This window comes from Pseudomonas sp. 14A, assembly GCF_018132745.1.
GTDB classification, from domain to species: domain Bacteria; phylum Pseudomonadota; class Gammaproteobacteria; order Pseudomonadales; family Pseudomonadaceae; genus Aquipseudomonas; species Aquipseudomonas mercuritolerans.
Map to the genome: position 1 here is coordinate 113428 of NZ_JAGRQJ010000015.1, position 461373 is coordinate 574800.

Annotated in this window: 404 protein-coding genes, 9 tRNA genes, 6 pseudogenes and 1 riboswitch (2 of these 420 cut by a window edge); of the genes and pseudogenes, 143 read left to right on the forward strand and 276 right to left on the reverse strand. The window is 59.9% G+C overall.

Translation table 11 applies throughout. The features are described from left to right. The 3 genes in view from PS14A_RS17365 to greB are tightly spaced (at most 34 nt apart) and all read left to right on the forward strand, a layout consistent with a single transcriptional unit that may run on beyond the window. Positions 1-424, forward strand: the 3' portion of a protein-coding gene (locus PS14A_RS17365) for an ABC transporter ATP-binding protein (RefSeq protein ID WP_212616835.1). 260 nt of this gene lie to the left of the window's left edge; the window shows 424 of its 684 coding nt (coding positions 261-684); the start codon falls outside the window, past its left edge; its stop codon occupies positions 422-424. Continuing rightward, positions 424-2928 carry an ABC transporter permease gene (locus PS14A_RS17370; RefSeq protein ID WP_212616836.1) on the forward strand — a complete coding sequence of 835 codons (2505 nt, stop codon included), beginning with the start codon at positions 424-426 and terminating at the stop codon, positions 2926-2928. The genes PS14A_RS17365 and PS14A_RS17370 overlap by 1 nt, the downstream gene beginning before the upstream one ends. A 34-nt stretch (positions 2929-2962) precedes the next feature. Continuing rightward, positions 2963-3460: a transcription elongation factor GreB gene (greB, locus tag PS14A_RS17375; RefSeq protein WP_071173132.1), complete on the forward strand. Its 498-nt coding sequence runs from the start codon at positions 2963-2965 to the stop codon at positions 3458-3460. A 6-nt stretch (positions 3461-3466) separates the two neighbouring features. On the opposite strand, the gene PS14A_RS17380 is transcribed toward greB, so the two are convergent. The 3 genes from PS14A_RS17380 to PS14A_RS17390 form a co-directional block, all read right to left on the reverse strand. Then, positions 3467-3775 (reverse strand): class I SAM-dependent methyltransferase, encoded by a 309-nt coding sequence (locus tag PS14A_RS17380; RefSeq protein ID WP_137213820.1) that lies wholly within the window; start codon positions 3773-3775, stop codon positions 3467-3469. A gap of 249 nt (positions 3776-4024) precedes the next feature. Then, positions 4025-4459, reverse strand: a complete 435-nt coding sequence (locus tag PS14A_RS17385) for a DoxX family protein (RefSeq protein ID WP_039759946.1) — start codon at positions 4457-4459, stop codon at positions 4025-4027. A 113-nt stretch (positions 4460-4572) separates the two neighbouring features. Further along, positions 4573-5994, reverse strand: coding sequence for a transglycosylase SLT domain-containing protein (locus tag PS14A_RS17390; protein ID WP_212616837.1), 1422 nt, complete (start codon positions 5992-5994; stop codon positions 4573-4575). Between the two features lie 235 nt (positions 5995-6229). On the opposite strand from PS14A_RS17390, the gene PS14A_RS17395 reads away from it, so the two are divergent. The 3 genes from PS14A_RS17395 (at position 6230) to PS14A_RS17405 (ending at position 9294) form a co-directional block, all read left to right on the forward strand. Further along, positions 6230-7036, forward strand: a complete 807-nt coding sequence (locus PS14A_RS17395; RefSeq protein ID WP_212616838.1) for a TatD family hydrolase — start codon at positions 6230-6232, stop codon at positions 7034-7036. Between the two features lie 208 nt (positions 7037-7244). Further along, positions 7245-8726, forward strand: a complete 1482-nt coding sequence (locus PS14A_RS17400) for a methyl-accepting chemotaxis protein (protein WP_212616839.1) — start codon at positions 7245-7247, stop codon at positions 8724-8726. Positions 8727-8928: 202 nt separating this feature from the next. Next, a complete protein-coding gene (locus PS14A_RS17405) occupies positions 8929-9294 on the forward strand; it encodes an Mpo1-like protein (protein ID WP_041478386.1) in 366 nt (121 codons plus the stop codon). A gap of 1 nt (position 9295) precedes the next feature. On the opposite strand, the gene PS14A_RS17410 is transcribed toward PS14A_RS17405, so the two are convergent. The 3 genes from PS14A_RS17410 to PS14A_RS17420 all read right to left on the reverse strand — a co-directional run bounded on the left by PS14A_RS17410 (position 9296) and on the right by PS14A_RS17420 (position 11482). After that, positions 9296-10090 carry a thioesterase family protein gene (locus PS14A_RS17410; protein ID WP_212616840.1) on the reverse strand — a complete coding sequence of 265 codons (795 nt, stop codon included), beginning with the start codon at positions 10088-10090 and terminating at the stop codon, positions 9296-9298. Between the two features lie 243 nt (positions 10091-10333). Then, positions 10334-11092: a CHAD domain-containing protein gene (locus tag PS14A_RS17415; protein ID WP_122700144.1), complete on the reverse strand. Its 759-nt coding sequence runs from the start codon at positions 11090-11092 to the stop codon at positions 10334-10336. A 111-nt stretch (positions 11093-11203) separates the two neighbouring features. After that, positions 11204-11482 (reverse strand): hypothetical protein, encoded by a 279-nt coding sequence (locus PS14A_RS17420; RefSeq protein ID WP_016770894.1) that lies wholly within the window; start codon positions 11480-11482, stop codon positions 11204-11206. 214 nt (positions 11483-11696) lie between these two features. Between PS14A_RS17420 and PS14A_RS17425 the strand changes: the two genes are divergently transcribed. Further along, the gene (locus PS14A_RS17425; RefSeq protein ID WP_071173138.1) at positions 11697-12734 is read left to right on the forward strand and encodes a patatin-like phospholipase family protein; all 1038 of its coding nucleotides are present in this window, start codon (positions 11697-11699) and stop codon (positions 12732-12734) included. 124 nt (positions 12735-12858) lie between these two features. On the opposite strand, the gene PS14A_RS17430 is transcribed toward PS14A_RS17425, so the two are convergent. The 6 genes from PS14A_RS17430 to kdpF form a co-directional block, all read right to left on the reverse strand. Continuing rightward, complete coding sequence (locus PS14A_RS17430) at positions 12859-13557, reverse strand: response regulator (RefSeq protein WP_130910104.1); 699 nt, start codon at positions 13555-13557, stop codon at positions 12859-12861. Positions 13558-13605: 48 nt separating this feature from the next. Further along, on the reverse strand, positions 13606-16257 hold the full coding sequence (locus PS14A_RS17435) for a sensor histidine kinase KdpD (protein ID WP_212616841.1): 2652 nt from the start codon (positions 16255-16257) through the stop codon (positions 13606-13608). A 132-nt stretch (positions 16258-16389) separates the two neighbouring features. Next, positions 16390-16935: a potassium-transporting ATPase subunit KdpC gene (gene kdpC, locus PS14A_RS17440; RefSeq protein WP_212616842.1), complete on the reverse strand. Its 546-nt coding sequence runs from the start codon at positions 16933-16935 to the stop codon at positions 16390-16392. Positions 16936-17247: 312 nt separating this feature from the next. Further along, positions 17248-19305 carry a potassium-transporting ATPase subunit KdpB gene (gene kdpB / locus PS14A_RS17445; protein ID WP_212616843.1) on the reverse strand — a complete coding sequence of 686 codons (2058 nt, stop codon included), beginning with the start codon at positions 19303-19305 and terminating at the stop codon, positions 17248-17250. 10 nt (positions 19306-19315) lie between these two features. Further along, a complete protein-coding gene (gene kdpA, locus PS14A_RS17450) occupies positions 19316-21010 on the reverse strand; it encodes a potassium-transporting ATPase subunit KdpA (protein WP_212616844.1) in 1695 nt (564 codons plus the stop codon). A gap of 8 nt (positions 21011-21018) precedes the next feature. Continuing rightward, positions 21019-21108 carry a K(+)-transporting ATPase subunit F gene (gene kdpF / locus PS14A_RS17455; protein WP_007899818.1) on the reverse strand — a complete coding sequence of 30 codons (90 nt, stop codon included), beginning with the start codon at positions 21106-21108 and terminating at the stop codon, positions 21019-21021. Positions 21109-21507: 399 nt separating this feature from the next. On the opposite strand from kdpF, the gene eat reads away from it, so the two are divergent. From eat to PS14A_RS17470, 3 genes are all read left to right on the forward strand, one after another. After that, on the forward strand, positions 21508-22872 hold the full coding sequence (eat, locus tag PS14A_RS17460; RefSeq protein ID WP_016770900.1) for an ethanolamine permease: 1365 nt from the start codon (positions 21508-21510) through the stop codon (positions 22870-22872). A gap of 221 nt (positions 22873-23093) precedes the next feature. Further along, positions 23094-23261: a DUF2897 family protein gene (locus PS14A_RS17465; RefSeq protein ID WP_016770901.1), complete on the forward strand. Its 168-nt coding sequence runs from the start codon at positions 23094-23096 to the stop codon at positions 23259-23261. Positions 23262-23398: 137 nt separating this feature from the next. Further along, positions 23399-23956, forward strand: coding sequence for a TetR/AcrR family transcriptional regulator (locus PS14A_RS17470; RefSeq protein WP_122603621.1), 558 nt, complete (start codon positions 23399-23401; stop codon positions 23954-23956). On the opposite strand, the gene fabF (PS14A_RS17475) is transcribed toward PS14A_RS17470, so the two are convergent. Then, positions 23953-25227 carry a beta-ketoacyl-ACP synthase II gene (gene fabF / locus PS14A_RS17475; protein WP_212616845.1) on the reverse strand — a complete coding sequence of 425 codons (1275 nt, stop codon included), beginning with the start codon at positions 25225-25227 and terminating at the stop codon, positions 23953-23955. The genes PS14A_RS17470 and fabF (PS14A_RS17475) overlap by 4 nt on opposite strands. A 205-nt stretch (positions 25228-25432) precedes the next feature. Further along, positions 25433-25768, reverse strand: a complete 336-nt coding sequence (locus tag PS14A_RS17480; RefSeq protein WP_137213829.1) for a helix-hairpin-helix domain-containing protein — start codon at positions 25766-25768, stop codon at positions 25433-25435. Between the two features lie 336 nt (positions 25769-26104). On the opposite strand from PS14A_RS17480, the gene PS14A_RS17485 reads away from it, so the two are divergent. Next, the gene (locus tag PS14A_RS17485; protein ID WP_130909438.1) at positions 26105-26581 is read left to right on the forward strand and encodes an acyltransferase; all 477 of its coding nucleotides are present in this window, start codon (positions 26105-26107) and stop codon (positions 26579-26581) included. 298 nt (positions 26582-26879) lie between these two features. On the opposite strand, the pseudogene PS14A_RS17490 reads toward PS14A_RS17485, so the two are convergent. The 28 genes and pseudogenes from PS14A_RS17490 to mtnA all read right to left on the reverse strand — a co-directional run. Then, a pseudogene (locus PS14A_RS17490) lies at positions 26880-27377 on the reverse strand (glycosyltransferase); the annotation flags it as partial. A gap of 138 nt (positions 27378-27515) precedes the next feature. Continuing rightward, positions 27516-29510 carry a nucleoside-diphosphate sugar epimerase/dehydratase gene (locus PS14A_RS17495; protein ID WP_130909439.1) on the reverse strand — a complete coding sequence of 665 codons (1995 nt, stop codon included), beginning with the start codon at positions 29508-29510 and terminating at the stop codon, positions 27516-27518. A gap of 91 nt (positions 29511-29601) precedes the next feature. Continuing rightward, positions 29602-30615 carry a glycosyltransferase family 4 protein gene (locus PS14A_RS17500; protein ID WP_212616847.1) on the reverse strand — a complete coding sequence of 338 codons (1014 nt, stop codon included), beginning with the start codon at positions 30613-30615 and terminating at the stop codon, positions 29602-29604. A 48-nt stretch (positions 30616-30663) separates the two neighbouring features. Next, complete coding sequence (locus PS14A_RS17505) at positions 30664-31602, reverse strand: NAD-dependent epimerase/dehydratase family protein (protein ID WP_212616848.1); 939 nt, start codon at positions 31600-31602, stop codon at positions 30664-30666. After that, on the reverse strand, positions 31599-32597 hold the full coding sequence (locus tag PS14A_RS17510) for a hypothetical protein (RefSeq protein WP_212616849.1): 999 nt from the start codon (positions 32595-32597) through the stop codon (positions 31599-31601). The genes PS14A_RS17505 and PS14A_RS17510 overlap by 4 nt, the downstream gene beginning before the upstream one ends. Beyond that, the gene (locus tag PS14A_RS17515; protein WP_212616850.1) at positions 32594-33160 is read right to left on the reverse strand and encodes a serine O-acetyltransferase; all 567 of its coding nucleotides are present in this window, start codon (positions 33158-33160) and stop codon (positions 32594-32596) included. Before PS14A_RS17515 ends, PS14A_RS17510 begins: the two co-directional genes overlap by 4 nt. Before the next feature lie 10 nt (positions 33161-33170). Further along, positions 33171-34304 (reverse strand): NAD-dependent epimerase/dehydratase family protein, encoded by a 1134-nt coding sequence (locus tag PS14A_RS17520; protein ID WP_212616851.1) that lies wholly within the window; start codon positions 34302-34304, stop codon positions 33171-33173. A gap of 63 nt (positions 34305-34367) precedes the next feature. Next, entirely contained in the window at positions 34368-35540 is a 1173-nt protein-coding gene (locus PS14A_RS17525; protein WP_212616852.1) for an O-antigen polymerase, read from the reverse strand. A 3-nt stretch (positions 35541-35543) separates the two neighbouring features. Continuing rightward, complete coding sequence (locus tag PS14A_RS17530; protein WP_212616853.1) at positions 35544-36509, reverse strand: glycosyltransferase; 966 nt, start codon at positions 36507-36509, stop codon at positions 35544-35546. Between the two features lie 41 nt (positions 36510-36550). Beyond that, positions 36551-37822, reverse strand: coding sequence for an O-antigen translocase (locus tag PS14A_RS17535; RefSeq protein WP_130909447.1), 1272 nt, complete (start codon positions 37820-37822; stop codon positions 36551-36553). A 4-nt stretch (positions 37823-37826) separates the two neighbouring features. Continuing rightward, positions 37827-38948, reverse strand: a complete 1122-nt coding sequence (locus PS14A_RS17540; RefSeq protein ID WP_212616854.1) for a DegT/DnrJ/EryC1/StrS family aminotransferase — start codon at positions 38946-38948, stop codon at positions 37827-37829. 71 nt (positions 38949-39019) lie between these two features. Next, complete coding sequence (locus tag PS14A_RS26645; protein WP_249121351.1) at positions 39020-39445, reverse strand: FdtA/QdtA family cupin domain-containing protein; 426 nt, start codon at positions 39443-39445, stop codon at positions 39020-39022. Beyond that, a pseudogene (gene rfbC, locus PS14A_RS26650) lies at positions 39446-40003 on the reverse strand (dTDP-4-dehydrorhamnose 3,5-epimerase); the annotation flags it as partial. It lies immediately after the preceding gene. Between the two features lie 136 nt (positions 40004-40139). Then, complete coding sequence (locus PS14A_RS17550; protein WP_212616855.1) at positions 40140-41180, reverse strand: Wzz/FepE/Etk N-terminal domain-containing protein; 1041 nt, start codon at positions 41178-41180, stop codon at positions 40140-40142. A 163-nt stretch (positions 41181-41343) separates the two neighbouring features. Continuing rightward, entirely contained in the window at positions 41344-42222 is an 879-nt protein-coding gene (gene rfbA / locus PS14A_RS17555) for a glucose-1-phosphate thymidylyltransferase RfbA (RefSeq protein ID WP_130909451.1), read from the reverse strand. Next, positions 42219-43112: a dTDP-4-dehydrorhamnose reductase gene (gene rfbD, locus PS14A_RS17560; RefSeq protein WP_212616856.1), complete on the reverse strand. Its 894-nt coding sequence runs from the start codon at positions 43110-43112 to the stop codon at positions 42219-42221. The genes rfbA and rfbD overlap by 4 nt, the downstream gene beginning before the upstream one ends. After that, on the reverse strand, positions 43109-44185 hold the full coding sequence (rfbB, locus tag PS14A_RS17565) for a dTDP-glucose 4,6-dehydratase (protein WP_212616857.1): 1077 nt from the start codon (positions 44183-44185) through the stop codon (positions 43109-43111). Before rfbB ends, rfbD begins: the two co-directional genes overlap by 4 nt. 223 nt (positions 44186-44408) lie before the next feature. Continuing rightward, positions 44409-44648 (reverse strand): lipopolysaccharide assembly protein LapA domain-containing protein, encoded by a 240-nt coding sequence (locus PS14A_RS17570; RefSeq protein WP_212616858.1) that lies wholly within the window; start codon positions 44646-44648, stop codon positions 44409-44411. Between the two features lie 30 nt (positions 44649-44678). Further along, positions 44679-44975: an integration host factor subunit beta gene (gene ihfB, locus PS14A_RS17575; RefSeq protein WP_007950920.1), complete on the reverse strand. Its 297-nt coding sequence runs from the start codon at positions 44973-44975 to the stop codon at positions 44679-44681. Between the two features lie 153 nt (positions 44976-45128). Then, positions 45129-45407: a hypothetical protein gene (locus PS14A_RS17580; protein WP_073472356.1), complete on the reverse strand. Its 279-nt coding sequence runs from the start codon at positions 45405-45407 to the stop codon at positions 45129-45131. 192 nt (positions 45408-45599) lie between these two features. Next, complete coding sequence (gene rpsA, locus PS14A_RS17585; protein WP_016770920.1) at positions 45600-47285, reverse strand: 30S ribosomal protein S1; 1686 nt, start codon at positions 47283-47285, stop codon at positions 45600-45602. Positions 47286-47404: 119 nt separating this feature from the next. Beyond that, positions 47405-48094, reverse strand: coding sequence for a (d)CMP kinase (gene cmk / locus PS14A_RS17590; protein WP_024013869.1), 690 nt, complete (start codon positions 48092-48094; stop codon positions 47405-47407). Then, positions 48091-50298 carry a bifunctional prephenate dehydrogenase/3-phosphoshikimate 1-carboxyvinyltransferase gene (locus tag PS14A_RS17595; RefSeq protein ID WP_249121352.1) on the reverse strand — a complete coding sequence of 736 codons (2208 nt, stop codon included), beginning with the start codon at positions 50296-50298 and terminating at the stop codon, positions 48091-48093. Before PS14A_RS17595 ends, cmk begins: the two co-directional genes overlap by 4 nt. 28 nt (positions 50299-50326) lie before the next feature. Then, positions 50327-51439 (reverse strand): histidinol-phosphate transaminase, encoded by a 1113-nt coding sequence (hisC, locus tag PS14A_RS17600; protein ID WP_137213849.1) that lies wholly within the window; start codon positions 51437-51439, stop codon positions 50327-50329. 13 nt (positions 51440-51452) lie between these two features. Next, entirely contained in the window at positions 51453-52547 is a 1095-nt protein-coding gene (gene pheA, locus PS14A_RS17605; RefSeq protein ID WP_016770924.1) for a prephenate dehydratase, read from the reverse strand. Then, positions 52547-53632, reverse strand: a complete 1086-nt coding sequence (gene serC / locus PS14A_RS17610; protein ID WP_038860448.1) for a 3-phosphoserine/phosphohydroxythreonine transaminase — start codon at positions 53630-53632, stop codon at positions 52547-52549. The genes pheA and serC overlap by 1 nt, the downstream gene beginning before the upstream one ends. Positions 53633-53863: 231 nt before the next feature. Further along, complete coding sequence (gyrA, locus tag PS14A_RS17615) at positions 53864-56518, reverse strand: DNA gyrase subunit A (RefSeq protein WP_212616860.1); 2655 nt, start codon at positions 56516-56518, stop codon at positions 53864-53866. A 434-nt stretch (positions 56519-56952) separates the two neighbouring features. Next, on the reverse strand, positions 56953-58029 hold the full coding sequence (gene mtnA / locus PS14A_RS17620) for an S-methyl-5-thioribose-1-phosphate isomerase (RefSeq protein ID WP_110646027.1): 1077 nt from the start codon (positions 58027-58029) through the stop codon (positions 56953-56955). Positions 58030-58137: 108 nt separating this feature from the next. Here mtnA and PS14A_RS17625 point away from each other — a divergent pair, with 108 nt between their 5' ends. The 4 genes from PS14A_RS17625 (at position 58138) to PS14A_RS17640 (ending at position 61829) form a co-directional block, all read left to right on the forward strand. Then, positions 58138-59472, forward strand: a complete 1335-nt coding sequence (locus PS14A_RS17625; RefSeq protein WP_212616861.1) for a TRZ/ATZ family hydrolase — start codon at positions 58138-58140, stop codon at positions 59470-59472. Positions 59473-59530: 58 nt separating this feature from the next. After that, positions 59531-60229 carry a bifunctional 2-polyprenyl-6-hydroxyphenol methylase/3-demethylubiquinol 3-O-methyltransferase UbiG gene (gene ubiG / locus PS14A_RS17630; RefSeq protein ID WP_024013875.1) on the forward strand — a complete coding sequence of 233 codons (699 nt, stop codon included), beginning with the start codon at positions 59531-59533 and terminating at the stop codon, positions 60227-60229. A 4-nt stretch (positions 60230-60233) separates the two neighbouring features. Continuing rightward, a complete protein-coding gene (gene mupP, locus PS14A_RS17635; RefSeq protein ID WP_137213852.1) occupies positions 60234-60905 on the forward strand; it encodes an N-acetylmuramic acid 6-phosphate phosphatase MupP in 672 nt (223 codons plus the stop codon). Positions 60906-61088: 183 nt separating this feature from the next. After that, positions 61089-61829 carry a YciK family oxidoreductase gene (locus tag PS14A_RS17640; protein ID WP_212616862.1) on the forward strand — a complete coding sequence of 247 codons (741 nt, stop codon included), beginning with the start codon at positions 61089-61091 and terminating at the stop codon, positions 61827-61829. Here the strand turns inward: PS14A_RS17640 and PS14A_RS17645 are convergent. After that, entirely contained in the window at positions 61816-62034 is a 219-nt protein-coding gene (locus tag PS14A_RS17645; protein ID WP_137213854.1) for a hypothetical protein, read from the reverse strand. The genes PS14A_RS17640 and PS14A_RS17645 overlap by 14 nt on opposite strands. Before the next feature lie 156 nt (positions 62035-62190). Between PS14A_RS17645 and PS14A_RS17650 the strand changes: the two genes are divergently transcribed. Beyond that, on the forward strand, positions 62191-63117 hold the full coding sequence (locus PS14A_RS17650) for a GGDEF domain-containing protein (protein WP_212616863.1): 927 nt from the start codon (positions 62191-62193) through the stop codon (positions 63115-63117). A gap of 102 nt (positions 63118-63219) precedes the next feature. On the opposite strand, the gene PS14A_RS17655 is transcribed toward PS14A_RS17650, so the two are convergent. From PS14A_RS17655 to PS14A_RS17685, 7 genes are all read right to left on the reverse strand, one after another. Then, positions 63220-64014 (reverse strand): iron-containing redox enzyme family protein, encoded by a 795-nt coding sequence (locus PS14A_RS17655; protein ID WP_212616864.1) that lies wholly within the window; start codon positions 64012-64014, stop codon positions 63220-63222. 46 nt (positions 64015-64060) lie between these two features. Then, complete coding sequence (locus tag PS14A_RS17660; protein ID WP_212616865.1) at positions 64061-66520, reverse strand: EAL domain-containing protein; 2460 nt, start codon at positions 66518-66520, stop codon at positions 64061-64063. Positions 66521-66657: 137 nt separating this feature from the next. Beyond that, complete coding sequence (locus tag PS14A_RS17665) at positions 66658-68475, reverse strand: ABC transporter ATP-binding protein (protein ID WP_137213858.1); 1818 nt, start codon at positions 68473-68475, stop codon at positions 66658-66660. After that, positions 68468-69070, reverse strand: coding sequence for a DsbA family protein (locus PS14A_RS17670; protein WP_178084475.1), 603 nt, complete (start codon positions 69068-69070; stop codon positions 68468-68470). The genes PS14A_RS17665 and PS14A_RS17670 overlap by 8 nt, the downstream gene beginning before the upstream one ends. A gap of 35 nt (positions 69071-69105) precedes the next feature. Further along, positions 69106-70047, reverse strand: coding sequence for a rhodanese-related sulfurtransferase (locus tag PS14A_RS17675; RefSeq protein WP_016770934.1), 942 nt, complete (start codon positions 70045-70047; stop codon positions 69106-69108). 168 nt (positions 70048-70215) lie between these two features. Next, positions 70216-70515 carry a BolA family protein gene (locus tag PS14A_RS17680; RefSeq protein ID WP_212616866.1) on the reverse strand — a complete coding sequence of 100 codons (300 nt, stop codon included), beginning with the start codon at positions 70513-70515 and terminating at the stop codon, positions 70216-70218. Positions 70516-70527: 12 nt separating this feature from the next. Continuing rightward, a complete protein-coding gene (locus PS14A_RS17685) occupies positions 70528-71043 on the reverse strand; it encodes a DUF2059 domain-containing protein (RefSeq protein ID WP_016770936.1) in 516 nt (171 codons plus the stop codon). Positions 71044-71234: 191 nt separating this feature from the next. Between PS14A_RS17685 and PS14A_RS17690 the strand changes: the two genes are divergently transcribed. Continuing rightward, positions 71235-72629, forward strand: coding sequence for a class II fumarate hydratase (locus PS14A_RS17690; RefSeq protein ID WP_130910330.1), 1395 nt, complete (start codon positions 71235-71237; stop codon positions 72627-72629). A gap of 126 nt (positions 72630-72755) precedes the next feature. Here the strand turns inward: PS14A_RS17690 and PS14A_RS17695 are convergent, their stop codons facing one another. Continuing rightward, positions 72756-73715 carry a DMT family transporter gene (locus PS14A_RS17695; RefSeq protein WP_212616867.1) on the reverse strand — a complete coding sequence of 320 codons (960 nt, stop codon included), beginning with the start codon at positions 73713-73715 and terminating at the stop codon, positions 72756-72758. A 208-nt stretch (positions 73716-73923) separates the two neighbouring features. On the opposite strand from PS14A_RS17695, the gene PS14A_RS17700 reads away from it, so the two are divergent. Continuing rightward, positions 73924-74115, forward strand: a complete 192-nt coding sequence (locus PS14A_RS17700) for a DUF6316 family protein (protein ID WP_133339493.1) — start codon at positions 73924-73926, stop codon at positions 74113-74115. 103 nt (positions 74116-74218) lie between these two features. Here the strand turns inward: PS14A_RS17700 and PS14A_RS17705 are convergent, their stop codons facing one another. Then, positions 74219-75403 carry a thiolase family protein gene (locus tag PS14A_RS17705; RefSeq protein WP_130911917.1) on the reverse strand — a complete coding sequence of 395 codons (1185 nt, stop codon included), beginning with the start codon at positions 75401-75403 and terminating at the stop codon, positions 74219-74221. Between the two features lie 103 nt (positions 75404-75506). Further along, positions 75507-77021 carry a polyphosphate:AMP phosphotransferase gene (pap, locus tag PS14A_RS17710; RefSeq protein ID WP_016770941.1) on the reverse strand — a complete coding sequence of 505 codons (1515 nt, stop codon included), beginning with the start codon at positions 77019-77021 and terminating at the stop codon, positions 75507-75509. A gap of 227 nt (positions 77022-77248) precedes the next feature. On the opposite strand from pap, the gene mnmC reads away from it, so the two are divergent. Then, the gene (gene mnmC, locus PS14A_RS17715) at positions 77249-79228 is read left to right on the forward strand and encodes a bifunctional tRNA (5-methylaminomethyl-2-thiouridine)(34)-methyltransferase MnmD/FAD-dependent 5-carboxymethylaminomethyl-2-thiouridine(34) oxidoreductase MnmC (protein ID WP_212616868.1); all 1980 of its coding nucleotides are present in this window, start codon (positions 77249-77251) and stop codon (positions 79226-79228) included. 3 nt (positions 79229-79231) lie between these two features. Here mnmC and PS14A_RS17720 read toward each other — a convergent pair whose 3' ends face one another. Beyond that, complete coding sequence (locus PS14A_RS17720) at positions 79232-84064, reverse strand: NEL-type E3 ubiquitin ligase domain-containing protein (RefSeq protein WP_212616869.1); 4833 nt, start codon at positions 84062-84064, stop codon at positions 79232-79234. Between the two features lie 363 nt (positions 84065-84427). Here PS14A_RS17720 and PS14A_RS17725 point away from each other — a divergent pair, with 363 nt between their 5' ends. The 4 genes from PS14A_RS17725 (at position 84428) to PS14A_RS17740 (ending at position 89700) form a co-directional block, all read left to right on the forward strand. Further along, complete coding sequence (locus PS14A_RS17725) at positions 84428-86200, forward strand: N-acetylglutaminylglutamine amidotransferase (protein ID WP_130911914.1); 1773 nt, start codon at positions 84428-84430, stop codon at positions 86198-86200. A gap of 3 nt (positions 86201-86203) precedes the next feature. Beyond that, positions 86204-87952 (forward strand): N-acetylglutaminylglutamine synthetase, encoded by a 1749-nt coding sequence (ngg, locus tag PS14A_RS17730; protein WP_212616870.1) that lies wholly within the window; start codon positions 86204-86206, stop codon positions 87950-87952. Positions 87953-88112: 160 nt separating this feature from the next. Continuing rightward, positions 88113-89303: an osmoprotectant NAGGN system M42 family peptidase gene (locus PS14A_RS17735; RefSeq protein WP_130911912.1), complete on the forward strand. Its 1191-nt coding sequence runs from the start codon at positions 88113-88115 to the stop codon at positions 89301-89303. A gap of 169 nt (positions 89304-89472) precedes the next feature. After that, positions 89473-89700 carry a YheU family protein gene (locus PS14A_RS17740; RefSeq protein WP_003172962.1) on the forward strand — a complete coding sequence of 76 codons (228 nt, stop codon included), beginning with the start codon at positions 89473-89475 and terminating at the stop codon, positions 89698-89700. A gap of 4 nt (positions 89701-89704) precedes the next feature. Here the strand turns inward: PS14A_RS17740 and csrA (PS14A_RS17745) are convergent, their stop codons facing one another. The 3 genes from csrA (PS14A_RS17745) to PS14A_RS17755 all read right to left on the reverse strand — a co-directional run bounded on the left by csrA (PS14A_RS17745) (position 89705) and on the right by PS14A_RS17755 (position 91235). Further along, positions 89705-89890 carry a carbon storage regulator CsrA gene (csrA, locus tag PS14A_RS17745; protein ID WP_024013891.1) on the reverse strand — a complete coding sequence of 62 codons (186 nt, stop codon included), beginning with the start codon at positions 89888-89890 and terminating at the stop codon, positions 89705-89707. A 132-nt stretch (positions 89891-90022) separates the two neighbouring features. Then, on the reverse strand, positions 90023-90355 hold the full coding sequence (locus PS14A_RS17750) for a YnfA family protein (RefSeq protein ID WP_137213867.1): 333 nt from the start codon (positions 90353-90355) through the stop codon (positions 90023-90025). Positions 90356-90419: 64 nt separating this feature from the next. Further along, positions 90420-91235 carry an SDR family oxidoreductase gene (locus PS14A_RS17755; RefSeq protein WP_101156344.1) on the reverse strand — a complete coding sequence of 272 codons (816 nt, stop codon included), beginning with the start codon at positions 91233-91235 and terminating at the stop codon, positions 90420-90422. Between the two features lie 331 nt (positions 91236-91566). Here PS14A_RS17755 and PS14A_RS17760 point away from each other — a divergent pair, with 331 nt between their 5' ends. Further along, entirely contained in the window at positions 91567-91719 is a 153-nt protein-coding gene (locus tag PS14A_RS17760) for a DUF3309 family protein (protein WP_003183939.1), read from the forward strand. Positions 91720-91796: 77 nt separating this feature from the next. Here PS14A_RS17760 and PS14A_RS17765 read toward each other — a convergent pair whose 3' ends face one another. The 10 genes from PS14A_RS17765 to PS14A_RS17810 form a co-directional block, all read right to left on the reverse strand. Continuing rightward, positions 91797-93890 carry an LTA synthase family protein gene (locus PS14A_RS17765; protein WP_212616871.1) on the reverse strand — a complete coding sequence of 698 codons (2094 nt, stop codon included), beginning with the start codon at positions 93888-93890 and terminating at the stop codon, positions 91797-91799. Positions 93891-94204: 314 nt separating this feature from the next. Continuing rightward, positions 94205-94810 (reverse strand): START domain-containing protein, encoded by a 606-nt coding sequence (locus tag PS14A_RS17770; RefSeq protein WP_212616872.1) that lies wholly within the window; start codon positions 94808-94810, stop codon positions 94205-94207. A 40-nt stretch (positions 94811-94850) separates the two neighbouring features. Then, the gene (locus PS14A_RS17775) at positions 94851-95105 is read right to left on the reverse strand and encodes a YkgJ family cysteine cluster protein (protein WP_016770949.1); all 255 of its coding nucleotides are present in this window, start codon (positions 95103-95105) and stop codon (positions 94851-94853) included. A gap of 163 nt (positions 95106-95268) precedes the next feature. Then, complete coding sequence (locus PS14A_RS17780; protein WP_130911907.1) at positions 95269-95742, reverse strand: translation initiation factor 2; 474 nt, start codon at positions 95740-95742, stop codon at positions 95269-95271. A gap of 78 nt (positions 95743-95820) precedes the next feature. Beyond that, a complete protein-coding gene (locus PS14A_RS17785) occupies positions 95821-97260 on the reverse strand; it encodes a PLP-dependent aminotransferase family protein (RefSeq protein ID WP_024013893.1) in 1440 nt (479 codons plus the stop codon). Between the two features lie 341 nt (positions 97261-97601). Then, positions 97602-98414: an OmpA family protein gene (locus tag PS14A_RS17790; protein ID WP_212616873.1), complete on the reverse strand. Its 813-nt coding sequence runs from the start codon at positions 98412-98414 to the stop codon at positions 97602-97604. Next, positions 98411-98773: a DUF4398 domain-containing protein gene (locus PS14A_RS17795; protein WP_178084471.1), complete on the reverse strand. Its 363-nt coding sequence runs from the start codon at positions 98771-98773 to the stop codon at positions 98411-98413. The genes PS14A_RS17790 and PS14A_RS17795 overlap by 4 nt, the downstream gene beginning before the upstream one ends. A 9-nt stretch (positions 98774-98782) precedes the next feature. Continuing rightward, positions 98783-99604: a transporter substrate-binding domain-containing protein gene (locus PS14A_RS17800; protein WP_212616874.1), complete on the reverse strand. Its 822-nt coding sequence runs from the start codon at positions 99602-99604 to the stop codon at positions 98783-98785. Between the two features lie 81 nt (positions 99605-99685). Continuing rightward, positions 99686-100615, reverse strand: coding sequence for an FAD-binding protein (locus tag PS14A_RS17805; RefSeq protein ID WP_130911905.1), 930 nt, complete (start codon positions 100613-100615; stop codon positions 99686-99688). Beyond that, the gene (locus PS14A_RS17810; RefSeq protein WP_007908338.1) at positions 100616-101365 is read right to left on the reverse strand and encodes an electron transfer flavoprotein subunit beta/FixA family protein; all 750 of its coding nucleotides are present in this window, start codon (positions 101363-101365) and stop codon (positions 100616-100618) included. Positions 101366-101914: 549 nt separating this feature from the next. Here PS14A_RS17810 and PS14A_RS17815 point away from each other — a divergent pair. After that, entirely contained in the window at positions 101915-103579 is a 1665-nt protein-coding gene (locus tag PS14A_RS17815) for an electron transfer flavoprotein-ubiquinone oxidoreductase (RefSeq protein WP_130888463.1), read from the forward strand. A 74-nt stretch (positions 103580-103653) separates the two neighbouring features. Here PS14A_RS17815 and PS14A_RS26835 read toward each other — a convergent pair. Together PS14A_RS26835 and PS14A_RS17820 are read right to left on the reverse strand one after the other, a co-directional pair. Next, a pseudogene (locus PS14A_RS26835) lies at positions 103654-103746 on the reverse strand (metal ABC transporter ATP-binding protein); the annotation flags it as partial. A gap of 17 nt (positions 103747-103763) precedes the next feature. After that, positions 103764-104654, reverse strand: a complete 891-nt coding sequence (locus tag PS14A_RS17820) for an AraC family transcriptional regulator (protein ID WP_064361232.1) — start codon at positions 104652-104654, stop codon at positions 103764-103766. 190 nt (positions 104655-104844) lie between these two features. Between PS14A_RS17820 and PS14A_RS17825 the strand changes: the two genes are divergently transcribed. Continuing rightward, on the forward strand, positions 104845-105897 hold the full coding sequence (locus PS14A_RS17825) for an NAD(P)-dependent alcohol dehydrogenase (protein ID WP_212616875.1): 1053 nt from the start codon (positions 104845-104847) through the stop codon (positions 105895-105897). A 9-nt stretch (positions 105898-105906) separates the two neighbouring features. Here the strand turns inward: PS14A_RS17825 and PS14A_RS17830 are convergent, their stop codons facing one another. From PS14A_RS17830 to PS14A_RS17875, 10 genes and pseudogenes are all read right to left on the reverse strand, one after another. Beyond that, positions 105907-106710 (reverse strand): IclR family transcriptional regulator, encoded by an 804-nt coding sequence (locus PS14A_RS17830; RefSeq protein WP_016770958.1) that lies wholly within the window; start codon positions 106708-106710, stop codon positions 105907-105909. 61 nt (positions 106711-106771) lie between these two features. Then, positions 106772-108081 (reverse strand): annotated as a pseudogene (locus PS14A_RS17835) (MFS transporter). A gap of 192 nt (positions 108082-108273) precedes the next feature. Then, a complete protein-coding gene (gene dgoD / locus PS14A_RS17840) occupies positions 108274-109422 on the reverse strand; it encodes a galactonate dehydratase (protein ID WP_016770960.1) in 1149 nt (382 codons plus the stop codon). A gap of 61 nt (positions 109423-109483) precedes the next feature. Beyond that, positions 109484-110104: a 2-dehydro-3-deoxy-6-phosphogalactonate aldolase gene (locus PS14A_RS17845; RefSeq protein WP_212616876.1), complete on the reverse strand. Its 621-nt coding sequence runs from the start codon at positions 110102-110104 to the stop codon at positions 109484-109486. 19 nt (positions 110105-110123) lie between these two features. Then, positions 110124-111113 carry a 2-dehydro-3-deoxygalactonokinase gene (locus PS14A_RS17850; RefSeq protein WP_130911799.1) on the reverse strand — a complete coding sequence of 330 codons (990 nt, stop codon included), beginning with the start codon at positions 111111-111113 and terminating at the stop codon, positions 110124-110126. A 282-nt stretch (positions 111114-111395) separates the two neighbouring features. Next, complete coding sequence (locus tag PS14A_RS17855) at positions 111396-111890, reverse strand: hypothetical protein (RefSeq protein ID WP_016770963.1); 495 nt, start codon at positions 111888-111890, stop codon at positions 111396-111398. A 6-nt stretch (positions 111891-111896) separates the two neighbouring features. After that, positions 111897-112637 carry an alpha/beta hydrolase gene (locus PS14A_RS17860; RefSeq protein ID WP_212616877.1) on the reverse strand — a complete coding sequence of 247 codons (741 nt, stop codon included), beginning with the start codon at positions 112635-112637 and terminating at the stop codon, positions 111897-111899. A 6-nt stretch (positions 112638-112643) separates the two neighbouring features. Continuing rightward, the gene (locus PS14A_RS17865; RefSeq protein ID WP_212616878.1) at positions 112644-113138 is read right to left on the reverse strand and encodes a PAAR domain-containing protein; all 495 of its coding nucleotides are present in this window, start codon (positions 113136-113138) and stop codon (positions 112644-112646) included. Then, positions 113135-113797, reverse strand: coding sequence for a hypothetical protein (locus tag PS14A_RS17870; protein WP_212616879.1), 663 nt, complete (start codon positions 113795-113797; stop codon positions 113135-113137). The genes PS14A_RS17865 and PS14A_RS17870 overlap by 4 nt, the downstream gene beginning before the upstream one ends. 159 nt (positions 113798-113956) lie before the next feature. After that, on the reverse strand, positions 113957-114436 hold the full coding sequence (locus PS14A_RS17875; RefSeq protein WP_212616880.1) for a GNAT family N-acetyltransferase: 480 nt from the start codon (positions 114434-114436) through the stop codon (positions 113957-113959). 225 nt (positions 114437-114661) lie between these two features. On the opposite strand from PS14A_RS17875, the gene PS14A_RS17880 reads away from it, so the two are divergent. The 4 genes from PS14A_RS17880 (at position 114662) to PS14A_RS17895 (ending at position 116514) form a co-directional block, all read left to right on the forward strand. Next, positions 114662-115315, forward strand: coding sequence for an HD domain-containing protein (locus tag PS14A_RS17880; RefSeq protein ID WP_212616881.1), 654 nt, complete (start codon positions 114662-114664; stop codon positions 115313-115315). Between the two features lie 108 nt (positions 115316-115423). After that, positions 115424-115768, forward strand: coding sequence for a hypothetical protein (locus PS14A_RS17885; protein WP_125917286.1), 345 nt, complete (start codon positions 115424-115426; stop codon positions 115766-115768). A 44-nt stretch (positions 115769-115812) separates the two neighbouring features. Next, on the forward strand, positions 115813-116070 hold the full coding sequence (locus tag PS14A_RS17890) for a hypothetical protein (protein ID WP_130911805.1): 258 nt from the start codon (positions 115813-115815) through the stop codon (positions 116068-116070). A gap of 63 nt (positions 116071-116133) precedes the next feature. Next, the gene (locus tag PS14A_RS17895; RefSeq protein WP_212616882.1) at positions 116134-116514 is read left to right on the forward strand and encodes a termination factor Rho; all 381 of its coding nucleotides are present in this window, start codon (positions 116134-116136) and stop codon (positions 116512-116514) included. A gap of 144 nt (positions 116515-116658) precedes the next feature. Here PS14A_RS17895 and PS14A_RS17900 read toward each other — a convergent pair whose 3' ends face one another. The 27 genes from PS14A_RS17900 to PS14A_RS18030 form a co-directional block, all read right to left on the reverse strand. Then, positions 116659-117588: a PfkB family carbohydrate kinase gene (locus PS14A_RS17900; protein ID WP_212616883.1), complete on the reverse strand. Its 930-nt coding sequence runs from the start codon at positions 117586-117588 to the stop codon at positions 116659-116661. Next, positions 117581-119047, reverse strand: a complete 1467-nt coding sequence (locus tag PS14A_RS17905) for a cytosine permease (RefSeq protein ID WP_212616884.1) — start codon at positions 119045-119047, stop codon at positions 117581-117583. The genes PS14A_RS17900 and PS14A_RS17905 overlap by 8 nt, the downstream gene beginning before the upstream one ends. Positions 119048-119216: 169 nt before the next feature. Beyond that, a complete protein-coding gene (locus PS14A_RS17910; protein WP_212616885.1) occupies positions 119217-120215 on the reverse strand; it encodes an ADP-ribosylglycohydrolase family protein in 999 nt (332 codons plus the stop codon). Next, positions 120212-120925 (reverse strand): GntR family transcriptional regulator, encoded by a 714-nt coding sequence (locus tag PS14A_RS17915; RefSeq protein ID WP_016770970.1) that lies wholly within the window; start codon positions 120923-120925, stop codon positions 120212-120214. Before PS14A_RS17915 ends, PS14A_RS17910 begins: the two co-directional genes overlap by 4 nt. A 272-nt stretch (positions 120926-121197) precedes the next feature. Next, a complete protein-coding gene (gene araH / locus PS14A_RS17920; RefSeq protein WP_212616886.1) occupies positions 121198-122172 on the reverse strand; it encodes an L-arabinose ABC transporter permease AraH in 975 nt (324 codons plus the stop codon). Positions 122173-122184: 12 nt separating this feature from the next. Then, the gene (gene araG / locus PS14A_RS17925; protein ID WP_016770972.1) at positions 122185-123732 is read right to left on the reverse strand and encodes an L-arabinose ABC transporter ATP-binding protein AraG; all 1548 of its coding nucleotides are present in this window, start codon (positions 123730-123732) and stop codon (positions 122185-122187) included. 53 nt (positions 123733-123785) lie between these two features. Continuing rightward, positions 123786-124790: a substrate-binding domain-containing protein gene (locus PS14A_RS17930; RefSeq protein ID WP_016770973.1), complete on the reverse strand. Its 1005-nt coding sequence runs from the start codon at positions 124788-124790 to the stop codon at positions 123786-123788. A 137-nt stretch (positions 124791-124927) separates the two neighbouring features. Further along, complete coding sequence (locus PS14A_RS17935) at positions 124928-125746, reverse strand: SDR family oxidoreductase (RefSeq protein ID WP_212616887.1); 819 nt, start codon at positions 125744-125746, stop codon at positions 124928-124930. A gap of 270 nt (positions 125747-126016) precedes the next feature. After that, on the reverse strand, positions 126017-126892 hold the full coding sequence (locus PS14A_RS17940) for an SMP-30/gluconolactonase/LRE family protein (RefSeq protein ID WP_024013913.1): 876 nt from the start codon (positions 126890-126892) through the stop codon (positions 126017-126019). 133 nt (positions 126893-127025) lie between these two features. Further along, complete coding sequence (locus PS14A_RS17945; RefSeq protein WP_016770977.1) at positions 127026-127742, reverse strand: FadR/GntR family transcriptional regulator; 717 nt, start codon at positions 127740-127742, stop codon at positions 127026-127028. Positions 127743-127934: 192 nt separating this feature from the next. After that, the gene (locus PS14A_RS17950) at positions 127935-128495 is read right to left on the reverse strand and encodes a DUF1285 domain-containing protein (protein WP_016770978.1); all 561 of its coding nucleotides are present in this window, start codon (positions 128493-128495) and stop codon (positions 127935-127937) included. Between the two features lie 14 nt (positions 128496-128509). Continuing rightward, positions 128510-129115 carry a DUF4823 domain-containing protein gene (locus tag PS14A_RS17955; protein WP_024013915.1) on the reverse strand — a complete coding sequence of 202 codons (606 nt, stop codon included), beginning with the start codon at positions 129113-129115 and terminating at the stop codon, positions 128510-128512. 128 nt (positions 129116-129243) lie between these two features. After that, positions 129244-130212, reverse strand: a complete 969-nt coding sequence (locus PS14A_RS17960) for a radical SAM protein (RefSeq protein ID WP_122507586.1) — start codon at positions 130210-130212, stop codon at positions 129244-129246. A 138-nt stretch (positions 130213-130350) separates the two neighbouring features. Beyond that, positions 130351-130989 carry a TetR/AcrR family transcriptional regulator gene (locus PS14A_RS17965; protein ID WP_016770981.1) on the reverse strand — a complete coding sequence of 213 codons (639 nt, stop codon included), beginning with the start codon at positions 130987-130989 and terminating at the stop codon, positions 130351-130353. Positions 130990-131340: 351 nt separating this feature from the next. After that, complete coding sequence (locus PS14A_RS17970) at positions 131341-132132, reverse strand: TatD family hydrolase (protein WP_130911812.1); 792 nt, start codon at positions 132130-132132, stop codon at positions 131341-131343. A 15-nt stretch (positions 132133-132147) separates the two neighbouring features. Then, positions 132148-132504, reverse strand: coding sequence for a PilZ domain-containing protein (locus PS14A_RS17975; RefSeq protein WP_212616888.1), 357 nt, complete (start codon positions 132502-132504; stop codon positions 132148-132150). A gap of 42 nt (positions 132505-132546) precedes the next feature. Continuing rightward, entirely contained in the window at positions 132547-133530 is a 984-nt protein-coding gene (locus PS14A_RS17980; protein ID WP_137213887.1) for a DNA polymerase III subunit delta', read from the reverse strand. Next, positions 133523-134155, reverse strand: coding sequence for a dTMP kinase (gene tmk, locus PS14A_RS17985; RefSeq protein WP_212616889.1), 633 nt, complete (start codon positions 134153-134155; stop codon positions 133523-133525). The genes PS14A_RS17980 and tmk overlap by 8 nt, the downstream gene beginning before the upstream one ends. A 19-nt stretch (positions 134156-134174) precedes the next feature. Next, positions 134175-135344 carry an endolytic transglycosylase MltG gene (gene mltG / locus PS14A_RS17990; protein WP_130911815.1) on the reverse strand — a complete coding sequence of 390 codons (1170 nt, stop codon included), beginning with the start codon at positions 135342-135344 and terminating at the stop codon, positions 134175-134177. A gap of 3 nt (positions 135345-135347) precedes the next feature. Then, positions 135348-136163 carry an aminodeoxychorismate lyase gene (pabC, locus tag PS14A_RS17995; protein WP_212616890.1) on the reverse strand — a complete coding sequence of 272 codons (816 nt, stop codon included), beginning with the start codon at positions 136161-136163 and terminating at the stop codon, positions 135348-135350. After that, positions 136163-137407 (reverse strand): beta-ketoacyl-ACP synthase II, encoded by a 1245-nt coding sequence (gene fabF, locus PS14A_RS18000; RefSeq protein WP_038860467.1) that lies wholly within the window; start codon positions 137405-137407, stop codon positions 136163-136165. Before fabF (PS14A_RS18000) ends, pabC begins: the two co-directional genes overlap by 1 nt. Before the next feature lie 108 nt (positions 137408-137515). Next, a complete protein-coding gene (gene acpP, locus PS14A_RS18005) occupies positions 137516-137752 on the reverse strand; it encodes an acyl carrier protein (RefSeq protein ID WP_003175607.1) in 237 nt (78 codons plus the stop codon). A 196-nt stretch (positions 137753-137948) separates the two neighbouring features. Next, a complete protein-coding gene (gene fabG, locus PS14A_RS18010; RefSeq protein WP_034155354.1) occupies positions 137949-138692 on the reverse strand; it encodes a 3-oxoacyl-ACP reductase FabG in 744 nt (247 codons plus the stop codon). A 16-nt stretch (positions 138693-138708) separates the two neighbouring features. Further along, positions 138709-139647, reverse strand: a complete 939-nt coding sequence (gene fabD / locus PS14A_RS18015; protein ID WP_024013921.1) for an ACP S-malonyltransferase — start codon at positions 139645-139647, stop codon at positions 138709-138711. A gap of 123 nt (positions 139648-139770) precedes the next feature. Beyond that, entirely contained in the window at positions 139771-140781 is a 1011-nt protein-coding gene (gene plsX, locus PS14A_RS18020) for a phosphate acyltransferase PlsX (protein WP_081932528.1), read from the reverse strand. Positions 140782-140785: 4 nt separating this feature from the next. Beyond that, positions 140786-140968, reverse strand: coding sequence for a 50S ribosomal protein L32 (rpmF, locus tag PS14A_RS18025; protein ID WP_003179396.1), 183 nt, complete (start codon positions 140966-140968; stop codon positions 140786-140788). Between the two features lie 13 nt (positions 140969-140981). After that, on the reverse strand, positions 140982-141509 hold the full coding sequence (locus tag PS14A_RS18030; protein WP_003204262.1) for a YceD family protein: 528 nt from the start codon (positions 141507-141509) through the stop codon (positions 140982-140984). A gap of 105 nt (positions 141510-141614) precedes the next feature. Between PS14A_RS18030 and PS14A_RS18035 the strand changes: the two genes are divergently transcribed. Next, a complete protein-coding gene (locus tag PS14A_RS18035) occupies positions 141615-142193 on the forward strand; it encodes a nucleoside triphosphate pyrophosphatase (protein WP_212616891.1) in 579 nt (192 codons plus the stop codon). A gap of 120 nt (positions 142194-142313) precedes the next feature. Here PS14A_RS18035 and sppA read toward each other — a convergent pair whose 3' ends face one another. From sppA to rluC, 3 genes are read right to left on the reverse strand one after another with little or no spacing between them, the layout of a single operon-like run. After that, entirely contained in the window at positions 142314-143303 is a 990-nt protein-coding gene (gene sppA / locus PS14A_RS18040) for a signal peptide peptidase SppA (protein WP_076563808.1), read from the reverse strand. 24 nt (positions 143304-143327) lie between these two features. Next, positions 143328-143990 carry an HAD-IA family hydrolase gene (locus PS14A_RS18045; protein ID WP_016770993.1) on the reverse strand — a complete coding sequence of 221 codons (663 nt, stop codon included), beginning with the start codon at positions 143988-143990 and terminating at the stop codon, positions 143328-143330. Then, positions 143977-144936 carry a 23S rRNA pseudouridine(955/2504/2580) synthase RluC gene (gene rluC / locus PS14A_RS18050; protein WP_212616892.1) on the reverse strand — a complete coding sequence of 320 codons (960 nt, stop codon included), beginning with the start codon at positions 144934-144936 and terminating at the stop codon, positions 143977-143979. Before rluC ends, PS14A_RS18045 begins: the two co-directional genes overlap by 14 nt. 699 nt (positions 144937-145635) lie before the next feature. Between rluC and rne the strand changes: the two genes are divergently transcribed. Beyond that, entirely contained in the window at positions 145636-148902 is a 3267-nt protein-coding gene (gene rne, locus PS14A_RS18055) for a ribonuclease E (protein WP_212616893.1), read from the forward strand. A 191-nt stretch (positions 148903-149093) separates the two neighbouring features. Here rne and PS14A_RS18060 read toward each other — a convergent pair whose 3' ends face one another. From PS14A_RS18060 to PS14A_RS18115, 12 genes are all read right to left on the reverse strand, one after another. After that, the gene (locus PS14A_RS18060; RefSeq protein ID WP_212616894.1) at positions 149094-149690 is read right to left on the reverse strand and encodes a nucleotidyltransferase family protein; all 597 of its coding nucleotides are present in this window, start codon (positions 149688-149690) and stop codon (positions 149094-149096) included. Next, positions 149644-150666: an XdhC family protein gene (locus PS14A_RS18065; protein ID WP_249121341.1), complete on the reverse strand. Its 1023-nt coding sequence runs from the start codon at positions 150664-150666 to the stop codon at positions 149644-149646. Before PS14A_RS18065 ends, PS14A_RS18060 begins: the two co-directional genes overlap by 47 nt. Next, the gene (locus PS14A_RS18070) at positions 150666-152987 is read right to left on the reverse strand and encodes a xanthine dehydrogenase family protein molybdopterin-binding subunit (RefSeq protein ID WP_212616895.1); all 2322 of its coding nucleotides are present in this window, start codon (positions 152985-152987) and stop codon (positions 150666-150668) included. The genes PS14A_RS18065 and PS14A_RS18070 overlap by 1 nt, the downstream gene beginning before the upstream one ends. Beyond that, complete coding sequence (locus tag PS14A_RS18075) at positions 152984-153454, reverse strand: (2Fe-2S)-binding protein (protein ID WP_123443604.1); 471 nt, start codon at positions 153452-153454, stop codon at positions 152984-152986. Before PS14A_RS18075 ends, PS14A_RS18070 begins: the two co-directional genes overlap by 4 nt. Before the next feature lie 248 nt (positions 153455-153702). Beyond that, on the reverse strand, positions 153703-154722 hold the full coding sequence (gene murB / locus PS14A_RS18080) for a UDP-N-acetylmuramate dehydrogenase (protein WP_212616896.1): 1020 nt from the start codon (positions 154720-154722) through the stop codon (positions 153703-153705). Beyond that, complete coding sequence (locus PS14A_RS18085) at positions 154719-155183, reverse strand: low molecular weight protein-tyrosine-phosphatase (protein ID WP_212616897.1); 465 nt, start codon at positions 155181-155183, stop codon at positions 154719-154721. Before PS14A_RS18085 ends, murB begins: the two co-directional genes overlap by 4 nt. Next, positions 155183-155947 carry a 3-deoxy-manno-octulosonate cytidylyltransferase gene (kdsB, locus tag PS14A_RS18090; protein ID WP_073472249.1) on the reverse strand — a complete coding sequence of 255 codons (765 nt, stop codon included), beginning with the start codon at positions 155945-155947 and terminating at the stop codon, positions 155183-155185. The genes PS14A_RS18085 and kdsB overlap by 1 nt, the downstream gene beginning before the upstream one ends. After that, entirely contained in the window at positions 155944-156129 is a 186-nt protein-coding gene (locus tag PS14A_RS18095; protein WP_003179363.1) for a Trm112 family protein, read from the reverse strand. The genes kdsB and PS14A_RS18095 overlap by 4 nt, the downstream gene beginning before the upstream one ends. 23 nt (positions 156130-156152) lie before the next feature. After that, the gene (gene lpxK, locus PS14A_RS18100) at positions 156153-157163 is read right to left on the reverse strand and encodes a tetraacyldisaccharide 4'-kinase (protein WP_212616898.1); all 1011 of its coding nucleotides are present in this window, start codon (positions 157161-157163) and stop codon (positions 156153-156155) included. After that, positions 157163-157591: a biopolymer transporter ExbD gene (locus PS14A_RS18105; RefSeq protein ID WP_212616899.1), complete on the reverse strand. Its 429-nt coding sequence runs from the start codon at positions 157589-157591 to the stop codon at positions 157163-157165. Before PS14A_RS18105 ends, lpxK begins: the two co-directional genes overlap by 1 nt. Continuing rightward, entirely contained in the window at positions 157588-158223 is a 636-nt protein-coding gene (locus PS14A_RS18110; RefSeq protein ID WP_016771007.1) for a MotA/TolQ/ExbB proton channel family protein, read from the reverse strand. The genes PS14A_RS18105 and PS14A_RS18110 overlap by 4 nt, the downstream gene beginning before the upstream one ends. 101 nt (positions 158224-158324) lie before the next feature. Further along, a complete protein-coding gene (locus tag PS14A_RS18115; protein WP_130911828.1) occupies positions 158325-160559 on the reverse strand; it encodes a DNA internalization-related competence protein ComEC/Rec2 in 2235 nt (744 codons plus the stop codon). Positions 160560-160695: 136 nt separating this feature from the next. Here PS14A_RS18115 and PS14A_RS18120 point away from each other — a divergent pair, with 136 nt between their 5' ends. Next, a complete protein-coding gene (locus PS14A_RS18120; RefSeq protein ID WP_212616900.1) occupies positions 160696-161214 on the forward strand; it encodes a DUF2062 domain-containing protein in 519 nt (172 codons plus the stop codon). 139 nt (positions 161215-161353) lie between these two features. Here the strand turns inward: PS14A_RS18120 and PS14A_RS18125 are convergent, their stop codons facing one another. From PS14A_RS18125 to PS14A_RS18140, 4 genes are all read right to left on the reverse strand, one after another. Next, on the reverse strand, positions 161354-162133 hold the full coding sequence (locus tag PS14A_RS18125; protein WP_056788203.1) for an ABC transporter permease: 780 nt from the start codon (positions 162131-162133) through the stop codon (positions 161354-161356). Further along, a complete protein-coding gene (locus PS14A_RS18130) occupies positions 162130-163062 on the reverse strand; it encodes an ABC transporter ATP-binding protein (RefSeq protein WP_122611441.1) in 933 nt (310 codons plus the stop codon). Before PS14A_RS18130 ends, PS14A_RS18125 begins: the two co-directional genes overlap by 4 nt. 133 nt (positions 163063-163195) lie before the next feature. Beyond that, positions 163196-163819: a glutathione S-transferase gene (locus tag PS14A_RS18135; RefSeq protein WP_212616901.1), complete on the reverse strand. Its 624-nt coding sequence runs from the start codon at positions 163817-163819 to the stop codon at positions 163196-163198. Positions 163820-163862: 43 nt separating this feature from the next. Next, the gene (locus PS14A_RS18140) at positions 163863-164522 is read right to left on the reverse strand and encodes a transglutaminase family protein (RefSeq protein ID WP_212616902.1); all 660 of its coding nucleotides are present in this window, start codon (positions 164520-164522) and stop codon (positions 163863-163865) included. A 247-nt stretch (positions 164523-164769) separates the two neighbouring features. Between PS14A_RS18140 and PS14A_RS18145 the strand changes: the two genes are divergently transcribed. Both PS14A_RS18145 and PS14A_RS18150 read left to right on the forward strand, forming a co-directional pair. Further along, on the forward strand, positions 164770-167217 hold the full coding sequence (locus PS14A_RS18145) for an acyl-CoA dehydrogenase (RefSeq protein WP_212616903.1): 2448 nt from the start codon (positions 164770-164772) through the stop codon (positions 167215-167217). A 73-nt stretch (positions 167218-167290) separates the two neighbouring features. Beyond that, a complete protein-coding gene (locus PS14A_RS18150; RefSeq protein ID WP_039760212.1) occupies positions 167291-167698 on the forward strand; it encodes a PA2817 family protein in 408 nt (135 codons plus the stop codon). A 628-nt stretch (positions 167699-168326) separates the two neighbouring features. Here the strand turns inward: PS14A_RS18150 and PS14A_RS18155 are convergent. After that, positions 168327-169326, reverse strand: a pseudogene (locus PS14A_RS18155) (LysR family transcriptional regulator). Positions 169327-169415: 89 nt separating this feature from the next. Between PS14A_RS18155 and PS14A_RS18160 the strand changes: the two are divergent. From PS14A_RS18160 to PS14A_RS18175, 4 genes are all read left to right on the forward strand, one after another. After that, a complete protein-coding gene (locus PS14A_RS18160; protein ID WP_130911834.1) occupies positions 169416-170042 on the forward strand; it encodes an alanyl-tRNA editing protein in 627 nt (208 codons plus the stop codon). Between the two features lie 90 nt (positions 170043-170132). Further along, the gene (locus tag PS14A_RS18165; RefSeq protein ID WP_212616904.1) at positions 170133-170903 is read left to right on the forward strand and encodes a 2OG-Fe(II) oxygenase; all 771 of its coding nucleotides are present in this window, start codon (positions 170133-170135) and stop codon (positions 170901-170903) included. A gap of 1 nt (position 170904) precedes the next feature. Then, on the forward strand, positions 170905-171543 hold the full coding sequence (locus PS14A_RS18170) for a LysE family translocator (protein WP_016773667.1): 639 nt from the start codon (positions 170905-170907) through the stop codon (positions 171541-171543). Positions 171544-171730: 187 nt separating this feature from the next. After that, positions 171731-173470 carry a dipeptidase gene (locus PS14A_RS18175; RefSeq protein WP_212616905.1) on the forward strand — a complete coding sequence of 580 codons (1740 nt, stop codon included), beginning with the start codon at positions 171731-171733 and terminating at the stop codon, positions 173468-173470. Positions 173471-173530: 60 nt separating this feature from the next. Here PS14A_RS18175 and PS14A_RS18180 read toward each other — a convergent pair whose 3' ends face one another. The 5 genes from PS14A_RS18180 to PS14A_RS18200 form a co-directional block, all read right to left on the reverse strand. Then, positions 173531-174892 (reverse strand): MATE family efflux transporter, encoded by a 1362-nt coding sequence (locus PS14A_RS18180; RefSeq protein ID WP_137213902.1) that lies wholly within the window; start codon positions 174890-174892, stop codon positions 173531-173533. A gap of 204 nt (positions 174893-175096) precedes the next feature. Then, positions 175097-175172, reverse strand: a tRNA-Gly gene (locus tag PS14A_RS18185). Positions 175173-175175: 3 nt separating this feature from the next. Next, positions 175176-175251 (reverse strand) — tRNA-Glu (locus PS14A_RS18190). 104 nt (positions 175252-175355) lie between these two features. Beyond that, positions 175356-175431, reverse strand: a tRNA-Gly gene (locus PS14A_RS18195). A gap of 2 nt (positions 175432-175433) precedes the next feature. Further along, positions 175434-175509 (reverse strand) — tRNA-Glu (locus tag PS14A_RS18200). Between the two features lie 383 nt (positions 175510-175892). On the opposite strand from PS14A_RS18200, the gene PS14A_RS18205 reads away from it, so the two are divergent. After that, the gene (locus tag PS14A_RS18205; protein WP_212616906.1) at positions 175893-176651 is read left to right on the forward strand and encodes a hypothetical protein; all 759 of its coding nucleotides are present in this window, start codon (positions 175893-175895) and stop codon (positions 176649-176651) included. Positions 176652-176906: 255 nt separating this feature from the next. Here PS14A_RS18205 and PS14A_RS18210 read toward each other — a convergent pair whose 3' ends face one another. The 3 genes from PS14A_RS18210 to PS14A_RS18220 all read right to left on the reverse strand — a co-directional run bounded on the left by PS14A_RS18210 (position 176907) and on the right by PS14A_RS18220 (position 181335). After that, positions 176907-178874 (reverse strand): methyl-accepting chemotaxis protein, encoded by a 1968-nt coding sequence (locus PS14A_RS18210; RefSeq protein WP_212616907.1) that lies wholly within the window; start codon positions 178872-178874, stop codon positions 176907-176909. A gap of 108 nt (positions 178875-178982) precedes the next feature. Then, positions 178983-180383, reverse strand: a complete 1401-nt coding sequence (locus PS14A_RS18215; protein WP_130910659.1) for a PLP-dependent aminotransferase family protein — start codon at positions 180381-180383, stop codon at positions 178983-178985. Between the two features lie 190 nt (positions 180384-180573). Next, a complete protein-coding gene (locus tag PS14A_RS18220; RefSeq protein ID WP_212616908.1) occupies positions 180574-181335 on the reverse strand; it encodes an SDR family oxidoreductase in 762 nt (253 codons plus the stop codon). A 236-nt stretch (positions 181336-181571) separates the two neighbouring features. Between PS14A_RS18220 and PS14A_RS18225 the strand changes: the two genes are divergently transcribed. Beyond that, positions 181572-182576, forward strand: coding sequence for an NADP-dependent oxidoreductase (locus PS14A_RS18225; RefSeq protein ID WP_016773662.1), 1005 nt, complete (start codon positions 181572-181574; stop codon positions 182574-182576). Positions 182577-182702: 126 nt separating this feature from the next. Here the strand turns inward: PS14A_RS18225 and pyrF are convergent, their stop codons facing one another. Beyond that, the gene (gene pyrF, locus PS14A_RS18230) at positions 182703-183401 is read right to left on the reverse strand and encodes an orotidine-5'-phosphate decarboxylase (RefSeq protein ID WP_122507613.1); all 699 of its coding nucleotides are present in this window, start codon (positions 183399-183401) and stop codon (positions 182703-182705) included. 262 nt (positions 183402-183663) lie between these two features. Between pyrF and PS14A_RS18235 the strand changes: the two genes are divergently transcribed. Together PS14A_RS18235 and PS14A_RS18240 are read left to right on the forward strand one after the other, a co-directional pair. Beyond that, entirely contained in the window at positions 183664-184413 is a 750-nt protein-coding gene (locus PS14A_RS18235) for a response regulator (RefSeq protein ID WP_212616909.1), read from the forward strand. Further along, the gene (locus PS14A_RS18240) at positions 184413-185462 is read left to right on the forward strand and encodes an ATP-binding protein (protein WP_212616910.1); all 1050 of its coding nucleotides are present in this window, start codon (positions 184413-184415) and stop codon (positions 185460-185462) included. The genes PS14A_RS18235 and PS14A_RS18240 overlap by 1 nt, the downstream gene beginning before the upstream one ends. Positions 185463-186123: 661 nt before the next feature. Here the strand turns inward: PS14A_RS18240 and PS14A_RS18245 are convergent. The 9 genes from PS14A_RS18245 to PS14A_RS18285 form a co-directional block, all read right to left on the reverse strand. Next, on the reverse strand, positions 186124-187164 hold the full coding sequence (locus PS14A_RS18245) for an AI-2E family transporter (RefSeq protein WP_212616911.1): 1041 nt from the start codon (positions 187162-187164) through the stop codon (positions 186124-186126). Positions 187165-187233: 69 nt separating this feature from the next. Next, positions 187234-188040 (reverse strand): DUF4892 domain-containing protein, encoded by an 807-nt coding sequence (locus tag PS14A_RS18250; RefSeq protein ID WP_212617048.1) that lies wholly within the window; start codon positions 188038-188040, stop codon positions 187234-187236. Positions 188041-188155: 115 nt separating this feature from the next. Beyond that, positions 188156-189010: an alpha/beta hydrolase gene (locus tag PS14A_RS18255; protein ID WP_212616912.1), complete on the reverse strand. Its 855-nt coding sequence runs from the start codon at positions 189008-189010 to the stop codon at positions 188156-188158. Continuing rightward, positions 189007-189813: an alpha/beta hydrolase gene (locus PS14A_RS18260; protein ID WP_212616913.1), complete on the reverse strand. Its 807-nt coding sequence runs from the start codon at positions 189811-189813 to the stop codon at positions 189007-189009. Before PS14A_RS18260 ends, PS14A_RS18255 begins: the two co-directional genes overlap by 4 nt. Positions 189814-190126: 313 nt before the next feature. Then, complete coding sequence (locus PS14A_RS18265) at positions 190127-190570, reverse strand: hotdog fold thioesterase (protein ID WP_016773655.1); 444 nt, start codon at positions 190568-190570, stop codon at positions 190127-190129. Between the two features lie 31 nt (positions 190571-190601). Next, positions 190602-192257: an AMP-binding protein gene (locus PS14A_RS18270; RefSeq protein WP_212616914.1), complete on the reverse strand. Its 1656-nt coding sequence runs from the start codon at positions 192255-192257 to the stop codon at positions 190602-190604. Positions 192258-192460: 203 nt separating this feature from the next. Then, positions 192461-192913 (reverse strand): phosphohistidine phosphatase SixA, encoded by a 453-nt coding sequence (gene sixA, locus PS14A_RS18275; protein WP_122707440.1) that lies wholly within the window; start codon positions 192911-192913, stop codon positions 192461-192463. After that, positions 192910-193257 (reverse strand): DUF4389 domain-containing protein, encoded by a 348-nt coding sequence (locus PS14A_RS18280; RefSeq protein ID WP_016773653.1) that lies wholly within the window; start codon positions 193255-193257, stop codon positions 192910-192912. Before PS14A_RS18280 ends, sixA begins: the two co-directional genes overlap by 4 nt. 30 nt (positions 193258-193287) lie before the next feature. After that, complete coding sequence (locus tag PS14A_RS18285; protein WP_212616915.1) at positions 193288-194313, reverse strand: NAD(P)H-dependent glycerol-3-phosphate dehydrogenase; 1026 nt, start codon at positions 194311-194313, stop codon at positions 193288-193290. 197 nt (positions 194314-194510) lie between these two features. Here PS14A_RS18285 and PS14A_RS18290 point away from each other — a divergent pair, with 197 nt between their 5' ends. From PS14A_RS18290 to PS14A_RS18315, 6 genes are all read left to right on the forward strand, one after another. Then, on the forward strand, positions 194511-196634 hold the full coding sequence (locus PS14A_RS18290; protein ID WP_212616916.1) for a TonB-dependent receptor: 2124 nt from the start codon (positions 194511-194513) through the stop codon (positions 196632-196634). 1 nt (position 196635) lies between these two features. Beyond that, complete coding sequence (locus PS14A_RS18295) at positions 196636-197568, forward strand: ABC transporter substrate-binding protein (RefSeq protein WP_137213915.1); 933 nt, start codon at positions 196636-196638, stop codon at positions 197566-197568. After that, complete coding sequence (locus PS14A_RS18300) at positions 197565-199469, forward strand: ATP-binding protein (RefSeq protein ID WP_212616917.1); 1905 nt, start codon at positions 197565-197567, stop codon at positions 199467-199469. Before PS14A_RS18295 ends, PS14A_RS18300 begins: the two co-directional genes overlap by 4 nt. A gap of 247 nt (positions 199470-199716) precedes the next feature. After that, a complete protein-coding gene (fabA, locus tag PS14A_RS18305; protein ID WP_024013962.1) occupies positions 199717-200232 on the forward strand; it encodes a 3-hydroxyacyl-[acyl-carrier-protein] dehydratase FabA in 516 nt (171 codons plus the stop codon). Positions 200233-200243: 11 nt separating this feature from the next. Then, positions 200244-201464, forward strand: coding sequence for a beta-ketoacyl-ACP synthase I (fabB, locus tag PS14A_RS18310; protein WP_016773647.1), 1221 nt, complete (start codon positions 200244-200246; stop codon positions 201462-201464). 390 nt (positions 201465-201854) lie between these two features. Further along, positions 201855-202043: a hypothetical protein gene (locus PS14A_RS18315; RefSeq protein ID WP_016773646.1), complete on the forward strand. Its 189-nt coding sequence runs from the start codon at positions 201855-201857 to the stop codon at positions 202041-202043. A 68-nt stretch (positions 202044-202111) separates the two neighbouring features. Here the strand turns inward: PS14A_RS18315 and PS14A_RS18320 are convergent, their stop codons facing one another. The 7 genes from PS14A_RS18320 to PS14A_RS18350 all read right to left on the reverse strand — a co-directional run bounded on the left by PS14A_RS18320 (position 202112) and on the right by PS14A_RS18350 (position 210516). Beyond that, entirely contained in the window at positions 202112-202654 is a 543-nt protein-coding gene (locus PS14A_RS18320; protein ID WP_016773645.1) for a DUF2058 domain-containing protein, read from the reverse strand. A gap of 26 nt (positions 202655-202680) precedes the next feature. Continuing rightward, positions 202681-203514, reverse strand: coding sequence for a nucleoside triphosphate pyrophosphohydrolase (gene mazG, locus PS14A_RS18325; RefSeq protein WP_024013963.1), 834 nt, complete (start codon positions 203512-203514; stop codon positions 202681-202683). Positions 203515-203641: 127 nt separating this feature from the next. Continuing rightward, entirely contained in the window at positions 203642-205885 is a 2244-nt protein-coding gene (gene relA, locus PS14A_RS18330; RefSeq protein ID WP_041479585.1) for a GTP diphosphokinase, read from the reverse strand. A 101-nt stretch (positions 205886-205986) separates the two neighbouring features. Then, positions 205987-207363: a 23S rRNA (uracil(1939)-C(5))-methyltransferase RlmD gene (gene rlmD / locus PS14A_RS18335; protein WP_212616918.1), complete on the reverse strand. Its 1377-nt coding sequence runs from the start codon at positions 207361-207363 to the stop codon at positions 205987-205989. Further along, positions 207363-208265 (reverse strand): cysteine synthase CysM, encoded by a 903-nt coding sequence (gene cysM, locus PS14A_RS18340; protein WP_212617049.1) that lies wholly within the window; start codon positions 208263-208265, stop codon positions 207363-207365. Before cysM ends, rlmD begins: the two co-directional genes overlap by 1 nt. 81 nt (positions 208266-208346) lie before the next feature. Continuing rightward, the gene (locus tag PS14A_RS18345; protein WP_249121342.1) at positions 208347-209807 is read right to left on the reverse strand and encodes a sensor histidine kinase; all 1461 of its coding nucleotides are present in this window, start codon (positions 209805-209807) and stop codon (positions 208347-208349) included. Next, on the reverse strand, positions 209794-210516 hold the full coding sequence (locus PS14A_RS18350; protein ID WP_212616919.1) for a response regulator transcription factor: 723 nt from the start codon (positions 210514-210516) through the stop codon (positions 209794-209796). The genes PS14A_RS18345 and PS14A_RS18350 overlap by 14 nt, the downstream gene beginning before the upstream one ends. Before the next feature lie 206 nt (positions 210517-210722). Between PS14A_RS18350 and PS14A_RS18355 the strand changes: the two genes are divergently transcribed. Next, positions 210723-213476 (forward strand): response regulator, encoded by a 2754-nt coding sequence (locus PS14A_RS18355; protein WP_212616920.1) that lies wholly within the window; start codon positions 210723-210725, stop codon positions 213474-213476. An 81-nt stretch (positions 213477-213557) separates the two neighbouring features. Continuing rightward, positions 213558-214547, forward strand: coding sequence for a 2-hydroxyacid dehydrogenase (locus PS14A_RS18360; protein WP_197892568.1), 990 nt, complete (start codon positions 213558-213560; stop codon positions 214545-214547). A 6-nt stretch (positions 214548-214553) separates the two neighbouring features. Here the strand turns inward: PS14A_RS18360 and PS14A_RS18365 are convergent, their stop codons facing one another. Further along, entirely contained in the window at positions 214554-215012 is a 459-nt protein-coding gene (locus PS14A_RS18365; RefSeq protein WP_212616921.1) for a hypothetical protein, read from the reverse strand. A gap of 134 nt (positions 215013-215146) precedes the next feature. Between PS14A_RS18365 and PS14A_RS18370 the strand changes: the two genes are divergently transcribed. After that, entirely contained in the window at positions 215147-215581 is a 435-nt protein-coding gene (locus PS14A_RS18370) for a hypothetical protein (protein WP_016773638.1), read from the forward strand. After that, a complete protein-coding gene (locus tag PS14A_RS18375; RefSeq protein WP_073472192.1) occupies positions 215581-215985 on the forward strand; it encodes an META domain-containing protein in 405 nt (134 codons plus the stop codon). The genes PS14A_RS18370 and PS14A_RS18375 overlap by 1 nt, the downstream gene beginning before the upstream one ends. Before the next feature lie 237 nt (positions 215986-216222). Here the strand turns inward: PS14A_RS18375 and PS14A_RS18380 are convergent, their stop codons facing one another. Further along, a complete protein-coding gene (locus PS14A_RS18380; RefSeq protein ID WP_024013973.1) occupies positions 216223-216690 on the reverse strand; it encodes a TlpA disulfide reductase family protein in 468 nt (155 codons plus the stop codon). 113 nt (positions 216691-216803) lie between these two features. Here PS14A_RS18380 and arsC point away from each other — a divergent pair, with 113 nt between their 5' ends. The 3 genes from arsC to PS14A_RS18395 are packed head-to-tail and all read left to right on the forward strand — an operon-like array spanning position 216804 to position 218175. After that, entirely contained in the window at positions 216804-217157 is a 354-nt protein-coding gene (gene arsC, locus PS14A_RS18385) for an arsenate reductase (glutaredoxin) (RefSeq protein ID WP_212616922.1), read from the forward strand. After that, complete coding sequence (gene wrbA / locus PS14A_RS18390; RefSeq protein WP_041479575.1) at positions 217154-217750, forward strand: NAD(P)H:quinone oxidoreductase; 597 nt, start codon at positions 217154-217156, stop codon at positions 217748-217750. Before arsC ends, wrbA begins: the two co-directional genes overlap by 4 nt. Next, entirely contained in the window at positions 217750-218175 is a 426-nt protein-coding gene (locus PS14A_RS18395) for a DUF2069 domain-containing protein (RefSeq protein WP_130911304.1), read from the forward strand. Before wrbA ends, PS14A_RS18395 begins: the two co-directional genes overlap by 1 nt. A gap of 88 nt (positions 218176-218263) precedes the next feature. Here the strand turns inward: PS14A_RS18395 and PS14A_RS18400 are convergent, their stop codons facing one another. Both PS14A_RS18400 and ttcA read right to left on the reverse strand, forming a co-directional pair. Beyond that, complete coding sequence (locus PS14A_RS18400; RefSeq protein ID WP_016773632.1) at positions 218264-218938, reverse strand: DNA-3-methyladenine glycosylase I; 675 nt, start codon at positions 218936-218938, stop codon at positions 218264-218266. Positions 218939-219106: 168 nt separating this feature from the next. Next, positions 219107-219931 (reverse strand): tRNA 2-thiocytidine(32) synthetase TtcA, encoded by an 825-nt coding sequence (gene ttcA / locus PS14A_RS18405; RefSeq protein WP_024013975.1) that lies wholly within the window; start codon positions 219929-219931, stop codon positions 219107-219109. Positions 219932-220356: 425 nt separating this feature from the next. On the opposite strand from ttcA, the gene PS14A_RS18410 reads away from it, so the two are divergent. Then, positions 220357-220959, forward strand: a complete 603-nt coding sequence (locus tag PS14A_RS18410; protein ID WP_016773629.1) for a Yip1 family protein — start codon at positions 220357-220359, stop codon at positions 220957-220959. Between the two features lie 147 nt (positions 220960-221106). Next, the gene (locus PS14A_RS18415) at positions 221107-221601 is read left to right on the forward strand and encodes a SprT family zinc-dependent metalloprotease (RefSeq protein ID WP_024013976.1); all 495 of its coding nucleotides are present in this window, start codon (positions 221107-221109) and stop codon (positions 221599-221601) included. A 310-nt stretch (positions 221602-221911) separates the two neighbouring features. Here PS14A_RS18415 and PS14A_RS18420 read toward each other — a convergent pair whose 3' ends face one another. After that, positions 221912-223093 (reverse strand): CaiB/BaiF CoA-transferase family protein, encoded by a 1182-nt coding sequence (locus tag PS14A_RS18420; protein WP_212616923.1) that lies wholly within the window; start codon positions 223091-223093, stop codon positions 221912-221914. Positions 223094-223263: 170 nt separating this feature from the next. Continuing rightward, a complete protein-coding gene (locus PS14A_RS18425) occupies positions 223264-224598 on the reverse strand; it encodes a dicarboxylate/amino acid:cation symporter (RefSeq protein ID WP_024013978.1) in 1335 nt (444 codons plus the stop codon). Positions 224599-224944: 346 nt separating this feature from the next. Here PS14A_RS18425 and PS14A_RS18430 point away from each other — a divergent pair, with 346 nt between their 5' ends. Further along, positions 224945-225943 carry an AraC family transcriptional regulator gene (locus PS14A_RS18430; RefSeq protein WP_212616924.1) on the forward strand — a complete coding sequence of 333 codons (999 nt, stop codon included), beginning with the start codon at positions 224945-224947 and terminating at the stop codon, positions 225941-225943. A gap of 95 nt (positions 225944-226038) precedes the next feature. Here PS14A_RS18430 and PS14A_RS18435 read toward each other — a convergent pair whose 3' ends face one another. The 3 genes from PS14A_RS18435 to PS14A_RS18445 all read right to left on the reverse strand — a co-directional run bounded on the left by PS14A_RS18435 (position 226039) and on the right by PS14A_RS18445 (position 228809). Beyond that, positions 226039-227385 carry an ATP-binding protein gene (locus PS14A_RS18435; protein WP_137213929.1) on the reverse strand — a complete coding sequence of 449 codons (1347 nt, stop codon included), beginning with the start codon at positions 227383-227385 and terminating at the stop codon, positions 226039-226041. Further along, complete coding sequence (locus tag PS14A_RS18440) at positions 227382-228059, reverse strand: response regulator transcription factor (RefSeq protein WP_016773623.1); 678 nt, start codon at positions 228057-228059, stop codon at positions 227382-227384. The genes PS14A_RS18435 and PS14A_RS18440 overlap by 4 nt, the downstream gene beginning before the upstream one ends. A 144-nt stretch (positions 228060-228203) precedes the next feature. Then, a complete protein-coding gene (locus PS14A_RS18445) occupies positions 228204-228809 on the reverse strand; it encodes a hypothetical protein (protein WP_130909943.1) in 606 nt (201 codons plus the stop codon). Positions 228810-228952: 143 nt separating this feature from the next. Between PS14A_RS18445 and PS14A_RS18450 the strand changes: the two genes are divergently transcribed. Then, positions 228953-229744, forward strand: a complete 792-nt coding sequence (locus PS14A_RS18450; protein ID WP_212616925.1) for a dienelactone hydrolase family protein — start codon at positions 228953-228955, stop codon at positions 229742-229744. 152 nt (positions 229745-229896) lie between these two features. After that, positions 229897-230622 carry a 4'-phosphopantetheinyl transferase superfamily protein gene (locus PS14A_RS18455; protein ID WP_212616926.1) on the forward strand — a complete coding sequence of 242 codons (726 nt, stop codon included), beginning with the start codon at positions 229897-229899 and terminating at the stop codon, positions 230620-230622. A 107-nt stretch (positions 230623-230729) separates the two neighbouring features. Here PS14A_RS18455 and PS14A_RS18460 read toward each other — a convergent pair whose 3' ends face one another. Then, positions 230730-232340 (reverse strand): ATP-binding protein, encoded by a 1611-nt coding sequence (locus PS14A_RS18460; RefSeq protein ID WP_137213933.1) that lies wholly within the window; start codon positions 232338-232340, stop codon positions 230730-230732. After that, a complete protein-coding gene (locus tag PS14A_RS18465) occupies positions 232337-233059 on the reverse strand; it encodes a response regulator (RefSeq protein ID WP_212616927.1) in 723 nt (240 codons plus the stop codon). Before PS14A_RS18465 ends, PS14A_RS18460 begins: the two co-directional genes overlap by 4 nt. An 862-nt stretch (positions 233060-233921) precedes the next feature. Between PS14A_RS18465 and PS14A_RS18470 the strand changes: the two genes are divergently transcribed. Further along, a complete protein-coding gene (locus PS14A_RS18470) occupies positions 233922-236816 on the forward strand; it encodes a ribonucleoside-diphosphate reductase subunit alpha (protein ID WP_130909866.1) in 2895 nt (964 codons plus the stop codon). A 1036-nt stretch (positions 236817-237852) separates the two neighbouring features. On the opposite strand, the gene flgE is transcribed toward PS14A_RS18470, so the two are convergent. The 6 genes from flgE to PS14A_RS18500 all read right to left on the reverse strand — a co-directional run bounded on the left by flgE (position 237853) and on the right by PS14A_RS18500 (position 242994). Further along, positions 237853-239187: a flagellar hook protein FlgE gene (flgE, locus tag PS14A_RS18475; protein WP_130912376.1), complete on the reverse strand. Its 1335-nt coding sequence runs from the start codon at positions 239185-239187 to the stop codon at positions 237853-237855. A gap of 31 nt (positions 239188-239218) precedes the next feature. Next, positions 239219-239947, reverse strand: coding sequence for a flagellar hook assembly protein FlgD (gene flgD / locus PS14A_RS18480; protein ID WP_130912377.1), 729 nt, complete (start codon positions 239945-239947; stop codon positions 239219-239221). Positions 239948-239962: 15 nt separating this feature from the next. Continuing rightward, positions 239963-240406 (reverse strand): flagellar basal body rod protein FlgC, encoded by a 444-nt coding sequence (flgC, locus tag PS14A_RS18485; RefSeq protein WP_016773614.1) that lies wholly within the window; start codon positions 240404-240406, stop codon positions 239963-239965. Positions 240407-240409: 3 nt separating this feature from the next. After that, positions 240410-240820, reverse strand: coding sequence for a flagellar basal body rod protein FlgB (gene flgB, locus PS14A_RS18490; protein WP_016773613.1), 411 nt, complete (start codon positions 240818-240820; stop codon positions 240410-240412). 367 nt (positions 240821-241187) lie between these two features. Continuing rightward, positions 241188-242015, reverse strand: coding sequence for a protein-glutamate O-methyltransferase CheR (gene cheR / locus PS14A_RS18495; RefSeq protein WP_016773612.1), 828 nt, complete (start codon positions 242013-242015; stop codon positions 241188-241190). Between the two features lie 46 nt (positions 242016-242061). After that, a complete protein-coding gene (locus PS14A_RS18500; protein WP_016773611.1) occupies positions 242062-242994 on the reverse strand; it encodes a chemotaxis protein CheV in 933 nt (310 codons plus the stop codon). Between the two features lie 82 nt (positions 242995-243076). Here PS14A_RS18500 and flgA point away from each other — a divergent pair, with 82 nt between their 5' ends. The 4 genes from flgA to PS14A_RS18520 all read left to right on the forward strand — a co-directional run bounded on the left by flgA (position 243077) and on the right by PS14A_RS18520 (position 245682). After that, positions 243077-243838: a flagellar basal body P-ring formation chaperone FlgA gene (flgA, locus tag PS14A_RS18505; protein WP_073472167.1), complete on the forward strand. Its 762-nt coding sequence runs from the start codon at positions 243077-243079 to the stop codon at positions 243836-243838. A 162-nt stretch (positions 243839-244000) separates the two neighbouring features. Then, complete coding sequence (flgM, locus tag PS14A_RS18510) at positions 244001-244327, forward strand: flagellar biosynthesis anti-sigma factor FlgM (RefSeq protein WP_016773609.1); 327 nt, start codon at positions 244001-244003, stop codon at positions 244325-244327. A gap of 48 nt (positions 244328-244375) precedes the next feature. Next, complete coding sequence (locus PS14A_RS18515) at positions 244376-244843, forward strand: flagellar protein FlgN (RefSeq protein WP_041479278.1); 468 nt, start codon at positions 244376-244378, stop codon at positions 244841-244843. Positions 244844-244935: 92 nt separating this feature from the next. Further along, on the forward strand, positions 244936-245682 hold the full coding sequence (locus tag PS14A_RS18520; RefSeq protein WP_137213935.1) for a flagellar brake protein: 747 nt from the start codon (positions 244936-244938) through the stop codon (positions 245680-245682). A 73-nt stretch (positions 245683-245755) separates the two neighbouring features. Here PS14A_RS18520 and PS14A_RS18525 read toward each other — a convergent pair whose 3' ends face one another. The 4 genes from PS14A_RS18525 to PS14A_RS18540 form a co-directional block, all read right to left on the reverse strand. Beyond that, complete coding sequence (locus PS14A_RS18525) at positions 245756-247138, reverse strand: MFS transporter (protein ID WP_212616928.1); 1383 nt, start codon at positions 247136-247138, stop codon at positions 245756-245758. Between the two features lie 69 nt (positions 247139-247207). After that, entirely contained in the window at positions 247208-248449 is a 1242-nt protein-coding gene (locus PS14A_RS18530) for a glutamine synthetase family protein (protein ID WP_212617050.1), read from the reverse strand. Positions 248450-248698: 249 nt separating this feature from the next. Next, a complete protein-coding gene (locus tag PS14A_RS18535) occupies positions 248699-249391 on the reverse strand; it encodes a HAMP domain-containing sensor histidine kinase (RefSeq protein WP_212616929.1) in 693 nt (230 codons plus the stop codon). Then, a complete protein-coding gene (locus tag PS14A_RS18540) occupies positions 249388-250992 on the reverse strand; it encodes a tetratricopeptide repeat-containing response regulator (RefSeq protein ID WP_016773603.1) in 1605 nt (534 codons plus the stop codon). The genes PS14A_RS18535 and PS14A_RS18540 overlap by 4 nt, the downstream gene beginning before the upstream one ends. A 217-nt stretch (positions 250993-251209) precedes the next feature. Between PS14A_RS18540 and PS14A_RS18545 the strand changes: the two genes are divergently transcribed. Together PS14A_RS18545 and PS14A_RS18550 are read left to right on the forward strand one after the other, a co-directional pair. Beyond that, on the forward strand, positions 251210-252562 hold the full coding sequence (locus PS14A_RS18545; protein WP_212616930.1) for a lysozyme inhibitor LprI family protein: 1353 nt from the start codon (positions 251210-251212) through the stop codon (positions 252560-252562). Positions 252563-252747: 185 nt separating this feature from the next. Further along, on the forward strand, positions 252748-256884 hold the full coding sequence (locus PS14A_RS18550) for a CheR family methyltransferase (RefSeq protein ID WP_212616931.1): 4137 nt from the start codon (positions 252748-252750) through the stop codon (positions 256882-256884). 75 nt (positions 256885-256959) lie between these two features. Here PS14A_RS18550 and PS14A_RS18555 read toward each other — a convergent pair. Next, positions 256960-257036: transfer RNA gene (locus PS14A_RS18555), tRNA-Arg, on the reverse strand. Positions 257037-257334: 298 nt separating this feature from the next. Here PS14A_RS18555 and PS14A_RS18560 point away from each other — a divergent pair. Further along, positions 257335-257568, forward strand: a complete 234-nt coding sequence (locus tag PS14A_RS18560) for a hypothetical protein (RefSeq protein ID WP_041479268.1) — start codon at positions 257335-257337, stop codon at positions 257566-257568. 20 nt (positions 257569-257588) lie between these two features. Continuing rightward, the gene (locus tag PS14A_RS18565) at positions 257589-257768 is read left to right on the forward strand and encodes a PA3371 family protein (RefSeq protein WP_016773599.1); all 180 of its coding nucleotides are present in this window, start codon (positions 257589-257591) and stop codon (positions 257766-257768) included. Here PS14A_RS18565 and phnN read toward each other — a convergent pair. Beyond that, a complete protein-coding gene (phnN, locus tag PS14A_RS18570; RefSeq protein ID WP_212616932.1) occupies positions 257743-258312 on the reverse strand; it encodes a phosphonate metabolism protein/1,5-bisphosphokinase (PRPP-forming) PhnN in 570 nt (189 codons plus the stop codon). The two genes, PS14A_RS18565 and phnN, sit on opposite strands and share 26 nt — an antisense overlap. A gap of 388 nt (positions 258313-258700) precedes the next feature. Here phnN and PS14A_RS18575 point away from each other — a divergent pair, with 388 nt between their 5' ends. Then, a complete protein-coding gene (locus PS14A_RS18575) occupies positions 258701-259027 on the forward strand; it encodes an Arc family DNA-binding protein (protein ID WP_003178899.1) in 327 nt (108 codons plus the stop codon). 135 nt (positions 259028-259162) lie between these two features. Here the strand turns inward: PS14A_RS18575 and mgtE are convergent, their stop codons facing one another. Then, complete coding sequence (mgtE, locus tag PS14A_RS18580; RefSeq protein WP_016773597.1) at positions 259163-260605, reverse strand: magnesium transporter; 1443 nt, start codon at positions 260603-260605, stop codon at positions 259163-259165. A gap of 321 nt (positions 260606-260926) precedes the next feature. On the opposite strand from mgtE, the gene PS14A_RS18585 reads away from it, so the two are divergent. Beyond that, positions 260927-261439, forward strand: coding sequence for a cell envelope protein SmpA (locus tag PS14A_RS18585; RefSeq protein ID WP_212616933.1), 513 nt, complete (start codon positions 260927-260929; stop codon positions 261437-261439). Positions 261440-261458: 19 nt separating this feature from the next. Here PS14A_RS18585 and PS14A_RS18590 read toward each other — a convergent pair. From PS14A_RS18590 to ltaE, 7 genes are all read right to left on the reverse strand, one after another. Then, positions 261459-261535 (reverse strand) — tRNA-Arg (locus PS14A_RS18590). Positions 261536-261607: 72 nt separating this feature from the next. Continuing rightward, positions 261608-261684: transfer RNA gene (locus PS14A_RS18595), tRNA-Arg, on the reverse strand. A gap of 107 nt (positions 261685-261791) precedes the next feature. Next, positions 261792-261882: transfer RNA gene (locus PS14A_RS18600), tRNA-Ser, on the reverse strand. A gap of 62 nt (positions 261883-261944) precedes the next feature. Continuing rightward, positions 261945-262133 carry a carbon storage regulator CsrA gene (gene csrA / locus PS14A_RS18605; protein WP_002554426.1) on the reverse strand — a complete coding sequence of 63 codons (189 nt, stop codon included), beginning with the start codon at positions 262131-262133 and terminating at the stop codon, positions 261945-261947. 187 nt (positions 262134-262320) lie between these two features. Beyond that, positions 262321-263562: an aspartate kinase gene (locus PS14A_RS18610; protein WP_016773595.1), complete on the reverse strand. Its 1242-nt coding sequence runs from the start codon at positions 263560-263562 to the stop codon at positions 262321-262323. A 90-nt stretch (positions 263563-263652) separates the two neighbouring features. Beyond that, positions 263653-266268 carry an alanine--tRNA ligase gene (alaS, locus tag PS14A_RS18615; RefSeq protein WP_137213943.1) on the reverse strand — a complete coding sequence of 872 codons (2616 nt, stop codon included), beginning with the start codon at positions 266266-266268 and terminating at the stop codon, positions 263653-263655. A 146-nt stretch (positions 266269-266414) separates the two neighbouring features. Continuing rightward, entirely contained in the window at positions 266415-267413 is a 999-nt protein-coding gene (ltaE, locus tag PS14A_RS18620) for a low-specificity L-threonine aldolase (protein ID WP_212616934.1), read from the reverse strand. 276 nt (positions 267414-267689) lie between these two features. Then, a riboswitch (FMN riboswitch) is annotated at positions 267690-267862 on the forward strand. A gap of 103 nt (positions 267863-267965) precedes the next feature. On the opposite strand from ltaE, the gene PS14A_RS18625 reads away from it, so the two are divergent. Beyond that, positions 267966-268475 (forward strand): 6,7-dimethyl-8-ribityllumazine synthase, encoded by a 510-nt coding sequence (locus PS14A_RS18625; RefSeq protein ID WP_076563870.1) that lies wholly within the window; start codon positions 267966-267968, stop codon positions 268473-268475. A 152-nt stretch (positions 268476-268627) separates the two neighbouring features. Here the strand turns inward: PS14A_RS18625 and astE are convergent, their stop codons facing one another. The 7 genes from astE to PS14A_RS18660 all read right to left on the reverse strand — a co-directional run bounded on the left by astE (position 268628) and on the right by PS14A_RS18660 (position 276509). Continuing rightward, on the reverse strand, positions 268628-269635 hold the full coding sequence (gene astE, locus PS14A_RS18630; protein ID WP_212616935.1) for a succinylglutamate desuccinylase: 1008 nt from the start codon (positions 269633-269635) through the stop codon (positions 268628-268630). A gap of 12 nt (positions 269636-269647) precedes the next feature. Beyond that, positions 269648-269938 carry a hypothetical protein gene (locus PS14A_RS18635; protein WP_016773591.1) on the reverse strand — a complete coding sequence of 97 codons (291 nt, stop codon included), beginning with the start codon at positions 269936-269938 and terminating at the stop codon, positions 269648-269650. A 57-nt stretch (positions 269939-269995) separates the two neighbouring features. Continuing rightward, complete coding sequence (gene astB / locus PS14A_RS18640) at positions 269996-271342, reverse strand: N-succinylarginine dihydrolase (protein WP_212616936.1); 1347 nt, start codon at positions 271340-271342, stop codon at positions 269996-269998. A 138-nt stretch (positions 271343-271480) separates the two neighbouring features. After that, positions 271481-272950 (reverse strand): succinylglutamate-semialdehyde dehydrogenase, encoded by a 1470-nt coding sequence (gene astD / locus PS14A_RS18645; protein ID WP_212617051.1) that lies wholly within the window; start codon positions 272948-272950, stop codon positions 271481-271483. Further along, entirely contained in the window at positions 272947-273972 is a 1026-nt protein-coding gene (astA, locus tag PS14A_RS18650; protein WP_024014014.1) for an arginine N-succinyltransferase, read from the reverse strand. The genes astD and astA overlap by 4 nt, the downstream gene beginning before the upstream one ends. Before the next feature lie 51 nt (positions 273973-274023). After that, a complete protein-coding gene (gene aruF, locus PS14A_RS18655; RefSeq protein WP_024014015.1) occupies positions 274024-275043 on the reverse strand; it encodes an arginine/ornithine succinyltransferase subunit alpha in 1020 nt (339 codons plus the stop codon). A 245-nt stretch (positions 275044-275288) separates the two neighbouring features. Further along, positions 275289-276509: an aspartate aminotransferase family protein gene (locus tag PS14A_RS18660; protein WP_212616937.1), complete on the reverse strand. Its 1221-nt coding sequence runs from the start codon at positions 276507-276509 to the stop codon at positions 275289-275291. Between the two features lie 303 nt (positions 276510-276812). Between PS14A_RS18660 and PS14A_RS18665 the strand changes: the two genes are divergently transcribed. Then, positions 276813-284594: a DUF6543 domain-containing protein gene (locus PS14A_RS18665; RefSeq protein WP_212616938.1), complete on the forward strand. Its 7782-nt coding sequence runs from the start codon at positions 276813-276815 to the stop codon at positions 284592-284594. Positions 284595-284601: 7 nt separating this feature from the next. On the opposite strand, the gene argR is transcribed toward PS14A_RS18665, so the two are convergent. The 7 genes from argR to acs all read right to left on the reverse strand — a co-directional run bounded on the left by argR (position 284602) and on the right by acs (position 292634). Next, complete coding sequence (gene argR, locus PS14A_RS18670; protein WP_024014018.1) at positions 284602-285582, reverse strand: transcriptional regulator ArgR; 981 nt, start codon at positions 285580-285582, stop codon at positions 284602-284604. Positions 285583-285828: 246 nt separating this feature from the next. Continuing rightward, positions 285829-286593 (reverse strand): ATP-binding cassette domain-containing protein, encoded by a 765-nt coding sequence (locus PS14A_RS18675; protein ID WP_003227281.1) that lies wholly within the window; start codon positions 286591-286593, stop codon positions 285829-285831. Positions 286594-286620: 27 nt separating this feature from the next. After that, entirely contained in the window at positions 286621-287733 is a 1113-nt protein-coding gene (locus PS14A_RS18680) for a succinylglutamate desuccinylase/aspartoacylase family protein (protein ID WP_212616939.1), read from the reverse strand. A 1-nt stretch (position 287734) separates the two neighbouring features. Continuing rightward, positions 287735-288433 carry an ABC transporter permease gene (locus tag PS14A_RS18685; RefSeq protein WP_016773584.1) on the reverse strand — a complete coding sequence of 233 codons (699 nt, stop codon included), beginning with the start codon at positions 288431-288433 and terminating at the stop codon, positions 287735-287737. Next, positions 288430-289119 (reverse strand): ABC transporter permease, encoded by a 690-nt coding sequence (locus PS14A_RS18690; RefSeq protein WP_016773583.1) that lies wholly within the window; start codon positions 289117-289119, stop codon positions 288430-288432. The genes PS14A_RS18685 and PS14A_RS18690 overlap by 4 nt, the downstream gene beginning before the upstream one ends. 91 nt (positions 289120-289210) lie before the next feature. Next, positions 289211-289984, reverse strand: coding sequence for an ABC transporter substrate-binding protein (locus tag PS14A_RS18695; protein ID WP_024014020.1), 774 nt, complete (start codon positions 289982-289984; stop codon positions 289211-289213). Between the two features lie 694 nt (positions 289985-290678). Continuing rightward, entirely contained in the window at positions 290679-292634 is a 1956-nt protein-coding gene (acs, locus tag PS14A_RS18700) for an acetate--CoA ligase (RefSeq protein ID WP_212616940.1), read from the reverse strand. A 409-nt stretch (positions 292635-293043) separates the two neighbouring features. Here acs and PS14A_RS18705 point away from each other — a divergent pair, with 409 nt between their 5' ends. The 3 genes from PS14A_RS18705 (at position 293044) to PS14A_RS18715 (ending at position 295991) form a co-directional block, all read left to right on the forward strand. Further along, the gene (locus tag PS14A_RS18705; RefSeq protein ID WP_016773580.1) at positions 293044-293304 is read left to right on the forward strand and encodes a DUF2790 domain-containing protein; all 261 of its coding nucleotides are present in this window, start codon (positions 293044-293046) and stop codon (positions 293302-293304) included. A gap of 550 nt (positions 293305-293854) precedes the next feature. Beyond that, positions 293855-295105 (forward strand): ribonucleotide-diphosphate reductase subunit beta, encoded by a 1251-nt coding sequence (locus PS14A_RS18710; protein WP_016773579.1) that lies wholly within the window; start codon positions 293855-293857, stop codon positions 295103-295105. Positions 295106-295457: 352 nt separating this feature from the next. Continuing rightward, the gene (locus tag PS14A_RS18715) at positions 295458-295991 is read left to right on the forward strand and encodes a Bro-N domain-containing protein (RefSeq protein WP_212616941.1); all 534 of its coding nucleotides are present in this window, start codon (positions 295458-295460) and stop codon (positions 295989-295991) included. 136 nt (positions 295992-296127) lie between these two features. Here the strand turns inward: PS14A_RS18715 and PS14A_RS18720 are convergent, their stop codons facing one another. Continuing rightward, complete coding sequence (locus PS14A_RS18720; protein ID WP_122602127.1) at positions 296128-297225, reverse strand: HNH endonuclease signature motif containing protein; 1098 nt, start codon at positions 297223-297225, stop codon at positions 296128-296130. Positions 297226-297413: 188 nt separating this feature from the next. On the opposite strand from PS14A_RS18720, the gene PS14A_RS18725 reads away from it, so the two are divergent. Next, positions 297414-298400: a hypothetical protein gene (locus PS14A_RS18725; protein ID WP_212616942.1), complete on the forward strand. Its 987-nt coding sequence runs from the start codon at positions 297414-297416 to the stop codon at positions 298398-298400. A gap of 3 nt (positions 298401-298403) precedes the next feature. On the opposite strand, the gene PS14A_RS18730 is transcribed toward PS14A_RS18725, so the two are convergent. Together PS14A_RS18730 and PS14A_RS18735 are read right to left on the reverse strand one after the other, a co-directional pair. Continuing rightward, positions 298404-299093, reverse strand: a complete 690-nt coding sequence (locus PS14A_RS18730) for a hypothetical protein (RefSeq protein ID WP_212616943.1) — start codon at positions 299091-299093, stop codon at positions 298404-298406. A 76-nt stretch (positions 299094-299169) separates the two neighbouring features. Beyond that, positions 299170-299985, reverse strand: a complete 816-nt coding sequence (locus tag PS14A_RS18735) for a sulfite exporter TauE/SafE family protein (RefSeq protein WP_212616944.1) — start codon at positions 299983-299985, stop codon at positions 299170-299172. A 112-nt stretch (positions 299986-300097) separates the two neighbouring features. Here PS14A_RS18735 and PS14A_RS18740 point away from each other — a divergent pair, with 112 nt between their 5' ends. Both PS14A_RS18740 and PS14A_RS18745 read left to right on the forward strand, forming a co-directional pair. Continuing rightward, positions 300098-300865 (forward strand): helix-turn-helix transcriptional regulator, encoded by a 768-nt coding sequence (locus PS14A_RS18740; protein ID WP_212616945.1) that lies wholly within the window; start codon positions 300098-300100, stop codon positions 300863-300865. Positions 300866-300958: 93 nt separating this feature from the next. Then, positions 300959-301276, forward strand: a complete 318-nt coding sequence (locus tag PS14A_RS18745) for an XRE family transcriptional regulator (protein ID WP_212616946.1) — start codon at positions 300959-300961, stop codon at positions 301274-301276. A 37-nt stretch (positions 301277-301313) separates the two neighbouring features. Here PS14A_RS18745 and PS14A_RS18750 read toward each other — a convergent pair whose 3' ends face one another. Then, positions 301314-302369, reverse strand: a complete 1056-nt coding sequence (locus tag PS14A_RS18750) for an MBL fold metallo-hydrolase (RefSeq protein ID WP_212616947.1) — start codon at positions 302367-302369, stop codon at positions 301314-301316. 211 nt (positions 302370-302580) lie between these two features. On the opposite strand from PS14A_RS18750, the gene PS14A_RS18755 reads away from it, so the two are divergent. The 3 genes from PS14A_RS18755 to PS14A_RS18765 all read left to right on the forward strand — a co-directional run bounded on the left by PS14A_RS18755 (position 302581) and on the right by PS14A_RS18765 (position 305374). Further along, a complete protein-coding gene (locus PS14A_RS18755; RefSeq protein ID WP_016773570.1) occupies positions 302581-303189 on the forward strand; it encodes a TetR/AcrR family transcriptional regulator in 609 nt (202 codons plus the stop codon). A 231-nt stretch (positions 303190-303420) separates the two neighbouring features. Continuing rightward, positions 303421-304740: a PAS domain-containing methyl-accepting chemotaxis protein gene (locus PS14A_RS18760; RefSeq protein ID WP_212616948.1), complete on the forward strand. Its 1320-nt coding sequence runs from the start codon at positions 303421-303423 to the stop codon at positions 304738-304740. Between the two features lie 112 nt (positions 304741-304852). Beyond that, complete coding sequence (locus tag PS14A_RS18765; RefSeq protein ID WP_137213966.1) at positions 304853-305374, forward strand: DUF1003 domain-containing protein; 522 nt, start codon at positions 304853-304855, stop codon at positions 305372-305374. Positions 305375-305482: 108 nt separating this feature from the next. Here the strand turns inward: PS14A_RS18765 and PS14A_RS18770 are convergent, their stop codons facing one another. Beyond that, a complete protein-coding gene (locus PS14A_RS18770) occupies positions 305483-305809 on the reverse strand; it encodes a DUF2025 family protein (RefSeq protein ID WP_212616949.1) in 327 nt (108 codons plus the stop codon). A 220-nt stretch (positions 305810-306029) separates the two neighbouring features. Between PS14A_RS18770 and PS14A_RS18775 the strand changes: the two genes are divergently transcribed. Beyond that, on the forward strand, positions 306030-307157 hold the full coding sequence (locus tag PS14A_RS18775) for a glycerophosphodiester phosphodiesterase (protein ID WP_212616950.1): 1128 nt from the start codon (positions 306030-306032) through the stop codon (positions 307155-307157). A 156-nt stretch (positions 307158-307313) separates the two neighbouring features. After that, positions 307314-307619 (forward strand): PepSY domain-containing protein, encoded by a 306-nt coding sequence (locus tag PS14A_RS18780; RefSeq protein ID WP_039758030.1) that lies wholly within the window; start codon positions 307314-307316, stop codon positions 307617-307619. 301 nt (positions 307620-307920) lie between these two features. Here the strand turns inward: PS14A_RS18780 and PS14A_RS18785 are convergent, their stop codons facing one another. After that, positions 307921-309543 (reverse strand): methyl-accepting chemotaxis protein, encoded by a 1623-nt coding sequence (locus PS14A_RS18785; protein ID WP_212616951.1) that lies wholly within the window; start codon positions 309541-309543, stop codon positions 307921-307923. 276 nt (positions 309544-309819) lie between these two features. On the opposite strand from PS14A_RS18785, the gene PS14A_RS18790 reads away from it, so the two are divergent. Next, positions 309820-310842 (forward strand): transporter, encoded by a 1023-nt coding sequence (locus tag PS14A_RS18790; RefSeq protein WP_039758494.1) that lies wholly within the window; start codon positions 309820-309822, stop codon positions 310840-310842. Between the two features lie 247 nt (positions 310843-311089). After that, on the forward strand, positions 311090-312703 hold the full coding sequence (locus PS14A_RS18795) for an inorganic phosphate transporter (RefSeq protein ID WP_212616952.1): 1614 nt from the start codon (positions 311090-311092) through the stop codon (positions 312701-312703). Positions 312704-312827: 124 nt separating this feature from the next. On the opposite strand, the gene PS14A_RS18800 is transcribed toward PS14A_RS18795, so the two are convergent. Continuing rightward, entirely contained in the window at positions 312828-313724 is an 897-nt protein-coding gene (locus PS14A_RS18800) for a LysR family transcriptional regulator (protein WP_137213970.1), read from the reverse strand. A 121-nt stretch (positions 313725-313845) separates the two neighbouring features. Between PS14A_RS18800 and PS14A_RS18805 the strand changes: the two genes are divergently transcribed. Beyond that, positions 313846-314604 carry an SDR family oxidoreductase gene (locus tag PS14A_RS18805; protein ID WP_212616953.1) on the forward strand — a complete coding sequence of 253 codons (759 nt, stop codon included), beginning with the start codon at positions 313846-313848 and terminating at the stop codon, positions 314602-314604. 118 nt (positions 314605-314722) lie between these two features. Here the strand turns inward: PS14A_RS18805 and PS14A_RS18810 are convergent, their stop codons facing one another. Beyond that, positions 314723-315160: a multidrug/biocide efflux PACE transporter gene (locus PS14A_RS18810; protein WP_212616954.1), complete on the reverse strand. Its 438-nt coding sequence runs from the start codon at positions 315158-315160 to the stop codon at positions 314723-314725. 89 nt (positions 315161-315249) lie between these two features. Here PS14A_RS18810 and PS14A_RS18815 point away from each other — a divergent pair, with 89 nt between their 5' ends. Then, positions 315250-316104, forward strand: a complete 855-nt coding sequence (locus PS14A_RS18815) for a LysR family transcriptional regulator (RefSeq protein WP_041479210.1) — start codon at positions 315250-315252, stop codon at positions 316102-316104. Positions 316105-316335: 231 nt separating this feature from the next. Here the strand turns inward: PS14A_RS18815 and PS14A_RS18820 are convergent, their stop codons facing one another. Genes PS14A_RS18820 through PS14A_RS18830 form a run of 3 tightly spaced genes read right to left on the reverse strand, consistent with a single transcriptional unit; the run spans position 316336 to position 318374 of the window. Further along, a complete protein-coding gene (locus PS14A_RS18820) occupies positions 316336-317571 on the reverse strand; it encodes an RNA polymerase sigma factor (RefSeq protein ID WP_212616955.1) in 1236 nt (411 codons plus the stop codon). Next, positions 317564-317908: a YciI family protein gene (locus tag PS14A_RS18825; protein WP_130909739.1), complete on the reverse strand. Its 345-nt coding sequence runs from the start codon at positions 317906-317908 to the stop codon at positions 317564-317566. The genes PS14A_RS18820 and PS14A_RS18825 overlap by 8 nt, the downstream gene beginning before the upstream one ends. Before the next feature lie 40 nt (positions 317909-317948). Further along, positions 317949-318374 carry an SgcJ/EcaC family oxidoreductase gene (locus PS14A_RS18830; RefSeq protein WP_212616956.1) on the reverse strand — a complete coding sequence of 142 codons (426 nt, stop codon included), beginning with the start codon at positions 318372-318374 and terminating at the stop codon, positions 317949-317951. Positions 318375-318516: 142 nt separating this feature from the next. Between PS14A_RS18830 and PS14A_RS18835 the strand changes: the two genes are divergently transcribed. Then, complete coding sequence (locus PS14A_RS18835; protein ID WP_137213974.1) at positions 318517-319002, forward strand: GNAT family N-acetyltransferase; 486 nt, start codon at positions 318517-318519, stop codon at positions 319000-319002. Between the two features lie 18 nt (positions 319003-319020). After that, complete coding sequence (locus PS14A_RS18840; RefSeq protein WP_212616957.1) at positions 319021-319626, forward strand: pyridoxamine 5'-phosphate oxidase family protein; 606 nt, start codon at positions 319021-319023, stop codon at positions 319624-319626. A 132-nt stretch (positions 319627-319758) separates the two neighbouring features. Here PS14A_RS18840 and PS14A_RS18845 read toward each other — a convergent pair whose 3' ends face one another. The 3 genes from PS14A_RS18845 to PS14A_RS18855 form a co-directional block, all read right to left on the reverse strand. Beyond that, entirely contained in the window at positions 319759-320247 is a 489-nt protein-coding gene (locus PS14A_RS18845; RefSeq protein WP_212616958.1) for a GNAT family N-acetyltransferase, read from the reverse strand. A gap of 88 nt (positions 320248-320335) precedes the next feature. Further along, positions 320336-320821, reverse strand: coding sequence for a GyrI-like domain-containing protein (locus PS14A_RS18850; protein ID WP_212616959.1), 486 nt, complete (start codon positions 320819-320821; stop codon positions 320336-320338). Between the two features lie 69 nt (positions 320822-320890). Beyond that, on the reverse strand, positions 320891-321553 hold the full coding sequence (locus PS14A_RS18855; protein WP_212616960.1) for a LysE family translocator: 663 nt from the start codon (positions 321551-321553) through the stop codon (positions 320891-320893). Between the two features lie 138 nt (positions 321554-321691). Here PS14A_RS18855 and alaC point away from each other — a divergent pair, with 138 nt between their 5' ends. Further along, positions 321692-322909 (forward strand): alanine transaminase, encoded by a 1218-nt coding sequence (gene alaC / locus PS14A_RS18860; RefSeq protein ID WP_110602462.1) that lies wholly within the window; start codon positions 321692-321694, stop codon positions 322907-322909. A gap of 178 nt (positions 322910-323087) precedes the next feature. Here the strand turns inward: alaC and PS14A_RS18865 are convergent, their stop codons facing one another. Beyond that, positions 323088-324440 carry a GntP family permease gene (locus PS14A_RS18865; RefSeq protein WP_016773551.1) on the reverse strand — a complete coding sequence of 451 codons (1353 nt, stop codon included), beginning with the start codon at positions 324438-324440 and terminating at the stop codon, positions 323088-323090. Positions 324441-324522: 82 nt separating this feature from the next. Beyond that, positions 324523-325056, reverse strand: coding sequence for a gluconokinase (locus PS14A_RS18870; protein WP_016773550.1), 534 nt, complete (start codon positions 325054-325056; stop codon positions 324523-324525). A gap of 216 nt (positions 325057-325272) precedes the next feature. On the opposite strand from PS14A_RS18870, the gene PS14A_RS18875 reads away from it, so the two are divergent. Beyond that, positions 325273-326304: a LacI family DNA-binding transcriptional regulator gene (locus PS14A_RS18875; RefSeq protein WP_212616961.1), complete on the forward strand. Its 1032-nt coding sequence runs from the start codon at positions 325273-325275 to the stop codon at positions 326302-326304. A 139-nt stretch (positions 326305-326443) separates the two neighbouring features. Here PS14A_RS18875 and PS14A_RS18880 read toward each other — a convergent pair whose 3' ends face one another. Continuing rightward, the gene (locus PS14A_RS18880; RefSeq protein WP_212616962.1) at positions 326444-327316 is read right to left on the reverse strand and encodes a LysR family transcriptional regulator; all 873 of its coding nucleotides are present in this window, start codon (positions 327314-327316) and stop codon (positions 326444-326446) included. A 122-nt stretch (positions 327317-327438) separates the two neighbouring features. On the opposite strand from PS14A_RS18880, the gene PS14A_RS18885 reads away from it, so the two are divergent. Together PS14A_RS18885 and PS14A_RS18890 are read left to right on the forward strand one after the other, a co-directional pair. After that, positions 327439-327879, forward strand: a complete 441-nt coding sequence (locus tag PS14A_RS18885; protein ID WP_212616963.1) for a PACE efflux transporter — start codon at positions 327439-327441, stop codon at positions 327877-327879. 125 nt (positions 327880-328004) lie between these two features. After that, entirely contained in the window at positions 328005-329429 is a 1425-nt protein-coding gene (locus PS14A_RS18890) for an MFS transporter (RefSeq protein ID WP_212616964.1), read from the forward strand. Positions 329430-329564: 135 nt separating this feature from the next. On the opposite strand, the gene PS14A_RS18895 is transcribed toward PS14A_RS18890, so the two are convergent. Continuing rightward, a complete protein-coding gene (locus PS14A_RS18895) occupies positions 329565-330884 on the reverse strand; it encodes a PAS domain-containing methyl-accepting chemotaxis protein (protein ID WP_137213981.1) in 1320 nt (439 codons plus the stop codon). A gap of 719 nt (positions 330885-331603) precedes the next feature. Here PS14A_RS18895 and PS14A_RS18900 point away from each other — a divergent pair. Next, entirely contained in the window at positions 331604-332026 is a 423-nt protein-coding gene (locus PS14A_RS18900; protein ID WP_212616965.1) for a GNAT family N-acetyltransferase, read from the forward strand. 115 nt (positions 332027-332141) lie between these two features. Here the strand turns inward: PS14A_RS18900 and def are convergent, their stop codons facing one another. The 3 genes from def to PS14A_RS18915 form a co-directional block, all read right to left on the reverse strand. Beyond that, a complete protein-coding gene (gene def / locus PS14A_RS18905; RefSeq protein ID WP_212616966.1) occupies positions 332142-332681 on the reverse strand; it encodes a peptide deformylase in 540 nt (179 codons plus the stop codon). After that, entirely contained in the window at positions 332678-333634 is a 957-nt protein-coding gene (locus PS14A_RS18910) for a YihY/virulence factor BrkB family protein (protein ID WP_137213982.1), read from the reverse strand. Before PS14A_RS18910 ends, def begins: the two co-directional genes overlap by 4 nt. 163 nt (positions 333635-333797) lie before the next feature. Further along, on the reverse strand, positions 333798-333989 hold the full coding sequence (locus PS14A_RS18915; protein ID WP_042607250.1) for a CsbD family protein: 192 nt from the start codon (positions 333987-333989) through the stop codon (positions 333798-333800). Between the two features lie 194 nt (positions 333990-334183). Between PS14A_RS18915 and PS14A_RS18920 the strand changes: the two genes are divergently transcribed. Next, positions 334184-334561 (forward strand): hypothetical protein, encoded by a 378-nt coding sequence (locus PS14A_RS18920; protein ID WP_016775519.1) that lies wholly within the window; start codon positions 334184-334186, stop codon positions 334559-334561. 238 nt (positions 334562-334799) lie between these two features. Here PS14A_RS18920 and fadD1 read toward each other — a convergent pair whose 3' ends face one another. Together fadD1 and fadD2 are read right to left on the reverse strand one after the other, a co-directional pair. After that, entirely contained in the window at positions 334800-336497 is a 1698-nt protein-coding gene (gene fadD1, locus PS14A_RS18925; RefSeq protein ID WP_024014053.1) for a long-chain-fatty-acid--CoA ligase FadD1, read from the reverse strand. Between the two features lie 348 nt (positions 336498-336845). Continuing rightward, complete coding sequence (gene fadD2, locus PS14A_RS18930) at positions 336846-338534, reverse strand: long-chain-fatty-acid--CoA ligase FadD2 (protein WP_212616967.1); 1689 nt, start codon at positions 338532-338534, stop codon at positions 336846-336848. A gap of 225 nt (positions 338535-338759) precedes the next feature. On the opposite strand from fadD2, the gene PS14A_RS18935 reads away from it, so the two are divergent. Further along, entirely contained in the window at positions 338760-339704 is a 945-nt protein-coding gene (locus PS14A_RS18935) for an alpha/beta hydrolase (protein WP_212616968.1), read from the forward strand. Positions 339705-339747: 43 nt separating this feature from the next. After that, entirely contained in the window at positions 339748-340218 is a 471-nt protein-coding gene (locus tag PS14A_RS18940; RefSeq protein WP_003227420.1) for a MaoC family dehydratase, read from the forward strand. Between the two features lie 292 nt (positions 340219-340510). Here the strand turns inward: PS14A_RS18940 and PS14A_RS18945 are convergent, their stop codons facing one another. Then, positions 340511-340978, reverse strand: a complete 468-nt coding sequence (locus PS14A_RS18945) for a PA2169 family four-helix-bundle protein (protein ID WP_016773542.1) — start codon at positions 340976-340978, stop codon at positions 340511-340513. Positions 340979-341184: 206 nt separating this feature from the next. Between PS14A_RS18945 and PS14A_RS18950 the strand changes: the two genes are divergently transcribed. Together PS14A_RS18950 and PS14A_RS18955 are read left to right on the forward strand one after the other, a co-directional pair. Beyond that, positions 341185-341421 (forward strand): DUF3820 family protein, encoded by a 237-nt coding sequence (locus tag PS14A_RS18950; RefSeq protein WP_003227425.1) that lies wholly within the window; start codon positions 341185-341187, stop codon positions 341419-341421. A gap of 30 nt (positions 341422-341451) precedes the next feature. Then, positions 341452-342633 carry an aminotransferase class V-fold PLP-dependent enzyme gene (locus PS14A_RS18955; protein WP_212616969.1) on the forward strand — a complete coding sequence of 394 codons (1182 nt, stop codon included), beginning with the start codon at positions 341452-341454 and terminating at the stop codon, positions 342631-342633. Here PS14A_RS18955 and PS14A_RS18960 read toward each other — a convergent pair. From PS14A_RS18960 to zwf, 4 genes are all read right to left on the reverse strand, one after another. Next, complete coding sequence (locus tag PS14A_RS18960) at positions 342563-343210, reverse strand: hypothetical protein (protein ID WP_212616970.1); 648 nt, start codon at positions 343208-343210, stop codon at positions 342563-342565. The genes PS14A_RS18955 and PS14A_RS18960 overlap by 71 nt on opposite strands. 169 nt (positions 343211-343379) lie before the next feature. Continuing rightward, on the reverse strand, positions 343380-344045 hold the full coding sequence (locus PS14A_RS18965; protein ID WP_016773539.1) for a bifunctional 4-hydroxy-2-oxoglutarate aldolase/2-dehydro-3-deoxy-phosphogluconate aldolase: 666 nt from the start codon (positions 344043-344045) through the stop codon (positions 343380-343382). A 17-nt stretch (positions 344046-344062) separates the two neighbouring features. After that, positions 344063-344776, reverse strand: a complete 714-nt coding sequence (pgl, locus tag PS14A_RS18970) for a 6-phosphogluconolactonase (protein WP_212616971.1) — start codon at positions 344774-344776, stop codon at positions 344063-344065. Further along, the gene (gene zwf / locus PS14A_RS18975) at positions 344763-346229 is read right to left on the reverse strand and encodes a glucose-6-phosphate dehydrogenase (RefSeq protein ID WP_016773537.1); all 1467 of its coding nucleotides are present in this window, start codon (positions 346227-346229) and stop codon (positions 344763-344765) included. Before zwf ends, pgl begins: the two co-directional genes overlap by 14 nt. Positions 346230-346455: 226 nt before the next feature. On the opposite strand from zwf, the gene PS14A_RS18980 reads away from it, so the two are divergent. Continuing rightward, positions 346456-347316, forward strand: a complete 861-nt coding sequence (locus PS14A_RS18980; RefSeq protein ID WP_169842436.1) for a MurR/RpiR family transcriptional regulator — start codon at positions 346456-346458, stop codon at positions 347314-347316. A 207-nt stretch (positions 347317-347523) separates the two neighbouring features. Here PS14A_RS18980 and PS14A_RS18985 read toward each other — a convergent pair whose 3' ends face one another. From PS14A_RS18985 to edd, 11 genes are all read right to left on the reverse strand, one after another. After that, on the reverse strand, positions 347524-348378 hold the full coding sequence (locus PS14A_RS18985; protein WP_137213988.1) for a D-hexose-6-phosphate mutarotase: 855 nt from the start codon (positions 348376-348378) through the stop codon (positions 347524-347526). A gap of 113 nt (positions 348379-348491) precedes the next feature. Continuing rightward, on the reverse strand, positions 348492-349841 hold the full coding sequence (locus PS14A_RS18990; protein WP_016773536.1) for a carbohydrate porin: 1350 nt from the start codon (positions 349839-349841) through the stop codon (positions 348492-348494). 193 nt (positions 349842-350034) lie between these two features. After that, complete coding sequence (ugpC, locus tag PS14A_RS18995; protein ID WP_212616972.1) at positions 350035-351195, reverse strand: sn-glycerol-3-phosphate ABC transporter ATP-binding protein UgpC; 1161 nt, start codon at positions 351193-351195, stop codon at positions 350035-350037. Positions 351196-351197: 2 nt separating this feature from the next. Continuing rightward, positions 351198-352043, reverse strand: coding sequence for a carbohydrate ABC transporter permease (locus PS14A_RS19000; protein WP_016773534.1), 846 nt, complete (start codon positions 352041-352043; stop codon positions 351198-351200). Then, on the reverse strand, positions 352036-352944 hold the full coding sequence (locus tag PS14A_RS19005) for a sugar ABC transporter permease (protein ID WP_016773533.1): 909 nt from the start codon (positions 352942-352944) through the stop codon (positions 352036-352038). The genes PS14A_RS19000 and PS14A_RS19005 overlap by 8 nt, the downstream gene beginning before the upstream one ends. A gap of 156 nt (positions 352945-353100) precedes the next feature. Then, positions 353101-354402, reverse strand: coding sequence for an ABC transporter substrate-binding protein (locus tag PS14A_RS19010; RefSeq protein ID WP_024014061.1), 1302 nt, complete (start codon positions 354400-354402; stop codon positions 353101-353103). 118 nt (positions 354403-354520) lie between these two features. Beyond that, entirely contained in the window at positions 354521-355780 is a 1260-nt protein-coding gene (locus PS14A_RS19015) for an AGE family epimerase/isomerase (RefSeq protein ID WP_212616973.1), read from the reverse strand. A gap of 321 nt (positions 355781-356101) precedes the next feature. Then, the gene (locus PS14A_RS19020) at positions 356102-357571 is read right to left on the reverse strand and encodes an ATP-binding protein (protein WP_212616974.1); all 1470 of its coding nucleotides are present in this window, start codon (positions 357569-357571) and stop codon (positions 356102-356104) included. Further along, on the reverse strand, positions 357561-358292 hold the full coding sequence (locus PS14A_RS19025) for a response regulator transcription factor (RefSeq protein WP_016773529.1): 732 nt from the start codon (positions 358290-358292) through the stop codon (positions 357561-357563). The genes PS14A_RS19020 and PS14A_RS19025 overlap by 11 nt, the downstream gene beginning before the upstream one ends. 255 nt (positions 358293-358547) lie before the next feature. Beyond that, a complete protein-coding gene (locus tag PS14A_RS19030) occupies positions 358548-359507 on the reverse strand; it encodes a glucokinase (RefSeq protein ID WP_186567667.1) in 960 nt (319 codons plus the stop codon). Further along, positions 359504-361330 carry a phosphogluconate dehydratase gene (gene edd / locus PS14A_RS19035; protein ID WP_212616975.1) on the reverse strand — a complete coding sequence of 609 codons (1827 nt, stop codon included), beginning with the start codon at positions 361328-361330 and terminating at the stop codon, positions 359504-359506. Before edd ends, PS14A_RS19030 begins: the two co-directional genes overlap by 4 nt. A 220-nt stretch (positions 361331-361550) precedes the next feature. Between edd and gap the strand changes: the two genes are divergently transcribed. The 8 genes from gap (at position 361551) to PS14A_RS19075 (ending at position 372201) form a co-directional block, all read left to right on the forward strand. Beyond that, positions 361551-362552 carry a type I glyceraldehyde-3-phosphate dehydrogenase gene (gap, locus tag PS14A_RS19040; RefSeq protein ID WP_016773526.1) on the forward strand — a complete coding sequence of 334 codons (1002 nt, stop codon included), beginning with the start codon at positions 361551-361553 and terminating at the stop codon, positions 362550-362552. Positions 362553-362751: 199 nt separating this feature from the next. Next, positions 362752-363279: a sigma-70 family RNA polymerase sigma factor gene (locus PS14A_RS19045; protein WP_212616976.1), complete on the forward strand. Its 528-nt coding sequence runs from the start codon at positions 362752-362754 to the stop codon at positions 363277-363279. A gap of 125 nt (positions 363280-363404) precedes the next feature. Continuing rightward, positions 363405-364370 (forward strand): FecR domain-containing protein, encoded by a 966-nt coding sequence (locus PS14A_RS19050; RefSeq protein ID WP_073472027.1) that lies wholly within the window; start codon positions 363405-363407, stop codon positions 364368-364370. Positions 364371-364492: 122 nt separating this feature from the next. Next, positions 364493-367078: a TonB-dependent receptor gene (locus PS14A_RS19055; protein WP_212616977.1), complete on the forward strand. Its 2586-nt coding sequence runs from the start codon at positions 364493-364495 to the stop codon at positions 367076-367078. 108 nt (positions 367079-367186) lie between these two features. Next, the gene (locus tag PS14A_RS19060; RefSeq protein ID WP_130909464.1) at positions 367187-367783 is read left to right on the forward strand and encodes a biliverdin-producing heme oxygenase; all 597 of its coding nucleotides are present in this window, start codon (positions 367187-367189) and stop codon (positions 367781-367783) included. Between the two features lie 162 nt (positions 367784-367945). After that, the gene (locus PS14A_RS19065) at positions 367946-368356 is read left to right on the forward strand and encodes a YbaN family protein (protein WP_212616978.1); all 411 of its coding nucleotides are present in this window, start codon (positions 367946-367948) and stop codon (positions 368354-368356) included. A gap of 168 nt (positions 368357-368524) precedes the next feature. Next, a complete protein-coding gene (locus PS14A_RS19070; protein ID WP_212616979.1) occupies positions 368525-370663 on the forward strand; it encodes a methyl-accepting chemotaxis protein in 2139 nt (712 codons plus the stop codon). A gap of 191 nt (positions 370664-370854) precedes the next feature. Next, entirely contained in the window at positions 370855-372201 is a 1347-nt protein-coding gene (locus PS14A_RS19075; RefSeq protein WP_212616980.1) for a CoA transferase, read from the forward strand. Positions 372202-372306: 105 nt separating this feature from the next. On the opposite strand, the gene arcD (PS14A_RS19080) is transcribed toward PS14A_RS19075, so the two are convergent. After that, positions 372307-373734 carry an arginine-ornithine antiporter gene (gene arcD, locus PS14A_RS19080; RefSeq protein WP_073472012.1) on the reverse strand — a complete coding sequence of 476 codons (1428 nt, stop codon included), beginning with the start codon at positions 373732-373734 and terminating at the stop codon, positions 372307-372309. 438 nt (positions 373735-374172) lie between these two features. Here arcD (PS14A_RS19080) and arcD (PS14A_RS19085) point away from each other — a divergent pair, with 438 nt between their 5' ends. From arcD (PS14A_RS19085) to PS14A_RS19140, 13 genes and pseudogenes are all read left to right on the forward strand, one after another. After that, a complete protein-coding gene (arcD, locus tag PS14A_RS19085) occupies positions 374173-375600 on the forward strand; it encodes an arginine-ornithine antiporter (RefSeq protein WP_016773517.1) in 1428 nt (475 codons plus the stop codon). Between the two features lie 35 nt (positions 375601-375635). Continuing rightward, positions 375636-376892: an arginine deiminase gene (gene arcA, locus PS14A_RS19090; protein WP_016773516.1), complete on the forward strand. Its 1257-nt coding sequence runs from the start codon at positions 375636-375638 to the stop codon at positions 376890-376892. A 68-nt stretch (positions 376893-376960) separates the two neighbouring features. Further along, entirely contained in the window at positions 376961-377971 is a 1011-nt protein-coding gene (locus PS14A_RS19095) for an ornithine carbamoyltransferase (RefSeq protein WP_024014074.1), read from the forward strand. A 38-nt stretch (positions 377972-378009) separates the two neighbouring features. Beyond that, positions 378010-378099, forward strand: a pseudogene (locus PS14A_RS26840) (metal ABC transporter ATP-binding protein); the annotation flags it as partial. Positions 378100-378162: 63 nt separating this feature from the next. After that, complete coding sequence (arcC, locus tag PS14A_RS19100) at positions 378163-379092, forward strand: carbamate kinase (protein WP_024014075.1); 930 nt, start codon at positions 378163-378165, stop codon at positions 379090-379092. A 62-nt stretch (positions 379093-379154) separates the two neighbouring features. Continuing rightward, positions 379155-379517 (forward strand): DUF5064 family protein, encoded by a 363-nt coding sequence (locus PS14A_RS19105; RefSeq protein ID WP_042607276.1) that lies wholly within the window; start codon positions 379155-379157, stop codon positions 379515-379517. Between the two features lie 383 nt (positions 379518-379900). Further along, entirely contained in the window at positions 379901-381409 is a 1509-nt protein-coding gene (locus PS14A_RS19110) for a sigma-54-dependent transcriptional regulator (RefSeq protein ID WP_073472002.1), read from the forward strand. Between the two features lie 448 nt (positions 381410-381857). Then, a complete protein-coding gene (gene gcvH, locus PS14A_RS19115) occupies positions 381858-382241 on the forward strand; it encodes a glycine cleavage system protein GcvH (protein ID WP_039758162.1) in 384 nt (127 codons plus the stop codon). A gap of 11 nt (positions 382242-382252) precedes the next feature. Continuing rightward, positions 382253-385105 (forward strand): aminomethyl-transferring glycine dehydrogenase, encoded by a 2853-nt coding sequence (gcvP, locus tag PS14A_RS19120; RefSeq protein ID WP_212616981.1) that lies wholly within the window; start codon positions 382253-382255, stop codon positions 385103-385105. Positions 385106-385312: 207 nt separating this feature from the next. Then, positions 385313-386689: an L-serine ammonia-lyase gene (locus tag PS14A_RS19125; RefSeq protein ID WP_016773512.1), complete on the forward strand. Its 1377-nt coding sequence runs from the start codon at positions 385313-385315 to the stop codon at positions 386687-386689. A 110-nt stretch (positions 386690-386799) separates the two neighbouring features. Next, positions 386800-387924, forward strand: coding sequence for a glycine cleavage system aminomethyltransferase GcvT (gene gcvT / locus PS14A_RS19130; protein WP_130912230.1), 1125 nt, complete (start codon positions 386800-386802; stop codon positions 387922-387924). Positions 387925-388327: 403 nt separating this feature from the next. After that, a complete protein-coding gene (locus PS14A_RS19135; RefSeq protein WP_003227496.1) occupies positions 388328-388540 on the forward strand; it encodes a cold-shock protein in 213 nt (70 codons plus the stop codon). A 97-nt stretch (positions 388541-388637) separates the two neighbouring features. Next, on the forward strand, positions 388638-389126 hold the full coding sequence (locus PS14A_RS19140) for an RDD family protein (protein ID WP_212616982.1): 489 nt from the start codon (positions 388638-388640) through the stop codon (positions 389124-389126). 178 nt (positions 389127-389304) lie between these two features. Here PS14A_RS19140 and nadA read toward each other — a convergent pair whose 3' ends face one another. The 19 genes from nadA to PS14A_RS19235 all read right to left on the reverse strand — a co-directional run bounded on the left by nadA (position 389305) and on the right by PS14A_RS19235 (position 404361). Beyond that, positions 389305-390363, reverse strand: a complete 1059-nt coding sequence (gene nadA, locus PS14A_RS19145; protein ID WP_016773509.1) for a quinolinate synthase NadA — start codon at positions 390361-390363, stop codon at positions 389305-389307. Between the two features lie 272 nt (positions 390364-390635). Beyond that, positions 390636-390711, reverse strand: a tRNA-Lys gene (locus PS14A_RS19150). Positions 390712-390773: 62 nt separating this feature from the next. Next, a complete protein-coding gene (queC, locus tag PS14A_RS19155; RefSeq protein ID WP_110646611.1) occupies positions 390774-391466 on the reverse strand; it encodes a 7-cyano-7-deazaguanine synthase QueC in 693 nt (230 codons plus the stop codon). Position 391467: 1 nt separating this feature from the next. Beyond that, positions 391468-392115: a 7-carboxy-7-deazaguanine synthase QueE gene (gene queE / locus PS14A_RS19160; RefSeq protein WP_041479789.1), complete on the reverse strand. Its 648-nt coding sequence runs from the start codon at positions 392113-392115 to the stop codon at positions 391468-391470. A 167-nt stretch (positions 392116-392282) separates the two neighbouring features. Further along, positions 392283-393122 carry a tol-pal system protein YbgF gene (gene ybgF / locus PS14A_RS19165; RefSeq protein ID WP_041479790.1) on the reverse strand — a complete coding sequence of 280 codons (840 nt, stop codon included), beginning with the start codon at positions 393120-393122 and terminating at the stop codon, positions 392283-392285. A 6-nt stretch (positions 393123-393128) separates the two neighbouring features. Further along, positions 393129-393626, reverse strand: coding sequence for a peptidoglycan-associated lipoprotein Pal (pal, locus tag PS14A_RS19170; protein WP_003178634.1), 498 nt, complete (start codon positions 393624-393626; stop codon positions 393129-393131). 52 nt (positions 393627-393678) lie between these two features. Further along, positions 393679-394959 carry a Tol-Pal system beta propeller repeat protein TolB gene (gene tolB, locus PS14A_RS19175; protein WP_178083739.1) on the reverse strand — a complete coding sequence of 427 codons (1281 nt, stop codon included), beginning with the start codon at positions 394957-394959 and terminating at the stop codon, positions 393679-393681. Positions 394960-394976: 17 nt separating this feature from the next. Next, positions 394977-396053 (reverse strand): cell envelope integrity protein TolA, encoded by a 1077-nt coding sequence (gene tolA / locus PS14A_RS19180; RefSeq protein ID WP_130912234.1) that lies wholly within the window; start codon positions 396051-396053, stop codon positions 394977-394979. Continuing rightward, the gene (gene tolR, locus PS14A_RS19185; protein ID WP_160767866.1) at positions 396053-396505 is read right to left on the reverse strand and encodes a protein TolR; all 453 of its coding nucleotides are present in this window, start codon (positions 396503-396505) and stop codon (positions 396053-396055) included. The genes tolA and tolR overlap by 1 nt, the downstream gene beginning before the upstream one ends. 23 nt (positions 396506-396528) lie before the next feature. Next, positions 396529-397224 (reverse strand): protein TolQ, encoded by a 696-nt coding sequence (gene tolQ, locus PS14A_RS19190; protein WP_008080223.1) that lies wholly within the window; start codon positions 397222-397224, stop codon positions 396529-396531. Continuing rightward, on the reverse strand, positions 397214-397681 hold the full coding sequence (ybgC, locus tag PS14A_RS19195) for a tol-pal system-associated acyl-CoA thioesterase (RefSeq protein WP_137214002.1): 468 nt from the start codon (positions 397679-397681) through the stop codon (positions 397214-397216). The genes tolQ and ybgC overlap by 11 nt, the downstream gene beginning before the upstream one ends. A 127-nt stretch (positions 397682-397808) precedes the next feature. Next, the gene (gene ruvB / locus PS14A_RS19200) at positions 397809-398870 is read right to left on the reverse strand and encodes a Holliday junction branch migration DNA helicase RuvB (protein WP_024014087.1); all 1062 of its coding nucleotides are present in this window, start codon (positions 398868-398870) and stop codon (positions 397809-397811) included. After that, on the reverse strand, positions 398871-399479 hold the full coding sequence (gene ruvA, locus PS14A_RS19205) for a Holliday junction branch migration protein RuvA (protein WP_024014088.1): 609 nt from the start codon (positions 399477-399479) through the stop codon (positions 398871-398873). A 114-nt stretch (positions 399480-399593) separates the two neighbouring features. Further along, positions 399594-400121, reverse strand: coding sequence for a crossover junction endodeoxyribonuclease RuvC (gene ruvC / locus PS14A_RS19210; protein ID WP_016773501.1), 528 nt, complete (start codon positions 400119-400121; stop codon positions 399594-399596). A 156-nt stretch (positions 400122-400277) separates the two neighbouring features. After that, entirely contained in the window at positions 400278-401024 is a 747-nt protein-coding gene (locus tag PS14A_RS19215; protein WP_034153419.1) for a YebC/PmpR family DNA-binding transcriptional regulator, read from the reverse strand. A 119-nt stretch (positions 401025-401143) separates the two neighbouring features. Then, entirely contained in the window at positions 401144-402919 is a 1776-nt protein-coding gene (aspS, locus tag PS14A_RS19220) for an aspartate--tRNA ligase (RefSeq protein ID WP_041479793.1), read from the reverse strand. Positions 402920-403017: 98 nt separating this feature from the next. Continuing rightward, positions 403018-403239 (reverse strand): zinc ribbon domain-containing protein, encoded by a 222-nt coding sequence (locus tag PS14A_RS19225; RefSeq protein WP_016773499.1) that lies wholly within the window; start codon positions 403237-403239, stop codon positions 403018-403020. 130 nt (positions 403240-403369) lie between these two features. Continuing rightward, positions 403370-403708, reverse strand: coding sequence for a ribbon-helix-helix domain-containing protein (locus PS14A_RS19230; protein WP_130912236.1), 339 nt, complete (start codon positions 403706-403708; stop codon positions 403370-403372). A 182-nt stretch (positions 403709-403890) separates the two neighbouring features. Then, on the reverse strand, positions 403891-404361 hold the full coding sequence (locus PS14A_RS19235) for a Dps family protein (RefSeq protein ID WP_016773497.1): 471 nt from the start codon (positions 404359-404361) through the stop codon (positions 403891-403893). A 311-nt stretch (positions 404362-404672) separates the two neighbouring features. On the opposite strand from PS14A_RS19235, the gene PS14A_RS26770 reads away from it, so the two are divergent. Then, a complete protein-coding gene (locus tag PS14A_RS26770; protein ID WP_130912237.1) occupies positions 404673-405275 on the forward strand; it encodes a cold-shock protein in 603 nt (200 codons plus the stop codon). Between the two features lie 63 nt (positions 405276-405338). On the opposite strand, the gene PS14A_RS19245 is transcribed toward PS14A_RS26770, so the two are convergent. Then, on the reverse strand, positions 405339-405545 hold the full coding sequence (locus tag PS14A_RS19245; protein WP_016773495.1) for a SlyX family protein: 207 nt from the start codon (positions 405543-405545) through the stop codon (positions 405339-405341). Between the two features lie 3 nt (positions 405546-405548). Further along, complete coding sequence (locus PS14A_RS19250) at positions 405549-405974, reverse strand: HIT domain-containing protein (RefSeq protein ID WP_137214004.1); 426 nt, start codon at positions 405972-405974, stop codon at positions 405549-405551. An 888-nt stretch (positions 405975-406862) separates the two neighbouring features. Between PS14A_RS19250 and PS14A_RS19255 the strand changes: the two genes are divergently transcribed. Then, complete coding sequence (locus tag PS14A_RS19255; protein WP_122602087.1) at positions 406863-408212, forward strand: OprD family porin; 1350 nt, start codon at positions 406863-406865, stop codon at positions 408210-408212. Between the two features lie 117 nt (positions 408213-408329). Here the strand turns inward: PS14A_RS19255 and PS14A_RS19260 are convergent, their stop codons facing one another. Both PS14A_RS19260 and PS14A_RS19265 read right to left on the reverse strand, forming a co-directional pair. Continuing rightward, on the reverse strand, positions 408330-409172 hold the full coding sequence (locus PS14A_RS19260) for a mechanosensitive ion channel family protein (RefSeq protein ID WP_137214005.1): 843 nt from the start codon (positions 409170-409172) through the stop codon (positions 408330-408332). Between the two features lie 152 nt (positions 409173-409324). After that, complete coding sequence (locus PS14A_RS19265; protein WP_016773491.1) at positions 409325-409810, reverse strand: YajQ family cyclic di-GMP-binding protein; 486 nt, start codon at positions 409808-409810, stop codon at positions 409325-409327. Between the two features lie 139 nt (positions 409811-409949). Here PS14A_RS19265 and PS14A_RS19270 point away from each other — a divergent pair, with 139 nt between their 5' ends. The 3 genes from PS14A_RS19270 to PS14A_RS19280 are packed head-to-tail and all read left to right on the forward strand — an operon-like array spanning position 409950 to position 413537. Beyond that, positions 409950-410867 (forward strand): putative 2-dehydropantoate 2-reductase, encoded by a 918-nt coding sequence (locus tag PS14A_RS19270; RefSeq protein WP_212616983.1) that lies wholly within the window; start codon positions 409950-409952, stop codon positions 410865-410867. 45 nt (positions 410868-410912) lie between these two features. Continuing rightward, a complete protein-coding gene (locus PS14A_RS19275; protein ID WP_212616984.1) occupies positions 410913-412949 on the forward strand; it encodes a HAMP domain-containing sensor histidine kinase in 2037 nt (678 codons plus the stop codon). A 3-nt stretch (positions 412950-412952) separates the two neighbouring features. Further along, positions 412953-413537 carry a cob(I)yrinic acid a,c-diamide adenosyltransferase gene (locus tag PS14A_RS19280; RefSeq protein ID WP_137214007.1) on the forward strand — a complete coding sequence of 195 codons (585 nt, stop codon included), beginning with the start codon at positions 412953-412955 and terminating at the stop codon, positions 413535-413537. 122 nt (positions 413538-413659) lie between these two features. On the opposite strand, the gene PS14A_RS19285 is transcribed toward PS14A_RS19280, so the two are convergent. The 4 genes from PS14A_RS19285 to secA all read right to left on the reverse strand — a co-directional run bounded on the left by PS14A_RS19285 (position 413660) and on the right by secA (position 419493). Continuing rightward, on the reverse strand, positions 413660-414604 hold the full coding sequence (locus PS14A_RS19285) for a Nudix family hydrolase (RefSeq protein ID WP_212616985.1): 945 nt from the start codon (positions 414602-414604) through the stop codon (positions 413660-413662). Continuing rightward, a complete protein-coding gene (locus PS14A_RS19290; RefSeq protein WP_212616986.1) occupies positions 414601-415233 on the reverse strand; it encodes a glutathione S-transferase family protein in 633 nt (210 codons plus the stop codon). The genes PS14A_RS19285 and PS14A_RS19290 overlap by 4 nt, the downstream gene beginning before the upstream one ends. Before the next feature lie 178 nt (positions 415234-415411). Further along, positions 415412-416629 (reverse strand): bifunctional glutamate N-acetyltransferase/amino-acid acetyltransferase ArgJ, encoded by a 1218-nt coding sequence (gene argJ, locus PS14A_RS19295; protein ID WP_134176729.1) that lies wholly within the window; start codon positions 416627-416629, stop codon positions 415412-415414. A gap of 122 nt (positions 416630-416751) precedes the next feature. After that, positions 416752-419493 (reverse strand): preprotein translocase subunit SecA, encoded by a 2742-nt coding sequence (gene secA, locus PS14A_RS19300; protein ID WP_130910013.1) that lies wholly within the window; start codon positions 419491-419493, stop codon positions 416752-416754. A gap of 308 nt (positions 419494-419801) precedes the next feature. Here secA and PS14A_RS19305 point away from each other — a divergent pair, with 308 nt between their 5' ends. Further along, the gene (locus tag PS14A_RS19305; RefSeq protein WP_110646619.1) at positions 419802-420257 is read left to right on the forward strand and encodes a DciA family protein; all 456 of its coding nucleotides are present in this window, start codon (positions 419802-419804) and stop codon (positions 420255-420257) included. 90 nt (positions 420258-420347) lie between these two features. Here PS14A_RS19305 and PS14A_RS19310 read toward each other — a convergent pair whose 3' ends face one another. Continuing rightward, on the reverse strand, positions 420348-421835 hold the full coding sequence (locus tag PS14A_RS19310; RefSeq protein WP_212616987.1) for a helicase HerA-like domain-containing protein: 1488 nt from the start codon (positions 421833-421835) through the stop codon (positions 420348-420350). A gap of 186 nt (positions 421836-422021) precedes the next feature. On the opposite strand from PS14A_RS19310, the gene PS14A_RS19315 reads away from it, so the two are divergent. From PS14A_RS19315 to PS14A_RS19330, 4 genes are all read left to right on the forward strand, one after another. Next, positions 422022-423911 carry a methyl-accepting chemotaxis protein gene (locus PS14A_RS19315; protein ID WP_212616988.1) on the forward strand — a complete coding sequence of 630 codons (1890 nt, stop codon included), beginning with the start codon at positions 422022-422024 and terminating at the stop codon, positions 423909-423911. 216 nt (positions 423912-424127) lie between these two features. After that, positions 424128-425219, forward strand: coding sequence for a glycosyltransferase family 1 protein (locus PS14A_RS19320; RefSeq protein ID WP_212617052.1), 1092 nt, complete (start codon positions 424128-424130; stop codon positions 425217-425219). Further along, positions 425212-425982 carry a polysaccharide deacetylase family protein gene (locus PS14A_RS19325; RefSeq protein ID WP_212616989.1) on the forward strand — a complete coding sequence of 257 codons (771 nt, stop codon included), beginning with the start codon at positions 425212-425214 and terminating at the stop codon, positions 425980-425982. Before PS14A_RS19320 ends, PS14A_RS19325 begins: the two co-directional genes overlap by 8 nt. Further along, a complete protein-coding gene (locus PS14A_RS19330; RefSeq protein WP_137214015.1) occupies positions 425979-426977 on the forward strand; it encodes a lysylphosphatidylglycerol synthase transmembrane domain-containing protein in 999 nt (332 codons plus the stop codon). Before PS14A_RS19325 ends, PS14A_RS19330 begins: the two co-directional genes overlap by 4 nt. Here the strand turns inward: PS14A_RS19330 and PS14A_RS19335 are convergent. Together PS14A_RS19335 and purU are read right to left on the reverse strand one after the other, a co-directional pair. Then, positions 426961-427137 (reverse strand): hypothetical protein, encoded by a 177-nt coding sequence (locus PS14A_RS19335; protein WP_212616990.1) that lies wholly within the window; start codon positions 427135-427137, stop codon positions 426961-426963. The genes PS14A_RS19330 and PS14A_RS19335 overlap by 17 nt on opposite strands. A gap of 81 nt (positions 427138-427218) precedes the next feature. Further along, complete coding sequence (gene purU / locus PS14A_RS19340) at positions 427219-428067, reverse strand: formyltetrahydrofolate deformylase (protein WP_016773477.1); 849 nt, start codon at positions 428065-428067, stop codon at positions 427219-427221. A 336-nt stretch (positions 428068-428403) separates the two neighbouring features. On the opposite strand from purU, the gene mvaT reads away from it, so the two are divergent. Continuing rightward, entirely contained in the window at positions 428404-428781 is a 378-nt protein-coding gene (gene mvaT / locus PS14A_RS19345; RefSeq protein ID WP_016773476.1) for a histone-like nucleoid-structuring protein MvaT, read from the forward strand. Between the two features lie 96 nt (positions 428782-428877). On the opposite strand, the gene sbcB is transcribed toward mvaT, so the two are convergent. Continuing rightward, entirely contained in the window at positions 428878-430308 is a 1431-nt protein-coding gene (gene sbcB / locus PS14A_RS19350) for an exodeoxyribonuclease I (protein WP_212616991.1), read from the reverse strand. 267 nt (positions 430309-430575) lie between these two features. Between sbcB and PS14A_RS19355 the strand changes: the two genes are divergently transcribed. From PS14A_RS19355 to PS14A_RS19380, 6 genes are read left to right on the forward strand one after another with little or no spacing between them, the layout of a single operon-like run. Continuing rightward, positions 430576-431292: an RDD family protein gene (locus PS14A_RS19355; protein ID WP_212616992.1), complete on the forward strand. Its 717-nt coding sequence runs from the start codon at positions 430576-430578 to the stop codon at positions 431290-431292. Then, on the forward strand, positions 431289-432266 hold the full coding sequence (locus PS14A_RS19360; protein ID WP_137214017.1) for a stage II sporulation protein M: 978 nt from the start codon (positions 431289-431291) through the stop codon (positions 432264-432266). Before PS14A_RS19355 ends, PS14A_RS19360 begins: the two co-directional genes overlap by 4 nt. Beyond that, positions 432253-433791: a DUF4129 domain-containing protein gene (locus PS14A_RS19365; RefSeq protein ID WP_212616993.1), complete on the forward strand. Its 1539-nt coding sequence runs from the start codon at positions 432253-432255 to the stop codon at positions 433789-433791. Before PS14A_RS19360 ends, PS14A_RS19365 begins: the two co-directional genes overlap by 14 nt. After that, entirely contained in the window at positions 433788-434951 is a 1164-nt protein-coding gene (locus tag PS14A_RS19370) for a DUF4350 domain-containing protein (RefSeq protein WP_212616994.1), read from the forward strand. The genes PS14A_RS19365 and PS14A_RS19370 overlap by 4 nt, the downstream gene beginning before the upstream one ends. Further along, positions 434948-435949, forward strand: a complete 1002-nt coding sequence (locus PS14A_RS19375) for a MoxR family ATPase (RefSeq protein ID WP_130910001.1) — start codon at positions 434948-434950, stop codon at positions 435947-435949. Before PS14A_RS19370 ends, PS14A_RS19375 begins: the two co-directional genes overlap by 4 nt. Then, complete coding sequence (locus PS14A_RS19380; RefSeq protein ID WP_137214021.1) at positions 435946-437274, forward strand: DUF58 domain-containing protein; 1329 nt, start codon at positions 435946-435948, stop codon at positions 437272-437274. The genes PS14A_RS19375 and PS14A_RS19380 overlap by 4 nt, the downstream gene beginning before the upstream one ends. Before the next feature lie 13 nt (positions 437275-437287). On the opposite strand, the gene PS14A_RS19385 is transcribed toward PS14A_RS19380, so the two are convergent. The 6 genes from PS14A_RS19385 to PS14A_RS19410 form a co-directional block, all read right to left on the reverse strand. Then, entirely contained in the window at positions 437288-441592 is a 4305-nt protein-coding gene (locus tag PS14A_RS19385) for a hypothetical protein (RefSeq protein ID WP_212616995.1), read from the reverse strand. After that, complete coding sequence (locus tag PS14A_RS19390; protein ID WP_212616996.1) at positions 441585-445682, reverse strand: neuraminidase-like domain-containing protein; 4098 nt, start codon at positions 445680-445682, stop codon at positions 441585-441587. Before PS14A_RS19390 ends, PS14A_RS19385 begins: the two co-directional genes overlap by 8 nt. Positions 445683-445714: 32 nt before the next feature. Next, complete coding sequence (locus tag PS14A_RS19395; RefSeq protein ID WP_212616997.1) at positions 445715-449371, reverse strand: Tc toxin subunit A; 3657 nt, start codon at positions 449369-449371, stop codon at positions 445715-445717. 140 nt (positions 449372-449511) lie between these two features. Further along, positions 449512-452598 (reverse strand): hypothetical protein, encoded by a 3087-nt coding sequence (locus PS14A_RS19400; protein WP_212616998.1) that lies wholly within the window; start codon positions 452596-452598, stop codon positions 449512-449514. A gap of 331 nt (positions 452599-452929) precedes the next feature. Continuing rightward, positions 452930-453289: a PilZ domain-containing protein gene (locus tag PS14A_RS19405; RefSeq protein ID WP_212616999.1), complete on the reverse strand. Its 360-nt coding sequence runs from the start codon at positions 453287-453289 to the stop codon at positions 452930-452932. A 231-nt stretch (positions 453290-453520) separates the two neighbouring features. After that, complete coding sequence (locus PS14A_RS19410; RefSeq protein ID WP_016773461.1) at positions 453521-453907, reverse strand: hypothetical protein; 387 nt, start codon at positions 453905-453907, stop codon at positions 453521-453523. 172 nt (positions 453908-454079) lie between these two features. On the opposite strand from PS14A_RS19410, the gene pyk reads away from it, so the two are divergent. Continuing rightward, entirely contained in the window at positions 454080-455531 is a 1452-nt protein-coding gene (pyk, locus tag PS14A_RS19415; RefSeq protein WP_024014116.1) for a pyruvate kinase, read from the forward strand. 188 nt (positions 455532-455719) lie between these two features. Continuing rightward, positions 455720-457054 (forward strand): delta-60 repeat domain-containing protein, encoded by a 1335-nt coding sequence (locus PS14A_RS19420; RefSeq protein WP_212617000.1) that lies wholly within the window; start codon positions 455720-455722, stop codon positions 457052-457054. A gap of 231 nt (positions 457055-457285) precedes the next feature. Here the strand turns inward: PS14A_RS19420 and PS14A_RS19425 are convergent, their stop codons facing one another. The 3 genes from PS14A_RS19425 to PS14A_RS19435 are packed head-to-tail and all read right to left on the reverse strand — an operon-like array spanning position 457286 to position 460098. Continuing rightward, entirely contained in the window at positions 457286-458035 is a 750-nt protein-coding gene (locus PS14A_RS19425) for an enoyl-CoA hydratase-related protein (RefSeq protein WP_212617001.1), read from the reverse strand. Between the two features lie 28 nt (positions 458036-458063). Further along, positions 458064-458999, reverse strand: coding sequence for an iron-sulfur-binding ferredoxin reductase (locus PS14A_RS19430; protein ID WP_212617002.1), 936 nt, complete (start codon positions 458997-458999; stop codon positions 458064-458066). Then, positions 458992-460098 carry a diguanylate cyclase gene (locus PS14A_RS19435; protein ID WP_212617003.1) on the reverse strand — a complete coding sequence of 369 codons (1107 nt, stop codon included), beginning with the start codon at positions 460096-460098 and terminating at the stop codon, positions 458992-458994. The genes PS14A_RS19430 and PS14A_RS19435 overlap by 8 nt, the downstream gene beginning before the upstream one ends. A gap of 478 nt (positions 460099-460576) precedes the next feature. Between PS14A_RS19435 and PS14A_RS19440 the strand changes: the two genes are divergently transcribed. Further along, a protein-coding gene (locus tag PS14A_RS19440) for a fumarate hydratase (protein WP_212617004.1) crosses the window boundary here: on the forward strand, positions 460577-461373 show its 5' portion. Its footprint extends 727 nt past the window's final position; only the first 797 of its 1524 coding nucleotides appear in the window; the start codon lies at positions 460577-460579; its stop codon lies off the right edge, out of view.

Consider the following 461373-nt stretch of genomic DNA (forward strand, 5'->3'; position numbering starts at 1 on the left):
GCACGTCGGGTTTGTCTTCCAGTCATTTCAGTTGCTCGACAGCCTCAATGCGCTGGAGAACGTCATGCTGCCGCTTGAGCTCGACGGCCGCAAAGATGCCCGCGAGCGCGCCACGCAATTGCTTCAGCGCGTCGGCCTCGGCCAGCGCCTGACCCACTCGCCGCGCCAGCTCTCCGGCGGTGAACAGCAGCGCGTAGCCATCGCCCGCGCCTTCGCTGCCGAACCAGACGTGCTGTTCGCCGACGAGCCGACCGGCAACCTCGACAGCCACACCGGCGAGCGCATCAGCGACTTGCTGTTCGAATTGAACATGGAACGCGGCACCACCCTGGTGCTGGTGACCCACGACGAACGCCTGGCCCATCGCTGCCGGCGCCTGATCCGTCTTGAAGCCGGGCTGCTGGTCGCCCCTCTGGAGCCTTGATGGCACGTCTGCCGCTGTTGCGTCTGTTCAGTCTTGCCCTGCGCCAGCTCATGCGCGATGCCCGCGCCGGTGAGTTGCGCGTGTTGTTCTTTGCGCTGGTGGTGGCCGTCGCGGCGAGCACCGCGATCGGCTACTTCGGCGCCCGCCTCAACGGCGCGATGATGCTGCGCGCTACCGAGTTTCTCGGTGCCGATCTGGTGCTGGAAGGCAGCTCGCCGGCCCGCGAGGAGCAAATCCGCAGCGGCACCGAACTGCGCCTGAATCATGCGCAAGTGGTGGAGTTTTCCAGCGTCATTGCCACCGATAACGGCATTCAGCTGTCGAGCATCAAAGCCGTCGACCGCGCCTATCCACTGCGCGGCGAGCTGAAGAGCGCGCCCGCACCCTTTGCCCTGGAAGAAGTCGGCGGCGAACCGCAACCCGGTGAAGCCTGGGTCGAGGCGCGCCTGTTGACCGCGCTGGATCTGAAGATCGGCGACAGCATCGACGTCGGCATGAAGACCTTGAAGCTGACCCGCGTGCTGACCTACGAGCCGGATCGCGCTGGCAACTTCTACAGCCTGACGCCACGGGTGCTGATCAATCTTGACGACCTCACCGCCACCGGCGTGGTGCAACCCGGCAGCCGGGTGAGTTACCGCGAGCTCTGGCGCGGCGAACCGCAGACGCTGGAAACCTATCGTGAATTGATCAAACCAGGCCTCGCTGCCAATCAGCGAATCCAGGATGCCCGTGACGGTAACCGGCAAATCGGCGGTGCGCTGGGCAAGGCTGAGCGTTATCTGAATATGGCCAGCCTGGTTGCGGTGTTGTTGGCCGGGGTAGCAGTGGCGTTGTCGGCCAACCGTTTCGCCAGTCGGCGTTTCGATGCCAGTGCCTTGCTGCGCTGCCTCGGCTTGTCGCGCCGAGAAACCATGGTGCTGTTCAGCCTGCAACTGACCGTGCTCGGCCTGATTGCCGCCATCAGTGGCGCGCTGCTCGGCTGGCTGGCGCAACTGGGGCTGTTCGCACTGTTGCATGATTTACTGCCGAGCGATGTGCCGCCGGGTGGCCTGTTTCCAGCGATGGCCGGAATTGGCACCGGGCTGGTGGCGCTTGCCGGTTTTGCCTTGCCGCCATTGGCTGCACTGGGTCGCGTGCCGCCGCTGCGGGTGTTGCGCCGCGACATGCTGCCGATCCCCTCGAGTACGTGGATGGTCTACGGTGCGGCGCTGGGTGCGCTGGGCCTGATCATGTGGCGTCTGAGCCTCGACCTGCTGCTGACCTTCGCCCTGCTCGGCGGCGGCGTGGTCGCCGCGCTGGTGCTGGGCGGCCTGCTGCTGTTGCTGCTGCAAAGCCTGCGCCGCATGCTCGCCCGCGCCTCGTTGCCGTGGCGCCTGGGTCTTGGCCAGTTGTTGCGGCATCCATTGGCGGCAGCCGGGCAGTCGCTGGCGTTCGGTCTGATCCTGTTGTCGATGGCGCTGATCGCACTGCTGCGCGGCGAACTGCTCGACACCTGGCAAAACCAGCTACCGAAAAACGCGCCGAACTATTTCGCGCTGAATATTCTCCCGGCGGACAAACAGGCTTTCGCCGATCACCTGATCAAGGTGTCCGCGCAAGCGGCGCCGTTGTATCCGGTGGTGCCAGGACGACTGATCAGCATCAATGGCGAAGCGGTGCAGCAAATCGTCAGCAAGGACTCGGCCGGTGATCGCGCCATCCAGCGTGACTTGAGCCTGACCTGGGCGGCGGATCTGCCGGCCGGCAACAAGCTCACCGCCGGCTCGTGGTGGAGCGGCCAGCCGTCTGATGATGTGCCGGGGGTTTCGGTGGAAGGCAAGGTGGCCGAAAGCCTGAAACTCAAACTCGGCGATCACATGGTGTTCAGCGTTGGCGGGGTCAATCGGGAAGCGAAGGTCACCAGCCTGCGCGAGATCAACTGGGACAACTTCCAGCCGAACTTCTTCATGATCTTCCAGCCTGGCACCTTGAAGGATCTGCCGGCGACCTACCTGACCAGTTTCTATTTGGCCCCTGGGCATGATCAGCAGATTGTCGAGCTGTCGCGGACCTTCCCGGCGGTGACCATCCTGCAGGTCGAAGCGTTGCTCGAACAGCTGCGCAGCATCCTCGCTCAGGTCACCCTGGCGGTGGAATATGTGTTGTTGTTTGTTCTGGCTGCGGGGATGGCGGTGCTGTTCTCCGGTCTGCAAGCGACACTGGATGAACGCATTCGCCAAGGGGCGCTGTTGCGTGCGCTGGGTGCCGAGCGGCAGTTGCTGATCAAGGCGCGGCGCATCGAATTCGGCTTGTTGGGCGCGGTAAGCGGCTTGCTCGCGGCGATCGGTTCGGAGGTGGTCAGTCTGGTGCTGTACCGCTTCGCTTTTGATCTGCCATGGCATCCGCATCCATGGCTGCTGGTGCTGCCGCTGATTGGCGCCGTGCTGATTGGTGGCGCCGGTGTGTTCGGCACTCGCCGGGCGCTGAACGCCAGCCCGCTGACAGTGTTGCGCGAGGGTTGATAGACTCAAGCCGTCTTAATCACAAGAAGTCGCCATGAGCCGTTATCGCCCTCCCCGCACCGCCGGCACCGCGCTGATCACCCCCGAGGGTGAAGCGCGGATGCGCGCCGAATTCCATGAGTTGTGGCATGTGCGACGCCCGCAGGTCACCCAGGCGGTGAGTGAAGCGGCAGCGCAAGGTGATCGTTCGGAAAACGCCGAGTACACCTACGGGAAAAAGATGCTGCGGGAAATCGACAGCCGCGTGCGCTTTCTCACCAAACGCCTGGAAGCGCTCAAGGTGGTCAGCGAAAAACCCAGCGATCCGAACAAGGTCTATTTCGGCGCCTGGGTGACCATCGAAGACGAAGACGGCAAGCAATCGCGCTACCGCATCGTCGGCCCCGATGAACTGGACCTCAAACAGGGTTTGATAAGCATCGACTCGCCGCTGGCCCGCGCGCTGATCGGCAAGGCACTCGACGCGGAAGTGCGGGTGCAGACGCCGACCGGCGAGCAGTTCGTTTACATCGTTGCGATTGAATATCCGTAAGACCAATCAGCGCCGAGTGATCAGGCCCTGCCGCGCAACGCGGGTGAGTTGCTTGATCATTTCCGCCGCATCTTCTGCGCTCGGCGCCTGAATCACCGCCAGATCGAAGCTGTCCGTAGCGAAACGCGCCAGCGACTCGCCGTCATCGACAAACTGGATCAGGAACGCGGCAGGACCGCCGCTGCGACGTGGCCAGCCATCGAGATAACGCAACAGCGTCGGCTGGTGTTTACCGCCAAGAAGGATTTTCGGGTTGCGCTGGGTGACATGTGCCGTGATCGGCGCGGGACGTGCTGGAGGGCGTAGTGCGTTCATCGTGTCGTGTCTCTGCCTCAAAAGTCTGCATGGCAGGTGAGAGGCAACACCGAACCAGCGCTTTAGCGGTATTTCGAAGCCCTGTTCCGGCTTCTGACGGTAACTGTAGAAGTCACCTGGCGCCCCGCAAGTAGCTGTTTAAATCGGCGCATGGGCAACATCCTAGAGAACGTGACCGACCAGTGTCAAGAATCCCCCGCAACAAAAAAAGGCCCGCACAATGCGGGCCTTTGCCTTGAGCCAGAGCCTTCAACCGGCGATGGCGCGATCCGCCGAGAGCTTGCCGGCACCTTCGATCAGTACCGCGATGCTGCCGGCCAGCAGAGCCAGAGCAAACTCATAACCGTTGTTGGCCATGAACAGACCGTTGCCGATGTGCACCGAGAAGATCGCCACCAGCGAGAGGAACGCCAGACCCAGTGCCGCCGGGCGTACCAGCAGGCCGATGATCAGCGCCAGACCGGCGAAGAACTCGGTACCGCCGGCCAGCGAGGCCATCAGATAGCCCGGGGTCAGGCCGATGCTTTCCATCCATTGCGCAGTGCCGGCCAGGCCGTAACCACCGAACAGACCAAAGAGTTTCTGCGAACCGTGGGCGGCGAAGATCACGCCGACAGCAATGCGCAGGACAGTCAGGCCGTAACCGGCGCGGGTGAACAGAACCTTGTTGATCAGAGAGCTCATGGTGCATTCCTTGTTGTGCAGAAGTGTTTGTGTGTTTGGGTTGGTCGCCATATTAATCAGTTTATTTCATGTTTAAAGCGCAAAAATTTCGCCATAACAATCGAATTCTTAGATTATTTCCGTGTGACCACTTTCTGCTGCCGGGGCTCGAGCGACTCACGCTCCCGGTCGAATGCCAGGTAATACTTGTTCACGCTATTAACATAGCTGACGGCGCCCATCCCCACCTGCTCCATGGCAATGCGCTCGACCTGGAAGAACCACTGGTTGGGATTGAGGCCGCGGCGGCGGGCTTCGGCGCGCATGCCCTGCACGCGCTCGGGGCCGATGTTGTACGCGGCGAGGGTGAACGCCATGCGCTCACGCTCGTTGAGTTTCGGGCTGCTGAAGAACTTGCGGCGGATCATCGCCAGGTACTTGGCGCCGGCCTGCACATTCGCATCGAGATTCTGGATATTGCTCACGCCGACCCGCTGCGCGGCGGACGGGGTGATCTGCATCAGCCCGGTCGGGCCGCTGCCGCTGCGGGCGTTGGGCTGCAGACGCGACTCCTTGAACGCCAGCGCCGCCAGATTGAGCCAGTCCATGTTCTGCGCGTCGGCATGTTTCTGCAGGGTCGGACGGAGTTTTTCCAGACGCTGGCGATCGGCCTTGGCCAGCGGATTGTGTACTTGATACAGGCGTCGATAGATACGCAGAAACGCCGCGTCTTCGTCCGACGGTTTCTTGTAACCGGTGAGGAAGCGATCGATGCTCGCGCGCAACATCGACGCATCGCGACGCACGAACCAATGCTCCTCGCCCGGCTCGCCGAGGCTCAGTTGCCGATCGAGGCGCAGCTTCGGCAGGATCTTGCCCCAACGCTCGGCAATCGGTTGCTCGACGATGGTCAGGTGAAAAATCCCGCCCTGGACCATCTCCAGCACGTCTTCGACTGCCAGCGTCGGATCTACCCATTCGATATTGATCGGCGCCAGTTTGTGCAGCGCCAGTTTCTGGTTGAGCAGGCTGACCACCTCCCCCGCCGCACTGCCGGTGGGCAAGGCCAGGGTCTTGCCGGACAGTTGCTCGACCTTGGTGTAACGGCGCTGGCCCTTGATGCCGACGAGCACCAGCGGCACGTTGCTGGCGATCGGTTCGCTGCTGGCGACCGCGTAGCCCGAGGGCAGATCGAGCAATTCACCGGGCGCGACCATATCGCCTTCGCCACGCTGCAAGGCGCCGAGCAATTGATCCTTGGCTTTGGGAATGATTTTGAGGGTAACGTCCTGGCCATCACGGGCATGGCCGTTGAGGTATTGCTCGAAGGCGCGCAGTCGGTGGTACTCGACACCAATGGCCTGGCCCTGGACTTCGCCGGAGCTGTTGCGGCTCTGATTGACCAGCACGCGCAGCACGCGGCTGCTGCGAATGTCCGAGAGGTCGCGAACCTTGCTCGCCGGCACGGTTTGCAGCGGCCCGGGCAGGCGTGCGACCGCCGTCATCGGCAGCAGCAACGCAGCACACAACAGCAGCAGAACCGAGGGACGATGCATCCACTCTCCGAAAAGAATACGGGGCGATTGCGTCGCAAAAGAGACGACATCACCGACGAAAACAGAGCGCTTTGAGCGCTGATAAAGTGCGAGAGACTGGCACAGTGATGGCCTTGTCGCCACCCCGGAGTCCTTCGCGGCCTCAACAGACAGCCATAAGTCTTTGTAGTTCTTGGCTTTTCTTATAAATCTACAGCTCTGATATGCTTTCCGGCCTTCGGCCCGAGGTAGCACCATGCAACTCATCGATATCGGCGTCAACCTGACCAACCCCAGTTTCGCCGACAAACATCAGGCCGTGCTCGACCGCGCCTACGCCGCCGGCGTCTGCCAACTGGTGCTGACGGGCACCAGCGTCGAGGGCAGCGAGCAGGCGCTGGAACTGTGCCGGCAACTGGATGAAAGCGGCCAAAGGCTGTTCGCCACCGCCGGTATTCACCCGCATTCGGCCAGCGACTGGAACGCTGACAGCCCGCGCCGCTTGCGCAGTCTGTTGAACGAATCCAACGTCGTCGCGGTGGGCGAATGCGGGCTGGATTTCAACCGCGATTTCTCCCCGCGCCCGCAACAGGAAAAGGTTCTCGAAGAACATCTGGCGCTGGCCGTCGAGTTGCAATTGCCGGTGTTCCTGCACGAGCGCGATGCCAGCCAGCGCCTGCTGGAGATCCTCAAGGACTTCCGCGATCAACTGCCGGCGGCGGTGGTGCACTGCTTCACTGGCGAGCAAAAGGCCTTGTTCAGCTACCTCGATCTGGATCTGCACATCGGCATCACCGGCTGGATCTGCGACGAACGCCGGGGCACGCATCTGCATCCGCTGGTCAAAGAGATCAAAGCGGGACGGCTGATGCTGGAAAGCGACGCACCGTATCTGCTGCCGCGCACGTTGCGGCCGAAGCCGAAAAACGGGCGCAACGAACCAGCGTATCTGACCGAAGTGTTGCGCGAGGTGGCGTTGCATCGCGGCGAAACCGAGGAAGCGCTGGCCGCGCATACTACCGCGTGTGCCCGGGCGTTTTTTAATCTCCCCATTCTCCCCTGACTGCACACGTCCCCTGTGGGAGCGAGCCTGCTCGCGAAGGCGTTGGATCAGCTACAAATGGGCTGAATGACGCAGCGCTTTCGCGAGCAGGCTCGCTCCCACAATAGATCTCGGCATCCGTTGATTCATATCAAAACTCCCGAATCTGCATAGCGGCACAATAATGGCACCTTGCCAAAAACTGTTTCCGCTATCAGAGAAGACCTCCATGGGTGCCTGGCTTAGCAACATCTCGCTGAAATACAAATTCTGGGCGGTCAACGCGGTCGCCTTTGTCACCACCCTGCTGCTCGTGCTGTACGCCGTACATCTTGAACAACAGGCCCGCAACGAAGCCGCGCAGGCTTCCGCGCAGGCGCAGGCGCAGTTGCTCAAGGCCTGGCCGCCCGGGCAACCGTTGCCCAAATCCGCGCAAGTGTTGACCTTCAAGCGCGGTGAAGCGCCGCGTCTCAATGATCAACCGCTGCTGGAAATCAGCGGCAGCAACGGCTGGAACGCCATCAATGAAATGCCGCTGTTCGGCGACAGCCCGTTGATGGGCGCCGAAGTGTTCAGCCGTGCCGACGGCGAACAAGTAGCGGTCATCGCCTATGCCCCGAGCCTGAGTCAGGTGTTCAGCGAGCGTTTCGCCAACTATGCGCTGGCGGTCTTCGTCCTGATGCTGGCGATGCTCGGTGCCTCGCAATTGTTGATCCGCTTTTTGCTCAGCCAGCTGAACACGTTGAAAGACGTGATGCTGCACGTTGAAAAAACCGGCGATCTTTCGGCTCGTGTGCCGCTGGTGGGCAAGGACGAAGTCGGCCAGATGGCCAATGCCTTCAACGCCATGCAGGCCGGTTATCAACGCGTCGTGACCACCGTTGCCAGCACCGCGCGACAACTGGATGACGGCGCTGCGCGGCTGGCCTCGAGCATGAACGATGTGCGCCACGGCATGCTCGGCCAGCAAAGCGAAACCGATCAGGCCGCCACCGCGATCAACGAAATGACCGCCACCGTTTATCACATCGCGCAACACGCCGGCGCTACTCGTGACCTGTCGAAAACCGCCGATGGCCTCGCCGGCAGCGGTCAGCAAGTGGTGGCGCGGGTGCAGCAGTCGATTGCCGGGTTGTCCAGCGGCGTGCAGCAGACAGCAGAAATGATTCAACGCCTGGCCGAGGACAGCCAGAAGATCAACGGCGTGGTCAGCGTGATTCACAGCATTGCCGAACAGACCAATCTGCTCGCGCTGAATGCGGCGATCGAAGCGGCCCGCGCCGGGGAGATGGGGCGCGGCTTTGCCGTGGTCGCCGATGAAGTGCGCAATCTCGCCAAACGCGTGCAGGCGTCGACTGACGAGATCACCGGCATGATCGCCGCGTTGCAGGCCGGCACCCGCGATGCGGTGGATTTCATGCAGGAGAGTTCATACAAGGCCGACGACTGCGTGCAGCAGGCCCAGGAGGCTGGCGCGGCGCTGGCGGAAATCACCGGAGCGGTGGCGCAGATGCGCGAAAGCAACACGCAGATTGCCGTCGCGGCGGAACAGCAGAGTCAGGTTGCCGAGGAGATGAACCGGGCGGTGGTGAGTATTCGTGATGTGACCGAGAACACCGTGCAGCAGACGGTGGATTCGGCGACGACGAGTAGTGAGTTGGCGACGTTGGCCGGGGCGTTGAACAAGGCGATAGGTCAGTTGAAATTGTGAGTCCGCTTTCGCGAGCAGGCTCGCTCCCACATGCACCATTGAATCAATGTGGGAGCGAGCCTGCTCGCGAAGGCGTCAGAGGCACCTACATCGAATCCTGCGATGACGGCTATCACTTCAATAGCCAACCTTGATTCGCCGCCCTCCGCGCCCGGGCCTATTCTTCAAGCATGTGTTCAACATGGATCGAGGAGTAGCAAACATGGGCAAACGTCACCCCAACCTTCCCGCGTGGCAATGGCGCGCGTACCCGGGCAATCATCAGCACCCGACCAATCTGGTCCTGCATCTGATTGCCGTGCCGCTGTTCATCGTGGCGTTTCTGCTGATCGTGTCGGGGGTGTTCAGCCTGAGTCTGGCCAGCGTCGCCATCGGCGTGATCGGGATTGTCGCGGCGCTGGGTCTGCAGCGCCACGGCCACGGCCTGGAGGCGCAAGCCTCCGAACCGTTCAGTGATCGCAAAGATGCCGTGTCACGTTTGCTGGTCGAGCAGTTTCTGACCTTTCCGCGGTTCTTTCTCAGCGGTGGCTGGTGGCGCGCCTGGCGTGAGCGCCACCGTCGGCATTGAGTCAGGCGAAGATCGTCACGGTCTGCCGACTCATGGCAATCAACTCTCCCTTCGCGCTCCACAGCTTCGCGGCGACATGCCCGTAGCCGTCGGCCGCGTATTCGATATCGGCCAGGTATTGGCACCAGTCCAGCGTGCTCAAGTCGTGTAACGGCTGCACGAATTCGATGGTCCAGGTCAGCGTGCTACCCGGCGCCGGTTTCTTCAGATACGGCAACAGCGCCGGCGGCCAGGCATCCACCAGCGCCAGCAGATGCGCCTCGTTGACCGGCTCCTCTTTGACATCCCCACGCAACCGCACCCAGCCGCCCATCAAGCGCGATGGCGTGTTGGAGAACGGAATACCGCCGACGCTCCAGCGCATAGCCAGATGGCGCATGAATTCCGGGGTCACGCCTTTGATGTAAGGCAGCTCCTGACATTCGTCCCAGTGTTTCATGGTTGGCGCCGGGTAGGCTTCGACGGCGACTTCCGAAGGCCGCGAGGCACCGAAGCTGCCCTGAATGATCGTCACCACCTGACCATTCTGCATGGCGCGGCCCAACACCTGGCTGACCGCTTTGCCTTCACGCAGCACATCGACTTCGAAAGTCACCGGCACTTCCGGCTCGACCGGGCCGACAAAGGTAATCGCCAGCGAACGCACCGGGCGCTCCGTCGGCACCCTGGCGCGCATGGCTTCAAATTGCAGCGCAGCCACCAGCCCGCCAAAACTGGCGCGGCCCTGCCCCCATTCGGCGGGGATGATCACTTCAGGTCGTTGGCGGACAGCATCGAGCAGATCGCAAAAGCGCATGGCAACCTCGGAAAGCGAAAAAGGAATGCAGGGATCTTAACCAGCCAAGGACGGCGGCGCAGCGTCTATTCCGGTCAAATGCGCTGACAGATAGGCCTTGGCGCGTTTCAATTTCGCCACAAACCCTTGTAGGAGCTGTCGAGTGAAACGAGGCTGCGATCTTTGATCTTGATCTAAAAAAACAAGATCAAAAGATCGCAGCCTCGTTTCACTCGACAGCTCCTACAGGAGGACGTGGCGATATCAGGATTTGAAACACGTAGCGCTGAGCTTCTCCAGCACTTGATCGGCCTTCAGCTCTGCCTTGATCAACCCCGCCTGCCAAGTCGCCACGCACGGTTGCAGATCGGCTTCCTGCTCGGCGCGGGCCAGCCATTGCCAGCAATCGTGCCAATCGCCCAGTGCGCCTTGCGCCGATTTCAGGCGTTTGTAAGCCGGTTTCGGCAAGCGATCCAGCTCGGGATAGGCTTCGATGCCATAGCGCACGCGCTTGATCAGCAGGCGCAGACGATGGCGGTCATGGGCGGGATCGTGCAGCGCCGCGTCGAGTTTTTGCCACTGTTTGCCGAGGCGTTTTTCGATGCGTTTATCCAGATCCTTGAGCAGACCCTGGCGCTGGGACGCGCGCAAAAAGCGTGGAAAGGCGTCGAGAATCATCAGCAACGAAGCCAGTTCCGCACTCGCCGCCAGCGCCGGATACGCCTCGGCCATTTGCGCCAGACGCCGCTGCGCAGCCTCGGGTTGATCATGCTCGAGCAGATACGCCGCGAGCACTTCACGGTCACGCCACGGTGTGGTCAGATCGCCCACCGCCGAAGCCGCCGCCTCGAGTTGCTCGACACCCGGCAAGCCGCGCAACGGCCGCAACAGACTGCGCAAGCGCCGCACCGTAGTGCGCAAATCATGCAACGCCTCCGGATCAGTGCGCGCAGTCAAGCGCGCCTGACATGCCAGCAGCCGCACATCCAGGCTCAACACATGAGCCACCAAGCGATCGATCATGGGGGTCTACTCCGTAGGCAGCTGCAAGCTTCTAGCTACAAGCTTCAAGTTGAACGCGTTGCTTCAAAGCTTGCCGCTTGCCGCTTGCAGCTTGAAACTTGCAGCTGATCTTTATCTTCCTGCGCGGGACTCGCGAATGTAGAAGCGGGCTTTCTCGGCTTTCTTGCTGCAGCCTTCAAAGCCTTCGAATTGTTGCTGGGTCTTGGCGGCGGTCAGCAGCGACAGCGCTTTGGAATAGCTGACGGTGCCGGCGAAGCCTTCAGCCTTGGCCAGGTCCAGTTCGTGCCAGGCCGCGTCGAGTTGGCTGCCGCAGCTGTCGCGGTACGCGGTTTTGCCGGCACAACCGGCCAGAACCAGAGCCATCAACGGTACACAGATCCAGGCTTTCATCACTCACACCTCAAGGTAGGTCAACAGTCGTGCAGGTAAGACGGCCAAGCGGCGAAAAAGTGCCTCGCAGACAGGTCAAACCACGTGGCGCAGAGCATAGCGCGCAAGCGTGCGTCGCGAGCGAAAAACGACGTCACCGCTTCGCGCAACGACCTTGGCGATTGAGCCGCTTGGCCGATGCGTGCATTGTGCAGGCTTGTCGGGAGGAAGTTTGATGAAAAAGCGTGTCGCACTGGTGCTGGGCTCCGGTGGCGCCCGGGGCTATGCCCATATCGGCGTTATCGAAGAAATTGAAAAACGCGGCTACGACATCGCCTGCATTGCCGGTTGTTCGATGGGCGCGGTGGTCGGCGGGATCTATGCCGCCGGCAAACTGGATGAGTACCGGCGCTGGATCGAAAGCCTTGATTACCTCGATGTGCTGCGCCTGGTCGATGTGAGTTTCCGTCTCGGCGCGATTCGCGGTGAAAAGGTCTTCGGGCAGATCCGCAAGATCGTCGGCGAGATCAACATCGAAGACCTGCGCATCCCCTACACCGCCGTCGCCGCCGACCTGACCAATCAGCAGGAAATCTGGTTTCAGGAGGGCTGCCTGCACCAGGCCATGCGCGCCTCGGCGGCGATTCCCAGCCTGTTTACCCCAGTGATGCAGGGCAACCGCATGCTGGTCGACGGCGGCATTCTCAATCCGTTGCCGATCGTTCCGGTGGTGTCGAGCCACTGCGACCTGATCATCGCGGTCAACCTCAACGCCACCAATCAGCGGCAGTACAAATTGCCGGTGATCGAGCGGCCAGCGGCGTTCCGTTCGCGCTTCGACAGTCTGATCAAATCCATGGGTTCGAAGTTGCCATTCCGCCGTAAACAGGCCGAGCAATTGTTGAAGCTGGAGCAGGAAGCCCTGCGCGCCGAGGCAGCGGAGATCAATCCGTGGCTCGAAGGCGTCGAACCGGAAAGCCAGCAACCGGCCGCCGCTCCGGAACGTGAAGGCGCACCGAAATCCGCCACCGGCTCGTTCATCATCGATAACGTCGGGCCAGCGTCGTTGCTGGATCTGATCAACCAGAGTTTCGAGGTGATGCAGACCTCACTGGCACAGTACAAGATCGCCGGGTATCCGCCGGACATCCTGATCAACGTGCCGAAGCGGGTGTGCCGATTTTTTGAGTTCTACAAGGCGCCGGAGTTGATCGCGCTGGGCAGACAGATTGCCAGTGATACGCTGGATCGGTATGAGCAGGAGCAGGGTTGAAATCCTGAAAGTCCTTCAGTGTTTATTCTGGCCCCTTCGCGAGCAAGCTCGCTCCCACAGGGGAATGCATTCCAAATGTGGGAGCGAGCTTGCTCGCGAAGGCGCCGGATCGGCCACTACAAAGCTACAGGCTGTTCTCACTCAACAACCGATACCCAACCCCCGCCTCAGTCACGATGAACCGTGGCCGGGTCGGGTCATCCGCCAGTTTCTGCCGCAGGTGCCCGACCACGATGCGCAGGTAATGACTGTCCTCGGTGTGCGTCGGTCCCCAGATATCCTTGAGCAACTGCTGCTGGGTGATCACCCGCCCCGGATGCCGCGCCAGTTGCGCGAGCACCGCATACTCCTTGCGGGTCAGGGCGACTTCGGCGCCGTCGAGCAGCACGCGCCGATAGGCCAGATCCACGGTCAACGGGCCGAAACTCAGCGCCGCTGGCTGCGCCTCGCCCGCCGGTGCCTGACGCAACAACGCGCGGACCCGGGCGAGAAATTCCTGAATGCCGAACGGTTTGGTCACGTAGTCATTGGCGCCGCCATCCAGCGCTTCGACCTTCTGCCCTTCACTGGCGCGCACCGATAGCACCAGCACTGGCGTGCTCGCCCACTCGCGCAACTCGCGCAGGACCTGCTGACCGTCCATGTCCGGCAACCCGAGGTCGAGCACCACCAGGTCCGGTTTGCTCAGCGCGGCTTGTGCCAGGCCTTCAGCGCCGGTGCCGGCTTCAAGCACTTTGTAGCCTTGTGAAGCGAGGCTGATGCGCAGGAATTTGCGGATCTGCGGTTCGTCGTCGATGACCAAAATGGTCGCGGTCTGGCTCATGAATTCACATCAACACAAAAGAGTGGCAAGAGAGTAGCGCAGTCGACTTCAAGCTTCACCGTCCATCCCCGGCTGCGCCTGCAACGGCAAGTGCAAGGTAATGCAGGTGCCGCGCCCGTCGATGCCGTCAGCCACGGAAATACGCCCGCCGTGTGCGCCGACCATGCCCTGACAGATCGCCAGCCCCAGCCCCGTGCCCTGCCCGCCGCGATCACCGCGCGCGGCGGTGTAGAACATGTCGAAAATCTTCGCTCGGTCCTCTTCGGGAATCCCCGGGCCTTCATCGCTGACCGCAAAGAAAATCTCCTGCTCATCGGCGCCGGCACGCAATTGCAGGCGACCGTGGCTGGGCGAAAATCGCGCGGCGTTTTCCAGCACGTTGACCAGCGCCTGCTCGATCAACGCCGCGTGCACATAGAGCAACGGCAGCTCGGCCGGCACTTCGGTGCTGACCTGCAGCGGCGCCAGCACGGCGCGCAGGCGATTGAGCGAACTGCCGACGATATCGGCCGGCGATACCCAGTCCCGCGCCAGCTTCAAGGCGCCGTGGCCGAGGCGAGTCATGTCGAGCAGGTTCTGAATGTAGCGGTCGAGGCGTTCGGCTTCGTCGCGGGTGCCTTCGAGCAGCTCGCGGCGATCCTCCAGCGGAATCGCTTCGCCGAGGGCCAACAGGCTGTCGATGCTGCCGCGCATGGCCGTCAGCGGCGTGCGCAAATCGTGGGACACCGAAGCCAGCAAGGCGCTGCGCAACTGTTCGGTTTCGCCGTGCAGACGCGCCGCTTCGAGGTCATCGGCCAATTGCGCGCGGGCCAGGGCTTGCGCCAGCGGCTGGCTCAGCGCGGTGAGCAAACGTCGGCGCTGACCGCTCAAGCTCTGGCCTTCCTTGGCGCAAACACCGAGCAATGCCAGTGGCCCGTCCTCGACCGACAACGGCCACCACCACCAACGCCCCAGCGGCAACGTGCCGGTGCCCTTGCCCGCCGGTTGATCGTGTTGCCAGGCCCAATCGGCAGCGGCACGTTCGGCCTCGGTGAATTGCAGTGGCCCGCCGGTTTCGACTTTCCAGCCGCCCTGCCCGTCGCGGTTGAGCAGGCACAATTGCACATCGCTCCAGCCTTCGAGGTGCTGCGCGGCGGCGCTGATCACGGCCTGGCGATCAGTCGCGGCGGTGAGTTTGCGCGACAGGTCGAGCAGTTCGCTGGTCTCTTCCTGGGTATCGCGCAACGCCTGCAACTGCCGCCGCTGACGCGCCGCGAGGTTGCCGGTGAGGGCCGCCATCAACAGGAAGAACAGCAGCGTCAGCACGTCTTCTTCGCGCTGAATGCTGAACGAGAAATTCGGTGGGATAAACAGAAAATCGTAGGTGAGAAACGACAGCGCCGCACAGGCCAGCGCCGGGCCGAGGCTGCTGCGCACCGCCACCAGCAACACCGCCGCGAGAAACACCAGCGAGATGTTCGGCAGCGGCAACACGCTCGACACCGCCCAAGCCAACGCGCTGGCCAACAACGTCGCGACCAGCGCCAGCGCGTAGTCGAACCACACCAGCGTCACTGGAGTGCGCGGGCGCGGTTGATGCTGTTCGTGGTCACTGTCGAGCACGTTGATTTCCAGACCGTGAGCCTGACGCAGCAGGCGCGCCGCCAGACCACCGCCGAACAGGCGACGGCGCAAGCGTGGCCGCGACTGGCCGACCAGCAACAGACTGGCGCGGCGCTCGGCGGCGTGTTGAATCAGGGTTTTCGCCACTTCCCCGGCTCGCAACAGGACTACCTCGCCACCGAGGCGTTCGGCCAGTTGCTGGGCGCTTTGCAGGCGCAACCGCGATTGCTCATCACGGGCGCTGCCGTTGTCGACATGCACCAGACTCCACGGCAGATGCCGGCGCTGGGCGACGCGGCTGGCGTGACGCACCAGCCGTTCGGCCTGCGCATCGCCATCGATGCCGACCAACAAACGCCCGCGCACCGCCGGCGCGGCCTGGCCGAGTTGGCGATAGCCTTGGGCGAGATCGTTGTCGACCTGCGCGGCAGCGGTCTGCATCGCCAGTTCGCGCAGGGCGGTGAGATTGGTCTGGGTGAAAAAAGCGTCGATCGCAGCGCGGGCCTGTTCCGGCACGTAGACCTTGCCTTCGCGCAGACGCTCAAGCAATTCACGCGGCGGCAAGTCGATCAGCAGCAGCTCGAAAGCTTCCTGCAGGACCCAGTCAGGCAGGGTTTCGCGCACCTGCACGCCAGTGATGCCGCGCACCTGATCATTCAGGCTTTCCAGGTGCTGGACGTTGACCGTGGTGAACACGTCGATGCCGGCGGCGAGCAGTTCCTGAATGTCTTGCCAGCGCTTGGCGTGACGGCTGCCGGGGGCGTTGCTGTGGGCCAGTTCATCCACCAGCACAAGCTTCGGTTTCGCCGCGAGAATGCCGTCGAGGTCCATTTCTTCGAGCAGCACGCCACGGTATTCGCTGCGCACCAGCGGTTGCTGCGGCAAGCCGCCGAGCAAGGCTTCGGTTTCGGCACGGCCATGGGTTTCGACCACGCCGGCGAGGACTTTCACGCCTTGGCGCAGCTGCGTGTGCGCGGCCTGAAGCATGGCGTAGGTCTTGCCGACACCGGGGGCGGCACCGAGGAAAACCTTGAGCCGGCCACGGCCATCGCGGGGCAGGTCTGCTAACAATGCGTCGGCGCGGCCGGAGTCGCTCATGCTGGGGATGCTCTCTTTCTTCTGATGTTTATGCGGTGATTGTCAGGGCGCCTTCGCGAGCAGGCTCGCTCCCACATGGATATGCATTCCAAAGGTGGGAGCGAGCCTGCTCGCGAATGGCCGCGCCGCCGATTACAGGTTTTGCAGTGCCAGGTTCAGCTCCAGCACATTCACCACCGGCGGCCCCACCAGCGGTTGTTCGATGTGCTTATCGAGCAATTGCTGCAAGGTCGACACCGGCAGGTTGCGCGCCGCCGCGACACGCGCCAGTTGATAGGCAATTGCCGCCGGTGGCAAGTGCGGATCGAGGCCGCTGGCGGAGGTGGTCAGCAAGGCCAATGGCACCGGCCCCTGCCCAGCGACTTGTTGTTTTTGCGCGTCTTCGATCACGCGGGTCGCCAGGGCCGGATTGCTTGGCGCGAGGTTGCTGGCGCCGCTGGCGACCGTGGCAAAAGCCCCGGCGGAGGGCCGTGGGTGGAACCAGCTGTCGCCGCTGAAATCCTGGGCGATCAGCGACGAGCCGCGGACTTTGCCGTCAGCGTCGTGGATCAGGCTGCCGTTGGCCTGAGCCGGGAAAGCGACCTGGGCGATGCCGGTGACCGCGAGTGGATAGGCGACGCCGGTGATCAGGGTCATCAGCGCCAACAGGGTCAGGGCCGGGCGTATCATTGTGGACATTTCAAGATCCTCGAATTCGTTGGACAAACTTTTGCGCGGTGTCAGGGAGATCCATTCCCCCTCACCCCAGCCCTCTCCCCCAAGGGGGCGAGTGGGAAAGGGAGCCGATCTTCATGCTGTTCAAGACCTGAGTTCGGCTCGGAATTTCAGGTCGGCGAGCCTCGCACAAACACCTCGGTCAGTCCCCTACGGTGATTGGCTTTCCAATCGCGCATTCACCTCGGTATCCCAAGTCGGCGTACCTCTCGCAAACACCTCGGTCAGTCCCCTCTCCCTCTGGGAGAGGGTTAGGGTGAGGGGCTCTTTTCAGCCTTACACCAGATGCAACGCCGTAAGCAGCATGTCGATCACCTTGATCCCCACGAACGGCACGACAATCCCGCCGACGCCATAGATCAGCAGATTGCGCCGCAGCAACGCCGCCGCACTCGCTGCTTGCACACGCACGCCGCGCAATGCCAGTGGAATCAGTACAACGATGATCAGCGCGTTGAAGACGATGGCCGAGAGAATCGCGCTCTGCGGACTGCTCAGATGCATGATGTTCAGCACGCCCAACTGCGGGTAAATCGAGGCGAACAGCGCCGGCAGAATCGCGAAGTATTTGGCGATGTCGTTGGCGATGGAAAAGGTCGTCAGCGCGCCACGGGTCACCAACAACTCCTTGCCGATCTGCACCACGTCGAGCAGCTTGGTCGGGTCGCTGTCGAGGTCGACCATGTTCGCCGCTTCGCGTGCCGCTTGCGTGCCATCGTTCATGGCCATGCCGACGTCTGCCTGGGCCAGCGCCGGGGCGTCGTTGGCGCCGTCGCCGCACATGGCGACCAGGCGACCGTCGTTCTGCTCGTGACGGATGCGCGCGAGTTTCTTCTCCGGCGTGGCTTCGGCGAGCACATCGTCGACGCCCGCTTCAGCGGCGATCGCAGCAGCGGTCAGCGGGTTGTCGCCGGTGACCATCACCGTGCGAATTCCCAGTTTGCGCAACTCGGCAAAACGCTCGCGGATGCCTGGCTTGACCACGTCCTTGAGATGGATCGCGCCAAGCAATCTGCCGTCAGCGCAGACCAGCAACGGCGTGCCGCCGCTCTGGGCAATCTTGTCGATCTCGCGCGCCAGCGCCGGGGCCAGATCGGTGCGCTGCTGACCGAGAAACGCCAGCAGCGAATCCACCGCTCCTTTGCGATATACGCGGCCCTGATAATCGACGCCGGACAAACGGGTTTCCGCGCTGAACGGCACGGCGGTCAGGGTTTCCGGGGCCGGCTCCGGTTGCGGATGCAGGCCACGAAGGAACTCGACGATCGACTTGCCTTCAGCGGTTTCGTCGGCCAGCGAAGCAAACAACGCGCCTTCGGCCAGCTCACGGCCGGTCACACCCGGCGCGGCATACACCGCGCTGCAACGACGGTTGCCGAAGGTGATGGTGCCGGTCTTGTCGAGTAACAGCACGTGCACGTCACCCGCCGCTTCCACTGCGCGACCGGATTTGGCGATCACGTTGAGACGCACCAGCCGATCCATCCCGGCGATACCGATGGCCGACAGCAGACCGCCGATGGTCGTCGGAATCAGCGTGACCAATAACGCCACGAGGAACACCAGCGGCAGGCTGCCGTTGGCGAAATGCGCGAACGGTTGCAGGGTGACGACCACCAGCAGAAAGATCAGGGTCAGGCCGATCAGCAGGATATCCAGCGCGACTTCGTTCGGGGTCTTCTGGCGTTTGGCGCCTTCGACCAGGGCGATCATGCGGTCGAGGGTCGATTCACCGGGGTTGGTGGTGATCTTCACCAGCAGCCAGTCGGAGACCAACCGCGTGTTGCCGGTGACGGCCGAGCGGTCGCCGCCGGACTCACGGATCACCGGCGCCGATTCGCCAGTGATCGCCGCTTCGTTGACCGCCGCAATACCTTCGATGACTTCGCCGTCACCGGGGATCATTTCCCCGGCTTCGACTCGCACCACATCGCCCTTGCGCAGATTGGCGGCGGGGACAATCCTGAAGCTGCCATCAGCCTGACGGCAGCGGGCGCTGAGGCCTTCGCTGCCGGCCTTGAGGCTGTCGGCGCGGGCCTTGCCACGACCTTCGGCCAGGGCCTCGGCGAAGTTGGCGAACAGCACGGTGAACCACAGCCACAGAGCGATTTGCGCGGCGACGAAGGTCGGCACGTCGGCATCCGGAAGGAAGCACAGCACGGTGGTGAAAATCGCCGTCAGTTCGACCACCAGCATCACTGGCGAACGCGCCAGCTGCCGTGGGTCGAGCTTGACGAAGGCTTGCGCCAGCGCCGGGCGCCACAGGGCCGAGATCGCGGTTTTGGCTTGTTCCGGCGCTTTGACGGCGGCGGGTTTGATTGCAGGCATGTTCATGATGGATTCCTTAGAAGCCCATACTTAAATGTTCGGCGACAGGACCGAGCGCCAGCGTCGGCAAGAACGTCAGGCCGCCCACCAGCAAAATGGTCACGGTCAACAGGGTGACGAACAGCGGGCCGTGAGTCGGGAAGCTGTTCTGGCCGACCGGTGCGCTTTTCTTCATCGCCAGGCTACCGGCCAGTGCCAGCACCGGCAGGATGTAACCGAAACGACCGATCAACATGCCCAGGCCGAGCATCAGGTTGTGGAACGGCGTGTTCGCGCTGAGGCCACCGAATGCCGAGCCGTTGTTGGCGCTGGCCGAGGTGTAGGCGTAGAGCAACTGACTGAAACCGTGCGCGCCGGGGTTGCTGATGGTTGCCGCAGCGCTGGGAACCGTGGCGGCAATCGCGCCGAGCACCAGCACGCCGACGGGCATCACCAACAAGGTTACGACCAGCAATTGCACCTCACGCGCTTGAAGCTTCTTGCCGAGGTATTCCGGCGTACGACCGATCATCAGACCGGCGAGGAACACCGCGATCAGCACGTTGAGCAACATGCCGTAGAGCCCGGCGCCGACACCGCCAAAGATCACTTCGCCGACCATCATGTTGACCAGCGCGACCATGCCGCTCAGCGGGTTGAGGCTGTCGTGCATGCCGTTGACCGAGCCGTTCGATGCCGCCGTGGTAGTCACCGACCACAGCACCGTCGCGGTAGTACCGAAGCGCGCTTCCTTGCCTTCCAGCGGCGCAGTCTGCTCGACAGCGGCGTTGTTCAGGGTCGGATTCGGTTGATACTCGGCCCACAACGACGTCGCGCCGCCGATCAGGAACAACGCCAGCATGCAGGCGATGATCGCGCGGCTCTGACGCAGGTCCTTGACGTAGTGGCCGAAGGTGAACACCAGCGCCACCGGGATCAGGATGATCGAAGCGACTTCGAACAGGTTGCTCCACGCGGTCGGGTTCTCGAACGGATGCGCCGAGTTGACCCCGAAGAAACCGCCACCGTTGGTGCCCAGTTGCTTGATCGCAATCTGGCTGGCGGCCGGGCCGAGCGGGATCACCTGATCGACGCCTTGCAGCGTCACGGCATTTACATACTGCGCGAAGGTTTGTGGCACGCCCTGCCAGACCAGATACAGCGCCAGCAGCAGGCACAGCGGCAGCAGGCCATAGAGGGTGGCGCGGGTCATGTCGACCCAGAAGTTGCCGAGGGTCTGCGCCGATTTACGGCCGATGCCACGGCACAGCGCGACCAGCACGGCCAGGCCGGTGGCGGCGCTGACAAAGTTCTGCACGGTGAGACCGACCATCTGGCTCAGATAGCTGAGGGTCGCTTCGCCACTGTAAGACTGCCAGTTGGTGTTGGTCATGAAACTGACCGCGGTATTGAACGCCTGGGTCCATTCCTGGCCCGGCAGGTTTTGCGGGTTCAGCGGCAGGTGATCCTGGAACAGCAGAATCGCAAACAGCAACAGGAAACCTGCAAGGTTGAACGCCAGCAGCGCCAGCGTGTACTTCTGCCAGCTCTGCTCCGCCTGCGCATCGACCCCGGCAAGACGATAGCAACCGCGCTCGACCGGGCCGAGAATCGGCGTCAGCCAGGTGCGCTGGCCCTCCATCACTTTGTAATAGAAGCGCCCCAGGAACGGCGCCGGCAGCAGGAACAGCGCAAAAAACCCGAGGATCAGCCAATAGTCATAACTGTGCATAGCCGCTCCTAGTTCCGGTCCGCGCGCAACAGCGCAACCAACAGATAAATGAACAGCCCCACTGCCAACAGCAGTGACACCCCGTCCAGAACGCTCATGGAAGATCTCCGTGTAACGGCGTATTGCCGTGTGTGCAGCGATTGTCGGGAAGGAGGCTGTAAAGGAACGAGAGCGAGGGCCGGCGTGGGGCATAAAAAAAGCGTAAAGAGTGGGTTTATGCGGGCTTTACGGCTGAGTTTCGTGGTGTTTGGGCTGGCCCCTTCGCGAGCAGGCTCTCTCCCACCGGGGCAACGCATTGCAAAATGTGGGAGCGAGCCTGCTCGCGAAGACGGCATCGCCGACAACATCGCACCCAACTGGCGCACAAATAGCAGCTATTCCCACGCGAACATCCCCGATGCGACAGCTTTCAACTTATTACGACTTGTTTCACGGTGATGGCACGCCCACTGCACACGCCCTCTCCCGAGCTTTCCAACCATTGCGGGAGCAAGCGCATGAACACACAACTCAAACCCACGCTGGGCACTTTGCACCTGTGGGGCATTGCCGTGGGGCTGGTGATTTCCGGGGAATATTTCGGCTGGAGTTACGGCTGGGGCGTGGCCGGTACGCTGGGTTTTCTGGTGACCTCGTTCATGGTCGCGACCATGTACACCTGCTTCATCTTCAGTTTCACCGAACTGACTACCGCGATTCCCCATGCCGGCGGGCCGTTTGCCTACAGCCGCCGCGCGTTTGGCGAAAAAGGCGGATTAATTGCCGGACTGGCCACACTGATCGAATTCGTCTTCGCGCCGCCAGCGATTGCTTTGGCGATAGGCGCGTATCTCAATGTGCAATTTCCGGCACTGGACCCGAAACACGCGGCGGTCGGGGCGTACATCGTATTCATGGGCCTGAACATTCTCGGAGTGAAACTGGCCGCGACGTTCGAGCTGATCGTCTGCGTGCTGGCGGTGGCTGAGTTGCTGGTGTTCATGGGCGTGGTCGCGCCGGCGTTCAGCTTCAGCAACTTCGCGCTGAATGGTTGGGCCGGTTCCGACGTCTTCGGCGCGCCGGCGATTGCCGGGATGTTCGCGGCGATTCCGTTTGCGATCTGGTTCTTCCTCGCCATCGAAGGCGCCGCCATGGCTGCCGAAGAAGCCAAGGATCCGAAGCGCACGATTCCCAAGGCCTACATCAGCGGCATCCTGACCCTGGTGCTGTTGGCCATGGGCGTGATGTTCTTCGCGGGCGGTGTCGGCGACTGGCGCACCTTGTCCAACATCAACGACCCACTGCCGCAAGCGATGAAAACCGTGGTCGGTGACAACTCCGGCTGGCTGCACATGCTGGTCTGGATCGGCCTGTTCGGCCTGGTCGCCAGTTTCCACGGCATCATCCTCGGCTACTCACGACAATTCTTCGCCCTCGCCCGCGCCGGTTACCTGCCCGCCTCATTGGCAAAACTGTCGCGCTTCCAGACCCCGCACCGCGCAATCATCGCTGGCGGCCTGATCGGCATCGCCGCGATCTACAGCGACGGCCTGATCAACCTCGGCGGCATGACACTCACCGCAGCGATGATCACTATGGCCGTGTTCGGTGCGATCGTGATGTACATCATGAGCATGCTCAGCCTGTTCAAACTGCGTAAATCGGAACCGAATCTGGAACGTACTTTCCGCGCGCCTTGTTATCCGCTGGTTCCGCTGATCGCGTTGGTGCTGGCGGTAGTTTGCCTGGTGGCGATGGCGTGGTTCAACACGTTGATCGGGCTGATTTTCCTTGGCTTCATGGCGGTCGGGTTCTGTTACTTCATGCTGACTGGACAACTGCGCGCCGATGCGCCGGCGGATGCCATGCTCACAGGCCTGTAACGACCCGCCCCCTGTAGGAGCTGACGAGTGAAACGAGGCTGCGATCTTTGCTTTTCAAGATCAAAAGATCGCAGCCTTCGGCAGCTCCTACAGTAATTTCGGATGCACCGGCTGCAAGCGGCCTAGAATGGAACCACCGCGAAGTCGTTTCGCTCAAAGGTGGTATGCAGCATCGCACGGCGAAGTCCTCGCCCGTCGAGCTGCCATTAAGGAGAGCCGTTATGCCCTGGTATGCCTGGTTGATTCTGGTCGTTGCGATCGGCTCGATTGTCGGCGGATTGATGATGTTGCGCGACACCGCCAACAAGGTCGAACTGACCGATGAAGAACGCAAGCGCGTCGCACAGCGCAATGCCGAAGCGGATGCCAAGGATGCACAAGACCGCTGATACCAACCCCGCCGCAATGGCGGGGTTTGTTTTTTCAGCACAATCGGACTTACCCGCAGGCTGTTTAGATTTTAGAAGTACAGTCACCATTTAATCTTCCGTGGTTAAGATGGCAGCATCGTCGCGGAGAGCTCCACATGCGTTACTCGCCAGATCACAAAGCCCAGACCCATCAACGCATCATCAAGGAAGCTTCCGCCCGATTTCGCAAGGACGGTATCGGCGCCACCGGCTTGCAGCCTTTGATGAAAGCCCTGGGCTTGACCCATGGCGGTTTCTACTCGCACTTCAAATCCAAGGAAGAACTGGTCGAAAAAGCCCTGCAAGAGGCCGGCGAGCAAGTCGCGGGCCTGTGCGAAGAAATCTTCGCGCAGGAAAACCCTCTGCAAGTGTTCATCGACACCTACCTGTCAGAGTGGCATCAGACCTCGCCCCACGAAGGCTGCCCACTGCTGACCATTTCCTCCGAGCTGGGCCTGCGCGGCCAGCCAAGCCCTACCAGCGACGAAGTCCTCAATGCTCGCCTCGAACAAATTCAGGGCACGCTCAAAGGCGAGAACATCGGCGATCGCAGCATTGTCATCATGGCGACTCTGGCCGGTGCACTGCTGCTGTCACGCAGCGTCGCGGATGCTGACTTCGCCCAACGCATCCTCGACGTCACCCGCGAACATCTCAAGCAATCGAGCGATTAACCTTCCCAGCGCTTGAACAACACGCTCGCATTGACCCCGCCAAAACCGAAGCCGTTGGACAACGCATATTCGATTGACATGGAGCGCGCCTCGCCATGCACGATGTCTACCCCTTCGCTCGCCGGGTCCGGGTTTTCGAAGTTGAGCGTTGGTGGCACCACCTGATCACGAATCGCCAGCAGCGTGAAAATCGCCTCCAGCCCACCGGCCGCGCCGAGCAAATGACCGGTAGCGGATTTGGTCGAAGTCACGGCGATCTTGTTCTGCGTGCCAAACAACGCCTTGATCGCCGCCAACTCGCCCAGATCACCGACCGGCGTCGACGTCGCATGTGCGTTGAGATGCTGCACCTGCTCCGGCGTTACACCGCCCTGAGCCAGTGCCAATTGCATCGCCCGGCGTGCGCCGCTGCCGTCTTCCGGACCGGCGGTCAGGTGATAGGCGTCGGCGGTGGTGCCGTAACCGACCAGTTCGGCCAGCGGCTTCGCACCGCGTGCAAGCGCATGCTCCAGCGACTCGATGACCAATAGACCGGCGCCCTCGCCCATCACGAAACCATCGCGCCCACTGTCGAAGGGACGCGAAGCTTTTTCAGGGGTGTCGTTATAGCCGCTGGACAGCGCCCGCGCGGCAGCGAAACCGGCCAGGCTGACGCGATCGATCGACGCCTCCGCACCGCCACATACAGCGATGTCCGCCTCTCCCGCCCTGATCAACCGCGCGGCATCGCCGATCGCCTGAACGCCAGCGGCACATGCGGTAACCGGTGCGCCCAACGGCCCTTTGAGACCATGCTGGATCGACACATGACCGGCCGCGAGATTGACCAGAAACGATGGAATGGTGAACGGCGACAACCGCCGAGGGCCACGGCTGTCGGTGGTACGCACCGCATCGGCAATCGCACCGAAACCGCCGACTCCCGAGCCGATGATCGTCGCAGTGCGCTCTTGGCTTTCAGCGTCCGCTGGATGCCAACCGGCCTGCTCCAGCGCCTGCCGCGCCGCTTCCATGGCGAACATGATGAAGCGATCCATCTTCTTCTGTTCCTTGGGCGGCGTCGCACGATCCGGATCAAATCCGGCCTCGGCATCCTCCTCCACCGTCGGCACACTGCCGCCGACCCGGGTCGGCAGATCAGCCACAACCGCATCTGGCAGGTTGCGCAACCCGGAACGACCGGCCAGCAAACGCTGCCAGACGATTTCAACATCACTGCCCAAGGGTGAAACCAGGCCCATGCCCGTGACGACGACTCGACGTTGGTTCATACCGTGGTTACCCCTTATCAATTCAAAATTCGACGTGCATCGGTGTGCTGCGATTCGGCTGCTGAATCAGTCCCGAACGAAATTATTATAGGCATAATCAAAGCACAATATGATACCCGTAATTTTCAGCGTTCAGGCATCCACCCCATCAGCACCCAATAAAAAGGCCGGTCAATGACCGGCCTCTCGGCGTTGAACTGTCAGCTTAGTTCACTTCAAGCTTTTCACGATTGCGATCCAGAATCGCCTTGCCAATCCCCTTCACTTCGAGCAACTCATCCACCGACGCAAACGGCCCGTTTGTATCCCGATACGCAACAATCGCCTGTGCCTTCGCCTCCCCCACACCCGCCAACTCCTTCTGCAACGTCGCCGCATCCGCGCCGTTGAGATCGACCTTGGCGGTCTGCGATGGCGTCGCTGCATCCATGAGTAAAGGCGTCTTGGTGGCCTCCGACGGCGCTACAGGGGCGGCAATCGCAGCGATCGAGGCGCTGGTGAGGAAGGCAAAGATCAGCGAGTAAAAATAACCGGTACGCATAAGTGACGCTCCTTGAGATAAGTCAGAAAGCAGCTTTCCTGAGCTGCTCCCTCAAACCTAGGCGATCGCTGGAGGTTGTCAAAAATGCAAGCGTTGCAAAACGTGTAACAGGTGAATACCCAGGCAGGCGGCATTGCAATATCGGAGTAATCCTTCAGTGGTCGGAACAGTTTCAGTCGCCAGTATCATGGACAATGTCATTCGCAATGCTCCGAACGCTGGTTAAACACTCGAAGTGTTCCTGATGGCTCATATTCGCAGGCTCAAAAACGTATGGATATAGAGCTTGTTTTCTACGAAACTACGCCATCGAAAAAGCCAACCTGGAATGGAAAAATGAGCGCTTCCAAAGATTACTTCGTGCACTCTCACGCCCTGTGTGAAACCTCTGAAATTGGTAAGGGCACCCGAATCTGGGCATTTTCACACGTATTACCGAAAGCAAAAATCGGCGAAGACTGTAACGTCTGTGACCACGTCTTCATCGAAAACGACGTAGTCATCGGAGATCGGGTAACAATCAAATGCGGCGTTCAGATCTGGGACGGCATTTCCATTGCGGATGACGTATTTATTGGCCCTAACGCCACATTCACTAACGATCGCTTCCCTCGCAGCAAAGTTTACCCGGAAAGTTTCGACCGTACTGTGATTTGCAAAGGAGCGTCGTTGGGAGCCAACTGCACCATTCTTCCAGGAATTACCATTGGAGAAAATGCAATGATTGGCGCCGGAGCTGTTGTAACCCGCTCCGTGCCTGCAAACGTCACAGTGGTGGGTAATCCTGCAAGAATTCTGCAACCGAAGAAATAACAGTACTTAGGTATTGCGGAGGAAAATCGGCCTTCTCCCCCTTGGTGGACTCGAGAGGCCGTTTTTCTAGATGTAGTGATTAATGTCGCCCTTCCCGACTTTCAGTTTCCAGAATCTTGTTGAACTGGCAGTTTTTACTGAAGTGCATAAATAGTGAAAAGGCAATGAAGACCGATATAAGAATGACCCCTAATTGATAAGTCGTAAGTGACATCCAAGGCCCCTGCCTGCCGAAATAAAATTGCCATTGATAAGTCTGAAACCCCAATCCCTTGGCAGCAGCGATTGCGAGATTTTGAGTGTCCCTGAAAGGTTTGTTACAGGCAAAAATATCAATGCCGCCAAGAGGTATTTCCGGAACAACATAGCGACGATAAAGCCCCCAAAAAATCCTCGAGGCTGTCCGGGACATAAATGGATCATCCCTTCCGTCCCGAACACCGACGACAATGTCAAAATTTTGGGTAATCAATAAGCTGTTCATGCTACTGATCAGTTCTGGTGGTTCCTGGAGATCCGCAGCCATCACGGCAAATCGTTCTCCGCTAGCAAACTGAAAACCTGTGCGGATCGCCATGAAAGAGCCAAAATTCCGCGACAGCAATATCAATTGAGAGCGAAACTTCCTATTCGGTAGGTCTTGCCTGAGCAGCTCGTAGCAATTATCCGGGCTTCCATCAACCACAAACACCACTTCCAAATCCCCCAGCAATTGATCGTTCATCAAATCAATTGCGCTGAGCAGATCCGGGAGAGAGCCCTCATTACGGTAAACTGGAACGACTAAGGACAGCAAAATGAAGCCACTTTGAATAATTAAAGCCCTGTAAACAGGACTTAGTCTGGCGGCGAGATCTCAAACCAGTGAGAGCTGATGCCAAATATTGGTTGAACGCTACGGACTGAATATCACTCCACAACCCGTTTTTGCGATTCAAGGATCAAGTCGACGTTGCTGGTATATCCAGTCAACGATATCGCCATCCGGTGTATATCCACTGACTGTATCCCGCAACAATTGGCGGACCAGAGCGTAGTCGTCAGCTTCAACGGCAGCTATCAGTTCCGATAATTTTGCTTTGAGTACGTCCCATGGAATGAAGTCTTCGTTAGCACTCATAATCATGGGATGAGGGGTCTCGACGACGTTATCGCCTATCAGCAACTCCTCGTACAATTTTTCCCCCGGTCGCAGCCCGGTAAACTCGATCGCGATGTCTCCATGGGGATTTTTCTCAGAGCGAACGCTGAAACCCGAAAGATGAATCATCTTTTCGGCCAGCTCTACGATTTTTACTGGTTCACCCATATCCAGAACAAACACATCCCCCCCCATACCCATGGAGCCTGCCTGAATAACCAGCTGGGCTGCCTCCGGGATGGTCATGAAATAGCGCGTTATCCTGGGATGGGTGACGGTCAACGGACCGCCAGATTTGATCTGTTTATGAAACAACGGGATAACGGAGCCCGAAGAACCAAGTACATTACCAAACCGTACCATGGTAAAGCGCGTCTTGTTGACGTGAGAGACATTCGCGGCATCACGAAACAATACCGGTGCAAGCTCTCGACTGAGTGCTTGCAAGGTCAGCTCGGCAAGTCGTTTCGTACTGCCCATCACATTAGTTGGACGCACGGCCTTGTCCGTTGATATCAAGACAAAATTCGCTACTCCAGCCTGTAAAGCAGCCTCGGCCGTGTTCAACGTCCCGATAACGTTATTAAGGACGCCTTCTGCAATATTGTGCTCGACTATAGGCACGTGTTTATAGGCCGCGGCGTGATAAACGGTATTCACCTGCCAGGTATTCATGACGTCGAGCAACTTGCTCGGATTACTCACGGAACCGAGGATCGGCAGTAGCCGGACAGACAACGACTTACGCGTGATCTGCTGCTCCAGTTCAGCAAGAATGCTATATAAATTGAATTCGCTGTGTTCAAACAGTATCAATGTCGTTGGGCGCAGCTCGAGTATTTGCCGGCATAATTCCGAACCGATGGAACCACCAGCCCCAGTGACCATTACAGCCTGTTCCTTGATGCAATGTTCGAGAAGATTGTCCTGCGCAGGAACAGCGTCGCGCCCGAGCAAGTCAGCGATATCCACTTCTTGAATATCATCGACTTTCACCCGCCCGCTCGCCAGATCCATAAAGCCTGGGACGCTCCGAACGTGTAGCGGGAAGCCTTCCAGAAATCCGAGGATTTCTCGACGACGCACACGGTTTGCAGATGGTATCGCCAACAGGATTTCCTGCGCCCCGGTTGCATCAATCATGCTCTGAATGTGCTTCGGTTTATAAACCTGCAGGCCGGCGATCACTCGATTCGCGATACTGTTGTCGTCATCGATAAATGCAATCGGGCGCATGACGCGGCCCATCCGCAATGCAGCTACCAACTGATTACCCGCCGCGCCGGCACCGTAAATAGCGACCTTGGGCAGTCCATCATCTCGGTTGGTGAAAGGTACGTGTTGAGCCGCGGTAAACCAGTCGCCGAGAAAATACTGGCGCATGGCAAGTCGCAGTCCGCCGATCATGATCAGGCTCAACCACCAATAATTGAAAATGATCGATCTGGGCACAATGTTCTGATGATTGCTGTACCAGAAAACCACCACGCCGAGTATCAACGAGGAAAGACTGACAGCTTTGACAATGGCGATAAGTGCATCGTTACCGAAATACCGCATGACGGCACGATACATTCCAAAACGGATAAACAAAGGAATGGCGATGGCTGGGGCGGCCAGAAACAGCACCTCGTGCATCTTGAAAGGGTTGATGATCACATCCAGTCCCAATCGGACTACGAAGGACAGCCACAACGCCAGCCAAACCAGGGCTATGTCCGCGGACACCTGTATCAGGCGTTTCTGCCGACGCGGTAGCCCCACCAAAAAACTGCGTAATTTATCCATAAATCCTTTGAGTACCTAACAGAAACAGCTTGTCAGCCAATGTCCTTTTTTCAGGATTCGACGAAGTCTGATGCGCCAAACCGAGATGGAATCAGCGTACTTCCACATCACCGGCACGGAATTTTAGTGCCAGGAGCACCAAAGGTACATACGCCACAAGCAATCCGACCACGCCTTCGAGCTTTCCGTCGACCACAAGAAAGGCGATAGGCAACAACCATGCAATGTTCAGTACACCAGTCGCCAGCGTCACCGGCAAATGCCGTCCGTAATGTCGGGAGGCAAATTGATAGGCATGACTGCGGTGAGCCTCGTATACCTTATCACCGCGAAGCAAGCGACGAATCAGTGTGACGGTCGCATCGACAATGAACACCCCCAACAAAATCAGCCAGGCAAAGAACAGATCAGAGGACGCCCACGCCGCCTGAAGGGCAAAAATCCCCAGAACGATGCCCAGAAAACCGCTACCCGCGTCGCCCATGAAGATTCGTGCCGGAGGAAAATTCCAGCAAAGGAAACCTGCGACCGCACTCGCGAGCAAAAGCGGTGCTGCGATCTCGGCGTTCCCCTGTACCCCGTAGAGAAAAGCCATACCCACACAAACGCTGACAGCCTCGACGCTCGCCAAACCATCGATACCGTCCATGAAGTTATAAAGGTTCAGCATCCACACCAGAAACATTGCTGCAATGAGATAGCCGAACAAGCCAAGTTCGATATTCATCTGCAGAATCGAAAGTGGCGCAAGTCCGCCTATCCAGTACAAGGCCCAAAATCCCGCAAGAAAATGTCCCAGCAAACGCCACCTTGCAGCTATATGTCCGTGGTCATCCAGAAATCCCAGAATTGCCACCAGCGTGCCAGCTCCCAGAAGCGCAACGGTATTGTTCAATGGCATTAGAGCCAGCCAATACATGATCGCAGTGGCCGCAAGGAAACTAAGAACAATGGCAACCCCGCCCCCTCTTGGCGTAGGGACCGTGTGCGAACTACGCGCATTTGGCACGTCGATCAGACTGCGCGCCATCGCGTATTTGCGGAGTATCCACGTCAGCGTGAAGGACGCGATTGCGATAATCGACAAAAACAACCACAACATCAAAAACTCCTTATTGAGCCGTTCCTGGTACGAGCGGCATGCGATATCAAATTATTTGAAATCTCTTGCCGATTTGACGAGCTCATCACGGGGAGAGAAAGGCGGTACCCAGTTCAACACTGTTCGTGCCTTTTCGGAATTGATGATAAAAGAACCGCAAAGCTGGGTCATCAGAGCGCCTTTTCCGAGTAGCCGAGCAGCGGTAGACATGATTGCGACAGGAAAATAGAAAAGTCGGGGTGCCTTGCTCTTGCCTTCGAAAAGCGCCTGAAGAATCTCAGGCAACGAAAAATCCTGACCATCAGACACCACAAACACCTCTCCACCAGCGTCTGGATGTGTTGCGCATACCCTGATGAAATCTGTCAGATTGTTCAGTGAGATCATGCTTCGCTGATTGGAAACGCCTGAAAAAGGCAGCGGTATACCTTTATCGACGAGTTTGAGCAGCTTCCGAAAATTTCCCGGCGCATTGGCAGCGTAAACGAGCGGCGGCCGAACAATGACCAGGTCCATTGGCCCAGATTGATCAATGTATCGAGCCGAAAGCGCAATCTCGGCTTCATATTTGGATAGCGCATAATCCTTGATGGGGTTGGGTGGCGAACTTTCATCGATAGGAACAGCATTGGTTTCCACGCCATTTACGCCGATCGAACTAACGAAAACGAATCGTTTTACCTGGTTTTTCTCAGCTTCCGCAGCCAACCTCAGGGTAAGGTCTCGATTGACCGCCATCATGGCATCCAGATTACTGGCGTCCTTGCCAAACTGATGCGCTCTTCCCGCGAGATGGATGACAACATCAATCCCTGCCAATGCAGTCGAAAGAAACGCCAGATCGTCCAACTCGCCAATCAGACATTCATAATTGGCAGCCGCTGCCGGTTGTCTCCTCATCTGAGCTCGAACAAATAAGCCACTCGATTGAAGATGCTCGCATAAAGCCTGGCCGATAAATCCGCTTGCCCCGGTCACTAGCACTTTCATAATTTGTTCACCGTATTGATGATTTCTTCAAGCCATCCACTCAAACTATAGCGGCGATAGATATGCGCCTCGACAGCTTTATAAGGAGTATTCAGAAACTTTTCTGAAATAACAGGATTATTACGATCAATGATCGAAATATTATCTTCAGAGTAGAAATCGTAAAACTTTACACTGGTGTTGGTGGTCACCAGCTTTTTCCGCGCGCCGAGTGTTTCCAGCGTGCGCATGGTCAACCCTGTTTGTTTAGGATGTTCGATATCGAGTATCGCCCTTGACGCATTGAAGACTCGCTGCACTTCCGCCTTGGATATAGATTCGAATTTGAACTTCTCGATCTTGGCGTTGCTAAAATTCTTATTGGTCAGACGATAAACCCAATAAACCCATTTAGCCTGAAGGAGAAGATACCAATACTTACGAACGGATGAATCGAGTTGCGCATCGACTTTTTCTACAATTGAGAATCTATCTGTGTGAGCCGTACCAATGAAACTGATATCGTAGAGCAGCGGCGTTTCTACTGTAGATTCAAAACCAGCTGAAAAAAACAAAGGGCGAAAATTGACCTTATATTGATCGGCGTCATTTTTGTCAAAGGTGAAGATACTGTCGAAGAACTCAAGATTTTCCAACGTCTGCTTTCTATTGGAAAAAGAATCCCACATATAAAGTATAAATTTTGCCGAAGAGTAACGTTGGCGCCAGGCAGCCAAGGTATCTGTAGAAAGTGTCTGTCCATTTACTACGAACACGTAATCAAAATCGGTATTGTTCGATGCCAGCGCCGATTGATAATAACGGTTCGCGGAACCGATCACCCACTCTCGTCGGACACGGGTGAGCGCTTTCAGAAATGGCGAACTGAAAGGACGGTCCAGCAAAAAAGTTACGCTTGCACCTTGCTTTTCAAGCTCGTTCTTAATATCACTCTCATAACCGAAAAAGGCGGGAGCAACGTATAAGATATTTTTATCTTTAAGCAAATGATTCAAGACTGTATCGCCCGTTGTTTAACAATTTTCGCTGGCATTCCCGCTACAACGACGTCGTCAGGGACATCAATAAGCAATACCGAATTAGCGCCTACAACCACGTTATTACCCACCGCCAATCCCCCCAAAACTTTTGCCCCGGCACCTACTACGACGTTGTTGCCGATCACCGGGCGATGGGCTTCGTCATAGGTGAAATCCAGATCCCTCGCGCCGAGAGTCACTCCTTGATAAATAACTGCGTTTGCACCGATGCTGACAGCGCCAATTACAGTTCCTTGTGTGTGCGGAAAAAACAAACCTGGACCTATCTTGCAAACCACCGCTATTTCTATCCCGAAAAAAGTGTAGTTCAGGAGCGAAAAAAAGCGGGCGAGCACTTTGAGTCCTTTGCGATTCGTCGCATAGGCCAATCTGTAGAGCAGCACAGGAGCAAATCTGGGCGAAAGCATACCAATCATCAGTCTGATTTTGGACTTCCTCGGCGGAGCGTTAAACAGTGCCCGCTGCCGCGCGATATCTGCTTGCAATAAACTGCACAAACTTGCTTCGTACTGCTCCACAGAACTCTCCTTAATTCATCAGCTTGCGAGCACGCAATTCCTGGTTCGCTTTTTCAAGCTGATCCTCAGGCAATGGCTGCTGCAGGACCCACTCGGCGAAGCGCTTCAGGCCTTCCTTCAACGTGACTTTGGGGCGAATGCCCAGTAAGTCATTCAAGCGCTGGACGTCGGCGTAGTTATGCCGGATATCACCGACGCGGAATTGTCCGGTTACTTGCACATTTGGCTCCTTGCCAAATGCACGGGTCAATTCTTCAGCTACTTCCTTGACCGAAGTAGCCACACCACTGCCTACGTTAACGATTGTGTTCGGAGACTTCTCTACCATCAACCCGGCGAGCAGCGCATCCGTAACATCGTCAACGTGTACAAAATCCCTGCTCTCAAGACCGTCTTCAAAAAGAGGGAGAACACTGTCGCGGCGGATTTTCGTTGAAAAAATCGACAGAATACCGGTATATGGATTATTCAGCGACTGGCGTTCACCGTAGACGTTCTGCAGACGGAAGATAGTGTAATCAATACCCATTGATTGACCACCGATACGAACCAGATCCTCTTGTGCATATTTGGTAGCGGCATAAAAAGAGGAAGGCGCGATGAGATCCGTTTCAGTGGTCGGAACCAGCTTTAGTGCCGTGCCAGTCGAAGGGCAGACCGGCTCCCACATTTGCTTGGCCAGCGCTTCTGCTGAACGCGCAGCAGGACACACGCGTTGATTGGTTTGCGGATTGATGTACGCGCCCTCACCATAAACCGAGCGACTGGAAGACAGTATGATTCGCTTGACGTTATGGGATGGCAGCTTTCCCAAAACATCGAACATCAACGCAGTTCCTTGCGAATTCACCTCATTGTAACGGGCGATCTCGTACATTGATTGGCCTGTGCCGGTTTCGGCAGCCAGATGAACAATACCATCGACACCTTCCAGGGCTTTGACCCAATCTTCACGAGAGGTAACGCTACCACGAATGAACTCAACTCCTTCACCGTTCAACCAGTCCAGATCAACCGGAAGGCTACCATGCACCTGCACAGTCAACGGATCGAGGATCCTGACGGAGTGATTGGTACTCAGCAATTTTGGAACGAGATGCGACCCGATGAATCCCGCGCCGCCGGTGATTAGAATCTTTTTCATGATATCCCTCTGAAAATCGTCAATAAGCGGTGTTGCCAAGCTGGCTCGTCAACTAGCTACCAGCTATGTATTTTGTATCGCCGTTTCTTTTCGAGTGCCAAAACGCAAATTGGCAAACACATAAAGCGAATAGCAAATAAAAAATTGAAAGAGTGTTGGCAGCAAGAAGAACATGTCGTAAAAGATAGAAAACACGAGGATCTGAAACGCAACTGAATACGCAAAAATCCCCCATGGCTTGCCCTTCAACGACGCATTGTAAATGCAGCAACAGATGAACTGGATCAGCGCGACGAACAAAAAGCCCCCAAACGCACCGGCATCGGATACAAAACCAGCATAGATTGTAGAGGTGTTCAAATTTCTGTCGACGAAGGTGAACAGATCATTTCTTGCATCCAAGCCGAAGAAACCCTTCACAACGGACGGCAGCATATTGGACATCGAATAAGACACTGACCAGGCTGGGGTTATTGTATCGATGTTATGGAAAAAGTTACTGAGCCCAGCGGTCAGGTACACATAAAACCACAGGAATCCGCTCGGTAGTGCATCGAACACCTCGGCGGATTGACCGGAAATCAAGTAAGCGAATGGATTAGACGTTTGTCGCATATCTCCTAGATAGCCAAAAACGACTACCACGGACAAGGCGAGGAGCATTAACCCGAATATCTTCTTATAGGAAACTCTAGTCAGCAAAAGCGACACACAGACAATCTGTATGAGACCACTCAACAGAATTCCGCGCCCTAACATGAGCACCGGCCATAGCAACAATACTGCGATTACCAAGACAATCTTCTTCGACCTGTTCTTTATAGCCAAATACGTTGCCATCGACAATATTTGCAAATAGCAGGCATTCATCACGCCATGAAGTGAAGGAACGCCAAATTCGGTATACAGTTTGTCTATTCCAGCCAGACGCCAATATAGAGGAACGCCGGCTGAATAATAAATTTCGAAAACAGTACCCAGTGCCCATATGCACAGAAGCAAACGAAAAAACCTGCCGACATTCAATACATAACCAGCTGCCAGGTCAGGACTGACGAACTGCGTTGTTTTCCGCCTGCTCACCAGCACATACAAGAGAACAATACTGACCATATTCATCAATATTACCATCAGGCCCACTGCCGTAGGAGAGACTAGATTCGTCGTCAACCCGAATGAATACAACAGGAGAACCAGCGACCACATAGTTATATAAACGAATGCTGGATTTAGCATGACTTATACATTCCGCTTCAAAGCATTTTTCAATTTCGGCAGAGTTTTGGATACCAAACCAAAAATGAGTGGATTGCGAAGGAGAAAAAAAGCCACCCGGGTGACTGAACGTTTCGTCCCCGAAGAGTATTTCATGAACATTGGGTACAGCGCCTCTACATTGGCGCGGTTTTTTTTGACCACTTGCCGAAATAATTCACCCAAGAGATACCGATAGCCGCCTTTCTCGCAGGCGCGTTGAATTGATTCGTTTCCGCTATATCTTTGGGAAATCAGGTCAACAGTCAGCAACGACTCTTCAAGCAACTCAAAAGTTCTATCGCTCGCACCAAGCCCGTGTTTGCGATATTTGCCATAAACGCCTGGCAACTCTTGAATTTCGCCCTGCAACGCCACTTCAATATAGAAAATCCAATCTGAAACGACTGGAAAGAGCGGGTCAAAGCCATGTTGTGGGCAAGCGGAACGCCGAACCATTACGGAAGATGCCCCGGGGATCCCGCCTTTGGCTATCAAGTCCTCTACATTGTTAATTTTTTCTTTCTCGGTCGTATTGGTACGGAACAACACCTTACCGTCAGCGTGATTGAAAATATCCACTGGATGATATGAAAGAACGACTTGTGGATCCTTGAATTGTTCCACCTGTGCCTTGATTTTGCCGGGAAGAAACAAATCGTCTCCCCCTAACACCGCAATCAAATCCCCAGTGCATGCAAAGAATGCAGCATTCGAATTCCCTGTAATACCCAGATTTTTTTCATTCAGAACGGGCACTACCGCATCAGGATACTTCCGTTGAAAATCTAAAATAACCTCTTGCGTTCCATCTGTCGATGCATCATCCGCAACAACAATCTCAAGGTTTTCGTAGTCTTGTGAAAGAACGCTCTCGATCGTTTCCGCAATCAAATGCCTTTGATTATAAGTAATGATCATTACAGAAACTTTCGGATTATAGATATTCAACGTAAGCGCCTCAGCAAAGTAAATCCATTGTCTAACAAGCGTTAGCCAGCCAATATCTCTGGCTGCATCCTTCTCAGCGCTCTATAAACAAACAACGTCATCAACAGCCAATAAATGGCGTAATTTACGGCATGAGCAAGAGAAACACCCTCTAAGCCAATCTGACTCGTAAACACCACCGTAAACATGTAAAAACAAGCAGCCGAAATTATTTCGGAAAGGATGAAAAGCTTAAACATCGCTTTACCAAGCATGACGTACGCCAATATCCAACTACCAATCTTCAATGTATCCCCAACGATTTGCCAAGCAAACAAACTCCGCATCGGCAAAAAATCACTGGTGAACAAGATATGAATAATAAAATCCCGCAACAAATAAATGATCAGCCCGCAGACCGCAGCGCACGGCAAAATAAACCGATATCCTTGCAGTATCTCGGCCTTGATGTCATCGTGATGATTCAATTCTGACAGTCTGGGCAGATAATAGACACTTAGCGTAGTAGTTACCAACATCAGATATGCCGCACTTAAGCGCCACATGGCTTCCCAGTAGCCGGCAGATTCCCATCCGAACGAAGAGCCCAGATAGTTACGGACAAATATATGGCTGACCGGCACGCAAACAGCTGACGTCAGTGCCATCGCAGTATATTTCAGGAAATTCTTAGCGACTAACTTGTCTACCCGTCCAAAAAGATAGCTGAAGCGAAACCAGTCGGCATTTGAGCATATATAAAGGGTGACAAAAAAACTGATGGACTGGTAGATCGCCAAAGCGATCAATGCACCATAAAGCCCGGAAAACATAGCCAGTGCAGTCGTAACCACTAACGCAAAAATACTCCCGGTGATGTTCGCCGCAACATAACGGAGTAACTCTTTTTTGCCATTCAATATGGCTAGCAGCAATGTGTTCAAAGTAAAAAACACAAGCGTGCCGGCAAACCACCTGAAAACGCCGCCGAACTGATCATTATTGAGAATCCAGGCGGCAAGTTCTTTACTGTACAGAAGAATAATGACGCTGCATATCAACGAGCCGCAAATGGCTATTGTGCCAGCACTCCTCCACACCGACTGCTGTTTCTTCTCGTCATAATGATACTCGGCGGTATACTTTGTCACACCCGTATTGATCGCGCCGCTGGCAAATGTTGTTATCATTTGGATGGCGTTCTGGAACTGACCAAGCGCGGCGTAACCTACAGGGCCGACATAAATTGCCAAGACCTTGTTTATACCCAAAAGAGTAAGCATTTTAACGAGAACGGCAATCCCGTTGAGCAGGCTTGTTTTTATGAGCGTCATTATTTCAACCAATACCGTTGAAACTGTTACATGCGCTGATGACTGCTTCCGCGTCCGTAATGGACATCGTCGGACCTATAGGCAAGCTCAACACTTGAGAATGGATTTCCTCGGTAACAGGGAAAGACAACTCGTTCCACTCCTTGTACGACTCTTGTTTATGAGGTGGAATTGGATAGTGAATCAGTGTTTGGATCCCAGCCTGAGCCAAATGATTCTGAAGTGCATCGCGGTTATCCGAACGCACAACGAAAAGGTGCCAGACGTGGCTTTCAAGGCTAAGCGCAGAAACGTCTTTGTCGAGCGGCAGACGAATGGATTCATTATCAATTCGGCGCATGTATAGCTCTGCGATTTCCCTGCGACGCTGGATATCCTCTTCTAGATATTTCAGTTTGACGCTTAACATTGCAGCCTGGATTTCATCAAGGCGGCTGTTTACGCCCTGATAAATATTCTTGTATTTTTCATGAGAACCGTAGTTTCGCAACGCTTTTACCACGGTTGCCAGTTCTTCATCGTTTGTTGTTATCGCGCCGGCATCTCCTAAAGCGCCAAGATTTTTGCCTGGGTAAAAGCTGAAACCAGACGCATCCCCCCAGCTCCCTGCTTTTTTACCCTGGATACTCGCGCCATGAGCCTGCGCCGAGTCTTCTAATACCAATAAGCCATGATCTTTGGCAATATTCATGATTGCTGGCATATCAGCCAACTGCCCGTACAAGTGGACCGGGAATATCACCTTGGTTCTGACACTGATCGCTGACTTTATTTGTACTGGGGAAATATTCATCGACGCATCAGGCTCGACCAGTACCGGTGTCAGTCCATTTTCAGTGATAGCCAGAACACTTGCTATATAAGTATTGGCCGGGACAATGACTTCATCACCGTCCTTCAGCTTGCCGAGGATTTTCCAAGCTCTCAGGATTAGATTGAGAGCATCCAGTCCATTCGCCACACCAAGACAAAACTTCACATCGCATACGCGAGCGAATTCAGTCTCAAACGCTTCGAGCTCTTTACCTTGAATATACCAACCTGAGTCGATAACCCGGGCGCATGCGGATTTTAGCTCGTCAGCATAGACAGCGTTTACATCCTTCAAACTTAGAAACTCGATCATCAGTACACCTGTTATTCCGTGTTATCCAAACCCTGTTAAATCCGTCGCCCGGCGACAGATCAGCTGTCGCTTCAGGATGTAGCGTTGGCAGTCACGACGTTGATGAAATCGTCATAATTGCGAATATAATCAGCCTCATCGTATTCTTGGCTGGCGAACACCACCAATACACAGTCTTCGCTGAAGTCATGCATCTCGCGCCAAATGAGATTATTAATCAGCACGCCTTTATTTGGCGAGTCCAGCCAAACTTCTTTTCTGGACGTCCCGTCATCCATCACCATACGACACTTGCCAGACACGCATACTGCAAGCTGACGCAACTGTTTATGGGCATGAAAACCGCGACTGACTTCGACCTGTGTGCCAAAAATATAATAAACTCGCTTTATCTCGAAAGGCACTTGCGGCCCCTTTTCAACCGAGACCAGGCTGCCGCGAGCGTCACCTATCACTTGCAGTTCGACAGACTCTGTAGTGCCAGGTATGTACAACAAAGGCAGGTCGGCCTCACCGAGCGCTTTGGCCTGCTGGTCTTTTTCACTGATAACCCGCTCGTACCCAAGAGGCCATTCGATACCAATCTCGGGATCATCCCATTTGATGCTGCGCTCGAGTTCCTTGCAATACAGATCAGTTGTCTTATACAAGAAATGGGTATCGTCCTCCAAAGCCATGAAGCCGTGCGCAAAGCCTTCAGGAATCCACAACATCCGATTATTTGCTGCGCTCAGCTCAACGCCCACCCATTTTCCGAATGTTGGTGAGCCTTTTCGTATATCCACGGCAACATCGAAAGCCGAACCGGCGACAACTCTTACCAGCTTCCCCTGGGCGCTCGGCGAGAGCTGATAATGCAAGCCCCTCAAGACGCCTTTTTGAGAGCAGGAGTGATTGTCCTGGACAAAACTACGCGGCTTCGGTAGACCGAGCTCGGCAAGCGCTCCATGAAAACGCGGTTCATTGAAGGTTTCAGCAAACCAGCCGCGATCGTCCCTAAAAACCGTTGGTTCGACGATAACTACTTCCTGTAAATCGGTTTTTAGCAACTTCATTCGGCCATACCTGCAAAACGACGAAGACATTCCGTCGGTGTTGATTTCAAAAAGCAGACAGGAGGCGTCAGAAACTGCCTCCTTTCCTCAATAGACCAATAACAAAATCATCGTAGATTCAGTACAGGCAAAATTCCTATCGCGACTCTTCAAGACGATAAAGCATAAAAGCAGTCAACAGGCCCAGCATGGCACCGAGCACCAGCGCCAGACCGATAACCAGTGAGGCTTTCGGCTTGATTGCATTTTCTGGCGCATCAACCAAACCGTCATAGCGATACATACCAATTTCGCGATCAGCTGTGGCCAGTTTGTCAAAGAAGTTCTTCTTTGCCTGGAGCTCACGCAACTCTTTAATGAACGCGTCATTGGACGATCTGAGTTCCAGGTTCTTTATTTCCGCTTTCAGTGCTTCTGCGCCTCTCAGAAAGCTCATATCGCCTTCCATATTTCCAGCCAGTGCCGAAGATGAATTGCCAAAAACCATCGTAGGTTTCTGGACCCCTGAAGACTCAGCAACACTTAAAGCCGCACGCAGTTTGACCAGTGCATCCTCTCGCTCGGTTTGCCCGGTCTCTCGTTTGGTATCAATTTCTTGCGCAACATTCTTCGCATGCACCCTGGCTTCATACGAAACGTTTTTCATGATTTCTTCAGTTGCGCGTGTTTCGGCGCGTTTCACATATTTCTTGATCCAGTCGACGGCCTTGTCGCCACTATTTGTTTGCACTGTGACGGAATAGCGACCCGCTTCATCTGAAGTAATCGGATTGATTTGCACCCTTCTGACGAACTCGGCATATAACGCATCTCGTGAACGCGCCTGTTGATCCTGGCTCAGCGAAGGCAAGTATTCGTTTGCGAAAAACTCCTGACGCAACGCCTCGGATCGAAGGTTGCGCAAAAAAATACGGTAAACATCATCGATCGAATAAGGGCTGAGCTCGAACTCTTTGGTCCGGCCGGTATTGAGGTCTGCAATGTCACTTTGCGTAGGTGGAACCAGATATCCCCTGGCTTCGTAAACACGTTCACTTAATACCACGTAAAGCAAACCCAAAATCCCGGCGATGGCTGTTATACCTATGATCACCCATGCACGGCGGAGCAAGGCACGTGCAATCAAAATAACATCAAACTCGTCGGAGCTTCGAGGATTCACAGCAGAGTTTTGCATGGTCTTTGAACCTTGTTTTGATCTGAGTCGTTCGATCAATATCGAAGCTTGTGAATATTGGCCGATACGTTAGCGCATCAGCTCCTGGAATTTTCTGAACCGGGGCCCTGTAAATCCTATGAATGACGTGGTTTGGTTCCACGTCAGGAACAGGACTTATCCGTCACCTGAGCAAGTTGGACAGGTACTGGCCATAGCCGGTTTTTTTCAAGCGTTCAGCCTGTTCTGCCAATTGAGCTCGGTCGATCCAGCCATTATTGAATGCGATTTCTTCCAGGCAAGCGACTTTCAGTCCCTGGCGCTGTTCGATGGTATGAACGAAGTGGCTAGCTTCCAAAAGCGAATCATGCGTACCGGTATCGAGCCAAGCGAAACCACGACCCAACATTTCAACATTCAACGATTTTTGTTCCAGATAAGCACGGTTGACATCGGTAATTTCCAATTCCCCACGCTCAGACGGCTTGATGTTTTTCGCAATTTCAACAACGTCGTTGTCGTAGAAATAAAGGCCCGTCACAGCATAATTGGACTTAGGGGCGGTCGGTTTTTCTTCGATGCTCAGTGCGCGACCGGATGCATCAAATTCAACAACTCCGAAACGCTCTGGATCCGATACGTGATAACCAAAAACAGTGGCACCCGTTGCTTGGCTACTGGCAGACCGCAAGTTGTCCGAGAAGTGCTGACCGTAGAAAATATTGTCTCCCAGGATCAGGCAGCACGGATCTTTGCCGATGAACTCTTCACCGATGATAAACGCTTGGGCCAGACCATCAGGGGAAGGTTGCTCGGCGTACGTCAATTCAATACCGTAAACACTACCGTCGCCCAAGAGTTTGCGGAAGCAAGGCAAATCTTCCGGCGTGGAGATAATCAGGATTTCTCGCATCCCCGCCAGCATCAACACTGACAACGGATAGAAAATCATCGGTTTATCGTAAATAGGCAGCATTTGCTTGGACACGCCAAGAGTAAGCGGGTGCAGGCGAGTGCCTGAACCACCTGCGAGGATGATGCCTTTACGATTTATCATGGTCATTTATTCAGAACTTCCCTAAGCATTCGGGTTACACCACTCTGCCAATCCGGCAGGTGTAGAGAAAAATTTTTGCGCAGTTTCTGCGTATCCAACCGCGAATTCAGAGGTCGCCGAGCTGGTGTCGGATAGGCAGTTGTTTCGATTGGGTTGACCATCGTCACCGCCAATTCCTCGCCCTGCGCCTTTGCGAAGTCAAGTACATGACTGGCATATCCATGCCACGACACTTCGCCAGCAGCGGCCAAGTGATAGAGGCCAGCCAATTCCGGACGCTCGAGCACTTGCTGAAGAGCCAGCGTCGTAACGTCGGCGATCAGATCCGCCCCGGTCGGTGCTCCAATCTGATCCGCAATCACGCTCAAGGTTTCGCGTTCTTTGGCCAAGCGCAGCATGGTTTTGGCGAAGTTGTTACCGCGAGCACCATAAACCCAGCTGGTGCGGAAGATCAGATGTTTGCAACCCGCTACGATGATCGCCTGCTCGCCAGCGAGCTTGCTGGCCCCGTAGTGATTCACCGGCGCAACAGCATCCGTCTCCTGCCAGGGCGTTACACCTTGGCCACTGAAGACGTAATCAGTTGAATAGTGAACGAGCCACGCGCCCAACGCTGCGGCCTCTTGGGCCATAACGCCACTCGCGAGTCCGTTGACCAGATCTGCCAACTCGGTTTCCGACTCAGCTTTGTCAACCGCCGTATAGGCGGCGGCATTCACGATAACGTCGGGCTTTACCTGACGAATCGTCGCGCGCAGGGATTCAAGATTCGCCAGATCGCCGCTAAAGCCATCGACGAGGTGACGATCAAGAGCAATCAGCTCGCCAAGCGGCGCCAGTGAGCGCTGCAGCTCCCAACCCACCTGACCGTTCTTGCCCAGCAGAAGAATTCTCATGCTTTGTTCGAACGATCGGCGTAGTTCTGATCAATCCACTGCTGGTAGCTGCCGCTCTTCACGTGCTCTACCCACTCAGTATTATTCAGATACCACTCAACCGTTTTGCGGATACCGGTTTCGAACGTCTCTTCCGGGGTCCAACCCAGCTCACGCTGAATCTTGCTCGCATCGATTGCATAACGCACATCGTGACCTGGACGATCCTGCACATACGTGATCAGGCTAGCGTGTGGGCGGTGAGCGGAATCCGGACGCAGCTCGTCGAGCAGCGCACACAGGGTGTGCACCACTTCAATGTTTTGCTTTTCGTTATGGCCGCCGATGTTGTAGGTCTCACCGATTACGCCCTCGGTGACGACTTTGTACAACGCGCGAGCGTGATCTTCGACGTACAGCCAGTCACGAACCTGGTTGCCTTTGCCGTACACTGGCAGTGGCTTGCCTTCCAGTGCATTGAGAATGATCAGCGGGATCAGCTTCTCAGGGAAGTGGCATGGGCCGTAGTTGTTCGAGCAGTTGGTGACCAGTGTCGGCAGGCCATAAGTGCGCGCCCAAGCCCGGACCAAGTGGTCGGAGCTGGCCTTGCTGGCGGAGTATGGCGAGCTTGGCTGGTAAGGTGTGGTTTCGGTGAAGAGGTCTTCCGGACCTTCGAGGTCTCCGTAAACTTCGTCAGTCGAAATATGGTGGAAGCGGAAGCTGGCTTTGCGGGTGTCGTCCAGAGCAGCCCAGTAGTGGCGCGCCGCTTCGAGCAGCGTGTAGGTGCCAATAATGTTGGTCTGGATGAACTCGGACGGGCCGGAGATCGATCGGTCGACGTGGGATTCTGCGGCCAGGTGCATGATCGCATCAGGTTGGTGTTCACGCAGGACGCGGTCGATCTGGTCACGATCGCAGATATCGACGCGTTCGAAGGCGTAACGCGAATCCTGGCTGACTTCTGCCAGGGACTCCAGGTTACCGGCGTAAGTCAGCTTGTCGACGTTGACCACCGCATCGGAAGTGTTGGAGATGATGTGACGAATAACTGCCGAGCCAATGAAGCCGGCGCCGCCGGTAACTAGAATTTTCACGCGAAACGATACCCTTGAGCTGCGGACAGCGCTGCCAGCGAGCGCGGTCTAATCCATGAGTGCAGAGGCCACTTTCAGTTGGCATCCGTCAGAGTCAGTCTGAATCGACATGCATTGAGGCACGATCGAACAAGGGACGCATTTTACAGCTTAATGATGGTTTTACTAATGGATAAAGACAGGCTGAGGCGCAATTTCGACAGATGCCGTGCGCCTGCCGCTTTCAGACCAGTCGCTTGCGTGAGACTCTGGACGCACGCCCCAGAAACCAGCCCAATACCGGGCCGATCAGCATACCGACCAGCAAAGCCAAAACTGCAACAACCGACACCGGCAACTGCGGACCGGAGAATCCAAAAAACAAAAGCGATACTGACTGTTGATTTTCGAGCACAAACGCCAGAACAACCAGAACCATCAGCAGAATAAAAACACCTAACAGTATGCGTTTCAAATTACGCATTCACGCGCCCTCGAATTTGAATAGCGAAGATCAAGCGCCCTCCTCCTCTTCCTCATTCACGCGGTCACGCAATTCCTTGCCCGGTTTGAAATGCGGAACGAATTTACCGTCCAGACTTACCGACTGGCCGGTCTTTGGATTGCGACCAACGCGCGGTGCGCGGTAGTGCAGGGAGAAGCTGCCGAATCCACGGATCTCGATACGATCACCTGTGGCGAGGCACTGAGACATTTGTTCAAGCATGGTCTTGATGGCCAGCTCCACATCCTTGGATGAGAGTAGCCCTTGATGGGTGACAATTCGTTCGATCAACTCCGACTTCGTCATATTTTTCCCTTCTTTTTCAAGCAGCTAGATCAGCGCTTGAAAGGTTTTAGCATGCCCGGAAGAATTTGAACAGCCCAGGGATTGACATATCTTTCCCGGGGTCAAAACGCCCATTTTCAGGGCACTCCAGTGGCGAGTCGGATCGCCGCTGCCCTAACGACACATCACCAGCATGGTCCGGGTCACGAAACCCGCCGGATTAAAGCCAAACGGGTATTCGTCTTCATCTTTGGCATCATCAGAACGGGTGATGACCTTATAGCCCTTGCCTTTGCACTCCTTCGCTGCACGCTTCTGGCATTTCTCCCAACCGGAACCCAACCCGGAGCAATCGACCTCGATACCACTGACGCCGCGCACCGCATGGGTTTTCGCACTGGTGGTGCACCCTGCCAGCGCCAAGACCACTGCAACAACAAATAACTTGTTCATCCACTTCCTTATGCCAGGCAAGCCTGACGACTAATGCTCAAGATCAAGCTTAGTCGCGAATAGGCGATTGATCCGATTAAAGAAACAGACCCGCAGCCGAAGCCATTGGTTTCATGCACGGACGTACAAAGTCCAAATCGCAGGCACAAAAAAGGGCGACCGAAGTCGCCCTTTTTAATGATCAAGCAGAACTCAGTTCTGTTTGGCCATTGCTTGACGCAGCAGTGCCGCCATAGTGGTGTCAGCTGCTTCGCCTTCCGGAGCTGCTTTCAGGCTCTGGATGGCTTCTTTCTCTTCAGCGTCGTCTTTCGACTTGATCGAGAGCTGGATTACGCGGCTCTTGCGGTCAACGCTGATGATCTTGGCTTCAACTTCCTGGCCTTCTTTCAGAACGTTGCGCGCGTCTTCAACGCGGTCACGGCTGATTTCGGAGGCTTTCAGGGTAGCTTCGATGTCGTCGGCCAGAACGATGATGGCGCCTTTGGCGTCAACTTCTTTCACGGTACCGGTCACGATAGCGCCCTTGTCGTTAACCGAGACGTACTCGGAGAACGGATCGCTTTCCAGTTGCTTGATGCCCAGGGAGATGCGCTCGCGCTCTGGGTCAACCGACAGGATGACGGTGTCCAGCTCGTCGCCCTTCTTGAAACGACGTACGGCTTCTTCGCCCACTTCGTTCCAGGAGATGTCGGACAGGTGAACCAGACCGTCGATGCCGCCGTCCAGACCAATGAAGATACCGAAATCGGTGATCGACTTGATGGTGCCGGAGATCTTGTCGCCCTTGTTGAACTGGCCAGAGAAGTCTTCCCATGGGTTCGACTTGCACTGCTTGATGCCCAGGGAGATACGACGACGCTCTTCGTCGATGTCCAGAACCATGACTTCCACTTCGTCGCCGACTTGTACGACTTTCGAAGGGTGGATGTTCTTGTTGGTCCAGTCCATTTCCGAAACGTGTACCAGACCTTCAACGCCTTCTTCCAGCTCAGCGAAGCAGCCGTAGTCGGTCAGGTTGGTTACACGAGCGGTAACGCGAGTGCCTTCTGGGTAACGGGCTTTGATAGCAACCCATGGATCTTCGCCCAGTTGCTTCAGGCCCAGGGAAACACGGTTGCGTTCGCGATCGTATTTCAGAACCTTGACGTCGATTTCGTCACCAACGTTGACGATCTCGGAAGGATGCTTGATGCGCTTCCAGGCCATGTCGGTGATGTGCAGCAGGCCGTCCACGCCACCCAGATCGACGAATGCGCCGTAATCGGTGAGGTTTTTGACGATACCTTTGACTTGCTGGCCTTCCTGCAGGGATTCCAGCAGAGCTTCACGCTCGGCGGAGTTCTCGGCTTCGAGGACGCTGCGACGGGAAACGACAACGTTGTTGCGCTTCTGGTCCAGCTTGATGACCTTGAATTCCAGCTCTTTGCCTTCCAGGTGCGTGGTGTCGCGCACTGGACGGACGTCAACCAGGGAACCTGGCAGGAACGCACGGATGCCGTTAACGTCGACAGTGAAGCCGCCTTTAACCTTACCGTTGATAACGCCCTTGACCACTTCCTCGGCTGCGAAGGCTGCTTCCAGAACGATCCAGCATTCAGCGCGCTTGGCTTTTTCACGGGACAGCTTGGTTTCGCCAAAGCCGTCTTCAACCGAATCCAGAGCAACGTGAACTTCATCACCAACGTTGATGTTCAGTTCGCCAGCATCGTTGTAGAACTGCTCAAGCGGGATGAGTGCTTCAGACTTCAGACCAGCGTGAACGGTTACCCAGCGAGCCTGGTAATCGATATCAACGATAACACCGGTGATGATGGAGCCTGCCTGAAGGTTCAGGGTTTTCAGGCTTTCTTCAAAGAGTTCCGCAAAGCTTTCGCTCATTTTAATTCCTGTAGATGAGGGCGAAGTAAACGCCCATCTCCACACCCCAGACGGTGTGGGTTAGTTTCATTTAAAAGAAGCACCGCAGGACTATGACTGGTCCCCTGCGACCCTCTTGGTCACCCGGCGATATCGCGAATGGCGATCTCGCTCATGATGCGTTCAAGCACCTGATCGATGGAAAGCTCCGTTGAATCCAGCTGAATCGCGTCGGCCGCCGGCTTGAGCGGGGCTACTGCGCGCTGGGTGTCACGCTCATCGCGTGCACGGATCTCATCTAGCAGACTCGACAGACTAACACCCTCGACTTTGCCCTTCAACTGCAAATATCGACGGCGCGCCCGCTCCTCGGCACTGGCGGTGAGGAAAATCTTCAGCGGTGCATCCGGAAATACCACCGTGCCCATGTCGCGACCGTCGGCCACCAGGCCTGGCGCTTCCTGGAAAGCACGCTGGCGCTGCAGCAGCGCCTCGCGCACAGCGGGCAGCGCAGCCACTTGCGAGGCGCCGGAACCGACGCTTTCAGTGCGGATGACATCACTGACTTCGTCGCCTTCCAGAATGATCCGCTGCAGCTGACCTTCGGTCGCGGCGATGAATTGCACATCCAGATGAGCGGCCAATGTCTTCAGCAGCTCTTCATTGGTCAGGTCGACGCCGTGGTTATGCGCAGCAAATGCGAGCAAACGATAAAGCGCACCGGAATCCAGCAGGTTCCAGCCCAGACGCTTGGCCAGAATCCCGGCGACCGTGCCTTTGCCGGAGCCGCTTGGCCCATCGATGGTGATGACCGGTGCAATGTTTTTCACGACTGAGCCTCTTGTGCCACACGAATGCCAACTTGCCCGCACAGCGCGAGGAAGTTGGGGAACGAGGTCGCGACGTTGGCGCAATCATGGATGCGGATCGGTGCGGTAGCGCGCAACGAGGCAACGCTGAAGGCCATGGCGATACGGTGGTCGCCGTGACCGTGCACTTCACCGCCGCCGATCTGGCCGCCGTCGATGATGATGCCGTCCGGGGTCGGTTCGCACTTGACGCCCAGCGCCAGCAAACCGTCCGCCATCACCTGAATCCGGTCGGATTCCTTGACCCGCAGCTCTTCTGCGCCGGTGAGCACGGTACGCCCTTCGGCGCACGCAGCCGCAACGAACAGGACCGGGAATTCGTCGATGGCCAGCGGCACCAGCTCTTGCGGAATCTCGATACCCTTGAGTTTAGCTGCCCGCACGCGCAAGTCAGCCACTGGCTCGCCGCCGACTTCACGCTGGTTTTCCAGAGTGATATCGGCGCCCATCAGTCGCAGGATATCGATCACGCCAGTACGGGTCGGGTTGATGCCGACGTGCTCCAGCACCAGCTCCGAACCCTCGGCGATCGAGGCTGCAACCAGGAAGAACGCCGACGACGAGATATCGCCCGGCACTTCGATGTGAGTCGCGGTGAGCTTGCCGCCGGACTCGACCGAAGCCGTGGCGCCGTCGACGCTGACCGGGTAGCCGAAGCCACGCAGCATGCGCTCGGTGTGATCGCGGGTCGGTGCCGGCTCGGTAACGGTGGTCTTGCCTTCGGCATACAGACCGGCGAGCAGCAGACAGGATTTCACTTGGGCACTGGCCATCGGCATGGTGTAGGTCAGGCCTTTGAGCTTGTGACCACCGCGAATGGTCATCGGTGGACGACCTTCGGCAGCGGTTTCGATCACGGCGCCCATTTCTCGCAGAGGATTAGCCACGCGATTCATCGGACGCTTGGACAGCGAAGCGTCGCCGGTCAAGGTGCTGTCGAAGCTCTGCGCCGCCAGCAGACCAGAGAGCAGACGCATCGAGGTGCCGGAGTTGCCCAGGTAGATCGGGCCCGGCGCAGGTTTCAGGCCGTGCAGGCCGACACCGTGAATGGTCACGCGGCCGTGGTGCGGGCCTTCGATGACTACGCCCATGTCGCGAAATGCCTGCAAGGTCGCCAGGGCGTCTTCGCCCTCGAGGAAGCCTTCGACTTCGGTGACGCCTTCGGCCAGCGAGCCGAGCATGATCGAACGGTGGGAAATCGATTTGTCACCCGGTACGCGAATCCGACCGGACAGGCGGCCACCAGGTTGAGCCAGGAAGATCAGATCGTTGGAATTCATAGCGTCCACATAGGCCCTGCGGGCCAGGATTTTACTGAAATGCTCGCGGGCAACCCGGGCGCGCGTGAAAACGCCCAATAATTGGTGCCCATCCCCTGCATCGACCGCGTCGCGCAAGGCGTCGAGGTCGCTGCGAAATGTATCGAGTGTGCGCAGGACAGCCTCGCGGTTGGCGAGGAAGATGTCGTGCCACATCACCGGGTCGCTTCCGGCGATTCTTGTGAAATCGCGAAAACCACCGGCAGCGTAACGGAAGATCTCCAGATTTTCATTGCGCTTGGCCAATGAATCGACCAGACCGAAGGCCAGCAGGTGCGGCAGATGGCTGGTCGCGGCGAGGACTTCGTCGTGACGCTCGACCTGCATGTGCTCGACATCGGCACCCAATTCACGCCACAGGCGATCGACCACCGCGAGCGCCGCAGGATCGGTCTGCTCAAGCGGCGTCAGGATCACCTTGTGCCGGCGGAATAGCTCGGCATTCGAGGCTTCCACCCCACTCTGCTCGGAACCGGCAATCGGGTGCCCGGGGACGAAGCGCGCCGGCATGCCGCCAAACGCCTCGGTCGCCGCGCGCACCACGTTGCCTTTGGCACTGCCGACATCCGTAAGAATCGCCTGCCCCAGATCCATGACAGCCAGGCGCGCGAGCAGCTTTTCCATTGCCAGAATCGGCACCGCCAGCTGAATCACATCGGCACCGACGCAAGCCGCCGCCAAGTCGTCTTCGCAGCGATCGACCACACCCAATTCGACCGCGAGCTTGCGCGATTGCGGATCCAGATCGACGCCGACCACTTCACGGCACAGGCCGCTTTCTCGCAAACCCTTGGCAAACGAACCACCGATCAACCCCAGACCGACCACCACGAGGCGACCGATCATAGGTGCAGCAGGTTGCAGCGCAGTGACATCAACCACGAGCCAGAACCTTGCGCAGCGCCTCGAGGAAACGGCTGTTTTCTGCCGGCAGACCGATGGTCACGCGCAAGTGGTTCGGCATGCCGTAATTGGCCACCGGACGCACGATCACGCCTTCGCGCAGCAAGCCTTGGAAGACCGGCGCCGCGACCTGGCCAAGATCGACGCAGATGAAGTTGCCTTTGGACTCGATCCAGCTCAGTCCCAGCTCACGGAAACCCGCCTGCAACTGCTGCATTCCGGATTCGTTGAGCTGACGGCTTTGCGCCAGATATTCCTCGTCCTTCAGCGCCGCACACGCCGCCGCCAGCGCGAGGCTGTTGACGTTGAATGGCTGACGAACGCGGTTCAGCACGTCCGCCACCACAGGCGTCGACAAGCCATAACCGACGCGCAGCGCGGCCAGGCCATAGGCCTTGGAGAAAGTACGCGACACCAGCAGGTTCGGGTACGCCGCGAGGAAGTCGAGACCGTCCGGCAAATCACTGCCTTCGGCGTACTCGATGTAAGCCTCGTCGAGGACTACCAGCACATGCTCGGGAACATCTTGCAGGAACTCATCCAGCGCTTCAGCGCCGAACCAGGTGCCGGTCGGGTTGTTCGGGTTGGCGATGAACACCACGCGGGTGTTGGCATCGATGGCCGCAAGCATCGCCGGCAGGTCATGACCCCAGTCTTTGGCTGGAACGACTTTGGCCTGCGCACCGACAGCTTGGGTAGCAATCGGATATACGGCGAAAGCGTGCTCACTGAACACCGCATTCAGGCCCGGCGCCAGATAGGCACGCGCAACCAGTTCAAGAATATCGTTGGAGCCGTTGCCCAGCGTGACCTGATTCAGCTCGACGCGGCACTGCTCGGCCAGCAGCGATTTCAGAGCGAAACCATTGCCGTCCGGGTAACGGGTCAGCTCGGCCAGCTCTTCGCGAATCGCCGCCAGCGCCTTTGGACTGGCGCCCAGCGGGTTTTCGTTGCTCGCCAGTTTGACGATTTTTGCCGGATCCAGATCCAGCTCGCGCGCCAGTTCGTCCACAGGCTTGCCCGGAACGTACGGCGAAAGTTGTTGCACGCCCGGCTGTGCCAGAGCGAGGAAGTTGCCACTCATTTGCTACCGCCCCTTAGAGAACTGCTTTCGGGTAGGAACCCAGCACTTTGAGTGCTACTGCTTCCTGACTGATCTTTTCCAGCACACCTTTGATCAACGGATCGCGGTGGTGGCCGACGAAGTCGATGAAGAACACGTAGGTCCATTTGCCGCTGCGCGACGGTCGGGTTTCGATGCGGGTCAGGTCGATGCCATTGTCGTGGAACGGCACCAGCAGCTCATGAAGTGCGCCGGGCTTGTTGCTCATCGACACGATGATCGAGGTCTTGTCGTCGCCGGTCGGCGGCACTTCCTGGTTACCGATCATCAGGAAGCGCGTGGAGTTGTCCGGACGATCTTCGATCTTCTCGGCCAGGCGCGTCAGGCCGTACAGCCCCGCCGCCATGTCGCCAGCAATGGCCGCCGAATTCCACTCACCCTTGACCCGTTTGGCCGCTTCGGCGTTGCTCGACACCGCGACGCGTTCGACATTCGGGTAATGCGCGTCCAGCCACTTGCGGCACTGGGCCAGCGACTGCGCGTGGGAATAGATGCGACTGATGCTGTCGGTCTTGGTGTTTTCGCCGACCAGCAGATGATGGTGGATGCGCAGCTCGACTTCGCCACAGATCACCATGTCGTGTTCGAGAAAGCTGTCCAGCGTGTGGTTGACCGCGCCTTCGGTGGAGTTTTCCACCGGCACCACGCCGAAATTCACCGCACCGGCGGCGACTTCACGGAACACTTCGTCGATCGCCGCCATCGGCTTGCTGATCACCGCGTGACCGAAGTGTTTCATCGCTGCCGCTTGGGTGAAGGTACCTTCAGGGCCGAGGTACGCCACTTTCAGTGGCTGCTCCAGCGCCAGGCACGACGACATGATTTCGCGGAACAGCCGCGCCATTTCTTCGTTGCCCAGCGGCCCCTGATTGCGCTCCATCACACGCTTGAGCACCTGAGCTTCGCGCTCGGGACGATAGAACACCGGCACTTCGCCTTCGGCCAGCGAGGCCATCTTCACGCGGGCGACTTCCTGGGCGCAACGCGCACGCTCACTGATCAGCTCGAGGACTTTGGTGTCCAGAGCGTCGATGCGAACGCGCAGTGCCTTGAGTTCTTGCTCGGACATCAGCCGTGTTCCTTCTCGAATTCCGCCATGTACGCCACCAGCGCGTTGACCGCGGTGATGTCGACGGCGTTGTAGATGGAGGCGCGCATGCCGCCCACCGAACGGTGGCCCTTGAGGTTGAGCAGGCCGCGCTCGTCGGCACCGGCGAGGAACGGCTTGTCCAGACGATCGTCAGCCAGACGGAACGGCACGTTCATCCACGAGCGATCCGACTTGTTGATCGGGTTGCTGTAGAGGCCGCTGGCATCGATGAAGTCGTACAGGGTGCGTTGCTTGACGTCGTTGAGTTTGGCAATCGCTTCGACGCCGCCCTGCTCTTTCAGCCACTGGAACACCAGACCGGACAAGTACCAGGCCAGCGTCGGCGGGGTGTTGTACATCGAACCGTTATCAGCCGCGACCTTGTAGTTGAGCATGGTCGGGCACAGCGAGCGGGCCTTGCCGAGCAGGTCTTCGCGGATGATGTTGACGACGATGCCGCTCGGGCCGATGTTCTTCTGCGCGCCGGCGTAGATCATGCCGAAACGCGAGATGTCGACCGGGCGCGAGAGGATGTCCGAAGACATGTCGGCGACCAGCGGCACGTCACCAGTTTGCGGGATCCACTGGAATTCCAGACCGCCGATGGTTTCGTTCGGCGCGTAATGAACGTACGCGGCGTCTTTCGACAGGTTCCACTCGTTCTGGCCGGGAATGGCGAAATAGTCGTAAGGCTTGGCGGTGGCGGCAACGTTGACGTGACCGTAGCGCGAGGCTTCTTCGATGGCTTTCTGCGACCAGATACCGGTGTCGATGTAGTCGGCCGAGCCGCCTTCCGGCAACAGGTTCAGCGGGATCTGCGCGAACTGTTGGCTGGCGCCACCCTGGAGGAACAGCACTTTGTAGTTCGACGGGATATTCAGCAGGTCACGCAGATCCTGCTCGGCCTGGGTGGCGATGGACACGAACTCATCGCTGCGATGGCTCATTTCCATGACCGACAGACCCTTGCCGTGCCAATCAAGGAGTTCACCCTGGGCGCGCTGCAGGACAGCTTCAGGCAGCGCCGCCGGACCGGCGCAGAAGTTATAGGCTCGCTTGCTCACATCCAATCTCGCTCTGATTTGGTGGTATCACGCAATAAATCACACTACCGATCAACATGGCCCTGTGGGAGCGAGCCTGCTCGCGAATGCATCACCGCGGTGCTTCAGAGGTACCGCAGCGCCTGCTTTCGCGAGCAGGCTCGCTCCCACAGGGGATCTCCATGATGTCGAAAATTCATACCGGACAAATAACAAGGGGGCGAATTCTCATCCGCCCCCTCGTTTGTCCGCTTATTCCTGCGGTTCTTCGTCTGCTGCGGCGTCGAGTTGCTGGTCTTCACCCGCTTCGTCGATACCGACGGTGCCTGCGATTTCCTCGCCCTCTTCACCTTCGAGCTCTTCGCCTTCGATTTCCGAAGGTTCCTGAACCCGCTCCAGCCCGACCAGGGTTTCATCCTTGGCCAGCTTGATCAGCGTCACGCCCTGTGTGTTACGACCCAGGCTCGACACTTCGTCGACACGGGTACGCACCAGAGTGCCCTGATCGGAGATCAGCATGATTTCTTCGCCGTCGAGCACCTGCACCGCGCCGACCAGACGGCCGTTGCGCTCGTTGCTGACCATGGCGATCACGCCCTGACCGCCACGCTTGTACTCAGGGAACTCGGTGATCGCGGTGCGCTTGCCATAACCACGCGCCGAAGCGGTGAGGATCTGGCTGCCTTCTTCCGGGATCAGCATGGAAATCAGCTTCTGCCCTTCCGGCAGACGCATGCCGCGCACGCCGCGAGCGGTACGGCCCATGGCACGCACGTCGGACTCTTTGAAACGGGTGACCTTGCCGCCGTCGGAGAACAGCATCACTTCGCGCTCGCCATCGGTGATGGCCGCAGAGATCAGCACGTCGCCTTCGTCCAGTTCCAGCGCGATCAGACCGACGCTGCGCTGACGGCTGAAGGATTCCAGCGGGGTCTTCTTCACGGTGCCGTTGGCGGTGGCCATGAAGATGTAGTGACCTTCGGTGTATTCCTCGACCGGCAGCATGGTGGTGATGTATTCACCGTCATCCAGCGGCAGCAGATTGACCAGCGGACGACCACGGGCCGCGCGGGATGCTTCCGGAATCTCGTAGGTCTTGAGCCAGTACACCTTGCCCTTGCTGGAGAACAGCAGCAGCGTGGTATGGCTGTTGGCAACCAGCAGGTGAGCGATGTAGTCCTCGTCCTTGACGCCGGTAGCCGATTTGCCTTTGCCGCCGCGACGCTGGGCCTGGTACGCAGCCAGCGGCTGGGTCTTGGCGTAGCCACCGTGAGAGATGGTCACGACGCGCTCTTCTTCCGGGATCATGTCGCCCAGGGTCAGGTCGAGACGGGCATCGAGAATTTCGGTGCGGCGCACGTCGCCGTATTCGGCGCGGATCACTTCCAGTTCTTCGCGGATCACTTCCATCAGGCGCACAGCGCTGTTGAGGATGCGGATCAGCTCGCCGATCTGGTTGAGGATCTCTTGATACTCGGCCAGCAGCTTCTCGTGCTCCAGACCGGTCAGACGGTGCAGGCGCAATTCCAGAATCGCTTGCGCCTGTTCTGGCGAAAGGAAGTACTTGCCTTCACGCAGGCCATATTGCGGATCGAGGTTTTCCGGACGGCACGAATCGGCACCGGCACGTTCAACCATCGCCACCACAGCCGAGGATTCCCAAGGCGTGCTGATCAGCGCTTCCTTGGCTTCCGACGGTGTTGGCGAAGCCTTGATCAGGGCGATTACCGGATCGATGTTCGACAGCGCAACAGCCTGGCCTTCGAGAATGTGCCCGCGCTCGCGCGCCTTGCGCAGTTCGAACACGGTACGACGGGTGACCACTTCGCGACGGTGACGGACGAAGGCTTCCAGCAGATCCTTGAGGTTGAGGATACGTGGGCGGCCGTCGATCAGCGCGACGATGTTGATACCGAACACCGATTGCAGCTGGGTCTGGGCGTAAAGGTTGTTGAGGATCACCTCAGGCACTTCGCCGCGACGCAGTTCGATCACGACGCGCATACCGTCCTTGTCGGACTCGTCGCGCAGCTCAGTGATGCCTTCGAGCTTCTTCTCTTTGACCAGCTCGGCGATCTTCTCGATCAGACGCGCCTTGTTCAGCTGGTAAGGCAGCTCGGTGATGACGATCTGCTGACGGCCACCGACCTTGTCGATGTCTTCGATGATCGAGCGGGCACGCATGTAAATGCGCCCGCGACCGGTGCGGTAGGCTTCGATGATGCCGGCGCGACCGTTGATGATCGCAGCCGTCGGGAAGTCCGGACCGGGAATGTATTGCATCAGCTCATCGACGGTCAGCTCAGGGTTGTCGATGAGGGCCAGGCAACCGTCGATGACTTCACCGAGGTTGTGCGGCGGAATGTTGGTCGCCATGCCCACGGCGATACCGCTGGAACCGTTGACCAGCAGGTTCGGCACGCGGGTCGGCATGACTGCCGGGATCAGTTCGGTGCCGTCGTAGTTCGGCACCCAGTCCACGGTTTCCTTGTGCAGGTCAGCCAGCAGCTCGTGCGCCAGCTTGGTCATGCGCACTTCGGTGTATCGCATGGCCGCAGCGTTGTCGCCGTCGACCGAACCGAAGTTGCCCTGGCCGTCGACCAGCAGGTAGCGCAGGGAGAAAGGCTGGGCCATACGAACGATGGTGTCGTACACGGCAGTGTCACCGTGCGGGTGATACTTACCGATCACGTCGCCGACGACACGGGCAGATTTCTTGTACGGCTTGTTGTAGTCGTTGCCCAGCTCGCTCATCGCGAACAGTACGCGACGGTGCACGGGCTTGAGGCCATCGCGCGCATCCGGCAGTGCACGGCCGACGATCACGCTCATTGCGTAGTCGAGGTAGGACTGTTTCAGCTCGTCTTCGATATTGACCGGGAGGATTTCTTTGGCCAGTTCGCCCATGAGAAGCCTGATTCCTTTTTCTGGTGAAACTTCGTCATATCCATGTGGGAGCAACGAAGCTCGTCGGGGCCGGCCGAGTGCCATGCGCCGACTTACGACAAATCAACATTGGATCGCGGATTTGCGCAGTAAAGACAGCTCCGTGGAGCCGCCTCGGAAAACGCCGGATGTTATCACAAAGGCCGCCACGCACCTATCCCCCAGATGCGCATGGAGCATAGTTAGTTGACCGATGACAGGCTTGAGGGGGACGACAGAAGCTCAGAGCTTGGTTGAATGCAGAATTGAGGCTTGGTTTGGGGATGTTTATTGACTTTTAGGGCCTCAAACACCTGTAGGAGCTGCCGAAGGCTGCGATCTTTTGATCCTGACCTGTAAAAAGCAAGATCAAAAGATCGCAGCCTTCGGCAGCTCCTACATTGAGAATCACCGCATCAATGCAGGCGCTTGCGGCACATCAGCTGGGCCATTTTCGCGGTGTCCGGGCGTTCGACGATGCCTTTTTCGGTGACGATCGCATCGATCAGATCCGCCGGGGTGACATCAAACACCGGGTTGAACGCTTCAACATCGGCACCGACGCGTTTACCGCCGACTTCGAGCAGTTCGGCGCCATCACGTTCTTCGATCGGGATGTCATCGCCGCTGGCGAGGTTCATGTCGATGGTCGAACTTGGCGCCACGACCATGAAGCGCACGCCGTGGTGCATGGCGTTGACTGCCAGTTGGTAGGTGCCGATCTTGTTCGCCACGTCGCCATTGGCGGTGATGCGGTCGGCGCCGACGATCACCCAGGTCACGCCTTTGGTTTTCATGATGTGCGCGGCGGCGGAGTCGGCGTTCAGGGTCACCGGGATGCCTTCGTTGGCCAGTTCCCACGCGGTCAGCCGCGAGCCTTGCAGCCACGGCCGGGTTTCATCGGCGTAAACGCGCTCGACCATGCCTTCTATATAAGCAGCACGGATCACCCCCAGCGCAGTACCGAACCCGCCGGTGGCCAGCGCGCCGGTATTGCAATGGGTCAGGATGGCTTGAGCGTTGCCCTGATGTTTGCGAATCAGATCGACACCAAGCTGCGCCATGGTCAGGTTGGCCTCGCGGTCGCTTTGGTGAATGGCGATGGCCTCGGCTTCCAGCGCGGCCAGCGGATCGGCCTTGCTTTTCAGGCGATCCAGGCGATCGTGCATGCGCCCCAGCGCCCAGAACAGATTGACCGCGGTCGGACGCGAATCGGCCAACAGCGCGAAATCCTCTTCCAGCGCCGCGTACCAGTCGCCGCCCTCGGCAATCCGCGCCCGCGCTGCGAGGACGATGCCATAGGCCGCGCTGATACCGATGGCCGGCGCGCCGCGCACGACCATCGAGCGAATCGCTTCGGCCACACCAGCGGCGCTGGTGTAGGCGATCCAGGTTTCCTCGAACGGCAAAATACGCTGATCCAGCAGGTGCAGCGCGCCATCACGCCAATCGATGGCCTTTACTTTCTCCGCAGCCAACAGTCGATCGCGCATCCCACACCCCGCACTCATGAACAAAAGCCGCCGATTATAGCGATCCCCCCGCGAAGACGCTCGGGTATACTTCGCCATCCTTTACAAAAGCACTGGAACCGACCCTCGATGCCGAAACCTGCCATTGCGCTCGACCTGTTATTGCTGCCGACCTGGCTGGTCCCCGTCGAACCTGCAGGCGTGGTGCTCAAGGAGCACGGCCTGGGCATCCGTGACGGTCGCATCGTGTTTATCGGCCCGCGCGCTGAAGCATTGAAGTGTAACGCCACAGAAGTTCGCGAATTGCCGGACGTACTGCTCGCCCCCGGACTGATCAATGCCCACGGCCACGCGGCGATGACGCTGTTCCGTGGTCTGGCCGACGATCTGCCGTTGATGACCTGGCTGGAAAACCACATCTGGCCGGCCGAAGGCAAATGGGTCGATGAGGATTTCGTCCGCGACGGCACCGATCTGGCCATCGCCGAGCAGATCAAGGGCGGCATCACCTGCTTCTCTGACATGTACTTTTTCCCGAAAGTCGCCAGCGAGCGTGTGCATAACAGCGGCATCCGCGCGCAAATCGCCATTCCTATCCTTGATTTCCCGATCCCCGGCGCCAACAGTGCCGACGAAGCCATTCGTCAGGGCGTCGAATTGTTCGGCGATCTCAAGCATCACGAGCGCATCAAGATTACTTTCGGCCCGCATGCACCCTACACCGTCGGCGATGAGAATCTGGAGAAAATCAGGGTGATCGCCGAGGAGCTTGACGCCTCGATCCACATGCATGTGCACGAAACGGCATTCGAAGTGCAGCAAGCCGTCGAGCAGACCGGCGAACGGCCACTGGCGCGCCTCGGCCGTCTTGGCCTGCTCGGCCCGCGCTTCCAGGCCGTGCACATGACCCAGATCAGCGATGACGACCTTGCGCTGCTGGTAGAAAGTAACACCAGCGTGATCCACTGCCCGGAATCCAATCTGAAACTGGCCAGCGGCTTCTGCCCGGTCGAGCGTTTGTGGCAGGCTGGGGTCAATGTGGCTGTCGGTACCGACGGCGCGGCGAGCAACAATGATCTCGACCTGCTCGGCGAAACCCGCACCGCCGCCCTGCTGGCCAAAGCCGTCGCCGGTTCCGCCACCGCGCTGGACGCCCATCGCGCCTTGCGCATGGCCACTCTCAATGGTGCGCGCGCATTGGGGATCGAGGCGCAGGTTGGCTCGCTGGAGATCGGCAAAGCCGCGGACATCGTCGCTTTCGACCTGTCCGGCCTGGCGCAGCAACCGGTGTATGACCCGGTGTCGCAGCTGATTTATGCCACCGGGCGTGATTGCGTCAAACACCTCTGGGTCGCCGGCAAGCAACTGCTCGACGAGCGGCGCCTGACCCGCATGGACGAACAACAGCTGGGCGCAACCGCTCGCTACTGGGGCCAGCGCATCAGCGGCCACACCGAATCGTAAACACCGCGGCGCAATATCCGCGGCTACAGCCCTTTTCAGGTTTTTCGAGGAATTGAACATGAGCAACGTCGACCACGCCGAAATCGCCAAATTCGAGGCCCTGGCCCATCGCTGGTGGGACCGCGAAAGCGAATTCAAGCCGCTGCACGACATCAACCCGCTGCGGGTCAACTGGATCGACGAGCGAGTCAATCTGGCCGGCAAGAAAGTCCTCGACGTCGGTTGCGGCGGCGGCATCCTCAGCGAAGCCATGGCTCAGCGCGGCGCCACGGTGATGGGCATCGACATGGGCGAAGCGCCGCTGGCGGTTGCGCAACTGCATCAACTGGAATCCGGGGTCAGCGTCGAATACCGGCAGATCACCGCCGAAGCCCTCGCCGACGAAATGCCCGAGCAGTTCGACGTGGTCACCTGCCTGGAAATGCTCGAGCACGTGCCGGATCCATCCTCGGTAATCCGTGCCTGCTTCCGCATGGTCAAGCCGGGCGGCCAGGTATTCTTCTCGACCATCAACCGCAACCCGAAGGCGTACCTGTTCGCGATCATCGGCGCCGAATACATCATGAAGCTGCTGCCTCGCGGCACCCACGACTTCAAGAAATTCATCCGCCCATCCGAGCTCGGTGCGTGGAGCCGCATGGCTGGCCTGACCGTCAAGGACATCATCGGCCTGACCTACAACCCGCTGACCAAGCACTACAAGCTGGCCAACGACGTTGACGTCAACTACATGATTCAGACTCTGCGCGAGGAATAAGCCGATGGCCATCAGAGCGGTACTTTTCGACATGGACGGCACCCTGCTCGACACCGCGCCGGACTTCATCGCCATCTGCCAGGCGATGCGTGCCGATCGCGGTCTGCCGCCGATCAACGACAAGCACATCCGCGACGAGATTTCCGGCGGGGCCAAGGCCATGGTCGCGGTGACGTTCTCGATGGATCCGGAATCGCCCGGTTTCGAGGAGCTGCGCCAGGAGTTTCTCGAGCGCTATCTGGTCGGTTGCGCAGTGCACAGCAAACTGTTCGACGGCATGGGCGAACTGCTCGCCGACATCGAAAAGGCCAACCTGATCTGGGGCGTGGTCACCAACAAACCGCTGCGCTTCGCCGAGCCGATCATGCAACGCCTGGGGCTGGCCGAGCGTTCGGCGCTGCTGATCTGCCCGGATCATGTGAAGAACAGCAAGCCGGATCCAGAGCCGCTGACCCTCGCCTGCAAGATGCTTGATCTGGATCCGTCGACCGTGCTGTTCATCGGCGATGATCTGCGTGATATCGAGTCGGGCCGCGATGCCGGCACCAAAACCGCTGCGGTGACCTACGGCTACATCCACCCGGACGACAACCCACGGCACTGGGGCGCGGACGTGGTGGTGGATCATCCGCTGGAGTTGCGCAAGGTGCTCGACAGCGCGCTGTGCAGCTGCTGACCTGACTGTTGCAAGCTCCCTGTGTGGCGAGGGGATTTATCCCCGCTGGGCTGCGAAGCGGCCCCCGCTTTTATCCAGGCAATGTGACACACAGGTTTTGCGACGGCTTCGCCGCCGAACGGGGATAAATCCCCTCGCCACAGGGGTGAAGCAGGTCTTCATGAAATGGATTGTGAGGTTCTTATGTTTGATTACACCGCTCGCCCTGAATTGCTGAAGGATCGGGTCATTCTGGTCACCGGTGCCGGGCGCGGCATCGGCGCGGCTGCGGCGAAAACCTATGCCGCCCACGGTGCCACCGTGTTGCTGCTGGGCAAGACCGAAGCCAATCTGACCGAGGTCTACGACGAAATCGAAGCAGCGGGCCACCCGCAACCGGCGGTGATCCCGTTCAACCTCGAGACCGCCTTGCCCCATCAATATGATGAGCTGGCGGCGATGATCGAAACCGAGTTCGGCCATCTCGACGGCCTGCTGCACAACGCTTCGATCATCGGCCCGCGCACGCCGATCGAACAACTCTCCGGCGAAAACTTCATGCGTGTCATGCAGGTCAACGTCAACGCGATGTTCATGCTGACCAGCACCCTGCTGCCGCTGCTCAAGCTGTCCCAGGATGCTTCGGTGGTGTTCACCTCCAGCAGCGTCGGGCGCAAGGGTCGCGCGTACTGGGGCGCTTACGGTGTGTCGAAATTCGCCACCGAAGGCCTGATGCAAACCCTGGCCGATGAAGTCGACGGCGTCGCGCCGGTGCGCTCCAACAGCATCAACCCGGGCGGCACGCGCACCAGCATGCGCGCGCAGGCTTATCCGGGGGAAAACCCGCTGAACAACCCCACACCAGAAGAAATCATGCCGGTCTATCTTTATCTGATGGGTCCCGACAGCGCGGGCGTCAATGGCCAGGCTTTCAACGCCCAATAACGCCATACGTCGCATTTGTTGCCGCGGCAGAATGCTGTCGCGGCAAGCCGTTGCCGCTCATAACCGTCACAAAGCCGCCAATAACCCAGCGCGGCCGCCCGGCATCCATCAGCAAGTCTTTGATTCGAAAAGCTTTAAATAAAATCGAACCGAATGGCACGCGTTTCGCTCTAAATTCCCTCAAAACATGCCGTGTGATGGCCATGGGGCAACGCCGATTTCGATAGCTGACTGATCGTCTTGCGGCAGACTAAACTTACGCCAAACGTCCTACGGGACTGATGGATCAGTACGACGCGCAGCCCATAGCCGCTCTCACCCAGCCTGTAAGACAGACTTACTGCTTAGGGGCTCACGCCATATGAAATCTCCTTCCCAGACCCATGCAATTGACTTCGACAGTGCCAAATTGCAGCGCCTGGGCTTCGGTCAACTACCGGCGCTGATCGAGCGCCCGACCAGCCTGGCGCAACTGCGTCAGCAAATGAGCCTGCAACTGCAAACCAGCCTGGAGCCACAGCGCATCCTTGGCCTGTTCTTCCGCGAAATCCAGCGTCTGGTGCCGCTGGATGCCTTGAGCTATGTGCACAAGGCCAGCGACCTGCGCCTGGAGTTCGGCGCACGCGGCCACCATTCGGTCAGCTACACCCTGAGCCACGAAGGCGAGCACATGGGCGAGCTGGTCTTTCGCCGCAATCAACGCTTCAACGACAAGGAACAGGGCGACCTCGAGTCGCTGCTGTCCTGCCTGCTGTACCCGATGCGCAACGCCCTGCTCTACCGCGCCGCGACCCAAAGTGCCTTGCGCGACCCGTTGACCGGCGCCGGCAACCGGGTGGCCATGGAGCAGACCTTGCAGCGAGAGATAGACATGTCACGCCGGCATGTGCAGCCGTTGTCGGTGCTGATGCTCGACATCGACCACTTCAAACGGGTCAACGACGAACACGGCCATGGCGCTGGTGATGAAGTGCTCAGAGCCATTGCCGCGTCGATCAAGGCACAGCTGCGCAACGTCGACATGGTGTTCCGTTATGGTGGCGAGGAGTTTTTGATCCTGCTGTCCAACACCGGCCGCGAAGCGGCAGCGATGGTCGGCGAGCGTTTGCGTCAGGCGACGCAGTCGGAGGAATATTTTGCCGATGGCCAGTTGATCGAGATCACCGTGAGCCTGGGATGCTCGACGTTACTGCCGGGCGAGTCGGCCGACAGTTTGTTGCGCCGCGCCGACAGTGCGCTCTATGTCGCAAAGCGCGAGGGGCGGAACCGGCTGGCGATGGCCGGCTAAAAATCATTGTGGGAGCGAGCCTGCTCGCGAAGAGGGAGTGTCAGACAACGATTCGTTGCATGACCCACCGCTTTCGCGAGCAGGCTCGCTCCCACAGTTCGATCAGCTCTCGGTTACGGTCCGGCGCTCGCGGTGGACCAACAAGCGCTCCGAAGTCTCCAGCTGCATGCACCGCTCCAGGAACAGGAACATGTAGTCATAGCTCTTGCAGATCGCTTGTCGCAATTCCGCCTGCAACGCCTTGCTCGGGTTCATGCCGGCCAGGGTGCAGATGATTTCCAGCGCTTCCCACGGGTGGGCATCGTCGTACTGTGCGTGCATCTTCAACCACTTCATCGCGCGCTTGCGCTCCTCTTCCGGGAACGCCGCTGCGTAGACCCCGGTCGAGCAGACCACCGCCGACCACTCCCCGGTCGCGCCCTCGATCGCATAGTTGGTCGCGGCAATCGCCACGATCAGCGAATCCGCCGAACTGGTGTGCCAGCACCAGTGACTCAGGGCGTGCAGCTCCGGCGGCACTTGCTGGGCCTGGAGATCTTCGAGGCTGACGCCATGAGCGCGACTCCAGTGCATCCAGTAGTCGGCGTGATTGAGTTCGACGCGAATGTTGCGCATCAGCCAGCGCCGCGCCATGTCTTCGCCGGGATGGCGGGCGAAGCGGGTCTTGGTGAGATTCTGCGCCATGTACAAGGCAAACTGCTCGACCACCGGCCAGCCACCGATCAGGTACTGGCGCATGGTTTTCGCGCTGAGTCTGTTGTCGCGCATGCGCTGATAAAGTTCATGTTCGACAACCCGGCGCTTGCTCTCGCTGCAATCCTTGATGAGCTGTTGCGCCCAGGCAGGATAACTTGCAGCTTCCATGAGGGGTCCGGTTCGGTTGAATGTGTCGATCACTGTTCGGCTCCTTTTGAGTTGTGATGGCAAGGATCGGCGAGAGACTTCAACGGAACGTGCCAGGCGCTTTGAACAACAACGGCTGCGGTCTGGCAGGGCGACTTTGCAAACTGTCACAGGTAAACAACTGCGGACGCTCGATGACATAACCCTGAGCGTAATCCACACCTATTTCAAGCAATGCCTGTTCGATCTGGTTAGTTTCAACAAACTCGGCAATTGTCTGCTTACCCATAACATGGCCGATGTGATTGATCACCTCGACCATTGCCCGATTAATCGGGTCGTCCAGCATATCCTTTACGAAACTCCCGTCGATCTTCAGGAAGTCTACAGGCAAATGTTTCAAGTAAGCGAATGAAGACATTCCGGCACAAAAGTCATCCAGGGAAAAATGACAACCTAAACCTTTGAGTTCATTGATAAAACGAATTGCACTGCCAAGATTTGCGATTGCACTGGTTTCAGTAATTTCAAAACAAATCATTTCAGGGGGTATAGCGTAGTTAACAAACTGCTCTCGCAAGAAGTGCAAAAACGCGTCATCTCCGATAGTAATGCCTGACAGATTAATCGCACACATCGCTAAAGGAAGTTCATGTTCCTGTTCAATACACTGAGCAATAACCTTGAAAACGTTCTGAACTACCCAGCGATCTAACTGGGTCATCAAACCGTACCGTTCCGCCGCCGGGATAAAGCTGTCAGGCAAAATCATCCGCCCGGATTCGTCATGCAAACGCAGGAGGATCTCGATGTGCCCGGCCTGGCCGGGTTGCGGCTTGAGCGGCGCGATCTGCTGGGCATACAGGCAGAAGCGGTTTTCTTCCAGCGCCATGTGCAGCCGTTGCACCCAGGCCATTTCACCGAAACGCATGGACAGTTCGGAATCGTCGGCGTGATAGACCTGCACGCGGTTGCGGCCCTTTTCCTTGGCCATGTAGCAGGCCATGTCCGCCGCACGCAGGGAGGCTTCAAGGGTGGTCGGATTCTGCGCGACATGCACCAGGCCGATACTGACGGTGGTCAAAAACGGCCGCCCCTTCCAGACAAAATGCAGGTTCTGCACGGTCTGGCGCAGGCTTTCGGCAATCTTCTCGGCGATGTCCGGCGGGCAGTTCTCGAGCAAAATCCCGAATTCATCGCCGCCCAGTCGCGCCAGGGTATCGCCCTCGCGCAAGTCTGATTGCAGCAGCGTGCAGATGTGCCGCAGCAACTCATCGCCCGCCGCGTGCCCGCAGGTGTCGTTGACCAGTTTGAACTGATCCAGATCGAGGAACATCAGCGCGTGCCGCCCGGGCTGGCGCGTCAGTTTGTGCAAGGCCTGTTCGAGGCGATATTCGAATTCGCGGCGGTTGGCCAGCCCGGTCAGCGCATCGTGGGTCGCCTGCCAGGACAGATTGGCGATGTATTGCCGCTCCTGGGTCATGTCGTGCAGCACCAGCACCGTGCCGCTGACATTCCCGGCATTGCGGATCGGCGCGCCGACCAGGGTCACCGACAGGGTGCTGCCGTCCAGACGCTGGATCAGCTTGGAATGTTCGCTGCCGCCGCTGAGCTGGCCACTGAGAATGTGCTCGATCAACGTCAGCCCTTCGGTCTGGGCGTTGTCGTCAAGCAGGTTGAACAGCGCCGACAACGGCAGCCCTGCCGCCTGCTCGGCCTTCCAGTGCGTCATGGCCTCGGCGGCCGGGTTCATGTAATCGATCGCGCCGTTGACGTCGGTGGTGATCACGCCATCACCAATCGACTGCAGAGTGATATGCGCGCGATCCTTTTCCAGTTGCAGCGCCTGGGCAAACTCATGGCGCTGCTTGAGCAGTTTGTGCGTGCGCCACAGCGCCAGCGCGATCAGACCCAGCGCGGTGGCCAGGTTGGTGAACAGCAGCAGGCGCATGATCACCCGCGAGCCTTCGCCCAAGGCATCGCTGAAAGCCTTGGCCGCTGGGGTGACTGCATCGTTGATGGCGAAGATCTGTAACTTCCAGCGCTGCACATCGCCGGGACTGGCCTGGTTCTGCGCAATGCCTTGGTGCATCTCCTGCGCGACTTCGTGCAGTCGGTCGAGATAGGCATCGCCAATCGTCCAGCGATCGATCGCGGTTTCCAGATAACTGTAGTGGCGGAAATTGAGGTACAGCCAGATGACGCTGGAGACATCGTCTGGATGATTACCGCCCTTGAGAATGCCTTCGCGCGCCGCTTGCAGATCCGGCGGCTGACGATCCAGAGCCAGACGCAATTGGTGCCCGCCCTGGGGCACGGCGATCGCCGCCAGGTATTTGCGATAGATCGCCTCGTCACGGCTGTCGGCGTAGAGGTTGAGGTAATAGATGGCGTCTTTCTGGTCCTTGGACCACAGGCTTTCGCCAGCGACGTAGCCACGCACGGCCGAAAGCACGTAAAGGCTCACGCCCCCGAGTAATGCCTGGAACACCACGACAGCAATAAAGGGCCAGACGATACCCAACAACCGTGGTGTTCCCAGAGTCTGCTTTTGCTTCATGAGAGTCCTTGCATGAGCACTGCCCGCTCGCCTTCCGGGCGAATTCGCTATGACGAGACTAGGTGGGGTTCTCGTTCAAGGCAAGGCGCGGCGTTACACCGCGCGCAGAACCTCTGACAGGTCGGCGAGGGTTTCGATCAGTGCTGTTGCAAGTTGCCGTAGAGCTTGGCGTACAGACCGCCGTCGGCGATCAGTTGGCGATGGTCGCCGTCCTCGGCGATCTGCCCGCCGTCGAACACCAGCACGCGGTCCGCCTGTTTCACCGCCGACAGGCGATGGGCAATGATCAGCGTGGTGCGGCCATGGAGAAACTTCGCCATCGCCTGGTGCAGGTTGTACTCGGTGGCGGCATCGAGGGCCGAGGTAGCTTCGTCGAGAATTACCACTTTCGGCTCGGCGAGAATCATCCGCGCAATCGCCAGACGCTGGCGCTGACCGCCGGACAAACGCACGCCGGAACGCCCGACGATGCTGTCGAGGCCAGCGGGCAGCGCGCGGATGGTCGCGGCCATCTGCGCGATTTCCAGCGCCTGCCAGCAGGCTTCGTCGCTGCGCATGCGGCCCATGGTCAGGTTGGCGCGCACGCTGTCGTTGAACAGCGCCGGATGCTGCAGCACCACCGCGACGTTCTCGCGCACGGTCTCCAGACCGATCTCCTGCTGGGTCGACCCGCCGAAGCGAATAGTCCCGGCCGCTGGCGTGTACAGTCCCAGCAGCAACTGCACCAAGGTACTTTTGCCGCCGCCGCTGGCGCCGACGATGGCGACTTTTTCACCGGGCAGGATCGACAGGTTCATCTGATCCAGCACCAGCTCGTCGCCGTAACCGAAGCTCAGGCCTTGCACCTCGATGCCGACGGTGTCGCGCCCCTTGAACGGATCGACACCGCCGGGATACTGCGGCTCGTCGGCACGCGCCAGCAGTTCATTGATACGCGCCAGCGCGCCGCCGGCCGCATAGTAGGCGTATTGCAGATTGAGCAACTGTTCGACCGGGCCGATCATGAACCACAGGTAACTGAACACCGCGAGCATCTGCCCGATCGACAGGTCGGAAAACAGCACGGTGAGCATCGCCGCCGCGCGGAAGATGTCGATGCCGAACTGGAACAGCAAACCACTGGCGCGGTTCGAGGCGTCGGTTTTCCACTGCGAGTTGACCGCATAGTTGCGCACTTCCTGCGCGCGCAAACCGAGGCGCCCGAGGAAATAGCCCTGACGATTGCCGGCGCGCACTTCCTGAATCGCGTCGAGGGTTTCACTCAGCGCCTGAGTGAAGCGCGAGGTGCTGTCGTTTTCCAGTTTCTTCAGGTGCTTGACGCGCTTGCCCAACTGCACCGTGGCGTAGATCACCAACGGGTTGAACAGCAGAATCAGCAGCGCCAGTTTCCAGTGCATCCACATCAGGATGCTGGCGGTGCCGACCAGGGTCAGCATGGCGACAAGGAAACGGCTGAGGGTTTCGCCGACGAATTTGTCGAGGGTATCCAGATCGGTGACCAAATGCGTGGTCACCGTGCCGCTGCCGAGGCTTTCGTATTCGCCGAGGGAGATGCGCTTGAGCCGCTCGATCAGGCGCACGCGAATGCGGTAGACGATGTCCTTGGCCAGCCGCGCGAACAGCCGCGACTGCAACACGCCAAAACACAGGGCGCTGCAACGCAAGGTCAGGGTCACCACCAGCATCAGGCCGATATAGCCCGCCGCCTGCTGCCACATGCTCGGCAGGAAATGGTTCATGACTTTCAGCGCGGCATCGCCGTGGCCGAGCAGCACTTCGTCGACCAGCAATGGCAGCAGCAACGGAATCGGCACGCTGCACAGCGTCGCCAGCACGGCCACGCCGTTGGCGATCCACAGGGATTTCTTGTGATGCAGTGCCAGACGACGGACTTCAGCCCAGCTCAGCCGGTCGACACGCTCTACGGCTGGCGTGTCATCGGCGCGGTCAGACACAGGCCGCGCGCTCCAGCCAGCGGCCGAGCAACGGCGACAGCTCGCTGAGCGGTTGATAGCCGTTGGTCAGCAGCGCCAGTTGGCCGTTGCGCTCGGCCAGCAGGGTCGGAAAACCGGCGATGCCCAAGTCCTGGACCCAGGTGAAATCGGCCTGGGTCGCCTTGTGCTGATCGGCATGATCGAACAATGCGGCGAATTCGATACGCGGCACACCGGCCTGCTCTGCCAGTTCGACCAGCACGCTGGCCTGGGTGACATCGCGCCCTTCGACGTAAAACGCCCGCTGGATCAACCCGACCAATGTCCACGCGCAATCCGGCGCCAGACTGCGTGCGGTGACGATGGCGCGACAGGCCGGCTCGGTGTCGTAGACAAAACCGTCGGGCAACGCGCAATCGAACTTGAACGGCTGGCCGGTGGCTTCGGTGACCGCTTGCCAGTGCTCAAGAATGTAGCGCCGCGTGGTCGGCTCCAGCGCCGAACCGCTGCCGGTGCGCAGACCGCCAACCACCAGATGCAGCTCGACCCCGGCTGCCTGCGCCTGCTCGACCAGTGCCTTGGCCACCGGAGCAAACCCCCAGCACCATGAACACATCGGATCCATCACGTAGAGCAGGCGCGCAGACATGGTTAAGCCTCGGTGGATGCTTGCTTATAGTTGTAGCCGATCGGGTGCGGCTGGTTGCGCGCCTTGGCCAGTTCGATCTGCTTTTGCCGATCGATGGCGCTGCGCCGGGTTTTCTCGCTGAGCTTGTCCCAGCAGTGCGGGCAACTGATGCCGGCGACGTAGTGCTCGGAGGCGCGATCTTCAACGCTGACCGGCGTGCGGCAGGCATGACATTGATCGTAGTCGCCTTCAGTCAGGTCGTGACGCACGGTCACGCGGTTGTCGAACACGAAGCAGTCGCCGCGCCACTTGGTTTCTTCCTGCGGCACCTCTTCGAGGTACTTCAGGATGCCGCCCTTGAGGTGGTAAACCTCTTCGAAACCTTCGCCGAGCATGTAGCTCGAGGCCTTCTCGCAGCGAATGCCGCCGGTGCAGAACATCGCGACCTTCTTGTGCACCGCCGGATCGAAGTGTTCTTTGATGTAGTCGGGAAATTCGCGAAAACTGGTGGTTTTCGGATCGATGGCGCCTTCGAAGGTGCCGATCGACACTTCGTAATCGTTGCGCGTGTCGATCAATAGCACTTCCGGGTCGCTGATCAACGCGTTCCAGTCTTGCGGCTCGACGTAAGTGCCGACCTTCTTGTTCGGGTCGACGCCCTCGACGCCGAGGGTGACGATCTCTTTCTTCAGCTTGACCTTGGTGCGATAGAACGGCTGCTCGTCGCAGTACGATTCCTTGTGGTCGATGTCGACCATGCGCGGATCGTTCTTGAGCCAGGCGAGCAGGCCGTCGATGCCTTCGCGGCTGCCGGAAACCGTGCCGTTGATGCCTTCTTCGGCGATCAGCAGAGTGCCTTTGATGCCGTTGTCGACCATCGCTTGCAGCAGTGGCTCGCGCAGGTCAACGTAATCTTCGAGGGTGACGAACTTGTACAGTGCCGCCACGACAATCGGTTGTGTCATGGGTATTTCTCCAGGTGGCTACCCTCGCAAAGGGTGAACCGGATTCAAAAAAAACGCGCCGGCTAAGCGGCGCGTCGGGATTTTAGCAAAAAAGCAGCTACAAGCTCCAAGCTTAAAGCGGCAAGCCAAAACTCATCCGCCTTTAACTTGCAGCTTGCCGCTTGAAGCTTACCGCTGATCCCCTCCTGCACAGGTCGGCGACGCCGGGGCGCCGTCGATCTCTGCCCATTCCTGCGGGGTGTAGGTGTGCAGCGCCAACGCATGGAACTCGCCCATCAGCTCGCCGAGCGTGCCGTAGACTTTCTGGTGGCGCTTGACCCGGTTCAGGCCTTGGAACTGCGCGCTGACCACCACCGCCTTGTAGTGGGTCTGTGACCCGCGACTGTGCATGTGGCTTTCGTCCAGCACTTGCAGGTGCTCAGGCTGTAACAGGGCCAGCGTCGATTCGATGCGTTGTTGCATGGTCATCACGAACTCCGCTTACTTCTTCTTGGCTGGCGCCGCGGCCGGGGTCAGCTCTTTGGTCATGTCGTCGAGCAGCTTGTTGACCACAGGCACCGCGCTTTCCAGTTTGCCCTGGGTCATCTGCGCCGACTGCTGGGTCAGCTGCGGCATTTTTTCCAGGACCTTTTTGCCCAGTGGCGACTGGTAGAAGGCAACCAGATCCTTGAGCTCGGATTCGCTGAAGTTGCTGGTGTAGAGCTTGACCATGTCGGGCTTGAGCTTGTTCCAGCCGATGGCCTGGTCCAGCGCAGCGTTGGCCTTGGCCTGGTAGGTTTCGAGCACGGCTTTCTTCGACTCAGGCGCTTTGGTCTGTTCAAAGCGCTGGGCGAACATTTGCTGCACTTGCATGTACACCGGGGTACCCAGCTTGTCAGCGTGAGCCAGCGTCAGGAAAGCTTCGGCACTGGCGTTGTGGCTGGCGGTATCGGCAAGCACCTGGCCGCTGGCGCAAACCAGTGCAACCGCGGTACAGATGGCGCGAAGACGAGTCATCGAGTTTCCTTTAAGCAAAGCGAGGTCGAACCCCAAGGGCGACCATTCTGCGCCTAACAATCGCTGCGGCTCAACCCCCGAGCCTTGCCGCGCTTGATCGGCGGGGTTTTGCGGTCAACAATCGAGCCGATGGAACCACCCGGGCCGACGCCGGCCTAAATTGCGCCAACAGACCAACAGGAGTGTGCACGATGAGCCGTATCGAAACCGACAGCCTGGGCCAGATCGAGGTCCCGGACGACGCTTACTGGGGTGCTCAGACGCAACGCTCGCTGATCAACTTCGCCATCGGTCAGGAACGCATGCCGCTACCGGTGCTGCACGCCCTGGCCCTGATCAAGAAAGCCGCCGCGCGGGTCAACGACCGCAACGGCGACCTGCCCGCCGACATCGCCCGCCTGATCGAACAGGCCGCCGATGAAGTGCTCGCCGGCGAGCATGACGAGCAGTTCCCGCTGGTGGTCTGGCAGACCGGCAGCGGCACCCAGAGCAACATGAATGTCAACGAGGTGATCGCCGGTCGCGCCAACGAACTGGCCGGCAACCCGCGCGGCGGCAAGTCGCCGGTACACCCGAACGATCACGTCAATCGCTCGCAAAGTTCCAACGACTGCTTCCCCACCGCCATGAGCATCGCCACCGCGAAAGCGGTGCAGGAACAACTGCTGCCGGCGATTGCCGAGCTGTCCGGCGGCCTCGCTGAACTGGCGGCGCGGCACATGAAGCTGGTGAAGACCGGGCGCACGCACATGATGGACGCGACGCCGATCACCTTCGGTCAGGAACTGTCCGGCTTCATCGCGCAACTGGATTACGCCGAGCGCGCGATTCGCGCGGCGCTACCGGCGGTTTGCGAACTGGCGCAGGGCGGCACCGCCGTCGGTACTGGGTTGAATTCGCCGCACGGCTTCGGTGAGGCGATTGCCGCCGAACTCGCTGCGCTGTCCGGCCTGCCGTTCGTCACCGCACCGAACAAATTCGCTGCACTGGCCGGCCATGAGCCGCTGGTCACCCTGTCCGGCGCGCTGAAAACCCTCGCCGTGGCGCTGATGAAAATCGCCAACGACTTGCGCCTGCTGGGCTCAGGTCCGCGTGCGGGTTTCGCTGAAGTGAAGCTGCCGGCCAACGAACCGGGCAGCTCGATCATGCCCGGCAAGGTCAACCCGACCCAGTGCGAAGCGCTGTCGATGCTCGCCTGTCAGGTGCTCGGCAACGATGTGGCGATCGGCTTTGCCGCGAGCCAAGGGCACTTGCAGTTGAACGTGTTCAAACCGGTAATCATCCACAACCTGCTGCAATCGATCCGTTTGCTCGGCGATGGCTGCAGCAACTTCCAGCAGCACTGCATTGCCGGACTCGAGCCGGATGCCGAGGCCATGGCCAAGCATCTGGAACGTGGGCTGATGCTGGTGACCGCGCTGAACCCGCACATCGGTTATGACAAGTCGGCGGAAATCGCCAAGAAGGCTTACAGCGAAGGGCTGACCTTGCGCGAGGCGGCGTTGCAGCTGGGTTATCTGACCGATGAAGAGTTCGATGCCTGGGTGCGGCCGGAGAACATGATCGAGGCTGGCGCCAAGGGCTGAGTCATGTAGCGCCTGAAAGTCCGTCTTCGCGAGCAGGCTCGCTCCCACAGTGGACCGCATTCTCATGCTGGAAATGCGCTCAAATGTGGGAGCGAGCCTGCTCGCGAATTCAGGCGCCGCCGATCGTCAGCCAGGCACAACCCTGGCCCGCCGCGCCCTGAGCCCGGCAATCAACGACGGCCCCAACGCCACCAGCGCCGAACCCAGCACCACCAGCACCGCCCCGCCGTAGCCCAGCGCATTGATCTGCTCGGCATGCACGTAGTCCGGCCAGATCCGCGCCGCTATCGCCACCGCCACAAACGTCACCAGCGGCGTGATTGCCAATGTTGCGCTAACTCGCGATGCTTCCCAGTGCGCCAGTGCTTCGGCGAATGCGCCGTAGGCGATCAAGGTGTTCATGCAGCACGCCAACAGCAGCCAGCCCTGCAGCGGGCTCAGGTTCAGCGCTTCCAGCGGATGCACCCACGGCGTCAGCAGCAGCGCGCAGAACAGGTAGATCACCATCATCACCTGTAGCGAATTCCACACCGTGAGCAATTGCTTCTGGCCCAGCGCATAGAAGGTCCAGACCGTCGACGCCAGCAGCACCAAGAGCACGCCGGCGGTGTAGTCGGACAGCGAAGTCAGCAGCTCGGCCAGGCGCTGATTGAAGAACAGTCCGAAACCGATCAGCAGCACCAGCAAGCCGATGCCCTGGCCGATGCTGAAGCGTTCCTTGAACACGAACAGACTGGCGATCAGCAGCATGATCGGGCCCATTTGCACCACCAATTGCGCGGTGCCGGGGCTGAGCAGGTTGAGGCCCATCAGGTACAACACGTAATTGCCGACCAGCCCCAGTACCGCCATCAGCACCAGCCAGCCACCCTTCGGCCCGAGCACCCTGCGACTTGGCAGGCGCTTGACCGACGCCAGATAGATGAACAGGCAGCCACCGGACACCATCAGGCGAAACCAGGTCACCGTGACCGGGTCCATCACCTGCAATACCTGTTTGAGCTTGATCGGCAGGATGCCCCACAGAAACGCGGTCAGCAGCGCCAGGAACAGTCCGTACACCCAGCGCCCCGATGAAATGTGCATGCGAACCCCAAAAGCCTGCTGACAAGAGCACTCATTCTAGGCGTCCGGCTGCGCACAACACAGGGACAGTTGCCGGCAGGCCGCGAATGAAACTGTGCAGGTCGCAGCAGTAAACCGGCGCGCCGCCGTTGATCGGCCGGGCAGGCGCGCCAAGTGCTTCAGGCATAAGCTGATTGCAGACTTTTCAACGCATATCAGGGAGACCGACATGTACGCCATGCGCGCCGAGGACAGCGCCCCCGCCACCCGTTTTCGCAGCGACCGCGTGTGTCGGGTCAATGGCGAGCTGTATTTCAGCACCCGGGAAAATACCCTTGAAGGGCCGTATGACGGTCAGGTGATCGAGCGGGAGATTCAGGCTTATATAGCGCGGATGCAGCGGCAGGATTCCAGCCGCTGAACCGTGGCGCTGCCTTCGCGAGCAGGCTCGCTCTCACAGGGGAATGCGATCACCTGTGGGAGCGAGCCTGCTCGCGAAGGGGCCTGAACAGGCAACCAATCCTTTAGCGCACCGCCTCAAACAACCCACTCGCCCCCATCCCGCCACCCACGCACATGGTGACGATGCCGTAACGCAAATTGCGCCGCTGCAATTCCCGAATCAGATGCCCGACCTGGCGCGAGCCGGTCATGCCGAACGGGTGGCCGATGGAAATCGAGCCGCCATTGACGTTGTATTTGTCGTTGTCGATCTCCAGCCGGTCGCGGCTGTACAGGCACTGCGAAGCGAACGCCTCGTTCAATTCCCACAGATCGATATCCGCCACTTGCAGGCCCTTGGCCTTGAGCAGTTTCGGCACCGAGAACACCGGGCCGATGCCCATTTCGTCCGGCTCGCAACCGGCCACGGTGAAGCCACGGAAAAACGCCTTCGGCTTGAGCCCCAGCTCCAGCGCTTTGTCCAGACTCATGACCAGTGTCATCGACGCACCGTCGGACAGCTGCGATGAATTGCCCGCCGTCACCGAACCGTCGTCGGCGAACACCGGTTTCAAACCGGCAAGGCTTTCGTAGGTGGTGTCCGGGCGGTTGCAGTCGTCGCGCTCGACCACGCCGTCGACAATTTGTACGTCGCCACTGTTCTTGTCCTCGACCCGGTATTTCACCGCCATCGGCACGATTTCATCATCGAACAAACCCGCAGCCTGGGCCTGGGCCGTGCGCAGCTGACTTTGCAGCGCATAACGATCCTGCGCCTCGCGGCTGACACCGTAACGGCGCGCCACCACTTCGGCGGTCTGGCCCATGGTGTAGTAGATGCCGGGAGTCTGTTGCTTGAGCAGCGGGTTGATCAGATGATCGGTGTTGACGCTCTTCAGGGTCAGGCTGATCGACTCGACGCCGCCGGCGACGATGATGTCGCTGCAACCGGAGGCGATCTGGTTGGCGGCAATCGCAATCGCCTGCAAACCCGACGAGCAGAAACGGTTGAGGGTCATGCCGGCGGTGCCGGTGCCCAGGCGCGACAGTACCGCGACATTGCGGCCAATGTTGTAGCCCTGCGCGCCCTCGTTGGAGCCGGCGCCGACGATGCAGTCCTCGACGCTGGCCGGGTCGATATCGTTGCGGGTCAGCAGGGCATTGACGCAGTGGGCCGCCATGTCATCGGGGCGGGTCTGGTTGAACTTGCCGCGAAAGGATTTGGCCAGGCCGGTCCGCACGCTGTCGACGATCACCACTTCACGCATGGCATACCTCATTGTTGTTGTCGGTTGAGAGTGAACCTGAGCATAAGTCCACCTTCTTGCCGACCGCGAGGATCATTCACCCGGCGTATGCGCGGCCATCGCTTCAGTCCTTGTGCTTTTTGGCCTTCTTGTCGGATTTCTCGAACGCGTCTTCCAGCGCGCGGTTGATCGTGCGCAACACTTTCACCCGCGCCCAGCGTTTGTCGTTGGCCTCGACCAGCGTCCACGGCGCGATCTCGGTGCTGGTGCGATCGACCATGTCGCCGACCGCCCGGCGATAGTCGTCCCACTTTTCGCGGTTGCGCCAGTCGTCTTCGGTGATCTTGAAGCGCTTGAAGGAAATCTCTTCGCGCTCCTGAAAGCGTTCCATCTGCGTGTCCTTGTCGATGGCCAGCCAGAACTTGACCACGATGACGCCGGCATCGGCCAGTTGCTCTTCGAAGTCATTGATTTCGCCGTAGGCGCGCAGCCAGTCGGCCGGGGTGCAGAAGCCTTCGATCCGCTCGACCAGCACCCGCCCGTACCAGGAGCGGTCGAACACGGTGAATTTGCCCCGCGCCGGAAGGTGCCGCCAGAACCGCCACAGGTACGGTTGCGCGCGCTCTTCTTCGGTGGGCGCGGCGATCGGCACGATGCTGTACTGACGCGGATCGAGCGCCGCTGCCACGCGGCGAATCGCCCCGCCCTTGCCCGCCGCGTCGTTACCCTCGAATACCGCCACCAGCGCATGGCGGCGCATGCGTTTGTCGCGCATCAGCCCGGACAGACGCGCCTGTTCGGTGATCAGTTGTTCTTCATAGTCTTTCTTGTCCAGACGCTGGGTCAGGTCAAGGCTGTCGAGCAGGTTCAACTGATCGACCGGCGTGCCCAGCGGCGCGGCACTGACTTCGTGGGGATTGACGTCGGCGCGCTTGAGCGCACTTTGCAGGCCTTCGAGGAGAATCTTGCCCACCGCCAGGCTGCGGTAATTGGCATCGACGCCTTCGATGACATGCCACGGCGCGTAATCGCGACTGGTACGGCGCAGCACGCGCTCGCCGTATTTGACGAACTTGTCGTAGGTCTGCGACTGCTGCCAGTCCAGCGGACTGATGCGCCAGCTGTGCAGTGGGTCGTCGGCCAGCGATTTGAGCCGCGCTTTCATTTGCTTCTTGGACAGGTGAAACCAGAACTTGAAGATCAGCGCGCCTTCATCGCAGAGCATCTTTTCCAGACGCTCAGCGCCGGCGATGGCCTGGTCCAGACGCGGATCCTTGAACAACCCATGCACCCGCCCCTGGAGCATCTGGCTGTACCAGTTGCCGAAGAACACGCCCATCCGCCCCTTGGCCGGCAGCATCCGCCAGTAGCGCCACGCCGGTGGCCGCGCCAGTTCTTCATCGGTTTGTTGGTCGAAGGTGCGCACTTCGATCAGGCGCGGGTCCATCCATTCGTTGAGCAGCTTGACCGTCTCGCCCTTGCCCGCCCCTTCGATGCCGTTGATCAGGATGATCACCGGAAAGCGCTTCTGCTGCTGCAACTCGAACTGCGCTTCCAGCAAGGCTTCACGCAGCGCAGGGACCGCCGCCTCGTAAGTGTCTTTGTCGATGGCGTGACCGATTTCAGCGGATTCAAACATGGGACGGCTCCTTCCAGGGTTCAGCAAGACTAGCGGATGATTGCAGCACCTGAACAGATCGCAGCCTTCGGCAGCTCCTACATTTGCAATGCGTTTCCCTGTAGGAGCTGCCGAAGGCTGCGATCTTTTGAAATTTTCCCTGACACGCCCAAATCCCGTCTTGTGCTGGATCAGGCAGCTCGCGCGTGATCAGCTAGAATGGCCGCCTTGTGTTTGCCGAGCCTGCCATGAAAGCCGAAATGCCCCACGCCCAACTCGACTGGGACGACCACGGACGCCCACGTTCGCGGGTGTTCGATGACGTGTATTTTTCCGATCAGTCAGGGCTGGAGGAAACCCGTTACGTGTTTCTTGAACAGAACCGTCTGGCCGAGCGTTTCGCTGCGCTGCCGGCCGATGGACGGCTGGTCATTGGCGAAACCGGCTTCGGCACCGGGCTGAATTTTCTCTGTGCCTGGCAGCTGTTCGAACAGCACGCAGTGGCCGGCGCACGCCTGCATTTTGTCAGTGTGGAAAAGTACCCGCTGGCGCCTGCGGATCTGCGTCGGGCCTTGGCGCTGTGGCCGCAACTCAAGCCATTGGCCGATCAGTTGCTCAAACAGTACGTGGCGATTCATCAAGGTTTTCAGCGCATCACTCTGGCCGAAGGTCGAGTGACGCTGACCTTGCTGATCGGCGATGCGCTGGAGCAACTGCCGCAACTCGATGCACAGATCGACGCGTGGTTCCTCGATGGTTTCGCCCCGGCGAAAAATCCGGACATGTGGACTGCCGAGCTGTTCGTCGAACTGGCGCGCCTCGCCGCGCCGGGATCGACCATCAGCACCTTCACCAGCACCGGTTGGGTCCGCCGTTTGCTCAACGCTGCCGGGTTCAAGATGAAGCGCACACCGGGCATCGGCCACAAGTGGGAAATCCTGCGTGGCGAATTTCTCGGCTGGCCCGCCGAGGTGGCGGCGCCAATACCGGCGAAACCCTGGTTCGCCCGCCCTGCTCCGTTGCGCGGTGAGCGCCGGGCGCTGGTGATCGGCGCGGGCCTGGCCGGCTGCGCGACGGCGTCGAGTCTGGCGGCGCGCGGCTGGCAGGTGAGTCTGCTCGAGCGTCACGCGTCGGTGGCGCAGGAAGCTTCGGGGAATCCGCAAGGCGTGCTCTATCTCAAGTTGTCCGCCCATGGCACGGCGTTGTCGCAGTTGATCGTCAGTGGCTTCGGTTACACCCGGCGCCTGCTGGAAAGCCTGCAACGCGGCAGCGACTGGGATGACTGCGGTGTGCTGCAACTGGCGTTCAATGCCAAGGAAGCCGAGCGCCACGCGCAACTGGCGGCTGCGTTTCCCGAAGATCTCTTGCAGTGGCTGGAACAGCCGCAAGCGCAGGCTCGCGCCGGTGTCGGCGTGGCTCATGGCGGCTTGTTCTACCCCGAGGGTGGCTGGGTGCATCCGCCGGCACTGTGTCGGGCCCAGGCGATGCACGCCAACATTGAATTGCTCAGCCATCAAGAAGCTTTGGCACTGCGCAAAGTCGCTGACCATTGGCAAGCGTTCGACGGCGAGCGTTTGCTCGCCAGTGCGCCGGTGGTGATCCTGGCCGGTGCTGCCGAAATCAAACGTTTTGCCCAGAGTGCCGAATTGCCGCTCAAGCGCATTCGCGGGCAGATCACGCGTCTGCCTGAAACCGCAGACAGTCGTGCGCTGGCCACCGTGGTGTGCGCCGAGGGCTACGTCGCCCCGGCGCGTCTGGGCGAGCACACCCTGGGCGCGAGTTTCGACTTCAACAGCGACGACCTGACGCCCACGACTGCCGAGCACCAAGGCAATCTGGCGATGCTCGAAGAAATTTCCAGCGACCTGCTGACCCGCCTCAACATCAACGAGCAGCCACTGGAGAATCTTGAGGGCCGCGCCGCCTTCCGCTGCACCAGCCCCGATTACCTGCCGATTGTCGGTCCGCTCGCTGATTTGCAAAACTTCAATCAAACCTACGCAGCGTTGAGCAAGGACGCCCGGCAAGTGCCGGACATCGCCTGCCCTTGGCTCGATGGCCTGTACGTCAACAGCGGCCACGGTTCTCGCGGGCTGATCACCGCGCCGCTGTCCGGCGAACTGCTCGCCGCGTGGCTGGATAACGAGCCGCTGCCGTTGCCACGCAGCGTCGCCGAAGCCTGCCATCCCAACCGTTTCGCATTACGTCAGCTGATTCGCGGCAAGTGATGCTTATGTGTCGGGTTTGGCGCAGATACCGAGTTCGACCTGACGTATCGCATCGTCGGTCAGCCGTTCAATCAGCTTTGCATCAGCCTGCTCTCGTTCAAGCGCGATAGCTTTACCCTGGCTGGTGTAATCGGCCGAGGAAAGCGTCTCTTTCTGCTCATCCAGCTCGGTCATGCGTGGTGCGTACGTCTCATAGACCTCGTCGAATTGACTTGGAAACGTCTGTTTCAGGTGGTCGCACCAGAAAGTTTGACGCAACATGAACTTCAGCCACTCGGGAGAAAGTTCGGCGCTGTAGATCTTGCTCTTGGCCAGTTGCAGGTCGGCTGCAGTGACTTTGCTGTTATCGAGGTATCGCATGTGTCGCGGCTGGCCGGGCAGGTCGAGTTCTTCGGCAAGGCCGACGCGATAGGCCAGGTTCATTTCCAGGTGTTCGACAGTCGGAAGCCTGCTGTGGTGCTCCCGGGCAATTTCGTTGATTTTTTCCAAGCGGAACAAGCTGCGGCCCAGCTTCAGCAAGGCGCCGGCGGTGACCTTGCCCCCATTGGCAGCGTGGGTCACCCGATCGACCTCGACGGCAACTTCCAGATGACTGAAATTCATCGCCGCACTGTCCGTACAGTTGATGGGGCTGGCAGCCAGATTCAGCAATTGATCACACAGAACGCTATCAGCGTCTGCCGCTTCCAGAACAGTCCAGACGCGCCGCGTCATGTCTGCGCTGCTGTGCGCCGCATCAGCGGTATCGCCCAACTGGGCGAGCAAGTGAAACAGGCCTTCAGCGCGAAAATCTTCGGCGAACGCCGTCCAGATTCGCGTCTTTTTCGCCCATTCCTCGCCGCCGGTTTCGGTAAACCAGAGCGAACGGGCCTGCTGTTCGTTCAACCGACCGATATCGTCTTCCGCATACCCCATGCCGATGCCGGAGTTGTTGCGATAGTTCTGCAGATGGGTCTTGGCGGTTTCCGAAAACGGGTTTCTCGCCATGTTGATCGCCCTGGCGAATTGGCGCGATGTCTGGAACAACCACTCCGGCAGCTCGCGCATTCTGTTTTCGCGCAGATCCATCCATTCGATATCGTGAAGATTGTTGAGGCCGTCGGGCAGCTCGGTGATTCCGGTATCGCGCAGCATCAAACGGCGCAACCCGGACATTCCCCTGACACTCGGCGTGGCGCCCAACGGGTTATAGGACAGATTGAAGTAGCGCAGCGTGTGCAACCGGTTCAGCTTCGCCAGAGTCTGCTCGGTCAATTGGAGTTGATTGTTGGCCAGACTCAAGCGCCGCAGTTGGGGCATGTGCGAGATCACCTCCGGAAGCTGAGTAATGCTGTTCTTGTCGAGTTCCAGTGACGTCAGCTGTTTGAACGATTCAAGGAAGTGGGCAACGTCATCCTTCACGGCCATGTTCCTCATCGACAATTGCTGGACGTGATCGAAATTCAATTGCGCGGGTAACGCCGGTAATTTGCCGACACGCATATTATCGAGTTTGAGCGTGCAGAGTGACTTACCCGCCTCATCCTCACTCTCGACCCATTCGAATCGTCTGAACGCTTCCTCGATCAGCTCCGCGGCCAATTTGCGGCTGCGCCGTGCTTGTGCCAGGTCAGTGCCCACGGTTTGCAGGGCAGCGGTGTCGTCGCTCCAGTCAGACAACACGTTGCGTAAGGTCTTCAAATGCTTGCGCAGTTCTTTGACCTTGAGCGCCCGGCTCAATGGATCATCGCCCAGACCGTCGAGCAATTGCGCGAGCTGCGCTTTGCTCAGGCGCGGATAAAGTTTGCGCATCTTACGCAGCAAGCCCCAGGGGTGAGCCGTCACGACATCCTCGTCACCCTGAACACACTCAGGTTCGACGGCCAGCCGTGCGCTCCGCTCACCCAGCATTGTCCGCGCCGTAGCGTCGCGCTCGTCCAGTGCAACATCGAGCAGCTTGCTGCGTAAGCGTTGCGCATCGGTGCTCGCAGAATCGGCAAATCCGGCGGCGGAACGCTGTCGCGGCGGCAGTGCCTTGAGAATCGCCGTGTAGAGCCCGTCGGGCGCCGAGGCCACTTTTGCCCGTAATACTCCCGCACCGTCGAAGGCTTCATAACCCTGCGCAGTCTTGACCAGCGAGCAGGTATTGTCGGTGGTCGCAGTCATATCGCCGATGGCCTCCAGAATCGGCCCTGTGAGCGTCTTGTCCCGCAGTTCCAGGCGCAGTTGGCTGTCCCAGCCGCTCAGGCGAGGCAGCAAGCGGATAGCCAGTGCGTCAGTGTCGGCGTTGGCAAGCCCGGGCCAGTGCAAGCCAGTCAGTGCGCGATCGAGCCGAACCCTGGCGAGTTCTTGCCTGGTTTGCTGCCCGAGCCGCAAAGGCACCCGCCCGGTCGAACTCAAGTACACGCGTTCGGTACTCCGCGCGCGGTCAATCAGCCGTTGCCCGTGGCGCGCGGGAATGCCGGCAAAGGCCTCGCGCAGTTTGCGCAGATCCTGCGCGTCACTCTGGTCATAGCGCTGGTACATGCGCTCGAATGCTGCACGATGATCGGCCTTGAGCGCAGCGCCGAGCTTTTTCGCCAGCGCGGATGTCTGCGTGCTTTTCGCGACATTGCCACCGAGCAGCGCATCGACTTCATGCTGGTAGAGGCCATCGATGACGGTTGGCAGCAATCGCCCCAAGGCCAACTGGTTGCGGGTGACCGGCACACCCAGCGTATCGTCGAGCTGGCTGTTCGCAGGCCAGGTTGTTTCGACGTCGCCCTCATGACCAATGATCTCTATGTATCGGTCAGTCGGCCAGCCTGGCAGTTTCGTCAAGGCATGCATCTGCTCCTCCAGAGGTTGCTCGGAGTGGACCTCGCCGCTTTCCAGTTGCGTGATCAGCTCACGCAGCTTGCGCTCGATGCGCACGCGCTCGACCGTATCGCGCAGACGTACCGGCAAGCTCAGATTGTCGTTGAAGGTATCGAGCAAGGTCTGCTGCGAAGTGCCGCTGAGCCGGCGCATCATGTCCAGATCGGCGTCAACGAATTCGCTCAAGTGCGGGTCGATGCGCTTGAGGAGGTAGGCGATACTGCTCCATTGCTCGGGGTCTTCGGCAGGCAGCCGCCAGCCCCCTTCGACGTGGCGGTTCAGCTCGGGCGCATAGGCTTGCGCGCGTTCGGCGTGTTCCAGACGCCAGCGCTGGGTATCGGGATCGAAGTCACCGGCGAACACACGATGGTCGACGCGACCGACGGTCTTGCGGCCAACCTGGTAGAACTCCTTGGAGCTGGCTTCGATGCTGAAGCCGGCGGGCAGAGAATGTTCATACGGGGCGAGGTCGGGTTTCCACAGGCGCGGCTTGCCGGCTCGATTGAGAATGGCGGCGAATTGCCCGAAGAACTGCGGATGTGAACGCAGCAATTTGCTCCCCAGTGCTCCCAGCGCTTTTTGCCCACCGGCGAACACGCCCATCAGCGCGATGTTCTCCACCACACTGAGCAGATGTGACAGCGCCTGCTGGTGATCGCCACGCCGCCAGTCCTCGACACCTTCGTAAACCTCACCGAGCAACTGGCCCACCGCGACGCCCATCATCAACTGGCCAAGCACGGGCACGAACAATCCCGCGACCGACGCCACCGCCACTCCCCGCTGGAGGAAGTCCAACAGGCGTTTCTGGCGCACTTCTTCATCGATATCAGCGGTGGGCACCGCCAGCTTGCGCGCATCGATCTGCAACTTGCCGACATGGCTTTGCACCATGAAATCGAACAGCGGCACGTTGATCGGCCACTGTTCGACGAACCCAAGATCAGGTTTTTCAGCGAGGGCCTTGAAGAAGTCAGCCTTGTCATCTTCATCAAGGCTGCGGACAAAGTAATCCTGATAATCGCTGGCTTTGAGCTGTTCGGCGAGGTGGCGCTTGAACGCGTTGAAACTCGGGTATTCATACACCGCTCGCTGCGGCTCGCCGGGCATATACACCATGCATCCGTCCTCCGGATACTGTTGCACGGAGCGCTTGGAAAACACCACAACGCCCCACACGCAGCTGTCGAGGACCTTGATGCCCTGCATGATCATCGGGTCTTTGTCGTAGCGCAGGTTTTGCGCCGATGCCACGCCCTCGGCCAGCATCAGATCCTGCAGCATGCGCAAACCTGCCGCGGTGATATCGCCCTTGAGCGCGGCCAGATGAGCGTCCAGTTCCAGCAGCGATTGCTTTAATGCAGCGATATCGCGGGTCATGGTACTGGTTGCCACAACCTTGCCGTTTTCATCGTGCAGGCCGAACACTTTCTGGAAATGTTCCTGGTATTTTTTGCCCAGATCGAGCTCGCGACAAAACGCGGCAAACGCTGCCGGAGTCAGCTCCTTCACGCCGTCAGGCACACTGTTGATGCGCACCAGACTGCCAGCGGGAAAGCCGTCGGCCTGCTCCTCGTCTTCGGTGAAGTTCTGCATCGCTGCCTGCAACAGAGTCTGCGAGGCGTGCTTGACCAGGTCGATGTCGGCGTGATCGGTCGCGGTCGCCTCGCAGCCACAATCGACGCCTGGAAGACTGAGCACATCGAGGCCGACGTCATAGAGCGCCGGCCATTTCTTGCTCAGCGCGCTGTCGAGCTCGCTGATACAGAAACTGTGCAACGGTTTGAGCCCGGCCAGATCCTTGTCGACCTTGAGTTGCTTGCTGTGCAGCTCACGATTGAGTTCATCGAGCCTGGCCAGTTCGGCGGGCGAAGCCTTGAGCAAATGCGCCGGCAGGCTTTTTTCCAGGGCTTCAGCGACGTCGAGGTCGCCGGTAGCGTCGAACAAGATGCTCAGGGTCGAGGCTTGAACCTGTGGTTTTTTCTTGTCTTGGGTGAGCATGGCAATAGTCCTTTATTGCGGTTTGAAGCCTTGACCCTAACGGTGCCGGGCAGCCAATAACAGTTCAAATTCCTGCACAGAAACGAGGCCGATCAAGCACTTTTTGTCATCGATAAAATAGCCCTGTACCACCCGCGCGAGACGCCCACGTCCCAATGGGCTTATTCAAAAAAAGCGTAACGGCGTGATGAGCAATTCCGGCTCTGCATCAAGGCTGATAGCGTTACGGCACGGTGCTGCCACGGCGCCTTATAACTTATCGATCTAAAACTCCCCCTACCGTGACAGGTCAGTTTCTGAGTACCCGCACTTTTCGCGCGGTACGGCTTGACCTTCCCCAACGGAAAAACCGGTAAGGACTTTATGTGCGGATTAGCTGGCGAGTTACGTTTTGATCAACAACCTGCAGACCTTGCAGCGATCGAGAGAATCACCCATCACCTGGCCCCTCGCGGCCCTGACGCGTGGGGCTTCCATGCCCAAGGGCCGATTGCCCTGGGCCATCGACGCCTGAAAATCATGGACCTGTCGGACGGCTCGGCGCAGCCGATGATCGACAGCCAGCTGGGCCTGTCCCTGGCGTTCAACGGTGCGATCTACAACTTCCCGGAACTGCGCGCAGAGCTTGAAGCACTGGGTTACGCCTTCTACTCCGGCGGCGACACCGAAGTGCTGCTCAAGGGTTATCACGCCTGGGGCGAGGCACTGCTGCCGAAACTCAACGGCATGTTCGCCTTCGCCATTTGGGAGCGCGATGCCCAGCGCCTGTTCATCGCCCGTGACCGTCTCGGCGTGAAGCCGCTGTACCTGTCGCGCACTGGCCAACGCCTGCGCTTTGCCTCGGCACTACCGGCGCTGCTCAAGGGTGGCGACATCAACCCGATCCTCGATCCGGTTGCGCTCAATCACTATCTGAATTTCCACGCGGTCGTACCTGCGCCGCGCACGTTGCTGGCCGGTATCGAAAAACTGCCGCCGGCCACCTGGATGCGCGTTGAAGCCGATGGCCGCACCGAGCAGAAAACCTGGTGGACCCTGCCCTACGGCCCGAATGAAGACGAGAAAAACCTCAATCTGGAAGACTGGGTTGATCGCGTCCTCGACAGCACTCGCGAAGCGGTGGCGATCCGTCAGCGTGCGGCAGTGGATGTCGGTGTGTTGCTTTCGGGCGGTGTCGATTCGAGCATGCTCGTCGGCCTGTTGCGCGAAGTCGGCGTAGAGAATCTGTCGACCTTCTCCATCGGTTTCCAGGATGCTGGCGGCGAGCGCGGCGACGAATTCCAGTATTCGGACCTGATCGCCAAACACTACGGCACTCGCCACCATCAGTTGCGCATCGACGAGAAAGAAATCATCGAGCAACTGCCCGCCGCGTTCCGGGCGATGAGCGAGCCGATGGTCAGCCACGACTGCATCGCGTTCTATCTGTTGTCCCGCGAAGTGGCCAAGCACTGCAAAGTGGTGCAGAGCGGCCAAGGCGCGGACGAACTGTTTGCCGGTTACCACTGGTATCCGCAAGTGGACGGTGCGGCGGATCCTTATGCGGCTTATCGCGATGCGTTCTTCGATCGCAGCTATGACGACTACGCGGCGACGGTACAGCCGAAATGGCTGGTCGACCACGATGCCGCCGGCGACTTCGTCAAACAGCACTTTGCCCAGCCCGGCGCCGATGCTGCCGTGGACAAGGCGCTGCGCCTGGACAGCACGGTGATGCTGGTCGATGACCCGGTCAAACGCGTCGATAACATGACCATGGCCTGGGGCCTGGAAGCGCGTACGCCGTTTCTCGACTATCGATTGGTCGAGCTGTCAGCCCGTGTGCCAGGTCAATTCAAGCTGCCCGATGGTGGCAAACAAGTGCTCAAAGAAGCTGCGCGCCGGGTCATTCCAAGCGAAGTGATCGACCGCAAGAAAGGCTACTTCCCGGTGCCGGGTCTCAAGCACTTGCAGGGCGACACGCTCAACTGGGTGCGCGAGCTGCTGCTGGATCCGAGCCAGGATCGCGGCCTCTTCAACCCGTCCATGCTCGACAAGCTTCTGACTGATCCGCAAGGCCAACTGACCCCGTTGCGCGGCTCGAAACTGTGGCAACTGGCGGCCCTGAACCTGTGGCTCAGTGAACAAGGAATCTGATTGATGAAACCCCATGCCACGTCCATCAACCAACGCCTGTTGCGTGGTCAGGCCCCCTCGTATGAACGTTTGCAGGCGCGCCTGGCCGAAGACGGCAGCGAGCCTGCCAGCGCCCCGATTGCTGTGCATTGCGGTTGGGGCCGGCTGCTGATCGGTCACACCTTTCCCGACCCGGCGTCGCTGGCGCAGGATCTGCTCAACGAGCAGCCCGGCGAACGCGATATCGCGCTGTACGTCGCCGCACCGCAGCAGATTCTCGGCCTGGAGCCGACGCAGCTGTTTCTCGATCCATCCGACACTCTGCGCCTGTGGTTCAGCGATTACCGGCAGGCCACGCGGGTGTTTCGCGGCTTCCGCATTCGTCGCGCGCAGAGCGAAACCGACTGGCAGGGCATCAACCGTTTGTACCAGGCCCGCGGCATGTTGCCGATCGATCCGGAGCTGCTCACCCCGCATCATCAGGGCGGCCCGGTGTACTGGCTGGCGGAAGACGAGGACAGCGGCGCGGTGATCGGCAGTGTCATGGGTCTCAATCATCAAAAAGCCTTCAACGACCCGGAACACGGCAGCAGCCTGTGGTGCCTGGCGGTCGACCCGCATTGTTCGCGGCCGGGCGTCGGTGAAGTGCTGGTGCGACATCTGGTCGAGCACTTCATGAGTCGCGGTCTGGCTTATCTGGATCTGTCGGTGCTGCACGACAATCGTCAGGCGAAAAACCTCTACGCCAAACTGGGTTTTCGCAACCTGCCGACCTTCGCCATCAAGCGCAAGAATGGCATCAACCAGCCGCTGTTCCTCGGCCCGGGCCCGGAGGCGAATTTCAATCCTTACGCGCGGATCATCGTCGAAGAAGCGCATCGACGCGGCATCGACGTGCAAGTGGATGACGCCGACGCCGGGCTGTTCACCCTCAGCCATGGCGGCCGTCGCGTGCGCTGCCGCGAGTCGCTGAGCGATCTGACCAGCGCCATCAGCATGACTTTGTGCCAGGACAAAAGCCTGACCCACAAGGTTCTCAAGGCCGCCGGCCTGAAACTGCCAGCGCAGCAACTGGCGGGCAATGCCGACGACAACCTGGCCTTCCTCGATGAACACCAACGGGTGGTGGTCAAACCCCTCGACGGTGAACAGGGCCATGGCGTCGCGGTGGATCTGCGCACCATCGAAGAAGTGCAGAAGGCCATCGAAACCGCCAAGCAGTTCGACAGTCGCGTGCTGTTGGAAAGCTTCCACGAAGGTCTCGATCTGCGCATTGTGGTGATCGGTTTTGAAGTGGTCGCGGCGGCGATTCGCAAGCCCGCCGAAGTGGTGGGCGATGGTCAGCATTCCATTGGTGCGCTGATCGAAGCGCAGAGCCGCCGCCGGCAAGCCGCCACCAGTGGCGAAAGCAAGATTCCGCTGGACCACGAAACCCAACGCACGCTGCATGCGGCCGGCTATGACTACAGCAGCATCCTGCCGGCCGGCGAGCATCTGTTCGTGCGGCGCACCGCCAATCTGCACACCGGCGGGACGCTGGAAGATGTGACCGACATTCTTCATCCGACCCTGGTCGACGCGGCAGTGCGTGCGGCGCGCGCGCTGGACATTCCAATGGTCGGGCTCGATCTGATGGTGCCGGCGGCGGATCAGCCCGAGTACGTGTTCATCGAAGCCAACGAACGCGCCGGCCTCGCCAACCACGAACCGCAGCCGACGGCAGAACGCTTTGTCGATCTGTTGTTTCCGCATAGTCAGCCGGCTGTTTCGTGATTATGAAACGCCTCTACTGACGCCTTCGCGAGCAGGCTAGCTCCCACAGGGTGAATGCATTCCAAATGTGGGAGCGAGCCTGCTCGCGAAGAGGCCCTGAACGTCACCACCAATTTTCCTCATCGAAACCATCGATGTGCTCAACCCATCAGGAGTTTCCATGACCACACAAATCCCTGAACCGGATCTGGCTTACCTGCAAAAAGTCCTGCTGGAAATGCTCGCCATTCCCAGCCCTACCGGGTTCACCGACACCATCGTGCGCTACGTCGCCGAGCGTCTCGAAGAGCTGGGCATTCCGTTTGAAATGACCCGGCGCGGCACCATTCGCGCGACGTTGAAGGGCAAAAAGAGCAGCCCTGACCGCGCCGTGTCTGCGCACCTGGACACCATCGGCGCCGCCGTGCGTGCGGTGAAAGACAACGGTCGCCTGACCCTCGCCCCGGTCGGTTGCTGGTCGAGCCGCTTTGCCGAGGGCAGCCGGGTCAGCCTGTTTACCGACACCGGGGTGATTCGCGGCAGCGTGTTGCCGCTGATGGCGTCCGGGCACGCCTTCAACACCCAGGTCGATGAAATGCCGATCAGTTGGGACCATGTCGAGCTGCGTCTGGACGCCTACTGCGCGACCAAGGCCGATTGCGAATCGCTGGGCATTCATGTCGGTGACGTGGTGGCGTTCGATCCGCTGCCGGAGTTCACCGAAAGCGGCCATATCAGCGCCCGCCACCTCGACGACAAGGCCGGTGTTGCAGCATTGCTCGCTGCTCTGAAGGCGATTGTCGACAGCGGCCAGGAATTGAACATCGATTGCCATCCGCTGTTCACCATCACCGAAGAGACCGGAAGCGGTGCAGCGGCGGCATTGCCGTGGGACGTCAGCGAGTTTGTCGGCATCGACATCGCACCGGTCGCCCCCGGCCAGCACTCGAGCGAACACGCCGTGAGCGTGGCGATGCAGGATTCGGGCGGGCCGTATGACTATCACCTGTCGCGGCATCTGTTGCGTCTGGCTGATGAAAACGAATTGCCGGTGCGCCGTGACATGTTCCGCTATTACTTCAGCGATGCGCACTCGGCGGTCACCGCCGGCCACGACATCCGCACTGCCCTGCTCGCTTTCGGCTGCGATGCCACCCACGGCTACGAACGCACGCACATCGACAGCCTGGCGGCGCTCAGTCGCTTGCTCGGCGCGTACATTCTGAGCCCGCCGGTGTTCGCCAGCGATGCGGCGCCGGCCAATGCTTCACTGGATCGCTTCAGCCATCAGATCGAGCATGACACGCAAATGGAAAGCGAAACCCGCGTGCCGCCGGTGGACAGTCTGGTGGGGCAGCGTTCTGACAGTTGAGCCTTCGGTGAACAGATAACCGCCTTCGCGAGCAGGCTCGCTCCCACAGAGATCGCATTTCAAATGTGGGAGCGAGCCTGCTCGCGAATGGGCCGGCAAGACCGATACAGAACTGGCAGACAAAACCCAATCCCCGTAGCATCCCGACATTGATTTGACCGAGGTGCCCATGCTCATTCCCCACGACGCGCTTGAAGTCGACACCCTTACCCGCCTGATCGAGGACTTCGTCACCCGCGACGGTACCGACAACGGCGATGACACCCCGCTGGAAACCCGCGTCCTGCGCGTACGCCAGGCATTGACCAAGGGCCAGGCCCTGATCGTGTTCGACCCGGAAAGCGAACAGTGCCAGCTGATGCTCAAGCACGACGTACCCAAGCACCTGTTCGACTGAACCGTCAGCCAGCCTTCGCTGCGGCCTCCTTGCGCTTGATCCGGTCATAGACCTCGGCGCGGTGCACATGGACTTTCTTTGGCGCCTCGACGCCGAAGCGCACGCTGGAGCCGTTGACCGACAGAACACGCAGGGTGATGTCGTCTCCGATTGAAATCAACTCACCGACCACACGGCTGAGTACAAGCATGGGATTCATCCTTCAGGACTGGCAAACCCTGAAGATGCGCGGCTTACAGCGGCTGCACAATGCACGACGAGCAAATCAGTCTTGCCCTACACGCACCCACGCCCGCAGCTGTCAGACGCTTCGCACAGAAAATCAGGCGGCGGAAAAGCGCGGCCCGAACAGAATGATGCTGGCACCAACCAAGCACAGCGCCATGCCGATCCAGTCCGAGCCCAGCGGACGCACCCGCTCGACCACCGCCAGCCAGCCAATCGAAGCAACGATGTAGATCCCGCCATACGCCGCGTATGCGCGCCCGGCGTAGGCCGCTTCAACACGGGTCAGTAATAGCGCGAACAGGGTCAGGCTGAGCAACGCGGGTATCACCCACAAAGCACTCTTGCCCTGGCGCAGCCACATGTAGAACGCAAAACAGCCGGCGATTTCAAACAGCGCCGCAAGGAAGAACCACAAGTAATTGAGCATGGAGGCATCTCGACAGGGTGACCGTTGGCGGCCACCCTAACGACGCGGCGGGCATCGAACAAGATCAAGCGTTGTTTTGTTTGGCCTTGGCGCGCATTTTCTCGGCCATGGAAGTCATTTCGTTGTAGAGCAGTTGCGGATTCTTCTGTTTCAGCGCCCAGGCCATGCGCCCTTGTTCGTGGGGCAGGATCATGAACTCGCCAGCGGCGACTTGCTGATAGATGTAGTCAGCGATGTCGGCTGCACTGATCGGCGAACTTTCCAGCAACTTGCCAACCTGGGCTTTCATTGCCGGCGTCGGGCCGCGGAAAGAGTCGAGCAAGTTGGTCTGGAAGAAGGACGGGCAAACCACATGCACCGCCACTTCCTGCTGCGCCAGTTCGATCAGCAGACTTTCCGACAACGCCACCACACCGGCCTTGGCCACGTTGTAGTTGCTCATCGCCGGGCCTTGCATCAACGCGGCCATAGAGGCGATGTTGATGATCTTGCCCTTGCTTTGTTCCAGCAGCGGCAGGAACGCCTTGCAGCCCTTGACCACACCCATCAGATTGATCGCGATCTGCCAGTCCCAGTCTTCCAGCGACAACTCGCTGAAGAATCCGCCCGAGGCGACCCCGGCATTGTTGACGATGATGTCGATGCCGCCGAGCTTCTCCTCGCAAGCCTGGGCGAATGCGGTCAGCTGGCTGTAATCGCGCACGTCACAGCGCTGGATGAAACCGTCACCGCCCGCCTCGCGCACCAGCTTCAGGGTTTCCTGCAGGCCGGGCTCACTGACATCGGACAAGGCCAGCCGCCAGCCTTCACGGGCCCAGCGCAGGGCGATTTCGCGACCCAGGCCTGAGCCTGCACCAGTGATCATCATGCGATTTTGCATAGCGGACAGCCTTGTTGTTCCGGGAGAGATGCGCCGAGTGTAGCGAAGGAACTTCGTTCGCCCACGCTCCATCCAGTTGCTGAATGGAGGATCAAAAGATTACTGCCGTCATCGTTTTCCGGTTGCTCCCCTGTAGGAGCTGACGAGTGCAACGAGGCTGCGATCTTTTTGCTGGAAAGGAAATAACCGAGCAATCCAAATACATTAAAAAAACATTGAATTATTTTTCACTTACGCAAGTCGGAACATGTAAGCCGGCTGGTATTTAGTTGCTCTCCAGCTGCCCACTGAGCATCAAGACTCTTCCAGACTCTGAACAAGGAAATCACCCATGGGCACAATTCTAATCATCATCCTGATCCTGTTGCTGATCGGTGGTCTGCCGGTCTTCCCGCACTCCAGAAGTTGGGGTTATGGCCCGTCGGGCATTATCGGCGTGGTGTTGGTCGTGCTGCTGGTGCTGTTGCTACTCGGCAAGATATGACGATTTGAAGCTGTAAAAAAAGAGGCCCTTGTTCAAGGGCCTCTTTTTTATTAGGTGAACTTTTTGTTAGCCCGGCATCAGTCTGGCGTGCCGTGAATCACACCGGCGGTATTGTCGAGCAGGCTCTTGGTCGCGGTTTGCAGGAACGCTTCAAGTTTGAGTCTGAGTTCGGCAGTACGCGGCGCGTCCGGCACAACTTCGGCGTGCGGGTTGGCACCGAGTTGGTATTGCCAGATTTTCGGCCCCATGTCCTTGTCACGCGGCAGCACCAGAATCTGGTCGGCGGTGACGATGGCCGTGGTCTGCTCGCTGCCCGATGGCTTGATCACACCGAAACCGGTGTCGCCCTGCGGCAGGTTGAGCAGGTCACGACCCCAGCACTGGTGACGCACTTCACCACCGAGACGGCCCATGATGGTCGGCACGATGTCGATCTGCGTGCCCACGGTGTGGTCACGGGCACCGAACTTCTGCTGAATGCCCGGGGCGATCATGAGCATCGGCACGTTGAAGCGCCCCAGGTCCATTTCGGTGATCTGGCGCTCGTTGCCGAAGCCGTGGTCGCCGACGATGACGAACAGGGTTTCGTTGAAGTACTTCTCTTTGCGCGCCTTCTCGAAGAACTGGCCGAGCGCCCAGTCGGAGTAGCGCATGGCGGTCAGGTGTTCGTTGAGGCTGCCACGGTCAGTGACACGCTCGACCGGCAACGGCGTCGGCAAGGCGTACGGCGTGTGATTGGACAGGGTTTGCAGCAGCGCGTAGAACGGCTTGCCGTTTTCCCGCGCCTTCAGTTCCTGCAGGCCACGATCGAACATGTCCTGGTCGGAAACGCCCCAGGTCGGATCGGAGAACACCGGATTGACGAAGTCGTTGCGGCCAACGAAGTTGGTCATGCCCTGGTTGCTGAAGAAGCCCGACTGGTTGTCCCAGGCGAAATCGCCGTTGTAGACGTACACGTCGTCGTAGTCGCGGGCACTGAGCACCTGCGGCAGGCCGGACAGCTTGTGGCTGCCTTCCGGGGTCTGCATCAGGTATTCGAAGCCAGGCAGGTTCGGGAAGCAGGCCATGGTCGCGAACATGCCCTGGTGGGTGTGGGTGCCGTTGGAGAAGAAACGGTCGAACAGCAGGCCTTCCTTGGACAGCTTGTCCAGGTAAGGCGTGATGTTGCCCGGAGCACCCAAGACGCCAACCGAGTGACCGGCCATGCTTTCCATCAGGATCACGACGACGTTCTTGATCGGCAGGGTCTTGTCGGCTGGCGGCGTGTAATCACGGCGCACGGCGGCAATATCGGCGTCGACCAGTTTGTCGTCAGGCATGAGCAGCATGTCACGGACGATTTTCTGCGCCTGTTCCTGCGGCAGCGTGGCCTTCCAGATATTGTCGCGATCCTCGCCCATGCGCGACTTGGCGGCTTCGATCAGCGACAGCGTGGCGTTGAGACCGAGCTGGTTGGCGAAGTTGGAATCAGTCGTGTACACGTCACCCCAGCGCATCGGCGGGCCTTGACGCAGGGTGCCACGGGCGGCAACCACACAGATCAACAGGCAGACCACGAACACCGCGAGACGGGTGTACCACGGCGCGATCTGACGGGTGCCGACGCTGCCACCGCTGAAAGGGCCGCGCGGGCGGGTGGCACGGTCAGCGCCTTTAAAGGCAAGTGTCAGGATCACGGTGCCGATCACCCACGCCAGCAGGTAGCGCACCACCGGAAAGCCGTACCAGAGCATGCTCATCACGGTTTTCGGGTCTTCCTTCACGTACTGGAATACCAGACCGTTGAGGCGCTGGTGGAACTCGCGGTAGAAGTCCATCTCCATCAGGCCGAGGAACAGGGCGATGCTCGATGCGATGGTCAGCCACAGGCGGAAGAAACCGCGCGCGGCCATGGCCCGGGCACTGAACAGCGCCAGCACCAGTGGAATGCACAGGTACACCACCAGGCGCAGGTCGAAACGCAGACCGTTGACGAACGCTTCGAGGAAGGTCGCTGCCGGCGTGTCGAGGATCATCTCGCGGTTGTAGACCAGCAGCGCAAGGCGCAGCGCGGAAAACATGACCATCATGACCAGTGCGCACAAAAGCGTGTAGGCCAGATGCGATTTGACGGTCGGTTGCAGCAGGCGAGCAGAAGATCGCTGCTGATTCAGGGCGTCCGGGTTTGCCATGTCGTTTTAGGACCCATTGGAAGTTGAAGTTGCAAAAATACAGCGGCGCCAGGCCCTCTATTGGTCATTCCAGACCCCGGGGCGTGCGCGGTGCGCAAATGTTGCACGATCGTTCACACCATTGCCATTGAATACTGCCTTGCTCTTCGAGACTTTCATGCAAAGGGCTGGCGGCACTATGGCAGGCAACAAGTGCGGGCGGATTGTCTTGGAGACTTTGTGAAAATTTCGTGCAACGAATATCTGGAAATACAATTTAGAGACAAAACAAAACGCCCCGAACCGGTCGGGGCGTTTTGCTTAGAGCGTGAAGGTTATTTCTCGGCGCGTTGTTTCAGCGCTTTCAGGGTATTGAATGGCGCATCGACAACAAACTTGTTGGCGACCATGGCCGGCACGCTGCCACCCGGCTCGGTGTGCACTTGATAAGTTACTTCAACCTGATCGCCTTTCGGCACGAACTTCCAGAAGCCTTTGACTTGCTGGACCCGGACGAAACCTTTTTCTTCCGGCAGGTAGGTCGGCACACCTTCAAGATTACGGGTCAGGCTGCCATCGGCGCCTTCAATAGTGGTGATCTTCAGCACCGAATCACGCGGGGTCACCGGCCATGGCGTGTTGAATTGCGAATAGGTCCAGCTCAGATCGCCTTCGTGCTTGAGCAGTTTCTGGCTCTTGCACTCGTGAATCCAGGCGCAGGCGCCAGAGACGTCTTCCTGCAAGGCGCGCAGTTTGGCAACGGTGGTTTTCATCAGCGCGACGCCTTGGTAGGACTTGTAGTCCGAACCGGGTATTTCGCTCAGGGAAACCTTGATGCCGTCTTCGTTCTTGGCCACTTTCCAGTCTTCCGCGTGGGCGACCGAAGTGGCAAGTACGGCAGTCAGACCACACAACACAGCGATACGGTGCAGCGAACCCATAGTGTTATTCCTTATTGTTGAAGTTCCGTTGGTGAACACATCACGCCGCCGTCATCTGCTCCCACCAGCCGATCAATCTGATCGCTTCTTCCGAACTGCTGCCGCACACCTCGACATCCGCAGCGAAGCCCGAGCACACAGCCGGACGTTCCGGACGGCCGAAAATGCTGCACAGATTATCGACCGACAGTTGCACGCAACGTTCGCCGGCGGGTTTGCCATCGGGCATGCCGGGGATCGGCGAACTGATGGAGGGGGCAATGCAGCAAGCGCCACAGCCTTCGCGGCATTTCATGACGAACAGATCCTCGCGACGGGCGATGTGTAAAGAGACGGGAAACAGAGTACCCGCTAAAACGACTGTTTCAAATTGCTACGAGCGGCTTTTCAACGATAAGTAAAAGTGACCGGGCAGTCTCCGACGAAGCGTCTGCTCTGCGCGTTGCAGAGTGCTGCATCTATTGCTTGAATTCGAAATCCAGCGCCGCGCCTTCGACATCGCGCCGTGCTTCGTTGCGCAGTTGCAGCTGCATTTCGTTGCTGAGCAAGCGGCCGTTGAGCTGGAAGCCGTTGTCTTTCTCGCCAAACATCTGCGGCAGGATCGCCTCGCGCTTGGGCAGCTCCACGGCGCCCTCGGGCTTCAACTCTTCAACCATATCCTTGGGCAGGCTGAGATCGAGTTTTGCCGACGGCAATTTGGTCTTCGCTACTTCGCTGGCGGATTTCGATTTCGAAGCCACCGGGCGGCGCTTCTTCACCGTGGCGTTTTTTTTCGCCTGAGCTTTTTTTGCGGGAGTCGCGGACTTGGCTGCTTTGTTCGCCGTACTCGTCGCTGCCGGTTTTTCCTGGGCTGCGGCCGCCAGGACACCCGGTGCCTGACCGACCATCAGCAAACCCAGCAATACCCACGCGGCAGGAACAATCGCTTTCATGGACCCAACGAACTAACGGCAGAGGGCCACATGCTCGCCTGTTGTGCGTCACATGACAAGCATCACCTCCCTGCTCGTTCAGAATCCGCCAGCGGTTTCCTGACACAGTTGGGTGGCCAACAGGCCCAGCGTCATCAGCGCCCGCTCCGCCTCGCGGTTCCACGGAATGCCGCAATTGAGGCGGATACAGTGGTTGAACTGCTCGGTATTACTGAAGATCAGCCCCGGCGCGATGCTGATGCCTTGTTGCAGCGCGCGAACATGCAATTCCTGGGTGTTGACCCGCCCCGGCAAACTCACCCAGAGGATAAAACCGCCCGTGGGCCGGGACATTTGCGTGCCCTCGGGGAAGTGCTGCTGGACCGCCAGCTGAAACGCACTGAGGTTTTTCCGATATTCCTGGCGGATGTAGCGTAAATGCCGGTCATAACCGCCGTTTTCCAGATACGCGGCAATCGCCATCTGCGTGACGCTACACGCCGAATGGGTACTGAAGGTTTGCAGGCGCTGGATCTCCTGCTGATACTTGCCGGCGATCATCCAGCCGATGCGCACACCCGGTGACAAGGTTTTGGAGAAGCTCGAGCAGTAGATCACCCGATCCAGACGATCGTAGGCCTTCAGTGCCTTGGTACGGCCCTGTTCGAACATCAGTTCGCCGTAGATATCGTCTTCGACAATCTGAATGTCGAAATCCGAGGCCAGCCGCAGCAACTGTTTCTGCCGCTCTTCCGGCATGGTCCCGCCGAGGGGATTGCTCAGGCGCGTGGTCAGCACCAGCGCCTTGATCGACCATTGGTTGGCGGCCAGTTGCAAGGCTTCCAGACTCATGCCAGTGGCGGGGTCACTGGGGATTTCGATGACTTTCAGGCCGAGCAGATCGGCCAGTTGCAGCAGGCCGTAATAAGTCGGCGATTCGGCAGCAATCAGATCGCCCGGCCGGGTCAGCACGCGCAACGACATCTGTAAAGCGTCGACACAGCCGTGGGTGATCACCACTTCCGATGGATCGACCACCACGCCAGCGTCACGCATGCGAATCGCCACTTGCCGGCGCAGCGGTTCGAAACCGGGGCTGAACATGTAGCTGAACGCCCGAGGGCTGTGGAACCGGGTGACCTTGGCCAATTGCTGATGCAGCGCGCGCACCGGCAGATAATCGACACTCGGCACCGCAGCGCCCAGCGGAAACACGCCTTCGCGGCGCGATTCGACCAATACCTGTTGAATGATGCTGCTGCGGGTGACCAGCCCCGGCCGCTCGACCCGGGCGATGTCCGGCGTCGGCGCGGTCAGCGCCGGGGTCTGGTGGACGTAATAACCCGATTGCGGACGGGCGCGAATCAGGCCCTGATCTTCGAGATTGGCGTAAGCCTGCAGAACCGTCGCATGGCTGACGTTGAGCTGCGAACTCATCTTGCGCACCGAAGGCACGCGCTCCCCCGGTTGATAAACACCACGGCGGATGTCTTCGGCCAGTTGCTGAGCAATACGTTGGTAGAGCAAGAGATTGGTCATGACGCAGCACTCGATTTCACGGGCGTTTTATTCTTGTCTGAAACAATACCGGAACAGTTTAGAAGTGTACTGGGACAGTTGCCAGATTACTCGACCGTACAGTGCGGTGTCTGCCCCATCTGTACGGTTTTGCGCGGCAATCGACAGACGTAAAAAAGCCCGGCACTGCATGACAGTCCGGGCTTGTCGGAGTCTGTAGGAGCCTGTAGGAGCTGACGAGTGCAACGAGGCTGCGATCTTTTGATTCTGCTTTTGCTTTTGAAGGTCAAAAGATCGCAGCCTCGTTGCACCCGTCAGCTCCTACACAGCTCCTACACAGCTCCAACAGGCGATCGTGATGATCAGCGGGCGGCGCCGAGCTGGCCTTTTTCGTCGGAGAACACAATTTCCACACGGCGGTTCTGCGCCCGTCCACGCTCGGAGGCGTTGGCGTCGACCGGGAACTGATCGCCGTAACCTTCGACCTGAATGCGTTTTTCGTCGATACCCAGATCGACCAGCACGTCAGCCACCGACTGCGCACGATCGCGAGACAGTTTGAGGTTTTCCTGCTTGCCACCGGTGCTGTCGGTGTAACCCTCGATGCGCACCACGCGCTTGGGGTTCAGTTGCAGGAACTGGACGATCTTCAGCACGACGCGGTTGGCCGAGTTTTTCAGTTCCGCCTGGCCGGTGTCGAACAACACGTCGCCGAGGGTCATGACCAGACCACGATCAGTCTGTGTAGTGGCCAGCGCCACGATCTGTTCCTCCAGCCATTTGCCCTGCTGCTGCACGCTGAGCAGCTTCGATTCGCGCAGGGCCAGTTGCAGACGTTGCCGCTCAAGCTCGAGCTTGGCTGCGCGCTCCTCATTGAGCGCCTGATTGGTGTGTTCGCGGGCTATTTCGCTGTAGCGCTGGCTCAGGTAGGCGTAATGCACCACGTCGGCACCGCTGCCCCAATAGGTCGACAGTCGATCGGCGCGGGCCAGGGACTCGCCAGCGCGGATCACGTCTTTCGGCGCGATGCGCAGGACGTTGGAATCTTCCTTGACCTTCTGGAAATCAGCGCCGGCCTGTTGCAGTGCCGCCTCGCTGTGCTGGCCGGCGCAGCCGTACAGGCTGGCGCAACCGGCAAGAAGCAGAATGCCCAGAGCGTTGGACTTGATGCTCATTGCGCTTCCCCCAGTTGCAGCTGCTTGCGCAGGCGGACAATGCGGGTATTGAGCACATTAAGCTGCTCTTCGCTTTTTTTCGTCAGCACCTTGGCTTCAGCCAGACGTGCATCCAGTTCAGCCTGCTCGGCACGCATGCGCGCGTTGCGATAGGACTCGTCCGCCATGTTGCCTTTGGCGCGGCTGTACTTGGTTTCCGCCAGTTGCATTTCCGGCACTTCGTCAGCGGTGGCGCCCACTGCCTTGGCCTGCACGATGGCTTGTTCGGTCAAACGCATTTGTTCAGTGGGTGCCGGATCGGATGCGCACCCGGCCAGGGCCAGAACGGCCACAGCCGCGAAAAGAGGTCGAATACTCACTAAGAATCCCTACTGTTTTGGGGCACTGACAGGTTGTGGCGGCTGCTGCTGTTGCGCCTTCCAGCGCTCGATGTTGCGTTGCAGCGCGGCTTCCGTCAGTCCGGATGCGGGCAATTCTGTCATCTTTTTGGCGAGCTGTCCGCGCAACCACGGATCGTTGCAGGCCGAGTTATGTGAAACCGCGAGGAACAGACCCGGCCGGTCGATGGGTTGTTCGAACGCCAGCAGATCGCTGGTCATGCCCAATGTCTGCGCGGCGGCCAGGCCTGAGTAACGTCCGGCGAGGACATATTCCACCTCGCCCAACAGCAATTTCTGTAGTGCCTCGGTAAGGTTTGCTGTGCGGGTCAGGGTCAGATTCTGTTCAGCGAAAGTGCCGAATGCCTGGGTCATCCGAGACTTTTCCGACACCGCGCCGGCGTGGCCTTTCAGGTCGATCGCCTCGCCGTAGGTCAGCGTCGAACCTTTGCGGGTCCACACCAGGTAATCGTTTTCCAACAGTGGCGGATGGATGTAGTCGAGGTTCTCCAGCTCATTCACAGTCAGCGGCGCGTCGGCGAGCATGTCCATGCGCCCGCTGCGCACTTCATCAAGGGCCTGCGAGCGTTTGCCGGCATACAGCAGATCGACTTTGATACCCAGATCCTTGGCCACTTGCTGCAACAGATCGGCACTGGCGCCGATCAAGCGTTTGGGATTTTGCGGGTCCTGCCACAGATAGGGCGGCGCATCCGGGCTGCCGGTGACAACCAGGCGCTCGCACTTGCCAGCGGCCGTGGCCAGACCTGGCAACAGCACCCATCCCAACAACCATCCGCAGCGCAGATCCATGGCAAAACGCTCCCGCTTGAAATTCGAGACAAAAAAAAGCCCGACCAACAGGCCGGGCTCTTTATAAGTGAAGACGCCGGATTAGACCAGCTTCTCCAGCTCAGGTACTGCTTCGAACAGATCCGCCACGAGACCGTAATCGGCCACCTGGAAGATCGGCGCTTCTTCGTCCTTGTTGATCGCAACGATCACTTTGGAGTCTTTCATACCGGCCAAGTGCTGGATCGCGCCGGAGATACCGACGGCGATGTACAGCTGTGGCGCAACGATCTTGCCGGTCTGACCGACCTGCATGTCGTTCGGTACAAAACCTGCGTCGACCGCAGCGCGCGAAGCGCCAACAGCAGCGCCAAGCTTGTCGGCCAGGGCGTACAGGTGTTTGAAGTTGTCACCGTTCTGCATGCCGCGGCCGCCAGAGACGACGATCTTGGCAGCGGTCAGCTCAGGACGATCGGACTTGGCCAGCTCTTCGCTGACGAAGCTCGAGGTACCGGCGTCGTGCGCAGCGCCAACAGCTTCAACGGCAGCCGAACCACCTTCAGCAGCAACCGGATCGAAACCGGTGGCACGCACGGTGATCACTTTGATCGCGGCGGTCGATTGCACGGTGGCGATGGCGTTACCGGCGTAGATCGGACGCTTGAAAGTGTCAGCGCTTTCTACCGAAATGATCTCGGAGATCTGGTCAACGTCCAGCGCAGCAGCAACGCGCGGCAGGATGTTTTTGCCGTTGGAAGTGGCGGCAGCCAGAATGTGGCTGTAACCCTTGCCCAACTCTGCAACCAGAGGAGCAACGTTTTCCGGCAGCTGATGCGCGTAAGCGGCGTTGTCAGCATTCAGGACTTTGCTCACCCCAGCGATCTTCGCAGCGGCTTCGGCCACCGGGCCTGCGCCCTGACCTGCAACCAGTACGTTGATGTCGCCGCCGATTTTGGCAGCAGCGGCCACGGTGTTCAGCGTGGCCGGGGCCAGCACTTTGTTGTCGTGTTCAGCAATAACCAAGATAGTCATTTAGATTACCTTCGCTTCGTTCTTGAGTTTTTCAACCAGTTCAGCCACCGACTTGACCTTGATGCCCGCGCTACGTGCAGCCGGCGCTTCGACTTTCAGAGTCTTGTTGGTGGAGGCGGTGGAAACGCCCAAAGCGTCCGGAGTCAGCACTTCGAGAGGCTTCTTCTTGGCTTTCATGATGTTTGGCAGGGACGCGTAGCGCGGCTCGTTCAAACGCAGGTCGGTGGTGACGATGGCCGGCAGTTTCAACGAAACGGTCTGCGCGCCGCCGTCGATTTCGCGGGTCACGGCAACGCTGTCGCCGGAGACTTCGACTTTCGAAGCGAACGTGCCCTGACCGTAGCCGCTCAGTGCAGCGAGCATCTGGCCGGTCTGGTTGTTGTCGCTGTCGATCGCCTGTTTGCCAAGGATCACCAACTGCGGCTGTTCCTTGTCGACGACAGCCTTGAGCAGCTTGGCCACGGCCAGCGAGGTCAGGTCTTCAGCGGATTCGACGAGGATGGCGCGATCGGCACCCAGAGCCAGTGCGGTACGCAGCTGTTCCTGAGCGGTGGTCGGGCCGATGGAGACGACGACGATTTCAGTCGCAACGCCCTTCTCTTTCAGGCGTACGGCTTCTTCCACGGCGATTTCGCAGAATGGGTTCATCGACATCTTGACGTTGGCGAGGTCGACGCCGGAATTGTCCGCCTTGACGCGGACCTTGACGTTGTAATCCACAACGCGTTTGACAGCTACAAGAACCTTCATGGATTCCTCGTTACTCTCCGGTGAAAAGAAAGTCGCCTAGGCGAACCTGGCGGATGATGCTCATCGGGCGACAAGGGCACCTCTAAAAACGCCGGCTTGAATGTGAGGTGATTCACTTCGCGAAGGGAGGTGACCGTTCGTCAGGGGTGACTGTCGGGTCATTCATTCCCACGCTGTGTAAACTGCGCGCCGGACTTGCGCTGCGCATCACCGTCTACTCCTGTGCCCTGTCTTTAGAGGTGCTCTTGAAACCGCCAGTCTGCCTACGGCGAGCGCAAAACCGCCCGTATCTTGACCGGAACGCCCATTCTGGTCAATACGCCAAAATGCCCTGTCATAAGCCGCGCTTCTTTGATTTATCAGGGCTGGAGGCGATTCAAACAAACGTTTGTATTGGACGCTGAGAGTGGTGTAGATATAATGCGCCGCCTAGAGAGAAAGGTGGATTCGCCAATATTCCCTTTGACGTTAACGTAAAGGCAATATGGATGCGAGATCAAACCTCCATATTAGAAAAAAAACTGTTGAGCCTTGAGTAGGAGATAGCCTGTGGAACGCGAATACATGGAATTCGACGTCGTCATCGTCGGTGCCGGCCCCGCTGGTCTGTCCGCCGCCTGCCGCTTGAAGCAGAAGGCCGCTGACGCCGGTAAGGAAATCAGCGTCTGCGTGGTCGAAAAAGGCTCCGAAGTCGGCGCGCACATCCTCTCCGGTGCGGTGTTCGAACCCCGCGCCCTGAACGAATTGTTCCCGGACTGGAAAGAACTCGGCGCGCCGCTGAACACGCCAGTAACACGCGATGACATTTTCGTGCTGAAAAACGCCGACAGTGCGCAGAAGATTCCTGACTTCTTTGTGCCCAAGACCATGCACAACGAAGGCAATTACATTATCTCCCTCGGCAACCTGTGCCGCTGGCTGGCTCAGCAGGCCGAAAACCTCGGTGTAGAAATCTACCCGGGCTTCGCCGCTCAGGAAGCGTTGATCGATGAAAACGGCGTAGTGCGCGGGATCATCACCGGTGATCTGGGCGTCGACCGCGAAGGCAACCCGAAAGAAGGCCTGTACACCCCGGGCATGGAACTGCGTGGCAAATACACGCTGTTCGCCGAAGGCTGCCGTGGCCACATCGGCAAGCAACTGATCAAGCGCTACAACCTCGACAGCGATGCCGACGTCCAGCATTACGGCATCGGCCTGAAAGAAATCTGGGAAATCGACCCGGCCAAGCATCAGCCAGGCCTGGTGGTGCACACCGCCGGCTGGCCGCTGGACATCATGGGCACCGAGAACACCGGCGGCTCGTTCCTCTATCACCTGGAAAACAATCAGGTGGTGGTCGGTCTGATCGTCGACCTGTCCTACAGCAACACTTACCTGTCGCCGTTCGATGAGTTCCAGCGCCTCAAGCATCACCCGGTGCTCAAGCAATATCTGGAAGGCGGCAAGCGCGTCAGCTACGGCGCCCGCGCCATCGCCAAGGGCGGCCTGAACTCGCTGCCGAAAATGGTCTTCAAGGGCGGCGCGCTGATCGGTTGCGACCTCGGCACCCTGAACTTCGCCAAGATCAAAGGCAGCCACACCGCGATGAAGTCCGGCATGCTCGCGGCTGAATCGGTGGCAGATGCGCTGTTCGCCGAGCAGGACTGCACCGTCGAACTGACCACTTACGTTGACGCCTTCAAGAACAGCTGGCTGCATGAAGAATTGTTCGCCAGCCGTAATTTCGGCGCAGCGATTCACAAGTACGGCGCAATCATCGGCGGTGGTTTCAACTGGCTGGACCAGAACATCTTCGGCGGCAAACTGCCGTTCACCCTGCGCGACACCAAGCCGGATTACGCCTGCCTCAAGCTCGCGGCCGACTGCAAGAAGATCGACTACCCGAAGCCTGACGGCAAACTGAGTTTCGACAAACTCAGCTCGGTGTTCATCTCCGGTACCAACCACGAAGAAGAGCAGCCGTGTCACTTGAAGCTGACCGACCCGAGCATCCCGATCAGCAAGAACCTGCCGCTGTACGACGAACCGGCGCAGCGTTACTGCCCGGCCGGCGTATACGAAGTGATCACCAAGGAAGACGGCGAGAAGCGCTTCCAGATCAACGCCCAGAACTGCGTGCACTGCAAGACCTGTGACATCAAGGACCCTGCGCAGAACATCACCTGGGTGGCACCGGAAGGTGCCGGCGGCCCGACTTACCCGAACATGTAAGTCGAAACGCTGAACAACAAGGCTCCCGAAATGGGGGCCTTTTTGTTGCCCAAAATTCCTCTGCCACCACAAAACAACTGTGGGAGCGAGCCTGCTCGCGAAAGCGGTGTGTCATATAAAGATGATGTCGACTGATCCAGCGCCTTCGCGAGCAGGCTCGCTCCCACAGGGGATTATCGGCGGATCAGGCAGCGCGCTCTTCCCCCGGACTGCGTTCGAAGTAACGCTTGTATTCGCGACTGAATTGCGACGTGCTCTGATACCCCACCCGATGCGCCACCTGCGCCACGCCCAGCCCTTCAGCCACCAGCAGCGTCTGCGCCTTCAACAAACGTAAACGCTTGAGATACTGCACCGGCGACAACAATGTGCTGCGTTTGAAATGCTCATGAAACGTCGACACGCTCATGTTCGCGCAACCGGCCAATGTCTCGACATTCAGCGGCTCGGTGTAATGCGCATGCAGATGGCTGATAGACGCCGCCACCCGAGCGAATTGCCCTTGCTGTTCGACCAATGCACGCAATACATCCGCCTGCGGCCCGCGCAGCGCGACGAACAATAACTCGCGAACCCGTGCCGGGCCGAGAATCTGGCATTCCAGCGGATCGTGCAGACAACTGAGCAGCCGCTCGACACAACCGCGCATGCCATCGTCGAGCACCACCGAGGTCATCGACTCCGGCGTCTGCGCCGGAATATGCCGACCCGGCGCCAGCCCCATGGCCAGCACCAGTTCGCCGAGCAGGACGCGATCTATCGCCACCGACACACCGAGCAATGGCGCATCGGGCAAGGCAAAGGTTTCGCATTCGAACGGCACCGGCAGCGCCTGGATCAGATAATGCCCGGCGCCGTATTCCATGGTTCGTGGGCCGAGGAACGCCAGTTTGCTGCCCTGGGCGATGATCATCAGGCTCGGCTCGTAGATATGCGGGCCACGGGCGACGTCGCAACTGGCGCGCAAGATCTGCACGCCGGGCAGGCCGGTCTGGCTGTAGCCATCGCGCAGCGCCAGCGGTTCGATCAGCGAAACCAGCCGGGCATTGGCATCAAGATGACGGGTCAACTGCATCGAATAGGTCTTCGTAAAATTCACGGAAAAAGGGATGAAAACATCATCGCAGATCCGCTGGCCAATGCGATCGCCGAAACCCGCATGCCGGAGGATTAGGCATGAGACCCGGAGAAATCGTCATGGCCGCACCCGCCTCTGGCGCCCAGAATTCACCGCCTCACTTGTCACTGTTTTTGCGAGGTCACCCATGTACACCGCCATCGGCTATGCCGCCCAATCGGCCACCACGCCCCTCGCCCCGATGAAATTCGAACGCCGTAGCCCGCGCGCCGACGACGTGGCGATCGAAATTCTCTACTGCGGCGTCTGCCATTCCGACATCCATCAGGCACGCAACGAATGGGGCATCGCCGTTTATCCGCTGATGCCTGGCCATGAGATCGTCGGAAAAGTCACCGCAGTCGGTGCGAATGTCACCCGTCACAAAGTAGGCGATCTGGTTGGCGTCGGCTGCATGGTCGACTCCTGCCGCAGCTGCGAAGCCTGCCAGGCGAACCTCGAGCAATATTGCCTCGAAGGCCCGACCATGACCTACGCCACCCCGGATCGGGTTGATGGCAGCAACACCATGGGCGGTTATTCGGACAGCATCGTGGTCAGTGAGCACTTCGTTGTGCGCATCCCCGAGAAACTGGCTCTGGCCAGCGCCGCACCGATTCTCTGTGCCGGTATCACCACCTACTCGCCGCTCAAGCACTACGGCGTCAAGGCCGGTGACAAGGTCGGGATTCTCGGCATGGGCGGCCTCGGCCATATGGGGATCAAGTTCGCCAAGGCCATGGGCGCTGAAGTGACGCTGTTCACCCGCTCGGCGAGCAAGGCGGAAGAAGGTCGCCGTCAGGGCGCCGATCACGTCATCGTCTCCACCGATGCCGAGCAGATGAAGGCCGCTGCCGGCTACTTCGACTTCCTGCTCGACACCATTCCGGTGCAACACGATTTGAACCCGTACCTCGACACCCTGCGTTTCGACGGCGTGCACATTCTGGTCGGGCTGATCGAGCCAGTGAACCCGCCCGTGCACGCCGGCAACCTGGTGATGAGCCGCCGCGTACTGGCCGGGTCCTTGATCGGTGGTATCGCCGAAACCCAGGAAGTGCTGGATTTCTGCGCCGAGCACAACATCACCTGCGACATCGAAATGCTCGACATCCGCCAGATCAACGAAGCCTACGCGCGGATGATTGCCGGTGATGTGAAGTACCGCTTCGTCATCGACATGGCGACGCTGAAGGCCTAAACCTTAGGGCTATACCTTCAAACCAAGCTCCGCCGACAGCCGGGTTGTGACCCCTTTGAGCAGGGGGATCAACTCGGCCATTTTTTCCAGCGGCATGTACGGCACGGTGCTGGCGATACTGATCGCCGCGACAATGCCCTTGCTCGCATCACGAATCGGCGCCGCCACGCAGCGGATCGACGGTTCGTTGTCTTCCAGATCGAACGCATAACCACCGGCGACATACTCGCCCATGCGCTGCTCCAGCTGCTCCCACGATTGCTGAGGATGCTGCGGCCAGAACTGACTCTTCCCACCTGCCGGCAGGCTGATGTCGTACAGCCGCCGCCAATCCTGCGGCGAATCATCGAGCATCAAGGCCTTGCCGATCCCGGTGCGCACCAGCGGCATGCGATGGCCGACCCGTGAGCGCATTTCCGGGCCGTTGCGTCCGGGATTCTTCAATAGATACAGCACTTCGTCGCCTTCGCGAATGCCCAAGTGCACGGTATCGCCGGTCAGTGCCGAGAGCTCGTCCAGATACGGCCCGGCCAACGTCACCAGCGGCAACTCTTCGCGGGCCTGAAAGCCCAGTTCGATCAGTTTCGGCCCAAGTAGATAACCGATCTGCGGCACCACGCGCAGATAACGCTCGTCGACCAGACAGCTGGCCAGACGATGGGTGGTGCTGCGCGTGGTGCCGATCAGCCGGGCGATCTCCTTGAGATCACGCGCGCCACTGGCCACTGCCTGCACCACACCGAGGCCGCGCAGCAGCGTCTGGGTGCCGGTGGGCGCGGCGTCCTTGGTTTTTTCCGGGGCGTCTTCCTGCATATCCAGCCTTTTACCGTTGAGCGAAGGAACGGGCGGCATTATGGTCGCCCGACGCAGAGCACTACAACTCGATACGCTCGACCTTGCCGACCAGCAGCACGTAGGACAAGGCGCCAACCAGCGCGAGCACGGCGATGTAGGTGATCGCCGGGGCGAACGAATCGCCGCTGGCGAGGAAGCCGATGACGATCGGCGTAGCGATCGCCGAGAGGTTGCCGATGAAGTTGAACACGCCACCGGTCAGACCGAGCAAACGCGCCGGCGCCAGCGTCGAGACCAGCGACCAGGTGATCGACGCCAGACCGTTGCCGAAAAATGCCAGGGCGAGGAAGGCAATCACCAGCGGCGTCGACTCGACAAAGTTGGCGCCGATGATCGAAGTCGAAATCAGCAGCCCGCCAATGATCGGCAACTTGCGCGCGAAGCCCACGGTGTAGCCACGCCGGATCAGGAAGTCGGAAAGAATCCCGAGCACAACACACCGACGAACGCGGCAAGAAATGGCAGCGATGCGAGCAGACCGGACTTGATGAAGTCCATGCCGCGATATTTCACCAGATAGGTCGGAAACCAGGTGAGGAAGAACCACAGCGTCGAGTTCAGGCAGAACTGGCCAAGGTAAATGCCCCACAACTTGCGCTTGCTGAGGACGATACTGAGATCGGTCCAGCTGAATTTGGCTTTGACCTTGGCCGCCTCGGCCTGGATATCGACCAGCCCGCCACCCTCACGAATCAAGTCGATTTCCGCTTCGTTGGTGCCTTTGAAATCGCGCGGCTCGCGATACACCGCGTACCAGATCAGCGCCCAGAGAATGCCCACCGCGCCGGTGGCGACGAACACCATGTGCCAGCCGAATGCATGTTGCAGCCACGCCAGCACCGGGGTCAGGAAGGCCAGACCGACAAACTGCCCGGAGGTGTAGAAACCGATCGCCGTGGCGCGTTCGCGCTCAGGAAACCAGGTGGTGACCACGCGGCTGTTGATCGGATAGGCCGGCGCTTCCAGCGCACCGACGGCCATGCGCAGCACGAACAGGGCGATGAAGCTGCTGACGAAACCGAGCATTACCGTGGCCACCGACCACAGCAGCAGCGCGACGCTGTAAAGGATGCGCGGCGGCACACGATCGACCAGCCAGCCGCCGGGGATCTGCATGGCAGCGTAGGTCCAGCCGAACGCGGAGAAGATCAGACCGACATGAACCGGATCGATGCCCAGCTCACTGGTCAGCGCCGGCGCGGCAATCGACAGATTGCTGCGGTCGAGGTAGTTGATGACCACGGTGATGAACAGCAACACCATGATGAAAAATCGCTTGCGGCTAGGCGTGACTAAAGACGCCTGCCCGGAGAGGGTGTGCGTTTGCATGAGAGATGCCTCTATTTATGTTTGTTGAGGTCATGACGCAGATCTCCTCTCCCTGGAGATCAAACTGTGGGAGCGACGGTGCGACGATTCGACCTGCTCGCGAAAGCGTTGGGTCAGTCACATGGATGGCGGATGTGACATTGCTTTCGCGAGCAGGCTCGCTCCCACAGGGATCAGTGCTGAATCAGGAGATCACCACTCGGCAAAGCTGCCATCGGCATGACGCCAGATCGGGTTGCGCCAGCGGTGGCCGACTGCCGCACGCTCGATCACGTACTCCTCGTTGATCTCGATGCCCAGCCCCGGGCCGTTCGGGATCTTGACGAAGCCTTGGTCGTAGTCGAAGACGCGCGGATCCTTCACATAGTCGAGCAAGTCGTTGCTCTCGTTGTAATGGATGCCGAGGCTCTGCTCCTGGATAAACGCGTTGTAACAAGCCGCGTCGAGTTGCAAACACGCCGCCAGGGCGATCGGGCCTAGCGGGCAATGCAGCGCCAGCGCGACGTCGTAGGCTTCGGCCATGTTGGCGATCTTGCGGGTTTCGGTGATGCCGCCGGCGTGGGAGGCATCCGGCTGGATAATGTCGACGTAGCCTTCGCTCAACACCCGTTTAAAGTCCCAGCGCGAGAACAGCCGCTCGCCGAGGGCAATCGGCGTGCTGGTCAGCGGCGCCAGTTCTTTCAATGCTTCGTAGTTTTCGCTGAGCACCGGTTCTTCGATGAACATCAGTTTGTACGGGTCGAGCTCCTTCATCAGCACCTTGGCCATCGGCTTGTGCACGCGGCCGTGGAAATCGACGCCGATACCGACGTTCGGCCCCACCGCATCACGCACGGCGGCAACGTTGGCCAGGGCGAGGTCGACTTTCTCGAAGGTGTCGAGGAACTGCAACTCTTCGGTGCCGTTCATTTTCACCGCCGTGAAACCACGGCTCACCGCTTCTTTCGCCGCACGCGCGGTGTCGGCCGGCCGGTCGCCGCCGATCCACGAATAGACACGAATCTTGTCGCGCACCTGGCCACCGAGCAGATCGCTGACCGACACGCCGAGGGCCTTGCCCTTGATGTCCCACAACGCCTGATCGATACCGGCCAGCGCGCTCATGTGGATCGCGCCGCCACGGTAGAAGCCGCCGCGATAGAGCACGGTCCAGATGTCTTCGATATTGCGTGGGTCTTTGCCGATCAGGTAGTCGGACAACTCTTCCACCGCAGCAGCTACGGTATGCGCGCGTCCTTCAACCACAGGCTCGCCCCAACCGGTCACGCCCTCGTCGGTTTCGACCTTGAGGAAGCACCAGCGCGGCGGAACGATGAAGGTCGTGAGTTTGGTGATTTTCATCTCTGCTCTCTTTGGTAAATGCAGCTTTTATTAGATGCAGCGCGCACAGCGCCAAAAAGTCTTAACGCAGGGCTTTCCAGGCAGCCACATAGGCCTTGGCATTGACCGCCACCTGCTCGGGCGTCATGCCCGGTTTGAACAGGCCGGAACCGAGACCGAAACCTTTCACACCGGCATCGATAAAGGCCTGCATGTTGTCCGGTGTGATCCCGCCGACCGGCGCCAGCACCGTGCCGGCTGGCAACACCGCGAGCCAGGCTTTGACGACTGCCGGGGTCATTTGCTCGGCCGGAAACAGCTTGAGAATGTCCGCACCCTCGGCCAGTGCGGCGAAGGCTTCGGTCGGCGTGGCCACGCCCGGCGACAGGTACAGCCCCGCCGCTTTCGCCGCGCGCAACACTTTGGCATCGCTGTGCGGCATGACGATCACTTGGCCGCCAGCCGCTTTGACCTGCTCGACCTGCTCGGGGCTGAGCACCGTGCCGGCACCGATCAGGCAATCGGCGGGCAGCGCATCACGCAGGATGCGGATACTTTCGTACGGCGATGGAGAATTGAGCGGTACTTCGATGACGCGAAATCCGGCGGAATACAGGACTTCTCCGACAGCCGCCGCTTCCTGCGGTTGCAGGCCACGCAGAATCGCGATCAGACCGTTTTGTGCCAATGCTTGCTTGAGCATGTCAGGCCTCCAGTCAGGGTTAACGGGATGAGGAATCGATCAGTCCGGCGGCGCGCGCCAGTTGCCACAGGCCACGCTCGGTGGCCTGCTCGGCCAACGTCACCTGAGCAAAGCCGCAGGCGTCGAGGGCACGGCGATATCGCGTGCACAGTTGCGCATTGCCGATGAGCACGATCGATGGAAGATTTGCTTGATTGCGCCGGCGCCGCTGCACATTGGCGAGCGCGGCCAGCTCATGGCCGATCATCAGGCCGGACAGATAATCCGCCTGAGCAGTCGGGCTCAGTTCACCGGTGAGGCCGAGGGTGCGGGCGCTGAACAGGGTCGACAGCACGCCGAGCTCGGCATCCGCCGACAGCGCGATTTGCACACCGCGGTCGAACGCCTGCGCATCGAAGGTCGGGCTCGGCTGCTGGGTACGGCCGAGGATGCTGTGTTCGCTGAGTACGGCGAAGACTTCGCCAGTCATGAACGTGTCGAAATGAGTGATGCGGCCATCGACCACTTCCACCCATTTCGAGTGACTGCCTGGCAAACCGATCAGCAGATCGTTACCGGCCTCGGCCGGCAGACTTTGCAGCACGCCGAGGACTTGGGTTTCTTCGCCGCGCATCACGTTGGGCAGACGCGAACGCTGAATCACGCCGGGGACGATATGCACCGGCGTACCGCGAAGACTGACAACGGTTTGTAGGGAATTTCCGAGATGGGCGACGTCGGCCGGCGTCTCGCAGTAAGCCGCCTCGCGCCAGCCCTGCGCACTGCCGACCATGCCGCAAGCGATCACCGGCAGATCCGGCTGCGCATCGAGCCAGTCACCGCAGGCCTCGTCAAAGGCCAGTTCAAACCCATCGGCGCATTCACGGCCGTGGATGATTCGCGGGGTCTTGGGCAACTGCATGATCCCGGACGACAGCGCACGCTGCTCCAGCACCACACCGTCCGCCGCGAGTTTGTAAGCACGTAATGAGGTCGTCCCCCAATCGAGCGCGATCAATTGCGCCTGCATCGCTTCACCTGTTTTGTTTTTGGCAGTGAGTGCGACGGACTATAAACCCGGGGGATTGGAAATCTCAATATATAAATATTGATCCCATATTATGGGAACCGTCGACAGTAACGGTATCACCTCGCTCAAAACGCCCCCCGGCTGCAAGGATGGCGATCGAATGCCGCGAAAGGCCGAGTCAGGCTTGCACGGACAAAAATGCAAGGTTCGCCATGCCGCTGCGGTCGGGAAATATTCAGGGAGAGCGGCCCTCGAAAGAGGCAAGGCCGGACGGGATATCTTTCATTTTGCATGGCCAGTTGTCAGCAAATCCGCGCTAGGTATCTGCATAATCTTGGAAAAATAGGTCTTGTATGTAGTGGAATGGACTCTATACACACAGGAAAAGGAATCTCTGGCTTTTAAAAAGGGATCCAGTGTTTCCCCTTTCAGGCGCCTTTCTCCCCCCTCATCGTCTACCGACTCGTCAAAAATGACATCTGCCCTATAAATTAACGAGTCAGGTGAAACCCTCTCGATAAACCCGAAGCCGGACTGTTTAATTCGGTGTGCCTGAGAAAAATCAAGATCACTTGTCAACGAGCAGACCAGCCCACGCCCTATAGACGACTTGAACAGGCCGAGAAGTTCCACGTCGGACTTGAAATAAACTTGATAAATTCCGGTAGTACGAAGCCGCTCTGTCTTTTCGTATTTAAGGTTAGCAATGGGCCGGCCATGATTCAAAGAACAAGCCGAGAGCACCGATATACATATTGCCAAGATCAAAACCTTCATAGGCTGTTACCCCTTGATCCATTTGAATATTGACTCCGCTACAATCTGTCGCGCTGACTTTCCACCGGGCAAGGCATGAGCATACATAAAGTTGGCATCTGCGTGATTGATATCGAGCCGCCCCATGACATTCGGCCCTTCGGAGATCTCCCATTGCTCACCGAAGTCTGCAACCAGATCTGACAGGTTCCAATCGACCGCAGCGGCCCTGATATTTACCCAATACTGCGCTTTAGGCTTGGGAACCTGACGATATATTTTCGAAATACCATATACGATTTTGCCGTGTCCTACGGGATCCAGGGTCACCAAAATTTTTATTTTGAAACCGCGCTCGGTTAAAATGGCAGACAAATGAGCACCGTTCCAGCCACCCAAACTGTGGCCGATGATATAAATCGCAGTATTGCAACTTGGAATTTTTCGAATAACGTTACGCTCCAGATCCTCCTCACTCATAAATGAGTTATAACCAAGGGGCAACGTCGTACAAGATTTCTGTATCTCCAGCGCTTCGATGTCCGCGTCGACCATGTCTCGCACATAGTCGACATTGTGATTGGGACCATCAACGTAATACCGTTCCTGATCGCCAGCTCCACCAACAAGAAAAACCATTGCATCGCGGATGCTTACTGTTACTTGCTTGACCGATTGATCTGTCTTGCAAGTAAGTGTATGACTCACGGGATCCCTTTTCGCCATTGCCGGTGGTGGAGCCTCCGCTGTTGCACTTCCATTTGCCATCTCTAATTACTCCACAAATAATTTAATCGTCTCAGCCAGGTGCGAACTGACGGTATGGGTAAATCCCGCCGCATCCGTCACGCCAGACTCTTCACTGCCGTCACCCCGCTGAATGATGTAAGGGTGATAAGAGACCGGCTCTCCGGTGTCCTGATTGACTACTTGAAACCTGTCAGTGAAATGCACCGGCATCGGCAGCAACCCGCTAAACGCGGCCCCTCCCCCGCTCTGGCCGATAATCACCGTACCTGAGCCACCGATCACGACATTGCCATGCCCACCAGTGCTGTCGAGCATCGCGGCATTCAGGCCGTTAATGAAAACAGTGCCGGAGACCGCTCCGGTGATAGGGCTGCCACACGCTGATTTATCGGTCATGCGTGCAGCAGCGAGGCCATCGAAAAACACGTCCGGCGAGCCGGAGACAATCGGGTTGGTGCCGTGACCTGGCAGTGGGCAGGCGGTTGGGTCGGTGACGCGAGCTGCGGGTTTACCACTCAATTCAAAGCTCCTTGCTTAAGGGATGCCGGGGATGGCTGATAGATGTCGATGTCGGTCGCGGCAAAGCGCCAGCGATTGTCGACCGGGTCGAACAGAGCATGACAATGCTCACGGCTTTCAGACGATGTCGCGGTTTGTATGGCACGCCAGGCTTCGTCGGCTTGCCACCTCAACTCGGCAGGCGTTACATCATCAAGTTCGTTGAGCCAGGCGTTGTAGTTGCGCAGGTGATTGCGCTCGAAAGTCGATTGCAGCAAGTCGCCCATTTCCACGCCAAGGTCCAGATGATGTCTGGAGGTCCAGCGCCCCACTTCGGAGTAGACGTGCCAGCCCATCGGGATCAACGCACCGTTTTTCAACAGAGAATGGCCGGCGAGAGCGACGAAGCCGCAACAGATGTGCAGCATCAGCCAGCCTTGATGAGCGTCGATAATCGCTGTGGGATCAAAGGTTCTCAGCGCTTCCACACGGTATTCGCCGAGGCCGGCGCTGCGCGACATCAACTCGGCGTCGAGCCGCGACACGAAAGCCCGAATAGCCAGGCCGCCGGTGCGCTGGGCCATGCAGAGAATTTCGACAGCCTGTCGATTCGGGTCGTCAGAAGAGCCGGTAGTTTTCACCAGACCATACAGACGCATGGACGCCTGCAGTCCGCTCATAGCTGGTCACTCATTGACGCAGCGAGGGCTCCACAGGCGCGGAGAAATTTTGCCAGATACATTGCAGGTGTCGTCCATGAGCGCGCAAAAATGGCGCACAGAATGCCGGACTAGAGCAGTGGCGACAACCGAATCAGCAGTAGATTGCCATCATTGTGCTCAGCCCTCGGCAAATTCGCGCAACACCTTGCCATCCATGCGATACCGCACCCACTCCTCCTGCGGTTGCGCACCGAGCGACTTGTAGAATTCGATGGCCGGCGTGTTCCATTCCAGTACGCTCCATTCGAAGCGGCCGCAGTCGTTGGCGCAGGCGATTTTTGCCAGGTGGCGCAGCAGGGTTTTGCCGGCGCCGCCGCCACGTTGTTCGGGGGTGATGTAGAGGTCTTCGAGGTACAGGCAATTGCTGCCCAGCCAGGTCGAGTAACTGAAGAAGAACACCGCGAAGCCGATCGGCAAGCCGTCGCGCAGGCAGATCAGGCCGTGGGCGGTGGCGCCGTCGCCGAACAGGCTGCGTTCGATGTCAGCGACGCTGGCGATGACTTCGTGACGGGCCTTCTCGAAATCTGCCAGTTCGGTGATGAAGGTGAGGATTTGCGGCGCATCGCTGGGGGTCGCCGGGCGGATTTCGATCGTCATGGACGGGCCTTGTGTGCAAATTAAAGCGCCATACTAAGGCGCGCAGCGGCGCTCGTCACATGGCAAACATACTGACCTGCCCAATTTGCTGAACACTGTTGCCCTTGTGGGAGCGAGCCTGCTCGCGGAAGCATTCTGTCAGTTGAATCAACGTCTGACTGAAATGACGCTTTCGCGAGCAGGCTCGCTCCCACAGTTGATACCGCACATTCTGAAAGGATGCTTATGACCGTTAACTGTTTTGCGCCGATGGAAGCACTGGCGTCAGCGCTACTCTCACATGCACTGGAACCCTCGGATGACGGCGCCCACGACCTCGCCCACCTGCAACGGGTCTGGCATAACGCCCGCACCCTGCATGCAACCGAAGGCGGCGATCTCGAAGTCTTGCTGGCAGCCGTGCTGCTGCACGACTGCGTAGCGGTCGAAAAAAACTCACCATTGCGCGCGCAGGCTTCGCGTCTGGCAGCGGACAAAGCCTCATCCGTGCTGAAGGAAATGAATTGGCCCAACGAGAAAATCAGCAACGTCGCCCACGCCATCGAATCCCACAGTTTCTCTGCCAACATCACCCCAATCACGCTCGAAGCGAAAATCGTCCAGGACGCCGATCGCCTCGACTCGCTGGGCATGCTCGGTGTTGCCCGAACCTTCTATGTGGCCGGGCGCATGGGCTCGGCGCTGTACGACCCGCAGGATCCCGAAGCGCTTGAGCGTGAGTACGACGACACGCGTTTTTGCCTCGATCATTTCCAGACCAAACTGCTGCATCTGGCCGACGGTTTTCAAACGGTGACCGGTCAGCGCCTGGCACAGATTCGTCATCAACGACTGAAGGGTTTCATGGAGCAGTTCAAGGAGGAAATTGGCATCGTCTGAACAGCAGACACGCGCCCCTGGCGAAGACCGTTCGTCGATCATCAGGCACCAATCCGTCACCAGGGCTGACCAACCCAGTGTAAGGATTCCAATCACTGGAGAAGCCCTATGATCCCGTCAAGGTTGACCGCTTTCGTCTTCAGCGCCCTGCTCTGCCCTGCGGTGTTCGCCGCCTCGTCCACGGCAGCGGGCACTGGCCCTACCGATCCGACCCCGCCACGCGCGCCTGCTATCAACAGTGCCCCCGGAATGAATACCGATGGCTCCGGTGTGCCGCTGATCAATCAGCCACCCGCCACCGGGACCGACCCGCGCACCCAGGGCAGCGATCCGGGGCGTCAGGGCGGCATGAACACGCCTGACTCTCCTGCCACTGCGCCTGACAATGCCGGCCCCGGTGTCGGCTCGAAAACCACCACCGGTGGCTCCGGTTCCGAAGGTGCCGGTCAGTAGTTCGCCGACGCGAGCGCCCTATTCACTCCCATGAAGAGGTAACCATGAACGTCGACAAAGACCTGGAAAAAGAAGTTCTCACCCGCCTGCTGCACGCCCATCCCAACGGCCTGGGCAAGGAGGTGCTGGACAATTACCGGGGCGAGAAAGTCGTGGCCAGCGCCCTCGCCTCGCTGCAGGATCGCGGGCTGATTCACCATGGTCATGTGACCTTGAGCGAAGCGGGCGAACACTCGCTGAACCTGCCGATCAAGCTCAGCGCGGCTGGCGTAGAAGCCGCACAGAAACTCGATCAGCAATAGTTCCGAAGCCGCTCGCTGCAGGCGTGGCGAGCGGTTGAATCTGCACACAGGAGGAGAAATCCCATGCCTCGTGGAAGCAAAGACAAATACACCAGCGAACAGAAGCGCAAAGCCGAGCACATCGAAGACAGCTACGAGAAAAAGGGCGTGTCGAAAGATGAGGCTGAGGCTCGCGCCTGGGCCACGGTCAACAAACAATCCGGCGGCGGCGAGAAGTCCGGTGGCTCGGGGCGCAAGAAGCCCGCCAGTGCCAAGTCGGAAGATCGCAAAGAGTCATCGCGCCGCGCGGTGGCCAGCCGCAAGGGCCATTCACGCAACAGCGAGACTTCGAAGGATACGCAGACTGTCGATAGCCTGATGAAGGAAGTCCGAGCGAAGAATATTCCGGGGCGCTCGTCGATGCGCAAGCAGGAGTTGATTGAGGCGTTGCGCAAGGCGAGTTAGAACGCCCCCCCTGTAGGAGCTGCCGAAGGCTGCGATCTTTTGCTTTTCAAGATCAAAAGATCGCAGCCTTCGACAGCTCCTACAGGAGATTTGTGTAAGACACAGATTCAATGTGGGAGTGAGCCTGCTCGCGATAGCCATTTATCAGCCGCCGCAGGACTCGCGGATAAACGCATCCACCTCCGCCGTACCCGGCGATGTCGCCGGTCCCCAGCGAGTCACCGCCAGTGCCGCTGCCGCATTGGCCCGCCGCGCCGCTTCCGGTGCCTCCAACCCCTGCGCCAATCCAGCAACAAACACCCCGGCATGCGCATCACCGGCGCCATTGCTGTCCACTGCTTTGACAGCAAACCCCGGCACTTGTCGACGCTCGCCACGCTGCTGTATCCAGCAACCCTGCGGCCCGTCGCGCACCACCATCAGCACATTTTCCGGCAGCAGTTCCGCGAGCCGATCCATTGCCGCGCCAGTTTCATCAGCTCCGGTAAACCGCAGCGCCTCGACGCTATTGCTGGTCCACACATCAATGCGCGGCAGCAACGTCTGCATCATTGGCGCATCGGGCGACTCCACCAACGGCCCCGGGTCGAACACCACATTGACCGACGCCGGCAGCGCCAGCGTCCAGTCGAGCAACGCCTGCGCCTTGCCCTCATGCAGCAGACTGTAACCGCTGAGATAAACGTAATCGCCGGGCTCGACAGCCACGCTGTTCAAATCGTCCTCGGTCACCTCACCTTCAGCGCCGATATAGGAAATGAAACTGCGCTCAGCCGAGGCATCGGTCAGCGCCACGCACAGACCGGTATCGCGCTCGGCCGGTTCGCGGATGCCGATGCCGATACCTTCCGCCTGCATCGCTTGGCGCGCCAGGTCACCGAAACGTCCTGTGCCATGGCGACCGAGATAGACCACCGGCAGGCCGTTGCGCACCGCAGCGGCCATCACGTTGAAACCGCCGCCGGCTTCGAAACCCGCCGACTGCGCCAGCACGTCGCCGCCAATTTGCGGCAGTTTATCCACGGCCATGACCAGGTCGATGATGACCTGGCCGGTGTGCAACATCTTAGGCATGAGCATTCTCGGATTGCGCGGCGCGGCGATCTTTAGCACCACCAAGTATCAGGTAAATGCCACCGGCGACGACGAAGGTCACGATCCAGCCGAGGCCGTTGTGGCCCAGCCAGGAGTCGGACAAAAAGCCCTTGAACCAAACGTTTTCCGCCGTGGTGCCGATGGTGGTAAAGCTGAAACCGAGGACGATGGCGATCGCCCAGGCGCCAAACGCGCGCCACTCGATGCCGCCGCGATACCAATAGGCGCTGCTCGGGCTGACGTCGAGCAGGTCCTTGGGGCTGTAGTAGTGACGGTGAATCAGATCGACGACAAAAATCCCCACCCATGCGGTGATCGGCACTGCCAGCAGGGAAATGAAGGTGATAAACGGGCCGTAGAAACTGTCGGCGATCAGCATGAAGTAGATCGAGCCCGCAAAGATCGCGACGATGTCGACCACCACTGCGTAGACCCGTTTGACCTTCAGGCCCAGGGTCAGCGTGGTCAGGCCGGCGGAGTACACCGACAGGTTGTTCGACAGCAGCAGACCGCCGAACGCGGTGATCAGGTACGGCACGGCCATCCACGTCGGCAGCATGTCGCGGATCGCCACGATCGGATCAGTCGCCGACGCCAGATCATTGTTGCCCACCGACAACAAGCCGCCGAGAGTGATCAGCAGCACCAGCGGAATGCCCGCGCCGAACGCCGCCGACGCCACCAGGCGTACAGCCTTGACGCTGCGATGCTGATAGCGCGACATGTCAGCGCCAGCGTTGGCCCAACCGATACCGGTGCCGGCGGCCATGGTGCCAATGCCGATGATCATTGCGCTCAGCGGTGCTGGCGTGGCGTTGAACACCGCACTCCAGTCGATGGTCGCGCAGAGGAAACCACCGACGAGAATGTTCAGCGCGCCGAACACGTACGTCGCCCACTTCTGGATCACCAGCAGGGTCGCGTGGCCGAGGCCGGACACCGACAAGGTCAGCAGGACGAAGATGGCGATAAAGATCAGCGTCAGTATCGGCGCACTTTTCGCCTCGACCGGCGAGCCGAACAGGATCGAACACAGCGACAGCAGCACGAACGCGGCGGTGGTGGTGTTGACGGTTTCCCAACCCAGACGCGACATCAGCGAAACCAGCGTCGGGCCGATGTTGCCGCGCACGCCGAAAATTGCCCGGGACAGCGTCAGACTCGGCGCGCGGCCACGACGCCCGGCAATCGAAATGATCCCGACCACGGCAAACGAACCCGCGGCACCAAGAATCGCGACGATGATCGCCTGCCAGATCGCCAGCCCGCGAAACGCCACCAGCGTGGCGCCCAGCGGCAGGCCGAGGATGGAAATATTCGCCGCAAACCAGACCCAGAACAGTTGCAGCGGATGACCGTTGCACTCCGCCTCCGGCACCGGCTCGATGCCCCGGGTTTCCAATTGCCCGACGCTTTGCCCGGCGGTTGATGAACTCATGAAAAATGCTCCTGTTGCCATTCTTGTGTTTATGGGCAATTGAATACCTGCACCTCTCCCCTGTAGGAGCTGCCGCAGGCTGCGATCTTTTGATCTTGATTTTCCACCGACCTGAAGACTGTTGAAGATCAAAAGATCGCAGCCTTCGGCAGCTCCTACACTGGGTTCCTCAGCGTAGGGTGAGGAGTCCTTTTACAAGGGGTTCCAGCTCCAGCTGATTAACAGCTTTCACCGTCTCGATCATCGGCTGCGGCCAGCACTCAAGCCCCAGGCAAGCCCCGAGCATGGCGCCGAGAATCGCCGCGATGGTATCCGTGTCGCCGCCCAGGCTGGCAGCCATGCATAACGCTTCGAATGCCGTCATTTCACCGATGGCCACTTGCTGGGCCAGGGCGAATGAAACCACCACCGACTCCTGCGAAGCCACCGATGTGCCGATTACGTCGTAGAGCAGATCCGCCAGCAGCGCCTTGTCGCTGTCGACACTGATGCTGCGCGCCCAGCTGATGCGCGAGGCGATGCGCCCGCCGGCCACCCAATGCCCGTGCGCTTCGGCTTGCTGAGCGATCTGCTGGCCAAGGTTCAGCGCCTCGCCGAGATCGACGTCATTGATGCCAGCGGAGACCACCGCCGCCACCGCCGCCGCACTGGAAATCCCCAGCGTGGTGTTATGCGTCACTTGGCAAGCCTGCACGACCGCCGCGATGAAGCGCTGCGGATCGGCCACGTTCGCGGCAATGCCCACCGGGGTGATGCGCATCGCTGCGCCGTTGGTGGTGCCGTAGCGCCCGGCTTCTTCCGGGGAATGCCCGGCGAGGATCATTTCAATGGCGCGTTTGGTCGAGGGGCCGAGCAAGTCCTGCGAGCCCTTGGCCTGCATCTCGGCTTCCCATTCGATCAAGCGCTGGGCGAGAACCGCCGGCTCGATACGGCCGTGACCTTCGACCAATAACTCGCCGACCAGGATCGCCTGCTCGGTGTCATCAGTGATGGAGCCTTTGGGCATGTTCGCGGCGATCGGTTGCAAGGGACCTGCGTCCTGCAGATCAGTGATCTGGCCGAAGCGCGCCTTGATCGTTTCGCGATCAAGCGATTGCGTCGGCATGCCCAGCGCGTCACCTAGGGCCAGACCGTAGAAAGCGCCAAGCGCATGGTTGAGCGCGGTCATTTCGATTCTCCGAATTGCAGGTGCAGACGAAAGTGCACCGGGTCGAGCAGGCTTTCAACCTGCTCCATGAAACGGTTCTGCCGGTCGTAGGTGGTGCGCAGGGCTTTGAGAAACACCGTGCCGACCGGACGGCCGAGCAGCTCGGCGTCTTCGGCATTCAGCGGCTCGGCGCCGATCCACTGATCGCCTCGCTCGCCGATATAGCCGTAGGCGGCCAGGGTGATGGTCAGGGAATTGTCGATCAGACCGACGCGCGGCAGGCTTTCCAGGCCGCCGTTGGCCGGCATCAAGGATCGTTCGAGAGACACCAGCGTACCGTCGGTGGCGCGGCGGCGACGGTCGAGAGTGATGAATTGGTCGGTGCCGAAACGCACCAGCAGATCTGGCCGCGTCACCGCTTCGAGACGCAACACTTCGGTATTGATCAGCGCCCCGCTGTCGGCCAGCGCCTGCGCCCAGCCGCTGCGCTGATCCAGCGCGACGCCGTCGAAAGTGACGATGGAACCGACACCGCTCTGCGTGGCGATGTAATTACGCCGCTTCAGTTCGGCCAGCGCCTCACGCAAGGTGCCACGGCTGACCTGGAATTCCTGAGCCAACTGATGTTCGCCGGGCAACAGAAAGCCGTCCTCCATGAGGCCGCTTTCGATGCGTCGGACGAGCTCGTCGACCACCCTTTGTTTCTTGTCGAATCGTACCTGTCTAATCATGTACAAATTGATAACCGAAACGGTGCGTGGCGGGCAACAAAAATTTGAGGGAGGTGACCGATGGGAAGAGCAAAATCAAAAGCCCCTCACCCTAGCCCTCTCCCGGAGGGAGAGGGAACTGATTGGGGAGTGCTCAGGAAATGCGCCGAACTGATGTTGCTTTAGCGAACCCACAATCGACCCGATCTTTCAGGTCGATGTAGAACGCAAGACACCTCGGTCGGCCCCCTCTCCCTCCGGGAGAGGGCTGGGGTGAGGGGTAGCTTTTGACGTTAGCGCTGTTTCAAGCGGTCGATGACCACGGCCAGCAACAGAATCGAACCCCGAATCACATACTGATAAAACGTATCGATGTTCTTCAGGTTCATCGCGTTCTCGATGATTGCCAGAATCAACACCCCGGCAATCACATGGCGGATCATGCCGATGCCGCCGCTCAGCGAAACCCCGCCCAGCACGCAAGCCGAGATCACCGTCAGTTCAAAACCCTGACCAATCATCGGCTGCCCGGAAGTCATCCGCGAGGCCAGAATCACACCCGCCAGCGCACCGATCAAACCATGCACGGCGAAGATGATGATCTTGGTCCGGTCAACGTTCACACCCGCCAGCAGCGCCGCTTCCTGGTTGCCACCGATGGCCATGGTGTTGCGCCCGTAGGTGGTGTAGTTCAGCAGCCAGCCGAAGAACAGGAAGCAGACAATGGTGATCAGGATCGGCACCGGCACCGGCACGCCGAACAGCTGGCCGTTACCGAAGACGAAGAACGATTCCTGCGACACACCGACCGCTTTGCCGTTGGCAAAAATATAGGCCAGACCGCGAACGATCTGCATGGTCGCCAGCGTCGTGATCAACGCATTGACGCGCAACTTGGCAATCACGATGCCGTTGATCAGACCAACGATCAGGCCCATCACCAGCGCCGCGCTGACCCCGAGGAACACGCTGTTGGTGTCACGCATCACCACCGCCGCGACCACGCCGGCACAGGCGATCACTGAGCCGACCGAGAGGTCGAAGTGCCCGGACGCCAGGCAATAAAGCATGGTGCACGCAGCGATGCCGGTGGTGGAAATCGCCAGACCCAGACCGCGCATGTTCAGCGGCGAGAGGAAGTTGTCGATCAGCAAGGTGCAGGCGACAAAGATGCCGATCGCCGCCAGCAGCATGACCCAGTCATCGAGGAAGCGCCGCAGGTCCAGCGGTTTGCGCTCGGTCGGCAGGGTTTCGTTTTGCGTAGTCATCATAGTCACCTCTCAGTTCGCCACGCCGTCAGCGCGGTGGCGTGGCAAAGCCAGTTGCAGCAGGTTGGATTCATTGGCCTGGTCGCGGCTGACTTCGCCGCGCAGGGCGCCTTCGCACAGCACCAGGATGCGGTCGGAAATGCCCATCACTTCCATCAGATCGCTGGACACCACGATCACCGAAATACCGTCGGCGGCGAGGTTATGAATGATCTGGTAGATCTCGGCCTTGGCGCCGATATCGATGCCACGGGTCGGTTCGTCGAGCAGCAGGACTTTCATCGGCATCGACAGCCAGCGACCGAGAATGGCCTTTTGCTGATTGCCGCCGGAAAGGAACTTGATCTGCTGGCCGGCGTGCGGGGTTTTTACTTTCAGGGCCTTGATCTGCTTGTCGGCGTTGCCCTTTTCCCACAGACCGCGGATCAGGCAGCCGAGCCCGGAATGCGCACCACGGGCACTGATGTTGATGTTCTCGGCGACACTGGCCAGGGGGATGATGCCTTCCTTTTTGCGATCTTCCGGGCACAGCAGAATGCCGGCGGCAATCGCGTCACGGGGCGAGCGCAGTTTCAGCTCATGACCGCGCAATTCGAGACGGCCGGCGGTGTTGCGTTCCAGGCCGCTGAGCAGGCGAAACAGCTCGGTGCGCCCTGCCCCGACCAGCCCGAACAGGCCAAGGATTTCGCCCTTGTGCGCTTCGAAACTGATCGGCTCGCGCAGGCCCGGGCCGAGCAAACCATCGACCTTCAACGCCACGGCGCCACGCGGGCGATGGCGGTAATCGTAGATGTCCTGAATGTCGCGACCGACCATGCAGGTCACCAGTTGATCGTGGGTCAACTGGCTCATGTCCTCAAAGGTACGCACGTAGCGGCCGTCCTTGAACACGGTGACGGCGTCGCAAATGCGGAAGACTTCTTCCATGCGATGGGAAACGTAGAGCACCACTTTGCCCTCGTCGCGCAGACGACCGATGATCGCCATCAACCGGTCGATCTCGCGCGCCGAGAGGCTGCTGGTCGGTTCGTCGAAAGCGATGACGTGGGCGCCGCGCGACAGCGCCTTGGCGATTTCCACCAATTGCCGCTGGCCGAGGGACAAGCGTCCGACCTTGGTTTGCGGATCGATTTCGTCGGCCAGGCCTTTCAGGCAATTCAAGGCTTTCTGGCGCAGTTCACTGCGATTGATCAAGCCGAAACTGGCCGGCAGATGGCCGAGAAACAGGTTCTCGGCCACAGTCATTTCCGGGACCAGATGCAGTTCCTGGTGAATCACCGCGACGCCGCTGCCGATGCTGTCAGCGGTGGACTTGAACGCCATCGCCTGCTCGCCGATCTGCAGCTCGCCGCTGCTCGGAATGTAAGCACCACCGAGGATCTTCAGCAGGGTCGATTTGCCCGCGCCGTTCTCGCCCATCAAGGCATGAACCTGACCGGGGTGGGCGACGAAGCTGATGCCGTCGAGCGCTTTCACGCCGGGAAAGGTCTTGCCGATCCCGTTGAAGCGCAGGCTACCGCTGGCGCCGTGTTGTTCTTGTGTCTGTACTTGCGCGTGCATAAAGCCACCTCTTCACACCGAAAAACGGCCCGGCTGCCCGGGCCGTCGTTGCCTCAGTTCCACAAGCCGATTTTTTCCAGCTCTTGCTTGAAGTTTTCGCGGGTGATCAGGGTGACGTCATCCATGGCGGTGTACTTCGGCGGCTCTTTGCCGGCGGTGATCCACTCGTACATCATCTCGGCGGTCTTGTAGCCTTCGATGTGCGGGCTTGGCAGCATCGAACCGAAGAAGCCGCTGTTAGGCTTTTTCAACTCGCCGATGGCGTCGGTGCCGTTGATGCCGATGCCGATCACGTTGCTCGCGGCAAACCCGGCCGCTTCGGTGGCGCGCACGCCGCCGAGCACGGTGTTGTCGTTCATGCCGCCGATGATCAGGTTTTTCGCCGCGCTCGGCAGTTTCACCAGCGCCGAGTTGGTGGCGTCCATGCTGCCCGGTACGTCGAGGGTTTTCAGTGCGGCGAAGAGGATGTGGTCCTCGGGCATGCCGGCCTTCTTCAGGGCATCGACCGAACCGTCGGTGCGCTTCTTGCCGGTGTCGAGTTCGTTGTAGGTGTTGACCACCGCGTAGGTGTCTTTCCAGTCCCAGTTACGCTTCTTCGCTTCGGCAGCCATGGCGGCGCCCTGCTTCTGGCCGACTTCAAACGCGGCCATGCCCAGGTACGGCACGTCTTCCATGAACTTGCCGTTGGCATCGACGAAACGGTCGTCGACGGCAATCACTTTCAAGTCGTTGATCTTGGCTTTGGCCATGATGGCCGGGCCGAGGGACACGTCAGGCGGGCAGATCACAAAACCCTTGGCGCCGTTGGCGGCCAGACTATCGATGGCCGAGAGGGTCTTCTCGCCATCCGGCACGGCGATCTTGATCAGTTCAAAGCCTTTGTCCTTGGCGGCTTTTTCGGCAAAAGCCCATTCGGTCTGGAACCACGGTTCTTCGGCCTGCTTGACCAGAAAACCGATCTTCACCGCGTCGGCGGCGAGCAGCGCACTGCTCAGGCTGAACGCAGTGACCGCCAGGGCAGTGCTGCACAGGGTACGAATCCCGAAACGACGTTTCATCAGATGACTCCTTGTTATTTTTTTTGAGCAAGGTTTGAAAAGCGTTGAAGCGTGTTCTCAGTGAAGCTGTTTGAAAATAGTCATATCGTATGATGATTGGATTTCAAGCGTAGTTCAGCGCTGGAAATCCGTTTTATTCAGTCGTGGTACATCACCGAGCGACCACCATCGATGGTGATGCACGAAGCATTGATAAACGGTGCCTCATCGCTGGCCAGAAACACCGCGGTCATTGCCACTTCGATCGGCTGGCCGATGCGCTTGGGCGGATGCAGGTCGAAGGCGCGCTGCCGTTCGGCGTGTGGGTCGGCAAAGCCGTTCCAGTAGTCGACGTTCAGTTGCGTTTCGATGTAGCCCGGCGCGATGGCGTTGACGCGAATGCCTTTGGCCGCGTATTCGATGCCGAGGGCGCGGGTCAGGCCGAGCAAGCCGTGCTTGGCCACCGGGTACGGAAAGCAGCCGGGAATGATGTGGCTGGAATGGGTCGAGGCGATGTTGATGATGCTGCCGACGCCCTGCTCGATCATTTGTGGCAGCACGGCTTTGCAGCCGTACCAGGCGCCATCCAGATCAATGGCGAAGCAGCGGTGCCAGTCTTCTTCGGTCATCTGCAAAGGATCGCGGAACACATTGACCCCGGCACAGTTAACCAACACATCGATGCGGCCATGCAATTCCACGGCGCGTCGGGCCAGGGCATGCAGATCCTGCTGATTCGATACGTCGACCTTGAGCGCCTGTACGTCATGGCCCTGATCGCGCCAGTGAGCGGCGACCTGCTCGACCTTGTCGGCCTGGATATCGCTGATGAGTAATCTGGCTTGCTGCGAGGCGAACGCGGCAACGATGGCTTCGCCGATGCCCTGAGCGGCCCCGGTCAGCAGTACGACCTTGTTTTTCAGGCGCTCGCCTTTCGGCGGCGCCGGCACCGCTGGCAATGTCAGCGCTTCAGCCATGGCTCAGGCCTCCCGTACGCAGGCGCAAAGAAACCGGGCATCGGTTGATGTCCGGTTATGACGGCTGGGGAAAACAAACAGGCAAGCGTCGCCGCCGGCATCAAGCCGTGACGAAAGGCGGATCCCGCTTGCGCGGGCGAGAAGAATTCGCTGCATCACTTCACCTGTTTTGTTCTTTTTAAGTGTGAGTGCGTGTTACTGCTGGAGCCGACTATAAACCCGACCGCCAAATAATCTCAATATATAATTTTGCATCCCATATTTTGGGATTTAACCAGCAAAACGCGTACAGAGTTTTCCTGCAACATCAACGCGCATGCTCAGCACCGCACCGTCCAGAGGATGATTCAGCGGGCTCTTCGCGCTGGTGATGAACAGGGTTTTCAAGTCTTCGCCACCGAAAACGCAACTGGTCGGGCGACTGACCGGCAAATCGATTTTACGATCGACCTGCCCGTCCGGCGTCAGACGCAACAGGCAACTGCCGTCCCAGCGTGCATTCCACACGTAGCCTTCGGCGTCCATCGCCGAGCCATCGGGACCACCGTGTTGATCGGACGAGTAAAACACCTGCGGCGCATCAAGACTGCCGTCGGTGCGGATGAAATATCGATTGAGCGTGCTGTCGAGGCTTTCACCAAACAGCAGCGTGGTGCCGTCGTCACTCCACAGCAGGGTGTTGGGAATGCCCAGACCGAGCAACAGCGGTGTCACGCGCTGATCGGGATCGATACGGAACAGGCCACCGGAACGGCGCACCAGCGGCAGATCCTCGCCGTGCTCGCCGATGTTGTTCTGCATGGTGCCCAACCACAACCGGCCCAAGGCATCGCAACGGGCTTCGTTGGGGCGGTTGCCCGGTTGCGGGTCGGCGACGCAGAACAGTGTCAAGCGTGGCTCAAGCCCGGGCGAATCGAGATCCAGCCGATAGACACCGCTGCTCAGCGTGACCAACGCATCGCCGCTGGCGCAAGGAATGAAGGCGGAGATGTGCTCGGGCATCTGCCAGATCTGCACGTTCTGACCGATCAGGCGCAACGCTTGTTTACCGGCGATATCGACCCAGTACAACGCTTGGGTCGGCGCATCCCAGAACGGGCCTTCGCCGAGTTGCGCGCGGTGTTGGGTCAGGGCGGTGAACGGCATATCAAGTCCTTCTGAGTTGTTGTTTTACTGTGGGAGCGAGCTGGCTCGCGAAGGCGGAGTGTCAGTCAATGATGATTTATCTGACCTGACGCATTCGCGAGCAAGCTCGCTCCCACAGGATGTCTCGACATTTTCAGCTAGCTTTTCTACTGGCCATGACTTTCGGGTAAAAGCGTTTTATCGCCAGGTCGGCGTTGTCGATCAAGGTCATGCACGCCCACACGCCACGGGTCGAATCGCGCGCGGCGATGGCATCGGCCATGTCTTTATGGATCGGCAAGGTGCGGCGCAGTTCATCGGGGTCGGCGGCGGAGACTTCGAATGACACCGCCAGCAACGCGCCGAGGGCCGGGACCATTTGTTCGATGAACTGATTATGGCTGGCGGCCAGGATGCATTCGTGGAAAGCCTGGTCGGCACGGTTGTAATCGATGCCACTGTCAACGGCACGTTCCAGTGCGTTGAAAGCCAATTGCACCGCTTCGATCTGCTCCGGCGTTGCGCGCTCACAGGCCCAGCGCACCGCCATCGGCTCGATGGTGCGGCGCAAATCCAGCAGGTCATCGACGAAGTTTTCCGGCAAGCCGTTGCGCGATAGCCAACCGACCACTTGCGGATCGAACAGATTCCAGCGCCGGACCGGCAACACTCGCGTGCCGACTTTCGGCCCGACTTCGAGCATGCCTTTGGCGACGAGGGTTTTGATGGCTTCGCGAATCACCGTGCGGCTGACACCAAGCTGCTCGCCCAGATCCGCCTCGACCTTGATGGTCTGCCCCGGCTTGACCTGACCGGCAGCAATCCAGCTGCCCAGCCAGTCAACGGTCGACGCATGAAAGCTGCTGGACATGAACACCTCAAGGCGAATCGCGATGGGTGCCTACGCTAATCATCATACGATTAACAGTCAATCGGATTTTTTCAGCTTGCACAAACCATTGTGGGAGCGAGCCTGCTCGCGAAAGCGCCGTGTCAGTCAACATTGCTGGCGACTGATACAGCGCATTCGCGAGCAGGCTCGCTCCCACATTTTGATATTGTGTCAGGGCTCCAGGCCGATGCGAAAGAATTCGCCGCCACTCCACACGCCCAACCAGCGCTGGCCATCGATCTCGCGGCTCACCGCCAGTTCCACCAACTGGTAAAACACATTGCGGTGAATCAGCGCTTCAAGGTTGCTGCGCACATGCACATAAGGCGCAGGCTCCTGGGTCTCAGGATCGATCTCCACGCGGATGGGATGTTCAGCCCCCGCCTCGATGGTCTCCTCGACGTTGCTGGTAAAGCGCAAAACCTGCGCCTCGCCCTCGCCTTGCACTTCCACGGCAACCGCCACGAACGGCGCGTCATCGACCTTGATGCCGACCTTCTCGACCGGAGTGATCAGGAAATAATCATCGCCGTCGCGGCGGATGATGGTGGAGAACAGTTTGACCATTGGCTTGCGCCCGATCGGCGTGCCCAAGTAGTACCAGGTGCCGTCGCGGGCGATGCGCATGTCGATGTCGCCGCAGAAATCCGGGTTCCACAAATGCACCGGTGGCAGGCCTTTGGTCTTGGGGATCTGCCCCAGCAGGTCATTGGCTGTTTGCGGGTCACTCATGGCGTACTCCTTGATTACTGGTCGCCGATCCCCAGCAGGCTGCGTGCGTATTGCGCCAGTGGCGGACCGATGAGGTCTTCGGGTTTGGAGTCATGGAACGTCAGTAAACCGCCACGACTCTTGATCCGTGCAGTATCAATCAAATACTGGGTGCTGGTCTCGATCAACATGATCTGAATCACGCCGCCATCGATACCGAGGCGATCCACGGCTTCTTGATCCAGCCACTCGTCAGAGTTGCCGATGCGGTCGTCAGCCTTGGCGAAACGTGTGTACAGCAGATAATGCGCGCCGGCATCACGGGCTTCGCCCATGGCCTGGTCGAGGCCTTCCGGCGCACGGGCGCGGCGGACCATCGGGAAGTATTCGACAAAGCCCTTGAAGGCTTCTTCGGCGACCACGTTTGGCCGTGGATAAGAACCACCTGGCGGTGCGAACGCGCCCTGGGCGATGAAGATGAACGAGTCCGGCTGGATGCGGATATTGTTCACCCGGCGGCTGTCGCTGTGGTCCAGAAGCCCCGCATCGCTCATGTGATAGCGAGTGCCTTCGGCCATATCGCTGACATTCATGCAGCCGCCAAGCGCCAAAACGGCCAGCAGCAAAACCAGGCTACGCATCCTATTCCTCCAGAAGCCGGTGTCGGAAAACCGGCGAATGGCCGTTGGATGCAGCTTTTGCGCCAGCTCGGCAAATTCAGTAAAAGGCTTTCCCCTGTGGGAGCGAGCCTGCTCGCGAAAGCGGCCGATCAGCCGCCAATAATCTTCATGACAGTAGCGCCGCCAGAGAACGCCACCTCCTGCTTGTCACCCAACGCCTTGACCAGCAAACGTTGCAGCGCCGGCAATGCCTGATGACGCGGCTTGTCGAGCAGATCGCCGACATAGTGGCGGTTGCTCGACGACAAACAGCCATGCAGCCAACCGGTCGATGACAGGCGCAAGCGCGAACAGGTGCGGCAGAACGGCACGCTTTCGTTGGCGATCACCCCGAAATTGCCGCGACCGGGAATCGAGTAGCGCACAGCGGTCGCATCCACTGGTGCGTCGGTCTGGGCGTATTCATAGCGCTCGCCAATCAGGCCGAGCAACTGCTCAAGGCTGACGAACTGCTGCAGGAAGGCATTGGAATCCTTGGCCAGGTGGCCCATGCGCATCAGCTCGATGAAGCGCAGTTCGAAGCCGCGCTCCAGACAGTAATCAAGCAACGGCATGACCTGATCGAGGTTCTGCCCGCGCAACGGCACCATGTTGACCTTGATCTTCATCCCGGCGGCGGCAGCCTGATCCATGCCATCGAGCACGCTGGCCAGATCGCCGCCACGGGCGATGCTGCGAAAAGCAGCGGCATCGAGGGTATCGAGGGAAACGTTGATCCGGCGCAGGCCGGCATCGACCAGCAGCGGCAGTTTTTTCGCGAGGAGTTGACCGTTGGTGGTCAGGCTGATGTCGTCGAGGCCCATCTGGCCGACGGCAGTCATGAACGATTCGAGTTTGGGGCTGACCAGTGGCTCGCCGCCGGTGATGCGCAGGCGCTCGATGCCGGCGGCTTCGATCAGGTATTCGACGCCGCGTGCCATGGCTTCGGCCGACAGTTCATCCTGCGCAGCGACCAACCGCTTGCCGTTGGGCACGCAGTAGGTACAGGCGTAATTGCAGGCAGAGGTCAGGCTGATGCGCAGATTGCGAAAACGCCTGCCTTGACGGTCAACGATCATGAAACACTCCGGCGAAAGAAAATCGAGCGAGCAAAACTTGACTGAGAAATCAGGTTTTAGCAAGCCCTATGCCTGAGTATATTCCTGCGCTATTGCGCCATGTTGCGAAAACACGGCGCAATCAGCCCGCTGAATGACTTATGTGCTCGGGGTTTCCGGGTCGCGCTTGCGCTTGTTGCCCATGCGCACGCCGATGTCCATCAGGAACTGGAAAAAGCCTTCCTGATCTTCCAGCACGTTGCTCCAGAACGGCGAGTGATACAGCGCCACCGCGCCGTGCACCAACGCCCAGGATGCGCAGTAGTGGAAGTACGGCGGCACGTCTTCGAGCTTGCCTTCGCTGATGCGCCCCTTGATCAGCAGCGTCAGGCGTTCGAAGTTCGAGGCACGGATCTTGTGCAGCTCCTCGACCATCTCCGGCACCTGATTGCCCTTGACCACTTTCTCTTCGAGGCGGTCGAACAGGCGATAGCGCTGCGGGTCGCGCATGCGGAATTCGAAGTAGGCGCGCGACAGAGCTTCCTTGTCCTTGTCGACATCCGCCGAATGCAGCAGCTCGTTCAGATCGCGCTCGTAGTCGAGCATCAGGCGCAGGTAAATCTCGGCCTTGGATTTGAAGTGCTTGTAGATCGTGCCTTTGCCGATACCCACGGCATCAGCAATCATCTCGACGGTGACACTGTCTTCACCCTGGTCGAGGAACAGCTTGAGCGCGGTATCGAGAATTTCCTGCTCGCGGCGACGAAATTCACGGACCTTACGAGGTTCTTTATGCATAAGAAAAAGGTCTGAAGGGTCAAAATTCGAAGCCGCGTATTATGCCTAACTTGCGCAAAAAAGCACGGTTCATCGACCAAATCTGTGTTTCTTGTTCATTTCGAGAACGATTCAGGTGCAATGAGAACTCAACTGAAGCAAACGTATTCCAAATTTGTTTAAAAACCCCGACCGGCTCACTGGACTGCACGCCAGACTGATCAATACTTGAACTGTCGGGCGACATCTCCCCCAAGTGTCGCGCCGGTAAAGGTACCAACGGACCGCGTGCCTTTGTTTTACTCCTAATGGTCTTAACCCGGATTCACCCCCCAGAACCCGGGTTTTTTTTGCCTGCGATTTGGCCTGCCGTCACAGCGCAGATTTAACACTCGCCAGCGGGAACAGACGCTTGAAGTTCTCTGTGGTCTGCTCGGCAAAGCGCTCGTAGTTCTCACCACGCAGCATCGCCAGAAACTCCGCGACTTCGCGCACGTACTGGGGCAGGTTCGGCTTGCCGCGATACGGGATCGGCGCCAGGTACGGCGAGTCGGTTTCCACCAGCAGGCGATCGGCCGGCACTTTGCTCGCCACGTCACGCAAGGCATCGGCGTTGCGGAACGTGACGATTCCCGACAGGGAAATGTAATAGCCCATGTCCAGTGCCGCCTTGGCCATGTCCCAGTCTTCGGTGAAGCAATGCAACACGCCCGCCTGGGGCAGCGCCGCTTCGCGCAGCAGTTCGAGGGTGTCGGCACGGGCGCCACGGGTGTGGATGATCACCGGTTTGCCGGTCTGCTGCGCCGCTTGCAGGTGCAGGCGAAACGACTCTTGCTGCAACTCGGCGGCTTCCGGCTCGTAGTGATAGTCGAGGCCGGTTTCGCCGATCGCCACCACTTTCGGGTGATCGAGTTCGTGCAGCAGCCAGTCCAGCGCTGGTGCCGCGCCCGGCTGCACATCCAGCGGATGCACACCGACCGAGCAATCGACATCGGCATAACGCTCGGCGAGAGCTTTGACGTCGGCGGCGTTGTCGGCGCTGACGCCGATGCACAGAAAGTGTCCGACCCCACGCTCGCGGGCCGCAGCGAGTGCGGCATCCAGTGAGCCGCCATGGGCGGCGAGGTCGAGACGATCAAGGTGACAATGGGAATCTACGAGCATAAAAAGGACTGCAACTTACATCGTATGAGTGGGACGGTCGGATTTCAGCGCTCCGGCCAGATGAGTTTCGATGCGACTGCGCGCAGTGTCGTCGCCGTCATTGAACTGCACGCCGACACCGGCGGCGCGATTGCCTTGTGCACCTTTCGGGGTGATCCAGGCGACTTTGCCGGCGACCGGAATTTTCTCCGCTTCGTCCATCAGGTGCAAAAGCATGAACACCTCGTGGCCCAACCGGTAGCTTTTGTTGGTCGGGATAAACAGGCCACCATTCTTGATGAACGGCATGTAGGCGGCGTAAAGGACCGACTTGTCCTTGATGGTCAGGGACAAGATGCCGTTACGCGGCCCCGGGCTGACAGGTTCAATCATGTTCACCTCCACTGCTGATCTTCAGAGTCTAGGTACACATTCTTATCTTTGACCAGGCAATCCCACCCATTGCACCAACAATGCTTCCAGTAGCAAGGCCGGATTGAGGTTGGCCTTGCTCAACACTTTCTGCCGTTGGGCGAGAATCCAGTCCTGAATATCCAGCACTTTGCCCTGCGCGCTTTTCTGCGCCAGGTACTGCACGACCTTGCGCATATCTGCCAGGCCGAGGCCGGTTTCGTCCTGAGTCAGTTGATAGCGCAGGATCAGGCTCGACCAGTCGCAGAACCAGTCGAACAGACGCAACATCGGAATGCTTTTCCACTCTTCCGCCAGTTGCGTCGGCGATTGCTGGCCCTTGAGCAACTTCTTCACGCCTTCGACAACTTGCGCGCGCTGTTCACGCACACCTTGCGATTGCAGGCTGACGGCCATCAGCGGCGACCCGGCGGCCAGCGTCAGCAGTTCGACGCGTTCTTCTTCCGAGCAATCCGGCAGCGCCTGGGCCAGCCATTGCAGGCTCATCGCCTCGCCCGGCAGCGGGCAGGCCTGCTGCACGCAACGGCTTTTGATGGTTGGCAACAAACGGCTCGGCTGGTGGCTGACCAATAGCAGCACGGTATCGCCGGACGGCTCTTCAAGGCTTTTGAGCAAGGCGTTGGCAGCGTTGATGTTCATCGACTCGACCGGCTCGATCAACACCACTTTGCGCCCGCCGAGCTGCGCAGTCTGCACGACGAAACTGACCAGATCACGAACCTGATCGACCTTGATCGCCTTGTCCGCCTCTTCCGGTTCGAGAATGTAATTGTCCGGATGGCTGCCGGCCCTGAGCAGGAGGCAGGATTTGCACTCGCCACACGCCTCGGGCGTCGGGCGCTGACACAGCAGACTGGCCATCAAACGCTCGGCGAGCGCACGCTTGCCGATCCCGGCCGGACCGTGCAGCAGATACGCGTGGGCATGCTGACTGCGTCCGGCCAGTTGCTGCCAGAGGCTGTCCTGCCATGGATAGGCCTCAGCCACGGGCCAGCTCCAGCAAATTCGGCAGCAAGGTGTCCAGCGATTGCTGGACCTTGGCCAATGGCTGACCGGCATCGATGCGCACGTAACGCGACGGGTCGGCTTCGGCGCGCGTCAGGAACGCATTGCGCACGTTCTCGAAAAACGCCCGGCCTTCGAGTTCGAAACGGTCCAGTCGGCCACGGGCACTGGCGCGGGCCAGACCGATCTCTACGGGCAGATCGAAAATAAGTGTCAAATCGGGCCGCAAGTCGCCCTGCACGAAAGTTTCCAGGGTGGCGATGCGCTCAAGCGACAAACCGCGACCGCCGCCCTGGTAGGCGTATGTCGAGTCGGTGAAACGATCACATAGCACCACAGCGCCACGGGCCAGCGCCGGGCGAATCACCTCTGCCAGATGCTGGGCGCGGGCGGCGAACACCAGCAGCAGCTCGGCATCCGGATGCATCACTTCGTCGGCCGGGGTCAGCAATACGTCACGAATCCGCTCGGCCAGCGGCGTACCGCCAGGCTCACGGGTGAGCAGCACTTCGATACCGGCGGCGCGCAGGCGCTCGGCGAGGTATTCGCGGTTGGTGCTCTTGCCCGCGCCTTCCGGGCCTTCCAGGGTAATAAACAAGCCAGTCACAGGCAGTCCTTCATCAAAGTCATTGCGCGTTCTGTGGTGCAGCGGCGTCCGGTTCCGGTGTTGGCGCAGGTTCCTGCGGCGGAACTTGCGGCAGCGCCTCGGGCGCGGTGTTCGGCGAGGCCGCCGGAATCGCCTCATCGGTGGCCGGGGCAGTTACTGGTGCCGGGCTGGAACGGTAATCCGCACGGCGCTTGAGCTGGTATTCGCGCACCGCGTTGTTGTGCGCATCCAGATCATCGGAGAACACATGGCTGCCATCGCCACGGGCGACGAAATACAGGCTGCTGCCTTCCACCGGGTTGAGCGCAGCATGAATCGCTTCGCGCCCGACCATCGCAATCGGCGTCGGTGGCAAACCGGGAATCACATAGGTGTTATAGGGTGTCGGTTCTTTCAGATGCGCGCGGGTCAGCTTGCCGGTGTAACGATCGCCGAGGCCATAGATCACTGTCGGATCGGTCTGCAACTGCATGCCCAGCGCCATGCGCCGTACGAACACTCCGGCAATCTGCCCGCGCTCCTGCGGAACGCCAGTCTCTTTCTCGACCAGCGAGGCCATGATCAGCGCTTGATAAGGTTCGCTGTAAGGCACATCGGCAGATCGCTGCGCCCACTCTTTGGCAAGCACTTCGTCGAGGCGGTCAAAGGCCTTCTTCAGCAGCTCGGCATCGGACATACCGCGCACGAACCGATAGGTGTCCGGGAAGAACCGGCCTTCAGGGAACAAGCCCTTGTGGCCAATCTTGGCCATGACGTCGCCGTCGCTCAGACCGTTGAGGGTCTGCTCGAGCTTGTCGTCCTTGGCCAGGGCGGCGCGCACTTGATGGAAAGTCCAGCCTTCGACCAGGGTCAGGCTGTACTGAACCACGTCGCCGCGCTTCCACGAATCGATCAGACCGTTGACGGTCATGCCCGGCTGCATGCGGTACTCGCCGCTGTGAATCGGTGTACCGGCAAGATTGAAGCGCCAGTAGACGCGCAGCCAGAACGCGTCCTTGATGACGCCATCGGTTTCGAGTTCAAGGAAGGTACGGGTCGGTGTAGAGCCTTTCGGCACATCCAGCAGTTGTTCCTGCGGGATGTTCAGGGGCTGTTCCAGCGCCGAATGAATCTTCCAGGCGCTGGCGCCCAACAGCAGCCCTGCCAGAACCAGTCCGGTTTCCAGCAGCAGCAAAAATTTACGTCTCACGAATCAAGCATCCAGTAGCGCGCGGGCAATGGTTTGCAGTTTACGGGTGAGCGGGCCAACCGGCCAGCTCAGTGCAGCACAGGCGCGTACCGGCCAGACGCCATAAACGCTGTTGCAGACAAACACTTCATCAGCCCATTGCAGCTGTTCGAGGCTGATATCGGCGATTTGCGTGGGGATGGCCAGTGACTCGGCCTGAAACAATATTTCCGCGCGCATCACCCCAGCGACGCCGCAGCGCTTCAAGTCGGGCGTGATCAAGCCACCGTCGCGCACCAGGAAAATATTGCTGAACACGCCCTCAACGACGCGCCCGGCCTGATCGAGCATCAAGCCTTCGGCATGCTCGCTGTCCTGCCATTCGGCGCGGGCGAGAACCTGTTCCAGTCGATTCAGATGTTTGAGCCCGGCCAACAACGGCTGCGTAGATAAACGGGTGTTGCAGGGAAACAGGCGGATGCCGTGCTCGGCATGAGTAGCGGGATAAGCCGCCGGCGGATTGCCTTGCAGAATGCGTCGGCCCTGCGCCGCAGGATCGAGCGCATAACCACGCAAGCCGTCGCCACGCGTGAGGATGAGCTTGAGCACACCCTCGCCCATCGCAGCGGCATAGCTGAGCAGCTCATGGCGAACCAGCTCGAGATCGGTCGCAATGGCCAGACGCGCGCAGCCATCGGCCAGACGCAGCAGGTGCCGATCCAGCAGGACCGGCTGGCCAGCGTGCACGGCGATGGTCTCGAACAGACCATCGCCGTAAGCCAGGCCGCGATCTTTCAGCGACAGCGCGTCAGCCGGTTGACCGTCGACCCAGCTGTCCATCAGCCGGCGAACCGGCGGAACGCCAGCGTGCCGTTGGTGCCGCCAAAACCGAAGGAGTTGGACAGCACGACATCGATGTCCATGTTACGCGCGGTGTGCGCGACGAAATCGAGATCGCAGCCTTCGTCCGGCTCATCGAGGTTGATGGTCGGCGGCGCCACCTGGCTGTTGATCGCCAGCACGCTGAAGATCGCCTCGACCGCGCCCGCCGCACCCAACAGGTGGCCGGTCATCGACTTGGTCGAGCTGACCGCCAGCTTGTAGGCGTGATCGCCGAACACCGACTTGATCGCATTGGCTTCGGCAAGGTCGCCGGCCGGCGTCGAGGTGCCGTGGGCATTGATGTACTGCACTTGGTCGACGTTGATTTTCGCATCGCGCAGGGCATTGGTGATGCAGCGCGCGGCACCGGCGCCATCGGCGGGTGGCGAGGTCATGTGGAACGCGTCGCCACTGGTGCCGAAACCGATCAGCTCGGCGTAGATCGTCGCGCCACGGGCCTTGGCGTGTTCGAGCTCTTCGAGAACCAGAGCGCCGGCACCGTCGGACAGGACGAAGCCGTCACGACCCTTGTCCCATGGACGACTGGCACGGGTCGGCTCGTCGTTGCGGGTCGACAGCGCACGGGACGCGCCGAAGCCGCCCATGCCCAGACCGCAGGCGGCCATTTCCGCACCGCCGGCAATCATCACGTCGGCTTCGTCGTACATGATGTTGCGCGCCGCCATGCCGATGCAGTGCGTACCGGTGGTGCACGCGGTGGCGATGGCGTAGTTGGGTCCCTGTGCGCCCAGATGGATCGACAGGAAACCGGAAATCATATTGATGATCGAGCCAGGCACAAAGAACGGCGAGATCCGCCGTGGGCCGGTCTCGTGCAGGGTGCGGCTGGTCTCTTCGATGTTGGTCAGACCGCCGATACCCGAACCCATGGCCACGCCAATGCGTTCACGGTTGGCATCAGTGACTTCCAGACCGGCGTTGCGCACGGCTTGAAAGCCTGCGGCGAGGCCGTACTGAATGAACAGGTCGAGCTTGCGCGCTTCCTTGACCGACAGGTATTCCTCGACATTGAAGCCTTTGACCGAACCGCCAAAGCGGGTCGAATAGGCAGAAAGGTCGGTGTGTTCGATCAGACCAATGCCACTGCGGCCAGCCAGAATGCCCTGCCAACTGCTCGGCACATCCGTGCCCAGTGGCGACAACATACCCATACCGGTGACTACGACGCGTCTACGCGACACAGCACTCTCCTTTTTCAAATGACGACTTTGCATCAGGCCTAAAGAAAAAACCGCACGCCATGATGGCAGTGCGGTTTTTCCATGACAGCAAGCAACGATTACAAACTGTTACGCCTGGTGGCTGGTAACGTAGTCGATTGCAGCTTGTACAGTAGTGATCTTTTCAGCTTCTTCGTCAGGGATTTCGGTCTCGAATTCCTCTTCCAGAGCCATCACCAGCTCAACGGTGTCAAGGGAGTCGGCACCCAGGTCTTCTACGAAGGAAGCGGTGTTGACCACTTCTTCTTCCTTAACACCCAGTTGCTCGGCAACGATTTTCTTGACGCGCTCTTCGATGGTGCTCATACCTTGTTTTCACTCCTAATGGACAAATTCAGGCAGCTGGCCAGTGGGTAAGTGTATAGAAAGCCTTTTCAGTTTTTCAACTGAAAGCTTCACTCCTCAAACCCTGCGACCCTCTGCCTATAAATAGATTGCAGCTTTATAACGGATTTTAGACAGCTCGTATGACATTTTTTTGAAACGATCCGTCACATTTTACTTACATGTACATCCCACCGTTCACCGGGATTGTAGCCCCGGTAACGTATGCCGCACCGTCGGATGCAAGAAAAGCGACCACGGACGCGATCTCTTGAGCTTGCCCCAGACGACCCAGCGGAATCTGCGTCTGCAAGGCTTCACGCTGTGCTTCAGGCAGCTCGCGGGTCATATCGGTGTCGATGAACCCAGGGGTTACCGAGTTGACCGTAATCGAACGCGAACCGACTTCACGCGCCATCGCCCGGCTGAAACCTTCCAGACCGGCCTTGGCGGCTGCATAGTTTACTTGGCCAGCGTTGCCCATGGCACCCACCACCGAACCAATACTGATAATTCGACCCCAGCGCGCCTTGGTCATGCCACGCAAAACGCCCTTGGACAGGCGATACAGACTGTTCAGGTTGGTATCGATCACGTCGTACCACTCGTCGTCTTTCATGCGCATCATCAGGTTATCGCGGGTGATGCCGGCATTATTGACCAGAATCGCCACCGGCGCACCGAACTGCTCCTGAATGCCTGCCAGCACGGCGCTGACCGATTCGTCGCTGGTGACATTGAGTTCGAAACCGGCGCCCTGGATACCGTTTTCCTTCAGGGTCGCGGCAATCCGCTCGGCGCCCGACGCGGAGGTCGCGGTGCCAATCACGATGGCGCCCTGACGACCCAGTTCCAGCGCGATGGCCTGGCCGATGCCGCGGCTTGCACCGGTAACCAGTGCAACTTTACCTTGCAGACTCATGCAAGTTTCTCCTGATTCAGGCCTGCGCTGCGCGAGCGGCAGCGAAGGCATCTGGGGTATTGAGGTTGGAAGTCGAAACGCCTTCGGCGCAACGCTTGTTCAGGCCGGCAAGGACCTTGCCCGGGCCACATTCGACCAGATTGGTGGCGCCCTTAGCGGCGAGGGTCTGCACCGATTCAACCCAGCGCACCGGCTTGTAGAGTTGTTCGAGCAGATCACGCTTGAGGGTTTCCAGATCGGCCGGCACTTGCGCGCTGACGTTCTGCACCACCGGGATCTGCGGCGCCTGCCAGTCGATGGCGGCGATGGATTCGGCGAAGCGCTCGGCAGCCGGACGCATCAGTTCGCAGTGCGACGGCACGCTCACCGGCAACGGCATGGCGCGTTTGGCACCACGGGCCTTGCAACCTTCGATGGCGCGCTCGACAGCCGCCTTGGCGCCGGCGATCACCACCTGGCCCGGCGAGTTGAAATTCACTGCGCTGACGACTTCGCCTTGCGCCGCTTCGGCGCAGGCAGCCAGCACGTCGGCATCTTCCAGGCCGAGGATCGCGGCCATGCCGCCCTGCCCGGCCGGCACCGCTTCCTGCATCAACTGACCACGGCGCTCGACGAGCTTGACCGCGTCAGCCAGGCTCAGGCTGCCGGCAGCAACCAGCGCGCTGTATTCACCCAGGCTGTGGCCGGCGACAAACGCCGGACGCGCGCCGCCTTCTGCCAGCCACAGACGCCACAGGGCGATCGAAGCGGTCAGAATGGCCGGTTGGGTTTTGTCGGTTTGATTGAGCAGCTCTTCCGGGCCCTGCTGGGTCAGTGCCCACAGGTCGTAGCCCAGCGCAGCAGAGGCTTCTTGAAAGGTTTCGAGGATCAGCGGATGTTGCGCGCCCAGCTCGGCCAGCATGCCGAGGGACTGCGAACCCTGTCCTGGAAAGACGAATGCGAGGGAAGCAGACATGTAACAAGCCCCTAATGATCTTGTCGTCGGAAAATAACGCCCCGTTGGGTACGCCAGAAACTGACAGTTTGGATGGCCCTTTGAACCGGGCGGTCACATTTAAGCATTGTCCGACGAAAACGCCTAAGACAACAGCTCCTCCAGACGACCGTGGAGACGCTCGGGCAGGTTCTCCTGAATCTCGATCAACGCCCGCTGAATGGCACTCTGAAAGCCCTGCACCCCGGCCGATCCGTGGCTTTTCACAACGATGCCCTGCAAGCCGAGAAAGCTTGCGCCATTATGTCGCGCCGGGGCCAGATCAGCTTGCAGACGCTTCATCAACGGCAGCGCGAGAGCGCCGACAGCGCGCGAAGCGAAGTTTTTCTTGAACAACGCCTCGATGCGCGCCGCAATCATCGTCGCAAGACCTTCGCTGGATTTGAGCAGGATGTTGCCGACGAAGCCGTCACACACCACCACGTCGGCCTCACCGCGATACAAGCCGTCGCCTTCGATAAACCCGATGTAGTTGATCCCACGCGCAGCCTGCAACAGCGTGGCGGCCAGTTTGACCTGCTGATTGCCCTTGATGTCTTCGGTGCCGATGTTCAGCAGTGCCACACGCGGACGGGCGATACCCAGGGTCTGCGCGGCCACCGAACCCATCACCGCGAACTGCAACAGGTGCTCGGCACTGCAATCGACGTTGGCGCCCAGATCGAGCAACTGGCAATAACCGGTCTGCGTCGGAATCGCCGCGACCATGGCCGGACGATCAATGCCGGGCAATGTCTTCAGGACGAATCGCGACAAGGCCATCAACGCGCCGGTATTGCCGGCACTGACACAGGCCTGCACCTTGCCATCGCGCAGCAGTTCGAGGGCCACACGCATCGACGAATCCGGCTTGCCACGCAGAGCCTGGGCAGGTTTTTCGTCCATGGTGATGACTTCGCTGGCCGCAACAATCGTCAGGCGCGCGCGATCGGCAGCCGACTGGCCGTGGATCAGTTCTTCAAGAAGGGAGGGTTGACCGACGAGGGTCAGGTGCAGCGAGGGGGTAGCAGACAGGCAAGCGAGACTGGCCTGAACAATGCTGCGGGGACCGAAGTCCCCGCCCATTGCGTCAATCGCGATGACTTGAGCAGACAAGTGATTACTCGTCAGCGCCCTTGTCGATCACTTTACGGCCACGGTATACGCCTTCTGGCGATACGTGGTGACGCAGGTGAACTTCACCAGTGGTTTTTTCTACAGACAGGGTGCTAGCCTCGAGAGCGTCGTGCGAACGGCGCATGTCACGGGCAGAGCGGGATTTTTTGTTCTGCTGAACAGCCATAATTGATTAACTCCTAAACGTTTGGGTCACGCTTTAACTGCGCCAATACACTGAACGGGTTGGACCGCGTTACCTCGTCCTCGCTCGGTTCGGGCTCATCTGCTCCCGCCGGCTGCTGGCATTCTTCCGGATGATGAGCAGGCACAATGGGCAAGGCGAGCAGAAGCTCCTCCTCGATCAGTGACTGCAGATCCAATGGATCTTCGCCCAGTTCCAGCACGTCATAACCTTTCGGCAACGACTGGGTATTCGCACCCTCCTTCACCACCGCGTAACTGCATTCGCTGTGGATCGGCAGGGTGACCAGCTCAAGACAACGCTGGCAAACCATTTTGACTTCGGTGTCGATAAAGCTGTGGATGACCACAGACTTACGTTCATCTCGTTCAAAAACGAATTTGGCCTGCACCGTACCGACATCGTCGGAAAGCGGGTCGCAGAGTCTCTTCAAATCGGCCAGCAGCAGTTCACCTTGAAGGGTGGTGCCACGGTCAGCCAATTTGCGCGGGTCAACGTGAGGTGGAATCGGGTCATTCAACATAGGCGCAGCATTATAGGGATGCACCCACCCATGTCAAAGGAAATTGTGCCCTGTCCGTCACTTGCGCGCCTCCGCTAGAATCCGCACCTGCCTCAGGAGACGTCCATGCTGCCTTTATTACTCGCTTCAAGCTCGACTTATCGCCGCGAATTGCTCGCCCGCCTGCACCTGCCGTTCGTCTGCAGCTCGCCGGACATCGACGAAAGCCACCGCCCGGGCGAATCCGCGATCGATCTGGTCAAACGCCTCGCCGAGGAAAAAGCCCGCGCCCTGGCGGATAGCCACCCTGCTCATCTGATCATTGGCTCGGATCAGGTCGCCGTCCTGGGCGAACAGATCATCGGCAAGCCGCACACCTTCGAAAAGGCTCGCGAGCAATTGATGGCGGCCAGCGGCGCGAGCGTGACCTTCCTGACCGGCCTGGCACTGCTCAACAGCCAGACCGGGCAATGCCAGGTCGACTGCGTGCCGTTTACCGTGCACATGCGTCAGCTGGATCAGGCGCGCATCGAACGCTACCTGCGCATCGAGCAGCCGTACGACTGCGCCGGCAGCTTCAAGGCCGAAGGACTGGGCGTGAGCCTGTTTCAATCGACCGAAGGTCCGGACGCCACCAGCTTGGTCGGCCTGCCGCTCATTCGCCTGATCGATATGTTGTTGGTCGAGGGTGTGCAAACCCCTTAAAAGCAAAAGATCGCAGCCTTCGGCAGCTCCTACAGAATCGGCGTCACCGCAAAAAAAAGCGGGTGAACATTAATCCTGTAGGAGCTGCCGCAGGCTGCGATCTTTTGATCTACCGGCAATTTACCGCAACGAAGGCCCGTGGAAACCCATCCACATCGCCAACTGCTCCGCCACGCTGGCACCAAGCTTCTTCGAGAAACGATCGAACGGCGATTCCTGCACGGTGAAGTCCACCAGCTCCTTCTCGCCAATCACATCACGCGCCACCGAACTGGCACTGCCCAAGCCATCGATCAGGCCCAGCGGCAGCGCCTGCTCACCCGACCAGACCAGCCCGGAAAACAGCTCCGGATGCTCTTTGTCCTTCAGGCGATCACCACGACCCTGCTTGACGCTGTTGATGAACTGCTTGTGCGTGGTGTCGAGCACGCTTTGCCAGAATGCGGTTTCTTCAGGCTTTTGCGGCTGGAACGGATCCAGGAATGCCTTGTGCTCGCCCGAGGTGTAGGTGCGGCGCTCAACGCCGAGTTTTTCCATGGTGCCGACGAAACCGTAACCCGCCGCCGTCACGCCGATCGAGCCAACCAGACTGGCCTTGTCGGCGTAGATCTGATCCGCCGCGCTGGCGATGTAATAGGCGCCCGAAGCACCAAGATCGGAAATCACCGCGTAGAGCTTGATCTCCGGATGCAGCGCACGCAGCCGCTTGATCTCGTCATAGACATAACCGGACTGCACCGGACTGCCGCCCGGGCTGTTGATGCGCAGGACTACGCCCTTGACCTTTTTGTCTTCGAACGCCGCACGCAGGCTGCCAACGATATTGTCGGCGCTGGCCGGTTCCTTGTCGGCGATCACACCGTCGATCTCGATCAACGCCGTGTAGTTCGGGCCGCGGGTGGCGCTTTTTTCCATGTCCATCAGCGGCGTGAACAGCAGCAGCGCAACAAAAAGATAAACAAACGTCAGCAGCTTGAAGAAAATCCCCCAGCGCCGCGAACGGCGTTGTTCCTGCACGCCGGCCAGCAAAGTCTTTTCCAACAGCTTCCAGCTTTTCGCGTCACCGTCGTCGGCACTTGCCTTGGCCGGTGCTTTCCATTCGTCGGTCATGCCATCTACCCCAGCAAAAACGTATTAAGCCCGCTGACCCAGCCAGGCGTGCAATTCAGAAAAACGGTCGATCGACAGGCGCGGCTCGAACTGTTGCAGGGACTCGATCGATTGCGCGCCATAACTGACCGCCACCGAATCCATCCCCGCGTTGCGCGCCATCAGCAGATCGAACGACGAATCACCGACCATCAACGCCTGCTCCGGGCGTACGCCACAGTGGCTGACGATCTGCTCAAGCATCAGAGGGTGCGGCTTGCTGGCAGTTTCATCGGCGGCGCGGGTGATATCGAAATAATCTTCCCAGCCATTGGCCTTGAGCACCCGATCCAGTCCGCGACGATTCTTGCCCGTCGCTACCGCCAGGTGATAACCCTGCTCACGAAACGATGCCATCGACTCGACCACGCCCTCGAACAGCGGCGAAGGCACGGCTTCGGCAGCGATGTAGTGATCGGCGTAGTACTCGCGAAACGCGAGCATTTCTGCGTCGCTGATTTCCGGATACAGCGTACGAATCGCTTCCGGCAAGCCGAGACCGATAATGCCTTTGACGGCGAAGTCATCGCGCAGCTCGAAACCGGAACGCCCGGACGCCGAGTGCATGGCCTCGACGATCCGATGGATGGAATCGGCGAGAGTGCCGTCCCAGTCGAAAATCAGCAGTTTGTAATCAGATGGGCGCACTCAATCGCTCCACGGTCTTGGCCCACATTTCATCGACGGGCGCTTGCAGATTCAGCTTGCCGCCGTCGGGTAGCGGCACGGTCAGCATGTAGGCGTGCAGGAACAAGCGCTTGCCACCCAGATCGCGGATTTCCTTGGTGAAATCCTCGTCGCCATATTTGCTGTCACCGGCAATGCAATGGCCAGCATGCAAGGTGTGCACGCGAATCTGGTGGGTACGACCGGTAACCGGTTTCGCCTCGACCATGGTGGCAAAATCGCCGAAGCGGCGCAGCACCTTGAACAGCGTCAGGGCTTCTTTGCCCTCGTCATTGACTTCGACCATGCGCTCGCCGGAGCGCAGATTGCTCTTGAGCAACGGTGCGCGAACCTGCTTGATCGAGGCTGCCCAGTTGCCACGGACCAGCGCCATGTAGCGCTTGTCGACGCCATCGCCGCGCAGTTGCTCGTGCAGGTGGCGCAACATGCTGCGTTTTTTGGCGATCATCAGCAGGCCGGAGGTGTCACGGTCGAGACGGTGAACCAGCTCCAGCTCCTTGGCGTCGGGACGCAACTGACGAAAGGCTTCGATCACGCCGAAATTCAGCCCGCTGCCGCCATGAACCGCAATGCCGGCGGGCTTGTTGATCACGATCAGGGCCTTGTCTTCGAAGACAATCGAAGCTTCCAGGCGTTGCAACAACCCCTGGGCCAGCGGCACCGGTTCGTCGCGCTCAGGTACACGAACCGGCGGCACGCGCACGATATCGCCGGCCTGCAGCTTGTATTCGGGCTTGATCCGACCTTTGTTAACACGCACTTCGCCTTTGCGCAAAATGCGGTAAATCAAGGTCTTGGGCACGCCTTTGAGCCGGGCGAGGAGAAAGTTGTCGATTCGTTGGCCGGCATACTCCGGCGAGACTTCAAGCAGTTGAACGCCTGGAGTCGAAGGGGCAGTAGTTGTCATGCCGCGGATGATAACAATTTTTATGGAATTGAAGCACTTAATCATTGCTGCTATAGTCGCGAACGCCGCCAAAAGCGGCCTGGACAGCGGAACCACGGTCAAAGACCGGCCCTGACCAACGCAATTCACCAGGGCGCGAGGCCGTCCTACGGGGCTTTCGCTACGTAACGGTGGAGTTTGCGGTTGTAACGAGCGCAGGTGACATGAGGCCTGAATTACACCGCCGTGCAGAGTTCTGACTCGCCCGGCAGGCAACATTCAAGGCCAGTTCACAAAGTGCAGTCGACTGCGAATGACCCCGAGCGATTGCTTCGGAAACATCGCCTGAATTAGCCATGATGCGTGACCTCCCCTTTCGGAGCTCACGGTAAATGCCAACCCGCTGCGGATTCTGCGCGCGGCAGCACCCGAATTATCAGGGATACGTGTAGGGTGGAGATGCACAACCGCCGGACTGTGTAGCAACAAGCTTTGATCAAGACGCTTCATCTCGTCCACAGCCGCTGGTTGATTCCTCCTCCTGACTGAGTGCTTAAGTAGCCACAGCAAGCAGGACGCGTACGTCGCGGTATCGGCCCAATTGGCCGCACATCGCTGGACACGGGAATGGCCAACCACTCCCGACGCACCTGACACCGACCGTGAGAAGTCGTGTGTGCCGAACGCCGTTTCCGGCAGCCCGGAAACCGACGGTACTACATGAAAAGAATGCTGATTAACGCAACTCAACCCGAAGAGTTGCGTGTTGCACTGGTAGATGGCCAGCGCCTCTACGACCTGGACATCGAATCCGGTGCACGCGAGCAGAAGAAGGCCAACATCTATAAAGGCCGCATCACTCGCATCGAACCAAGCCTTGAGGCTGCCTTTGTCGATTTCGGCTCCGAGCGCCACGGCTTCCTGCCCCTCAAAGAAATCTCCCGCGAATACTTCAAGAAAGCCCCCGAAGGCCGCGTCAACATCAAGGACGTCCTGAGCGAAGGCCAGGAAGTCATCGTTCAGGTCGAGAAAGAAGAACGTGGCAACAAGGGCGCCGCCCTGACCACCTTCATCAGCCTGGCCGGTCGTTACCTCGTACTGATGCCGAACAACCCGCGTGCCGGCGGCATCTCCCGTCGCATCGAAGGCGAAGAGCGCAACGAACTGCGTGAAGCGCTGAACGGCCTGGTTGCTCCAGCCGACATGGGCCTGATCGTGCGCACTGCCGGCCTGGGCCGCAGCAGCGAAGAAATGCAGTGGGACCTCGACTACCTGCTGCAACTGTGGACCGCCATCAAAGAAGCCTCGCTGGATCGCTCCGCGCCATTCCTGATCTACCAGGAAAGCAACGTGATCATCCGCGCCATCCGCGATTACCTGCGCCAGGACATCGGCGAAGTGCTGATCGACAGCGTTGAAGCCCAGGACGAAGCCCTGACCTTCATTCGCCAGGTGATGCCGCAGTACGCCAGCAAGATCAAGCTGTACGAAGACAGCGTGCCGCTGTTCAACCGTTTCCAGATCGAAAGCCAGATCGAGACCGCGTTCCAGCGCGTCGTCGAACTGCCTTCCGGCGGCTCCATCGTCATCGATCCGACCGAGGCCCTGGTGTCCATCGACATCAACTCGGCGCGCGCCACCAAAGGCAGCGACATCGAAGAAACCGCTCTGCAGACCAACCTTGAAGCCGCCGAAGAAATCGCCCGTCAGTTGCGCCTGCGCGACATCGGCGGCCTGATCGTCATCGACTTCATCGACATGACCCCGGCCAAGAACCAGCGCGCCGTGGAAGAGAAAGTCCGCGAATGCCTGGAAGCTGACCGCGCCCGCGTGCAGATCGGTCGTATCTCGCGTTTCGGCCTGCTGGAAATGTCCCGTCAGCGCCTGCGTCCATCGCTGGGCGAAAGCAGCGGCATCGTCTGCCCGCGTTGCAACGGCACCGGCATCATCCGTGACGTTGAATCGCTGTCGCTGGCCATTCTGCGCCTGATCGAAGAAGAAGCCCTGAAGGACCGCACCGCCGAAGTTCGCGCGCAAGTGCCGATCCCGGTCGCTGCGTTCCTGCTCAACGAAAAACGCAACTCGATCACCAAGATCGAACTGCGCACCCGTGCCCGTATCGTCATTCTGCCGAACGATCACCTCGAGACGCCGCACTTTGAAGTTCAGCGTCTGCGTGACGACAGCCCGGAAGCCGCGACCAACCAGTCCAGCTACGAAATCGCTGCGGCCGCTGCCGAAGTCGAAGAAGTCCAGCCAGCCGCTGCGACCCGCACTCTGGTTCGCCAGGAAGCTGCAGTGAAAACTGCGCCGGCCCGTGCCAATGCACCGGTGCCGACTGAAGTTGCACCTGCCGCACCTGCTCCTGCACCGGTTGCCGCACCTGAGCCAAGCCTGTTCAAGGGCCTGGTGAAGTCGCTGGTCAGCCTGTTCGCCACCAAGGAAGAGCCAGCCGCACCGGTCGCGGTTGCGAAACCGGCTGCCACCGAGCGTCCTGCCCGCAACGAAGAGCGCCGCAACGGTCGTCAGCAGAGCCGCAACCGTAACGGTCGCCGCGATGAAGAACGCAAGCCGCGCGAAGAACGTGCTCCACGTGAAGAGCGTGCACCACGCGAGCCGCGCGAAGAGCGCCAGCCACGTGAAGCCCGCGAGCCGCGTGAAACCCGCAGCGAAGCGCCTGTCGCCCGCGAAGAGCGCGCACCACGTGCCCCGCGTGAAGAACGTGCACCGCGTGCACCACGTGAAGATCGCAAGCCGCGTGGCGAGCGCGAAGAACGCGTACGTGAATTGCGCGAGCCACTGGACGCCGCGCCAGCCGCAGCCGTTGCTGCCGTGACCGCTGAAGAGCGTCCGGCGCGTCAGCCACGCGAAGAACGCGCTCCGCGTCCACCGCGTGAAGAGCGTCAACCGCGTGCCGAGCAGGCCGCTGCTGCCGTCGCTGAAGAAGAAGTGAACAGCAGCAACGAAGAGCAACTGCCGGAAGACGGTCAGGACAACGCCGAAGGCGATCGTCCACGTCGTCGCTCCCGTGGCCAGCGTCGTCGCAGCAACCGTCGCGAGCGTCAACGTGATGCCAACGGCAACGTGATCGAAGGTTCGGAAGAATCAGAGTCCGCTGAAAACGCTGGCGAGCCAAGCACTGCCGATCTGGCCGCTGGCCTGGCCGTCACCGCCGCCGTTGCCAGCAGCACCATCAGCGCTCCGGCAGAAGCCCAAGCCCACGAGCAGGCTGAACGCGCCACCGCCGCCACACTGGAAACTGCTCCAGTCGAAGCGCCGGTTGTCGAAGCCACCACTCCAGTGGAAGTGACTGCTGCACCGGAAATCGAAGTCGCTCCGGTCCGCGAAGCTCAGCCTCAGGTTGAAGCAACTGCCGAACCGGAAGCTGTCGTCGAAGCACCAGCGGCCATCACTGAGCCAGCGGTAGAAACCGTCAGCGAAAACGTGACCAAAACCGTGCGTGAAGTTCGCGAAGAGCAGACTGCGTTCAACTGGGTTGCCGAGCCAGCCGTCACCGAAGCACCAGCACCAGTCGCTGAAGCCGAAGTGCCGCAAGCCATGGTTTCCGAGCCAGTAGTTGCAGCAGCAGAGCCAGCGCCGACACCAGTGGTTGAAGCTCCGGTTGCCGAAGCTCAGGTTGAAGAAGCGCCAGCCGCAGTCGAAGCGCCAGCCCCTGTGGTTGAAGCTCCGGCTCCGGTCAGCGCCCTGACACCAAACGGCCGCGCGCCAAACGATCCGCGTGAAGTGCGTCGTCGCAAGCGTGAAGCCGAGCGTCTGCAGAAGGAAGCCGAACTGGCTGCCGCTGCAGCGCCAGTGGCTGCCGAACCAGCCCCTGCGGCTGAAGTGATCGAGGCAGCCCCTACCCCGGTCGCGGAAGAAGCATCGGTAGAATCGGTGATCGCTGAAGCACCACGCTCCGTTCAGGACGCGGTTGAACAGCGCGAAGAAGCCCAGGAAAAAGAGCACGAGCCTAAACCACTCGTGTAATTCCTGAAGTCAATAAAAAGCCCCGCCTGGTGAAAGCCTGGCGGGGCTTTTTTATGCCTGAAATTCCAGCATCATCCGGAATCTTTGTGGGAGCGAGCCTGCTCGCGAAAACGCTGGGGCAGACACTATTCATGTAACTGAACCAGCGCATTCGCGAGCAGGCTCGCTCCCACAAGGAATTTCAACACGGCTCAGGGCTGAGGAAATACCAAAGATTCAGGCACATCGATATCCCACAACACCCCTGGATCATCCACCGCCACTTCCACCACCCTACCCTGCGCAAACAACGGCCGTGCGCCACGATCGCCGGTCAGCGCCTGCAATTGCGCGCCAAACGAACGACCAAACCCCACGGGATGGCCAAATTCGCCATCCAGCACCGGCACGCTCACCGCGTCATCAGCCATCGCCGCAACCACTCGCTCGATACTCGAAGGCAAGATAAACGGCATATCGCCGAGCACAATCAACCAGCCATCCGCCTCCGGGCAAGCGGCAACACCTGCGGCAATGCTGTCGCCCATGCCGGCCGATTCGATCGACGCCACGTCGCAGCCATAAGCCTGGGCCATGCGCATCGCCTGCGGTCGAGCCTCGGTGGTGACCAGCACGCGCTTGGCGAGACTGGCCGGCAGATTGACCAACACCTGCTCGATCACCGAGCGCAAGGCGCCGTCACGCCCGGTGCAGTCAGCGAGCAATTTGTCTTTGTCGGGGCCGGCGATCTGGCGAAAGCGTTTACCCTCGCCTGCTGCCAGCACGATCACTGCGATGGATTGGCTCATGCACCCTCCAGCGGTTTTTCTGTTTCAGCTCCACACCGTTCTTTATCGCGACAATTTCCGCCAGCAACGACAGGGCAATCTCGGCCGGTGAATGACTGCCGATGTGCAAGCCGATCGGTCCGTGGAGGCGATCAATCGACGCTTGCGACAAGCCTAGCTGAGCCAGATTCTCCCGGCGCTTCTGGCTGTTGACTCGCGAACCGAGCGCGCCGACGTAGAACGCCGGCGAGTCAAGCGCAGTGAGCAAGGCCATGTCGTCCAGGCGTGGATCGTGAGTCAAGGCGACGATCGCCGTGCGCTCGTCGGTGTGGATGTTCAACACCGCCTCGTCCGGCATGCCGGGGACGAAACGGCCATGCTGCTCTTCCCAGCCGTAAACGAACTCGGTGCGCGGATCGCAGATCAGCACTTCGAAATCCAGCAGCCGCGCCATGTCGGCGACGTAGCGCGACAACTGCCCGGCACCGATCAGCAACAAGCGCCAGCGCGGGCCGTAAATCGCCCGCAAAACCTTGCCGTCGAACACCAGCGAATCGGTTTTATTCGCCGGAGCCAGTCGCACCTCGCCGGTTTCGATGTTCAGTTCTCGGGCAACGATTTCATGGTTTTCGCAACGCTGCAGCAGCTCGGCGACCCACGCCGGGTCACCGACGCGCTCTTCGGTCAGGCGCAGGGTGCCGCCGCAAGGCAGGCCAAAACGCGCGGCCTCCTCGCGGGTCACGCCGTAGGTAATCATCTGCACTGGCGGACCATCGGTGGCGATGCGGCCGTCGTGCAGTCGTGCGATCAGGTCATCTTCGACACAGCCGCCCGACACCGAGCCGATCACCACGCCGTCCTCGCGCAAGGCGAGCATGGCGCCGGGCGAGCGCGGCGCGGTGCCCCAGGTCTGCACCACGCTGAACAGCACCACCCGCTGCCCTGCGCGGCGCCACTCGAGGACGCTGCGCAGGACGTTGAGATCGACGCTATCCATTACGCTTGCGCCTTCTGCCAGCCTTGCAACTGATACCGCACCGGCAGATTGCGGATGCGCTTGCCGGTCGCGGCGAAGATCGCATTGCACAGCGCCGGGGCAATCGGCGGCACACCCGGCTCACCGACGCCACCCAACGGCACCTCACCCGGCGGCGTGACCAGATGCACAGCGACTTCCTTGGGCGCCAGCGACATGCGCGCGACCTCGTACATATGGAAGTTGTCCTGCTGGACCTTGCCGTCCTTGAAGCTGATTTCACCGAGCACGGCGTTGCCCAGGCCCATGACGCACGCGCCTTCGAACTGCGAACGGATGCGCTCAGGGTTGATCTGCGGCCCACAGTCCACGGCGATGTCGGCCTTGTGCACGATCAGCGAACCGTCGTCCTTGACCTCGACTTCGATCACTGCCGCGACATAGGTGACGAAGCTGTAATGCACCGCCAGACCGAGACCACGGCCCTTGGGCAGTTTGCGCCCCCAACCGGCAGCCTTGGCGGCAGTTTCCAGCACCGTGCGCATGCGTCCGGTGTCGATCGGATAACGCTCGGGCGATTCGCCGTAGTTCCACTCTTCGCTCAAGGTGCGTGGATCGATCTGACGATCCGGGCCGAGCAGTTTGATCTGATACTTGAGCGGATCTTCCCCGGCCTTGTGCGCCAGTTCGTCGACGAAACTCTGAATCGCAAAGCCGTGGGGAATGTTCGACACCGAGCGATACCAGCCGACCCGCGTGTGTACCTTGGCTTCGGGGTTTTCCAGGCGCACGTTGGGAATCGCGTAGGCCATGTTGGTAAAGCCCATGCCCAGCTCGAACGCCGCCTCATGGTTCATGTCCGGCGCAAACAGCGCGGTGATGCTTGGCGCCACGGTGCGATGCAGCCACCCGGACGGCATACCGTTCTTGTCGATACCCGCCTTGAGATATTCCGCCGACACAGTGTGGAAATACGAATTGTGGATGTCGTCTTCGCGGGTCCACTGCACCCGTACAGCCTTGCCCGGAAATTCCTTGGCGAGAATCGCCGCTTCGACGACGAAATCCGGTTTGGACTTGCGCCCGAAACCACCGCCCAGCAACGTTACGTTGAAGGTGACCTTTTCCAACGGCACGCCCAGGCGCTCAGCGATGCGCTCGCGGGTGACCTGCGGTGCCTGACTCGGCGCCCAGGCTTCGCAGACGCCGTCCTTGTAACGGGCGATAGCAACCATCGGTTCCATCGGTGCCTGCGCCAGGTGCGGCAGGTAATACGAGGCTTCGAGAGTGCTGGCGGCGCCGCTCAAGGCCTTGTCGATGTCACCGGTGTTGCGCACCACTTTGCCGGCCTTCAGCGACGCGGCTTCAAGTTCTTTGCGATAGGCAATCGAGTCATAACTGGCATTCGGTCCGTCATCCCACTCGATCTTCAGCGCCTCGCGGCCCTTGATCGCCGCCCAGGTGTTGCTGGCCACAACCGCGACGCCGCCCAGTGGCTGGAACTCCGACGGCAACGGCCGACCTTCGATCTGCATGACTTTTAGCACGCCGGGGACTTTCAGCGCGGCGCTGTCATCGAGGCTTTTGACCTTGCCGCCGTACACTGCCGGGCGAGCGATAGTGGCGTAGAGCATGCCGTCGAAATGCACGTCGGCGCCGTACACTGCGCGGCCATTGACGATATCGGCACCGTCGATGGCCTTGGTGCCTTCCTTGCCGATGTAGCGAAATTCCGACGGCTGCTTGAGTCGCAGGCTGTCACGCGCCGGCACTGCCAGCGCACTGGCGGCAGCGGCGAGTTCGCCGTAGCCCAGTTCGCGGCCGGACGGTTTGTGAATGACCTTGTGCAGTTGCGCATGGCATTCGCCAACCGGCACTTTCCACTGCGCAGCGGCCGCCTGTTCGAGCATGGTCCGCGCGGCGGCGCCGCAACGACGCATCGGCTCGTACCAGTGACGCATGCTGCGCGAACCATCGGTGTCCTGGTTACCGAAGCGCACTTCGTCACCCGGCGCCTGCTGCACTTTGACCTGCGCCCAATCGGCCTCGAGTTCATCGGCAACCACCATGCTCAGGCTGGTGCGCACGCCCTGGCCCATTTCCGAACGGTTGCACACCACGGTGACGCTGCCATCGGCAGCAATGCTCACGTAGACCTTGGGATCGTCGATCCAGCCATTGGGCATGCCATCTGCGCCAAATTTCTTCGCAGCGTCATCGGCCAGCGCATCCTGCCAGCCCCAGCTCGCGGCGAGGACCAGCGCACCAGTGGCGCCGACGCCTTTGAGAAAACCACGGCGGCTGAGGTTGCTCAGGGCAAAATCATTCGGGACGCGACTCATGCCTTCACCCCCTTCAGTTGGGTGGAGGCCTGGCGGATCGCGGTTTTGATCCGGTTGTAAGTACCGCATCGGCAGATGTTGCCGACCATGGCTTCTTCGATCTGCGCGTCGCTCGGGTTGGGGTTGGTTTTCAGCAGAGCGGTGGCCGACATGATCTGCCCGCCCTGGCAATAACCGCATTGAGCCACGGCGCTGTCGAGCCAGGCTTGCTGCACGACCTTGCCGACCGGATCGGCGTGGAGATTATCGATGGTGGTGACGTTCTGGCCGATTACCGAGCCGATCGGCGTGATGCAACTGCGTGCCGGCAAGCCGTCGATATGGATGGTGCAGGCGCCGCACAGGCCCATGCCGCAACCGAATTTGGTGCCGTTGTAACCGGCGACGTCACGAATCGCCCACAACAGCGGCATGTCTTCGGTGACATCGAGGGAGTGGTCTTGACCGTTGAGTTTCAGGGTAATCATGGGCACGCCCGCATATTTTTTAGTGGTTATGGGGCCGAGCAATCTGCCGCCGGAAATCAGCGGTGGGTTCGCGCAGATCGACTCAGGCTAATCAGGCTCTCTTGCGCCGACGGGAACGCCTGCACCGGGCCTTTGGGTGGAGCAAATGGTTGGTATCGTTAGCTCGCTAAGTTAACCCAGCATTAACAAAAAAGCCCTGCACTTTTTCATCAGTGCAGGGCTTTGAATGGCTTATGGCAAGCGTAGCCTCAATAGCGGTTGGGCTCCATTTCCAGTTCGACATGGAAGCGTTCGGCGATGTCTTTCTGGATACGTTGCGCCAGGTCGAGCAGTTGCAGGCCGGTGGCCGTGCCGTAGTTGACCAGCACCAGCGCCTGCAACTTGTGCACGCCGGCATCGCCATCGCGAAAACCCTTCCAGCCGGCGCGTTCGATCAGCCAGCCAGCGGCCAGTTTCATCTGCCCATCGGCTTGCGGGTAAGCCACCAGATCCGGGTGCTGCGCTTTGATCTGCGTGACCACAGCGGCAGGCACCAGCGGATTCTTGAAAAAGCTGCCAGCATTGCCGAGCACCGCCGGGTCCGGCAGTTTTTCGCTGCGGATGCTGCAGATGGCGCGGCTGACGTCGTTGGGCGTCGGCTGCTCGATGCCCTGCTCGCTCAGGCGCTGACGGACCGGGCCGTATTCCAGATGCAGGTGCGCGGCGCGATCAAGCTTGAAGCGCACCCGCAGGATCAGCCAACGTCCCGGCTGCTGCTTGAACACACTGTCGCGGTAGCCGAAGTTGCACTGTTCCAGGCTGAAATCCCGCATCTCGCCGCTCTCGCGATCCAGCGCAGTCAGCCCAGCGAAGACATCCTTGATCTCGACGCCATAGGCACCGATGTTCTGCATCGGCGCGGCGCCGACGGTGCCGGGAATCAGGCTGAGGTTTTCCAGCCCGGCAAAACCCTGGGCCAGCGTGTGCTGCACGAACGGATGCCACGGTTCGCCCGCTTCCGCCTCGACCACCACGCGACTGCCATCGTCGCTGAGCACGCGGATGCCGCGCGTGGCCATGCGCAATACCAACGCCGGAATATCCGCCGTCAGCAGCAAGTTGCTGCCGCCGCCGATCACCAGCAACGGCACGTCATGGGACGCGGCATAGGCCAGCGCTTCGCGGACATCGTCATCACTGTGGGCTTCGGCAAACAGCTGCGCGCGCACATCGACGCCAAACGTATTGAAGGCCTGCAAAGATACTTGCGGTTGCACCTGCAAACTCATAAACGGCCCTTCACTTCGATCAGCAACTGGTCGCAGGCCGCTTCGATCAGATCCAGCACCTGCTCGAAACCCTGATCACCGTCGTAATACGGGTCCGGCACTTCATCGACCAGCCCGGCGTAACGACGCAGGAACAGATCCAGCTCGGCCCTGCCGGTGGACGACTGCAAAGCCTTGAGGTTGCGCAGATTGCTGTTGTCCATGGCGAGAATCAGGTCGTAGCTGGCGAAATCGGCCCGGCTGACCTGCTGCGCGCGTTGCGTCGACAAGTCATAACCGCGCAGTTTCGCCGCCGCCTGGCTGCGCTTGTCCGGCGGGTTGCCGACGTGCCAGTCACCGGTGCCCGCGGAGGCCACTTCGACCACATCCGCCAGCCCGGCTTCACGCAACTTGTGGCGCAACACGCCTTCAGCGGTAGGAGAACGGCAAATGTTGCCCAGGCACACAAACAGAACGCGCATCAGGCCCCCAGCAGGCGACGAACCCGCTCAAGGTCTTCAACGGTGTCGACACCGGTCGGCGGCGCGATCAGCGCGTCGGCAACATGGATACGCACGCCATGCCACAAGGCACGCAGTTGCTCAAGGGATTCGGTGTTTTCCAGCCAGCACGGCCCCCAGCTCACGAAGTCGTGGAGGAACCCGGCGCGATAGGCATAAATACCGATGTGGCGACGATAGGGCACACCTTCCGGCAGCTGCTCGCGGCTCTTGGCAAATGCATCGCGTGCCCATGGCAAGGTTGCACGACTGAACGTCAGGGCCAGACCGTTGATATCGCTGGAAACCTTCACAACGTTGGGGTTGAACAGGGTCTCCACGTCTTCGATCGGCTCAGCCAGCGTGGCCATGCGCGCTTCGGTGTGGGCAGCAAGGTTGGCGGCGACCTGGTCGATCACGCTTGGCGGAATCAGCGGCTCATCGCCCTGGACGTTGACCACGATCGCGTCAGGCGCAAGGCCCAGTTTAGCCGCGACCTCGGCCAGACGATCGGTGCCGGAGTTGTGATCTTCACGGGTCAGCACCACTTCGGCACCAAAGCTTTTGCACGCCTCGACGATGCGCGCGTCATCGGTGGCAACCACGACGCGGGTCGCGCTGCTTTTGCTCGCCTGTTCCCAGACATGCTGGATCATCGGCTTGCCGGCAATATCCAGCAACGGCTTGCCCGGCAGACGGGTCGAGGCGAATCGCGACGGGATGACAACGGTGAAGGCTGTGGTCATTTATCCAGACGCTCGTCGGTGGTCAGGGTGCGCGCTTCGCTTTCCAGCATCACCGGGATGCCGTCGCGGATCGGATAAGCCAGGCCGGCGCCCTTGCTGATCAGTTCGGTCTTGTCGGCGCTGAGCTTGAGCGGGCCTTTGCACACGGGGCAAGCGAGGATGTCGAGCAGTTTGGTGTCCATGAACATTCCCAGAAATAAAAGAGTTAAGGCAGCAGACGATCCGGCAACAGGCGCATCAGTTGAGTGTCGAACCAGGCCACAAAGGCTGGCGACGGCACGGCATCGACCGCCAGATACCACCAGTCGGCAGCAGCAAAGGCACGGCACTTCACCGCGTCCTTTTCGGTCATCACCAACGGCAATGACGGGGTGAAATTCAACGCCTGCACGCTGTACTCGGCGTGGTCGGCAAATGCATGGGCGATCGGCCGCCAGTCTAGCGCTTCGAGGGTATTGAAGAAACGTTGCGGATTGCCGATCCCGGCCACCGCGTGCAGCGCTTGCCCGGGCGGGAAATGCTCGAGCGACTGACGCTCGCCGCTGCGCAGATTGACCAGTGCGGTGGGTTGCAGCCGGAAGGCGAAACCATCGTCGCGATCATCAAGGGCACCGTTGAACAGCACGCCATCCACACTTTGCAGGCGCTCGACCGGCTCACGCAACGGCCCGGCCGGCAGACAGCGCTGGTTGCCCAAGCCCCGTGCGGCATCGATCAGCACCAGTTCCAGATCCCGCGCCAGACGATAATGCTGCATGCCGTCGTCAGACAGAATCAGGTCCAGTGGCTCACTGGCAATCAAGGCTTTGACGGCGGCGCTGCGATCGGGATCAATCATCAGCGGCACGCCGGTGCGCTGGACGATCAGCAGCGGCTCGTCACCGGCAATCTCGGCGCTGTGCTCGGCCTCGACGCGCCACGGCAGTTGCGGCGGTTTGGCGCCGTAACCGCGACTGACCACGCCGACGCGCAGTCCACGGCGTCGGCAATGTTCGATCAGCCAGAGAATCATCGGCGTCTTGCCCGTGCCGCCAACGGTGATATTGCCGACCACGATCAGCGGCACGGGCGATTGGTAGATCTCTCCGTCACCGTCGAGAAAGCGCTGACGCTTGTTGATCACCACGCGGCGATACAGCATTTCCAGCGGTCGCAGCAGCGTCAGGGCCGGATGCCCCTGATACCACGCGGCGAGCAGGCGATCGGACAGGCTCATCAGGATTTCGGCGCCGCCTCGACCGTGGTCATGCGCAGATGGCTGAAACCGAGCTTGCCGGCCGCGTCCATGGCGGTGATCACCGATTGATGCTGGGCCTTGCCATCGGCACTGATCGACAGCGGCATGTTGGTGTCGCCGTTGGATTCTTTCTGCATGGCTTCCATCAGCGTCGGCAGATCATTCTTCGGCAGAATCCTGTTGTTCACCGAGAACACGCCTTCGGCACTGATCGCGACGTCCAGCTGTTTGACTTGCTGATCTTCGGCAGGCGAACCGCTGACCGCTTCCGGCAGATCCACGCGCAACTGGGTTTCCCGAGTGAAAGTGGTAGTGACCACGAAAAACAGCAGCAGAATGAACACCACGTCAATCAGCGACGCGAGGTTGATGTCTACGGTTTCCCGGGGCTTGCGACGGAATTTCACGCTTTGCCCTCGGCCAGATCGACATCACGGTCGCCCTGCACCACTTCCACCAGTTTGATCGCTTCCTGCTCCATACCGACCACCAACTCGTCGATGCGGCGCTGCAAAAACCGGTGGAAGAACACCGCTGGAATCCCGACCATCAGGCCTGCTGCGGTCGTGATCAGCGCTTTGGAAATACCGCCGGCCAGTACCGAAGCATTTGTGGTCATGCCGGAACCGGTGAAGGCACTGAAAATATCGATCATGCCCAACACAGTACCGAGCAGGCCGAGCAGCGGCGCCATGGCGGCGATGGTGCCGAGCGCGTTGATGTAGCGTTCGAGTTCATGAATGACCCGCGCGGCGGCCTCTTCGATGCACTCTTTCATGATCTCGCGACCATGCTTGGAATTGGCCAGGCCTGCGGCGAGGATTTCCCCCAGCGGCGAGTTGGCGCGCAATTCCTTGAGTTTTTCCTTGTTGAGCTGCTTGTCCTTGATCCAGACCCAGACCTGACCCAGCAGATGCTCGGGGGTGACGCGACTGGCGCGCAGTGTCCACAGGCGCTCGGCGACGATCGCCATGGCCGCGATGGAACTCAGAATGATCGGCAACATCATCCAGCCGCCGGATTTGACCAATTCCCACACAGTGACAGTCCCCTCGAAAAAGTGCGCCACTTTACCATACCGATCCGCGATTAAGAGTCGCCGCCCCGACGACCGTGAGGTGGCACTCATGCTGGCACCGATCAACGGCCAGCCACCGGTGGATCGCGCCAGAAACGCCGCTGTTGACGCATCGTCCAGGGCGGCTTGAAGCTACCCAGCTGCAGATGAATGGCGCCTTGCTCGGCGCTGTCGTAGATGCGCAGACCTTGCTTGCGGTAGCGCGCCAGCACGGTTGGATGAGGATGACCGAAGGAGTTGCCGTGGCCACGGGAGATCAGCACCGCTTCGGGCTGCAAGGCTTTGAGCAGGGCCATCGATGATGAACTGCGGCTGCCGTGATGGGGCGATTGCAGCCACTGCGTCGGCACGGCCAGCGGGCTGTCGAGCAGGACACGCTCGGCGCGAATGTCGATGTCGCCGGTGAGCAGCAGGCGTTCGCCGTTGGCCTCGATCTGCAAGACACAGGAGCGCTGGTTGCTGTCATCGGCTGCCGACCATTGCCAGAGCTGGAACTGCACGCCGTCCCACTGCCACTGTTCGCCACTCGCGCAGGCTTCGGCGCTCAACTCGGGCGGCAGGTTTGGCGGATCGCCGCTGACCACGCGGTGCACGTTAAAGCCACGCATGACCGCCCGGGCGCCGCCAGCGTGATCGGCGTCAGCGTGGCTGAGCAGCATCAGGTCTAGCGCTTGCACATTGAATTTACGTAACGCTGGCAATACCACTCGCTCGCCGAGATCGAACTCGCCGAAACGTGGGCCGGCGTCATAGAGAAGCGCGTGATGGCGGGTGCGGATGAGGATGGCCAGGCCTTGGCCGACGTCGAGTTGCCAGACATCGGCCCGCCCTTCTTCCATGCGCTCTCGGGGCGGCAACACCAAGAGCAAGAGCAGCGGCCAGCCCAACGGACGCAGCGGCACACCACGGGGCAACAACAATAAAATCACGCCAAGGCTGCCCAGTATCAACGCCCAAAATTGAATGGCGGCAGGTATCCACGCTGGCCATTGCCCGGCAATCAGCGCCAGCCCGATAAACAGCCAGTCGATCAAACCACCGGCCAGCCATAGCAGCCCTTCGCCGACATAAGGCACGGGCAGCAATAGCGTGCCAAGCAATGCCGGCGGCAGCACCACGAGGCTGACCCACGGAACGGCCAGCAGATTGGCTACAGGCCCGCTGACGCTGATCGGCAAGCTCAGCGCCAGCAACACCGGACACAAGCCGATCGCGATCAGCCACTGTGCGCGGGTCCAGGTCTGCCACCACCGCCAGGCCCCTAGCCGCCCGCCGAAAGTGAAGATCAACACTGCCACCGCCGCGAAGGACAGCCAGAAGCCGGGACGCAAGCTGGCCAGCGGATCGAACAACAGCACGCCATTGAACGCCAGCAACAACGGCCACCACGCGCCGAGATGGCGAAAACGCAGGCGCCACAACAGCACAAGCGCCACCATCACGCAGGCGCGCTGCACCGGCACATCGAAGCCGGCGAGCAAGCCGTAACCCAGCGCCGCCGCGAATGCCAGGCCACAGGCCCACGGCAACCATGGCCAGCGCAATGGCCAGATTCCGAACCGCGCCAGCCCGGCGACCAGCAGATACATCACTGCGGCGAGCAAGCCGATGTGCTGGCCGGAGATCACCAGCAAATGCACGGTGCCGGTGTCTTGCAGCACCTGCCAATCCTCGCGACTGAGGCCTGAACCGTCACCAAGCACCAGCGCCGCCAGCGCGCCCTCTCGTCCTTGCGCATCGGCCGCCAGCAGGCGCTGGCGGACGCCGTCGCGCCATGCATACCGGGCCTCAGCCAGGCGCTGGCCATCCTTGATAGTGCCGGTCGCCCCGATCCGTTGCGCCAGCAGCCAGGCCTCGTAATCGAAGGCGTCCGGGTTGAGCAAGCCACTCGGGCGCTTCAATTTCACCGCCAGACGCCAACGCTCACCACTATTGACCGGCGGCCCGGCGTACCAGGCCAGGCGCAGCAGCGATGGCAGTTTTTCATGGCGTGAACACGCATCAGCCAGCTCGAAACGCACCACGCCATCGCTGTGCTGCGGCAAGCCGACCACACGCCCTTCGAGCCAACGGGTTTCTCCGTCCAGACTCGGTGGCAAGCGGTCATTCAGCGCCCACTGCGCGCTAACGCAGGCCCAGGTAAAGCCAAACAGCAAAAATGCCAATGGATAGCTGCGAAACGGCAGCAGCATCAGCGCCACCACTGGCAGCACTACCAACAAGCCGACCGGCGGCAAGGCCGGCAAAAAAACCGGGGCCAGCAGACCGACTGCCAGCGCCATCATCCCTGTGCGCATATGCCCGTCCTTGAGAGTCCCCTCCTTAGGCATAGCGGGTCTGCGGCACCACTGTCGTCAACAATTGTCACAAAGTCTGAATGGGCGGTTCGTAGAATCCAGACATACTTGCCGCCTTAACCGACCGAGAAGCCTTATGCCCCGGCGCTTATTCAAACGTTACATGCCCGACCCGACGAGCATCAGGGAACACAAATCCTTACGCTTTCTCGGCACGTTGCTGCATGACCCTAACCTCTGGCATCTCAACCGCCACTCGGTCGCCCGGGCGATGGCGGTCGGCCTGTTTGCGGCATTCCTGCCGATACCTGCGCAGATGCTGGTCGCGGCGGCATTGGCGGTGATGGTGCGCGGCAATATGCCGATCGCGGTGAGTCTGGTCTGGCTGACCAATCCGATCACCATGCCGGCGGTGTTTTTCTGCACCTACCAGGCCGGGGCGTTCCTGATGGATGTGCCGGCGCGGCATCTGCCGGACGAGCTGACCTGGGAATGGATCAGCGGTGAGCTGTCGACGTTGTGGCAGCCGTTTTTATTGGGCTCGGTGGTCGTCGGCCTGGTGCTGGGCGTCCTCGCCTACTTTCTGGTGATGCTGTACTGGCGCTGGTGGGTGGCGCGGCAATGGCGGCGGCGCAAGCAAAGCCGGAAGAAATGAATGCAAAACGGCCTCCGCGATGGGAGGCCGTTTTTTGTTGTGTCTGGGCTGGCCCCTTCGCGAGCAGGCTCGCTCCCACAGAGAACATCATTCCAATGTGGGAGCGAGCCTGCTCGCGATGGAAGCGCTGCGGTCGGGATCAGGTACGCATCCCGCGCCCGCTCACCAGCAACCGCGCACAGCCGAGATACAGCACCACGGTCGCCACCAGCATGAAGGTGATCGCGATGCCGATGCGAATATCCGAGACACCGAGAATGCCGTAGCGGAAGGCGTTGACCATGTGCAGCACCGGGTTGGCCAGCGACACGGTCTGCCAGAACGGTGGCAGCAAAGTGATCGAGTAGAACACGCCGCCCAGGTAAGTCAGCGGGGTCAGCACAAAGGTCGGAATGATCGAAATATCATCGAAGTTGCGCGCAAACACCGCGTTGATGAAGCCCAGCAGCGAGAAGATTGTCGCGGTCAGCACTACCACCAGAATGGTCACGCCGAGGTGATGCACCTGCAGATGGGTGAAGAACAGCGACAGGATCGTCACGATCAGCCCCACCGCCAGACCGCGCAATACGCCACCAATGGTGAAGCCGATCAGGATCGTGTGCGGTGACACCGGCGAGACCATCAGCTCTTCGATCGAGCGCTGGAACTTGCTGCCGAAGAAGCTCGAGACCACGTTGCCGTAGGAGTTGGTGATCACCGACATCATGATCAGCCCCGGCACGATGTACTCCATGTAAGTGAAGCCACCCATGTCGCCGATCTGCCGGCCGATCAGGTTGCCGAAGATCACGAAGTACAGAACCATGGTGATCGCCGGCGGCAGCAGGGTCTGCGGCCAGATCCGCATGAAGCGTTTGACCTCGCGGTAGACGATGGTTTGCAGGGCGACGAGGTTGGGCCCGAACTCGGAACTCATACCGCCACCTTCGACAGATTTTTCTCCACCAGGGACACGAACAACTCCTCGAGGCGATTGGTTTTGTTACGCAGGCTCAGCACTTCGATGTTCTGCTGCGCCAACTGGGTGAACAACGCCGTGATGCCCATGGATTTGTCGACCTGCACTTCCAGGGTATGGCCGTCGAGCAATCGGGCCGGGTAGCCGAGCAATTGCGGCGCCGCGCTCAAGTCGTTCTTCAGGTCAAGCAAAAAGGTCTCCACATGCAACTGGCCCAGCAACTGTTTCATGCTGGTGTTTTCGACGATGGTGCCGTGGTCGATGATGCCGATGTTGCGGCACAGCTGCTCGGCCTCTTCCAGGTAATGCGTGGTCAGGATGATGGTGATGCCCTTCTGATTCAGCTCGGTGAGGAAGGTCCACATCGAGCGGCGCAGTTCGATATCGACGCCCGCAGTCGGCTCATCGAGGATCAGCAGACGCGGTTCATGCACCAGCGCACGGGCGATCATCAGACGCCGTTTCATGCCGCCGGACAGCGAACGCGAAGGCACATCGCGCTTGTCCCACAGGCCGAGCTGGGTCAGGTACTGCTCGGCGCGTTCCTTGGCGACTTTCGCCGGAATGCCGTAGTAACCGGCCTGGGTCACGACGATGTCGAAGGTCTTTTCGAACTGGTTGAAGTTGAATTCCTGCGGCACCACGCCGATCGAGCGCTTGAGCGCCGCCGGGTTCTTGTCCAGGTCATGGCCGAAAATATTCACGGTGCCGCTGGTCTTGTTGACCAGGGTCGAGAGGATGCCGATGGTGGTGGATTTGCCGGCGCCGTTGGGGCCGAGCAAGGCGAAAAAGTCACCTTCGGCGACGTCCAGATCGATACCACTCAAGGCCTGGAACCCGTTGCCGTAGGTTTTGGTTAGCTGCCGGATGGACAGAGCGGAACTCATATCGGATTTACGCACCAAGAAGGAAGGAAAGAAGTAAATAAGGGCGGGCGGCGAGGGAAACAACCGCGCCGCAAGTTCGCAATGGTGCTTGCCGCCGCCGCACAAGTACAGTCAAGTGTGTCGATAGTAATTATCAAGTCAACGCGGTCATGACCGCTTTCCGGTAGGCCGGACGCTGTTTCAGACGTTCATACCAGGCCTGCAGATGTGGTTGCGGGGCGCGCTCGATGGGCATTTCGAACCAGGCATAAATGAAGCTGCCCAGCGGGATGTCGCCCATGCCAATCTCGTTTCCGGACAGATAAGGCTGGCTGATCAAGGCATGGTCGGCCATGTTCAGCAATTCATCGCATTCCTTGATCGCGGCGTTGATCGCCTTCCAGTCCTGCTTCTCCGCAGGCGTGCGCAGCACACCCCAGAACACCGTGCGAAACGGCCCGGCGAAACTCGACGTGGTCCAGTCCATCCATTTGTCCGCCGTGGCGCGGGCTTGCGCATCCGCCGGATACCAGGCGCTGTCCGGGGCGTGTTTGGCCAGCAGATAGCGAACGATGGCGTTGGATTCCCATAGCACGAAACCGTCATCCTCGATCACCGGCACCCGGCCATTGGGGTTCATCGCGCGGTACTCGGGCGTGTCGACCACACCGAACGCGCCGCCGGCATCGATGGCCTCGTAAGCCAGGCCCAACTCTTCAGCAGCCCACAATGGCTTTCTGACGTTCGATGAATTTTTTCGTCCCCAGATCTTCAGCATGACCGCCTCTTTGCAAGTGAGTGGACGGCCAGCATACGCCGGATCAGGTGCGACTCAAATCGGCCTGCATATCGCCCAGCAGCACCGGCAGTTGCTCACTGAACAGATGCGGATAGCACTTTTGCAGGTGCTCGAAGAAGAAGGTTTCCGGCACATCGGTGAATTGGCCGTGATCGAGCAGATACTCCATCAACTGCGCGCCGTCACGGTTGAACGGATGGAAAACGCTGTCATTGATGCCATCGAACTCCAGCGCTGCGACGTTGAACAACTCGCACAATTGCTGGTTGAACGCTGGCGTCGCCTTGACCCAGCGGCCGTCGAGAAACAGCTCGGTGTAGCCATGCATGGCAAACACATCGCTTTTCAGCAACTCGAGCAGACGTGGCGTCGACAGGTGATTGCGCACATCGGCCAGACCGATGCGCGCCGGGATCCCGCAATGCCGCGCACAACCGGCAAGCAGCGTGGCTTTCGGCACGCAGTAACTCTCCCCTGCTACGAGTGCGTAACTGCCGCGCAGGGTTTGCGGATCACGGCTGAAGGTGTACGGGTTGTAGCGCACCGCCTCGCGCACGGCGTAATAAAGACTGATCGCCTGCTCACGCGGATCATTACTGGCACCGCGATGCTGCTCGGCGAACTCCACCACTGCCGGGTGGTCACTATCGATGAAGCGGCCGGGGCTCAGATACTCGTGCATGACGGCAATCTCCTGGGTAAGCCACGAGTCTAGCGACAGCTTGAGCACAGAGATAACGACGTTTCGGCCAAACCTGAAAGCAAAGCTGCGCAGCAACGAACGATTTCCCACACGTGTTGCCCACCGAACCTACGAAAACCATCCGGGGTTTCCCACGATTTCAATCACCATGCTCTGACCACCCTTATTTGCAGATGCCGTCTAAGCTCTGGAGGGTCGATTTGCCTTGGTTCACGGAGGACTGAATATGCTGTTGTTGTGGATACTGGTTTTGATCGTCGGCGTGGCGTATCTCGCCCATCGACGCATCGCCCCGCTGCCCGCGTTGGGCATCGTGGCGGCCTATCTGGTCGCCATGGGGATTTTCAGTCACGCGCCGGGCTGGCTGCTGTTTGTCTTCTGGGTCCTGTTGGCGGTGGTCGCCGCGCCATTGTTGCTGCCTGACCTGCGCCGCAAGCACTTCACCGCGCCGCTGTTCAACTGGTTCCAGAAAACCCTGCCGCCGATGTCGCAGACCGAACGCGACGCGATCGATGCCGGCACCGTATGGTGGGACGGCGAGCTGTTCAGCGGCCGTCCGGACTGGGACAAACTGCTGTCCTATCCAAAAGTGCAACTGAGCGAAGAAGAACAGGCGTTCATCGATGGCCCGACCGAAGAACTCTGCGCGATGGTCAGCGACTGGCAGATCGGCCAGTCCATGGACCTGCCGCCCGAGGCCTGGACGCACATCAAGGAACACGGCTTTTTCGCCCTGATCATTCCCAAGGAATACGGCGGCAAAGGCTTCTCCGCCTACGCTCACTCCCAAGTGGCAATGAAACTGGCGACGCGCAGCGGTGACCTCGCCTCAACCGTGATGGTCCCGAACTCCCTCGGCCCGGCCGAATTGCTGCTGCACTACGGCACCGATGAACAACGCAATCACTACCTGCCACGCCTGGCCCGTGGCGACGATATCCCGTGCTTCGCCCTCACCGGCCCGCTGGCCGGTTCCGACGCCGGCGCGATGCCCGACACCGGGATCATCTGCAAAGGCCAGTGGGAAGGTGAAGAAGTCATCGGCCTGCGCTTGAACTGGGAAAAGCGCTACATCACCCTCGGCCCGGTCGCTACCCTGCTTGGCCTGGCATTCAAGGCTTATGACCCGGATCACCTGCTCGGTGAAGAAGAAGACCTCGGCATCAGTCTGGCGCTGATCCCGACCGATACCGCAGGTGTGGAAATCGGTCGTCGGCACCTGCCGCTGGGCGCCGCGTTCATGAACGGCCCGAACTCCGGCAAGGACGTATTCATTCCGCTGGACTACCTCATCGGTGGTCAGGAAATGCTCGGCAAAGGCTGGATGATGCTGATGAACTGCCTGTCCGTCGGGCGTTCGATCTCGCTGCCAGCCGTGGGCACCGGCGCGGCCAAGTTCACCAGTCTGGTCACTGGTCAGTACGCGCAGATTCGCGAGCAATTCAACGTACCGCTGTCCGCGTTCGAAGGCATCCAGGAAGCCATGGCGCGCATCGGCGGCAACGCGTGGATTATGGACGCCGCCCGCATGCTCACCGCCAACGCGGTGGACCTGGGTGAAAAACCATCGGTGCTGTCGGCGATCCTCAAATATCACCTCACCGAACGCGGTCGCGAATGCATCAGCCACGCCATGGATGTGCACGGCGGCAAAGCAATCATCATGGGGCCGAACAACTACCTCGGCCGCAGCTGGAACGGCGCGCCGATCTTCATCACCGTCGAAGGCGCGAACATCCTGTCGCGCAACCTGATGATCTTCGGTCAGGGCGCGATCCGTTGCCATCCCTTTGTACTCAAGGAAATGGCCCTGGCCGGTCGCCAGGATAAAGACCAGGCACTCAAGGAATTCGATGGCCTGTTGCTCAAGCACATCGGTTTTGCCGTGAGTAATGCCGCCAGCACACTGGTGCTGAACCTCGGGCTCGGTCATTTCGAACATGCGCCGGGCGACAGGATCAGCCAAGGCTACTTCCGCGCGCTGAACCGTCAGGCCGCCGCATTCGCCATGCTCGCCGACTTCAGCATGATGCTCCTGGGCGGCGAACTGAAACGCCGCGAACGCCTGTCGGCTCGCCTTGGCGATGTACTGAGCAACCTGTATCTGGCCTCCGCCGCGCTCAAGCGTTATCACGACCTGGATTCGCCGGAGTACATGGAGCCGCTGTTCCGCTGGGCCATGGAAGAAAGCCTCGGCCAGTCGGAGCGTGCGCTGGATGAACTGCTGAGCAACTTCCCGAACAAAGTCTTCGGCTGCCTGCTGCGGGTCATCGTCTTCCCGTTCGGGCGCCGCCACAAAGGCCCATCGGACAAACTCGGCGCTGAAGTCGCTGCGGTCATCGGTCGCGCCAAAGGCGATCCAGCCCTGGAAGAACTGCTCGCCGGCTGCTACCGCCCGCAATCGGCGGACGATGCCGTGGGCGCGCTGCAACACGCCAGCGACCTGCTTAACGCCGCGCAACCCCTGCACAAGAAACTGCACACCGCACTGAAGAGCGGCCAGGTCAAACCGGCAGCCGGCGAACACGCCATCGATGCCGCGCTGGAAGCCGGCGTGCTGCAAGCCGTCGAAGCGCAAAGCCTGCGTGACGCCGAAGCGGCCCGCCGCAAGGTGATCGACGTCGATGATTTCGCCAAAGAGGAACTGAGCCAGGCAGCGGGCAAAGTCCGCTGATCCCGGTTTATGTGAAAAAACGGCGCGAGGGCTTTATACTCCCGCGCCCGTTTTGCTCTTGAGGACTTATCTCGTGTCCAACGTCGTTGCCGATCATCTCGTGTTGCTCGACCACCTGCGCAGTATCCTGGTCGCCGTAGGTGAGGCCGAACAAGTGCCCGAAGAAAGCCATGCCCTGTTCCTCGAGCGCTTCGACGAACTGCTGGCCTCCCTGCCGATCGACCCTATCGAAAGCCAATACCTGGGCCAGGACATCCTCACCCAAGTCATCAGCCGCTACCCGCAAATCGCCCACCTGATCCCCCGCGACCTGCTGTGGTTCTTCGCCGGCGACTGCCTGCACTACCTCTCCGACGAAGAAATCGACCTCTACCAGGCCCTCGAAGAACGCCGCTACGAAGCCGAACAGAACGACGAACCGTTCGACTGGAACCAGGAAAAACAACTGCTGGCCATGTCGGCGCAGGACAGCAAGCATTGATATTCGACAGGTAATCGAAAGGCCCGCACTGGTGATTCCGTGCGGGCCTTTTTTTTCAAGATCAAAAGCCCCTCACCCTAGCCCTCTCCCGGAGGGAGAGGGGACTGACCGCGCTGTTTGGATGAAGTACGTCGACCTGAATTACCGAGTCGAATGAGATTCGAAAAGCCAAAAAATCGGCTCCCTCTCCCTGGGGAGAGGGCTGGGGTGAGGGAAAAATCCACTACAAAACCAAAGCCAGACACCTCCCGCTCCTAACCACTCAAAACAATGAGCGCAAGCTCGAGTACCGCTCTTGATCTTGATTCACAGGCGACGTCGGAAGGCTGAGCGTAGGGATTGATCCGGGCGTGGGAGCGCAGCGACCGTACGACGCAGTCGTACACAGCGGAAGGAGGTGCAGCGAAGCAAACCGTAGCCGCTGCGCCCGGATCAGTCCCGGAGCGAAGGAACCCGAGCCTGCGAGGGCCGAACGCAGGAGCAAGCGTTTTGGTTACTTTTTGGCGTCTGAAAAAGTGACTCGCCGTAAGGGCGAAACCGCCAGAAGCAACAACCGAAGCAACGGATATTCACCCAAACCACCAGAGCATGGTCGGCCCAAAGGCCGCCAAGTCCCACCAAAAAAACCTCAAAGCAACCCCTCACTCTCCGGCAGCTCATACGCCACAGCCGCATTGCTCCCACCGGCAGATTTCCCGGGCCTACCCAACGTCGGCTCCTTCTGCAAACACTCCACCAGATAATCAATAAACACCCGCAACTTCGGCGGCAAATAACGCGTCGGCGAATGCAGCAACCACAACCCGCCATGATAGGAAGCAAGAAACGTCCAGTCCGGCAACACCTGCACAATCAACTTCTGTTCCAGCGCATAACGCGCCGTGAAATACGGCAGACTGCCAATGCCGATGTGCTGCAACACCTCCCCCCAAGCGCACGCCCGTGTGATTGGCGGCATAACGCCCACGCACACCGACCGTCACCGCCTTGCTGCCCTTCTTGAATTTCCAGCGTGCATCGCTCGGCGTTTCGCCCAGATAAATACAACTGTGGTTGAGCAAATCGTGAGGATGCGTCGGCGTGCCGTGTTCGGCCAGGTATTGCGGCGTGGCGCAAAGCAAATGATCGATGGTCAGCAACTGCCGCCCGACCAGACCCGCCGGCGGACGATCAGTGATGCGTATCGCCAGATCAACGTGATCATCGATCAGATCGACCTGACGATCTTCCAGCAACAACTCGACATCGACCTTGGGATAGCGGCGCAGAAACTCCGGCATGTGCGGATGAATCACAAAGCGCCCCACCGCTTTCGGCACGCTGACCCGTACCAGACCTTCGGCTTCGTGGGTGAACTGGCCGCTGATTTCCATCACCGACCTGGCCGCACTGACCATTTCCTGGCAACGCTTGAACACCTCTTCGCCGCCATCGCTCAAGCGCAGCTTACGCGTGGTGCGCTGCAGCAAGCGCGTGGCCAACGCCTTTTCCAAGCGGGAAATACTGCGACTGACCGCCGAGGGTGAGGAACCCATCTGCCGGGCTGCTTCGGAGAAGCTGCCGGTCTCGACGACCTTGACGAAAATCGCCATTTCACCCAGCAGCGGCAGCGGAAGATTGATGCTCACAACGCACAAGTCCTTTGATGTTCGAATGGATTATCACGTTATTGCACGATTCATATAATAAAAACAGAACTTCGATCAGGGCATGGAATATGACGCTTCGCCTGTTTTTTCACAGTGACGACCTCAAGGCGAATGTCGAAGTCCTCGACTGCACACCCCACGAGAACGAATTCGCCGTAGTGCTGCGCGCGACCCTGTTTCACCCCCAGGGCGGTGGACAGCCTAGCGATACCGGCTGGATCGGTGAAAGCCGGGTGTCGCGAGTGGTACAAGAGCCGGAGTGCATTGTGCATTTCGTCGACCGACCGCTGCCGCTGGGCATGACCGTCATCCGCATCGATGAAGAACGCCGCCGCTTCAACACACGCATGCACTCGGCCGGGCACCTGATCGGTCATTTCATTCAGGCCATGGGCTGGATGCCGATCAAGGCGCACCACTGGCCGGACGAAGGCCGGGTGCAATTCAAACCGGGCGATGGCGCGGAAGAAGTCGATGCGCCAACCGTGCAAACCGGTATCGAGCAGTGGATCGAACACGATCTGCCGCGTCTGACTTCACTGCGCGAGGGCGCGCGGGAAATCAGTTTCGGTGAGCTGCCAGCCTATGGCTGCGGTGGCACCCACGTACGCAGCCTGAAGGATTTGGGCACAGTCACGATCGCGTCCCTTTCGCAGAAGAAAGGCACGTTGTCCGTCCACTACAGCGTGGATTGAGCATTTCGGACGTTGCCATCGCGCAGCGTCCGACGCCGGGGAACTGCACTCGCCGGTTCCGTTGACTATCGATAGATGGACCTAAAACAAATGATGCTAGACGTCGAGCGTCTCGATGAGACGTGCATAAAAAAACTGGCCAACGAAGAAGTCCTCGCCATCCGCGTCAAACGCTTTCTGCCCGAGCCGCTGGCGATCGAGATCGGCGACAAGATCCTCGCCCCGGGCTTTGAAGGCTACATCAACGCGCCGAGTATCGGCCGTATCGGCATGGCCTTTTACGAGGCGGAAAACCAGCCGCTGCTGATCGAGGACTACTTCGAACGCGCCACCCGCAAAATCGACGAACTGCGCCAGCGCTGCGCGCCCTACTCTTCGCCGATCGACACGTTGCGCTGCATGCTCGACGAATCCTGGCCCGCGGGCGCGCATCTGGAAAACCTCTACGGACGCAAGATGTATGTCGGCTTGTCGCGGGTGGTCAAACCCGGCGTGTGCTTTCTTGCCCATCACGACATCTTCGCCAAGGACGCCCCGGACAGTTTTCAGGCGCGCAGCCTCGAGGCGCAATTTGCCTGCAACGTCTACCTGAACATGCCCACCGAGGGTGGCGCCTTGCAGATGTGGAATGACCACATCACCCCGGATCAATTCGACGAAATGCGCGGCGACAGTTATGGCATCGAGCCGTCGCTGCTGGGGCCGCCGGCGCTGGAAGTACGACCGCAGCCCGGCGATTTCATCATGTTCAATTCGCGGCGCATGCACTCGGTGACTCCGGGCGTGGCCGATCCGCGTTTGAGCCTGTCGTTCTTTGTCGGCTATCGCGGCAATGCCTCCCCTCTGACTTTCTGGAGCTGACATGCTTTCCAATTACCTGGGCGAATTTCTCGCATTGGCGACCATCCACTTTCTCGCCGTGGTGGCGCCCGGTCCGGACTTCGCCGTGACCATCCGCCAGAGCGTGCGCTTCGGCCGGCTCGTCGGCATCTGCACTGCGCTGGGCATCGGCGCGGGAATCTCCGTGCACGTGCTGTATACCCTGCTCGGCGTCGGCGCCTTGATGCACACCACGCCGTGGCTGCTGACTGTGGCCAAAGTGGTCGGTGGGGCTTACATCCTCTATCTGGGCGTCAGCCTGATCCGCAGCAAACCCAAGAGCAGCGTCGAAGGCGAAAAAACCGCCGATGAGCCGCTGGTTGAACAGTCACTGTTCAAGGCATTCAGCACCGGTTTTCTGACCAACGCGACCAACCCCAAGGCCACGCTGTTTTTCCTGGCCATCTTCACCACGATCATCAGTGCCAGCACACCGCTGCAGATCCAGGCGTTCTATGGTTTGTGGATGTGCTTCGTCAACGCGCTGTGGTTCGTGATCGTCGCGCTGTTTTTCTCCAGCAACAAAGTGCGCCTGCTGTTCATGCGCCTTGGACACTGGTTCGAGCGCAGCATGGGCGTCATCCTCATTCTATTTGCCGGACGCCTGATGCTGTCGATGTAACTCGCACAAAAAAAGTCCCGGCATCAGTTGCCGGGACTTTTTCATTTGTGCGCCTCTTTTGCATTTCTGTGCGACAGATCAAGTTTGTGACTCCCTCTTCACCTGCTCATGGTGGTAGGTTGCAAAATGTTTCTGCCGCAAGTGTCAGACATATTTTCCCAATCTCTAGCAAAGGAATGCCTGTTACATGGTCTTTTCCCTGAAAAAACTGGCCGCTGCCACGCTCGTCATGGCCAGCCTCACCGCGTTTACCAGCGCCGCACAAGCCAACATCACTGCCGAGCAAAGTGCAGCGATTCTGAAATCCTTCGATGGCAAGAACCTGACGGACTTCCGTAGCTTCCTTGGCAGCCTGGCGAAAAGTGATCTGGCCAAGACGGATAAGCTCAACCCGTCCATCAGCGCCTTTCTCGACAACAAGACCCTGAACGCCGAACAGCAGAATGAAATTCATCGCTTGCTGGGCATTTATACCCGCGTGAAATATGGCAAGGCCGCGCTGGAAACCCTGCGCCAACTCGTCGAGATCCCGACCTTCCGCAAGGACGGCGTGGAGCAACACGACAACCCGGAATTCATCAAGATTGCCGGCGAGATTCAGAAACTTGCTGAATCCTTCGGTTTGAAATTCCGCAATGTCGATAACCGCGTCTACGAAATTTCTCTGGACGGCAAAGGCGACGAGGTCGTCGGTATTCACGCGCACGCCGATGTGGTGCCAGTAACTCCGGAAAACTGGGTATTGAAAGACGGCACCAAGCTCGACCCGTTCAAAGTCACGCTGATCGGTGATCGCATGTACGGCCGGGGCACTGAAGACGACAAGAACGCGATCGTCGTAGCGCTGTATGCCATGAAAGTGATCAAGGACGAGAAACTGCCCCTGGCGCGCAACTTCAAGTTGCTGGTCGACACCACCGAAGAAACCAGCGGCGACGCCATTCCTTATTACTTCGAACGCAACCCGACGCCGAACTACAACATGGCGCTGGACGGCGGTTATCCGGTGGTGATCGCCGAAAAAGGTTACGGCACCGTCATGGCCAACTTTGCCAAACGCAAAGCTGAAGGCACCGGCGCGGAAATCGTTTCGATGACTGGCGGCAAGGCGACCAACCAGATTCCGTCCGCTTCGGTGGTCACGCTGGTAACCGACAAGCCTGCCGAGCTCGCCGCCAGTCTGCAAAAAGCCGGCGACGCCTATGCCAAAGCCAACGGCGGCGACTTCGAAGTCGCGGCGAAGGTTGATGGCAAGGACGTCAAACTGACCGTTACCGGCGTTTCTGCGCACTCCTCCGAGCCTGAGTCCGGCGTCAACCCGGTCGCGCGCATGTTGAGTTTCCTCAACAGCCTGAACGGCCAAATCGCGCTCAAGCACAACCAGTTCACCGACGCGGCGCGCTATGCCGATGACAACTGGGGCCTGGATTATCTGGGCAAAAAACTTGGCGTTGGCTTCTCTGATTCGTTCATGGGACCACTGACCACCTCGCTGACCTACGTCGGTGAGGATGACAAAACCTTCAAGCTGGCGGTGAATCTGCGCGTACCGAAGGGCAAGTCTCCGGAAAAGCTCAAGGCCGAGATCGCAGAAAAACTCGACGCCTGGAGCAAAAAGACTGACGTCGCGGTAGCCTTCGACTATTCAGTGGCTGAACCGATGTATCGCAACCCCGAGGGTGAGTGGGTCAAGGCGCTGCTTGCCGTAGCCAGCGAAAACCTCGGCATGAAGTCGCAATTTGGTACTTCCGCTGGCGCGACTTCGGTTCACGAATTGCCGAACGGCGTGCAATTCGGCCTGGCGCGACCTGAGGCCAAATACACCGGCCACACCGATGGCGAATTCAAAACCGTTGAGCAGTTCCTGCTGGACCTGCAGATCGTCACGGAAATGATGGGGCGTGTCGGGCAGTTGCCGAAGCTTTGAATATCGGTTCAACCCGGTGGTAAAGAAAGGCCCGAGGGTATGCACCCTCGGGCCTTTCTTTCATTGCGTGACCGTGGTCGCTTCCCGGCTGCGGTGGACGAAGCGCCACCCCATCAACACCGTCGCCAGCGTCAACGCAGTGATGAGTCCTGCCCATATCCCTTGCGGCCCCCAGCCCATACCAAATGCCATCAGGCATCCCAACGGTAGACCTATTCCCCAGTAACAGAAAATCGCCAGCCACATGGGGATTCGCGTGTCCTGCAAACCGCGCAACGCTCCCGCCGCGAGCATCTGCATGCCATCTGGGAACTGCAAAGCCGCAGCGTAGAGGAGCAGCGTTGAGGCCAGCGCGGTGACCGCGAGATCCGAGCTGTACCAGCCGGCAATCATCTGATTGCCCAAAAGCATGGCCAACATCGAAAAACTCTGGGCGACAACAACGATGACACAACCCGCATACGCCGCCCGCCGCACCGCCCTGAAGTCGCCTCGGCCCAGCGCGTGACCGACCCGCACGGTTGTCGCCTCGGCGACGGCGACCGGAATCATGAAACACAGCTGCGCGAGATTGACTGCGATCTGATGCGCCGCGAGAAAGGTCGAACCGAGTCGGCCGATGAGTAACGAGGTAACGATGAAAAGACTGCCCTGGGTCAGAATCGCAATACCGATTGGCATTCCGACCTTCAGCAAATCGAGGATGCCAGCGCGACACGGCAGATCAAACCGGGAAAACAGCTGCAAATGCGCCAACCGTTTGCCGCGCCACAGGTAACAGGCGAACAGCAGCGCCTGCAGCCACATCAACGATGCCGAGGCAATGCCCAGGCCTTGAGCACCCAGTTCCGGAAACCCAAGCTTGCCGTTGGTCAGCACGTAACCCATTGGCGCCAGCAACAGCAACCCACCAAAACTTAGAATCATGGTCGGGCGCATCCAGTGCATTCCTTCGCACAGATAACGCATGCAGAAAAACAGCGTCAGCGCCGGACTGCCCCATCGCACGGCGTGCAAAAAGTCTCGTGCGCCGGGAATCATTTGCGGCGCAATTCCTGCCGGCGCCAGTAATGCCGGCGCGAGGCTGAGAAAAGCGAACATCACGCCCCCCATGAACAGCGCCAACCAGAGTGCCTGGCGGAACACCGGACCGATCTCGCTTATTCGATCCGCGCCGTGCAAACGTGCGACCGAAGCGGTCAGCGCAATCAGCGTACCGATCGGCACCAGCATCGGCAGCCACAACAAGGCAGTGCCCAAAGTCACCGCCGCCAGGGTATCGGTGCCATGGTTGCCGGCGATCAGGTTGTCAACGAAGGCGATAAGCCCGGCACTGACATGCCCGATGACCAACGGCAACGCCAGCCAGGCGGTGGCCCGTATTTCTCGCAAAGCATCAACAGTGGCAGTTTTTTGAAACATTGAATGAGATCCTCAGAATCGACTGGCCGATGCTGGCGTCATAGCCAGGAACGGCGTCGTTATCTCAGAATTGCCCATGCGCTGGCTGTCGGCTGCTTCCGAGTTTCACGGGATCGCTGTAGGAAAGTTGTAACAGAGCGCGGCAGGTACAAAACGCGCACAAACAAAAACGCCGATCATCACTGATCGGCGTTTTTATGAAATTGGAGCGGGAAACGAGACTCGAACTCGCGACCCCGACCTTGGCAAGGTCGTGCTCTACCAACTGAGCTATTCCCGCAAATGGCGTCCCCTAGGGGACTCGAACCCCTGTTACCGCCGTGAAAGGGCGGTGTCCTAGGCCACTAGACGAAGGGGACACGCTACCCGGAACACATGGTGTGTGTTTCGGTGTCCAGATCCGCATCCGAAGACTTGGTTCTGGTTTCACTCAGCACCGCCCGAAAGCACTGCTGTTTAAAATTGGAGCGGGAAACGAGACTCGAACTCGCGACCCCGACCTTGGCAAGGTCGTGCTCTACCAACTGAGCTATTCCCGCATTGGCGTCCCCTAGGGGACTCGAACCCCTGTTACCGCCGTGAAAGGGCGGTGTCCTAGGCCACTAGACGAAGGGGACACACTACAACATTCACTCCCTGCCGCGTTTCGCTGTGTGCTTTACGCTGCAAGTGGCGCGCATTCTATGGATGGATTGAGGGGTCGTCAACCCCCTGATATAAATTTATTTAAATCAATGACTTCGACCTGGATTACGGGCCGCGTAGGGCTTTTCCGTCGTCCGAAACCTGACGCCTATATTCCGCCACTCGCCAAGACGTTATAGTCACCGCACAGTGATGGCAATCTGCACATCAAGCGCCAGCATTCATCTATACAGCCGGCGGCCGATACAGATTGCAGCAGCCGATCAAACCCGTCGAGCGGCGCTAGGCGCGTAAATGCCCAGCCACTACACTCGCATGCGAACCCTATAAAGAGGTCTTACCGGTGACACCACTCATGATCACCCTGCTAGTCGTAGCCGGGATCGCAATTCTGATCGCCATTGGCTACATGAACCATGTGGTGGAAAACAACAAACTGGAGAAGGCCCGCACCAAAGTCGAACTCAACGACCGCCTGCGCCGATGCGGCGAACTGACCGAAACCTTCCCTGGCCAGTTCATGACCCCGGCGCTGAAACTGCTGCTGACCCGCCTGGAACTCAACGTCTGCCAGCGCCTGCTCAATCTGGAAAAGACCAGCGCAACCACCAAGGCCCGCATCACCGAACTCAGCGCCCTCGTTGCCCAGGGCGAATCGATGCCGGTGAACAACCCGCCCGCGCCGATCCTGACCGAAGCCAAGGCCAAAGACGTGCGCTTCCTCCTCGAAGCCCTGCACGGCCAGATCACCCGCGCCGCCCACGACGGTTTCCTGCCTCCGAACGAAGCCAAACAATGGATTCGCGAAGTGCGCCATATCCTCGTGCTGCTGCACATCGAATTCTTCAACAACCTCGGCCAACAGTCCCTGCAACAAAACCAACCCGGCCAGGCCCGCCTCGCCTTCGAACGCGGCGTGCAATATCTGCGCAAACAGCAGGATCCGCAGATGTATGCCGAGCAACTGCAATATCTGGAAAAACTCCTCGCCCGAGCCAACGCCCAGGTCATGGACAAGATCGCCCCGGTGGAAGGTGAAGAAAACCAACTGACCGCCGGCTTGAAAGATGCCGAAGCGGATGCCGACTGGAAGAAGAAAGTGATTTACGACTGAGTCGCGAATGCTGGGGAGAAAAGCCACCGTTATTGGTGGCTTTTTTGTGGGCGACTTGGAAGAGAATGTGAATTGAAGACCGCTTTCGCGAGCAGGCTCACTCCCACATTGGGAAGCAGTGTTCTCAGGTAAAAATCGGTCGGCTGTCAGGCCGCCTTCGCTGGCAAGTCAGCTCCCACAGAACAGCAAAAGCAAACCCGGGCCATCCCCACGCGGCGAAGCCGAGAGCTTGGCCGGCCCAAAGGCCGCCAAGAATCAAAGCCGAAAATGCCCAACCATCGAGCGCAACTCCCCGCCCAACTGCGCCAGCTCAACACTCGAAGCCGCATTCCCGCGCATCGCCACGGAAGAGTGATCCGCGCTCGCACGAATCTGCGTGACACTGCGATTGATCTCCTCCGCCACCGAACTCTGCTCCTCCGCCGCCGCCGCGATCTGCTGATTCATCTGCTGAATCAACGACACCGCCGCCGCAATACTCCCCAGCGCACTCTCGGTCTGCAACGCATCACTGACCGCCAGCTTCACCAGTTCGCCACTGCTGCGAATCTGCTGCACCGACGACTGCGCCGCTGCCCGCAGGGCACTGACCAAGCGTTCGATCTCCTCTGTCGATTGCTGCGTACGCCGTGCCAGCGCACGCACCTCATCGGCCACCACGGCAAACCCCCTGCCCTGCTCCCCGGCCCGCGCCGCTTCGATCGCCGCGTTCAGCGCCAACAGATTGGTCTGCTCGGCCACGCTCTTGATCACCTCCAGCACCGTGCCGATATTCTGAATCTCGGCGCTGAGGCTCTCGATGCTGGAACTGGCCGACGTCGCTGAATCCGCCAACTGCTCGATCCGCGCCATGCTTTGACGCACCACCTGCTGGCCGCTCTCGACCTTGTCATCCGCCGTCTGCGCCGCCAGCGCTGCCTCTTCGGCATTGCGCGCAACGTCATGCACGGTGGCGGTCATCTGGTTCATGGCGGTGGCGACCTGCTCGGTTTCCTCCTTCTGGCTGTTGACCTCCAGATTGGTCTGCTCGGTCACCGCCGACAGTGATTGCGCGGAACCGGCCAAGCGCTCGATTCCGGCCTGCAAGCCACTGACAATCGTGCCCAGGCCGGCAGCCATCTGCTGCATCGCCAACATCAGCTGGCCCATTTCATCACGGCGTGTCACCTCGACCTTTGCCGTGAGATCACCCGCAGCAATCTGCTGCGCCACACGAATCACACTGCGCAACGGTGCCACGATCAGACGCGTGATCACCCATGCAGCGAGCAATCCGACCAACAAGGCCAGCGCCGAAGAACCAATGATCAATACCGTGTTCTTTTTCAGCTCCGTCTGCATCGATGCGTCTTCGGCGACATAGGCTTGATTGACCCGGTCCACCACCTGCGCAGCACGCTGATGCAATTGGTCATAAACCGTTTTCTCTTGCGCCAGCAAACCGGTGTACTCCGCCAGTTTCTCGTTGAATCCGGCGATATGCCCCGAGACTTCATTGAGCACAGTCAGATAGCCCTCATCCTTGACCGTGCTTTTCAACGCCTCGGCCTGCTCCTGCGCTTGCGCGGCCTGCTCGATGTTGCCTTGCCCGGCATTGTCGGAATCGCCCTTGCGGCTTTGGTCCAGCCGCACCCGCGCTTCGTTCATCGCCTGCAGCATCAGTCGCGAGACCTGACTGACCTGATTCGCCTGTTCGATGAACTGCGCGCCGTCCTTGCCCTCGGTGTCTTTCAGCGTATAGGCGCCATCATCGGCCAGCCCGCTCTGCAACACGTCGAGGTTATTGGCCACGCTGGACACCGACCAACTGGCCATTTCCAGTGCGAGGTCCTTGGCCTGGCTCAGCGAGACGAATTCATCGAAGGCCTTGCGATACGCGCCCAGGGCTTGCTCGACATCGCTCATCACCGGCACATTGGCCGGGGAATGTGCCTTGAGCTCGCCGGCAAGAACAATCAGCCCATCGACGCCTTCGCGCAAGGCATCGGCGGTCTTCGGATTGCCGCGCAGCGCGTACTCCTGCTCGAGCAGGCGCACCTTGAGCAGGCCGCTGTTGAGCGCGGACATCTGCTTCAAGCCGTCGAAACGCAGACTGATGGTTTGCAGCGACCAGACGCCGATCGCCGCGACCAGTGCAGTCAGCAGCAAGACCAGCACGAATCCGATACCCAGTTTTTTCGCCATACCGAGGTTGGCAAAACGTCCTTGCACGGCCGAAATCATTGCGCGTAGTCCCCTGCCAAAGTCTGTGAACGAAGATTCGCAACGGGCTCGAACCAGCACAAGACTCTGGCGTCGGAATAATGGCAAAAAGCTACGCCCGCGTCGTTTTCAGAATGCTTGAGGTCGATCCGCGCAAGTATTGCGAAAAAACTGCCGAGCCCGAGGGTCGCAGGCACAGGCCACATTGATGCGCTGCCAGTCACCGCACTCACCGCTGGGACTGAAGGCGTCCGCTGCCGATAACTCCAGCCCGCAACGCTGGGCCTGCCTGCGCACCGACGCTTGGTCGCGCAAGCGTGCCCGCGCCCAGATAAACAGCCCGCCAACCGGCTTGCCGAACACTTCCCACTCGGCATCTTCCAGAGCCTGCAAGGCCGCCGCGCGATCGGCATTCAAGCGCTGGCGCTGGCGCTGCACCAGTTTGCGATAGGCGCCGGTCGCCATCAGCCTGGCCAGCACCGCTTCGGCCAGCCTCGAACAGCCCAGGCCGCTGATCATCTTGACCTCAGCCAGCCGCGTCAGCAGCTCGCTGTCCGCCAGGACAAAACCGACCCGCAACGAACTGCTCAGTGTCTTGGAGAAGCTGCCCACATAAGCGACCCGTCCCTCATGATCCAGCGCTGCCAGCCGCGTACCGTTGCCAGTATGCAGATCAGCATAGACGTCATCTTCGATCACGCGCAGGTCGTAGATCTTGCTCAACTGCACGATGCGCTGGGCAACGGCGGGCGTCAGGCAACTGCCGGTGGGATTGTGGTGATGACTGCCGATGAACAAGGCAGCGGGACGAAACTGACGCAGCACCGACTCGAGCATTTCGGTGTCCGGCCCGCTCGGCGTGCGACGAACTTCGAGCATGCGTACGCCGTGCAGACGCAGCAGGTCAAACAACGGTGCATATCCGGGCGTTTCCACCACCACGCAATCGCCGGCCTTGAACAGGGTGCGCACGATCAGATCCAGCGCATGACTGGCACCGCTGGTGCTCATCACCCGGGTACTGCAGGCGTCGATATTCAGCAGTTTGAGGCGCTTGGCAATCTGCTCGCGCAACGCTGGCAGCCCCAGCGGCGAGCTGTAATTGAACAGACTCGCCATGTCGGTGCGTGCCACCTCGCGCAGCGCGTAGCTGAGGTCGTCGGGCTCGCGCCAGCTCGGCGGCAGGCTTCCCTGGCCCAATATCAAGCGATTCGTTGAGGCGTTCACCTCATCACACCATGCCTGGCGACCCTCGAACGTTGCCAGTTCCGAGTCCGCTTCGCGCAACGACGGCGCGGCCGCGACGATGAATCCGGCGCCCTGACGCGCAGTCAACACACCTTGCGAAACCAGGCGCTCGCAGGCTTCGACGACGCACGACTGGCTGAGCAGATTACCCCGGGCGATTTGCCGTACGGAGGGCAACCGGGTGGCCGGCGGGATACCGCTTTGCACGATCCAGTCAGTCATTCCATCGACAATCTGCTGCACGACCGGCACCATTGCCTGTCGGTCAATTCTCAGTTCCATGAGCTCGCAAACTCCTGTCAGTTTTGCTGGCAGCAGTAAATCACAGCCGCGCCGCCGAGGCTGTGCGACAACGCCGCCAAATGCGGCAGTTCTAACGGTTTGATACACATTGTTTAACTGTATTCACATCCCAGGACGCGAGACGCAAAAAAGCCCGCACGCAGGCGGGCTCTTTGTATAACGACAACATTCAGAACGCCGTCACGCCGCCATCCACCGTCAGCGAGTGCCCGGTGGTGAACGCTGCGCCATCGCTGCACAGATACAGCACCGCGCTGGCGATTTCCTCGACCTTGCCAATGCGCCCGACCGGGTGCATGGCGTTGGCGAATTCGCCCTTCTTCGGATCGGCTTCGTAGGCGCGGCGGAACATGTCCGTATCGATCACTGCCGGGCACACTGCGTTGACACGGATTTTCTTCTTCGCGTATTCGATCGCCGCCGACTTGGTCAGGCCGATCACCGCATGTTTCGACGCCGCATAGATGCTCATTTTCGGCGCTGCGCCCAGCCCGGCTACCGACGCCGTGTTGACGATCGCGCCACCGCCCTGCGCCAACAACAGCGGCAACTGATACTTCATGCACAGCCAGACGCCTTTGACGTTGACGCCCATGATCGCGTCGAATTCGTCCAGCGAACCGTCGGCGAGTTTGCCTTTCTCGATTTCGATCCCGGCGTTGTTGAAGGCATAGTCGAGACGACCGTAGGTATTGATTACCTCATCCATCAGATTTTTTACATCGCTTTCCAGCGTCACGTCGCAGCGCACGAAGGACGCTTCGCCACCGGCGGTACGAATCAGCGCCACCGTGCCTTCACCGCCGGCAGCGTCCAGGTCAGCCACCACCACTTTCAGGCCCTCGGCGGCAAACGCCAGGGCTGTCGCGCGGCCGATGCCGTGGGCGGCTCCCGTGATTACAACCACCTGACCGGAAAACGTCATGCTCATGGGTATGTCCTCGAATGCAAAAAACTGGGAGATGTTGGCGTCGCAGCATAGCCAAGGGCAGCGAAAGCACGTCAGCACTATGCAATCGCTGTTTACCGGCGCATGCGCCGCAGTGATGAAACCCGCCCCGTAACCATCACTGCACTGGATCGACTCGCATTCGCCGTATCAGCCAACCTTGCGACATCGCCGTTGAAGAGCTATCAACAAGGCTTCATTCCATTCGAGTGCCTGTCATGACCAACCAGACCAATCGCCAGTTCCTGCTCGCCAAACGCCCGGTGGGCGCCGCGACCCGCGAGACTTTCACTTATCAGGAAGTACCGGTCGGCGAGCCACAGGCGGGACAGATTCTGGTGAAGAACGAATACCTGTCCCTGGACCCGGCCATGCGCGGTTGGATGAACGAAGGCAAGTCCTACATCCCGCCGGTCGGTCTCGGTGAGGTGATGCGCGCACTGGGCGTGGGAAAAGTCATCGCCTCGAACAATCCTGGCTTCGCCGTCGGCGATTACGTCAACGGTGCCCTCGGTGTGCAGGATTACTTCCTCGGCGAGCCGCGCGGCTTCTACAAGGTCGACCCGAAACTTGCGCCATTGCCACGCTATCTGTCTGCGCTGGGCATGACCGGCATGACCGCCTACTTCGCCCTGCTCGATGTCGGCGCACCAAAGGCCGGTGACACCGTGGTGCTGTCCGGCGCGGCCGGTGCGGTGGGCAGCGTGGCCGGGCAGATTGCCAAGATCAAAGGCTGCCGCGTCGTCGGCATTGCCGGCGGGGCCGACAAGTGCAAATTCCTCATCGACGAATTGGGCTTCGACGGCGCCATCGATTACAAGGCCGAAGACGTCGTGGCCGGACTGAAGCGCGAATGTCCGAAAGGCGTGGACGTGTACTTCGATAACGTCGGTGGCGACATTCTCGACGCGGTGCTGAGCCGCTTGAACATGAAAGCGCGGGTGGTGATCTGCGGCGCCATCAGCCAGTACAACAATAAAGAAGCGGTCAAAGGCCCGGCCAATTACCTGTCACTGCTGGTCAATCGCGCGCGCATGGAAGGTTTTGTGGTGATGGACTACGCCGCGCAGTTCGCCAGCGCCGCGCAGGAGATGGCCGGCTGGATGGCCAACGGGCAGCTCAAGAGCAAGGAAGATGTGGTTGAAGGACTTGAGACGTTCCCGGAGACGCTGATGAAACTGTTCAACGGCGAGAACTTTGGCAAGTTGGTGTTGAAGGTTTAAGGCCAGCCTGAAACCAATGTGGGAGCGAGCCTGCTCGCGAAAGCGGTGGATCAGTCGGTAATGATGCCGACTGACACGCCCTCTTCGCGAGCAGGCTCGCTCCCACAGTTGGATCTTCAATAAGCTTTAGGAAATTTCGGCTACGACTGCGGCCAACGCTTGCGCCGGATCTGCCGCCTGGCTGATCGGACGGCCGATTACCAGGTAATCGGAACCGGCATCCAGTGCCTGACGCGGGGTCAGAATGCGCCGTTGATCGTCTTGCGCGCTGCCCGCCGGGCGAATCCCCGGGGTCACCAGTTGCAGCGACGGGTGCGCGGCTTTCAGCGCCGACGCTTCCAGCGCCGAACACACCAGACCGTCCATCCCGGCCTTCTCGGCCAGTGCCGCCAGACGGAGCACTTGTTCCTGCGGCTCGATATCCAGACCGATACCGGCCAGATCCTCGCGCTCCATGCTGGTCAGCACGGTCACACCAATCAACAACGGTTGTGGACCACTGCGCTTGTCCAGCTCTTCGCGGCAGGCCGCCATCATGCGCAGGCCACCGGAGCAGTGCACGTTGACCATCCACACGCCCATCTCGGCAGCGGCTTTCACGGCCATTGCGGTGGTGTTGGGAATGTCGTGGAATTTCAGGTCCAGGAACACTTCGAAACCCTTGTCACGCAGGGTGCCGACGATTTCCGCCGCGCAACTGGTGAACAGTTCCTTGCCCACTTTGACCCGGCACAGCTTCGGGTCCAACTGGTCGGCCAGCTTCAGTGCGGCGTCACGGGTGGGGAAATCCAGGGCGACGATGATAGGAGTCTGGCAGGCGGACATGGATGGGCTCTCAGGCTGGTCGAAAACGGCGCGCATTGTAGCGGAACCGGCGGCGGCGCGGCACCCAATGATCGGTAAATCGTCGCGCCGAACGTGATCAGCTTAGCCGCCGCGGCCATTGTGTCGACTCCGATACACAGCCGACACGCCGACAACACGCACCCGGGTTAGCCTCGCCCGGCGCAACACGTCCTTACAACAGCACTTCCCGCCTCCCGGCCGGACGCCTATGCTGAAACCACCACTGGCAGCGAACAGCCCCATGCACAACACCCCGACAACCGTGACGGACGAAAGCAAAGACGACAAGCGCTGGAGCATCCGCGCGCTGATCGTCGACGATGACGTGCCGATCCGCGAGCTGATGATCGATTACCTCGCCCGCTTCAACATCCACGCCAGCGGCGTCACCGACGGCGCGGCAATGCGCCAGGCGCTGCAGGGTGAACATTTCGAGGTCATCGTCCTCGACCTGATGCTCCCCGGCGAAGACGGCCTATCGCTGTGCCGCTGGCTGCGCGCCGAATCGGACATCCCGATCCTGATGCTCACCGCCCGCTGCGAACCCACCGACCGCATCATCGGCCTGGAACTGGGCGCCGACGATTACATGGCCAAACCGTTCGAACCACGCGAACTGGTCGCCCGTATCCAGACCATCCTGCGCCGCGTGCGCGACGACCGCAGCGAACAGCGCGCGAACATTCGCTTCGACAACTGGCGCCTGAACAGCGTCCTGCGCCAGGTGGTCGCCGACAATGGCCTGGTAGTGCCCTTGTCCAACGCCGAATTCCGCCTGCTCTGGGTCTTCATCGAACGCCCGCGCCGCGTGCTCAGCCGCGAACAACTGCTCGACGCCGCTCGCGGTCGCTCGATCGAGGCTTTCGACCGCAGCATCGACCTGCTGGTCTCGCGCCTGCGACAGAAACTCGGTGACGACCCGAAAGCCCCGCAGTTGATCAAGACAGTGCGCGGCGAGGGTTACCTGTTCGACGCGCGGGACATCGGTTGATGAAGGCGCGCTTCGACACTCTGTTCGGTCGCTTGTTTGGAGTGCTGTTTCTGGCGATTGTACTGGCGCACCTGCTGGCTTTCGCCTGGTTCAGGCTCTACGGCCCTCCTCCGCCCCCACCACCGCCCGAGTTCTCAACGAACATCGACGACCAACCGCCGCTGCACAACGCCGCTTACCCACCGAGGCAAACACGCCCCTGGTTCGGTGGCCCGGTGGTACCGCTGACCTTCCAGTTCATCACCCTGATGATTGCCGCCTGGTACGGCGCCAAGCTGCTCAGCCGGCCGATCCAGCGCCTGAGCGACGCCGCCGAGCGCCTGAGCGAAGACCTCGACAGCGACCCCCTCGACGAATCCGGCCCGCGCGAAGCCCGGCAAGCGGCGCACACCTTCAACCTCATGCAACGGCGCATCCGCGAACAGGTCCAGCAACGCGCGCGCATGCTCGGCGCCGTCTCCCACGACCTGCGCACGCCACTGTCACGGCTGAAACTGCGCCTGGAAAACATCAGCGACGACAAGCTGCAAAGCCAGATGCGCCAGGATCTGGACGACATGATCGGCATGCTCGACGCCACCCTCACCTATCTGCACGAACAACGCACCAGCGAAGCCTTGCAGTTGCTGGACGTGCAGGCGCTGGTCGAATCGCTGTGCGAAAACGCCCAGGACCAGGGCGCCGATGTACAGGTCAGCGGCCACTGCGCGCCTTTGCCAGTACAACCGATGGCGCTGCGCTCGTGCATCAACAACCTGCTGGACAACGCCCTGCGTTACGCCGGACAGGCGCGGATTGAACTGCTGCAACAGCGTGAGGAATTGCTGATTCGGGTGATTGATCACGGACCGGGGATTGCTGAGGACCAGCGTGAAGCCGTGTTTGAACCGTTCTACCGACTGGAAGGCTCGCGTAACCGCAACTCCGGCGGCGTAGGACTGGGCATGACCATCGCCCGCGAGGCCGCGCAGCGGCTGGGTGGGCGGTTGAATCTGGAAGAAACGCCGGGTGGCGGGCTGACTGCCATTGTCCGCTTGCCACGGGGCTGAGGCTCAGCCGACTTGAAGTGAGAGCGAGGCTGCTCGCGAAAGCGTCTGATGATTCAATGCATCTGTTGAATGCACCAGCCTCTTCGCGAGCAGGCTCGCTCCCACAATGAAACTGAGTGTATTCGGCAGATATTGGTTGGATGTGGAGGCGCTATCGCTGGCAAGCCAGCTCCCACAGGGATCTAGTGGTTTCAGAGAGAGATGGGTTGGCTGCCAGGCCGCCTTCGCGAGCAGGCTCGCTCCCACAAAAGCAAAAGCAAAATCAAAGCAGCGCAGCTGCCCGCGGCGAAGCCGCCCCACTCAACAATGAGCGCAAGCTCGAGTACCGCTTTTGATCTTGATTCACAGGCGACGTCGGAAGGCTGAGTGGAGGGATTGATCCGGGCGTGGGAGCGCAGCGACCGTCTGGCGCAGCCAGACACAGCGGAAGGAGGTGCAGCGAAGCAAACCGTAGCCGCTGCGCCCGGATCGATCCCGCAGCGAAGGAACCCGAGCCTGCGAGGGCCGAACGCAGGAGCTAGCGTTTTTTGCTTACTTTTTTTGGCGCTTGTAAAAAAGTAAGTCGCCGTCAGGCGAAACCGCCAGCCGCCGCAGCGAAACATTCGGATATTCACACCAGACAAACCCAAGCATGGTCGGCCCAAAGGCCGCCAAGCCCCCCCTAGACCCGAGCCTGACTCTTACTCCAATCCGTCAAAAGACTATAAGCCACCGCCAACAAAGTAGGCCCAATAAACAACCCGATAAAGCCAAACGCAATCAACCCGCCAAACACCCCGAGCAGCACAATCACCAACGGCAGATTACCGCCACGGCTGATCAGATACGGCTTGAGCACATTGTCCACGCCACTGATGATGAACGTCCCCCAGATCCCGAGAAAGATCGCCATCCCGTACTCACCCTTCCACACCAGCCAAGCCGTGGCCGGCACCCACACCAGCGGTGGCCCCATCGGAATCAGACTCAACATAAACGTGACGATCCCCAGCACCAGCGCCCCAGGAACCCCGGCAATGAAAAAGCCGATCAACGCCAGCACCGCCTGCGCCGCCGCCGTACCAATCACACCGTTAACCACGCGCTGCACCGTGCCCGCCACCAATTCGATGTAATAACCGGCACGATCGCCAATCAAGCGCTGCAGCAGACTGTGCACAAACGCCGCCAGTCGTGGCCCGTCACGGTAGAAAAAGAACACGAACACCAGGCTCAGCGTCAGCTCGAGAATCCCGCCGCCGATCTGCGCACTGCGCGCCAGCAGCCAGTTACCAACCTGGCCCAGATACGGCTTGATCGAGACCATCAACGCCGCGCCCTGCTGATCGATGCTGTCCCACATCGCCACCAGTCGCTCACCAACCAATGGCACGCTGCCAAGCCAAGTGGGCGCTTCCGGCAAACCGTCGACCTGCACGTCCTTGATGAAGGCCGTGGCATCGCGCACATGATCGGCGAGGTTGAAACCCAGCCACACCAGCGGCGCCGCGACCAGCAACATCCAGCCCAGTGTCAGGATCAACGCGGCCAGCGATTCGCGGCCATGGAGCGCACGGGTCAGCAAACGCATCAGCGGCCAACTGGCGAACGCCAGCACCGCGCCCCAGAACAGCGCCGACCAGAACGGCGCCATCACCCACAGGCTGGCACCAAACAACACCAGCAGCAGAATCTGCACCAGCAGGCGATCGTTATTGAGCATGGAAAGTCCCGGCAAAGTCAGTCAGCGAAAGAGTAGGCGAACACTGCGTGCGTGCTCGCCCGGCACAGCTTATCGCAACAGGTCGATGCGCAGGCCAGAGCCTTCGAGATTGCCGGTTTCCATCCGGGCCGCCCGCACACCCTGAGTGATCAACGCCTGGCGCCAGGCTTCGGCCTTGGGCCCGGAAACCGTGACCCGCAAGGTCGTGTCGAGATTCAGGCCACGGGAAATCAGGCGCAGCCAGGTAGCATCCGGCTCATCGACCAGTTTCGGCAAATCCAGCTCGCCGGTGCTTTTCAGCTGGCGCAGCAGGGTCGCCGAGGTCGGCAGCAGTTCGCCCAACGGCGCAGTCGCCTCGAACTGCTCGACATGCAGATAGGCTTTGCGATTGCCGCGAGTGATGCTGTAGAGCGCCACCAGCGTGTTGTCCTTTGGCGCCGCCAGCCTGAGCAACAGATAAGCCTGTTGTTCGTCAGAGCCATACAGCTTGGCGTTGCCGAACACTTCGTTGGCCCACAGGCTGCTTTCGCCGCAATCGCGGGCCTGGCACCAGAACAGCAACTCGGCGTCCTGCTGTTGCAGGGCTTCGCGGGCGGCGGTGAAGGCTTCGGTGGCGGAATGTTCCGGCGGCAACTCGTAGGTCACCGAGGTGGTCTGGCCGCGGGCGGTGACCTGGCCGTCATAACGCAACTGGCCGCTGATCTTGCGGATCGAACCCAGCGGGTAGATGCGCTCCAGCTCGGCGGCCGGGCGATAGTCGACAATCTGTGCGTCGGCCAGACGCGGCACGATTTGCAAATCCTGGCTGCCCGGCACATCGGCAGCGAACGATAAGGAGCTGAAGCAGCACAGCGCGAATAGACTGAGTGGCCGCATAGTCAGGCTCACCGGACGGTCATGGCTGGGCGGGTCGGGGTCGCAGCGGTATAGAAATCCATCGAGTTTGTCTCCTGTTTCAACCCGCCCAGCCTCGGCAGTTGCCGGTAGCAAGTCAAGGCATGGCGAAGAAGCGATTGAAACAGTCTGCTACAAGACCTGCGCCAGCCTCGTCATTCAGGTGCAGATGATGCCCGCCCGGCAACTGTTCGTGGCTGAAGGGTAGACGCTTCAGCAACTCCGGATGCCTGGCCAGCATGCCATCCGCCGCGACCACCAGATGGGCCGGGCAACCGACGCGCGAGGCAAACGCCATTGCCTGTTCTTCCGTCAGGCGCAGCGGCGATGGCAGGGTCAGGCGATTGTCGGTGCGCCAGGTGTAACCGCCGGGCACCGGCATCAAACCGCGCTGGGCCAACAGTTCGGCGGCCTCGCGACTGACTGCCACCAGGCCTTTCATTCGCGCTTCGATGGCACGCTCAAGGGTGGTATAGACCGGTTTGCGCTTTTCGCGCAGATCAAGTTGCGCCTGTAGGGCCATGCCCATGCGCTCTGCGGCGTTTTCGCCTTTGTCTGTCGGAGGAATCACGCCATCAATGAGCGCCAGATGACTGATGCGCTCGGGCAGCGAACCGGCCAGCACCATCGAGACAATCGCGCCCATCGAATGCCCGAGCAGGCCGAAACGCTTCCAGCCCAGCTGCTCGGCGACTTGCAGCACATCATGGGCGTAGTCCCACAGGGCATAACCGGCGCCGTTCGGCCGATGCGCGGAATGACCGTGGCCGGCCATGTCCAGCGCGACGATACGCAAACCGTGGAGCTTCGGCGCCAGCCGCGCGAAGCTGTTGGCGTTGTCGAGCCAGCCGTGCAACGCGATCACTGGCAAGCCGTCCTCGGGGCCGAACAGATGCGCGGCCAACTCGATGTGCGGCAGGTTCAGACGCACTTCTTCGCAGGTCGGGCTCATGCGCAATCCTTGTTCTGGCGCTGCTCCCAGCGCATGAACAGACTCTTGAGCAGCCGTGCCGTATCTTGCGGGCGCTCAAGCGGGAACATATGCCCCCCGGGCATGCTCAGCGCCTCACCCTGGGGCAGACGCGAGACGAAACGTGTGTGATGGCGCATGACCACTCGGCTCTTGTGCCCGCGCACCATGGCCAGTGGTACCTGCAACTGGCGGGTGCGCCCCGGACTGGTGTGCGGCACGCCGCGATAAATGCTGATTTCCGTGGCCGGGTCGAAACGCAGACGCAGCTTGTCGTCGACCTGATGCAAACCGTGTTGCAGGTAGGCATCGAAACATTCCGGATCGAAACCACGAAACAGGGTCTTGCCGGAAAAGTAACTGCGCGCGCTGTCGAGATCGGCGAACTCCTCACGGCGCCCGAGGGTGCGCCCGGCCGGGGTCAGCCGGTCGATGAAACCAAAGCGCTTGGCCGCGCGGATCACCCACTGATCGGTGCGGGTCAGCACCGGCGAGTCGAGCATGACCACGCCGCGATACAGCTCGGGACAACGCAACGCCGCATGCAAGTGCAGCAGACCGCCAAAGGAGTGGCCGACGCCCCATACCGGCTGTTCCTGCTGCTCCAGGTGATGGATCAGTTCATCGACCAGGTTGTACCAGTTGTCGTCCGCCGGAAAACGTGGGTCATGGGCGTGCTGCTCCAGATGCACGACCCGATACTCCGGCGCCAGCGCCGCGAACAACTTGCCATAGGTCCCCGAAGGGAAGCCGTTGGCGTGGGCGAAAAAGATCGGTTGCGACATGCGGGCAAATCCATGAGCGGGAATCGTGGCGTTGATTGTCCGCAAGAGCCGGCGTCGCAGCAATGACTGTAAGTGCCAGGAATGATGACAGTCCGGTCAGGGTGATGTGTATCAGCGAGACCGCTGCCCCCTCACCCCAGCCCTCTCCCCCAAGGGGGCGAGGGGGAAAGGGAGCAGATCGGGGGAGTGTCCGGGACCTGAGCTCGACTCGAATTATCAGGTCGACGAGGATCGCGAAAACCACACGGTAGGCCCCCTTTCCCTATGGGAGAGGGCTGGGGTGAGGGCTCGTCCTGACGGAACCCGATGAATGTCAACGCAGCGGCGGCTGTTCCCCGAGCGGCACCACCGCCATGGTCAGGCGCGACACGCAACTGGCCTTGCCTTCATCGCTGGTCAAACGGATGTCCCAGACATGCGTGGTGCGCCCGATATGAATCGGCGTGGCCACCGCCGTCACCCTTCCGCTACGCAAGCCGCGCAAGTGATTCGCGTTGATCTCCAGGCCGACGCAATAGAATTTACTGGCATCGATGCACAGATAACTGGCCATCGAACCCACGGTTTCCGCCAGCACCACCGAGGCGCCGCCATGCAGCAGACCGTAAGGCTGATGGGTGCGATGGTCGATGACCATGCTCGCGGTCAGCGACTGTTCGTCGAAGGCTTCGAAGCGAATATCCAGCACTTCGCCAATGGTGTTCTTCTGGATTGCGTTCAACTGTTCGATGTCGGGAGTAGTACGCCACAAGCTCATCGCAGACTTCCTTTGTTGTTGTAATCGATGCTCAATCCTGCCACAGCACCGCCTCGCTGCGCGCGCTCCATTCTTCGAAGCGTGCGCCGTAGCGGTCTTCGATGACGTTGCGTTTGATTTTCAGGGTCGGCGTGAGGAAGCCGTTATCCACCGCCCAGTTGTCCTTGACCACCACCAGCCGGCGCAGGCGTTCGTGCTTGTCGAGGGCGGCGTTGACCTCTTCCAGCAATTTTTCCAGGCTCGCGTGCAGACTGGCACGAGGCTCTTGCTGATTGACCGTCGACAGCACGCACAACCCCAGCGGCGCACTCAGGCCATCGCCGACCACGCACACCTGTTCGATGCGTGAATGCACGGCCAGGCGGTTTTCGATCGGCGCCGGCGCGACGTATTTGCCTTTGCTGGTCTTGAAGATTTCCTTGAGTCGCCCGGTCAGGCGCAGGCGCCCTTCGCTGTCCTGCTCGCCCTTGTCGCCGGTGCGCAGAAAGCCGTCTGCGGTGAGGGTCTCGGCGGTTTTCTGCGGTTCTTTGAAATAGCCGAGCATGTTGGCCTGACTGCGCACCTGCACCTCGCCGGACTCATCGATGCGCACCTCGACTTCCGGGCACGGCTGGCCAATCCAGCCTTGCTTGTATCGCCCCGGCAGGCAGATATGCGAATAGCCGCAGCCCTCGGTCATGCCGTACACCTCCAGCACATCGAGGCCGAGTTTCTGATACCAGGCGAGCAAGGTCTGCGGTACCGGAGCGGCGCCCGACAACGCTACGCGCAAGGCATCCAGGCCGAGCCCGGCCAGCACTTTGTGCCCGACGCGCTTGCCGATGAAGGGCAGCCCGAGGAGAAAATCCAGGCGCTGCGCCGGGATCTTGCTGTACACGCCCATCTGGAATTTGGTCCAGATACGCGGCACACCGAACATAGCGGTCGGCCGCGCGCGCTGCAGATCGGTGATGAACGTGTCGAGGCTTTCGGCGAAGAACACTGTCTGCCCGGTGTAGATCGATGCCAGTTCAACAAACATGCGCTCGGCGACGTGGCACAGCGGTAGATACGACAGCAGCCGATCATTCTCATTGAGCCCGAACAGCTGCGTGCCACGACTGGTGGCGAAACCGAGATTGGCGAAACTGTGCATCACGCCTTTGGGCAGGCCGGTGGTGCCGGAGGTGTAGATGATCGTCGCCAGTTGTTCGGCGGCGGGGCGTGGATCGTCCTGGATTGGCGAACAGCTCTGCAGGTCCGCCCAGCTGTAATCGAACTCGCCTGGCGGATGCAGCGGCAGGCTGATGGTCGGCAGGCCCGCCGGCACGCCCTGCGACATGCCTGCCCAGTCATCCAGTTTGCCGATGAACGCCAGCGCACTTTCCGAATGAGTCAGCACCTGCGCCACGGATTCGGCGGTGAGATTGGGGTACAGCGGCACGGACACATGCCCGGCCATCCAGATCGCCAGGTCGGCGATGATCCAGTGCGCGCAGTTTTTCGAGATCAGCGCGATGTGGCTGCCGGGCGGTAACTCCGGCGCGCGCAACCAGTGCGCCGCACAGCGGGCCTGATGGCCGACATCGGCCCACGTCAGCGTCTCGACCTGCCCGCCACCGATCGGCTGCACCAGAAAGCGCTGGCGCGGGTGCCGGGCTTCCCGTTCGTAGAACACGTCCAGCGGCAAACGGAAGGCGGCAGACATGCGACTCGCTCCTGTTTTTTTGGTCTGGAGCAAGCGTAGTCAACCAAGCAAGTGCTTGGTTGTAATTTTCAAACAAATAATTTCATGGGGTGGCAGAAACCAATGTGGGAGCGAGCCTGCTCGCGAATGCAGTGTGTCAGCCCCAAAAAGGGTGAATGACACGCCGCCTTCGCGAGCAGGCTCGCTCCCACAGGGATAGGGCGTTAAGGGTGCTTGAGGCTATTGAGCTTCATCGAGCCAATCAGCAGCTCGCTGTGCTCAAGCTCGGCCAGCCCCGCTGTACTTACCCGCTCCGGCGGATGCCCGGCGCCGTGCTGCAGATAGCTGAGCAGATTGCCCACCAACGGGTTGTGGCTGACCAGCAGCACGTTGCTCACCGCGACCAATTGCTCGGCGACCTTGTCCGGATCGCTCTCCGGCGTCAGCCACTCGACCGTACGGATCTCCGGCTCGAAACCCAATGCCTCGCGGACAATCTGCGCGGTCTGCTGCGCCCGCAGATAAGGGCTGGCGTAGATCGCCGTCAGCGGCTGGCCCATCAAATGCGCCGCGCTGCGCAGGACTTCGTTACGACCATGCTCGGTCAGCTCGCGCTCGGAATCGATTTTCGAACCGTGAGGCACCGCCTCACCATGACGCAATACCCACAGTTTCATAGTTTGGGCTCCTCATCGCGCACCGGGTGCGCGGCCGGGGCGACGGTGTGCGGCGCTTCTCCTTCCGGGGTGCGCGGCGCCGGCCAGTCGGCGAACGGCCAGGGCTTCTGGTCACTGTGGAACGTGCCGAAGCGGCCGATCTGCGCGAGGAACTGGCTGAGGCTGTCGCCAAAATTCATCAGGCTGGCGCTCGGTGCGCCGTAGATCAGGCGGTAGATCAGTTGCACCAATACCACCGCGCCGAGGATGAACTGCGCGACTTGCCAGACCAGCAGATAAACGATCATCCACAACACCCGCAGGAGGATGGATTCGTACTGGGTTTCGCTTTTCGGATCGTTCATGGCTTGCTTCCTGTCCGTGTAACAGCTGAATCAGTTGAAACCGCTGGTGGAAATAAAGTCGACGTCGGTTTTCGGCTCGGCACGCATCAGTAGACCGATCACCTGCTCCAGCGTGCGTCCTTCGAACAGGATCGCGTGCAGCCCGGCGACCAGCGGCATGTACACGCCGACTTCCTGGGACTTGGCCTTGAGCACCTTGAGGGTGTTGACCCCTTCGGCGACCTCGCCGAGACGCGACACCGCTTCGTCGAGGCTCAAGCCCTGACCGAGGGCGAAGCCGACCTGGTAGTTGCGGCTCTTGGGTGACGAACAGGTGACGATCAGATCGCCAACCCCGGCCAGACCAAGGAAGGTCATCGGGTTGGCGCCCTGATTCACCGCAAAGCGGGTCATCTCGGCCAAGGCGCGAGTGATCAGCATGCTCTTGGTGTTCTCGCCCATCTCCAGCGCCACCGCCATGCCGGCGATGATCGCGTAAACGTTTTTCAACGCCCCGCCCAGCTCGACACCGAAACGGTCGGCGCTGGCGTACACGCGGAAGGTTCGCCCGTGCAGCGCGGCTTGCACAGCTTTGCACAGTTCTTCGTCTTCGCTGGCGACCACCGTGGCGGTCAGCGCGTGCTCGGCGATTTCCCGCGCCAGGTTCGGCCCGGACAACACACCGATACGCGCCTGCGGGGCGATCTCTTCGAGGATCTGGCTCATCAGCTTGAAGGTCTGCGCTTCGATGCCTTTGGTCAGGCTGACCAGCATCTTGCCGCTCAAGCGCTCGGCGTGGGCGGCGAGTACCGTGCGTAAGGCGCTGGATGGCAGCGCGACAAAGCACAGATCGCAGGCATCGAGAGTGGCTTGCAGGTCGGTGACAGCGGTCACGCTCGGCAGAATCTTGATGCCTTTGAGGTAACGCGGGTTTTCACGATTGACCCGGATGGCCTCGGCCTGCTCGGGGTCACGCATCCACTGAAGGACTTGATGGCCGTTCTCGGCCAGCAGATTGGCCACGGCGGTACCAAAACTTCCGCCTCCCAGGACCGCAATCGGGCGCTGTTCAGTCATATGCAATCCGTTAATCCATACCAGTGGCGATGCCGGGCATTATACGGGGCGACCCGGTCGCGGCCAGCCCCAGCAACAATTACCGACATTTGTAGGAAGAAGACCAACAAAACCTAGGAAAATGCCTGCAACGTCACTGGAAAAGTCGCAGCCCTCGGTTAACATGCGCGCCAATTCTTCTCTCTGCAGGCTGTGTCGTGTTTTCTGGCCCTCCTCCCCCGCGCTCGCCGCTGCTACTGGCGCTGCTGTTCAGCCCGCTGGTGCTGGCGGACGACCTGTTCGTCGACAGCCAGACGCTGCCGCAGGTACTCACAGCCACGCGGCTGAAACAGACGCCAGCGGAAGTGCCCGGGAGCATGACCGTTCTCGACAGCGAATTGATCAGCGCCAGCGGTGCCCGCGACATCAGCGAGCTACTGCGACTGGTGCCAGGGATGATGGTCGGCAGCATCAACGGCAATCAGCCGGCGGTGAATTACCACGGCACCAACGCCAGCGAAGCACGGCGCATGCAGGTGTTGATCGATGGCCGCTCGGTGTACCGCGCCGGCCTGGCGACGGTGGACTGGAGCGATATTCCGGTAGCGATGGAAGACATCGAACGGATCGAGGTGTTTCGCGGCCCGAACACAGTCAGCTACGGCGCCAACGCGCTGATGGCGGTGATCAACATCATCACTCGCCACCCGGCCGACAGCCACGGCACGCGTTTGAAGATCACTCGCGGCCAGCGTGGCATCAACGACTTTTATGCCAGCCAGGGCACCGGTTGGGATGGCGGTGATCTGCGCCTGTCGCTGTCCGGCCAGGAAGACGACGGTTTCGACAGCGACCGCAACGGCGCCGATTATCGCGACAGTCGACGCTTGAATCGTCTGAGCCTGGCGGTCAGCCACGACCTCAATGAAGGGCAAAGCCTCGACTGGCAGCTCAACGCCAAGGACGGCAGCAATCAGCGACCTTATACCTACCGCCCGGTGTTCTCGGGGATTACCGACGCCGGGAACAATTCCGACGTGGTGGCCAAGGATTACGCCGGTTCGGTACGCTGGAACCTCGATATCAATCCCGAACATAGCCTTTATGTGCAAGGTTCGGCGCAGCACTGGGATCGCCAGCAAGTCTGGCGCGCCTGCGATGCCGAGGTGTCGTTCAGCCCTGAACTGACGCAGCTGTGGCAGCTCAACCCGAATTACACCGAACGGCTGGCGCGCAACATCACCCAGTTCACCGGCCCCGGCGCGGCGCCCGGCACGCCGCAGGAAATGGCGCTGGCCAATCAAGTGCTCGAGCAATGGCGCAACGGCGCCAGCCAGACCTTGTGCGGCGATATCGACCAGAGCGCCCGCGAATCGCGCTACGACCTCGAGCTGCAGGACACCCTCAGCCTGTCCGACAGCCTGCGACTGGTCAGCGGCCTGAATTACCGCTACGACCGCGCCGATTCCGAGACCTATTTCAACGGCACCCTCGACGACACCACCTGGCGCGCCTTCGGCCAACTGGAATGGCGCGCGACCGAGCACTGGCTGGTGCAGGGCGGCGCGATGTTCGAAGACACGCAACTGATCGGCAGCTCGCTGACCCCGCGCTTCGCGGTCAACTACCTGATCAACCCGCGTCATGGCCTGCGCGCGGTGTACTCGGAGGCGATCCGTTCGCCGGACATGTTCGAGAACAACGTCAACTGGAGCTATCAGGTCAGCAACCTGCGACCCTCGGCTTACGGCCAATCGTCGGCGCGTTATTTCGTCAAGACCCGTGGCCCCGGCGATCTCGATCAGGAGCACATGCGTTCTCGCGAATTGGGCTACAACGGTTATTTCGCCGAACTCGGTCTGGCCGTGGACGTGAAGCTGTTCTACGACGAAATCACCGGCATGATCAGTGAACCGCTGCGCAACAACCAGTACATCGCCAGCAACGCCAACAGCTCGCGCTTTCGCGGCAGCGAAACGCAACTCGACTGGCGCCTCAGCAACGCCGACCGTTTGCGCTTCACTTATGCCTTCGTCGATGCCGAGGCGAGCAATCCGCTGGACCAGCAGTTGACCTCGCGCAACAGCGGTTCCGCCGGTTGGCTGCGCAATTGGGGGCATGGCTGGAACAGCGCCCTCTTTTATTACGGCGACAACGCGCTCAACGGCTATCGCTTCGAACGCGTCGACACGCACATCGCCAAACGCATCGCCATTGGCAAAGCTCAGCTGCAATTGGCCGGCGTGCTGCAACAGCGTCTCGACCATCAGCCGAACACCTTCGTCGACAATAATTACGACGAACGCCGGGTGATGTATTTCAGTGCCGAGCTGGAGTTCTAGGATGCGCACCGGCCCGTCACGGAAGACGCCCACCCTGGGCCACTGGCTGGCCGGGCTCTGCCTGTTCATGACCGCGTGGCTGCACGGCGTCGCGGTGCAAGCGGCGGATATTCTGTTGACCGGCGCCGAGGAAAGCCCCGGCGTGCAGGCCTTCGTGCAAGCGCTGAGTGAACTGCGCCCGACCGACAATGTGCGGTTCCAGCCGCTGGCCAGTTTGCCGGCTCCGGGCAAACTGCCGGCCAGTCTGCGCTTGATCCTGCTCGATCTGCCCAGCCTCGACTGGCGTCTGCAAGACTCACAAGGCCCGTCGACGCTGGTGTTGCGCATCAGCCGCTTGCAGGCGCGCCAGCGTTTCGCCGATGCCCAACCGGCGCGCCTGAGCCTGCTCTGGAGCGACCCGCCGCTGAGCCGGCAACTGCAACTGATCCGGCGAATCCTGCCGCAAGCCCGGCGCGTCGGCGTGCTGTTCGATGAGCACGGCGAGTTCCTCCTCGACGAATTGCGCGTGGCTGCGCGGCCATTGAATCTGCAGATTGTCAGCCAGCGCTGGGACAACATTCACGACAGCCGTCCGCTGCAAGCGGTGCTGAAAAGCAGCGACGTCTTACTCGGCCTCGATGACCCCGACCTGTACAACTCGCAGACGGCAAAAAACCTCTTGCTCAGCAGCTACTCGCGGCAGGTTGCGCTGATCGGCCCCAACATTGCATTCGTTCGCGCTGGCAGCCTTGCCAGTACCTACAGCGACCAGAGCGACTGGCTGGCGATTCTCGACCATTTGCTCGATCAGCCCACCAGCGCCTGGCCGCGAACGCTTTACCCCGCTCGTTTCAAAGTCTCAAGTAATGCGCAGGTGGCTCGTTCCCTAGGCATCGAACCGCTGAATGAAGCATCTGTCGCCAGTGCCTTGGCCGAAGGAGAGCGCCGCCCATGAGTTTTCGTCGCCGTTGGGACATCAACACCCGCACGCAGCTGATCAGCCTCGGGCCGGCGCTGCTGCTGACGTTGCTGTTGATCAGCTTCTTCACCTTCGTGCGTATCCAGGATTTGCGTCAGGAGCTGAACCACACCGGCCAGTTGATCGCCAATCAACTGGCCCCGGCCACGGAATACGGGGTTATCTCCGGCAACAACGAAGTGCTGGAAAGCCTGCTCAAGGCAACCCTGGCCACGCCCAACGTGCGCTTTCTCGAAGTGCAGGACAGCGCCAACCAGATTCTGGTGTATGTCGAACAACCGGCTGATAGCCACAGCCGCCCGCATCAGGTCGAAGTCTTTCAGGCACCGGTGCGTTTGCAGCGGATCGCCTTGCACAACGACTTCTTTCAGGACGGCAAAGTCAGCAACAGCGCCGCCGGCGAGGATTATCTGGGGCGAGTGATCGTCGGGCTGTCCAACGATGCTTTCAGTCAGCGCCAGCAGGAGATCCTGTTCAAGGCCGGGATTCTCGCGCTGTTCGCCCTGCTCTTCACTTTTGTCGTCGCCCGTCGTTTGGCCGGCAGTCTTTCGCAACCGATCCGCGATATCGGCGATGCGGTCAAGGCGATTCAGGAAGGCGACTACAAAACCCCGCTGCCGATTGTCGATGACACTGAACTGGGTGCGCTGTCGCAGCACATCAACAACCTTGCTCAGGCGCTGGAGCAGGCCAGTCGCGAACAGCAGCAGGCGATGGCGCAACTGATCCAGACCCGCGAAGAAGCGGAAAAGGCCAACAACGCCAAATCGGATTTTCTGGCGATGATGAGCCATGAACTGCGTACGCCCATGAACGGCGTGCTGGGCATGTTGCAGTTGCTCGAAACTACCGAGATGACCGAGGAGCAGGTCGAATACGCCGCGCTTGCTTCGGAGTCGACCGAACATCTGCTCAAGGTCATCAATGACATTCTCGACTTCTCGCGAATCGAACGTTCTGAGCTGGAGCTTGAGCACATCCCATTCAACCTCGCCGAGCTGATCGGCGCCTGCGCGCAGTCGTTCCAGCACAGCGCAGTGCAGCGCGGCCTGGCGCTGAATCTGCGCATCCCCGACGACATGCGCGGCTTGCAGGTGCAGGGCGATCCGACGCGGATCCGGCAGATTCTGGTCAACCTGGTCGGCAATGCCTTGAAGTTCACCGAGCAGGGCCGGGTCAGCATCGAGGCGCAATGGCAGTCGCTGGATCACGAACTGCTGTGGTTCACCTGCTCGGTGCGTGACAGCGGCATCGGTATTTCTTCTGAGAGTCTGGAGCTGATGTTCAACGCCTTCCAGCAGGCCGACAGTTCGATCTCCCGTCGTTACGGCGGCACCGGGCTTGGTCTGCCGATCGCACGGACCCTGTCCGAACGCATGGGCGGCACCTTGCGCGCGCAAAGTCAGGAAGGACGCGGTTCGGTATTCACTCTGGAAATTCCATTGGCACTATATAAGCAGGCAATGCCAGCGCTGGCCGCGCCGCGCACCCTGAACGGCAGTGGTCAGGGCGAGGGACGCCATGTGTTGCTGGTCGAAGACAATCCGGTCAACCAGACCGTGATCGAGGCAATGCTGCGCAGCCTGGGCTTCGCGGTCAGCGTGGCTACCGATGGCGCACAAGCGGTGCGCAGTGCCGAGGGCGGCGAGTTCGAAGTGATTCTGATGGATTGCCGGCTGCCGATCATCGACGGCTACGAGGCCACGCGACAGATCCGCGACCTGCCCGGACGCCGCGATGTGCCGATCATCGCGCTGACCGCCAACGCCTTGCAGGGCGATCGCGAAACCTGTCTGGCAGCGGGGATGAACGATTACCTGGCCAAGCCGTTCAAACGCAATGACCTGCAGCAGATTTTGCAGCGCTGGGTGTCGTAGTGTGGGCCTTTCGACCATCTGCGACTGGCGTGAAAAGCGAAAGTGCGGCAGTCTTAGGCACCCGAACGAGCCCCAAAAGGGGCTTGATTAAAAATTTCAGTGCACAAGTGTACATTCATGTCCTTGGTGCTGTGACTTTCACCACAACGCAATAGTCTATGAGTAGGCTGCCGGTTCGAGGCATGAACGCCTTGAACGGTCGGGAAGATCTGCCCCACCTGCCGCATGGGATTATTGAGGAGCTCGCATGACCAAACAAAACGCCTTTACTCGGGAAGACCTGCTGCGCTGCAGTCGCGGTGAGCTGTTCGGCCCAGGTAACGCGCAACTGCCCGCCCCGAACATGCTGATGGTGGATCGCATCACCCATATCAGCGAAGAAGGCGGCAAGTACGGCAAAGGTGAATTGGTCGCCGAGCTGGATATCAACCCTGACCTGTGGTTCTTCGCCTGCCATTTCGAAGGCGATCCGGTGATGCCGGGCTGCCTGGGTCTGGATGCCATGTGGCAACTGGTCGGTTTCTTCCTGGGCTGGCAAGGCCTGCCGGGCCGCGGCCGTGCGCTGGGTTCGGGCGAAGTGAAATTCTTCGGTCAGGTGCTGCCGACCGCGAAGAAAGTCACCTATAACATTCATATCAAACGCGTCCTCAAGGGCAAGCTGAACATGGCCATCGCCGATGGTTCGGTCAGTGTCGACGGACGCGAAATCTATACCGCCGAAGGCCTGCGCGTCGGCGTGTTCACCTCCACTGACAACTTCTAAGGGTTATTCGCATGCGCCGCGTCGTTATCACTGGTCTGGGCATCGTTTCGTGCCTGGGCAATGACAAAGAGACCGTCTCCGCTAACCTGCGTGCAAGCCGCCCTGGCATCCGGTTCAACCCGGAATATGCTGAAATGGGTCTGCGTAGCCAGGTTTCCGGCTCCATCGACCTCAACCTTGAAGAGCTGATCGATCGCAAGATCTATCGCTTCGTCGGCCATGCAGCGGCTTACGCCTACCTGGCCATGAAAGACGCCATCACTGACTCCGGCCTGACCGAAGAGCAAGTGTCCAACCCGCGTACCGGCCTGATCGCCGGCTCCGGCGGTGCTTCCACGCTGAACCAGATGGAAGCGCTGGACATCCTCCGTGAGAAAGGCGTGAAGCGCGTTGGCCCGTACCGTGTAACGCGGACCATGAGCAGCACCGTTTCCGCTTGCCTGGCCACGCCGTTCAAGATCAAGGGCCTGAACTACTCCATCGCTTCTGCCTGCGCCACCAGTGCTCACTGCATCGGTACCGCCATGGAACAGATCCAGATGGGCAAGCAGGACATCGTCTTCGCCGGTGGCGGTGAAGAAGAGCACTGGAGCCAGTCGTTCCTGTTCGACGCGATGGGCGCTCTGTCCAGCAAGCGCAACGACACCCCGGAACAAGCTTCCCGCGCCTACGACAAGGACCGCGACGGTTTCGTCATCGCTGGCGGCGGCGGCATGGTTGTCGTTGAAGAGCTGGAACACGCTCTGGCCCGTGGCGCGAAGATCTACGCCGAGATCGTTGGCTACGGCGCAACGTCCGATGGCTACGACATGGTTGCCCCGAGCGGCGAAGGCGCGATCCGCTGCATGCAGCAGGCGCTGTCCACCGTCGACACCCCGATCGACTACCTGAACACCCACGGCACTTCGACTCCGGTCGGCGACGTCGCGGAAATGAAAGGTGTGCGTGAAGTGTTCGGCGACAAGGCTCCAGCGATCAGCTCGACCAAGAGCCTGTCCGGTCACTCCCTGGGCGCCGCCGGCGTGCACGAAGCGATCTATTGCATGCTGATGATGGAAGGCAACTTCATCGCCGGCTCCGCCAACATCGACGAGCTCGACCCGGAAGTGGCCGATCTGCCGGTGCTGACCAAGACCCGCGAGAACGCCACCATCAACACCGTGATGAGCAACAGCTTCGGCTTCGGCGGCACCAACGCCACGCTGGTACTGAAGCGCTGGGAAGGCAAGTAATTCCCCGCTGCTGAGCCACACAAAAAACGCCCCGACTGGTTCGGGGCGTTTTTTTTGGCCTGCAGAAAACCTCATGACTCAACACAAATCCCCTGTGTAGGAGCTGCCGAAGGCTGCGATCTTTTGACTTTGACTTTAAAAGACAAGATCAGAAGATCGCAGCCTTCGGCAGCTCCTACACAAGGGTTCGCATGGGTCTGGAGATGAAACTTCTGTCATGAAACTTACCACCCTGCGACCGAATGTCGCGGTTTACGCGGCCTGCAGCTTTGTTGCGAAATCCGCAACAACACCTTGTGCCAATTGGCGGTTTACTTAGCTGACTAACAAATCCTATAACAGAGTCCTGCACACGCCTTGGTGCAGTAACTTGAGATCTGGAGCTAGCAGATGACTGTAAAAGTAACTGAACGCGACGATTCACACATGTCCCACGAAGGCCTGGCCGCCGGCATCCGTATCTGGGATGTGCATCAACAAGACTTGCTGGTCGGCATGTTCCACAACGAAATAGATGCGCATAACTACAAGGCCGAACTGGAAGTGCAGGAACAGCAAAGAGAACTGAAGTCCGCCTGAAACGACACAGCATTTGAAAACGACAAACCCCGCCATGAGCGGGGTTCGTCGTTGTTACAGCCGTGGATTTACCACATCAGATCGTCAGGGATCTGGTACGCCGCGTACGGATCGTCCTCGGCGTTGACCTCTTCGGTCTGCACGTTGAGCTGGACGATGCGCTGCGGGTCGCGCTCCTGGATCTTCAGCGCCGCTTCACGGGGAATCACTTCATAGCCGCCATTGTGGTGCACGATCGCCAGCGAACCGCTGCTGAGCTTGTTGCGCATCAGCGTGTTGACCGAGATGCGCTTGACCTTCTTGTCATCGACGAAGTTGTAGTAGTCCTCGGTGGTCAGCTTGGGCAGACGCGAGACTTCGATCAACTGCTTGACCTGCGCGGCGCGGGCCTTGGCCTCGGCCTTCTCCTGCTGCTGACGGTTCAGCTCCTGGTCGCGCTTGACCTTCTCGGCCATGGCTTCCTGGGCGGCGCGCTGCTGCGAATCGTCCAGCTCGGCCTGGCCTTTGTGGGCCAGGCGCTGTTGCTTCTGCTTGTCTTTGCTGACCTGCTTGGCCTGCTTTTGGTTGACCAGGCCTGCTTTGAGCAACTGGTCGCGAAGGGAAAGGCTCATCAATGCTTACTCACTTGGGCAACGGCTCAGCCGCAGCTGGGCTCATTCTTTTCCTGGCGTTTGGCTTCGCCCCACAGGGCGTCCAACTCTTCGAGGGTGCAATCTTCCATGGGACGGTGGGTGTCGCGCAATGCCTGTTCGATAAAACGGAAACGTCGTTCAAACTTGCCATTGGCGCCGCGCAGGGCGGTTTCCGGATCGACCTTCAGATGCCGGGCCAGATTGACCACGGAAAACAGCAGATCGCCGATCTCGTCGGCCACCGCCACCGGATCATTTTCCGACATGGCTTCGAGCACTTCATCGAGCTCTTCGCGCACCTTGTCGAGCACCGGCAAGGCATCCGGCCAGTCGAAACCGACCTGCCCGGCGCGCTTCTGCAACTTGGCCGAGCGCGACAGTGCCGGCAACGTGGCCGGCACGTCGTCGAGCAAGGACAACTGCTCGGGCGCCGAGGCTTTCTCGGCACGCTCTTCGGCCTTGATCTCTTCCCAGCGCTGCTTGACCTGCTCTTCGCTCAAGCGCGGCACGTCGAGCGGCGCGTACAGATCGCCCGTCGGGAACACATGCGGATGACGGCGGATCAGTTTGCGCGTGATGCTGTCGATCACCCCGGCAAATTCGAACCGCCCCTCTTCCTTGGCCAACTGGCTGTAATACACCACCTGAAACAACAGATCGCCCAACTCGCCCTGCAAGTGATCGAGATCGCCACGTTCGATGGCATCGGCCACTTCATAGGCTTCTTCGAGGGTGTGCGGGACGATGGTCGCGTAGGTTTGCTTGATGTCCCACGGACAACCGAACTGCGGATCGCGCAGACGGGACATCAGGTGGAGCAGGTCTTCGAGGCTGTACATCATTTTTCTGTCTCACCACAGAACCATTGTGGGAGCGAGCCTGCTCGCGAAAGCGCTGTGTCTGCAACAAAGATGTCGACTGACACGCCCTCTTCGCGAGCAGGCTCGCTCCCACAGAGAAACCACATCACGGGGTACGGTTACGCCGCGTTTCGATGATGTTCGGCAATTGCGAAATCCGCCCCAGCAACCGCCCCAGCGCATCCAGACCGGGGATCTCGATGGTCAGCGACATCAGCGCAGTGTTGTCTTCCTTGTTCGAACGGGTGTTGACCGCCAGCACGTTGATGCGCTCGTTGAGCAGCACCTGCGAGACGTCACGCAGCAGGCCGGAACGGTCGTAGGCGCGGATGATGATGTCCACCGGATAGGTGAGCACCGGCACCGGCCCCCAGCTGACCTGAATGATCCGCTCCGGCTCGCGCCCGCCCAGTTGCAGCACCGAGGCGCAGTCCTGACGGTGAATGCTCACGCCCCGGCCTTGGGTGATGTAACCGACGATCGCATCGCCCGGCAGTGGCTGGCAGCAACCGGCCATTTGCGTCATCAGATTGCCGACGCCCTGGATCTGGATATCGCCGCGCTTGCCCGGCTTGTAACCGGTGGCCTTGCGCGGGATCAGCTCCAACTGTTCGTTGCCGCGCTCCGGTTCGACCAATTGCTGCGCAAGGTTGACCAGATGCGCCTGACGCAGGTCACCGGCACCGAGGGCGGCGAACATGTCTTCGGCGGTTTTCATGTTGGCCTTTTCAGCCAGCTTGTCGAAATCCACCGCCGGCAGGCCGAGGCGATTGAGTTCGCGCTCGATCAGGGTTTTACCGGCCGCAACGTTCTGATCGCGAGCCTGCAACTTGAACCAGTGAACGATTTTCGCCCGCGCCCGCGAGGTGGTGACGTAACCGAGGTTCGGGTTCAGCCAGTCGCGGCTCGGCGTGCCGTGCTTGCTGGTGATGATCTCGACCTGCTCGCCGGTCTGCAGGCTGTAGTTCAGCGGCACGATACGGCCGTTGATCTTCGCGCCCCGGCAGTTGTGGCCGATTTCGGTGTGCACGCGATAGGCGAAATCCAGCGGCGTCGCGCCTTTCGGCAAGTCGATGGCGTGCCCGTCTGGAGTGAAGATGTAAACCCGATCGGGCTCGATGTCGACGCGCAGCTGCTCGGCCAGACCGCCGATGTCACCCAGCTCTTCGTGCCATTCGAGCACCTGACGCAGCCAGGAGATTTTCTCTTCGTAATGGTTCGAACCGGATTTGACGTCGGTGCCCTTGTAGCGCCAGTGCGCACAAACGCCGAGTTCGGCCTCCTCGTGCATGGAATGGGTGCGGATCTGCACCTCGAGGACCTTGCCTTCCGGACCGATCACCGCCGTGTGCAGCGAGCGGTAGCCGTTCTCTTTCGGGTTGGCGATGTAGTCGTCGAATTCTTTCGGGATGTGCCGCCACAGAGTGTGGACGATGCCGAGCGCGGTGTAGCAGTCGCGCATTTCCGGCACCAGCACGCGCACCGCGCGAACGTCGTAGATCTGGCTGAATTCCAGACCCTTGCGCTGCATTTTGCGCCAGATCGAGTAGATGTGTTTGGCCCGGCCGCTGATGTCGGCGTCGACGCCGGTGGCCTGCAGTTCGTCCTTGAGCTGGGTCATCACGTCGCTGATGAAGCGCTCGCGATCCAGCCGCCGCTCGTGGAGCAACTTGGCGATCTGCTTGTATTGATCGGGTTCGAGATAGCGGAAGGACAAGTCCTCCAGCTCCCATTTGATGTGACCGATGCCGAGGCGATGCGCCAGTGGCGCATAGATGTCGAAGACTTCGCGAGCGACGCGGTTGCGCTTTTCATCGTCGGCGGTTTTCACCGCACGGATGGCGCAGGTGCGTTCGGCCAGTTTGATCAGCGCAACGCGTACGTCATCGACCATGGCCACGAGCATTTTGCGCAGGTTCTCGACCTGCCCTTGCGTGCCCATGACCATCGATTGCCGTGGGCTGAGGCTGGCGCTGATGGCCGCCATGCGCTGCACGCCGTCGATCAGCTTGGCCACTACCGGACCGAAGCGCTGGCCGATGGCCGCCAGCTCTATCTGGCCTTCACGCACGCCGCGATACAAAACGGCGGCGACCAGCGAATCCTGATCGAGCTTGAGGTCGGCGAGGATTTCGGCGATCTCAAGGCCCGTGCTGAAACTGCCGGAGCCTTCGGCCCACAGGTTCTTCTTCGCATTGGACTGCTGTTCGGCCTCGCGAGCGAACTCGCAGGCTTCTTTCAAGGCCTCGCGATCCAGTGCCAGATCGACACTGACCGCGTGATCGAGCCAGGCCTCGAGATTGATACTGCCGTCGGTGTTGATCGGCTGGTGTGCTCTCACCTGTACCATGCTGCTTTACCTTCCCTACGACGCAGATTCAATGCGTCAAATCGCTGATCCTCAGTGTCCGTTCGCGCTCGCGGGGCTCAGGCGAGCGCTGCGCGGACAGATCAGACGGATTCAGACGAGCCGTCCTGGCTCGCTTCAAATAACGCCATGGCCTCGACATGTGCCGTCTGAGGAAACATATCGAGAATCCCGGCACGTTTTAACCGGTAGCCCTGCTTGATCAATTCCTGCGTGTCGCGCGCCAGCGTGGCCGGGTTGCACGACACATATACCAACCGCTTGGCACCCAGGGTCGCGAGCTTGCGCACCACCTCGAAAGCACCGTCACGCGGTGGGTCCAAGAGTACCGCAGAAAAGCCGTTTCCGATCCACTGGGCATCGCTCAAAGGCTGGGATAAATCGGCTTGAAAAAACTTTGTGTTATGCAAATTGTTACTGACGGCGTTGGCAGCGGCCCGCTCGACCATGGTCTGCACGCCCTCCACAGCCACCACTTCACGGACGCTTTTGGCCAGCGGTAGCGCAAAATTTCCCAACCCGCAAAACAGGTCGAGCACGCGTTCTTCAGCCGTCGGTTTAAGCCAGTCCAGCGCCTGAGCGATCATCGCTTCGTTGACCCCGGCGTTGACCTGAACGAAGTCACCCGGCCGATAAGCCAGCTCGAGATCCCACTGTTCCAGGCGATAGCCGAGGCTCTGACCGGCTTCGACCGGTTGCGGTTCACCTTCGCCATGCAGCCACAACTGCGCTTCATGGAACTGGCAGAAATCCTTGAGAATGGTCAGATCCGCTTCAGACAACGGCGCCATGTGCCGCAGCAATACCGCCAGAGATGAGCCGCTGAACAACTCGACATGGCCCAGCGCCTGCGGTTTGCTCAAGCGCCGCAGCATCTCCGGCAAGCGAGTCATGATCGGCTGCAAGGGCTGTACCAGCACCGGGCATTCGCTGATCGCGACGATGTCCTGACTGCCGGCAGCGCGGAAACCCACTTCGAGTTTTTTTGCCTTCATGTCCCAGCGCACGGCGATGCGCGCGCGCCGACGGTAACCGAATTCCGGGCCGGTCAGCGGCGCCGCCCACTCTTCAGGTTCGACACCGGCCACCCGCGACAATTGCTCGGCGAGCATGCGCTGTTTCAGGGCGAGCTGTTCGCCGTGGGGCAAATGCTGAACGCTGCAACCGCCACAGCGGCCGAAGTGTGGGCATGCTGCCGGGCGCCGCAATTCGCTGGCCGTGAACACGCGCTCGGTACGTGCCTCGACCACTTTGCCGTGGGCGCCGAGCACCCGTGCTTCGACCTCTTCACCGGCAAGGGCGCCGAGGACGAACCAGGTCTTGCCTTCGAAAAACGCGATACCGCGACCGTCATTGGCCAGGCGCTCGATACTCAAGCGCTGCTTTTTACCGGTCGGGATCTGCGGCGCCTTGCTCCCGCCTGTAGGCTGGAAGCGCAGGCCTCGTTCGTGCTTTGCCATCAGTTGGGCGCGTCGAAAATGCCGGTCGACAGATAACGGTCGCCACGGTCGCAGATGATCGCGACGATCACCGCGTTTTCAACTTCTCTGGACAGGCGCAGCATCGCTGCCACCGCACCGCCCGAGGACACGCCGCAGAAGATGCCTTCTTCGCGGGCCAGACGACGGGTCACGTCTTCGGCTTCGCTTTGCGCCATGTCGACGATACGGTCGACGCGGTCAGCCTGATAGATCTTCGGCAGGTATTCCTGCGGCCAGCGGCGGATGCCGGGAATGGCCGAGCCTTCCATCGGTTGCAGACCGACGATCTGTACGCTGTCGCTCTGTTCTTTGAGGTAGCGCGACACGCCCATGATGGTCCCGGTGGTGCCCATCGAACTGACGAAATGGGTGATGCTGCCCTGGGTCTGACGCCAGATTTCCGGGCCGGTGGTGGTGTAGTGCGCTTCGGGGTTGTCGCCATTGGCGAACTGGTCGAGCACCTTGCCACGGCCTTCGGCTTCCATACGCTGGGCCAGATCCCGGGCGCCTTCCATGCCCTCTTCCTGAGTCACCAGAATCAGCTCGGCGCCATAAGCGGTCATCGCCGCCTTGCGCTCGGCGCTGGAGTTGTCCGGCATGATCAGGATCATCTTGTAACCCTTGATCGCAGCGGCCATCGCCAGCGCGATACCGGTGTTGCCGGAGGTCGCCTCGATCAGCGTATCGCCGGGACTGATCTGCCCGCGCAACTCGGCGCGAGTGATCATCGACAACGCCGGGCGGTCCTTGACCGAACCCGCCGGGTTGTTCCCTTCGAGCTTGAGCAAAAGGGTGTTGCTGGTGGCGCCGGGCAGGCGCTGCAAACGCACCAGCGGCGTGTTGCCGACGCAATCGGCGATGGTTGGGTACTGCAGGGTCATGGCGTATTCGCAATCCAGACGTGCGGGGGCGCCTATCATACCGGCAAACCCGCGCAGGCCATATCACGCAAAGTGCGGTGCTTATGGTTTATGGGAATAAGGCACAAAAGTCTCACCAGTGGTGAGACTTTTATTTGCGCAACACTCAGTTCTCGTGGTGCTGCTCGCGAAGGCGTCCGCATGGGCAACACCATCATCCGCCAGCAAGCGCAAATTCAACCGCAGCCCCGCCCCGGTATTTTCCGCCCAGAGCAACCCGCCCTGGCGCTGCACCGCGTTGCGCGCAATGCTCAAGCCCAAGCCAAAGCCACCATCGCCGGGCCTTGATCCGTCCAATCGAATGAACGGCGAAAAGATTCGCTGCAGATCTTCGTCAGCCACGCCGCCGCCCTGATCCTCCAGCCACAAATGCCAATACTCGCCATCGCGGCGTGCATCGAGACGCACAATGCCGCCCTCGGGCGAGTGACGAATGGCATTGCGCAGGATGTTTTCCAGCGCTTGCGCGAGGGTATTGAGGTTGCCCCGCACCCAGCACGATTCTTCGACCGAGCATTGCAGTTGCAGGCTCGGCCAGCCGCTTTCATAGCAGGCGTTGTCGGTGAGCATTTCCCACAGCGCCTGAATCTGGATCGCTTCATCCGGCAACGGCGAGCGGTCGGTGTCGAGCCAGGCCAGTTGCAGGGTGTCTTCGACCAAACGTTGCATGCCGTCGACCTCGCGGCCGATGCGCTCGCGCAATTGCGCCAGGCCCTGTTCGCTTTCACTGGCCACGCGCAGACGGCTCAGCGGCGTGCGCAGTTCGTGGGACAAGTCGCGCAATAACTGCTGCTGCAAGGCGACGGTGGTTTGCAGGCGCTCGGACATGGAATCGAAGGCCCGCGCCAGTTCACCGAGTTCATCCGGGCGCTGGGTGATGCCGCTCGACAGGCGCACATTCAACTGGTCGGCGCGCCAGGCGTTGGCCTGTTCGCGCAGGTTGTTCAGCGGCACCACCAACAGGCGATACAGGCCGACGCAGAGCAACAGAGTGAACAGCCCGGGAATCAAACCGTTGGTGATCACCCGCCAGAACACCCGGTACTTGCCCGGGACAAAACGCTCGGGCAATTCAATGACGAGAATGCCGACGGTCGGATCCTGAGGGAACGGTACCCGCAGCCAAGGCCGGCCCTTCTTGTGAATCGGCCAGTCGAGGCCGCGCAAAAAGGTCAGGTGCTGCACCTCTGCCGCGTTCAACGGCTGGCTGCTCAGCGACTGCAAATCAGCGCCGATCACGCCGACCCAACTGGCCTCGCGCAATTCCATGCTCTGCAACCAGTCATCCACGCCATTGCGCCCGCCGCGCTGCCACGCCTGTTCGGCTTGCGCGGCGTAACGGCTGAGGGTGCTGCGCGCGTCACTGGAGAGAAACTGATTGCGCTCCTCCATGTAGCGGCCCCACGACCAGCTCAACCAGATCATCAGCAGACAGAACGCCACCAGCAGGCACGCCAGTTTCCAGAACAGCGAATGCCGACCCGGCAGCTCAGACAGTTTCATCGGCGCCGCTCAAGACGTAGCCCTTGCCCCACACCGTGCGCACTTCGCGCTCGGTGTAACCGATGGCTTTGAGTTTGCGGCGGATCTGGCTGATGTGCATGTCGAGGCTGCGGTCGTGCGCCGCAAAGCCGCGTTGCAGGACGTGCTGATAAAGGAAGGCCTTGCTCAGCACCTCCTCGTTGTTGCGGTGCAGGGTTTCCAGCAGACGGAATTCGCTGCGGGTCAGCCCGGCCGCTTGCTCGCGGAAAAACACATCGCACTGTTCGTCATCGAAACGCAGGGCGCCGCTGACCACCGCAGCGGTAACCGCAGGCGGGCGCCGATCCAAGGCCACGCGGCGCAGGATCGCTTCGATGCGCACATGCAACTCGGCCATGCTGAACGGCTTGGGCAGATAGTCATCGGCACCGAGGCGGAAACCGCTGATGCGATCGGCCTCGGCACCCAGCGCCGACATCAGCAACACCGGCGTCGAATGGCTCTGCCGCAATTGCGTCAACAACTGCAGACCATCGAGCCCCGGCAGCAGAATATCCATCAGCACCACGTCGAAAGGCTGACGCTGGGCGATGTTCAGACCTTCCTGGCCGCTCTGGCACCAGGTCACCTGAAAACCGCTGCGGCCCAGATGCTCGTGCACATAAGCGCCGAGGACCGGATCGTCTTCAATGGAAAGGATGCGTGGCTGGCCAACGGAAACAGGAGTCATGAGTATCTGCAAGTAATTCTCAGTTGGCGGATTATTCAAGATTGTCCGACAGCGGGCAACACAAGCTTGGCCTGTCGGACGAACGAGTGCGTGGGCGGCGCTGCATTTTCCGCAAGATTGCCCGCCTGCAAATCGCTACACTGCGCCCATGTCGCGTGCCGGATGCACGCATGTGTCAACAGAACAGCGGGATGCGGGAGATAGGCGTGCTCAAGAAACTGGGAATCAAAGGTCGCGTGCTGTTGCTGACCTTGTTGCCGACCAGCCTGATGGCGCTGGTGCTGGGTGGCTATTTCACCTGGACGCAGCAGACCGACCTGCAAAGCCAATTGATGCAGCGCGGCGAAATGATCGCCGAGCAACTGGCGCCGCTGGTGGCGCCGGCAATGGGTCACGGCGATGCCGATCTGCTTGAACGCATCGCCACCCAGTCCCTTGAACAACCCGACGTGCGCGCAGTGACCTTCCTCGCGGCGGACCGCTCGCCACTGGCCCACGCCGGGCCGACCATGCTCAATCAGGCGCCGAGCGGTGACAGCGCGCTGCTGCAACGACGCAGCGGCAATGACGCGACGCGCTACCTGATGCCGGTGTTCGGCAAGCACCGCAATCTGGCCGGTGAAATCATTCCCGAAGAATCCGAACGCCTGCTCGGCTGGGTCGAACTGGAGCTGTCGCACAACGGCATGTTGCTGCGCGGCTATCGCAGCCTGTTCGCCAGCCTGCTGCTGATCGCCGCCGGACTTGCTGGCGCCGCCCTCCTCGCGTTGCGCATGGGCCGCACCATCAACCGTCCGCTGAGCCAGATCAAACAAGCGGTCGCGCAACTCAAGGACGGTCATCTGGAAACCCGCTTGCCGCCCCTCGGCAGTCAGGAACTGGATGAACTGGCCTCGGGTATCAACCGCATGGCCGGCACCCTGCAGAACGCTCGTGAAGAATTGCAGCACAGCGTCGATCAGGCCACCGAGGACGTGCGGCAGAACCTGGAAACCATCGAGATCCAGAACATCGAGCTGGACCTGGCGCGCAAAGAAGCGCTGGAAGCCAGCCGGATCAAATCCGAATTCCTCGCCAACATGAGCCACGAGATCCGCACGCCGCTCAACGGCATTCTCGGCTTCACTCACCTGTTGCAGAAAAGCGAACTGACCCCGCGCCAGCTCGACTATCTGGGCACCATCGAAAAGTCCGCCGACAGCCTGTTGGGAATCATCAACGAGATTCTCGATTTCTCGAAGATCGAGGCCGGCAAACTGGTGCTCGACCATATTCCGTTCAACCTGCGCGACCTGTTGCAGGACACCCTGACCATCCTCGCCCCGGCCGCGCACGCCAAGCAGCTCGAGCTGGTCAGCCTGGTCTATCGCGATACGCCGCTGTCGCTGGTCGGCGATCCGCTGCGCCTCAAACAGATCCTCACCAATCTGGTCAGCAACGCGATCAAGTTCACCCGCGAAGGCACCATCGTCGCCCGGGCGATGCTCGAAGACGAACACGAAGACAGCGTGCAACTGCGCATCAGCATTCAGGACACCGGCATCGGTCTGTCGAGTCAGGATGTGCGCGCGCTGTTCCAGGCTTTCAGTCAGGCGGATAATTCGCTGTCGCGCCAACCCGGCGGCACCGGGCTGGGGCTGGTGATTTCCAAGCGCCTGATCGAACAGATGGGCGGCGAGATCGGCGTCGACAGCACGCCGGGCGAAGGTTCGGAATTCTGGATCAGCCTGAGCCTGCCCAAGACTCGCGACGACGCCGAAGACCTGCCCGCCGCGCCATTGCTCGGGCGCCGTGTGGCGGTGCTGGAAAATCACGAACTGGCGCGTCAGGCCTTGCAACATCAGCTGGAAGACTGCGGACTGCAAGTTACGCCGTTCAACACTCTGGAGAGCCTGAGCAATGGCGTCACCGGCGCGCATCAGACCGATCAGGCGATCGATCTGGCAGTGATCGGCATCACCAGCAACGACATGCTCCCGGAACGCTTGAACCAGCACATCTGGGACCTCGAACACCTGGGCTGCAAAGTGCTGGTGCTGTGCCCGACCACCGAACAGACGCTGTTTCACCTGTCGGTGCCCAACCCGCACAGCCAGCTTCAGGCCAAACCGGCGTGTACGCGCAAATTGCGCCGGGCGCTGTCCGATCTGGTCAATCCGCGCCAGACCCGCAGCGAACCGGGCGAGCCGCTGTCCAGCCGTGCGCCGCGCGTGCTGTGTGTCGACGACAACCCGGCCAATCTGCTGCTGGTGCAGACCCTGCTCGAAGACATGGGCGCTCGAGTGCTCGCGGTGGAAAGCGGCTACGCAGCAGTCAAAGCGGTGCAGAGCGAATCTTTCGATCTGGTGTTGATGGACGTGCAGATGCCCGGCATGGACGGTCGCCAGACCACTGAAACCATTCGCCAGTGGGAAAGCGAGCGGCATTGCACGCCGCTGCCGATCGTTGCCCTCACCGCCCACGCCATGGCCAACGAAAAACGCGCGCTGCTGCAAAGCGGCATGGACGACTACCTGACCAAACCGATCAGCGAGCGGCAACTGGCGCAGGTGGTGTTGAAGTGGACCGGACTGGCCCTGCGCAATCAGGCGCCGGAGCGCAACGGCGACAGCGCGGTGAATCAGCAGGAACTGCCGGTGCTCGATCACGAAGAAGGCTTGCGTCTGGCGGCCGGCAAGGCGGATCTGGCGGCGGACATGCTCGCCATGCTGCTGGCGTCGCTGGAAGCCGACCGCGAAGCGATACGCGCCGCGCGTGACAGCCACGACCAGAATGCCCTGCTCGAACGCGTGCACCGTTTGCATGGCGCGACCCGTTATTGCGGCGTGCCGCAACTGCGCGCCGCCTGCCAGCGCAGCGAAACCCTGCTCAAGCAGGACGATCCGAAAGCCGCCGCCGCACTGGATGAACTGGAGCGCTCGATCAATCGACTCGCGGCGCAGGCGCGCATCAGCGCCTGACCTGCGGCAAGGCACGGCGCGCGCAAAGCGCTACAGTTGTCGCGGGCCGTTGCGGCCCGCGTCGATGTTCCAGGAGGATTCATGCGCACAATCATTTTCAGCAGCCAGACCTACGACCGCGACAGCTTTCTCGGCGCCGACTGCCCGGCCGGGCTTGAATTGCATTTTCAAGCGGCGCGGCTCAGCCTCGATACGGCGGCATTGGCCGAGCAGCACGAAGTGGTCTGCGCGTTCATCAATGACGACCTCAGCGCCCCGGTGCTGGAACGCCTCGCTGCCGGCGGCACGCGGCTGATTGCCCTGCGTTCGGCGGGTTACAACCATGTCGACCTGCCGGCGGCGAAACGCCTCGGCCTGGCCGTGGTTCGTGTGCCGGCCTACTCGCCGCACGCCGTGGCCGAACATGCGGTGGCGCTGATCCTCGCCCTCAATCGTCGTTTGCACCGTGCCTACAACCGCACCCGCGAAGGTGATTTCAGCCTGCATGGCCTGACCGGTTTCGATCTGGTCGGCAAGACCGTCGGCATCGTCGGCACGGGGCAGATTGGTGCGACCTTCGCGAAAATCATGCACGGCTTCGGCTGTGAATTGCTCGCCTACGATCCGTATCCCAATCCCGAGGTGCTGGCCTTGGGCGCACGTTATCTGAGCCTGCCGGAGTTGCTCGCGCAATCACGGATCATCAGCCTGCATTGCCCGCTCAACGAACAGAGCAAGCATCTGATCAATCGCGACTCACTGGCGCACATGCAGGCCGGGGCGATGCTGATCAACACCGGGCGTGGCGGGCTGGTGGACACGCCGGCGCTGATCGACGCGCTGAAGGACGGCCAACTCGGTTATCTGGGGCTGGATGTTTACGAAGAAGAGGCGCAGCTGTTTTTCGAGGATCGCTCCGACCTGCCGTTGCAGGACGATGTGCTGGCGCGTCTGCTGACGTTTCCCAACGTGATCATCACCGCGCATCAGGCGTTTCTGACCCGCGAGGCGCTGGGCGCGATTGCCGCGACCACCCTGCACAACATCGCGACCTGGGCGGCAGGTGCGCCGCAGAACCAGGTCGAGGGTTGAACCGTTTTACTTGGACAGCGAAGACGCCAGGATCAGCAAGCCCAGCCAGCCGAAACCGAGCAGGCGCTGCTTGCTGGAATGGCCGTTGCGCAGCAGGAACCAGACGAAAAACGCCGGTAGCAGAAACACCATGATTTTCAGCCAGCCCTCCACCGGGCGGCTGCCATCGGCGTTGAGCGGTTGTTGTTCCTGGCGGGCCTGTTCCGCAGCCTGCTGACGACGGCGACGCCCCGCCGCTGCCGGCATCACTTTGGGTAAAGGCTCGGACACTGGTGGCGCAACCGCCTCGGGCACTGCGTTGTTACGTGGCAGGCTGCCGAAGGAAATCGTCGAGGCTTGCACCGGTGTCGCCGTCGATTGCGCCTGCATGGCGGCATGTTCGGCCATCGGCGCGCCGCAGTGAATGCACACCAGCGCTTCGGAACTGATGCTCCGCTTGCATTCATAACATTCGATCAGCGCCATGTTCCGTTCCTTCAGATTCGGGGGCCGGCAGTTTGCCATGACTGTCGGCGCATTTGAACCGGATCGAAGGTCGCACGCGTGCATCATTCTGCAATCGAGCCCGTGCTAGCATGTCGCGCATATTTGGAGGACCCATGGTCGAACACGATTTCCGCTACACCCTGATGAACCCGCAACACACCCTCACCGAATGCCGCGCCCTGGTTCCAGGCCGCTATCAGGTGACCGGCAACGGTGGCTCGATCCGTATCGGCGATGCCCTGTTGGTCACGCTCAAAGGCAGCAAGGATTTGTCCATGCGCCTGACCGTCGACACGGTGCGCCACCTGATCAATCCGCCAGGCCAATGGACCGCGATGACCACAGGCCCGGTGTTCGGCGAACTGGCCATTCACACCTGGCAGGTCAACTGCGACAGCTGCGCGAAAGAGCTGAGCTTCGAATTCGCCGTGGATGCCAAACTCGGCAAGTCCGCCGAGAAACCCGCCGCCACCGCGCGCATCGCCGAGCTGGGCTGGAAAGCCGTCGGCGACAAGCACCTTTGCCCGAAATGCCAGGAGCCTGCGTGATGAAACGCCTCGCCCTGACCGCACTGATTGGTGTCGGCCTGGCTGGTTGCGCCGCAGAGCCGGTGCAACTGCAGCACAACCGCAGCTACATTCTGGAATGGATCGGCGAGCGGCCACTGATGGATTACAGCCACCTGACCGTGACCCTCGGCGATGACGGCCGCGCCTACGGCAACGGCGGCTGCAACCATTGGTTCGCGCCGTACACGCAGGATGGCGACAAGCTGAGCTTCGGCAAGATCGGCAAGACCCGCAAGCTCTGCGCCCCGGCGTTGATGGAGCAGGAACAGCGCTTCTTGCAGGCGCTGGAAAAAGTCGAGCGCTGGGACATTTCGCCGATCGAGCAGATACGCTTCTGGCCTGCTCAAGGCAAACCGTTGCGCTGGTGGCTGGAAGAGGGTTGATCCGCCCTGGATCGCCAAGGCCTTCACCCTAGCCCTCTCCCAGAGGGAGAGGGGACTGATTGGGGGATATTGAAGAGTTATGTCGACGTGGTAATTCTTCGCCGAATCCATAATCGACTGGATCCTGTCTGACGGGACCATAATCAACTCGGTGTCTCAGGTCGATGTACGACGAAAGACACCTCGGTCGGCCCCCTCTCCCCCGGGAGAGGGCTGGGGTGAGGGGCTTCTGGCGGTTTACTTCGTAGCCTGCAACGCCTCCAGCTTCGCCAGCACCCCCGCCGCCGTCTGCTCGCCCAGCAACTGCTCACGCACCTTGCCCTTGTCATCGATGATGAACGTCACCGGCAGCGCCTCACTGCGCGGCAGGTCGAACAGCTCGGCCGGATCCTGCGCGAGCACGGTGAACTTGATACCGAGTTTCTCGCTCGCCTCTTTCAGCTCCGCGCCCTGCACGTTGTCGAAGTTGACCCCGAACACCCCGACATTCTTGCTCTTGAGCTCATCAGCCAAATGATTCAGCTCGGGAATTTCCGTGCGGCACGGGCCACACCATTCTGCCCAGTAATTGAGCACCACCCACTGCTTGTCCAGACGTTCGGACGCTACCTTCTGGCCGTTCTGGTCGATGCCGTAGTCATTGCCGCAGCCCCCCAGCATCAACGCCCCGAGAATCGTCAATGCCGCTGCCAATCGCCGTGTCATGTCGTGTTCCTTGTGAAAATTCAAAAGCGCCTGCGACCCATCGCCTCTGACGGTTCTGGATTGCGCGCCGCACAGTTAGAATAGCCGCCACTTTACGCCAGAAGCGACCCGCCATGACCGAACTGACGCTTTATCACAATCCGCGCTGCTCGAAATCCCGCGGCGCGCTGGAACTGCTCGAAGCCCGCGGCTTGACTCCGACTGTCGTGCGCTACCTGGAAACGCCGCTCAGCGCCACGCAGATCAAGGCCCTGCTCGGCAAGCTCGGGATCAGCGCGCGGCAGCTGCTGCGCAGCGGTGAAGAGGAATACAAAACCCTGAACCTGGCCGACGCCAGCCTCAGCGAGCAGCAATTGATCGACACCATCGCCGCACACCCGAAACTCATGGAGCGGCCGATTCTGGAAGTCGGCGACAAGGCCGTCATCGGTCGCCCGCCGGAAAACGTGCTGGAGTTGTTGCCATGAGCACGCCGTACATTCTGGTTCTCTATTACAGCCGCAACGGTTCGACCAACGAGATGGCCCGGCAGATCGCCCGCGGCATCGAACAGGCCGGAATGGAAGCGCGTCTGCGCACAGTGCCGGCGATTTCCACCGAGTGCGAAGCGGTGGCGGCGGAGATTCCCGCTGAGGGCGCGCTCTACGCCAGCCTCGATGATCTGAAGAACTGCGCCGGCCTCGCCTTGGGCAGTCCGACGCGTTTCGGCAACATGGCCGCGCCGCTCAAGTACTTCCTCGACGGCACCAGCAACCTCTGGCTGACTGGCGCGCTGGTCGGCAAACCGGCCGGCGTGTTCACCTCCACCGCCAGCCTGCACGGCGGTCAGGAAACCACGCTGTTGTCGATGATGTTGCCGCTGTTGCATCACGGCATGTTGATCACCGGCCTGCCCTACAGCGAATCGGCGCTGCTCGAAACCGAAGGTGGCGGCACGCCGTACGGGGCCAGCCATCACGCCGGTGCCGACGGCAAGAACGGTCTTGATCAGCATGAAGTGGCGCTGTGTCGCGCACTCGGTCTGCGTCTGGCGAAAACCGCGCAGAAGCTGGTGGGCTGATGGCGAAGAAGCCGAAAGTCCTGCCCTCGATAGAGTGGCTTGAGCCACGGGTGACGGCGATGCGCGTGCTCAGCCTGCTGAGCTTTTTCGCCCTCGCCGGTTTGCTCGCTGTTTATTACCTGGTGTTCGCCGACCTGCATGGCGCGCGGCCTTGGGTGATTCTGCTGGTCGAGCTGATCCCGTGGCTGGTGCTCGCCCCGGCGATGATCATGGGCAGCGCCCGTGGCCATTCGTGGATGTGTTTTGTGGTGAACCTGTATTTCATCAAAGGCGCCCTGGCGGCGTACGACCCCAACCGGCAGCTGTTCGGCCTGCTGGAAATGGCCGCGAGCCTGGCGGTGTTCTGCTCGGCGCTGTTGTATGTGCGCTGGCGCTATCAGCTGAATCGCAAATTGGCGGGCGAAGGCGAGATCAGCGTCGCCTGACCAAGCGCTTTCGCGAGCAGGCTCGCTCCCACAGGGAATGCATTCCAGGGGTGGGAGCGAGCCTGCTCGCGAATGCAGCGACGCGGTCTTAATGGTTGACGGTATAGGCGAGCATCATCGAAATCTGGCTCATCGGCCGTCCGCCGCTCTGTTCGTGCCATTGGTTGAACGCGTTTTGCACCGTCGCCAGATCACGCTGGCTGGTCGGCACTTTGTCGACGATCTTCTGCGCATTCAGCGCCGCGACCACGTCGTAGCTCGGCACGAAAGTGTCCTTGCCGACCATGCGCAAAAAGCGCGGCGCCGACAGCCCGCCGAGTTGGTGGCCGTGCTTTTTCAGGTAGGTCCACAGGCCGACGATATCGGTCACCGGCCAGTCGGCGATCAGCGCGCCGAAGCTGCCCTTGTCCTTTTCCACATCGAGAATGAACTGCGCATTGCGCGGCACGCTTTTCAGCTTGCCGAGGTGGCGGATGATCCGCGCGTCCTGCATCAGCCGCTCAAGGTGTTCGGCGCTCATCAGCACGACTTTTTCCGGATCGAACTTGAAGAACACCTCTTCGAACGCCGGCCACTTGGCGTCGACCAGGCTGTGCTTGAGCCCGGCGCGAAAAACCCGCAGGGCCATGGTCGAGAGGTAGCGGTCGTCGCGGATCTTGCGCAGTTGTGCGGGGGTCTTGGGAACGGGCAGATGGGCTTCCAGTTCAGCCGCCGAACCGAAACGGTTCAGACAGTATTCGTGCAGCCACTTGTAATCGCGCATGCCCTCTCCTGAGGTTTGGAAATGAATAACACCTGTAGAAGCAGGCCCCTGTGGCGAGGGGATTCATCCCCGCTGGGCTGCGCAGCAGACCCCGAGATTTTGGGGCCGCTTCGCGTCCCAGCGGGGATGAATCCCCTCAACCACAGGTCCTGCTTCTACAGGTTGTGTTTACAGATTGACGACATTGACGAAACGCGAAGCCGCGGTCTCGTCGATCTTCAGGCTGGTGAAGTCGAACAGGTTGCGGTCGGCCAGTTGCGACGGCACCACGTTCTGCAGGCTGCGGAAAATCGATTCGGTGCGGCCCGGGGTCTTGCGGTCCCAGTCCTGAAGCATTTCCTTGACCACCTGGCGCTGCAGGTTTTCCTGCGAGCCGCAGAGGTTGCACGGGATGATCGGGAATTGCTTGAGGTCCGAGTAGGCCTGAATGTCCTTCTCGTTGCAGTACGCCAGCGGGCGGATCACCACGTTGCGGCCATCGTCGGCGCGCAGCTTCGGCGGCATCGCTTTCAGGGTGCCGTTGAAGAACATGTTGAGGAAGAACGTTTCGACGATGTCGTCGCGGTGATGACCGAGGGCCATTTTCGTCGCGCCGATTTCGTCAGCGAAGGTGTACAGCGTGCCGCGACGCAGGCGCGAGCACAGCGAACAGGTGGTCTTGCCTTCCGGCACCAGTTCCTTGACCACCGAGTAAGTGTCTTTCTCGACGATGTGATACTCGATGCCCAGTTCTTTCAGGTAGGCCGGCAGCACGTGCTCGGGAAAGCCCGGCTGTTTCTGGTCCATGTTCACCGCGACGATGTCGAACTTGATCGGTGCAACCTTCTGCAGGTGCATCAGCACGTCAAGCATGGTGTAGCTGTCCTTGCCCCCGGACAGGCAGACCATGACCTTGTCGCCGTCTTCGATCATGTTGAAATCGGCGACCGCTTCGCCGGCCAGGCGGCGCAGGCGCTTTTGCAGTTTGTTCTGGTTGACCGTAAGAGTGCCCATGACGCGAAATCCGTGAGGTGTGACGAAAGGCCGGCATTTTACGCAAAAACCCCAGTAGCGCGAAGCATCTGTGGCGAGCGGATTTATCCCCGCTGGGTTGCGAAGTAGCCCCAAAACCCGAGAACTCGTATTGCCTGACACTGCGCGGTGAATGGCTTGGCGACTGCTGCGCAGCCGAACGGGGATAAATCCCCTCGCCACAAAAGTGTTTCAACCCCAAAAATTCCTTCCCCGCAAGACCCCGAGGCGATTATCCACCCCGTTTACAGCGCGATTTGCTCTAAGCCCGGCATACCGGTGCGCTGGAGTCCTTTCTATACTGCGACATAAGGTCGCACACATCTGAAGACCTGTATTTGCTCGGCCATCTTGGCCCGTAGGCGCTCCGTTGGGGGGCGATGGCAATGACAAGAGGAGTGAATGGCATGATCCATCACGTAGTGGGACTGTTTACCCACCCCGATCAGGAATGGAAGGAGATCCGTGGCGACCAAGAGGAAAGCATCAGCCACATGTACCTGACGCACACGCTGATCCTGGCGGCGATCCCTGCGGTCTCGGCGTTCATCGGCACGACCCAGGTCGGCTGGGTGATCGGCAACCGCGCGCCGGTGATGCTCACGTTCGAAAGCGCCTTGTGGATGACCATCATGTCGTACCTGGCGATGCTCGGCGGGGTCGCGGTGATGGGCGCCTTCGTGCACTGGATGGCCCGCACCTATGACGCCAATCCAAGCCTGGCCCGTTGCGTGGCGTTTGCCACTTACACGGCGACACCGTTGTTTGTCGGCGGTCTGGCGGCGCTGTATCCGCACATGTGGCTGGGGATGATCGTCGGCACAGCGGCCATCTGCTACACGGTGTATCTGTTGTATGTCGGCCTGCCGACTTTCATGAACATCCCTTCGGATGAAGGTTTCCTGTTTTCCAGCTCGGTGCTTGCCGTCGGCCTGGTGGTGCTGGTGGCGATCATGGCGTTCACCGTGATTGTCTGGGGCCTGGGTGTCGGCCCGGTCTATACCAACTGACCTGTTTCCTGCCTGAGAAAAACAACATCTGCCAATACAGGCCGCCGCAAGGCGGCCTTCTCGTTGGGCGACGACCATTCGGCAGGTCGGCGATTCGCAAGTCGCCGGGGTTGCGGCATACTCGGCGTCTCTGGAGATCCATCAAGCATGCCCGAGCAACTCAATACCCGCGTCGAAGACTGTTACCAACTCGCTGAATCCTTTTTCAAACGCTCCTTCAAACGCCCCGTGGTCAGTCTCAAGCTGCGCGGGCAGAAAGCCGGTGTCGCGCATCTGCACGAGAACCTGCTGCGCTTCAATCCGCAGCTGTACCGGGAAAACACCGAGCACTTCCTCAAGCAGACCGTCGCTCACGAAGTCGCTCACCTGATCGCTCATCAACTGTTCGGCGACCGCATCCAGCCCCATGGCGAGGAGTGGCAACTGATCATGCGCGGCGTCTACGAACTGCCGCCGGACCGCTGCCACACCTATGAAATCAAGCGGCGCAGCGTGACCCGCTATATCTACAAATGCCCGTGCCCCGACAGTGACTTCCCGTTTACCGCCCAGCGCCATGGCCTTGTGCGGCAAGGGCGGCGGTACCTGTGCCGGCGCTGCCGCAGTACGCTGGTGTTCAGTGGTGAGATGCGGGTGGAATAGTCAGTTCTGCGGTGCCCTGACTGGCCCCTTCGCGAGCAGGCTCGCTCCCACAGGGGAATGCATTTCAATGTGGGAGCGAGCCTGCTCGCGAAGGCGGCGGCATGAGCGCTACAGAATCACCTTGGCCGAACGCAACTCGGCAATTCTCCCACAGGGGAATGCATTTCAATGTGGGAGCGAGCCTGCTCGCGAAGGCGGCGGCATGAGCGCTACAGAATCACCCTGGCCGAACGCAACTCGGCAATTCTCCCACAGGGGAGTGCATTTCAATGTGGGAGCGAGCCTGCTCGCGAAGGCGGCGGCATGAGCGCTACAGAATCACCCTGGCCGAACGCAACTCGGCGATCCGCCCAGCACTCAAGCCCAGCTCCCCCAACACCTCATCCGTATGCTGCCCCAACCCCGCGCCAACATGCCTTGGCGCCGGCAATGCTTGAGAGAATTTCAACGGACAGGCCATCTGCGCCTGCGTCGTGCCATCGCCGCGCGGTACCTGGGTCACCAGCTTCCGCGCCTGTATTTGCGGATGGCGCAGCGCCTCGCCCAAACTCAACACCGGCTCGACACAGGCATCTACCCCGGCGAACAACTGACACAGTTCTGCAAAATCATGCCGCTCGAACTCGACGCGCAACGCCTCTTTCAAGGCCTGTTGTTGCTCCGGCCTGGGCGACAACCCTTGCGCCGCCAGTTCCGGCCGGCCCAGCGCCGTGCACAAGTGCTGCATGAAGGCCGGCTCCAGACTGCCCACCGACATCCAGCGCCCATCCCGGGTGCGGTAATAATCGTAAAAGCTGCCGCCATTGAGCATCTGGTCTTCCCGGCCGGGTTCCGCGCCGCAGGCCAGATAACCCGCGCCGGCCATGGCGTTCAGGCTGAACGCGCAGTCGGTCATGCTCACATCCAGATGGGTGCCCTGCCCGGTTTGCTGACGGGCAATCACCGCTGCCAGCAAGCCGATCACTCCGTGTAGCGAGCCGCCCGCCACGTCCGCCACCTGCATGCCCAACGGCAACGGCCCGCTGTCGGCGCGCCCGGTATAGCTGGCAAGCCCGGCCAGCGCGAGATAGTTGATGTCATGCCCGGCGCGTTCCTTGTACGGCCCGGTCTGGCCGTAACCGCTGATCGACGCATAAATCAGCTTTGGATTGATCGCTTTCAACGCTTCATAACCCAGGCCCAGACGCTCCATCACCCCGGGGCGAAACTGCTCGAGCACGATGTCGTACTCGCCCAGCAGTTGCTTGATGATCTGCAGCGCTTCGGGCTGTTTCAGATCCAGCGCCAGACTGCGCTTGTTGCGATTCAGATAGGCGTGGTTGGCCGAGACCCCGCCATCATGCGGCGGCAGCACCCGCAGCAGATCCATACGGGTTGGCGATTCGATGCGCAGCACCTCGGCGCCCATGTCCGCCAGCAGCAACGAGGCGAACGGCCCCGGCAGCAAGGTGGAGAAATCGAGAATCTTCAGTGAGGCCAGCGGTGCGGACATGGGCAAACTCCTTGGGCGATGCACTCAGCCTAGGCAGCCATCGTCGATGCGGCAATCACCGCAAATGTCAGCAGGTGTGACCGTTACGCTCAAACGCTGCGTTTAATCGCGCGCTCAAATCGCAGACAAGAAAAAACCCGCCGAAGCGGGTTTTTCTGTGCAAGCGATGCTTACTTCACATTGCTCGGGGTTGGGCCTTCAGCCACACCCAGGTCATCTTCTTCACGCTCGTCGGAGATACCGCGACCGCCAGAAGCCAGCTCGGTTTGCAGTTGATCGGTGTCCAGTTCCTTGACCCACTTGGCCACAACGATGGTCGCAACAGCGTTACCGACCAGGTTGGTCAGTGCGCGGGCTTCGGACATGAAGCGGTCGATACCGAGGATCAGCGCCAGACCGGCAACCGGCAGGTGACCTACCGCCGACAGTGTCGCGGCCAGAACGATGAAGCCCGAACCGGTCACACCCGCCGCGCCTTTGGAGGACAGCAGCAGTACCAGCAGCAGAGTGATCTGGTGGGTGATGTCCATGTGCGTATCGGTCGCCTGGGCGATGAACACGGCGGCCATGGTCAGGTAGATCGAAGTACCGTCGAGGTTGAACGAGTAACCGGTCGGGATCACCAGACCAACAACCGATTTCTTCGCGCCCAGACGCTCCATCTTGATCAGCATGCGTGGCAATGCCGATTCCGACGAGGACGTACCCAGTACGATCAACAGCTCTTCACGGATGTAACGCACCAGTTTGAACACGCTGAAACCGTGAGCCCGGCAGATCGCACCCAGCACCAGCACGACGAACAGGACGCAGGTGATGTAGAAGCAGATCATCAACTGGCCCAGTTGCACCAGCGAGCCGACACCGTACGCACCGATGGTGAACGCCATGGCACCGAACGCACCCAGTGGCGCCAGTTTCATGATCATGTTGATGATGTTGAACATCACGTGGGCGAAGCGATCGATCATGTCCAGCAGCGGACGGCCGTACGAGCCGAGGCGATGCAGGGCGTAGCCGAAGATCACCGAGAACATCAGCACTTGCAGGATGTCACCGGTGGCGAACGCGCCGACGATGGTGTTCGGGATCACATTGAGGAGGAAACCGACAATGCTCTGGTCTTTACTGGCCGTCACGTAGGTGGCGATTTTCGAGGCGTCGAGGGTGGTGACGTCGATGTGCATGCCGGCGCCCGGTTGCACAACGTTGACCACGACCAGACCGATCAGCAGGGCAATGGTGGAAACGATTTCGAAGTACAGCAGCGCGTAGCCGCCGGTCTTGCCCACCGACTTCATGTTCTGCATGCCGGCGATGCCGCTGACAACAGTACAGAAGATGATCGGGGCGATGACCATTTTGATCAGCTTGATGAAGCCGTCACCCAGTGGCTTGAGGGCCACACCGGTCTGCGGATAGAAGTGACCAAGCAGGATGCCGATGGCGATGGCAACGATCACCTGGAAATACAGGGATTTGTACAGTGGCTGACGAGTCGTCATTGCAGGTTTCCTCAAGCGTCCAGCGGCAACATCCATCTGTCGAGCGCTGAACCTTAATTGCGAACCCTCCTGCACTGGAGGGATTTGTTGTTGGAACGGCATTTTTCCCGGTCGGAGAAATGCACGCTTCTGTGGCTTGTATCGCAAACGTCGTGCCAGATTGGTGCGAATGGCAGCAAGCCTTTTGATATCAGGCCTGCGGGATTTTCCTGTCACCAATCAGTGACTTGAGGCATGGCGGATTTCCGCCAACTGAGCGTTCAGTGTCCTGCAATTTGGCGGAAATCCGCCTTGTTGCGTTGCCGGCACGCCGTTACGATCGGTGCCTGAACAAGGATTGCCGCTTATGCGCGAACGCACCATCGCCAGCCATTTCGCCCGTGCCGCCCTTGGCGGTGCACGCCGGCGCGGCCTGGATTATTCAGGCCTGTTGCAGCAACTTGGGATCAGCGCGGAATTGCTCGACGAGCCCCGCGCGCGCATTGCTCCTGAGCAGTTCACCCGGCTGATTCAGGGCTTGTGGCTGGCGCTGGACGACGAATACCTGGGTTTCGGTAACGCCCCGAGCAAGCCCGGCAGCTTCGCCATGATGTGCCACGCCTCGATTCACTGCCGCAACCTGGAGAAGGCTCTGCAACGTGGCTTGTTGTTCTACAGCCTGTTCCCCGACGCCCCACGCCTGACCCTGCGTCGCGAAGACGACTGGGTGCGTTTGAGCCTGGACGACGCGCAGTGGTGGGACCCGGATCATTTTCTCAGCGAGAGTCTGTTGGTGATCTGGCACCGCCTCGGCAGTTGGCTGATAGGCCAGCGGATACGCCTTGACCAGGCAACCTTCAGCTATCCGCGCCCCGAGCACGGCAGCGAATACGACCTGCTGTTCCCCTGCCCGCTAACCTTCGATGCCGAGCAGAGCAGCCTGCTGTTCCACAGTCGCTACCTGAGCATGCCGCTGCTGCAGGACGAACGCACACTCAAACACTTCCTCGAACGCTCCCCCGCCGACCTGCTCTCACGCCCGGACGACGGCGACAGCCTGAGCAGCCGCCTGCGCCGCTTGCTCAGCCGCGATGCTGCGAATTGGCCTGATCTGGAGGGTGTCGCGGCGCATCTGCATATCAGCCCGCAAACCTTGCGGCGGCATTTGCGTGAGGAAGGCACGAGTTTTCAGGAGCTCAAGGATCAGCTGCGGCGGGATATCGCCATCTACCATCTGGGGCGGGCGGACCTGTCGTTGCAGCAGATTGCCGAGCAGCTCGGGTTTTCCGAGCCATCGGCGTTTCATCGGGCGTTCAAAAAATGGACAGGGCTGACACCGGGGGCTTATCGGGCGCAGGAGTTGTGAAGTCAGACGCCTTCGCGAGCAGGCTCGCTCCCACAGGAGAATGCGTTTCAAGGTGGGAGCGAGCCTGCTCGCGAAGAGGCTGGCACTGCCAACCTTTACACCGCCGGAAAATGAATCCTGAACGCCGCCCCGCCCATCGGTGAATCACCCAAAGCCAAACGGGCGTTGTAGCTTTCGATGATGTCCTTGACCACCGCCAGCCCGATGCCCTGCCCCGGATGCTGGGCATCCAGGCGTTCGCCGCGTTCGAGAATCCGCGCACGCTGATCGAGGGGCACGCCCGGCCCATCATCCTCGACGCACAACTCGATCCCGGCCAAGGACTCGCGCACGCTGACACGCACTTCGCCGAGGCACAGGCGATAGGCGTTTTCCAGCAGGTTGCCGAGCATTTCCAGCAGGGCGCCCTGTTCGATCGGTACATAGCAATGCTCGGGCAGATCAAAGGTCACGCGCACGTGTTTGTCGCGGTAGACCTTGTCCAGCGTGTCGCACAGGCTTTTGAGCACCGGTTGCAGGCGCACCTGATGGCGCACCAGACCGCTTTTGCGCAGGCTGGCCCGCTGCAGTTGGTAGCCGATCTGCTGGCTCATGCGTTCGATCTGGCTTTGCAGGACCCAGGCTTGATCACGGTCGTCGGGGCGCTGGGCCATGTCTTCGCTGACGCCTTGCAGCACCGCCAATGGGGTCTTCAGGCTGTGGGCGAGGTCGTCGAGGGAGTCGCGGTAGCGGCTGCGTTGCTGGCGTTCGCTGAGCAGCAAGCGGTTGAGCGAGCCGGTCAGGCGCAGCAGTTCACGCGGGTGCTTTTCCGTCAGACTTTCGCGGGTGCCGCTTTCGATTTCGTCGAGTTCCTGACTCAATCGGCGCAAGGCCTTGAGGCCCCAGGTCAGGCCGATCCATAACAACGCCAGCAAAACCAGCAATGCCGCGCCGAAGCCCAGATAGAGGTTTTCGCGCAGGCCTTCGAGGGTGGTTTCGTATTCGCGAACCGGTTGCAGAGCGACGATGCTGAACGCTGCGCTCTTGCCGCCGAGCAATTTGACTTCGACGTCGTAGACGAAGAACTCCTGACCGCTGGCTTCACGAATCCGCGCGAACTCGTTACCGAGGCCGTCGTAACGCGGTTTGTAGTTGATCTGTTCTTCCTGGGTGGCCTTCGAGCGCCACACCAGTTTGCCGTCGCGGTCGTAGATATAGCCGAGCAAACGGAAATCGGTGAGGTTGAAGCGCTCGTCGGGCAATTGCGACGGCATCACCAGCCGACCGTTTTCCACCCGCGCGGCGGAGATCAATGTGGTGACGTCGGAGGCCAGGCGTTGCTCGATCGAGTCCTGCAAGGCAAGGCTGAAGGCGCCCTGCATCGCCGGCAACAAAGCGAGCATGAACAACACCGCCAACGTGGTGGCGGCGAGCATCAAGCGAACGCGAAGGGAACGGATCAAGTGCAGCGCTCATTGAACAGGTAGCCGAGGCCGCGCACGGTGTCGATCGGTTTGAACCCGGCCGGGCCTTCGAGCTTGCGGCGCAGACGGCCGACCAGCACTTCGATGACATTCGGATCGCGCTCGTCGTCATCCGGATACAGCTGCTCCATCAAGCGATCCTTGGGCACCACTTGCTGGTGATGGCGCATGAGGTATTCGAGGATGCGGTATTCGTAAGCGGTCAGCGCCAGCGGTTGTTCATCGAGGCTGGCCTGTTTGCGATTGAGGTCGAGCAGCAAAGGCCCGGCAACGATGGTCGACTGGGTGAACCCGCTGGAGCGGCGCAGCAATGCGTTCAGGCGTGCGTCGAGTTCTTCGAACTGAAACGGCTTGACCACGTAATCGTCGGCACCGGCGGCGAGGCCTTCGACCTTGTCCTGCCAGTTGCCGCGCGCGGTGAGGATCAGGATCGGGAAGGTCTTGCCGCCCGAGCGCAACTGGCGGATCAGGTCGAGGCCGCCCATGCCCGGCAGGCCGAGATCGATCACCGCCAGATCGAAGTTGTACTGGCCGGTCTGGTACAGCGCCTCCTCGGCATTGGCCACGGACTCGACCACGTGACCGCTCTCCGTCAGGCGGGTTTGCAGGTGATGACGCAACAGCGCCTCGTCTTCGACGACCAACAGTTTCATGCCTTTCTCCCCATCACTTGAACACTCCAGACACAACCTGTGGGAGCGAGCCTGCTCGCGAAAGCGGTGGATCAGCCAAGCAAGTGTCGGCTGATACACCTTTCGCGAGCAGGCTCGCTCCCACATTCAATCGACGGCAACCGCTTAGAAATAGTAGTTGGCCGACAGGTAGGTCTGCGCGCTGCTGGTCAAGCCCAGCGAGCCCTGTTTGCTGCCGCCGCTCTCTTTCATTTCGGTGCTGGCGTTGCTGCGCAGGTAACGGTAACCGAGTTCCACCGAGGTGTTCTGCGAAACTTGCTGCAACACACCGACCTGGCCACCGATGGCGTAACCGATGTCGCTGTCACGGCTGAAGCCTGGCGAATCCTGCGTCAGCTTGGTCAGACCGGCCGTGGCGCCACCGAACAACTTGGTGCTGCCGCCCACCGGGTAGAACAGGTCATAGCTGCCGAGCAGGTTTTCCTGGCGCAGTTTAACGCCATTGTGCGAGCCGGAAACGTTGTCGTAAGTGGCGTAGTAGCGGCCCTGGCTGTTTTGCTGACCGAGGCGCAAGCCGTAGGTGTTGTTGCCGTCGATGGCCCCGGTAACGTTGGGGTTGCCGAGATTGTTGTTGAGCGCATGGGACTTGTCGATCTTGTCGCTGGTCTGGCCGAACGTCAGGCCGGCGAAGTTGCTGGTGTCGTCGGCGTTCGCCGCGATGCTGGAGCCTAACAGGGTAAAAGCCAGCAGCAATTTGTTTAAACGAGTCATGGGTATTTCCTCTTTCACAGTGCTGTTTGGGTATGACGCAAGATTACTGAGCCACCCCTGTACGGCCCCTGAACCGTCTCTGAACCTGACCTGAACCAGATCGACTAGGCTGTTCTGACCACTTTCATCAAGGAGACCCGACCATGCGCCTGTTCCTCGCCCTCACTTTGCTGGCAGTCAGCAGCTTCACCCAGGCTGCGATCAAGACTGCAGAAATCCCCTACCAAAGCGCCGACGGCAGCCAACTGATCGGCTACTACGCCTATGACGACGCGATCAAAGGCCCACGCCCCGGCGTTGTCGTGGTTCACGAATGGTGGGGGCTGAACGATTACGCCAAGCGCCGCGCGCGGGATCTTGCCGAACTCGGCTACAGCGCGCTGGCTATCGATATGTACGGCGACGGCAAGAACACCGAGCACCCGAAAGACGCCATGGCCTTCATGCAGGCAGCGACCAAGGACGCCGATGCCGCCAGTAAACGCTTCGCCGCCGGGCTCGATCTGTTGAAGAAGCAAAAGCAGACCGACCCGAACAAAATCGCCGCCATCGGCTATTGCTTCGGTGGCGGCGTGGTGCTGAATGCCGCGCGTCAGGGTGTGCCGCTGGCCGGTGTGGTAAGTTTCCATGGCGCGCTGGCAACCAAGACCCCGGCGACTCCGGGCAGTGTGAAGGCGAAAATCCTCGTCGAGCACGGCGCGCTGGACAGCATGGTCACTCAGGACAACGTCACCGCATTCAAGGCGGAAATGGACAAGGCTGGCGCGGACTACCAGTTTGTCAGCCTGGATGGCGCCAAGCATGGCTTCAGCAATCCGGATGCCGATCGTTTGAGCCATGGCGAGCATGGCGGGCCGGATATTGGTTACAACAAGGCGGCAGATGAAAAATCCTGGGCGGATATGCAGGCGTTCTTCAAGAAGATTTTCGGCTGAGTCAGTAGCGACCGAGGCGCGGCCTTCGCGAGCAGGCTCGCTCCCACATTGGATCCCTGTCGCACAGAAGATCCCCTGTGGGAGCGAGCCTGCTCGCGAAGGCTTCACCGCCGATCTCGACCTCTGCCCGACTAACCGGCAAAATGCCCGCCATGCATACCACCCCCGCCCTGCCCGCCTGCTGCACTGCGCTCGACAGCCACTGGCCGTTGCCGACGGTCCTGGCCGATACCGTGCTGCTCAGTACCCACTTCGACCCGGCACGCCTGCTTGGCGATGACTTCCAGCGCAGCGCTGTGCTGGCGCCACCGAGCATCCAGCGTTCGGTGGCCAAGCGTCAGGCCGAGTTTCTCGCCGGACGCATTTGCGCCCGGGCAGCGCTGCAACAACTCGAAGGCCTGAATATCGTCCCGCCGATCGGCGAAGACCGCGCGCCGGTGTGGCCGGCACATATCTGCGGTTCGATCACTCACAGCACCGGCCGCGCCGCAGCAATCGTCGCCAACAAGCAACACTGGCGCGGCTTGGGCATGGATCTGGAAAACCTGTTGAGCCACGAGCGCGCCGAAAGGCTGGCCGGGGAAATCCTCACGCCAGCGGAAATGCAGCGCATGGCGGCGGGTTCTCAGGAGCAACTGGCGCTGCGGGTGACCCTGACGTTTTCGGTCAAAGAGAGTTTGTTCAAGGCGCTGTACCCGATCGTGCAGCAGCGCTTTTATTTCGAGCATGCCGAAGTGCTGGAATGGACTGCGGCGGGTCAGGTCAGGCTGCGGTTGTTGACTGATTTGTCCAGCGAATGGCGCAACGGATCGGAGCTGGAGGCGCAGTTTGCAGTGCAGGATGGGCAGTTGTTGAGTCTGGTCAGCATGCCTGCCTGAAGTTTTGCATTGCCTGTTATGGCGCCTTCGCGAGCAGGCTCGCTCCCACAGGGGATTGCATTTCAAATGTGGGAGCGAGCCTGCTCGCGAAGGCGGTATCCCGCATCTCAGCGGCGCTCCTGATTCCTCGGCCAGCTCAGACTGAAGCACGCCCCACCCAGACTCTTGCTCTTGCCAATGATCGCGCGGCCGTCGTGCCAGTGAATGATCCGCCGCACAATCGACAAGCCCAGACCATGCCCGCCCGAGGCCCGCGTGCGGCTATCGTCGAGGCGCAGAAACGGCGTGAAGATCCGCTCCCACGCCACTTCCGGCACCCCCGGCCCGTCATCCTCGACGTCGATCCGGCAACGCAACTGGCCGACCTGATAACTCACCGTCACTTGTGAATGCGCATGGCGCATTGCGTTGCCCACCAGATTCTGCAGCGCCCGATGCAAATAACGCGGCTCGGCCTCGACCCACGCGCCGTCGTTGTCGGCCGATGACAGACACAAACCGCGCTGCACCGTGACCTCGGCGCGCAGTGGCGCGAGCTCTTCGATCACCTGATTGACCAGCGCATCCAGATCGATGCGCTGGAATGTCAGCGCCGGCGAGCCCTGCTCCAGCCGTGCGTAAGTGAGCATTTCGTCGACCAGCTTATCGAGGTCTTCGATGTCGTGATCCATGCCTTCGCGGTATTTCTCCAGCGCTTGCGGAGTGGTAGCCGTGCCGATCATTTCCAGCCCGAAACGCAGCCGCGCTACTGGCGTGCGCAGTTCATGAGACACCGCGCGCACCAGTTCACGCTGGATCGCCAGCAGTTGCTGCAAGTGCTCGGCCATGCCATTGAACGCCAACGCCAGCCGCCCGACCGAGTCGGCACCGCGCGCTGGCACACGGGTTTCCAGGCTGCCCTTGGCGATCCGCGTGGCCGCCGCTTCGAGGCCGCGCAAACGTCGCTCGAGCTGACGCACCAACAGATAAACGATAAGGCCGATCAGGGTCAGGCCCAGCGCGGCAATCAATACCAGCCATTCCGGCGGGTACGGATTCATTTGATACAACGGGCCGATTTCCAGCACCCACGGCGTACCGACCATGCCGGCAAACACGCGGATCGAATCGCCGCCCTTGCCCAGCGCCATCACCGTGTCGCCCTCGGCCACGCGACGACTCTGGTCTTCGTCCATGTCGGCGTCATTTACCGTGACCAGACGCAGATCGAAGCCGAAGCCTTTTTCCTGCTTTATCTGCGCCAGACGCTTGGGCTGTTCACCGACCGGTACCCGCACCAGTTCATCGGCCAGCAGGTAGATGGTCGCCCGCGCCAGTTGCTCGCTGATCTGCTGTACCTCGCCCACTAGCATCATTTGCTCTTTTTCGCTGATCAGCCGATAGACCTTGGCCGCATGTGGCCCGGTCTGCTCGACCAGCGCCTGACCGCGCAGCACACGGGTGCGCTGGGCCAGATCGAGGTCGGTTTCAGAGAATTTCTTCAGTGTCAGCGGTATACCGAGCAGCCGCTCCCACACCAGCAGCGCGCGATGGCGTTCGGTCTGGTTCATCGGCTGCAGGTTGTCGGCCATCAGCGAAAAAGTGCCGTGGGCCAGGCGCTCGCGGTATTGCTCGCTGCGCACCTGATTGAGCAGGTTCAGCGCCAGCACGCCGAGCACCGCCACCAGAATCAGCGCGGCGCACATGCCGCCGTAGATGCGCAGGAAGATCGAATTCACAGCGCCAGGTCTGCGCAGGCTTCCGGGACGAACAGATAGCCTTTGCTGCGGATAGTCTTGATCAGGCGCGGATGGTCGGGGTCGTCACCGATTTTCGGGCGGATGCGTGAGATGCGCACGTCGATCGAGCGATCCTGGCCGTCGTAGCCGATGCCGCGCAATGCAGTGAAGATTTCTTCCCGGGAAAGTATCCGCCCGGCGTTGGACACCAGCAGCCACAGCAGGTCGAACTCGGCGCTGGTCAGCTCGATGCCGTTGTCGCTCAGCCAGGCTTCGCGTAACGCGTTGTCGACCACCAGTGGACCGAATTGCAAACGCCGGGATTTTTCCGCGGCCGGCTCCGGTGTGTCACTGCGTCGCAGCAATGCCTGGATGCGCGCCAGCAACAAACGCGGGCGCACCGGTTTGCATACGTAGTCGTCGGCACCGAGGTCGAGGCCGTGGATCTGATCAGCGTCATCGGTGCGCGCGGTGAGCATCAGGATCGGCCCGTCGTACTGACTGCGCACCTTGCGGCAGATGCTCAGGCCATCCTCGCCGGGCAGCATCAGATCGAGGATCACCAGATCCGGTTGCTCCTTGATGATCCGCGCCGCCGCCAGCGCACCGTTGCCTTCGATCTCCACGCGCAGGCCATTGGCTTGCAGGTAATCGCGGGTGAGCTCGGCCAGTCGCTGGTCATCCTCGACGATCAATACCTGCCAGTTTTGTTGCTCCACCGGTGACCTCTGCTTGCTGTTTTTATTGATATATGAAGGTTTCGCTGAATGAACGCGGTCCCTGTAGGAGCTGACGAGTGAAACGAGGCTGCGATCTTTTGATTGTGGTTTTCAAGAGCAAGATCAAAAGATCGCAGCCTCGTTGCACTCGTCAGCTCCTACAGGAGTCCTCCCGATCATCTGTCATGTTTCAGGAGGATAAAAATGCCCATGCACCCAGCGATTGTATAAACGCCGCTCACCCGGAAAACAAGTCGGTAAATGCGTTCGGACAAGGCGGAATTCTGTGATAGGGTTCGCGCCCTTAAAAAACCGCTGAAGCGTTTTTCCAGGCAAAAAAACAGTGACAAACGGTCTGGCTCAGCAGGTTCGCGGCCTACACGCGTTTTCCCTGTTTCTTACACAAATTACGCACAGGCTTATCCACAGGTAGTACGTTGCAATCCCCCCCTGAAACGCATTATCTTGTAGCACGGCGAAAACAGAGACCCTACATATAGGGTTTTCACCTAAAACGCCCAACCACATTTCAGACCTGAAACTCAAGTGCTTTATGGCCAGTTTCCGGTAGAACAAGCGAGTTTTTTCAAGCCCAAACCGCACTGGCGGATGGCACCGTTTTATTTGGTCCGAAACGGACAAAACGGTATGGGTGTTGCAGTCATGACTGCCACCCGCGAAGGAATCCGGTGGCGAGCTTCGGCTCGTAACCAAAACTTCGGCAAGGACGCGGCGTTGCAGCCTTTTTCCTACTGTTCCGAAGTTTGTAATGCCGACGCCCGTCGGTTGCAGTGCTTCGGTACAGAACGGTGAGCACCATGACGGTGCCAAACAAACATAGAGAATGTGGAGACCACCCCCCATGCAAACCGACACAACTCGCGAGAACCCGCAGGGCACCTTGCCGCAGGCCGCCGATTCGACTTCGGATCTGGCAGCCACCGCGCCTGGCCAGCTGCGCGTGATCAAGCGTAATGGCACTGTCGTTCCTTACACCGATGACAAGATCACCGTCGCTATCACCAAAGCGTTCCTCGCAGTTGAGGGCGGCACCGCTGCCGCTTCGTCGCGAATCCACGACACCGTTGCGCGCCTGACCGAACAGGTCACCGCGACCTTCAAGCGTCGCATGCCATCGGGCGGCACCATCCACATCGAAGAAATCCAGGACCAGGTCGAACTGGCCCTGATGCGTGCCGGCGAGCAGAAAGTCGCACGCGACTACGTGATCTACCGTGACGGCCGTTCGAAAGAGCGCGCTGCTCACGCTCCGGCCGAAGAAGCTGTCAACGCGCATCCGTCGATCCGCATCACCCGCGCCGACGGCAGCCTGGCGCCGCTGGACATGGGTCGCTTGAACACCATCGTCACCGAAGCGTGCGAAGGCCTGGAAGAAGTCGATGGCGACCTGATCCAGCGCGAAACCCTGAAGAACCTGTACGACGGCGTGGCCCTGACCGACGTCAACACCGCCCTGGTGATGACCGCCCGTACCCTGGTCGAGCGCGAGCCGAACTACTCGTTCGTCACCGCCCGCCTGCTGATGGACACCCTGCGTGCCGAAGGCCTGAACTTCCTCGAAGTCGCCGAAAGCGCCACCCATCACGAAATGGCCGACCTGTACGCCAAGGCACTGCCGGCCTACATCGCCAAAGGTATCGAGTTCGAACTGCTGAACCCTGTGCTGGCCACCTTCGACCTGGAAAAACTGGGCAAGGCGATCAACCACGAGCGCGATCAGCAATTCACCTACCTGGGCCTGCAGACCCTGTACGACCGCTACTTCATCCACAAGGATGGCGTGCGTTTCGAACTGCCGCAGATCTTCTTCATGCGCGTGGCCATGGGCCTTGCGATCGAAGAGAAGCAGAAAGAAGACCGTGCGATCGAGTTCTACAACCTGCTGTCCTCGTTCGACTACATGGCTTCGACCCCGACCCTGTTCAACGCCGGTACCCTGCGTCCACAGCTGTCGAGCTGCTACCTGACCACCGTGCCGGATGACCTGTCGGGCATCTATCACGCGATCCACGACAACGCCATGCTGTCGAAATTTGCCGGCGGCCTGGGCAACGACTGGACGCCTGTTCGTGCGCTGGGTTCGTACATCAAGGGCACCAACGGCAAGTCGCAAGGCGTTGTGCCGTTCCTCAAAGTAGTGAACGACACCGCTGTGGCCGTGAACCAGGGTGGCAAGCGCAAAGGCGCTGTGTGTGCCTACTTGGAAACCTGGCACATGGACATCGAAGAGTTCATCGAGCTGCGCAAGAACACCGGTGACGATCGTCGTCGTACCCACGACATGAACACTGCCAACTGGATCCCTGACCTGTTCATGAAGCGCGTCTTCGATGACGGCAAGTGGACCCTGTTCTCGCCATCCGAAGTACCGGACCTGCACGACCTGACCGGTAAGGCCTTCGAAGAGCGCTACGAGTACTACGAAGCGCTGACCGAGTACCCGGGCAAGGTCAAGCTGTTCAAGACCATCCAGGCCAAAGACCTGTGGCGCAAGATGCTGTCCATGCTGTTCGAAACCGGCCACCCATGGCTGACTTTCAAAGACCCGTGCAACCTGCGCAGCCCGCAGCAGCACGTCGGCGTGGTCCACAGCTCGAACCTGTGCACCGAGATCACCTTGAACACCAACAAGGACGAAATCGCCGTTTGCAACCTGGGCTCGATCAACCTGCCGAACCACATCGTCGACGGCAAGCTCGATACCGCCAAGCTGCAACGCACCGTGAACACAGCCGTGCGCATGCTCGATAACGTGATCGACATCAACTACTACTCGGTGCCGCAAGCGAAGAACTCCAACTTCCGCCACCGTCCGGTCGGTCTGGGCATCATGGGCTTCCAGGACGCTCTGTACCTGCAGCACATCGCCTACGGCTCCGACGCTGCCGTCGAGTTCGCCGACAAGTCGATGGAAGCGGTCAGCTACTACGCGATCCAGGCCTCCTGCGACCTGGCCGACGAGCGCGGCGCCTACGAGACGTTCAACGGTTCGCTGTGGTCCAAGGGCATCCTGCCACTGGATTCGCAACAGATCCTGATCGAACAGCGTGGCGAGAAGTACATCGACGTCGACCTGAAGGAAACCCTCGACTGGGCACCGGTTCGCGCCCGTGTACAGAAAGGCATCCGTAACTCGAACATCATGGCCATCGCACCGACCGCGACCATCGCCAACATCACTGGCGTTTCGCAGTCGATCGAACCGACCTACCAGAACCTGTACGTGAAATCGAACCTGTCGGGCGAATTCACCGTGATCAACCCGTACCTGGTTCGCGACCTGAAGGCTCGCGGTCTGTGGGACTCGGTCATGATCAACGACCTGAAGTACTACGACGGTTCGGTGCAGCAGATCGAGCGCATCCCGCAAGAACTCAAAGAGCTCTACGCGACCGCGTTCGAAGTGGACACCAAGTGGATCGTTGACGCCGCCAGCCGTCGTCAGAAGTGGATCGACCAGGCCCAGTCGCTGAACCTGTACATCGCTGGCGCATCGGGCAAAAAGCTCGACGTGACCTACCGCATGGCCTGGTACCGTGGTCTGAAAACCACCTACTACCTCCGTGCCCTGGCCGCGACCAGCACCGAGAAGTCGACCATCAACACCGGTAAGCTGAACGCTGTTTCCAGCGGCGGCAACCACGGCGACGACTCGGTCCTGGCCGCTCCGGCAGGTCCGGCGCCAGTGCCAAAGGCCTGCGCGATTGACGAGCCGGATTGCGAAGCTTGCCAATAAGCTGAGCTGAGATCAGGCGTTGCGAGACGCCTGATATCTCAAGGCAAAAGAAAACCCCCGTCAGACTTCTGGTTTGTTGGGGGTTTTGTTTTTTGAAGGGCCTTGGCGGCCTTTGGGCCGACCGGGCTCTTGAGGTTTTGGGTGTATATCCGTTGCTGCGGGTGTTGCCGCTGGCGGTTTCGCTCTTACAGCGAGTCACCTTTTTCAGACGCCAAAAAGGTAACCCAAAAGGCTTTGCCCCGGCGTACGGCCCGCTCGCTAAAGCTCGGGGTACCTTCGTTACGGGACCGATCCGGGCGCAGCGGCTACGGTTTGCTTCGCTGCACCTCCTTCCGCTGTGTACGACTGCGTCGTACGGTCGCTGCGCTCCCACACCCGGATCGATCCCGTAACGAAGCCTGCCGAAGGGGCAAAAGATCAAGAGCCGGATCAAAAGCCAAAACAAAACCAAAACCAAAAGCAAAAGCCAGATCAAAAGATCGCAGCCTTCGGCAGCTCCTACAGTTGGATCGAGTGTTACCTCAAGACCAGGTCGGCCGCCAGGCCGCCTTCGCGAGCAGGCTCGCTCCCACAAAAGCAAAAGCAAAGCAGCGCAGCTGCCGCGGCGAAGCCGCCCCACTCAACAATGAGCGCAAGCTCGAGTGCTTTTGATCTACGGGCGACGTCGGAAGGCTGAGTGAAGGGATTGATCCGGGCGTGGGAGCGCAGCGACCGTCTGGCGCAGCCAGACACAGCGGAAGGAGGTGCAGCGAAGCAAACCGTAGCCGCTGCGCCCGGATCGATCCCGCAGCGAAGGAACCCGAGCCTGCGAGGGCCGAACGCAGGAGCAAGCGTTTTGGGTTACCTTTTTGCTGGGCCGGCACTCCGGCGTTTGAAAAAGGTGACCCGCCGTAAGGGCGGAACCGTAATCAGCAACACCCGCAAAAACGGATATTCACCCAAAACCCCAAAAGCCTGGTCGGCCCAAAGGCCGCCACGGCCCAAAAAAAAAGCCCCTCAAAACCGAGGGGCCCAAAAAACCAGCTCAGAAACCCAATCAGGTCATCTGAATAATGGTCTGCATAATCGTGCTCTGCGTCGAAATGGTCTTGGCGTTCGCCTGATAGTTGCTCTGACCCTTGATCAGATCAACCAGCTCATTGGTCAGGTTAACGTTCGACTCTTCCAGCGAGTTGGACACCACCTCACCCAACGTACCGGTCTTCGGCGCATCGTAACCCGGAATACCCGAAGCGAAAGTCTCTTTCCAGCTGGTGCCACCGACAGCCTGCAAGCCCTGTTCGTTGGTGAAGCTGGCCAGCGCAACCTGACCGATCGCCTTGCTCTGGTTGTTGCTGAAGTTGGCAAACAGCGTACCGGTGCCGTCGATGGTCAGGTTGGTGATCTGGCCAGTGGCGTAACCATCCTGAGTCGGAATCGTACGCGAGGTATCAGCGTTGTACTGAGTGGTCTTGGCCATCGAAATGGTCACGCCATTCGGGTTCGCTGCCGCGCCGTTAGGCGTGAACACACCATTGGTCACAGTGCCCGGTACCCAGCCCGTCAACTTCAGATCGCTGCTGATGATCGGGTTGGCTGGATCCGCCGGGTTAGGCGTGCTCACCTGAACCAGCTTGCCGGAGCTGTCGAACGACAATGTCGAAGCAACCGGCGCAGTGGTCACGGGGTTGCTACCGGTAGCATCCGGGTTACGGCCATCGACCAGGGTGTAAACCTTCCAGGTGTTTTCGCCGGTCTTGACCATGTACTGGTCCATGACGTGGGAGTTGCCCTGGGTGTCATAGATCGGCGTGCTGAACGACTTGGTGTAAGTCTCAGGCTTCGACGGATCAAACTTGACGGCGCTGGCGCCGGTATCAACGATCACTGGCGCCGACGAGTTGAGGTTGATGCTCGAAGTCACCGAAGAAGACGACTTCGGCGCCAGGTTCGAGGTGTCGATCTTCAGATCGGTCAACACGCCGTTGATGATTTTGCCGTTGGCATCCACACCGTAACCCTGCAGACGCGAGGTGTAGTCGGTGTTGGTGATGTAACCGGCGTTGTCGACCTTGAACGTACCGGCACGGGTGTACGAGATCGAGCCGTTGTTGCTCATGGTGAAGAAACCGGAACCGTTGATACCCATGTCCAACACGTTACCGGTGTTGTTGATGTCACCCTGGGTGAACTGCTGGGACACGTTGGCCAGGCGCACGCCGTTGCCGATGACTTTGCTGCCGCTGCCCAGACGAGTCGACGAATAGACGTCTTCGAATTCTGCGCGCGAGGATTTGAACCCGGCGGTGGCGACGTTGGCGATGTTGTTGCCGGTGACGTCGAGTTGTTTGTTGGCGGCATAGAGACCGCTAAGGCCGATGTTAAAAGACATGTTCCACTCCTTCGTGCCGGGTTAGTCGGCTCTATATACCAATGGTTTGTACTTTGGACAGGGCTACGGTGCCCTTGCCGGCCAGGTTGAGCATCAGCTCGCCACCGGTCTGGCTGATCGTCACGCTGTTGACGGTCGCTGGCAGGTAGGTCGCCAGATCGGTCGCGGTGCCGTTGATCGGTGCGTTGGCCTTGAACGTGTAAGTGCCGACTGGCACCACGGTGCCGGCAGTGTCCTTGCCGTCCCAAGTGAAGCTGGCATCGCCGGCAGCGCGGCTGCCGAGGTCGATGGTGCGCACGGCTTTGCCGTCCTTGTCGGTGATGGTCACGGTGCCGCCGGCAATCGACGAAGGCACGGTGACCGAACCGGTCAGGCCTTTGCTCGGGTCATCGAGCTGGGCGGTGTTGGTCTGCACGATCACGTTGCGACCGACCAGCGACGACGCTTGCAGCGCCTGCGACGAGTTGTAGTTGCCGGCAAGGCCACTGACGGTGGAGTTCAGCGTGGTGATGCCTTCAAGGCTGCTGAACTGCGCCAGTTGCGCAACGAACGCGCTGTTGTCCTGCGGGTCGAGCGGGTTCTGGTTTTTCAGCTGGGTGACCAGCAATTGCAGGAAAGCATCCTTGCCCAGTGCCTGGCCGCCGGTGGCACTGTTGGTCGCCGAAGCGATGCCGCCCGACGTAGTGCTGCTGGCCTTCTTCGACGAGTTGGCCAGGATGTCGTTCATGCTCAGGCTGCTGGTGGTATCCGTAACGCTCATGGCAGTCGCCCCTTATTACTGACCGAGGGTCAGTACCTTCTGCATCATGGTTTTGGCGGTGTTCATCATTTCCGCGTTGGTCTGGAACGAGCGGCTCGCGGAAATCATGTCAGCCATTTCTTCCACCACGTTGACGTTCGGGTAGTAGACATAGCCCTTGGCGTCGGCGGCCGGATGGTTCGGCTCGTAGCGCGCTTCGAGGTTGCTCTGGTCTTCGACGACGCCGAGCACCTGCACGCCCTGCCCGGCTGCGTCCTGGTTCTGGAACAGCGAATTGCTGCCGCCAGCCTGGCCGCCCTGGAACATGGTGGCGAATACCGGATGGCGCGCGCGGTAGGTCTGGTCGATGCTCGACGAAACGGTTTCGGCGTTGGCGATGTTCGAGGCCACGGTGTTCAGGCGTGTGGTCTGCGCGCTCATGCCGCTGCCGGCAATGTTGAAAACGCTGGACAGGGACATGGATTATTCTCCGCGCAGGGCTGACACCAGCCCTTTGAATTTGCTGTTGAGCAAGGTGAAGCTGGCCTGGAAGCCGACGGCGTTTTCCGCGTAGTTCGACTGTTCCAGTTGAGCGTCGACGGTGTTCTGGTCGATCGAAGGCTGCATCGGCGTGCGATACATCAGCGACTCGTCGCCGTTGCCCAGCCCTTCAGCCTCGATGTGCCGGCTGTTGGTCATGTTCAGGGCAAAGTGGCCGCCGGTCTTGGTCTTCTCGGTCTGTGCTTCGAGCACTTTGGAGAAATCCAGATCCCGCGCCTTGTAGTTCGGGGTGTCGGCGTTGGCGATGTTGTTGGCCAGCACTTCGGCACGCTGGGCGCGGAAGCCCAATGCCTTTTCGTGGATGCCCAGCGCTTTGTCGAAGCTGATGCTCATGTCGGGAACCTTCAGGTGACCGGTTTTTCGTATCTGAGCTTTAGCAAGCGCCGTGCCAAATGGAGGAACCCCCGTATTCCGGGGCTTTGCGCCGAACAGGCTAAGCGGCAATGCCAGAAAAGCGGCAACCGGTTACCGCCGGATGCCGCTTTTCTGCCGCTTGCCGTCGTTGCCAGGTCAGCGCAGATCCCTGTGGGAGCGAGCCTGCTCGCGAAGGCGGCGTGTCAGGCGCCAACTGTCTTACGGACAGACCGCTTTCGCGAGCAGGCTCGCTCCCACAGAGGGTTTGTGGTGTTCGTGGAAAATAATTCGGGCATAAAAACGGGAGGCTTAGAAGGCCTCCCGTTTCTGTATTGCCGCAAACCGCTTATTTCGCCTTGTAGATAATCCCCGGGCTGCACTGGACCATCTGGTAATGATCCGGCAATCCGTTCAGCGCTTCCGAAGCGCCAAGGAACAGATACCCGCCCGGCTTCAACGTGCTGTGAATGCGCAACAGGATGTCCTTCTTCACTTCGGCAGAGAAGTAGATCAGCACGTTGCGGCAGAACACGATGTCGAACTTGCCCAGCGCTGCGTAGCTGTCGAGCAGGTTGAAGGAGCGGAATTCCACCCGGCTCTTGATCGGCGCCTTGACCACCCAGCGCCCCGGCCCTTTCGGGTCGAAGTAGCGTTGCAGGCGTTCCGGCGACAGGCCACGACCGATCGCCAGGCTGTCGTACTCGCCGGTCTTGCAGTTGTTGAGCATCAGGCCCGACAGATCGGTGGCAACGATCTGCACGCCCATCTTCAACTGACCCAGGTTGCTGCGCTCGAACTCGTCGATCGACATCGACAGCGAGTACGGTTCCTGTCCCGACGAGCAGGCCGCCGACCAGATCCGCAGACGCTGGTTGGGGCTGGCCTTGATCGCTTCCGGCAGTACCTTGTTCTTCAAGACTTCAAACGGATAGGTGTCGCGAAACCACAGGGTTTCGTTGGTCGTCATGGCATCGACCACCTGCTCGCGCAAACCGCTGCGCGGCTGGGTCTGGATGCGCTGTACCAGCTCACCCAGGGACTTGATGCCTTGCTGCTCCATCAGTTTGTTGAGACGGCTCGAGACCAGATACTGCTTGTTTTCACCGAGCAGAATGCCACAGGCTTTTTCCAGGAAGACCCGGAACTGTTCGAAATCCAAATTACCCGTAGACAATGATGCCGCCTCTTAAATCGTGTTGACCGCCAGGGGCAGAAGGCCCCTAGCTGATATCTGCTGCTTTGATCCGGTCGACTACCCGGGATGCGAGGTCATCAGGACGGAATTTGGCCAGGAAGTCATCAGCACCGACTTTCTTGACCATCGCCTGATTGAATACCCCCGACAACGAAGTATGCAGGATGATATGGAGCTTTTGCATGCGTGCGTCGCCGCGGATTTCCGCCGTCAGGGTGTACCCGTCCATCTCCGGCATCTCGATGTCGGAAATCATCATCAGGAACTCTTCTTCCGGCTTCTTGCCCTCGTCGACCAGCTTGCGCAGGTAATCCAGCGCCTGCTTGCCGTCGTTCAGCGCCACCACTTCGACACCGATGGTCTGCAGACAACGCGTGACCTGCTTGCGCGCCACCGACGAGTCATCGACCGTCAGCACCCGCAGCGACAACGCCTTGGTCTGCGTCTCGACATCAACCACGCCCACCGAAATCGCTTCCGGCGTCGGCGCGACTTCGGCCAGCACCTTCTCGACGTCGATGATTTCGACCAACTGGTTGTCGACCCGCGTCACAGCGGTCAGGTAGTGATCGCGACCGGTACCCTTGGGTGGCGGATGGATCTCTTCCCAGTTCATGTTGACGATGCGCTCCACCGAGCGGACCAGGAAACCCTGGGTCTTGGTGTTGTACTCCGTGATGATCACGAACGGACTGTTCTTGTCTTTCAACGCACCGGAGCCCGTTGCCATTGCCAGATCCAGGATCGGAATGGTCGCTCCCCGTATATTCGCTACCCCGCACACGACAGGACTGGATTTGGGCATCAACGTCAGGGACGGGCATTGCAACACTTCCCGTACCTTGAACACGTTGATCCCGTAGAGCTGCGGCCCGTCGAGACGGAACAACAGCAGCTCGAGGCGATTCTGCCCTACCAGTTGCGTGCGCTGGTTCACCGAATCCATTACACCAGCCATGCCCAGACTCCTACACCAACGCCAAGTGTTGTTGCGACGCACATTCATTGCTAAACGGCACGGCGCTTGCTTTTTAACTCGTATGAACGCTCAAACGACATTTTCCCGACGCCTGACATCCTCCCTTCGCAAAGGGCTTTGCGCGGTGTCCGCCGTTTGCTGCTTGCTTGCTGGCAGTCCTGCCCATGCAGATGCGGTTACCTTGCCTGATATGCTTATCGGCGTGACTCAGGGCTTTCTTGAATTCACCGTAGAAGACTATTTGGCTTCCAGTCAAACCGAAGGCCGCTACGAAATCGAAGTGAACCAGCTCGACCCGCGCATGCGCATGCCCATGTGCGACAAGGAATTGACAGCCACGCTGGAGAGCCCGGCACGCCCGCTGGGCCGCGTCACGGTGAAGGTTCGCTGCGAAGGCAGTTCGCCCTGGACGGTGTTCGTACCCGCTCAAGTCCGCCTGTTTCGCGAGATCGTGACCACCACTCGTCCGCTGAAACGCGCCGGCATTATCGAGCCGCAGGATGTGACCTTGCGCGAGCGCGACGTCAGCACGATCAACCAGGGTTTCCTGACCTCGGTCGACGAAGCGATCGGGCAGAAACTTACCCGACCAACGGTCGCCGATCAGGTCATCACACTGGTGCATCTGGAACAGGCCGAAGTGGTGCGCAAGGGTGACCAGGTGGTGATCACTGCGCGCAGCGGCACCCTTGCCGTACGCATGCCGGGGGAAGCGCTCTCCAATGGCGGCATGAAAGAACAGATTCGAGTAAAAAACCTTAATTCTCAAAGAGTTATCAAGGCGCAGGTAATTGCGCCGGGACAGGTCGAAGTGGCCATGTAAAAGCCTCGTGGAGAAAACTGGCGCCGATCCCGTCGCTTCCCTAAACTGTGCCGCAGCAGGTCTCGCAACGGCGCATGCAAGCTTATGGTTGATTGGGCCTAAAGTTTTTCAGGGGATAGCCGAAAACATGGCAAGCGTCCAAATTCCCAGAGGTTTTTTATCATGGTTATCGATTTCAACCGATTGAACAGCTCCTCGTCACTAACCGGCAGCACACGTACCAGCAACGCCAAGGAAAGCGCTGAAAACAGCCCCTCCGCGCCGCTGAATACCCAGGCCGAACAGGCCAATGTCGCCAAAAGCGGGGAGTCGGTACACCTCAGCAATGAGGCTCAACAGTTGCAGAAGGTCACTGACAAGCTGCGCGATCAGCCTGCTGTCGACAAAGCCCGTGTGGCCGAGTTGAAAGCCGCGATTGCCGATGGCAGCTATAAAGTCGACAGCAACCGTGTAGCCAGCAAACTGCTCAACTTCGAAGCCCAGCGCTAGGCTTTTGCCGGCGCCAGGCTTTTGGACGCTTAAACCCCAAGGCCAGCCATGCACGACACTAACTTATTGCAACTGATCAACGACGACTTTGCTCCAGCGCAACAATTGCTGGAGTTATTGCAAACCGAATCCCTCGCTTTGCATGGTCGTGACATGCCGTTGCTGGAAGAAATTCTGGCGACCAAGCAAGCGTTGATCATTCTGCTCGAGCAGCATGGCCGCAAGCGCAGCGAAATCCTCGCCAGCCTCAACCTGCCGACCGATCGCACAGGTCTTGAGCAACTGGCCAGCCAGTCGAGCATTGGCGACCAGTTGCTGACCCAGGGCGATGCCCTGACCGCGCTGATCGCCCAGTGCCAGGCTGCCAACGTCAAGAATGGCCAGTCGATCCAGATCCAGCAGGCGACCACGGCCAACCAGCTGAAGATCCTCACCGGCGGTGAGCCGCCAGCGCTGTACGACGCCAGCGGGACCTTTGCCAAACCGGTCAAGCCGCGAACGCTCAGCCAGGCATGAGCCATTCGCTGGCCCTGCACTATCCACTTGCGCAACATGCTGGCAAAATACTGGCCAGTCGTAGTCTTATTTTGTCTGGAGATTGAAGAACCGTGTCCAACACCCTAAGCGCGGATGATGCTCCGCAGCCCCCGAAGGTGCTCACCACGCCACTGGAGATCTCCAGCAATCTGCGCCAGCTTCAAGACAGCCACGATCCGCTGATCATCACCTTCCATGAACGCAGCCAGCGTTTTCAGAGTTACCTGATCAAGGTCGACCGCGAAACCGCAACGATTGCGCTGGACGAAATGATCCCGCGCGATGGCGAGCGCTTCCTCCAGGCTGGCGAACCGTTCAAGGTCGAAGGCTTTCATGACGGCGTGCGCATCGCCTGGGAATGCAACGGCACTCTCAACATCGAAGAATCCGACGGCGACCGTTTCTACACCGGCGACCTGCCGAGCGAAGTGGTCTACCACCAGCGCCGTAACGCCTTCCGCGCTGCGCTGAAACTCACCGATCTGGTCAGCGTCGAACTGGGCGGCGAAAAGCTCAAGGCGCCGATCCACGGCAAGCTACTGGATATTTCCGCGACCGGTTGCAAGTTCCGCTTCGAAGGCGACATCACTGATCGCCTGCAACTCGGCCAGGTCTACGATCGTCTGATCGCCCCGCCGCTGTTCGGCAATCAGCCAACGTCGGTCGAGCTGCGCTACCTGCACTTCGAAGAAAAACTCAACATCACCTTCGCCGGTCTGCGCTTCCACAACATCAGTGGCCAGGCTGCGCGCAACGTCGAGCGTTTTGTTTACCAGTTGCAACGTGAAGCACGGCGTTTTGACAAAGACGATCTCTGAGTCGCAGCGATCAAAAAAAAGGGCAGTCCCGCACAGGGCTGCCCTTTTTTATGCGCCGGTGTTTACCTTCGGTTCAGGGCCTGCCACCGCTGATATCCGGCGCAGGCTTGTCGTCATCAGCACTATAGGGTTCGGTTTCAACGACAGCTTCCGGCTGCGCTTCGGGCTCGGGCTCAGGATTGACCGGCGCCGGGTCCTGGACCATCTGCTCCTGCACCACCTGCTCGTCGACACGCGGGTCAAGCGCCGCCACCAGCGGCGAGCTCGACATGCTGTCCGGCATTGCCACGTGATGCAGCGGTGCGTCGTCGACCTGGTGCAGGTTGGTCACTGCTTTCGGACGAATCCGCCAGACCAGCACCAACGCGAAGAAACTGAAGAACGCATACAGGCTCTGACTGCCGAGAAACTTCATCAATACACCCGCCAGCAGCGGCCCAATGCTCGCGCCGACGCCGTAAGTCACCAGCAGCATGGCGGTCAGCGACACCCGGCGATCGCCTTCGACGTGGTCGTTGGAAAACGCCACCGCCAGCGGATACAGGCAGAATTGCACCAGCGAACAGAAGAAACCGACGACGAACAGCACCTCCAGCGGCACCTGCGGCATGATCGCCAACGGCAACGCCGCCACCGCCAGAAACCCGGCAAAGCAGCGAATCAGCAGCGCGCGGTCGTAGCGGTCGGACAACCAGCCCAACGGCCACTGCACCAGCAGACCGGCAAAAATGCAGCTACCCATGAACAGACCGACCTGCTCGGTCGACAGCCCTTGCTGCGAGGCGTACAGCGGTGCCAGACCATAAAACGAACCAATGATCAGACCGGCGCCGAGCACCGTGCTCAGCGATTGCGGCACGCGCTTGATAAAGAAGCGCGGCTCCATCGGCGCCGGATGCAATGGCGCCGGGTGAATCCGCCGGGTCAGCGTCACCGGTACCAGACACAGGGCAAAGCACAGCGCCACCAGCATCAGCAGTTCCAGGCCGAGCCCAGGGTGCATGACCAGAATCAGCTGGCCCAGCACCAGGCCCAGGTACGAGGCGATCATGTAACCGCTGAACACCAGCCCGCGCTGATTGGCGTCGGCCTGCTCGTTGAGCCAGCTCTCGATGACCATGTACTGGCACATCATGCCGAGACCGACGATCGTCCGCAGCACCAGCCACGCCGGTAGCCAGTCCACCAGCCCATGGCCGAGCACCGCCGCGCCGACGATCCCGGCACACGCCGAGTACGCACGGATATGCCCGACCCGGGCAATCAGGCGATGGCCGATCTTGCCGCCCAGCACCAGACCGAAATAGTTGGCCGCCATCAGCGCCCCGACCCACAAACCGTCGACGTTGTCGGCGGCCAGACGCAAAGCCAGATAAGTAGAGAGAAGACCTGAGCCGATCAACATCATCAGCGAGGCGAAATACAGCGCTCGAAAGGATTTCCAGATTTGGCGCATCGGCGTTCCGAGCGGCTCCTTGCAGTAAATACCGGGCGGTCAGAACGACTGCCCGGCAGCAGCGATACGTCAGGCCTGGGCGGCCAGCACACGGCGCTCCCAGGGAGTGATTTCATCAAAGAAACTGGTCAACTCCATGGTCTTCGAAGCGATGTAGCCTTCGATGAACTCCGACCCGAACAGTTCCCTCGCCAACTGGCTACGTTTCAGACGCTCCAGCGCGGCGTGCAAGGTACACGGCAAGGCCAGATTATCCGGCACGGCGAACTCACCCTGGATTGCCGCGCTCGGCTCCAGTTCCTGCTCGATGCCATGCAAACCCGCAGCCAGACTGGCGGCGATCGCCAGATAAGGGTTGGCGTCGGCGCCCGGCAAGCGGTTTTCGACCCGACGTGCGGCCGGCGAGCTGGCGGGAATACGCAAGCCGGCGGCGCGATTGTCATGGGACCAACAGGCATTGTTCGGCGACGCGTACGGATGACACAGGCGCTGATAGGAATTCACGTTGGGCGCAAACAGTGCGGTGAAATCGGCGAGGCCTGCCTGTTGTCCGCCGATGAAGTGGCGGAACATCGACGTCGGCTCGCCGTTCGAGTCAGTGAATACATTCTTGCCGCTGCCGATCTCAACGATGCTCTGGTGAATATGCATCGAACTGCCCGGCGTATGCGCCAGCGGTTTGGCCATGCACACCACGCTCAGGCCATGCTTGAGCGCGACTTCCTTGAGCAAGTGCTTGAACAGGAACGTCTGATCGGCCAGCAGCAGCGGGTCGCCGTGCAGCAGATTGATCTCGAACTGGCTGACGCCCATTTCATGCATGAAGGTGTCGCGCGGCAGGCCGAGGGCCGCCATGCATTTATACACTTCGCTGAAGAACGGCCGCAGACCGTTGTTGGAACTGACGCTGAACGCCGACAAACCGTCCTCGCGGCGGCCGTCGAGGCCGACTGGCGGACGGAACGGCTGGGTCGGATCGGTATTGGGTGCGAAGACAAAAAATTCCAGTTCGGTCGCCACCACCGGCGCCAGGCCGTGCGCAGCGTAACGGGCGATGACCGCTTTGAGCTGGCCACGGGTCGAGAGACTGGAGCTCTCCCCGCTCAGTTCGTCAGCGTCGCAAATCGCCATGGCGCGCGGCTCGTCGCTCCAGGGCAAGCGGTGAATCTGCGCAGGATCGGCGACCAGCGCCAGATCGCCGTCATCGCTGCCGTAGAACCGCGCCGGCGGATAGCCGCCCATGATGCATTGCAGCAGCACACCCCGCGCCAACTGCAAACGCCGCCCCTCGAGGAAACCCTCGGCGGTCATTACCTTGCCCCGTGGCACACCGTTCAGATCCGGGGTGACACATTCAATCTCATCAATGCCGGTCAATCGCTGCGCGAGTGAACCCTGGCCATCGGTTGTCATGACGCAATCCTTGTTATTGTGCGAGCCGCGAACGGCGACCCGGACAAAATAGGCTTCGCCTGTTCGGAATATCAAGCAGCGCCCACAAAAATCCCTATCCTGCAGAACCCGTAGGAGCTGCGTAGGAGCTGACGAGTGCAAGAGACCTCAGGGCAGGTAGAGGCTGAACACCCCACCACCCAACGGCCCGCCATTGCTGATTTCGGTGCGCCCTTCCACGCCGTTGCGCTGATGCAGCGCGGCGATGCGATTGGCGAAATACAGGCCCAGGCCGGTGCTGCCGCTGCTGTGATTGATGCCCTGCACATAATCGGCCTGACGGTCGAGCATCTCTGCTGGATAGCCGTCGCCATCGTCATTGATGCTCAGCACCAGTTGCCCGGCTTCGTCGCTGACGGTAATCAGCAGCGACTCGCGGGCGTAACGGATCGCATTGTTGATGCAGTTGCCGAGCACCGAGGCGATCAGCTCGCGATCGAAGAAACCCAGCGGGCTCAACGGATCGACTTCATAGGTGGCGATGATGCCGCGACTGGCAAACACTTCCTGATGCGCGGCCAGTTGCGCCTCGATGAAATCGTCGAGTTCGTGATACGCCGGCTGCAGCGGCAACTGATTCACGCCGAGTTTGTACAGCCCGAGCAACTGCACCAGCATGCCGTTGAGGTGGGCGAACTCGAAGTCGATCACGCCCTGCTCCGAGCCGTCGCGCAGCTCTTTCGGCAGACGCGCCAGCCACTGGCTGTGCGCCTGCATCAGCATGGCCAGGGAGTTCTTCATGTCGTGGACGGTGGAGGCAATCACCGTGGAAAAATCCAGCGCCGGATCAATTGGGTTCATTCGCCAAACGCCTTGCTTTTCAGCTTCTGATAACGCGCAAAACGCGCGTCGGTGTCGGGCATCAGGCCCACCAGTTTCAGGCAGGCCCGACATTCTTCCAGCTCCGCCGACGGCACACTGGTGTCGGTGCCGTGCAGCAGCGACTGGGCCAGGTTCAGCGCAATACTGATGTTTTTCGGTTGCAGCTTGAGCGCCTTGCGGAAGACCTCGCGGGCCTCGACCAGATTGCCGGTCTTGTACACGCGCACGCCCTGGCGGTTGAGATCGGCCGCAGCGTTGCTCGAACTGAGAATGGTCGGATCGTCGGTGAGCTTGGCAATGTCTTTCATCACCGCCGGGTCATCACCGTAGATCTCTGCGCAGCTCTTGAGCATCGAAGTGCCCGCCTCGGCCTGACCGAGCATCTGCAACTGCTTGGCCACCAGCAACGCCGCCTCGGGGCTCATGAATTGCTCCATGCCATCGAGGCGCATCAGCGCTTGTTCGGTGAGTTTGTCAGCGGTTTCGGCGTCGTTGAGCAACAGGCTGGTGGCCTTCATCAGACGCGCGCGAATTTGCAGGCCGGGATCGCTCGGATTCTCCTTGGCCACGGCGCTGAGGGTGGTGTTGATCTCCAGCCGCGTGCGCGTGTCGAGGCCGCGATCGCTGCCCTTGCTGATCAGCGCGTGCGCCAGGCCGAGATTGCTTTCCGGGTCCTTGAAACGCGACTGCGCGCCCTGCGCTACCGCTTGGCGATAAGCACGCGAGGCGGTTTCGAAATCTTCGTTGGCCATGGCCAATTTGCCGAGCAAAGCCTGGCGGCGCACCGCGAGCGGCGACAGACGGATCGCTTCTTCGAGCACCCGCTGCGCGCCTTTGCTGTCGCCTTCGGCCACCAGCACATCAGCCATGCCGTCATACAGCGCCGGCATCATCGGGAACACTTTCAAGGCCTTTTCATAGACCTCTTTGGCCTGCGAGACCTGCCCGCGTTTGAACAGCAACTTGCCCAATCCAGCGAAGGCCCACGGCAACGGACGGTCGGCAATGATGCCGTCGTAGAGTCGCTCCAGCGCTTCGTTCTGATTCATGTCGCGCAGCGCATCGGCGCGGTAGCGCAGGCACAGCGGCGAATAGCGGATGTCCTGTTTGCACAGGGCAATACAGGCATTGAGCACCTCGACCGGCTTACCGCGATCGAGGGCTTGCAGAATCGGTTTGAGCAACGTCTTGCGTTGCTCCAGACGCTCAAGGCGCTGGGCCAGTCCGGAACGGTTGAACGGCTTGGTCAGGTACGCATCCGGCTCATGCTCCAGCGCACTGAGCACCATCGCCTGACTGGTCTCAGCGGTGACCATGACGAAAACGGCTTCGTGGCTGATGAGCTTTTCCGACATCAGGTCTTCGAGCACCTGCTGGCCGTTCTTCTTGCCGTCGCCGAGATGGAAGTCCTGAAGAATGAAATCGTAGGACTTCTGCGAGCACATCTTCAGCGCCTGCTCGCCAGTGTCGGCAGTATCGACATCCTTGACGCCGAGCTCACGCAACATCGAACGCACGGAACTGCGGAAATCGGAAAAATCATCGACGATCAGAAAGCTTTTTTGGTGATACGACGACATCGAGGATTTCCAGGCAATTGAAGAAAACGAACCGAGGCGATTTCAGGCGCGCAGATGATAGCTGGAGGCCATGCGCCATCAAGCGATTTCGCTGGAGTCTGAACTCACCGTTCGGGTTATCGGCCAAAAATGCCCGGGCCTGAGGGTGATGCTTCAAGAATGTTGCCTGGAGTATTACTCTGCGCGCCTGCTCAAGGATTTTCATAGGGACTGAATCGTGTACATCAAGGGACGCTACATCCTGTCGGCCTTTTTGCTGCTGTTTATCCAGCCAATGCGTGCGGCGGCAATGGACTGCACCAAAGCGGCGAACGACGTGGAAAACACGATTTGCGCGAATAAACCGCTTTATGAGCTCGACGCGCAAATGGGCACGCAGTATCGCCAACTGATGACAACTGCCACAGCGACGCAACCTGAGCTCAAGCGCACCCAGCGCGCCTGGCTAAAAACCCGCAATGCCTGCGCAGTCGATGTCGCTTGCCTGGATGGCAGCTACCGCCAGCGCCTGCAAGCATTGCAGGCACAGTGGACGCGAGCCGCAATGTGGCAGCCGGACGCCGTGGATCTTCAGGCGATGAACGATCTGCAGGAAAGCATTCGTGCCGAGAGCAAAAAGCACCCGGAATTTGCGCTGGAACATGCCTTGGCCGCACGGGCTTTCGAGTCTTCGCAGACATCATTCGCGGGCGATCCAGTCGACAGTTATGGCGAGCAAACCCACTTCCCCAAGTCGCGCCCCAAAGGCGTGAGCGAGGACGAATGGAAAGCATTGAACGCCTCACGCATTGAAGGCGCCGCCGAGACCGGACGGACTTCCTACGCACTGCTGGATCTGGACAATGATGGCCAGCGCGACCTTATCGTCGACACATACGCAGGCGGCACTGGCTTGTTCACCTACGTGGAAACCTGGCGCCGAACGGGCGAGCGGTTTGTCAAAAGATCGGTCGAGCCGGAAAGCTCGCTGTTCTACACCAACGACCGTGGCGCCAATCAGGCAATCAGCTGGATCAGGCTTCACGACAGAATTTATGCCGCTTACCGAAACGGCGCCTATGGTGTCGATAATCTGTACCTGCTCAATCCGCTGAAGATCAACCGTCAGGTACCGACGGTGTCCGTGCGTTACGCTTACTCCCTGCAAGTGCCAACCACGCAACATAAAGAAGACGGCACCAGCACCTATGACCTCGAAGCGGATTTGCACGCGGCACTCGACCACGCCGTCACTCAAGCGATGAAAGCCGCCCCCGACTCAACCAATACCTCGCCCCTTTGCCCAATTCCTCCCACGGGTACCGGAGACGGCGATTACTACAGCTACGGCCCAACGCACTATGCCATCGAAAAGATCACCGACCTGCCGGTAATGATTGGCGGCGAATGCTACATCGGGGCGCTGGTCAACTGGTTCGGCAGCTACAGCGAAAAGGCTGGGTTATTCGCCCAACTGGCCGTGCGCAAGCCGGGCGTCGAGGCCAGCGGGACTAGCTACGAAGTCTACGGCCGCCGGCATGTTACCGAGGTCAGCGGGAGCCTTGGCAAAGTCGAAATCAACGACGACTGACCACCGATCATCACACCGGCAAAATAATCGGCACGGTTGCCAATCGCCGGAGGTCAAAGACACAGACAGCACATTTGTCCTTCAAAAATGCAGGCAGATCCCCAAATGAGGTTTATTCTGCTCAATTACCTGCGCCCCCGGACGTCCGCGATACGCTTGTACCGCCACAAAAAAAGGCCGAAGTGATGACCTCGAAAACCCCTGCCTCGCCCTCTGCGCCCGAGCGCAAGGATGTGACCCCCAGCCACCTGAATTTCCCGGTGGTGGGCATCGGCGCCTCGGCGGGCGGCCTGCAAGCGATCAAGCTGTTTTTCGAGCATATGCCGAAGGACAGTGGCATGGCGTTCGTGATCATTTTGCACCTGTCGCCCGATCACCAAAGCATCGCCGACCAGATCATTCAGGAATCGACGCGCATGCCGGTGCTGCAAGTGACGCAGCCGGTGCCGATCGAAAAGAACTGTGTGTACGTGATCTCGCCAGCGCATTCGCTGTCGATGAACGACGGCTATCTGCGGGTCAGCACGGCCGGTTCGCCGCAGGCGCGCCACACGGCCATCGACCTGTTCTTTCGCGATCTGGCCGATGTGCACCGTGAGCGGGCGTTCTGCGTGGTGTTGTCAGGCACCGGCTCCGATGGTGCGGTGGGTTTGTCGCGAATCAAGGAACAGGGCGGCGTGACGCTGGTGCAAGTGCCGGAAGACGCCGAGTTCGACGGCATGCCGCGCGCCGCCATCGAGACGCGCATGGTCGATCTGGTGCTGCCAGTGGTCGAGATGCCGCAGAAACTGATGGAGCTCTGGCGCAACTCCCAGAACATCAAATTACCCAGCGCCAATGATCCCGACTTGAAAGCCTTGAAGCCTGCAAACGAACACGAGGCGTCGATCGCCGAACAACGCCTGCATGAAATCCTGTTGTACCTGCGCAGCAGCACCGGTCACGATTTCAAACACTACAAGCGCGCCACCGTGCTGCGCCGCATCGAGCGGCGCATGCAGGTCACCAGCCAGTCTGACCTCAGCGCTTACTACAACTACCTGCAAAATACCCCGGAAGAAGCCAAGGCCTTGCTCGGCGATATGCTGATCGGCGTGACCAACTTCTTCCGTGACCGCGAAGCCTTCGAAGCCCTCGAGCGCGATGTGCTGCCGCAACTGGTGCAGTCGGTTGCCGACTCGTCGGAAAAAGAAGAACTGCGCATCTGGTCTGCCGGTTGCTCGACCGGCGAGGAAGCCTACAGCCTGGCGATCCTGCTCGACGATCAGATGCAGGTACAAAGCAGCAAGGCCAACCTGCAAGTGTTCGCCACCGATATCGACGAACGTGCGATCACCACCGGCCGCGCCGGCACCTACCCGCAAGCCATCGTTACCGACGTACCGCCAACCCGCTTGCGACATTATTTCGTCAAGGACAATGAGCATTACCGGATTCGCAAGGAAATCCGCGAGAAAGTGCTGTTCGCCAAGCACAGCCTGTTGTCCGACCCGCCGTTCTCGCAGATCGACCTGATCGTTTGCCGCAATCTGCTGATTTACCTGGATCGCGAGGTGCAGCGGGAAATCCTGCAGATGTTCCACTTTGCCCTGCGACCGGGCGGTTTCCTGTTTCTCGGCACCTCTGAAAGCGCCGATGCCTGCCATGAATTGTTCGCGCCAGTGGACAAGCGCAACCGCATCTTCCGCGCCAAGACCGGTACCCCGAACAGCCGTCGCACCCCGACCATGCCACGTGGCGGTTACATGCGCACCAGCGTTTCCCGACCGCCATCGAAAGCCATCGAGCCCGTCAAGCTGTCGTTTGCCGATATCCACCGCCGCGCCATAGAACGCTTCGCCCCGCCGAGCATCATCGTCGACACCAACGCCGATATCCTTCACATGAGCGAAGCCGCCGGGCGCTTCCTGCGGCATGTCGGCGGCGAGCTGTCACGCAACCTGCTGACGCTGATCCTGCCGGAACTGCGCCTGGAAATTCGCACGACGCTGTTCCAGGTGCAGCAAAGCAACCTCACCGTGCGCTCGCGTGAAGTGTTGCTCAAGCGCGAGGAGCGCCAGTACCGCATCACTCTGATTGCGCAGCCGTACAAGGACGACGACTTCGACAGCGAGTGCGTGCTGGTGACCTTCGATGAAACGGAGATCGACGCGCACGAGCAGGCGCTGACCACGGTGCTGCAGACTGAAAGCCAAGTGCTCTCGAACCTGGAACGTGAGCTGCAACGCACCAAATTGCATTTGCAGGACACCATCGAACAGTCGGAAATCTCCAGCGAAGAGCTCAAGGCTTCCAACGAGGAGATGCAGGCGATCAACGAAGAATTGCGCTCGGCCACCGAAGAGCTCGAGACCAGCAAGGAAGAGTTGCAGTCGATCAATGAAGAGCTGTTGACGGTCAATTACGAGCTGAAGACCAAAGTCGAAGAAACCGACAAGATCAACGATTATCTGACCAATCTGATCGCTTCTACCGACATTGCTACGGTGTTCGTCGATCGCAGCATGCGCATCAAATGGTTCACGCCGCGCGCCACCGACATCTTCAGCATGTTGCCGGTAGACACCGGCCGTTCACTGCTGGATATCACCCATCGCCTGAATTACCCGGCGATGACCGAGGACGCGGCGCAAGTGTTCGAATCGCTGAACATGATCGAACGCGAGGTCAACAGTACCGATAACCGCTGGTACATCGCCCGCTTGCTGCCTTATCGCTCCAGCGAAGACCACATCGACGGCACCGTGTTGACCTTCATCGACATCAGCAAACGCCGCGAAGCCGAGGAAGAGCTGCGCCTGGGCGAAGAACGCATGCGTCTGGTCGCTGAGAGTACGCGTGACTACGCGATTATCATCCTCGATGAAATGGGTGCGATCACCAGTTGGAACAAAGGCGCTGAACTGATCTTTGGCCACAGCAAAAACGAGGCCGAAGGTCAGTACTACGATTTCATCTTCACAGCCGAAGACCGTGCTGCCGGCATGGCTGAAAGCGAATTGTCCACCGCCCGCCAGCACGGCCGCTCGGAGGATGAGCGTTGGCATGTGCGCAAGGATGGCAGCCGTTTCTTCTGCAGCGGCGAGGTCACCCTGCTCAGCGGCGATCGCTTGCAAGGCTATGTGAAAATCGCCCGCGACCTGACCGGGCACAAGCGCCAGCAGGATGAACAGAGCAAGGAACTGGCGCAGACGCGCAATACCGTGTCCCTGCGTGATGAGTTCTTCGCGGTCATGTCCCACGAACTCAAGCACCCGCTCAACCTGATCCAGCTCAACGCCGAACTGCTGCGGCGCCTGCCAATGATCCGCACCGCCGGACCGGCGACCAAAGCGGTCAATACCATTTGCGATGCAGTGAACAGCCAGGCAAGGATCATCGACGACCTGCTTGACGTAGCGCGCGTGCGCACCGGCAAGCTCAAACTGCAATTGGCGCGTGTCGATCTGAGCGCGGTTCTGCGTGACATACACACGGTAGTGCTCAATGAGCAGCACGCCACGCGCATCGACCTGCAATTGCCTGAAGCACCGTTGATCATTCATGCCGACCCGACACGGGTCGAGCAGATCATCTGGAATCTGGTCAACAATGCCTTGAAGTTCACACCACCGAGCGGGCGCATTGAGTTGATCGCCAGCAAGAGCGGGAAAATGGCGCAACTGGACGTCAAGGATAACGGCGTCGGCATCGCTGCGGAAAACCTCGAACACGTCTTCGATCTGTTCGGCCAGGCAGAAAAACAGCACACCAACCATCAACGTGAAGGCTTGGGCATAGGCCTGTCACTGGTACGGCAACTGACCGAAGCCCAGCACGGCACGGTGAAGGTTGCTTCGCCGGGGCTCGGCGCCGGTTGTACCTTTACCGTTCGCCTGCCGCTGTCGACTGATGTCGAAGAAACCGCTGCAACAGCCGAGGTTGAACCGGTTTCCGGCAAGCTCGATGGCTTGAGCATTCTGCTGGTCGACGACTCGCCGGAAGTGCTGGAGACCTTGAAGCTGCTGCTGGAGATGGAAGACGCCGACGTAACGGCCTTCGATCATCCGGTGGCAGCGCTGAAAGCCGCTGAGAGCACGCGCTTCGATCTGATCATCTCCGACCTCGGCATGCCGGTCATGACCGGCTATGAACTGATGGCTGCCCTGCGCAAACTGCCGCTGGTGAAAAACGTACCAGCGATCGCCCTCACCGGGTATGGCACTCAGAGCGACATGCAGAAATCCCGGGAAGCCGGGTTCGATCAGCATCTGGGCAAACCGGTGGCGTACGACGACCTGATTGAAACCATCGAGGCGTTGCGCCGCTCGGAGTTGCTGTAGAGCTCGCCAGCGCTCCAACGCAAAAAGCCCCGCCGCACGAGTAAGTGCGACGGGGCTTTTTGTTTATTGAAGAGGTGGTGTCCCAGGCGGGGTTCGAACCTGCAACCTTCCCCTTAGGAGGGGGATGCTCTATCCAATTGAGCTACTGAGACACTGATTGACGCGGGCTGTATGCGACGCGACAGACGGCGTGCATGTTAACGGCCGGCCCCTGTTTTGTCATGTCGTCCGTAGGGCTTTTTAAGTGTAGGCAAACGCCCTGGAAGATTGCGGGAACTTTTACCGGGCAAATTGCACTACGCGGAAATGCGGTCATTGCAGATTGCAATCAGCGTCGCCGGAAAAAACATACCAAACCCTTGTTTTTAAAGGACTTATCAGCCGTTACACTGTTGGCACGGCGGCTGCTATGCCTGTTCTATCAAAAAGAACAATTTGGAGCGTCGTGCCATGAACAGCACCCTCTTGCTTGCAAACGCAGCGGCATTGGCTTTCTTGCTCGGATCGCATTTTTTTCCCAAGGCTGACGTTGAGCAGCCAGTGGCGCAGCGCATGCCGCATTACCTGCAAGTGCAGAAAGCGCCGCAGTGGGCAGTGTTGAGTGAACGCAGCGACGCTTCTACACAAATGGTCAGCGAGCCTGAGCAAGCCTCGGCGCCAATCACCGAACGTCTGGTTTTTTGAAATATCTTCAGGAGTACAACATGTCCAAATCGGCGACAGGATTTCTGATCCTCGCTTTACTGAGTGGCGTTACCCATCTGGCGCTGTTCGAGGAGACGGAAGTCACCTTGCCTCTGGTTGGCTGTGGCGTGTTTGCGGTGCTCTTCGTGTTGGCTCTGATTGCAGGGCGCAAGATCAAGTTCGATCCGGTTCTGCGTTGAGCCGGATCACCTCGAGTAATGCAGAGACAGCTTCAGCAAGATCAGCAGAATTATCGACCTGATGAACGGGGCTGTCGCTGGATCTTCGGTCTTTGAACAGTGCGTTGCGAGCCAGCCTCGCATCGATTTGCTCAGGGGCCTCCCGACCACGGCTGAGCAAGCGCTTGCGCAGGACATCATCGTTGACTGTCAGCAGAATCGGCACCAGGGTTGGATACCTCTTCATTGCTTGACGCAGGTTCGCTCTTGACCCGTTAACCAGTACGTGCCGGCCCGCTTGCAACCATTCATCCATTTCCCTTGGAATGCCGTAGGAGAGGCCGTTGGCTTGCCAGGCCAAGGAAAAAGCGCCGGCGTGCTGTCGCCGCTCGAACTCTTCAGGCGTCACGCCAATTGCATCTTCGCCGACGGACTCCGCCGAGCGGGTAATCACCCGGCGCATTACTTCACAGTTCAACGCCCGCAGTGGCTCACGTGATGCATCAATCAGGCTGTCCTTGCCCGAACCAGACGGCCCCATCAGGTAAAAAAGCTTGCCATCCATCCCGAAAACGCCCTCCGACGGGTCCTGCCTCTAGTAAATCGGCAAATTGCCACTATCCTGTACACATAGGGATCAAGAATAGCGAGCCGCATAGCATGCACGTTCCGAAGTCTTCGGACATCAACAGATGTGCATTCAAAAGCGGGCAGCGATACGGAAGGATGGAAAGTTTTCCAACCAGTCCGCATTTCTGACAACTGGTGCTGGCATTACGCCTTTACCCGGCTCAATATTTGTCACAGAATTGACGCCAATGATCTGGCAATTTTGAGGCATGATGCCGGCCTCTTAACAATTCAGGTTGAACCAATTGGTCCGGATGCTTGTCCTACCACACATCCTGCGGCCAATCCCGAGAACCGCTCCCCTGAACTAACCGGTTAAATATATGCGCCCATTGAAACAGGCAATTTATTCCAGCCGTACGGCTGACAAGTTTGTCGTACGTCTGCCAGACGGAATGCGTGAACGCATTGCCGAGGTGGCTCGCAATCATCATCGCAGCATGAACTCCGAGATCATTGCGCGCCTTGAGCAGAGTCTTATTCAGGAAGGCGCACTGGGCGAAGAGCTGAGCATGCGCCTGGACAGCCCGGAGCTGTCGCTGCACGAGCGCGAGCTGTTGCAACGCTTCCGTCAGCTGTCGCACCGTCAGCAGAACGCCCTGGTGTCGCTGATCGCACACGACGCAGAAATGGCCGCAGACGCGTCCTGAGTTATACCGAACATATTGAAGCCAGCATGATTGCTGGCTTTTTTTTGCCCGCAATATGACAGATGGCCGCTTGGCAATTGAGTGTGGCAGGCACAAAAAAGCCCGTCGATTTGACGGGCTTTTCATTGCACAAGATCAGAGCAGGAAGATTGTCGCCAACCCGAGGAAGATAAAGAAGCCACCGCTGTCGGTCATTGCCGTGATCATGACGCTGGCGCCCATCGCCGGATCGCGACCCATTTTCGCCAGCGTCATCGGGATCAACACGCCCATCAACGCCGCCAGCAACAGATTGAGTGTCATCGCCGCCGTCATGACCACACCGAGTGACCAACTGCCGTAGAGCATGTACGCGACCACACCGATCACCCCGCCCCAGACCAGACCGTTGATCAAACCGACCGCCAGTTCTTTGCGCATCAAGCGCGAGGTATTGCCGGTGCTGACCTGATCCAGCGCCATGGCGCGCACGATCATCGTGATGGTCTGGTTACCGGAGTTGCCACCGATACCCGCCACGATCGGCATCAGCGCCGCCAGTGCTACCAATTTCTCGATCGAGCCCTCAAACAGACCGATCACCCGCGATGCGACAAATGCAGTGATCAAGTTCACCGCCAGCCACGCCCAACGGTTACGCAGGGACTTCCACACCGAGGCGAAGATATCTTCCTCTTCGCGCAGACCGGCCATGTTGAGGACTTCGCTTTCGCTTTCCTCACGGATCAGGTCGACCATTTCGTCGATGGTCAGACGGCCGATCAGTTTGCCGTTCTTGTCGACCACCGGCGCCGAGATCAAGTCGTAACGTTCGAATGCCTGAGCGGCGTCGTAGGCATCTTCGTCCGGGTGGAAACTGACCGGATCGCTGGCCATGACTTCCGCGACCTGCTTCTCCGGATCGTTGACCAGCAGACGCTTGATCGGCAGCACGCCCTTGAGCACGCCGTCGTAATCGACCACGAACAGTTTGTCGGTGTGACCAGGAAGCTCTTTCAGGCGACGCAGGTAACGCAGGACCACTTCAAGGCTGACGTCCTCACGGATCGTCACCATCTCGAAGTCCATCAGCGCACCGACCTGATCCTCGTCATAGGACAGCGCCGAGCGCACGCGTTCGCGCTGCTGGTTATCCAGACTCTCCATCAGCTCATGGACAACGTCTCGCGGCAGCTCGGAGGCCAGGTCAGCGAGTTCATCGGCGTCCATGTCCTTGGCCGCAGCCAGGAGCTCGTGATCGTCCATGTCGGCGATCAGCGTCTCACGGACGGAATCGGATACTTCGAGAAGGATATCGCCGTCGCGATCGGCCTTGACCAGTTGCCAGAGCGTCAGACGATCGTCCAGCGGCAAGGCTTCGAGAATGTAGGCGACGTCGGCGGAGTGCAGATCATCGAGCTTGCGTTGCAGCTCGACGAGGTTTTGCCGGTGAACCAGGTTTTCCACGCGGTCGTGATGCGGACCTTCCTGGCGATGAGTCAGGTCTTCAACGACACGCTGGCGCTGCAGCAACTCGACGACCTGAGCCAGGCGGTCCTGCAGGCTTTCCTGTGTTTTCTTTACTTCGATTTCGGACATAGGCGAACTCCACTCCCAGCAGCGGGGCACGCCGGAAGGATCAATCAGTCAATTCATGATTGGTGAAACGGTTTACTGAACAACTACTGGGTAAGTCCATGGAGGTTTTCCATAAGCCCCGGCGGGGCTGACGGGCGCAATGATACACGCCTGACGGTTTAAAACGTTGAAAAAATCACGGCTGAAACAAGCGCTTGCGAAACAAACCTGAGCGCCTGCCTGACCCGTGCAAATGCGACGACTCATCTTGAAAAGAAAACACACCGGCAATGCAAAAAGCAGCGACTACCCTTGAGCCTAGATCGTCACGGAGGACATCGAATGCCAGCAAATGCAGCGCTTTTTCTACTGACCGCCCTGGTCCACACCACGCCTGCCAACGCCATCACACTTCATCGTTGCCAGGCCGCTGACGGCAGCGTCACGTTCACGTCGATGAGCTGCGCTACTGGCGAGCAACTCTCAGTTCAGGAAGTTCACCCGTACTCGCCTGGCTGGGTCGCAATCATGCCGGAGTTCAATCACGAAGCTGTTTCCGGCATGAAAGACAGCGGGCGCGAACCGGGCATCGTCGGCGGCACCGAACACAAATGTGGAAACCTGATCGATAACAGGCAGCGGCGCGAAGCAATCATCAACCGGCGAGTGATTGCCGGCATGAGCCAGCGGGACGTCGAAAGCGCACTGGGCAAGCCCGACAAGATCAACACGCGCACGTCGACCACGAGCTATCGTTACGACCTCAAGCGAGGCCGCAGTGCTCAAATTGATTTTGATGAAAGAGGCTGCGTGAAGGGAAAAGCCAAATCCCGGACAGCAAAAAGCCCGCGATAAACGCGGGCTTCTTGGTATATGGTGCACTCGACAGGATTCGAACCTGTGACCGCTCGGTTCGTAGCCGAGTACTCTATCCAGCTGAGCTACGAGTGCATTTTGTGTTTTTAAACCAGACCACAACTGGCTGAAGCCGAGTTACTCACCTTACAGCAAATAACTCTTAAATGGTGCACTCGACAGGATTCGAACCTGTGACCGCTCGGTTCGTAGCCGAGTACTCTATCCAGCTGAGCTACGAGTGCATTTGTTGCCGCGCATTATAGGCCGTCTAATCTCTATGTCAAACACTTTTTCTAGTAATTTCAACAACTTACAGAAGAAGCCAGATTACGACGTACTAAGCAAATAATGGCGGAGAACGGGGGATTCGAACCCCCGACACCCTTTTGAGGTGTACTCCCTTAGCAGGGGAGCGCCTTCGGCCACTCGGCCAGCTCTCCGCAACACGGGGCGTATATTAACCAGCTTCTTCCCCGTTTGCAAACATAAAAATCGATAAAAATTAATGGCTTGGTTCTTCGTCCTTCTCTTTCTTTATACGCAGGTAAATTTCCTCACGGTGCACCGCAACCTCTTTCGGAGCGTTGACGCCGATACGCACCTGGTTTCCTTTGACGCCGAGCACGGTCACGGTGATTTCGCCGTCACCGATAATCAGGCTTTCCGCGCACCGACGAGTCAGAATCAGCATACCTTTCTCCTTACGCCATTCATTTCAGGGACAACAGTCTGCAAAAAAAAGGCACCCGACCTACAACCGCAGCGATCGTAGCCCTACATGCCTGAGTATTGACCAGCGCGAGCAAAAGAACAGTTCCGGGGCTCGCGCCATTCAAAAATAAAGGGCGCGGTCAGACCGCGCCCTTCACAGAAGCGGATTACTCGCCCTGACGGGCCGGAGCATCCAGTTCGAAAGCCGTGTGCAGCGCGCGCACGGCCAGTTCCAGGTATTTCTCTTCGATCACTACGGACACCTTGATTTCCGAAGTCGAGATCATCTGGATGTTGATGCTTTCTTTCGCCAGCGATTCGAACATGCGGCTGGCCACGCCTGCGTGGGAACGCATGCCGACGCCGACGATCGAGACCTTGGCGATCTTGGTGTCGCCAACGACTTCACGGGCACCGATCTCGCGAGCGGTGTTTTCCAGCACGGTCTGTGCGGCCTGGTAGTCGTTGCGGTGCACGGTGAAGGTGAAGTCGGTGGTGTTATCGTGCGCGACGTTCTGCACGATCATGTCGACTTCGATGTTCGCGGCACTGATCGGGCCGAGAATCTTGAACGCCACGCCCGGGGTGTCTGGCACGCCACGGATGGTCAGCTTGGCTTCATCGCGGTTGAAAGCGATGCCGGAAATGATCGGCTGTTCCATGGTTTCCTCTTCATCAATAGTAATGAGGGTGCCCGGACCCTCCTTGAAGCTGTGCAGTACGCGCAGCGGAACGTTGTACTTGCCGGCGAATTCCACCGCACGGATCTGCAGCACCTTGGAGCCGAGGCTGGCCATTTCCAGCATCTCTTCGAAGGTGATCTTGTCCAGACGCTGAGCGACCGGCACCACACGCGGGTCGGTGGTGTAGACACCGTCGACGTCGGTGTAGATCTGGCATTCATCCGCCTTCAACGCTGCAGCCAGTGCCACACCAGTGGTATCGGAACCGCCGCGACCGAGGGTGGTGATGTTGCCGTGCTCGTCGACACCCTGGAAACCGGCGACAACTACCACGCGGCCGGCCTTCAGATCACCGCGAATCTTCTGGTCATCAATCTGCAAGATACGCGCTTTATTGTGCGCACTGTCAGTCAGGATCCGCACCTGATTACCGGTGTACGACACCGCCGGCACACCGCGCTTGATCAGCGCCATGGCCAACAGGGCAATCGTCACCTGCTCACCGGTGGACACGATCACGTCCAGCTCGCGCGGAACCGGTTGCGCCTCGCCACTGATTTGCTTGGCCAGATCGATCAGACGGTTGGTTTCGCCGCTCATTGCAGACAGCACAACCACCAGGTCATCGCCGGCATCGCGGAATTTCTTAACCTTGTCGGCGACCTGCTCGATTCTCTCGACAGTGCCGACCGAGGTGCCTCCAAATTTCTGTACGATCAAAGCCATTTCAAAGCCGCCTCTGCCCATGAAGGGCGCCCAATAATCTTTCGAACAGTCGCCAGGCCCGCCACTAGACTGCGAGCCCGGCGAGCCGTCTTATAAAGCCTGCTCGACGAATGGAACGGTCAGCGCCAGTGCGCCATCCAGCGCAGCGGCATCGACACCGCCGCCCTGCGCCATGTCCGGACGACCACCGCCCTTCCCGCCCACTGCCGCAGCAGCCTGTTTCATCAAATCACCGGCTTTGAGTTGGCCAGTCAGGTCCTTGGTTACACCTGCAACCAGTACGACCTTTTCCTCATGGACACCGCCGAGCAGGATCACTGCGCGGCCGAGTTTGTTTTTCAGCTGATCGACCAGCGCCAGCAGCGCCTTGCCATCCTGACCGTCCAGACGGGCGGCCAGCACCTTCACGTCCTTGACGTCCATTGCCGAGGCCGACAGATCGTCGCCCGCCGCGCTGGCTGCCTTGGCCTGCAACTGCTCGAGTTGTTTCTCCAGCAGACGGTTGCGCTCCAGTACCGCCGAGAGCTTGTCGATCAGGTTGTCGCGGCTGCCCTTGACCAGGCTGGCCGCTTCCTTGAGTTGTTCTTCCGCCGCGTTCAAGTAGGCCAGCGCCGCAGCACCGGTGACTGCCTCGATACGACGCACGCCCGATGCCACACCGCCTTCGCTGATGATTTTCAGCAGGCCGATGTCGCCGGTACGGTTGGCGTGGATACCGCCACACAGTTCAACTGAGAAGTCGCCCATGCTCAGCACGCGCACGCTGTCGCCGTACTTCTCGCCGAACAGCGCCATGGCGCCTTTGTTCTTCGCGGTTTCGATGTCGGTTTCTTCGGTTTCAACGGCGGAGTTCTTGCGAATCTCGGCGTTGACGATGTCTTCCAGCTGCTTGATCTGCTCAGGCTTGATCGCTTCGAAGTGGCTGAAGTCGAAACGCAGGCGCTGACTGTCGACCAACGAACCTTTCTGCTGCACGTGCTCGCCGAGCACCTGACGCAACGCGGCGTGGAGCAAGTGCGTCGCCGAGTGGTTCAGCGCGGTGGCGTGACGCACTTCGGCGTCGACGTGGGTTTCCACCGGCGCGCCGATGGTCAGGCTGCCCGCGGCCAGCACACCGTGGTGCAGGAATGCGCCGCCGGTCTTGGTGGTGTCGCGCACGTCGAAGCGGCTGCTGCCGGCCTGAATGAAACCGCAGTCGCCGATCTGGCCACCGGATTCGGCGTAGAACGGCGTCTGGTTGAGCACGATCACGCCTTCCTGACCTTCGCTCAGCACGTCGACCGACTGGCCATCCTTATAGATGGCAACGATTTTCGCCGAGCCGCTGGTGGCGGCGTAACCGGTGAACTCGGTGGCCACGTCGACCTTGACCAGGGTGTTGTAGTCCAGACCGAACGAGCTGGCCGAACGCGCGCGAACACGCTGCGCTTCCATCTCGCGCTCGAAACCGGCTTCGTCGACGGTCAGGCCGCGCTCGCGGGCGATGTCGGCGGTCAGGTCCATCGGGAAACCGTAGGTGTCGTAGAGTTTGAACACCACGTCGCCTGGCACCACGGTGCCTTTGAGCTCGGCCAGATCCTGCTCGAGGATTTTCAGGCCGTGCTCCAGGGTCTTGGAGAACTGCTCTTCTTCAGCCTTGAGCACGCGCTCGATGTTGCTTTGCTGCTTCTGCAGTTCCGGGAAGGCTTCGCCCATCTCGGCGACCAGCGCCGCGACGATCTTGTAGAAGAAGCTGCCGGTAGCGCCGAGCTTGTTGCCGTGACGGCAGGCGCGACGGATGATCCGGCGCAGCACGTAACCGCGACCTTCGTTGGAAGGCAGCACGCCATCGGCAATCAGGAAACCGCAGGAACGAATGTGGTCGGAAACGACTTTGAGCGACGACTGATCGCCGTTTTCGCAGCCGATCGCTTCAGCCGAAGCCTTGAGCAGGTTCTTGAACAGGTCGATGTCGTAGTTGGAGTTGACGTGCTGCATCACCGCACTGATCCGCTCCAGGCCCATGCCGGTGTCCACCGACGGCGCTGGCAACGGATGCAACACGCCGTCGGCGGTGCGGTTGAACTGCATGAACACGTTGTTCCAGATTTCGATGTAGCGGTCGCCATCTTCTTCCGGCGAGCCCGGCGGGCCGCCCCAGATGTGCTCGCCGTGGTCGTAGAAAATCTCGGTGCACGGGCCGCACGGGCCGGTATCGCCCATGGTCCAGAAGTTGTCGGAAGCGTACGGCGCGCCCTTGTTGTCGCCGATGCGGATCATGCGCTCGGCGGGCACACCGATTTTCTGTGTCCAGATGTCATACGCTTCGTCGTCGGTGGCGTAGACAGTGACCCAGAGCTTTTCCTTCGGCAGCTTGAGCACGCCAGTCAGGAAGGTCCAGGCGAAGGTGATCGCGTCGTGCTTGAAGTAGTCGCCGAAGCTGAAGTTACCGAGCATTTCGAAGAACGTGTGGTGACGCGCGGTATAACCGACGTTTTCCAGGTCACTGTTCTTGCCGCCGGCGCGCACGCATTTCTGGCTGCTGGTGGCACGGGTGTACGCACGTTTTTCCTGGCCCAGGAAGCAGTCCTTGAACTGGTTCATCCCCGCGTTGGTGAACAGCAGGGTTGGGTCGTTGCCCGGAATCAAAGAGCTGGAGGCTACACGGGTGTGGCCTTGCTCTTCGAAGAAGCGAAGGAAGGCTTCACGGATTTCTGCGCTTTTCATTAGGTTCTTCCACGGAGGCTGCGGCCAAAGGCCTGTTCGAAACGTCATGAGACGAAGCGACGGCAAAGGGCCGCATTATATCGGCCCTGCGCGCGGGGTACAGCGTGTTTATACGATAGAAACGGTCAATTGGACGGCTGACGCTGTCACTTGCGTGAAAACTCGACGAATGTCGCGATCACTTGTTCGATTTGCGCGCGGCTGACGTCCATGTGCGTGACCATGCGCAAGCGCGCGGCGGCGCTGAGCCTGATTCCGCCGGCAAAGTCCTTGAGTGCTGCGGCCTTGTCGCCCATTTGCACATACACCATGTTGGTTTGCACGGGTTCGACGACGAAACCGGCCTCACGCAGACCCTCGGCGAGCAACTGGGCGTTGGCGTGGTCATCGGCCAGCCGTTCGACGTGATGATCCAGCGCGTACAAGCCAGCCGCCGCCAGCAACCCGGCCTGACGCATGCCGCCACCGACCATTTTGCGCAAACGCCGCGCCTTGCCGATCAGTTGCTCGGAGCCGCACAGCACCGAGCCGACCGGCGCGCCGAGGCCTTTGGACAGGCACACCGACACCGAATCGAAATGCTGAGTGATTTCCCGGGCATCGACGCCAAGCTTGACCGCCGCGTTGTACAACCGCGCGCCGTCCAGGTGCAGTTGCAGGCCATGCTCTTGAGTAAAGCGTCGCGCGCGCGCCAGATATTCCAGCGGCAGCACTTTGCCCTGCATGGTGTTTTCCAGCGCCAGCAAACGCGTGCGGGCGAAATGGAAATCGTCCGGCTTGATCGCCGCCGCGACCCGATCCAGATCCAGTGAACCGTCAGCCTGCACCTCCAGCGGCTGCGGCTGAATCGAACCGAGCACCGCCGCCCCGCCACCTTCGTACTTATAGGTGTGCGCCTGCTGACCGACAATGTACTCGTCGCCCCGCTCGCAGTGCGCCATCAGGCCGAGCAGGTTGCTCATGGTTCCGGTCGGCACGAACAACGCGGCGGCAAAGCCCAGGCGTTGGGCCAGTTCGGCCTCGAGGCGATTGACCGTCGGATCTTCGCCATACACGTCGTCTCCGGTGTCCGCTGCGGTCATCGCCTCGAGCATGGCGGGAGTCGGTTGGGTGACGGTGTCGCTGCGAAGATCGATAACACTCATGAACCTGGCCTCTGGTCAGCAGGGGGAATCCCTTTGTGAAGTGGGATTACTGCGGTCATCGCGCAGATTAATCAACCCTCGACCGAGGAAAAATCACCGCCCTCAGGAAAAAGCACAATCCTTGTGGGAGCGAGCCTGCTCGCGAAAGCGCAGTAACAGTCAGCATATGCGTTGAATGTGAAGGCGCATTCGCGAGCAGGCTCGCTCCCACAGTGTCATGTGCATGGCCGGGAAATATGTGTTACAAACTTGCCGCCGCCCGCCTATGGGCGGCACAAACGTTCTCAGGGCGGGGTGCAATTCCCCACCGGCGGTAATTGCGCGCAACGCGCATAGCCCGCGAGCGCTTGGCGTTGCACACGACTTGAGTCGGGGTGCGTCGGCAAGGTCAGCAGACCCGGTGTGATCCCGGGGCCGACGGTCATAGTCCGGATGAAGAGAGAACGGGATCGACGCCAAAGGGCCGTCCGCGTGCATCCGTGCCTGCGTTCGCACCCTTGCATCCCTTTCGATTCATAACGCCCTGTTTTTCACACAAACAGGAGTCAGAACATGCAACCCACCGCTATCGACAGCAAAAGCAAACACCCACAGGGCGAGCGCGTCGCGTTCATCCAGGCCTGCTGGCACAAGGAAATCGTCGACCAGAGCCGTAAAGGCTTCGTCGCTGAAATGCTGGTGCAGGGCTATCAGGAATCGGACATCGATTTCTTCGAAGTCGGCGGCGCTTTTGAAATGCCGCTGCACGCCAAGCTGCTGGCCAAGTCCGGCCGTTACGCCGGCATCGTCGCCGCCGCCCTGGTGGTGGACGGCGGCATTTATCGCCACGAATTCGTTGCGCAATCGGTGGTCAGCGGCCTGATGCAGGTGCAGCTGGAAACCGAAGTGCCGGTGTTCTCGGTGTCGCTGACCCCGCATCACTTCCATTCGGGCGAAGAGCATCAGAAGTTCTTCTTCGAGCACTTTGTGCACAAGGGCCAGGAAGCAGCGCGGACTTGCGCGGACACGCTGCAGAAAGTTCGTGCGCTGCGTCGTACAGAGCCGCGTGCGGTAGCCGTGTAACGTCGAGTGAGTTTTTGACCTCACTCAAATCAAATGTGGGAGCGAGCCTGCTCGCGAAGAGGGACTGCCAGCCGACGACAAGTTGACTGGTAGACCGCTTTCGCGAGCAGGCTCGCTCCCACATTGGTTTTGTGCCGATTCAGATGTCGCTATCAGGCGAGGTTTTCGTCAGTGGCCGGGACGATCAGGATGCCGGCGCGCAAGCCGTTCTTGACCTTGGGGTTGGGGAAGATGATCCGTGCGCCCTGCTCTTCGATCACCCAGCGGGTATTGGCCAGGTCTTCGGCCAGCACATAACCCGGTTCCAGCTCGGAAAAGTTCTCGATGTCCGCCGGCAGATTCAGGCGGAACGCATCGCTGTGCTTGATGATTTCCCGCGCCACGCTGAACAGCTGCAAACCGTCCAGCCCTGCTTCTGTCTCCGGCTCAGTGCCTTCGATGATCTGCTTCAGACGGGTTTCCAGCAGTGAGACGTTGACGCCGTCGTTCTGCCCGAACGGCCGCGCCTTGCCCAGTTCCAGGGTGAAAGCCTCGGCGTCGAGTTTGTCGTAGGTGTACGAGCTGAAGACGATGGATGGTTTGTTCTGCAACAGCACTGCTTCCATGCCGGCGGCGCGCAGGCGCGCCAGTTCGCGGCGGGAATGCTGGCGCCCTTCCTTCCACGGGTACAAGGCGAACTGCTCGATTTTCGAGCCACGAATCGCCGTGTGCAGGTCGTAGTGCAGACGCTGGCGATCGGGTTTGCTGAAGAAACTCGCCGCCAGTCGTTCCAGCTCACAGGCGCGCAAGGCTTCCGAGCCGCTGCTTTGTTCGTGGCGGCCGTTGAACAGCCGATTGACATCCTGCTCGACGAAACGCTCGCCCTTGCGGATCGCTTCCGGGTTGCCGAACAGGAACAGTATGCGTGCGCGCGGCTTGAGATCGCCGCGTGCAATGTCGTGCAGCAACCGATCGAGCAACTCGATCGGTGCGGTTTCATTGCCATGGATGCCTGCCGACAGCAGCAGGTCGAGGCCATTGTCGCGCGCTTCCGGGGGCCGCACTTCCAGCGCCCCTTCGCTCAACCAGCGCATGCGCACGCCTTCGACAGTCAGTTGAGTCTTCTCCGCCGGTTCGCGGCCGGCGAGGGTCAGTTCAAGCAGTTTGCCGAGGGCGAGCATAGAGCGGTTTCCTTAGTGGTCGTGGTTGCAATCCGGGCCGTGTACGTGATCCTCGTCAGCGCCGAGGTCAGCCGGTTCCATTTCCAGTTGCAGACTTACCAGATTAGTCGCCAATGGCCGCAGCAGCAGGTTGGCGTACTCTTCGTCACCTTCCTCGACGTCCACGCCGATCAGCAGCTGGCCACGGCCGTCCTGCTGGATCCACAGCTCTTTGCCTTGCCACATCACCGCGACGCGGGTGCACGAGGTTTGCAATTGCGTGCCGTCGGTGTCTTCAAGGATCAGCTGCAGGGAATCGCTCATGTTTTTACTCTCTTGGGGTGACACGCCGCGCGCCGCGTTCAGGCAGCGCGCCGGCGATCAATTGATCTGGAAGGGATAAACCGCGCCCAGTTTAAGGATTTGCGTCAGTTCATCCAGTGCCGTCCGGCATTCAAGCAGCAACTGCGGGTCCGCCAGATCGGTTTCGCTGAGGCGGTCGCGGTAGTGCTTTTCAACCCATGCGGTCAACGAACCGTATAACGGGGCCGTCATGATAACCCCTGGGTTGACCGCCGCCAGTTCGGTTTCATTCAGCGCCACGCGCAGACGCAAACATGCCGGGCCACCGCCGTTCTGCATGCTTTGCTTGAGATCGAAGACCTTCACTTCGCGGATCAGCCCGCCGGAGCTGGTCAGGCTCTGCAGATAAGCCCAGACGCGTTCGTTGGCCTGGCATTCCTGCGGCACGATCAGCAGCATCGAGCCGTCAGGACGCGAGAGCAACTGGCTGTTGAACAGGTAGGAACGCACCGCGTCATCCACAGTGACCGCCGAACGCGGCACACACACCGACTGGAAGTTACCGCCAACCTTGGCCAGCTTGGCTTGCAGCTCGGCAAGCATCTTGTCGGTCTCGAGGAAGGCGTCCTCGTGATAGAACAGCACTTCACCGTTGCCCACGGCGATCACGTCGTTGTGGAACACGCCCTGATCGATGACGTTGGGATTCTGCTGCGCGTAGACCACGCCTTCGTCACGCAGACCGTGCAGACGCGCCACGGCTTGCGAGGCTTCGAGGGTCTGGCGTGCAGGGTATTTCTGCGGCGCCGGGAAACGGTTGTCGAACGCACTGCGGCCGAACACGAAAAACTCGACGCCCGCCTCGCCGTACTCACGGCAGAAACGCGTGTGGTTGGCCGCGCCTTCGTCGCCGAACTGCGCCACTGCCGGCAATGCGGCGTGATGGGCGAAGTGCTGTTGATTGGCGAACATCGCCCCGAGCACGCGGCTGGTGGTCGGGTGTTCGATGCTGCGGTGATATTTGCAATTGAGGTTGGCGGCGGTGAAGTGCACGCGGCCGTCAGCGGTGTCGGCACTTGGGCTGACCGTGGCGGCGTTGGCCACCCACATGCTCGACGCCGAGCAACTGGCGACCAGCAGCGGCATCGCTTCTTTGGCGGCGCGTTCGATCACTTGCGCGTCAGTGCCGCTGAAGCCCAGACGGCGCAGCGCGGCCACGTCGGGACGTTCCTGCGGAGCCAGCACGCCTTGCTGAAAGCCCATGTCCATCAGCGCTTTCATCTTCGCCAGACCTTGCAGCGCCGCTTCCTTCGGATTCGAGGATTGCTGACTGTTGCTCTGCGAGGCGACGTTGCCGTAGGACAGACCACCGTAGTTATGGGTCGGCCCCACTAGACCGTCAAAATTGACTTCATAGGATTTCATCAGCGAGGCTCCACGAGAATCTGTTGTTATAGGCTTCAGTAACTATTCTTTGCGACCGAGGCGCGGCCTTCGCGAGCAGGCTCGCTCCCACACTGGAATGCATTTCCCTGTGGGAGCGAGCCTGCTCGCGAATGGGCGCTACGCCATTTTCACGCCGGGTGTCAGCGAGGCAGGCAACACCAGGCTCGGGGTTTCCAGCGAGGCCACCGGGTACGCGCAATAATCCGCTGCGTAATAGGCGCTGGCGCGGTGGTTGCCCGAGGCGCCGACGCCGCCGAACGGCGCGCTGCTCGCGGCGCCGGTCAGCTGTTTGTTCCAGTTGACGATGCCGGCGCGGCTTTCCAGCCAGAACTGCTGATAACGCGCTTCGGAATCGGAGAGCAAACCGGCAGCCAGCCCATAAGCGGTGTTGTTGGCTTCAGTGATCGCGGCGCCGAAATCGGCATAGCGGATCACTTGGAGCAGCGGCCCGAACAGTTCTTCGTCCGGACGCTCGGCCACTGCCGTCACATCGACGATGCCCGGAGTCAGCAAGGCCGATTGCGCTTGTGGCTGAGTCATTTCCAGCAGCGCCACCGCGCCGTTGGCCAGCAGTTGTTCCTGCGCATCCATCAAGGCTTTCGCCGCGCCGAGGGAAATCACCGAGCCCATGAACGGTGCCGGTTGCTGATCGAAGGCACCGACTTCAATGGTCGAACTGACTTCAACCAGACGCTTGAGCAGGCTGTCGCCCCACGCGCCTTGCGGCACCAGCAGACGGCGGGCGCAGGTGCAGCGCTGGCCGGCAGAGATGAATGCCGACTGAATGATCGTGTACACCGCCGCGTCCAGATCAGCGACCTGATCGACCACCAGCGGGTTATTGCCGCCCATCTCCAGCGCAAGAATCTTGTCCGGGCGACCGGCGAATTGCTGGTGCAGGTGATTGCCGGTGCGGCTGGAACCGGTGAAGAACAGACCGTCGATACCCGGGTTCGCCGCCAGCGCGATACCGGTTTCCCGCGCGCCTTGCAGCAGGTTCAACACGCCTGCCGGCAGACCGGCTTCGATCCAGCACTTGACCGTCAACTCGGCGACTTTCGGCGTCAGTTCGCTGGGCTTGAACAACACACTGTTACCGGCCAGCAGCGCCGGGACGATATGACCGTTGGGCAGGTGACCGGGGAAGTTGTAAGGGCCGAACACCGCAACCACGCCGTGCGGCTTGTGGCGCAATACGGCGGTGGCGTCGCCCAACGGGCCGCTCTTCTCGCCGGTGCGCTCACGGTAGCTCTGCACCGAAATGGCGATCTTGTTGATCATGCTGGTGACTTCGGTCGCGGACTCCCACAGCGGCTTACCGGTTTCTTCGCCGATGGTGCGAGCCAGTTCGTCAGCGTGGTTTTTCAACGCAGCAGCAAAAGCTTCGAGGACGCTGATGCGCTCCTCGAGGGTGCGACGTGCCCACTGAGGAAAGGCCTGGCGAGCAGCCTGAACCGCCGATTCGACCTGCGCGGCAGTGGCGCCCTCGCCCGCCCACAGCACTTGCTGGGTCACCGGGTTCAGCGATTGAAAGGCCTCGCCCTGACCGGCCAGCCACTCACCTGCGATGTATAGCGAATTCATTATTTCGACTCCCGTGCAGCGGACAGCGCCACGGCGCGAACCTGATCGCCGGCGCTGAGTTGAAGACGTTTCGCGGTCTGCGGATCGACCACCAGGGTGCCCGCAGCCAGGCGCGCTGGGGCAGCCGTGATGCGGCAATCCTCGCGCTTGCGGTTGTGGATGATGAACGGCGTGGCGTCATCGCCCGGCGTGCCGACGGCCAGCACCAGCGCTTCGCTGTCACGCACCGCGCGGATCTTGCTGGTTTCGCATTCGATGGCCGGGCCGGCGTCGAAGATGTCGACGTAACCCTGATAGCTGAAGCCTTCGCTCTTGAGCATCGCCAGTGCCGGTTCGGTGTCCGGGTGCACCTGGCCGATGACGTTGCGCGCGTCCGGCGAGAGGAAGCAGGTGTACAGCGGGAATTTCGGCATCAGTTCGGCGATGAACGCCTTGTTGCCGACGCCGGTCAGGTAATCGGCCTGGCTGAACTCCATCTTGAAGAAATGGCGGCCGAGGCTTTCCCAGAACGGCGAGCGCCCGGCGTCGTCGGACACGCCACGCATTTCGGCGATGATCTTGTTGCCGAACAGCTCCGGGAACTCAGCGATGAACAGCATGCGCGCCTTGGACAGCATCCGGCCGTTGAGGCCGTTGCGGTAATCGGCGTGGAGGAACAGCGAGCACAGCTCGGAATTGCCGGTCAGGTCGTTGGCCAGAAACAGCGTCGGAATTTCGCGGTAGATGTTCAGCTCTTGCGAAGCGCTGACCGTCAGACCGACGCGGAAGTTGTACCAGGGCTCACGCAGGCCGACCGCACCGGCGATGGCGGAAATCCCCACCACGCGGCCGTCATCGTCTTCGAGCACGAACAGATAGTCGGCATCGCCACGCCCGGCTTCGCCGCGAAAGGTCTTCTCGGCCCAGCCGACCCGGTGGGTCAGGCGCTCTTCGTTGGCCGGCAAGGTAGTCAGGCCGGTGCCGGTGCTGCGGGCCAGGTCGATCAGCGCGGATAAATCGCTGCTGCGTACGGGACGAACAATCATGCTATCTCCTCAAACGGGCCGCTCGCGCCACCCGTGAAACTCGCTAAGGCGTTAAACCGCCACCAGGCGCACGCTGGCACCTTCACCGACGCCCAGGGCTTCGGCTGCTTCCATATCCAGCGTCACCGGTTTGCCCGGCGCGTAATCCAGCTCGAGCAACACCGCGCGGTAATCCTGCAACTGTGCGTTGGCCACCAGGTACTGACGCCCGGCGCCTTTGACCGGCTCGCCGATCTTCACCGGCACCACGCGGCTCTGGGCGATCGAACGGATCCCCGACACGCGTGCATGCAGGGTCGGGCCGCCGTCGAAGATGTCGATGTAGTGATCAGTCTCGAAGCCTTCGCGCATCAGGATGTCGAAAGTGATCTGCGCACGCGGGTGCACCTGGCCCATCGCCTCTTGGGCGGAATCCGGCAGCAGCGGCACGTAGATCGGGTAATGCGGCATCAGCTCGGCAAGGAAGGTGCGGCTTTTCAGCCCGCACAGGCGCTCGGCTTCGGCGTAGTTGAGGTCGAAGAAGTTGCGCCCGATCGCATCCCAGAACGGCGAGTCGCCATTCTCGTCGCTGTAACCGACGATCTCGGTCACCACCGAATCGGCAAAACGCTCCGGGTGGCTGGCGACGAACAGCAGACGGCCACGGGAATTGAGCTCGGCCCATGGCGATCCGACCAGCTCGCGCTGCACGTAGAAACTGGTCAGCAAGCTGTTGCCGGTCAGGTCGTGGCACTGCGAGAGCACGTGGATCTTGTTGTGAATCTTCAGCTCGCGGGAGGCGTGGACGAAAGTCTCGTTGCGGAAGCTGTAGAACGGCTCCGAATAACCGGCGGAAGCGACGATGGCCGAGCAGCCGACCAGTTTGCCGGTGCTCGAGTCTTCGAGGACAAAGAAGTAACTCTCTTCACCGTTGAAGCTCACTTCGGCGGCGAACGAAGCTTCGCTCGCGGCGATCTTGTCGCTCAGACGTTCCACGTCATCCGGCAAGGAAGTGACACCAATCGGGCTGTCCGCAGCCAGACGCTGTACCTCGCCCAGATCAGCCATTTGCGCGGGGCGCATCACCAGCATGGTGTCACTCCTTTCTCTTCAATATTCACAGAAAAAACCGGGCCCACATAAAGATCGATGCAGGAATGGGACTTGTGGCGAGGGATTTATCCCCGCTGGGGGGCGAAGCACCCCCAAAAATATGGGGCCGCTGCGCAGCCCATCGGGGATAAATCCCCTCACCACAGGTTCAATCCAACAGGTGAATGTGCCCGGTATCAAAAATTGGTTCGGCGCCGGAAAAACTCCAGGCGCCGAAAGGTCCATCAGGCTTGCGTCAACTTCGCCGCAGCACGTTCGAAGCGGTCGAGACCTGCGTCGATATCGGCATCTTCCACCACTAGGCTCGGGGCGAAACGGATCACGTCCGGGCCAGCCTGGAGAATCATCAAGCCTTCCTGCTCGGCGGCGTTGAAGATGTCCTTGGCCTTGCCTTTCCAGGCTTCGCTGAGCACGCAACCGATCAGCAGACCGAGACCACGCACCTGGGTGAACAGGCCGTATTTCTCGCCGATCTGTTGCAGGCGGGTCTTGAACTTGTCGTGCTTGGCGTTCACGCCGTTCAACACTTCAGGGGTGTTGACCACGTCGATCACCGCTTCGGCGACGGCGCAGGCCAGCGGGTTGCCGCCGTAGGTGGTGCCGTGGGTGCCGACCACCAGATGTTTGGCCAGCGCTTCGGTGGTCATCATCGCCGCGATCGGGAAACCGCCCCCCAGGCTCTTGGCGCTGGTGAGGATGTCCGGGGTCACGCCGTAATGCTGGTAAGCGAACAGCTTGCCGCTGCGGCCCATGCCGGTCTGCACTTCGTCGAACACCAGCAGCGCGTTGTTCGCGTCGCACAGTTCGCGGGCACCTTGCAGGTAAGCCAGCTCGGCCGGCAGCACGCCGCCCTCGCCCTGGATCGGCTCGAGCACGACCGCGCAGGTCTTCTCGGACACCGCCGCTTTCAGCGCGGCCAGATCGTTGTAGGGAACGTGGGTGATGCCGGTGATTTTCGGGCCGAAACCGTCGGAATACTTCGACTGGCCACCGACGTTGACGGTGAACAGGGTACGGCCGTGGAAGCTGTTCAGCGCGGCGATGATTTCGTATTTCTCGGTGCCGAAACGGTCGAATGCGACGCGACGGGCCAGCTTGAATGCGGCCTCGTTGGCTTCGGCGCCGGAGTTGCAGAAGAACACACGCTCGGCAAACGTGGCGTCGATCAGCTTGTGCGCCAGACGCAGGGCCGGTTCGTTGGTGAACACGTTGGACACGTGCCACAGCTTGTTCGCCTGTTCGGTCAACGCACCGACCAGCGCCGGATGCGCGTGGCCCAATACGTTGACGGCAATCCCGCCGGCGAAGTCGATCAGCTCGCGGCCGGACTGATCCCAGACCCGGGAACCGGCGCCACGCACCGGAATGAAAGCGGCAGGCGCGTAGTTGGGAACCATTACCTGGTCGAAATCGGCGCGTTGTACCGCAGCGTGCTCAACGGACATCGGAGTCTCCTGAAGAGGAACACCCGCCTGGAACTGGCGAGCGATGAGGGGATTGTAAGGACAGTTGGGTGCCCGGCCTTGTCGCCAAGCGACAACTTCTTATAGCGCAAACCCCGGATTTTCCCGGGTTTACGGCAATGCGACATATAGCGTCGCAAAGGCGCAGTTTACCGGGCGCGGCCGATTTGCGGCAGGCCGCGCAGAATACCAAGTCAGCCTCGCGGCAGAGACATAAATATGTACCGCACGAGGTGCGCTGGCTGCTGATTTGCTGAGGGCTCTTCCCAACGCCAAGGAATGGCCATGCACCTGTCTGAAGGACACCCACCGGCAACCCCGACTGTCGCCAACGACGCGCGACATCCCGCTGAGCATTACCAACCGCTGAAAAAGGCGATCCCCGACTGGCTGGGCGACATCTCGGCCACACGGCGAGACGCACTGAAGAACAGCGTCCCGCAACTGCCCGAACCGCTCAAGACCGCTCCAGCCGAGCAGCATGCGCAGATGAAAAGTCTGAATGCCGCGCACATCAGTGCCCAGAGTGAAGTGGATAAAAGCCTGGAGCATTTGCAGGACGCGGCAGCGTTCGCCGAGCCCCTGCTCAAGGCAGAACTGAAACGCGCTTTCGATCTGGATCTGGATGTCAGAAACACCTATGTGCGTTTGTACATCCCTGCCACCACTCCCTGGTTCCCTATCAAGACCGGCGCAAGGGTGTGGAGCATTTCGCTGCTCGACGCCGCATTGCATAACTTTGAAGACAAGGAAACCCGCACCGACGCCTTCGAAGCCGAGTCAACTTTCACCACGCCACCGACCACGACGGGACAGTTCGACACCTTGCCCGCGATCAAATCAACGATGAGCATCGCCGCGTTCACCCAGTTGTGTCGCCGACTGGATGTCGGCGCGAAGTATCAAGCCAGCCTGGAAGAAAATCTCGGCTACTCCGATCCCATGATCGCCTCGGTATTGCGCAGCAAGCTGGACGCCAGCGAGAAGGCTGCCATGAAAGCCGCTTTGCAATGGGCACGGATGAACCGCGATGTGTCAGAGAACGCAGTGCGCCTGGTCGAGGCCCTGCTCGATGGCATGAAAGGCATCTACATCCATGGTGCGCCCTTGTTGTGCCATGACGTGACGATGCTCTGCGCGCCACTGACCGGCATCGTTGTCTTCGGGGCGGATTTGACCGTGTCGCGGACCAACGCGCGGATCGTGGCCTATGTGCCGGACGATCCCGAGCACCCGTTCAAGGAATATGCCTCGCCGCTGGAAATGGTCGTTGAACTGACGCGCCAGTTGCGCTCCAAGGAGTACCAGCGGTTCTTCAGCCGCTTCGTCAATCATGAACAGCGCGGATTTTTCTTCGGCACCCTCAACAGCCGCCTCAGCGAAATCAAGTGGCATCCCCACGAACCCGGCAGCTCCCTGCCGGCCTGGCGCGAGGCGCCTGTGGAGCGACCCGATCTGCAGACTGCGCTGGTGCCGTTTCAGGACGACCTGTGGCAGCACCTCTATCAGACAAAACTGAACAAGATCTTCAATGACGGCCGCAGCATCGCCGTGCCCACCGCAGCAGTCGACCAGAAGGCACGCTGGGCGTTCTGGGACTCGGTGGTCGACATCATTTCCACGATCGCCCAGACCGCCGCACTGATTGTCGCCCCCTTCGTACCGGTGCTGGGCGAAGTCATGATGGCGTACATGGCTTACCAGATGCTCGACGAAGCGTTCGAAGGCATCATCGAATGGGCGCAGGGCCGCACCACCGAAGCCTTCGAACATCTGATGGGCACCGTGGAATCGCTGATCCAGTTGGGCATGTTTGCGGTTGGCGGTGCGATTGCCTCGGCTGAGTTTCGCAACGTCTTGCCCAAGGAAGTCGTAGCGTTTATCGACCGTTTCAAACCGGTAAAACTCGCCAATGGTGAAACCCGCTACTGGCAACCCGATCTCGAGCGCTACGAATACCCGGCCCGGCCCGAACCGGATTCGCAACCGACCGCACTGGGCCTGCATCCACATCAGGACAAACAGTTGCTGCCGCTCGAAGATGCGCATTTTTCCGTGCAGGAACACACAGTGCCCGGCCAGTACCGCATCGAACATCCGACTCGCCCCGACGCTTATCAGCCTGTGGTACGGCACAACGGCGACGGGGCCTGGCACACCGAGCTCGAACGCCCCGTGGAATGGGACGGCGAGACCGCACTGCGGCGCATCGGCCCGGCGGTAGAGAGCTTTACCCCGGCCGAGCGCAAAACCATTCTTCAGGTCAGCGGCAGCAGCGAAGATGCCGTGCGCAAAATGCATGTGAATCAGGAGAAAGTCCCGCCGCTGCTGGCCGACAGCATCCAGCGCTTCAAGCTTGACCAGCAGTTGCAGCGCTTCATCGATCAACTCGACAGCGACGTTGCGCAAGAATTTCTGCGCGCCGACCAGGTCACTCAACTGCAATTGCTCAGCGAACATGGCCGCTGGCCGAGCAACCAGCGCCTGCGCCTGATCGATCGCAAGGGCGAGCTGCTCTGGCAGTCCAGCGCAGACGAAAGCCTGCCGTTGACGGAGTTGCGTCAGGACCAATTGATCGGCGGCGACCTGCTCAAAAGCCTGCTTTCGGTTCTCGATCAAGCACAGATCAAGGCACTGCTCGCCGAACCCTTCACCGCGACCCCGCCACTGGACGTGCGCTGCCAGACCCTGCGCAAGCAAGTGGTCGAGCTCGCCAGAACGCACCGAAGCGCACTGTTCGAATCCCGCTATCGAGCCTTGCAGCACCTCGACGATCCGCTGGCGCAACAGCTCAAGACTCACAACCCCGAATTACCAGCGAGCATCACCCGCGAGCTGCTCGACACTGCCACGGGGGGTGAACTGCTACAGATCAGCGATGGACAGCTGCCACCGCGCCAACAGGAACTGATGCAATTGGCCAGCCAGGAAGTGCGCATGACCCGGGCATACGAGGGGCTCGAACTGGACTCGGTGAAAAATTCCGATTCCGACTCGCTGTCGCTGCACAGCCTGAAATTCCTGCCGGGCTGGAGCGGCGATGTGCGGATCGAAATCCGCGACGGTCGCTACGAGGGTCCGGTGGTCGACAGCATCGGGCGCGAGGACGCGCCTGAACAAAAGGTACTGGTCAGGCGCGATGACGGGCGCTATCAGCCCTTCGACGACCGCGGCCAGGCACTGCACTCGTTCGGCGATTTCCATTCCAGCCTGTTGTACGCATTGCCCGACAGTGAGCGCAGCAGTCTCAATATCAGGGTGGGCCAGGGCAACGTGCTGAAAGCCGCCATCCGCGAACGCGCCATGGAACGTGAAGAGCTGCGCGTCGTGCTACAGGAGACGCCGATTCGGCCACCGGTCTTCGATACGCTAAGGCTGCTGGGCAGCGACGGTTATTCCCGAGTTGAACAAAGCGATGAGGAAATCCTGGAAGGCTACCGGCAGGACATCCGTGCGCTTTACCCGAAGCTGACCGACCTGCAGATCAGCACAGTGGAGCAAAACATGCGCGCCAGTCCGCTGGGCCAGCGCGCTGAGATCCAGCGGCTGCAGGATGAATACCTGCAATTACAGAACGAGCTGCATGTCTGGGCCAACAACCCGCCCCTCAGTCATCCCGATACCGGCATTGCACTCACCCCGGTGCAGAAACGCGCGGAAATCCAGAACCGACGATTGCTCAGGGAAGAAATCCTCAAAGGCTGGCGTCGGGAGTACCCTACCGACCTCGATGATTACGCCATGGCATCAGGTCACGCCATGAAGCTTGTGCACCCGATCATCGGCGACCTGCCCACGCTGTCGGCTGACCTCAGGCATATCACCACCCTGATCCTTGATGGCGGCGCCACGCCGGGCTCACTGGACAGTTTTCTGCGACAGTTTCCGCGATTACGGATTCTCGATGCACAAAACCTGAGGCTGCCGTCGCTGCCTCAGGCACTCACACACATGCCTTATCTGCGCGAACTGAAAATGCGCAAATGCGGGCTGAGCCTTACGATCACCACGCAGGCTGTGCTCGCCTCCATGCCACAGCTGACCATCCTCGATCTGCAGGGCAACGCCCTCGGTTTGCCACCCGACCTGCACGCGTTGCCCTCGTTGCGTTACGTCAATCTGTCGCGGACCGGCATACATAGTCTGCCAGATGACCTGTTGGATCATCCTCGGCTGAGTTCCGGCCAGTTCGATGGCAATCGCCTGACAGCGGTGCCCGAGGGGTTCTTCAATTTGCCCCCCTCCTTGAGCGATAACTTCACCTTCGCTGACAACCCGCTGACCCCAGCGGCGCGCGAACGCGTGAAAAACTTCCATGAATATTCCGGCCGACACTTCGACATTCGTCCGGAGAGCGCAGATCTGCAGCGCACCATCGCACTGTTCCCTGACCTCAACGAGGACCAAGCCACCAAAGTGTTCTACCGCTTGCCCGGAACACTGACTGAGGCCCGTGTCCAGTTGGCGCTCTGGGAAGCCGAGGTCAGCCAGTTGAACCTGGAACTCAGCGAATGGATCAACCAGGCGGCCACGTTTCACCCTGAAACAGGTGAACGCCTGCCGATCGCCGAACAGACGCGTGAGCTGGATGCCAGGCGGAGCTTCGCGCAACAACTTGAGCAGTTCTGGCGCAGCAGATCCGTGTCCACTCGCGAGGGCAGTCTTGAGGCCAGCGCTGCGTTCAGTGGTGACATGCCCGTGCTCAGCGCAAACTTCGAGCACGTTTACGATATGACCCTGACTGGCAATCGGCAGATTTCGGCGATCGCGCCGTTTCTGGAGTGCTTCCCCCAACTGACCAGGCTCAAGCTGAACAACTTCGAACTCGAACCGAAGGCGTTGCCGATGAATACGCTGACTCGTCTGTTCGAACTGCAGATGAAAAACTGCGGCGTGCTGTTGACTCCGGAGAATCAGGCGGCGCTGCTGTCTTTCGACCATCTGCACCAACTGGATCTGAGCGATAACCCGTTGGGAACCTTCCCCGACCTCAACCTGTTGCCCCGGCTGTGGGACATTGACCTGTCCAACAGCGGCCTCAGCGTTGTCCCGGATGGACTGGCCAGCCACCCGAATCTGCGCTCCGCAATTCTGTCCGGCAATCGCATCACGCAAATACCGGACGCCCTGTTCGATCTGCCTGCCGAGCGCAGCGGCAGCATTGATCTTTCCGACAATCCCTTGTCGACCGAGGCGCGCGACAACGTCCAGACCTACTATCGCAGCCATCGCAAGGACTTCCATGTCATGGCCGCCGACGAGGACATTGGCCTGGCGCAGGAATTGTTCGCCAATCTCGATCAGCAGAAGGCCAGCGGCATGATCTACGATCTGCCGGGCAATCTGGCCGACAGCCGCGCGCAACTGCTTCGCTGGAAAGCGGAGCTGGCGCAGATGCAACTGGATCTCGAGCGCTGGGTGCAGGAAACGCCGTCCACGCATCCGGTCACAGGCCGTGAGCTTTCGGAAATGGAGCAGGCGCAACAGCATTCGGCACGGACCGCATTCAAGCAAGACCTGGAGGCTTTCTGGCGCCAGCGGTCCAAAGTGGACGGCAAGCGCAGCACGGCCCTTGTGACCGATCTGAAATTCGTCGGCCAGATGCCTCGCCTGAACGTCGACTTCAGCCATGTCTCAACCCTGAAGTTGACGGGCAATGCAGCGATCACCGGCATAGACACGTTCGTGGAGTCCTTTGCCGAGCTGCGGGTGCTGCAAATGAAGAAATTCGCGCTGAATGAAATTCCGCCCTTCATCGCCAACCTGAACAATATCGAACAGCTGCGCCTGGACGGCTGCGCCATCAACTACACCTCCGCCGGACATGATGTGCTCGTGTCGCTGAGCAAGCTCAAGCGTCTGGACCTGAGCAACAATCCACTGACCGTGACACCCGATCTACAGACGATGCCGGCATTGCAGGACGCTTTTCTGACCCGTTGCAATCTCTCGTCTCTGCCCGAAGGTATTGCCGAACACCCGGCTTTGCAGTCCCTGTACCTCAACGACAACAAGATCACACAGTTGCCGGAAGCATTGTTCAGCGCAAATCCGAATCGCACCGCGGGCGTGCGGCTGGCCGGCAATCCGCTGTCTCTGGCTGCTCGCGAGCGAATCAAGACCTACCATGCCGAACACAATCGCCACTTCGGCATACTGCCCGCCCCGAATGACGTTGCGATGGCGCGCAGAGTGTTCCCGCACTTGAGAGACGATATGGCCATCGACATGATCTATCGCCTCCCCGGCACATTGCAGGCAGGTACGGCGCAACTGATGAGCTGGGAAGCCGAAGTGACCCGACTGCTCAGCGACCTCGAAGCGTGGCAGCAGCGCGTACCGAGTCATGATCCGACAACGGGCCAACTCTGGACCGCGCAGCAAAGAGCAGCGCAACTTGAGGCGCGAAACCAGTTCAGCGAAAGTCTTGAGGATCTCTGGCGCGGCAGTCGTATCGACATGCCGGATCTGCGCCTGGAAGTCTTGACTACCGAGGCTCCATTCGTCGGCGAACTGCCACAGCTGAGCGCCGATTTCAGCCAGATCACGCACCTGAAAATCCAGGGCAATCCACAGCTGAGTATTGCCGACGGCTTTCTCGATTGCTTCACTGGGCTGGAGGGACTGGAATTGCCTGGTTTCGCACTGGGCCGAATCCCGCAAGCGCTGGAGCGCATGCCTTCGCTTGAAACGCTCATGCTCAGCCGATGCAATATCACCCTCGATACTGCCGGACAAGCCACGTTGTCGACCCTGAGTCGCCTGACGGCGCTGGATCTGTTCGGTAATCCGCTGGGCCAGACGCCCGATGTATCGACGCTTGCCAACCTGACCTTCATCGATCTGATCCGCACGGGAATCGAGCGTGTGCCCGCCGGGCTGGATCGACCTGCGCGCCTGAAAACGGCGCTGCTGGGCGAAAACAACATCATCGGATTACCTGAGGATCTCACGGCTTTCGCCAACCGCGGCGTGGATCTGGCTGCCAATCCACTGTCTGCCACCTCGCGCGAACAGATCAAGGCGTGCTACCTGCTCAAGGACGACAATTTCGGTGTCTGGGCCGAACAGGCGGATCTCGATCTGGCCCAGACGCTGTACCCGGGGTTGACTGCCTTCGATGCCAATGACCTGGTCTATCGCCTGCCCGGTTCAATGGCGGACGGACGCAGCGAACTGCTGCGTCGGCAGACCGAGCTCACCTCGTTACTCGGCAATCTTGATGCCTGGGTCAATGCAACGCCCACTGATTCGGTTAACCAGGGCGTGCCGGAAAATGAAGCGTGGCGCGAGCAAGTCGTCCAGCGCCAACGCTTCAAGGACAACCTGGAAAAACGCCTGCGGCACTTCCCGGTCAACCCCATGGACGGCGAGTTCGTCTGCGACCTTTCGTTCACCGGCGAGCTGCCGCCGCTGTCTGGGCGTTTCGATTACATCGACCAATTGCGGCTGACCAGCACGGCGAGCACTCCTCCTCCCGTCGATCGCTTGCTGGAGCTGTTTCCCCGGCTCAGGGTGCTGGATATCCGCAATTACCCGTTACGTCGGGTTCCTGCGCCGGTCTTTGGCCTCGAAACCCTGAGTAGCCTGAACCTCTCGGGCTGTGAGATCGCAATGACTGCCCGCACGGCAGAGGCTTTCGCACCGCTGAAAAATCTCGGTTCTCTGGATTTGAGTAACAACCCACTGGGGCACAGCCCCGATCTGATCCACTTTCCCGACCTTCAGTTGCTGGACCTGAGCAACACCGGCCTGACCATGCCGCCCGCTGGCTTGTTCCGGCTGACTCAGTTGCGCAAGGCTGACCTGTCCAACAACAGAATCAGGGCGTTGCCGTCCGGGTTTCCGTCCCGTCCCGACATCATGATGACCGAGTACGATTTCAGCGCAAATCCGCTGCAAGCGGAAAGTCAGCAACGTCTGGACAGGTACAACACGGCCCTTGGCGCGCACGACATCGAGACGCGCGCATCGAGTACTCCCGCCTGGAATGAATTTGACGATTTCATGGATTCGGATTTTTCCGATGGCGAGGAGCGACCGTTACCGCCGAGCGACCCTGACTGACGCGCTGTCAGCCACGCTCCGGCGGCACTGACGACAATTCGAACGGGCTGCTGCTGCGCCGCTGGTTGCGATCTTCCCGCGGCGTGGCACCGAAGAAATTGCGATAGGCGCTGGAAAAATGCGGCCCCGAGGAGAAGCCACAGGACAGGCCGATCTGGATGATCGACTTGCTGGTCTGCATCAACATCTGCCGGGCCTTGTTCAGGCGCAATTCCAGGTAGTACTGGCTCGGCACGCGATTGAGGTATTGCTTGAAGATCCGCTCCAACTGCCGACGGGATACGCACACATGCTGGGCGATTTCGTCGGTGGTCAGCGGCTCTTCGATGTTGGCTTCCATCAGCAACACCGCTTGGGTGAGCTTCGGATGGCTGGAGCCGAGGCGATTCTGCAATGGAATGCGCTGACGTTCACCGCCCTCGCGGATGCGCTCGACCACCAGTTCTTCCGACACCGCACCGGCCAGTTCCGCACCGTGATCGCGGGCCAGCACCGCCAGCAGCAGGTCGAGCACCGACATGCCACCACAAGCGGTCAGGCGATCGCGATCCCAGTCGAACAGATGACTGGTGGCGATGACTTTCGGGAAGCGCTCAGCAAAATCGTCCTGCCAGCGCCAGTGCACGGCGGCGCGATAACCGTCGAGCAAACCGAGCTGGGCCAGCGGATAGACACCGGCCGACAGACCACCGATCACGCAACCGGCACGCACCAGTTGCTTGAGCGCACTGCTCAGCGCCGGCGCCAGGGTGGTCGGTGGCTCGTCAGCGAGCAGGAACAGTTTCTGGAAATTCTCGAGCTTGCCGGCCCAGGGTTCGCCGGGCAATTGCCAGGCCCCTTCGCTCTGCGGCTCGGCCTGCAGGAACGACAGTTCGTAAACCACGTCCGGGTGCACCCGCTGCGCAACACGCAAGGCCTCCTCCGCCAGCGCCAGCGTCAACGCTTTAGTGCTGGGCCAAATCAGGAAACCAATTCGATGGGCAGTCATGGGCGGGCAATCCGAAACGAACAACGGTGATGAAGGCATGGGCCAATGCTAGCCCGGAAATGAATACAAATCCTGAGTCCGACACAGATCCATGTAGGAGCTGCCGAAGGCTGCGATCTTTTGATTTTCGAAAAACAAGATCAAAAGATCGCAGCCTCGTTGCACTCGGCAGCTCCTACAGGGGATCTGGGTCAGGCTTCAGGTCGCGAAGCATGACCTAATCTGGTGCACAACGGCAGCCCTGATTTATTTCAGGCTGCCCGACAGAAACTGCTGCAAGCGCTCCGACTGCGGGTTGACCAGCACTTCGCGCGGGTTGCCGCTTTCTTCGACGACGCCTTTGTGCAGGAACACCAACTGGTTCGACACTTCACGGGCGAAGCCCATTTCGTGTGTCACCACAACCATGGTGCGACCTTCCTGCGCCAGCGCCTGCATCACCTTCAGCACATCGCCGACCAGTTCCGGGTCGAGGGCCGAGGTCGGCTCGTCGAACAGCATCACTTCCGGCTCCATCGCCAGCGCACGGGCGATCGCCACGCGCTGCTGCTCGCCGCCGGACATGTGCCCCGGGAACGCGTCCTTGCGATGGGCCACGCCAACCTTGTTCAGGTAATGCTCGGCTTTCTCGCGGGCTTCGGCCTTGGACACACCGAGCACGTGCACCGGCGCTTCCATGATGTTTTCCAGCGCGGTCATGTGCGACCACAGGTTGAAATGCTGGAACACCATCGACAGGCGCGAACGCATGCGCTGCAGCTGCTTCGGGTCAGCGGCTTTCAGCGCGCCGTCCTTGTTCGCCACCAGTTTCAACTCTTCGTTGTTGAGCAGGATCTTGCCCGCGTGCGGCTGCTCGAGCAGGTTGATGCAGCGCAGGAAAGTACTTTTGCCGGAGCCACTGGAGCCGATGATGCTGATCACATCGCCGGCGGCGGCTTTCAGGGACACACCCTTGAGCACTTCGTGACTGCCATAGCGTTTATGCAGGTCTTGGACTTCAAGTTTGTACATGCGGTCGGTTCTCACAAAAACAGTCAGTCAGTCGTTGAGCAAGCGCCCGTGACGCAGCGCTTCGCGCCCCGCCACCTTGGCCAGCCAGAAACCGGGTTGGGCATAGCGCAGCCGTTCAATGGCAAACAGCACCCCGGACGTACCAGCACATACCGTGCTGACCCGATCGGACACAGGGTCGATCACTTGAAAAATCTCGTCGCCCGCCTCGACCCATTCGCCGGGCTTGCGGGAAAAACTCACCACACCGGGGTGCGGCGCGAACAACAATTCGGTGCCTTCGAAAGGCATGCCTTCGCACGCGTCGTGTATCGGGTTCGGCCACTCGCCAGTGATCAGGCCTTGCTCGGCAAGGAACGCCAGAATGCCTTCGGCGTAAGCCTCGGCTTCGACGCGGCCGGTGTCGGCCTGCCCGCCAAGCTCGATGGTCGTCGCCAGACACGCCAGCGGAATCTGCGCATCGGGGAACTGCCGCGACAGGCGCAGCCACGGCAAGGAGCAGGCTTCATCGAACGAGCTGCCGCCGGAATCTTCCGCGAGCAAACCAACTTTGACGTTCAGGTGCGCCGACAGCGAACGCCACTGCGGCCAGTGCTGCGGCAGCGCGTACATGTGCAGCGCGGCTTCGGCATCGCAGTGCAGATCCAGCACCACATCGGCGGTGCAGGCGTGGCTGAGCAGCACACGCTGCATCCCCTGCAACTGGCTGCTCGCTTCAGGCAAGCCGGCCAAGTGGTCGGCCATTGCCTGGCGGATCAGGCGCACGTTGGCGTGCGGATCATCACCGAGTTTTTCGCCCAGCGCCGTCGCGACCGGCGCGCTGAGCTCGACGAAGTCACGGTTGAAATTCTTGCCGCTGCCCGCCTCGAAACGGCCCTGGAAATTGCCTTGCAGCAACTGCCCGAGACCGATCGGATTGGCCACCGGCACCAGCTCGATCACGCCGTTGAGCAAGCCTTGGGCTTCGAGTTCGCCGAGGCGCTTTTTCAGCTCCCAGGCGGTGCGCATGCCCGGCAGTTCATCGGCGTGCAGGCTGGCCTGGATGTAGGCCTTGCGCTCGCCGCTGCCGAAACGGAAAACCGAAACCTTGCGCTCGCTGCCCAGATGGCTCCACGGCAATACGTGGTCGATGCGTTGCATATCAGTGCTTCCGTGGCGCGAGGTAGCTCAACCAGCGACGCTCGGCCAGCTTGAACAGCTTGACCAGAATGAAGGTCAGGCACAGGTAGAACACGCCAGCGGTGATGTACGCCTCGAACGGCAGGTAGAACTGCGCGTTGACGGTACGCGCCGCGCCAGTGATGTCGATCAGGGTCACGATCGACGCCAGACTGGTGGTCTGCAGCATCATGATCACTTCGTTGCTGTACTGCGGCAGCGCGCGGCGCAGGGCCGATGGCAGCAGGATGCGTTTGTACAGTTTGAAGCGCGACATGCCCATGGCCTTGGCCGCTTCGATTTCACCATTCGGCGTGGCCTTGAGGCTGCCGGCGATGATCTCAGCGGTGTAGGCGCTGGTGTTGATCGCAAAGGCCAGGCAGGCGCAGAACGTTGCGCTCGACAGCCACGGCCACAGGAAGCTTTCGCGTACCGCCTCGAACTGGGCCAGACCGTAGTAGATCAGGAACAGCTGAACCAGCATCGGCGTGCCGCGAATCACGTAGGTGTACAGCCACGCGGCGCCGTTGACGAGCGGGTTTTTCGAGACGCGCATCAGCCCCAGCGGCAGTGCCGCCAGCAGACCGAAAAACAGCGACAGCGCAAGCAGTTTGAGGGTGGTCAGCAGGCCGCCGAAGTACAACGGCAGTGCCTCCCAGATGACGTTGTAGTCGAAGATCATAGATCAGCCGCCCTTACGCCTACCGAGTAGCGCTTCTCAAGGTGACGCAATGCCAGCAACGAGACACTGGTGATCACCAGGTACATCGCCGCCACTGCGAGGAAGAAGGTGAAAGGCTCGCGCGTGGCATCTGCCGCCTGCTTGGCCTTGAACATCATGTCTTGCAGACCGACCACGGAAATCAGCGCGGTGGCCTTGGTCAGTACCAGCCAGTTGTTGGTGAAGCCGGGAATCGCCAAGCGAATCATCTGCGGCACCATCACCCGGAAGAACACCTGAAAACTGCTCATGCCGTACGCCATGCCCGCTTCGGCCTGGCCTTTGGGAATCGCCATGAACGCGCCACGGAAGGTCTCCGAGAGGTACGCACCGAAGATGAAACCGAGGGTGCCGATGCCGGCGGCCAGCGGGTTCAGGTCGATGTAGTCGTCATAGCCGAGCATCGGCGCGACGCGGTTGAGCAGGTCCTGACCGCCGTAGAAGATCAGCAGGATCAGCACCAGATCGGGAATGCCGCGGATCACCGTCGAATACAGGTCGCCCAGCCACGCCAGCCAGCGCACCGGCGACAGGCGCAACGCGACACCGATCAGCCCGAGAACGATGGCCAGAGCCATGGACGACAAGGCGAGCTGAAGCGTCAGCCATGCGCCATCGAGGATGACAGCCCCGTAGCCTTTCAACATGATTCAGGTCCTCGAAAGTTGGGATGAAAAAATGGCGCAAACCGCAGAGATTCTGTTGCTTGCGCCATTTCGGACTTGTCGCAGAGACGTCTTACTTGCCGTAGATGTCGAAGGCGAAGTACTTGTCCTGGATTGCTTTGTATTTGCCGTTTTCGCGGATGGCCGCGATGGCAGTGTTGATCTTGTCTTTCAGGGCGTCGCCCTTGCGCACTGCGATACCTACGCCGTCGCCGAAGTATTTGACGTCGGTGAAGGCCGGGCCAACGAACGCGAAACCTTTGCCGGCGTCGGTTTTCAGGAAACCGTCGTCCAGCAGGGTGGCGTCAGCCACGGTACCGTCGAGACGACCGGCAGCCACGTCGAGGTAGATTTCGTTCTGCGAACCGTAAGGCTTGATCTCGGCGCCCAGTGGAGCCAGAACTTCGCGGGCGAAACGCTCGTGGATCGAGCCACGCTGTACGCCGATGTTCTTGCCTTTCAGCTCAGCCAGACCTTCGCTGACCTGAGTACCGGCCTTCATGACCAGACGCGCCGGGGTGTTGTAGTACTTGTTGGTGAAGTCGACCGACTTCTTGCGATCTTCGGTGATCGACATCGACGACAGGATGGCGTCGATCTTGCGCACTTTCAGTGCCGGGATCAGACCGTCGAACTCTTGCTCGACCCACACGCACTTGACCTTCATCTCTTCGCACAGCGCGTTGCCGATGTCGTAGTCGAAACCGACGATGCTGCCGTCCGGTGCTTTCGAAGCGAATGGAGGGTAAGCCGCTTCGATGCCGATCTTCACAGGTTTTTCGTCAGCGACGGCATTCAGCGACAGCACGGACAGTGCCAGGGCGCCAAGCAGCACAAGTTTCTTCATCTTGGGACTCCATCGGTAAAGGGCAAAAACGGCAGAGTGAGCGACAGCCCAATATGCGAATGGGTGAATCGGAAATCGGTTGCGCATCGGCGGAAATTTCCCGTTGAAACCGCAGGCGATTTCAACGTCAGCCACGATGAGCGAGTGATCGGCATTCTAACGACAGGCCCGAAGCCGATATTTCTTCAATGCGACAACTAATTACAGATGCACCGAGAAAGCGGTTTGAGCTCATTGACAGCCCTGCAATTTCATGCAAGAGCAAAAGACAGTGAACCGATACATATTGCAAGTTGCGGGCCCATTATTCGCAAACCCTTCTAATCCGGCAAGCGCAGCGTTATGTCTTATTTTTCCGCGGGGCTTTGGCGGCTCTAAAACGGCGCACCGCGTTTCCCTTCGCCCCGGTTTGGCGCGGGCGGTTACACATTGGGTTGTGGCGGGTAACAGCGGGAAAGGTCTGACGGGGGAGATCGATAATTATTGGTTGGGGTGTTGCGGGTTCCTACAGCTGACTCCTGCGCTGTCTGACAGATCGCCTTCGCGAGCAGGCTCGCTCCCACATTTGAAATGCGCCCGTTTCCTTGTGGGAGCGAGCCCGCTCGCGAAGAGGCCAGCCCGATCAACACAAATCCACTAGGCACAAAAAAGCCCCATCCGGCATCACCGGACAGGGCTCCTATGCTTCTAACGCTTAAGCAACATTCATGGTCTTGTGCGTATCAATCAAATGCTGCACCACACCCGGATCCGCCAGGGTCGAGATATCCCCCAGCCCGTCGTATTCCGCCGTGGCGATCTTGCGCAGGATGCGGCGCATGATCTTGCCCGAACGGGTCTTCGGCAGCCCCGGCGCCCACTGGATCACGTCCGGCGAAGCAATCGGGCCGATCTCCTTGCGCACCCAGTTCTTCAGCTCCAGACGCAACTGCTCGGTCGGCTCCTCGCCATTCTTCAAGGTCACATAGACATAGATGCCCTGCCCCTTGATGTCATGCGGCACGCCCACCACCGCAGCTTCGGCCACCTTCGGATGCGCGACCATCGCGCTCTCGATCTCGGCGGTGCCCATGCGGTGGCCGGAAACGTTGAGCACGTCGTCCACGCGCCCGGTGATCCAGTAGTAACCGTCCGCATCGCGACGCGCGCCGTCACCGGTGAAGTACATGCCACGGAAGGTCTTGAAGTAGGTATCGACGAAACGATCGTGATCGCCATAGAGCGTACGCGCCTGGCCTGGCCACGAATCGAGAATCACCAGATTGCCCTCGGCCTCGCCCTCGATGATGTTACCGAGGTTGTCGACCAGCGCCGGCACCACACCGAAGAACGGACGCGCCGCCGAACCCGGCTTCAGCGCGTGAGCGCCCGGCAGCGGGCTCATCATGTTGCCGCCAGTCTCGGTCTGCCACCAGGTATCGACGATCGGGCAACGCGACTTGCCGACATTCTTGTAGTACCAGTCCCAGGCTTCCGGGTTGATCGGCTCACCGACCGAACCGAGCAGGCGCAGGCTGCTGCCATCGGCGCCTTCAACCGCCGCCTGACCCGAGGCCATCATCGCGCGGATCGCGGTCGGCGCGGTGTAGAGGATGTTGACCTTGTGCTTGTCGATGATCTTCGCCACCCGGGTGATATCCGGGTAGTTCGGCACACCCTCGAACAGCACGGTGGTCGCGCCGTTGGCCAGCGGGCCGTAGACGATGTAACTGTGGCCGGTAACCCAGCCGACGTCGGCGGTGCACCAGTAGATTTCGCCTGGACGGTAGTCGAACACGCGCTCGTGGGTCATCGCCGCATACAGCAGATAACCGCCGGTGGTGTGTTGCACGCCCTTCGGCTTGCCGGTCGAGCCGGAGGTATAAAGGATGAACAGCGCTTCTTCGGCGCCCATCTCTTTCGGCGCGCACACAGTGCCCGCGACTTTCATCAGGTCTTCGTACCAGATGTCGCGATGCTGGTTCCACTTGATATCGCCACCGGTGCGCTTGCAGACGATGACTTTCTGGATGCTGCTGGTTTCCGGGTTGGTCAGGGCGTCGTCGACGTTGGCCTTGAGGGAAATCTTCTTGCCGGCACGGATGCCTTCATCGGCGGTGATCACCACTTTCGAACGGCAATCGATGATGCGACCGGCCAGCGCTTCCGGCGAGAAACCACCGAACACCACCGAGTGAATCGCGCCGATCCGGGTGCAGGCCAACATGGCGACCACGGCTTCGGGGACCATCGGCATGTAAATGGTCACCACATCGCCACGGTGCACGTCCTGACCACGCAGGGCGTTGGCCAGTTTGCACACTTGCTCGTGCAGTTCGCGGTAGGTGATGTTGCGGCTCTCGGAAGGATCGTCGCCTTCCCAGATGATCGCGACTTGATCGCCGCGCTCGGCCAGATGACGGTCGAGGCAGTTGTAGGAAACGTTCAGGGTGCCGTCGGCAAACCACTTGATGTCGACATGGTGATCGTCGAACGACGTCTGCTTCACCGTGGTGAAAGGCTTGATCCAGTCCAGACGCTTGGCTTGCTCGCGCCAGAAGCCGTCAGGGTTGACGACCGACTGCTGGTACATGGCTTTGTAGGTCGCCTCGTCAGTCAGCGTGTTTGCCAGAACCTCGGGACGAACGGGATACAGAGAAGCCGCACTCATCTTTCCTACCTCGGTGTAATAGTTGTTTTTGTATGACCCCGTTGTAGCCGGGTGGGCCCCATAGAACCATTCGACGATGGTTGTAGGAGCTGCCGCAGGCTGCGATCTTTTGATCTTCAAAGCAAGATCAAAAGATCGCAGCCTCGTTGCACTCGACAGCTCCTAAAGGGGCCGCGCGAGGGATTGTTACCAAATATGCCAAAAGTGTTTATCAAAACCCGCTCTGTTTACCCCGGCCCCAGCGCCCTAAAATTCACCTCGCCAACAAGGCAACCGCGATTAACAACGTTACAGCCCCCACGAAGGCCGTTAATCCAGCTCTCCAAGTAACGCATCAAATACTCAAGCTCCACACGCAACCCTAAAAAGGTTGCGTGACCCCACTCGACCTCAAAAAGGTGAATTAGAAATGAAAGCTTTATTGGTTCTGGCCCTCAGCAGTCTGTGCGCAACCGCCATGGCAGATGAGGTCCCGACTGATGTCGCACAGCAACAACCGGTCATCGAGGAATACACTTACTCCACGCATCTGGACATCGCCAAAGTTGTATCGATGAGCGAAATTCCAAATGTGTGCGAAGTAGTACCGGCGAAAATGGAATACGACGACTCCAAAGGCCAACGCCACATCCTGCGCTACAGCATCATGGGCAACGGCTGCACGAACTGAATCAGACTGCACCGAATCGGATCGCTCAGCGCTACATTGAGGGTCGATTCCAGCCCGACTTCGGTCGGGCTCAGTTGTGTCTGGAACCGCGAAAAAGGCTTGCAAAACACTAGATATAGTGAAAAACGCGCTTTTCTGGCTATTTTTTAAACAGAAAATCACCCGCCAAAAATTTAACGAAAAAAAATCTGCCGGCCTCGACTCCGCGCAAAGCCCTGTAATCCCTCGGTCGGACCGAAATCCGCCCCCTCCTCGGCCTCGCCATGAGCCGATTCGCCGCACCACGCCGGTAAAAATTTCCCTATAATGCCGCCCTATACGGGTCAGCAATATTCCCTTACAGGGAGCAAAAGCCATTCTGAAGCCCCGCAACAGTGCCAGACGCTGATTGCGCCCATCAGAGGCTCTCGGAACCCGTCAAAATTTCTGTTTATTTGCCTGCGTGCATCGCTGCAAAAAACGACATCCAACGCGGCTTGTTTGGCCGTGTGAAAAACCAACCCTTCAGGTTTCACACGGGCACAAGCCCTCACGCAGGAGACGACACGTCATGCTGAGCTGGGACGAATTCGATAAAGAAGACAGTGAAGTCGCAACCGTGAAAGGCGCCAACGCCGGCCACGCAAGCGAAGCCAACATGGACCGCCTCGACAACGCCGGCGGCGCCGCAGCGCTGGAAGCCCGCGCCGTCACCGCCGACGACTCGGCCGCCGTGGCCCGCGCCAAGGCTGCACTGAACTCCCTCGACGTCGCCGAAGGCCTCGCCGAACTCGAAGGCGCCTCCGCCCGTGTCGCCGTTGACGAAAAGCGCATGATCAACTGCCGCGCCGACCTCAACCAACTCGTGCCATTCAAGTACGACTGGGCCTGGCAGAAGTATCTGGACGGTTGCGCAAACCACTGGATGCCGCAAGAAGTCAACATGACCGCCGACATCGCCCTCTGGAAAAACCCGGAAGGCCTGACCGACGACGAGCGCCGCATCGTCATGCGCAACCTCGGCTTCTTCTCCACCGCCGACTCCCTGGTTGCCAACAACCTGGTCCTGGCCGTGTACCGCCTGATCACCAACCCGGAATGCCGCCAGTACATCCTGCGCCAGGCTTTCGAAGAAGCGATCCACACCCACGCCTACCAGTACTGCATCGAATCGCTGGCCATGGATGAAGGCGAAATCTTCAACATGTACCACGAGATCCCATCGGTCGCGAAGAAAGCAGCCTGGGGCCTGAAGTACACCCGCTCGATCTCCGATCCAAAGTTCGAAACCGGCACCCCGGAAACTGACAAAGAGTTGCTGCGCAACCTGATCGCTTACTACTGCGTTCTGGAAGGCATCTTCTTCTACTGCGGCTTCACCCAAATCCTCTCCATGGGCCGCCGCAACAAAATGACCGGCGTCGCCGAGCAGTTCCAATACATCCTGCGCGACGAATCCATGCACCTGAACTTCGGCATCGACGTGATCAACCAGATCAAAATCGAAAACCCACACCTGTGGGATGCGGAAATGAAGGAAGAAGCGACCCAGATGATTCTGCAGGGTACGCAGCTGGAGATTGAATATGCGCGTGACACCATGCCTCGCGGGGTGTTGGGTATGAACGCGGCGATGATGGAGGATTATCTGAAATTCATCGCTAACCGTCGTTTGTCGCAGATTGGTTTGAAAGAGGAATATCCAGGGACGACTAACCCGTTCCCTTGGATGAGCGAGATTATGGACTTGAAGAAAGAGAAGAATTTCTTTGAGACTCGGGTTATTGAGTATCAGACTGGTGGGGCGTTGAGCTGGGACTAACTAATAGTCTCACTCGCCACGATTTGACGATTGCGGTCTGAGTCGACAAGTCGAAAAAGCAAAAAGCCCCGATCTGATCGGGGCTTTTTTATAGGTGATGGGTAATCCCTTTCCATCCCTACATCTCAGCGCCAAATCTCCTACAGCAGTTACAGCCGCTTCCGCATTGATACCTACCACAAGCACCTCTAAGCTCAATTTCAGGTGCCTAAGAAACGCCCAACGTAGAAAGCATGGTCAACTTACAGACGCGTACGTCGTCGGTAGTGATTGCCTGCACGTTGGGATTTTTTAAGTCCACTCTACGTTGGGGCCAGGCTCTCCTAAAATCCAAAACGTAGAGGTCATAGATATGTCTGATCCATGCTCGGTAACCGTCTTCTCTCGCCACAATCTTTCTCTACATGCCCTTCTATTAGAGAACCAGCCTTGGTTCTCCGCCCGCGATGTCGGCCGTTTGATGGGTTTCCATCTGAATGATCGGGTGGTCAACAAGCTAGATAGCGACCAGCGCCGCGTTATGTGGATTGAGTACTTTCGAGAACCTGAACAGCATCTGATGCTCAGTGAGTCTGGGGTTTATGCGCTGTTGGTCTATCACTACGTTCCGGGAAATCGGTTATTGCGTGAATGGCTCACCAACGAGGTCGTGCCGACCTTGCGTGACGCTGCGGATTCGGGAGATTCAAATCGGCCAATGTTGAGCTTGTTGGATTGGCCGGAGATGTCGTTGAGTTTGCTGCATTGGCAGGATGAGGGCTGGATTCGGCTACGGGATATGCCGCACCTGTTAAATGATCAGACGCAGCGGAGAGCAACTCCGATTCGACCTTGGTGGCGACGAGTTGCTCAGGCGTTCCAATCTTCGAAGCGCTCAATGGGCTAGGTGACGTGTTTATAGGAGCACTTTCGAGCCCCACGACTCTTCATAAGCAGTTCATGACAGCCATTCAATATCGACCGAGGGTTCGCACCCTCGGCGATCGTATGGGTAGGAAAAAGAACAACCGTGATTGGAATATTCAACCTTCAATTGCTTCCAACCGAAGCTTCAATCTCTGATTCACCAATGCGCCATGCACCCCAGAATGAATTTCCCGGTGACAACTTGGACATACAGCTGCCACATACCGTGGGTGGTCTAAACCACCATCGGAGAGCCTATTCACATGATGAGGTTCTAAATAGGGTGTGCCATCTTTCTTCAAGAATGGAGCAGGCATCTCACAGCTTTCGCATATTCCCTGAGCACGCATCAATACGTAGAACGAGACCTTCCGGCTACGCTGATAAATCTTACGGGGGGCGGATTGTCCGAATCCATCACTGCTAAGCTTACACGCAGCCACCGCGACCAGCCGCGCAGCAGCCAGAGACTCGGGAAGGTCAGCCTTGTCCTCGTACTCGTCACCAACTTCAATCGTTCCGCCAGAAATACCGACAGGGACTAGTCGAAAAACAATAGCCGCACGATCCTGGCCAGTTACATCAGGTTGAATCCGCGTGAACATATCTGCACAAGAAAATTCACCTACATAAGCGCAGCCTTTACCTTTGCCGAGTGACTTAAACAAATGCAGTGCTCGGCCGTCCACGGCATGCTCAGCAATGGCGCGGTTGCCACGAGTCAAAGTCATCGCACCTCGCTGTCCTTCACCGGTGTAAAGATATGCGCCGTCGTCCCAACGATCTGCATAACCGTATTGTTCACCGCTATCGCCAGTAAACAAAAAAATCACTGGATAGATAGCTGACGCTGCAATGCCACTTTGGCGACTACCACCGAACGGTCCATTGATTTCAGTTTTTCGGTCATAAACAACCCCTGGCGTGAACTGCAACAAAAGCTCACCTTCTTCACGAGGTAACTCCACAATAGTGAAGCCTCGCTTCTTAAGGTAACTGTTGGTCGGATGCCCACCCGAAAAATCGCCTACCGCAACGCCAGTCGCCAAAGAGACAATTTTCTTCGCTGGATACAGGACCCCGCCCGCTTCAATGGCATAACGATGCGATTGGTTTTTTTCCCAGCCTTGCCACTCAGGCCTACTCCGAAATTTGTGATCAAACTCCAGCATCGCGTTGCCTATTCGTTCCTTCGAGACCGCTTTGATCACCACGAGTGCCGCCCTTTGTAGTCAATGGCTGTAGGAAAATTCCTATAGTCGCCAAACTCCAAAAGGGTTTCAATACATGACAGAGCAAAGAGCCACTATTTCCAGGCGTTGCCTTTAATATCGGCGTGCTCCCCCTAACTCGTTTACTCGTCTTAACGCGCCATCTTCTCCTCAAGGATCCGAGCCCCACCATGAAATTCGATCTCGCCTACTGCCTCAGCCTCGACGACAAGTTGTCGATCTATGACGTTCGCGATCTCAATTTCGATGAAACTGTGGCGTTTGACTCGGCGAAGGAACACTTCCAGTGCCCCAACGATGCCTGTCGTGCGGCGTTCGAGGCTTCCAACGAGTTGGGCACGTTCAACGCCAAGAACGTGAATTACGTTCGCACGCCGCACTTCAAGAATCTGCCCACGACGCAGCATGTGGCGGGTTGTCCGTATGTGAGTTCGAAGGCGTCGGCGTCTGGCGTTGAGACGGCGGATGGCGAGGTGGATGACGGGCGTGAGGAGCATTTCCCATCGGAGTTATTGCTGACCCGGCGTGAGTATGTGCGCAAGCCTGTCGCGCCAGCGGGGGCGGCGGATGTGTTGCGCGATGACCCGGTGCGGGCGGCGGCGGACAGTGGTAAAGAGTCGGTGGGTCGTGAGTCGGCGCCGGACAAGACCAGTGTGTTTGCGCATCCGGTGGAGTGTTTTGTTTCCAACTTCGCCGACAAGGATTTGCTCAAGCGCATGCCGTTGAAGATTGGCGAGCATACGGCGCCGTACAGTTCGTTCTTCAAGAAGATCGAGTATCTGACGGACAATAAGGGGCTGATTTACTGGGGGCGGATCAAGAAGATTGAGGACTTCCACAGTGCCAGTTTTCGGATCGACTTCGAGGACAAGGTCTGGTTCAAGAAGCCCGAAGACAGCAAGAAAAAGCCGTATCCGGTCAGCGTTTATCTGAACAAGAAGCTGATCGACAACTACCGCAAGCGCAAGGCGTTTCTGGAAGAGATCAAACACGCTGTGGATAGCGACAAGGCGTTGTTCTGTTTCTTCTATGGGGTGACGCCGGAGTTGAAGCAGGTGCCCGGCAAGAAGAACCCCGAGAAGCCTTTCGAGGTCTTCAATGCCAATATCGAGAACCTGGATCACTTCATTATTCGTGAAGCGCCGGGGTTGGAGTGACGCTCAGTTGATGCGTGCCCCTTCTTCAAACGCTCGAATCTCCCGATCCGCCTCCCTGCGTCGCTCAAGTGCAGCCTGAACGCCCAGATCTTCCACTCCGCAATACTGGCGCAGCCAATGAGCGAGCATTTCTTCATCAGGGCGAAAGTAATCTTTTCGGTCCTTGGTGTTTCGAATTTGCGAATTCATCCGCGCATCGAAACCGATAGCTGCACGTTCGCCTTGGGGCAAACAGCCCCACTCTGCCGCGCAATCCTCGAAAAACCAGGCGACTTGTTCGATGTGCTTTTGTGCGCTGCGATGGCCACGGCGATAAAAACGATACTCGCGACTCAGCTCGAGACGATCGGTCATTGTCCCCGCATCAACCCATTGCATGAGGTCATGATTGATTGCATCGCGGATCAGACCTTCGCGCCAACGCTCGTTAAACCACGCTACAAACCCTTCGGCGTCGGCCTTTTTGGCATCGGCCAGGATCACGCAATAGCGGGTTTTGATGTGCAGGACCAACAACACATGTTTGCGCTGCACCGTGATCGCATGAACCAACCACTGTTCGTCCGCGCCGTTCAGCTCATCATCCTCAATAACTGATGACGGCGGTTTAGTGTCCACCGGCGTGATCGTTTTGCCTTTATGGACACGGCTGAAAAACTTGCTGGCGGCTTCGGTGCAATTGAAGATCAACATCGTGGTTCTCTGCTGAAGACTGGAGGGCAACGCCCGACGCCGATTCTGATTTCTTTCGCCTGGGTCAATCAACGATTCATTTGAGCGACATGCTCAGCAGCACCACGATGAGCAAACCAATATAGATCCAGGCATGCAGCCGATCCGGTATCCGCCCAATCCACCGCGCTGCCAATCTGATCCCCAGCAACGAGCCAACCGTCAGCAGCGCAAACGCCAGCACATCGACATACCCGATATACCAAACGCCCAGATCAGCCCCGGTGAAACCGGCCAGCGCCATGTACGTCAGTGTGCCGGCCAACGCTACCGGCACGCTGAGCGGATTGGCCATCGATGTGGCTTGCGACATGCTCAACCCGCAACGGCGCAGCAGCGGCACGGTCATGACGCTTCCTCCTACACCTAGGAAGGTCGCGATGGCGCCGATGCCTACACCGCCGGCGGATGTTTCCGTCGTGGTCAGTCGCCGTGGGAATGTGGTTTGGGACTGTGTGAGAAATCCTCGGCGCAGCAGGCAATCGACGATGGTCACGCCCAGATAGGCGATGAAGGCGTAGCGGATCACTTCGCCACTGACCCACATCGCAGCGATGGCGCCGACGATCGCGCCCACGCCGATAAACCCGCCCAATGGCCAGAGGTATTCCCGGAGCAGATTGCCCGCGCGCAGGTGTTTGCGTGTGGCGATCAAGGCATTGACGATCATCACGCAGGTCGAGGTGGCCACGGCGATGTGCATGGCCGACTGGGCGATGGGGTCGTCGGCTGCGTAGCTGGCGGTGAGCATGCGATAGAGCAGCGGCACGATGACGAAGCCGCCGCCGAAACCGAAGAGCACGGCGCTGATGCCGGTGAGGCAGCCGAACAATGTAAGCAGGAGGAAGAACATGGTGGGCGTCCAGGATCGGGGGAGCCCAGGACATTAGAGCGTGATGCACTGGCCGGCTTCAGTAGTTGGGCCAATAATGTTCGCGTTTACGCCAATCGCTGGAACACGCCTGATGCGCAATATTTCGATCAATCAGCTCGATGGCACGCCTCGCCCGGTCGTGGCCATCGGTACCGATTATTCCCACGGCCACCTACTCCCGTTTCATACGCATCGCCGTGGGCAATTGCTCTACGGCGCAACAGGCGTGATGCAAGTCAGCACCCGGAACGGTAATTGGGTGGTGCCGCCGCAGCGCGCGGTGTGGATTCCACCGGGCGTGGCCCATGAGGTGTTGATGCTCGGGGTGAGCACGCGCAGTGTGTATGTCGAACCGGGCAACGTGGATCTGGGGCCGGACTGCCAAGTGCTCAATGTGTCGCCGCTGCTGCGGCATTTGCTGATGGAAGCGGTGGACGTGCCACTGATGTACGACCAGGCCGGACGCGACGGTGTGCTGATCAACTTGCTGTTGCATGAACTGGCACGCAGCGCGCCCCTTGCCCTACACATTCCCATGCCAGCCGAAGGAAAGCTCCTCAGTCTGTGTCAGACCTTTCTGAACATGCCCAATGCCCACCAATCGCCGCAGGATTGGGCCGATCAGTTACACATAAGCTTGCGTACCTTTAACAGATTGTTTCGGCAGCAGACCGGGCTCAGCTTTCGTCAGTGGCGCCAGCAGGCCTGTGTGATTCAGGCACTGGCACGGCTGGCGGCAGGGGAAGCGGTGACGCGGATTGCCCTGGACTTTGGCTACGAGAGCCCGGCGGCGTTTTCGACGATGTTTCGGCGTGTGCTGGGACAGGCACCGTCCGTCTGGTTGGAGCCGACGAACTAGGCAAATTCGAAAAATGCGTTTGATCCCGGCCGAAAACAACTGTACAAAAACACAGTACATTTTCAATCAGCACTTTTGAGCCCGGAGCACACCATGGCCTCTCTTGCGATGAACCACGTCCTCGAACGCATTGCCCTTTTCCAGTTCACCCCGACCCACTGCGTCCAGGCCCGCGCCATGCTGGGCTGGAGCATTGAACAACTGTCGCGCGAAGCCGAGGTGGCGGTGGCAGATATCCAGCGGTTCGAAGCGCAGCAGGACGTGGCGGACGCCGCAAGACTGGCACTGGCTTATCGGTTTGAAGCGCAGGGGTTGGTGTTTTTCCCGGGGTTTGCACCGGGGCGCAGTGTCAGGGCGCAGGGTATGGCGGGGGAATCGGTGGGGCGTGGGGATTTTGCGATGGCTGATTAAGCTGGCGAGGGGGACGCCCCTCACCAACTGAACGGATTCATGCGTTCTGTACCACCGCATCACTCTCCTCTTCAACCGCCATCCACCACGCACTCCCCCGTTGTGGATGCGCAAGGTTGAACGCCTCCCCCATCCGCGGTGTGGTAATCGCAATACTGCGCTCCCATGCAAGCGCAAGGATGCGGTCAAAAGGTTCGTGCCAGGCGTGCATGGCCAGGTCGAAGGTGCCGTTGTGGATCGGGAAGAGCCAGCGGCCCTTGAGGTCGATGTGGGCTTGCAGGGTTTCTTCCGGTTGCATGTGCACGTGGGGCCATTCGACGTTGTAGGCGCCGGTTTCCATCAGGGTCAGGTCGAACGGGCCGTATTGTTCGCCGATGCGTTTGAAGCCGTCGAAGTAACCGCTGTCGCCGCTGAAGAAGATTCGTGTGTCGGCATCGATCATCACCCATGACGCCCACAGCGTGCTGTTGCCGTCGAACAGGCCACGGCCGGAGAAGTGCTGCGATGGGGTGGCGATGAAGCGGATACCGGCGATTTCGGTGCCCTGCCACCAGTCGTACTGGCGCACCTTGCTGGCGTCGATGCCCCATTTGATCAGGGTGTCGCCCACGCCGAGTGGAGTCAGGAAGTACGTGGTTTTGGCGGCGAGTTTGAGTACCGCTTCGTAGTCGAGATGGTCGTAATGGTTGTGGGAGAGGATCACCGCTTCGATCGGCGGTAGCTCGTCGATGCTGATCGGTGGCTGATGGAAACGTTTCGGGCCAGCCCATTGCACCGGCGAGGCGCGCTCGGCGAAGACCGGATCGGTGATCCAGAATTTGTCGCGCATCTTCAGCAGCAGCGTCGAGTGCCCCAAGCGGTAAACGCTGTGATTGGGCGCTGCGAGCAGATCTTCACGGGTCAGCGGCTGCACAGGAATGGCGGCGGTCGGACGCGTGTTGCGCGGTTTGTGGAAAATCATGTTCCACATGATCCGCAGCATTTTGCGCAGGCCTTCGCGTTGTACCGGCGCATGATTGCGAAACAGCCCTTGATCCTGGCGCGAGGCTTCAGGCGTGGGAGTGCTATCCGGGAGTGAGACTGGATTGGCCATGACTGAACGACTCCGAAAAACCGTGTGCTGCACGGTATTCCACGGGAAATGAAGATGGCCAAGCTGCACGCAAAGGCCAAACGCTCTGGTTTGTAAGGTGCGAGGATTAACGCAACATTACACCGAGCGGTGTAGTTTCTAGGTTGCATCAAAGGCGACGCCAAGTAAACTGCCGAGTGTAATTTCCTCCCTTCTCTGCTGAAGCCCGCTCATGACCGCTCCACAACGCCTCACCGATCGCAAACGCGAAGCCATCATCCAGGCGGCGATCGCCGAATTCCGTGCCCACGGGTTCGAAATCACCAGCATGGACAAGATCGCCGCCACGGCCGGCGTGTCCAAGCGGACGGTGTACAACCACTTCCCGAGCAAGGAAGAGCTGTTCGCCGAAATCCTTAATCAGTTGTGGGCGCGGATCATTGCCGAGCCATCGGTGAGCTACGACCGCGAGCAACCGCTGCATGAGCAGCTGCGCCTGATGCTGCGAGAAAAAGTTCAGATGATGGCTGACGAGAATTTTCTCACCCTCGCCCGAGTGGCGATTGCCGCAACCATTCATTCCCCTGAGCGTGCGCAGAACATGATCGAGCGCATGGGCGAACGCGAGGAAGGCCTGACCGTCTGGATACGCGCAGCGCAAGCCGACGGACGGCTCAAACCGGTGGATCCAGAATTTGCCGCGCATCAAGTACAAGGTTTGCTCAAGGCATTCGCGTTCTGGCCGCAGATCTCGCTGGGTCGCGCTGCCCTTGATCCAGACGCGCAGAATGCAGTTGCCGAGTCGGCGCTGGAGATGTTCTTGGCACTGTATCAGCGGTGAATCACTGACGCGTCGAGCCGCGTACAACTAATCTCGCAAAAAGTTATACAAACTCGTGAAAAATTCCTTTCTTGTACAACTTTATTAAGTTTTGTATAAGTAGCCATCTGCCAGTAACGGAACGCTGGCATTGAGCAGTCACCACCGAATGCCGTCTGTGCATTTCGGTCTGCCGGCGCAGGAATAGGGACTGAATCCTTTTGATTTTCCCCAATCCCGAGTATCGCAAGCATGTTTTTCAATCGCCAGAAAGCCGCCCTCGCTGAACTGCAACACACCGTTTTTGACCAAGCTGCGATGCTCGAAGCGATCAACCGTTCGATGGCGTTGATCGAGTTCGATCTTGATGGCGTGGTGTTACGTGCCAATGACAATTTCCTCAAGACCATGGGTTACACGGCTGCCCAGGCGATCGGCCAGCCGCACCGGCATTTCTGTACACCGGAATTCGGTCGCAGTGCCCAATACACTGAATTGTGGTCGCGCCTGAAGAATGGCCAGTTCCAGTCCGGCACTTTTGAACGGGTCGACAGCAAAGGCCAGCCGGTCTGGCTCGAGGCCAGTTACAACCCGATCAAGGATGCGTCGGGACGGGTGATCAAAGTGGTCAAGTACGCCATGGATGTCACCGCCAAGGTGCAGCAGGAGAACGAGGCCAACGCCAAGCTGCAGGCGATTGATCGGGCGATGGCGGTGATCGAGTTCGATCTCGACGGCAACATTCTTACCGCCAACCAGAATTTTCTTACGCGCATGGGTTACAACCTCGCCGAGCTCAAGGGCCAGCATCACCGTTTGTTCTGCACCCCTGCGCTGGTCAACAGCAGCGCCTATCAGGATTTCTGGCGCCGTCTGAATCAGGGCGAGTTCTTCCACGGGCAGTTCGAGCGCGTGGATAAACGCGGTCAGATCGTCTGGCTGGAGGCCAACTACAACCCGGTCTACGACGCTTCGGGGCGTTTGTACAAAGTCGTGAAGTTCGCGTCTGACGTTACCGCCCGTGTCGAGCAACACGAGCAGGACGCGCGCAGTGCCAGCACCGCTTATCACATCTCGGTAGCGACGCGAAAAGTCGCCGAGCAAGGTACGCAGGTTATTCAACAGGCTGCCAGCGAAATGCGCGAAATCGCCGAGGACATCAGCCAGTCCTCAACGCTGATCGCGCAACTGGGCGACCGCTCCGAGCAGATCACCGCCATCGTCAACACCATCCGCGCGATCGCCGATCAGACCAACCTGCTCGCCCTCAACGCCGCCATCGAAGCCGCGCGCGCCGGTGAACAGGGCCGCGGCTTTGCCGTGGTGGCCGATGAAGTACGGCAACTGGCGGCGCGCACCAGCGGTTCCACCGCCGAGATCTCCACCATGATCAGCCTGATCCAGAGCGAAACACGGCAGGCGATCAAGAGCATGCAAGGCACCCGCGACCGCGCCGCAGAAGGCGTGGAACTGGCCAATCAGGCCGGCACGGTGATTCTGCAGATTCGCGATGGCGCCAGTGAGGCGGTGGATGCGGTGAGCATGTTTGCCAATGAGCGGGCGCCGAATTGAGGTTTGTGCAGGGTCGATAGAACGAGTCGACCTTCGTGGGCAGTCCGCGAAGGTCGGCCGCCACAACGCAGAGCTATAGTGACGACACGTCCCAAGCCCCGCCGAGTGCCCCATGAATAGCGAAAAACCCGAAGTATCCAACGCCCCGATTGATCACCTGCGCTTTCACCGCCCCCACGCCCATCTGAATACGACCTTCGGCAACGATGCCTTCGCCCTGCGCGCCGAAGCCTTTGCGCGGTTCTTCGGCACGCCGCTGTTCCTTGGAGCGCAAACCTTGATCGTGGCGGTATGGATCGGCCTCAACGTATGGGGCGTGACTCAATTCGACGTCTACCCGTTCATCCTGCTGAACCTGGCCTTCAGTCTGCAGGCGGCCTACGCCGCGCCATTGATCCTGCTTGCACAAACCCGTCAGGCCGCGCGCGATAAAGCGCAGGCCGACGCCGATGCGCAGCACCGCGAAGCGCTGGCACTGGCCAATACCGAACGTCAGGCTGAGGCGGCGAAGAATTCCGCGCAATTGCTGGCATTGCTGGAACAAAACACGCGCCTTACCGAAATGACGAAAACCCTCACCGAGCGCATCGAAGGCCTGACCAGCGAGTTACACGCTCACGTGTGCCAGAACTAAGGCCGCCTTCGCGAGCAGGCTCGCTCCCACATTGGATCTGTGGCGTTCACGAAATCCCTGTGGGAGCGAGCCTGCTCGCGAAGAGGCCCGCAACCACACAGCAAAACCTCAACCGCGCACCAGACTCCGCACCGCAACAATCTCCGGCACCTCGACCTTGCTCATGTAAACCCGCAACGGCTCGGTGATGTTGATCCGGTCGTCGATGTGTTGATCGAGCAGCAGCTGAATCAACTCGCGCTTGAGCGTCATGGCGGTGTCCGACAGCGGTGCCCAGACGAATTCATTGACCGGGATGATGCCGTCGTCGGCCACGTCCATGCCGAACGAATCTTCGCTGAAGCGCACGATGTACTGGCCGGTCTTGCGGTTGAGGCCAACGAAGCCTTTGAGATCGTCGGCGGCCTGGCAGATGAGTTGAGAGGTGATGCGCATGGTAAACCTCACGAAAGATGATCGATGGTTTACACGCAGGGCAACGCAGCGGCGCGCCCTCTGCCGGAGCGTCTGCCGAGGGCAAGCGTACTGCAAACAGCGCCACAAAAGTGCAGGAAATTTCCGTTTTGCGCGGTTTATGTCGGTCTGGCGATAGCCCTGCGGCGCTTCAATTGTTAAAAGGTACGTCTCGAAAAAAACCTGCGAAAGGAACTCGACCATGCCTGCCACTTTTACCCGAAGCGCTCTGGTGCTGAGTCTGTTGTTCGGCCTCGGTCAGGCGCATGCCGCCAGCCACCCGGAGCCCAAGGCAATCGCTGCCGCCCATGGCATTCCGCATCCGGCGGTGATTGCCCACCGTGGCGCGTCGTTCGATGCCCCGGAATCCACCGCTGCGGCCTACAAACTGGCCCGTGACCTCGGCGCCGATTACCTGGAAATGGATTTGCAGCGCAGCAAGGACGGCGTGCTGTTCGCCCTGCACGACGACAACCTGCAACGCACCACCGACGTCGCCAGCAAATTCCCCGAGCGCAAGGACAGCCCGGCCACCGCGTTCACCATGGCCGAACTGAAAACCCTCGATGCCGGCAGCTGGTTCAACAGCAAATATCCTGACCGCGCACGCCCCTCCTACGCCGGGCTGAAGATTCTTACCCTCGATGAAATCATCGACATCGCCCGCGCCAACCCGCAGCACAAGCCGGGCCTGTACATCGAAACCAAAGAGCCGCAGCTGTTTCCCGGCATCGAACATGACCTCAAGGAAAAACTCCAGGATCGCGGCTGGCTGAGCCCGGCCGGCTCGAAACTGGCGAAAAGTGCGCTCGGCGTCGGTCAGGGCAAAGGCAAGGTGATCCTGCAGACGTTCGACAAATCCAGCCTTGAACTGCTGGAGAAAGAAATGCCGCAAGTGCCGAAGATCCTGCTGTTGTGGGTCGGTGAAGGCAGCATCGAGCCGAAATCCGCCGTGACGTTTGCCGCGTCCGGCGAGAGAGACAAAAACGTGTTCTACGGCAAGCAGGAGCCAAAATCCGAAGCTGAATTCAAGCAATGGGTCGACTACGCCAAGGCCCAGGGCGCGATCGGCACCGGCCCTTCGGCGAAGCTGACTCAGGGTGGTGATCAGAGCTATTCCGATCTGGTGCAACCGTGGATGAATCAGTACACCCACGACCAAGGCATGCTGGTGCATGTTTATACGGTCGACGAGGCGGCGGACTACGGGAAAGTCATGGCGGCGGGTGTTGACGGCATTTTCACCAACCGCGCCAGTGAACTGTTGAAGTTTTACAAGCGTCCGGCTGTTGGCAGTGTTGATGAGGTTCTGAAGAAGAACGGTTTCTAAGTTGTTATCGAGTCGCCTGCTTCGCGAGCAGGCTCGCTCCCACGAAGAGCAGTTTTATCGCGAGGCAGAGATTTAAGGGTGAGTTAAGTTGCGCTGGTTAATCTGAACCCACTTACACAGATCAACCACTTCAACGCACTGCCAAGGAATGAACCGATGAAAACTTTGACTGCCCTGTTTACCGCCGCTGCCCTGACCCTCACCGCTGGCCTGGCTCAGGCCGATGTTCGCATCGACCAGGTCCCGCAACTGGTCAAGGACGGCAAGATCAAGTCGCTGGAATCGATGAACGCCGAAGCACTGAAACTGCACCCGGGCGCAACGATTACCGACACCGACCTGGATAACCACTTCAACGGTTATGAGTATGAAGTTGAACTGAAGACTGCTGATGGTAAAGAGTTCGACGTGGACTTTGATGCCACCACCGGTAAAGTGCTGAGCAACAAGCAAGACACTTGATAGACCGCTGTTGAAGAGCCGCACGATTGAAAGATCGTGCGGTTTTTTTGTGGCTGCCGTTTGGCGTGAGGTTTGGGGTGACTGGGAAATCGATTCCCCCTCACCCCAGCCCTCTCCCCCAAGGGGGGCGAGGGGGAAAGGGAGCAGATCGGGGGCTTTTCAAGACCAGAGTTCACCTCGACATTTCCGGTCGACGTATCTTTAACAATCAACACGGTCAGTCCCCTCTCCCGTGGGAGAGGGCTAGGGTGAGGGCCAAGCCATCACACCGAAAACACTGACATACCACGACCCAAACCAATCAAGCACTCAACCGCGCCGTCACCTCATTCAACTGCCCCGACAACCCATGCAGATTCTGACTGGCACTTTCGGTGCGCTGAACGTTGTCGAGGTTGGTGCTGGCGATCGCGGTGATTTCAGTCAGGTTGCGCGAGATATCCTCGGCCACTGAAGTCTGCTCTTCTGCCGCCGTGGCGATCTGCCGGTTCATGTCGCGAATCGCCTCCACCGCCAAGGTGATGCGCTCCAGCATCGCGCCGGCCTGGGTCACTTGCTCGACACTTTCATCACTGCGCGCCTGGCCGCTCTCGATAGCCTGCGCGGCATCGACAGCGCCGGTCTGCACGTTCTGAATGATCTGGTTGATCTCGATGATCGACTCCGCCGTGCGCTGGGCAAGATTGCGCACTTCATCGGCAACGACGGCAAACCCGCGCCCGGCCTCGCCGGCCCGCGCTGCTTCAATGGCTGCGTTGAGCGCCAGCAGGTTGGTCTGTTCGGCGATGCCACGAATCACTTCCAGCACCTTGCCGATACGACCGCTGTCGGCTTCCAGTCGGCGGATTACCGTGGCGGTGTTGGCGATTTCGCCGCGCATCTGCGTGATCGAGTGAATGGTGGTTTGCATGACCTTTTCACCCTGCTGCGCCGACTGATCGGCATCGTCGGCAGCACGCGCGGCATCAGCGGCGTGACGGGCGACTTCCTGGGCCGTGGCGGACATTTCATTCATCGCCGTGGCCACTTGGTCAGTGCGATTGAATTGCTCGCTGGTGCCGCCGGCCATGGTCGTGGCGATGGCGTTCAACTCACCGCTGGCGCTGTCCAGATCACCGGCGCTGCGTTGCAAGCGAGTGAAGGTGTCCGCCAGAAAATCGCGCAGAGTGTTCGCTGCGGCGGCGAGGTTGCCCAGTTCATCGCGACGCTCGCTGACAACACGTTCAGCCAACTGCCCACGGCTCAAGCGGGTGACGTAATCGATGAGGTTGCGGATCGGCTCGATCAGGTTGCGGCTGACCAGCCACAGGCTCAGCAGACCGATCAACAAGCCTGACGCGAGCATCACCAACAGCCCCAGCCACACGGTGCGCTCAGCGCTGACACTGATCATCGCCGACTGCGCGGTGCCCTGCTCGCGCAACTCGGCAACCAGTGCGCTCATCTGCTCGCTGGTGGCGCGGTCGAGGCCTTTGACAGCGGCGTCGCCGGCGCTCGCATCACCACCGGTAGCCACGTAGGCATCACGGCCCTTCTGGTAGGCCGCGCCCAACTGGCGATGCTCCTCGCGCAAACGTTCGATGCGGGATTTGAGATTGGCCTCGATGCCTTTCTGGCCGGCGAGTTCGCCGAGAATATTCTGCACATCGCGCTGGCGCTCTTCGAACTGGCTCCAGTATTTCGCCAGATCCGCCGGTTGCTTGCCGCGCAGCAGAACGTTTTTCCATTCCTGCACCTGCACTTTGAATTGCAGGTTGGCTTCATCGATCAATTGCGAAGTGTGCAGCGGGCCGGCGATCAACTGGCTATAGCTTTGCACGCCGTTGGAGAGGAAATGAAAGCAGGCCAGGGCGATCAACAATATCGCCAGCAGACTGCCGCTCAGCAGGGCGAGAATTTGCGTTCTCAGGGATTTTTGCAGCATTGCGAGGTACTCGAAGCAGGGATGAGGCACGCCCGAACGGACGTGAAAATTGGCCGGACTTCCCTGTCGTCGCACCGTGGCAAAACGCCAATGGCGCGCAACCTGACTCACCTGAGATCGGCGCGCCAGAGCCTTCCTTGAGAAACTTCCGACAGCCGGTAACGCATTGATTTGACGTCATTTTGCTGTCACAAAACGGTCATGTGAGCTTGCGATGATGCCGCTCAGGTGAACCTGAAAATCCCGCACCAAAGACCCTCCTCGCAGCGAGCCGCCATGAACCACAGCCTCGATATCAGCCATCGCGACCCGGACCTGTTCGGCTTGCTCTACGGCTTTCGTTTTCTGCCCGGTGAGCGCGGTCGGGAGATCGATTCGGCGACGGCTTTGCGCTGTTTGCAGGACGACAGCGACAGCGGCGAATTCCTCTGGCTGCACTTGAACCTGGCCCATGCCGCGTGCGAGCGCTGGATGAAAAGTCATCTGCAATTGCCCGAGGAGTTTTTCGAAGCGCTGCATGAAGGTTCGCGTTCGACGCGCATCGAGCATGTCGATTCGGCGCTGCTGGCGGTGGTCAACGATGTGGTGTTCAACCTCAGCAGCATGGTCTCCTCCGACGTGTCGACGCTGTGGGTCTGCGTGCGCAGCAAACTGATCGTCAGCGCGCGCCTGCAACCACTGCATTCGGTGGATAAATTGCGTTCGTCGGTAAAGGCCGGCGAGTGTTTTCGTTCGCCCTCGGAATTGCTTGTGCATCTGCTGCGCGATCAAGGCGAAGTGCTGACGCAGATCGTGCGCAAGACCAGCCTGAGTGTTGATCAGGTCGAGGACGAATTGCTCTCCTCGCGCCTGTCGACCAACCGCGCCGAACTCGGTGCCAATCGCCGCGTGCTGGTGCGTCTGCAACGGCTGCTGGCGCTGGAACCGGGCTCGTTGCTGCGCCTGCTCAACCGTCCGCCGCCGTGGTTGCAGAAGGAGGACGTCAAGGAGTTGCGCAAATCCACCGAGGAGTTTGCGCTGATCATCAACGACCTCACCGCCCTCGGCGAGCGCATCAAACTGTTGCAGGAAGAGATCGCCGCCAACCTCAACGAACAGAGCAACCGCACGCTGTTCACCCTGACCGTGGTGACGGTGCTGGCCTTGCCGATCAACATCATTGCCGGTTTTTTTGGGATGAATGTCGGCGGTGTGCCCCTGTCCCAGGACCCGCATGGATTTTGGGTGCTGGTCGCGCTGGTGGCGACGTTCACCGTGATTGCCGGACGTTGGGCGTTTCGCAAGCGTGGCGATTACTGAGCGCAAATCCCACACACAACACAGCCCTCCCTGTGGGAGCGAGCCTGCTCGCGAAGTCGGTGTGTCAGATAAATCAATGTTGAATGACATGGCGCTTTCGCGAGCAGGCTCGCTCCCACAGGTTTCTTTTTCAGCCTTCGGATCAGCGGCGGGCTTGAACGCCCAAACACTGACCTGACGCAGTCTCTCTGTAACATTCTGCAACGATCATGGGCGACATTCCTTCCCTCGCTCAGGATTGTCCGCCATGGCTACGCCCTCACTGACCGCCAGCCCCGCATCCGCCGCCAGCGGCAGACCGGCGCTCGACAAGAAACCCGGTCCGTTTACCTACGTGATCTTTTTCGCCGTGCTGGCCATGGGCATGTTGTTCACCGCCTACAGTCTGATGCACGACATGCACGAACTCGGCACGGTGGTCACCACTTGGACGCCGTTTCTGCTGCTCGGCGTGGCACTGTTGATTGCGTTGGGTTTCGAGTTCGTCAACGGTTTCCACGACACAGCCAACGCCTTGGCGACGGTGATCTACACCCACTCGCTGCCGCCGAATGTCGCGGTGGTCTGGTCGGGCTTCTTCAATTTCCTCGGTGTGCTGCTGTCCAGCGGTGCGGTGGCGTTCGGCATCATCGCGCTGTTACCGGTGGAGCTGATTCTGCAGGTCGGCTCGTCCGCCGGGTTTGCGATGATCTTCGCCCTGTTGATCGCGGCGATTCTGTGGAACCTCGGCACCTGGTGGCTGGGTTTGCCAGCCTCTTCTTCGCACACTCTGATTGGCTCGATCATCGGCGTCGGCGTCGCCAATGCCTTGATGCACGGCCGCGATGGCACCAGCGGTGTCGACTGGGCGCAGGCAACCAAGATCGGTTATGCCTTGCTGCTGTCGCCGCTGGTGGGCTTCGGCTGTGCGGCGCTGTTGCTGCTGGCGTTGCGCGCGTTCGTCAAAAACCGTGCGCTGTACAAGGCGCCCGAAGGCAACGCCCCGCCGCCGTGGTGGATTCGCGGTTTGCTGATTGCTACCTGCACCGGTGTGTCATTCGCTCACGGCTCCAACGACGGCCAGAAAGGCATGGGCCTGATCATGCTGATTCTGGTCGGCACACTGCCGATGGCCTATGCACTGAACCGCACCATGCCGGAAGAACAATCGCTGCAATTCGCCGCTGTGGCCCAAGTCACCCAGCAAGCGCTGGTGAAAAACGCGCCACTGCCGGCACCGGCCGATCCGCGTCCGATTCTTTCGGACTACATGCGCAGCAAGGAACCGACGCCGCAACTGATCCCCGCCCTCGCTGCCCTGACCGGGCACATCGGCGAGGAAGTCAGAGGCTACGGCTCGCTGGCAAAAGTCCCGGCCGAAGCCATGGGCAACGTGCGCAACGACATGTATCTGGCCAGCGAAAGCATTCGCCTGATGGAGAAGAACAAGGTCGGCAATTTCGATGCAGACACCAGCAGCAAACTGCAGCTGTTCAAACAGCAGATCGACAACGCCACGCGGTTCATTCCGCTATGGGTGAAAATCGCCGTGGCCATCGCGTTGGGACTCGGCACCATGGTCGGCTGGAAGCGCATCGTGGTGACCGTCGGCGAGAAGATCGGCAAGACTCACCTGACCTACGCCCAGGGAGCCTCGGCGGAAACCGTGGCGATGCTGACCATCGGCGCGGCGGACATGTTCGGTTTGCCGGTGTCGACCACCCATGTGCTGTCATCGGGCGTGGCCGGGACCATGGTTGCCAATGGCGCCGGATTGCAGATGCGCACAATCCGCAATCTGCTCATGGCCTGGGTGTTGACCCTGCCAGCGGCCATCCTGCTGTCGGGCAGCCTTTACTGGCTGTTCACCCAAATCTTCTGACCCTGTGCAAATCTCTGTGGGAGCGAGCCTGCTCGCGAAAGCGCTGGGTCAGACAACTCTGCATGAACTGACACGCCCTCTTCGCGAGCAGGCTCGCTCCCACAGTTCGGTCGAAGGTGATCTGTCAAAGCGTCGAACGAACGACATCGCCGAGCCAATCCATAAACACCCGCACCCGCAGCGGCAAATGCCGTTGCCGTGCATACAACAAGGAAATCGCCATTGGCGGTGCGGTGTACTGCGGCAGTACCGTCAGTAGTTCGCCATTTTCCAGATGCGGTTGCATGCCGGTGCGCGGTACCTGCGTCAGGCCGAAGCCGCCCAGGCACGCCGCTTCATAGGCATCGGTGCTGTTGACCGTGACACTGCCGGCCATCGCCACACGCCGCACCTCGCCGTTCTCCTCATAGACGAACCCCTCCGAACGCGAGCCCAGTACACCGACGTAATGCACCAGTCGATGCTGCGCCAGATCCTCGATGGTCTGCGGCACGCCGTAGCGTTGCAGATAAGCAGGACTGGCGCAGTTGACCATCGGGAAGTCGCCAAGATGCCGGGCGACCACCGACTGATCCGGCTGCGCGCCGATGCGCAATACGCAGTCGAAACCTTCGCTGAGCAGATCGACGCGGCGGTCGGTGCTGCTGATTTCCATCTGCAGATTCGGGTGGCGATCCATGAATTCCGGCAGGCGCGGCATGATCAAGCGTCGCGCGAGGATGTTCGGCATATCGACGCGGATGCGCCCGGTCAGCGAAGCCTCGTCCTGACGGAACAGCCCTTCGATTTCATCCATGTGCGAGAGCAGATCCTTGCTGCGCTCGTACAACACCAGACCATCCTGAGTGGCCTGCACCTTGCGCGTGGTGCGCTGCAACAGCCGCGTGCCGAGCAAGGCTTCGAGCGCCTGCACCTGTTCGGACACCGTGGAGCGCGGCAGGCCGAGGCTTTCACCGGCGAGAGTGAAACTCGATAGTTCGCTGACCCGAACGAAGGTACGCAGCAGTTCCAGTTTGTTCATGACAAGCCCCGGTGATTGTTCGGCTGAGCCGATCAGTGATTCCGCTTTTGCCGTGTTTATCACCTCAGGGCGGATAAATACACTTCTTCCATCACCACTCAACGCAATCGAGGAAGTCCGCATGAATCGCAAAATCGCACTGATCACTGGCGCCAGTCGTGGCTTGGGCCGCAGCGCCGCCGTGCACCTTGCCGCGCAGGGCATCGACATCATCGGCACCTACAACAGCCGCGCCGACGAGGCCCAGGCGCTGGTCACTGAATTGCAGGCGCTCGGCGCGAAAGCGGCGATGCTGCAACTGGACGTCGGCCGCAGCGAGAATTTCGCCGCGTTTGCCGCGCAGGTTGAGCAGGTATTGGGGCAAACCTTTGAGCGTCAGCGCTTTGATTTCCTGATCAACAACGCCGGGGTCGGCGTGCATGCGCTGTTCAGCGAAACCACCCCCGAGCAATTCGATCTGCTGATGAACGTGCAGTTGAAAGGGCCGTTCTTTCTGACCCAGCAACTGCTGCCACTGATCAATGACGGTGGGCGCATCGTCAATATCTCGAGCGGCCTGACCCGCTTCAGCCTGCCGGGTTACGGCGCTTATGCGGCAATGAAAGGTGCGATGGAAGTGCTGACGCGGTATCAGGCGAAAGAGCTTGGCGCGCGGCAGATTGGCGTGAACGTTCTGGCGCCGGGTGCGATTGAAACCGATTTTGGCGGTGGCACGGTGCGCGATAACAGCGCGGTCAACGCGATGGTTGCTAGCAACACCGCGCTGGGTCGTGTCGGGCTGCCGGATGATATTGGCGGTGCACTGGCGCTGCTGCTGTCGGAGGGTGGGCAGTGGATCAACGGTCAGCGGGTCGAGGCGTCTGGCGGCATGTTTCTCTGACCTCAACCAACAGACTGTTTGCGGCGAGGGGATTTATCCCCGCTGGGCTGCGTAGCAGACCGATTTTGGGGCCGCTGCGCAGCCCAACGGGGATAAATCCCCTCGCCACAGGTTTAGCTCAGCTTTCATACGTGCGGCGGGTCATGAAGCGCTCGCGCAGTACGTCATAGCCCCAGTGATACACGTAGGTGTACGGCAGGAAAAACAGCAGTACGCCGATGTCGAGCAACAACGCCTGCCACAGGCTGACCGACAGCCACCAGGCAATCAGCGGCACACCCATCACGATCAGTCCACCTTCGAACAGCAACGCATGCACTACACGGACCCAGGCGTTGTGCGGCAGATTCATCCGCGCCAATGCACGGTCGAAAAAACGGTTGAAAACCACGTTCCACGCCAGCGCCAACAGCGCAATCAACACGGTCACCACGCCCATGTCGAGCAGCGGCTTTTGCATGATCCAGGCGAGCAACGGTGTGCAGATCAGGATGGCAAGAAACTCGAAACCAACAGCCTGGAAAACACGTTCGGTAATGGACTTGTGGGCAGTCATGACCTGACTCCTTGTTTGACGATGGTTGCCATGATCCAACTGAATACCGATACTTCAAAACCAATAACCATCGATCAAGGCGATAGTTCATGGCTTCGCAGGAAGTGCTGCTGGCGTTTGTCCAGGCAGCGACGCAAGGCTCATTTTCCGCAGCGGCGCGCAAACTGGGCCGCAGTCAATCGACCATCAGCGCCGCGGTCGCCAGTTTGGAGATCGATCTGGATCTGCAGCTGTTCGATCGCAGCAGCCGCAAGCCCACGCTCACCCCCGCCGGCCACGTCATGCTGCAAAAAGCCGAGGCGATCCTGGCCGCCACCAGTCGTCTGGAGATGAGCGCGCGGCAATTGGCCCAAGGCGTGGAACCGAAGCTGACCGTGGCGATTTCCGACACTTATCAGTCCTATCGTTTCGAGGCGGCGCTGGTGGGTTTCGAGCAGCGTTATCCGGAGCTTGAGCTGGAATGCCTGATTGCCGAATGCGAAGACCTGATCGAACTGGTCCAGCGCGGCCGGGCGCATCTGGCCTTCGCGGAAATGCAGGACAACTACCCGCCGGATCTGGTGACTTCGACCGTGGCCGAGCGCACCGAGATTGCCCTGTTCGTCAGCCGTGAGCATGCGTTGGCCAAGCTTGAGCATGTCGATCAGCAGATTCTTGAGCAACATCGCGAGCTGCGGCTGGCGACCATCGTCAATCCGTATGACAGCCGTGGCAAAGGCCGGGTGTGGTCGGCGCCGAGTTATCTGATGCTGCTGGAAATGGCGGAGAAAGGCTTTGGCTGGGCACCGCTGCCGAGGTGGCTGGTGCAGCGTTATGCCAATGATTTGCTGATAGAGCTCGACGTGCGCGGCTGGCCGAAACCGGTGTTTGTCGACGCCTTGTGGTCGCGCTTGTATCCGCCGGGGCCGGCAGGGAGCTGGTTGCTCAGCAAGATGCTTGAATAAGCGCTTGAGATCAAAAGCCCCTCACCCCAGCCCTCTCCCGGAGGGAGAGGGGGCCGACCGAGGTGTCTGGCGTTATGCATCGACCTGAAAACCTTATCGATTATGGATTCAAGACAATTCGTTCAAGTCGGTGAATCCCTCCAATATCCCCCAATCAGTCCCCTCTCCCTTTGGGAGAGGGTTAGGGTGAGGGCAATCCACAGGCTGCCCACAATCGCCAGAGCACCAAGGTCAGAGCATTTCCAGCGCCATGATACGTGCTCGAATAAACCGCCGCTCCGGCTCCTGCCGCGTCAGCTCCAGCGCCCGCTGATACGCTGCCCGCGCCTGCTCCACCCGGCCCAACTGCCGACAAAACTCCGCCCGCGCCGAATGCGCCAAGTGGTAATCCTGCAACTCCCCACGCGCCAAAATCCCTTCTACCAACAACAACCCGGCCAACGCTCCATCCCGTTTGGCTACCGCGACCGCGCGGTTCAGCTCGATCACCGGCGACGGCACCGCTCGCAGCAGCACGTCATACAGACCGACAATCTGCTCCCAGTCCGTTTGCGCCGCCGACGGCGCTTCCGCATGCACCGCCGCAATCGCCGCTTGCAGGCAATATGGCCCGAAGCGTCGCGTACTCAGGGCGCGCTCGACCAGCGCGCAGCCTTCGGCCATCAACCCGGCGTCCCACAACGAGCGATCCTGATCGTCGAGCAACACCAGTTCACCGCTCGGCGAGGTGCGCGCCGGTCGACGTGATTCGTGCAGCAGCATCAGCGCCAGCAGCCCCATGACTTCCGGCTCCGGCAGCAACTCCATCAACAAGCGCCCCAGCCGAATCGCTTCGCGCGTCAGATCCTCGCGGGTCAGCTCGGCACCGACCGAGGCCGAATAGCCTTCGTTGAACACCAGATAAATCACCCGCAACACGCTGTCGAGGCGCTCGGGCAATTCGTTCAGCGTGGGTACTTGATAGGGGATTTTCGCGTCGCGGATCTTGGCCTTGGCGCGCACGATGCGCTGGGCAATCGCCGCCGGCGCCGAGAGAAAAGCACGGGCGATTTCCTCGGTGGTGAGGTCGCAGACTTCACGCAAGGTCAGCGGCACTTGCGCATCTGCCGCCAGTGCCGGGTGGCAGCAGGTGAAGATCAGCCGCAAGCGATCGTCTTCCACGTCTTCGCCACTCCAGTCAGCCTGTTCCAGCTCATCGAGTTGCGCCAGCAGCAACGGTTGCGACGCCTTGAACCGCGCGCGCCGGCGCAGCACATCGATGGCTTTGAAACGTCCGGTGGAGACCAGCCAGGTGCGCGGGTTGTCCGGCACGCCGTCTCGTTGCCAGCGCTCGACCGCGACGAAGAACGCCTCGTGCAAGGCTTCTTCGGCGAGGTCGAAATCACCGAGCAGGCGGATCAGCGTGGCCAGGATCCGCCGCGACTCCTCGCGGTAGACCTGCTCGACCCGCGCCCTGACGTCAGACATTCAACTGCCGCACCGGACGCACTTCAACGCTGCCGACCCGCGCTGCCGGAATGTTGCCGGCCACCTGAATCGCTTCGTTGAGATCCTTGGCGTCGATCAGGTAGAAACCGGCCAGTTGCTCCTTGGTTTCAGCAAAAGGCCCGTCGGTGATCGACAACTTGCCGTTGCGCATGCGTACCGTTGTGGCGGTCTCCACCGATTCCAGCGCTTCGGCGGCGATCATCCGCCCGCTGCCCTGTACCGACTCGGCGTAGGCCCAGCATTCGGCGTCTTCCGGGCTGTCGGGCGAGGTGTGCAGCAGGCGTTCATCGCTGTAGACCAGGCATAAGTATTTCATGGCGATCTCCTGAATCGAACGGATCAACTATGGCTGAAGATCAGGGGGTTACATCGAACAGCGTCGCGCCGCTCATCGGATCGAACGGTGCCGACCAGTGCTCATGGGCAATCTTCCACGCCCCGCCAGTCTGCCGATAACAGGCGGTGACACGCATCCAGCAACTCTGGGTTTCGCCCTTGTCGTTGGTGCCGCCGCAGTTGGCCACCCAATGGGCGAAAGCGATGTTGTCGGCGCTTTCGATGGCGATTTCATGGAACTCGAAGATGTGCGGGCCGGGGCACATTTCCATGCACTCCACCCAGTGCGCGCGGTAGGCCGCTTTCCCCTTGAATTGCAGGGCCTTGATCGCATCGAACGAGACGATGTCGTCGGCGTAAAGGGCCATGACTTTCTCGACGTCCTTGGCCATTACCGCTTCGCGGTAGGTGTTGATCAGAGTCTGGATTTCGCTTTGTGCGCTCATGGTGTTCTCCGTGGTTTTTGTTGTGAAGACACCCTTAGTCGTTTGCCCTTTGCGCAGATCGACAGGGCAAACAAAAAAATTTCGCCGACAACAATGTCGCTAGAATCCGAGCTTCAATCCTTGTAGGAAAAAGGAAATTCCCGTGTCAGCCCAACTCGTGCCTTACGACAGCCTCAGCCCTTTGCAGCGTGAGCAAGTCGAGTCGATTGAAATCCATCCCGAGCAGATCAAGTTCTCCGGCGACATCCACGGTGCCCTGCACACCCTGCTGTCGAAACCCGGCCCCGGCGTGAAAGGTTTTGCCCTGCTGGCGGACGACGTACCGGTGGCGTTTCTGCTGCTCAAGCGCCCGCCGGTATTGCCCGACTGGGCCGACGAACACAGCGCCACGTTGCATGCGCTGCAGGTCGATCGGCGCGCGCAGGGCAAGGGTTACGGCAAGGCCTGTCTGCAAGCACTGCCCACCGTCGCGCTTGGAGCCTGGCCGGAAATCAAAGGGCTGGAGCTGTCGGTAGACGCCGACAACGAAGCGGCCATCGCGCTGTACGCCAAACACGGCTACGTCGACAGCGGCGAAGCCTACAAGGGCCGAATCGGTTACGAGCGGCGTATGGGGCTGTTTTTCTAGATCGTAGAGGGATGCACGATGATCGATTCAATCGAAGCACTGGAAGCTATTTACGGATTGCCCCACGAACGTGCGGTGCGCAAGCAGATCGGCTTTCTCAACGAGGATTATCAGGCGATGGTGCGCCTGTCACCGCTCGTGATTGTCAGCTCGGTGGGGACCGATGGCCTCGATAACTCGCCGCGCGGTGATGCGCCGGGATTTGTTCGGATCATTGATCAAAACACGTTGGCCCTGCCGGATCGCCCGGGCAACAACCGCATCGATACCTTGCGCAATGTGCTGCACGATCCGCGAGTGTCGCTGCTGTTCATCATTCCCGGGATCGGCGAGACTTTGCGGGTCAATGGCACCGCCACAATCAGCGCTGATCCAGCGTTGCTGGAGAGTTTTGCAGTAAATGGCAAACCGGCGAAAACGGTGCTGCTGGTGACGGTGGAAGCGGCGTTCTTCCATTGTTCGAAAGCGTTTGTGCGCTCGGATGCGTGGAATCCCGAAACGCACCTGCCGCGCTCGGCCCTGCCATCTGCTGGCGCGTTCCACAAGCGGCTGAATGACGGCCAGTTCGACGCCGAAACCTACGACCGGGAAGCGCCGAAACGGGTGCGCGATACCCTCTACTAAACGCGGAACTCAAAACGCCACAACCCCCTGTGGGAGCGAGCCTGCTCGCGAAAGCATCATATCTGTCAACAAATTGGTTGGCTGACACGGCCTCTTCGCGAGCAGGCTCGCTCCCACAGTTTTGATTGAGGCTTAGAGAGTGAGGATCATCTCGTGCCACGCCATGCCGCCGTGGTCGGACTCGGACGGCTTGATGTAGGCAAAGCCAAAGCCGGCATACAGCGCAATGTGCTGCTCTTTGCACATCAGATGAATTGTCGCTTTGTCCAAGGCGCGCATGCGCTCGATGAATTCGGCGAGCAGGCGCTTGGCCAGGCCTTGCCCTTGGTAATCCGGGTGCACCACCACCGACATGATCACTACGTTCGGGCCTTTCGGGTCGTGGCCGATCAGTTCCTTGAAGGCTTCGTCGGACATCTGCACGTCGAACGCCGCGCCGGAATTGATGAAACCGGCGACCACGCCATCCACCTCGGCGACGATGAAGCCGTCAGGCCAGGTGGCGATGCGCGTGGCGATCTTTTCGCGGGTGGCGGCTTCGTCGCCTTCGTAGGCAACGGTTTCGATGGCGTAGCAGCGCTCGAGGTCGGCGGCGCTGACGTTGCGGATCACGGTGTTCATGGCAGCTCTGAAATCTGTGGAAACAAGGCCTGCCAGCATAATGCAGAACCACCGGGGCGGACATGCTCCGCCTCGATTGTTACGCCGCTCAGGCCTTGATCGGCAGCCAGATTTCCAGGGTGCCGGTATTGAATTTCGGGTTGTAATCCTCGCTGTAGCGCTCGAACTCCGGCGCGTCCGCCGCTTCGTGGCCGGACTGCGGCAGCCAAGTGTTCCAGATGTACTGGAAGGTGTCAGGGAGTTGCGCCAGTGATCCCTTGTGCTCAAACACCGCATATTTCTGCGGCTGGATTTCAACCCAGCGGTACTTTTCCGGCAGGTCGTCGAGCTTGTCGATCTGCACCCCGGCGATGTATTCGAAACCGCCCTCGCCGTCCGCATTGCAGCAAACGCCGTAGGTCACTTCGTTGACTTGCGCGGGGATCTTTCCCAAGTGCGGGATCAGTTTTTCCCACAACGCCGGAATGTCTTCGGTGGTCTCCTGAGTGAATCGCCCGCCGAAACCGGCAATCAGCAGAAATTGCCCGTGTTCGAAGCGAGGCTCGGTTATCTCGACGCGTTGTTGTTCATCCATGACGCGACTCCTCAGAACGGAAATGTGGATTCGGCTGGGAGTATAGAAAGCCCGACCCGTTTCGCACGTTTACAGCGAATGCAACTGCTCGACGGCGCCCGAACCGACAAACTCGTTGTAGCCGGAAACGATCACGTACACCGCGAAATAACAGAAGATCGCCGCCGATGTCAGGTAGGAGTAGCGCAGCAGCTTGTCGCCCAGCAGTTTGCCGCCGTGGCTTGCAGCGAAGCACAGACCGGCCGACCACAGCAGCCCGGCGCAGAGAAAACCACCGAGAAACAGCGCCGAACTCAACGGACCACCGCCACCGGATCGCGCAATCAACGTGCCGCCGACCGCAGCAAACCAGAGAATCGCACTTGGCGAGGACATGGCGAGAAAGATGCCGCGAAAGAATTCCTTGCGATGGGAGTTCTGCCCCACTTCCGCCGTCTCCGCCAGCAGCGCTTCGTGGTGAATCGCCGAGTAAATCATCTTCGCCGCGAAGTAGATCAGCAGCGCCGAACCGCCAATCCACAGGACCCAGCGCACGGTTTCGTACTGGAGCAAAACGGTCATGCCGGCCAGCGCCAGCACCGCGTAAATCAGGTCGCCGACACAAGTGCCCAGGCCCAGGGCGAAGCCCTGATAGTAGCCGCGCTGCATGGCCAGGGTGATCATCGCGATGTTGGCTACGCCGATATCCAGGCACAGCGAAAGGCTCAGCAAGAAGCCGCTGGTGAATTCCATTGACCGATTTTCCTTGAAAAAAATGTTTACAACCGCGCTGGACAGTATGCCATCACTGCCCTTATCTTCCGCCACAGGTCACCGCAGTGACCAGCGTCGCTCGGACGGTTCCGGGCGCTTACGTTATCCGAGGCAACAATGGCCGAACAAGGTTCGCCGCGCCGCTTTGCGCGCATAGATCGACTCCCCCCTTACGTTTTCAACATCACCGCCGAGCTGAAAATGGCCGCTCGCCGCCGTGGTGAAGACATCATCGACCTGAGCATGGGCAATCCCGACGGCGCCACGCCGCCGCACATTGTCGAAAAACTGGTGCAGGTCGCCCAACGTGAAGACACTCACGGTTACTCGACCTCCAAAGGCATTCCGCGCCTGCGCCGGGCGATTTCCAACTGGTACAAGCAGCGCTACGAAGTCGATATCGACCCGGAAAGCGAAGCCATTGTCACCATCGGCTCCAAGGAAGGCCTGGCGCATTTGATGCTGGCGACACTGGACCAGGGCGACACGGTGCTGGTGCCGAACCCGAGCTATCCGATTCACATCTACGGTGCGGTGATCGCTGGCGCCCAGGTGCGTTCGGTGCCGTTGGTGCCGGGGGTGGATTTCTTCGATGAGCTGGAGCGCGCCATTCGTGGTTCGATCCCCAAGCCGAAAATGATGATTCTCGGCTTCCCGTCGAACCCGACCGCGCAATGCGTGGAGCTGGATTTCTTCGAGCGAGTGATCGCCCTGGCCAAGCAATACGACGTGTTGGTCATCCACGACCTGGCGTACGCCGACATCGTCTACGACGGCTGGAAAGCACCGTCGATCATGCAGGTGCCGGGGGCCAAGGACATTGCGGTGGAGTTTTTCACCCTGTCCAAGAGCTACAACATGGCCGGCTGGCGTATCGGTTTCATGGTCGGCAACCCGGAACTGGTCAGTGCTCTGGCGCGGATCAAGAGCTACCACGACTACGGCACCTTCACTCCGCTGCAAGTCGCGGCGATTGCTGCGCTGGAAGGCGATCAGCAATGCGTGCGCGACATCGCCGAGCAATATCGCCAGCGCCGCAACGTGCTGGTCAAAGGCCTGCATGAGCTGGGCTGGATGGTCGAGAACCCGAAGGCTTCGATGTACGTCTGGGCGAAGATTCCCCAGGCGTATGCGCATCTGGGCTCGCTGGAGTTCGCCAAGAAACTGCTGGCCGAGGCCAAGGTCTGCGTCTCGCCGGGGGTGGGCTTTGGCGAGTACGGCGATGACCACGTGCGCTTCGCGCTGATCGAAAATCAGGATCGGATTCGTCAGGCCGTGCGCGGGATTCGCGGGATGTTCCGCGCGGATGGTTTCAATCCGAAATCCCCTGCCTGACACCTGTCCCCTGTGGGAGCGAGCCTGCTCGCGAAAGCGGTGGGTCAGTCAGCATAGATGCAGCTGACACGACGCCTTCGCGAGCAGGCTCGCTCCCACAATGGCTTTCAGTGAACCGTGAAATCAGGACACAAAAAAACCGCATCGCTGCGGTTTTTTTGTGCCTGCAAACTGCCGCTTAAACGAACAGCGACAACAGCAGGATGAAGCCCAGGCCCACCACCGACAGAATGGTTTCCATCGCAGTCCAGGTCTTGAAGGTTTCGGCCACGGTCATGTTGAAGTACTGCTTGACCAGCCAGAAACCGGCGTCGTTGACGTGGGACAGGATCAGCGAACCGGCGCCGGTGGCCAGCACCAGCAGCTCACGGTTGACGCCCGGAATCATGCCGACAACCGGCACCACAATGCCAGCGCCAGTGATGGTCGCCACAGTGGCCGAACCGGTCGCGATACGAATTACCGCCGCCACCAGCCACGCCAGCAGGATCGGCGAGATCTGCGCGCTGACCGCCATGTGGCCGATCACGTCACCCACGCCGCTGGTCACCAGCATCTGCTTGAAGCCACCGCCCGCACCAATGATCAGAATGATCGCAGCGGTAGGCGCCAGGCTTGCGTCGAGCCATTTGAGCATTTGGTTGGAACCGATGCCCTGCTTGTAGCCGAAGGTGTACAGCGACAGCAGCAACGCCAGCAGCAGTGCGGAGATCGGGTGACCGATCATGTCCATCCAGATGCGGAAGAAGTTGCCGTCCGGCAGTGCCACGTCAGCGAAGGTTTTCAGCAGCATCAGGAACACCGGCAGCAGCACGGTGACCAGGGTGATGCTGAAGCTTGGCAGGTTGGCCGAATCGTTTTCACGGGCCAGTTGATCGACCAGCTCCTGATTCGGGTGACCCGGAATGTGCTTGGCGATGAAGGTACCGAAGATCGGACCGGCAATGATTGCGGTAGGCAGCGCGACGATCAGACCGTAAAGAATGGTCTTGCCGATATCAGCGCCGAACACGCCAATGGCCAGCAGCGGGCCCGGGTGCGGCGGCACCAGACCGTGCACCGCTGAGAGGCCGGCGAGCAGCGGTATACCGATCTTGATGATCGACACACCGGTGCGCCGCGCAACGATGAACACCAGCGGAATCAGCAGCACGAAGCCGATTTCGAAGAACAGCGGAATGCCCACCAGGAACGCGGCGAACATCATCGCCCACTGGACTTTGTCCTTGCCGAAGGCGCGAATCAGGGTCTGGGCGATCTGATCGGCGCCGCCGGATTCGGCCATCATTTTGCCGAGCATGGTGCCCAGGGCGAGGATGATGCCGACGAAACCGAGCACGCCACCGAAGCCGTCCTGGAACGCCTTGATGATGGTGTTGATCGGCATGCCGGAAGTCAGGCCGAGGAAGGCGGCGGCGATGGTCAGGGCAATGAACGGGTGAATCTTGAATTTGGTGATCAGGATAATCAGGCCGATTACCGTGACCACCGCATCGAGCAGCAGGAACGTCTCGTGGGACATGCCAAACATGGGGGGTGTCTCCTGGATTGTTGTTGTTATTAAAGCGGGTTGAACAGAAGTCGGGAGGACAGCGCTGTCTTTTTCAACATACTCATACCGCCTGTTTCAGACCGTTGGCCTGCCACCAGACGTGAGCCTGCAGGGCCAGCTCTTCGACGCTGTGAATCGAGGCATTGAGCGGCAAAGTCAGCGGCTCGCCCTTGGGCGATTCGAGGGTGGCGAACTGGCTTTCGATCAACGTCGCCGGCATGAAGTGGCCCGGGCGGTGCGATACACGCTCGGCGGCGACTTCCGGAGTCAATTCAAGAAACACGAAACCGAGGCCCGGCAAGGCACTGCGCAGACGTTCGCGATAGCTGTGTTTAAGGGCGGAGCAGGTCAACACCGGGCGTTGGCCTTGGGCATCGACGCGACGCAGTTCATCGCACAGGCTGTCGAGCCAGCCAGCGCGGTCTTCGTCGTTCAGGGGGATCCCCGCGCTCATCTTTTCGATGTTCGCGGCCGGATGGAAAGTATCGCCTTCAATGGCAGTGGCGCCGCTCAATTGGCACAGGGCCTGGCTGACGCACGTCTTGCCGCAACCGGCAACGCCCATGATGACCAGGGCGGTGATGGGATGACTCATATAACACCTCAGCGCGCAGACAGCGCTACCTTTGCTAGCTATGACTCTAGTGCACAGGCAGAAGTTGCCGACGCCTTCTTGTCGTTTTTTTGGGTTGCAGCAGGTTTGTTCCCAACGCCAAAGAGCACTGATCAGGCAGGACCGCGCTCACGCATTTGCAGCTGCATCAGGACAGCGCTACCTTAGTGCCTTGATTTTTGTTTGGCAAGCCGCCCGATGACCTCCCCCAAGAACGATAAAAATACCCGCACCACCGGCCGTCCGACCCTCAACGAAGTAGCCCGCCTGGCCGGCGTCAGCCCGATCACTGCCTCGCGCGCGTTGCGCGGGGTGAGCACGGTAGCCACCGAACTGGTGGAAAAAGTGCAGAAGGCCGCGCTCGAACTCAACTATGTGGTCAACCCTGCCGCCCGCGCTTTGGCCTCGGCGCAGAGCCATTCGGTTGTCGTACTGGTGCCATCGCTGTCCAACCTGCTGTTCATCGACACGCTGGAAGCCATTCATCGGGTGCTGACGCCCAAGGGCTTCGAAGTGCTGATCGGCAACTTTCACTATTCGCGCGATGAAGAAGAAAACCTGCTGCGCAATTACATGGCCTATCAGCCGCGCGGCTTTTTGCTGACCGGGTTTGATCGCACGGAAAGTTCGCGGCGGATGATCGAGGCCAGCAACATTCCTTGCGTGTACATGATGGAGCTGGACAGCGCCGCCGGGGTCAATTGCGTGGGTTTTTCACAGTTGAGCGCGGGTGAAACTGCCGCCGAACATCTTCTGTCTCGCGGACGCAAGCGCTTGGCCTACATTGGCGCGCAACTGGATCAGCGCACCTTGTTGCGCGGTGAGGGTTTCCGCAAGGCGCTACAGAAGGCTGGCCACTACGATCCGGATCTGGAAGTGCTGACGCCGCGTGCTTCGTCGGTGGGCTTGGGTGGCGAGTTGTTCCTGCAATTGCTGGCGGCGCATCCGGATGTTGATGCGATTTTCTTCGGCAACGATGACCTGGCCCAAGGCGCGCTGCTGGAAGCGTTGCGCAATGGCATCAAAATTCCCGAGCAAGTGGCGATTCTCGGTTTCAACGACTTGCCGATGTCCGAACATATGGTGCCGCGCCTGAGCAGCATCAACACCCCGCGCGAGGCGATCGGCCGGCGCGCGGCGGAGCAGATGCTAACGTTGATGGCGGGCAACAAAGTGGCGCGGCCGGTGGAGGATATGGGGTTTGAGCTGAAGGTTCGCGAGAGTACCTGACCCTTCACAAATGCTGAGTTGAAACACAACCCGTGTGGGAGCGAGCCTGCTCGCGAAAGCGGTGGGTCAGTCAGCATTGATGCAGCTGACACGACGCCTTCGCGAGCAGGCTCGCTCCCACAGGGGATCTCTATCAAATTCAATGGCTGAGCAGGTCCACTAAAGCCTGCGCGCCCTTCTGCAATGGCTGGCTCTTGAGCCACACCGCGTGCACCGGCAGCACCAGGCCATTTTCGATGTTGCGAAAATTCAGCCTTTTCAAACGTCCCGCGTCCAGCCACGGCTGCACCACGGACAGCGGAAAATTACCCCAGCCCAACCCCGCTTCGACCATTTCCATTGCCGTCTCGAGATTGTCCGTACGCCAGTAAGACTCAGCCACCAACGGCCGCGTTTCGCTGATCGGCAAGTCGCGGCTGGCGACGATGATCTGCCGCACCTGCACCAGATCTTCGAGAAACACATCACGCCCCTGCAACAAAGGGCTGTCCGCCGCCAGCGTGGCGATCATGCGTTCGCTGCCGACGAACTGAAACCGCTCCAGCGCATTCACGCTCAAACCGGCGAACGCCAGGCACACGCTGACCCGGCCACTGTGCAACATCGCCAGCACATCATCCTGTGGCGCGGTCAGCACTTCGATGTCGAGCAACGGATGCCGCTCGGCAATCACCTTGATCGCTGCCAGCAAGCGCCGCCGATCAACGTCCGCAACCACGCCGATCGACAACCTGCTTTCCAGCCCCAGTGATAATTCCACCGCGTGCACTTGCAGCTGCTTGAGCTGCTCGGCTATGAGTCTCGCGTGGGGCACCAACGACTGCGCCATCGCCGTGGGTTGCGGCTCACGATGGCTGCGATCGAACAACGGGTACCCGAGTTCGGCCTCAAGATTGGCAATGCCCATGCTCACCGCCGACGGCACCTTGCCCAATTGCCGGGCAGCGGCGGAAAACGAGCCGCGCTCGATGACCGCGAGAAACAATTCGATGCTGTCGCTGTTGAAATTCAACCTGCCCACCTATCAATAAAACTGAAAGCTACCGACTTTTTCTGTCAGGTCTATTGAAGCTATCTTTCGCCGCCTTCGCCAGCCCTGCTGGCCAACATTCGCCAAGAAAGAGGCAAATCTGCATGCAAGGCGTGAAACGCAAACTGGTCTACGTGTCGCTCTACGAAGTCATCGGCATGACCTTCTCGGCTATCGGCCTGGCGTTGTTGTCGGGCACCTCACCGGGCAGCACCGGGCCATTGGCAGTGATCATCACCAGCATCGCCGTGACCTGGAATTTCATCTACACCTCGTTGTTCGAACGCTGGGAAAGTCGCCAGATCTCGCGCACCCGCACAGTAAAACGGCGCATCGCCCACGCTGTCGGCTTTCAACTGACCCTTATCGTGTTCCTGATTCCGCTGATTGCGTGGTGGATGAACATCAGCCTGGTGCAGGCGTTCCTGCTGGATCTGGCGCTGATCATTTTCATCCCGTGCTACACGTTTGCGTTCAACTGGTTGTTTGATCGGATTTTCGGCCTGCCGACATCGGCGCTGCCGGATTCTGCCGCTGCGGCATAAATCGCTAATTCGTAAGCAGATATTGCGGGAAACCAGCGGTTTAACCGGGTAAACCGCTGATATTCACAATCCGTTAACTCCGATAGCAGGCTAAGCTTTTCCATCAATAAAAAATGGATCAGCTTATGACTGCTCACGCTCCCGCCGCCGCGCCCAGTGACGGCATCGACCCGGTACGCGCCGCCGAAATTTCCGCCCGCATCGATCGGCTGCCCGCCGTCGCCACCATCTGGCGTCTGGTGGCGCTGCTGTCGATCGGCGGATTTTTCGAACTCTACGATCTGTTCCAGACCGCCTACATCAGCCCCGGGCTGATTCGCGACGGCCTGTTCGCCACGGGCAGTCAGGGTGTGTTCGGTTTCTCCGATCAGGCGGCGTTTGCCTCGGCGACATTCCTCGGCCTGTTCCTCGGCGCCAGTCTGCTCAGTCCGCTGGCGGATCGTTTCGGCCGCCGGGCGATCTTCACCTTCGCGCTGATCTGGTACACGGTGGCGACGGTGTTGATGGGAATTCAGACCTCGGCGCTGGGCATCATCGGTATGCGTTTTCTGGTCGGCATTGGCCTCGGTATAGAGCTGGTGACCATTGACGCTTACCTCTCGGAACTGGTGCCCAAGCGCATGCGCAGCTCGGCGTTTGCCTTCGCGTTTTTCGTGCAGTTCCTCTCGGTGCCGGCGGTGGCGTTGTTGTCGTGGTGGCTAGTGCCGCAAGCGCCGTTCGGCATTTCCGGCTGGCGCTGGGTGGTGTTGGCGAGTGCGGTGTTTGCGCTGTTCATCTGGCGGCTGCGCAAGCGTCTGCCGGAATCGCCGCGCTGGCTTGCTCAGCATGGCCGCTTCGATGAAGCCAACCGTATTCTCGATAATCTCGAAGCGCGCTGCGCCAAGGATCACGGCCAAGCGCTGGATGCGCCGGAACCGGTGCCGGTCGATGTCGAAGGCAAGGGCCGCTTCGCCGATATCTGGCAACCGCCGTACCGCCGCCGCGCGTTGATGCTGATCGTCTTCCACATCTTTCAGGCGATCGGTTTCTTCGGTTTCGGCAACTGGTTGCCGGCGCTGCTTTCGGGCCAGGGCGTGAGCGTCACCCATAGTCTTATGTACGCCTTCATCATTACCCTCGCCTACCCGCTCGGGCCGTTGCTGTTCGTGAAGTTCGCCAACCGTTTCGAAAACAAATGGCAGATCGTCGGCTCGGCCCTCGGCGCGATGACCTTCGGCACCCTGTTCGCCCTGCAGACCAGCGCGTTCGGGCTGATCTTCTGCGGGGTAATGATCACCTTCTGCAACGCCTGGCTGAGCTTCAGTTATCACTCCTACCAGAGCGAACTGTTCCCGACCAACATCCGCGCTCGCGCGGTCGGGTTCTGCTATTCGTTCAGTCGTTTGTCGACAGTATTCAGCAGTTTGCTGATCGGCATGTTCCTGGACAATTTCGGCACGCCGGGGGTGTTGGCGTTCATCGTCAGCAGCATGCTGATCGTGATGCTGACCATCGGCTGGTTCGGCCCGCGCACGCGTAATCTGGCACTGGAGAATATTGCCCATCGTTGACGGCCAACACAGGACTCACCTGTGGGAGCGAGCCTGCTCGCGAAGGCGTCGTGTCAGTGACTATGTGCTTGACTGACAAAACGCTTTCGCGAGCAGGCTCGCTCCCACATTGGTTATTGGTGACGTTGAAACAGCTCAGTTCAATTGCAGGGTTTCATTGAACTGGCTGATCGCATCCACCACATGCCGGGAGCCCTGCTGAATCTCGAGGATCACCTCGCCCGCCTCGTTCGCCAGTTCCACGCCCAGCCCGGTGCGGCTCAGGCTCGACTGCATGCTCGACACCGCACTCAGCGACAAGTCGTGGTTCTTGCGTACCACATCGACAATTTCCAGCGTCGCCTGACTGGTCCGTGCGGCGAGGCTGCGCACCTCATCGGCAACCACCGCGAAACCGCGTCCATGTTCACCGGCCCGCGCCGCTTCGATCGCTGCGTTGAGCGCCAGGAGGTTGGTCTGGTCGGCAATGCCGCGAATGGTCTGGACGATGGTGCCGATGATGTCCGACTGTTTGCTTACCGCATCGATGCTCACCGCGGCTTCGTTCAGGTCGCGGGAAATGTCCTGAATGATCTGCACGGTCTGCTGCACCACCTGTGAGCCTTTTTGCGCGCAGGCGTCGTTTTGTACCGAGGTGCTGTGGGCCGATTCCGCAGCGTTCTGCAGGGTGGTCATCTGCTTGGTAATGTCGCTGGCGAACTTGACCACTTTGTACAAGCGGCCCTTGGCATCGAACAGCGGGTTATACGATGCCTCCAGATACACCATCTGCCCGGACTTGTTCTTGCGCTCGAAGCGGTGCGAGTGATATTCGCCGCGATTGAGCGAAGCCCAGAATGCCTTGTACTGCGCAGATTCCGCTTCGGCGCGGTGACAGAACAGGCTGTGGTGCTGGCCGACAATTTCAGGGTGCGCGTACTGCATGGTCTGCAGGAAGTTGTCGTTGGCGCGGATGACATTGCCTTCGGGGGTGAACTCGATCACCGCCATGGAACGGCCGATCGCCGCCAGCATGGCTTCTTCTTCATGTTCTTTGTTGATGCGCGCGGTGATGTCTGCCGCCACCTTGATGACACTTCTGACCTGTTTGTCTGGCCCGAACACCGGCATGTAACTGGCTTCGAGCCAGATCTCGCGGCCGCTCTTGTTCAGGCGCAGAAAAGTGCCACTGAGCGGTTCACCACGGGCCAGGTCGCGCCACAACTTTGCGTAGTCCTCGCTGCGATAAAAGCTTTCTTCGCAGAAGATCCGATGGTGTTTGCCGCGCACTTCTTCGGCGCTGTAGCCCATGGTCTTGCAGAAGTTCTCGTTGGCGTCGAGGACGATGCCTTCCGGGGTGAATTCGATCATGGCCATCGAGCGGCTGATGGCTTCGATTTTCGCGTTGGCCTCGGTCAGCGCACAGCTGAAACGCTCGATTTCCCGCAGGTCAGCCTTGTGATGTAGGTTGAACATGGTTGTATCACCTTCCGCGCGTTCTTTTGATTTGATGAAAGTTCAGGTCTTGCAAGATCCATCACTACGTTCCACAGAACAGGCACACGCCTTCCTCCACGGGAGGAAGTTGTCAGGTGATAAATGATGATCAATCGGAGGGTTCGTGCAGCGACGCTCTGATCAAGACATCCTTTTCTTGATAGCCCGCAAGCGGGCCAGCCCTAACGCGTAGAAGAACTTCCATTTAGATGACGCTCCTTGTTGGTTCAGTGTCGGTGCCTTGGGTTGCGCACTCTGGCAGCATGAATCACGGACCAACCGGTGCCGTCGGCCGGTTGGCATGACGGTCGACATGGTTAGTTACCTGCAAGCATAGCCAGCCCGACGCCGGGCGCAAGGCCACTAGTCGGCCAGTATCTGGCATTTTTTGCACAAGAAACGGTTCAGCGCGGGGAACGGCGTGGTGAGAACGGACGTTTTCGCCAGCGAAGCGGAAGCCCGCGAACCGGGCTCCCGTAGGGTTTGCTCAATGGCCGAAGATGTCGACCTTCTTGGCTTTCTTCTCGGCGCGTTTTTCAATCGCAGTCTTGGCCGGCTTCTTCTTCGCGGCTTTCTTTGAATCCATACCTTTGGACATGATCGGTACTCCACTCACAGGGGTGTGAGTTCAGGTATACACCTATCCCGAGGCGTGCGTTCTTTTATAATCGGCGCTTTTCGCAGCGACAGCCCGAACCATGTCCGATATCCAATACAGCCAGCTCGACGAATCGTTGTGGCCACTGATGAACAAGTTCTACCGCAGCCACCAGTCGTCGATGAAAGCCGTGCGCGAGGCGCAGTTGTGGGTGGCAAGGCGCGGTGAAATCGTTGCGGCGCTGTGTTTGCGGCCAGTCTCGGGCGGACACTGGCTGACGGGGTTGTTTGTTGATCCGCAGTGTCGCGAGCAGGGCGTCGCTGCGCAGTTGATCGCAGCGGCGGTTGCCCAGGTGGACGAGCCGGTGTGGCTGTTCTGCCATCCGGATCTGCGCGGGTTTTATGAGCGGCGTGGGTTCAGTTTCAATCCGCTGCTGCCGCAGGCGATGGCCGAGCGGTTGAGCCGGTATGCGCGGAGCAAGCCGATGATTGCGATGGGGCTTAATCCCGCAGATTTACGCTGAAACCCCGTGGGAGCGAGCCTGCTCGCGAATGCGGTGTGTCAGCGCCGAATCTGGTTCTGATACTCCGCGTTCGCGAGCAGGCTCGCTCCCACAGGGATTGATGGTGTTCTGACAATCAGTCCTCAGCGTTGGGATCAAGGTCCGGGAACAGCACTTCGGTAAAGCCGAACTTGCTGAAGTCGGTAATCCGCGACGGGTACAGCCGGCCGATCAGGTGATCGCATTCATGCTGCACCACTCGCGCATGAAACCCCGAGGCCACGCGCACGATCGGTTCGCCCTTCGGATCAAAGCCTTCGTAGCGAATCTGCTGATAGCGCTCCACCGCACCGCGCAGGCCCGGCACCGACAGACAGCCTTCGAAGCCCTCTTCCATCAACGGATTCAACGGCGTGATCAGCGGATTGATCAGGATCGTCTGCGGCACTGCTTCAGCATCCGGGTAACGCTCGCTGTGTTCGAAGCCGAAGATCACCAGTTGCAGGTCGACGCCGATCTGCGGCGCCGCGAGGCCAACGCCGCCGACGCTTTCCATGGTCTGGAACATGTCGTCGATCAGTTGCCACAGCTCGGCGCTGTTGAACATCTCAGGCGGTACCGGCGCGGCGATGCGCAACAGGCGCTCATCACCCATTTTCAGAATTTCACGAATCATGGTCGCGCTTCGTCAGTGTCCGGCTTGAGCGAATGATCGCGGCCCAGGCCCGAGACGTGTTGTTTGGTGGATTCGTCGGGCTCGCCAGGGGCTTTTTCGCCCTTGTCCTTGCCTTCGGCGGACATGTGCTCGATCACCGCATTCATTTCTGCGCCGAGCAACAGCACCGCGGCGGAAATGTAGAAATACAGCAACAGCACGATGATCGCCCCGATGCTGCCATACATCGCGTTGTAGTTGGCGAAGGTTTTTACGTAGAAGGCAAAGCCCAGTGAAGCGAGAATCCACACCACCACGGCCAGCACCGAACCTGGGGTGATAAAACGGAAGTCCTGTTTGACGTCAGGCATCACGTAATAGATCAGCGCTACCGCGACCATCATCAGAATCACGATCACCGGCCAGCGGGCGATAGTCCACACCGTGACGATGAAGTCTTCCAGCCCCACTTGTGCGGCGATCCAGCCCATCACCTGCGGCCCGAGCACCATCAGCGCCGCGGCAATCAGCAGCATGCCGGCAATGCCGACGGTGTAGACGATCGACAAGGGGAAACGCTTCCACACCGGTCGGCCTTCGACCACGTCGTAAGCGGCGTTCATCGCGCTCATCATCAGGCGCACGCCGGCGGACGCGGTGTACAGGGCGATCACGATACCGATGGACAGCAGGCCACCCTTGGATTGCTGCAACTGGTCGATCACCGGATTGACCTGCTCCAGCGCTTGCGGCGGCAGGACCAGTTCAGATTGCAGGCGCAGCCAGGAGAAAAAGTCCGGCAGGTGCAGGAAACCGATCAGGGCAATCAGGAAGAGAATGAACGGGAAGAGCGAGAACAGCATCTGGTAGGCCAGCGCCGAGGCGTAGGTCGACATTTCGTCATCGACGAATTCAGTGACCGTGCGCACCATCACCCGGTGCAGGGGCAGACCTTTCATGTCCGGGAATATCATTCGCGTCTCCTTGCGCCGCAAAAGGTTGAAGTCGTGGCGACTCAGGGGCCGTTTTTTACCTCAAGGTAGCCTACTTGGCGATCCTTCGGCGGATGACCGCAGGGTTCTGATACAAAAACGGCCATCCTTGGATGGCCGCTCGTGTGATTCGTTCAAGGCTCACTTACGCCTTGTCGACGCCTTTTTTCACAGCGTCCTTGGCGTTGCCGACCGCTTGCTGGGCTTCGCCTTTTTTCTCTTGAACTTTGCCTTCCGCGCGCAGCTTGTCGTTGTCAGTAGCTTTGCCGACGCCTTGCTTGACGTTACCGACGGCTTCGTTGGCCATGCCTTTTACTTTATCGCCTGTGCTACTCATGGTGTTTCTCCGTGAAGCATAAAGGGAAGAAAAGTCATTACGTAACGATTGACCGGTGCGCTTTGCGCCGAGTTTCATTTATTTTGCCGGCATTTCGTCGTGGCATGCAGGTTGCGCTTTATGTTTGCCGGCGTTGCCCCGAGAATGCTCAGCCTACGGGCGCTGAGCCCGGCACACCGATTCGCAGGAATGTCATGAAGCTCAATAAAACCCAGGCCATCGCCCGTCGCAACCAGGAACTGGGCGGCGCCGTGCTCGGCACCAACAACTGCCACTTCGCCGAACTGAACCGTAACCGCAACATCTGGTGGTTCGACCTGCCGGTGTCGCGCTTGGCCATCGGTCAGTACGAGTGGATTCACTTGCTGCTGCACACCCCGGCCACCGATGAGTTGCTGCACCTGAAAGTGCCGACGGTGTTCCTGCGGGAAAAGCTCGAAGGCCTGGTGATTCGCAACGAAGGCAAACGCAAGGCGGCGCTGAGCCTGGAATTGAGTGCGGACAAGGATTCGTATCTGCAGGACATGCGTCCGGCGGGGACCAATGTGAATTTTGCGCCGTTTCGCCAGTAGTATCGGCGGCGCGGCCCGTTCCCCTCACCCTGGCCCTCGCCCAGAGGGAGAGGGGACTGACCGAGTTGCTCTCGCGGAATATGCCGACCTGAAATATCCAGCCGAACTCAAGATCCGAATTATCCCTGATCGGCTCCCTCTCCCTCTGGGAGAGGGCTGGGGTGAGGGGCAGTCTCGAAGCATGACTCAAGCCCTACTCGGCACCAACAAAAAGCCCCGCATCTGCGGGGCTTTTTATTTACGCGGCAGACTTGGCCTTGATCTTCTTCAGTTCTTCATCTCGCAATTCGCGGCGCAGGATCTTGCCGACGTTAGTGGTCGGCAGCGCATCGCGGAACTCCACCGAACGCGGCACCTTGTAGCCGGTGACATTGGCGCGCATGTGGTCCATGACCTGCTCTTTGGTCAGGGTTACGCCCGGTTTGGCAACGATGAAAATCTTGATCGCCTCACCCGATTTCTCGTCCGGCACGCCGATCGCCGCGCACTGCAACACGCCCGGCAAAGTCGCCAGCACGTCTTCCAGTTCATTCGGATAGACGTTGAAGCCAGACACCAGAATCATGTCTTTCTTGCGATCGACAATGCGCATGTAGCCGTCCGGCTGGATCAGCGCGATGTCACCGGTTTTCAGCCAGCCGTCGCTGTCGAGCATTTCATCGGTGGCTTCCTGACGCTGCCAGTAACCCTTCATCACTTGCGGGCCCTTGACGCACAGCTCGCCGATTTCACCCAGCGGCTGCTCGACACCGGCATCGTCGATGACTTTGCACAGGGTCGACGGTACCGGAATGCCAATGGTGCCGATCTGGATGTGCTGGATCGGGTTGACCGTGGCCACCGGGCTGGTTTCGGTCATGCCGTAGCCTTCGCAGATGGCGCAACCGGTCACGGCTTTCCAGCGCTCGGCTGCCGCCAGTTGCAGGGCCATGCCGCCGGACAGGGTGACTTTCAGCGCGGAGAAATCCAGTTTGCGGAAACCTTCGTTGTTGCACAGCGCCACGAACAGCGTGTTCAGACCGACAAAACCGCTGAACTTCCACTTCGACAGCTCCTTGACCATCGCCGGCAGGTCGCGCGGGTTGCTGATCAGGATGTTGTGGTTGCCGATCAGCATCATCGCCATGCAATGAAAGGTGAACGCATAGATGTGATACAGCGGCAGCGGCGTGATCAGGATCTCGCAGCCTTCGTTGAGGTTGGAGCCCATCAGCGCCTTGCATTGCAGCATGTTGGCGACCAGGTTGCGGTGCGTCAGCATCGCGCCCTTGGCCACGCCGGTGGTACCGCCGGTGTATTGCAGCACCGCGACATCGCCGCTGTCCGGATTGGCTTCGGCCACTGGCTGGCCGTGGCCCTTGCTCAGGACGTCGTTGAATTTGATGGCTTTGGGCAAGTGATAGGCCGGGACCATTTTCTTCACGTACTTGATGACGCTGTTGATCAGCAGACGCTTGATCGGCGGCAGCAAGTCGGCGACTTCGGTGACGATGACGTGCTTGACGCCGGTCTTCGGCACCACGGCTTCGGCCAGGTGCGCCATGTTCGCCAGGCACACCAGGGCTTTGGCGCCGGAGTCGTTGAATTGGTGTTCCATTTCCCGCGCGGTGTACAACGGGTTGGTGTTGACCACGATCAGCCCGGCGCGAATGGCACCGAAGACCGCGACCGGGTACTGGAGGACGTTGGGCAGTTGCACGGCGATTCGATCACCGGGCTGCAAGTCGGTATGCTGTTGCAGATACGCGGCAAAGGCCCCGGACAGCTCGTACAGCTCACCGTAGGTGATTGTCTTGCCGAGGTTGCTGAAAGCCGGTTTGTTGGCGAAGCGTTGGCAGGATTGCTTCAACACTGCCTGAATGTTCGGATACTCGTCTGGATTGATCTCGGCTGCGATTCCAGCCGGGTACTTATCCTTCCAAAAGTCTTCGATCATGGAAGCCCACTCCTCAGCAACGCGAATTCTTCACCGCATTTGATGCGATTATTATTGGTGTGTGTTTTGTATTGGTGAATCCGGCGTTTTACAGGCCGAGAAGTCACAAAGCGCGCCGAGAGTAGCAGCTTTGCCAAGGGTCGACCAGAGCCAAAAGAGGCCCCTACAGTCATATTGATGACTCAAGACTTGCAAGCGGTCATTTTAGAGCAAAAATCCTATTAAACAGTGAAAGCCCCGTAGTCATGGGGTGTAAAAGCAAAAGATCGCAGCCTTCGGCAGCTCCTGCATTTGGAATGCGTGTCCTGTAGGAGCTGCCGAAGGCTGCGATCTTTTCGCTTGTAACCTTTATGCGATATCCCGCAACTCGCGCCGCAGAATTTTCCCTACAGGCGTCATCGGCAACGACTCACGCAACACGATGTGTTTCGGCACCTTGTAGGCCGTGAAATTCTCTTTGCAGTACGCCTTCAGCTCTTCCAGGCTGACCCCGCTCTCCCGCGCTACCACAAACAGCTTCACCGCCTCTCCCGAACGCTCGTCCGGCACGCCGATGACCGCGCAGTTGGCGACTTTCGGGTGGGCCATGACCACGTCTTCGATTTCGTTGGGGTACACGTTGAAACCGGAGACGATGATCATGTCCTTCTTGCGATCGACGATGCGCACAAAACCGTCCGGGTCGATCACGGCGATGTCGCCGGACTTGAACCAGCCCTCGGCATCGAGCACTTCGGCGGTGGCTTCGGGCTTGTTCCAGTAGCCCTTCATGATCTGCGGGCCTTTGATGCACAGCTCGCCGCGCTCGCCCAGCGGCTGTTCGACGCCGTCATCGTTGATGATTTTCACCAGCGTGCCCGGCACCGGCAGGCCGACAGTGCCCAGCCGCGACTGATCGCCGTAAGGGTTGGTGCAGGCTACTGGCGAGGTTTCGGTCAGGCCGTAGCCTTCAGTGATACGGCAACCGGTCATCTGCTCCCAGCGCTCGGCGGTGGCCTTGACCAGCGCGGTGCCGCCGGAGTTGGTCAGCTTCAGGCTGGAGAAATCCAGGGTCTTGAAATCCGGGTGGTCCATCAGCGCGACGAACAAGGTGTTCAGACCCAGCAGCGCCGAGAAGCGCCAGTTTTTCAGTTCCTTGATGAAGCCGGCAATGTCGCGCGGATTGGAGATCAGCACGTTGTGGTTGCCCGAGACCATCATGCACATGCAATTCGCGGTGAAGGCATAGATGTGGTACAGCGGCAGCGGCGCGATCATCACCTCTTGGCCTTCGCGCAACAGAGGTTGACCGTCCGGGCCGAGCTGAGCCAGACACGCGCGCACCTGCTGCATGTTCGCCACCAGATTGCCGTGGGTGAGCATCGCGCCCTTGGCCAGGCCGGTGGTGCCGCCGGTGTATTGCAGCACGGCGATGTCATCGAGGCCGACGCTCAGCGGCTTGATGCCCAGGCCGCGCCCCATGCGCAGCGCGCTTTTGAACGAAGTGGCTTGCGGCAGCGAATACTCGGGAACCAGTTTCTTCACTTTGCTGACCACGGTGTTGACCAGCCAGCCCTTGGCGGTGGGCATCAGGTCGCCCATCTTCGCTTCGATCAAATATTGGATGTCGGTGTCGGGCAGCACTTCCTGGACTTTCTGCCCGAACAGATTCAGGTAGACCAGCGCGCGTGCGCCGGAATCCTTGAACTGGTGGCGCATTTCCCGTGGCGTGTACAGCGGGTTGGTGTTGACCACGATCAGCCCGGCGCGCAGGGCGCCGAACACGGCAATCGGATAATGCAGAATGTTGGGCATCTGCACCGCGATGCGATCCCCCGGCACCAGATCGGTATGGGCCTGCAGATAACCGGCGAACGCCGCGCTCTGGCGCTCGAGTTCGGCGTAGGTCAGGGTGATGCCCATGCTGCTGAACGCCGGGCGGTCAGCGAATTTCTTGCAGGAACGCTCAAACACTTCAATGACCGACTTGAACTCGCCCATGTCGATGTCCAGCGGTACGCCGGCCGGGCGTTTGTCATTCCAGAAATCAGGTTGCATTGTTCTTGTCCTCTTTACCTGAGCCGATCCGGGAGCCGCTTTCTGTCGTTTCTGCTTCGTCCATGGAAGGCGAAAAGCACAAAGCGGAGCTTCACGGACACTAGCAGCTATGGCCATTGAGGCAAATATGACGCAAGCCCTCATTGATCCCGTGAATCTTCCTGCCGTGGCGTGAGCTGATCAGACGCGCTATACACTGTGGCGATGCTGAGCAAAGGAATCGCCATGACCCACGACACCTTCTGGCTGGACGCGAATGACCGCAGCCGCCTGTACGTCAACCGCTGGCTGCCGGCCACGCCATTGAAAGCGGTGGTTCTGCTGGCCCATGGCATGGCCGAACACAGTGCTCGCTACGCCCGCCTCGCCGACACGTTTTGCGACAAAGACTATGGCGTCTACGCCCCGGATCTGCGCGGCCATGGGCGCACAGCCGACAACGGCACCCTCGGCCACTTCGCCGATGACGATGGCTGGTGCAAGGTCGTCGGCGATCTGGCCAGCCTCAACCAGCACATCGGCCAGCAACACCCCGGCGTGCCGATCATCCTGCTCGGCCACAGCATGGGCAGCTACATCGCCCAGGCCTATCTGCTGCATCACAGCGCCAGTCTGCACGGGGCGATTCTCAGCGGCTCGAATTTCCAGCCAGTGGCGCTGTATCGCGCTGCGCGGCAGATTGCCCGGCTGGAAAAACTGCGTCAGGGCGGCAAGGGCCGCAGTGCGTTGATCGAGTGGCTGTCGTTCGGCTCGTTCAACAATAAATTCAAACCGGTGCGCACCCGTTTCGACTGGCTGAGCCGCGACCCGGCGGAGGTCGACAAGTACGCCGCCGACCCGTTGTGCGGTTTTCGCTGCACCAATCAGTTGTGGATCGACCTGCTCGGTGGGTTGCAGCAAATCAGCAAAGCGTCCAATCTCGCGCAGATCGATCCGGGCCTGCCACTGCTGGTGATTGGCGGCGAATGTGATCCGGTGAGCGAGGGCAAGCGTCTGACAGATCTGGCCAATGCCTTGCGCAGGGCCGGCAGCCAGCACCTGCAACTGAAGATCTACCCGCAGGCCCGGCACGAATTGTTCAATGAAAGCAATCGCGACGAAGTGACTACCGATGTGCTCGCCTGGATCGACCAGGCCCTGAGCCACCGGCGCCCGCAGCGTAGCGAATAATTTTTTGTGGATTCACTGAAATCCGTCACAGGAATCGAAACCGATGACCCAGGTTACCAACATCCCTTACGAAGCCCTTGAAGTCGGCCAGACCGCCAGCTACAGCAAGACTGTCGAAGAGCGCGACATTCAGCTGTTCGCCGCGATGTCGGGCGACCACAACCCGGTGCACCTGGACGCCGAGTTTGCCGCCGCCAGCATGTTCAAGGAGCGCATCGCCCACGGCATGTTCAGCGGTGCGCTGATCAGCGCAGCGGTGGCCTGTGAATTGCCTGGGCCGGGCACCATTTATATCGGCCAGCAGATGAGCTTTCAGAAGCCGGTGAAGATCGGCGACACACTGACGGTGCGCCTGGAAATTCTGGAGAAACTACCGAAATTCCGCGTGCGCATTGCTACTCGCGTATTCAATCAGCGTGATGAGTTGGTAGTGGATGGCGAGGCAGAGATTCTCGCGCCACGTAAACAGCAGACGGTGACGTTGCCGACTTTGCCGGCGATCAGTATTGGCTGATGATTGGGAAGTGTCAGGTAGATTGCTACCCCCTCACCCCAGCCCTCTCCCCCAAGGGGGCGAGGGGGAAAGGGAGCTGATCTGCATCGGATTCAAATCCTGCGCTCGGCGCGGGCGATCTTCAAGACCTTCCAGAACCAGAGTTCAACTCAGATCGCTCAAGTCGGCGTAACTCCGGCATTCACCTCGGTCAGTCCCCTCTCCCTCCGGGAGAGGGCTAGGGTGAGGGGCTTTTCCTGCGGGCACAAAAAAACGCCAGACGAGCTGGCGTTTTTTATCAGCCGACTAACTCTTACGAGTTGGCACGAGCCTGGTTGCGCAGGGCTTTCACCTGGTCGTGGTTGCGTTGTACGCCGTGGTACTGACGCTCAACCAGATCCTTGATGCCCACCAGATTGTGCTTGTTGATCTTCTCGATCGCTTCACGATAAGCCTTCAGCGCATGGTCTTCACCGCGCTCGGCTTCGTTCAGCACAGCCTCTTCGTCTTTGCCGGTGAACATGGATTTCACATCGACCCAGCGACGGTGCAGATCACCGGCGACGCTGGTCGAAGTTTCCGGATCACCGCCCAGCGAACGTACCTGAGCCTGCAGCTCGGCTGCTGCGGTGGCGCAATCGGCGGAGCGCTGCACGAACAGGGTTTTCAGTTCTGGGTGCTTGATGTCTTCGGCGCAAGTCTTGAACCCTTCCTGACCGTCCTTGCAGGTTTCAATCAGGTCGTTGAGTACAGAAATGGCTTCTTTATTCATGTCGGTCATTTTTCAATTCCTTGCGATGGGTTGAAGATGCAAGGGATATTGCAGTGTGCGTGCCAGCTTCGCTTCGGATAAAAATATCTTTGTTTTCAGTGACTTAAGAAAGATTGAACCATCTGTATGCTGGTTTTTTGCATGATCTGTCATTTGGCCTGCATGCAGAATGCCTGTATTTTCCAGGCTGTCATGTGAATCGATGAAGCGTGCTGATGAATCCGGAAAAACTCGAACTGTTGATCACCCGCGAGATGCCCTTCGGCAAATACAAAGGGCGGATCATTGCCGACTTGCCTGGCCCCTATCTGAACTGGTTCGCCCGCGAAGGTTTTCCCCACGGCGAACTCGGTGGCCTGTTGGCGTTGATGCAGGAGATCGACCACAACGGCTTGTCCGACCTGCTCGAGCCGCTACGCGCCAAACATGGCAAACCCGCCCCGCGCCACTGATGCGCCCTCCTCTCTTGAGCCTTGTCGACCATGCCTGACAACACCCGCCGCGCCCGTGACGAAGCCTTCTGGCAGACATTCGCCGACCGATACGATGTGCAGCCCGGCCCGGTCAATCTGGAAAACGGTTACTTCGGGCGCATGTCGCGCACGGTGATCGAGGAGTACCAGCGCAACATCGAGCTGATCAACACCAGCAACTCGGTTTATGCGCGGCAACGCTTCGAGCAGCACGGCAACCTCGAAATCCGCGCGCAACTGGCAGAACTGATTGGCGTACGCGCGCAAAGCGTGGCGCTGACGCGCAATGCCACCGAAGGCCTGCAATCGCTGATCCGCAATTACAATCGCCTGCAACCGGGCGATCAGGTGCTGATCTGCGACCTCGAGTACGACACGGTCAAGGGCGCCATGCGCTGGCTGGCGAAACACCGTGGCGTTGAGGTTATCGAAATATCCCACCGCCACCCGGCCAGTTTCGACAGCCTGCTGGAAAGCTACCGCGAAGCTTTCACCCGCCACCCGAAACTTAAACTGATGGCGCTGACCCATGTCACCCATCGCACCGGCCTGGTCATGCCGGTACAAGCCATCGCCGCGCTGGCCAAAGAGCACGGCGTAGACATCATCCTCGACGGTGCCCACGCTCTCGGCCAGATTGAATTTGACCTGCAAGCCTTGGGCATCGCCTTCGCCGGTTACAACCTGCACAAATGGATCGGCGCACCGTTGACCCTTGGCTTCATCTACATCGCTCCGCAGCGTCTGGCCGACATTGATCCGGACATGGGCGAGATGCATTACCCGGTCACCGATATTCGCGCGCGCACCTCGTACAGCACGCCGAACATTCCGGCGCTGATGACCTTGCCGCTGGTGTTCGAAGAGCACGACGCCCTCGGCGGCGCCGCAGCCAAAAGCCCACGCCTGAATTACCTGCGCAACCTGTGGGTCAACGCCGTGCGGCATCTGCCAGGCATCGAGGTACTGACGCCGGACGATCCGCAACTTTATTGCGGGATCACCGCTATGCGCTTCACCCGGCATGCCGATCAGCAGGCCATGGCCGAGCGTCTGCTCGGCGAATTCAACCTGTTCACCGTGGTGCGCACCGGCGCCGCGTGCGGGCCGTGCATTCGCATCACACCGGGGCTGACCACCACGGCCGGCGAGATGGAGCAGTTGGTTCACGCATTGAACCAGCTGCGCTAGAACGGCGCTCCGGAGTTTTTTCGTAGCCTTCAAGACCCAACTGCGACGACACGGCGAACGTGTCGATGCCGAGGGTCTGGCAAGCGAAGGCACCGTCTTCAAGATCGGCGCCGGCGATCGGCTGCAATACCAACTGCATGGCGTCCTCGGCGGCAGCTTCACAGCCGCAGTGGCCGGGCAAATGCAAGGTGCCGGCCCAGGCCTCGTGGTGAGCTTGCGCTCCTGCTTCGTCGCCGGGAATGAATACGCTCAGCTTCAGGCAAGCAGCGCCGTGCACCGCTCGATCCGGATAGACACTGGTGAAACGGACGATGCCATGGCTGTCGGTCGATTGAATGCCGCACAGGCTGGTGTCGGTATCAACCGTCTGCCGAATGAGCACCAGCGCACCGATAACCGGCTCGCTGGTCATCGCATCGACCAGCGAAAGACGCAGGATCAGCGGCAGGCCTTCGACGCCCTGGCTGATATTGCGCACATGGGATTCGGCTGCGGGCCGATCGGGGCGGCCGAGGGGAAGTTGCTTCGGTTGATAAGGGGATTGTGGCGCAAGGGTCAGAGACTGAAAGTCGTCCATGAGGCGTTCTCTCTTCCATAAGATGAACGCAGGTTAACTCCGTGAAAAAGACAGCGTGCAGTAACTATGTATCGCGACATGTACCGGCACTTTTTTCAGCGCAAAAAAAGGTGCGCCGACCAAGCGCACCATAAAGCCGTAAAGCACACAACGAGGTGTCGGGTGAGAATCAGTCCAGCAACGCCAGGGCCTCGGCGGTGCATTCCTGAATGCGGGCCCAGTCGCCGTTCTTGATCCATTCCGGATCAAGCATCCAGCTACCGCCCACGCACATGACGTTTTTCAGCGCCATGTAGCTCTTGATATTGGCCGGGCCGACGCCGCCAGTCGGGCAGAACTTCACTTCGCCGAACGGGCCGCCGAGCGCCTTGATTGCCGCCACGCCACCGCTGACTTCCGCCGGGAACAGCTTGAAGCGGCGATAGCCCAGACCGTAGCCTTCCATGATCCCCGAGGCGTTGCTGATGCCCGGCAACAACGGAATCGGGCTGTCGACGCTGGCTTCGAGCAGGTCGCGGGTGATGCCCGGGGTGACGATGAATTGCGAGCCGGCCGCTTCCGCCGCTGCGAGCATGTTGCGGTCGAGCACGGTGCCGGCACCGGTCATCAGTTCCGGGCGCTGTTCGCGCAGGATCTGAATGGCCTTGAGGCCGAACTGCGAACGCAGGGTCACTTCCAGCGCGGTCAGGCCACCGGCGGCGAGGGCGTCGGCCAGTGGCAGCACGTCCTGTTCGCGGGCGATGGTGATCACTGGCAGGATCCGCGCCTTGGCGCAGAGACTGTCGATCAGGGCAACTTTGTCCGCCATGGAAACGGTCGGGGATGGGGTTGTCATAGCGGCTGTTCCTTGGCTCATGGGCACCAGTAAATCTCTAACGTAGGTTGCAGAAACGCGCGCACCGGCATGGCCGCAACGTCATCGGATGCCAGCGCGGCATTCAGGGTGGTCAGTTTCGATTGACCGGAAATCGACAGAATCTTGTGCTTGGCCGAGGCCAGCAGCGCACGGCTCATGGTCAGGCGCTGACGTGGCACGCTCGGCGCCAGCATCGGCCAGCAACGGCGCGTGCCATCGGCTTGCAGCGCTTCGGCGAGGTTCGGGCTGTCGGGGAACAGCGACGCGGTGTGGCCGTCATCGCCCATGCCCAGCACCAGCACATCAATCGGCGGCAATTCGGCAAGCAAGCGATCAGCCTGTTCCGCAGCCTGCTCGACGTTGGCCGCCGCGCTGTAGAGGCTGAGGAACTGCGCCTTGGCTGCCGGGCCTTTGAGCAGATACTGCTTGAGCAGGCCGGCATTGCTGTCGGCATGTTCCACCGGCACCCAGCGTTCGTCGGCCAGGGTCACAATGACCTTCGACCAGTCCAGCTCCTGCTTGGCCAGGTGCTGGAAGAACGCGACCGGGCTGCGCCCGCCAGACACCACCAGCACCGTGTTGCCGCGTGCCGCAATGGCGTCGCTCAGTTGCTTGGCAACGTTCAGCGCCAGGCCTTCGGCGAGCAGCACCGGGCTGGTGAATTCGCGGGCAGTCACGCCCGTCGGCAGTTGCACATCAGATATCGCCATACCACGACCTCCCGTCCCGCGTGATCAAAGCAATGGAGCTCATCGGCCCCCACGACCCGGCCGCATACGGCTTGGGCGCGTCACCGGATTTCTTCCACCCGGCGATTAACTGGTCACACCACTTCCACGCGGCTTCGATTTCATCTTTACGGACAAACAGGTTCTGATTGCCGTTCATCACTTCCAGCAACAACCGCTCATAGGCATCGGGAATCCGCGCGCTACGCCAGGTGTCGGAGAAATTCAGTTGCAGCGGGCCGCTGCGCAGTTGCATACCCTTGTCCAGGCCCTGCTCTTTGGTCATCACGCGCAAGGAAATGCCTTCGTCCGGTTGCAGGCGGATGATCAGTTTGTTGCTGATCTGCAGACGCTGCTCCGGGGCGAAAATGTAGTGCGACGGTTCCTTGAAGTGGATGACGATCTGCGACAGCTTCTGCGGCATGCGCTTGCCGGTACGCAGGTAGAACGGCACGCCGGCCCAGCGCCAGTTGCGGATATCGGCACGCAGGGCGACGAAGGTTTCGGTGTCGCTCTGGGTGTTGGAATTCGGTTCTTCGAGGTAACCCGGAACGGATTTCCCCTCGCTGTGGCCGGCGATGTACTGGCCGCGCACGACCTGAGTGGTCAGGCCTTCCGGGCTGATCGGCGCGAGCGCCTTGAGCACCTTCACTTTCTCGTCACGGATGCTGTCGGCGGACAGGTCGGCCGGCGGGTCCATGGCAATCAGGCAGAGCAGCTGCAACAGGTGATTCTGGATCATGTCGCGCAGTTGGCCGGCCTTGTCGAAATAGCCCCAACGGCCTTCGATGCCGACCTTCTCGGCCACGGTGATTTCCACGTGGGAGATGTAATTCTGGTTCCACTGGGTTTCGAACAGGCTGTTGGCGAAACGCAGGGCGATCAGGTTCTGAACGGTCTCTTTGCCCAGATAGTGGTCGATACGGTAGGTGCGGTCTTCCGGGAAGAACTGCGCTACTGCGTCGTTGACCTTGCGCGACGACTCCAGGTCAGAGCCGATCGGCTTTTCCAGCACCACCCGAGTGTTTTCGGCCAGACCGACTTTCTCGAGGTTCTCGCAGATTGCGCCGTACACCGCCGCCGGGGTGGCGAAGTAGGCAATCATGCGCTGGCTGCTGCCGGCCAGTTCCGCCAGCGCCACATAATCCTCAGCCTTGAGGAAGTCGACGTGCAGATAGGTCAGGCGCGCGAGAAAGCGCTCGGCTACGGTTTCGTTCAGCTCTTTGCCGACGTAACGGCGCAATTCGGCGGCGATGAACGCCATGTGCTGCTGCTCGCTGCCGGGCTCACGGGCCAGCGCAATGATGCGCGTGTCCTCGTGCAGCAGGTCGGCACCGTCAAGGTGATACAGGGCAGGAAACAGCTTGCGCAGGGCCAGATCGCCAAGCGCGCCGAACAAGGCAAAGGTGCACGGTTCAACCGTAATGGAAGGCATGATGTTTGTTCTTTTATCAAGTTAAGCTACAAATACCTTTTTTCAAGGCATCACTCAAGGGAAAATGTAGTAATAACCACAACATTTTCGCAGAATACTCAATCCGAGTGGTGGTCGCCCGGACGCATCAGTAGGATAGGCCACCGTCACGGGCCATATCAAAGGCCCAATTTGCATAGCCCGACGCAACTCTGCGTCGGTGAATCAGGAATTCCATATGGACCGCGTGCGAAATTTACTGGAACAGATCCAGAGTCGCCTTGAAGAGCTGAACAAGGCCGAACGTAAGGTCGCCGAGGTGATCCTGCTCAACCCGCAGCAGGCCACCCGCTTCAGCATCGCCGCCCTCGCCCAGGCCGCCTCGGTGAGCGAACCGACGGTCAACCGTTTCTGCCGCTCGTTCGGTGTCAGCGGTTATCCCGAACTCAAGCTGCAATTGGCGCAGAGCCTGGCCAGTGGTGCGGCGTATGTCAGCCGCGCGGTCGAGGCCGACGACAATCCCGAAGCCTATACGCAGAAGATTTTCGGCAGCGCCATCGCCTCGCTGGACAGCGCTTGCCAGGCACTCGACCCGAACCTGATCAGCCGCGCCGTCGACCTGTTGATCCAGGCGCGGCAGATCCACTTCTTCGGCCTCGGCGCTTCAGCCCCGGTGGCGCTGGATGCGCAGCACAAATTCTTCCGCTTCAACCTCGCGGTCACCGCGCATGCCGATGTGCTGATGCAGCGAATGATTGCTTCGGTGGCGCATACCGGCGAGCTGTTTGTGATCATTTCCTACACCGGACGTACCCGCGAGCTGGTGGAAGTGGCGCGGATCGCCCGGGAGAACGGCGCTTCGGTTTTGGGCCTGACGGCGGAGAATTCGCCACTGGCCAAGGCGAGTACCTTGAGCCTGAATATTCCGTTGCCGGAAGACACCGACATTTATATGCCGATGACGTCGCGGATCATTCAGTTGACGGTGCTGGATGTGCTGGCGACGGGGATGACCTTGCGCCGCGGGGTGGATTTCCAGCCGCATTTGCGCAAGATCAAAGAGAGTTTGAATGCCAGCCGGTATCCGGTTGGGGACGAATTCAACTAAAGATCAAAAGCCCCTCACCCCAGCCCTCTCCCGGAGGGAGAGGGAGCCGACCGAGGTGTCTGGCGATCTACATCGACCTGAAACACTGAGTCGATTATGGATTCACCGACATTCATTCAGGTCGGCGAATCTCTCGAATATCCCCCATTCGGTCCCCTCTCCCCCGGGAGAGGGCTAGGGTGAGGGGCTACGATGTGGCTGACACACTCAAGCAGCCGCCCACGCCTGCAAACTCAAATGCGCCTTCTCCCCCGGCGCCAGGTGCAGGCTGTCCGTGCCGCCCGCCGCTGCCTCCACACAGACGAATTCGGAAATCTCGTCCCAGCTCACCCCCAGCAACGGCCGCGCGCCGGGATGCCAGACGACGGTGTCGCCGCTGTCACCGGTATCGATGCACAACTCGCGCTGCCAGGCGTGATCCTTGAGCTGTAATTCGCCGTCATGCTGGAACACCCGCTGACAGCCGCCATCGACGCGCAACTCACCTTCCTGCTGACAAATCTGACGGTTCAACTGGTCATAACCCTGCGCGCCTTCGAGCCCAGACAGCGCTATCTCACCGACATCGCCAATACGCCAGTAAGCGTGCAAAGCCTGGCTCAACTGGCACGGCATGTCGTCCTGATGCTCGGTGCTCAGGCGTAACTCCATGCGTTCGCCCAGGTGCGCGTGCAGGTCGACCTGCCAATCGCACAGTTGCAATTGCCAGTGCAGGCGCACGCCGTCTTCGGCGCTGCTGCTGTCGAGCAGTTTCCAGTCGAGCAATCGCGCCCAACCATGCGACGGCCACGCGTTTTCGCTCGGATGACGGCCATACCACGGCCAGCACACCGGCACGCCACCGCGAATCGCGCCGACATGCGGCCACTTCGCCGCGCACCACAACCACGGCTTCTGCCCGCGCGGTTGAAAATGCAGCAACTGCGCACCCTGACGACTGAACACCGCCTGACACAGCGGATGATCGATCACCAGCACGTCGCGCATCTGATAGCGCTCCCAGGCGAACACCGGTCGCTCGCGCAGGGATTTGAAGAAGCGTTGCAGCGGATGCTCATGCATTGGCTACGGTTCCGAATTCAACTTTCATGGGCGGTGCGAACCCTCCAAAAAAAAGCGGACAGCCTTGGCTGTCCGCAAAATGCGCACATAGAGAGGAGCTTATCGCAGACGCGTCAGAACGTTGACTGAATTTTCAGGCCAGCGACCAAAGCGTTATCGACTTCATCCACACCGCCCGGATGGGTGATGTATTGCAGGTTGGGACGCACGGTCAGCCAGTTGGTGACATGGATGCCGTAGTTGAGTTCGTAGTTGTACTCGGTCTCACGAATCGGCGAGAACGCGGCGTTGTCGTAGTCGGACACACCGTTCGCAGCGTTCAGCAGTTCAGCGTTGCGCTTGACGTCCTTGTTGACGTGGATACGCGCCGCGCCGATACCGATGTCATCCTTCGGACGCGCATCGAACGGGCCTTTGTAGACAAACATCACCGACTGGTAGTTGTCGATGAAGTTGGTGTCCTTGTCGTGGAAAGTCGCGTTGGCAGCGATGTTCAGACCGCGAGTCGCATCACCGTTGTGGCTGGTGAGTTGCTGTTGCGCAACGAACCAGTAACCGCTTTTGCTGTTGTGCGACTTGTAGTCATCACCGGTCGTTGCCGCATCGAGACCGTTGACGTCTTCGCGAACGTCGTCGGCATCCGCCGTGCTCTTGTAGTAACCGACGCGGTATTCGCCCGGCAGGCTGTTGACCTTCGGCGACCAGACCAACTCAACCGGCAGCACGGTACCCTTGGTGCCACTGCCGCTGAGCTTGAAGCCGTTGCCGTGTTCCAGCTGCGACGGGTTCTGGTTGTACGCGCCGATCTGCGCGTAGAGCTCGTCGTTGATGTTGTACTTCACGCGGATAGCGGCCTGGCTGACTGGCCAGTTGTACCAGATGTTGGTCGCCCAGTTACCCACTTGCGAACCGCAGAACGCCAGGTTCTGGAAGTCGCACGGGAAGGTGTTGAAATCTTCGCCTTCGCCGAAGTAACCGGCCTTGACGTCGAGCTTGTTGTCGAAGAACTGGTGCTGAATCCACAGTTGGGTCAGACGCACCATGTGGCCACGGCCGTAGACTTCCTGCGAGGAGCTGAGGGTGCCGGCACGCGGATCGCCAACGCGGTCGTTGGAGATGTTGTAGCCGTTACGATTGGTCAGCTGGATCTTCGCTTGGGTGTTGTCCCAGCCCCACAGCTTCTGCAGGTCAAGGGCCACGCCCAGACCGAACTGGTCAGCGTAACGCGCAGTCTTGTCGTCGTTGTAGCCGCCGTTCAGGTTGGCGCCCATCTCGCCAACGTAGTCGGCCTTGATGTCGATACCCTGCTCGATCAGCTTGGTGCGCTCGCCGCCCCAGTCGCCGGTCATCCATTTGGAGTCGGAGCTGAAGGCATCCGCCGCCATCGCATTACCGGCCAGCACCAGTGCAGCTGCCGCTGAAACCTGGCAGATCAACCGGGCATTGACGTGTTTCTTTTTCATCCCTACATCCTCGTCTTTATTGTTATTAACTGTTTTTATCTAACGCGGTTTACATAAAGTGCAGTGCTCGACAGGCCGGGCACTGCTTGCCCCCTGTGGGAGCGAGCCTGCTCGCGAATGCGGTGTATCAGGCGACATCAATGCTGGATGTCAGACCGCTTTCGCGAGCAGGCTCGCTCCCACATTTTGTACTTCAGCGGCCTTTGAACTGCGCCACATTCGCCGACCGGGTCTCTGTCTGCACCTGGCCCGCAACGCCCAGACGCTCGCCGGTATTGGCATCGAACAACAACACTTTCGATGGATCGAACTGCAGTGTCAGGCTTTCGCCCACCTGCGGTGCCACGTCCGGCGCCAGTCGGCAGCAGACCTTGGTGTCGTTCAAATTGACGAACACCAGGGTGTCCGGACCGGTCGGTTCGGTGACCTGCACTTCGGCGCGGATGCTCGGCAGACCATTGCCCTCGCCGTTCGCCAGACAGATCTGCTCCGGGCGCAGGCCGAGGATCACTTCGCGGTCTTCAAGCCCGGCGTCCTGCATGCTCATCGGCAATTCGCAACGCGCCTGGCCGCTGTCGAGCAGCGCCAGCAGACGACCGTCCTTGCGCTGCAAACGCAGGGGAATGAAGTTCATCGGCGGCGAACCGATGAAACTCGCCACGAACAGGTTGGCCGGGTTGTTGTAGATGTCTTTCGGCGTACCGAATTGCTGAATGATGCCGTCCTTCATCACCGCGACCTTGTCGCCCAGAGTCATTGCTTCGATCTGGTCGTGGGTCACGTAGACCGTGGTGGTTTTCAGGCGCTGGTGCATCAGTTTCATTTCGGTGCGCATCTCGACGCGCAGCTTGGCGTCGAGGTTCGACAGCGGTTCGTCGAACAGGTAGATCTTCGGCCGCCGCGCCAGAGCACGGCCCATCGCCACGCGCTGTTGCTGACCACCGGAGAGCTGGCCCGGCTTGCGATTGAGCAGGTGTTCGATCTGCAACAGCTTGGCCACGCGCGCGACTTCTTCGTCGATCGCTGCTTGTGGCATCTTGCGAATCTTCAGGCCGAACTCGATGTTCTCGCGCACGCTCATGGTCGGGTACAGCGCGTAGGACTGAAACACCATGGCGATGTCGCGATCCTTGGGGCTCATGCCGCTGACGTCCTGATCACCGATCATGATCGCGCCGCCGGTGATGGTTTCCAGACCGGCGATGCAGTTCATCAAGGTCGATTTGCCGCAGCCCGACGGGCCGACGAGGATCAGGAATTCACCGTCCTTGATCGACAGTTCGATGTTCTTCAGGGTGTCCGGCAGGCCGGCCCCGTAGGTCTTGTTTACGTTGCGAAGTTCAAGCGTAGCCATGATTACCCCTTGACCGCGCCGGCCGTCAGCCCGCGCACGAAATACTTGCCTGCGACCACATAGACCAGCAGGGTCGGCAGGCCGGCGATCATCGCCGCTGCCATATCCACGTTGTATTCCTTGGCGCCGGTGCTGGTGTTGACCAGGTTGTTCAGCGCCACGGTGATCGGTTGCGAATCACCGCTGGAGAACACCACACCGAACAGGAAGTCGTTCCAGATCTGGGTGAACTGCCAGATCAGGCAGACCATGATGATCGGCGTCGACATCGGCAGGATGATGCGGCGGAAAATCGTGAAGAACCCCGCGCCATCCAGCCGCGCAGCCTTGACCAGCGCATCGGGGATGCTCACGTAGTAGTTGCGGAAAAAAAGCGTGGTGAACGCCAGACCGTAGACCACGTGCACGAAGACCAGGCCGGTGGTGGTGCTCGCCAGGCCCATCTTGCCGAGGGTGAACGAGGCTGGCAGCAGCACGGTCTGGAACGGCAGGAAGCAGCCGAACAGCAGCAGACCGAAGAACAATTGCGAACCACGGAAGCGCCACATCGACAGCACGTAACCGTTCAACGCACCGATGGCGGTGGAGATGATTACCGCCGGTACGGTGATCTTGATCGAGTTCCAGAAGTAGCCGTCAACCGTGGCCCAGGCCTTGACCCAGCCAATGCCGCTGACCACGGTCGGCCAGCTCAGCAGGTTGCCGGTGCTGATGTCTTCCGGGGTCTTGAAGCTGGTCAGCAACATCACCACCAACGGCACCAGATAGAGGAACACCGCAAGGATCAGCACCGCGTAGATCGCGATGCGACTGAAGCTGATCGCAGGTTTGGCAGCAAGACTAGTCATGACGCTTGGTCCTCAGCTCGGAGTACAGGTAAGGCACGATGATCGCGAGGATCGCACCGAGCATCAGAATCGCACTGGCCGAGCCCATGCCCATCTGGCCGCGACTGAAGGTGAAGGAATACATGAACATCGCTGGCAGGTCGGAGGAATAACCCGGGCCGCCGGCGGTCATTGCCGCAACGAGGTCGAAGCTCTTGATCGCGATGTGCGCGAGGATCATCACCGCACTGAAGAACACCGGACGCAGGCTTGGCAGCACGACTTTCCAGTAGATGCGCGGCATGCTCGCGCCGTCGATCTGGGCGGCACGGATGATCGATTGATCGACGCCACGCAGGCCGGCGAGGAACATCGCCATGATGAAGCCCGAGGCTTGCCACACAGCGGCAATCACCAGGCAGTAGACCACGCGATCAGGGTCGATCAGCCAGTCCAGACGGAAACCTTCCCAGCCCCAGTCACGCAACAATTTGTCCAGGCCCATGCCCGGGTTGAGCAGCCATTTCCACGCGGTACCGGTGACGATCATCGAGAGTGCCATCGGGTACAGGTAAATGGTGCGGATAAAGCCTTCGCGACGGATGCGCTGGTCGAGGAACACCGCCAGCAACACGCCGATCACCAGGGTAATGCCGATGAACATGCCGCCGAACACGGCGAGGTTCTTGCTCGCCACCCACCAGCGATCGTTGTCGAACAACCGCGCGTATTGCGCCAGACCGGCCCACTTGTAGTTGGGCAGGAAAGTCGAGGTGGTGAACGACAGAATGAACGTCCACAGGATGTAGCCATAGAAGCCCACCAGCACGATGAACATGCTCGGCGCCAGCACCAGTTTCGGTAGCCAGCGCTGCAATGCATCGAACGGCGAGGCCTTGCTGAACACAGCAACAGAACTCATGGGGAAATCCAGTACAGGGAATAAAAACTACAGTGAGATCCCTTGTGGGAGCGAGCCTGCTCGCGAATGCGGTGTGTCAGTCGACGGATGGAGCAACTGACACAACGCCTTCGCGAGCAGGCTCGCTCCCACAGGAGAAGCCTGTGCTACCGACGCCTATTTGGCCGACTGAACTGCCGCGCCGAGTTTCTTCGCCGCATCGGCCGGGTCTGCTTTCGGGTCGTTGATGTAGTTGGTGACTACGTCAAAGAACGCGCCCTGCACGGCCAGCGTGGTCGCCATGTTGTGCGCCATGCTCGGTTGCAGGCCGCCGGACTTGGCGTCCGCGAGGAAGTCCTTGGCAGCGGTCTGCGCGCAGGAATCGAAGCCGAGCTTGTCCATGTTGTTCAACATGTCGTTGCGCACCGGGATCGAGCCTTTGTTGATGCTGAAGACTTTCTGGAAGTTCTCACCCAGCACGACTTTGGCGATGTCCTGCTGACCGGCCGCAGTGCCTGCGTCCTTCTGCTTGAACACGGCCAGCGAGTCGATGTTGTAGGTGAACGCCTTGTCGGTGCCCGGGAACGCTACGCACTCGTAGTCCTTGCCGGCGACTTTCTTGGCGGCGGTCCATTCGGACTTGGCCCAGTCACCCATGATCTGCATGCCGGCCTTGCCGTTGATCACCTTGGCCGCTTCGAGGTTCCAGTCCTGGCCTTTGCCGTCAGCGTCCATGTAGGTCGCGACTTTCTTCAGCTCAGTGAGCGCCTTGACCATTTCCGGGCCGGTCAGCGCTTTGTTGTCGAGATCGACCAGGGCTTTCTTGTAGCCATCCACGCCCATGACCGAGAGCACCACGGCTTCGAACACGGTGCTGTCCTGCCAAGGCTGACCGCCGTGGGCGAGCGGAATGAAGCCCGCCGCTTTCAGCTTGTCGCCGGCTGCGTAGAACTCTTCGAGGGTGGTTGGATTCTTGGTGATGCCGGCTTTCTTGAAGACTTCCGGGTTGATCCACAGCCAGTTCACGCGGTGAATGTTCACCGGCACGGCCACGTAATCACCGTCGTACTTCACGGTATCGGAGACTTTCTTGTCGAGCAGACTGTCCCACTTTTCCGACTTGGCGACGTCTTTCAAAACGTCGGTGTCGAGCAGGCCGGTCGACGCCCATTCCTGGATGTCCGGGCCTTTGATCTGGGCAACGCCTGGCGGGTTGCCGGCAACGGCACGGCTTTTCAGCACGGTCATGGCAGTCGCACCGCCACCACCGGCGACAGCGCCGTCTTTCCAGGTGAAACCGTCTTTTTCGACTTGGGCCTTGAGCACATCGACAGCGGCTTTTTCGCCACCGGAGGTCCACCAGTGCACGACTTCGACCGAACCTTTGGAATCGGCAGCGGAGACACTGAGCGGCAGGATTGCGAGCGGGAACAGGGAGGCGACAGAAATGACAGTAGCGAGGCGAGAAATCGCATTCATTCGAAATGTACCTTTCTTGTTGTTATGCATTGCAAGTCTGGTGCTTGCGCTGCACGGAGTTTAAACAGAGCGTTTCGCTTCGCAGGTAACGAAGGGACGCGTAAATGTCACGACATGGTTACACAGGAACAGGCCGGGACAACCGCGCCAAAGCCGTGGCCATGCTCGGCGCCAGCGGCAATCGCGGAATCAGCACAGCCTGCCAGGCGTGATACAGATCGGGCTTGCCCGGCCAGATATCGGCACTCGGGACATTCTGCGGATTGAGTTCGTGGTGCCAGCTGCCGTTGCAGCGGTCGATGAAATTCGTCTCGCAGAACTCCCAGAACAGTCGGTACCAGGTTTCGTATTGCCCGTCGCCGCTGCGTTTGAGCAAGGCGCTGGCGGCGGCGCTGGCTTCGGCGTGCGTCCAGTGCAGACGGTGGCGAACGACAGCCTGGTTATCCCAGTCGAGGGTGTAGACGATGCCCGGCGCACCATCGACATCCCAGCCGTGGCGGCAATTGTTTTCGAAGAGTTTTTGCGCATCAGTCGCCAGCCAGCCCGGCGTAAGCATGTCGGCCTGCACCCGCGCGGCTTCAAGGTGCAGGAGCAAGCGCGCCCACTCGAAACCATGGCCCGGCGTGGTGCCGTAGGGACGGAAACCGTCAGCCGGATTGTCGTGGTTGTATTCGCGCAGCGGTTGCCAGTCGCGATCGAAGTGTTCGATGACCATGTAGTCGTTGGCAGCAGCGTGGCCATGGATCACCCGCTCGACGATGCGCTGGGCGCGCACCAGCCAGCGCGGATCTTCGGTGACATCGGCCAGCGCGAGGAATGCTTCGGTCGCGTGCATATTGCTGTTGGCGCCGCGATAGGCTTCTTCTTCGCTCCAGTCGCGGTTGAAGAATTCGCGCATGGCGCCCTCTTCTTCGCTCCAGAAATAAGTGTCGATGATGTCGATCGCGTCATCGAGCAAGGCCTGGGCGCCGGGCCGTTGTGCGACCACGGCGGAGCTGGCGGCGAGCGCGACAAAGGCGTGCAGGTAGGCGTTCTTGCCGGTGTTGTCGTCGCGATGCTGGGCAACCGCAAACCAGCCGCCATGCAGCGCATCACGCAGAGGTCCGCGCAACGCGGCGATGCCGTGGTCGACCAATTCGGCAAACCCCGGCAGGCCCTGAATGTGGGCCATGGCGAAGCTGTGGGTCATGCGCGCGGTGTTCATGGTTTCGGCTTGCGCGTGCGCCGGCAGACGGCCGCGCTCGTCGAGGTTGCCGAAGCCTTCGGGCAGCTTCGCAGCCTTGGCGAAATCCAGCAGACGCAGGCCTTCAGCGGCGAGCCATTGCTGGTGGGCAGGGGCGTTCAGCCAACTGCTGAAGTCAGGATGAAAGGTGTCCATGGCGTGACCCTTTTTTGTTGTTAGGACTGCGGGCAGTCTAAACAACGGGCCGGGGCGGGCTTGTAACGAAGGGGACGGGGTTTGTCACTGGCTCGTGACAAAAGAGAAGAGCAAAAGCACCCTCACCCCAACCCTCTCCCGGAGGGAGAGGGGGCCGACCGAGGTGTCTTGCGTCCTCCGTCGACCTGAAAAATACTGGCGATTATGGATTCACCACCGCATTTACAGGTCAGCGCACCTCAGCAGCATCCCCCAATCGGTCCCCTCTCCCTCTGGGCGGTCCGACGTTTCGGGAGGGCTAGGGTGAGGGGCTTTTCGGGGCTAATCCACAGACCGAGGCAACTGCAACGTCACCCGCAACCCGCCCTCACGCAGGTTTTGCAACGTCACCTCGCCGCCATGGCTATGGGCAATGTTGCGCGCAATGCCCAGGCCCAACCCATAACCCTGCTGCTGCCCCGCGAGGCGGAAGTGCGGCTCGAACACTTGCTCCAGCCGCTGCTGCGGCACACCCGGCCCTTCGTCATCAACATGCAGGACAAACGCGCTGTCATCGTCATCAATGTGCAGATGCGCGTTCTGCCCGTACTTCAAGGCGTTGTCGATCAGATTGCCGATGCAGCGCTTGAGCGCCAGCGGCTTGCCTGGATACGCCGACAGCGCGCGGCCATGCTGGGTGACGCGGCCATTGCCGTTCGGCGCCAGATACGGCTCGACCAGACAATCGAGCACATGATTGAGATCCACCGGCTCGATGTTCTCGTGGATGTCGGTGTCTTTCACGCATTGCAGCGCGCCTTTGACCAGCAGCTCCAGCTCATCCAGATCGCGGCCGAATTTGGCTTGCAGCTGTTCGTCCTCGAGCAGTTCGACGCGCAAGCGCAGGCGGGTGATTGGCGTGCGCAGGTCATGGGAAATCGCGCTGAACAACTGGCTGCGTTCGGTCAGGTAGCGGCTGATGCGTTCGCGCATGGTGTTGAACGCGCGGCCGACTTCGACCACTTCACTGCCACCGCCCTCCGCCACCGGCTCGACGTCGGCGCCCAGCGACAGATCCCGCGCTGCCCGCGCCAGACGCTTGAGCGGCCGGCTCTGCCAGTGCACCAGCAGGCCGATGAACAACAGCAAAAAGCCGCTGGTGAGGACGATAAACCACACCTGCTGCGCCGGCAGGCCTTGCTCTTCGAGACTGGTGTACGGCTCGGGCAGCAACGAGGCGATGTACAGCCATTCCCCCGGAGCCATTTGAATCTGCGTGACCAGCACCGGCGGATTCACCGGCTCCAGGGTCAGCGCGTAATGCGCCCAGGAGCGTGGCAATTCATCAAGTTTCAGCCCGGCGTTGAAAATGCGCAGGTCTTCGGGACTGACGAAGGTCACCGAAATATCCGTGTCATGGCCCAGAGACTGGCGCAGCACTTCGTCCACCGCTTGCATCACCGCAGCCTTGCGCGGCGTCACCGGCAGCACGTCCATGCCCAGCGGCTTATCGTTGAGGGTCACGACAAATCGGGTGCCGCCCATGCTGCGCAACTGATCGAGCACCAGCGGTCGATAGGCCACTGGCAAGGAACGGAAATAGCTGACGCTGGCAGTCATCGAATGCGCCAGGCTGCGGGCACTGGTGACGAGGCCTTCGAGTTGAGTGGCGCGCAACTGCGATACCCAGATCACGCTCGACAGCGTCTGCGCGAACAGCACCGCCAGCAGAGTCAGCAGCAGCATCCGCCCGAGCAGCGAGCGCGGCACCGGTATGCGGCTGGCGAACTTGCGCAGCGCCTCAGTGAGCATTGCCGGCAACCACATTGGCTGCCAACTGATAACCGCTGCCGCGCACCGTGCGGATCAGCCGTGGCGGTTTTTCGGTGTCGCGCAGGCGTTGGCGCAAACGGCTGACGGCCATGTCGACGATGCGATCGAGCGGCATCAGATCGCGGCCACGGGTGGCGTTGCCGATGGTGTCGCGGTCGAGGATTTGCTGCGGGTGGTCGAGGAACAGTTTCAGCAGGGCGAAATCGGCGCCGGAAAGGATCACTTCCTCGCCGTCAGTGTGGAACAGCCGATGGCTGACCGTGTCCAGGCGCCAGTCGTCGAAGACCAGCACTTCGCTGCCGCTGCGTTCGTGGGCGAACTGTGCGCGGCGCAGCAGGGCCTTGATCCGCGCTTGCAGTTCGCGCGGGCTGAACGGTTTGCCGAGGTAGTCATCAGCGCCAAGTTCGAGACCGATCACCCGGTCGGCTTCGTCGGAACTGGCGGTCAGCATGATGATTGGCACCTGTGCCTGACGCGGGTGCTGGCGTACCCAACGGCACAGGCTGAAGCCGTCTTCGTCGGGCAGCATCACATCGAGGATCACCAGATCGCTGGGCGCCTCGTTGAGCGCCTGACGAAAACCGGCACCATCGGCGGTGGCCCGCACCTGAAACCCGGCGCGGGTCAGGTAGGTTTCCAGCAACTCGCGTATTTCCTGGTCGTCATCGACCAACAATATCGACTTGTTGACTGAGCTCACTTCGAAGGCATCCTTGTTGTTGGAGTTGGGGCGGATTATGCCTTAAGCGCTGATTTTACAAACACCACAAAACCACTGTGGAAAACAAACCTGTGGTGAGGGGATTATGCCTGCTGGGTTGCGCAGCAGCCCTGGGCTTTTTGGGGCTGCTTCGCAGCCCAGCGGGGATAAATCCCCTCGCCACAGATAAATCCCCTCGCCACAGATAAATCCCATCGCCACAGATAAATCCTCTCACCAAGAGGTGATTGCAGTTCAGGGTCGAGTTGCTTGATCCAGCGCCACGCCGGCGCCGACCAGGCCGGAATACGGCGCGGTCACCAGCCAGACCGGGATGCCTTTGAAGTAATCGCTCATGCAGCCTTTGTCGGCGAAGCAGCGGGCGAAGCCGCTGGCGAGGAAGAAATCGGCGAAGCGTGGAATCACCCCGCCAACGATAAACACGCCGCCGCGCGCGCCGGTGGTGAGCACGTTGTTGCCGGCAACGCGGCCGAGCCAGCAGCAGAACTGCTCGAGCACTTCCAAAGCAATCGGATCACCGGCCAGGCCCGCGGCGGTGATCGCTTCCGGCGTCTCCAGCTTCGGCTCATGGCCATCAACCGCGCAGATCGCCCGGTACAGCCGCGGCAGGCCGCCGCCGCTCAACGCGGTTTCCGCGCTGACATGGCCGATCTCGTTGTAGATGTGTTGCCACAATTGCGTTTCCCGCGGGCTGCTCAGCGGCAGGTCGACGTGGCCGCCCTCGCCCGGCAACGCGGCAAAGCGTCCTTCGCCGAGATCGAGCAAGGTGCCGACACCCAGGCCAGTGCCCGGGCCGATCACCACCGCCGGGCGCAACGGCTCCGGCGTGCCTTCGCAGACAACGCGGAATTCGCCGGGCTGCAAGCGGGTCATGCCCAGCGCCATCGCCGAGAAGTCGTTGGTCAGCAACAACTGCTCGACCTGCAAGGTCTTGCAGAACGCGCTGCGACTCAGCCGCCAGTGATTGTTGGTGAACTTGAATTCATCGCCACTCACCGGACCCGCCACCGACAGGCACACCGAGCCGATCGAACCCGGCGCCAGACCGAGCCCGCTCAGGTAAAGAGCGATTGCCTCTTCCGGGCTGGCAAAGTCGGCCGTGGCCAGCACCTGAACCGATTGCAGTTGCTGGTTTTGCCACAACGCGAACCGCGCGTTGGTGCCTCCGATGTCACCGACCAAAGCCAGTTTCAATTAAGCGTCTCCAGGGCAGAAGTGAAGGCGCTGGCGCCCTGCTCCGCCGAGCTGAAGGCCATGCGCATGAAGCCAAACAGCTCGCGGCCGCTGCCAATGTTGTTGCCCAACAGGCCCTTGGCAGGTTCGCGCGCTGCAAATTCGGCGGCGTCGACCTTCAGTTCCAAGGTGCCTTTGACGCCATCGACGCGGATGATATCGCCCTCTTGCACGCGCGCCAAAGCACCACCGACATAAGCTTCCGGGCTGACGTGAATCGCTGCGGGGATTTTCCCCGACGCGCCGGACATGCGCCCGTCAGTCACCAGCGCCACTTTGAAGCCGCGATCCTGCAACACGCCGAGGAACGGCGTCATCTTGTGCAGCTCGGGCATGCCGTTGGAACGCGGGCCCTGGAAGCGCATCACGGCGACAAAATCCTTCTCCAGCAGACCGGCCTTGAATGCGTCCGCCAGGTCTTGTTGATCCTGGAACACCATCGCCGGTGCTTCGACGATCTGGTTTTCCAGCGCAACCGCAGAAACCTTCATCACCCCGCGACCGAGATTGCCCTCCATTACGCGCAGACCACCCTCCGCCGAGAACGCACGCGCCACTGGACGCAGGATGTTTTCGTCGAGGCTGTCGGTCGGGCCTTCGCGCCAGACCAGCTCACCGTTATCGAGGAACGGCTCTTTGGTGTACTGGCTCAGGCCATGGCCGAGCACAGTGTTGACGTCTTCATGGAGCAGACCGGCGCCGAGCAGTTCGCGGATCAGGAACGACATGCCGCCCGCTGCCTGGAAGTGGTTGATGTCGGCTTTGCCGTTCGGGTAGACGTGGCTCAGGGTCGGCACGACTTCGGAAAGGTCGGCCATGTCCTGCCAAGTCAGTTGAATGCCAGCGGCCATGGCGATGGCCGGCATGTGCAGGGTGTGGTTGGTCGAGCCGCCGGTGGCGTGCAGGGCAACGATGGAGTTGACCAGCGCCTTCTCGTCGACGATTTCGCCGATCGGCATGAAGTTGCCGTTCTGCTTGGTCAGGCGTGTGACCTGATGCGCGGCTTCGCGGGTCAGGGCGTCGCGCAGCGGCGTGTTCGGGTTGACGAAAGAGGCGCCCGGCAAGTGCAGGCCCATGACTTCCATCAGCAACTGGTTGGTGTTGGCGGTGCCGTAGAACGTGCAGGTGCCCGGGCTGTGGTAGGACTTCATCTCCGATTCCAGCAGCTCTTCGCGGGTCGCCTTGCCTTCGGCGTACTTCTGGCGGACGTCGGCTTTTTCCTTGTTGGAAATCCCCGAAACCATCGGCCCGCCCGGTACGAAGATCGTTGGCAGATGACCGAAACGCAGCGAACCCATCATCAGGCCCGGGACGATCTTGTCGCAGATGCCGAGCATCAGCGCGCCGTCAAACATGTTGTGCGACAGCGCCACGGCGGTCGACATGGCGATCACTTCGCGGCTCGGCAGGCTCAGTTCCATGCCCGGCTCGCCTTGGGTCACGCCGTCGCACATCGCCGGAGTGCCGCCGGCGAACTGGCCGACCGAGCCGATTTCGCGCAGGGCATTCTTGATCTGTTGTGGAAAGACTTCGTACGGCTGGTGCGCCGAAAGCATGTCGTTATACGAAGACACAATGGCGATGTTCGCCGAGTTCATCATCCGCAGGCTGTGCTTGTCTTCAGTGCCGCACCCGGCCACGCCGTGGGCGAAGTTGGCGCATTGCAGCTTGCCGCGCATCGGGCCGTCGGTGGCCGCGCCGCGAATCAATGCAAGGTAAGCCTGACGCGTGGCGCGGCTGCGGGCGATAAGCCGTTCGGTGACCTCAAGAACGCGGGGATGCATGTGTAGAACTCCAGGCTAACGGATGTGGCGACCTGATTGTCTATGCTGGTCAAACGCCGTTGTTGTTGGAATGACAGACGGCTTTTTTGACCATTCGGACCAGTTGATTCAGGTCACTCGTTGTAGATAAAACAAAATATTGCCATTAAAAAGGCTTGTTTTCTATTTTTATGCGAATAATCTTGTAATTCCAACAACAAAACGACGGCGGCGCTGTTCCATGACTCTTCGAATTGCAATCAATGGTTTCGGCCGCATCGGCCGTAATGTCCTGCGCGCACTGTATACCCAAGGCTATCGTCAAGACCTGCAGATCGTCGCGATCAACGATCTGGGTGACAGTTCGATCAATGCCCATCTGCTCAAATACGACACCGTCCACGGCACTTTCGACGCCGAAGTGGCGCACGATAACGAAAGCCTGACGGTCAATGGCGACCGCATCGCAGTCAGCGCCATTCGCAACCCGGCCGACCTGCCGTGGGCCGCTGAAAAAATCGACGTAGTGTTCGAATGCACCGGTTTGTTTACCGACCGTGCCAAAGCCGCCGCGCATATCAGCGCCGGCGCCCGCAAGGTGATCATTTCTGCCCCGGCCAAAGGCGCCGACGCCACCGTCGTTTATGGCGTCAACCACGACATTCTGCGTCAGTCGCACCAGATCATTTCCAACGCTTCGTGCACCACCAACTGCCTCGCGCCAGTGGCGCAGGTGCTGCATCGCGAGCTGGGCATCGAAAGCGGCCTGATGACCACCATCCACGCCTACACCAACGACCAGAACCTCACCGACGTCTATCACAGCGACCCGTACCGTGCCCGCTCGGCCACGCAGAACATGATCCCGAGCAAGACCGGCGCAGCCGAAGCGGTAGGCCTGGTGCTGCCGGAACTGGCGGGCAAACTGACCGGCATGGCTGTGCGCGTACCGGTGATCAACGTGTCGCTGGTCGACCTCACCGTGCAACTGAAGAAAGAAGCCAGTGCCGACGAAGTCAACGCCCTGCTGAAAGCGGCGAGCCAGCATTCGAAGATTCTCGGTTACAACACCTTGCCGCTGGTTTCCAGCGACTTCAACCACAACCCGCTGTCGTCGATCTTCGACGCCAACCACACCAAAGTCAGCGGCAAGTTGTTGAAAGTGCTGGCCTGGTACGACAACGAATGGGGCTTCTCCAACCGCATGCTGGATAACTGCCTGGCGTTGTGTAACGCGGAATAATCCCGGCCGGTCCCCAATCCCTGTGGGAGCGAGCCTGCTCGCGAAAGCTATCTGTCAGTCAATATGGAGCTGACTGACACGACGCCTTCGCGAGCAGGCTCGCTCCCACACGAGATCCGATTTCAATTCGAAATCAGCACTTGACCATTCAGCTGGATGATAAGCATTATCATTCGCTCGAAATGGATCAGGTCCTCCCGTGAGTCAATCGCGCTTCAACCTCGTCTTCCTCGCCCAGCGCACGTCCCTGCTGCGCACGCTGGAACGGATGGTCAACAATCACAGCACCGCTGAAGACCTGTTGCAGGAGACCTACCTGCGCGTGACCCGGGCGTTGAGCGAACGGGCCATCGATCACCTTGAACCCTTTGTCTTCCAGACCGCGCGCAATCTGGCGCTGGATCATTTGCGTGCGCGCAAGATTCATGCGCGGACCATGGTCGACGACGTGCCGCAAGATGTCGTGCAGAGCATCGCCGCGCCCGCCAGCAGCGCCGAAGACGCCGCCCATGCCGAACAATTGCTGGAGCGTTTGAACGTGAGCCTCAGCCAACTCAGCCCGCGCCAGCAGCAGATCTTCATCCTCAGCCGTTTGCACGGCCACAGCTATCAGGAAATCGCTGATGAACTTGATGTTTCGCTGAGTACCGTGCAGAAGGAACTGAAACTGATCATGTCCATCTGCATCGGCGTTGCCGAACGACATAACGGCAGTGGCAAGCTTTGAGCTGCAAGCTTCAAGCGGCAAGCAAAAACGAAATGCAGTAACCCATCCGGCTTGCAGCTTGCAGCTTGAAGCTAGAAACTGCTTCGCCAGAAGCCTTGCTTCGCCAGAAGCCCTGAGGAACCACCGTGACGGACACCCACCGCCCGCCTTCGCCCGATTCGGCGCGGGACGCTGCAGCTGCAATGGACCAGGCGCTGGACTGGCTCATCGTGCTCGGCAGCCCGGATGAGGAACAGACCCGGCAATTTCATGCCTGGCTGGCGGCTGATCCGTTGAATGCCGAGGCGTTCGCCAAGGCCCAGGCGATCTGGGATGGCCCGCAAGTCGCGCTGTGCGCCGAAGCCCTGGCGGCAAAACCGGTAAAAATCACTTTTCTCAAGCGCTTGCGCCCGCACTGGAAACCGCTGGCTACCGCTGCGGTGCTGATCCTCGGGCTGTTCAGTTTCAGTAATTTGCCGATGCGCATTCAAGCGGATCACCTCACCGTGGTCGGCGAGCGTCAGCGGCTGCAACTGGAGGACGGCTCGAAGGTTCTGCTCAATACCAATTCGGCGTTTTCCAGCACCATCAACGATCAGCAACGCGTGGCCCGGCTGTTTCAGGGCGAGGCGTTTTTCGAGATTGCCAGCGGGCGCAATCAGCCGCTGGAGATCGACGCAGGTCCGGTAACGGCCAGCGTCCACGACACCGCATTTGCCGTGCGCTACCTCGACGGGGTCGCGCAAGTGAATGTGCAGCGTGGCGATGTCGATCTGCGCGCCACCCACAACGATGCCCGGGTGCGCCTGCGCGCCGGGGAAAGCATTCGCATCGGCCCCAACGGATTTGATCGCCCGGCCAAGCTCGACGCCAATGCCGATCTGGCCTGGGTTGAAGGCCGTCTGGTGTTCGAGAACTGCCCGCTGAATCAGGTGCTGGCCGAGCTGCGCCGCTACTATCCGGGCTGGATCATCAACAACAACGAGCAACTGGCCGACGTCGCCGTCACCGGCAATTACCGTCTCGACCAGCCGCTCGACGTGGTCCGCTCCCTCGCCCACATCACCTCGGCGCGCCTGCAGGAATTCCCTGCGCTGGTGATTCTGAACTGAATGAGAATTATTTTTACTCGATAGCCAATGGCAGTACGTCTCGTTATAGCCAATGCAATTGATTCGCATCTAACCATGCCGATCAGCACCTATAAAGATTCGTGCGACACGGAGCGCTATCGATGTCCTCACGCCTTACCCGCCAGACTGCTTCCCCTTCCCGCGTACTGTCGCTGCTGACTGCGGCCATCCTCATGGCTGGCACCGCACCGCTGCTGGCGGCCGCCGAGCAACCGACACGCAACATGGGCGATTACGCGTTCGCCATCGGCCAGCAACCACTGGTTTCGGCACTGAATGCCTTTACCGCTGTGACCGGTTGGCAGGTCGGCCTGCCGGCCGAGTTGGGGCAGAACGTTTCGTCGCCGGGCGTGCGCGGTTCACTGCCGCCGGAGAAAGCCCTCGAGCGCCTGTTGGTGGGGACCAACCTGAGCTTCCGCAAACTGAGCAACAACAATGTCGTGCTGGAAAAACGCAACAGCAGCGGCACGCTCAATCTCGATCAGGTGACCATCAGCGCCACTCGCCAGGAACAGTCGGTCAACAGCGTGCCCTCGACGGTCAGCGTGCATGATCGCCAAGCGCTTGACCGCAACAACGTCAATACGATCAAGGATCTGGTGCGCTACGAGCCAGGCGTTTCCGTTGGCGGTGCCGGTCAGCGCGGCGGCATCAGTGGCTACAACATTCGCGGTATCGACGGCGACCGCATCCTGACCCAGGTCGATGGCGTGGAAATCCCCAACGGCTTCTTCAACGGCCCGTATGCCAAGAGCCAGCGCAACTACGTCGATCCGGAAATCGTCAAACGCGTGGAAATTCTGCGCGGCCCGGCCTCGGTGCTGTACGGCAGCAACGCCATTGGTGGCGCGGTCAGTTATTACACGCTGGACGCCGACGACATCATCAAACCGGGCAAGGACGTCGGCGCGCGCCTGAAAAGCGGTTACAGCTCCGCTGATGACAGCTGGCTGAAGTCCGCCACCGTCGCCGGCCGCAGCGGTGAGTTCGACGGCTTGCTGCATTACAGCCAGCGCGACGGACACGAAACCGAGTCCTTCGGCGGCAACAATGGCACCGGCCTTGCGCGCACCGCCGCCAATCCGGAAGACGTGCGCGCAACCAACGTCCTGGCCAAGCTCGGCTGGAACTACAACGACGATTCGCGCCTGGGCCTGACCTACGAAAAGTACAAGGACGATCGCGACACCGACCAGAAAAGTGCCTACGGCGGCCCGTACGCCAATGGTGCGCCGACCATCCCGAGCAGCGTCCTGCCCGGCGGTATGTATCAATGGCGCACCGGTAACGACACCATCACTCGCGAGCGTTTCGGCATCGAACACTCGTTCGCCCTCGACAGCCTGCTGGTCGATAACGTCAAGTGGAGCCTCAACCACCAGATCGCCAAGACCGACCAGAGCACCGAAGAGTTCTACTACCCCATCACTCGTAAAGTGCTGCGTACCCGCGACACGATCTACGAAGAAAAACAGTGGGTGTTCGACGCGCAACTGGACAAGGCCTTTGCCATCGGTGACACCGATCACCTGCTGACTTACGGCACCACGATCAAACAGCAGAAAGTCACCGGTTCACGCAGCGGCGACGGCACATGCCTGGCGGTCGGCCGTGGCTGCACGGCGATTGGCGCGACCAGTGCGGCGGATGTACTGGCCAAGGCCTCTGATTTCCCCGATCCGACCATCAACACCTACAGCCTGTTCGCCCAGGATCAGATCAGCTGGAACGACTGGACCTTCCTGCCGGGCCTGCGCTACGACTACACCAAGCTCAAGCCGCACATCACCCGGGAATTCCTCAACACCGTAAATGCCGATGGCAAAGGCACGGTCAGCGACAAGAACAAGACCTGGCACAAAGTCTCGCCGAAATTCGGCCTGACCTATGCGCTGACGGACAACTACACCTGGTACGGCCAGTACGCCGAAGGCTTCCGCACGCCTACGGCAAAATCGCTGTACGGGCGTTTCGAGAACAGCGCCACCGGCTATACCGTTGCGCCAAATTCTGGCCTCGAGCCGGAGAAAAGCAAAGGCTTCGAAACCGGCCTGCGCGGGAATTTCGAGCAGGGTTCGTTCGACGTCGCGGTGTTCTATAACAAGTACCGCGATTTCATCAACGAGGACGCGGTCAAGCCGGGCGATGATCGGTTGACCTTCCAGAGCAACAACATCAAGCGCGCCACGATCAAGGGCGCGGAAGTCAAAGGTCGCTTGAATCTGGACGCGTTCGGCGCGCCGCAAGGCCTGTATACCCAAGGTTCGATCGCCTACGCCTACGGGCGCAACAGCGACAACGGCGAGCCGATCAACAGCGTCAACCCGCTCACCGGCGTGTTCGGCCTCGGTTACGACCAAGACAACTATGGCGGTCTGCTGAGCTGGACCGTGGTGAAGAAAAAGGATCGCGTCGACGACAGCAACTTCAAGTCGCCGGACGGCGTCAGCAGCCAGTTCAAGACCCCGGGCTTCGGCATTCTCGATCTGGCCGGCTATTACAAAGTCAGCGACGACGTCACCGTCAGCGGCGGCGTCTACAACCTGACCGACAAGAAATACTGGCTGTGGGATGACGTGCGCGGTTACGACAGCGTCGGCGAAGCCTCGGTGACGCAACCGGCCAACCTCGATCGGCTGACCCAACCGGGACGCAACTTCGCGATCAACCTGATCTGGGACATCTGATCGGCCCGGCTCACTGCGTGCGTTCGCGCCACGCAGTGAGGTTTTTTTACTGTCCGCCGCCCGCCCGTACGTCTTGTTATCAAGCGCCTCATTTATCAAGGACACCCCATGACTGCCCCGGAAAAAGCCCTGCGTTCGCAACGCCTGAACCAGATCACCCATGAGCCGCACAGCAAACTCGATGCGCTGGTCAAAGCCCACGCACCATTCGAAACCCGCGCCAGCTTCGCCCGTTTCGTCGTCGCGCAATACCTGTTTCAGGCGGAACTGGTCGAGCTGTACAACGATGCCGAACTGACCGCGATCGTCCCGGATCTTCCAGCCCGTTGCCGCGCCGAAGCCGCCAGGGCTGACCTCGCCGACCTCGACACCGAAGTCCCGGCGCCGGTGGCCGGCGCGCTGAAAAACCCGAGCAAGGCGCGGGCGCTGGGCTGGATCTTTGTTTCCGAGGGTTCCAAGCTCGGCGCGGCGTTTTTGATCAAGCGTGCGGTGGCACTGGAGCTGAGCGAAACCTTCGGTGCCCGGCATCTGGCTGAACCGCAAGGTGGCCGCGCCGAGGGCTGGAAAAGCTTTGTGCGCACCCTCGATGCGTTGCCGTTTACCGTTGAGGAAGAGGCTGAAGTGGAGCAAGGTGCACTGGATGCGTTCAACCGCTTTACCGTGCTGCTGGAACGGGCTTATGCCATAGAAGCCGAAGTGGCCTGAAGCAACTCTTATCCCTTGTGGGAGCGAGCCTGCTCGCGAAGACGGCAGCACATTCAACATCAATGTGCCTGATCAACCGCTTTCGCGAGCAGGCTCGCTCCCACAGGGCTCACCACAAATCTGTAAGATCCCCGTTCCGCTTCAGAAGCCGCCGCTGAGCCCATGCCCACACCCGCCGCCTCAAAACTCGCCCGTCTGCTGTTCGGCCTGCTGGCCTATGTCAGTCTCGGCATTGGCCTGGTCGCCATTGTCGTGCCCGGCCTGCCGACCACCGAGTTCATCCTCCTTGCCGCGTGGGCCGCGACCCGCAGTTCGCCGCGCTTGAGTGCCTGGCTGGAAAATCACCGCCTGTTTGGGCCGTTCCTGAGTAACTGGCGCAACGGCAGGATCATCGCGCGCAAGGCCAAGCTCAGTGCCACCGTCAGCATGCTGCTGTGCGCAACGTTGATGCTGGTGATGCTCGATCACGGCTGGCCGATCTATCTGGCGATTGCCGGCATGGCCATGGGCAACCTGTGGATCTGGTCGCGCCCGGAGACGTCCGTCGCGGTAGTGAAACATTCCTGTAATTAAAGCCTTTTCAGCACTTTCCCCTGCGCAAACGTTTAGCGGCGACCGTCCGTCGGCAAGCGCCTCATGCCGTTTCGCTTAACGCCGATGAGCATTGAATGGCGCTGAATGGATTTGGCAAACCGGGCTCCCGGCCCAGCCACCTGTTTATTCCATTCGCGAGATCGCCCCATGTTCGACTCTCTGTCCATTCGCCTGAAAATCGTCCTGCTCTCCGGCCTGTGCCTGCTCGGAGTGGTGGTGCTGATCGTCAGCATGAACATCTACCAGACCAATCAGAACGACGCGCTGGTCAGTCAATCCAGCAACCAGTTGCTCACCGCCAGCGTGCAGAACCTGCTACAGGCCAAGGCCGCCGAACAAGCGGTGCGGGTGCAGAAAACCTTTGGCGAAAGCCTGCTGGTGGTCACCGCCCTCGCCGACCAGATCAAGGATCTGCGGACGATGGCCGCCAAGCGTTCACTCGAAGCCGGTGCCGTTCGGGAAGAGTTGAACCAGAATCTGAAAACCGCTTTCGAGCGCAACGATAAAGTCCTTGGCATCTGGCTGGCCTTCGAACCCAACGGCCTCGACGGCAAGGACAGCGAATTTGCCAACGATGCCGCGCGGCAGTCCAACGAAGCCGGGCGCTTCGCCTCGTACTGGAGCCGTGCCGCCGGCGCCGCGCTGAATACAATCATGGTCGAAGATGACCTGACCAAGACCACCCTCAGCGTCAGCGGCACGCCGTACAACAGTTGGTACACCTGCCCTCGCGACAACAAGCGCACCTGCCTGCTCGACCCGTATGCCGATACCGTCGGTGGCAAGGAAATGCTCATGACGACCATTTCCGTGCCAGTGATGGTCGACGGCAAAGCGATCGGTGTGGTCGGTGTCGACATCGCGCTCGACGCCCTGCAAGCCGCCGCCGTCGACTCGCAGCGCAGCCTGTTCAACAACGCCGGGCACATGCTGATCGTCTCCGGCAGCGGCGTGCTGGCGGCCGACAGTGCTGACGCGACGCGAGTCGGCAAAAAAATCGGCGACACCCTCGGCGCCGATGGCCAGGATGTATTGCAACTGGTCGGCAGCGGTACGGCGAAAATCCTCGAACAGGGCGAGCTGATTCGCGCGGTTTACCCGGTCGACCCGATCGGCAATTCGCGCGCCTGGGGCGTGGTCATCGACCTGCCCGAGCAGGTGCTGCTGGCCGATTCGGTGAAGCTGCAAGCGGTACTGGATGACGCACAACAAACCGGCGTGATCACTGCTCTGCTGGTGGCGGGCGTGGCCGGTCTGGTCGGCCTGCTGCTGATCTGGCTCACCGCCTCCGGCGTCACCCGTCCGATCAACAGCGTCGCCGAGATGCTGAAGAACATCGCCAGCGGCGAAGGCGATCTGACCCAGCGCCTGAACTACAGCAAGAAAGACGAACTGGGCGAACTGGTGAACTGGTTCAACCGCTTCCTCGACAAGCTTCAGCCGACCATCGCGCAGATCAAACAAAGCATCACCGAAGCGCGCGGCACGGCCGATCAATCGTCAGAAATTGCCCGCCAGACCAGCGAAGGCATGCATGTGCAGTTCCGCGAGATCGATCAGGTCGCCACCGCCTCCAACGAAATGAGCGCCACTGCCCACGACGTCGCCAACAGTGCCTCGAACGCAGCCAATGCGGCCAAGGGGGCCGATCAGTCGGCGAAGGACGGCATGGCGATCATCGAGCGCAGCACCCGCGACATCAATCAACTCGCCGATGAGGTCAGCAAAGCAGTGACCGAAGTCGAAGCGCTGGCGGTCAACAGCGAGCAGATCGGCTCGGTGCTGGAAGTGATTCGCAGCATCGCCGAACAGACCAACCTGCTGGCCCTCAACGCCGCCATCGAAGCCGCCCGCGCCGGCGAAAGCGGTCGCGGTTTTGCCGTGGTCGCCGACGAGGTGCGCAACCTGGCCAAGCGCACGCAGGATTCGGTGGAAGAAATCCGCATCGTCATCGAGCGCATCCAGACCGGCACCCGTGGCGTGGTCGCGACCATGCATTCGAGCCAGACCCAGGCGCACAACAATGCCGGGCAGATTCGTCAGGCGGTCGATGCACTGGGCAAGATCAGCGACGCGGTGACGGTGATCAGCGACATGAACCTGCAGATCGCCAGCGCCGCCGAAGAGCAGAGCGCGGTGGCCGAAGAGGTCAACCGCAACGTCTCGGCGATCCGCACCGTGACCGAAACCCTGACCGAACAGGCCACGGAATCGGCAGCGATCAGCAGCCAGCTCAACAGCCTGGCGAGCCAGCAGATGAAATTGATGGATCAGTTTCGCGTGTAACTATCCAGCATAAATCCCTGTGGGAGCGAGCCTGCTCGCGAAGAGGTCGTCATATCCAACATCGGTGTTGACTGACACGACGCCTTCGCGAGCAGGCTCGCTCCCACAGGGGAAACGGGTTCACACCCTGGTTTCATCTAAACCGCGATTCTTTTGCACTATCATCACCCTCTCGTTCCGGAGGGCCTTCGATGACTGATCTGCTCACGTCCATCCAAACCGCACTCGGCCTGCCTCACACGCCAATACCCTTCACCGGTGACGGCGCCCTGCCCTCGGCGTTCGCGGTCACCGAACTGGCCTGCGCCAGCATCGCCGCTGCCGGGCAAGCGCTCAGCGAATTGCTTCACCAGCAAACCGGGCACTTGCCTGCGGTTGCAGTCGACCGCCGTCTGGCCTCGTTGTGGTTTTCCACCTCGCTTCGGCCGATCGGCTGGCAGGTGCCGCCGCTGTGGGATCCCGTCGCCGGCGACTATGCGACCCGGGACGGCTGGATCCGTCTGCACACCAACGCCCCGCATCACCGCGTCGCCGCTGAACGCGTGCTCGGCGCCTGCGCCGATCGTGCCGCAATGGCGGCGAAAGTCGCACAGTGGGCGAGCGCGGAGCTTGAGCAGGCGGTGGTCGATGCCAAGGGCTGCGCCGCCGAAATGCGCAGTTGGACGCAGTGGCAGCAACATCCGCAGGGGCTGGCGGTGAATGCCGAAGCGCTGGTGCAATTCATCGAGCAGACGGACGAGAACCGCAGCCCATGGCAAGGCTCGATCGCACGGCCTCTGGCAGGGATCAAGGTGCTCGACCTGACCCGCGTCCTCGCCGGCCCCACCGCCAGCCGTTTTCTCGCCGGGCTGGGCGCCAACGTCTTGCGCATCGATCCACCGAGCTGGAACGAGCCCGGCGTGGTTCCGGAAATGACCGTCGGCAAACGCTGTGCGCGGCTGGATCTGCAAGTACCAGCGGATCGCGCAGTGTTCGAAGATTTGCTGAAAGACGCCGACATTCTGCTGCACGGCTACCGCGCCGACGCTCTGGAACACCTCGGCTTTGGTGTTGAGCGCCGTCGACAACTGGCACCTGGGCTGATCGATGTCTGCCTCAATGCCTACGGCTGGAGCGGCCCCTGGCAGAACCGCCGGGGCTTCGACAGCCTGGTGCAGATGAGCAGCGGTATCGCCGAGGCCGGACAGCGCTGGAAGCACAGCGACAAACCGACGCCGTTGCCGATGCAGGCGCTGGATCATGCGACCGGGTATCTGATGGCGGCAAGTGCGATCAGGCTGCTGACTGAACGACTGGCCAACGGTCGCGGGGGTTCGGCGCGGTTGTCCTTGGCACGGACGGCGAAACTGTTGCTCGAGCATGGGCCGGGGACGCATGACCCGCTGCGGGCCGAAGATGCGCTGGATCAGGATCCGGCGATTGAACACACCGCGTGGGGGCCGGCGCGGAGGTTGCGCGTACCGGTGCAGGTCAGCGGGACGGTGGTGCGGTGGGATTGGCCGGCCGTCGAATTAGGGTCACATCAGGCGCAGTGGTGATTTTGAGGCCGCCTTCGCGAGCAGGCTCGCTCCCACATGGATTCGCGTAGTCCTGTGGGAGCGAGCCTGCTCGCGAAGGGGCCTGCCCGGCCAAAGCAAACCCGCCTACAAACTCAACACCCCGCTATACAACCCATACGCCGCCAGCCCCGCCCCGATCACCACGCAGGCAAAAATTCCTTTCTCCACCGTAGTGAAAACCGGCTGGCCCTGTTCACGCTTGGCCTTGGCAAACAGAATCACCCCCGGCGCATACAGCAGCGCCGACAGCAGCAGATATTTCACCCCGCCGGCATACAACAGCCACACCGCGTAAACCAGGGCGATGCCGCCAATCAGCAGATCCTTGGTGCGCTCGGCCGACGCGTGCTCGTAGGTTTCGCCGCGCCCGCTGAGCAGTACCGCGTAGGCCGCTGACCACAGGTACGGCACCAGAATCATTGACGAGGCCAGGTAAATCAGACTGGTGTAAGTGCCCGCCGAAAAAAGCGTGATCAGCAGGAAAATCTGGATCATCACATTGGTCAGCCACAGCGCGTTGACCGGCACGTGATTGTTGTTTTCCTTCTTGAGGAACGCCGGCATGGTCTTGTCCTTGGCCGTGGCGAAGAGGATCTCCGCGCAGAGCAAAGCCCATGACAACAACGCGCCCAACAGGGAAATCGCCAGCCCGACGCTGATCAGCAACGCGCCCCACGGCCCGACGATGTGCTCGAGCACCGCCGCCAGTGAAGGGTTCTGCAGGTTGGCCAGTTCCGGCTGGCTCATGATCCCCAGCGACAGCACGTTGACCAGCACCAGCAGCGCCAGCACGCCGAGAAACCCGATCACCGTGGCGCGGCCGACGTCGCTGCGTTTCTCCGCGCGGGCCGAGTAGACGCTGGCGCCTTCGATGCCGATGAAGACGAACACGGTGACCAGCATCATGTTGCGCACCTGGTCCATCACCCCGCCGAAGTTGGGGTTGCTGCGGCCCCAGATGTCGCGGGTGAAGATGTCAGCCTTGAACGCGACGGCAGCGATGACGATGAACATGATCAACGGCACGACCTTGGCCACGGTGGTCAGCTGGTTGATCAGCGCCGCCTCCTTGATCCCGCGCATCACCAGAAAGTGCACCGCCCACAACAGCACCGAGGCGCAGCCGATGGCGATCGGCGTATTACCCTGGCCGAACACTGGAAAGAAATAGCCGAGGGTGCTGAACAGCAAAACGAAATAACCGACGTTGCCCAGCCATGCACTTATCCAGTAACCCCAGGCCGACGAAAACCCCATGTAGTCGCCAAACCCGGCCTTGGCGTAGGCGTAGACGCCCGAGTCCAGCTCCGGCTTGCGATTGGCCAGGGTCTGAAAGACGAACGCCAGGGTCAGCATGCCGATCGCAGTGATGCCCCAGCCGATCAGGATCGCCCCTGCATCGGCGCGCGCCGCCATGTTCTGCGGCAACGAGAAAATCCCCCCGCCGATCATCGACCCCACCACCAGCGCGATCAACGCACCAAGGCGCAGCTTTTGCGTCGGTTGCGACATGCAGATCTCCTTGAAAGAGTCGTTGTTGTTTATTTGTAACAACACCCGACTAAAAGCCTAAGGGTAGATGACGTTTATCAGGTAATGCCGAATCTCGCAGGGTTATATATAGCCGACCACGATAAGGCGTAGCACATTAAGTCAGTTTTGTGCACCGATCTTGATTATTCGATTCTGTGCTGAAAACAGATGACCGACATTTGCCAATCGCTGAAAAGCAACTAGCGTCATAGTTCGAAAGCATTAATAGCTATTCCCAAATGCGTCAGCGAAACGGCTCTGGAATGGGCCTTTGAGGTTACAGCGTCATGCCCCGCAACGAGTGGATAAGTCATTCATTAACAATGGAATGTGACCATGCACTGATCCATGTCAGCTGTTTGAACAGACAACGGTACTAGGCTGTGAGCTCTCCTTTCCTGCAATGGAGTCATGCAAATGTCTGAAGCGCCCGGAAAACTAAGACTCGGTGCACTGGTTGCACTGGTAGTCGGCTCAATGATTGGCGGCGGGATATTTTCGTTGCCACAAAACATGGCCGCCAGCGCCGACGTCGGTGCAGTGCTGATCGGCTGGGCCATCACCGCAGTCGGCATGCTCACCCTCGCATTTGTCTTTCAGACCCTCGCCAATCGCAAGCCTGACCTGGACGGCGGTGTCTACGCCTACGCCAAGGCCGGATTCGGCGACTACATGGGTTTCTCATCGGCCTGGGGCTACTGGATCAGCGCCTGGCTGGGCAACGTCGGCTACTTCGTTCTGCTGTTCAGCACCCTCGGCTATTTCTTTCCGATCTTCGGCGAAGGCAATACCCCGGCGGCGGTGATCGGCGCGTCCTTGCTGCTGTGGGGCGTGCATTTTCTGGTGTTGCGCGGGATCAAGGAAGCGGCGTTCATCAACCTGGTGACCACCGTCGCCAAGGTCGTGCCGCTGCTGCTGTTCGTGTTGATCGCAGTCTTCGCGTTCAGACTGGACATCTTCACCGCCGACATCTGGGGCGTGAAAAACCCTGATCTGGGCAGTGTGATGAACCAGGTGCGCAACATGATGCTGGTCACCGTCTGGGTGTTCATCGGCATCGAAGGCGCGAGCATCTTCTCTGCCCGCGCCGAGAAGCGCTCGGACGTCGGCAAGGCCACCGTGATCGGCTTCATCACCGTGCTGCTGTTTCTGGTGCTGGTGAACGTGCTGTCGCTGGGCATCATGACCCAGCCGGAACTGGCGAAACTGCAGAACCCGTCGATGGCCGCCGTGCTTGAGCATGTGGTCGGTCACTGGGGTGCGGTGCTGATCAGCGTCGGCCTGATCATCTCGCTGCTCGGTGCGCTGCTGTCGTGGGTGCTGCTATGTGCGGAGATCATGTTCGCCGCCGCCAAAGACCACACCATGCCGGAGTTCCTGCGCAAGGAAAACGCCAACCATGTGCCGGTCAACGCCCTGTGGCTGACCAACGCGATGGTGCAGGTGTTCCTGATCATCACCCTGTTCTCGGCCAGCACTTACCTGTCACTGATCTACCTCGCCACCTCGATGATTCTGGTGCCGTACCTGTGGTCGGCGGCCTATGCCCTACTGCTGGCGGTGCGCGGCGAGAGCTACGAAGGCTTTGCCGCCGAGCGGCGCAAGGATCTGATCATCGGCGGTATCGCCCTGATCTATGCGGTGTGGTTGTTGTACGCCGGCGGGGTCAAGTACCTGCTGCTGTCGGCCCTGCTCTATGCGCCCGGCGCGATCCTGTTCGCCAAGGCCAAGCTGGAACTCAAACAACCGGTTTTCACCAACGTCGAGAAGCTGATTTTCGCCGCAGTGGTCGTGGGCGCCGTGGTGGCGGCCTACGGTCTCTACGATGGCTTCCTGACGCTGTAACCCCTGATTGAATTGTCATCTGGAGGAACACAGAAATGACCACGGAAAAAGTGAAGTACGGCGTCCACTCCGAAGCCGGGAAACTGCGCAAAGTCATGGTTTGCTCCCCAGGTCTGGCCCATCAGCGGCTGACCCCGAACAACTGCGATGAACTGCTGTTCGATGACGTGTTGTGGGTGGCGCAGGCCAAGCGCGACCATTTCGACTTCGTCACCAAGATGCGCGAGCGCGGCATCGACGTGGTGGAAATGCACAACCTGCTGACCGACATCGTCGCCATTCCCGAAGCGCTGGACTGGATTCTTGAGCGCAAGGTGACGGCCGACTCGGTGGGCCTGGGCCTGATCAGCGAAGTGAAATCCTGGCTGAAAAGCCTCGAGCCACGGCACATCGCCGAATTCCTGATTGGCGGCGTCTCGGCCGATGATCTGCCGGACAGCTTCGGCGGCAAGACCATCCAGATGTTCCGCGATTTCCTCGGCCACTCCAGCTTCATCCTGCCGCCGCTGCCCAACACCCAGTTCACCCGCGATACCACCTGCTGGATCTACGGTGGTGTGACGCTGAACCCGATGTACTGGCCGGCGCGCCGTCAGGAAACCCTGCTGACCACCGCCATCTACAAATTCCATCCGCAGTTCACCAACGCCGAATTCGAGATCTGGTACGGCGACCCGGACAAGGATCACGGCAACTCTACCCTTGAGGGCGGCGACGTCATGCCGATCGGCAACGGCGTCGTACTGATCGGCATGGGCGAGCGTTCATCGCGTCAGGCCATCGGCCAACTGGCGCTGAACCTGTTCAACAACAAGGCGGTGGAAAAAGTCATCGTCGCCGGCCTGCCGAAGTCCCGCGCGGCAATGCACCTGGACACCGTGTTCAGCTTCTGCGACCGCGACCTGGTGACGATTTTCCCGGAAGTGGTCAACCAGATCGTCGCCTTCACCCTGCGCCCAGACGAAAGCAAACAGGGCGGCATCGACATCCGCCGCGAAGAAGGCAGCTTCCTCGACACCGTCGCTGCGGCGCTGAATCTGCCGAAACTGCGCGTGGTGGAAACCGGCGGCAACAGCTTTGCCGCCGAACGCGAGCAATGGGACGACGGCAACAACGTGGTGGCCATGGAACCGGGCGTGGTCATCGGCTACGACCGCAACACCTACACCAACACCCTGCTGCGCAAGGCTGGCGTGGAGGTCATCACCATCAGCGCCGGCGAACTTGGTCGCGGCCGTGGCGGCGGCCACTGCATGACCTGCCCGATCATCCGCGACCCGATCGATTACTAATCTTTGAGCCTTCGCCGCGACTTATCGAGCGCGGCCAAGGGGATAACCGAAACCCAAGGAGATCCATCATGGCTTTTAACATTCACAACCGTAACCTGCTCAGCCTGGAACACCACACCCCACGTGAGCTGCGTTACCTGCTCGACCTGTCCCGCGATCTGAAACGCGCGAAATACACCGGCACCGAGCAACAGCATCTGAAGGGCAACAACATCGCCCTGATCTTTGAAAAAACCTCGACCCGCACCCGTTGCGCCTTCGAAGTGGCGGCCTATGACCAAGGCGCCAACGTCACTTACATCGACCCGAACTCGTCGCAGATCGGCCATAAAGAGAGCATGAAAGACACCGCCCGCGTGCTCGGGCGCATGTACGACGCCATCGAGTACCGTGGCTTCAAACAGGAAATCGTCGAGGAGCTGGCCAAGTTCGCCGGCGTGCCGGTGTTCAACGGCCTGACCGATGAATATCACCCGACCCAGATGATCGCCGACGTGCTGACCATGCGTGAACACGCTGACAAGCCGATCCATGAAATCAGCTACGCCTACCTGGGCGACGCGCGCAACAACATGGGCAACTCGCTGCTGCTGATCGGCGCCAAGCTCGGCATGGACGTGCGCATCTGCGCGCCAAAAGCACTGTGGCCGCTGGACGATCTGGTGGCGCGCTGCAAAAAATACGGTGAGGAAAGCGGCGCACGCATCACCCTCACCGAAGATCCGAAAGAAGCGGTCAAAGGCGTCGACTTCATTCACACCGATGTCTGGGTATCGATGGGCGAACCGGTGGAAGCCTGGGCCGAGCGTATCCAGCAACTGCTGCCGTATCAGGTCAACGCCGACCTGATGAAAGCCACCGGCAACCCGCGTACCAAGTTCATGCACTGCCTGCCGGCCTTCCACAACAGCGACACCAAGGTCGGCAAACAGATCGCCGAACAATATCCGCACCTGAAAAACGGCATCGAAGTGACCGACGACGTGTTCGAGTCGCCAGCCTGCATCGCCTTCGAGCAAGCGGAAAACCGTATGCACACGATCAAGGCGATTCTGGTCTCGACCCTGGCTGATCTCTGACGCCACAGCGCTCCCACTGAAGGAACCGGAAACCCAATGTGGGAGCGAGCCTGCTCGCGAAAGCGTCAGATCAGACAACATCACTGTTGAATGACATACCGCATTCGCGAGCAGGCTCGCTCCCACAGGGATTCCGGTTCCGACAGGGGGATCGAATCGTTTGTCATTCCTCTGCTTAGAAGGATTGCACCATGCGTATCGTCGTAGCCCTGGGCGGTAACGCCCTGCTCCGCCGTGGTGAGCCGATGACCGCTGACAATCAGCGCGCCAACATCCGCATCGCCACCGAGCAAATCGCCAAGATCCATCCCGGCAACCAACTGGTCATCGCTCATGGCAATGGCCCGCAAGTCGGCCTGTTGTCGCTGCAAGCGGCGGCCTACACCTCTGTCACTCCGTACCCGCTGGACGTGCTCGGCGCTGAAACCGAAGGCATGATCGGCTACATCATCGAACAGGAACTGGGCAACCTGCTCGATTTCGAAGTGCCGTTCGCCACCCTGCTCACCCAGGTCGAAGTCGACGCCAACGACCCGGCCTTCAAGAATCCGACCAAACCGATCGGCCCGGTGTACGAGAAAGCCGAAGCGGAAAAACTCGCCGCCGAAAAAGGCTGGGCGATTGCCCCGGATGGCGACAAATTCCGCCGCGTGGTGGCCAGTCCACGGCCGAAGCGCATCTTCGAAATCCGCCCGATCAAGTGGCTGCTGGACAAGGGCAGCATCGTCATCTGCGCCGGTGGCGGCGGGATTCCGACCATGTATGACGAGCAGCGCAACCTCAAGGGCATTGAGGCGGTGATCGACAAGGATCTGTGTTCGTCGTTGCTTGCCGAGCAACTGGAAGCCGACCTGCTGGTGATCGCCACTGACGTCAACGCAGCGTTCATCGATTACGGCAAACCAACCCAGAAAGCCATCGCCGAAGCGCACCCGGACGAACTCGAACGCCTCGGCTTCGCCGCCGGCTCCATGGGACCGAAGGTGCAGGCAGCCTGCGAATTCGCGCGCCATACTGGCAAGGTCGCGGTGATCGGTTCGCTGGCCGATATCGAAGCCATCGTCCAGGGCACCGCCGGTACGCGGGTCAGCACGGCGAAGCCGGGGATCAGCTACCGATAACAATAAACGCCGGGGCAGGCTCAAGGCCTGCCCCGCCTCCATGCCTTGAAAGGAGTAGCTCAATGGCCCAGTTCGAACCCGGTCACCTGCACATCGAGCGGCACGCGTTGACCGACGATGACGTCAATTACAACGTGCATCTGGACTATGAAGTGTTCACCGATCCGCAGAAAGGCAAAGGTATTCAGTTCACCCTGCACGGCAGCATGCAGGGCAAGGACATGAAGGAGACGTTTTTCCTGCCCAAGGAAGAAGCCTACAACTTCGCCCGCGATGTCACGCGGATCGCCGAGAAGTACGGAATTCCCAAGACCCACAGCCAGATCGGCTCGGTGCACAAGCATTACGATCTGATGTTTGAAGACATTCGGCAGAAGTTGAATATGCAGTCGGGGGATCCGGTGAACCTCGAGCATTTCGAATAAAAATCAAAAGCCCCTCACCCTAGCCCTCTCCCGGAGGGAGAGGGAACCGATTGGGGATGCTGCAGCATTGCGTCGACCTGATCCTGCATCACTGAATCCATAATCGCCCGGTACTTTCAGGTCGATGCATAACCCCAGACACCTCGGTCGGCTCCCTCTCCCTCCGGGAGAGGGCTGGGGTGAGGGGGCGGCGCTGGCGACATTTCAAAAAGCGTCCCGATCCGGCTTTACCGAATCCATAGCCGCCCGGTACTTTCAGGTCGATGCATAACCCCAGACACCTCGGTCGGCTCCCTCTCCCTCCGGGAGAGGGCTGGGGTGAGGGGGCTTTTGATTTAAGGCATACTTGCCCCCCTCCGCTCTGCAGATCACTGAACCGCCCCATGCGTATTCACGTCAGTTTCATCGACCGCGTCGGCATCACCCAGGAAGTCCTGGCCATCCTCGGTGGGCGCAATCTCAATCTGGATGCGGTGGAGATGATCCCGCCGAACGTCTACATCGACGCGCCGACCCTCAGCCCGCAAGTGCTCGAAGAACTGAAAGATGCGCTGTTTCGCGTGCTCGGCGTGGAAGCGGTGACCGTGGTCGATATCCTCCCCGGCCAGCGCCGGCACTTGCAGCTCGATGCCCTGCTCGCGGCAATGACCGACCCGGTGCTGGCCCTCGACAGCGCCGGCAAGGTGCTGCTGGCCAACCCGGCGCTGATTGCCCTGTACGGTCGCGAACCGGCCGGCGAAAGCGTCTCGGCGCTGTTCAACGATCCCGGTCTGCTCGACACCCTGCTGGAAAACGGCTTTCGCCTGCCGCTGCGCGAGATCACCGTCAACGGCCAAACCCTGCTGCTCGACGCCACGCCGATCACCGACGCCGGCGCCCTGCTGACCCTGTATCAACCGAACCGCATCGGCGAACAACTCTCGGCACTGCATCACGATCACGCCGAAGGCTTCGACGCCCTGCTCGGCGAGTCTCCGGCGATTCGCACACTCAAGGCCCGCGCGCAACGCGTCGCCGCCCTTGATGCACCGTTGCTGATTCAAGGCGAAACCGGTACCGGCAAAGAATTGGTGGCCCGTGCCTGTCACGCGATCAGTGCGCGGCACAGTGCTCCTTTCCTGGCGTTGAACTGCGCAGCGCTGCCGGAAAACCTCGCCGAAAGCGAACTGTTCGGCTACGCCCCCGGCGCCTTCACCGGCGCGGCGCGTGGCGGTAAACCGGGGCTGATGGAACTGGCCAACCAGGGCACGGTGTTCCTCGATGAGATCGGCGAGATGTCGCCGTACTTGCAGGCCAAACTCCTGCGTTTTCTCAACGACGGCAGCTTCCGCCGCGTCGGTGGTGATCGGGAAGTAAAGGTCGACGTGCGCATCCTCAGCGCGACCCATCGCGATCTGGAGAAAATGGTCAGCGAAGGGCTGTTCCGCGAAGACCTGTTCTATCGCCTCAACGTGCTCAACGTCGAAGTGCCGCCGCTGCGTGAACGCGGTCAGGACATTCTGCTGCTGGCGCGCTACTTCATGCAGCAGGCCTGCGCGCAGATCCAGCGCCCGGTCTGCCGCCTGGCGCCCGGCACTTATCCGGCGCTGCTCGGCAATCGCTGGCCGGGCAACGTGCGGCAGTTGCAGAACGTGATTTTCCGTGCGGCGGCGATTTGCGAGAGCAGTCTGGTCGATATCGGCGACCTCGACATCGCCGGCACTTCAGTGGCGCGCCAGGCCGATACCGACGTCGACAGCCTCGAGCAAGCGGTCGAATCGTTCGAAAGAGAGCTGCTCGAGAAGCTCTACGTCAGCTATCCCTCGACCCGGCAACTGGCGAGCCGCTTGCAGACCTCCCATACCGCAATTGCCCATCGCCTGCGCAAATACGGCATTCCCAATAAACCGTGACTACCGCGCATCCCTATTGCAGGAAATTCCCCATGTGGGAGCGAGCCTGCTCGCGAAAGCGGTCTATCAGCAAAATAGCTGGCGCCTGACACACCGTATTCGCGAGCAGGCTCGCTCCCACAGGATTTATGGCGGATTCGAAATCCGTCCAAAAAGACCTCCACCTGTACCGAAAGCGCTACAGCGGAACGATATCGATACACCCGCCTGTGACCAGCGCTGCGCAACGCTTTGATCCGGTTCAGCTTTTCTCCTCGCCCCACGCTGTAGCGATTTCGCTACAGGCGCGACCTGCCGACAATCACCTAAAAACGCCAACCCATTGATTTATTTAGATAAATCAACCTTGGCCGCATTCTTGCTACCTGCCTCCTCATCTATTAAGGGCTTCCCCGCCCCAAGCTTTCCACCGCGTCCACCAGACGAGTCTGGCCCCTGAGGAGTTTCCATGAGCGAGTTGCGTTTTACTGAAGATCACGAATGGCTGCGCACCGAAGCCGACGGCAGTGTCACTGTCGGCATCACCGCATTCGCGCAGAACGCCTTGGGCGACGTGGTGTTCGTGCAACTGCCTGAGCTGCAGGCTTACGAAAAAGGCGCTGAAGCCGCCACCGTGGAATCGGTGAAAGCCGCCAGCGGCGTGTACATGCCGCTCGATGGCGACGTGCTGGAAGTCAACCCGGCGCTGCAAGACGCCCCGGAACTGGTCAACGAAGATCCCCTGGGCGAAGGCTGGTTCTTCCGCTTCCAGCCAAGCGATGCCGCCGCTGTCGGCAAACTGCTTGATCAGGACGCTTACGACCGTCTGATCAAAGCCCAAGCCGAAGCCTGAGGAGTTACACCATGACCGCCATCAATCTCGGCACCGCCAACGAATTCATCGCCCGTCACATCGGCCCGCGCGCCGGTGACGAGCAAGCCATGCTCAACAGCCTCGGCTTCGATTCCCTCGAAGCCTTGAGCGCCAGCGTGATTCCGGAAAGCATCAAGGGCACCAGCGTGCTGGGCATGGACGATGGCCTCAGCGAGGCCGACGCCCTGGCGATGATCAAAGCCATCGCTGGCAAAAACCAACTGTTCAAAACCTACATCGGCCAGGGCTACTACAACTGCCACACGCCGTCGCCGATCCTGCGCAACCTGCTGGAAAACCCGGCCTGGTACACCGCTTACACTCCGTACCAGCCAGAAATTTCCCAGGGCCGTCTCGAAGCGCTGCTGAACTTCCAGACGATGATCAGCGACCTCACCGGCCTGCCGATCGCCAACGCCTCCCTGCTCGACGAAGCCACCGCCGCTGCCGAAGCCATGACCTTCTGCAAACGCCTGAGCAAGAACAAGGGCAGCCACCAGTTCTTCGCCTCGATCCACAGCCACCCGCAAACCCTCGACGTGCTGCGCACCCGTGCCGAGCCGCTGGGCATTGACGTTGTGGTCGGCGATGAGCGTGAACTGACTGACGTGACGCCGTTCTTCGGCGCACTGCTGCAATACCCGGCGAGCAACGGTGATGTATTCGACTACCGCGAGCTGACCGAGCGCTTCCACGCCGCCAACGCTCTGGTGGCCGTGGCCGCCGACCTGCTGGCCCTGACCCTGCTCACCGCACCCGGTGAATTCGGCGCCGACGTCGCCATCGGTTCGGCGCAACGCTTCGGCGTGCCGCTGGGCTTCGGTGGCCCGCACGCCGCTTACTTCTCCACCAAAGATGCGTTCAAGCGCGACATGCCGGGCCGTCTGGTGGGTGTCTCGGTTGACCGTTTCGGCAAACCGGCGCTGCGTCTGGCGATGCAGACCCGCGAGCAACATATCCGCCGCGAGAAGGCCACCTCGAACATCTGCACTGCGCAAGTGCTGCTGGCCAACATCGCCAGCATGTACGCCGTCTACCACGGCCCGAAAGGCCTGACCCAGATCGCTAACCGTGTGCATCACCTGACCGCGATTCTGGCCAAGGGCCTGACCGCGCTGGGCGCTCAAGTCGAGCAGGCAAACTTCTTCGACACCCTGACCGTCGCCACCGGCGCGCACACCGCTGCGCTGCACGACAAAGCGCACGCTGCGCAGATCAACCTGCGCGTGATCGACGCTGAACGTCTGGGCCTGTCGGTCGACGAAACCACTACTCAAACTGACATCGAAACACTGTGGGGCCTGTTCGCCGACGGCAAGACCCTGCCGGATTTCGCTGCGCTGGCCGCCTCGGTGCAGAGCACCATTCCTGCTGCGCTGGTGCGCCAGTCGCCGATCCTCAGCCACCCGGTGTTCAACCGTTATCACTCGGAAACCGAGCTGATGCGCTACCTGCGCAAACTGGCGGACAAGGACCTGGCACTGGATCGCACCATGATCCCGCTGGGCTCGTGCACCATGAAACTCAACGCCGCCAGCGAAATGATCCCGGTGACCTGGGCTGAATTCGGTGCACTGCACCCGTTCGCCCCGGCCGCACAAAGCGCGGGTTACCAGCAACTGACCGATGAGCTGGAAGCGATGCTCTGCGCCGCCACCGGTTACGACTCGATCTCGCTGCAACCGAACGCCGGTTCGCAAGGTGAATACGCAGGTCTCCTGGCGATCCGCGCCTACCACCAGAGCCGTGGCGATGAGCGCCGCGACATCTGCCTGATTCCGTCGTCGGCCCACGGCACCAACCCGGCCACCGCACAAATGGCCGGTATGCGCGTAGTCGTCACCGCATGCGATGCCCGTGGCAACGTCGACATTGAAGACCTGCGCGCCAAGGCCATCGAGCACCGCGAACACCTCGCCGCGCTGATGATCACATACCCGTCGACCCACGGCGTGTTCGAGGAAGGCATCCGCGAGATTTGCGCGATCATTCACGACAACGGCGGCCAGGTGTATATCGACGGCGCCAACATGAACGCCATGGTCGGCCTCTGCGCACCGGGCAAGTTCGGCGGCGACGTTTCGCACCTGAACCTGCACAAAACCTTCTGCATCCCGCACGGCGGTGGCGGCCCGGGCGTTGGCCCGATCGGCGTCAAATCGCACCTGACCCCGTTCCTGCCGGGCCACGGCCAGATGGAACGCAAGGAAGGCGCGGTCTGCGCGGCGCCGTTCGGCAGCGCAAGCATTCTGCCGATCACCTGGATGTACATCCGCATGATGGGCGGCGCTGGTCTGAAGCGCGCTTCGCAACTGGCGATCCTCAATGCCAACTACATTTCCCGTCGCCTCGAAGAGCATTACCCAGTGCTGTACACCGGCAGCAACGGCCTGGTGGCGCACGAGTGCATTCTTGATCTGCGTCCATTGAAAGACAGCAGCGGCATCAGCGTCGATGACGTCGCCAAACGCCTGATCGATTTCGGTTTCCACGCGCCGACCATGTCGTTCCCGGTCGCTGGCACGCTGATGATCGAGCCGACCGAAAGCGAGTCCAAGGAAGAACTCGATCGCTTCTGCGACGCGATGATCCGCATCCGCGAAGAAATCCGCGCAGTGGAAAACGGCACGCTGGACAAAGAAGACAACCCGCTGAAAAACGCCCCGCACACCGCAGCGGAACTGGTCGGCGAATGGACTCACCCGTACAGCCGCGAGCAAGCGGTGTACCCGGTCGCGTCGCTGATCGAAGGCAAATACTGGCCGCCGGTCGGCCGTGTCGACAACGTCTTCGGCGATCGCAACCTCGTCTGCGCCTGCCCGTCGATCGAAAGCTACGCTTAAAGGAATGAAGGGGCTGAATATCGGCCCCGATTTCAGCAACATCCTAGATCCCCCTGTGGGAGCGAGCCTGCTCGCGAAGGCGCCATTTCAGTCAACGTAAATGGTGGCTGGTCCGACGCTTTCGCGAGCAGGCTCGCTCCCACGAGGGATCTACACCGATTTCAAAAACTGCGCCAATCCCCATAACAAGAAACCGGAGAACCACTCATGTCGTTAAGCGTGTTCGACCTGTTCAAGATTGGCATCGGTCCCTCCAGCTCCCACACCGTCGGCCCGATGCGCGCCGCTGCGCGCTTCGCCGAGGGCTTGCGCCGTGAAAACCTGCTGACCAGCACCGCCAGCGTGCGCGTCGAGCTGTACGGTTCGCTTGGCGCCACGGGTAAAGGTCACGGTAGCGACAAAGCCGTGCTGCTCGGCCTCGAAGGCGAGCATCCGGACACAGTCGACACCGAGACGGTCGCGGCGAGGCTGCAAGAGATTCGCGGCAATGGCCGACTGAATCTGCTCGGTGAACACAGCATCGCGTTCAACGAGAAAGAACACTTGGCGATGATCCGCAAACCGTTGGCCTACCACCCCAACGGCATGATCTTTCGCGCCTTCGATGCGGCGGGGATTCAGATCCGCAGTCGCGAGTACTACTCGGTCGGCGGTGGTTTCGTTGTCGATGAAGATGCTGCCGGCGCCGATCGCATCGTCGAAGACGCCACGCCGCTGACCTTCCCGTTCAAAAGTGCCAAGGATTTGCTCGGTCATTGCGCTACGTACGGGCTGTCGATCAGTCAGGTGATGCTGACTAACGAGAGCGCCTGGCGCCCGGAAGCGGAAACCCGTGCCGGCCTGCTGAAAATCTGGCAAGTGATGCAGGACTGCGTTGCCGCTGGTTGCCGTAACGAAGGGATTTTGCCGGGCGGTTTGAAGGTCAAGCGCCGGGCGGCGGCGCTGCATCGGCAGCTGTGCAAGAACCCGGAATCGGCGCTGCGCGATCCGCTGTCGGTGCTCGACTGGGTCAATCTTTATGCGTTGGCGGTCAACGAAGAAAACGCCAACGGCGGGCGCGTGGTCACCGCTCCCACCAACGGCGCGGCGGGCATCATTCCGGCGGTGCTGCATTACTACATGCGCTTTATTCCCGGGGCGAATGACGACGGCGTCGTGCGCTTTCTGCTGACCGCTGCCGCAATCGGCATTCTTTATAAGGAAAACGCTTCGATCTCCGGCGCCGAAGTCGGTTGTCAGGGTGAAGTCGGTGTGGCCTGTTCAATGGCGGCCGGCGCCTTGTGCGAAGTGCTCGGCGGCAGCGTGCAGCAAGTCGAAAACGCCGCGGAAATCGGCATGGAACACAACCTCGGCCTGACCTGCGACCCGATCGGCGGCCTGGTGCAGGTGCCGTGCATCGAGCGCAACGCGATGGGCTCGGTGAAAGCCATCAACGCGGTGCGCATGGCCATGCGTGGCGACGGTCAGCATTTCGTCTCCCTCGACAAAGTCATCCGCACCATGCGCCAGACCGGCGCCGACATGAAAAGCAAATACAAGGAAACCGCCCGCGGCGGCCTGGCGGTCAACATTATCGAATGCTGATTACGAACTCAGCCAAACGTAACTAGCTCCCTCTCCCTCCGGGAGAGGGCTGGGGTGAGGGGCTCTTGATCTTGCCTCTCACCCGCAACCCAAATTCAAAGGAGCCACGCATGACCACCGAACACCTGTCGAAAACCCCGCTACACGCACTGCACCTCGAACTCGGCGCGCGCATGGTGCCGTTCGCCGGCTACGACATGCCCGTGCAATACCCGCTCGGCGTGATGAAAGAACACCAGCACACCCGTGAGCAAGCCGGGTTGTTCGACGTCTCGCACATGGGCCAGATTCGTCTGACCGGCGCCAATGCGGCCAAAGCCCTGGAAACCCTGGTGCCGGTGGACATCATCGACCTGCCGGTGGGCATGCAGCGTTACGCGATGTTCACCAACGAAAGCGGCGGCATCCTCGATGACCTGATGGTTGCCAACCTCGGTAACGACGAGTTGTTCCTGGTGGTCAACGCCGCGTGCAAGGATCAGGATCTCGCGCATCTGCAAAAACACATCGGCGATCAGTGCACCATTACGGCGCTGTTCGAAGAGCGCGCCCTGCTCGCCCTGCAAGGTCCGGCAGCCGTCACTGTGCTGGCGCGTCTTGCGCCGGACGTGGCGAAGATGACTTTCATGCAGTTCAAGCGTGTGTCATTGCTCGGCGTGGACTGCTTTGTCAGCCGTTCGGGCTACACCGGTGAAGACGGGTTCGAGATCTCCGTCCCGGCCGCCGAAGCGGAAAAACTCGCCCGCGCCCTGCTTGCCGAACCAGAGGTCCAGGCCATCGGCCTCGGCGCCCGTGACTCGCTGCGTCTGGAAGCCGGCCTGTGCCTGTACGGCCATGACATGAACACCGAGACCACACCAATTGAAGCCAGCCTGCTCTGGGCGATCTCCAAGCCACGCCGCCCTGACGGCGCGCGGGCCGGCGGTTTCCCGGGCGCCGAGCAAATTTTCGCGCAGCAACAAAATGGCGTCGCACGCAAACGCGTCGGCCTGCTGCCACAGGAGCGCACCCCGGTGCGTGAAGGCGCAGAAATCGTCAACGAGGCCGGCGAGATCATCGGCAGCGTCTGCAGCGGCGGCTTCGGTCCGACCTTGGGCGGGCCATTGGCGATGGGTTACCTTGACAGCGCTTACGTCGCGCTCGATACACCTGTGTGGGCCATCGTCCGTGGGAAAAAGGTGCAAATGCTTGTAAGCAAAATGCCATTTGTTGCACAACGCTACTATCGCGGTTGATCGACTGTTTCTATAAGTAACGCGATTGCGTTATACGTGCACTAATGTGTAACGCAATCGCCATAAAACAGTGCGTTTTTTAACATCCGTTTCGAATATGAACGTTGCTTATAACGTTTGCTGAAAATAGAACCAGACAATCGTTTAAGACTGAACTAGTGTGCTGACGAACTGCCACGAAGAGCAGTAAAACCGGGGCCTTCGCAGGGCTTGTTTTTTCTCCCGTAGTTGGCGTAGAGTTTGTCCACTGTGTTTGCATGGGTCAGCTTGGAATCGTGACCTGGGCAGTAGCCTACAAGTTAGCTACATCCCGCTCGACGTCTTCTTACTCCTTGCAACCAGCTCCAGTACTCTTTCATGTGAAAGGGGCTGTCATCAATTTATGCGTCAAAGGAAATAAGAAATGTCCACACGTCAGAGCGGTACCGTCAAGTGGTTTAACGACGAGAAAGGTTTTGGTTTTATCACTCCAGAAAGCGGTCCGGATCTGTTCGTACATTTCCGCGCCATTCAGGGCAACGGCTTCAAAAGCCTGAAAGAAGGCCAGAAAGTGACTTTCGTTGCTGTGCAAGGCCAGAAAGGCATGCAGGCTGACGAAGTACAAGCAGAAGCCTGATCTTCTGATACGAAAAAGCCCCTGATATTGATATCAGGGGCTTTTTTGTGCGCGCCAATCCGTAAAATGGCGCTTCCATTCGCGTCCCGAGGCTGCCATGTCGAAACACCTGCTCACACCGCAAGGGGACTTTCCTCCCGTTGCTCTCGGTCGTCGTCTGGCGGCAATGTTCTACGACTTCCTGCTGTGCACCGCCCTGCTGATCGTCACCGGCTTCATCTATAAGTTGATCCAGGCCGCGATCATTGGCGAAGAACGGCTGCGGGTGATGACCGACGCCGGCCAGCTCGATGGTGATCCGCTGTATTCCACGGTGCTGCTGTTGGTATTGTTCGGCTTCTTCGCCAAGTTCTGGACCCATGGCGGGCAGACACTGGGCATGCAGGTGTGGGGCATCCGCGTGCAGAACGCCAACGGCACGGCCATCAGCCTGTGGCAGGCGCTGTTGCGCTTTATGGTGTCGATCGCGTCGTGGCTGTGTGTCGGGCTGGGTTTCTTCTGGTCGCTGTTCGACAAGCAGAAACGCACCTGGCATGACATCTATTCGGATACGCGCGTGGTGCGAATTCCAAAGAAGAACAAATAATTTCCATACTCAGGAGTCCCCCCTGTGGCGATGGGATTTATCCCCGTTGGGTGGCGAAGCCGCCCCAAAATCAACCACCGCGGTGTATCCCACACACCGCGTGCGCTGCTTTACGACTGCTGCGCAGCCGAACGGGGATAAATCCCCTCACCACAGGGCTCACTCCTACAAGGGGGACTCAGGCGTTACCGGCTAGCTTCATCCGCGCTGCCTGGGTGAAGTCGAGCATGCGCTTCAACGGGCGGATCGCCTGGGGAATCAGCGCCGGATCGACAAAGATCTCGTTGGTGCCTTCCTTCAAGCTCTTGAGCGTGCGCTCCAGGGTGTTCATGGCCATCCATGGGCAATGCGCGCAACTGCGGCACGCCGCGCCGTTACCGGCGGTTGGCGCTTCGATGAAGACCTTGTCCGGGCACAGCTGCTGCATCTTGTAGAAGATGCCACGGTCGGTGGCGACGATCAGGGTCTTGTTCGGCAGGCTTTGCGCGGCAGCAATCAACTGACTGGTGGAACCGACGGCATCCGCCAGTTCGATCACCGAAGTTGGCGATTCCGGATGCACCAGAATCGCCGCGTCCGGATACAGCGCTTTCATGTCTTCGAGCTGCTTGGACTTGAACTCTTCGTGAACGATGCAGGCACCGTCCCAAAGCAGCATATCGGCGCCGGTCTTGCGCTGAATGTAAGTGCCCAGGTGCTTGTCCGGACCCCAGATAATCGTCTCGCCGTTGTCCATCAGGCTTTCGACGATCTCCAGTGCGCAGCTCGAAGTCACCACCCAGTCAGCCCGAGCCTTCACGGCGGCGGAAGTGTTGGCATACACCACCACGGTACGTTCCGGGTGCTGGTCGCAGAACGCCGAGAACTCATCGACCGGGCAACCCAGGTCCAGCGAGCAGGTCGCCTCCAGGGTCGGCATCAGCACGCGTTTTTCCGGGTTGAGAATCTTTGCCGTCTCGCCCATGAACTTGACGCCGGCGACCACCACGGTCTTGGCCGGGTGCGCGTTGCCGAAGCGGGCCATTTCAAGGGAGTCGGAAACACAGCCGCCGGTTTCTTCGGCCAGGGCCTGAATCACCGGATCGCAATAAAAGTGGGCAACCAGCACCGCGTCCTGAGCCTTGAGCTCGGCGGCGATGGCGGAACGGTAATAAGCCTCCTCTTCTGCCGTCAGCGGTTTCGGCTGTTTGGCGTCGAGGTGGGCTTGAACCAGAAGGCGTTCGGAAATCTGCGTCATGTTCGCAAGACCTGCAGGCGCATTCGCGCGAAAGTCGAGTATACACCCGGCTCCGGACCGCTAGAGGGTACCGCCGGGAGAGTGAGTATCATCAGGCACGGGACAGCGTTGAAGCTGCGCAAGGCTACAGAATATCCCGTTGATACAAAAGATGATTCTGACCTGTGTCAGGTCGGGTCTTACTGAAACATCGAACGCCCGAATTGCAGGCAAAAAAAAACCCGGAAATCCTCACTTTCGTGGGCCTTCCGGATTTTCTAAACCGCCAAATATGGTGGGTCGTGTGGGATTCGAACCTACGACCAATTGGTTAAAAGCCAACTGCTCTACCAACTGAGCTAACGACCCGCTGTGTGGTGGCGCGTATAATACTGATTTTTAAGGACTATTCAACACCTTTTTTGAAAAAATCAAAAATAAGGGGTTGGATCGTCCACACCAGCTGCCGCGAAGCCTTCTGCACGCAGGCGGCAGCTGTCGCATTTGCCGCAGGCGCGGCCTTCATCGTCGGCCTGATAGCAGGAAACCGTCAGCCCGTAATCAACGCCGAGCTTCACGCCCGCCTGGACGATCTGCGCCTTGCTCAGGTTCTGCAGCGGAGCCTGGATGCGGAAACCGTTGCCCTCCACCCCAGCCTTGGTCGCCAGATTGGCCATGCGCTCGAACGACTCGATGAACTCGGGACGGCAATCCGGGTAGCCGGAATAATCCACTGCGTTGACACCGATAAAGATATCGCGGGCGCCGAGCACTTCGGCCCAACCCAGTGCCAACGACAGGAACACCGTGTTGCGCGCCGGCACGTAAGTCACCGGAATGCCTTCGCCCAGCTCTTCCGGAATGTCGATGCTGGTGTCGGTCAGCGCCGAGCCGCCCATGCCATTGAGGTTCAGGCCAATGACCTTGTGCTCGACCACACCCAGATCGCGAGCAACGCGGGCGGCGGCGTGCAATTCAGCATGTGAGCGCTGGCCGTAATCGAAGCTCATGGTGTAGCAGGCGTAGCCTTCGGCGCGCGCCATCGCGACGACGGTGGCCGAGTCGAGGCCGCCCGAAAGCAGGATAACGGCACGTTTTTCGGTAGTGTTCAGTTGTTCAATCATCTCAGCGCCCCGGCTCATCATTCCATAGATATTTATGCAACTGCAGTTGCAGCCGCACTGGCAGGTTGTCTGCCACCACCCAATCCGCCAGATCCCTGGCATTGAGGTCATGATGACTTGGGGAGAACAGCACTTCACCCGCACGTCGATCAAGCCCGTACTGGATCAGTTTCGATACTGCCCAGTCATAGTCTTCCCGCGAGCAGATGACAAACTTCACCTGATCGTTGCGGGTCAGCAGTTCGATGTTCTCGTAACGATTGCGATGGGCTTCTTTCGAGCCCGGCGTTTTCAGATCGACGACGCGACTGACACGCGGATCGACAGCGGATACGTCAAGGGCGCCGCTGGTTTCCAGCGACACCTCGTAACCGGCATCACACAAGCGTTCAAGCAAAGGAATGGCGTTCGGCTGGGCCAACGGCTCACCGCCGGTGACACAGACGTAGCGCGGACGATATCCGGCCACTTGCTCAAGAATGTCGTCGAGGGTGCGGACGGTGCCGCCGCTGAACGCATAAGCGCTGTCGCAGTACTGGCAACGCAACGGGCAACCGGTCAGGCGCACGAAAACCGTGGGCAGCCCGGCAGTCCGAGTTTCCCCCTGCAACGAGTAGAAAACTTCGGTGATTCTCAATGTGTCTTGCATAGTCGCCACGGGCGTAACAGCTAAACAGGCTGTCCGCCTCCGTCAGGCACTTCAGGCAATCCCGCCAACGCGTAGACCACAAGAAGCGTGTTTCAGAAAAAGGGCGTGAATTCTAACGAAAAAACCCGCGACAAGCGCGGGTTTCTTCAAAACACGGATAAACAGGCTTACATGCGCTGCAAATCACGCTGGGCCAGCTGCGCGGCGGAAGTGCCCGGATATTGGGACACCACCTGCTGCAGAATGCCTTTGACCTTGTCGGTGTGACCAAGGCGACGCTCTACGTCAGCCAGTTTGTACAGCGAATCCGGCACCTTGTTGTGCTTGGGATACAGCTGCGAAACCTTGGCGAAAGCCTGACCTGCACCTTGCAGATCGCCCTTGGCCAGGTTGACTTCGCCCAACCAGTACTGGGCATTGCCCGCGTATTGGCTGTTGGGGTATTTGCGCAGGAAAGCGGCAAAGGCCTGGCTGGCCTTGTCGAAATCCTTGGCTTTGATCAGGTCGAAAGCGGCATCGTAATACAGCTTTTCTTTCGCCGGATCAGCCGGTTCGCTACCCGCGGCAGGGGCCTGGGCTGCCGCAGCAGCACCCGCGCCTGCGGCAGCACCGGCAGCAGCACTTGCATCGCCACCGGCAGAAGAATTCTCGGGAGTCGCGGCTGGTGCAACGCCGGATCCTATGCGCCGATCAAGATCCTGGTATCGCTCCAGGGATTCCTGCTTCATGCGCGCAACCTGATTCTGCAGTTCTTCGATCACGCCCTGTTGGCGCGAGATCTGATCCTGCATCTGTTGCAATTGGTTGAACAGCATGCCTTGTGCCGAGGCAGGGGCCGAAGCCGCTCCCCCGGCATAGGCGCCGTTCGTACCGTAACCCGCAGGCGGATAACTGCTCCCGCTATTGTTATAACCGGAGTTGTCATCGACCACAGGAACCGCAGCCCACGCCGCAAGCGGCGCGAGGCTGAGAGCCAGAACAGTTACAGCACGACGGCACGTTCGCATATCGAATTACTTACGCAGTTCGACGCGACGGTTCTGGGCCCAGGACTGCTCGTCGTTGCCGGTAGCAACTGGACGCTCTTCGCCGTAGGAAACCAGTTCCAGCTGAGCTGGGGAAACACCTTGCAGTACCAGGTAGCGCTGAACGGCTTTCGCACGACGCTCGCCCAGTGCCATGTTGTACTCACGAGTACCACGTTCGTCGGTGTTGCCTTCCAGAACAACGCGAGCGCCGTTTGCTTTCAGGTCTTTGGCGTGAACGTCCAGAGCGCGCATGGCTTCTGGCTTCAGGTCCGAGCTGTCGTATTCGAAGTAGAAGGTGGTGATTGCGCGCAGAGCAGCTTCTTCGCTCAGGGAACCGTCAACGGCACCAGTGTTTGCGCCGTAACCAGCGTTTGGATCAACAGCGCCTTCACCGGCGTTGTCGCCGCCTTTGGACGAGCAACCTACAGCTACAGCCATGGCCAGAGCCAGCGCAGCAAATTTACCAAACTTCAGCATTTCCATCGTGAAACTCCTAATGAACCCCAGTGTGTTAAGTAAAACGTGTAGCGCCCGCTCACTTCAGGTAAGGGGACCAGGACGGTTCTCTGACTTCGCCTTGAGCGGTAGGAAGCGGGAGCCTCACGCGCCCATTAATGGACACGAGCATCAAGACTCCCCGGCCCTGTTGGCGGGTGGCGTAGATTACCATGGTGCCGTTGGGCGCAACAGTAGGTGACTCGTCCAGAGTGCTATCAGTGAGGATCTTTACACTACCCCGCTGCAGATCCTGAGCTGCCACCTTGAAATTGGTGAAGCCATCCTGACGATGAATCATCACCAAAGTCTTTTCATCAGCCGACAGTTTCGGGTTGGCGTTGTAGTTGCCAACGAACGTCACACGCTCGGCACCACCGCCACTGGCGCTGGTTTTGTAGATCTGCGGCTTGCCGCCACGGTCCGAGGTGAAGTAGATGGTCGAACCATCCTTGCCCCAGAACGGCTCGGTGTTGATGCCTGGGCCGGACGTCACACGGGTGATCTGACGCGAACCGAGGTTCATCACGTAGATGTCCGGGTTACCGTCTTTGGACAGCACGAACGCCAGGCGATTGCCATCCGGCGACCAGGCTGGCGCGCCGTTGAGGCCTTCGAAGTTGGTGATCTGCTCACGGCGACCGGTGTCGATGTTCTGCATGAAGATGCGCGGACGCTTCTGCTCGAACGATACGTAGGCGATACGCTTGCCGTCCGGTGCAAAACGTGGCGACAGAATCGGCTCGCGCGATTGCAGCAGAGTCACTGCGCGGGCGCCGTCATAGTCGGAACGCTGCAGGGTGTAGCGCGTGTTCTTCTCGGAGAAACGCTCGGCCGTCACGTACAGCAGACGTGTCGAGAACGCGCCGTCGATACCGGTCAGTTTCTGGAACGACTGATCGGAAATGAAGTGCGCCATATCACGGATCTGGTCGGTCGTGCCGGAAACACTGCCGTCAGCCACTTTCTGTTCGGTAGCGACGTTGAACAGTGCCCACTGCACCTGCAGGCGACCGCCCGCCGGGGCGATGCTGCCGACCATCATGTATTGAGCACCTACCGCCTTCCAGTCACGGAAGATGATTTCGCTCGGCTGGCTTGGCTGGCTGATCATGTTGGCTTTCGGAATCGGCGAGTAGTAGCCCGAGTTGCGCAAGTCGTTGCCAATGATTTCAGCCATGTCGTCTGGCAGCACGGCGCCGCCCTGCATGCCGAACGGTACGACGGCGATCGGAGTAGCCCGATCGCTGCCGCTGGTGACCAGAATGTTCTTTTCATCTGCCGCCGCGATCCCTGCCATGCAGCAGATCACGACCAGCATTCCTCGAAGAAGGTTTCTCACAAGGCTAGATCCTCAGGTGTGAATGTCATCTTGAATGAACGATACGGAGCGAAATCGCTCGGCTTCATTCCCTGCATTTCTGTCAAACGTCCAATATTCTTCACTGCCGCGACTGCCGAAGCATCGAACGGACCGTCACCACTGGACTTGGATACGGTGACCGAAGTCACGGTACCGTCCGGCAACATGCCAATTTGCAGCACGACCGTCATGCCCTTGCGCGCCGAAGGAGGACGAGCCCAGCCTTCTGCTGCACGAGCACGAATCAGGTCATCGAAACTGCCGGCTACTTCGTCACCTTGCTCATCGGCCAGGGCCTGCTGGCGCTGCGGCGTGTCGGAAAGCAGGTCTGCCAGGGCCTGGGCCTTTTTGTCTTCGGCAGATTTGCGTGCCGCTTCCTGCGCTTTCTTCTTCGCAGCATCGGCAGCAGCTTTCTTCTTCGCGTCTTCGGCGACTTTCTTCTTCGCCTCTTCAGCTTCAGCTTTCTTCTTGGCGTCTTCGGCGGCTTTCTTCTTCGCGTCTTCGACGATCTTTTTCTTGGCTTCTTCCGCAGCGGCTTTCTTCGCCTCTTCCTCAGCAGCCTTCTTCGCTTCGTCTTCGGCCTTCTTCTTGGCTATATCAGCCAATTGTTTCTCTTCGGCCTTTTTCGCTTCGGCTTTCTTCGCGTCGTCGGCTTTCTTGGCTTCATCAGCCTTTTTCGCTTCGTCCGCTTTTTTCGCCTCGTCGGCCTTCTTGGCTTCCTCGGCCTTTTGAGCCGCTTCCTCTTTCTTTTGTTCCGCCGCCTTCACCGCTTCCTGTTCGATCTTTTTCTGCTCCATCTGCTCGACTTCGGTCTGGCGCGCGGCGGATTTCTTCGCCTCACCCGCAATCTTCTGATTGGTCTGGGTGGTCGCCTGACTTTTCGATTTCAGCTGGTACAGAGTCGCCTGGACAATCGGCTTGGCCGGCGGCAGCTCGGGCGTGAAGGCAAAACTGACGAACAGCATGCCGAACACCAGCACGTGCAGGACGATTGCCAGAACACTAGGCCAGAAGTAGCTTTCCGAGGCGGACGGCTCTCGCTGTTGCTGCATCAGGGGGCCTCGGTAATCAGACCAACGTTACCGACCCCGGCTTTCTGCAACCCGCCCATGGCACCCATGACGGCGCCGTAGTCGACAGTCTTGTCGCCACGAATGAACACCTGGGTGCGTTTGCCGCCCTCGGTGCCGGCGCGGATGATCTTGGTCACCGCGTCGGTCATTTGCGGCAGGGTCATGGCCCTGTCCTGTTGCTTCTCGGTGTCGACTTCGCTGCCAAGGTTCCAGTAGTAGGTCTTGTCAGCCTTGATCGAAATGGTCAGGACCTGGGTGTTGTTGTCTTGCGGCAAGGCTTCGCTGGAAACCTTGGGCAGATCAACTTTCACGCCCTGATTGAGCATCGGCGCGGTCACCATGAAGATGACCAGCAGCACCAACATCACGTCGATGTAGGGCACCACGTTCATCTCGGCGACCGGCTTGCGCTTTTTGCGAGCTCGAGCGATTAAAGCCATCGGGAAATACCTGCTTATTCTTCGCTGGTGTGCACTTTGCGGTGCAGGATCGCCTGGAATTCATCGGCGAAGGTGTAGTAGCGGCCCAGCAAGGTTTCGCTGCGCGCAGCAAAACGGTTGTAAGCGATGACCGCCGGGATCGCAGCGAACAGGCCGATCGCGGTGGCGATCAGGGCTTCGGCGATACCCGGGGCAACGGTGGCGAGGGTCGCTTGCTGGGCGCTGGCCAGGCCGCGGAAGGAGTTCATGATCCCCCACACGGTACCGAACAGACCGATGTACGGGCTGACCGAACCGACGGTGGCGAGGAACGGCAGGCTCTGCTCGAGTTTCTCTTCTTCGCGCGAGATGGCCACGCGCATGGCACGGGCGACACCTTCCATCACTGCTTCAGGATCGACACCTGGCTGCTGACGCAGACGGGAGAACTCCTTGAAGCCGGCACGGAAGATCTGCTCCACGCCCGAATCCGGATCAGGGTTGCTGCCGGCCTGACGGTACAGTTTCGACAGGTCGATACCCGACCAGAAGCGCTCTTCGAAGCTCTCCAGGGCGCGTCGACCGGCACGCAGCAAATTGCTGCGCTGAAAGATCATGATCCATGAGGTCACCGATGCGGCCACCAGGGTCAACATTACCAACTGCACCACGATGCTGGCATTGCTGACCAGGCTCCACATGGAGGAATGGTCGACGACGTTAGCTTCCACGCTTTATCTCCTGCTTTGAGTGTGTACCCGGGCCGACCGCGTCGGCGAAGGCCGCACGCAGGTCTTCGGGAAGGGCCCGGGGTTTCAAACTGTCGGTGCGCACGCAGGCCACCAAAAACTGCCCTTCGCAGAGCAGCACATTATCCGTGGCCCGCCTGACCTGCTGTTTGAAGCGCAGGCTGGCACGGTTCAATTCGATTACATCAGCGCTTACCAGCAGCTCGTCATCCAGTCGCGCCGGCGCGTGGTAGCGCGCTTCGCTGGAATGCACGACGAACAACAGGTCCTCTCCGGCAAGCTGCGATTGGGCAAAGCCCAGTTCCCGTAGCCGCTCGGTTCGAGCCCGTTCCATAAACTTGAGGTAATTAACGTAATACACGATGCCGCCCGCATCGGTGTCCTCGTAATAAACGCGACAACGATGTGCGAACGGCTCAAGCCCGTTTTGCGCGCGCATACTCTAGTGCTTACTCCTCAGGTTGCCAATCCGGCCAGACAACTGTTTTTCGTGGTTTCAACGCTTTAACGCAAAAGTACCGTCGTCTGACAGTACAAACCCTGAATAAATCACCAGCAAATGTGTATCAATCGTCGACGGCGTCGAGAAACTCGTCTGCCACGGGCATCTCGCCCATGCGTGACGGAACATTCAAACCGAAATGCAGATAGGCATGCCGCGTCACCACCCTGCCCCGTGGCGTGCGCATGATATAGCCCTGCTGGATCAGGTACGGCTCGAGCACGTCTTCAATGGTGTGGCGTTCTTCACTGATCGCCGCCGCCAGACTGTCGATACCGACCGGGCCGCCGTCGAACTTCTCGATCATAGTCAGCAGCAGACGCCGGTCCTGATGATCGAAACCGTGCTCGTCGACATCCAGCAGATTGAGCGCCAGATCCGCCACCGCCTTGGTGATGTGGCCCTTGGCGCGGACTTCGGCGAAATCGCGCACCCGACGCAGCAGACGGTTGGCAATTCGCGGCGTGCCACGGGCGCGACGGGCGATCTCGAACGAACCTTCCGGATCCAGCGGCAGACCGAGAATGGCTGCCGAACGACTGACGATCGTAGCCAGATCCGCCGTGCTGTAGAACTCCAGGCGCTGGACGATACCGAAGCGATCACGCAGCGGATTGGTCAGCATGCCGGCGCGGGTGGTGGCGCCGACCAGCGTGAATGGCGGCAGATCGAGTTTGATCGAGCGCGCCGCCGGCCCCTCGCCAATCATGATGTCGAGCTGGAAATCTTCCATCGCCGGATACAGCACTTCTTCAACGATCGGCGACAGACGATGGATTTCGTCGATGAACAACACGTCGTGCGGCTCAAGATTGGTCAGCAACGCGGCCAGATCACCCGGGCGCTCCAGCACTGGCCCGGAGGTGCTCTTGATCGACACACCCATTTCCTGGGCAATGATGTTGGCCAGCGTGGTCTTGCCCAGCCCGGGCGGACCGAAGATCAGCGTATGGTCGAGGGATTCGCTGCGGCCACGGGCGGCCTGGATGAACAGTTCCATCTGCTCGCGCACGGTCGGCTGGCCAATGTAGTCGGCCAGGCTGACCGGGCGGATGGCCCGGTCCTGGACTTCTTCGCGCTCGCGCGGGCTGTGCGCGGCGGCGATCAGACGATCAGCTTCAATCACTTAAATCATTCCCTTCAGAGCGCGGCGGATCAGGTCTTCGCTGCTCAGGTTCTTGTCTTTGATCGCGGAAATCGCCTTGCTCGCTTCCTGCGGCTTGTAGCCCAGGGAGATCAACGCGCTGACCGCATCGGTCTCGGCGCTGTTGACCGGCGCCGGGCCGTCCGGCTGATTGGGCACCAGCGCGAACATCGCCGGCGAGGTTTCCCAGGCCTTGAAGCGATCCTTCAATTCCACCAGCAGACGCTCGGCGGTCTTCTTGCCAACCCCCGGCACCTTGGTCAGCGCCGAAGTGTCCTGAGACTGCACGCAGCGCACCAGCTCATCGACTTCCAGGCTCGACATCAACGCCAGCGCCAGTTTCGGCCCGACGCCGTTGAGACGAATCAGCTCACGGAAAAAGTCTCGCTCACGCTTGCCGGCAAAACCATAGAGCAATTGCGCATCTTCGCGTACGACCAAATGGGTATGCAGGGTCAGCGGTTCACCGACCGACGGCAGCCGATACAGGGTGGTCATCGGCACTTCCACCTCATAGCCGAGGCCGTTCACATCGAGAATCAGGTGCGGCGGCTGTTTCTCAGCCAGGGTGCCGCGCAAGCGTCCAATCACGTTTTGAATCCTTGAGCGCTGGCCAGCCGTGGGCTGGCGACGATTGAAGGTGGCTTGCGTGCCGGCAACACAGGCACCGCAAAGCCACTTTCAGGAAAATTGATGCTGATGCTATCAGAGACGCAGGCGCCCGCCACGACTGCGTGCGGTTCCCAGCCCGTGCGGCAGCAGGCTTGAGCGCGTGTGCGCATGGCAAATGGCGATCGCGAGGGCGTCGGAGGCGTCGATCTGCGGCTTGCTGGTCAACTTGAGCATGTGCATGACCATCATCTGCACCTGCTCCTTATTGGCCGCACCGGTGCCGACCACGGCCTGTTTGACTTGCGTGGCGGTGTACTCGGCGATTTCCAGACACTCTTCGGCGCCGGCGACAATCGCAGCGCCCCGCGCCTGTCCGAGCTTCAGCGCCGAGTCGGCGTTTTTCGCCATGAACACCTTTTCGATGCCCATGGTCACCGGGCCGTAGGTCTTGATGATTTCGCGCACGCCGCGATAGACGATTTGCAGGCGCTCATGAAGCTCGCCGGAGCCGGTGCGAATGCAGCCCGAAGCCACATAAATGCAGCCGCCCCGCCCGGTATCGCGAACGATCCCGTAACCGGTAATGCGCGAACCGGGGTCGATACCAAGAATTAGAGTCATAACGCCTGCAGATTCATAAAAACGATTTACCTGACAGCCAATAGCAAATGTGGGAGCGAGCCTGCTCGCGAAGGCGGTATGTCAGCACATACAGGTGCTGAATGACACACCGCTTTCGCGAGCAGGCTCGCTCCCACAGGGAAGACTAGTCGCTTATCAGCCAAGCTGAGCGGCGACGTCTTCCGGGATATCCGCGTTGGAGTAGACGTTCTGCACGTCATCCAGATCCTCAAGCATATCGATCAGCTTGAGCACCTTCTCCGCACCTTCCAGATCCAGCTCGGCACTGGTGGTCGGCTGCATGACGATTTCCGCGTCGTCACCCTTGAACCCGGCCGCTTCCAGCGCGTTACGCACCGCATAGAAGCTGGTGAACGAGGTGAACACGTCGATCGAACCATCTTCGTGGGTGACCACGTCATCAGCGTCGGCTTCAAGCGCCGCTTCGGTCAGTGCGTCTTCATCGACGCCCGGGGCGAAGCTGATCTGGCCCTTGCGCTCGAACAGATACGCCACCGAACCGTCGGTGCCGAGGTTGCCGCCGCACTTGCTGAACGCGTGGCGCACCGCTGCGGCGGTACGGTTGCGGTTGTCGGTCATGCACTCGACCATCACCGCCACGCCGCCCGGGCCGTAGCCTTCATAGGTCAGTTCTTCAACGTTGTCCGCTTCAGTGGCACCGGCACCGCGCGCGACGGCACGGTCGATGATGTCGCGGCTCATGTTGGCGCTCAACGCCTTGTCCAGAGCCAGACGCAAACGCGGGTTGGAACCCGGATCGCCGCCACCCTGACGGGCCGCAACGGTCAGTTCACGGATCCACTTGGTGAAGATCTTGCCCCTCTTGGCATCCTGACGTTCTTTGCGGTGCTTGATGTTTGCCCACTTGGAATGACCTGCCATAACTTGCTCCGAATGCTCTTTGAAACCTTGCCCGCCCTGCCAAGGCAGCGGCCGGCAATTGAAAAATTCGACCTGAGAAAGAAAAAAGGCGCATCCGAAGATGCGCCTTCAGGCCCGTCTTACTCAGCCTTTGGCGTTTCGCGCAGGCGAATGTGCAGCTCGCGCAGTGCCTTGGCATCCACTACGCCCGGAGCCTGCGTCATCACGTCGGCAGCACTCTGGGTTTTCGGGAAGGCGATCACTTCACGGATCGACTGGGCGCCGGTCATCAGCATCACCAGACGGTCCAGACCGAAGGCCAGACCACCGTGCGGCGGTGCACCGTACTTCAGCGCGTCGAGCAGGAAGCCGAATTTCTCTTCCTGTTCCGCTTCGTTGATGCCCAGCAGACGGAATACCGCTTGCTGCATTTCCTTGCGGTGGATACGGATCGAGCCGCCGCCCAGCTCGGTGCCGTTCAACACCATGTCGTACGCACGGGACAGTGCGCCGGCCGGGTTGGCTTCGAGTTCCTGCGGGGTGCACTTCGGTGCGGTGAACGGGTGGTGCAGCGCCGAGAAGCTGCCGTCGTCGTTCTCTTCGAACATCGGGAAGTCGACGACCCACATTGGCGCCCACTCGCAGGTCAGCAGCTTCAGGTCGTGACCGAGCTTGATCCGCAGCGCGCCCAGGGCTTCGCTGACGATCTTGGCCTTGTCGGCACCGAAGAACACGATGTCGCCATCGACTGCGCCAACGCGATCGAGGATCACGTTGAGTTTGTCTTCCGGGATGTTTTTCACAATCGGCGATTGCAGACCTTCAACACCGGCAGCGCGCTCGTTGACCTTGATGTACGCCAGGCCCTTGGCACCGTAGATGCCGACGAACTTGGTGTAATCGTCGATCTGCTTGCGCGGCATGCTCGCCCCGCCTGGAACACGCAGTGCAGCAATGCGGCACTTCGGATCGTTGGCCGGGCCGCTGAACACCTTGAAATCGACTTCCTTGAGCTGGTCGGCAACGTCGACCAGTTCCAGCGGAATACGCAGGTCCGGCTTGTCCGAACCGTAGCGGCGCATGGCTTCTTCGAAGGTCATGTGCGGGAATTCGCCGAATTCCAGATTCAGCACTTCCTTGAACAGATTGCGGATCATCTGCTCAGTCAGGCCCATGATCTCTTTTTCATCGAGGAAGCTGGTCTCGATGTCGATCTGGGTGAATTCCGGCTGACGGTCGGCACGCAGGTCCTCGTCGCGGAAGCACTTGGCGATCTGGTAGTAACGGTCGAAGCCGGCCACCATCAGCAGTTGCTTGAACAGCTGCGGTGATTGCGGCAGGGCGAAGAACGAACCGGCGTGGGTACGACTCGGCACCAGATAGTCACGCGCGCCTTCCGGGGTGGCCCGGGTCAGGATCGGCGTTTCGACGTCAAGGAAGCCATTTTCGTCGAGGAAGCGACGGATGCTGGTGGTCATGCGCGAACGCAGACGCAGCTTCTCGGCCATTTCCGGACGACGCAGGTCGAGGAAGCGATAGCGCAGGCGGGTTTCTTCGCCGACGTCGGAGAACTCGTTGAGCGGGAACGGCGGGGTTTCCGACTCGTTCAGCACTTCCAGTTCGTAACCGAGCACTTCGATCATGCCCGAAGCCATGTTGGCGTTGGTCGCACCGGCCGGACGCAGACGTACCTTGCCGGTGATCTTCACGACGTATTCGCTGCGCACGCGATCGGCGGCGGCGAAGCTCTCGGCGCGATCCGGGTCGAACACCACCTGGGCCAGACCATCACGATCACGGATATCGAGGAAAATCACCCCGCCGTGGTCGCGGCGACGGTGAACCCATCCGCAAAGGGTAATTTCCTGGCCTTCCAGGCTTTCGTTCAGTTGGCCGCAATAGTGGCTGCGCATCATGGTGTGGTTCGCTTCTCGTAATTCGAAATTCGGTGGAGTAACCGTCGCCTTCAAGCAAGGCGGCAACTCACGCGTGTCGTTCGTTCAGGGTTTGAACCCTAGTCAGCTTTGTCGCCACCGGCCAGATTCTTCTTGGCTCCGGTCTTGAAATCGGTCTCGTACCAACCGTTGCCGCTGAGGCGAAAACCCGGCATGGACAGCTGCTTCTTCAGTTCGGGCGCCTGGCAGGCAGGGCAGTCGACCAACGGTGCGTCGCTGATCTTCTGAATGGCTTCCAACTGATGACCACAGGAAGCACATTGGTAATCGTACATTGGCATGGGGGTGTCTCGGCGATCAGATTGCTGCCGCGCGCAGGGCTTTGCGGCGAAAGCGCGGGATTATATCCATTAAATGCGGGCTGTGCAGCCGTAACACTGCACAGCCCGCAACCTCGTTGCAACCGCCGTTTCAGCGCGAAACGGTGGGTGCGAGGTCTTTGATCCCGTTCATGACGCAAACCACCCGCACCAACGCACTGAAATTCTTCACCCCGCCGTGACGCAGATGCACCTCGCGGTCGACATGGGATAACAGTGTGCTGATCGAACAGTGGTTATCCTCGGCCATGCCGCCGAGGATATTCCAGTAGACCTGCTCCAGGCGCAGACAGGTCGCAAATCCGTTGAGGCGAATCGATCGCGACAACGGCCGGATCAGATTCATGTCGAACTCGCTGACAAACGGGTCGACTTTTATTACGTGCCGCGAAGCCGACATCCTGTCGCTTCGCCTGTCTTCTTCTACCATAGCGTTGACACTCCTTTGCCATGACTGCTGATTTATAAGGCAACATCCTTGCGCCTTCATAAAAACCCAGTGACAAAGTCAGCGCCATACGATTTGTTGACCAGCCTCGTAGGATAAGCCAACGCCAACGGTAAGAGTCTGGACAGCATGCGGACGACCTCACGCCGTCCGCAGCGGCCGGATCATTCCTCGAGCAGCGCGCGCAGCATCCACGCAGTTTTCTCGTGCACTTGCATGCGCTGGGTCAGCAGGTCAGCGGTCGGCTCGTCGCTGACCTTGTCCAGCAGCGGGAAAATGCCGCGCGCGGTACGGGTCACCGCTTCCTGGCCTTCGACCAATTGCTTGATCATGTCTTCGGCGCTCGGTACACCGACTTCTTCTTTAATAGAAGAAAGACGCGCGTAGGTGGCGTAGGCACCCGGCGCCGGGAAGCCCAACGCACGGATACGCTCGGCGATCGAATCGACGGCCAGCGCCAGCTCGTTGTATTGCTCTTCGAACATCAGGTGCAGCGTGCGGAACATCGGGCCGGTGACGTTCCAGTGAAAGTTATGGGTTTTCAGATACAGCACATAGGTGTCGGACAGCAGTCGCGACAACCCTTCGACGATGGATTTGCGGTCTTCTTCGCTGATACCGATATCAATTGCCATGCTTACCCCCTAACAGTGATTGGATTCATCCAGCAGGTTCAGCCCCACTTTAGCAAGGCAAGCGCCGGCTCGCAGCTATCAATCCGTGATCAGGCTGCGACAAATCGACCGTTTCTCTGCCGCTGGCCGGGCTGATTTGAGTAGCCGCAGGCTTTGCTGTTAAATAGGCAGTGTGTCGCCATGCCCCATTTTCCGGGGCGTCGCGCATAGGCTGATGCCGTGTACGTGTCCACCGCCTCTTATTTTGTCCTGAAGCGAACCGTGCGCCTTCAGCTCTTCCTTGTGAGCCGTCATAACGTGAGCCAATCAAAATGTTGAAAATCGTCCACCTGCTAATGGGCGCAGCAGCCTTGCTGCTGTCGTTCATACCCAGCCTGAAAGCCGAAGCCGTTCCTTATCTGCAACAGCCCGATGCACTTTACCTGGCCTTTTTCGGCCTGCTGAACCTGGTCATCGCTCCAGTGATCCCCTACTGGAACAAAGGCCCGCGCCAGCATCTGCAAAATCTGGTCAGCGCCCTGCTCGTGCTGACTGTCGTCCTGCAAACCTTGACCCTGATCGCGCCGATGCCGGTCATCGCTGGCCAGCCGGCGGTGTTGTTCAGCCTGGTGATCGCCCTGGTTGCCGTGGTGCTGCACCTGGCCGTCAGCTTCTACAAATCGTCACCAGCCGCTGCGCCGACTACCTATGACATGAGCAATCGCGATACCGGCACCGTGAAGTGGTTCAACACTTCCAAGGGTTTCGGCTTTATCTCCCGGGACTCCGGTGATGATATTTTCGTGCACTTTCGCGCCATTCGTGGCGAAGGCCACCGTGTTCTGGTCGAAGGCCAGCGCGTCGAGTTCTCGGTGATGAACCGCGACAAAGGCCTGCAAGCCGAGGACGTGATCGCCGCTCTGCCGCGTCGCTGATCCAAAGCAAAAAAACCGCGAACAGCCTGGCTGTCCGCGGTTTTTTTATGCCTGGCGAATGGTTCAATAATGCGGTGGCGGCGCGTCTTCTTCAAAGGCACCGAACTGCCCGACCATTTCTTCGTGACGCTTGATCAGCGCCTCCATCTGCAATTGCAGGCGCTCGATGACTCTCTGCTGGGCCACCAGCACATCGTTCAATGCCTGAATAGTGTCATCCTGAAAGGCCAGACGGCTTTCCAGATCGGTTACGCGCTCTTCAAGGCTCATGACTCAGCCCTCCACAAAGGTGAATTCTTCGGTCAGCACCAGACGCAAGCGCTCGCGAATGGCTGCTACCTGTTCCGCGCTGTACGGCCTAGCCGGATGCTTGCCCCAGACCGGCGCCGGCCACGCAGCATCGTCACGTTTACGTACGATCACATGCATGTGCAACTGACTGACAACGTTACCCAGGGTTGCCACATTCAGCTTGTCGGCGTCGAAGGAATCCTTGAGCAACTCGGCCAGGGTGGTGGTTTCCCGCCAGAGCTGGTGCTGGTCGGCGACATCCAACTGAAACAACTCGCTTATATCCTCGCGACGAGGCACCAGGATGAACCACGGGTAATTGCTGTCGTTGGACAGCAACAGCCGGCACAACGGAAAGTCGCCGATGACCAGGGTGTCCTGTTGAAGTCGTGAATCCAAAGCAAACACTGTGAGTACTCCCGCTGATCCTATAACTCAGCTTAGCGGCCGCCCCTAGAAGCAGCGCGCCAAGCGACAGAACGGCAGCATACCTGCGAATGCAGCGGGCTTCACGCGTCCCCTCGGCGGTAATTCAGCAAGCGCGCCGACATGAGACATTTATCTCGCCGACGCACCAATACAGCCCCGGACATGAGCCTTGACGTGAAGGGCCGCATGAAAATCCTTGATCTGTCGACCCTCGAATCGCGCGGCGCCAGATTTACTTGCGTCCAGTGGTGATTTTTTTGCACCAAAACTGCACAACACGTCTACGCTCACTGGGTCGGGCATCCGCCAAATACTCACTGCGGGGTGAACCGGTAACGTTTTTGGTTGTCTTGCGCACCTTTGGTGCGTTGCAACACCATTGGGAGAATGTCGTCAAGCCTGCAACAAAACCGGCCCGAGGCCCCGTTTTCACAAGGTTTTCACATATGCGGGCGCATTGCAGAAAAATAACCGCAGCGATTTTGCGGTTTGTGCACGCTTGTTGCATTCGTAACGTTATGGACTATAAGCGCACCACGGGAAGTGGTCGCCTGAAGCCAATAAAAACAGTGGCAGGGTTGCCCGATGGAGATTCAAGTGTTTTGCCAGGGACTCTTTTTTAGCGATGCAAAAAGGCCCGGAAACAGCGATAAAGTTGTCAGTCCGGCTGCATCGGTACTGTGAATTTGCGACATCCAGCGCTCCTTTTGCGACAACGCCGTAAAGAAGCTGAAAGGTTGGTTTCGCAAGTATCGCCAACATTGTCGGCGTGATATAAGTTTGCGCCGACACAAAAAGAAAGAGCCGCCCAGATAATAAAACAGGTGGGACGGCAGTACTCTTCTAAAACCAAAGGAGCAAATCACGATGCGCGTGATGAAGTGGAGCATGATCGCACTGGCAGTTGCTGCAGCAGCCAGTACTCAAATGGCTACGGCCGCCCCGTTTGTAAGTGACCAGGCTGAAGCCAAAGGTTTCGTTGAAGACGCGAAGTTTGATGTGTTGCTGCGCAACTATTACTTCAACCGCGACAAGAAAAACACCACCTCCAATGACCAGAAAGACTGGACCCAGGGTTTCCTGGGTAACTTCAGCTCCGGTTACACCCAAGGCACCGTTGGTGTTGGCGTTGATGCATTCGGCTACCTGGGCATCAAGCTCGACGGCGGCGACGGCACCACCGGTTCGGGCAACACCAGCCTGGATTCGCAAGGTCACAACAACGATTCTCTGGGTAAGGCAGGCGCAGCGATCAAGGCTCGCATCTCCAAGACCGAGCTGAAATTCGGTGAGTTCCAGCCAAGCACTGCTCCAGTCTTCGCGGTCGGCGGCTCGCGCCTGATTCCTCAGACTGCTACCGGTTTCCAACTGCAAAGCAGCGAAATCGAGAATCTGGATCTGGAAGCCGGCCACTTCTACTCGGCCTCCAGCCAGGACGAGATGAACAGCGACGGCGAGCTGCACTCGCAGTACTCCAGCACCACTGATGACCCTGTCACCGGCAAAACCATGGACTTCGCCGGTGGTAAATACGGTATTACCGACAACCTGAGCGTCTCGCTCTACGGTTCGAAGTTCAAGGACATCTGGAACCAGTACTACAGCAACGTGAACTACACGCTGCCAATCAGTGGTGACACGTCGCTGAACACCGATTTCAACATCTACCGCACTACCGATTCGGGCAGTTCGAAAGCTGGTGATATCAGCAACACCACGTTCTCCCTGGCAACCGCACTTTCGTTCCTGAAAGCCCACACCGTGACTCTCGCCTTCCAGAAGGTCAACGGTGATACGCCGTTCGACTACGTCGGCGTAGGTGACAACAACCGCGGTGGCGACTCGATTTTCCTGGCCAACTCCATCCAGTACTCCGACTTCAACGGTCCGAACGAAAAATCTGCACAGATTCGTTATGACCTGAAAATGGCCGAGTACGGCGTTCCAGGTCTGAGCTTCATGACCCGTTATGTGAGAGGCTGGGACATTGACGGCTCCAAAATGGATGCTGACAGCCCATACCGTTCGTACGGTTACGGTGATGATGGCAAGCACCACGAAACCAACCTTGAAGCCAAATACGTAGTTCAGGCCGGCCCGGCCAAAGACCTGTCCTTCCGTATTCGTCAAGCATGGCACCGTGGCAACACCGATCAGGCTGAAGGCGATATCAACGAGTTCCGCCTGATCGTCGACTACCCACTGTCGATCTTGTAATCGCCAACAGTTAGTTTGCGATAATAAAAAAGGGCCCATCTTCGGATGGGCCCTTTTTATTGGTGCTTCATTCAACTAATGCCTTGCCAACAATTCAGGCACTTAGTTAGCAACCTATCATTGCGTCGCCGATTCCTGCACTACGCGTATAACCCGCTGCGGAAATGGAATATCAATCCCGGCAGCCTTCAAACGATCACGCGCCTGTTCATTGAACATGAACATCACATCCCAATAATCCGCAGTTTTAACCCATACGCGCAGGGAAACAGTGATCGAACTGTCGCCCAATGTCGAAATCACTGCCTGTGGCTCCGGGTCCTGCATGACGCGGGGATCCTTGGCCAGATCCAGCAGTACCTGACGGGCCTTCTGCAGATCCGCTTCGTAATCAACGCCGACATCAAAAACGACTTTACGGGTTGGCTGACGATTGGTGTTGGTGATGATGCCGTTCGACAGGTTGCCGTTGGGCACGATGATGGTCTTGTTGTCGCCGGTACGCAGCACGGTGTGGAAAATCTGAATGCTGTCGACGGTACCCGCTACACCTTGGGCTTCGATCCAGTCACCGATGCGGAACGGGCGGAACAGCAGAATCAGCACGCCGCCCGCGAAGTTCGCCAGGCTGCCCTGCAAGGCCAAGCCAATCGCCAGACCCGCAGCACCGATAGCCGCAACGAACGAGGTGGTTTCGACGCCGATCATCGACGCAACGCTGACAATCAGCAGCACCTTGAGAATGATGTTGGCCAGGCTGCTGATAAAGCCTTGCAGTGCCAGATCGGCATTGCGCAGGGCGAGCAGACCGCCGAGTTTTTGCGTGACCTTGTTGATCAGCCACCAGCCGATGGCCAGGGTAATTACTGCCAGCAGCACGCGGCTGCCGTATTCCATGATCATCGGGATCCACGCCTGGGACGCCTTGACCAGGTGGTCCACTTCAGCATTCAAATCCATGTTCTATCTCCTGATTTCCGGCTTCCCGGGGTGTATTCAAAACAACTGTGGGAGCGAGCCTGCTCGCGAAAGCGGTTTGTCAGTCAACTCATCGCTGAATGAAACACCGCATTCGCGAGCAGGCTCGCTCCCACATAGCCTTCAGACCAAGCTTAGTCGCGGAAGTTGTTGAACTGCAGCGGCATGCCGAATTCCTTGGCACGCAGGGCCGCGATGGCTTCCTGCAGGTCGTCGCGTTTCTTGCCGGTGACACGCACCTGCTCGCCCTGAATGGCGGCCTGGACCTTGAGCTTGGCTTCCTTGATGTGGCCAACGATCTTCTTCGCCAGCTCTTTGTCGATGCCTTCCTTGAGGATGGCGTCCTGCTTCATCAGTTTGCCCGAAGCGTAAGCGTCCTTGACCTCGAGGCACTGCACGTCGATCTTGCGCTTGGTCAGCGCCAGCTTGAGGATTTCGATCATCGCTTCGAGCTGGAACGCGGCTTCGGCGGTGAGGCTGACGGTCAGGTCCTTTTCCTTGAACTCAAAGCTGCCCTTGCCTTTCAGGTCATAACGACGATCGAGTTCCTTCACGGCGTTCTCGACCGCGTTGGTGAGTTCGTGTTTGTCCAGTTCGGATACCACGTCGAACGACGGCATGTAATCTCTCCAATAAAAAGGCGCGCTCGATGTGCATGGAGCGCGCTTGGCTTGCGGTTAAAATCGGGCTCATTATAACGGGTCTTTCCTACCGATACGGCGAGCCGCACATGCCTGCAAGCAATCGAGCAAAAAACTGATGTCGACCACCTGGCACGTACTTGGCGCCGGCAGCCTCGGCACACTCTGGGCGACACGTCTGGCCCGCGCCGGCTTGCCGGTGCGGCTGATCCTGCGCGATGCGGCGCGTTTGCAAAGCTATGCGGCAGTGGGCGGCTTGACCCTGGTAGAAAACGGACAAGCTCATACCTATGCAGTTCCCGGCGAAACCCCGGACAGCCCCGAGCCGATTCGCCGATTGCTGGTCGCGTGCAAGGCCTATGACGCCGAAGAGGCCGTCGCCCGCCTCGCTTCCCGCCTCGCGCCGGACGCCGAACTGATCCTCCTGCAGAACGGCCTCGGCAGTCAGGACGCCGTCGCCGCGCGGGTGCCACAGGCGCGCTGCATCAGCGCCTCCAGCACCGAGGGCGCGTTCCGCGATGGCGATTGGCGCGTGGTGTTTGCCGGTCACGGCTTCAACTGGCTGGGCGATGGCGCGAATCCGCTGGCGCCGGTCTGGCTGGACGATCTGCAAGCGGCGAACATTCCCCATGAATGGAGCGCTGACATCCTCACTCGGTTGTGGCGCAAACTGGCGCTGAACTGCGCGATCAACCCGTTGACCGTGCTCCACAATTGCCGTAACGGCGGGCTGAGCGAGCATCACTGCGAAGTCGCCACACTCTGCGCCGAACTGGCTGAACTGCTCGAACGCTGCGGCCAACCGGCTGCGGCGGACAATCTGCAAGCGGAAGTCGAACGAGTGATCCACGCCACCGCCGCCAATTACTCTTCGATGTTTCAGGACGTCGCCAACCAGCGCCGCACCGAGATCAGCTATCTGTTGGGCTACGCCTGCAAAGTTGCCGAGCGGCATCAGTTGAACCTGCCGCATCTGCACCAGTTGCAGCAACGTTTGGTGGCGCATCTGCGCAAGCGTGGATTGCCCAGTGACTGAGCAGCCGCTAGGCTGACGACTTGTTCCCCTGCTGCGATAAACCTGATGCCATTGCGCCAGCGCCTTGAAAACCTGCCGGTCGGCCAGAAACTGCTGGCCGCCCTGCTGGTGTTGTTGACCACGGTTCTGCTGGTCGCCAACCTGACCTTTATCAGCGCCGCCTATTACATTTCTCAGGAAAGCATGGCGCCACAGGCCTTGCAGACCATCGGCCGGCTGATCGCCAACCCGAGTCTGGTCAGCGATGCGCTGGAGTCGCCGCGCAGCGCCGAGCGCCTGCTCAAGGAACTTGACAGTTATTCACCGCTGCGCGCCGCCGCCCTGTACGACGGCAAGGGCGAACGCCTGGCGCAAGTGCAGCGCGGCGAAAAACTCAGTCTCCCCGAGCGTTACCGCCACGTCGAAGCGTGGCAACTCACCGAGTTTCGCAGCAATCAACTGATCACCCTGCCCCGCCCCGGCGCCGCACCTGGGCATCTGCTGCTGGTGGCCAGCAGCGAACTGCCGATGGCGTTCTACACCGGCACCCTGACCGCCAGCCTCGGTATCCTGATCTTCAGCGTACTGCTGTGGCTGGTGATTGCCCGGCAGATCAAGCGCCTGATCACCCGGCCGATTCATCAGCTTGAGGAATTGTCCCGGCAGGTCACCCGCGAAGAAAATTACGCCCTGCGCGCTGCACGCGGCAACCATGACGAAATCGGCAGTCTGGCCGAGGCGTTCAACACCATGCTTTCGCGCATCGAAGCCCGCGAGCAGCAGCTCAAACGCGCCCGCGACGACTCGCAGGCCGCCTACGATCAGGCGCAGGGGCTGGCCGAGGAAACCCGCCACACCAACCGCAAACTGGAGCTGGAAGTCCAGGTGCGCAGCAAGATCGAGAAGAAACTCACCGGCTTCCAGAATTATCTCAACAGCATCATCGACTCGATGCCGTCGGCGCTCATCGCTCTCGACGAGCAGCTTTACGTCACCCAGTGGAACCAAGAGGCCAGCGCGCTCTCCGGCACGCGCCTGGACGAGGCGCTGAATCAGCCGATCTTCCTCGCCTTCGAACCGCTCAAGCCGTTTTTGCCGCAACTCAAGGCCACCGTCGAACAGCACACCGTGGCTAAAGTCGATCGGGTGACCTGGTTCAAGGACGATGAACCCAAGCATTACGCGCTGACGTTTTATCCGCTGATGGGCGGTGCCGGGCGTGGCGTGGTGATCCGTATCGATGACATCACCCAGCGTCTGTCGCTGGAAGAAATGATGGTGCAGTCGGAGAAGATGCTCTCGGTCGGTGGCCTTGCGGCCGGCATGGCCCATGAAATCAACAACCCGCTTGGCGCGATACTGCACAACGTGCAGAACATTCGTCGGCGTCTGTCGGCGGATCTGCCGAAGAACATCGAAACTGCCGAACAACTGGGCATCGAACTGGACACTGTGAACCGCTACCTGCAAGGCCGCGAAGTCCCGCAACTGCTCGACGGCATTCAGCAGGCCGGCGCCCGCGCGGCGAAGATCGTCACGCACATGCTCAGCTTCAGCCGCCGCAGCACCCGGCAAATGGCGCCGTGCGATCTGCCGGCATTGATTGATCAAGCCGTGGAAATCGCCGGTAACGACTTCGACCTGGCCATCGGCTTCGACTTCAAGGGCCAGGCGATCATTCGTCAGTTCGACCCGGCCCTCGGTCCGGTGCCGGGCACCGCCAACGAGCTGGAACAGGTGCTGCTCAATCTGCTGAAAAACGCCGCTCAGGCGATTCACCAGCGCGCAGACGACAGCGAGCCGGGGCGGATCATTCTGCGCACCAGGCTCAATCCGCCGTGGGCCGAGATTCAGGTCGAGGACAACGGCATCGGCATGAGCGAGAGCGTGCGCAAGCGTACCTTCGAGCCGTTCTTCACCACCAAGGAAATCGGCCAAGGCACCGGCCTGGGCCTGTCGGTGTCGTACTTCATCATCACCAACAATCACAAGGGCCAGATGGAAGTGCAGTCGGCGCCCGGCCAGGGCACTTGCTTCACCCTGCGTCTGCCGCTGGCGCAACCTGCGCCGTTGACCACCGAAACCAATTCACTACCGAGGTAACCCATGGGCTTTCGCTTGTCGAAGATCTACACCCGCACCGGCGATAAAGGCGAAACCGGCCTCGGTGACGGCCGCCGCGTTCCCAAGGATCACCCGCGCATCGAGGCGATCGGCGAGGTCGATACGCTGAACAGTCAGGTCGGCGTACTGCTGGCCGGTTTGATCGCCGAGCGAGAGTTGCATCCGGGGCTGAATGAAATCATTGAGGTGTTGGCGCCGTGTCAGCATCGCTTGTTCGACCTGGGCGGCGAGTTGGCGATGCCTGAATATCAGGCACTGAACGAGGCTGAAATCGAGCGTCTGGAAGCGGCGATTGATGTGTGGAATGAAGAGCTGGGGCCGCTGGAGAACTTCATCTTGCCAGGTGGTTCGATGTTGATTGCGCAGGCACATGTCTGCCGCAGTCTGGCGCGCAGTGCCGAGCGCCGCTGTCAGCATTTGAACTCGATTGAGCCATTGGCCGGGGTTGGCCTGGCGTATATCAATCGGTTGTCGGATTTGCTGTTTGTTGTGGCGCGGTTGATTGCGCGGCGGCAGGGAGTCGCGGAGATTCTCTGGCAGCCGGCTGCGAAACCTGAAGGAAAGTAGCGCCTGTCAGGACGCTTCGCGAGCAGGCTCGCCCCCATATTTGACTGCGTTCTGACTGAAGAAATGCAATCCACTGTGGGAGCGAGCCTGCTCGCGAAGAGGCCGCTAGCCTCAATCGAGAATCAAGCTTCTGGCCAAAACGCCCGAATCCCCGCCACACCCTGAGCCCCAACACCCCAAGCCTTCTCGCGTTCCGCCGGCCCTACTCCACCGAGCAGAAACACCGGTTTACTGAAATCGTCGATCAACGCCTGCGCCTGCTCCCACCCCAACGGCTGTGCATCCGGGTGCGTCAGCGTCGGCTGCACCGGCGACAGGGTGACAAAGTCGACGCCCATCTGCTCGGCCAGCGCCAGCTCTTCAGCGTTATGGCACGACGCCGCGAGCCAGCGCTCCGCCGGCAACGGACGCCCTGCCGCTGCGTATTTACGCAGTTGCGCAGCGGTGATGTGCCAACCGGCAGATGGGAAATCGCCGAGCCATTCGAACGGCCCTTTGATCATCAACTGTGCCTTGCCCGCACACAGGCCCACCGCATCGACCGCCAGATCACGGTATTTCGGGTCGTAGCCGTTGGGTGCGCGCAGCTGGATCAATTTGATTCCGCCGGCGATCGCCTTCTGGATGCCGCGCAACAAGGCCGGGCCTTCCAGATCTTCCGGAGTGATCAGGTATTCGGCAGGCAAGCGCGCCGCCGCGACGATCGGCTGATTGGCCGCCGGGAACTCGTAGTTGATCAATTCCCTGGCAGTGACCCAAGCCAGTGGCTGACCTTCCGCGCCGTGGGGTTCGCCGCTGAATGCCGAGACTTCCCAGACATCCAGCAACACCTGTTTGTCCGGGTAATCGTGGCGAACCTTGATCAGCGGGCGGGCAGCATCAACGACGATGCCCAGCTCTTCGTGCAGCTCACGAGCCAGTGCCGATTCGACCGACTCGTCAGCCTCGACCTTGCCACCGGGAAATTCCCACAAGCCGCCCTGATGCTGGGTGTCGGCACGGCGGGCGATAAGGATTTTGCCGGCGCCGTCACGAATGACGGCAGCGGCGACGTGGACGCGTTTCACGGGTTCAATTCCTCCAGTCCAGCCTTTTGCCACGCTTTGAAGGCGGGCCATTGGTAGACGGTTTCAACATAAGCTTCGTCGACTGCCGGCAACTTCACCTGATAGGTGCGCAGGCGCACAGCGATCGGCGCGAAAAAAGCGTCGGCGAGGCTGACACGACCGAACAGGTAAGGCCCCTCTTCCGTCGCCGCCGCGCGGCATTCGGCCCATAGCGCGAGCATGCGTTCGATATCGACCTTCACTTCTGGCGGCACCGGGTTCAGCGGTGCGTCCTGGCTCAGGTTGAACGGCATGTGATTGCGCATGGCGAAGAAGCCGCTGTGCATCTGTGCGCAGGCCGAGCGGGCCTGGGCACGGGCGAAGGTATCGCTCGGCCAGAGTTGCTCGGACGGAAACTGCTCAGCGAGGTATTCAGCGATGGCCAGCGAATCGGCAATCGTGCCACGGGCGGTTTGCAGCAGCGGCACCTTGCCGGTCGGCGAGTGCTTGAGCAGACGCTCGCGGGTGTCGGGCTTGCCGAGCTTGATCAGCTCTTCGCTGTAGGGTGCGCCGCTCAGTTCAAGCGCCAGTGCCGCACGCAGGGACCAGGAGGAAAGCAGTTTGTCGCCGATGATCAGGTGCAGGGACATGGTGTGGCGCCTTTTCGTCAGAGGAAACTTCAAGATTTATTGTGTCGCAACCTCCGCTTTCGCGAGCAAGCTCGCTCCCACAGGTTCTGAGGTGTACACAACATTTGCGAACGGCCGTAACCACTGTGGGAGCGAGCTTGCTCGCGAAGAGGCCGGCAGCCCACTCCCACACCTTGAATCAAGTACGGTATTCAGCGTTGATCTTCACGTACTCATGCGACAGGTCGGTGGTCCAGATGGTTTCGCTGCAATCGCCGCGCCCCAGTTCGATGCGAATGGTGATTTCTTCCTGCTGCATCACCGCCGAGCCCTGGGCTTCAGTGTAGGTCGCGGCGCGGGCGCCACGGCTGGCGATGCACACGTCGCCGAGGAATACATCAATCTTGCTCACGTCCAGGTCCGGCACACCCGCACGGCCGACGGCGGCAAGGATGCGGCCCCAGTTCGGGTCGGAGGCAAACAGCGCGGTCTTGATCAGCGGCGAATGGGCCACGGTGTAACCGACGTCCAGGCATTCCTGGTGGTTGCCGCCGCCATTCACTTCAACGGTAACGAACTTGGTCGCGCCTTCGCCGTCACGCACGATGGCCTGGGCGACGTCCATGCACACTTCGAACACCGCTTGCTTCAGCTTGGCGAACAGCTCGCCTTCAGCGCGGGTGATCTCAGGCAGCGCGGCCTTGCCAGTGGCGATCAGCATGCAGCAATCGTTGGTCGAGGTGTCGCCGTCTATGGTGATGCGGTTGAACGACTTGTTCGCACCGTCGAGCATCAGGTTGTGCAGCACGTCGCGGGAGACTTTGGCGTCAGTGGCGATGTAACCGAGCATGGTCGCCATGTTCGGGCGAATCATGCCGGCGCCTTTGCTGATGCCGGTGACAGTGATGGTCACGCCGTCATGCTCGAACTGGCGGCTGGCGCCCTTCGGCAGCGTGTCGGTGGTCATGATGCCAGTGGCGGCGGCTTCCCAGTTATTCTCCGACAGATCATCCAGCGCAGCTTGCAGCGCGCCTTCGATCTTCTCGACCGGCAGCGGCTCGCCGATCACGCCAGTGGAGTACGGCAGAATCTGACTGGCATCGACGCCGGTCAGCTCGGCCAACTTAGCGGTGGTGCGCTCGGCAGCCGCCAAGCCAGGCTCGCCGGTGCCGGCGTTGGCATTGCCGGTGTTGGTCAGCAAGTACCGCACGGCATTGTGCACGCGCTTTTTCGCCAGGATCACCGGCGCGGCGCAGAACGCGTTCAGGGTGAACACGCCAGCCACGGTCGAACCTTCAGCACAGCGCATCACCACTACATCCTTGCGCCCCGGGCGCTTGATGCCGGCCGAGGCGATACCGAGTTCAAAACCGGCAACCGGGTGCAACGTTGGCAAAGGACCAAGACCAACAGCCATGAATGCGCTCCTTACTCAATGATGTCAGCACCGCCACGGGAAAGGACGGTGGGATAAATGGCAAAACGCCGCGACGGCAGGAGCCGGTCGCGGCGCGGGGTGTTCAGCGATTGAAACGGGTTTTACTGGATCTGCCCGTGGCAATGCTTGTATTTCTTGCCCGAACCGCAGTAGCACAGTTCGTTGCGGCCCAGCTTCTGCTCGTTGCGAACCGGGGCAGCGGCGGTGGCCAGTGCCACATCGACCTCTTCACCCAACGCTTCCGGCTGATCCAGCCCAGGCGCTTCGGCGTGTTCGAACTGCATGCGCGCCGCCAGTGCTTCGGCTTCCTGACGCAGGCGTTGCTCTTCGGCTTCCGGATCTTCGCGACGCACCTGAACGTGCGAGAGCACGCGGATCGAGTCGCGCTTGATCGAATCGAGCAGCTCGGAGAACAGCGTGAAGGACTCGCGCTTGTATTCCTGCTTCGGGTTCTTCTGCGCATAGCCACGCAGGTGAATGCCGTGACGCAGGTGATCCATGGTCGACAGGTGGTCTTTCCACAGGTCGTCGAGTACGCGCAGGACGATCTGCTTCTCGAACGAGCGCAGCGCCTCGGCACCGGCCTGATCTTCTTTCTCGTTGTACGCCGCCATCAGCTCGGTCATGAGCTTCTCGCGCAGGGTTTCTTCGTACAGGTGATCGTCTTCGTCGAGCCATTGCTGGATCGGCAGTTTCACGCCGAAATCGCTTTCGATCGACGCTTCCAGACCGGCAACGTCCCACTGTTCTGGCAGCGATTGCGGCGGAATGTGCGCGCTGACGGTAGCGTTGAGCACGTCCTGACGGAAATCGGCGATGGTCTCACCGATGTTGTCGGCGGCCAGCAACGTGTTACGCATGTGATAGATCACTTTACGCTGTTCGTTGTTGACGTCGTCGAACTCGAGCAGTTGCTTGCGGATGTCGAAGTTGCGGCCTTCAACCTTGCGCTGCGCCTTCTCGATCGCGTTGGTCACCATGCGGTGTTCGATCGCTTCGCCCGGCTGCATGCCCAGAGCTTTCATGAAGTTCTTCACCCGGTCAGAGGCGAAGATGCGCATCAGGCTGTCTTCCAGCGACAGATAGAAGCGGCTCGAACCGGCATCGCCCTGACGGCCGGCACGGCCACGCAGCTGGTTGTCGATACGGCGCGATTCGTGACGCTCGGAAGCGATGACCTGCAAGCCGCCGGACTCCAGCACCTGCTGGTGACGCTTCTGCCAGTCGGCCTTGATCTGGGCGATCTGCTCAGGGGTTGGGTTTTCCAGCGAAGCGACTTCCACTTCCCAGTTGCCGCCCAACAGGATGTCGGTACCACGACCGGCCATGTTGGTGGCGATGGTCAGCGCACCCGGACGACCGGCCTGCGCGATGATTTCGGCTTCTTTTTCGTGGAACTTGGCGTTGAGAACCTTGTGTTCGATGCCTTCTTTGACGAGCAATGCGGACATGTGCTCGGAGGTCTCGATGGTCGCGGTACCCACCAGCACCGGACGACCGGCCGCCATGCTTTCCTTGATGTCGGCCACGATCGCCGCGTATTTCTCTTCGGCGGTGAGGAACACCAGGTCGTTGTAGTCTTTACGCGCCAACGGCTTGTTCGGCGGGATGACCATGACTTCCAGACCGTAGATCTGGTGGAATTCGAACGCTTCGGTGTCGGCGGTACCGGTCATGCCGGACAGCTTGGTGTACAGACGGAAGTAGTTCTGGAAGGTGGTCGAGGCCAGGGTCTGGCTCTCGGCCTGGATGTTCAGGCCTTCCTTGGCTTCGATGGCCTGGTGCAGGCCTTCGGACAGACGACGACCCGGCATGGTACGACCGGTGTGTTCGTCGACCAGTACGACCTGACCGTCCTGGACGATGTATTCGATGTTGCGGTTGAACAGCTTGTGCGCACGCAGACCGGCGTAGACATGGGTCAGCAGACCGAGGTTGTGCGCCGAGTACAGGCTCTCGCCTTCGGCCAGCAGGCCGACGCGGGTGAGCATTTCTTCGATGAACTGGTGACCGGCTTCGTTGAGTTCGACCTGACGGGTCTTTTCGTCAACGGTGTAGTGGCCAGCCTTGGTGACCTGGCCTTCGACTTCCTCGACGTGCAGTTCCAGCTGCGGGATCAGTTTGTTGATCTCGGTGTACAGCTTGGAGCTGTCCTCGGCCTGACCGGAAATGATCAGCGGGGTACGCGCTTCGTCGATGAGGATGGAGTCGACTTCGTCGATCACGGCAAAGTTGAGTTCGCGCTGGAATTTTTCATCCATGCTGAACGCCATGTTGTCGCGCAGGTAGTCGAAACCGAATTCGTTGTTGGTGCCGTAGGTGATGTCGGCGGCGTAGGCGGCGCGCTTCTCTTCCGGCGGCTGGAACGGCGTCACGACGCCGACGGTCAGGCCGAGGAATTCATACAGCGGGCGCATCCAGTTGGCGTCACGGCGGGCCAGGTAGTCGTTCACGGTCACAACGTGCACGCCCTTGCCGGACAGTGCGTTGAGGTAAACACCCAGGGTGGCCACGAGGGTCTTGCCCTCACCGGTGCGCATTTCGGCAATCTTGCCTTCGTGCAGGGTCATGCCGCCGACGAGTTGTACGTCGAAGTGGCGCATGCCCATCACGCGCTTGCCAGCCTCGCGGGCGACGGCGAAGGCTTCCGGCAACAGCTTGTCGAGGGTTTCCCCTTTGGCAATACGGGCCTTGAACTCGGCGGTCTTGGCGCGCAATTGATCGTCCGAAAGGGCCACCATTTGCTCTTCGAAGGCATTGACGAGCTGCACCGTCTTGAGCATGCGTTTGACTTCACGCTCGTTCTTGCTTCCAAAAAGTTTCTTTAACAAAGGCGCAAACATATCGGCAGGATCTTCCACACTAAAGGGATGGAGGGCGGCCCCGTGAGTCGCCCGTGCAGCCCTCATGGCCGCATGCGAACGAGCATTCTACCCGGAAACGGTGGTGAGGAAAGTGGCGATGTTCCACGATGCTGGCACTGCGCTTTGACGGGGCTCACTTAAAATAGGGGCGTTTTGCTCAACTTCAACCCGTCGGGGGAAAGAAGTCAGGCGTTGATTTAATGAGCAAATCAGGGACAAAAGCAATGGCCCAGAGGTTCCGCAGCTTTCTGCTACCATGGCGCCTCTGTTCCTTCAGGTGTTCGATCATGGCGTTTCGCCCTCTCACGGCCAGAGCACCCGCCGTTCTGTTACGTGAAGCCAAACCGCTCAAAGCCATCCTCGGCCATGCCCAGCGCCTGGAGCATTTGCAGCGCCTGCTCGAAAGCCAGCTGCAACCGGCCGCCCGCGAGCATTGCCGGGTGGCCAAATGGCGCGAAGGCGAGCTGTCGCTGGTGGTCACTGACGGCCATTGGGCGACGCGCCTGCGCTATCAGCAGAAACGCCTGCAACGGCAGCTGCAATTGTTCGAAGAGTTCGCCAACCTGACGCGGATCAAATTCAGCGTGCGCCCGCCGATCATTCAGCACCGGGCGGTTGGGCACACGATGGATCTGTCGAGCAGTGCGGCGGAGACGATTCAGTCGACGGCCGACGGGATCAGCGATCCGGGATTGCGCGCGGCGCTGGAGCGGCTGGCGGCGCATGCCAAAGGTAAAGCCTGAAGCAAAATCAAAAGATCGCAGCCTTCGGCAGCTCCTACAGAATGAATGCATTTCAACTGTAGGAGCTGCCGAAGGCTGCGATCTTTGCTTTTAGCGGCGCTTGCTGCCGCCCAATAAAGACCCCATCAACCCGCGCACCAACTGCTTGCCGAGATTATTGGCCGCCTGACGCATCGCCGATTTCAACGCCTGCCCTGCCGCCGTGCCGAGGAATTCTCCCGCGCGGTCAGCCAGGCTCGGCTCTTCGGCCGCCGCTTTGCCCGCTGGTGTTTCAGCCTCGGGCGCCAGCCCTTTGCGTCCCATCAAGATCTCATAGGCCGACTCGCGATCGATCGGCTTGTCATAGCGCCCCTTGAACGGCGAGCCGGCGATCAGCACGGTGCGCTCGGTTTCGGTCAGCGGACCGATCCGCGATTGCGGCGGTGCCACCAGCACACGCTGGACCATTTCCGGCGTGCCCTTCTCGGTCAGCGTGCCGACCAGCGCCTCACCAATACCTAACTCAGTCAGCACCGACAGACTGTCGAACGCCGGATTCGGCCGAAAGCCATCCGCCACTGCCCGCAGGGATTTCTGCTCTTTGGCGGTGAACGCACGCAGGCCGTGTTGAATGCGCAAGCCCAACTGCGCCAGCACGTCATCCGGCAGATCCGCCGGCGACTGGGTGACGAAATACACGCCAACACCCTTGGAACGAATCAAACGCACCACTTGCTCCAGGCGTTCCTGCAACGCCTTGGGCGTGTCGCCGAAGAGCAAGTGCGCTTCATCGAAGAACAGCGCCAGCAGCGGCTTGTCAGCATCGCCGCGCTCGGGCAGTTGCTCGAACAACTCGGCCAGCAGCCACAGCAGGAACGTTGCGTAAACCTTTGGCGCCTCGTGCACCAGCCGACTGGCGTCGAGCAGATGGATGCGTCCACGCCCATCGGCGGTGGGTTGCAGAATGTCTTCGAGTTGCAGCGCCGGCTCGCCGAACAGGGCTTCGGCGCCCTGCTGTTCCAGTGTCGCCAAGCGGCGCAGCAGCGCCTGGCTGGAACCGGTGGTCATCAGCGCCGCGTCTTCGCCCAGCAGCTGCGGATTGTCCTTGAGGTGATTGAGCAGCGCTTTCAGATCCTTGAGATCCAGCAACAGCAAGCCTTCGCGATCCGCCACCTTGAAAGCCGCGTACAACGCCGACTGCTGACTGTCGGTCAGCTCGAGCAGGCTGCCGATCAGCAGCGGGCCCATTTCGCTCAGGGTGGTGCGCAGCGGATGTCCGGACTCACCGTGGATGTCCCACAGAGTCACGGGATAAGCCTGCGGCGTGTGACCGAGCCAGGGCATGCCGGCGATGCGCTCGGCCACTTTGCCCTGCGGGTTGCCGGCAGCACCTAGGCCGCACAGGTCGCCTTTAATGTCAGCGGCGAACACCGCGACACCGGCGTCGCTGAACGCTTCGGCCAGACGCTGCAATGTCACGGTCTTACCGGTGCCGGTAGCGCCGGCGATCAGCCCGTGGCGGTTGGCCAGGCGCATGGCCTGAGCGATGGGTTGCGCGGCCGGATCAGCGCCGATAACGAGTTGCGAAGAGTCAGGCATTTTCTCACCCAATGGTTAATCTTTGATGACACATGGCCGATACATAAATTGGATAGACCCATCAGAAAATCGGGTCGGACATTTCCCTAAGGAGAGCCGGAAATATCAGTTTTTCAACCTTGCCCATAGTGCGCGTCTCTATCAAAGCACGCCCAGGACATTAAGACCTTAGCGGAACCCCAAGCCATGAACAAAAACCTGCGCTTCAGCCATAAGATTTTGCTTGCCGCCGCGCTCATCGTCATTGCCGCTTTCGCCTCGTTCACGTTGTACAACGACTGGCTGCAACGCAATGCGATCCGCGATGATCTGAACAACTACCTCAATGAAATGGGCGAGGTCACCGCCGGCAACATCCAGACCTGGCTCAGCGGGCGCATTCTGCTGATCGAGAACGCCGCGCAGAACATCGCCATCAACCCGGAACCTGCCACGGTCGCCAGCCTGCTCGAACAGAAAAGCCTGACTTCGACGTTCATGGCCACCTATCTGGGCGATGCCACCGGGCACTTCACCATCCGCCCGGACGTGAAAATGCCGGACGGTTTCGATCCGCGCGTACGCCCTTGGTATAAAGGCGCCGAAAGCAGCAGCACTTCAACCCTGACCGAACCCTACATCGATGCGGCCACCGGCCAGTTGATCATCTCCATCGCCACCGCGTCGAAAAAGGCCGGGCAGAGCGTCGGCGTGGTCGGCGGCGACCTCAGCCTGCAATCGCTGGTCGACACCCTCGCCGCACGGGATTTCGATGGCATGGGCTACGTGTTCCTGGTCAGCGCTGACGGCAAGATCCTCGTTCATCCGGACAAGGCCCTGGTGATGAAGTCGCTCAAAGAAGCCTACCCGCAGGACACCCCGCGCATCAGCAGCGATTTCAGCGAAGTGACGGTTGATGGCAAAACCCGCATCGTCACCTTCGCCCCGATCAAGGGCCTGCCGTCGGTGAACTGGTACATCGGTCTGTCGATCGACAAGGATCAGGCCTACTCGATGCTCAGCGAATTCCGCACCTCGGCAGTGATCGCGACCATTATTGCCGTGGCGATCATCATTGCCCTGCTCGGCATGCTCATCCGCCTGCTGATTCAGCCGCTGCACGTGATGACCCGCGCCATGGAAGACATCGCCGACGGCGAGGGCGACCTGACCAAACGCCTGAACATCGTCAATAACGATGAATTCGGCATCCTCGGCACCGCGTTCAACCGCTTCGTCGAGCGCATTCACGGCTCGATCCGCGAAGTGTCCTCGGCCACCGGCCAGGTCAACGAAGTCGCCCTGCGCGTGGTCGCTGCGTCGAATTCGTCGATGTACAACTCCGATCAGCAAGCCTCGCGCACCAGCAGTGTTGCCGCCGCGATCAATCAGCTCGGCGCCGCCGCCCAGGAAATCGCCCGCAACGCTGCCCAAGCATCGAATCAGGCCAGCGACGCCCGGGGTCTGGCCGAGGATGGCCAGCAAGTGGTCGAGCGCAGCATCAAGGCGATGAACCAACTGTCGAGCATGCTCAGCGCGTCGAGCACCAACATCGAGTCGCTGAACAGCAAGACCGTCAACATCGGCCAGATTCTCGAAGTGATCACCAGCATTTCCCAGCAGACCAACCTGTTGGCGCTGAACGCGGCGATCGAAGCGGCGCGTGCCGGTGAGGCCGGACGTGGTTTTGCCGTGGTGGCCGATGAAGTGCGCAATCTGGCGCACCGCACTCAGGAATCGGCGCAACAGGTGCAGACCATGATCGAGGAACTGCAAGTCGGCGCCCGGGAGTCGGTGAGCACCATGAGCGACAGCCAGCGCCACAGTCAGGACAGCGTCGAGATCGCCAACCTCGCCGGCGAACGCCTGAACAGCGTGACCCAGCGCATCGGCGAGATCGACGGAATGAACCAGTCGGTGGCGACCGCGACCGAGGAACAGACTGCGGTGGTCGAGTCGATCAACGTCGACATTACCGAGATCAATACGCTGAACCAGGAGGGTGTCGAGAACCTGCAAGCGACATTGCGCGCGTGTTCGGATCTGGAGCAGCAGGCTTCGCGTCTCAAGCAACTGGTGGGCAGCTTCAGGATTTAAGCTGCGGCGACTGGCCACTTCGCGAGCAGGCTCGCTCCCACAGGGAAAATGCATTCCATTGTGGGAGCGAGCCTGCTCGCGAATATCTACCTTTCAACGAAACCCGACTGACACCCCACCGCGCAATCCCGACCGAACATCTATTCTGGATAACGGTCAACCAAGGGAGAACAACACAGCGGAGGGTTGCTCACCGTGCATATCGCCGACATCACCATGTTCTACGCCCCGGCCAGCGGAGGCGTACGCACTTATCTGGATGCCAAACACCGTCGCCTCGGCGACCGCAACGCCATTCGTCACAGCCTGCTGATCCCCGGCGCACGACTGGGTGAACATGACGGTATCTACACGGTCCCAGCGCCCGCCCTGCCCTTCGGCAAAGGTTATCGCTTCCCCCTGCGCCTGGCGCCTTGGCGAAACGTCCTGCAGGATTTGCAGCCGGACCTGATCGAAGTCGGCGATCCCTACCTCACCGCGTGGGCGGCGCTGGATGCGCGGCGGCAGCTGGATGTGCCGGTGATCGGCTTTTATCACTCGGATCTGCCGCTGCTGGCGGGCAATCGCATGGGCCATTGGGTCACGCCGAATGTCGAGGCTTACGTGACTCGTCTGTACGGCAATTTCGATCGTGTGCTCGCGCCGAGCCAGGTCATGGCTGACAAGCTCACCGGGCTTGGCGTGCGCAATGTTCATGTGCAGCCGCTGGGCGTCGATCTGCACACCTTCCATCCTGACGCCCGCGACCCCGGCCTGCGTGCCGAACTGGGAATCGCTGAAGACACCCGCCTGCTGATCTTTGCCGGGCGCGGTTCCAAGGAGAAAAACCTGCCGGTGCTGCTCAAGTGCATGCAACGCCTCGGCCCGCGCTATCACTTGCTGCTGGTCGGCTCGTCGATGCCCGCTGCGGTGCCGGACAACGTCAGCGTCATCGATGAATTCTGCCCGGCGCCAAAAGTCGCGCGGCTCATGGCCAGCGCCGATGCGCTGCTGCATGCCGGCGACCAGGAAACCTTCGGGCTGGTCATCCTTGAGGCCATGGCCTGCGGCATTCCCGTGGTGGCGGTGGCGGCCGGGGCGTTTGAAGAGATCGTCAACGATTCCTGCGGCCTGCTCTGTGCACCGAATAATCCGCAGGCCATGGCCAATGCCGTGCGCGAGCTGTTCAGTCGCGGTTGCGCCCGCCTCGGTCAACAGGCGCGCCAGCACGTCGAACGGCATTACGCCTGGGACACCGTGGTCGACAGTCTGCTCAGCCACTACCACGCCGTGCTTGGCCATACGCTGCCACGGGTGGCCAATGGTTGAAGAAATGAAAGCTGTTTGCCTGGTGTTGCATGATGTGGCGCCCTCGACCTGGGCGGATTACCAGCCCTTCGTCGAGGCCGTCGATGCGCTAGGCAATGTGCCGATGACCTGGCTGGTGGTGCCGGACTTCCATCGCCACGATTCCCTTGATGCCAACCCTGCGTTTCGCCGAGTACTCGATGCCCGTGTCGCCCGGGGCGATGAACTGGCGCTGCACGGTTATTACCACGACGATCAGGAACCCCTGCCGAACACCCCGCGCGACTGGTTCATGCGCCGGGTCTACACCCATGAAGGCGAGTTCTACCGTTTGTCCCGCGAAGCAGCCCTCGCCCGCCTGCACGCCGGTCTGGAAATGTTTCAGCGCTACGACTGGCCGGTGCACGGCTTCGTCGCCCCGGCCTGGCTGATGAGCGACGGCACGCGCCAGGCTTTGCGCGAATTACCGCTCAGCTACACCAGCGATCCGCAGCATCTTTATCGCTTGCCCGACTTCAGCGCCATAGATGCACCGGGGCTGGTGTGGAGTTCGCGCAGTGCCTGGCGTCGTGGCTTGTCGAAAATCGTCAGCGACCAGCGTGAACAGCGCTGGCGCGAGGCATCGGTGATTCGTCTGGGCCTGCATCCGGTGGACATGCGTCACCGGTTTTCTCGCGATTACTGGTTGCACACGCTGCAACGCCTGCTGGCGGAGGGACGCGTGCCGCTGACCAAGATCGACTGGCTCGCCCGACAGCGCGGTCAGCTGGAACGCGCAGCATGAAGCGCAGCCTGTTGTTGCTGATCGGCCTGCTGGCAGCGGTGCTGATTCCGGTGCTGCTCGGCGGCGGCGAAACCTGGTCGCGCCTGCGCAGTTTTCCGCTGAACTGGCTGTTGATCATGTTCGGCATGATCCTGCTGTGCTGGGGCATCAATACGCTGCGCCTGCGTTTGTTGCTTGGCGATCAGCGCGAAAAGGTCGCGCCGTTGAAAAGTCTCGGCGTGGTGATGGCAGCCGAGTTCGCCTACTGCGCAACGCCTGGCGGCAGCGGCGGGCCGCTAACCATTATGGCGTTGCTGGCGCGCTGCGGCGTGCGTCCGGCGCGGGGCAGCGCAGTGTTTGCCATGGATCAGCTCAGCGATCTGCTGTTCTTTCTCTGCGCCCTGAGCGGGATCCTGATTTACGCGCTGTTCCAGCACCTGAGCGATCGTCTTGAATGGCTTCTGACGGTCAGCGCCGTTTCGCTGTTCGGCGGTTTGTTCAGTTGCGTATTGATTGCGCGTTATCACCGCGCATTGATCCGCCTGAGCGGGCGGCTGTTGGCGGGAATGAATGTCACGGCGCGCACTCGCCGACGCTGGGCGCGCAAGTTGCTGCACTTTCTCGCGGCGTTTACCGATACCTTGAAGTTGCCTTGGCAGACGCTGGTTCAGGTGTTTGCCCTGACCTGCGTGCACTGGCTGCTGCGCTACAGCGTCTTGTATCTGGCCTTGCGTGGGCTCGGTGCCGACTTGCAGTGGGCATGGAGTTTTCTGGTGCAGATGCTCTCGCTGGGCGCCGGCCAGTTCAGTTTGTTACCCGGCGGCGCGGGAGCGGCGGAATTGACCTCGGCCGCGTTGCTCGCGCCGATGGTGGGCAAATCCACCGCAGCGGCGGCGATCCTGATCTGGCGGGTGGTGACGTATTACTTCTATCTGCTGGTTGGCGGGCCGGTGTTCGTGTTGATGCTGGGCAAGCCGTTGCTGAAGAAGCTGATGAACGTCAGGCAGGCTTCTTAGGTTCGTCCTGCTCTTGCTGGAATTGCTCCCAAAGCTCGGCGGCGCCGGGGAATTCGGTGCCGTCGTCCGGGCTCATGTCCTCCGGGTCGTAACGACTCAGGCAACCTTCACCAAGGGTGGCGGGCGCTTTTGAAGTGGCTTTGTCCAGTGGATCGCTCATGGCTTTTCCTCGGGCTCAAATGACAAGGGCCTGGACGATTCAACGCCCAGGCCCTTGGTTTTTCAAGCGTGGCGTGCTCGATCAGAACACAACCGTCTTGTTGCCGTGCACCAGCACGCGGTCTTCGAGGTGATAACGCAGGCCGCGGGCCAGCACCATCTTCTCGACGTCACGGCCGAAACGCACCATGTCTTCGATGCTGTCACTGTGGCTGACACGCACCACGTCCTGCTCGATGATCGGGCCGGCGTCCAGCTCTTCGGTCACGTAATGGCAGGTTGCGCCGATCAGCTTGACGCCGCGCAGGGACGCCTGGTGATACGGCTTGGCGCCGACGAACGAAGGCAGGAAGCTGTGGTGAATGTTGATGACCTTGTGCGCGTATTCGCGGCACATGTCCGGCGGCAGGATCTGCATGTAGCGCGCCAGCACCACCACTTCGGCGTCATGCTGCTTGACCAGCCGCGACACTTCGTCAAATGCAGGTTGCTTGTCCTGCGGATTGACCGGCACATGGTAGTAAGGGATGCCGTGCCACTCGACCATGCTGCGCAGGTCGTCGTGGTTGGAGATCACGCAGGAGATTTCGCAATCCAGTTCGTCGCTGTGCCAGCGGTGCAGCAAGTCGGCCAGGCAGTGGGATTCGCGGCTGGCCATCAGCACCACGCGCTTTTTCTGCTCGGTGTCGGTGATGCGCCAGTCCATCGAGAACTCTTCGGCGATCGGCGCGAACTTCTCGCGCAACTCTTCGATACCGAACGGCAGGGAATCGGCACGGATTTCGTGACGCATGAAGAACCAGCCCACTTGATTGTCAGAGTGGTGGCTCGCTTCGGTGATCCAGCCGTTATGAGAGGCCAGAAAATTACTGACTTTGGCAACGATGCCAACGCGGTCCGGGCAAGATATCACCAGCCGAAAAGTGCGCATGAGGGGGAAACTCCAGAACTTCACAAAGGCCGCCATTCTAGCGACTGCGCAGGAAAACTGCAGTACGCATGCGCGCCGGGCGCAACGAAGCTCGGCGAAACGGCTTTCTGACGCGGGCCTTCGTCAAGACCGTGACGCTTTAGCGAGGCTTTTGTCAGACAACTGTAAATATCTGTGCTGACTGCATCACATTATTTAACTGAACATTCAATTGACGGCTAACTCCTGTAACTCATTTAAATAAAAAGCCGATCTAAATGTTTACTTGATGAAACAGCCTGACTATTATTGCGGCACTGTCCCCTGTCATTCAGCATTCTACAAAAGGTAGTACTCATGTCCTTGATCAACGAATATCGCGCCACCGAAGAAGCTATCAAAGAGCTGCAAGCCCGTTTGAAGAACCTGTCCGAAGACGACAAACTGCAAGCCGAACTGGAATTCGAAGGCAAACTGCGCACGCTGATGGGTGAATACTCCAAGTCGCTGCGTGACATCATCGCGCTGCTGGATCCTGAAGCCAAATCCAAGGCTCCACGTGGCGGCGCAGTAAAAACTACCGGCACCAAGCGCGCGCGCAAAGTTAAGCAATACAAAAACCCGCACAACGGTGAAGTGATCGAAACCAAAGGTGGCAACCACAAGACTCTGAAAGAGTGGAAAGCCAAGTGGGGCGGCGACGTGGTTGAAGGCTGGGCTACCCTGCTGGGCTAAGCCGCAACATTTCGCCGAGCGATCCGCGAACAAAAGAACGCCAGCTTGCGCTGGCGTTTTTTTATGCCCGTAAATTAATTCCGGGTATGTTCGATTTCAAAGATTCAAACGTTTGCGTAATGCCTGGACATAGTTCTGCCAGTCATTGAGGACCTCTCTCTGCATTGGCGTCGCATTAAGCGACCATTGCTCAGCGGCTTCGATAAATGACTGCACGGTATTCGGCGCACCTGCCTCGGGTTGCGTCAGACGCTGGCGACAAAATAATTTCCAGCGTTCCTGCTCGGCCACATCCAAGGTGTCTGGAAAGTTGCGCGCTCGATATCGAAAAAGTAGTTCGGGCAAACGTTCATCATCGAAAGGCCACTGTTCTTGCGCCAACTGCGCAGGATCGGCCGTTCGAACTTGTTCGCATAGACGCCGATCACGATCACCGATAAATCCATCGTACAACTGCTGCTCGGGATCTTCGCTGGGAGTGAAATCTTCGCTGGCATAAATTGCCGCGATTTTATCTTTCCAGACTTGTTGTGCGTCAGTTAGTCGCACTGTCCGCTCCTGATAAAGCGCCATGTCCAGACCGAGGCGTTGCTGATCTTGTGCGCGCAATACCGCCAGCGGCGCTACAACCGGGCATCGATTGATGTGAATCAGCTTGAGCGACACCGGCAGTTCACCTTCGGCCAAGTCATCGCGGCGGGTATACAAGCGCTGGCGCAGAGTTTGCGCATCGAGGTCCAGCAGCCCCTGCGGATCGAGATGCAAGTCACAGACGATCAAGGCGTTGCGATTCTTCGGGTGCCAGGCCAGCGGCAGCACCACGCCGACATAACTGCGTGCCGCCGAGAAACGCCCGGACACATGCACCAATGGCTGCAACAGGCGGATCTGGTCCATCACCTTCTGTTTGCTGCGCAACTGGAACAGCCACTCGTAAAGCTTGGGTTGTTTCTCGCGAATCAACCGCGCCAGCGCGATGGTGGCGCGCACATCCGACAGGGCTTCGTGAGCGTGCCCATGATCGATATTGTTGGCCGCTGTCAGGCGTTCGAGCTTGAGGGTCACGCGGCCTTCATCATCGGTCGGCCAGACCAGACCGTCCGGGCGCAATGCGTAAGCGGCGCGCACCACATCAATCAGATCCCAGCGACTGTTGCCACCCTGCCATTCACGGGCATAGGGGTCGAAGAAATTGCGATACAGGCTGTAGCGGGTCATCTCGTCGTCGAAACGCAAGGTGTTGTAACCGGCGCCACAGGTGCCCGGTGCGGCCAGTTGCGCATGCACGCGAGTCATGAAATCGGCTTCGCTCAGACCTTTTTCAGCGAGCTGACCGGGGGTGATGCCAGTGATCGCGCATGCCGCCGGGTGCGGCAGGATGTCTTCGCTGGGCTGGCAATAGAGATTGACCGGCTCGTCGATTTCGTTGAGCGCATGGTCGGTACGAATCCCCGCCACTTGCAGCGGACGATCGTTGCGCGGATTGATGCCAGTGGTTTCGTAGTCGTACCAGAAGATTGAAGTCACGGGCGAATCCTGAACAGAAGATCGGCGAAGTCTAGGCGTTTCAGGGTTGCCACGGCCAGCCTGGTCGCCCTCGAACAGCAATTTCTCCAGATTCCTACAACTGGAATGCATTGCCCTTGTGGGAGCGAGCCTGCCCGCGAAGGCTTTCTGTCAGTTGCACACAGGCTGAATGACCCACCGCATTTGCAAGCAGGCTCGCTCCCACACCCGAGAGGCTGCTAGCATCAGGCGCACTTGCACCCCGAACAGGCGAACATCAGGTAGCCCATGCTCGAGCCCACAGCACCGCGAAGGAAAGCACCGCTGGATACGCGCCATCAGGTCGAAACACCGGAAGGCATCGACCTGCCGTTGCGCCCTGCCGGATTGATGGTGCGCGCCGTGGCGTTTGCCATCGATCTGGGCATTCGCGGCTTGATCCTCGGCGTGCTGTTTATCGCACTGGCGTTTCTCGGCAAGCTCGGCATGGGCCTCGGTTCCTTGCTGCTGTTTGCCATCAGCTGGTGGTACATGGTGTTGTTCGAGGTGCTGCGTCAGGGCCGCTCGCCGGGTAAGCAATGGATGGGTTTGCGCGTGGTACACGATGACGGCACGCCGATCGGTTGGTCGGCCTCGCTATTGCGCAACCTGCTGCGCTTTGTCGATCTACTACCCTTCGGCTATTTCCTCGGTGCGCTCAGTTGCCTGCAACACCCGACTTTCAAACGCCTCGGCGATATTGCCGCTGGCACCCTGGTCGTCCACAGCGAACGCCTGCTGAGCCGACCGCAATTGCCTGATGCAGAACCTCGTCGCTGCCCTGTCCCACTCACCCTGAGCGAACAACGCGCCGTGCTCGGCTTCGCCGAACGTCAGGCCGAGCTGTCTCCCGCACGGGTCAATGAGTTGGCGGCGTTGCTGGCCCAGCCGCTGCATATTTCGGCACCCAAAGCGGTGTCCGAACTCAACGGCATCGCGCGCGGTTTGTTGGGGCCGACCCCATGAAGCAGAGCCTGTTCGAAAGTCGCCACAAGGCGGAATGGGAGCACTTCGCCTTGGCGCTCGCACGCCTTGAACAGGGCAAGGACACCGCGCAAGTGGCGGCTTTCCCCAAGGCTTATCGTCGCCTCTGCCAACATCTGGCCCTGGCCCAGGAGCGCGGCTACAGCAGTTTTCTGATTGATTCACTGCAGCAGCAAGTGCTGCGCGGCCACCAACAGCTGTACCGGCATCGCAGCCGCCTCGGCGCGCAAATCCTTGCGTTCATCCTCGCCGACTTCCCGCGTCTGGTGCGTGAAGAGTGGCGCTTCGTCGCGGTCGCCAGCCTTCTGTTCTTCGCCAGCCTGATCGGTTTCGCCGTTGTGGTTTATCTGTTCCCGGAACTGATCTACAACCTGATCCCGGCCGAACAGGTGCGCGAAATGCAAGGGATGTACGACCCCGTTGCCGGCCACCTCGGACGCTCGGCCGAGCGGGCGGCGAGCGAAGACTGGGTGATGTTCGGCTATTACGTGATGCACAACACAGGCATCGCCTTCCAGACGTTCGCCAGCGGTTTGCTGATGGGTGTGGGCAGTGCATTTTTCCTGCTTTACAACGGCATGATCATCGGCGCGGTAGCGGGGCATCTCAGCGAAATCGGTTTTGGCCAGACCTTCTGGTCGTTCGTCATCGGTCACGGCGCATTCGAACTAACGGCGATTGCCCTTGCCGGAGCGGCGGGCCTCAAATTGGGCTGGGCGCTGATTGCACCGGGCTGCCTGACACGCGGCGAGGCACTCCGGCTGGCTGCGCGCAAGAGCGTGTTGCTGGTGTGCGGGGTCATGCTGTTCCTGCTGATCGCCGCTTTTATCGAGGCTTACTGGTCGTCGAAAACCAGTGTCACGCCGCTGACCAAATACGCCGTCGGCACCGCGCTGTGGCTGGCCGTCGCGGTGTATCTGCTGTTTGCCGGAAGGACCCGCCATGCGCCTGAGTGACGCCAGCGTAGTGATCCGCCCGCGCACGACCTGGGAAGCCATGGACCTGGGCGTATTGATGAGCCAGCAGCATCGCCGGTTGTTGATGACCAGTTGGGCGATCGTCACCCTGCCGCTGTTCGCCCTGCTCAGCCTGCTGCTGTGGGATTCGCCATCACTGGCGGTGTTCATTTTCTGGTGGCTGAAACCGGCCTTCGAACGCCTGCCGTTGTACATCCTCTCCAAAGCGCTGTTCGGCGAAACCCCGACGCTCAAGCAAGCCTTGCGTGAATGGCCGCGCCTGCTCAAGCCGCAACTGTTGGCCAGTCTGACCTGGCGGCGACTGAGTCTGAGTCGCAGCTTTGTACTGCCGGTGACGCAACTCGAAGGCCTCGACGGCGAGGCCCGACAACAACGTCTGCAGGTGCTGCTGCAACGCAACGGCGGCGCCGCGCAATGGCTGACGATTATCGGCGTGCATCTGGAGACCGCACTGTGGATCGGCTTGATGCTGCTGTTCTACATGCTCTTGCCGCAGCAGATCGAAACCGACTGGGACTGGCAATCGCTGCTGCTCGCCGCCGATCAGGACTGGCGTTGGCTGGAGCACCTGACCAACGCTTTTTATGCGCTGATCCTGGTGGTCTGGGAGCCGGTTTATGTTGCCTGCGGCTTCAGCCTCTACCTGAACCGCCGCACACAACTGGAAGCCTGGGACATCGAGTTGGTCTTCCGCCGTTTGCGCCAGCGCTTGAACAAAGCCGTGCTCGGTGTGTTGCTGGCCGCGTGCCTGTTGCTGCCGAACCTGCAACCGGTATGGGCCAGCGATGCGCCGGATGCTCCACGGTTGCTCAATCAGCCGCTGACCAGTCAGGCCGCGCACGACAGCATCCAGGCGCTGCTGGAACAACCGCCGTTCAAGAACAAGGAGAGCGTTACCCGTTATCGCTTCGGCGATGACCCGGCGAGTCCGGCCAAAGACGAGCAGACAGCTGAGGCACCGCAGTGGCTGAAAACCTTGCTCGGCTGGCTCGATGGTCGGCACCTCGATACCCTCGCTGGCGTGATTGAGGTGCTGCTGTGGGGCGCGTTGATCGCGGCGCTGGGCTGGCTGGTCTGGCGATATCGCGAGTTTCTCCGGGCCTTCGTCAGCCGCCGACCGAGCCTGCCAGCGCGCAGCAAACCGCCGGCGTCGCCGCAAGTCTTCGGCCTGGATCTCAACCGTGAAACCCTGCCGGATGACATTGCCAGCAGCGCCGAACGCTTGTGGCTGAACGAACCTCGCGCCGCGCTGGGCCTGCTCTATCGAGGCCTGCTCAGCCATTTGCTGCACGATTTCGACCTGACGCTGAAAACCGCCGACACCGAAAACCAGATCCTCGAACGCATCGAGCAATTGCAACGCCCGGACCTGCTCGTCTACAGCCGCACCCTTACGGTTCACTGGCAGAACATGGCCTACGGACACCGGATTCCACCGGCTCATTTACAAGCGCAGTTGTGCAACGGCTGGCGTGAATTGTTCGGCAAAGGATCCGCCCATTGAACCGGCGCCTCGGCTGGTCGTTGGCTACGCTGGCGCTTCTGCTGCTGGGCGGCTTGAGCCTGTTCCTCCACCTCAAGGCCCGGCCCTATCAGGAAACCGTCGATCACGGCCCCTCGCCTGCCGCGCAAGCCAATCCTTATCTGGCGGCAGAGATGTTCCTGCGCGAACGCGGTCTTGTGGTCAACCACGCCGAGACGCTGGCGGTGCTGCCACACACCGAGCCGCACGGTCATACGCTGCTGTTGTTCGGCGAGCGCGCGCGGATGACGCCGCGTGAAGTCGATCAGGTGTTGAACTGGACTCGCGCCGGCGGACGCCTGGTGTTTGTCGCCGAGTCGCTGTGGGATGCGCAGACTCGACAAAGCAACGATCTGCTGCTCGACCGGGTGCAACTGCATCAATCGCTGAGCAAAGACTTGAAAGATCCATCAGTGGACGTGGAAAAGGACCGCTACCCGGAACTGACCAAGCTGTATCTGGAGGACGAAGACGCGCCGGCCTACGCCGGTTTCGACACCGACTTCCACCTCGACGACCCGAACAATGTCGCGCAAGCCTGGGCCAACAGCGCCAAAGCCACGCACATGATGCAACGGGTGTACGGCCTCGGCACGATCACCGTGGTCACCGATGCCGAGCTGTGGAAAACCGGCGCTATCGGCAAATACGACAACGCCTGGCTGCTCTGGTACCTGAGCGCCGACACCGACGTCACGCTGATTTACAACACCGCGCACGATGGCTTGTGGACCTTGCTCTGGCGCTATTTTGCGCAGGCCATCGTCGCCCTGCTCGCCTTGATCGGCCTGTGGCTGTGGCAGGCCGGCGTGCGCCACGGCCCGGTGCAAATGCCAGCGCCAGCAGGTCGCCGCCAACTGCTGGAGCATCTGCGTGCCAGCGCCGATTTCCTCCTGCGCCACAACGGCCAGCAGGCGCTGCTGCAAGCCTTGCAACAAGACATCCTGCGCCGCGCCCGCCGCCGCCATCCCGGTTTCGATCAATTGAATGTGGCCGAGCAATGGCTGGCGTTATCGCGCCTGACCCGGCAACCCACCCGCGCCATCAGCCAGGCCCTGAGCCCACGTCCGAACCAGCGTTTGTCCAGCGCCGAATTCAGCCGTCAGGTCGCTCATCTGCAAACCTTGAGGAACGCGTTATGACTGAACAGATCGAGCCCGGCAGCGCGACGCACGCTGCCCAGCAACGCCAGCGCGCCAGCCAGTTGGCGCAGGCAGTGCGCAATGAACTGAACAAGGCGCTGATCGGCCAGGATGCAGTGGTCGACGATGTCCTGACCGCGCTGATCGCCGGCGGCCACGTGCTGCTCGAGGGTGTGCCCGGGCTGGGCAAGACCTTGCTGGTGCGCGCTTTGGCGCGTTGTTTCGGCGGCGAGTTTGCGCGCATCCAGTTCACCCCGGACCTGATGCCCAGCGACGTCACCGGTCACGCCGTGTATGACCTGCAGACCGAGCAGTTCAAGCTGCGCAAAGGCCCGCTGTTCACCAACCTGCTGCTGGCCGACGAGATCAACCGCGCGCCGGCAAAAACCCAGGCGGCGTTGCTCGAAGCCATGCAGGAGCGCCAGGTGACGCTCGAAGGGCGCGCGCTGCCGATCGCGCAACCGTTCATGGTGCTGGCGACACAGAATCCGATCGAACAGGAAGGTACCTATCCGCTGCCGGAAGCCGAACTCGACCGCTTCATGCTCAAGGTGCGCATGGATTATCCCGACGCCGATCAGGAGTTGAACATGGTCCGCCAGGTCTGTCGTTCGACCCGCGCCGACATGCTCGACGTGCAACCGCTGCGCACGGTGTTGCAGGCCAAGGATGTGCAAGCGTTGCAACGTATCGCCAGTGACTTGCCGCTGGACGATCAGGTGCTCGATTACGCCGTGCGCCTGGCGCGCAGCACGCGCACCTGGCCGGGGCTGACCCTTGGCGCCGGGCCGCGCGCCTCGATTGCACTGGTGCGCTGTGCCCGTGCCCGGGCGCTGCTGCGCGGCGGTGAGTTCGTGATTCCGGATGACATCAAGGGCTGCGCGCTGGCGGTGCTGCGCCATCGCGTGCGCATCGCGCCGGAACTGGATATCGAAGGCCTGCAAGTCGATCACGTGCTTGCGCAGTTGCTCGATCAAGTGCCGGCGCCGCGCCTGTGAAACCTTCGCGTCTGCTGCTGATCTGGCTGGCCCTGCTGGTGGTCATCAGCATCGTGCTCGGCGCCCTGCAGGCGTTGCAGACCGACATCCCGTCCAGCCTGATTTCGGTCAACCGGGGGTTGCTGCTGGCGCTGTTGGCCTTGGCGGTTATCGACGCTGTGCGCCTCAGACGCCTGCCCTCGCCACGCATCAAGCGGCAGATGCCTGGCAGCCTGGCACTCGGGCGCTGGGGAGAGATAAATCTGCAAGTTGCCCATGAGTTTGCCGAGCCACTGAAGGTCAATCTCTTCGACCACGTCCCCGACGGCCTCGCGTTTGAACATCTGCCGCTGACCGTTGAGCTTCAACCTGGGCATGTCAGCCACATCAGCTACCGCCTGCGCCCCACCAGACGCGGGCATTTCAGCTTCGATCAGTGCGAAGTCAACCTGCCGAGTCCTCTAGGTTTCTGGTCAGGCAAACGCCTGCTCGGAGTCGTCGATCAGACCCGCGTCTACCCCGACTTCGCCCGACTCTACGGCGGTGAGCTGCGCGCCGTCGACAACTGGCTCAGTCAGCTCGGCATACGCCAGCGCCAACGTCGCGGTCAGGGTCAGGAATTTCATCAGCTGCGCGAATTTCGCGAGGGCGACAGCCTGCGCCAGATCGACTGGAAAGCCACCGCCCGCCAGCGCACGCCGATTGCCCGAGAGTACGAAGACGAGCGCGATCAACGGATCATCTTCCTGCTTGATTGCGGCCGGCAGATGCGCAGTCGGGACGGTGAGCTATCGCACTTCGACCATGCGCTCAATGCTTGTCTGCTGCTCGGTTATATAGCGCTGCGTCAGGGCGATGCGGTGGGGCTGAATACCTTTGCCGGTGATCAGCCGCGACACGTGGCGCCGGTCAAAGGAGGCGGCCAACTGAACGTCTTGCTCAACGCTGTTCATGACCTGGAGAGCACACAACGTCCTGCCGATTATCAAGCTGCCGCCAGCCAGTTATTGGCTCGCCAACAGCGCCGGGCGCTGGTGGTGCTGGTGACCAATTTGCGCGATGAAGATGATCAACTGCTGGGCGCGGTCAAGCGCCTGAGCGTGCACCATCGGGTATTGGTGGCGAGCCTGCGGGAAGAAGCGCTGGATACATTGCGCCAGACCGCGGTGCAAACGCTGCCCGAAGCATTGGCCTACTGCGGCACGGTAGATTATTTGAATGAACGGGCCGAACTCCATGAGCGGTTGAATGCTCATGGAGTAGCAGTGATGGATGTTCGGTCCGCGCAATTCGGGGCCGCGCTGGTGACCCGCTACCTTGACTGGAAAAAATCCGCCACGCTCTAGCGCGACCGCTGGCTCAGACTACGACCAGAGTCAATGAACTTTCGGCTGTACCTACAGGGTTATTCACGCTTGCCCTGACAATGACCGAGCCAGTTTCAACCGGTGCAAAAACCACCTTCGACCATCCCTTGTCATCGCTGACAGTCCCTCTCAACGGAACATCATCAACGGTCCAGAGCACGCTCATATCGACCACTGGCTCAGCCAGATTTTTTACCACTTGCACCGCGATCGTCACAGGCTTGCCCATTTGGCCGATGAGGGGCACTGCATAAATGGAACGCAAGATGACGCTGGGTCGGGCAACCACGTTGATCCTTGCCAGCGCAACCGCGCCCGAATTCAGCGAAGCCACCAGATCAAACTGGCCGACCTCAGTAGGCTGGAATTTTACCGGCGCAATTCCTAGCTCGTCGGAAACCGACGACGGCAGCGATTTGCCAGCGAATTGCCAATCGACTGGCAGGTTTGTTACGGGTGTGCCTTGCGGGTTGGCTTTCACTACGGCCCAGGCGTTCACCTCATCTGCACGATAAACAATTGTCCTGTCGCAACTGAGCGATTCAATCACCGGCGCTTGCCCGGTATAGGTCAATACAGCCATATCCCAACCGGCCAGCCCTCCTTCAACGGTCGCTGACAGAACGCCATCACCCAAACCCATGAAAGTCCAGTCAGCAATACCCTCGTCATCGGTCACAGAACGCTCTAGCTGCCCGTTGAATTCCCACGTCACGGGCACGCCGGCCAAGGCCTGTCCGGTCAATGCAGAAGTCACTCTGGCTTTCGCATGCACTCTGTCGTCGTCGGGAGGCTGCCGGGCGTCGGACGGCTCATAAAGCTCTGCGATCTGTCTCGGTTGGGCGAGAACCAGATCCATCGCTATCGAAGCCCAATTGTCCGCATCGCCAACGGTTGCGATGACCTGACTGGAACCTGGCGTTGTGGGAACAAAGCATACTTTCGCCCTCCCGTAAAAATCGGTCTCGGCGTTCAGAACGCCAAGGTCAGGGTGTGTAAATGTCACCAGCACTCCTGCCATCGGTTTTGCACTGATGGACGAAACGACCTGGATCGCCTCTTCAAAGACATCTCCCCAAAGAAGCTGCGAACCGGCATGGCTGGCCGCCGAGCTGATCCTCATCACCTGCGAGCCTGAACCCTGCGACATCGCGTTGGCCGGCGACAGCCGTGCCAGCCGTTCGGCGCAGAGCCGCAACGCAAAACTGCCGTCCGTGAAATCTCCCGCGCGCAACGCGAACCTTGCCATTCCATTCGTGACAACCTGCGCCATGCCCAACTCTGGCTCATAGTGATTGCCCAATACCGTGGGCGCAGTGCCGGTATGCCCCATACGTACGGTCTGCCCGTTAAATTCTTCCGGGAAAAACGCCACGATACTGTGCCTGCCTTTGCGACGCGGGAAACCGGTGGTCCCGCCCCAGTCCTGACTGGTCTGACCATCGAAACTGACCTTGACTCGCGGCCAGAGATCTTCTGCCAACGGTTTGAAGGTAGCGCTTCTGTGCTCTGAGGTATTGTCGTAGAGACTGAACAATGTCGCCTGCACTGTCTGCATGTCGGTGCTCACGGGAAGCACGGCGAAGCCGGAGTTACCATCGCTGTCAGTATTGACCGCTACAGGGTCGCCGCCGGAACGCCAGGTGACCGGCACATCGGCAACTGCCTCTGCGGTAAAACGCGACACCACATTAGCCCATGTCCAGGCCTGATCGAGATCGACTACCGGATCCACCGGTGACTCGAGTATGAAATTGAAACTCAAGGCGTTATGTCCCAACTCCATTGGTGTGACGGGTGCGACGAATACCAATTGAGGCAGGTTTACAGCGAGCGCAAAGTTGCCCGCCCTTGTGCTGCTGCCGAAACCGAGTTGCCAGAAAGCGCCCTCTGCACCCAGCGGTTGCGATTGCTTCAAGGGCGGACTCACGATCGCATTCAGTTCGTCGGCAGGCGTCCCCGACCACTCCAGCGCTGCTGACAGGCCCACCAGCGGGCTTAGCTCATTGAGGCAGACGGTAAACTGATGATCCGCACCGAGGCAGGGATATAACTTCTGCCCATCGAGTGCTGCCGTTACTCGATCCAGCCTGACGCCAACTTCCCGAGCCAGGTCCGGATTGACGAATCGCCCGCACAACTCGCGATCATCTGCAACAGCATCAGCCCGCAAACGCAACTCGAAGGGTCTGCTCAGACTTTCGTCGGCGTTGGAAGCCAGGTTCCATGTCAATCCATCAGCCCCCAGCGGGAAAGAAACGCCGAGATAAGCCGGGTTCAGACCGATCAGTGGATCGCCCTCTCGCCAATCCAGACTGATGCGTTTGCTGCCGATCCACGGGCTGTCGGCAGCTGGGCTGACCTTCACCACGTGTGTCTGGCCATGCCGGCAAACCAATCCGATGGTCTGATGATCGATTGCCTGACCATCCAGAGTGATCGTCACATGCTCATTCCAGACACTGGTCGCAATCGCCTTGACGACGAACTCCATCTCGCTCGGCTCGGCTTCTTCGTGAGCCTTGATGGTGGCAGTCACGCGATGGTCCCCCGCAGCTGCGGGTTGATGCCCATGACTGGACCAGCCTCCCGCGCCTGTCAGGGTCCTGGTCACGCTCCCGTCCGGCTCGTTCCAGAAAACCAGCGCTCCCTCTACCGGGCCACCGGTTCCTGATGCTGTCCTGTGCAGCACCTGCACCCACATTCGTGCGCTGTGGTTTTCATCCACCACGCAAATCCTGTCCGGTCCTCGCACCTCACCGGGCATGACCACATTGCGTGCCAGCGACATGGGTTTGGCCGGCGAACTTTCCAACAGATGCGCAGAGGTCAACCGCAGAGAAAACTGGCCATCCTGCCTGTCCTCGTTAGCAAATCGATACTCAAGCAGTCCATCCGGACCTATACGCGCGGCTGTTTCAAGCGGCGGCGTGACAGTAACTCCCAGCTTCTCGGCAGAGTCACCACTCCAGTGCAATGTCACGTCTGTGTCCCACAGCACCTGGGGAAACCGGACTTGCAAACGATAGGTCGTTCCGCGATTGGGATAGTCTTTCTGCTCCCACGGCCGCTCGTCTCCAGCGGCCATGATCGTGCGGACCTCTTGCAAAGGGTCGGTCGCCAGCACCTTGACTTCAAAGGCCTGACTCACCACGCCGCTGGCGTAGTAAAGGCTTTCGACCGAAGCTTGAATCTGCACATCGCCGGCCGCGCTCGGTTGTTGTTCAAACCAGGCCCAGCCCTCACGATCGGTCGGCGTCGTGGTTCCTGCGTCAGTGCCGTCTACCGTCCAGGTGACTGTTATTCCCTCCAGCACCTTGTCGGTGTAATACGAACCGACGCAGACGCCAACCCTGATGGATTGGCCGTGCTCCATCACCACGTAATGCGCTGCCTCTTTCAGTTGAATGAACTTCAGGCGGTGGTCGCCGAGTGATACCGGGATATCCAGTCCCGGGGCGTTGAACTCGTTCAATAACTGCAGGGTGAAAAGATAGGGAGGTTCGCCGTCAAGTTCCGGGCAAACCAGACTCCAGGAATCATCCAGCGGTTTATCCCTGCCCCAATCCGGATCGGCGACAATTGCGCCCTGTGGGTTGCTTTTGATGTTCAACGACGCCCGTGTACCCTGCCAGGCATCATCCTGCGCATGGATGCATTTGAAGCGGTGCGCTGCCGAACCAAGCGCGCCCAGACAAAGAGGCACGGCAAGGCCCACTGGCAATTGCTGCCCGTCCAGTTGCAGGGTCAACACCCGCGCCGCCGGCAAGTGCAACTGAAGATTGATCCGGGTGATCCGCAACGAAGAGAAGTAGTCGCCCTCCTTGTTGACCGGACTGATGGCGTGGACTTTGAGAATGTCGGTATCCACAAGCGGCAATGTCACATCCACTATGTACGAGCGCGGTCGGAACATTCGAGGCAGGCCATCGCGCTGGCGCAGAAGATCGACCGTTCGATCGCGGCGAGCGCCCACGAGCAAGGGAATTTTCTGCGTATCAGGCAGCCCGGCCACACTGAGCTCCAGCAGGCCCTCCTCATCGTGGTTCATTTCACAAAGAAAGCTGATGACATACCTGACGTCGTTACTGGAACTTTTGAATAGGCTGATCTCCTGATAAGCCGAAGAACCGTCCATGGCAGAGAGGATATTCATGCGCTCGCCACTTTCCAATTGATCGGACCTGGTCACGACATAAGCCGGGTTGACCGGCCCCCTTTTCCACTGCGCGAGGCTCTGGGAGAAGTCGCCATTGAGGATCAGATTGCGCTCGGCCTGAATATCGGGATCAAGCATGATGACGGCTCCGTTCGGCGTTGCGTTTCAAAGCCTTCGCTGCGGCTTCTGTCACCAGGTTTTCCACTGCCAGTATGAAGGTCGGCTCACCGGCCTTGGCCGTATAGCGGATAGTGATGATGAGGTCGGTAATGGATGCAAGCACGGCAGACTGAGCCGGCTCGCCCCACCACGGAAAATGGATTTCCCAACAGGAAACCGCCCCCGAACATTCAAAAGCGCGAAGCAACCCCGGATCCTCATCCTCCATGACGCGCCCATCATCAGCAACGCCTTGGGAAATGCCGATTTGCTGGCCCGAGCGGGTGTTGAACACCACATCGGCAGGCGCTGGCTTGCTGTCGGGGTCATGCAGATATTCCACCGCCTGTGGCACTGGCCGGACGACGGTACGACTGCCAGTCTGGGTCAATGTTGCCCTGATGTTTTCGTAGGGTCCGAGCAACGCTGGGCAGTCAAATTCAACCGAGCGGATCAACCGGCAGTATTCACCGGGATGGTCGCGATTGAAGTTCAGCTCACTCACGCAAAAAGCGAGCCGTCCGTCAGCCTGCAGGTTTTCAAGCGCCGTCGCCCAGTCGGGGGCATCAGGCTGAGGCTCGACGGTATCAGCGAAGAGCTGACGCAAGGAAACGGTCTTGACCCGCTCGATACGTCGCTCGAAGCTTTGCAAGTGATCGCGCTGCTCACGCATCACAAAGCCAACCAACTGCTGACCAGCCAACAAACCGTGATGCTTCTCGGACCATGCCTGGGGCAAAACCGTCTGTGAATCGTAATCACCGGTTTGTGCAATGCGCGATGCCTGGGCACTGATGCACAGACTGTAAGTTGCATCATAAGCCTGGTAGTACAACGCCTTGAGTTGTCCCAGCAACCAATCATAAAGCTGGCTGTGGGCAGTGCGTTTGTGCAGAAAGTCGTACACCGCCAAAGACTGACGATTGGTTTGCAAGACCAATTGCAAACTGGCCTGGGCAGCCTCTACGGCAATTACCTGCGCATTGATCTGCTCGTCCAGCGCCAGCAGTTCGGCGAGCGCCAGGTTACGTTGCAAGCCCCATTCGCGGCGTCGCAGACGATAGCCCTCGGTCACCGCTCTTTTTTCCGCGTCGGCCTGTTTGCCCATGGAAGCAATCTGCAAGCCATGGGCGATGGCATGTAGAACACCTTCAGGAAAGGCATTGCCGTTGGCCATGCCAAAGACTTTGGGAATGACCGAAATCGCTCCCGCTGCAGCCTGAACAGCCACCGAGCCCTGATTCAGTTCCTTGGCAGCGTGCAGGTCATCCATGACCTTGTATTCCTCTGCCGTGACGTTTTCGTCAAACCACGCGGCGTACTCATCGGCGCGTTGCTTGACGGCGGCGTGACTTTGGCGCAAAGCCATCAGCGTCACATTCATCTGAGCGAGGGATTTTTCCTGAATGGCTTTCGTCCATTCGGCTTGTTCCAGCAGATGCCTTTGTTGCAACTCCACCTGTTGCGCTGTGTCGCGCTGTTCCATGAAGCGCAGCAGTTCACTGCCGAGGTTTTGCAGCTCCTGCGCAGACCGCAGGGCAAATTCGCTGGTCACTCGCCAGCCATAACCGTTTATGACTGGGCGCCCGCCCATTCGCCGTGGCCCGGCGTTGTTTCCTGCTGCCAGGTCACGTAACAGTTGCGCAGGATCACCCGGCGGTTCATACAGCGGCAATTCGAGCGGTTTGCCATCAATGGTCAACCAGTGACGCAAGTTGTGAAGGCGCTGCCGAGGCAATTGGATCAGCGCCAGCAAGCGATCATTGGTCGGCAATTTGAAGGGTGGTGTCGCCAGTAGCCCCATCGCGGGTGCGAAATCAGCCGAGGGCGGTACGTCGGCAAGGGAATACACATGCGTTCTCTCGAACGCTTCCAGCGTCGGGCGCTCGCTCTGGTCAATCAGCGCTCCGAGAGTCTGTGTCTGCCAATCGGTCACCGAGCGCGCCGAAGGCGGGTCGCCCATCAGGTCCTGCGCCTGCTGATAACACTCCTTGGCCAGCACCAGACTGTCCCGCGTCTGCTGACGGTAATACCAGTCCCCCTCCTCGACCAGATTCTTGACGAACTCCATGAAGGTGAGGATCTGAAAGTGCTGCGGCGCCGCGTAACTGATGGCGTACGGATCATCCTCTACCAGACACTCGGGGCCGGCATTGCCGGGACTCACCAACGGCCGGCAGCGCCAGTAATCCGGCTTGTCGCCTGGCTGCGGGGGATCTGAAACCTGCGCGGTCGCTTGCGGATCGAACACCCTGCGCCACCAGGCTTCAGCCTCGCGATAACGATTTTCGTCGCGAAAGCGGATAGCCACCAGATGAATCAGATGGAAGAACAACTCCCAGAAATAAAGGCCATTGGCACCATTGAAGGCTCCGTTGGGCTCATCGACCGGCCCGGCTTCCGAGGGCGGTTCAACCAGAAACTGCGTCGGCCAGGCGAGCACCGCATCAATGGAAATATTGGCGAGCCCGACCAACTGCGGACCGAACAGCGAATTGAGGCGTACCCGTGCCAATGTTTGCGGATTGTTGAAGGCCAGAAACTGCGCCGCGTCATGCTGATTCTTTTCCAGTACTGCGGGGTCGAAACCCGCGATGCCGGTCATTGTCAGCACGAATTCTTTACGGCCATAGGGTGCAGAGGCATCAGTAGCGCCGAAAGTGAAGGTGATGGGACTGGTGAAGCCGCCTGAACCACGCTTGTAGGCAAGCCAGTCGGTGGCCCATCCGCCAGCTATTGAACGCTCCCCACTGGTTTGCTTCGGATCCCCGTCCGAGGGTTCGCTGGTCAGCATCAAATCGAAACCAGCGCAAACACTCGTGCTTGCCACCACCTCTGGGGCATTTGACCTGCAAATCCCCCTGACAACCAGGATGTCTCCCGTGGAGTGAGCAAGCAGAAAAGCATCCAGTTCGTAGAAGGCAGTCAGTGTCCCGGGCGTCGCGATCGTCGTAACTATTTTTGGCCGCATCTGCTCGGTCAGCGAATGCTGGACAGTGAGAAAACTGTCGAAACGTTGCGCCAGCATTTCCAGCCAACTGCCTTCATATTCCGGCCGAGAGCGAAACAGTGCATCGCGCACCACAGGCGTATGCGCTACTTCACCATTGAAAAACAGGATGCCAAGAACGCCATTGGGATGACTTTCGCTAACACGGACAGTGGCAATCAAGCGGCTACCGACTGCAGGATGGGCCGCGAGATCCGGAATGCTTTGCAGATTTGTTGCCGGCGACCAGTCACCGTTCTGCGATCTGAACGCTATGTTGATGCTCACCTTGTAGGGAACATAGCCGTCCTTGCCTTTCTCGCCGAGTTTGTCTGCAAGCTCGGCCCAGACCAGACACGGCCTGCCGTTCCAGAATACCGGGCGCACATCCAGCACGGTTCCGGTCGCCCCGACATCGATCAATTCCCACTCGTTCCACGCTGCCGGATTGACGCAGGTACAGGTCGGCGTCAGTTCAATCTGCGCTTCGCGCCAAAAGTATCGGTAGGGCGCCACGCGCTCGCGGCCGACAATGAAATAGCGCCCATCCACGGCCGAGGTGCCATGCATAAAAGCACTGACGACTTCCAGGTTGCAGGTTTCTTCAAAGGACTTCAGATAGTTGCGCAAAGCGATCAATACCGAATCGGTGCTTAACCGCGTCTGGTTCAGATCGGTCATCAGCGCCTGGAACAAACGAGTCGTGCGCGGCCGCGCGAACGGCGTCATGTAGTTTTCCGGGTAAACGAGGAGCGACATCAACGCCGACCAGTCCGAATAGTTTCTGTACAGCTCCCAGCGTTTCAGATCCTCTTCAGGGAACTCTGTCTTCGAATACCCCGGCTCAAGCTTGCGGTAGGCAGCATTGATGAACTTCTGCGCGCAGCTGATCGCCTCGGCACCCAGTGCACTGGGCACTTTTTGCGTGTCGAGCGAGTCCAGACGCAGCAATTCATTCAGATGGTCTGCGTTCTTCATGATGCTGAACCGGCCACCGCTCTCGCCAAAGTGGCCCAGGCAATACTCCGTCAGTGCAGTGCGACGTTGTTCCAGCAAATCGTTGATGATGCTTTGGCTCATGATCTTCACCTTCTGGCGGGGCGGCGCAAACGTCATGCTTCATCTGGAAGGGGGAGAGGCGCGAACTCAATCAATGCAAAATCCACAGCCTTCTCGCTGGTTTCCGAGAGCACGGTGCAAATGAATGTGCCTCCCGTCGGACTTGAGATAACCGCTCGGGCAACGCCTTGCTGAGTGGTCTGGCCCTGCTGGGGTCGAATCACCGCCTCAACCGCCAGTAAAGGCTCGTCACCAATAGCGGTGGCGGACCAACGCACCCAGCGGTTTTTGCCCAGATTGCCGAAGCGATCCATGAGAACGGCCGATAACTCGACCGCTTTTCCCACTGGCACGACGCTGGTGGGCACTCTGGACATGAAAGGCGCGGGGAAATCCAGGTTCATGCCGTCGTCGGTCAACTGGATGAGCGGCCCCTCCTGCGGCGTGATCAAGGGCACCCAGAACAGCGGACGCTCAGCCCCCATGATCTTTCCTGGCGTGTAGGTTGCCGTGGCGACACCCGTTCCTGGCTGGGTTTGGCCGATGATCAGCGTGCCAAGACTGGCCTGTCCGCGAATGGACACACCGCTGAGCGCGTGGCCGTCCTGGTCCGTCAGCGTGATGGTGAAGATGATTTTTTCCGCACTTCCGGCAATCACCTCAGAGCTGTTCGGCACGATCTTCATGTTAATGAGTGGCGCCCGCAGCTCGGCGGATGGGCTAACCGCTGGCGCCGTTTCCCCAAGACTCAACGAGGCATGCTCGGCAGCGTCTTTGTAAACCGGCTTGTCGACGGTTTCAGGCAGCGTTCCCAGCAGAAAAATGGTCAGCGCATCCATGTTGGTGTGGGTGGCCAGTTCGCGTATCCGGACCAACAGATCCAGTTGCCTGAGATTTTTCAAGAGCCTGTATTGCGGGTCGATTCGCCCGATGCATTCGTGCACGTCCTGCTCGCTCCAGTCGAAAAACCGGGCCAGCCAGACCTCCGACGCCTGCTGTGCGAGGCGCAGCGCGTCGGCGGACAACTTCTCTGGATCTCCCAATTCGTGGATCTGCCTCAAGTACTCAAGCAACTCGGTATGAGGCTGCTTGCTGATCTCGAAGGCATGAGTCAGAACCGTCAGGTAGTACAGGGTAGCGACGGTGAAGACTTGAGAGCCGTCCTGCTCCCACCAATCGTTGAGCCCGTGATCGAGCAGCGCATCAAGGGTTTCGAGGCTGATGTCCAGTTCGGCCACGACGGCACTGAGCCGACGTATGTCAGCCAGCAGAACGAACAGGGGATCAAGAGGTTCCTCGCGCAGGGTGCGTGACAACGCCCAGTCTTCACCCATCTGCTCGACGATTCTGACCAACAGCTCGTAGACGCTCGAATTCGCCCAGTTCAAAGTCTTCAGCGCCCGTTCTGCATCCAGCCCGGTATAAACAGCCAGACATTCCCGAGCGACCGAAAGCTGAGCGGCACGCGCCTGCAGCAGAACCGTGAGCATGATTTCGACAATGGGAGCACGCACACTGCTGTCATCTTCATCCAGCCCCTCCCTGACCGCCTTGTCGAGTTCCTCTCTGGCGAAGACTACGTATTGGTCTTCTGTGCCCTCGCGAGATTTCACCAGACCCAGCGGGTCAGTCAGCGAAGACAGCAGATCTTTCCAGTCACGGCCCACCAGCGGCGGCACACCGGCGGTCACGAATCCGATATGAGTCAATAATGCCTCGCCCAACAAATTGCGGACCTGCTCGAACAAGCGCAGTTCTGGCTCGGTCGCAACATTGGATACCTGAAGATCGGCCACCTGTTGCAGCATCCACAGCACGGGCAAATTGCGCGTACGACACCAGTAGCGGCATGCAGCCAGTGCCGAAATGAGGTTCAACACGTCGGGGACAGTGTCGCCGGCCGTGGGTTTTCCCTTGATCACCGGAACGCCCGCCAGACCGTCAGCCCACGCCTCCCCGCCAAGCACCATGAGCATCAACAGCCCCTCTACAGGTGTCATGCCCAACAAGCGGGGCAATTTCACCAGGCGGTAAAACGCCGACAGAACCTGCGGGCTGCGCTCGAGCGTGTCGGTTCGGCCATGGGCACGGGCGATCGCCAGCGCCAGATACTGGTAGGTCTGCAGGTCGATTTCCAGTGCGCTGCAGATTCGGCTGACGGTGAATTCGGGCACACCCTGCGCCGGTAGCAAAGGAAACACAGCCTTATCAAGGAGCAATGGATCGCGGTAGTCTCCCTGGACATTATTGAAGATCTGATCAAATTGTGACGCTACCTGCCCGCGGCCATAGATTGAGAACGCGTCGATAAACACCACGAAATCCGCAGCCTTGCAGCTGAAGCCTTCACGCAAGGTCTGGAACAACCCCAACGCATGCACGGTATGGTCGGTAACCCGGATGGCCGGTTTCACAGGTTTTTCAGAGCCATCGGGGATGCCAGCCCACTCGGCGTTGACCGCAGCAACCAGCAGCGAATCGACCTCCTCGGGAGGCAGCTTCAGCCATAGATCCAGGCGCCGCTTGCGGTTCATCCGATCGTATCGTCCCGGGTTCATGGGGGATTGGCTCAATCGGTGCAGCAGATTCTCGTAATTGACACTGACGGCGGGTGATTCGCCGCCATTGATAAAGACTGAACCGCAACGCTCGCTTTCCTGCGCAGCGAAAGGCGCATAAACAAGCACGTTGGCCGACCGTGTTGGTGCGTAACGGCGAATTGACAGAAAAGCTTCCAGGCCTTCGGCATCCAGCTTGGTGCGCTGAGCGAAAAACTCCACTTGATTGAGGTTCTGCCAGTCCACCCCGGTTGTACCGTAATTCTTTAAGTAGAATGCCTCTTTGGTGTCCGTGTCGGCGTCGTCGGGAATGAGCTGCTCGGTCAACAACTCTCGCTGGAACGGTCCCAGCCGCGAGGCATGGGCCAGCGCACGACCGGCATCGTCATCCCAAGCCTCGGGAAGCAGAAAGTTGGGGTATTCGATATCTGTCCAGCGGGCAAAATGCCCCACTGACAGACTGTGATGAGCAACCACCGCATTGATGGTTGCCCAATGCTTGTAGTAGGGCAAACCATTCGGATAACGCCGCAGGATCATGGCATCTTCCAGCTCCGGCTCGGTTCTGCCGCTAAACCTTTCCAATACCTTGAGAGTGATATTTACTGCAGAAACGGTCTGGTGCATCGCGTTGTGGTCGATGAACAGTTCCCTGATATCGGCCCGACGCCTGCGGATAGGAATCTTCCCGGTTACCTCATCGGCATCACCGTGTTTTTCGATATTGTCCCCGGCCCACTTCCACATCTGTACCAGATAAGCGACAACTCCCGTGGCATCTTCAAGCGCGCCAACCGGTGCGAACTGGTCAAATGCCGGGCGGAACAGGAGTTCGTAACTGGGCCCGGTGTTGAACCCACCCGCCGCGTACGGTGGCGGTTTCGGCTCGCCGGTCAATGACTGCTCGATGAACTGCCGTCGCAGGTAAACCGCCAGCCCATTCAACCGACGCAGAAACCTCCTGGCCTCCTCGACATTGATGTCGAAGTCTTTCGCCAGGCCCTCGGCGCCCTTCTCCACCAAGGGAAAAATCGACTCGCCACGCTCCAGCCAGGATCTCAGACCGGCAAACTTTTCCAGGCTCTGCTGCTCGCCAAAGACCTGCTCGAACAACTCCAGGCTGGGTTTTTTTGCCGTACTCTTACTGGCCATGCTGTCAGTCCCTGAACAGTTGATGTGCGCTGGCGGGGAACCTTGCCGGCATCGGTTGATACAGACCATTCAGCGCTTCGAAACAGATAGAGTCCACTGTCATAAATGACAGTTTTTACGACCGTTCATCGGAACTGCGTTCAAGAGTTGTCTGGCGACTCGACACGCACATCAAAACGTCCACTTTCTGCATCGTCTGATATTGGCGTCCCTGTGCTGGATATTTGCCGGAAACGGCACCACTGGGCGCCACTGTGCAACGGCATCGTCGGAGTGGCCGTCCAGCCTGCGTCAGTGACGGTAATGGGGCCGGCAAGTACGACATCCGGGCTGTACCAGCTCATGAGCGTGCCGATGCCCGGTATGCCCGAACCTGTGAAGGCCGCCACGGGAGAAACCCAACGGCCTGGCCCTGGATATATGAATTGCGGAAGAAAGAGCCTTAGCTGACATTCCCACTCGCTGGGGGCCGAGTGGTATCCACCGTTGGAGGCCACAACGCTCAATGTGACAGCCCCATCGGGTGGCTCCAGCGTTGCGGGGATTGACCAGCTTGCGTCGTCTAGCACCGAGGCCGTGCCCAATACGGATTCCCCGCGCTTGAGCGTGATCCGGTCGCCAGAAACGCCGAACCCGGACACCGTCACCGTAGCGCCAAGGAATTCTTCGGGAGTGGGCGATTCAGGGGTCACCGCGACGGGTACGACCCGACACGGCAGATCGAGGCTTGGTTTTGAGGTTCTGCTCTCGAACGTCTGAGTTGCCCAAAGGATTTCGTCTCCGACCTCCAACGAAACGCCGGCATCCCACACACCGTCCACACCGATCTGGACATCGCGCAACAATGGCTCATCGAGCCCGCGGCGCCAAACCGTAACCAACCCCTCTCGCCGCCCCGTACCCGAGAGAGTTGCCCTGCGCGCCAGATCGCCTCCAGGTTGCGGGTGCATAAACTCGGGTGGCATCACCACGACGTCGAACTCGCGCACCTCACTGTCCTTCGACGCCCGACCGTTGAGGGTCTGCTGCGCGGTGATGAACCACGTCTTGATGGCGAGTCCGGTGAGAGGTACCGACCAGGGACCGTCCTGCCCGAGAACCACTGGATCGCCCAAGCGCTTTCCTTCCTGTAGATCCCACAGCTGCATCGAAGCGCCTGCCATGCCGAAGTCACCGGTCACCGTCAGATCGCTGTCGGTTTCCTGTTTGGGCAGCGGCGTTCTGATCGCGGGCTGGAGCCGCTCCAGGTAAACCTTGAATTCCAGGGAGCCAGGCTTCGATGCAAGTCCGACGACGGTCTGCGTCGCTTCGATGGTGTAGAGCACTCCATCCGTAAACGGAGTCGGGCGCTGAAAGGTCCATTTATCCCCGATCACCTGCGCTGCAAATGAGCAACCGCTATCGCTGAACGTAATATTCACCAGTGCGTCTGGCCAGCACGTGCCGCTGAAGATCGGCGTTAGTCCGTCCTCGGGAGGGGCATCGAGACCGGGTTCGCGAGGCGCAATGCTGACGTGATAATCCAGCCAGCTTTCAAAGCCGTTGAGTATTTGCTGGATGAATACTTTCTGATTGTTCGTCGGACCCCAAAGGGTCGATGCTTGCGTCGACCATCGCCGATTACTGACCGGTGCATCAGGCGCAGCGAGCTCACTTTGAGTCAGCCATATTTTGACGGTAGCGTCGGTGATGCCTGCACCGCTGAAGGTAGGTTGGTAGTCGTCGGTGTGAGTTACATTGCTGACGGGGGACAGCTTCTTTTCGACGTCGAATTCAAAAGGCAACGAGTCGATCCAGCCTCCGGTATTGTCGGCAATCTGTTGAATCGCCACGAGTGTACGGCGGCCCAATTCCCAGCCCGTTGCGGTGGTAGCCCACGTACCGTCGTTTTGCACCACGGCAACAGCTGGCGCATTCCCCTCGCCTGTTTTCACTGTGAACTGGATTCGCGTAGGGAAGTCGGGATCGTAGTGGCCCTTGCCTGAGAACGTCACCGTTGAATTGTCTGGAAAACCGATCACTGGTAACTCAGGTTTGGGAGGGCGAATCCTGAAGGCTCGCCATGCACCGCGACCGAGAATAGAGTCTTCGACAACCAGGCTGATGGGGCCTGGGCGAATGTCCTTGACCGCCACCGTCCACGGCTGGTGACCTGGCGGCACAGTCGCGGTTCCGTAGACGGGGCCCGCTGCCAAATCCTCATATACCTTCAACACGGCACCAGCCCGACCTCTTTCGCCGTCCAGTGAAAAAGCTTGCTCTTGCAATGGCGCAGGTCCGGTAATGATCGGGGGACCCGAAAATGTAAACTCGTAGATGAAACTTACTTTTGAGCTGACACCGCGTAAAACCTGAATAGCAATAAACATGGTCTTTTTGGGTTCAAAGCGATGTGCGCTTGTACTCCAGGTACCATCGGGGTTAACCGTGGCATGAAGCACCACGTCGCCCAAGTCCAATCCGTAGACTTCGACTGTAGCGTCCGGCAGTGCTCCACTACCGTGAATGGTTGCACCTTCGACGCTTGTCGAGCCCTCGCGTATTGAAGTTATCTGGACGCGATCAATCACGGAGAAAGCAACAATATCCGAGTCAAGATCCCCAGGTAGACAGGGAACTACCCGCTCTCTGACAAAAATCCGGTAGTTGCCTTGTGAAAGTTGACCCAAGGGTATGTTGAACCGACCGCCTTGTACGTTCTGGACGGGTGAACTCAGTGGCGTTTCCGGTGCATCAAAAACCCGGAGAGTTGATGCCCCTGCACTGATGGTACCGCTGACAGTTACATCGCCTGCCTTGATTACACTGTTATTAACAGGAAAGGCGATGAAAGGTGCATCGAACATATAAAACCAGCCGGAGTCGTACCAGTCACTCCAACCCCCATTCCTGTATATAGCGTAATGAATAGCGGTGCTGCCAGCTCTGCGGCGTACATCAGGAGGAAGAGTTATAACACCCGAGCCAACCGCCCATTCCTCTTCTATATAATTGTTACTGTTGCCATCCTTATAATGAACTTTGAGCTTTTCTGCAGGACCAGACAGTGTGGTGATGAAACGTTTCTTCAAATCCCCGACCGCTCCACTTCGGGGGTAGCTGAACTCTCGGAGCGTTAGCAGGGCGCCAGGGTTTTCTTCTTTATCAGCTCTATCGGATTGCCCCTGAGCTTTGATCGATTCTTCACCCGGCAGGTTATGTTCATCATTCGAATGGTCATCCATCATCGTCAACCTCGGGGAAGTGGATTGTGTTATTCCTCACTTAGTTGAATCGATTCTTATGGAAAGGCACACCTGTCAACTCTGACAGTCCCGACTAACGGTAACTTTTTCCGCACTGCAACCCGCTGACGCCCTTCAGCCGAAGATGCACCGCTACAGCGGACTGCGCCGTTACCTGCGAGATGGGGTTATTGCTGGCGGAGAAGGCGCTGGATGAGGAGCGGGCAATCGCGGTGGCATGACGTCAAGATCAAAAGATCGCAGCCTTCGGCAGCTCCTACAGGGGAACGCATTCCAAATGCAGGAGCTGCCGAAGGCTGCGATCTTTTGCTGTTCAGGCAGAAGCCGGCAGTGGCTGGAAACTGAAGTACTGCTGCAGCGCCAGCACCAGCTCGCCGAACTCCGCCGGTGCGCGGCGCAGGATGAAACCGGCGTCGTAATGCAGCGGTGTGGCGTCTTCATGGCACCACACGCAGCAGGCGCTGAAATCGATGACCTGTTGACTGCCATCACGGGCGGGGACTTTGAGGCGTAACTGGAAATCTGCCCCGATCATCATCGGCAACTGGCTGATCAGCATCAGCCCGTCCGCAGACACGTTGCCGAGAAAGCCGACGGGTTTGTCGGTGATGCTATTGAACACTCTGAGGTAATACGGCAACTGGTGCCGTTCGATCCGGCGGTCGGTAAACATGATGTGCTGTACGCCATGCAGGGCTCCGCCAGGGAGCCGCACCTGTGCTTCGGAACGAGCCTGTAGGCAGGCCCGCTCTCCCCGCTTCCGGTGTGACGGTCGCGACAATCGCCGTCACTTTTACCACTGCCAGTCGCAGGTGTTGCGCCGCCATCGAGACAAGCCTCGCAAGCGGTTTCCTTGACTATAGCGGAGCTTGTACAGACGGCCAGATTTTGTACGACGGTACCGTCAGAAGCGTGTCGGCCGTACCACCGCAGCAGCGCTGCGTGTCGGGTAATGGCCCAGGCTCTGCAAGGTTTCCAGACGCGCGCGGGCACGGTAGGCGTATTCGCTGTTGGGGTACGAAGCAATGATGAACTGGTAGGTCTGCACTGCGTCGATGTACAGCTTCTGCCGTTCCAGGCACTGGCCGCGCATCATCGACACTTCCGGCCACACGTACGGGCGGGCGCGGCTGGCGCGCTCTACTTTGGACAGTTCAAGCATGACCTGCTCGCAATTGCCACGTTCATAGGCGCTGTAGGCGTTGTTCAAATGATGGTTCATCGACCAACGGGTGCAGCCCGTCGCGGCGAGGACGCTGAGGGCAAGGGCGGCAATGGGCAACAATCGCATGGGGGTTCTCCTGTCTTGTGCTCTGTATCGACCCCTGGTCGAAAATCTTCAGGCGCGTTTGTCCCGAAGTTGCCACGTTCAATAAAGAAAACGATAAGTAGTGCATTCGAACAATGACTACACCCTTCGAGCATAGTAGCCTCTGCCTGCGCTTGAACTCAGGAGTCTTTGCATGTCCGTCCGTCGTACCAAAATCGTCGCTACCCTTGGCCCGGCCAGTAACTCGCCGGAAGTTCTCGAACAGCTGATTCTGGCTGGTCTGGACGTTGCCCGTCTGAACTTCTCCCACGGCACCCCCGACGAGCACAAGGCTCGCGCGAAACTGGTGCGTGACCTCGCTGCCAAGCACGGCCGCTTCGTCGCCCTGCTCGGCGACCTGCAAGGCCCGAAAATCCGTATCGCCAAATTCGCCAACAAGAAGATCGAGCTGAAGATCGGTGACAAGTTCACCTTCTCCACCAGCCATCCGTTGACCGAAGGCAACCAGCAAGTGGTCGGCATCGACTACCCGGATCTGGTCAAGGACTGCGGCGTGGGCGACGAGCTGCTGCTCGACGACGGCCGCGTGGTGATGCGTGTTGAAACCGCCACTGCCACCGAGCTGCATTGCGTGGTGACCATCGGCGGCCCGCTGTCCGACCACAAAGGCATCAACCGTCGCGGTGGTGGTCTGACTGCCCCGGCGCTGACTGAAAAAGACAAGGCCGACATCAAGCTCGCCGCCGAAATGGAAGTCGACTACCTCGCGGTGTCCTTCCCGCGTGACGCCGCCGACATGGAATACGCCCGTCAACTGCGTGACGAAGCCGGCGGCACTGCCTGGCTGGTGGCGAAGATCGAACGCGCCGAAGCCGTGGCCGACGACGAAACCCTCGACGGCCTGATCAAGGCCTCCGACGCGGTGATGGTTGCCCGTGGCGACCTCGGTGTGGAAATCGGCGATGCCGAACTGGTGGGCATTCAGAAGAAAATCATCCTGCACGCACGTCGCCACAACAAAGCGGTGATCGTCGCGACGCAGATGATGGAGTCGATGATCCAGAACCCGATGCCGACCCGCGCCGAAGTGTCCGACGTGGCCAACGCCGTGCTCGACTACACCGACGCCGTGATGCTCTCGGCCGAGTCCGCCGCTGGCCTCTACCCGCTGGAAGCCGTACAGGCGATGGCGCGCATCTGCGTCGGCGCCGAGAAGCACCCGACCGGCAAGACTTCCAGCCATCGCATCGGCAAGGAATTCAGCCGCTGCGACGAAAGCATCGCGCTGGCGACCATGTACACCGCCAACCACTTCCCGGGCGTCAAAGCGATCATTGCGTTGACCGAAAGCGGCTTCACCCCGCTGATCATGTCGCGGATCCGCTCCTCGGTGCCGATCTACGCGTTCACCCCGCACCGCGAAGCCCAGGCCCGCGCGGCGATGTTCCGTGGCGTCTACACCATCCCGTTCGACCCGGCCTCGCTGGAACCGCACGAAGTCAGCCAGAAAGCCATCGACGAGCTGACCAAGCGCGGCGTTGTGGAAAAAGGCGACTGGGTCATCCTGACCAAGGGCGACAGCTACCACACCACCGGCGGTACCAACGGCATGAAGATCCTGCATGTCGGTGATCCGCAGGTCTGAGTGACCGGCAGCTGAAACGCAAAAGCCCCGCCATGTGAATGGCGGGGCTTTTTGTTGTCTGGCCGAAAAACGCGCACGCAATATACCCTTCCGTAATTGCGGTCTACTGTCAGAGTTGTCAGTAGACGCCTGCCGCACGTGCGCCGTTAACTGTGATTGAATCAACCATTCGAACGCAGGTACAGCTCATGCACAGTCAACAGCAATCCACCCAGGCCCCAATTGCGCCCGATCCTTCCTTCAACGGAACCGGCATTTGGCACCCTCAAGACGTGCGACCACTTCCGCTCCTGATTTTTGGCGTCGCGGCGCAGAGCGTGGCGAAGGAAGGCTATGTGTATTTCACCGGGGAAGCCTATGGCGGGCTGCCGGGGAGGGTTTATGTACTGGGACGACTCAAGCCCGACGGAACGCTGGATCGAGAATTCGCCAAGGCTACGGACGGCCTGGCTCATGGCAACTTTGCCCCCAATAGCGACTCGGCAGGTTATTCGATCAAGCTGCTGGATGACGGAAAAATTCTCCTGGTCGGGCGTGCCGGCTACCGCAGTATGCCAGCGCTAGGCCGATTCAACGGCGACGGTACGCTCGATACGACCTTCGGCCCCGACGGGGACGGCTACGTCGTCCTAAGACGCCCCGAGGCATGGCCCCAACCATCAGCGAGAGAGAACGAGCAAGAATCGGACTTCAGCACCTGTGTCGAGCCGATGGCCAATGGCAAAATCCTCATCGTATATAACTACATAGTCACTCACACTGCCGATACCCGAGCGTTCATCTTTGTTCTCAACAGCGACGGCACCCCCGATACCGCGTTCAACGAAACAGGTCATTTGCAGGTGATTGAACCGGGGAGTAGCCCGGACAGTGTAGAGCTGACAAGCGGCTTGATTGACGATATAGGCAATGTCGTTGTCTGCGGCAGATTGACGGTAGACCGGAAGCCAGCCGGAATATTTTTCGCCCGATACACTGCCGAAGGGATTCTTGACGAATCGTTCAATGACACGGGCGTTCGCCTGTTCAACTCCCCTGAGCTCTCGGAGGCCGAACTCACTTCGTTGGTCAGACAGACCAACAATCGACTGTTGGGCGTTGGCCACACCTCGGATCGTCTAGGTCTGTTGATCAGTCTGGAACCCGACGGTAAGGACAATATTCAATTCAACGGGGGTAAACCGCTGCTCATCCGGCTGGAAAACTACCGCACCCGATGGAGAACCGCCGTGATGCAGCCGGACGGGAAAATCCTGCTGATGGGCGCAATCACATCGCCCGAACCGCCGCCGTCGCCCAGCCAGTCTTACGGTGTGTTGGCGCGCCTTTTGAGTGACGGCAACAAGGATGATGACTTCAACGCCGGCAGCTTTTGGGTCAAAGCGCGCGCCTCGTCAATCCTGACTAGCCTGGCGTTGCAGGAGGACGGAAAAATCATCATCGGCGGTTTTGAGCACTCTGCGGGGTTGGACAAGGCCTTGGTCATGCGCTTTCACAGTGGCACGGCGGCTCTGACCGATTGACCTGGCGGTAATCATCGGCCCAGCTCTTTGAATGGCGGGGCTTTTCTGTGGTTTGAATCAAAAGCCCCTCACCCTGACCCTCTTTCAAAAGGAAAGGGAACAGATCGGGAATATTGCACAATTGCACAGACCTGATAAAGGTTCAGCGAATCCATGATCGACCGCATCTTTCAGGTCGATGGGTAACGCAATACACCTCGGCCGGGAGAGAACCGGGTGTGGGTTGGCTTTTCAATGACGGTTGATAAACCCACTCAACGCCGCCACCGCCTCCGGCGAACGCAACCGCTGGGTGAACAACGCGCCCTCGTCCTCGATCACTTTTCGCAGCAACTCGCGATCCGGCGCTCGCATCAATTGCTTGCTGATGCGCACCGCTTCGGCCGGCAGTTCATCGAAACGCAGGGCCACTTCCCGAGCCTTGCTCAAGGCCGCTTCACCGCTGTCCAGCGCTTGGGTGGCAATCCCCCACTGCGCTGCCTGCTCACCACTGAAGCCTTCACCCAGCAACAGTAACTCAGCCGCTTTCGCCTGCCCAAGCAAGCGCGGCAGGATCAGGCTGGAACCGAATTCGGGACACAATCCGAGGTTGACGAACGGCATGCGCAGCCGCGCGTCGCGGCTGACATAGACCAGATCGCAGTGCAACAACATCGTCGTTCCGATGCCTACCGCTGCGCCAGCCACGGCGGCGATCACTGGTTTGCGACATTCGAGCAGGTTGAGCATGAAGTGGAACACCGGGCTGTCGAGGTCGCTCGGCGGTTGTTCGATGAAGTCGGCGATGTCATTCCCAGCGGTGAAACACTCGGCACTGCCAGTGATCAGCACGGCATTGATTTCCGGGTCGCTGTCAGCCTGTTTCAATGCTTCGGCGAGGCGGCCGTACATGGCGCGGGTCAGGGCGTTTTTCTTGTCCGGGCGGTTGAGGCGCAGGGTCAGCAAACCGCGTTCGCGTTCCAGCAGGATGGCTTCGGTCATGGCGTGTCTCGCGTCTGAAAATCAGCGCTCAACCACGGCTGACAAACACGTCGGCCAGCAGTTGATTGCGCGGCAATCCGGCCAGATACAGACGCTTGGCGAACGCGTCGACACTGGCTGTCGAGCCGCAGACTAAGGCCAGGGTTTGCCGAGAAACAAGGCGCAGTTGCGCCAAAGCGGCGGCTGAGTCGGTCGCTGTCCACAGCTCGACGCTGAGGTTTTCACGCTGCGCGGCCAGCGCGGCAAGGGGTTTGGCCAGATAGTGCTCGCGCTCGTCATGGGCCAGGTGAATGACACGGATGGCGCCTTGGTGATCCTGCCGCAAGGCTTCGCGCAGCACACCGAACAACGGGCCTAAACCGGTACCGGCGGCCAGCAGCCACAGTGGCCGGGCGTGCCAGTCCGCATCGTAATGCAAGGCGCCGCCGCGCAGTTCGCCAAGGCGGATCGCGTCGCCGATCTGCAGCCGGCGTGCGGCATCGATGAATTCGCCGGGCTGACGGCAATCGAGGTGAAACTCGAGGAAGCGGTCTTCTTGCGGCAGGCTCGCCAGTGAATACGGACGAGCAATGTGGCCGATCCACAGCACCAGATGCTGGCCGGCGCGGTAGCGCAGTGGCCGCCGCGGGGTCAGGCGCAGGCGCAGAACGCTGTCGCTCAGCCAGTCCAGCGCCTCGACCACGGCCGGGAGGCCGTCGGTAAGCGGATCGAAGGTGTGCACCTGCAAGTCTTCGCTCACCTGGCATTGGCAGGCCAGCCGCCAACCCTGCTGGCGCTGTTCGGCATTCAAGGCGTCCGGACGATTGTCAGTGGGCAGGCCTTGCACGCATTGCACCAGACAGGCGTGGCAACTGCCGGCGCGACAGCTGTAGGGCACGGCAACGCCGTTCTGATTGAGGGCATCAAGCAGATTGCTGCCCGGCTCAACCGTCCACTGCCGCTCACCGACACGCAATTCAGGCATCGATGTTCTCCCACGCGGCGGCACAACGATTGCGCCCGTCGCGCTTGGCCCGATACAGCGCCTGATCGGCGCGCTGCAACGCTTCGTCCAGATCATCGCCTACGGCCAGCAGGGTCATGCCCGCCGACAGGCTCAGGTTGCGCACTTGCAGGCCCATCAATTCCACCTCGCTGAAGGCGATGCGCAAACGCTCACAACAGGCGGTCAGGCGTTCGGCATCGCAGTCGGGCACCAGCACCACGAATTCTTCGCCACCATAGCGCGCCAGCACGTCACCGTCGCGCAGGCAGGCTTGCGCCACCCCGGCAAACGCCTGCAATACCTGATCGCCGGCGGCGTGGCCGTGCAGATCGTTGATGCGTTTGAAGTGGTCCAGATCGATCAACGCCAGCCCGTGCATTACGTCGCCGTCCAACGCGTTGAGCTCGCGGGAGGCGATGCGCAGGAAATGCCGGCGATTGAACAGCCCGGTCAACTCGTCGGTGGCGACCAGGTCTTCAAGCTGGCGCATCATCCCGCGCAAGGTGTCCTGATGCGCCTGCAAGGCAAACCGACGTTGCCGCTGGCGTTGCCGCGAGACCTGAACGAAGCGTGCGTAAAGCACCAGCCACGCCAGCACCATCGCCAGAATGCACACCTGCAACGCCGCGAGCGCAGGCTCGGCGAGGCGAAAGTGATAAGCGTCCCACAGGGTAATCGCAGAAAAACTGAAGAACACCAGCAGTGCGCAACGGATAAACACACGTCGAGTGAGATGGAACAGGCCGAACAGCAGGATCAGCACATAAAACACCAGAAACGCGCCGCGTGCCTCGTCGACATGGGCGATCAGCCACGTCTGCCAGCCCAGCCCCATCAGCACTTGCGCTTCGGTCAGGCTGGGGTCGGCAAAGCGCTGGTTGCGCCCGCTCCAGAACAGCCCGAACAGGGTCGCCTGGCTGATGACCACCAGGGCGCTGCCGATGGTCACACCACTCAGAGATTGCTGGTAATGCCCGGTGAAAAACGCCAGCCACAGCAGCAGCAAAGCCAATCCGTAGGTGGCCGCAGCGAGGGCGAAGCGTTTGAGCAGAAGGCGTTGAATGGCGTTATGGGTCAATCGTTGACTCACCGTGCGATAGGAGGCTGACCGAGTGTCCTACTCTACAGACCGGATGCCACTTTAGAGGGCCGGTCGCTAAATGACCACCGATTTTCGGGCTCGAAAATTGACGTCAAATGCATGACCTGATTGAGCTGCATTGATGCCCGCACCAGGTCCCTGTGGTGAGTGGATTTATCTTCGATGGGCTGCGAAGTGGCCCCTTGCAATCTTTCATTCACGCCAAGCGCAGAGGTTTTACGGCTGCTGCGCAGCCGAGCGGGGATAAATCCCCTCGCCACGGGGCATCCGACCAAAAGCCAATGTGTGCCCACCACCGAGGCGCGGTATACTGCCGCGCCTTTTTAGCGTCGCGCCACAAAGGGACAGCCGCAAGCCTCAAGCGGCAAGCTCAAGCTGTCCGCGTAATGCTTAACTTGCCGCTCGAAGCTAGAAGCTTGTAGCTGCCCCACCGTGTTTTAGAGGAGCGCGACTCATGACCGTGATCAAGCAAGATGACCTGATTCAGAGCGTTGCCGACGCCCTGCAGTTCATTTCCTATTACCACCCCGTGGATTTCATCCAGGCGATGCACGAAGCCTACCTGCGCGAAGAATCGCCAGCGGCCCGTGATTCGATGGCGCAGATCCTGATCAACTCGCGCATGTGCGCCACCGGCCACCGCCCGATCTGCCAGGACACCGGTATCGTCACCGTGTTTGTCCGTGTCGGCATGGACGTGCGTTGGGACGGCGCCACCATGGGCCTGGACGACATGATCAACGAAGGCGTGCGTCGCGCCTACAACCTGCCGGAAAACGTCCTGCGTGCCTCGATCCTCGCCGACCCGGCGGGTGCTCGCAAGAACACCAAGGACAACACCCCGGCCGTTATCCACTACTCCATCGTCCCGGGCAACACCGTGGAAGTGGACGTGGCGGCCAAGGGCGGCGGTTCCGAGAACAAGTCGAAAATGGCCATGCTCAACCCGTCCGACTCGATCGTCGACTGGGTATTGAAGACCGTGCCGACCATGGGCGCCGGCTGGTGCCCACCGGGCATGCTGGGTATCGGCATCGGCGGCACCGCCGAGAAAGCCGCGGTGATGGCCAAGGAAGTGTTGATGGAATCCATCGACATTCACGAGCTCAAGGCCCGTGGCCCGCAGAACCGCATCGAAGAAATGCGTCTGGAGCTGTTCGAGAAGGTCAACCAGTTGGGCATCGGCGCCCAGGGCCTTGGTGGCCTGACCACCGTGCTCGACGTGAAGATCATGGATTATCCGACTCACGC

Excerpts from the sequence above, each read along its gene's own strand:
- PS14A_RS17370 (WP_212616836.1), top strand. The coding sequence starts at position 424 with ATGGCACGTCTGCCGCTGTTGCGTCTGTTCAGTCTTGCCCTGCGCCAG.
- greB (WP_071173132.1), top strand. The coding sequence starts at position 2,963 with ATGAGCCGTTATCGCCCTCCCCGCACCGCCGGCACCGCGCTGATCACC.
- PS14A_RS17380 (WP_137213820.1), bottom strand. The coding sequence starts at position 3,775 with ATGAACGCACTACGCCCTCCAGCACGTCCCGCGCCGATCACGGCACAT.
- PS14A_RS17385 (WP_039759946.1), bottom strand. The coding sequence starts at position 4,459 with ATGAGCTCTCTGATCAACAAGGTTCTGTTCACCCGCGCCGGTTACGGC.
- PS14A_RS17390 (WP_212616837.1), bottom strand. The coding sequence starts at position 5,994 with ATGCATCGTCCCTCGGTTCTGCTGCTGTTGTGTGCTGCGTTGCTGCTG.
- PS14A_RS17395 (WP_212616838.1), top strand. The coding sequence starts at position 6,230 with ATGCAACTCATCGATATCGGCGTCAACCTGACCAACCCCAGTTTCGCC.
- PS14A_RS17400 (WP_212616839.1), top strand. The coding sequence starts at position 7,245 with ATGGGTGCCTGGCTTAGCAACATCTCGCTGAAATACAAATTCTGGGCG.
- PS14A_RS17405 (WP_041478386.1), top strand. The coding sequence starts at position 8,929 with ATGGGCAAACGTCACCCCAACCTTCCCGCGTGGCAATGGCGCGCGTAC.
- PS14A_RS17410 (WP_212616840.1), bottom strand. The coding sequence starts at position 10,090 with ATGCGCTTTTGCGATCTGCTCGATGCTGTCCGCCAACGACCTGAAGTG.
- PS14A_RS17415 (WP_122700144.1), bottom strand. The coding sequence starts at position 11,092 with ATGATCGATCGCTTGGTGGCTCATGTGTTGAGCCTGGATGTGCGGCTG.
- PS14A_RS17420 (WP_016770894.1), bottom strand. The coding sequence starts at position 11,482 with ATGAAAGCCTGGATCTGTGTACCGTTGATGGCTCTGGTTCTGGCCGGT.
- PS14A_RS17425 (WP_071173138.1), top strand. The coding sequence starts at position 11,697 with ATGAAAAAGCGTGTCGCACTGGTGCTGGGCTCCGGTGGCGCCCGGGGC.
- PS14A_RS17430 (WP_130910104.1), bottom strand. The coding sequence starts at position 13,557 with ATGAGCCAGACCGCGACCATTTTGGTCATCGACGACGAACCGCAGATC.
- PS14A_RS17435 (WP_212616841.1), bottom strand. The coding sequence starts at position 16,257 with ATGAGCGACTCCGGCCGCGCCGACGCATTGTTAGCAGACCTGCCCCGC.
- kdpC (WP_212616842.1), bottom strand. The coding sequence starts at position 16,935 with ATGTCCACAATGATACGCCCGGCCCTGACCCTGTTGGCGCTGATGACC.
- kdpB (WP_212616843.1), bottom strand. The coding sequence starts at position 19,305 with ATGAACATGCCTGCAATCAAACCCGCCGCCGTCAAAGCGCCGGAACAA.
- kdpA (WP_212616844.1), bottom strand. The coding sequence starts at position 21,010 with ATGCACAGTTATGACTATTGGCTGATCCTCGGGTTTTTTGCGCTGTTC.
- kdpF (WP_007899818.1), bottom strand. The coding sequence starts at position 21,108 with ATGAGCGTTCTGGACGGGGTGTCACTGCTGTTGGCAGTGGGGCTGTTC.
- eat (WP_016770900.1), top strand. The coding sequence starts at position 21,508 with ATGAACACACAACTCAAACCCACGCTGGGCACTTTGCACCTGTGGGGC.
- PS14A_RS17465 (WP_016770901.1), top strand. The coding sequence starts at position 23,094 with ATGCCCTGGTATGCCTGGTTGATTCTGGTCGTTGCGATCGGCTCGATT.
- PS14A_RS17470 (WP_122603621.1), top strand. The coding sequence starts at position 23,399 with ATGCGTTACTCGCCAGATCACAAAGCCCAGACCCATCAACGCATCATC.
- fabF (WP_212616845.1), bottom strand. The coding sequence starts at position 25,227 with ATGAACCAACGTCGAGTCGTCGTCACGGGCATGGGCCTGGTTTCACCC.
- PS14A_RS17480 (WP_137213829.1), bottom strand. The coding sequence starts at position 25,768 with ATGCGTACCGGTTATTTTTACTCGCTGATCTTTGCCTTCCTCACCAGC.
- PS14A_RS17485 (WP_130909438.1), top strand. The coding sequence starts at position 26,105 with ATGAGCGCTTCCAAAGATTACTTCGTGCACTCTCACGCCCTGTGTGAA.
- PS14A_RS17495 (WP_130909439.1), bottom strand. The coding sequence starts at position 29,510 with ATGGATAAATTACGCAGTTTTTTGGTGGGGCTACCGCGTCGGCAGAAA.
- PS14A_RS17505 (WP_212616848.1), bottom strand. The coding sequence starts at position 31,602 with ATGAAAGTGCTAGTGACCGGGGCAAGCGGATTTATCGGCCAGGCTTTA.
- PS14A_RS17520 (WP_212616851.1), bottom strand. The coding sequence starts at position 34,304 with ATGAAAAAGATTCTAATCACCGGCGGCGCGGGATTCATCGGGTCGCAT.
- PS14A_RS17525 (WP_212616852.1), bottom strand. The coding sequence starts at position 35,540 with ATGCTAAATCCAGCATTCGTTTATATAACTATGTGGTCGCTGGTTCTC.
- PS14A_RS17535 (WP_130909447.1), bottom strand. The coding sequence starts at position 37,822 with ATGACGCTCATAAAAACAAGCCTGCTCAACGGGATTGCCGTTCTCGTT.
- PS14A_RS17540 (WP_212616854.1), bottom strand. The coding sequence starts at position 38,948 with ATGATCGAGTTTCTAAGTTTGAAGGATGTAAACGCTGTCTATGCTGAC.
- PS14A_RS17550 (WP_212616855.1), bottom strand. The coding sequence starts at position 41,180 with ATGCAAAACTCTGCTGTGAATCCTCGAAGCTCCGACGAGTTTGATGTT.
- rfbA (WP_130909451.1), bottom strand. The coding sequence starts at position 42,222 with ATGACCATGATAAATCGTAAAGGCATCATCCTCGCAGGTGGTTCAGGC.
- rfbD (WP_212616856.1), bottom strand. The coding sequence starts at position 43,112 with ATGAGAATTCTTCTGCTGGGCAAGAACGGTCAGGTGGGTTGGGAGCTG.
- PS14A_RS17570 (WP_212616858.1), bottom strand. The coding sequence starts at position 44,648 with ATGCGTAATTTGAAACGCATACTGTTAGGTGTTTTTATTCTGCTGATG.
- ihfB (WP_007950920.1), bottom strand. The coding sequence starts at position 44,975 with ATGACGAAGTCGGAGTTGATCGAACGAATTGTCACCCATCAAGGGCTA.
- PS14A_RS17580 (WP_073472356.1), bottom strand. The coding sequence starts at position 45,407 with ATGAACAAGTTATTTGTTGTTGCAGTGGTCTTGGCGCTGGCAGGGTGC.
- rpsA (WP_016770920.1), bottom strand. The coding sequence starts at position 47,285 with ATGAGCGAAAGCTTTGCGGAACTCTTTGAAGAAAGCCTGAAAACCCTG.
- PS14A_RS17595 (WP_249121352.1), bottom strand. The coding sequence starts at position 50,298 with ATGATCGGTCGCCTCGTGGTGGTCGGTCTGGGGTTGATCGGTGGTTCG.
- hisC (WP_137213849.1), bottom strand. The coding sequence starts at position 51,439 with ATGAGTGGCAACTTCCTCGCTCTGGCACAGCCGGGCGTGCAACAACTT.
- pheA (WP_016770924.1), bottom strand. The coding sequence starts at position 52,547 with ATGTCCGAGCAAGAACTCAAGGCACTGCGCGTTCGCATCGACGCTCTG.
- gyrA (WP_212616860.1), bottom strand. The coding sequence starts at position 56,518 with ATGGGCGAACTGGCCAAAGAAATCCTCCCGGTCAATATCGAAGACGAG.
- mtnA (WP_110646027.1), bottom strand. The coding sequence starts at position 58,029 with ATGCGCGATCGACTGTTGGCTGCGGAGAAAGTAAAGGCCATCGATTGG.
- PS14A_RS17625 (WP_212616861.1), top strand. The coding sequence starts at position 58,138 with ATGCCGAAACCTGCCATTGCGCTCGACCTGTTATTGCTGCCGACCTGG.
- ubiG (WP_024013875.1), top strand. The coding sequence starts at position 59,531 with ATGAGCAACGTCGACCACGCCGAAATCGCCAAATTCGAGGCCCTGGCC.
- mupP (WP_137213852.1), top strand. The coding sequence starts at position 60,234 with ATGGCCATCAGAGCGGTACTTTTCGACATGGACGGCACCCTGCTCGAC.
- PS14A_RS17640 (WP_212616862.1), top strand. The coding sequence starts at position 61,089 with ATGTTTGATTACACCGCTCGCCCTGAATTGCTGAAGGATCGGGTCATT.
- PS14A_RS17645 (WP_137213854.1), bottom strand. The coding sequence starts at position 62,034 with ATGGCCATCACACGGCATGTTTTGAGGGAATTTAGAGCGAAACGCGTG.
- PS14A_RS17650 (WP_212616863.1), top strand. The coding sequence starts at position 62,191 with ATGAAATCTCCTTCCCAGACCCATGCAATTGACTTCGACAGTGCCAAA.
- PS14A_RS17660 (WP_212616865.1), bottom strand. The coding sequence starts at position 66,520 with ATGAAGCAAAAGCAGACTCTGGGAACACCACGGTTGTTGGGTATCGTC.
- PS14A_RS17670 (WP_178084475.1), bottom strand. The coding sequence starts at position 69,070 with ATGTGTTCATGGTGCTGGGGGTTTGCTCCGGTGGCCAAGGCACTGGTC.
- PS14A_RS17675 (WP_016770934.1), bottom strand. The coding sequence starts at position 70,047 with ATGACACAACCGATTGTCGTGGCGGCACTGTACAAGTTCGTCACCCTC.
- PS14A_RS17680 (WP_212616866.1), bottom strand. The coding sequence starts at position 70,515 with ATGACCATGCAACAACGCATCGAATCGACGCTGGCCCTGTTACAGCCT.
- PS14A_RS17685 (WP_016770936.1), bottom strand. The coding sequence starts at position 71,043 with ATGACTCGTCTTCGCGCCATCTGTACCGCGGTTGCACTGGTTTGCGCC.
- PS14A_RS17690 (WP_130910330.1), top strand. The coding sequence starts at position 71,235 with ATGAGCCGTATCGAAACCGACAGCCTGGGCCAGATCGAGGTCCCGGAC.
- PS14A_RS17695 (WP_212616867.1), bottom strand. The coding sequence starts at position 73,715 with ATGCACATTTCATCGGGGCGCTGGGTGTACGGACTGTTCCTGGCGCTG.
- PS14A_RS17700 (WP_133339493.1), top strand. The coding sequence starts at position 73,924 with ATGTACGCCATGCGCGCCGAGGACAGCGCCCCCGCCACCCGTTTTCGC.
- PS14A_RS17705 (WP_130911917.1), bottom strand. The coding sequence starts at position 75,403 with ATGCGTGAAGTGGTGATCGTCGACAGCGTGCGGACCGGCCTGGCCAAA.
- pap (WP_016770941.1), bottom strand. The coding sequence starts at position 77,021 with ATGTTTGAATCCGCTGAAATCGGTCACGCCATCGACAAAGACACTTAC.
- mnmC (WP_212616868.1), top strand. The coding sequence starts at position 77,249 with ATGAAAGCCGAAATGCCCCACGCCCAACTCGACTGGGACGACCACGGA.
- PS14A_RS17720 (WP_212616869.1), bottom strand. The coding sequence starts at position 84,064 with ATGCTCACCCAAGACAAGAAAAAACCACAGGTTCAAGCCTCGACCCTG.
- PS14A_RS17725 (WP_130911914.1), top strand. The coding sequence starts at position 84,428 with ATGTGCGGATTAGCTGGCGAGTTACGTTTTGATCAACAACCTGCAGAC.
- ngg (WP_212616870.1), top strand. The coding sequence starts at position 86,204 with ATGAAACCCCATGCCACGTCCATCAACCAACGCCTGTTGCGTGGTCAG.
- PS14A_RS17735 (WP_130911912.1), top strand. The coding sequence starts at position 88,113 with ATGACCACACAAATCCCTGAACCGGATCTGGCTTACCTGCAAAAAGTC.
- PS14A_RS17740 (WP_003172962.1), top strand. The coding sequence starts at position 89,473 with ATGCTCATTCCCCACGACGCGCTTGAAGTCGACACCCTTACCCGCCTG.
- csrA (WP_024013891.1), bottom strand. The coding sequence starts at position 89,890 with ATGCTTGTACTCAGCCGTGTGGTCGGTGAGTTGATTTCAATCGGAGAC.
- PS14A_RS17750 (WP_137213867.1), bottom strand. The coding sequence starts at position 90,355 with ATGCTCAATTACTTGTGGTTCTTCCTTGCGGCGCTGTTTGAAATCGCC.
- PS14A_RS17755 (WP_101156344.1), bottom strand. The coding sequence starts at position 91,235 with ATGCAAAATCGCATGATGATCACTGGTGCAGGCTCAGGCCTGGGTCGC.
- PS14A_RS17760 (WP_003183939.1), top strand. The coding sequence starts at position 91,567 with ATGGGCACAATTCTAATCATCATCCTGATCCTGTTGCTGATCGGTGGT.
- PS14A_RS17765 (WP_212616871.1), bottom strand. The coding sequence starts at position 93,890 with ATGGCAAACCCGGACGCCCTGAATCAGCAGCGATCTTCTGCTCGCCTG.
- PS14A_RS17770 (WP_212616872.1), bottom strand. The coding sequence starts at position 94,810 with ATGGGTTCGCTGCACCGTATCGCTGTGTTGTGTGGTCTGACTGCCGTA.
- PS14A_RS17775 (WP_016770949.1), bottom strand. The coding sequence starts at position 95,105 with ATGAAATGCCGCGAAGGCTGTGGCGCTTGCTGCATTGCCCCCTCCATC.
- PS14A_RS17780 (WP_130911907.1), bottom strand. The coding sequence starts at position 95,742 with ATGAAAGCGATTGTTCCTGCCGCGTGGGTATTGCTGGGTTTGCTGATG.
- PS14A_RS17785 (WP_024013893.1), bottom strand. The coding sequence starts at position 97,260 with ATGACCAATCTCTTGCTCTACCAACGTATTGCTCAGCAACTGGCCGAA.
- PS14A_RS17790 (WP_212616873.1), bottom strand. The coding sequence starts at position 98,414 with ATGAGCATCAAGTCCAACGCTCTGGGCATTCTGCTTCTTGCCGGTTGC.
- PS14A_RS17800 (WP_212616874.1), bottom strand. The coding sequence starts at position 99,604 with ATGGATCTGCGCTGCGGATGGTTGTTGGGATGGGTGCTGTTGCCAGGT.
- PS14A_RS17805 (WP_130911905.1), bottom strand. The coding sequence starts at position 100,615 with ATGACTATCTTGGTTATTGCTGAACACGACAACAAAGTGCTGGCCCCG.
- PS14A_RS17810 (WP_007908338.1), bottom strand. The coding sequence starts at position 101,365 with ATGAAGGTTCTTGTAGCTGTCAAACGCGTTGTGGATTACAACGTCAAG.
- PS14A_RS17820 (WP_064361232.1), bottom strand. The coding sequence starts at position 104,654 with ATGCAGTTGACCCGTCATCTTGATGCCAATGCCCGGCTGGTTTCGCTG.
- PS14A_RS17825 (WP_212616875.1), top strand. The coding sequence starts at position 104,845 with ATGTACACCGCCATCGGCTATGCCGCCCAATCGGCCACCACGCCCCTC.
- PS14A_RS17830 (WP_016770958.1), bottom strand. The coding sequence starts at position 106,710 with ATGCAGGAAGACGCCCCGGAAAAAACCAAGGACGCCGCGCCCACCGGC.
- dgoD (WP_016770960.1), bottom strand. The coding sequence starts at position 109,422 with ATGAAAATCACCAAACTCACGACCTTCATCGTTCCGCCGCGCTGGTGC.
- PS14A_RS17845 (WP_212616876.1), bottom strand. The coding sequence starts at position 110,104 with ATGCTCAAGCAAGCATTGGCACAAAACGGTCTGATCGCGATTCTGCGT.
- PS14A_RS17850 (WP_130911799.1), bottom strand. The coding sequence starts at position 111,113 with ATGCAGGCGCAATTGATCGCGCTCGATTGGGGGACGACCTCATTACGT.
- PS14A_RS17855 (WP_016770963.1), bottom strand. The coding sequence starts at position 111,890 with ATGAAGGTTTTGATCTTGGCAATATGTATATCGGTGCTCTCGGCTTGT.
- PS14A_RS17860 (WP_212616877.1), bottom strand. The coding sequence starts at position 112,637 with ATGGCAAATGGAAGTGCAACAGCGGAGGCTCCACCACCGGCAATGGCG.
- PS14A_RS17870 (WP_212616879.1), bottom strand. The coding sequence starts at position 113,797 with ATGAGCGGACTGCAGGCGTCCATGCGTCTGTATGGTCTGGTGAAAACT.
- PS14A_RS17875 (WP_212616880.1), bottom strand. The coding sequence starts at position 114,436 with ATGACGATCGAAATCCGCCCGGCGACCCCCAGCGATGCGCCGCAAATC.
- PS14A_RS17880 (WP_212616881.1), top strand. The coding sequence starts at position 114,662 with ATGACCGTTAACTGTTTTGCGCCGATGGAAGCACTGGCGTCAGCGCTA.
- PS14A_RS17885 (WP_125917286.1), top strand. The coding sequence starts at position 115,424 with ATGATCCCGTCAAGGTTGACCGCTTTCGTCTTCAGCGCCCTGCTCTGC.
- PS14A_RS17890 (WP_130911805.1), top strand. The coding sequence starts at position 115,813 with ATGAACGTCGACAAAGACCTGGAAAAAGAAGTTCTCACCCGCCTGCTG.
- PS14A_RS17895 (WP_212616882.1), top strand. The coding sequence starts at position 116,134 with ATGCCTCGTGGAAGCAAAGACAAATACACCAGCGAACAGAAGCGCAAA.
- PS14A_RS17900 (WP_212616883.1), bottom strand. The coding sequence starts at position 117,588 with ATGCCTAAGATGTTGCACACCGGCCAGGTCATCATCGACCTGGTCATG.
- PS14A_RS17905 (WP_212616884.1), bottom strand. The coding sequence starts at position 119,047 with ATGAGTTCATCAACCGCCGGGCAAAGCGTCGGGCAATTGGAAACCCGG.
- PS14A_RS17910 (WP_212616885.1), bottom strand. The coding sequence starts at position 120,215 with ATGACCGCGCTCAACCATGCGCTTGGCGCTTTCTACGGTCTGGCCCTA.
- PS14A_RS17915 (WP_016770970.1), bottom strand. The coding sequence starts at position 120,925 with ATGATTAGACAGGTACGATTCGACAAGAAACAAAGGGTGGTCGACGAG.
- araH (WP_212616886.1), bottom strand. The coding sequence starts at position 122,172 with ATGACTACGCAAAACGAAACCCTGCCGACCGAGCGCAAACCGCTGGAC.
- araG (WP_016770972.1), bottom strand. The coding sequence starts at position 123,732 with ATGCACGCGCAAGTACAGACACAAGAACAACACGGCGCCAGCGGTAGC.
- PS14A_RS17930 (WP_016770973.1), bottom strand. The coding sequence starts at position 124,790 with ATGAAACGTCGTTTCGGGATTCGTACCCTGTGCAGCACTGCCCTGGCG.
- PS14A_RS17935 (WP_212616887.1), bottom strand. The coding sequence starts at position 125,746 with ATGGCTGAAGCGCTGACATTGCCAGCGGTGCCGGCGCCGCCGAAAGGC.
- PS14A_RS17940 (WP_024013913.1), bottom strand. The coding sequence starts at position 126,892 with ATGCCGTTCACCGCCCTGACCCAACACCGCGCGCAACTCGGCGAAGGC.
- PS14A_RS17945 (WP_016770977.1), bottom strand. The coding sequence starts at position 127,742 with ATGTCCAGCAGCTTTCATGCGTCGACCGTTGACTGGCTGGGCAGCTGG.
- PS14A_RS17950 (WP_016770978.1), bottom strand. The coding sequence starts at position 128,495 with ATGAGTGACCCGCAAACAGCCAATGACCTGCTGGGGCAGATCCCCAAG.
- PS14A_RS17955 (WP_024013915.1), bottom strand. The coding sequence starts at position 129,115 with ATGCGTAGCCTGGTTTTGCTGCTGGCCGTTTTGGCGCTTGGCGGCTGC.
- PS14A_RS17960 (WP_122507586.1), bottom strand. The coding sequence starts at position 130,212 with ATGATCGTTGACCGTCAAGGCAGGCGTTTTCGCAATCTGCGCATCAGC.
- PS14A_RS17965 (WP_016770981.1), bottom strand. The coding sequence starts at position 130,989 with ATGCATAAAGAACCTCGTAAGGTCCGTGAATTTCGTCGCCGCGAGCAG.
- PS14A_RS17970 (WP_130911812.1), bottom strand. The coding sequence starts at position 132,132 with ATGCTCGTAGATTCCCATTGTCACCTTGATCGTCTCGACCTCGCCGCC.
- PS14A_RS17975 (WP_212616888.1), bottom strand. The coding sequence starts at position 132,504 with ATGATTGAACCTGTCAGCCCGGGGCCGCGTAACGGCATCTTGTCCCTG.
- pabC (WP_212616890.1), bottom strand. The coding sequence starts at position 136,163 with ATGGACAGCTGGGTCGACGGTCAACCGGCTGACGCGCTGTCGCTGAAA.
- acpP (WP_003175607.1), bottom strand. The coding sequence starts at position 137,752 with ATGAGCACCATCGAAGAGCGCGTCAAGAAAATCGTTGCCGAGCAACTG.
- fabG (WP_034155354.1), bottom strand. The coding sequence starts at position 138,692 with ATGAGTCTGCAAGGTAAAGTTGCACTGGTTACCGGTGCAAGCCGCGGC.
- fabD (WP_024013921.1), bottom strand. The coding sequence starts at position 139,647 with ATGTCTGCTTCCCTCGCATTCGTCTTTCCAGGACAGGGTTCGCAGTCC.
- rpmF (WP_003179396.1), bottom strand. The coding sequence starts at position 140,968 with ATGGCTGTTCAGCAGAACAAAAAATCCCGCTCTGCCCGTGACATGCGC.
- PS14A_RS18030 (WP_003204262.1), bottom strand. The coding sequence starts at position 141,509 with ATGTTGAATGACCCGATTCCACCTCACGTTGACCCGCGCAAATTGGCT.
- PS14A_RS18035 (WP_212616891.1), top strand. The coding sequence starts at position 141,615 with ATGCTGCCTTTATTACTCGCTTCAAGCTCGACTTATCGCCGCGAATTG.
- sppA (WP_076563808.1), bottom strand. The coding sequence starts at position 143,303 with ATGACCGACGAATGGAAAGCACCGGCCAAGGCAAGTGCCGACGACGGT.
- rluC (WP_212616892.1), bottom strand. The coding sequence starts at position 144,936 with ATGACAACTACTGCCCCTTCGACTCCAGGCGTTCAACTGCTTGAAGTC.
- rne (WP_212616893.1), top strand. The coding sequence starts at position 145,636 with ATGAAAAGAATGCTGATTAACGCAACTCAACCCGAAGAGTTGCGTGTT.
- PS14A_RS18060 (WP_212616894.1), bottom strand. The coding sequence starts at position 149,690 with ATGAGCCAATCCATCGCAGTGATCGTGCTGGCAGCAGGCGAGGGTAAA.
- PS14A_RS18065 (WP_249121341.1), bottom strand. The coding sequence starts at position 150,666 with ATGGATAGCGTCGATCTCAACGTCCTGCGCAGCGTCCTCGAGTGGCGC.
- PS14A_RS18070 (WP_212616895.1), bottom strand. The coding sequence starts at position 152,987 with ATGAGTCGCGTCCCGAATGATTTTGCCCTGAGCAACCTCAGCCGCCGT.
- PS14A_RS18075 (WP_123443604.1), bottom strand. The coding sequence starts at position 153,454 with ATGATTACCCTGAAACTCAACGGTCAAGACCACTCCCTCGATGTCACC.
- murB (WP_212616896.1), bottom strand. The coding sequence starts at position 154,722 with ATGAGTTTGCAGGTGCAACCGCAAGTATCTTTGCAGGCCTTCAATACG.
- PS14A_RS18085 (WP_212616897.1), bottom strand. The coding sequence starts at position 155,183 with ATGCGCGTTCTGTTTGTGTGCCTGGGCAACATTTGCCGTTCTCCTACC.
- kdsB (WP_073472249.1), bottom strand. The coding sequence starts at position 155,947 with ATGACCACAGCCTTCACCGTTGTCATCCCGTCGCGATTCGCCTCGACC.
- PS14A_RS18095 (WP_003179363.1), bottom strand. The coding sequence starts at position 156,129 with ATGGACACCAAACTGCTCGACATCCTCGCTTGCCCCGTGTGCAAAGGC.
- lpxK (WP_212616898.1), bottom strand. The coding sequence starts at position 157,163 with ATGAGCCTGTCCGATCGCCTGCTCGCCGCGTGGTATCAGGGGCATCCG.
- PS14A_RS18115 (WP_130911828.1), bottom strand. The coding sequence starts at position 160,559 with ATGCGCACAGGGATGATGGCGCTGGCAGTCGGTCTGCTGGCCCCGGTT.
- PS14A_RS18120 (WP_212616900.1), top strand. The coding sequence starts at position 160,696 with ATGCCCCGGCGCTTATTCAAACGTTACATGCCCGACCCGACGAGCATC.
- PS14A_RS18125 (WP_056788203.1), bottom strand. The coding sequence starts at position 162,133 with ATGAGTTCCGAGTTCGGGCCCAACCTCGTCGCCCTGCAAACCATCGTC.
- PS14A_RS18130 (WP_122611441.1), bottom strand. The coding sequence starts at position 163,062 with ATGAGTTCCGCTCTGTCCATCCGGCAGCTAACCAAAACCTACGGCAAC.
- PS14A_RS18135 (WP_212616901.1), bottom strand. The coding sequence starts at position 163,819 with ATGCTGAAGATCTGGGGACGAAAAAATTCATCGAACGTCAGAAAGCCA.
- PS14A_RS18140 (WP_212616902.1), bottom strand. The coding sequence starts at position 164,522 with ATGCACGAGTATCTGAGCCCCGGCCGCTTCATCGATAGTGACCACCCG.
- PS14A_RS18145 (WP_212616903.1), top strand. The coding sequence starts at position 164,770 with ATGCTGTTGTTGTGGATACTGGTTTTGATCGTCGGCGTGGCGTATCTC.
- PS14A_RS18160 (WP_130911834.1), top strand. The coding sequence starts at position 169,416 with ATGACGCTTCGCCTGTTTTTTCACAGTGACGACCTCAAGGCGAATGTC.
- PS14A_RS18165 (WP_212616904.1), top strand. The coding sequence starts at position 170,133 with ATGATGCTAGACGTCGAGCGTCTCGATGAGACGTGCATAAAAAAACTG.
- PS14A_RS18170 (WP_016773667.1), top strand. The coding sequence starts at position 170,905 with ATGCTTTCCAATTACCTGGGCGAATTTCTCGCATTGGCGACCATCCAC.
- PS14A_RS18175 (WP_212616905.1), top strand. The coding sequence starts at position 171,731 with ATGGTCTTTTCCCTGAAAAAACTGGCCGCTGCCACGCTCGTCATGGCC.
- PS14A_RS18180 (WP_137213902.1), bottom strand. The coding sequence starts at position 174,892 with ATGTTTCAAAAAACTGCCACTGTTGATGCTTTGCGAGAAATACGGGCC.
- PS14A_RS18205 (WP_212616906.1), top strand. The coding sequence starts at position 175,893 with ATGATCACCCTGCTAGTCGTAGCCGGGATCGCAATTCTGATCGCCATT.
- PS14A_RS18210 (WP_212616907.1), bottom strand. The coding sequence starts at position 178,874 with ATGATTTCGGCCGTGCAAGGACGTTTTGCCAACCTCGGTATGGCGAAA.
- PS14A_RS18215 (WP_130910659.1), bottom strand. The coding sequence starts at position 180,383 with ATGGAACTGAGAATTGACCGACAGGCAATGGTGCCGGTCGTGCAGCAG.
- PS14A_RS18220 (WP_212616908.1), bottom strand. The coding sequence starts at position 181,335 with ATGAGCATGACGTTTTCCGGTCAGGTGGTTGTAATCACGGGAGCCGCC.
- PS14A_RS18225 (WP_016773662.1), top strand. The coding sequence starts at position 181,572 with ATGACCAACCAGACCAATCGCCAGTTCCTGCTCGCCAAACGCCCGGTG.
- pyrF (WP_122507613.1), bottom strand. The coding sequence starts at position 183,401 with ATGTCCGCCTGCCAGACTCCTATCATCGTCGCCCTGGATTTCCCCACC.
- PS14A_RS18235 (WP_212616909.1), top strand. The coding sequence starts at position 183,664 with ATGCACAACACCCCGACAACCGTGACGGACGAAAGCAAAGACGACAAG.
- PS14A_RS18240 (WP_212616910.1), top strand. The coding sequence starts at position 184,413 with ATGAAGGCGCGCTTCGACACTCTGTTCGGTCGCTTGTTTGGAGTGCTG.
- PS14A_RS18245 (WP_212616911.1), bottom strand. The coding sequence starts at position 187,164 with ATGCTCAATAACGATCGCCTGCTGGTGCAGATTCTGCTGCTGGTGTTG.
- PS14A_RS18250 (WP_212617048.1), bottom strand. The coding sequence starts at position 188,040 with ATGCGGCCACTCAGTCTATTCGCGCTGTGCTGCTTCAGCTCCTTATCG.
- PS14A_RS18255 (WP_212616912.1), bottom strand. The coding sequence starts at position 189,010 with ATGAGCCCGACCTGCGAAGAAGTGCGTCTGAACCTGCCGCACATCGAG.
- PS14A_RS18260 (WP_212616913.1), bottom strand. The coding sequence starts at position 189,813 with ATGTCGCAACCGATCTTTTTCGCCCACGCCAACGGCTTCCCTTCGGGG.
- PS14A_RS18265 (WP_016773655.1), bottom strand. The coding sequence starts at position 190,570 with ATGAGCTTGTGGCGTACTACTCCCGACATCGAACAGTTGAACGCAATC.
- PS14A_RS18270 (WP_212616914.1), bottom strand. The coding sequence starts at position 192,257 with ATGTCTGCCGCCTTCCGTTTGCCGCTGGACGTGTTCTACGAACGGGAA.
- sixA (WP_122707440.1), bottom strand. The coding sequence starts at position 192,913 with ATGAAACTGTGGGTATTGCGTCATGGTGAGGCGGTGCCTCACGGTTCG.
- PS14A_RS18280 (WP_016773653.1), bottom strand. The coding sequence starts at position 193,257 with ATGAACGATCCGAAAAGCGAAACCCAGTACGAATCCATCCTCCTGCGG.
- PS14A_RS18285 (WP_212616915.1), bottom strand. The coding sequence starts at position 194,313 with ATGACTGAACAGCGCCCGATTGCGGTCCTGGGAGGCGGAAGTTTTGGT.
- PS14A_RS18295 (WP_137213915.1), top strand. The coding sequence starts at position 196,636 with ATGCGCACCGGCCCGTCACGGAAGACGCCCACCCTGGGCCACTGGCTG.
- PS14A_RS18300 (WP_212616917.1), top strand. The coding sequence starts at position 197,565 with ATGAGTTTTCGTCGCCGTTGGGACATCAACACCCGCACGCAGCTGATC.
- fabA (WP_024013962.1), top strand. The coding sequence starts at position 199,717 with ATGACCAAACAAAACGCCTTTACTCGGGAAGACCTGCTGCGCTGCAGT.
- fabB (WP_016773647.1), top strand. The coding sequence starts at position 200,244 with ATGCGCCGCGTCGTTATCACTGGTCTGGGCATCGTTTCGTGCCTGGGC.
- PS14A_RS18315 (WP_016773646.1), top strand. The coding sequence starts at position 201,855 with ATGACTGTAAAAGTAACTGAACGCGACGATTCACACATGTCCCACGAA.
- PS14A_RS18320 (WP_016773645.1), bottom strand. The coding sequence starts at position 202,654 with ATGAGCCTTTCCCTTCGCGACCAGTTGCTCAAAGCAGGCCTGGTCAAC.
- mazG (WP_024013963.1), bottom strand. The coding sequence starts at position 203,514 with ATGTACAGCCTCGAAGACCTGCTCCACCTGATGTCCCGTCTGCGCGAT.
- relA (WP_041479585.1), bottom strand. The coding sequence starts at position 205,885 with ATGGTACAGGTGAGAGCACACCAGCCGATCAACACCGACGGCAGTATC.
- rlmD (WP_212616918.1), bottom strand. The coding sequence starts at position 207,363 with ATGGCAAAGCACGAACGAGGCCTGCGCTTCCAGCCTACAGGCGGGAGC.
- cysM (WP_212617049.1), bottom strand. The coding sequence starts at position 208,265 with ATGACCCTGCAGTACCCAACCATCGCCGATTGCGTCGGCAACACGCCG.
- PS14A_RS18345 (WP_249121342.1), bottom strand. The coding sequence starts at position 209,807 with ATGAAACTGTCTGAGCTGCCGGGTCGGCATTCGCTGTTCTGGAAACTG.
- PS14A_RS18350 (WP_212616919.1), bottom strand. The coding sequence starts at position 210,516 with ATGACTCCTGTTTCCGTTGGCCAGCCACGCATCCTTTCCATTGAAGAC.
- PS14A_RS18360 (WP_197892568.1), top strand. The coding sequence starts at position 213,558 with ATGCGCACAATCATTTTCAGCAGCCAGACCTACGACCGCGACAGCTTT.
- PS14A_RS18365 (WP_212616921.1), bottom strand. The coding sequence starts at position 215,012 with ATGGCGCTGATCGAATGTTATGAATGCAAGCGGAGCATCAGTTCCGAA.
- PS14A_RS18370 (WP_016773638.1), top strand. The coding sequence starts at position 215,147 with ATGGTCGAACACGATTTCCGCTACACCCTGATGAACCCGCAACACACC.
- PS14A_RS18375 (WP_073472192.1), top strand. The coding sequence starts at position 215,581 with ATGAAACGCCTCGCCCTGACCGCACTGATTGGTGTCGGCCTGGCTGGT.
- PS14A_RS18380 (WP_024013973.1), bottom strand. The coding sequence starts at position 216,690 with ATGACACGGCGATTGGCAGCGGCATTGACGATTCTCGGGGCGTTGATG.
- arsC (WP_212616922.1), top strand. The coding sequence starts at position 216,804 with ATGACCGAACTGACGCTTTATCACAATCCGCGCTGCTCGAAATCCCGC.
- wrbA (WP_041479575.1), top strand. The coding sequence starts at position 217,154 with ATGAGCACGCCGTACATTCTGGTTCTCTATTACAGCCGCAACGGTTCG.
- PS14A_RS18395 (WP_130911304.1), top strand. The coding sequence starts at position 217,750 with ATGGCGAAGAAGCCGAAAGTCCTGCCCTCGATAGAGTGGCTTGAGCCA.
- PS14A_RS18400 (WP_016773632.1), bottom strand. The coding sequence starts at position 218,938 with ATGCGCGATTACAAGTGGCTGCACGAATACTGTCTGAACCGTTTCGGT.
- ttcA (WP_024013975.1), bottom strand. The coding sequence starts at position 219,931 with ATGGGCACTCTTACGGTCAACCAGAACAAACTGCAAAAGCGCCTGCGC.
- PS14A_RS18410 (WP_016773629.1), top strand. The coding sequence starts at position 220,357 with ATGATCCATCACGTAGTGGGACTGTTTACCCACCCCGATCAGGAATGG.
- PS14A_RS18415 (WP_024013976.1), top strand. The coding sequence starts at position 221,107 with ATGCCCGAGCAACTCAATACCCGCGTCGAAGACTGTTACCAACTCGCT.
- PS14A_RS18420 (WP_212616923.1), bottom strand. The coding sequence starts at position 223,093 with ATGTCCGCACCGCTGGCCTCACTGAAGATTCTCGATTTCTCCACCTTG.
- PS14A_RS18425 (WP_024013978.1), bottom strand. The coding sequence starts at position 224,598 with ATGACGACTCGTCAGCCACTGTACAAATCCCTGTATTTCCAGGTGATC.
- PS14A_RS18430 (WP_212616924.1), top strand. The coding sequence starts at position 224,945 with ATGCGCGAACGCACCATCGCCAGCCATTTCGCCCGTGCCGCCCTTGGC.
- PS14A_RS18440 (WP_016773623.1), bottom strand. The coding sequence starts at position 228,059 with ATGAAACTGTTGGTCGTCGAAGACGAGGCGCTGTTGCGTCATCACCTG.
- PS14A_RS18445 (WP_130909943.1), bottom strand. The coding sequence starts at position 228,809 with ATGACTCGTTTAAACAAATTGCTGCTGGCTTTTACCCTGTTAGGCTCC.
- PS14A_RS18450 (WP_212616925.1), top strand. The coding sequence starts at position 228,953 with ATGCGCCTGTTCCTCGCCCTCACTTTGCTGGCAGTCAGCAGCTTCACC.
- PS14A_RS18455 (WP_212616926.1), top strand. The coding sequence starts at position 229,897 with ATGCATACCACCCCCGCCCTGCCCGCCTGCTGCACTGCGCTCGACAGC.
- PS14A_RS18470 (WP_130909866.1), top strand. The coding sequence starts at position 233,922 with ATGCAAACCGACACAACTCGCGAGAACCCGCAGGGCACCTTGCCGCAG.
- flgE (WP_130912376.1), bottom strand. The coding sequence starts at position 239,187 with ATGTCTTTTAACATCGGCCTTAGCGGTCTCTATGCCGCCAACAAACAA.
- flgD (WP_130912377.1), bottom strand. The coding sequence starts at position 239,947 with ATGAGCGTTACGGATACCACCAGCAGCCTGAGCATGAACGACATCCTG.
- flgC (WP_016773614.1), bottom strand. The coding sequence starts at position 240,406 with ATGTCCCTGTCCAGCGTTTTCAACATTGCCGGCAGCGGCATGAGCGCG.
- flgB (WP_016773613.1), bottom strand. The coding sequence starts at position 240,820 with ATGAGCATCAGCTTCGACAAAGCGCTGGGCATCCACGAAAAGGCATTG.
- PS14A_RS18500 (WP_016773611.1), bottom strand. The coding sequence starts at position 242,994 with ATGGCTGGTGTAATGGATTCGGTGAACCAGCGCACGCAACTGGTAGGG.
- flgA (WP_073472167.1), top strand. The coding sequence starts at position 243,077 with ATGAACGCTCAAACGACATTTTCCCGACGCCTGACATCCTCCCTTCGC.
- flgM (WP_016773609.1), top strand. The coding sequence starts at position 244,001 with ATGGTTATCGATTTCAACCGATTGAACAGCTCCTCGTCACTAACCGGC.
- PS14A_RS18515 (WP_041479278.1), top strand. The coding sequence starts at position 244,376 with ATGCACGACACTAACTTATTGCAACTGATCAACGACGACTTTGCTCCA.
- PS14A_RS18525 (WP_212616928.1), bottom strand. The coding sequence starts at position 247,138 with ATGCGCCAAATCTGGAAATCCTTTCGAGCGCTGTATTTCGCCTCGCTG.
- PS14A_RS18530 (WP_212617050.1), bottom strand. The coding sequence starts at position 248,449 with ATGACCGCCGAGGGTTTCCTCGAGGGGCGGCGTTTGCAGTTGGCGCGG.
- PS14A_RS18535 (WP_212616929.1), bottom strand. The coding sequence starts at position 249,391 with ATGAACCCAATTGATCCGGCGCTGGATTTTTCCACGGTGATTGCCTCC.
- PS14A_RS18540 (WP_016773603.1), bottom strand. The coding sequence starts at position 250,992 with ATGTCGTCGTATCACCAAAAAAGCTTTCTGATCGTCGATGATTTTTCC.
- PS14A_RS18550 (WP_212616931.1), top strand. The coding sequence starts at position 252,748 with ATGACCTCGAAAACCCCTGCCTCGCCCTCTGCGCCCGAGCGCAAGGAT.
- PS14A_RS18560 (WP_041479268.1), top strand. The coding sequence starts at position 257,335 with ATGAACAGCACCCTCTTGCTTGCAAACGCAGCGGCATTGGCTTTCTTG.
- PS14A_RS18565 (WP_016773599.1), top strand. The coding sequence starts at position 257,589 with ATGTCCAAATCGGCGACAGGATTTCTGATCCTCGCTTTACTGAGTGGC.
- phnN (WP_212616932.1), bottom strand. The coding sequence starts at position 258,312 with ATGGATGGCAAGCTTTTTTACCTGATGGGGCCGTCTGGTTCGGGCAAG.
- PS14A_RS18575 (WP_003178899.1), top strand. The coding sequence starts at position 258,701 with ATGCGCCCATTGAAACAGGCAATTTATTCCAGCCGTACGGCTGACAAG.
- mgtE (WP_016773597.1), bottom strand. The coding sequence starts at position 260,605 with ATGTCCGAAATCGAAGTAAAGAAAACACAGGAAAGCCTGCAGGACCGC.
- PS14A_RS18585 (WP_212616933.1), top strand. The coding sequence starts at position 260,927 with ATGCCAGCAAATGCAGCGCTTTTTCTACTGACCGCCCTGGTCCACACC.
- csrA (WP_002554426.1), bottom strand. The coding sequence starts at position 262,133 with ATGCTGATTCTGACTCGTCGGTGCGCGGAAAGCCTGATTATCGGTGAC.
- PS14A_RS18610 (WP_016773595.1), bottom strand. The coding sequence starts at position 263,562 with ATGGCTTTGATCGTACAGAAATTTGGAGGCACCTCGGTCGGCACTGTC.
- alaS (WP_137213943.1), bottom strand. The coding sequence starts at position 266,268 with ATGAAAAGCGCAGAAATCCGTGAAGCCTTCCTTCGCTTCTTCGAAGAG.
- ltaE (WP_212616934.1), bottom strand. The coding sequence starts at position 267,413 with ATGAGTGTTATCGATCTTCGCAGCGACACCGTCACCCAACCGACTCCC.
- PS14A_RS18625 (WP_076563870.1), top strand. The coding sequence starts at position 267,966 with ATGCAACCCACCGCTATCGACAGCAAAAGCAAACACCCACAGGGCGAG.
- astE (WP_212616935.1), bottom strand. The coding sequence starts at position 269,635 with ATGCTCGCCCTCGGCAAACTGCTTGAACTGACCCTCGCCGGCCGCGAA.
- PS14A_RS18635 (WP_016773591.1), bottom strand. The coding sequence starts at position 269,938 with ATGAGCGATTCCCTGCAGCTGATCCTTGAAGACACCGACGGCACGCAA.
- astB (WP_212616936.1), bottom strand. The coding sequence starts at position 271,342 with ATGAAATCCTATGAAGTCAATTTTGACGGTCTAGTGGGGCCGACCCAT.
- astA (WP_024014014.1), bottom strand. The coding sequence starts at position 273,972 with ATGATTGTTCGTCCCGTACGCAGCAGCGATTTATCCGCGCTGATCGAC.
- aruF (WP_024014015.1), bottom strand. The coding sequence starts at position 275,043 with ATGCTGGTGATGCGCCCCGCGCAAATGGCTGATCTGGGCGAGGTACAG.
- PS14A_RS18660 (WP_212616937.1), bottom strand. The coding sequence starts at position 276,509 with ATGTCCGTTGAGCACGCTGCGGTACAACGCGCCGATTTCGACCAGGTA.
- PS14A_RS18665 (WP_212616938.1), top strand. The coding sequence starts at position 276,813 with ATGCACCTGTCTGAAGGACACCCACCGGCAACCCCGACTGTCGCCAAC.
- argR (WP_024014018.1), bottom strand. The coding sequence starts at position 285,582 with ATGACTGCCCATCGAATTGGTTTCCTGATTTGGCCCAGCACTAAAGCG.
- PS14A_RS18675 (WP_003227281.1), bottom strand. The coding sequence starts at position 286,593 with ATGTACAAACTTGAAGTCCAAGACCTGCATAAACGCTATGGCAGTCAC.
- PS14A_RS18680 (WP_212616939.1), bottom strand. The coding sequence starts at position 287,733 with ATGCAACGCATCGACCACGTATTGCCGTGGAGCCATCTGGGCAGCGAG.
- PS14A_RS18685 (WP_016773584.1), bottom strand. The coding sequence starts at position 288,433 with ATGATCTTCGACTACAACGTCATCTGGGAGGCACTGCCGTTGTACTTC.
- PS14A_RS18690 (WP_016773583.1), bottom strand. The coding sequence starts at position 289,119 with ATGTTGAAAGGCTACGGGGCTGTCATCCTCGATGGCGCATGGCTGACG.
- PS14A_RS18695 (WP_024014020.1), bottom strand. The coding sequence starts at position 289,984 with ATGAAGAAACTTGTGCTGCTTGGCGCCCTGGCACTGTCCGTGCTGTCG.
- acs (WP_212616940.1), bottom strand. The coding sequence starts at position 292,634 with ATGAGTGCGGCTTCTCTGTATCCCGTTCGTCCCGAGGTTCTGGCAAAC.
- PS14A_RS18705 (WP_016773580.1), top strand. The coding sequence starts at position 293,044 with ATGAAAGCTTTATTGGTTCTGGCCCTCAGCAGTCTGTGCGCAACCGCC.
- PS14A_RS18710 (WP_016773579.1), top strand. The coding sequence starts at position 293,855 with ATGCTGAGCTGGGACGAATTCGATAAAGAAGACAGTGAAGTCGCAACC.
- PS14A_RS18715 (WP_212616941.1), top strand. The coding sequence starts at position 295,458 with ATGTCTGATCCATGCTCGGTAACCGTCTTCTCTCGCCACAATCTTTCT.
- PS14A_RS18725 (WP_212616942.1), top strand. The coding sequence starts at position 297,414 with ATGAAATTCGATCTCGCCTACTGCCTCAGCCTCGACGACAAGTTGTCG.
- PS14A_RS18730 (WP_212616943.1), bottom strand. The coding sequence starts at position 299,093 with ATGTTGATCTTCAATTGCACCGAAGCCGCCAGCAAGTTTTTCAGCCGT.
- PS14A_RS18735 (WP_212616944.1), bottom strand. The coding sequence starts at position 299,985 with ATGTTCTTCCTCCTGCTTACATTGTTCGGCTGCCTCACCGGCATCAGC.
- PS14A_RS18740 (WP_212616945.1), top strand. The coding sequence starts at position 300,098 with ATGCGCAATATTTCGATCAATCAGCTCGATGGCACGCCTCGCCCGGTC.
- PS14A_RS18745 (WP_212616946.1), top strand. The coding sequence starts at position 300,959 with ATGGCCTCTCTTGCGATGAACCACGTCCTCGAACGCATTGCCCTTTTC.
- PS14A_RS18750 (WP_212616947.1), bottom strand. The coding sequence starts at position 302,369 with ATGGCCAATCCAGTCTCACTCCCGGATAGCACTCCCACGCCTGAAGCC.
- PS14A_RS18755 (WP_016773570.1), top strand. The coding sequence starts at position 302,581 with ATGACCGCTCCACAACGCCTCACCGATCGCAAACGCGAAGCCATCATC.
- PS14A_RS18760 (WP_212616948.1), top strand. The coding sequence starts at position 303,421 with ATGTTTTTCAATCGCCAGAAAGCCGCCCTCGCTGAACTGCAACACACC.
- PS14A_RS18765 (WP_137213966.1), top strand. The coding sequence starts at position 304,853 with ATGAATAGCGAAAAACCCGAAGTATCCAACGCCCCGATTGATCACCTG.
- PS14A_RS18770 (WP_212616949.1), bottom strand. The coding sequence starts at position 305,809 with ATGCGCATCACCTCTCAACTCATCTGCCAGGCCGCCGACGATCTCAAA.
- PS14A_RS18775 (WP_212616950.1), top strand. The coding sequence starts at position 306,030 with ATGCCTGCCACTTTTACCCGAAGCGCTCTGGTGCTGAGTCTGTTGTTC.
- PS14A_RS18780 (WP_039758030.1), top strand. The coding sequence starts at position 307,314 with ATGAAAACTTTGACTGCCCTGTTTACCGCCGCTGCCCTGACCCTCACC.
- PS14A_RS18785 (WP_212616951.1), bottom strand. The coding sequence starts at position 309,543 with ATGCTGCAAAAATCCCTGAGAACGCAAATTCTCGCCCTGCTGAGCGGC.
- PS14A_RS18790 (WP_039758494.1), top strand. The coding sequence starts at position 309,820 with ATGAACCACAGCCTCGATATCAGCCATCGCGACCCGGACCTGTTCGGC.
- PS14A_RS18795 (WP_212616952.1), top strand. The coding sequence starts at position 311,090 with ATGGCTACGCCCTCACTGACCGCCAGCCCCGCATCCGCCGCCAGCGGC.
- PS14A_RS18800 (WP_137213970.1), bottom strand. The coding sequence starts at position 313,724 with ATGAACAAACTGGAACTGCTGCGTACCTTCGTTCGGGTCAGCGAACTA.
- PS14A_RS18805 (WP_212616953.1), top strand. The coding sequence starts at position 313,846 with ATGAATCGCAAAATCGCACTGATCACTGGCGCCAGTCGTGGCTTGGGC.
- PS14A_RS18810 (WP_212616954.1), bottom strand. The coding sequence starts at position 315,160 with ATGACTGCCCACAAGTCCATTACCGAACGTGTTTTCCAGGCTGTTGGT.
- PS14A_RS18815 (WP_041479210.1), top strand. The coding sequence starts at position 315,250 with ATGGCTTCGCAGGAAGTGCTGCTGGCGTTTGTCCAGGCAGCGACGCAA.
- PS14A_RS18820 (WP_212616955.1), bottom strand. The coding sequence starts at position 317,571 with ATGTCTGACGTCAGGGCGCGGGTCGAGCAGGTCTACCGCGAGGAGTCG.
- PS14A_RS18825 (WP_130909739.1), bottom strand. The coding sequence starts at position 317,908 with ATGAAATACTTATGCCTGGTCTACAGCGATGAACGCCTGCTGCACACC.
- PS14A_RS18830 (WP_212616956.1), bottom strand. The coding sequence starts at position 318,374 with ATGAGCGCACAAAGCGAAATCCAGACTCTGATCAACACCTACCGCGAA.
- PS14A_RS18840 (WP_212616957.1), top strand. The coding sequence starts at position 319,021 with ATGATCGATTCAATCGAAGCACTGGAAGCTATTTACGGATTGCCCCAC.
- PS14A_RS18845 (WP_212616958.1), bottom strand. The coding sequence starts at position 320,247 with ATGAACACCGTGATCCGCAACGTCAGCGCCGCCGACCTCGAGCGCTGC.
- PS14A_RS18850 (WP_212616959.1), bottom strand. The coding sequence starts at position 320,821 with ATGGATGAACAACAACGCGTCGAGATAACCGAGCCTCGCTTCGAACAC.
- PS14A_RS18855 (WP_212616960.1), bottom strand. The coding sequence starts at position 321,553 with ATGGAATTCACCAGCGGCTTCTTGCTGAGCCTTTCGCTGTGCCTGGAT.
- alaC (WP_110602462.1), top strand. The coding sequence starts at position 321,692 with ATGGCCGAACAAGGTTCGCCGCGCCGCTTTGCGCGCATAGATCGACTC.
- PS14A_RS18865 (WP_016773551.1), bottom strand. The coding sequence starts at position 324,440 with ATGTTTGGCATGTCCCACGAGACGTTCCTGCTGCTCGATGCGGTGGTC.
- PS14A_RS18870 (WP_016773550.1), bottom strand. The coding sequence starts at position 325,056 with ATGAGTCATCCCATCACCGCCCTGGTCATCATGGGCGTTGCCGGTTGC.
- PS14A_RS18875 (WP_212616961.1), top strand. The coding sequence starts at position 325,273 with ATGACCTCCCCCAAGAACGATAAAAATACCCGCACCACCGGCCGTCCG.
- PS14A_RS18885 (WP_212616963.1), top strand. The coding sequence starts at position 327,439 with ATGCAAGGCGTGAAACGCAAACTGGTCTACGTGTCGCTCTACGAAGTC.
- PS14A_RS18890 (WP_212616964.1), top strand. The coding sequence starts at position 328,005 with ATGACTGCTCACGCTCCCGCCGCCGCGCCCAGTGACGGCATCGACCCG.
- PS14A_RS18895 (WP_137213981.1), bottom strand. The coding sequence starts at position 330,884 with ATGTTCAACCTACATCACAAGGCTGACCTGCGGGAAATCGAGCGTTTC.
- PS14A_RS18900 (WP_212616965.1), top strand. The coding sequence starts at position 331,604 with ATGTCCGATATCCAATACAGCCAGCTCGACGAATCGTTGTGGCCACTG.
- def (WP_212616966.1), bottom strand. The coding sequence starts at position 332,681 with ATGATTCGTGAAATTCTGAAAATGGGTGATGAGCGCCTGTTGCGCATC.
- PS14A_RS18910 (WP_137213982.1), bottom strand. The coding sequence starts at position 333,634 with ATGATATTCCCGGACATGAAAGGTCTGCCCCTGCACCGGGTGATGGTG.
- PS14A_RS18915 (WP_042607250.1), bottom strand. The coding sequence starts at position 333,989 with ATGAGTAGCACAGGCGATAAAGTAAAAGGCATGGCCAACGAAGCCGTC.
- PS14A_RS18920 (WP_016775519.1), top strand. The coding sequence starts at position 334,184 with ATGAAGCTCAATAAAACCCAGGCCATCGCCCGTCGCAACCAGGAACTG.
- fadD1 (WP_024014053.1), bottom strand. The coding sequence starts at position 336,497 with ATGATCGAAGACTTTTGGAAGGATAAGTACCCGGCTGGAATCGCAGCC.
- fadD2 (WP_212616967.1), bottom strand. The coding sequence starts at position 338,534 with ATGCAACCTGATTTCTGGAATGACAAACGCCCGGCCGGCGTACCGCTG.
- PS14A_RS18935 (WP_212616968.1), top strand. The coding sequence starts at position 338,760 with ATGACCCACGACACCTTCTGGCTGGACGCGAATGACCGCAGCCGCCTG.
- PS14A_RS18940 (WP_003227420.1), top strand. The coding sequence starts at position 339,748 with ATGACCCAGGTTACCAACATCCCTTACGAAGCCCTTGAAGTCGGCCAG.
- PS14A_RS18945 (WP_016773542.1), bottom strand. The coding sequence starts at position 340,978 with ATGACCGACATGAATAAAGAAGCCATTTCTGTACTCAACGACCTGATT.
- PS14A_RS18950 (WP_003227425.1), top strand. The coding sequence starts at position 341,185 with ATGAATCCGGAAAAACTCGAACTGTTGATCACCCGCGAGATGCCCTTC.
- PS14A_RS18955 (WP_212616969.1), top strand. The coding sequence starts at position 341,452 with ATGCCTGACAACACCCGCCGCGCCCGTGACGAAGCCTTCTGGCAGACA.
- PS14A_RS18960 (WP_212616970.1), bottom strand. The coding sequence starts at position 343,210 with ATGGACGACTTTCAGTCTCTGACCCTTGCGCCACAATCCCCTTATCAA.
- PS14A_RS18965 (WP_016773539.1), bottom strand. The coding sequence starts at position 344,045 with ATGACAACCCCATCCCCGACCGTTTCCATGGCGGACAAAGTTGCCCTG.
- pgl (WP_212616971.1), bottom strand. The coding sequence starts at position 344,776 with ATGGCGATATCTGATGTGCAACTGCCGACGGGCGTGACTGCCCGCGAA.
- zwf (WP_016773537.1), bottom strand. The coding sequence starts at position 346,229 with ATGCCTTCCATTACGGTTGAACCGTGCACCTTTGCCTTGTTCGGCGCG.
- PS14A_RS18985 (WP_137213988.1), bottom strand. The coding sequence starts at position 348,378 with ATGCATGAGCATCCGCTGCAACGCTTCTTCAAATCCCTGCGCGAGCGA.
- PS14A_RS18990 (WP_016773536.1), bottom strand. The coding sequence starts at position 349,841 with ATGAAAAAGAAACACGTCAATGCCCGGTTGATCTGCCAGGTTTCAGCG.
- ugpC (WP_212616972.1), bottom strand. The coding sequence starts at position 351,195 with ATGGCTACGCTTGAACTTCGCAACGTAAACAAGACCTACGGGGCCGGC.
- PS14A_RS19000 (WP_016773534.1), bottom strand. The coding sequence starts at position 352,043 with ATGACTAGTCTTGCTGCCAAACCTGCGATCAGCTTCAGTCGCATCGCG.
- PS14A_RS19005 (WP_016773533.1), bottom strand. The coding sequence starts at position 352,944 with ATGAGTTCTGTTGCTGTGTTCAGCAAGGCCTCGCCGTTCGATGCATTG.
- PS14A_RS19010 (WP_024014061.1), bottom strand. The coding sequence starts at position 354,402 with ATGAATGCGATTTCTCGCCTCGCTACTGTCATTTCTGTCGCCTCCCTG.
- PS14A_RS19015 (WP_212616973.1), bottom strand. The coding sequence starts at position 355,780 with ATGGACACCTTTCATCCTGACTTCAGCAGTTGGCTGAACGCCCCTGCC.
- PS14A_RS19020 (WP_212616974.1), bottom strand. The coding sequence starts at position 357,571 with ATGCTCACTGAGGCGCTGCGCAAGTTCGCCAGCCGCATACCGGTGCCG.
- edd (WP_212616975.1), bottom strand. The coding sequence starts at position 361,330 with ATGCATCCCCGCGTTCTTGAGGTCACCGAACGGCTTATCGCCCGCAGC.
- gap (WP_016773526.1), top strand. The coding sequence starts at position 361,551 with ATGACTCTTCGAATTGCAATCAATGGTTTCGGCCGCATCGGCCGTAAT.
- PS14A_RS19055 (WP_212616977.1), top strand. The coding sequence starts at position 364,493 with ATGTCCTCACGCCTTACCCGCCAGACTGCTTCCCCTTCCCGCGTACTG.
- PS14A_RS19060 (WP_130909464.1), top strand. The coding sequence starts at position 367,187 with ATGACTGCCCCGGAAAAAGCCCTGCGTTCGCAACGCCTGAACCAGATC.
- PS14A_RS19065 (WP_212616978.1), top strand. The coding sequence starts at position 367,946 with ATGCCCACACCCGCCGCCTCAAAACTCGCCCGTCTGCTGTTCGGCCTG.
- PS14A_RS19070 (WP_212616979.1), top strand. The coding sequence starts at position 368,525 with ATGTTCGACTCTCTGTCCATTCGCCTGAAAATCGTCCTGCTCTCCGGC.
- PS14A_RS19075 (WP_212616980.1), top strand. The coding sequence starts at position 370,855 with ATGACTGATCTGCTCACGTCCATCCAAACCGCACTCGGCCTGCCTCAC.
- arcD (WP_073472012.1), bottom strand. The coding sequence starts at position 373,734 with ATGTCGCAACCGACGCAAAAGCTGCGCCTTGGTGCGTTGATCGCGCTG.
- arcD (WP_016773517.1), top strand. The coding sequence starts at position 374,173 with ATGTCTGAAGCGCCCGGAAAACTAAGACTCGGTGCACTGGTTGCACTG.
- arcA (WP_016773516.1), top strand. The coding sequence starts at position 375,636 with ATGACCACGGAAAAAGTGAAGTACGGCGTCCACTCCGAAGCCGGGAAA.
- PS14A_RS19095 (WP_024014074.1), top strand. The coding sequence starts at position 376,961 with ATGGCTTTTAACATTCACAACCGTAACCTGCTCAGCCTGGAACACCAC.
- arcC (WP_024014075.1), top strand. The coding sequence starts at position 378,163 with ATGCGTATCGTCGTAGCCCTGGGCGGTAACGCCCTGCTCCGCCGTGGT.
- PS14A_RS19105 (WP_042607276.1), top strand. The coding sequence starts at position 379,155 with ATGGCCCAGTTCGAACCCGGTCACCTGCACATCGAGCGGCACGCGTTG.
- PS14A_RS19110 (WP_073472002.1), top strand. The coding sequence starts at position 379,901 with ATGCGTATTCACGTCAGTTTCATCGACCGCGTCGGCATCACCCAGGAA.
- gcvH (WP_039758162.1), top strand. The coding sequence starts at position 381,858 with ATGAGCGAGTTGCGTTTTACTGAAGATCACGAATGGCTGCGCACCGAA.
- gcvP (WP_212616981.1), top strand. The coding sequence starts at position 382,253 with ATGACCGCCATCAATCTCGGCACCGCCAACGAATTCATCGCCCGTCAC.
- PS14A_RS19125 (WP_016773512.1), top strand. The coding sequence starts at position 385,313 with ATGTCGTTAAGCGTGTTCGACCTGTTCAAGATTGGCATCGGTCCCTCC.
- gcvT (WP_130912230.1), top strand. The coding sequence starts at position 386,800 with ATGACCACCGAACACCTGTCGAAAACCCCGCTACACGCACTGCACCTC.
- PS14A_RS19135 (WP_003227496.1), top strand. The coding sequence starts at position 388,328 with ATGTCCACACGTCAGAGCGGTACCGTCAAGTGGTTTAACGACGAGAAA.
- PS14A_RS19140 (WP_212616982.1), top strand. The coding sequence starts at position 388,638 with ATGTCGAAACACCTGCTCACACCGCAAGGGGACTTTCCTCCCGTTGCT.
- nadA (WP_016773509.1), bottom strand. The coding sequence starts at position 390,363 with ATGACGCAGATTTCCGAACGCCTTCTGGTTCAAGCCCACCTCGACGCC.
- queC (WP_110646611.1), bottom strand. The coding sequence starts at position 391,466 with ATGATTGAACAACTGAACACTACCGAAAAACGTGCCGTTATCCTGCTT.
- queE (WP_041479789.1), bottom strand. The coding sequence starts at position 392,115 with ATGCAAGACACATTGAGAATCACCGAAGTTTTCTACTCGTTGCAGGGG.
- ybgF (WP_041479790.1), bottom strand. The coding sequence starts at position 393,122 with ATGCGAACGTGCCGTCGTGCTGTAACTGTTCTGGCTCTCAGCCTCGCG.
- pal (WP_003178634.1), bottom strand. The coding sequence starts at position 393,626 with ATGGAAATGCTGAAGTTTGGTAAATTTGCTGCGCTGGCTCTGGCCATG.
- tolB (WP_178083739.1), bottom strand. The coding sequence starts at position 394,959 with ATGCTGGTCGTGATCTGCTGCATGGCAGGGATCGCGGCGGCAGATGAA.
- tolA (WP_130912234.1), bottom strand. The coding sequence starts at position 396,053 with ATGCAGCAACAGCGAGAGCCGTCCGCCTCGGAAAGCTACTTCTGGCCT.
- ybgC (WP_137214002.1), bottom strand. The coding sequence starts at position 397,681 with ATGCGCGCGCAAAACGGGCTTGAGCCGTTCGCACATCGTTGTCGCGTT.
- ruvC (WP_016773501.1), bottom strand. The coding sequence starts at position 400,121 with ATGACTCTAATTCTTGGTATCGACCCCGGTTCGCGCATTACCGGTTAC.
- PS14A_RS19215 (WP_034153419.1), bottom strand. The coding sequence starts at position 401,024 with ATGGCAGGTCATTCCAAGTGGGCAAACATCAAGCACCGCAAAGAACGT.
- aspS (WP_041479793.1), bottom strand. The coding sequence starts at position 402,919 with ATGATGCGCAGCCACTATTGCGGCCAACTGAACGAAAGCCTGGAAGGC.
- PS14A_RS19225 (WP_016773499.1), bottom strand. The coding sequence starts at position 403,239 with ATGCCAATGTACGATTACCAATGTGCTTCCTGTGGTCATCAGTTGGAA.
- PS14A_RS19230 (WP_130912236.1), bottom strand. The coding sequence starts at position 403,708 with ATGGTAGAAGAAGACAGGCGAAGCGACAGGATGTCGGCTTCGCGGCAC.
- PS14A_RS19235 (WP_016773497.1), bottom strand. The coding sequence starts at position 404,361 with ATGGCAATTGATATCGGTATCAGCGAAGAAGACCGCAAATCCATCGTC.
- PS14A_RS26770 (WP_130912237.1), top strand. The coding sequence starts at position 404,673 with ATGTTGAAAATCGTCCACCTGCTAATGGGCGCAGCAGCCTTGCTGCTG.
- PS14A_RS19245 (WP_016773495.1), bottom strand. The coding sequence starts at position 405,545 with ATGAGCCTTGAAGAGCGCGTAACCGATCTGGAAAGCCGTCTGGCCTTT.
- PS14A_RS19255 (WP_122602087.1), top strand. The coding sequence starts at position 406,863 with ATGCGCGTGATGAAGTGGAGCATGATCGCACTGGCAGTTGCTGCAGCA.
- PS14A_RS19260 (WP_137214005.1), bottom strand. The coding sequence starts at position 409,172 with ATGGATTTGAATGCTGAAGTGGACCACCTGGTCAAGGCGTCCCAGGCG.
- PS14A_RS19265 (WP_016773491.1), bottom strand. The coding sequence starts at position 409,810 with ATGCCGTCGTTCGACGTGGTATCCGAACTGGACAAACACGAACTCACC.
- PS14A_RS19270 (WP_212616983.1), top strand. The coding sequence starts at position 409,950 with ATGTCGACCACCTGGCACGTACTTGGCGCCGGCAGCCTCGGCACACTC.
- PS14A_RS19275 (WP_212616984.1), top strand. The coding sequence starts at position 410,913 with ATGCCATTGCGCCAGCGCCTTGAAAACCTGCCGGTCGGCCAGAAACTG.
- PS14A_RS19280 (WP_137214007.1), top strand. The coding sequence starts at position 412,953 with ATGGGCTTTCGCTTGTCGAAGATCTACACCCGCACCGGCGATAAAGGC.
- PS14A_RS19290 (WP_212616986.1), bottom strand. The coding sequence starts at position 415,233 with ATGTCCCTGCACCTGATCATCGGCGACAAACTGCTTTCCTCCTGGTCC.
- argJ (WP_134176729.1), bottom strand. The coding sequence starts at position 416,629 with ATGGCTGTTGGTCTTGGTCCTTTGCCAACGTTGCACCCGGTTGCCGGT.
- secA (WP_130910013.1), bottom strand. The coding sequence starts at position 419,493 with ATGTTTGCGCCTTTGTTAAAGAAACTTTTTGGAAGCAAGAACGAGCGT.
- PS14A_RS19305 (WP_110646619.1), top strand. The coding sequence starts at position 419,802 with ATGGCGTTTCGCCCTCTCACGGCCAGAGCACCCGCCGTTCTGTTACGT.
- PS14A_RS19310 (WP_212616987.1), bottom strand. The coding sequence starts at position 421,835 with ATGCCTGACTCTTCGCAACTCGTTATCGGCGCTGATCCGGCCGCGCAA.
- PS14A_RS19315 (WP_212616988.1), top strand. The coding sequence starts at position 422,022 with ATGAACAAAAACCTGCGCTTCAGCCATAAGATTTTGCTTGCCGCCGCG.
- PS14A_RS19320 (WP_212617052.1), top strand. The coding sequence starts at position 424,128 with ATGTTCTACGCCCCGGCCAGCGGAGGCGTACGCACTTATCTGGATGCC.
- PS14A_RS19325 (WP_212616989.1), top strand. The coding sequence starts at position 425,212 with ATGGTTGAAGAAATGAAAGCTGTTTGCCTGGTGTTGCATGATGTGGCG.
- PS14A_RS19330 (WP_137214015.1), top strand. The coding sequence starts at position 425,979 with ATGAAGCGCAGCCTGTTGTTGCTGATCGGCCTGCTGGCAGCGGTGCTG.
- PS14A_RS19335 (WP_212616990.1), bottom strand. The coding sequence starts at position 427,137 with ATGAGCGATCCACTGGACAAAGCCACTTCAAAAGCGCCCGCCACCCTT.
- purU (WP_016773477.1), bottom strand. The coding sequence starts at position 428,067 with ATGCGCACTTTTCGGCTGGTGATATCTTGCCCGGACCGCGTTGGCATC.
- mvaT (WP_016773476.1), top strand. The coding sequence starts at position 428,404 with ATGTCCTTGATCAACGAATATCGCGCCACCGAAGAAGCTATCAAAGAG.
- PS14A_RS19355 (WP_212616992.1), top strand. The coding sequence starts at position 430,576 with ATGCTCGAGCCCACAGCACCGCGAAGGAAAGCACCGCTGGATACGCGC.
- PS14A_RS19360 (WP_137214017.1), top strand. The coding sequence starts at position 431,289 with ATGAAGCAGAGCCTGTTCGAAAGTCGCCACAAGGCGGAATGGGAGCAC.
- PS14A_RS19365 (WP_212616993.1), top strand. The coding sequence starts at position 432,253 with ATGCGCCTGAGTGACGCCAGCGTAGTGATCCGCCCGCGCACGACCTGG.
- PS14A_RS19375 (WP_130910001.1), top strand. The coding sequence starts at position 434,948 with ATGACTGAACAGATCGAGCCCGGCAGCGCGACGCACGCTGCCCAGCAA.
- PS14A_RS19385 (WP_212616995.1), bottom strand. The coding sequence starts at position 441,592 with ATGCTTGATCCCGATATTCAGGCCGAGCGCAATCTGATCCTCAATGGC.
- PS14A_RS19390 (WP_212616996.1), bottom strand. The coding sequence starts at position 445,682 with ATGAGCCAAAGCATCATCAACGATTTGCTGGAACAACGTCGCACTGCA.
- PS14A_RS19395 (WP_212616997.1), bottom strand. The coding sequence starts at position 449,371 with ATGGCCAGTAAGAGTACGGCAAAAAAACCCAGCCTGGAGTTGTTCGAG.
- PS14A_RS19400 (WP_212616998.1), bottom strand. The coding sequence starts at position 452,598 with ATGATGGATGACCATTCGAATGATGAACATAACCTGCCGGGTGAAGAA.
- PS14A_RS19405 (WP_212616999.1), bottom strand. The coding sequence starts at position 453,289 with ATGTTTACCGACCGCCGGATCGAACGGCACCAGTTGCCGTATTACCTC.
- PS14A_RS19410 (WP_016773461.1), bottom strand. The coding sequence starts at position 453,907 with ATGCGATTGTTGCCCATTGCCGCCCTTGCCCTCAGCGTCCTCGCCGCG.
- pyk (WP_024014116.1), top strand. The coding sequence starts at position 454,080 with ATGTCCGTCCGTCGTACCAAAATCGTCGCTACCCTTGGCCCGGCCAGT.
- PS14A_RS19420 (WP_212617000.1), top strand. The coding sequence starts at position 455,720 with ATGCACAGTCAACAGCAATCCACCCAGGCCCCAATTGCGCCCGATCCT.
- PS14A_RS19425 (WP_212617001.1), bottom strand. The coding sequence starts at position 458,035 with ATGACCGAAGCCATCCTGCTGGAACGCGAACGCGGTTTGCTGACCCTG.
- PS14A_RS19430 (WP_212617002.1), bottom strand. The coding sequence starts at position 458,999 with ATGCCTGAATTGCGTGTCGGTGAGCGGCAGTGGACGGTTGAGCCGGGC.